This window comes from Paenibacillus sp. AK121, from assembly GCF_019042715.1.
GTDB lineage: Bacteria > Bacillota > Bacilli > Paenibacillales > Paenibacillaceae > Paenibacillus > Paenibacillus polymyxa_C.
Window position 1 is genome coordinate 57,672 of the sequence record NZ_JAHPJM010000002.1, and the last position, 461,373, is coordinate 519,044.

General features: G+C 46.2%; 435 protein-coding genes, 3 pseudogenes and 6 riboswitches (2 of these 444 running past the window's edge). Of the genes and pseudogenes, 294 read left to right on the forward strand and 144 right to left on the reverse strand.

Annotation, left to right across the window (positions count from 1 at the left end; translation table 11 throughout):
• Together KSP24_RS03515 and KSP24_RS03520 are read left to right on the forward strand one after the other, a co-directional pair.
• A protein-coding gene (locus tag KSP24_RS03515; RefSeq protein ID WP_216974479.1) for a helix-turn-helix domain-containing protein crosses the window boundary here: on the forward strand, window positions 1–799 show its 3' portion. 167 nt of this gene lie to the left of the window's left edge; only the last 799 of its 966 coding nucleotides appear in the window; the start codon falls outside the window, past its left edge; its stop codon occupies window positions 797–799.
• 4 nt (window positions 800–803) lie between these two features.
• Entirely contained in the window at window positions 804–1,292 is a 489-nt protein-coding gene (locus KSP24_RS03520; protein WP_216974480.1) for a DinB family protein, read from the forward strand.
• Window positions 1,293–1,372: 80 nt separating this feature from the next.
• On the opposite strand, the gene KSP24_RS03525 is transcribed toward KSP24_RS03520, so the two are convergent.
• Entirely contained in the window at window positions 1,373–1,717 is a 345-nt protein-coding gene (locus KSP24_RS03525) for a helix-turn-helix domain-containing protein (RefSeq protein ID WP_216974481.1), read from the reverse strand.
• Window positions 1,718–1,894: 177 nt separating this feature from the next.
• On the opposite strand from KSP24_RS03525, the gene KSP24_RS03530 reads away from it, so the two are divergent.
• From KSP24_RS03530 to KSP24_RS03560, 7 genes are all read left to right on the forward strand, one after another.
• Complete coding sequence (locus tag KSP24_RS03530; protein ID WP_216974482.1) at window positions 1,895–2,746, forward strand: DNA-binding protein; 852 nt, start codon at window positions 1,895–1,897, stop codon at window positions 2,744–2,746.
• 160 nt (window positions 2,747–2,906) lie between these two features.
• Window positions 2,907–3,386 (forward strand): 23S rRNA (pseudouridine(1915)-N(3))-methyltransferase RlmH, encoded by a 480-nt coding sequence (gene rlmH / locus KSP24_RS03535; protein WP_216974483.1) that lies wholly within the window; start codon window positions 2,907–2,909, stop codon window positions 3,384–3,386.
• Between the two features lie 932 nt (window positions 3,387–4,318).
• On the forward strand, window positions 4,319–5,596 hold the full coding sequence (gene dcm, locus KSP24_RS03540; protein WP_216974484.1) for a DNA (cytosine-5-)-methyltransferase: 1,278 nt from the start codon (window positions 4,319–4,321) through the stop codon (window positions 5,594–5,596).
• Entirely contained in the window at window positions 5,589–6,047 is a 459-nt protein-coding gene (locus KSP24_RS03545; protein ID WP_216974485.1) for a very short patch repair endonuclease, read from the forward strand. The genes dcm and KSP24_RS03545 overlap by 8 nt, the downstream gene beginning before the upstream one ends.
• A gap of 27 nt (window positions 6,048–6,074) precedes the next feature.
• Window positions 6,075–7,298: a type II restriction endonuclease gene (locus KSP24_RS03550; RefSeq protein WP_216974486.1), complete on the forward strand. Its 1,224-nt coding sequence runs from the start codon at window positions 6,075–6,077 to the stop codon at window positions 7,296–7,298.
• 12 nt (window positions 7,299–7,310) lie between these two features.
• A complete protein-coding gene (locus KSP24_RS03555; RefSeq protein WP_216974487.1) occupies window positions 7,311–8,501 on the forward strand; it encodes a hypothetical protein in 1,191 nt (396 codons plus the stop codon).
• Window positions 8,502–8,504: 3 nt separating this feature from the next.
• On the forward strand, window positions 8,505–9,599 hold the full coding sequence (locus KSP24_RS03560) for a hypothetical protein (protein WP_216974488.1): 1,095 nt from the start codon (window positions 8,505–8,507) through the stop codon (window positions 9,597–9,599).
• 38 nt (window positions 9,600–9,637) lie between these two features.
• Here KSP24_RS03560 and KSP24_RS03565 read toward each other — a convergent pair whose 3' ends face one another.
• Complete coding sequence (locus KSP24_RS03565) at window positions 9,638–10,039, reverse strand: 23S rRNA (pseudouridine(1915)-N(3))-methyltransferase RlmH (protein ID WP_216974489.1); 402 nt, start codon at window positions 10,037–10,039, stop codon at window positions 9,638–9,640.
• 48 nt (window positions 10,040–10,087) lie between these two features.
• Window positions 10,088–10,339: a hypothetical protein gene (locus KSP24_RS03570; protein WP_254207588.1), complete on the reverse strand. Its 252-nt coding sequence runs from the start codon at window positions 10,337–10,339 to the stop codon at window positions 10,088–10,090.
• 449 nt (window positions 10,340–10,788) lie between these two features.
• Here KSP24_RS03570 and KSP24_RS03575 point away from each other — a divergent pair.
• Window positions 10,789–11,231, forward strand: a pseudogene (locus tag KSP24_RS03575) (cell wall hydrolase).
• Window positions 11,232–11,679: 448 nt separating this feature from the next.
• On the opposite strand, the gene KSP24_RS03580 reads toward KSP24_RS03575, so the two are convergent.
• Both KSP24_RS03580 and KSP24_RS03585 read right to left on the reverse strand, forming a co-directional pair.
• Window positions 11,680–12,102: a tetratricopeptide repeat protein gene (locus KSP24_RS03580; RefSeq protein ID WP_216974490.1), complete on the reverse strand. Its 423-nt coding sequence runs from the start codon at window positions 12,100–12,102 to the stop codon at window positions 11,680–11,682.
• A gap of 34 nt (window positions 12,103–12,136) precedes the next feature.
• Window positions 12,137–12,295 (reverse strand): hypothetical protein, encoded by a 159-nt coding sequence (locus KSP24_RS03585; protein ID WP_196232753.1) that lies wholly within the window; start codon window positions 12,293–12,295, stop codon window positions 12,137–12,139.
• A gap of 146 nt (window positions 12,296–12,441) precedes the next feature.
• On the opposite strand from KSP24_RS03585, the gene KSP24_RS03590 reads away from it, so the two are divergent.
• The 11 genes and pseudogenes from KSP24_RS03590 to KSP24_RS03640 all read left to right on the forward strand — a co-directional run bounded on the left by KSP24_RS03590 (window position 12,442) and on the right by KSP24_RS03640 (window position 27,602).
• Window positions 12,442–13,068, forward strand: coding sequence for a hypothetical protein (locus KSP24_RS03590; RefSeq protein ID WP_216974491.1), 627 nt, complete (start codon window positions 12,442–12,444; stop codon window positions 13,066–13,068).
• Between the two features lie 70 nt (window positions 13,069–13,138).
• Window positions 13,139–13,507: a hypothetical protein gene (locus tag KSP24_RS03595; protein WP_216974492.1), complete on the forward strand. Its 369-nt coding sequence runs from the start codon at window positions 13,139–13,141 to the stop codon at window positions 13,505–13,507.
• A gap of 49 nt (window positions 13,508–13,556) precedes the next feature.
• On the forward strand, window positions 13,557–13,970 hold the full coding sequence (locus KSP24_RS03600) for an AAA domain-containing protein (RefSeq protein WP_302054333.1): 414 nt from the start codon (window positions 13,557–13,559) through the stop codon (window positions 13,968–13,970).
• Between the two features lie 225 nt (window positions 13,971–14,195).
• A complete protein-coding gene (locus KSP24_RS03605) occupies window positions 14,196–16,160 on the forward strand; it encodes an elongation factor G (RefSeq protein ID WP_216974493.1) in 1,965 nt (654 codons plus the stop codon).
• 293 nt (window positions 16,161–16,453) lie between these two features.
• Window positions 16,454–17,108, forward strand: a pseudogene (locus tag KSP24_RS03610) (BBE domain-containing protein); the annotation flags it as partial.
• A gap of 674 nt (window positions 17,109–17,782) precedes the next feature.
• On the forward strand, window positions 17,783–23,938 hold the full coding sequence (locus KSP24_RS03615) for a DUF7601 domain-containing protein (RefSeq protein ID WP_367949282.1): 6,156 nt from the start codon (window positions 17,783–17,785) through the stop codon (window positions 23,936–23,938).
• A 19-nt stretch (window positions 23,939–23,957) separates the two neighbouring features.
• On the forward strand, window positions 23,958–24,737 hold the full coding sequence (locus tag KSP24_RS03620; RefSeq protein ID WP_216974494.1) for a class B sortase: 780 nt from the start codon (window positions 23,958–23,960) through the stop codon (window positions 24,735–24,737).
• 211 nt (window positions 24,738–24,948) lie between these two features.
• Complete coding sequence (locus KSP24_RS03625; RefSeq protein WP_216974721.1) at window positions 24,949–25,494, forward strand: uracil-DNA glycosylase; 546 nt, start codon at window positions 24,949–24,951, stop codon at window positions 25,492–25,494.
• Window positions 25,495–25,670: 176 nt separating this feature from the next.
• Window positions 25,671–26,231 carry a DUF4303 domain-containing protein gene (locus KSP24_RS03630; protein WP_216974495.1) on the forward strand — a complete coding sequence of 187 codons (561 nt, stop codon included), beginning with the start codon at window positions 25,671–25,673 and terminating at the stop codon, window positions 26,229–26,231.
• Between the two features lie 51 nt (window positions 26,232–26,282).
• Complete coding sequence (locus tag KSP24_RS03635) at window positions 26,283–26,924, forward strand: hypothetical protein (RefSeq protein WP_216974496.1); 642 nt, start codon at window positions 26,283–26,285, stop codon at window positions 26,922–26,924.
• A gap of 141 nt (window positions 26,925–27,065) precedes the next feature.
• Window positions 27,066–27,602 carry a hypothetical protein gene (locus KSP24_RS03640; protein ID WP_216974497.1) on the forward strand — a complete coding sequence of 179 codons (537 nt, stop codon included), beginning with the start codon at window positions 27,066–27,068 and terminating at the stop codon, window positions 27,600–27,602.
• Between the two features lie 67 nt (window positions 27,603–27,669).
• Here the strand turns inward: KSP24_RS03640 and KSP24_RS03645 are convergent, their stop codons facing one another.
• From KSP24_RS03645 to KSP24_RS03655, 3 genes are all read right to left on the reverse strand, one after another.
• A complete protein-coding gene (locus KSP24_RS03645; protein ID WP_216974498.1) occupies window positions 27,670–28,050 on the reverse strand; it encodes a hypothetical protein in 381 nt (126 codons plus the stop codon).
• 209 nt (window positions 28,051–28,259) lie between these two features.
• Entirely contained in the window at window positions 28,260–30,254 is a 1,995-nt protein-coding gene (locus KSP24_RS03650) for a serine hydrolase domain-containing protein (RefSeq protein WP_216974499.1), read from the reverse strand.
• A 167-nt stretch (window positions 30,255–30,421) separates the two neighbouring features.
• Window positions 30,422–31,510 carry a GntR family transcriptional regulator gene (locus KSP24_RS03655; protein WP_216974500.1) on the reverse strand — a complete coding sequence of 363 codons (1,089 nt, stop codon included), beginning with the start codon at window positions 31,508–31,510 and terminating at the stop codon, window positions 30,422–30,424.
• 289 nt (window positions 31,511–31,799) lie between these two features.
• Here KSP24_RS03655 and KSP24_RS03660 point away from each other — a divergent pair, with 289 nt between their 5' ends.
• The 5 genes from KSP24_RS03660 to KSP24_RS03680 all read left to right on the forward strand — a co-directional run bounded on the left by KSP24_RS03660 (window position 31,800) and on the right by KSP24_RS03680 (window position 37,727).
• A complete protein-coding gene (locus tag KSP24_RS03660; protein ID WP_216974501.1) occupies window positions 31,800–33,413 on the forward strand; it encodes a xylulokinase in 1,614 nt (537 codons plus the stop codon).
• Window position 33,414: 1 nt separating this feature from the next.
• Window positions 33,415–34,110 carry an L-ribulose-5-phosphate 4-epimerase gene (locus KSP24_RS03665; protein ID WP_058711384.1) on the forward strand — a complete coding sequence of 232 codons (696 nt, stop codon included), beginning with the start codon at window positions 33,415–33,417 and terminating at the stop codon, window positions 34,108–34,110.
• Between the two features lie 41 nt (window positions 34,111–34,151).
• Window positions 34,152–35,576 (forward strand): L-arabinose isomerase, encoded by a 1,425-nt coding sequence (gene araA, locus KSP24_RS03670; RefSeq protein ID WP_216974502.1) that lies wholly within the window; start codon window positions 34,152–34,154, stop codon window positions 35,574–35,576.
• 172 nt (window positions 35,577–35,748) lie between these two features.
• Window positions 35,749–35,994: a P-loop NTPase family protein gene (locus KSP24_RS03675; RefSeq protein ID WP_254207593.1), complete on the forward strand. Its 246-nt coding sequence runs from the start codon at window positions 35,749–35,751 to the stop codon at window positions 35,992–35,994.
• A gap of 155 nt (window positions 35,995–36,149) precedes the next feature.
• The gene (locus KSP24_RS03680) at window positions 36,150–37,727 is read left to right on the forward strand and encodes a sigma-70 family RNA polymerase sigma factor (protein WP_129548462.1); all 1,578 of its coding nucleotides are present in this window, start codon (window positions 36,150–36,152) and stop codon (window positions 37,725–37,727) included.
• A gap of 31 nt (window positions 37,728–37,758) precedes the next feature.
• Here the strand turns inward: KSP24_RS03680 and KSP24_RS03685 are convergent, their stop codons facing one another.
• Entirely contained in the window at window positions 37,759–38,115 is a 357-nt protein-coding gene (locus KSP24_RS03685) for a hypothetical protein (RefSeq protein ID WP_129548461.1), read from the reverse strand.
• 546 nt (window positions 38,116–38,661) lie between these two features.
• On the opposite strand from KSP24_RS03685, the gene KSP24_RS03690 reads away from it, so the two are divergent.
• The 5 genes from KSP24_RS03690 to KSP24_RS03710 all read left to right on the forward strand — a co-directional run bounded on the left by KSP24_RS03690 (window position 38,662) and on the right by KSP24_RS03710 (window position 43,234).
• Window positions 38,662–40,161 carry a malate:quinone oxidoreductase gene (locus tag KSP24_RS03690; RefSeq protein ID WP_216974503.1) on the forward strand — a complete coding sequence of 500 codons (1,500 nt, stop codon included), beginning with the start codon at window positions 38,662–38,664 and terminating at the stop codon, window positions 40,159–40,161.
• Between the two features lie 373 nt (window positions 40,162–40,534).
• Complete coding sequence (locus KSP24_RS03695; protein ID WP_216974504.1) at window positions 40,535–41,113, forward strand: TetR/AcrR family transcriptional regulator; 579 nt, start codon at window positions 40,535–40,537, stop codon at window positions 41,111–41,113.
• 80 nt (window positions 41,114–41,193) lie between these two features.
• Window positions 41,194–41,754, forward strand: a complete 561-nt coding sequence (locus tag KSP24_RS03700) for an NAD(P)H-dependent oxidoreductase (protein WP_025678166.1) — start codon at window positions 41,194–41,196, stop codon at window positions 41,752–41,754.
• A gap of 21 nt (window positions 41,755–41,775) precedes the next feature.
• Entirely contained in the window at window positions 41,776–42,486 is a 711-nt protein-coding gene (locus KSP24_RS03705; protein WP_013373845.1) for an SDR family oxidoreductase, read from the forward strand.
• Between the two features lie 172 nt (window positions 42,487–42,658).
• The gene (locus tag KSP24_RS03710) at window positions 42,659–43,234 is read left to right on the forward strand and encodes a histidine phosphatase family protein (protein ID WP_013373844.1); all 576 of its coding nucleotides are present in this window, start codon (window positions 42,659–42,661) and stop codon (window positions 43,232–43,234) included.
• A 93-nt stretch (window positions 43,235–43,327) separates the two neighbouring features.
• Here the strand turns inward: KSP24_RS03710 and KSP24_RS03715 are convergent, their stop codons facing one another.
• Window positions 43,328–44,392 (reverse strand): DUF4367 domain-containing protein, encoded by a 1,065-nt coding sequence (locus tag KSP24_RS03715; RefSeq protein ID WP_216974505.1) that lies wholly within the window; start codon window positions 44,390–44,392, stop codon window positions 43,328–43,330.
• Window positions 44,353–44,943, reverse strand: a complete 591-nt coding sequence (locus KSP24_RS03720; protein ID WP_013373842.1) for an RNA polymerase sigma factor — start codon at window positions 44,941–44,943, stop codon at window positions 44,353–44,355. The genes KSP24_RS03715 and KSP24_RS03720 overlap by 40 nt, the downstream gene beginning before the upstream one ends.
• Before the next feature lie 244 nt (window positions 44,944–45,187).
• Between KSP24_RS03720 and KSP24_RS03725 the strand changes: the two genes are divergently transcribed.
• Window positions 45,188–46,006, forward strand: coding sequence for an elongation factor G (locus KSP24_RS03725; RefSeq protein WP_216974506.1), 819 nt, complete (start codon window positions 45,188–45,190; stop codon window positions 46,004–46,006).
• Between the two features lie 63 nt (window positions 46,007–46,069).
• Here the strand turns inward: KSP24_RS03725 and KSP24_RS03730 are convergent, their stop codons facing one another.
• Entirely contained in the window at window positions 46,070–47,515 is a 1,446-nt protein-coding gene (locus KSP24_RS03730) for a DEAD/DEAH box helicase (RefSeq protein WP_216974507.1), read from the reverse strand.
• A 285-nt stretch (window positions 47,516–47,800) separates the two neighbouring features.
• Here KSP24_RS03730 and KSP24_RS03735 point away from each other — a divergent pair, with 285 nt between their 5' ends.
• Entirely contained in the window at window positions 47,801–48,211 is a 411-nt protein-coding gene (locus KSP24_RS03735; protein WP_216974508.1) for a YjdF family protein, read from the forward strand.
• A 147-nt stretch (window positions 48,212–48,358) separates the two neighbouring features.
• Here KSP24_RS03735 and KSP24_RS03740 read toward each other — a convergent pair whose 3' ends face one another.
• Entirely contained in the window at window positions 48,359–48,940 is a 582-nt protein-coding gene (locus KSP24_RS03740; RefSeq protein ID WP_013373837.1) for a TetR/AcrR family transcriptional regulator, read from the reverse strand.
• A gap of 321 nt (window positions 48,941–49,261) precedes the next feature.
• Here KSP24_RS03740 and KSP24_RS03745 point away from each other — a divergent pair, with 321 nt between their 5' ends.
• The 5 genes from KSP24_RS03745 to KSP24_RS03765 all read left to right on the forward strand — a co-directional run bounded on the left by KSP24_RS03745 (window position 49,262) and on the right by KSP24_RS03765 (window position 53,650).
• Window positions 49,262–50,323 carry an LLM class flavin-dependent oxidoreductase gene (locus KSP24_RS03745; RefSeq protein ID WP_216974509.1) on the forward strand — a complete coding sequence of 354 codons (1,062 nt, stop codon included), beginning with the start codon at window positions 49,262–49,264 and terminating at the stop codon, window positions 50,321–50,323.
• Between the two features lie 26 nt (window positions 50,324–50,349).
• Window positions 50,350–51,288 carry an alpha/beta hydrolase gene (locus tag KSP24_RS03750; RefSeq protein ID WP_016324913.1) on the forward strand — a complete coding sequence of 313 codons (939 nt, stop codon included), beginning with the start codon at window positions 50,350–50,352 and terminating at the stop codon, window positions 51,286–51,288.
• A 294-nt stretch (window positions 51,289–51,582) separates the two neighbouring features.
• Window positions 51,583–52,539, forward strand: coding sequence for an endo-1,4-beta-xylanase (locus KSP24_RS03755; protein WP_013373834.1), 957 nt, complete (start codon window positions 51,583–51,585; stop codon window positions 52,537–52,539).
• Between the two features lie 188 nt (window positions 52,540–52,727).
• Window positions 52,728–53,279 carry a TetR/AcrR family transcriptional regulator gene (locus KSP24_RS03760; RefSeq protein WP_216974510.1) on the forward strand — a complete coding sequence of 184 codons (552 nt, stop codon included), beginning with the start codon at window positions 52,728–52,730 and terminating at the stop codon, window positions 53,277–53,279.
• Window positions 53,279–53,650 (forward strand): DMT family transporter, encoded by a 372-nt coding sequence (locus tag KSP24_RS03765; RefSeq protein WP_017426039.1) that lies wholly within the window; start codon window positions 53,279–53,281, stop codon window positions 53,648–53,650. Before KSP24_RS03760 ends, KSP24_RS03765 begins: the two co-directional genes overlap by 1 nt.
• Window positions 53,651–53,757: 107 nt before the next feature.
• Here KSP24_RS03765 and KSP24_RS03770 read toward each other — a convergent pair whose 3' ends face one another.
• From KSP24_RS03770 to KSP24_RS03780, 3 genes are read right to left on the reverse strand one after another with little or no spacing between them, the layout of a single operon-like run.
• Window positions 53,758–55,104 (reverse strand): GntP family permease, encoded by a 1,347-nt coding sequence (locus KSP24_RS03770; RefSeq protein ID WP_017426040.1) that lies wholly within the window; start codon window positions 55,102–55,104, stop codon window positions 53,758–53,760.
• Between the two features lie 26 nt (window positions 55,105–55,130).
• Window positions 55,131–56,669: a gluconokinase gene (gene gntK / locus KSP24_RS03775; RefSeq protein WP_216974511.1), complete on the reverse strand. Its 1,539-nt coding sequence runs from the start codon at window positions 56,667–56,669 to the stop codon at window positions 55,131–55,133.
• Window positions 56,662–57,393 carry a GntR family transcriptional regulator gene (locus KSP24_RS03780; RefSeq protein WP_126666314.1) on the reverse strand — a complete coding sequence of 244 codons (732 nt, stop codon included), beginning with the start codon at window positions 57,391–57,393 and terminating at the stop codon, window positions 56,662–56,664. Before KSP24_RS03780 ends, gntK begins: the two co-directional genes overlap by 8 nt.
• A gap of 213 nt (window positions 57,394–57,606) precedes the next feature.
• On the opposite strand from KSP24_RS03780, the gene KSP24_RS03785 reads away from it, so the two are divergent.
• Together KSP24_RS03785 and KSP24_RS03790 are read left to right on the forward strand one after the other, a co-directional pair.
• The gene (locus KSP24_RS03785) at window positions 57,607–58,902 is read left to right on the forward strand and encodes a GntP family permease (RefSeq protein WP_129550272.1); all 1,296 of its coding nucleotides are present in this window, start codon (window positions 57,607–57,609) and stop codon (window positions 58,900–58,902) included.
• Window positions 58,903–58,923: 21 nt separating this feature from the next.
• The gene (locus KSP24_RS03790) at window positions 58,924–60,069 is read left to right on the forward strand and encodes a glycerate kinase family protein (protein WP_216974512.1); all 1,146 of its coding nucleotides are present in this window, start codon (window positions 58,924–58,926) and stop codon (window positions 60,067–60,069) included.
• Between the two features lie 25 nt (window positions 60,070–60,094).
• Here the strand turns inward: KSP24_RS03790 and KSP24_RS03795 are convergent, their stop codons facing one another.
• Window positions 60,095–61,135: a CdaR family transcriptional regulator gene (locus tag KSP24_RS03795; protein WP_137079550.1), complete on the reverse strand. Its 1,041-nt coding sequence runs from the start codon at window positions 61,133–61,135 to the stop codon at window positions 60,095–60,097.
• 221 nt (window positions 61,136–61,356) lie between these two features.
• Entirely contained in the window at window positions 61,357–62,475 is a 1,119-nt protein-coding gene (locus tag KSP24_RS03800) for an RDD family protein (protein ID WP_216974513.1), read from the reverse strand.
• Window positions 62,476–62,718: 243 nt separating this feature from the next.
• Here KSP24_RS03800 and KSP24_RS03805 point away from each other — a divergent pair, with 243 nt between their 5' ends.
• The gene (locus KSP24_RS03805) at window positions 62,719–63,270 is read left to right on the forward strand and encodes a GNAT family N-acetyltransferase (protein WP_216974514.1); all 552 of its coding nucleotides are present in this window, start codon (window positions 62,719–62,721) and stop codon (window positions 63,268–63,270) included.
• Here the strand turns inward: KSP24_RS03805 and KSP24_RS03810 are convergent.
• The 3 genes from KSP24_RS03810 to KSP24_RS03820 form a co-directional block, all read right to left on the reverse strand.
• Window positions 63,261–64,118 (reverse strand): GNAT family N-acetyltransferase, encoded by an 858-nt coding sequence (locus tag KSP24_RS03810; protein ID WP_216974515.1) that lies wholly within the window; start codon window positions 64,116–64,118, stop codon window positions 63,261–63,263. The genes KSP24_RS03805 and KSP24_RS03810 overlap by 10 nt on opposite strands.
• Window positions 64,119–64,226: 108 nt before the next feature.
• Complete coding sequence (locus KSP24_RS03815; protein WP_254207596.1) at window positions 64,227–64,688, reverse strand: MerR family transcriptional regulator; 462 nt, start codon at window positions 64,686–64,688, stop codon at window positions 64,227–64,229.
• The gene (locus tag KSP24_RS03820) at window positions 64,682–65,410 is read right to left on the reverse strand and encodes an SDR family oxidoreductase (protein WP_216974516.1); all 729 of its coding nucleotides are present in this window, start codon (window positions 65,408–65,410) and stop codon (window positions 64,682–64,684) included. The genes KSP24_RS03815 and KSP24_RS03820 overlap by 7 nt, the downstream gene beginning before the upstream one ends.
• 147 nt (window positions 65,411–65,557) lie before the next feature.
• On the opposite strand from KSP24_RS03820, the gene KSP24_RS03825 reads away from it, so the two are divergent.
• The gene (locus KSP24_RS03825; protein WP_216974517.1) at window positions 65,558–67,510 is read left to right on the forward strand and encodes a BglG family transcription antiterminator; all 1,953 of its coding nucleotides are present in this window, start codon (window positions 65,558–65,560) and stop codon (window positions 67,508–67,510) included.
• A gap of 171 nt (window positions 67,511–67,681) precedes the next feature.
• Window positions 67,682–69,679 (forward strand): PTS fructose transporter subunit IIABC, encoded by a 1,998-nt coding sequence (locus KSP24_RS03830; RefSeq protein WP_064962831.1) that lies wholly within the window; start codon window positions 67,682–67,684, stop codon window positions 69,677–69,679.
• Window positions 69,680–69,818: 139 nt separating this feature from the next.
• Here the strand turns inward: KSP24_RS03830 and KSP24_RS03835 are convergent, their stop codons facing one another.
• The gene (locus KSP24_RS03835; RefSeq protein ID WP_013373818.1) at window positions 69,819–70,160 is read right to left on the reverse strand and encodes a DUF3243 domain-containing protein; all 342 of its coding nucleotides are present in this window, start codon (window positions 70,158–70,160) and stop codon (window positions 69,819–69,821) included.
• A 133-nt stretch (window positions 70,161–70,293) separates the two neighbouring features.
• Window positions 70,294–71,208, reverse strand: coding sequence for a phosphatidate cytidylyltransferase (locus tag KSP24_RS03840; protein ID WP_064962830.1), 915 nt, complete (start codon window positions 71,206–71,208; stop codon window positions 70,294–70,296).
• Window positions 71,209–71,305: 97 nt separating this feature from the next.
• Between KSP24_RS03840 and KSP24_RS03845 the strand changes: the two genes are divergently transcribed.
• Complete coding sequence (locus KSP24_RS03845; RefSeq protein ID WP_064962829.1) at window positions 71,306–71,848, forward strand: hypothetical protein; 543 nt, start codon at window positions 71,306–71,308, stop codon at window positions 71,846–71,848.
• A gap of 14 nt (window positions 71,849–71,862) precedes the next feature.
• Here the strand turns inward: KSP24_RS03845 and KSP24_RS03850 are convergent, their stop codons facing one another.
• Window positions 71,863–72,756: a diacylglycerol/lipid kinase family protein gene (locus KSP24_RS03850; protein WP_064962828.1), complete on the reverse strand. Its 894-nt coding sequence runs from the start codon at window positions 72,754–72,756 to the stop codon at window positions 71,863–71,865.
• A gap of 278 nt (window positions 72,757–73,034) precedes the next feature.
• Window positions 73,035–73,700 (reverse strand): TetR/AcrR family transcriptional regulator, encoded by a 666-nt coding sequence (locus tag KSP24_RS03855; RefSeq protein ID WP_025678118.1) that lies wholly within the window; start codon window positions 73,698–73,700, stop codon window positions 73,035–73,037.
• A gap of 155 nt (window positions 73,701–73,855) precedes the next feature.
• On the opposite strand from KSP24_RS03855, the gene KSP24_RS03860 reads away from it, so the two are divergent.
• The 3 genes from KSP24_RS03860 to KSP24_RS03870 all read left to right on the forward strand — a co-directional run bounded on the left by KSP24_RS03860 (window position 73,856) and on the right by KSP24_RS03870 (window position 76,403).
• Window positions 73,856–74,809: an aldo/keto reductase gene (locus KSP24_RS03860; protein WP_064962827.1), complete on the forward strand. Its 954-nt coding sequence runs from the start codon at window positions 73,856–73,858 to the stop codon at window positions 74,807–74,809.
• A gap of 231 nt (window positions 74,810–75,040) precedes the next feature.
• Window positions 75,041–75,907, forward strand: a complete 867-nt coding sequence (locus KSP24_RS03865) for an SDR family oxidoreductase (RefSeq protein ID WP_025678114.1) — start codon at window positions 75,041–75,043, stop codon at window positions 75,905–75,907.
• A 154-nt stretch (window positions 75,908–76,061) separates the two neighbouring features.
• Window positions 76,062–76,403: a zinc ribbon domain-containing protein YjdM gene (locus KSP24_RS03870; protein ID WP_013373813.1), complete on the forward strand. Its 342-nt coding sequence runs from the start codon at window positions 76,062–76,064 to the stop codon at window positions 76,401–76,403.
• A gap of 120 nt (window positions 76,404–76,523) precedes the next feature.
• Here the strand turns inward: KSP24_RS03870 and KSP24_RS03875 are convergent, their stop codons facing one another.
• On the reverse strand, window positions 76,524–77,279 hold the full coding sequence (locus KSP24_RS03875; protein WP_016822536.1) for an AIM24 family protein: 756 nt from the start codon (window positions 77,277–77,279) through the stop codon (window positions 76,524–76,526).
• A gap of 250 nt (window positions 77,280–77,529) precedes the next feature.
• Here KSP24_RS03875 and KSP24_RS03880 point away from each other — a divergent pair, with 250 nt between their 5' ends.
• The gene (locus tag KSP24_RS03880; RefSeq protein WP_058830946.1) at window positions 77,530–78,582 is read left to right on the forward strand and encodes an LLM class flavin-dependent oxidoreductase; all 1,053 of its coding nucleotides are present in this window, start codon (window positions 77,530–77,532) and stop codon (window positions 78,580–78,582) included.
• 122 nt (window positions 78,583–78,704) lie between these two features.
• Here the strand turns inward: KSP24_RS03880 and KSP24_RS03885 are convergent, their stop codons facing one another.
• The 3 genes from KSP24_RS03885 to KSP24_RS03895 form a co-directional block, all read right to left on the reverse strand.
• Window positions 78,705–79,214 (reverse strand): DUF1036 domain-containing protein, encoded by a 510-nt coding sequence (locus KSP24_RS03885; RefSeq protein ID WP_216974518.1) that lies wholly within the window; start codon window positions 79,212–79,214, stop codon window positions 78,705–78,707.
• Window positions 79,215–79,295: 81 nt separating this feature from the next.
• Window positions 79,296–80,804: an aminotransferase class V-fold PLP-dependent enzyme gene (locus tag KSP24_RS03890; protein WP_216974519.1), complete on the reverse strand. Its 1,509-nt coding sequence runs from the start codon at window positions 80,802–80,804 to the stop codon at window positions 79,296–79,298.
• A gap of 135 nt (window positions 80,805–80,939) precedes the next feature.
• Window positions 80,940–81,416 carry a DsrE/DsrF/DrsH-like family protein gene (locus tag KSP24_RS03895; RefSeq protein WP_013373806.1) on the reverse strand — a complete coding sequence of 159 codons (477 nt, stop codon included), beginning with the start codon at window positions 81,414–81,416 and terminating at the stop codon, window positions 80,940–80,942.
• Window positions 81,417–81,729: 313 nt separating this feature from the next.
• On the opposite strand from KSP24_RS03895, the gene KSP24_RS03900 reads away from it, so the two are divergent.
• Window positions 81,730–82,692, forward strand: a complete 963-nt coding sequence (locus KSP24_RS03900; protein WP_025675717.1) for a radical SAM protein — start codon at window positions 81,730–81,732, stop codon at window positions 82,690–82,692.
• Between the two features lie 164 nt (window positions 82,693–82,856).
• Complete coding sequence (locus KSP24_RS03905; RefSeq protein WP_216974520.1) at window positions 82,857–83,831, forward strand: aldo/keto reductase family protein; 975 nt, start codon at window positions 82,857–82,859, stop codon at window positions 83,829–83,831.
• Window positions 83,832–83,916: 85 nt separating this feature from the next.
• Here the strand turns inward: KSP24_RS03905 and KSP24_RS03910 are convergent, their stop codons facing one another.
• From KSP24_RS03910 to KSP24_RS03930, 5 genes are all read right to left on the reverse strand, one after another.
• On the reverse strand, window positions 83,917–84,312 hold the full coding sequence (locus KSP24_RS03910) for a hypothetical protein (protein WP_013373802.1): 396 nt from the start codon (window positions 84,310–84,312) through the stop codon (window positions 83,917–83,919).
• Window positions 84,313–84,501: 189 nt separating this feature from the next.
• Window positions 84,502–86,442, reverse strand: a complete 1,941-nt coding sequence (locus KSP24_RS03915; RefSeq protein WP_216974521.1) for an ABC transporter permease — start codon at window positions 86,440–86,442, stop codon at window positions 84,502–84,504.
• Window positions 86,432–87,193: an ABC transporter ATP-binding protein gene (locus tag KSP24_RS03920; RefSeq protein WP_013373800.1), complete on the reverse strand. Its 762-nt coding sequence runs from the start codon at window positions 87,191–87,193 to the stop codon at window positions 86,432–86,434. Before KSP24_RS03920 ends, KSP24_RS03915 begins: the two co-directional genes overlap by 11 nt.
• A 102-nt stretch (window positions 87,194–87,295) precedes the next feature.
• The gene (locus tag KSP24_RS03925; RefSeq protein ID WP_216974522.1) at window positions 87,296–88,300 is read right to left on the reverse strand and encodes a sensor histidine kinase; all 1,005 of its coding nucleotides are present in this window, start codon (window positions 88,298–88,300) and stop codon (window positions 87,296–87,298) included.
• A complete protein-coding gene (locus tag KSP24_RS03930) occupies window positions 88,293–88,988 on the reverse strand; it encodes a response regulator transcription factor (protein ID WP_058711924.1) in 696 nt (231 codons plus the stop codon). Before KSP24_RS03930 ends, KSP24_RS03925 begins: the two co-directional genes overlap by 8 nt.
• 167 nt (window positions 88,989–89,155) lie before the next feature.
• Here KSP24_RS03930 and KSP24_RS03935 point away from each other — a divergent pair, with 167 nt between their 5' ends.
• The gene (locus KSP24_RS03935) at window positions 89,156–89,785 is read left to right on the forward strand and encodes a YfbR-like 5'-deoxynucleotidase (RefSeq protein ID WP_013373797.1); all 630 of its coding nucleotides are present in this window, start codon (window positions 89,156–89,158) and stop codon (window positions 89,783–89,785) included.
• A 168-nt stretch (window positions 89,786–89,953) separates the two neighbouring features.
• Here the strand turns inward: KSP24_RS03935 and KSP24_RS03940 are convergent, their stop codons facing one another.
• Window positions 89,954–91,138, reverse strand: a complete 1,185-nt coding sequence (locus tag KSP24_RS03940; protein WP_013373795.1) for an RCC1 domain-containing protein — start codon at window positions 91,136–91,138, stop codon at window positions 89,954–89,956.
• A gap of 119 nt (window positions 91,139–91,257) precedes the next feature.
• Here KSP24_RS03940 and KSP24_RS03945 point away from each other — a divergent pair, with 119 nt between their 5' ends.
• Window positions 91,258–91,749 (forward strand): hypothetical protein, encoded by a 492-nt coding sequence (locus KSP24_RS03945; protein WP_013373794.1) that lies wholly within the window; start codon window positions 91,258–91,260, stop codon window positions 91,747–91,749.
• A 48-nt stretch (window positions 91,750–91,797) separates the two neighbouring features.
• On the opposite strand, the gene KSP24_RS03950 is transcribed toward KSP24_RS03945, so the two are convergent.
• Window positions 91,798–92,505, reverse strand: a complete 708-nt coding sequence (locus KSP24_RS03950; RefSeq protein WP_058711923.1) for a phosphodiester glycosidase family protein — start codon at window positions 92,503–92,505, stop codon at window positions 91,798–91,800.
• Between the two features lie 238 nt (window positions 92,506–92,743).
• Between KSP24_RS03950 and KSP24_RS03955 the strand changes: the two genes are divergently transcribed.
• Window positions 92,744–93,730: an aldo/keto reductase gene (locus KSP24_RS03955; RefSeq protein ID WP_058830953.1), complete on the forward strand. Its 987-nt coding sequence runs from the start codon at window positions 92,744–92,746 to the stop codon at window positions 93,728–93,730.
• Between the two features lie 116 nt (window positions 93,731–93,846).
• Here the strand turns inward: KSP24_RS03955 and KSP24_RS03960 are convergent, their stop codons facing one another.
• The 6 genes from KSP24_RS03960 to KSP24_RS03980 all read right to left on the reverse strand — a co-directional run bounded on the left by KSP24_RS03960 (window position 93,847) and on the right by KSP24_RS03980 (window position 97,804).
• The gene (locus KSP24_RS03960) at window positions 93,847–94,146 is read right to left on the reverse strand and encodes a spore coat protein (protein WP_013373790.1); all 300 of its coding nucleotides are present in this window, start codon (window positions 94,144–94,146) and stop codon (window positions 93,847–93,849) included.
• Window positions 94,143–94,355 (reverse strand): hypothetical protein, encoded by a 213-nt coding sequence (locus KSP24_RS25120; protein WP_254207597.1) that lies wholly within the window; start codon window positions 94,353–94,355, stop codon window positions 94,143–94,145. Before KSP24_RS25120 ends, KSP24_RS03960 begins: the two co-directional genes overlap by 4 nt.
• Window positions 94,356–94,386: 31 nt before the next feature.
• The gene (locus tag KSP24_RS03965) at window positions 94,387–95,523 is read right to left on the reverse strand and encodes a zinc-dependent alcohol dehydrogenase (RefSeq protein ID WP_216974523.1); all 1,137 of its coding nucleotides are present in this window, start codon (window positions 95,521–95,523) and stop codon (window positions 94,387–94,389) included.
• The gene (locus KSP24_RS03970; protein ID WP_216974722.1) at window positions 95,520–95,900 is read right to left on the reverse strand and encodes a spore coat protein; all 381 of its coding nucleotides are present in this window, start codon (window positions 95,898–95,900) and stop codon (window positions 95,520–95,522) included. The genes KSP24_RS03965 and KSP24_RS03970 overlap by 4 nt, the downstream gene beginning before the upstream one ends.
• A gap of 40 nt (window positions 95,901–95,940) precedes the next feature.
• Window positions 95,941–96,192, reverse strand: a complete 252-nt coding sequence (locus KSP24_RS03975) for a hypothetical protein (protein ID WP_016324904.1) — start codon at window positions 96,190–96,192, stop codon at window positions 95,941–95,943.
• A gap of 73 nt (window positions 96,193–96,265) precedes the next feature.
• On the reverse strand, window positions 96,266–97,804 hold the full coding sequence (locus KSP24_RS03980) for an FAD-dependent oxidoreductase (RefSeq protein ID WP_216974524.1): 1,539 nt from the start codon (window positions 97,802–97,804) through the stop codon (window positions 96,266–96,268).
• A gap of 156 nt (window positions 97,805–97,960) precedes the next feature.
• Between KSP24_RS03980 and KSP24_RS03985 the strand changes: the two genes are divergently transcribed.
• Complete coding sequence (locus KSP24_RS03985) at window positions 97,961–98,629, forward strand: hypothetical protein (RefSeq protein WP_216974525.1); 669 nt, start codon at window positions 97,961–97,963, stop codon at window positions 98,627–98,629.
• Between the two features lie 221 nt (window positions 98,630–98,850).
• On the opposite strand, the gene KSP24_RS03990 is transcribed toward KSP24_RS03985, so the two are convergent.
• The 3 genes from KSP24_RS03990 to KSP24_RS04000 form a co-directional block, all read right to left on the reverse strand.
• Window positions 98,851–99,144: a DUF1330 domain-containing protein gene (locus KSP24_RS03990; protein ID WP_016822569.1), complete on the reverse strand. Its 294-nt coding sequence runs from the start codon at window positions 99,142–99,144 to the stop codon at window positions 98,851–98,853.
• Between the two features lie 139 nt (window positions 99,145–99,283).
• On the reverse strand, window positions 99,284–99,655 hold the full coding sequence (locus tag KSP24_RS03995) for a winged helix-turn-helix transcriptional regulator (protein ID WP_058711918.1): 372 nt from the start codon (window positions 99,653–99,655) through the stop codon (window positions 99,284–99,286).
• Window positions 99,656–99,863: 208 nt separating this feature from the next.
• The gene (locus tag KSP24_RS04000; protein ID WP_013373781.1) at window positions 99,864–100,487 is read right to left on the reverse strand and encodes an acetate uptake transporter; all 624 of its coding nucleotides are present in this window, start codon (window positions 100,485–100,487) and stop codon (window positions 99,864–99,866) included.
• A gap of 218 nt (window positions 100,488–100,705) precedes the next feature.
• Between KSP24_RS04000 and KSP24_RS04005 the strand changes: the two genes are divergently transcribed.
• The 3 genes from KSP24_RS04005 (at window position 100,706) to KSP24_RS04015 (ending at window position 102,709) form a co-directional block, all read left to right on the forward strand.
• A complete protein-coding gene (locus tag KSP24_RS04005; RefSeq protein ID WP_013373780.1) occupies window positions 100,706–101,062 on the forward strand; it encodes a nucleotide excision repair endonuclease in 357 nt (118 codons plus the stop codon).
• 116 nt (window positions 101,063–101,178) lie between these two features.
• Window positions 101,179–102,123, forward strand: coding sequence for a helix-turn-helix transcriptional regulator (locus KSP24_RS04010; RefSeq protein WP_216974526.1), 945 nt, complete (start codon window positions 101,179–101,181; stop codon window positions 102,121–102,123).
• 64 nt (window positions 102,124–102,187) lie between these two features.
• Complete coding sequence (locus KSP24_RS04015; protein WP_040102530.1) at window positions 102,188–102,709, forward strand: DinB family protein; 522 nt, start codon at window positions 102,188–102,190, stop codon at window positions 102,707–102,709.
• Here the strand turns inward: KSP24_RS04015 and KSP24_RS04020 are convergent.
• From KSP24_RS04020 to KSP24_RS04035, 4 genes are all read right to left on the reverse strand, one after another.
• Window positions 102,642–103,178, reverse strand: a complete 537-nt coding sequence (locus KSP24_RS04020; RefSeq protein WP_216974527.1) for a Crp/Fnr family transcriptional regulator — start codon at window positions 103,176–103,178, stop codon at window positions 102,642–102,644. The genes KSP24_RS04015 and KSP24_RS04020 overlap by 68 nt on opposite strands.
• A 36-nt stretch (window positions 103,179–103,214) precedes the next feature.
• Complete coding sequence (locus KSP24_RS04025) at window positions 103,215–103,955, reverse strand: SDR family oxidoreductase (protein WP_216974528.1); 741 nt, start codon at window positions 103,953–103,955, stop codon at window positions 103,215–103,217.
• A gap of 28 nt (window positions 103,956–103,983) precedes the next feature.
• Window positions 103,984–104,562: a TetR/AcrR family transcriptional regulator gene (locus KSP24_RS04030; protein WP_216974529.1), complete on the reverse strand. Its 579-nt coding sequence runs from the start codon at window positions 104,560–104,562 to the stop codon at window positions 103,984–103,986.
• Between the two features lie 135 nt (window positions 104,563–104,697).
• Window positions 104,698–105,243 (reverse strand): glutathione peroxidase, encoded by a 546-nt coding sequence (locus tag KSP24_RS04035; RefSeq protein WP_216974530.1) that lies wholly within the window; start codon window positions 105,241–105,243, stop codon window positions 104,698–104,700.
• Between the two features lie 280 nt (window positions 105,244–105,523).
• On the opposite strand from KSP24_RS04035, the gene KSP24_RS04040 reads away from it, so the two are divergent.
• Both KSP24_RS04040 and KSP24_RS04045 read left to right on the forward strand, forming a co-directional pair.
• On the forward strand, window positions 105,524–106,255 hold the full coding sequence (locus KSP24_RS04040) for a YheC/YheD family protein (protein ID WP_025675730.1): 732 nt from the start codon (window positions 105,524–105,526) through the stop codon (window positions 106,253–106,255).
• A 184-nt stretch (window positions 106,256–106,439) separates the two neighbouring features.
• Entirely contained in the window at window positions 106,440–106,955 is a 516-nt protein-coding gene (locus tag KSP24_RS04045) for a DUF2798 domain-containing protein (protein ID WP_025675731.1), read from the forward strand.
• Between the two features lie 60 nt (window positions 106,956–107,015).
• Here the strand turns inward: KSP24_RS04045 and KSP24_RS04050 are convergent, their stop codons facing one another.
• Window positions 107,016–107,756, reverse strand: a complete 741-nt coding sequence (locus tag KSP24_RS04050) for an SDR family NAD(P)-dependent oxidoreductase (RefSeq protein WP_216974531.1) — start codon at window positions 107,754–107,756, stop codon at window positions 107,016–107,018.
• 159 nt (window positions 107,757–107,915) lie between these two features.
• On the opposite strand from KSP24_RS04050, the gene KSP24_RS04055 reads away from it, so the two are divergent.
• Complete coding sequence (locus tag KSP24_RS04055) at window positions 107,916–108,803, forward strand: LysR family transcriptional regulator (protein ID WP_216974532.1); 888 nt, start codon at window positions 107,916–107,918, stop codon at window positions 108,801–108,803.
• A 45-nt stretch (window positions 108,804–108,848) separates the two neighbouring features.
• Here the strand turns inward: KSP24_RS04055 and KSP24_RS04060 are convergent, their stop codons facing one another.
• Window positions 108,849–109,718 carry an AraC family transcriptional regulator gene (locus tag KSP24_RS04060; RefSeq protein WP_013373769.1) on the reverse strand — a complete coding sequence of 290 codons (870 nt, stop codon included), beginning with the start codon at window positions 109,716–109,718 and terminating at the stop codon, window positions 108,849–108,851.
• Between the two features lie 246 nt (window positions 109,719–109,964).
• Here KSP24_RS04060 and rlmN point away from each other — a divergent pair, with 246 nt between their 5' ends.
• From rlmN to KSP24_RS04075, 3 genes are all read left to right on the forward strand, one after another.
• The gene (gene rlmN / locus KSP24_RS04065; protein WP_025675732.1) at window positions 109,965–111,062 is read left to right on the forward strand and encodes a dual-specificity RNA methyltransferase RlmN; all 1,098 of its coding nucleotides are present in this window, start codon (window positions 109,965–109,967) and stop codon (window positions 111,060–111,062) included.
• 140 nt (window positions 111,063–111,202) lie between these two features.
• Window positions 111,203–111,904 (forward strand): dihydroorotate dehydrogenase electron transfer subunit, encoded by a 702-nt coding sequence (locus KSP24_RS04070; protein ID WP_216974533.1) that lies wholly within the window; start codon window positions 111,203–111,205, stop codon window positions 111,902–111,904.
• Window positions 111,885–112,817 (forward strand): dihydroorotate dehydrogenase, encoded by a 933-nt coding sequence (locus KSP24_RS04075; RefSeq protein WP_013373764.1) that lies wholly within the window; start codon window positions 111,885–111,887, stop codon window positions 112,815–112,817. The genes KSP24_RS04070 and KSP24_RS04075 overlap by 20 nt, the downstream gene beginning before the upstream one ends.
• Before the next feature lie 101 nt (window positions 112,818–112,918).
• Here KSP24_RS04075 and KSP24_RS04080 read toward each other — a convergent pair whose 3' ends face one another.
• Window positions 112,919–113,101 (reverse strand): hypothetical protein, encoded by a 183-nt coding sequence (locus KSP24_RS04080; RefSeq protein ID WP_013373763.1) that lies wholly within the window; start codon window positions 113,099–113,101, stop codon window positions 112,919–112,921.
• 223 nt (window positions 113,102–113,324) lie between these two features.
• On the opposite strand from KSP24_RS04080, the gene KSP24_RS04085 reads away from it, so the two are divergent.
• Both KSP24_RS04085 and KSP24_RS04090 read left to right on the forward strand, forming a co-directional pair.
• Window positions 113,325–114,977, forward strand: a complete 1,653-nt coding sequence (locus tag KSP24_RS04085) for an ATP-binding protein (protein WP_367949285.1) — start codon at window positions 113,325–113,327, stop codon at window positions 114,975–114,977.
• Complete coding sequence (locus tag KSP24_RS04090; protein WP_090737663.1) at window positions 114,974–115,711, forward strand: response regulator; 738 nt, start codon at window positions 114,974–114,976, stop codon at window positions 115,709–115,711. Before KSP24_RS04085 ends, KSP24_RS04090 begins: the two co-directional genes overlap by 4 nt.
• Window positions 115,712–115,762: 51 nt before the next feature.
• Here the strand turns inward: KSP24_RS04090 and KSP24_RS04095 are convergent, their stop codons facing one another.
• A complete protein-coding gene (locus KSP24_RS04095) occupies window positions 115,763–116,782 on the reverse strand; it encodes a 2-hydroxyacid dehydrogenase (RefSeq protein WP_216974535.1) in 1,020 nt (339 codons plus the stop codon).
• A 17-nt stretch (window positions 116,783–116,799) separates the two neighbouring features.
• Entirely contained in the window at window positions 116,800–117,855 is a 1,056-nt protein-coding gene (locus tag KSP24_RS04100; RefSeq protein ID WP_013373759.1) for an AEC family transporter, read from the reverse strand.
• A 291-nt stretch (window positions 117,856–118,146) separates the two neighbouring features.
• Between KSP24_RS04100 and mmuM the strand changes: the two genes are divergently transcribed.
• Window positions 118,147–119,094 (forward strand): homocysteine S-methyltransferase, encoded by a 948-nt coding sequence (gene mmuM, locus KSP24_RS04105; protein WP_216974536.1) that lies wholly within the window; start codon window positions 118,147–118,149, stop codon window positions 119,092–119,094.
• A 188-nt stretch (window positions 119,095–119,282) separates the two neighbouring features.
• On the opposite strand, the gene KSP24_RS04110 is transcribed toward mmuM, so the two are convergent.
• From KSP24_RS04110 to rhaB, 5 genes are all read right to left on the reverse strand, one after another.
• Complete coding sequence (locus KSP24_RS04110; RefSeq protein ID WP_216974723.1) at window positions 119,283–121,520, reverse strand: GDYXXLXY domain-containing protein; 2,238 nt, start codon at window positions 121,518–121,520, stop codon at window positions 119,283–119,285.
• 143 nt (window positions 121,521–121,663) lie between these two features.
• Complete coding sequence (locus KSP24_RS04115; protein WP_216974537.1) at window positions 121,664–122,557, reverse strand: helix-turn-helix domain-containing protein; 894 nt, start codon at window positions 122,555–122,557, stop codon at window positions 121,664–121,666.
• A gap of 268 nt (window positions 122,558–122,825) precedes the next feature.
• Window positions 122,826–123,671, reverse strand: a complete 846-nt coding sequence (gene rhaD / locus KSP24_RS04120) for a rhamnulose-1-phosphate aldolase (protein ID WP_216974538.1) — start codon at window positions 123,669–123,671, stop codon at window positions 122,826–122,828.
• Between the two features lie 52 nt (window positions 123,672–123,723).
• Complete coding sequence (gene rhaA, locus KSP24_RS04125; RefSeq protein ID WP_216974539.1) at window positions 123,724–124,980, reverse strand: L-rhamnose isomerase; 1,257 nt, start codon at window positions 124,978–124,980, stop codon at window positions 123,724–123,726.
• Window positions 124,977–126,473 carry a rhamnulokinase gene (rhaB, locus tag KSP24_RS04130; protein ID WP_216974540.1) on the reverse strand — a complete coding sequence of 499 codons (1,497 nt, stop codon included), beginning with the start codon at window positions 126,471–126,473 and terminating at the stop codon, window positions 124,977–124,979. The genes rhaA and rhaB overlap by 4 nt, the downstream gene beginning before the upstream one ends.
• A gap of 327 nt (window positions 126,474–126,800) precedes the next feature.
• A riboswitch (purine riboswitch) is annotated at window positions 126,801–126,904 on the forward strand.
• Between the two features lie 157 nt (window positions 126,905–127,061).
• Between rhaB and KSP24_RS04135 the strand changes: the two genes are divergently transcribed.
• The 16 genes from KSP24_RS04135 (at window position 127,062) to KSP24_RS04210 (ending at window position 144,041) form a co-directional block, all read left to right on the forward strand.
• Window positions 127,062–127,679, forward strand: a complete 618-nt coding sequence (locus KSP24_RS04135; protein WP_137079516.1) for a xanthine phosphoribosyltransferase — start codon at window positions 127,062–127,064, stop codon at window positions 127,677–127,679.
• Window positions 127,673–128,980: a nucleobase:cation symporter-2 family protein gene (locus tag KSP24_RS04140; protein ID WP_216974541.1), complete on the forward strand. Its 1,308-nt coding sequence runs from the start codon at window positions 127,673–127,675 to the stop codon at window positions 128,978–128,980. The genes KSP24_RS04135 and KSP24_RS04140 overlap by 7 nt, the downstream gene beginning before the upstream one ends.
• Before the next feature lie 605 nt (window positions 128,981–129,585).
• Window positions 129,586–129,789, forward strand: a riboswitch (cobalamin riboswitch).
• Between the two features lie 219 nt (window positions 129,790–130,008).
• Entirely contained in the window at window positions 130,009–131,592 is a 1,584-nt protein-coding gene (locus KSP24_RS04145) for an ABC transporter substrate-binding protein (RefSeq protein WP_216974542.1), read from the forward strand.
• Between the two features lie 15 nt (window positions 131,593–131,607).
• Window positions 131,608–132,537 (forward strand): nickel ABC transporter permease, encoded by a 930-nt coding sequence (gene nikB / locus KSP24_RS04150; protein ID WP_129550236.1) that lies wholly within the window; start codon window positions 131,608–131,610, stop codon window positions 132,535–132,537.
• A gap of 14 nt (window positions 132,538–132,551) precedes the next feature.
• On the forward strand, window positions 132,552–133,367 hold the full coding sequence (gene nikC / locus KSP24_RS04155) for a nickel transporter permease (protein WP_013373745.1): 816 nt from the start codon (window positions 132,552–132,554) through the stop codon (window positions 133,365–133,367).
• Complete coding sequence (locus tag KSP24_RS04160) at window positions 133,367–134,272, forward strand: ATP-binding cassette domain-containing protein (protein ID WP_013373744.1); 906 nt, start codon at window positions 133,367–133,369, stop codon at window positions 134,270–134,272. Before nikC (KSP24_RS04155) ends, KSP24_RS04160 begins: the two co-directional genes overlap by 1 nt.
• Window positions 134,269–135,048, forward strand: a complete 780-nt coding sequence (locus KSP24_RS04165) for an ABC transporter ATP-binding protein (protein ID WP_013373743.1) — start codon at window positions 134,269–134,271, stop codon at window positions 135,046–135,048. The genes KSP24_RS04160 and KSP24_RS04165 overlap by 4 nt, the downstream gene beginning before the upstream one ends.
• Before the next feature lie 142 nt (window positions 135,049–135,190).
• Window positions 135,191–136,816 (forward strand): nickel ABC transporter substrate-binding protein, encoded by a 1,626-nt coding sequence (gene nikA, locus KSP24_RS04170; protein WP_058711409.1) that lies wholly within the window; start codon window positions 135,191–135,193, stop codon window positions 136,814–136,816.
• Window positions 136,817–136,862: 46 nt separating this feature from the next.
• Window positions 136,863–137,807 carry a nickel ABC transporter permease subunit NikB gene (gene nikB / locus KSP24_RS04175; RefSeq protein ID WP_058711410.1) on the forward strand — a complete coding sequence of 315 codons (945 nt, stop codon included), beginning with the start codon at window positions 136,863–136,865 and terminating at the stop codon, window positions 137,805–137,807.
• Entirely contained in the window at window positions 137,807–138,637 is an 831-nt protein-coding gene (nikC, locus tag KSP24_RS04180; RefSeq protein ID WP_040102553.1) for a nickel ABC transporter permease subunit NikC, read from the forward strand. Before nikB (KSP24_RS04175) ends, nikC (KSP24_RS04180) begins: the two co-directional genes overlap by 1 nt.
• Window positions 138,638–138,656: 19 nt before the next feature.
• Window positions 138,657–139,478, forward strand: a complete 822-nt coding sequence (locus KSP24_RS04185) for an ABC transporter ATP-binding protein (RefSeq protein WP_216974543.1) — start codon at window positions 138,657–138,659, stop codon at window positions 139,476–139,478.
• 41 nt (window positions 139,479–139,519) lie between these two features.
• The gene (gene nikE / locus KSP24_RS04190; RefSeq protein WP_013373736.1) at window positions 139,520–140,329 is read left to right on the forward strand and encodes a nickel import ATP-binding protein NikE; all 810 of its coding nucleotides are present in this window, start codon (window positions 139,520–139,522) and stop codon (window positions 140,327–140,329) included.
• Window positions 140,330–140,469: 140 nt separating this feature from the next.
• Window positions 140,470–141,279, forward strand: coding sequence for a transporter substrate-binding domain-containing protein (locus KSP24_RS04195; protein ID WP_013373735.1), 810 nt, complete (start codon window positions 140,470–140,472; stop codon window positions 141,277–141,279).
• Window positions 141,280–141,309: 30 nt separating this feature from the next.
• Complete coding sequence (locus KSP24_RS04200) at window positions 141,310–142,026, forward strand: amino acid ABC transporter permease (protein ID WP_216974544.1); 717 nt, start codon at window positions 141,310–141,312, stop codon at window positions 142,024–142,026.
• 4 nt (window positions 142,027–142,030) lie between these two features.
• Complete coding sequence (locus KSP24_RS04205) at window positions 142,031–142,798, forward strand: amino acid ABC transporter ATP-binding protein (RefSeq protein WP_064962781.1); 768 nt, start codon at window positions 142,031–142,033, stop codon at window positions 142,796–142,798.
• A gap of 229 nt (window positions 142,799–143,027) precedes the next feature.
• On the forward strand, window positions 143,028–144,041 hold the full coding sequence (locus tag KSP24_RS04210; protein ID WP_058711414.1) for an asparaginase: 1,014 nt from the start codon (window positions 143,028–143,030) through the stop codon (window positions 144,039–144,041).
• A gap of 38 nt (window positions 144,042–144,079) precedes the next feature.
• Here the strand turns inward: KSP24_RS04210 and KSP24_RS04215 are convergent, their stop codons facing one another.
• The gene (locus KSP24_RS04215) at window positions 144,080–145,027 is read right to left on the reverse strand and encodes a Gfo/Idh/MocA family protein (protein ID WP_129550228.1); all 948 of its coding nucleotides are present in this window, start codon (window positions 145,025–145,027) and stop codon (window positions 144,080–144,082) included.
• 105 nt (window positions 145,028–145,132) lie between these two features.
• Between KSP24_RS04215 and KSP24_RS04220 the strand changes: the two genes are divergently transcribed.
• On the forward strand, window positions 145,133–146,098 hold the full coding sequence (locus KSP24_RS04220) for a helix-turn-helix transcriptional regulator (RefSeq protein ID WP_302054334.1): 966 nt from the start codon (window positions 145,133–145,135) through the stop codon (window positions 146,096–146,098).
• 42 nt (window positions 146,099–146,140) lie between these two features.
• Here KSP24_RS04220 and KSP24_RS04225 read toward each other — a convergent pair whose 3' ends face one another.
• Window positions 146,141–146,386 carry a DUF6953 family protein gene (locus KSP24_RS04225; RefSeq protein WP_013373729.1) on the reverse strand — a complete coding sequence of 82 codons (246 nt, stop codon included), beginning with the start codon at window positions 146,384–146,386 and terminating at the stop codon, window positions 146,141–146,143.
• A 211-nt stretch (window positions 146,387–146,597) separates the two neighbouring features.
• Here KSP24_RS04225 and KSP24_RS04230 point away from each other — a divergent pair, with 211 nt between their 5' ends.
• Window positions 146,598–147,998: a helix-turn-helix domain-containing protein gene (locus KSP24_RS04230; RefSeq protein ID WP_216974545.1), complete on the forward strand. Its 1,401-nt coding sequence runs from the start codon at window positions 146,598–146,600 to the stop codon at window positions 147,996–147,998.
• Between the two features lie 214 nt (window positions 147,999–148,212).
• On the opposite strand, the gene KSP24_RS04235 is transcribed toward KSP24_RS04230, so the two are convergent.
• Window positions 148,213–149,955, reverse strand: coding sequence for an ABC transporter substrate-binding protein (locus tag KSP24_RS04235; RefSeq protein ID WP_216974546.1), 1,743 nt, complete (start codon window positions 149,953–149,955; stop codon window positions 148,213–148,215).
• Between the two features lie 147 nt (window positions 149,956–150,102).
• Between KSP24_RS04235 and KSP24_RS04240 the strand changes: the two genes are divergently transcribed.
• The 4 genes from KSP24_RS04240 to KSP24_RS04255 all read left to right on the forward strand — a co-directional run bounded on the left by KSP24_RS04240 (window position 150,103) and on the right by KSP24_RS04255 (window position 153,017).
• Window positions 150,103–151,617, forward strand: coding sequence for a DUF4153 domain-containing protein (locus tag KSP24_RS04240; protein ID WP_040102561.1), 1,515 nt, complete (start codon window positions 150,103–150,105; stop codon window positions 151,615–151,617).
• 13 nt (window positions 151,618–151,630) lie between these two features.
• On the forward strand, window positions 151,631–152,197 hold the full coding sequence (locus tag KSP24_RS04245; RefSeq protein ID WP_040102562.1) for a hypothetical protein: 567 nt from the start codon (window positions 151,631–151,633) through the stop codon (window positions 152,195–152,197).
• Window positions 152,198–152,209: 12 nt separating this feature from the next.
• On the forward strand, window positions 152,210–152,365 hold the full coding sequence (locus tag KSP24_RS04250) for a hypothetical protein (RefSeq protein WP_216974547.1): 156 nt from the start codon (window positions 152,210–152,212) through the stop codon (window positions 152,363–152,365).
• Between the two features lie 214 nt (window positions 152,366–152,579).
• Window positions 152,580–153,017: a hypothetical protein gene (locus tag KSP24_RS04255; RefSeq protein ID WP_216974548.1), complete on the forward strand. Its 438-nt coding sequence runs from the start codon at window positions 152,580–152,582 to the stop codon at window positions 153,015–153,017.
• A 72-nt stretch (window positions 153,018–153,089) separates the two neighbouring features.
• Here the strand turns inward: KSP24_RS04255 and KSP24_RS04260 are convergent, their stop codons facing one another.
• Together KSP24_RS04260 and KSP24_RS04265 are read right to left on the reverse strand one after the other, a co-directional pair.
• Entirely contained in the window at window positions 153,090–154,205 is a 1,116-nt protein-coding gene (locus KSP24_RS04260; RefSeq protein ID WP_216974549.1) for a WG repeat-containing protein, read from the reverse strand.
• A 146-nt stretch (window positions 154,206–154,351) separates the two neighbouring features.
• Window positions 154,352–154,678 carry a hypothetical protein gene (locus KSP24_RS04265; RefSeq protein ID WP_254207598.1) on the reverse strand — a complete coding sequence of 109 codons (327 nt, stop codon included), beginning with the start codon at window positions 154,676–154,678 and terminating at the stop codon, window positions 154,352–154,354.
• A 263-nt stretch (window positions 154,679–154,941) separates the two neighbouring features.
• On the opposite strand from KSP24_RS04265, the gene KSP24_RS04270 reads away from it, so the two are divergent.
• The 5 genes from KSP24_RS04270 (at window position 154,942) to KSP24_RS04290 (ending at window position 159,395) form a co-directional block, all read left to right on the forward strand.
• A complete protein-coding gene (locus tag KSP24_RS04270) occupies window positions 154,942–155,259 on the forward strand; it encodes a PTS sugar transporter subunit IIB (RefSeq protein WP_013373718.1) in 318 nt (105 codons plus the stop codon).
• The gene (locus KSP24_RS04275) at window positions 155,252–155,584 is read left to right on the forward strand and encodes a PTS sugar transporter subunit IIA (protein WP_013373717.1); all 333 of its coding nucleotides are present in this window, start codon (window positions 155,252–155,254) and stop codon (window positions 155,582–155,584) included. The genes KSP24_RS04270 and KSP24_RS04275 overlap by 8 nt, the downstream gene beginning before the upstream one ends.
• Window positions 155,585–155,668: 84 nt before the next feature.
• Window positions 155,669–156,997 (forward strand): PTS cellobiose transporter subunit IIC, encoded by a 1,329-nt coding sequence (celB, locus tag KSP24_RS04280; RefSeq protein ID WP_216974550.1) that lies wholly within the window; start codon window positions 155,669–155,671, stop codon window positions 156,995–156,997.
• 71 nt (window positions 156,998–157,068) lie between these two features.
• The gene (locus KSP24_RS04285; RefSeq protein ID WP_216974724.1) at window positions 157,069–158,478 is read left to right on the forward strand and encodes a glycoside hydrolase family 1 protein; all 1,410 of its coding nucleotides are present in this window, start codon (window positions 157,069–157,071) and stop codon (window positions 158,476–158,478) included.
• 206 nt (window positions 158,479–158,684) lie between these two features.
• A complete protein-coding gene (locus KSP24_RS04290; RefSeq protein WP_013373714.1) occupies window positions 158,685–159,395 on the forward strand; it encodes a GntR family transcriptional regulator in 711 nt (236 codons plus the stop codon).
• A gap of 94 nt (window positions 159,396–159,489) precedes the next feature.
• Here the strand turns inward: KSP24_RS04290 and KSP24_RS04295 are convergent, their stop codons facing one another.
• Window positions 159,490–161,031, reverse strand: a complete 1,542-nt coding sequence (locus tag KSP24_RS04295; protein ID WP_216974551.1) for a family 43 glycosylhydrolase — start codon at window positions 161,029–161,031, stop codon at window positions 159,490–159,492.
• A gap of 408 nt (window positions 161,032–161,439) precedes the next feature.
• Between KSP24_RS04295 and hmpA the strand changes: the two genes are divergently transcribed.
• Window positions 161,440–162,669, forward strand: coding sequence for an NO-inducible flavohemoprotein (gene hmpA, locus KSP24_RS04300; protein WP_013373712.1), 1,230 nt, complete (start codon window positions 161,440–161,442; stop codon window positions 162,667–162,669).
• Window positions 162,670–162,777: 108 nt separating this feature from the next.
• Here hmpA and serS read toward each other — a convergent pair whose 3' ends face one another.
• On the reverse strand, window positions 162,778–164,067 hold the full coding sequence (gene serS / locus KSP24_RS04305) for a serine--tRNA ligase (RefSeq protein WP_216974552.1): 1,290 nt from the start codon (window positions 164,065–164,067) through the stop codon (window positions 162,778–162,780).
• Window positions 164,068–164,646: 579 nt separating this feature from the next.
• Between serS and KSP24_RS04310 the strand changes: the two genes are divergently transcribed.
• From KSP24_RS04310 to KSP24_RS04325, 4 genes are all read left to right on the forward strand, one after another.
• Window positions 164,647–167,199: a DUF2339 domain-containing protein gene (locus tag KSP24_RS04310; RefSeq protein WP_216974553.1), complete on the forward strand. Its 2,553-nt coding sequence runs from the start codon at window positions 164,647–164,649 to the stop codon at window positions 167,197–167,199.
• A gap of 162 nt (window positions 167,200–167,361) precedes the next feature.
• Complete coding sequence (locus KSP24_RS04315) at window positions 167,362–168,711, forward strand: sodium-dependent transporter (RefSeq protein WP_025675755.1); 1,350 nt, start codon at window positions 167,362–167,364, stop codon at window positions 168,709–168,711.
• Between the two features lie 275 nt (window positions 168,712–168,986).
• Entirely contained in the window at window positions 168,987–170,933 is a 1,947-nt protein-coding gene (locus KSP24_RS04320; protein WP_483311484.1) for an acyltransferase family protein, read from the forward strand.
• Between the two features lie 201 nt (window positions 170,934–171,134).
• Complete coding sequence (locus KSP24_RS04325; RefSeq protein ID WP_216974555.1) at window positions 171,135–172,082, forward strand: polysaccharide deacetylase family protein; 948 nt, start codon at window positions 171,135–171,137, stop codon at window positions 172,080–172,082.
• Between the two features lie 82 nt (window positions 172,083–172,164).
• Here the strand turns inward: KSP24_RS04325 and KSP24_RS04330 are convergent, their stop codons facing one another.
• The 3 genes from KSP24_RS04330 to KSP24_RS04340 all read right to left on the reverse strand — a co-directional run bounded on the left by KSP24_RS04330 (window position 172,165) and on the right by KSP24_RS04340 (window position 176,335).
• Complete coding sequence (locus KSP24_RS04330; protein ID WP_013373705.1) at window positions 172,165–173,292, reverse strand: glycoside hydrolase family 88/105 protein; 1,128 nt, start codon at window positions 173,290–173,292, stop codon at window positions 172,165–172,167.
• A gap of 49 nt (window positions 173,293–173,341) precedes the next feature.
• A complete protein-coding gene (locus KSP24_RS04335; protein WP_064962769.1) occupies window positions 173,342–174,874 on the reverse strand; it encodes an MFS transporter in 1,533 nt (510 codons plus the stop codon).
• 111 nt (window positions 174,875–174,985) lie between these two features.
• Entirely contained in the window at window positions 174,986–176,335 is a 1,350-nt protein-coding gene (locus tag KSP24_RS04340) for a right-handed parallel beta-helix repeat-containing protein (protein ID WP_216974556.1), read from the reverse strand.
• 331 nt (window positions 176,336–176,666) lie between these two features.
• Here KSP24_RS04340 and lepB point away from each other — a divergent pair, with 331 nt between their 5' ends.
• Entirely contained in the window at window positions 176,667–177,287 is a 621-nt protein-coding gene (gene lepB, locus KSP24_RS04345) for a signal peptidase I (protein ID WP_216974557.1), read from the forward strand.
• 94 nt (window positions 177,288–177,381) lie between these two features.
• Here the strand turns inward: lepB and KSP24_RS04350 are convergent, their stop codons facing one another.
• Together KSP24_RS04350 and KSP24_RS04355 are read right to left on the reverse strand one after the other, a co-directional pair.
• Window positions 177,382–178,212 carry a carbohydrate ABC transporter permease gene (locus KSP24_RS04350; RefSeq protein ID WP_013373701.1) on the reverse strand — a complete coding sequence of 277 codons (831 nt, stop codon included), beginning with the start codon at window positions 178,210–178,212 and terminating at the stop codon, window positions 177,382–177,384.
• Entirely contained in the window at window positions 178,212–179,108 is an 897-nt protein-coding gene (locus KSP24_RS04355) for a carbohydrate ABC transporter permease (RefSeq protein ID WP_016822645.1), read from the reverse strand. Before KSP24_RS04355 ends, KSP24_RS04350 begins: the two co-directional genes overlap by 1 nt.
• A 122-nt stretch (window positions 179,109–179,230) precedes the next feature.
• On the opposite strand from KSP24_RS04355, the gene KSP24_RS04360 reads away from it, so the two are divergent.
• The 8 genes from KSP24_RS04360 to KSP24_RS25125 all read left to right on the forward strand — a co-directional run bounded on the left by KSP24_RS04360 (window position 179,231) and on the right by KSP24_RS25125 (window position 188,351).
• Window positions 179,231–181,090 (forward strand): cache domain-containing sensor histidine kinase, encoded by a 1,860-nt coding sequence (locus tag KSP24_RS04360; protein ID WP_216974558.1) that lies wholly within the window; start codon window positions 179,231–179,233, stop codon window positions 181,088–181,090.
• Window positions 181,083–182,729, forward strand: coding sequence for a response regulator (locus KSP24_RS04365; protein ID WP_045244736.1), 1,647 nt, complete (start codon window positions 181,083–181,085; stop codon window positions 182,727–182,729). The genes KSP24_RS04360 and KSP24_RS04365 overlap by 8 nt, the downstream gene beginning before the upstream one ends.
• Window positions 182,730–182,835: 106 nt before the next feature.
• Window positions 182,836–184,140: an ABC transporter substrate-binding protein gene (locus KSP24_RS04370; protein WP_016822648.1), complete on the forward strand. Its 1,305-nt coding sequence runs from the start codon at window positions 182,836–182,838 to the stop codon at window positions 184,138–184,140.
• Between the two features lie 320 nt (window positions 184,141–184,460).
• Complete coding sequence (locus KSP24_RS04375) at window positions 184,461–185,489, forward strand: NADH:flavin oxidoreductase/NADH oxidase (RefSeq protein ID WP_216974559.1); 1,029 nt, start codon at window positions 184,461–184,463, stop codon at window positions 185,487–185,489.
• A gap of 188 nt (window positions 185,490–185,677) precedes the next feature.
• Complete coding sequence (locus tag KSP24_RS04380; RefSeq protein ID WP_216974560.1) at window positions 185,678–186,604, forward strand: ABC transporter ATP-binding protein; 927 nt, start codon at window positions 185,678–185,680, stop codon at window positions 186,602–186,604.
• Window positions 186,588–187,307, forward strand: a complete 720-nt coding sequence (locus tag KSP24_RS04385) for an ABC transporter permease (protein ID WP_254207599.1) — start codon at window positions 186,588–186,590, stop codon at window positions 187,305–187,307. Before KSP24_RS04380 ends, KSP24_RS04385 begins: the two co-directional genes overlap by 17 nt.
• A 30-nt stretch (window positions 187,308–187,337) precedes the next feature.
• Entirely contained in the window at window positions 187,338–188,075 is a 738-nt protein-coding gene (locus tag KSP24_RS04390) for an ABC transporter permease (RefSeq protein WP_216974562.1), read from the forward strand.
• 162 nt (window positions 188,076–188,237) lie between these two features.
• Window positions 188,238–188,351 carry a putative holin-like toxin gene (locus tag KSP24_RS25125; protein WP_010347020.1) on the forward strand — a complete coding sequence of 38 codons (114 nt, stop codon included), beginning with the start codon at window positions 188,238–188,240 and terminating at the stop codon, window positions 188,349–188,351.
• Window positions 188,352–188,533: 182 nt separating this feature from the next.
• On the opposite strand, the gene KSP24_RS04395 is transcribed toward KSP24_RS25125, so the two are convergent.
• The 3 genes from KSP24_RS04395 to KSP24_RS04405 all read right to left on the reverse strand — a co-directional run bounded on the left by KSP24_RS04395 (window position 188,534) and on the right by KSP24_RS04405 (window position 196,895).
• Window positions 188,534–192,124: a family 14 glycosylhydrolase gene (locus tag KSP24_RS04395; RefSeq protein WP_216974563.1), complete on the reverse strand. Its 3,591-nt coding sequence runs from the start codon at window positions 192,122–192,124 to the stop codon at window positions 188,534–188,536.
• Window positions 192,125–192,396: 272 nt separating this feature from the next.
• Window positions 192,397–194,655 (reverse strand): alpha-glucuronidase family glycosyl hydrolase, encoded by a 2,259-nt coding sequence (locus KSP24_RS04400; RefSeq protein ID WP_216974564.1) that lies wholly within the window; start codon window positions 194,653–194,655, stop codon window positions 192,397–192,399.
• A 41-nt stretch (window positions 194,656–194,696) separates the two neighbouring features.
• The gene (locus tag KSP24_RS04405) at window positions 194,697–196,895 is read right to left on the reverse strand and encodes a glycoside hydrolase family 52 protein (protein WP_216974565.1); all 2,199 of its coding nucleotides are present in this window, start codon (window positions 196,893–196,895) and stop codon (window positions 194,697–194,699) included.
• 166 nt (window positions 196,896–197,061) lie between these two features.
• On the opposite strand from KSP24_RS04405, the gene KSP24_RS04410 reads away from it, so the two are divergent.
• The 3 genes from KSP24_RS04410 to KSP24_RS25135 all read left to right on the forward strand — a co-directional run bounded on the left by KSP24_RS04410 (window position 197,062) and on the right by KSP24_RS25135 (window position 198,592).
• A complete protein-coding gene (locus KSP24_RS04410; protein ID WP_216974566.1) occupies window positions 197,062–198,006 on the forward strand; it encodes a helix-turn-helix domain-containing protein in 945 nt (314 codons plus the stop codon).
• A gap of 231 nt (window positions 198,007–198,237) precedes the next feature.
• The gene (locus KSP24_RS25455; RefSeq protein WP_301336207.1) at window positions 198,238–198,366 is read left to right on the forward strand and encodes a hypothetical protein; all 129 of its coding nucleotides are present in this window, start codon (window positions 198,238–198,240) and stop codon (window positions 198,364–198,366) included.
• A 31-nt stretch (window positions 198,367–198,397) separates the two neighbouring features.
• A complete protein-coding gene (locus KSP24_RS25135; protein WP_483311486.1) occupies window positions 198,398–198,592 on the forward strand; it encodes a SunI/YnzG family protein in 195 nt (64 codons plus the stop codon).
• 472 nt (window positions 198,593–199,064) lie between these two features.
• Here KSP24_RS25135 and KSP24_RS04415 read toward each other — a convergent pair whose 3' ends face one another.
• The 4 genes from KSP24_RS04415 to KSP24_RS04430 all read right to left on the reverse strand — a co-directional run bounded on the left by KSP24_RS04415 (window position 199,065) and on the right by KSP24_RS04430 (window position 202,349).
• Window positions 199,065–199,967, reverse strand: coding sequence for a helix-turn-helix domain-containing protein (locus KSP24_RS04415; protein ID WP_216974567.1), 903 nt, complete (start codon window positions 199,965–199,967; stop codon window positions 199,065–199,067).
• Window positions 199,968–200,367: 400 nt separating this feature from the next.
• The gene (locus tag KSP24_RS04420; protein ID WP_013373683.1) at window positions 200,368–200,715 is read right to left on the reverse strand and encodes a KGG domain-containing protein; all 348 of its coding nucleotides are present in this window, start codon (window positions 200,713–200,715) and stop codon (window positions 200,368–200,370) included.
• Window positions 200,716–200,850: 135 nt separating this feature from the next.
• Window positions 200,851–201,612 carry an ABC transporter permease gene (locus KSP24_RS04425; protein WP_216974568.1) on the reverse strand — a complete coding sequence of 254 codons (762 nt, stop codon included), beginning with the start codon at window positions 201,610–201,612 and terminating at the stop codon, window positions 200,851–200,853.
• The gene (locus KSP24_RS04430; protein ID WP_129550210.1) at window positions 201,609–202,349 is read right to left on the reverse strand and encodes an ABC transporter ATP-binding protein; all 741 of its coding nucleotides are present in this window, start codon (window positions 202,347–202,349) and stop codon (window positions 201,609–201,611) included. Before KSP24_RS04430 ends, KSP24_RS04425 begins: the two co-directional genes overlap by 4 nt.
• A 244-nt stretch (window positions 202,350–202,593) precedes the next feature.
• On the opposite strand from KSP24_RS04430, the gene KSP24_RS04435 reads away from it, so the two are divergent.
• The 4 genes from KSP24_RS04435 to KSP24_RS04450 all read left to right on the forward strand — a co-directional run bounded on the left by KSP24_RS04435 (window position 202,594) and on the right by KSP24_RS04450 (window position 206,783).
• Entirely contained in the window at window positions 202,594–203,196 is a 603-nt protein-coding gene (locus tag KSP24_RS04435) for a TetR/AcrR family transcriptional regulator (RefSeq protein ID WP_137079482.1), read from the forward strand.
• Window positions 203,197–203,298: 102 nt separating this feature from the next.
• The gene (locus KSP24_RS04440; protein ID WP_013373679.1) at window positions 203,299–203,937 is read left to right on the forward strand and encodes an SDR family oxidoreductase; all 639 of its coding nucleotides are present in this window, start codon (window positions 203,299–203,301) and stop codon (window positions 203,935–203,937) included.
• 190 nt (window positions 203,938–204,127) lie between these two features.
• Complete coding sequence (locus tag KSP24_RS04445; protein ID WP_058830334.1) at window positions 204,128–204,841, forward strand: MBL fold metallo-hydrolase; 714 nt, start codon at window positions 204,128–204,130, stop codon at window positions 204,839–204,841.
• A gap of 268 nt (window positions 204,842–205,109) precedes the next feature.
• The gene (locus KSP24_RS04450) at window positions 205,110–206,783 is read left to right on the forward strand and encodes a glycosyltransferase 87 family protein (protein ID WP_216974725.1); all 1,674 of its coding nucleotides are present in this window, start codon (window positions 205,110–205,112) and stop codon (window positions 206,781–206,783) included.
• Between the two features lie 86 nt (window positions 206,784–206,869).
• On the opposite strand, the gene KSP24_RS04455 is transcribed toward KSP24_RS04450, so the two are convergent.
• The 5 genes from KSP24_RS04455 to KSP24_RS04475 form a co-directional block, all read right to left on the reverse strand.
• Window positions 206,870–207,535: a hypothetical protein gene (locus tag KSP24_RS04455; RefSeq protein ID WP_058711034.1), complete on the reverse strand. Its 666-nt coding sequence runs from the start codon at window positions 207,533–207,535 to the stop codon at window positions 206,870–206,872.
• 270 nt (window positions 207,536–207,805) lie between these two features.
• Window positions 207,806–208,510, reverse strand: coding sequence for a Crp/Fnr family transcriptional regulator (locus tag KSP24_RS04460; protein ID WP_031462455.1), 705 nt, complete (start codon window positions 208,508–208,510; stop codon window positions 207,806–207,808).
• Between the two features lie 61 nt (window positions 208,511–208,571).
• The gene (gene rd / locus KSP24_RS04465) at window positions 208,572–208,742 is read right to left on the reverse strand and encodes a rubredoxin (protein WP_064797632.1); all 171 of its coding nucleotides are present in this window, start codon (window positions 208,740–208,742) and stop codon (window positions 208,572–208,574) included.
• Between the two features lie 2 nt (window positions 208,743–208,744).
• Window positions 208,745–209,938, reverse strand: a complete 1,194-nt coding sequence (locus KSP24_RS04470; protein ID WP_216974569.1) for an NAD(P)/FAD-dependent oxidoreductase — start codon at window positions 209,936–209,938, stop codon at window positions 208,745–208,747.
• A gap of 36 nt (window positions 209,939–209,974) precedes the next feature.
• A complete protein-coding gene (locus tag KSP24_RS04475) occupies window positions 209,975–211,210 on the reverse strand; it encodes an FprA family A-type flavoprotein (protein WP_164964389.1) in 1,236 nt (411 codons plus the stop codon).
• A gap of 215 nt (window positions 211,211–211,425) precedes the next feature.
• On the opposite strand from KSP24_RS04475, the gene KSP24_RS04480 reads away from it, so the two are divergent.
• From KSP24_RS04480 to KSP24_RS04520, 9 genes are all read left to right on the forward strand, one after another.
• Window positions 211,426–211,767: a cupin domain-containing protein gene (locus tag KSP24_RS04480; RefSeq protein ID WP_013373671.1), complete on the forward strand. Its 342-nt coding sequence runs from the start codon at window positions 211,426–211,428 to the stop codon at window positions 211,765–211,767.
• A gap of 180 nt (window positions 211,768–211,947) precedes the next feature.
• Window positions 211,948–212,103, forward strand: coding sequence for a hypothetical protein (locus tag KSP24_RS04485; protein WP_013373670.1), 156 nt, complete (start codon window positions 211,948–211,950; stop codon window positions 212,101–212,103).
• A gap of 45 nt (window positions 212,104–212,148) precedes the next feature.
• A complete protein-coding gene (locus KSP24_RS04490; protein ID WP_216974570.1) occupies window positions 212,149–213,780 on the forward strand; it encodes a response regulator in 1,632 nt (543 codons plus the stop codon).
• Window positions 213,777–215,543 (forward strand): sensor histidine kinase, encoded by a 1,767-nt coding sequence (locus KSP24_RS04495; protein ID WP_025676667.1) that lies wholly within the window; start codon window positions 213,777–213,779, stop codon window positions 215,541–215,543. The genes KSP24_RS04490 and KSP24_RS04495 overlap by 4 nt, the downstream gene beginning before the upstream one ends.
• 164 nt (window positions 215,544–215,707) lie before the next feature.
• Complete coding sequence (locus tag KSP24_RS04500) at window positions 215,708–217,375, forward strand: ABC transporter substrate-binding protein (protein ID WP_216974571.1); 1,668 nt, start codon at window positions 215,708–215,710, stop codon at window positions 217,373–217,375.
• Window positions 217,376–217,389: 14 nt separating this feature from the next.
• Window positions 217,390–218,370 carry an ABC transporter permease gene (locus KSP24_RS04505; RefSeq protein WP_090737753.1) on the forward strand — a complete coding sequence of 327 codons (981 nt, stop codon included), beginning with the start codon at window positions 217,390–217,392 and terminating at the stop codon, window positions 218,368–218,370.
• 390 nt (window positions 218,371–218,760) lie between these two features.
• The gene (locus tag KSP24_RS04510; protein WP_013373661.1) at window positions 218,761–219,684 is read left to right on the forward strand and encodes a carbohydrate ABC transporter permease; all 924 of its coding nucleotides are present in this window, start codon (window positions 218,761–218,763) and stop codon (window positions 219,682–219,684) included.
• 104 nt (window positions 219,685–219,788) lie between these two features.
• Window positions 219,789–221,912 carry an endo-1,4-beta-xylanase gene (locus KSP24_RS04515; RefSeq protein WP_216974572.1) on the forward strand — a complete coding sequence of 708 codons (2,124 nt, stop codon included), beginning with the start codon at window positions 219,789–219,791 and terminating at the stop codon, window positions 221,910–221,912.
• 48 nt (window positions 221,913–221,960) lie between these two features.
• The gene (locus tag KSP24_RS04520; protein WP_216974573.1) at window positions 221,961–223,628 is read left to right on the forward strand and encodes a glycoside hydrolase family 43 protein; all 1,668 of its coding nucleotides are present in this window, start codon (window positions 221,961–221,963) and stop codon (window positions 223,626–223,628) included.
• 134 nt (window positions 223,629–223,762) lie between these two features.
• Here the strand turns inward: KSP24_RS04520 and hxlB are convergent, their stop codons facing one another.
• The gene (gene hxlB, locus KSP24_RS04525) at window positions 223,763–224,320 is read right to left on the reverse strand and encodes a 6-phospho-3-hexuloisomerase (protein ID WP_064962743.1); all 558 of its coding nucleotides are present in this window, start codon (window positions 224,318–224,320) and stop codon (window positions 223,763–223,765) included.
• Window positions 224,321–224,324: 4 nt separating this feature from the next.
• Window positions 224,325–224,960, reverse strand: coding sequence for a 3-hexulose-6-phosphate synthase (gene hxlA, locus KSP24_RS04530; RefSeq protein WP_013312540.1), 636 nt, complete (start codon window positions 224,958–224,960; stop codon window positions 224,325–224,327).
• Window positions 224,961–225,405: 445 nt separating this feature from the next.
• Between hxlA and KSP24_RS04535 the strand changes: the two genes are divergently transcribed.
• On the forward strand, window positions 225,406–226,281 hold the full coding sequence (locus KSP24_RS04535) for a hypothetical protein (RefSeq protein ID WP_013373658.1): 876 nt from the start codon (window positions 225,406–225,408) through the stop codon (window positions 226,279–226,281).
• Between the two features lie 198 nt (window positions 226,282–226,479).
• On the opposite strand, the gene KSP24_RS04540 is transcribed toward KSP24_RS04535, so the two are convergent.
• Both KSP24_RS04540 and pepT read right to left on the reverse strand, forming a co-directional pair.
• A complete protein-coding gene (locus KSP24_RS04540) occupies window positions 226,480–227,316 on the reverse strand; it encodes a methyl-accepting chemotaxis protein (RefSeq protein ID WP_216974574.1) in 837 nt (278 codons plus the stop codon).
• A gap of 191 nt (window positions 227,317–227,507) precedes the next feature.
• Window positions 227,508–228,743 carry a peptidase T gene (gene pepT / locus KSP24_RS04545; protein ID WP_013373656.1) on the reverse strand — a complete coding sequence of 412 codons (1,236 nt, stop codon included), beginning with the start codon at window positions 228,741–228,743 and terminating at the stop codon, window positions 227,508–227,510.
• A gap of 231 nt (window positions 228,744–228,974) precedes the next feature.
• Here pepT and KSP24_RS04550 point away from each other — a divergent pair, with 231 nt between their 5' ends.
• From KSP24_RS04550 to gpmA, 3 genes are all read left to right on the forward strand, one after another.
• Window positions 228,975–229,262 (forward strand): hypothetical protein, encoded by a 288-nt coding sequence (locus KSP24_RS04550; RefSeq protein ID WP_013373655.1) that lies wholly within the window; start codon window positions 228,975–228,977, stop codon window positions 229,260–229,262.
• A 149-nt stretch (window positions 229,263–229,411) separates the two neighbouring features.
• Complete coding sequence (locus KSP24_RS04555; protein ID WP_216974575.1) at window positions 229,412–230,152, forward strand: Bax inhibitor-1/YccA family protein; 741 nt, start codon at window positions 229,412–229,414, stop codon at window positions 230,150–230,152.
• Window positions 230,153–230,311: 159 nt separating this feature from the next.
• Window positions 230,312–231,061 (forward strand): 2,3-diphosphoglycerate-dependent phosphoglycerate mutase, encoded by a 750-nt coding sequence (gene gpmA, locus KSP24_RS04560; protein WP_216974576.1) that lies wholly within the window; start codon window positions 230,312–230,314, stop codon window positions 231,059–231,061.
• A gap of 64 nt (window positions 231,062–231,125) precedes the next feature.
• On the opposite strand, the gene KSP24_RS04565 is transcribed toward gpmA, so the two are convergent.
• The gene (locus KSP24_RS04565) at window positions 231,126–232,619 is read right to left on the reverse strand and encodes an alpha-amylase (RefSeq protein ID WP_216974577.1); all 1,494 of its coding nucleotides are present in this window, start codon (window positions 232,617–232,619) and stop codon (window positions 231,126–231,128) included.
• 261 nt (window positions 232,620–232,880) lie between these two features.
• Here KSP24_RS04565 and KSP24_RS04570 point away from each other — a divergent pair, with 261 nt between their 5' ends.
• Window positions 232,881–233,705, forward strand: a complete 825-nt coding sequence (locus tag KSP24_RS04570; protein WP_025676692.1) for an HNH endonuclease — start codon at window positions 232,881–232,883, stop codon at window positions 233,703–233,705.
• Between the two features lie 28 nt (window positions 233,706–233,733).
• Here the strand turns inward: KSP24_RS04570 and KSP24_RS04575 are convergent, their stop codons facing one another.
• Entirely contained in the window at window positions 233,734–234,129 is a 396-nt protein-coding gene (locus KSP24_RS04575; protein ID WP_016822691.1) for a rhodanese-like domain-containing protein, read from the reverse strand.
• 499 nt (window positions 234,130–234,628) lie between these two features.
• Here KSP24_RS04575 and KSP24_RS04580 point away from each other — a divergent pair, with 499 nt between their 5' ends.
• Window positions 234,629–235,060 carry a DUF1641 domain-containing protein gene (locus tag KSP24_RS04580; RefSeq protein WP_013373648.1) on the forward strand — a complete coding sequence of 144 codons (432 nt, stop codon included), beginning with the start codon at window positions 234,629–234,631 and terminating at the stop codon, window positions 235,058–235,060.
• Between the two features lie 27 nt (window positions 235,061–235,087).
• Entirely contained in the window at window positions 235,088–236,269 is a 1,182-nt protein-coding gene (locus KSP24_RS04585) for an NAD(P)/FAD-dependent oxidoreductase (protein WP_013373647.1), read from the forward strand.
• 94 nt (window positions 236,270–236,363) lie between these two features.
• On the opposite strand, the gene KSP24_RS04590 is transcribed toward KSP24_RS04585, so the two are convergent.
• A complete protein-coding gene (locus KSP24_RS04590; protein WP_216974578.1) occupies window positions 236,364–238,910 on the reverse strand; it encodes a LamG-like jellyroll fold domain-containing protein in 2,547 nt (848 codons plus the stop codon).
• Window positions 238,911–239,154: 244 nt separating this feature from the next.
• Here KSP24_RS04590 and KSP24_RS04595 point away from each other — a divergent pair, with 244 nt between their 5' ends.
• Entirely contained in the window at window positions 239,155–239,952 is a 798-nt protein-coding gene (locus KSP24_RS04595; RefSeq protein WP_216974579.1) for a copper amine oxidase N-terminal domain-containing protein, read from the forward strand.
• 70 nt (window positions 239,953–240,022) lie between these two features.
• Here the strand turns inward: KSP24_RS04595 and KSP24_RS04600 are convergent, their stop codons facing one another.
• Both KSP24_RS04600 and KSP24_RS04605 read right to left on the reverse strand, forming a co-directional pair.
• A complete protein-coding gene (locus KSP24_RS04600) occupies window positions 240,023–241,066 on the reverse strand; it encodes a stalk domain-containing protein (RefSeq protein ID WP_216974580.1) in 1,044 nt (347 codons plus the stop codon).
• Between the two features lie 254 nt (window positions 241,067–241,320).
• Window positions 241,321–241,497: a CsbD family protein gene (locus tag KSP24_RS04605; RefSeq protein WP_013373642.1), complete on the reverse strand. Its 177-nt coding sequence runs from the start codon at window positions 241,495–241,497 to the stop codon at window positions 241,321–241,323.
• Between the two features lie 155 nt (window positions 241,498–241,652).
• On the opposite strand from KSP24_RS04605, the gene KSP24_RS04610 reads away from it, so the two are divergent.
• Entirely contained in the window at window positions 241,653–242,168 is a 516-nt protein-coding gene (locus KSP24_RS04610; RefSeq protein WP_025676707.1) for a DUF2179 domain-containing protein, read from the forward strand.
• Between the two features lie 119 nt (window positions 242,169–242,287).
• Window positions 242,288–242,500, forward strand: coding sequence for a cold-shock protein (locus KSP24_RS04615; protein WP_016822696.1), 213 nt, complete (start codon window positions 242,288–242,290; stop codon window positions 242,498–242,500).
• Between the two features lie 96 nt (window positions 242,501–242,596).
• Here KSP24_RS04615 and KSP24_RS04620 read toward each other — a convergent pair whose 3' ends face one another.
• The 3 genes from KSP24_RS04620 to KSP24_RS04630 form a co-directional block, all read right to left on the reverse strand.
• Window positions 242,597–243,610, reverse strand: coding sequence for a substrate-binding domain-containing protein (locus KSP24_RS04620; protein WP_025676710.1), 1,014 nt, complete (start codon window positions 243,608–243,610; stop codon window positions 242,597–242,599).
• Window positions 243,611–243,858: 248 nt separating this feature from the next.
• Window positions 243,859–245,058: a glycoside hydrolase family 130 protein gene (locus tag KSP24_RS04625; RefSeq protein ID WP_216974581.1), complete on the reverse strand. Its 1,200-nt coding sequence runs from the start codon at window positions 245,056–245,058 to the stop codon at window positions 243,859–243,861.
• Entirely contained in the window at window positions 245,055–246,230 is a 1,176-nt protein-coding gene (locus KSP24_RS04630) for an AGE family epimerase/isomerase (RefSeq protein ID WP_013373637.1), read from the reverse strand. The genes KSP24_RS04625 and KSP24_RS04630 overlap by 4 nt, the downstream gene beginning before the upstream one ends.
• A gap of 232 nt (window positions 246,231–246,462) precedes the next feature.
• Between KSP24_RS04630 and KSP24_RS04635 the strand changes: the two genes are divergently transcribed.
• The 14 genes from KSP24_RS04635 (at window position 246,463) to KSP24_RS04700 (ending at window position 261,200) form a co-directional block, all read left to right on the forward strand.
• Window positions 246,463–247,782 carry an ABC transporter substrate-binding protein gene (locus KSP24_RS04635; protein WP_058830316.1) on the forward strand — a complete coding sequence of 440 codons (1,320 nt, stop codon included), beginning with the start codon at window positions 246,463–246,465 and terminating at the stop codon, window positions 247,780–247,782.
• A 67-nt stretch (window positions 247,783–247,849) separates the two neighbouring features.
• Window positions 247,850–248,734 (forward strand): carbohydrate ABC transporter permease, encoded by an 885-nt coding sequence (locus KSP24_RS04640; protein ID WP_013373635.1) that lies wholly within the window; start codon window positions 247,850–247,852, stop codon window positions 248,732–248,734.
• A 2-nt stretch (window positions 248,735–248,736) separates the two neighbouring features.
• Window positions 248,737–249,570, forward strand: coding sequence for a carbohydrate ABC transporter permease (locus KSP24_RS04645; protein WP_025676717.1), 834 nt, complete (start codon window positions 248,737–248,739; stop codon window positions 249,568–249,570).
• Between the two features lie 44 nt (window positions 249,571–249,614).
• Window positions 249,615–250,664 carry a glycoside hydrolase family 130 protein gene (locus KSP24_RS04650; protein WP_216974582.1) on the forward strand — a complete coding sequence of 350 codons (1,050 nt, stop codon included), beginning with the start codon at window positions 249,615–249,617 and terminating at the stop codon, window positions 250,662–250,664.
• Window positions 250,665–250,676: 12 nt separating this feature from the next.
• The gene (locus tag KSP24_RS04655; RefSeq protein WP_216974583.1) at window positions 250,677–251,636 is read left to right on the forward strand and encodes an acetylxylan esterase; all 960 of its coding nucleotides are present in this window, start codon (window positions 250,677–250,679) and stop codon (window positions 251,634–251,636) included.
• 55 nt (window positions 251,637–251,691) lie between these two features.
• Window positions 251,692–251,791: riboswitch (purine riboswitch) on the forward strand.
• A gap of 68 nt (window positions 251,792–251,859) precedes the next feature.
• Entirely contained in the window at window positions 251,860–253,038 is a 1,179-nt protein-coding gene (locus tag KSP24_RS04660) for an MFS transporter (protein ID WP_064961573.1), read from the forward strand.
• Between the two features lie 81 nt (window positions 253,039–253,119).
• Window positions 253,120–253,263, forward strand: coding sequence for an RAxF-45 family protein (locus tag KSP24_RS04665; RefSeq protein ID WP_016822706.1), 144 nt, complete (start codon window positions 253,120–253,122; stop codon window positions 253,261–253,263).
• 103 nt (window positions 253,264–253,366) lie between these two features.
• Window positions 253,367–255,451: a ribosomal protection-like ABC-F family protein gene (gene abc-f, locus KSP24_RS04670; protein ID WP_216974584.1), complete on the forward strand. Its 2,085-nt coding sequence runs from the start codon at window positions 253,367–253,369 to the stop codon at window positions 255,449–255,451.
• Window positions 255,452–255,755: 304 nt separating this feature from the next.
• Window positions 255,756–256,484 (forward strand): ABC transporter ATP-binding protein, encoded by a 729-nt coding sequence (locus KSP24_RS04675; protein WP_013373628.1) that lies wholly within the window; start codon window positions 255,756–255,758, stop codon window positions 256,482–256,484.
• Entirely contained in the window at window positions 256,481–257,281 is an 801-nt protein-coding gene (locus tag KSP24_RS04680; RefSeq protein ID WP_016822708.1) for an ABC transporter permease, read from the forward strand. Before KSP24_RS04675 ends, KSP24_RS04680 begins: the two co-directional genes overlap by 4 nt.
• A gap of 12 nt (window positions 257,282–257,293) precedes the next feature.
• A complete protein-coding gene (locus KSP24_RS04685) occupies window positions 257,294–258,061 on the forward strand; it encodes a hypothetical protein (protein ID WP_064961576.1) in 768 nt (255 codons plus the stop codon).
• Between the two features lie 199 nt (window positions 258,062–258,260).
• Window positions 258,261–259,493, forward strand: coding sequence for an ABC transporter substrate-binding protein (locus KSP24_RS04690; RefSeq protein ID WP_216974726.1), 1,233 nt, complete (start codon window positions 258,261–258,263; stop codon window positions 259,491–259,493).
• A 16-nt stretch (window positions 259,494–259,509) separates the two neighbouring features.
• A complete protein-coding gene (locus KSP24_RS04695) occupies window positions 259,510–260,376 on the forward strand; it encodes a carbohydrate ABC transporter permease (protein WP_102997464.1) in 867 nt (288 codons plus the stop codon).
• Window positions 260,376–261,200 (forward strand): carbohydrate ABC transporter permease, encoded by an 825-nt coding sequence (locus KSP24_RS04700; RefSeq protein WP_058711061.1) that lies wholly within the window; start codon window positions 260,376–260,378, stop codon window positions 261,198–261,200. The genes KSP24_RS04695 and KSP24_RS04700 overlap by 1 nt, the downstream gene beginning before the upstream one ends.
• A 110-nt stretch (window positions 261,201–261,310) precedes the next feature.
• On the opposite strand, the gene KSP24_RS04705 is transcribed toward KSP24_RS04700, so the two are convergent.
• From KSP24_RS04705 to KSP24_RS04715, 3 genes are all read right to left on the reverse strand, one after another.
• Window positions 261,311–262,996, reverse strand: coding sequence for a DUF4179 domain-containing protein (locus KSP24_RS04705; protein WP_216974585.1), 1,686 nt, complete (start codon window positions 262,994–262,996; stop codon window positions 261,311–261,313).
• Window positions 262,956–263,516, reverse strand: coding sequence for an RNA polymerase sigma factor (locus KSP24_RS04710; RefSeq protein ID WP_064961580.1), 561 nt, complete (start codon window positions 263,514–263,516; stop codon window positions 262,956–262,958). Before KSP24_RS04710 ends, KSP24_RS04705 begins: the two co-directional genes overlap by 41 nt.
• 256 nt (window positions 263,517–263,772) lie before the next feature.
• Window positions 263,773–264,780: an acrylyl-CoA reductase family protein gene (locus KSP24_RS04715; RefSeq protein WP_129550190.1), complete on the reverse strand. Its 1,008-nt coding sequence runs from the start codon at window positions 264,778–264,780 to the stop codon at window positions 263,773–263,775.
• Between the two features lie 356 nt (window positions 264,781–265,136).
• Between KSP24_RS04715 and KSP24_RS04720 the strand changes: the two genes are divergently transcribed.
• Together KSP24_RS04720 and KSP24_RS04725 are read left to right on the forward strand one after the other, a co-directional pair.
• Window positions 265,137–266,546: an MATE family efflux transporter gene (locus KSP24_RS04720; RefSeq protein WP_025676737.1), complete on the forward strand. Its 1,410-nt coding sequence runs from the start codon at window positions 265,137–265,139 to the stop codon at window positions 266,544–266,546.
• Between the two features lie 289 nt (window positions 266,547–266,835).
• Window positions 266,836–267,849, forward strand: coding sequence for a LacI family DNA-binding transcriptional regulator (locus tag KSP24_RS04725; RefSeq protein WP_126666360.1), 1,014 nt, complete (start codon window positions 266,836–266,838; stop codon window positions 267,847–267,849).
• A gap of 180 nt (window positions 267,850–268,029) precedes the next feature.
• On the opposite strand, the gene KSP24_RS04730 is transcribed toward KSP24_RS04725, so the two are convergent.
• Complete coding sequence (locus tag KSP24_RS04730) at window positions 268,030–268,986, reverse strand: sugar kinase (protein ID WP_013373616.1); 957 nt, start codon at window positions 268,984–268,986, stop codon at window positions 268,030–268,032.
• 340 nt (window positions 268,987–269,326) lie between these two features.
• On the opposite strand from KSP24_RS04730, the gene kduI reads away from it, so the two are divergent.
• The 7 genes from kduI to KSP24_RS04765 all read left to right on the forward strand — a co-directional run bounded on the left by kduI (window position 269,327) and on the right by KSP24_RS04765 (window position 276,409).
• A complete protein-coding gene (gene kduI / locus KSP24_RS04735; protein ID WP_013373615.1) occupies window positions 269,327–270,157 on the forward strand; it encodes a 5-dehydro-4-deoxy-D-glucuronate isomerase in 831 nt (276 codons plus the stop codon).
• A gap of 79 nt (window positions 270,158–270,236) precedes the next feature.
• Window positions 270,237–270,881, forward strand: a complete 645-nt coding sequence (locus tag KSP24_RS04740) for a bifunctional 2-keto-4-hydroxyglutarate aldolase/2-keto-3-deoxy-6-phosphogluconate aldolase (RefSeq protein ID WP_013373614.1) — start codon at window positions 270,237–270,239, stop codon at window positions 270,879–270,881.
• Window positions 270,882–270,930: 49 nt separating this feature from the next.
• Complete coding sequence (gene kduD / locus KSP24_RS04745; protein WP_040102621.1) at window positions 270,931–271,707, forward strand: 2-dehydro-3-deoxy-D-gluconate 5-dehydrogenase KduD; 777 nt, start codon at window positions 270,931–270,933, stop codon at window positions 271,705–271,707.
• 248 nt (window positions 271,708–271,955) lie between these two features.
• Entirely contained in the window at window positions 271,956–273,194 is a 1,239-nt protein-coding gene (locus KSP24_RS04750; protein ID WP_137079461.1) for a CynX/NimT family MFS transporter, read from the forward strand.
• A complete protein-coding gene (locus KSP24_RS04755) occupies window positions 273,175–274,326 on the forward strand; it encodes a winged helix-turn-helix domain-containing protein (RefSeq protein WP_216974586.1) in 1,152 nt (383 codons plus the stop codon). Before KSP24_RS04750 ends, KSP24_RS04755 begins: the two co-directional genes overlap by 20 nt.
• A 91-nt stretch (window positions 274,327–274,417) precedes the next feature.
• On the forward strand, window positions 274,418–275,785 hold the full coding sequence (locus tag KSP24_RS04760; protein ID WP_216974587.1) for an MFS transporter: 1,368 nt from the start codon (window positions 274,418–274,420) through the stop codon (window positions 275,783–275,785).
• 48 nt (window positions 275,786–275,833) lie between these two features.
• Window positions 275,834–276,409, forward strand: coding sequence for a GNAT family N-acetyltransferase (locus KSP24_RS04765; RefSeq protein ID WP_129550185.1), 576 nt, complete (start codon window positions 275,834–275,836; stop codon window positions 276,407–276,409).
• Window positions 276,410–277,048: 639 nt separating this feature from the next.
• Here the strand turns inward: KSP24_RS04765 and KSP24_RS04770 are convergent.
• Window positions 277,049–277,684: an NAD(P)-dependent oxidoreductase gene (locus KSP24_RS04770; RefSeq protein WP_025676748.1), complete on the reverse strand. Its 636-nt coding sequence runs from the start codon at window positions 277,682–277,684 to the stop codon at window positions 277,049–277,051.
• Window positions 277,685–277,944: 260 nt separating this feature from the next.
• Between KSP24_RS04770 and KSP24_RS04775 the strand changes: the two genes are divergently transcribed.
• Window positions 277,945–278,898 (forward strand): alpha/beta hydrolase, encoded by a 954-nt coding sequence (locus KSP24_RS04775; protein WP_216974588.1) that lies wholly within the window; start codon window positions 277,945–277,947, stop codon window positions 278,896–278,898.
• Between the two features lie 95 nt (window positions 278,899–278,993).
• Here the strand turns inward: KSP24_RS04775 and KSP24_RS04780 are convergent, their stop codons facing one another.
• The gene (locus tag KSP24_RS04780) at window positions 278,994–279,491 is read right to left on the reverse strand and encodes a DUF1036 domain-containing protein (protein ID WP_126666467.1); all 498 of its coding nucleotides are present in this window, start codon (window positions 279,489–279,491) and stop codon (window positions 278,994–278,996) included.
• Between the two features lie 274 nt (window positions 279,492–279,765).
• Between KSP24_RS04780 and KSP24_RS04785 the strand changes: the two genes are divergently transcribed.
• Window positions 279,766–280,323: a glycerol-3-phosphate responsive antiterminator gene (locus KSP24_RS04785; protein ID WP_019688909.1), complete on the forward strand. Its 558-nt coding sequence runs from the start codon at window positions 279,766–279,768 to the stop codon at window positions 280,321–280,323.
• 274 nt (window positions 280,324–280,597) lie between these two features.
• A complete protein-coding gene (locus tag KSP24_RS04790; RefSeq protein WP_302054340.1) occupies window positions 280,598–282,301 on the forward strand; it encodes a glycerol-3-phosphate dehydrogenase/oxidase in 1,704 nt (567 codons plus the stop codon).
• A 149-nt stretch (window positions 282,302–282,450) separates the two neighbouring features.
• Here KSP24_RS04790 and KSP24_RS04795 read toward each other — a convergent pair whose 3' ends face one another.
• Entirely contained in the window at window positions 282,451–283,128 is a 678-nt protein-coding gene (locus tag KSP24_RS04795; protein ID WP_013373600.1) for a CidB/LrgB family autolysis modulator, read from the reverse strand.
• Window positions 283,125–283,496 (reverse strand): CidA/LrgA family protein, encoded by a 372-nt coding sequence (locus tag KSP24_RS04800; RefSeq protein ID WP_013373599.1) that lies wholly within the window; start codon window positions 283,494–283,496, stop codon window positions 283,125–283,127. The genes KSP24_RS04795 and KSP24_RS04800 overlap by 4 nt, the downstream gene beginning before the upstream one ends.
• A 131-nt stretch (window positions 283,497–283,627) precedes the next feature.
• On the opposite strand from KSP24_RS04800, the gene cidR reads away from it, so the two are divergent.
• Window positions 283,628–284,533: a cidABC operon transcriptional activator CidR gene (cidR, locus tag KSP24_RS04805; protein ID WP_330706299.1), complete on the forward strand. Its 906-nt coding sequence runs from the start codon at window positions 283,628–283,630 to the stop codon at window positions 284,531–284,533.
• A gap of 63 nt (window positions 284,534–284,596) precedes the next feature.
• Here the strand turns inward: cidR and KSP24_RS04810 are convergent, their stop codons facing one another.
• On the reverse strand, window positions 284,597–284,770 hold the full coding sequence (locus KSP24_RS04810) for an aspartyl-phosphate phosphatase Spo0E family protein (RefSeq protein ID WP_013312483.1): 174 nt from the start codon (window positions 284,768–284,770) through the stop codon (window positions 284,597–284,599).
• Window positions 284,771–284,904: 134 nt separating this feature from the next.
• On the reverse strand, window positions 284,905–285,981 hold the full coding sequence (locus tag KSP24_RS04815; RefSeq protein WP_216974590.1) for a diguanylate cyclase: 1,077 nt from the start codon (window positions 285,979–285,981) through the stop codon (window positions 284,905–284,907).
• A 164-nt stretch (window positions 285,982–286,145) separates the two neighbouring features.
• Here KSP24_RS04815 and KSP24_RS04820 point away from each other — a divergent pair, with 164 nt between their 5' ends.
• Genes KSP24_RS04820 through KSP24_RS04830 form a run of 3 tightly spaced genes read left to right on the forward strand, consistent with a single transcriptional unit; the run spans window position 286,146 to window position 289,664 of the window.
• Window positions 286,146–288,518 (forward strand): ATP-dependent DNA helicase, encoded by a 2,373-nt coding sequence (locus KSP24_RS04820; protein WP_216974591.1) that lies wholly within the window; start codon window positions 286,146–286,148, stop codon window positions 288,516–288,518.
• The gene (locus KSP24_RS04825) at window positions 288,508–289,017 is read left to right on the forward strand and encodes a MarR family winged helix-turn-helix transcriptional regulator (protein ID WP_040102632.1); all 510 of its coding nucleotides are present in this window, start codon (window positions 288,508–288,510) and stop codon (window positions 289,015–289,017) included. Before KSP24_RS04820 ends, KSP24_RS04825 begins: the two co-directional genes overlap by 11 nt.
• Window positions 289,018–289,055: 38 nt before the next feature.
• On the forward strand, window positions 289,056–289,664 hold the full coding sequence (locus KSP24_RS04830; RefSeq protein WP_025676762.1) for a pentapeptide repeat-containing protein: 609 nt from the start codon (window positions 289,056–289,058) through the stop codon (window positions 289,662–289,664).
• A 77-nt stretch (window positions 289,665–289,741) separates the two neighbouring features.
• On the opposite strand, the gene KSP24_RS04835 is transcribed toward KSP24_RS04830, so the two are convergent.
• Entirely contained in the window at window positions 289,742–290,335 is a 594-nt protein-coding gene (locus KSP24_RS04835; protein ID WP_025676764.1) for a hypothetical protein, read from the reverse strand.
• A gap of 212 nt (window positions 290,336–290,547) precedes the next feature.
• Here KSP24_RS04835 and KSP24_RS04840 point away from each other — a divergent pair, with 212 nt between their 5' ends.
• The gene (locus tag KSP24_RS04840) at window positions 290,548–291,504 is read left to right on the forward strand and encodes a nucleoside hydrolase (protein ID WP_013373589.1); all 957 of its coding nucleotides are present in this window, start codon (window positions 290,548–290,550) and stop codon (window positions 291,502–291,504) included.
• Window positions 291,505–291,639: 135 nt separating this feature from the next.
• Here the strand turns inward: KSP24_RS04840 and KSP24_RS04845 are convergent, their stop codons facing one another.
• Window positions 291,640–292,824 (reverse strand): sensor histidine kinase, encoded by a 1,185-nt coding sequence (locus KSP24_RS04845; RefSeq protein ID WP_216974592.1) that lies wholly within the window; start codon window positions 292,822–292,824, stop codon window positions 291,640–291,642.
• A gap of 372 nt (window positions 292,825–293,196) precedes the next feature.
• Between KSP24_RS04845 and KSP24_RS04850 the strand changes: the two genes are divergently transcribed.
• From KSP24_RS04850 to KSP24_RS04895, 10 genes and pseudogenes are all read left to right on the forward strand, one after another.
• Entirely contained in the window at window positions 293,197–293,802 is a 606-nt protein-coding gene (locus KSP24_RS04850) for a hypothetical protein (protein ID WP_216974593.1), read from the forward strand.
• A complete protein-coding gene (locus KSP24_RS04855) occupies window positions 293,786–294,298 on the forward strand; it encodes a hypothetical protein (protein ID WP_090737809.1) in 513 nt (170 codons plus the stop codon). The genes KSP24_RS04850 and KSP24_RS04855 overlap by 17 nt, the downstream gene beginning before the upstream one ends.
• A gap of 14 nt (window positions 294,299–294,312) precedes the next feature.
• Window positions 294,313–294,690 (forward strand): DUF4280 domain-containing protein, encoded by a 378-nt coding sequence (locus tag KSP24_RS04860; RefSeq protein ID WP_216974594.1) that lies wholly within the window; start codon window positions 294,313–294,315, stop codon window positions 294,688–294,690.
• 48 nt (window positions 294,691–294,738) lie between these two features.
• Window positions 294,739–297,598: pseudogene (locus tag KSP24_RS25565) on the forward strand (phage baseplate assembly protein V).
• A complete protein-coding gene (locus tag KSP24_RS04870) occupies window positions 297,595–299,043 on the forward strand; it encodes a discoidin domain-containing protein (protein WP_216974595.1) in 1,449 nt (482 codons plus the stop codon). The pseudogene KSP24_RS25565 and the gene KSP24_RS04870 overlap by 4 nt, the downstream one beginning before the upstream one ends.
• Window positions 299,044–299,068: 25 nt before the next feature.
• Window positions 299,069–300,442 carry an N-acetylglucosaminidase gene (locus tag KSP24_RS04875; protein WP_216974596.1) on the forward strand — a complete coding sequence of 458 codons (1,374 nt, stop codon included), beginning with the start codon at window positions 299,069–299,071 and terminating at the stop codon, window positions 300,440–300,442.
• A 41-nt stretch (window positions 300,443–300,483) separates the two neighbouring features.
• Complete coding sequence (locus KSP24_RS04880) at window positions 300,484–301,566, forward strand: hypothetical protein (protein WP_216974597.1); 1,083 nt, start codon at window positions 300,484–300,486, stop codon at window positions 301,564–301,566.
• A gap of 17 nt (window positions 301,567–301,583) precedes the next feature.
• Window positions 301,584–303,611: a DUF4163 domain-containing protein gene (locus KSP24_RS04885; RefSeq protein WP_216974598.1), complete on the forward strand. Its 2,028-nt coding sequence runs from the start codon at window positions 301,584–301,586 to the stop codon at window positions 303,609–303,611.
• Between the two features lie 21 nt (window positions 303,612–303,632).
• Window positions 303,633–305,027, forward strand: coding sequence for a hypothetical protein (locus KSP24_RS04890; RefSeq protein WP_216974599.1), 1,395 nt, complete (start codon window positions 303,633–303,635; stop codon window positions 305,025–305,027).
• Window positions 305,028–305,058: 31 nt separating this feature from the next.
• Complete coding sequence (locus tag KSP24_RS04895) at window positions 305,059–305,205, forward strand: hypothetical protein (RefSeq protein ID WP_013373577.1); 147 nt, start codon at window positions 305,059–305,061, stop codon at window positions 305,203–305,205.
• Window positions 305,206–305,452: 247 nt separating this feature from the next.
• Here KSP24_RS04895 and KSP24_RS04900 read toward each other — a convergent pair whose 3' ends face one another.
• Window positions 305,453–305,800 carry a hypothetical protein gene (locus tag KSP24_RS04900; protein WP_040102645.1) on the reverse strand — a complete coding sequence of 116 codons (348 nt, stop codon included), beginning with the start codon at window positions 305,798–305,800 and terminating at the stop codon, window positions 305,453–305,455.
• Window positions 305,801–305,879: 79 nt separating this feature from the next.
• Between KSP24_RS04900 and KSP24_RS04905 the strand changes: the two genes are divergently transcribed.
• The 11 genes from KSP24_RS04905 (at window position 305,880) to KSP24_RS04955 (ending at window position 317,269) form a co-directional block, all read left to right on the forward strand.
• On the forward strand, window positions 305,880–307,337 hold the full coding sequence (locus tag KSP24_RS04905; RefSeq protein WP_216974600.1) for a lipase family protein: 1,458 nt from the start codon (window positions 305,880–305,882) through the stop codon (window positions 307,335–307,337).
• Between the two features lie 39 nt (window positions 307,338–307,376).
• Entirely contained in the window at window positions 307,377–307,673 is a 297-nt protein-coding gene (locus KSP24_RS04910; RefSeq protein WP_013373572.1) for a WXG100 family type VII secretion target, read from the forward strand.
• Window positions 307,674–308,177: 504 nt separating this feature from the next.
• Window positions 308,178–308,522 (forward strand): hypothetical protein, encoded by a 345-nt coding sequence (locus tag KSP24_RS04915; protein ID WP_013373571.1) that lies wholly within the window; start codon window positions 308,178–308,180, stop codon window positions 308,520–308,522.
• 175 nt (window positions 308,523–308,697) lie between these two features.
• Window positions 308,698–309,771 (forward strand): ABC transporter substrate-binding protein, encoded by a 1,074-nt coding sequence (locus KSP24_RS04920; protein ID WP_013373570.1) that lies wholly within the window; start codon window positions 308,698–308,700, stop codon window positions 309,769–309,771.
• A complete protein-coding gene (locus KSP24_RS04925; RefSeq protein WP_216974601.1) occupies window positions 309,771–310,700 on the forward strand; it encodes a nucleoside hydrolase in 930 nt (309 codons plus the stop codon). Before KSP24_RS04920 ends, KSP24_RS04925 begins: the two co-directional genes overlap by 1 nt.
• A 27-nt stretch (window positions 310,701–310,727) precedes the next feature.
• On the forward strand, window positions 310,728–311,549 hold the full coding sequence (locus KSP24_RS04930; protein WP_013373568.1) for an ABC transporter permease: 822 nt from the start codon (window positions 310,728–310,730) through the stop codon (window positions 311,547–311,549).
• A gap of 6 nt (window positions 311,550–311,555) precedes the next feature.
• Window positions 311,556–312,344, forward strand: a complete 789-nt coding sequence (locus KSP24_RS04935) for an ABC transporter permease (RefSeq protein WP_013312456.1) — start codon at window positions 311,556–311,558, stop codon at window positions 312,342–312,344.
• 16 nt (window positions 312,345–312,360) lie between these two features.
• On the forward strand, window positions 312,361–313,419 hold the full coding sequence (locus tag KSP24_RS04940) for an ABC transporter ATP-binding protein (RefSeq protein WP_216974602.1): 1,059 nt from the start codon (window positions 312,361–312,363) through the stop codon (window positions 313,417–313,419).
• A gap of 28 nt (window positions 313,420–313,447) precedes the next feature.
• Window positions 313,448–315,175 (forward strand): adenine deaminase C-terminal domain-containing protein, encoded by a 1,728-nt coding sequence (locus tag KSP24_RS04945; protein ID WP_192442889.1) that lies wholly within the window; start codon window positions 313,448–313,450, stop codon window positions 315,173–315,175.
• 304 nt (window positions 315,176–315,479) lie between these two features.
• Window positions 315,480–315,956 (forward strand): Dps family protein, encoded by a 477-nt coding sequence (locus KSP24_RS04950; RefSeq protein WP_040102650.1) that lies wholly within the window; start codon window positions 315,480–315,482, stop codon window positions 315,954–315,956.
• Between the two features lie 149 nt (window positions 315,957–316,105).
• The gene (locus tag KSP24_RS04955; protein ID WP_216974603.1) at window positions 316,106–317,269 is read left to right on the forward strand and encodes a nitric oxide synthase oxygenase; all 1,164 of its coding nucleotides are present in this window, start codon (window positions 316,106–316,108) and stop codon (window positions 317,267–317,269) included.
• A gap of 12 nt (window positions 317,270–317,281) precedes the next feature.
• Here KSP24_RS04955 and KSP24_RS04960 read toward each other — a convergent pair whose 3' ends face one another.
• The gene (locus KSP24_RS04960; RefSeq protein WP_172800021.1) at window positions 317,282–317,455 is read right to left on the reverse strand and encodes a hypothetical protein; all 174 of its coding nucleotides are present in this window, start codon (window positions 317,453–317,455) and stop codon (window positions 317,282–317,284) included.
• A gap of 121 nt (window positions 317,456–317,576) precedes the next feature.
• Here KSP24_RS04960 and KSP24_RS04965 point away from each other — a divergent pair, with 121 nt between their 5' ends.
• Window positions 317,577–318,035 (forward strand): hypothetical protein, encoded by a 459-nt coding sequence (locus KSP24_RS04965; protein ID WP_025676799.1) that lies wholly within the window; start codon window positions 317,577–317,579, stop codon window positions 318,033–318,035.
• Window positions 318,036–318,105: 70 nt separating this feature from the next.
• On the opposite strand, the gene KSP24_RS04970 is transcribed toward KSP24_RS04965, so the two are convergent.
• The 5 genes from KSP24_RS04970 to KSP24_RS04990 form a co-directional block, all read right to left on the reverse strand.
• Window positions 318,106–318,543, reverse strand: coding sequence for an AbrB/MazE/SpoVT family DNA-binding domain-containing protein (locus KSP24_RS04970; protein ID WP_013373561.1), 438 nt, complete (start codon window positions 318,541–318,543; stop codon window positions 318,106–318,108).
• Between the two features lie 185 nt (window positions 318,544–318,728).
• Window positions 318,729–319,448 carry a 3-ketoacyl-ACP reductase gene (locus KSP24_RS04975; protein WP_216974604.1) on the reverse strand — a complete coding sequence of 240 codons (720 nt, stop codon included), beginning with the start codon at window positions 319,446–319,448 and terminating at the stop codon, window positions 318,729–318,731.
• A 119-nt stretch (window positions 319,449–319,567) separates the two neighbouring features.
• A complete protein-coding gene (locus KSP24_RS04980) occupies window positions 319,568–320,419 on the reverse strand; it encodes a DUF4097 family beta strand repeat-containing protein (protein ID WP_216974605.1) in 852 nt (283 codons plus the stop codon).
• A 4-nt stretch (window positions 320,420–320,423) separates the two neighbouring features.
• Complete coding sequence (locus KSP24_RS04985; protein ID WP_025676804.1) at window positions 320,424–320,975, reverse strand: DUF1700 domain-containing protein; 552 nt, start codon at window positions 320,973–320,975, stop codon at window positions 320,424–320,426.
• Window positions 320,968–321,297, reverse strand: coding sequence for a PadR family transcriptional regulator (locus KSP24_RS04990; RefSeq protein WP_013373556.1), 330 nt, complete (start codon window positions 321,295–321,297; stop codon window positions 320,968–320,970). Before KSP24_RS04990 ends, KSP24_RS04985 begins: the two co-directional genes overlap by 8 nt.
• Window positions 321,298–321,677: 380 nt before the next feature.
• Here KSP24_RS04990 and KSP24_RS04995 point away from each other — a divergent pair, with 380 nt between their 5' ends.
• Window positions 321,678–322,211 (forward strand): DUF6985 domain-containing protein, encoded by a 534-nt coding sequence (locus KSP24_RS04995; protein WP_216974606.1) that lies wholly within the window; start codon window positions 321,678–321,680, stop codon window positions 322,209–322,211.
• An 88-nt stretch (window positions 322,212–322,299) separates the two neighbouring features.
• On the opposite strand, the gene metE is transcribed toward KSP24_RS04995, so the two are convergent.
• The 4 genes from metE to KSP24_RS05015 all read right to left on the reverse strand — a co-directional run bounded on the left by metE (window position 322,300) and on the right by KSP24_RS05015 (window position 328,367).
• Window positions 322,300–324,618, reverse strand: coding sequence for a 5-methyltetrahydropteroyltriglutamate--homocysteine S-methyltransferase (gene metE, locus KSP24_RS05000; protein ID WP_216974607.1), 2,319 nt, complete (start codon window positions 324,616–324,618; stop codon window positions 322,300–322,302).
• A 158-nt stretch (window positions 324,619–324,776) separates the two neighbouring features.
• Window positions 324,777–324,972: riboswitch (cobalamin riboswitch) on the reverse strand.
• A 188-nt stretch (window positions 324,973–325,160) separates the two neighbouring features.
• Window positions 325,161–325,658: an anaerobic ribonucleoside-triphosphate reductase activating protein gene (gene nrdG, locus KSP24_RS05005; RefSeq protein ID WP_058830272.1), complete on the reverse strand. Its 498-nt coding sequence runs from the start codon at window positions 325,656–325,658 to the stop codon at window positions 325,161–325,163.
• Window positions 325,655–327,604: an anaerobic ribonucleoside triphosphate reductase gene (locus tag KSP24_RS05010; RefSeq protein ID WP_216974608.1), complete on the reverse strand. Its 1,950-nt coding sequence runs from the start codon at window positions 327,602–327,604 to the stop codon at window positions 325,655–325,657. Before KSP24_RS05010 ends, nrdG begins: the two co-directional genes overlap by 4 nt.
• 292 nt (window positions 327,605–327,896) lie before the next feature.
• Window positions 327,897–328,367: an AbrB/MazE/SpoVT family DNA-binding domain-containing protein gene (locus KSP24_RS05015; protein WP_013373551.1), complete on the reverse strand. Its 471-nt coding sequence runs from the start codon at window positions 328,365–328,367 to the stop codon at window positions 327,897–327,899.
• 232 nt (window positions 328,368–328,599) lie between these two features.
• Between KSP24_RS05015 and KSP24_RS05020 the strand changes: the two genes are divergently transcribed.
• Both KSP24_RS05020 and KSP24_RS05025 read left to right on the forward strand, forming a co-directional pair.
• Window positions 328,600–331,521, forward strand: a complete 2,922-nt coding sequence (locus KSP24_RS05020) for a glycoside hydrolase family 3 protein (RefSeq protein WP_216974609.1) — start codon at window positions 328,600–328,602, stop codon at window positions 331,519–331,521.
• 66 nt (window positions 331,522–331,587) lie between these two features.
• The gene (locus tag KSP24_RS05025; protein ID WP_090737852.1) at window positions 331,588–332,085 is read left to right on the forward strand and encodes an Rrf2 family transcriptional regulator; all 498 of its coding nucleotides are present in this window, start codon (window positions 331,588–331,590) and stop codon (window positions 332,083–332,085) included.
• Between the two features lie 87 nt (window positions 332,086–332,172).
• Here KSP24_RS05025 and KSP24_RS05030 read toward each other — a convergent pair whose 3' ends face one another.
• Entirely contained in the window at window positions 332,173–333,264 is a 1,092-nt protein-coding gene (locus KSP24_RS05030; RefSeq protein ID WP_216974610.1) for a diguanylate cyclase, read from the reverse strand.
• A 224-nt stretch (window positions 333,265–333,488) separates the two neighbouring features.
• Between KSP24_RS05030 and KSP24_RS05035 the strand changes: the two genes are divergently transcribed.
• Genes KSP24_RS05035 through KSP24_RS05045 form a run of 3 tightly spaced genes read left to right on the forward strand, consistent with a single transcriptional unit; the run spans window position 333,489 to window position 337,451 of the window.
• Window positions 333,489–335,123 carry a spore germination protein gene (locus KSP24_RS05035; protein WP_216974611.1) on the forward strand — a complete coding sequence of 545 codons (1,635 nt, stop codon included), beginning with the start codon at window positions 333,489–333,491 and terminating at the stop codon, window positions 335,121–335,123.
• Window positions 335,101–336,342, forward strand: a complete 1,242-nt coding sequence (locus KSP24_RS05040) for a Ger(x)C family spore germination protein (RefSeq protein WP_216974612.1) — start codon at window positions 335,101–335,103, stop codon at window positions 336,340–336,342. Before KSP24_RS05035 ends, KSP24_RS05040 begins: the two co-directional genes overlap by 23 nt.
• 26 nt (window positions 336,343–336,368) lie before the next feature.
• Window positions 336,369–337,451: a GerAB/ArcD/ProY family transporter gene (locus KSP24_RS05045; RefSeq protein ID WP_216974613.1), complete on the forward strand. Its 1,083-nt coding sequence runs from the start codon at window positions 336,369–336,371 to the stop codon at window positions 337,449–337,451.
• Window positions 337,452–337,588: 137 nt separating this feature from the next.
• On the opposite strand, the gene KSP24_RS05050 is transcribed toward KSP24_RS05045, so the two are convergent.
• Complete coding sequence (locus KSP24_RS05050; protein ID WP_129550156.1) at window positions 337,589–337,903, reverse strand: YczF family membrane protein; 315 nt, start codon at window positions 337,901–337,903, stop codon at window positions 337,589–337,591.
• Window positions 337,904–338,091: 188 nt separating this feature from the next.
• Here KSP24_RS05050 and KSP24_RS05055 point away from each other — a divergent pair, with 188 nt between their 5' ends.
• The 6 genes from KSP24_RS05055 (at window position 338,092) to KSP24_RS05080 (ending at window position 343,399) form a co-directional block, all read left to right on the forward strand.
• Window positions 338,092–338,487 (forward strand): Fur family transcriptional regulator, encoded by a 396-nt coding sequence (locus tag KSP24_RS05055; RefSeq protein ID WP_013373543.1) that lies wholly within the window; start codon window positions 338,092–338,094, stop codon window positions 338,485–338,487.
• Window positions 338,463–339,302, forward strand: coding sequence for a response regulator transcription factor (locus KSP24_RS05060; RefSeq protein WP_058830267.1), 840 nt, complete (start codon window positions 338,463–338,465; stop codon window positions 339,300–339,302). Before KSP24_RS05055 ends, KSP24_RS05060 begins: the two co-directional genes overlap by 25 nt.
• A 145-nt stretch (window positions 339,303–339,447) precedes the next feature.
• Entirely contained in the window at window positions 339,448–339,861 is a 414-nt protein-coding gene (locus tag KSP24_RS05065) for a BlaI/MecI/CopY family transcriptional regulator (protein WP_016324858.1), read from the forward strand.
• 3 nt (window positions 339,862–339,864) lie between these two features.
• Window positions 339,865–340,725, forward strand: coding sequence for a M56 family metallopeptidase (locus KSP24_RS05070; RefSeq protein WP_064961615.1), 861 nt, complete (start codon window positions 339,865–339,867; stop codon window positions 340,723–340,725).
• Between the two features lie 119 nt (window positions 340,726–340,844).
• Window positions 340,845–341,252, forward strand: a complete 408-nt coding sequence (locus KSP24_RS05075) for a DoxX family protein (RefSeq protein ID WP_013373539.1) — start codon at window positions 340,845–340,847, stop codon at window positions 341,250–341,252.
• Window positions 341,253–341,410: 158 nt separating this feature from the next.
• Window positions 341,411–343,399 (forward strand): methyl-accepting chemotaxis protein, encoded by a 1,989-nt coding sequence (locus KSP24_RS05080; protein WP_216974614.1) that lies wholly within the window; start codon window positions 341,411–341,413, stop codon window positions 343,397–343,399.
• An 85-nt stretch (window positions 343,400–343,484) separates the two neighbouring features.
• On the opposite strand, the gene KSP24_RS05085 is transcribed toward KSP24_RS05080, so the two are convergent.
• Entirely contained in the window at window positions 343,485–344,471 is a 987-nt protein-coding gene (locus tag KSP24_RS05085) for a DMT family transporter (protein WP_254207604.1), read from the reverse strand.
• A 179-nt stretch (window positions 344,472–344,650) separates the two neighbouring features.
• Here KSP24_RS05085 and KSP24_RS05090 point away from each other — a divergent pair, with 179 nt between their 5' ends.
• From KSP24_RS05090 to KSP24_RS05185, 20 genes are all read left to right on the forward strand, one after another.
• Window positions 344,651–345,508 (forward strand): LysR family transcriptional regulator, encoded by an 858-nt coding sequence (locus KSP24_RS05090; RefSeq protein ID WP_064961617.1) that lies wholly within the window; start codon window positions 344,651–344,653, stop codon window positions 345,506–345,508.
• Window positions 345,509–345,577: 69 nt separating this feature from the next.
• Entirely contained in the window at window positions 345,578–346,291 is a 714-nt protein-coding gene (locus KSP24_RS05095) for a pirin family protein (RefSeq protein ID WP_216974616.1), read from the forward strand.
• A gap of 15 nt (window positions 346,292–346,306) precedes the next feature.
• On the forward strand, window positions 346,307–346,645 hold the full coding sequence (locus tag KSP24_RS05100) for a hypothetical protein (RefSeq protein ID WP_013373533.1): 339 nt from the start codon (window positions 346,307–346,309) through the stop codon (window positions 346,643–346,645).
• Between the two features lie 179 nt (window positions 346,646–346,824).
• A complete protein-coding gene (locus KSP24_RS05105; protein WP_216974617.1) occupies window positions 346,825–348,450 on the forward strand; it encodes a spore germination protein in 1,626 nt (541 codons plus the stop codon).
• Window positions 348,450–349,667: a Ger(x)C family spore germination protein gene (locus KSP24_RS05110; protein WP_137079426.1), complete on the forward strand. Its 1,218-nt coding sequence runs from the start codon at window positions 348,450–348,452 to the stop codon at window positions 349,665–349,667. Before KSP24_RS05105 ends, KSP24_RS05110 begins: the two co-directional genes overlap by 1 nt.
• A complete protein-coding gene (locus KSP24_RS05115; RefSeq protein ID WP_216974618.1) occupies window positions 349,660–349,884 on the forward strand; it encodes a hypothetical protein in 225 nt (74 codons plus the stop codon). The genes KSP24_RS05110 and KSP24_RS05115 overlap by 8 nt, the downstream gene beginning before the upstream one ends.
• Window positions 349,885–349,927: 43 nt before the next feature.
• A complete protein-coding gene (locus KSP24_RS05120; protein WP_016324849.1) occupies window positions 349,928–351,085 on the forward strand; it encodes a GerAB/ArcD/ProY family transporter in 1,158 nt (385 codons plus the stop codon).
• A 101-nt stretch (window positions 351,086–351,186) separates the two neighbouring features.
• The gene (locus tag KSP24_RS05125; protein ID WP_216974619.1) at window positions 351,187–352,044 is read left to right on the forward strand and encodes a uroporphyrinogen-III synthase; all 858 of its coding nucleotides are present in this window, start codon (window positions 351,187–351,189) and stop codon (window positions 352,042–352,044) included.
• 198 nt (window positions 352,045–352,242) lie between these two features.
• On the forward strand, window positions 352,243–352,797 hold the full coding sequence (locus KSP24_RS05130; protein WP_016324847.1) for an LOG family protein: 555 nt from the start codon (window positions 352,243–352,245) through the stop codon (window positions 352,795–352,797).
• A 57-nt stretch (window positions 352,798–352,854) separates the two neighbouring features.
• Window positions 352,855–353,040: riboswitch (cobalamin riboswitch) on the forward strand.
• 22 nt (window positions 353,041–353,062) lie between these two features.
• Entirely contained in the window at window positions 353,063–353,224 is a 162-nt protein-coding gene (locus KSP24_RS05135) for a hypothetical protein (RefSeq protein WP_155252280.1), read from the forward strand.
• A 123-nt stretch (window positions 353,225–353,347) separates the two neighbouring features.
• Window positions 353,348–355,144, forward strand: a complete 1,797-nt coding sequence (gene cobJ / locus KSP24_RS05140) for a precorrin-3B C(17)-methyltransferase (RefSeq protein ID WP_040102665.1) — start codon at window positions 353,348–353,350, stop codon at window positions 355,142–355,144.
• A gap of 92 nt (window positions 355,145–355,236) precedes the next feature.
• On the forward strand, window positions 355,237–356,223 hold the full coding sequence (locus tag KSP24_RS05145; protein ID WP_216974620.1) for a sirohydrochlorin chelatase: 987 nt from the start codon (window positions 355,237–355,239) through the stop codon (window positions 356,221–356,223).
• On the forward strand, window positions 356,220–356,999 hold the full coding sequence (gene cobK / locus KSP24_RS05150) for a precorrin-6A reductase (protein ID WP_216974621.1): 780 nt from the start codon (window positions 356,220–356,222) through the stop codon (window positions 356,997–356,999). The genes KSP24_RS05145 and cobK overlap by 4 nt, the downstream gene beginning before the upstream one ends.
• A gap of 164 nt (window positions 357,000–357,163) precedes the next feature.
• Window positions 357,164–357,808 (forward strand): precorrin-8X methylmutase, encoded by a 645-nt coding sequence (locus tag KSP24_RS05155; RefSeq protein ID WP_013373522.1) that lies wholly within the window; start codon window positions 357,164–357,166, stop codon window positions 357,806–357,808.
• 74 nt (window positions 357,809–357,882) lie between these two features.
• Window positions 357,883–359,028 (forward strand): cobalt-precorrin-5B (C(1))-methyltransferase, encoded by a 1,146-nt coding sequence (locus KSP24_RS05160; RefSeq protein ID WP_058711253.1) that lies wholly within the window; start codon window positions 357,883–357,885, stop codon window positions 359,026–359,028.
• Entirely contained in the window at window positions 359,021–360,277 is a 1,257-nt protein-coding gene (gene cbiE / locus KSP24_RS05165; RefSeq protein ID WP_216974622.1) for a precorrin-6y C5,15-methyltransferase (decarboxylating) subunit CbiE, read from the forward strand. Before KSP24_RS05160 ends, cbiE begins: the two co-directional genes overlap by 8 nt.
• A gap of 29 nt (window positions 360,278–360,306) precedes the next feature.
• Window positions 360,307–361,023, forward strand: a complete 717-nt coding sequence (gene cobI, locus KSP24_RS05170; protein ID WP_058711255.1) for a precorrin-2 C(20)-methyltransferase — start codon at window positions 360,307–360,309, stop codon at window positions 361,021–361,023.
• Window positions 361,020–361,814: a precorrin-4 C(11)-methyltransferase gene (cobM, locus tag KSP24_RS05175; protein WP_216974623.1), complete on the forward strand. Its 795-nt coding sequence runs from the start codon at window positions 361,020–361,022 to the stop codon at window positions 361,812–361,814. The genes cobI and cobM overlap by 4 nt, the downstream gene beginning before the upstream one ends.
• A complete protein-coding gene (locus KSP24_RS05180) occupies window positions 361,807–362,895 on the forward strand; it encodes a cobalt-precorrin 5A hydrolase (RefSeq protein WP_216974624.1) in 1,089 nt (362 codons plus the stop codon). Before cobM ends, KSP24_RS05180 begins: the two co-directional genes overlap by 8 nt.
• Window positions 362,888–364,342 carry a cobyrinic acid a,c-diamide synthase CobB gene (locus KSP24_RS05185; RefSeq protein WP_216974625.1) on the forward strand — a complete coding sequence of 485 codons (1,455 nt, stop codon included), beginning with the start codon at window positions 362,888–362,890 and terminating at the stop codon, window positions 364,340–364,342. Before KSP24_RS05180 ends, KSP24_RS05185 begins: the two co-directional genes overlap by 8 nt.
• Before the next feature lie 104 nt (window positions 364,343–364,446).
• Here KSP24_RS05185 and KSP24_RS05190 read toward each other — a convergent pair whose 3' ends face one another.
• Entirely contained in the window at window positions 364,447–364,896 is a 450-nt protein-coding gene (locus tag KSP24_RS05190) for an AbrB/MazE/SpoVT family DNA-binding domain-containing protein (protein WP_013373515.1), read from the reverse strand.
• Between the two features lie 430 nt (window positions 364,897–365,326).
• Here KSP24_RS05190 and KSP24_RS05195 point away from each other — a divergent pair, with 430 nt between their 5' ends.
• The 10 genes from KSP24_RS05195 to KSP24_RS05240 all read left to right on the forward strand — a co-directional run bounded on the left by KSP24_RS05195 (window position 365,327) and on the right by KSP24_RS05240 (window position 373,981).
• Window positions 365,327–365,965 (forward strand): ThuA domain-containing protein, encoded by a 639-nt coding sequence (locus KSP24_RS05195; RefSeq protein ID WP_017428602.1) that lies wholly within the window; start codon window positions 365,327–365,329, stop codon window positions 365,963–365,965.
• A 105-nt stretch (window positions 365,966–366,070) separates the two neighbouring features.
• The gene (locus tag KSP24_RS05200; RefSeq protein WP_013373513.1) at window positions 366,071–366,430 is read left to right on the forward strand and encodes a phasin family protein; all 360 of its coding nucleotides are present in this window, start codon (window positions 366,071–366,073) and stop codon (window positions 366,428–366,430) included.
• Between the two features lies 1 nt (window position 366,431).
• Window positions 366,432–368,102 carry an ABC1 kinase family protein gene (locus tag KSP24_RS05205; RefSeq protein ID WP_040102671.1) on the forward strand — a complete coding sequence of 557 codons (1,671 nt, stop codon included), beginning with the start codon at window positions 366,432–366,434 and terminating at the stop codon, window positions 368,100–368,102.
• A gap of 23 nt (window positions 368,103–368,125) precedes the next feature.
• Window positions 368,126–368,698 carry a hypothetical protein gene (locus tag KSP24_RS05210; RefSeq protein WP_216974626.1) on the forward strand — a complete coding sequence of 191 codons (573 nt, stop codon included), beginning with the start codon at window positions 368,126–368,128 and terminating at the stop codon, window positions 368,696–368,698.
• 272 nt (window positions 368,699–368,970) lie between these two features.
• Window positions 368,971–370,419, forward strand: coding sequence for a SulP family inorganic anion transporter (locus KSP24_RS05215; protein WP_216974627.1), 1,449 nt, complete (start codon window positions 368,971–368,973; stop codon window positions 370,417–370,419).
• A gap of 219 nt (window positions 370,420–370,638) precedes the next feature.
• Complete coding sequence (locus tag KSP24_RS05220; RefSeq protein ID WP_058711260.1) at window positions 370,639–371,304, forward strand: amino acid ABC transporter permease; 666 nt, start codon at window positions 370,639–370,641, stop codon at window positions 371,302–371,304.
• Complete coding sequence (locus tag KSP24_RS05225) at window positions 371,285–371,962, forward strand: amino acid ABC transporter permease (protein WP_025677530.1); 678 nt, start codon at window positions 371,285–371,287, stop codon at window positions 371,960–371,962. Before KSP24_RS05220 ends, KSP24_RS05225 begins: the two co-directional genes overlap by 20 nt.
• Window positions 371,963–371,979: 17 nt before the next feature.
• On the forward strand, window positions 371,980–372,735 hold the full coding sequence (locus KSP24_RS05230; RefSeq protein WP_025677531.1) for an amino acid ABC transporter ATP-binding protein: 756 nt from the start codon (window positions 371,980–371,982) through the stop codon (window positions 372,733–372,735).
• A gap of 18 nt (window positions 372,736–372,753) precedes the next feature.
• Complete coding sequence (locus KSP24_RS05235) at window positions 372,754–373,632, forward strand: cysteine ABC transporter substrate-binding protein (protein WP_058711261.1); 879 nt, start codon at window positions 372,754–372,756, stop codon at window positions 373,630–373,632.
• A gap of 241 nt (window positions 373,633–373,873) precedes the next feature.
• Window positions 373,874–373,981 carry a putative metal homeostasis protein gene (locus KSP24_RS05240; protein ID WP_016822819.1) on the forward strand — a complete coding sequence of 36 codons (108 nt, stop codon included), beginning with the start codon at window positions 373,874–373,876 and terminating at the stop codon, window positions 373,979–373,981.
• A 114-nt stretch (window positions 373,982–374,095) separates the two neighbouring features.
• Here KSP24_RS05240 and KSP24_RS05245 read toward each other — a convergent pair whose 3' ends face one another.
• A complete protein-coding gene (locus KSP24_RS05245) occupies window positions 374,096–375,331 on the reverse strand; it encodes a PHB depolymerase family esterase (protein WP_192442887.1) in 1,236 nt (411 codons plus the stop codon).
• Between the two features lie 409 nt (window positions 375,332–375,740).
• Between KSP24_RS05245 and KSP24_RS05250 the strand changes: the two genes are divergently transcribed.
• Both KSP24_RS05250 and KSP24_RS05255 read left to right on the forward strand, forming a co-directional pair.
• A complete protein-coding gene (locus tag KSP24_RS05250) occupies window positions 375,741–377,225 on the forward strand; it encodes a phytoene desaturase family protein (protein ID WP_216974628.1) in 1,485 nt (494 codons plus the stop codon).
• Between the two features lie 25 nt (window positions 377,226–377,250).
• Window positions 377,251–377,865: a TetR/AcrR family transcriptional regulator gene (locus tag KSP24_RS05255; protein ID WP_013373502.1), complete on the forward strand. Its 615-nt coding sequence runs from the start codon at window positions 377,251–377,253 to the stop codon at window positions 377,863–377,865.
• Between the two features lie 65 nt (window positions 377,866–377,930).
• Here the strand turns inward: KSP24_RS05255 and KSP24_RS05260 are convergent, their stop codons facing one another.
• Window positions 377,931–379,349 (reverse strand): SMI1/KNR4 family protein, encoded by a 1,419-nt coding sequence (locus KSP24_RS05260; RefSeq protein WP_216974629.1) that lies wholly within the window; start codon window positions 379,347–379,349, stop codon window positions 377,931–377,933.
• 17 nt (window positions 379,350–379,366) lie between these two features.
• The gene (locus KSP24_RS05265) at window positions 379,367–380,143 is read right to left on the reverse strand and encodes an SMI1/KNR4 family protein (RefSeq protein WP_216974630.1); all 777 of its coding nucleotides are present in this window, start codon (window positions 380,141–380,143) and stop codon (window positions 379,367–379,369) included.
• Between the two features lie 158 nt (window positions 380,144–380,301).
• Here KSP24_RS05265 and KSP24_RS05270 point away from each other — a divergent pair, with 158 nt between their 5' ends.
• On the forward strand, window positions 380,302–381,936 hold the full coding sequence (locus KSP24_RS05270; RefSeq protein WP_216974631.1) for a DUF6138 family protein: 1,635 nt from the start codon (window positions 380,302–380,304) through the stop codon (window positions 381,934–381,936).
• Here the strand turns inward: KSP24_RS05270 and KSP24_RS05275 are convergent.
• Both KSP24_RS05275 and KSP24_RS05280 read right to left on the reverse strand, forming a co-directional pair.
• On the reverse strand, window positions 381,926–382,105 hold the full coding sequence (locus tag KSP24_RS05275) for a hypothetical protein (RefSeq protein ID WP_254207605.1): 180 nt from the start codon (window positions 382,103–382,105) through the stop codon (window positions 381,926–381,928). The genes KSP24_RS05270 and KSP24_RS05275 overlap by 11 nt on opposite strands.
• Complete coding sequence (locus KSP24_RS05280; protein WP_216974632.1) at window positions 382,102–382,761, reverse strand: hypothetical protein; 660 nt, start codon at window positions 382,759–382,761, stop codon at window positions 382,102–382,104. The genes KSP24_RS05275 and KSP24_RS05280 overlap by 4 nt, the downstream gene beginning before the upstream one ends.
• Before the next feature lie 369 nt (window positions 382,762–383,130).
• Between KSP24_RS05280 and KSP24_RS05285 the strand changes: the two genes are divergently transcribed.
• Window positions 383,131–383,670 carry an SMI1/KNR4 family protein gene (locus KSP24_RS05285; protein ID WP_216974633.1) on the forward strand — a complete coding sequence of 180 codons (540 nt, stop codon included), beginning with the start codon at window positions 383,131–383,133 and terminating at the stop codon, window positions 383,668–383,670.
• 66 nt (window positions 383,671–383,736) lie between these two features.
• On the opposite strand, the gene KSP24_RS05290 is transcribed toward KSP24_RS05285, so the two are convergent.
• The 7 genes from KSP24_RS05290 to KSP24_RS05320 are packed head-to-tail and all read right to left on the reverse strand — an operon-like array spanning window position 383,737 to window position 387,680.
• A complete protein-coding gene (locus tag KSP24_RS05290) occupies window positions 383,737–384,171 on the reverse strand; it encodes an immunity 26/phosphotriesterase HocA family protein (protein WP_216974728.1) in 435 nt (144 codons plus the stop codon).
• 2 nt (window positions 384,172–384,173) lie between these two features.
• A complete protein-coding gene (locus KSP24_RS05295) occupies window positions 384,174–384,734 on the reverse strand; it encodes a hypothetical protein (RefSeq protein WP_216974634.1) in 561 nt (186 codons plus the stop codon).
• 29 nt (window positions 384,735–384,763) lie between these two features.
• Window positions 384,764–385,393 carry a hypothetical protein gene (locus KSP24_RS05300; RefSeq protein ID WP_216974635.1) on the reverse strand — a complete coding sequence of 210 codons (630 nt, stop codon included), beginning with the start codon at window positions 385,391–385,393 and terminating at the stop codon, window positions 384,764–384,766.
• A 29-nt stretch (window positions 385,394–385,422) separates the two neighbouring features.
• Entirely contained in the window at window positions 385,423–385,929 is a 507-nt protein-coding gene (locus KSP24_RS05305) for a HEAT repeat domain-containing protein (protein WP_216974636.1), read from the reverse strand.
• A 49-nt stretch (window positions 385,930–385,978) separates the two neighbouring features.
• Window positions 385,979–386,386, reverse strand: a complete 408-nt coding sequence (locus KSP24_RS05310; RefSeq protein WP_216974637.1) for a hypothetical protein — start codon at window positions 386,384–386,386, stop codon at window positions 385,979–385,981.
• Window positions 386,379–387,023: an immunity 50 family protein gene (locus KSP24_RS05315; RefSeq protein ID WP_216974638.1), complete on the reverse strand. Its 645-nt coding sequence runs from the start codon at window positions 387,021–387,023 to the stop codon at window positions 386,379–386,381. The genes KSP24_RS05310 and KSP24_RS05315 overlap by 8 nt, the downstream gene beginning before the upstream one ends.
• A 39-nt stretch (window positions 387,024–387,062) precedes the next feature.
• Window positions 387,063–387,680, reverse strand: a complete 618-nt coding sequence (locus KSP24_RS05320) for a hypothetical protein (protein ID WP_090737918.1) — start codon at window positions 387,678–387,680, stop codon at window positions 387,063–387,065.
• 323 nt (window positions 387,681–388,003) lie between these two features.
• Here KSP24_RS05320 and KSP24_RS05325 point away from each other — a divergent pair, with 323 nt between their 5' ends.
• The 12 genes from KSP24_RS05325 (at window position 388,004) to KSP24_RS05380 (ending at window position 403,313) form a co-directional block, all read left to right on the forward strand.
• Window positions 388,004–389,500, forward strand: coding sequence for a DEAD/DEAH box helicase (locus KSP24_RS05325; protein ID WP_216974639.1), 1,497 nt, complete (start codon window positions 388,004–388,006; stop codon window positions 389,498–389,500).
• Window positions 389,501–389,704: 204 nt separating this feature from the next.
• Window positions 389,705–390,649 carry a cation diffusion facilitator family transporter gene (locus tag KSP24_RS05330; protein WP_216974640.1) on the forward strand — a complete coding sequence of 315 codons (945 nt, stop codon included), beginning with the start codon at window positions 389,705–389,707 and terminating at the stop codon, window positions 390,647–390,649.
• A 113-nt stretch (window positions 390,650–390,762) separates the two neighbouring features.
• Window positions 390,763–391,776: an LCP family protein gene (locus KSP24_RS05335; RefSeq protein WP_013373487.1), complete on the forward strand. Its 1,014-nt coding sequence runs from the start codon at window positions 390,763–390,765 to the stop codon at window positions 391,774–391,776.
• A 150-nt stretch (window positions 391,777–391,926) separates the two neighbouring features.
• On the forward strand, window positions 391,927–393,072 hold the full coding sequence (locus KSP24_RS05340; protein WP_216974641.1) for an AI-2E family transporter: 1,146 nt from the start codon (window positions 391,927–391,929) through the stop codon (window positions 393,070–393,072).
• A gap of 138 nt (window positions 393,073–393,210) precedes the next feature.
• On the forward strand, window positions 393,211–394,230 hold the full coding sequence (locus KSP24_RS05345; protein ID WP_216974642.1) for an LLM class flavin-dependent oxidoreductase: 1,020 nt from the start codon (window positions 393,211–393,213) through the stop codon (window positions 394,228–394,230).
• 226 nt (window positions 394,231–394,456) lie between these two features.
• Complete coding sequence (locus KSP24_RS05350) at window positions 394,457–395,350, forward strand: ABC transporter ATP-binding protein (protein ID WP_013373484.1); 894 nt, start codon at window positions 394,457–394,459, stop codon at window positions 395,348–395,350.
• A 116-nt stretch (window positions 395,351–395,466) separates the two neighbouring features.
• Window positions 395,467–395,943 (forward strand): glutathione peroxidase, encoded by a 477-nt coding sequence (locus KSP24_RS05355; RefSeq protein ID WP_013373483.1) that lies wholly within the window; start codon window positions 395,467–395,469, stop codon window positions 395,941–395,943.
• Between the two features lie 391 nt (window positions 395,944–396,334).
• Complete coding sequence (locus KSP24_RS05360) at window positions 396,335–397,696, forward strand: FAD-dependent oxidoreductase (RefSeq protein WP_016822845.1); 1,362 nt, start codon at window positions 396,335–396,337, stop codon at window positions 397,694–397,696.
• Window positions 397,697–398,082: 386 nt separating this feature from the next.
• Window positions 398,083–398,928 (forward strand): formate/nitrite transporter family protein, encoded by an 846-nt coding sequence (locus KSP24_RS05365; protein ID WP_216974643.1) that lies wholly within the window; start codon window positions 398,083–398,085, stop codon window positions 398,926–398,928.
• A 356-nt stretch (window positions 398,929–399,284) separates the two neighbouring features.
• Window positions 399,285–401,417 carry a molybdopterin-containing oxidoreductase family protein gene (locus KSP24_RS05370; protein WP_216974644.1) on the forward strand — a complete coding sequence of 711 codons (2,133 nt, stop codon included), beginning with the start codon at window positions 399,285–399,287 and terminating at the stop codon, window positions 401,415–401,417.
• A 46-nt stretch (window positions 401,418–401,463) separates the two neighbouring features.
• Complete coding sequence (locus KSP24_RS05375) at window positions 401,464–402,693, forward strand: MFS transporter (RefSeq protein ID WP_064961653.1); 1,230 nt, start codon at window positions 401,464–401,466, stop codon at window positions 402,691–402,693.
• A 125-nt stretch (window positions 402,694–402,818) separates the two neighbouring features.
• Window positions 402,819–403,313 carry a GNAT family N-acetyltransferase gene (locus KSP24_RS05380; RefSeq protein WP_025677558.1) on the forward strand — a complete coding sequence of 165 codons (495 nt, stop codon included), beginning with the start codon at window positions 402,819–402,821 and terminating at the stop codon, window positions 403,311–403,313.
• A 105-nt stretch (window positions 403,314–403,418) separates the two neighbouring features.
• Here KSP24_RS05380 and KSP24_RS05385 read toward each other — a convergent pair whose 3' ends face one another.
• Both KSP24_RS05385 and KSP24_RS05390 read right to left on the reverse strand, forming a co-directional pair.
• Window positions 403,419–403,967, reverse strand: a complete 549-nt coding sequence (locus KSP24_RS05385; protein ID WP_013373475.1) for a GNAT family N-acetyltransferase — start codon at window positions 403,965–403,967, stop codon at window positions 403,419–403,421.
• Window positions 403,968–404,051: 84 nt separating this feature from the next.
• A complete protein-coding gene (locus KSP24_RS05390; RefSeq protein WP_216974645.1) occupies window positions 404,052–404,777 on the reverse strand; it encodes a copper amine oxidase in 726 nt (241 codons plus the stop codon).
• 206 nt (window positions 404,778–404,983) lie between these two features.
• On the opposite strand from KSP24_RS05390, the gene KSP24_RS05395 reads away from it, so the two are divergent.
• A complete protein-coding gene (locus tag KSP24_RS05395) occupies window positions 404,984–406,663 on the forward strand; it encodes a glutamine--tRNA ligase/YqeY domain fusion protein (protein WP_013373473.1) in 1,680 nt (559 codons plus the stop codon).
• A gap of 126 nt (window positions 406,664–406,789) precedes the next feature.
• Here KSP24_RS05395 and KSP24_RS05400 read toward each other — a convergent pair whose 3' ends face one another.
• On the reverse strand, window positions 406,790–408,037 hold the full coding sequence (locus tag KSP24_RS05400; protein WP_216974646.1) for an MFS transporter: 1,248 nt from the start codon (window positions 408,035–408,037) through the stop codon (window positions 406,790–406,792).
• 194 nt (window positions 408,038–408,231) lie between these two features.
• Here KSP24_RS05400 and mobA point away from each other — a divergent pair, with 194 nt between their 5' ends.
• Window positions 408,232–408,861 (forward strand): molybdenum cofactor guanylyltransferase, encoded by a 630-nt coding sequence (gene mobA, locus KSP24_RS05405; RefSeq protein ID WP_216974647.1) that lies wholly within the window; start codon window positions 408,232–408,234, stop codon window positions 408,859–408,861.
• A gap of 46 nt (window positions 408,862–408,907) precedes the next feature.
• Window positions 408,908–409,522 carry a LysE/ArgO family amino acid transporter gene (locus KSP24_RS05410; protein WP_216974648.1) on the forward strand — a complete coding sequence of 205 codons (615 nt, stop codon included), beginning with the start codon at window positions 408,908–408,910 and terminating at the stop codon, window positions 409,520–409,522.
• Between the two features lie 11 nt (window positions 409,523–409,533).
• Here the strand turns inward: KSP24_RS05410 and KSP24_RS05415 are convergent, their stop codons facing one another.
• Together KSP24_RS05415 and KSP24_RS05420 are read right to left on the reverse strand one after the other, a co-directional pair.
• A complete protein-coding gene (locus KSP24_RS05415) occupies window positions 409,534–409,998 on the reverse strand; it encodes a DUF3592 domain-containing protein (RefSeq protein ID WP_013373469.1) in 465 nt (154 codons plus the stop codon).
• Between the two features lie 168 nt (window positions 409,999–410,166).
• The gene (locus KSP24_RS05420) at window positions 410,167–410,628 is read right to left on the reverse strand and encodes a VOC family protein (RefSeq protein ID WP_216974649.1); all 462 of its coding nucleotides are present in this window, start codon (window positions 410,626–410,628) and stop codon (window positions 410,167–410,169) included.
• Window positions 410,629–410,786: 158 nt separating this feature from the next.
• Here KSP24_RS05420 and KSP24_RS05425 point away from each other — a divergent pair, with 158 nt between their 5' ends.
• Complete coding sequence (locus KSP24_RS05425) at window positions 410,787–411,221, forward strand: Lrp/AsnC family transcriptional regulator (protein WP_216974650.1); 435 nt, start codon at window positions 410,787–410,789, stop codon at window positions 411,219–411,221.
• Between the two features lie 99 nt (window positions 411,222–411,320).
• Here the strand turns inward: KSP24_RS05425 and KSP24_RS05430 are convergent, their stop codons facing one another.
• From KSP24_RS05430 to KSP24_RS05445, 4 genes are read right to left on the reverse strand one after another with little or no spacing between them, the layout of a single operon-like run.
• Window positions 411,321–412,253 carry a 1-phosphofructokinase family hexose kinase gene (locus KSP24_RS05430; protein ID WP_216974651.1) on the reverse strand — a complete coding sequence of 311 codons (933 nt, stop codon included), beginning with the start codon at window positions 412,251–412,253 and terminating at the stop codon, window positions 411,321–411,323.
• Between the two features lie 13 nt (window positions 412,254–412,266).
• A complete protein-coding gene (locus KSP24_RS05435; RefSeq protein ID WP_216974652.1) occupies window positions 412,267–412,581 on the reverse strand; it encodes a DMT family transporter in 315 nt (104 codons plus the stop codon).
• Window positions 412,581–412,922 carry a DMT family transporter gene (locus tag KSP24_RS05440; protein ID WP_013373464.1) on the reverse strand — a complete coding sequence of 114 codons (342 nt, stop codon included), beginning with the start codon at window positions 412,920–412,922 and terminating at the stop codon, window positions 412,581–412,583. Before KSP24_RS05440 ends, KSP24_RS05435 begins: the two co-directional genes overlap by 1 nt.
• 46 nt (window positions 412,923–412,968) lie before the next feature.
• Window positions 412,969–413,562 (reverse strand): TetR/AcrR family transcriptional regulator, encoded by a 594-nt coding sequence (locus KSP24_RS05445; protein ID WP_013373463.1) that lies wholly within the window; start codon window positions 413,560–413,562, stop codon window positions 412,969–412,971.
• A 196-nt stretch (window positions 413,563–413,758) separates the two neighbouring features.
• Here KSP24_RS05445 and cls point away from each other — a divergent pair, with 196 nt between their 5' ends.
• Complete coding sequence (gene cls / locus KSP24_RS05450) at window positions 413,759–415,270, forward strand: cardiolipin synthase (protein ID WP_013373462.1); 1,512 nt, start codon at window positions 413,759–413,761, stop codon at window positions 415,268–415,270.
• A 42-nt stretch (window positions 415,271–415,312) separates the two neighbouring features.
• Here the strand turns inward: cls and KSP24_RS05455 are convergent, their stop codons facing one another.
• Window positions 415,313–416,809 carry a phospholipase D family protein gene (locus KSP24_RS05455; RefSeq protein WP_216974653.1) on the reverse strand — a complete coding sequence of 499 codons (1,497 nt, stop codon included), beginning with the start codon at window positions 416,807–416,809 and terminating at the stop codon, window positions 415,313–415,315.
• 237 nt (window positions 416,810–417,046) lie between these two features.
• On the opposite strand from KSP24_RS05455, the gene KSP24_RS05460 reads away from it, so the two are divergent.
• From KSP24_RS05460 to KSP24_RS05680, 45 genes are all read left to right on the forward strand, one after another.
• On the forward strand, window positions 417,047–417,472 hold the full coding sequence (locus tag KSP24_RS05460; RefSeq protein WP_013373460.1) for a DMT family transporter: 426 nt from the start codon (window positions 417,047–417,049) through the stop codon (window positions 417,470–417,472).
• A 56-nt stretch (window positions 417,473–417,528) separates the two neighbouring features.
• Window positions 417,529–418,233 (forward strand): Crp/Fnr family transcriptional regulator, encoded by a 705-nt coding sequence (locus tag KSP24_RS05465; protein ID WP_040102692.1) that lies wholly within the window; start codon window positions 417,529–417,531, stop codon window positions 418,231–418,233.
• 57 nt (window positions 418,234–418,290) lie between these two features.
• Entirely contained in the window at window positions 418,291–418,782 is a 492-nt protein-coding gene (locus tag KSP24_RS05470) for a DMT family transporter (protein ID WP_013373458.1), read from the forward strand.
• Window positions 418,783–419,089: 307 nt separating this feature from the next.
• Window positions 419,090–420,190 (forward strand): type 2 isopentenyl-diphosphate Delta-isomerase, encoded by a 1,101-nt coding sequence (fni, locus tag KSP24_RS05475; RefSeq protein ID WP_216974654.1) that lies wholly within the window; start codon window positions 419,090–419,092, stop codon window positions 420,188–420,190.
• Window positions 420,187–420,678, forward strand: a complete 492-nt coding sequence (locus KSP24_RS05480; protein WP_216974655.1) for a GNAT family N-acetyltransferase — start codon at window positions 420,187–420,189, stop codon at window positions 420,676–420,678. Before fni ends, KSP24_RS05480 begins: the two co-directional genes overlap by 4 nt.
• Before the next feature lie 146 nt (window positions 420,679–420,824).
• On the forward strand, window positions 420,825–421,925 hold the full coding sequence (ychF, locus tag KSP24_RS05485) for a redox-regulated ATPase YchF (protein ID WP_013373455.1): 1,101 nt from the start codon (window positions 420,825–420,827) through the stop codon (window positions 421,923–421,925).
• Window positions 421,926–422,261: 336 nt separating this feature from the next.
• Window positions 422,262–423,329 (forward strand): peptide chain release factor 1, encoded by a 1,068-nt coding sequence (prfA, locus tag KSP24_RS05490; protein WP_013373454.1) that lies wholly within the window; start codon window positions 422,262–422,264, stop codon window positions 423,327–423,329.
• A gap of 3 nt (window positions 423,330–423,332) precedes the next feature.
• The gene (gene prmC / locus KSP24_RS05495; RefSeq protein WP_129550121.1) at window positions 423,333–424,232 is read left to right on the forward strand and encodes a peptide chain release factor N(5)-glutamine methyltransferase; all 900 of its coding nucleotides are present in this window, start codon (window positions 423,333–423,335) and stop codon (window positions 424,230–424,232) included.
• A 75-nt stretch (window positions 424,233–424,307) separates the two neighbouring features.
• The gene (locus KSP24_RS05500; protein WP_013373452.1) at window positions 424,308–425,501 is read left to right on the forward strand and encodes an FtsW/RodA/SpoVE family cell cycle protein; all 1,194 of its coding nucleotides are present in this window, start codon (window positions 424,308–424,310) and stop codon (window positions 425,499–425,501) included.
• Window positions 425,502–425,714: 213 nt separating this feature from the next.
• The gene (gene spoIIR, locus KSP24_RS05505) at window positions 425,715–426,407 is read left to right on the forward strand and encodes a stage II sporulation protein R (RefSeq protein WP_216974656.1); all 693 of its coding nucleotides are present in this window, start codon (window positions 425,715–425,717) and stop codon (window positions 426,405–426,407) included.
• 181 nt (window positions 426,408–426,588) lie between these two features.
• Window positions 426,589–427,872 carry an L-threonylcarbamoyladenylate synthase gene (locus KSP24_RS05510; protein WP_216974657.1) on the forward strand — a complete coding sequence of 428 codons (1,284 nt, stop codon included), beginning with the start codon at window positions 426,589–426,591 and terminating at the stop codon, window positions 427,870–427,872.
• Window positions 427,873–428,014: 142 nt separating this feature from the next.
• The gene (locus KSP24_RS05515) at window positions 428,015–428,575 is read left to right on the forward strand and encodes a manganese efflux pump MntP (protein ID WP_013373449.1); all 561 of its coding nucleotides are present in this window, start codon (window positions 428,015–428,017) and stop codon (window positions 428,573–428,575) included.
• 83 nt (window positions 428,576–428,658) lie between these two features.
• A complete protein-coding gene (locus KSP24_RS05520; protein WP_064961669.1) occupies window positions 428,659–429,243 on the forward strand; it encodes a low molecular weight protein arginine phosphatase in 585 nt (194 codons plus the stop codon).
• 78 nt (window positions 429,244–429,321) lie between these two features.
• Window positions 429,322–429,403: riboswitch (ZMP/ZTP riboswitch) on the forward strand.
• Between the two features lie 206 nt (window positions 429,404–429,609).
• Entirely contained in the window at window positions 429,610–430,197 is a 588-nt protein-coding gene (locus KSP24_RS05525) for a TIGR01440 family protein (RefSeq protein ID WP_025678226.1), read from the forward strand.
• Window positions 430,198–430,317: 120 nt separating this feature from the next.
• Complete coding sequence (locus tag KSP24_RS05530) at window positions 430,318–431,568, forward strand: serine hydroxymethyltransferase (RefSeq protein WP_302054337.1); 1,251 nt, start codon at window positions 430,318–430,320, stop codon at window positions 431,566–431,568.
• A 175-nt stretch (window positions 431,569–431,743) separates the two neighbouring features.
• The gene (locus KSP24_RS05535; protein ID WP_025678224.1) at window positions 431,744–432,625 is read left to right on the forward strand and encodes a carbohydrate ABC transporter permease; all 882 of its coding nucleotides are present in this window, start codon (window positions 431,744–431,746) and stop codon (window positions 432,623–432,625) included.
• Window positions 432,625–433,461, forward strand: a complete 837-nt coding sequence (locus KSP24_RS05540) for a carbohydrate ABC transporter permease (protein WP_064961671.1) — start codon at window positions 432,625–432,627, stop codon at window positions 433,459–433,461. The genes KSP24_RS05535 and KSP24_RS05540 overlap by 1 nt, the downstream gene beginning before the upstream one ends.
• 15 nt (window positions 433,462–433,476) lie before the next feature.
• On the forward strand, window positions 433,477–434,742 hold the full coding sequence (locus KSP24_RS05545) for an ABC transporter substrate-binding protein (protein WP_058711479.1): 1,266 nt from the start codon (window positions 433,477–433,479) through the stop codon (window positions 434,740–434,742).
• A gap of 350 nt (window positions 434,743–435,092) precedes the next feature.
• The gene (gene upp, locus KSP24_RS05550; protein WP_013312332.1) at window positions 435,093–435,722 is read left to right on the forward strand and encodes a uracil phosphoribosyltransferase; all 630 of its coding nucleotides are present in this window, start codon (window positions 435,093–435,095) and stop codon (window positions 435,720–435,722) included.
• Between the two features lie 111 nt (window positions 435,723–435,833).
• Entirely contained in the window at window positions 435,834–437,000 is a 1,167-nt protein-coding gene (wecB, locus tag KSP24_RS05555) for a non-hydrolyzing UDP-N-acetylglucosamine 2-epimerase (protein ID WP_137079396.1), read from the forward strand.
• A gap of 167 nt (window positions 437,001–437,167) precedes the next feature.
• The gene (locus KSP24_RS05560) at window positions 437,168–437,425 is read left to right on the forward strand and encodes an AtpZ/AtpI family protein (RefSeq protein ID WP_013373440.1); all 258 of its coding nucleotides are present in this window, start codon (window positions 437,168–437,170) and stop codon (window positions 437,423–437,425) included.
• On the forward strand, window positions 437,422–437,802 hold the full coding sequence (locus tag KSP24_RS05565; protein WP_013373439.1) for an ATP synthase subunit I: 381 nt from the start codon (window positions 437,422–437,424) through the stop codon (window positions 437,800–437,802). Before KSP24_RS05560 ends, KSP24_RS05565 begins: the two co-directional genes overlap by 4 nt.
• A 29-nt stretch (window positions 437,803–437,831) precedes the next feature.
• The gene (atpB, locus tag KSP24_RS05570) at window positions 437,832–438,656 is read left to right on the forward strand and encodes a F0F1 ATP synthase subunit A (protein ID WP_013373438.1); all 825 of its coding nucleotides are present in this window, start codon (window positions 437,832–437,834) and stop codon (window positions 438,654–438,656) included.
• Between the two features lie 104 nt (window positions 438,657–438,760).
• Entirely contained in the window at window positions 438,761–438,985 is a 225-nt protein-coding gene (gene atpE, locus KSP24_RS05575) for a F0F1 ATP synthase subunit C (protein WP_013373437.1), read from the forward strand.
• A gap of 112 nt (window positions 438,986–439,097) precedes the next feature.
• Entirely contained in the window at window positions 439,098–439,586 is a 489-nt protein-coding gene (gene atpF, locus KSP24_RS05580; protein WP_013373436.1) for a F0F1 ATP synthase subunit B, read from the forward strand.
• Window positions 439,583–440,128: a F0F1 ATP synthase subunit delta gene (locus tag KSP24_RS05585; protein WP_013373435.1), complete on the forward strand. Its 546-nt coding sequence runs from the start codon at window positions 439,583–439,585 to the stop codon at window positions 440,126–440,128. Before atpF ends, KSP24_RS05585 begins: the two co-directional genes overlap by 4 nt.
• Window positions 440,129–440,147: 19 nt before the next feature.
• Window positions 440,148–441,662 carry a F0F1 ATP synthase subunit alpha gene (atpA, locus tag KSP24_RS05590; RefSeq protein ID WP_216974658.1) on the forward strand — a complete coding sequence of 505 codons (1,515 nt, stop codon included), beginning with the start codon at window positions 440,148–440,150 and terminating at the stop codon, window positions 441,660–441,662.
• A 176-nt stretch (window positions 441,663–441,838) separates the two neighbouring features.
• Window positions 441,839–442,705, forward strand: a complete 867-nt coding sequence (gene atpG, locus KSP24_RS05595; protein ID WP_013373433.1) for an ATP synthase F1 subunit gamma — start codon at window positions 441,839–441,841, stop codon at window positions 442,703–442,705.
• A 122-nt stretch (window positions 442,706–442,827) separates the two neighbouring features.
• Window positions 442,828–444,228 carry a F0F1 ATP synthase subunit beta gene (gene atpD / locus KSP24_RS05600; protein WP_013373432.1) on the forward strand — a complete coding sequence of 467 codons (1,401 nt, stop codon included), beginning with the start codon at window positions 442,828–442,830 and terminating at the stop codon, window positions 444,226–444,228.
• Between the two features lie 70 nt (window positions 444,229–444,298).
• Entirely contained in the window at window positions 444,299–444,712 is a 414-nt protein-coding gene (locus tag KSP24_RS05605) for a F0F1 ATP synthase subunit epsilon (RefSeq protein WP_013373431.1), read from the forward strand.
• 347 nt (window positions 444,713–445,059) lie between these two features.
• Window positions 445,060–445,311: a DUF1146 family protein gene (locus KSP24_RS05610; RefSeq protein ID WP_216974659.1), complete on the forward strand. Its 252-nt coding sequence runs from the start codon at window positions 445,060–445,062 to the stop codon at window positions 445,309–445,311.
• 323 nt (window positions 445,312–445,634) lie between these two features.
• Window positions 445,635–446,990, forward strand: a complete 1,356-nt coding sequence (gene murA, locus KSP24_RS05615; RefSeq protein ID WP_016324823.1) for a UDP-N-acetylglucosamine 1-carboxyvinyltransferase — start codon at window positions 445,635–445,637, stop codon at window positions 446,988–446,990.
• 216 nt (window positions 446,991–447,206) lie between these two features.
• Window positions 447,207–448,646: a stage II sporulation protein D gene (gene spoIID / locus KSP24_RS05620; RefSeq protein ID WP_216974660.1), complete on the forward strand. Its 1,440-nt coding sequence runs from the start codon at window positions 447,207–447,209 to the stop codon at window positions 448,644–448,646.
• A gap of 70 nt (window positions 448,647–448,716) precedes the next feature.
• Window positions 448,717–449,457: a stage II sporulation protein SpoIIQ gene (spoIIQ, locus tag KSP24_RS05625; protein ID WP_013373427.1), complete on the forward strand. Its 741-nt coding sequence runs from the start codon at window positions 448,717–448,719 to the stop codon at window positions 449,455–449,457.
• 200 nt (window positions 449,458–449,657) lie between these two features.
• Window positions 449,658–449,945 (forward strand): sporulation transcriptional regulator SpoIIID, encoded by a 288-nt coding sequence (spoIIID, locus tag KSP24_RS05630; RefSeq protein ID WP_013373425.1) that lies wholly within the window; start codon window positions 449,658–449,660, stop codon window positions 449,943–449,945.
• Window positions 449,946–450,116: 171 nt separating this feature from the next.
• Entirely contained in the window at window positions 450,117–451,115 is a 999-nt protein-coding gene (mreB, locus tag KSP24_RS05635) for a rod shape-determining protein (protein ID WP_016324820.1), read from the forward strand.
• 123 nt (window positions 451,116–451,238) lie between these two features.
• On the forward strand, window positions 451,239–452,123 hold the full coding sequence (locus KSP24_RS05640; protein ID WP_064961675.1) for a flagellar hook-basal body protein: 885 nt from the start codon (window positions 451,239–451,241) through the stop codon (window positions 452,121–452,123).
• Window positions 452,124–452,136: 13 nt separating this feature from the next.
• On the forward strand, window positions 452,137–452,964 hold the full coding sequence (locus KSP24_RS05645) for a flagellar hook-basal body protein (RefSeq protein ID WP_040102708.1): 828 nt from the start codon (window positions 452,137–452,139) through the stop codon (window positions 452,962–452,964).
• A gap of 10 nt (window positions 452,965–452,974) precedes the next feature.
• Complete coding sequence (locus KSP24_RS05650) at window positions 452,975–453,187, forward strand: DNA-directed RNA polymerase subunit beta (protein WP_007432733.1); 213 nt, start codon at window positions 452,975–452,977, stop codon at window positions 453,185–453,187.
• Window positions 453,188–454,085: 898 nt separating this feature from the next.
• The gene (gene fabZ, locus KSP24_RS05655; protein WP_013373420.1) at window positions 454,086–454,532 is read left to right on the forward strand and encodes a 3-hydroxyacyl-ACP dehydratase FabZ; all 447 of its coding nucleotides are present in this window, start codon (window positions 454,086–454,088) and stop codon (window positions 454,530–454,532) included.
• Between the two features lie 97 nt (window positions 454,533–454,629).
• A complete protein-coding gene (locus KSP24_RS05660) occupies window positions 454,630–456,348 on the forward strand; it encodes a phospho-sugar mutase (protein ID WP_216974661.1) in 1,719 nt (572 codons plus the stop codon).
• A gap of 260 nt (window positions 456,349–456,608) precedes the next feature.
• Window positions 456,609–458,624 (forward strand): DUF5693 family protein, encoded by a 2,016-nt coding sequence (locus KSP24_RS05665; RefSeq protein WP_216974662.1) that lies wholly within the window; start codon window positions 456,609–456,611, stop codon window positions 458,622–458,624.
• Window positions 458,600–459,736 (forward strand): polysaccharide pyruvyl transferase CsaB, encoded by a 1,137-nt coding sequence (gene csaB, locus KSP24_RS05670; protein WP_216974663.1) that lies wholly within the window; start codon window positions 458,600–458,602, stop codon window positions 459,734–459,736. The genes KSP24_RS05665 and csaB overlap by 25 nt, the downstream gene beginning before the upstream one ends.
• Window positions 459,737–459,744: 8 nt before the next feature.
• Window positions 459,745–460,506: a WecB/TagA/CpsF family glycosyltransferase gene (locus tag KSP24_RS05675; RefSeq protein WP_040102711.1), complete on the forward strand. Its 762-nt coding sequence runs from the start codon at window positions 459,745–459,747 to the stop codon at window positions 460,504–460,506.
• Between the two features lie 137 nt (window positions 460,507–460,643).
• A protein-coding gene (locus KSP24_RS05680; RefSeq protein WP_013373415.1) for a glycosyltransferase family 4 protein crosses the window boundary here: on the forward strand, window positions 460,644–461,373 show its 5' portion. Its footprint extends 401 nt past the window's final position; only the first 730 of its 1,131 coding nucleotides appear in the window; it begins with the start codon at window positions 460,644–460,646; its stop codon lies beyond the right edge, outside the window.

The following is a 461,373-nucleotide window of genomic DNA, read 5'->3' on the forward strand; positions in this document are numbered from 1 at the left end:
ATCGGATAGAGGCGAAGCTTCATTAGGCTGGCTGGAGGAAGAAGAGGCAGTGGACCGGGTATTACCTGATGGTTGTACGGATATTCTATTAGAATACGACCCGGTGAGTAAGCGTCAGGAACTCTCATACTGTGGGACATTTACGAATCCGTTCGTGTCTACCAGACAAGCAGGGTCCGGGACACGTATTTTTGCAGTGCGATTTTTCCCCGGTGGAGCACACTATTTTCACGGCATGCCGACTCATTTGTTTACAGGCGGTAATTATCGCTTGGAAGAGATATGGCCCGAGAATGTCGAGATCATAGGTGAGCGCATTTTGGAGGCACGAGACTTTAATGAACGGGTGCGCATAATGGATCAGTATCTCAACCAGCTTCTACTGCGTCGTAGGACAAGCGATTGTGACCTGATGAAAAATCTGCTGCATCGCATCTTTGTGAGCGGCGGAAGTGTGGGGGTTAAGGAGCTCGCGGAGCGTGAGGCAATCAGTGAAAGACAGCTCAACCGCAAATTTGGGCAATGGATCGGGATTAGCCCCAAAAAGTTCAGTGAAGTCGTCCGCTTCCAGAGCGTTCTGCACAGTATTCAGAATGGTGATTCTGTTGATTCGATGGAGTTGGCATTGAAGCATAACTTTTTTGACCAAGCGCATCTAATCCGTGATTTTCGCAGATTTTATGGAGCTTCCCCGCTTACTGCGGCTAAGGACTTTCGGAAGTTGTCCGATTTTTACAATACACGTTCGGAACCCTCGGCTATACTCAAAATAGGAAGAAGAATGGCAAAGGAGAGATGAGAATATGAGTGGAACACTGCAAGTTCGCGATCATCTGCTGAATGAGTTGGAGACTGGAGTACGGACAGGGGAAGCTTTGATTCGTAAAATACGTCCAGAGGATTGGAGCTTTCGCCCACAGGACAATTTCCGCTCGCTGCTGGAGTTAGTGCACCACTTTGTGCTTATTCCAGCTTCGGATCTTGCGATTATGCAGGAGAAGTCCGAGGCAGAAGTGGGAAGCATTGAAACCAGCCTGTCCGGGGTGGAAGATCCCGAGCGCTTGGCTACGACTTTTAGGGAGAATTTTGAGGCATATAAGGCTTACATTCTTTCGCTTAGCGAAGACGATTATCTGAATCGTTCGACGAAGGCCTTTTATATGGAGCATGGGCATCTACAGGTTCAATGGCAGATTGAGACTGTGACCCATGTGTTCCATCACCGTTCCCAGATCTATAATTATTTGAAGCAACTGGGACATGAAGTGAGCTTTTTTATGTTATATGCTTAAGTTTTTTATATAAAAAGGTTTGAGGGCACCTGTGGGGTGCTCTTTTTGGTTTTATTTAAGACTTTTTAGGGTGGAATGACCTAGTCGAATGCGCGTGAAATTTCTTTACTAACACGTCTAAGAATCCCGATTTGTTCTTTATTTAATCTGCTGGTGAGCGCAACAAACTCATCTATCGCTTCTTGCCGAATCATTTCGCCTGCAGTCATATGTTCTTCGGAAAACATTAATTCACTGATAGACACGTTTAAGGCGGTTAACACCTTCTCCAAGGTATCAATCGAAAAGTTCCTTTCTCCTCTTTCTAATGCACCAATATATCTATAGTCCAAGCTTGCGATGTCAGCTAGCTTTTGCTGTGTAAGTCCCTTTGCATTTCGAATAGCCCGGATTCTTGTACCGATTTGCTTGCGTAATTCAGCCATATTACCACCTCATAACAAGCTTATGGAAGATGAAGTGTAAAAGTCAGGTCAAAATATATAGTAAAAATGGTTTATATTACGCTTTTTAAGTAGTATAATTAGTCTGTTTAGTCACTCCTCACGAGTGGTTGGCAACTCTAAATCGATAAAGAGGATATACTAGAGGAGGTAATATTTTTGCAGGAGGACATTCTTAAATCACTCAAACCAGATGTGATCGTACAACTGTTAAAAATGGCTTATTCCTTCGAAAACTGGACTCAGGTAAAGACTACATCTGGCATTTTATATAGCCGTGTCCAGCGTATCTACGAAGAACGGCAGTATCATAAAGCAATGAAATTACCCATCCCGCATGTCAATTTAGAACGTCCGTTGGTATATTATTTTGGGCTCAGTCACCTGATGTGTGGAATGGCTCACCAGCACCAGGGTGCATATGAGCAGGCAAGGGAGTGCATCTATAAGTATGCTGAGCTAGGGTGGATGGAGGATTTAGAGGAAGAAGACAATCAGGTTGTCGAGGAATTCAGGTTTTTAGCCAAAACTAATTTATATGCAGTAGATATTTTATCTGGAAATATAGAGCTGATCGAGGAATATGTAGCCTTTTTGCAGGATAATCTAGAGGAAATATTACCGGGGCTCAATACCATATTACAGGCAGCGCTTATGTATCATTTGGATGTGGCAGATATTTTACATACGTTTGCAGAGCAGATTGATGAATTCGGGAGTTATGAAGACGCGGAGAACGTATCTTACTATTATAGCTACTGCTATCACTTGGCTTTGTACTATCGGAAGTACGATAGATTACAGGATGCAGTGGGGCTTACTTTGCAGGCGATGCAACTAGCTGATCAGTCGGGTAACGATCGTAATTTCAAGAGATGTACGGCATTGTTCGAATCATTACGGGAGTCAGCGACAGCGGAACAAATCAGCCAATATCGACAGATGCTAATGCAGTGTGTTGATGAATATGAAATGGATAGGCATTTCATTGTAGAGGGCGTAAATGAATGATCCGCTATAATCTGAACAGGGAATAGGCTCGTAGTGGAGAGGAAATAGATAGGTAAGAGACGTTGCAGGTGCTAAAATAACTATGTTAAAGGTATTTTTTCATGTTAGGATCGTAAATGCGATTTTACATTATCATTCGACATAGATAGGGGTATGGAATTTGTTTATTCAACTTATAGGTGTTGGCAAGTTAAAAGAGAAGTATTTGGTCATGGGCATTCAGGAATATGCCAAACGGCTAGGGCCATACATCAAGTTCCAAATGATTGAGGTAGCCGATGAAAAGGCTCCTGATACACTGAGCGAGGCGGAAGTCCGACAGGTCAAGGAGCGAGAGGGTGAGCGTATCCTTGCTCATGTGAAAAGTGAAGCACACGTGATTGTTCTCGCCATCGACGGCAAACTCTGGAGCTCGGAAGAACTTGCAGAGGAACTGGACAAGCTCGGCACCTACGGTACAAGCCATGTTGTCTTCGTCATTGGCGGAAGCCATGGACTCTCTGACGAAGTCCTCCGCCGCGCCCAGCAGAAGCTCAGCTTCGGAAGGATGACCTTGCCACATCAGCTGATGCGATTGGTGCTGGTGGAACAGATTTACCGAGCGGTGAAGATTAATCGGGGGGAACCGTATCGCCTTTAAGGGTGAAATAGACAGGGACTCTATCAAGTTCTTCATATAATCCAAGGTAGATGAATGAATCGGAGCAATGTATTTCAGAGTATTTCGCCATGCGTTCTACAAGCTCTGCCGTGTCGCCATGGAGCGATAGCAAAATCGAAGTCAGAATAATCCGCTATATGCGGCAGCTTTCTCCTCAGGAAGGCTTGTCCTTGGATATGTAAATACCCTGAATGAGGAGCCGAAGCAAGGCTTTTTGCTGCTACATTTGACGGGTACCTTGAAGAAAACCACAATAATACCGAGACGTAGCCCTAATTAAGTGAGGTTTCCCAGTTAAGACTCAGTTTACTGACATTCCTATCTTCGAAAGGGTATCAATATCGTTTGGATTAATTTCTTTACTATCCAAATTAACTCATCTGTATTCTTTGCTGATGCCACTGATTCCAAACAGGAATTTAGCTTCTCATAGAAGTCACTTTCTTTATGGGCATAACAACTAATACCGCACCATCACTTCTTAAACTTAGAACCATCAAGTCATTTTCCTTAGCGGAATTCGTTACAATAGACTCGTATAATACAATCTATATTTGGTTCTATACGTATTAAATTCTCTTGCGTCATACCAAGTTAATCTTCCTTCGTCCTGAGTGATTTTTCCTGTTTGTAACCTTTAAAATAAAGAGATAAGAAATCCATTCAACCAACCTCATGATAAAAGTGGAATTTTGATAGTAGGTAGCATCAATCTTTTGTTGATTATACTATATTAGACAATTATACCATAAATTAGATGATTTGTATGGGGGGGTTGCTATGATATCTTCCTAGTGAATATATGTTAATCCTTCTGCGAGAAAATTAAATTTGCGAAAGAATGTTTGTTCGTGGTATTCTTATGTCAAAAACGTTCCCCCTGGGAATATTTTTGACAGGGAGGCCATTACATGAAAGTCTTTAAGGATACTGAATTTGCCAATATAAGGGAGAAAACAGGATATTCTGTAAAACAACTTGCAGAATTATTTGGAAAGAGCGAGCGGACTATATATCGCTGGGAAAACGGAGAGTCTACCCCTGAGGAAGCATTGCTCAGGGAGTTGAAGAGTATTTACAATGTTCGTTCCGGGCAACAGCAAGCTGGTGAATATAACTTTAGATTTATTGATCTGTTTGCGGGCATCGGCGGCTTGCGAAGGGCTTTTGAGTCCATTGGTGGAAGATGTGTTTTCACCAGCGAGTGGGACTCGGCTTGCAGAAAGACATATCAGGCCAATTATACCTGTGACCATCCTGTAAACGGTGATATTCGTGATGTGAATCTGGATGAGATGCCTGCCTACGACGTATTGGTTGCAGGATTTCCGTGCCAGCCGTTTTCTATTGCCGGTGTATCCAAGAAGAATTCACTTGGTCGTCCTCATGGCTTCCATGATGCGACACAGGGAACTCTTTTCTTTGATGTCGCACAAATGATTGAACGTCACAGACCGAAGGCATTTTTGCTTGAGAACGTTAAAAATTTGGTGAGTCATGACAAAGGCAATACTTTCAGGGTTATTCTTCGTACTTTGCAAGAGGAACTTGGTTATCATGTGGATTATCGGGTGATAGATGCCAAGCATTTTGTTCCTCAACATCGGGAGCGTATTTTTATTGTGGGCTTCAGAAGTGATGTGGGATTTTCCCTTAATGATTTGAAGTGCCCTTCCTCAGGACCGAAACTTGGTTCGATACTTCATTCGCAGGATGGTTCCGAGGATGAGGAATTGCCCTACACTGAGGGGACGGATGCCAAGGTGGCTGACAAATATACTTTGAGTGACAGGCTATGGGAGTATCTGCAAGGCTACGCTGAAAAACATCGTGCCAAGGGAAACGGTTTTGGATACGGCCTCTTTGGTCCTGACGATGTAGCCCGTACCTTGTCGGCCCGCTATTATAAAGACGGTTCGGAAATTCTTATAAGGCAGGAAGGCAAGAACCCGCGGCGTTTAACCCCACGCGAATGTGCAAGATTGATGGGATTTGATAAACCAGGAGACCCGTTCCAGATACCAGTATCCGATACACAAGCCTACAAGCAATTCGGCAATTCGGTAGCTGTGCCTGTTGTTGAGGCTGTAGCCTCTCACATGCTTCCATACATCTTTAAAGCAATCAGAACTGCCGGGGATGACAACCAGTTTGAATTGTTGCTGGAAACGGCGGCGGCTTATGGCTGATATCGTACCCCCTGAAAAACGAAGCAAAATGATGGCCGGGATTAAGGGAAAGGACACCAAGCCCGAAATGATTCTTCGCAAGGGTCTACACGGGCTTGGATTCAGATACCGTCTTCATGACCGCAATTTGCCGGGAAAACCTGATATGGTTTTTCCCCGGTACAAGGCGGTCATTTTTGCTCACGGTTGCTTCTGGCACGGGCATTCCTGTCATTTATTCAAGTGGCCGTCCTCCAATGAGGAATTCTGGCACACCAAAATTGAACGTAACATGGAAGCGGACAAGAAAAATATTATCCTGCTTCAGGAGATGGGTTGGAGAACGGGCATTGTCTGGGAATGTGCATTAAAAGGAAAATACAAGATCAACAGAGAAGAAGTAATAGAACTATGTGCCCAGTGGCTACAAACAACGGATATGACATCTATAGAGATTGGTGGGCAATGCTAGAAATCATCATGTGTGAGGATGTTGCAAATGAAAAAGGGTTTTTTATCTCAGTATTTTGAAGGTATTGCAATCAAACGTCTTAGTGCAGTAGAGACCAGCACCGCTGTTTCTCATCAGCATGAGTTTAATGGAAGCAGACCATTAAAAACACTTTTTGGACGGGAAAGAATTTCTTATGATGCCCGTTTCCTCTGGCTTGCTGGTGAGAACGAAGGATTCTCATGTGAGAGTAATATTACATGGTATGATTCCCGCGAGGCTCATCCGACACGTTCAGAATACAGATTGTACTTTAAAACCAATGATGTTATGGATCAGGCGATGGCTGGAGATATGCTCATTGTAGCCAAGCGGTCTAACGGGGAGATTTTTATGGTATTGGTGCCCTCTGGTAGCACTCTGGAGAACCAGATTCTCTGGTTGTTTGGAGTCGATCAGATAGACTTTGACTTCAATTTCCAGTCCATTGAGAATGGACATAACCCCGAAGTGGATTATGCTGTAAGATACATCCTTGAAGAAATGGGTATAGAGGTCGCTGACCCTGACGGCAGTTTTCTGGATGGTATTCTTGAACCTTATTTTGATGGTGGCTTCCCTCGAACTGCTGTTTTTTCGGATTTGGCGAGAAAGTCGCTCAGGAATGTTTCACCCTATGAGGAGCCGGATGAAACTTTGCTCAAGTGGATTGAGCAAGAGGAGAAGCTGTTTAAACGGTTGGAACGTCACTTTGTATCAAAACGTCTGGAAGAAGGGTTTCGCGGCGAGGGTACTACCGATGTGGAAGGCTTTATACAGTTTTCTCTTAGCGTTCATAATCGCAGAAAGTCGCGTGTTGGCTACGCATTGGAAAATCATCTGGAGGAAATCTTCAAGGCTCACAATCTTACATATTCCCGAACACAGATGACCGAGAACAAGTCGAAGCCAGATTTTTTGTTCCCTCATATCAGTAATTACCATGATCTGACCTTCCCGGAATCAAGATTGACAATGCTAGGCGTCAAGTCTACTTGCAAGGATAGATGGCGTCAGGTACTTGCTGAAGCAAACCGCATTAACAACAAGCACCTTTTCACTCTGGAGCCCGGTATCAGTGAAAACCAGACTGATGAAATGCAGGCGAACCATCTTCAATTGATACTGCCAAAGCGGTTGCATGATACTTACCGCCCTGCTCAGCAGAGTTGGCTTATAGACTTGGGCTCGTTTATTCAATTGGCCAAGGAGCGTCAAAATTCTTCTAACTGAGGGGGAAAAAGAATGGAGATCACTTCAAGAATAACTGATATAAGAATAGATGCAGAAAACATATTCATTGAAATGACATATGAAAGGTATTTGAAGATAGCCAGAAAGATTATCGAGAACAATGATTTACAAAGACGCAGGGTAAAGTCATCCAATACTGTATATTCTCTTTTAAGAAATGATCTGAAAAGAGGATGTGTAATTCCACCTATTGTACTAGCTCTTGGCACTAATGGAGATGAGACAAAAATTAACTTTAATGAATTATCTAATGAAGAAATTATTAAATACATTAATACACATCTTGAAAGCTTGGTAATATTAGATGGTTTGCAAAGAACTAATACTATTCTTGAGGCTGAAAATGAATTGGCAAGGGATGGAACTCATCAACAATTAGAGCATTTCTATTCAAATAAGTTGAGAATAGAATTATATTTAGGCATCAATAAATTCGGAATTTTATATAGAATGTTGACTTTAAATACAGGACAAACTCCTATGTCGATAAGGCATCAGATTGAGATTCTATATAAAAATTATATGGACCATGATTTAAACGGTATACGTTTAGTTAGAGAAGTTGAAGATCAAGCAGTTAATGAAATTGGTATATACAAATTCAAAGATGTTATTGACGGGTTCAACTCATATTTAGAAAGAAATGAATTGCCTATTGATAGGTTTGAATTACTCAATAACATAAAGGGGTTAGAGAAGCTATCAGAAGAAAATCAGCAAAGAGATGTGTTTAGGGATTTCGTGGAATCGTATAACCACTTTGTAATCCAAATAGATAATCTTTCTGAACATTGGGAATTGGATGTGGATGAAGATGATATAATACTAAGCGGGCAACCGTTTGGTAAGCAAGCGTACAAGATCTTCAATAAATCTCAGGCACTTACAGGCTACGGTGCGGCGATAGGAAAACTCAAGGACTTCGGTATTATTAACTCATTTGACCAAGTAAACTATATTATCAGAAAACTGGAATGTGGCGATGATCCTACTCACTGGCTAATAATGCTTCTTTCCAGATTAGATAATATCAGAGGTAACTCTAAGAAAATAGGGAATTCGCAAAGGATGTACTTTCAATATTTTTTTAGAGAGCTGTTTAATTCTGATGGAGATTCATATTTGAGTTTTGAAAGAGCTGTAGAAAATGGGTATCAAAAATATCGTAGTCAATCGGAGTAAGGGATGGCACTACAAATTAAAACTGATCAAGATGAGATTTTATTTTTATCTGATGTTAACTTTGATCCCGAACAAAATAGTTTTAACCTTAAATTCAACTCACACACGAAAGAGATGGAGTACAATTATTTAGTTGATTATATTTTGAGTCCAGATCAATCATATGCCGCGGAAGACTATAGTATTTATATCTTTTATAATAACGACTATATTGAGAATAATATCTATCAAGTATATGAACTTGAATTAAAAAAGAGAATCGGTTGGGTTTTTCCAATACAGGCACTGATCTCACAGGAACACGATTACAGTGAGAACATTCATTTTCTACGCTACGCTTTTGTTGCATTTCAAAAGTTACTTGCCGATCAAAGCGATTGTGATACAAAAGGAATGACTTCAAATAAAGACAATAAAATTTTGTCTTTATTTGATTTTTATCCTCAGGATAGTTTTGTACTTATCGTATGTAATGAAAATATAAATGCGATTACCGATTTTGATATAAAACATTACTATCCTTCTTTGTATAATCAAGGATTATATGCAATGGCAGGGAACTACGGAAAACCGGTTATTAATTGTGATGGGCAGAAATTGTATATTCAAAGCGTCTCTGAACACGTTAAAAATGAAAGTTTCTTGATACATCTTTTTCAAGAACTTTTAATTAATGAAAAGCATCACTTGGTTAAATTTTATTTATTATATCAGGCAGTTGAACTATTAATTGAAAAAATTTTTAACAAAGAAATTATTGATTTGGTTGAAGAAATAACTGCACAGTCAAATAAATTGTTTAGATTGAAAGAGGAGCTCGGTGATTTAGCGAAAGAGCAAAAGAGAATTAATAAATTGTTCAATAGCTATACTCGCTCGTTTAGATCAAAGGAAGTTGTGATGGAATATAGCAACCAGTTATTGAACATCGTTGGACGAGATTCAAAGAAAAATGCTTCGGATGCACTTTATAGTGTAAGGAACCTGTTGGTGCATGATTATAGAAGTATACCTATTGAGGGGCACTCTTTAATTAGTCAGATAAACGAGGCGTTTGAAGATCTTGTTGTCGAATTATTACTAGAGATAAGCATGTAATAGAAGTTACCTTCTGCAGAAAACGTAGGAGGTGACTTCTATTTATGGTATGGATGATTATTGATGATCCGATATGCCCGATAAATTTGCTCAAATAGAACGGTTGTCTGCAACCCGAAGTCCATCTCCATCTGACTCAGTGTCAGAGTTTCATTATATTCAGGTGGATAGGCACCGATAACAATGGAGATGTCAGAGACGCTGGACAATGCGTTTTGATTGAGCTTAACCGCCAGTTCTTCCGAGGAGGTGCTCTTCCCCGAAGTTGTGATGGCTATAACAAATGTGCTGGTGTTCAACTTCTTTTGCAAATCGCTTGCCTTCTTCAGGTGAGCGAGCTTAATGTTACAGTAGCGGCTCAGTCGCTTCTCATATTCTTTAATGGCCTCAAGATAGAATTTTTCCATCTTGTCGCCGACAGCATACACACTGATCTTCATATAAGGATTACCTCACGTTCTTAAATATAGTAAGAAGAGACTGACTCTTCATCCGGCAAATTCAGTTTTGCTCTCTGAGAGCAACCAATTCAGCCTGGTCATCCCCGATGCTTTGATTACGATAGATGTGTCCACTCCAAGCTCGAGAAGCTCAAGGGCCATCTGGACGGCTTTGCGTTTCTCGCCGCGAGCTTGGGCTTCGGCTAACGTTCCTTCAATCAAAGAAGCTCTGTCATGCAGATACTTCTGTCTGTCCTCATGCACTCGACGGGTTACGGCATCGAGTTTGAGAAACTCCAATGTATCCAGTATTAGTCACCCCTGTTGCCTGTGTAGAGGTCTAAATAATACTCTTAGTATATCACGCTCATTGGTTCTTAGACACACTAAGCAGACACGCAAAAGTGACATCGCGTGCCTGCATGAAGCGTTGTATTCTATTGTTGCGGGGCATCCGATTCATTCGAGTTTACCCTAAAAACTGATACGGTGAACCGTATCATAAGTAGCGGCAAGTTTCATGGGGCTTCGATAAAGAGTTTTATATTTAAGAATTTACAAACTTGCCGTTACCGACAAAGCTGAGAACCATATCACATACTTCGAGGGAAATTTTACCACTTTACTCAACTAATGGGCTAAGATTCAGTGAAATGGCTGTTTAATATCGTTTTCTATTTATTTAGCCAGAGTAACACATCCGCTTAACCTAAAATATGATGAGTCTAGAAATCAAATGAGGTGAGCAAATGGCAGTCGTAAAATCCAGGCAACAGGATATCGATATGTTGGCAAGGTTGCTTCGAGCTGAGGCTGAGGCCGAAGGCGAAATGGGCATGCTCCTTGTTGGAGCTGTTGGCATTAACCGAATAAGAGCGAATTGTTCCGATTTTAAAGGAATCCGGACAATTCCCCAAATGATTAACCAGCCACATGCGTTCGAAGCGCTACAACATGGTATGTACTATCAAAGAGCAAGAGATAGAGAACGCCGTCTGGCACAACGGGTTGTGAATGGGGAACGGAATTGGCCACCAAATACTCGCTATGGTACTTCCGCCCAGGATCGTATGAAAACCCCGGACCATGTCTGCCAACTTGGTATAATCAGCCGTTTGTAGGTCGATGGAAGAAACATTGTTTTTATGAACCGACTGCGATTGAATGCGAAAATGTATATAGTACGTTTTAAAATCTGCATGATTGCATCAGATCAAGTTTTATTTCTGCGGGACTCATGCATGACTTTGTAGGTAAGGAATACCTAAATCACAACGCATTTTTGCCGATGACCCCATTACGCTGAACCGTTTCACAAGTAATGCGAAACTTGTCTAATCTTCGGACAGGGGGGCGACTCCCCATGCCTCCGCCAACCTTACTAAAAACGAACATAACATACTTAGTTGGTGGATTTTCAGTAACAGTTTGGTTTAGTTAGTAAAAAGACAGTTAGGGCACATTGACCAGCCTTAACTGTCCTTTTATTCATGACCCCAAACAGATTGCAGAAATCGTTAGAAATGACGCCAGCCGCAGTTGACAGCGCCTTGCAAAGAGCTTCGAAAATAATGTTATGGAATGGTTTTAAGGTAAAAAAATTAAAAATACCGTAATCATCTTTTGCGTAGCCTGAAATTTCAAATCTCTATGTTTGTCTCCAAAAACTCAAGATATTTTGGGTCGTCTTCCATAAAAATCTCAATACCGGCGCCCATGTAAGCCCGGGTTAACTCGTCAACCGCCTTTTCAAAGTTTTCCTGTTTATAATATAATTGCCCCAGCCGAAGGTGAATATACGGATTACCCAACCCCTTCGGACACTGTACGGCATTAAAAAAGCACTTGAAGGCCTTATCGTAATTCTTCATACGATAGTGGATATCCCCAATAGCTACATATATCCAAGTAGCGGCCTCCCATTCTTGATGATTTTCTGGCAATAAACGGAGGGCGACAATATAATTTTGCTTGGCGGCATCAAGATCGCCTGCCTTCACTAAGTCATCGCCTTGTTTACATAGAGCCCTAATTGCGGAATAAGTGGAATCTGAGAGCTGCAAAGTGATCTCTCCTGTTCTATTGGATTAAGGAGTTTTAGCCAATGATCGTTTGTTGGCTTTCATCAAAAATGGTGGCGTCCAGTATTGCCGATAAATAGCCTATCGCCCAAATGATATGATCTGTAAATTCTTCTCCATGATCAGGCGGGAATATGAAGCCAATGCGCTCGACACAGTCTTTGACTTCAGGCAATCATATGAAGATTCTACCAAATTTTTAAGCCTATTCATAGATTGAAAGCGCGTTCTAGTGTATGTGAGTACTATTTTCAAAGGGGCCATGCGTGGCATGTAGTATTTTAAATGGCTTAATATGGTTTAGAAGAAAGGATGATAGAGATGCCAAATGATAATCAACAGCTTCACAAGGAATCGATTAAGTACCTAAAGAATGCCCCTCTTCGCGAAAATGATCCTAAGTTTATCTGCGCAATAAGTGATGTAGCCTATGAGTTTTTAACAACAGATGAAGTAGGTTTGATAGAGCAACTGTATTTTAAAATGAAGAATATTGCCCTACGAAATAAGATTCTGTATGGTTTAATCCGGTGCAGACATTTGGAACTGAAGGATTTCTTTCAGAAAGCCTATAAAAAAGAACGATATTTGGATATGAGGCTGCTCGCGATCCATGGATTAGTACAGTATGCGCCAGAAGAAGAGATCGAAAAGGTCACGGACCATTTTCTTAAGATCTTGATAAAGAGGCCGGAGACTACTCCTTATAACTACTATGAATATGAGTTTCTAAGGTCTGCTTTCGGGTTTCCTCTTCTAATTAAAAAATACGGGTATTCCTGTTTTGAAAAGGTATATCAACAAGTCGAGAAACAATATCAGGATATGCCAGAAGCATTTAAGGGGCATTTGACCTTTGATGAAGATGGGAAGCAAGTTTCGTTGAGAACTCCGATGAAAATAAAGCAAATGATAGATCGTTTTTATGAATCACGAAATCTTCGATAAGCTGAGTCCAAGAAGTTGAAAAGCAGCGACGACTATAACAATGATGAGGTTTGTTGAAAGGAGAATAGAGATGACCGTAAAGTTTACTTTGAATTATACGGATGGAGATTTCATCGAAACCATAGAAGTTCCAATTTATAAAGCGTATCGTGAGGGTACTTCTTTTCAACTGTATCATTTAAATCGCAACCCTACTCGTATTGAACACAAGGAATTGTTGGTTATCGATGATTCGGGGATTGCTCCAGAGTGTATGTTTAAAAGTGTTACAGAATTTTGTGAAAAAATTATCCCCTATTTGTTGAATAGGAAAAATGAGTCATTGTTTTTATTCGGGGAATATTATGATGCAGAGAAAGATAAGATGATGGACATTGATGATATTGAGATTCCCTGTTTAATAGGCGGGGCAGCCACCTTACAAGAAGAGAAAAAGTAGACTGGGACCTACAGAGGTAGTCGCTGAGGAACCTGAATCAATAGATTTATTGAAAAAAATGATTGATAAACGTTTGCAGGAAGATCCGGATTTAGCGGATGAAATCTATGTGATCACCCCATTTAGAAATGTGGCTTATAAGCTTGTTCAGGTTTTAGACGAAATTAAATTCACAAAACGAGAAAACGGGAAGACAACGAATATTGGTACAGTTCATACTTTTCAAGGGAAAGAAGCCAAGGTCGTCTACTTTGTTCTTGGCGCGGACTCTGATAGCAGTGGGGCAGCAAGATGGGCTGTCTCTGATCCCAATATGATGAATGTTGCAGCGACGCGAGCTAAAGAAGAATTTTATGTGATTGGCGATAAGAAATTGTATGCCTCACTCGGTAGTGAAGTGGCAAATAAAACGATGTCAATTATTGACGACTATAACAATAATAAGGTCGGGGATGATGGTTAGGCGAAGTTCTCCAAGTTGGAGTAGATTCGAAGGGTAGTTTCCTTTAATAGTATATTAATTATATTTTAATCTGGAGAAATCGTTCAGTATAAATGCAATTCGTTATTTTTATCTTCCGTCTATGAAAAAAGACCCTATCTCAAAACCAACTCCTACCCACTCTCCCGATTTCTATGCTTTAATAAAATGAGCAGTATCAACAAGAAGCGTTGAAAGTGGGATTCTATGAAGCGACTAACGATTGGCCTGTTCGCCCATGTGGATGCAGGCAAAACAACTTTTGCGGAACAGCTGCTGTACCATACGAACAGTATCCGGTCGCGGGGGCGGGTGGATCATCAGGATGCGTTTCTGGATAGCCACGACATCGAGCGGGCAAGAGGTATTACGGTGTTCGCAGATCAGGCGGTAATAGAATATAAGGGAGATAGCTATTACATAATAGACACGCCCGGACACGTCGATTTCTCCCCGGAGATGGAGCGGGCGATTCAGGTCATTGATTATGCCATCCTGATTGTAAGCGCAGTTGAAGGTGTCCAGGGTCATACGGAGACGGTTTGGCAGCTGCTGCGCAAGCATCGGATTCCGACGTTCTTCTTTATCAACAAGACAGATCGGATCGGAGCGGATGTAGACAGAACCGAGGCGGATATCCGTCAGCAATTGACGGGGGAAGTATATTGCATTACACAGAGCTTCGCTGACGGCATAGTCGGCGAGCCGCTGCGGGAGGCCATGGCGGAGCGGGACGAAGCCCTGCTGGAAGCATTCCTGGAGGGGAGAGAGGATTCCGGCTTCTGGCTGGAGGCTTTGCAGAGGATGATAGCGGCGGGTCTTCTCTTCCCCTGTGCTTACGGCTCTGCGCTTCAGGATACAGGCGTCATTGAATTTCTGGATCAACTGCATCTGCTGGCGACAACCACTTATGATGAGAATGCTTCGTTCCAGGGGCGGGTTTATAAAATTCGGCACGATGCAGGTGGAGCGAGACTCACATTCATTAAGGCGCTGGGTGGTCGGCTGAAGGTGAGAGGACAGCTTAGTTACGAGAGCGGCGGGGTTCAGTATGACGAAAAAATTACGCGGCTCTTCTTGTTTAACGGACTTAAATCGCAGCCGGTGGAACGAGTAGAAGCCGGCGATTTGTTTGCGGTTACCGGATTGTCCGCCGCCGGGGCCGGACAAGGCCTGGGGTCGATATCAGACAAGTTAGCTTACGATTCGGAGCCGACGTTACAATCGAAGGTATTATTCGACAATTCGATACATGTACAGAAGGTGCTCGGTGTTTTTCGCACGTTGGAGGCGGAGGAGCCGTCTCTAAACGTCGTTTGGGATGAAAAATTGCAGGAGATTTCTATCCGCGTCATGGGATTGATTCAACTGGAAGTGCTGGAGCAGCTTGTTAGAGAGCGGTTTGGCTTGGCTATCTCTTTTGGACAACCGGAAATCTTGTATAAGGAAACGATTCAATCGGCTGTAAAAGGGTACGGCCACTTCGAACCGCTCAGGCATTATGCAGAAGTGCATCTGCTGCTTGAACCGGGAGAAAGGGGCAGCGGCATCATGTTCGATAACAGATGTCATGCCGATGAACTGAATGTCAGCTATCAGAATCTGATTCGGAATCATCTCTACGAACGGGAGCATCACGGACTGCTAACCGGCATGCCGGTCACCGACGTGAAGATTACGCTGCTGAGGGGGCGCGCGCATAAAGAACATACCCATGGCGGTGATTTTCGTGAGGCTGCCTTTCGAGCACTACGGCAGGGTCTGGAGAAGGCGGACAACGTGCTGCTGGAGCCTTATTACGATTTCAAAATCAAGGTTAATATCGATGAAATGGGCAGGGTGCTGTCCGATATTCAGCGTGCTTCAGGTATTTTTAATCCGCCGCAGACAATCGGAACGCAAGCGGTGATCACGGGCAGGGTGCCTGTATCGACTTTCATGAACTACAGTGCCGAATTCGCATCCTTCACGCATGGACGAGGCAGTATCCGCTGCGTGTTCAGCGGCTACGACCGCTGCCATAATACGGAGGAAGTTATAGAGCGGATGGGCTACTGCAAAGGGGCAGACCCACTGTATACCTCCTCCTCCATCTTTTGCGCCAAGGGGGCGGGTTACTCGGTGCCATGGGATGAGGCGGAAGCCAAGATGCACCTTGAATTAGAACCCTGAATGATCTTTATTAGGAAACTAAGCAACTAAGAAATTATCGTGAGTAGTAAATTTAATGCTGTGCTACTTTTACAATATAAACTGGGCAGTCGCCGTTACTAGGACAGGTGTCCCTACATAGAAATAAGCTGATGAGAAAGGCTTATGTCATGAGCGGGGATGGTGTAAAGTAAATGGCACAAAAGTTGCAAAAGAAAAGTACACGATTAACCGGAAGGATCGTACTTCCGGGTAATCCGTCATACAATACGGCCAGAATGGAGTTCAATAGGCGCTTTTCCAAATTTCCAAGCTTAACCTCAACCATTGAGGTGGCTGCAAAGCAGGTGGGAAACCATTGTATCTACCGGGCAATTGCTTGGCGGTGCAGAGGAGCTGCGTCGATTGATTAGACCGCTCTTGCGAGCAGGCACTCCGGTGAAGGTGATGGTGAAGACAGTACCTTTTATTGAAGCAACCCATTTTTTTGCCGAATCGGACCTGAATTTAGAACCAAAGTTTAAAATAACCGGGGCCTACGGATTCCAACCTTTGCCGCCTGAAGGAGTACGAATTATACGCGACTTTTTAGCCAAAGCACCCAACCGGCATTCTAGCGTGTGGAGTCAGAGCTTAGGTGGTGCAGGAAGCGCGGTAAGTCGAGTATCGCCTACTGCAACGGCCTATCCTCATCGGAAGGCTGAGATAATCTACGAACTGTCAGCCCGCTGGAGAAACAACGGGGAGCAGAAGCGGAATATTCAGTGGGTGGAAAGGTTCCGCAGAGCGTTGCGTCCCTTTGTTAAAGGGGATTATGTGAATTTCCCCGATCTGCAGATTAAGAACTGGCCCAAGGCGTATTATGGCGAGAACTTTGGCAGATTGAAGCAGGTGAAACGAAAGTACGATCCTCATAATGTGTTTCGTTTTGCTCAGAGTATTCCGGTGGGTAAACAGGTCAGGAAATAACAATACGCACACCAGATCGAATTAAAACAAGGAGCTGCCGGCGGCAGCTCCTTTAGCAATTTAGCTGATAGCGACGATAAGCTGAACCGTTTCTAAGAGACGCCGAAAAAGTTGAACTTTCGCAAGTGATTTTAGACTCCTTTGGTATGTGAAAAAGTAATTTCCTAATACACTTACCAACTTGGAAGGAAGATTACATAGTTTGTATATGATAAATGTATTTATGTTTTATTTACAGATTTTTTGAATGAGGACTCTTAGGTCAAGAGTATTGCTTTTAGCCAATGAAAGGATCCTTGAACTTAAAAATATTAAATTTTAATTAATGAAAATCCGATAAATAAAAATGGTCAAGCTTACCATACGCAGTCTATTAAAAATCTCATAGTACTGGTGGATGCAGCATCAGAGGGAGGTAATATGAGAAATGAAGAAGGGAGGAATCCATGTCTAGCTTACTATGTATAGTTCCTTAGACTTGTATAAAATCGGGTCTAAAGTCTGGCAATTGTTTAGAATTTGTCTAGGTCTCTATATTATAATGATCGGACACGCCATATAAATATGGCGAATTTGGTAACTTTCTGTTGTAAGCGCCGAAGATGACCAAAGATGAAGGGAAAAAGTTACTGGCCGCTCCAAAAAAAAATTTAGAAATGGAGGAGATTTTCGTATTGAAACAAAAAAGCAGTTTAGGTAAAACTATGCTATCTTTCTGCCTGGCAGTTTTGCTTGTCTTGCAGACAGTGGTATTCCCTGCTGCTGCATATGCGGATGACGAATCCGGCTCGCAGAATGCGGCTGAATCGCCTTCGGTATCTGAGGCGGTGTACGGCGCGCCAGACCAACCGTCGTCGGCAACTGAGGCGGTGTACGCTCCGCTGCTCACTTTCGCGGCGTTGACGGCAAATCTGACGGACAAAACGGCGGTGCTGGCGAACGCCAATCCGACGTTCAAGCTTACAGTGAAGCAGGGTAACCCTGAAGCTGTGGTTCCGGCAGGGGGCGAGATTAACGGCCGGGAGAATTTTACCCTTGAACTGGATAGTATCGCTGTGCCGACCAAGGGCGACGATCTCAATGCTCCGCCCGAAAGTGTGATTCAGCAGGGGGATTATGCCGTCCTGGATAAGGCGACCTACTTCCCTGGTGTGAATTTGGCGCCTACAGCTCCTATGCCAATCAATCAGGGCGGACTGAAAATTGCTACCGTCCAGTTTTTTGCCGATTCAATCAAAATTACGTTTGACGGCACAGGAGTATATGATGGCAGTAGACGCGACGTCAAAATCGGCTTTTCCGCTGCTGCTAGAGCGGCAGATCAGACCCCTGGCGGTGGCGGGGATACGACCATTTTCGGAGATGGCTATAAGTTTAAAAACTCGGATTTGGTGCCCGAGTATACCATTACTGTAAGCTCCTTAAGCAACGGCGGCTATGACAGTGGGATTAACAGCCCTTCTTTTCAAGAGGGTACCATTACGTGGCGGGCGGTAGTAACTGCAACTGACACGGACGATAAGACCATCCCCATGCGGCTGGACGGGTTGACCTTCTCTGATGAGCTTGCGAACGTCGGTGTATATGTGCCTGGGTCCTTCACTGTGGATGGAAATGCGGCAGATCCTGATTATGCTGCTGATCGTACACTTTTCTACAAGTTCCCAGACGTATCCACTGTAGATAACGTCAAAAGCACGGCGACTATTACCTTCAAAACGTGGATTCCTAAGAATAGTTATTACTACGAAAAGAACGGAAATTTTGCTGATCAGTATGGATGGAACCGCATTGATAATACCGCAAAGCTTTTGGGTGACGCTACCGATGTGAAGGCTTCATCAAATACTCATCGGATTGCTATACGCCCCAACTGGATTGCGGCGAGCGGCAAGCCGGGCAAGAGTGGAAACGATACGCTCATCACGTGGACGGTTGAGGTCAACAAAAGGATTAACAATAACGGTGTACTGTCCAGAACCGGCTTGCAGAACGTTAAAATTACAGACGTCCTGCCCGACGGGACGGAGTTTGTTTCCGCAACCTATAAGAATGGGGACAGCGGTACGGATACCCCAATTACCCGTAACGCCGCAGGGGAGTACGAGATCGGAACCGCCATCGGCGGGAATCTGGACGGGCCCCTCTATATGACAGTTGTGACGAAGGTGACAGACAGCAGCAAGTCAATCTTCGATTACAAAGCGCGCGCAAACTGGGAATTGGATGTGAAGGATGGAGGAACTGCCATCCAGAACAACGATGCAACCGGCTGGGTCGCTCCTGCTGCCGTTGTGGACACTGCACAGGTTAGAATTGGCGCACATGCCTTCATGAAAAGTGCGACCACAACCACCGCGCTGCACAACGTCGCAGGCACCAAGTGGACGATAAACTTGACGCTGCAGTACAATCTGGATGCTCCAGTCGTCTATGATTTGCTGGTTCACGGCGATTCTCTCGATGTACTGAATAATCTGGATGCCAATCCTAAGGTAACGTCGACAACTCTGGATGCAATCAAGAGCCAGATCGACACCAAGCAGCTTTGGCAAAAATACCGCGAGAATACGCTGACTGTGAGCAATGGGTTGAACGGTGAAGTGATCCCCTTGACGGTGAACGGCGAGCGGGTGGCGGACCTTATCAAAGTGACCGGGTACCAAGGAGATGTACCAGGGAGCGTTTCCTTTGAGTCTGTCACTACCAACCCGGATAACCTGTTCCGCCAGGATAACGCTGGAAACACATGGAGCAACCGGGGACTGCTCTTCGACGGTGACGATTATGTGAGTCGCGCCGAAGCCAACACCTCGAACCTTGTGCGGATGCTGAACAAGGAGATGCTGTATGCGAACACGGCGGGTTTAGAGGGGGTTGCAGCCGATTGGAACCGAAACTATTCAGGCCAATGGAGCGACAGCATATGGAAAAGAACGCCCGTGGCCAGCGACCCGAATTGGTATATGGACAACTCCCGTCCTGACAATTACATCCTGGCAGGCTATGACCGCAAGGATAGAACGGTCACCTTCCGGCTGGCGGTGAACATGCCAGGCTTCAATACGGAGGAGATGGCCAAGGATGGCGGCACCCGTGTAGCCAGCGACATCAAGCTGGTGGATGTATTGCCGGAAGGCTGGGAGTTTGTAGATTATGCTCCGGGCGAGGCTTATAGACTTTATAAAGGTGGTACCGGCTATAGAACCGATGGTAAAGGCGGAAGTGGTAGATATGCACAGGCCGTTTCAGTCATTGCGCCGGGTACGCCTCAGCATGTGGTGAGCTTTACCAAGGATGACAATGAAGGAACCTTCACCTTCTCCAAGCTGGAGAGTCCCTACGTCATTCTGGTGAAGGCGCGTCCAACCAATGCCGCGCTTGCCAATTACAAGCTAGGCAATAATAACGCCGGGGAGAATCAGGCTATGTTCTCCATGAAATGGGGAGACAAGCCGTATAGTGCTACCGAAGCTCACAGAATCATTGTACCTGTGCAGTCTCTGAGCAAGACGGTGCAAAAGCCTGTTTCTGGTGTACAGGAATGGACGGTGAATTACACACCTCCGTTCGAGATGAAGCCGGGCGTTTATCTGCTGGATACTCTCGCCAAAGGTCTGAAGCTGCGCCAAAATGCGGAGGGTGGCCTATCCCTCGAACCTTCCGACATCGCTGTCTATCCCGGCAAGTTGAAGCCGGATGGCACTTTAGAGCGTAACGGAGGACCGCTGAATCTTGCGGATCCGAATAGTGAGGTGAAAGTCACCGCAGGCACAGACCCGGCAACCGGGGGATCGACGCTTAGGTTTGATTTTGTCGATCCGAACAAGTTCTATCAGATCGTTTACCAGACCGAATCCCAGGGCATGCAGCCGGGAACAGCTGGGAATTCCATCAAGCTGATGGGCGATGATTCCCTTCCGCCGATCGGAGCGCAGAGCAGTATTATGCTGGACGCGAACGATGTAGCGGGAAGTGCCAATGAAAACGGCCTGCTCTTCCTTAAAAAAGTCGGTCCCGACGGTATAACACCGCTGAAGGATGTAAAGTTCCAGTTGCTCAATCCTGACGGTACACCGGCTAGGGATAAAGAAAATAATGTAATGGTGGAAAAAACGACGGGCACGGACGGCAAAACGAATTTCATTATTCAGGTGCCAGGGGATTATTTGCTCAAACAGACATATATTGATCTCCTCACTTACTTGCCTACGACTACGATATACCGGGTACGTGTCATCGATGCGCCCGGCAAGCCTGTCCTTGTTGATGGACAGAAGGTGGAATCGAACAATCCGCTGATCGTTCCTACACCGGCCGAAGGCAAGCTGACCATCAGCAATAAGGTGGAAGGCAACGGCAGCGACCCGGACAAAGAGTTTGAGTACACCGTGACCTTCAACGGCGAAGGCAAGGACGGAGAGTACACCTATAAGAAGCCAGATAATACGTATGGCAAGATCAAAAGCGGTGACAAGATTACCCTCAAGCACGGACAAACTGCGATGCTGCCGATATTGCCTGCGGGTCTGGTTTATACCGTAACCGAGGGCGATTATACGACGGTTGACGGCTACACGACTGATCCGGAGACGAGAGAATGGTCCGGAACAATTGTGAATAAAGGTGACCACAAGGCGGACTTTGTTAATGAACGAATTGTCAACAAGCTGACCATCAGCAATACGGTCATGGGCAACGGCGGCGACAAGACAAAAGAGTTCGAATACACCGTCAGCTTTGCGGGTGCAGGTAAGGATGAAAGCTACTCTTACGTGAAGTCGGACGGCGACAAAGGTTCGATCAAGTCCGGCGGTACCCTCCGGCTCAAGGATGGAGAGACACTGGATGTTTTGGACCTGCCTAAGAATCTAACTTACACAGTTACCCAGAAAGACTATACAACCGATGAATACATGACTACTCCTGGGGAGCGGTACTATACCGGAGTCATGAAGGGTAAGGATGAAGTTGCCCCATTCAAGAACATGCGAGTCATGACGGGGAGCCTGCTAATTGGCAACAAGGTTCAAGGTAATGGCGGTAACAAAACGAAGGCGTTCAAGTACAAGGTCACCTTCACAGGCGAGGGAGCAAACGGCTCCTACTCCTATGAGAAGTCGGACGGCAGTAAGGGCACCATCAGAAGTGGGGATACCTTTGAGCTTAAAGATGAGGAACTGTTCATTGTGGAAGGACTTCCTACGTACCTCCAATATACGGTGACCGAAGATAATTACACGGACGACGGTTATGTGACAGATCCCGCAAGTCTCATTCGCACGGGTACCATTCCGGTGAAAAGCGCGGCTGAAGCACACTTTGTGAATACCCGCCAGCTTCCAGTTCTGGAAGGCGTGCTGCGTGACAACAACACAGGAGAAGTCATTCCGAATGCATCCATCACAGTGACCAATCTGAAGACAGGCGAGAAGCAGACGATTCAGACGAATGAGAAAGGTGAGTATTCGGTCATTGCCGAGGCAGATACCGATTACACGATCACATTTACGAAGTGGTATCCGGTAGGCGGAAAGGATGTGCCTGTCGAGTTCACGCAAAAAGCAAATGTGGACAGCAGTGTGACGGACGAGACCGTTCCGGCTGATATTACGGCGGTAGGTATTGTGCTTCTGAAGCAGCCTGAAGGGCAGACTTCGCTGCTGGACAGCAAGCTCGCTGGCAAGATGCACATCTACTTGCGGGATGCCAGCAACCAGTATGTAGTGGATAAGAATGGCGCGCCCAAAGCGTTCAACCTAGAGTCGAACGGCGTCTTCTCAGCGGACGGTTTAGCCGCGAAGACTTACAAAATGGAAGTGCGCTACGAAGTGGCGCCAGGTCAAGAATTAACGGTCCTTCAAGCGGATCTGGATGTGAAGGCCAACGGGGAATTGAATATTTCCCAAGGGCTCGTTGACCCGTATGGCATCATTACGGATGCAACAACCGGCATGGTGATTGAAGGCGCTGAAGTGACGCTATATTATGCTGATACGCCAGGAAACACAGCGAACGGCATCGTGCCGGGCACGAAAGTAACGCTGCCAGTGATTCCGGGCTTTGCACCGAATGATAACGCCAGCCCAAGTCAGAACAGTGACGCAAACGGCGCATATGCATACATGGTATTCCCGAACACGGATTACTACCTGGTTGTAACCAAAGCCGGGTATGATGCGTATACAAGCCCAACTATCTCGGTCGGAAGCGACATCGTACGCCACGATATACAGTTGAAGCCGATAAGTTCCGGCGGCGGTGGTGGCGGCAATAGCGGCGGCAGTGGCGGCGGAACTGGGTCCGGCAGTGGCAGTAGCGGTACCGATAACAGCGACGACGGAGCAGGCAACGTGAACAACGGGGCAAGCAACGTGAACAACGGAGCAAGCAACGTCGACAACGGAGCGAGCAACGTGAACAACGGAGCAAGCAACGTCGACAACGGAGCGAGCAACGTTAACAACGGAGCAAGCAACGTGAACAACGGAGCGGGCAACGTGAACAACGGAGCAAGCAACGTTAATAACGGAGCAGGCAACGTGAACAACGGAGCAAGCAACGTCGACAACGGAGCGGGCAACGTGAACAACGGAGCAAGCAACGTTAATAACGGAGCAGGCAACGTGAACAACGAAATCAACAAAGGCAACAACGCAAGCGGTAGCGTCGACAATGAAGTCGCCAATGGCGATTACGAGCTGGACGATGCTCCGAAAACAGGGGATAGCAGTCCATCGCCAATCTTCTATATGGTTTTGGCGCTGATATCCTTGATTACGATTGGATTCTGTTTACTCAGCGGCAAGAAGAAAAAGCATATTCAGTAACCGGAAAGGCGGTAAGAAAATGAGTAAAACTAAAAAAGTTCTTATCGCCGTTTCCTTCCTTGTGTTGGTATTCTCTCTCGCCAATATAGCGAGAATTTTCCTGTGGGGTTATGCCGATCAAGTGAAAATCGAAGAGTTAGCAAAAGTTTGGGAGGAACAATCGGACAAAGGAGGAGGGGAGGCGATCCCCTCCCTTTTGATTACGAAAGCGAATGAGCCGGTCATGCTTCCCGAATTTCGAGAGCTTTACGAGAGAAACCCGGACATCGTCGGTTGGCTGAAGATTAACGGTACCCGAATTGAGTACCCGGTTATGCAGAATCCACAAGATGAGCAGTACTATCTCGATCATGATTTCGATAAAAAGAAGAGCAAACTCGGTCTCCCCTTTTTGGACGAGCACAGCCGAATCAACGGTTCCGATATTTTACTGATTCACGGACATCATATGAAAAACGGCTGGATGTTCAAAGATTTGATGAAGTATAAGCAAGAAAGCTTCTATAAGGAGCATGCTACGTTCCAGTTCAGTACACTTTATGAAAAGGAAGAGTATGAGGTTGTTGCCGTTATTCTGTCACAGGTTTATCGCAAATCAGATGATGTATTTAAATACTACCAGATTGAGAAAGTAAGTACGCCCGTCGAGTTCGATTCGTATGTTCAGAACATCCAAAAACTTGCTCTATATGAAACGGGTATAACCCCCCGTTATGGCGACAAGCTTATTGTACTGTCTACGTGTGAGTACTCGACCGAAAACGGTCGGTTAGCGGTGGTTGCCCGAAAGCTTAAATGACGATGTTGAAATACGGAGTCAAGCTGGTTTATATCGCGTTCTCCTCTGGAGGACGCGATTTTTTTTTACGCTTCTTTTGATCCAGTTTAGCTGCCCTTACTTTTTCCGATGGACCCGTTATGCTGAACCTTAGGCAAGTTTTTGCTTGAGGTGGGCATAATAGATTCATTGTGTGTGAAAGGAAGGAGCTGCACGACAAGCACCCAATGGTATAGAGCATTGTGAAATTTGCGAGCTATCCAAGCAGCGGAATCGTGTCATCTGGGGTGAAGGAAATCCGAAGGCTCCGCTTATGATGATTCTGGATAACCCCGGAGCCCGGGAGGATCGGGAAGGAAACTCGTTTCTATGCGGTACCCGGGAAACACTCCAATACGGCATGAGAGAGGCCGGGATAGACGTAAATGATGTTTATGTCACCTATTTGCTAAAATGCCGGCCGATACGTGCCTATAATAAACCCGAGGCTAGAGCGGCGTGTCTCCCTCATCTACAGTTGCAGCTCTTTCAGAAGCAGCCGCTTGTATTATTTGGATTTGGTAATGTCGTAGTGGAAGCCATATTCTCTAATAAGGAGGGTGCCAGTGTCAAGGAGTTACGAGGCAGCTGGTATGAGTTGCAGGGTACGCCCATCAGCTTCACCTATCACCCGCTTGCAGTAAGAAGACGACCCAATTTATTTAGGTTCTTCGTAAAAGATTTAAAAGCTTTGAAGGAGAAGTGGAAAGAGATTCAGCTCAAGCAGGATATAGATTGACGAGAGCATTATAGAAGAGGGGCTGGTTGTGCCAGCCCCTCTTTCATTTCCTTTTCTCCAACTCTGTTTTTAAGCGCTTATTTCCAGGATTCAGGCAAGAAGTAGGTAGATTTAGGACAAACAATTTTTATAATGGAAATAAGATATATATTTTATGGGGCTAAGGGGCGAATGTCATGAAACCGAAGCAAGAGATAGAGGCGCTGACGGCAGAGATTGCCGATGTGGCTAGGACGTCCTTTCGCACTCTGTTTGAAAATGGCGAACGTTACTATTACTGCACGCTATTTACGACTGGAGAGGGACATGCGCCAAGCATCTCCGCCTGGTCATGGGAGGCCTTGGAGAGGGAAGCGGCCAGACAAGGAGAAGAAAGCGGCACGCCGGGATCAACGATTGCGGAACTCATCAAATGGTCCTATGCCGATTCACCCTACTGTTGTTTCAGGGATGAGAACTTCGATGATGTTAAACAATTGTTTATGGAGCGTCCTTCCATTGCGGAACTTGAAGCTGACGAATGGAATCGTGAATTTGATTCGAGGCTGAAGGCCATGGAGCTAGCGATGAAAAGGCTCGATGATGAAGGCGTATTTGCCTTGAATCAACCGCGAGAGTCTGTATGCGTCCTTGTCGAGGTCATGCCGCCAGATGAGATCAATACCGAAATCGCCTTACGTTTGAATCGGGCGGAGTCTCCGGCTATGCAAGCATGGCTGGCGGAAGCGGCAGAGTAAGGGTATTCGCATTTAAGCACCTCGTTAAGTTTCTTGAGGGAGAGTTGTAAAATGCCTAATGAAAACCAAAAGAATATTTTAGTTGAGAGAACAAATTGTATTCTTTATTATGCGGGATCGGATCTATCGAACGAACATAGTGCAGGCTGGATCGGTGGGAATGCACCTGAATGCTTTGATGATCAAGAAGACCTCATTCACGAAGGTAACCAAAAATATGTTTTTTACTTGAGCCTCGTCCATCCCTTTAAACCTGAGAGCATGATTTCGATCTTCATCCCTGAAGACTATGAGGAGTATTTGGAAAATAACATTTATCCTAATTGCTCGATCAAGGTGATTGAGCATCCCATTTCGACTGAAAGCGTTAAAGATATGTTTACTAACCCGGGACTTATAAAGCATACAATTTCAAACGGGGAACTAAGCCATGACGAAAAATCGATGGATCAGCCTTTTTTGATCAAAGTAGGCGGAAACCCGAGACTTATTCAAAATGAAGACTATTATTTTGCAAAGCTGAAGGAGGAATCATTCTCTTTTTTATTTCAGGTAGATGAAGATGGTTACCCCGAAACGTTGCTTCAGGAGGATTACAATTATCCTTTTGGTTTTGGATCACTATATATTTTCGCCAAAATGGGGACAACTGAGATACAACATCCAGTAGCAGGTTTTTGGCAATTCTCTTGATATAGCGTAGGGACCCTCGGGAGGACTTGAACGCGGTGAGCCCATCAAACGATTTTCGGCGTGCTTATGCCCCATTCGCACAAGCAGGCAGCCCGCCCCTGGCGTAAACTGAATTATAATCAGTGAGCGAGGTGAACTTCCATGGCACAATCCAAAGAGATGCGTGCACGGGCTAAGAAGTTTCAGGGCCGTCCGGTCTGTGTCACCCTGCACAACGGAGAGACTTACGTCGGCTACATCACTGACGTTAATCGTGGCGGGTTGGTACTTGCGAGTGCTGGAGCTCCCCCACGTGCTTCTTCCGGGAAGCAAGATTCCCGATCTCTCAAACGCAGAGCTGGTTTGCATGCCCCAGGCGTCCGTCTCGGTAACCGGAGAAGCGGCGCACGCAAACCATCTGGCCGTTCGCGCTCCCGCAAGCCGGATGCCAAGGTGTCGGCATTCCTACCGATGATGGGCTCGCTGTTCGGCGGACTTGGTGGACTTGGCGGTGCAACTGCGGGCGCAGGAGGGCTTGGAGGTATGCTCGGCGGCGGCTTACGGCTGTTCGGTATGATCCAGAAATTTGTCCCGGTTGTGAAGATGGGTTACGGTATGATCAAGTCCATTCGCCCGTTTCTCGGCGCCGTTAAAGGCTTGATGCCCTCGGCTAGTCCGACCACGCCGAATAACGAATAATCGTTAACCTGTGGACTTTAAGCTCCCTTTGGGTGGTCAGAGGGGGCTAGTCCACAAACCATTATCACTACCACTGTCTAATCCAAATCGGTTTTAACTCGCAATAGCCCATTTCCTTTAGTAAATCCCAGGCATGATCCAGAACGTGAGGCTTCCCCTGGACCCAAAGTTCTTGTCGTTTTGCTATCAAGTAAGAGATGATTTCAGCGATATGCTTGGGTTTACCCAGATGAATGACAGTTTCCATTCCATTAATTTGTGCTGAAATGTCATAAAAGGACCAAGAAGTGTGAGGCTCTTCTTCAGGAGGGTCTGCCTGGAACATTAACGTAATTTTGATGTTTTTATTCTCTTTCGGAGATAGGTTTAAGATGAAGCTAGACCCGCCTGTATACCAATAAACGAATGCATAACCGTCAACCGTAATATTTCTTAATTGGCTTTTCATTATTTTCCCCCTCACTATATGTTGGTTAAAAGATGATCGGCACCTGCGAGCTCACCTTTGATTTAATTATGGCGTGGCAGAGCCTGAACATTCCGAAATCGGATTTACGAGGAATCCGGAAAAATGTAAAACGCCACTGATGTTCCGTTGTCAGTAGCGTTTTTGTATATTAGGAGTATTATTTTACTTTTTCTATTTAATCTTTTGAATTAGTGACTGATTGGCAACATATAGTAATTAAATGCTTGATCCAACAAGGCACTGGCTTCTTGACGCTTCAAAAGCTGTTTGGAGCGGAAGTCTATGGAGCCGTCTACATTGATCTTGGTATTCGGGTCCATGATACCTTGGGAAACCAAAGCTGTGACTGCTTTAACTGCCCAAGCATCCGTTTCGCCACTCAATTTAACCTTAATTCCAGGCTCAACCTGTTTCAGGTTCTGGATCATTACCGCCGCCATTTGTCTAGTGATAGGAGAATTAGGCTGATAATTACGTAGTCCGGCCATCATCTGCTTCTTATTCGGTTCAATCATGAAAGGTTGTTTATACCACCCGTGGGCGCGCAGTAGCACTTCTGAGAATTCTCCCTGAGTCATCGTTCCTTTCGGATCGAAGAGGTTGGCTGACTTTCCGCTCATGACTTCCAAAGCATTAAGGTTGTTTATATATGAAATATATTTACTATCCGCAGGTACATCAGAAAATGGTGAATCAATGTTTACTTTTTGCGCATAAGCAACGAGGTCTGGGAGCTGCATGTAATACAAATATGCAATATGGCCTGCTTCATTTTTATTAAACGTCAATTTATTACCTGATTCATCTTCAAATAATAAAGGGTGGATCATTTTTAGTGTATGTTTGCCTGATGTTCCTGTCTCCATTATTAATTTTCCGTCCGAATACGAAACCTTCGTCCTTAAGGCAGCGATACGCGTGTTTTGGTATAATCCCACGTAGTCTTGGGCCTGCTGCTCACTTAATGTCGCGTAGGTTGACTTTGGAACCTCCGATTTTCTCGGATAATAATGATTCATAAATTCTTCATACACGTCAAGACTCATCATGGAGTCGTTATTGTAGGACATGTACATCGCTGTATTCTTCTCAGGCAGAATAACAATCAAGGAAGAATGCCCTGTAACATTCCCTCCTTTTAGAATCACATGCTGATTATTCATCTTCTCTTTGAAGTAGCCTTCGAATCCAATTGTTGTAACCGGGAACTCCTTGTCAGGGAATAATTGGTATGTGTGCATTTGCTCTATGCTCTTTGGGCTCACCACTTCTTTACCTTTGTACTTGCCTTTGTTCAGGTGCATAATGAGGTACTTTGCCATGTCATCTGCGGTTGAAACGATACCGCCTTCAGGTTTTTCCGTTGGTTTAAACCCGTCCAAGGGAATCAGTTCACCTGTTGGTCCATAGTGAGCAGCCATTCTGCTTAACAATTGGGGGGTAAACCGCACACTCGTCGAATTCATGCCTAACGGTTTGAAAATATTCTTTTCCATATATTTGGAATACGACATACCCGTTACGTTTGCTACTGCATATCCCGCTAGCATGAAACCAAAATTGTCATAAGTGTACGCTTCTCCTGGAGGCCTGACCACAGTTGGCATATTTGATGCAATGTACTTCTTCATTGGAAAATATTTGTCCGCGTATTCTGGATGCATCTCCATGAGAATATCTGGTTCATCAAATCCACTTGAATATGTAAGTAGATCAAACATCGTCAGTTTTTTTCCTGTTTTATTCGGAACCTTTATTCCTCCTAAATACTCTTGGATATCGTGTTTTAAATCCATTTTTCCTTTATCAACCAACTGCATAGCTGCCAATGCAGTGAATGACTTTGTAACAGAGCCGATTTGAAAAACGGTATTTTTATCAACAGGGATTTTTTTGCCTTTGTCGGCATACCCGTAACCTTTGCTTAGTATCACTTTCCCACCTGCGACGACCACAAAATTAGAACCCACGGTATTAAACTTTTTCATCTTGTCCGCAAAAACACCATCTGCAAAAGCCTCTAGTTCCTTGGCATCTCGCGGCCCCTCCAAGCTAGCCTTTTCAGATGCAACTGGTATGTTAACGGGTGCGGCAACTGACGCGCCGTTGGGTGCCATACATGCGGTAGTTATCGTAGTAGATAATAATAGAACCGCGAGAATGGTGTAAATCATTTTTTCCATGAATGGTTTCTCCTTGAAATGTATTTTTGCCTTATGCGTCCGGCAAAACCAAGTATGGCAAAGGATTTGTCATACCAACAAGTTACATTTCGTCACCCACCATACCAAATCACTCCAAAGTGTCATATGACAATTAGGCACTAGGTTTAAAGGGGCTATGAACCCTTTCACTTCAGTTTCTTCTTTACCGTCTCTCCTTCAATTAACACGGGCTGATAATAGGTTTGGTTGCTTAGATCCTTCTTCCCTTGCAGTTTCTTAATAACCCAATCGGCGGCATCCCGGCCCATTTGTTCCTGTGGGTGTGTCAATGTCGTTAGTTTGATGTTCGCATTTTTGGAGATATAGGAATTGTCTTGGCCAATAATGGACAAATCTTCGGGAACGGATATATCAAGCTGTCTGCATACATGTACAACTTCTAATCCCACCTCGTCGTTATAGCAGACAATTGCGGTTAAATCGTCTCTTTGTTCGGTCAGGAATTTCTTCAAATTGGTGGACAGATCCTGCTTCGTTTCTGTATAGAATGAGAGCACTTGCTCGGGGTGAAAGCGTAATTTGGCTTCTCCAAGCGCTTTGATATAACCCTTCATTCGATACTTCCCTTGTAAATCGTCCATTTTGGCAATGATGCCAATCTGTGTGTGTCCGTTAGCGATCAATTCTTTGGTTGCCAGATAGCTGGATTGTACGTCATCGAGACAGAAGTAAGGAACCTCCAACTCTTCATAATAGGCATTAATCATGATGAATGGAACATCCTGTTCCTTGAACGTCAGATAGTAAGCGATATTGGGATTATATAGATTGCTCTTTGTAGGCTCAATGATCAAACCGTCTACACCAAAGGACAACATCATCTCCAAAGCTTTCTTTTCCTGTGCGACATCATTATTGGTGCTCGCTAATAGTAATGAATAATTATCTTCATTTAATCTGGCTTCAATCCCGCGAATAATAGAGGGGAAGATGTAATCAGAGATGTAAGTCGTGATGACTCCGATGGTTTTATTGCTGGAATTCCCACCGGTTTTTGATCGAAATTGGTTGCTGACATAGGTGCCCGATCCCTTTTCACTTCTTAAAAAACCTTCGTTGGATAGTTCTAAAATAGCCTTGCGAACCGTCTGGCGACTAACTTTATACTTATCCTGCAAAGCCAATTCCGTTGGAATTTGTTCTCCTACGCTGTATGCTCCTGAAAGAATGTTGCTTTTTATATCCTCAAGGATAACCTGATACTTTGGTTTCACTTTATTCCTTCTTTCCAAGTTGTTCTAATACTAATTGATGCATCCATAATATTTGTATGTACATATTTTAGCATAATTATGAGTTTATTATAATCTATTGTCCTATCTGTATAAATACTAAAGATAAAATAGAAAAATACTCGGTTCATCATACTATTTGTAGGCATAACTATGTTTTCGTGTTGACAAATGTACGCACAAAAAATATACTAAGGCTGTAAACAAAAGAAAGCGCCTTCTTTGATTATTGCAGTTATAACAGTTGTTCAGAGAGAGGAGTAACGTGAGCATGGATCAAGACATTAAACAAGCGATTACTAAGGGAGAAACCTCACTTGGTATCGAATTTGGATCCACACGTATCAAGGCAGTACTGATTGATCATCGTTTTGAAACAATCGCATCTGGAAGCTATGAGTGGGAAAACCTCTTGGTAGACGGATATTGGACGTACAACTTAGAGACTATCATTACGGGTCTGCAAGAGGCTTATAGTGAAATGAAACAAGAGGTTGAACAAAGATATGGAGTCACCCTTCATACGGTTGGTTCTATAGGATTCTCTGCAATGATGCACGGATATATGGCTTTTGACAGCAAGGGTGAGTTGCTTGTTCCGTTCCGGACTTGGCGGAATGCGACAACCGGGGCTGCAGCAAAAGCTTTAACTGATAAATTCCAATTCAACATTCCTGAGCGATGGAGTATTGCTCACTTGTATCAAGCGATATTGAACGAAGAACAACACGTTTCTCATATTGATTTTATGACGACGTTGGCTGGATATATCCACTGGCTGCTGACTGGCAACAAAGCAATTGGTATCGGAGACGCTTCGGGTATTTTCCCAATTGATGAGACTACACATGATTATAACGAGTCGATGGTTAAGCAGTTTGATGAACTCGTTGCAGCCAAAGGTTACGATTGGAAGTTACAAGACATTATTCCTAAAGTTCATATCTCGGGCGAGCAGGCAGGTGTACTAACCGCAACGGGAGCCAAAATCTTAGATAAATCTGGCGATTTACAACCAGGTATTCCGCTTTGTCCTCCAGAAGGTGATGCGGGAACAGGAATGGTCGCTACGAATAGTGTGAGAAAACGTACCGGCAACGTGTCTGTGGGAACCTCGGTTTTTGCGATGATTGTATTAGAGAAGGACCTTTCAGCGGTATATCCGGAAATTGATCTGGTGACCACACCAAATGGTAATCCGGTCGGAATGGTTCATGCCAACAACTGTTCAAGTGATCTGAATGCTTGGCTGGGCTTGTTCCGTGAGTTCTATGAGGCCATGGGGCAAAAGGCGGATCCAAATCAATTATTCAGTGTGTTGCTGAACAAGGCTTTGGAAGCAGACCCAGATGGCGGCGGCTTACTTAGCTACGGCTATTTGTCAGGAGAGAATATCACCGGAATAGAGAAAGGCCGGCCATTGTTTGTCCGCTCCCCTGAGAGCCGTTTCAATTTGGCCAATTTCATGCGTACTCATCTGTTCACTGCGTTTGCTGCTCTGAAAATCGGGATGGATATTCTGACAAAGAAAGAAAACGTCGCAATTGACAGCATTCTGGCTCACGGTGGTTTATTTAAAACCCCTATCGTCGGACAAAAGATTGTTGCGGCAGCCATGGATGTTCCGGTATCCGTGATGTCAACAGCTGGAGAAGGCGGAGCGTGGGGTATGGCTATTCTGGCTTCTTACATGATGAACAAGGATCAACAAGAAAGTCTGGAAGACTTCCTCGACCAAAAAGTATTCAGAGATGTTGAGGGACAAGAGATTCATCCTGACCGTTCCGATGTTAAGGGATTCGAAACATTCCTAGAACGCTACACACAAGGCCTGGCGATTGAGCAGGCTGCTGTAGATAATCTAGTGGAAAACTGGAGGAATTGACGTGTTAGAGCAGCTGAAAGAAGAAGTATATCAAGCCAATCTGGATTTGCCTAAACATGGACTCGTGAAATACACCTGGGGTAACGTAAGCGCGGTTGATCGTGAGCGTGGCTTATTCGTTATCAAACCGAGTGGTGTTAGTTATGACACGATGAAACCTAGCGATATGGTAGTTGTTGATTTTGACGGCAATGTTGTTGAAGGAGAGATGAGACCTTCATCGGATACACCGACTCATGCCGTACTTTACAAGCACTACGCAGAGATCGGCGGTATTGTGCATACGCATTCGACTTGGGCGACGATTTGGGCTCAAGCAGGCCTGGATGTACCTGTAATGGGAACTACTCATGCAGACACCTTCTATGGTTCTGTTCCCTGTGCTCGTTTCCTGACACAAGAGGAGATTGATCGTGGCTACGAAGCCGAAACCGGCCGTGTCATCATCGAAACTTTTGAGCAGCGCGGGCTGGATATTTTAGCAGTGCCGGGTGTCCTGCTTAAGGGTCACGCTCCCTTCACTTGGGGGAAAGATGCGAAATCCGCAGTTATGAATAGCGTCGTGTTGGAAGAAGTTTCGAAAATGAACTTATTCGCACGGGAATTGAATCATTTTGCTGAAGAATTGCCGCAGCGTATTCTAGATAAACACTATTTGCGCAAACATGGGAAAGACGCTTACTACGGACAAAAATAAGACCAACTAAACTAACAAACGAAGAAAAGAGGATGAATGTTATGTCAACAGTAGGTACAAAACAGTTCTGGTTTGTCGTAGGTTCACAACATCTGTATGGAGAAGAAGCATTAGCAGAAGTCAAAGCACACGCACAGGAAATGACCGATGCCCTAAATAAGAGCGGCGTTCTGCCTTATCCGCTAGTATTGCAGGATCTGGCGGTTAGTGCAGACAAAATCACCAGCCTTATGAAAGAAGTCAACTATCGTGACGAGGTTGCTGGTGTCATCACTTGGATGCATACTTTCTCACCTGCAAAAATGTGGATTCGTGGTACTAAATTGCTGCAAAAGCCGCTGCTTCATTTGGCTACACAGTATAATGAAAGCATTCCTTGGGCTACGATTGATATGGACTTCATGAACCTCAATCAGGCAGCTCATGGTGACCGTGAATATGGATTTATCAACGCCCGCTTGAAGAAACAGAATAAAGTGGTTGTAGGTTACTGGGAACGTGCAGAAGTGCAAAAGCAAATCGCAGAGTGGATGGATGTAGCGGTTGCTTATAACGAAAGCCTCAATATCAAAGTTGCCCGTTTCGGCGACAACATGCGTAACGTTGGTGTTACGGAAGGTGATAAGGTTGAAGCCCAAATTCAATTTGGATGGACCGTTGACTATTTCGGAATTGGCGACCTTGTTCAGTACGTCAATGCTGTGAAGGAAGAAGAAATTGATGCTTTGTTCGCGGAATACTCCGAACTCTATGAATTTGATTATGGTACTTACAGCAAGGAAGCTTGGGAATCCAGCGTAAGAGTGCAAGCAAGCTATGAAATTGCTATTAAGCGATTCCTGGATGATGGCGGCTATACTGCCTTCACAACAAACTTTGAAGACCTCTATGGTATGAAACAGCTTCCTGGTCTTGCCGTTCAACGTCTGATGGCACAAGGATACGGATTTGCTGGTGAAGGTGATTGGAAGACTGCAGCGCTCGATCGCTTGCTTAAAGTCATGAGCCATAACCAATCCACTGGCTTTATGGAAGACTACACCTATGAATTAGCAGCGGGTCAGGAATCGATCCTTCAATCCCATATGCTTGAAGTTGACCCAACGTTGGCAAGCAACAAGCCTAAAATCATCGTGTCTCCGTTAGGTATCGGCGATCGTGAAGATCCAGCCCGTCTGGTATTTGACGGTAAGGCAGGAGACGGTGTAGTTGTTTCCATGGCTGACTTTGGCACCCATTATAAACTGCTGATCAATGAGGTTACTGCATTTGAACCAACAGTTCCTGCTCCAAAACTTCCAGTGGCTCGTGTACTGTGGAACGTGAAGCCAAACTTCCAAGATGGAGTTAAAGCATGGATTGAGAACGGTGGCGGTCACCATACCGTGGTTTCCTTGAATCTAACCACAGACCAAATTGTTACTTATGCAAAACTGGTTAACCTGGAATACGTAATAATTAAATAATTATAGTTCATCTATAAAAGCATTGGGTCAGTCCTCAAGACCCAATGCTTTTTTATTGCTCGTCAGAGGATTCTTAATTCATAAGGATGTGATACTATGGCGAATTTACCAGCTACGAAAACGAAATTGGTATCGTTGAAGGCAACCTCACATCCATGAGACGATTGAGCGAGTGAAAACGATGAGGTCTCCAGAGTGGCTGGATTTTGTGATTTGGTACCATACAGAGCAGGATTATGGAAAGAATAAGGGGCTGCACGGGTACGAAGGATATATTCAGTTCCTTGAGTATCGACGAGAGCTAGAATTGCACATTATTGAGCAACTTCCTTTTCAATCCTTTATACTGGATAACTCCGATTATGATTGGGGGAATCAACAACAGACCGTTTCAAACATCATGATGAAGTATTTATAATTACGGGAAACGATAGTTTAATTAGAGAGGGCCATCCTATAAGGGATGGCTCTAAACTTGCTATAGGTTTTTCGCAACTTCAATCAAACAAAGTAACCATTTGCAGCAATACCGGCACTTATATATAGAATTTGCATACAGAGGAGGTGCAAGAGGTGCAGTGTTGGATTGAGGAAGCTCGGCTAGGCGATCAAAATGCTTGGAAGCAGATCGTGCAGCATTTCAGTGGGATGGCTTTTTCAGTAGCATATACGAGGTTGGGGGACTGGAGTCTGGTAGAGGATACAGTTCAGGAGGCGTTCGCTGAGGCTTTTGCCAATCTCCATAAATTACAGGAAGCAGAGGCGTTCCCTGGATGGTTCAAGATCATTGTCGAACGTCAATGTCATCGTCTTTTGCGCCGGAAGAGGCCCACGATGATGCCGTTGGCCGAAACTATAGTAATGGATGTGGAGAAATATGAAGTGGAACTCATCGCAGAGAGAAGGGAATGGCATCAAAAGCTTCATCAATCCGTCGAGGGTTTATCTGACAAGTTAAAACTGGCGGTTCAGCTGTACTATTTTCAAGGGTACTCAATCGGTGAAATATCAAGCTATCTAAGCGTATCTCCATCTGTGCTGAAAAAACGGTTGTTTGATGCCCGCAATAAGCTGAGAGCTTCACTACTTGTCACCGACTTTGTATCCATGTTTAACGATATTTATGAAGGAGGAGAGTCGGTGCTACATATAGTTAACGGAGATCATGTCGGTGACAAGCTGAGGAAAGGGACCATTCGTGGGGATATCTTGGTCTGGAGAGAAGTGTATCCGGTAGGTCCGGTTTCCCTTGAAATGAGCGAGCACTCATCGAGAGCAGCTAGAGTGGAATATTTAGAGAAAACTCTCGGTATCCCAGGGGAAGACTATGTGTCCAATTGCAAGACTCAGGAGCAGGTTCTGCATAACTTTCATAAGTATGACGAAGTCGTGCTATGGTTCGAGCACGATTTGTTCGACCAGCTGATGCTAAGCTACTTGTTGCACTGGTTTTCGACGCAGACCCTAGGTCAAACCAAACTGAGCTTGCTGTGTATCGGCAACTACCCCGGTATTGATCCGTTTAGGGGCTTAGGACAGCTTACAACGAAGCAGTTAGAAAAATTGTCAGGCACGTGGCAGCAGATCGGTCAGCAGGAGCTTGAGACGGGCAAAAAAATCTGGGAGGCATATACTTCCCCGGATATAACGCGGCATGTTGACATTTTACGTGAAGATACATTTGCCCTGCCTTTTGCTCATGTGGCACTTGAACTGCACCTATCTCGTCTACCTTCCACCATGAATGGGCTGGGCATCGTAGAGCAGACAACCCTGGAACTCGTCCAGCAAGGAGTGAATTCTCCACAAGAGCTGTTTAAGCAGATCGGGAACCGAATGAGTGGTCTAGGAATGGGTGATTTGGAATTTTGGTATCGTTTAAGGAATATGTCGGAACAACCACATGCACTATTAGAGATTCAAGGGCCCCACTCATTTCCTGATCATCAAAAGAAAACAACTCCATCCTTTGACCAATGCGTTGTTGCATTAACGGAAGTAGGGAGAAATATAACGGCGGGGGCACATGACTGGGTGAAGATGAAGGGAATAGACGAGTGGTATGGCGGCTTGTGGCTGCAAGGTGATTTAGCATGGCGCTGGGATTCAGAGAGAAACCAGTTGGTGTATACGGAACCGTATCATAAATGACAACAAGTTCTGGATGTAGAGCGGGCTTAGTTTATATCAAAAGCCCGGTCACATCCTGATACCCCATACTAACCAACAATTCATTACCATTTAGCTCATGCACTTTCTTCACTGTCACATCTAACTCCATACCAAGTATATACTGCAACACTTCAGCAACATACTTAGGTTGGTTAAGATTAATAGAATATTGTTTATCCTCTTTCATCACCCGTAATCCATCATTCAAAGGGCTACCAGTGACAATTGTATCTTTAGTAGTAAACAGAATTATAAATTTTATATCTTTATTTTCAGAAATAATAGTCAACTTGGATCTACAGTAAATATCTCTGACCGTTCTATAATTCCACAAATACGTATTTCCACTAACTACTATTCTCCTCATAGCACTCTAGTCTCCATTCCTACAAGGATGGCAGAATCATTGCGGATTCTGCTTCTTTAGCATTTCAGTCCGGAAGCCGTTCTTACCTGACAAAAAGAAAATATTTTAAAAATAGTCCAGGTCATGGGGTATCTTCGCTACCTGTCCCTTATTTTACTTGATTTCTACGCATTGTACAGTTGGCGTACGGGTCCTAGATGAATCACGTGTTAATTCTTGAAATCCCACATAACAATTCCTGGTTATTCATATACATAAACTGTTGATTTAATTATTGGGAAGCTGTAATCCACGGGAGTAACAAAAACAGCTAGGTTTCTTATAAAAAAACGGAGTTCAATTCTTATTTTCGCGAAGAAAATTCTCACTTTTTAGCAGAAATGATTTATAATTATCAGATAAAAGTAGATATAATTTTTAAATGATTATATTTAAGTTATAATGGAGATAGAAAAGGTATGTTCCTGAGTGGAGCCTTGCTTCTTGAGTCAGTTAAGCAGGAGGGCCTGCTCTTTTTTGCAAATATAAGAGATAAGGAAGGTTTTTATGAATAGTATTCAGAAAAATACAGACGTTATCTTAATTGGTGCCGGGGTCATGAGCGCGACTCTGGGATCATTGCTGAAAGAGTTAGCACCGGAATGGGAAATTAAAGTGTTTGAGAAACTGGCAAGTGCAGGAGAAGAAAGCTCTAACGAATGGAATAATGCAGGCACGGGTCATGCTGCACTGTGCGAGCTGAACTACACATCCGAAAAATCAGACGGATCTGTAGATATTCGTAAAGCGGTTAATATCAACGAACAGTTTCAGCTCTCAAGACAGTTTTGGTCTTTTCTTGTCAACAGTAATTTGATTCGTAATCCACAGGACTTTATCAGGCCAATACCCCATATGAGTTTGGTAATGGGTGAAAAAAACGTATCTTTTTTAAAAAAGCGCTTTAAAGCGCTTTCAAGTGTTTCCCTGTTTCAAGGCATGGAATTTTCCGATGACCCTGAAAAGTTAAAGGAATGGATTCCGCTGATTATGGAAGGTCGTACATTGAATGAACCGATTGCGGCAACCAAAATCGACTCTGGAACAGATGTCAACTTTGGTGCTTTAACACGCATGTTGTTTGACCATTTAAAAAGCAAAAATGTCGAGATTAAATACAAGCATAGTGTAAAGGATATTAAACGTGCGAGCGACGGCTCGTGGAGAGTCAAAGTGCATAATCTGGATAACGGAAAAATCGAATATCATACTGCCAAATTCGTTTTTATCGGTGGTGGTGGCGGAAGTCTACCTTTACTGCAAAGAACCGGCATTCCTGAGTCCAAATATATCGGGGGATTCCCGGTAAGTGGACTATTTATGGTATGTAACAATCCTAAAGTGGTCGCCCAACATCATGCAAAAGTATACGGTAAAGCGAAGGTTGGTGCTCCTCCCATGTCTGTCCCGCATCTGGATACAAGATACATCGGTAACCAAAAAGCACTGCTGTTTGGCCCGTTTGCCGGCTTCTCACCAAAGTTCTTGAAAACGGGTTCAAACTTGGACCTGATTGGTTCCGTAAAACCCAATAACCTCATTACGATGTTGGCGGCAGGGGCAAAAGAGATGGCATTGACCAAATACCTGATCCAGCAAGTGATGTTATCGAATGAAAAGCGTTTGGAGGAACTACGCGAGTTTATTCCCAACGCCAAAATCGAGGACTGGGGGATCGTGGTAGCAGGCCAACGTGTGCAGGTGATCAAAGATACGGAGGGCGGTAAAGGAACTCTTCAATTTGGTACGGAAGTGGTTAGTTCCGCTGACGGCTCGGTGGCTGCATTGCTTGGAGCTTCTCCGGGTGCCTCTACTGCTGTTCACGTTATGCTGGAGGTATTAGAGAAATGCTTCCCACAGCATATGGAAGAGTGGGAGCCAAAAATAAAAGAGATGATTCCTTCTTATGGGTTGTCGCTAGCGGAGAACCCAGAGCTTTACCAAGAGATCCATAATACTACAACAGAGACGCTGGGTCTGGGCGAAAAAGAACCGCTGCATCATTAATTTTTACATGGCTAGTAAATTCGATCATCCAAATATTTTTAATAAAATACACAGTAATCTTACGATACGTATTCAAGTCGCATAAGCGACAACGCCAAGCGGTGGGAAGCTCCCCACCGCTAAAATGATTGTTTACGAGTGCAAAACTTTGTAATGCTTCTGTGTTTATCGGTATCTGCTATAGTGACTGCCGTAATTATGGAACGGGTTATAAAGGGAAAAATAAATAATTCTTTACCGATCGTTCCCAATATGTTAGGATAAAGCCAGACAGAGAAGAAAAAGATATGCGATGACCAATGTAGAACGATCGTTTCCAAAAGGTCGATCCATTTAATCCAGACATATTCTAAGTGGTCAGGGGGTAGATAGAATGGCCAGGAGCAAAGAATTTGAAGAAAACGTTGTTCTGGAAAAGGCCATGAAGCTGTTCTGGAAGCAGGGGTATGAGAAAACCTCGATGAATGATCTTGTCGAACATATGGGGATTCATCGAAGAAGTATCTATGATACCTTTACCGACAAGCATACCTTGTTCCTCAAAGTGATGGACCGATTCGGAGAGCGTATTAACGGTAGGTGGGCAGCAGGCATCAAGCAATCTCGGACGGCTAAGCAGGCACTTCAGTTCATTTTTGACTCCATCATTAACGGTGAAGAGGACGTACCGCCCGGCTGCATGTTCGTGAATTCGGCTGTTGAATTAGCGATTCGGGATGAGGACATTGACGAGATAGCGACGAAGGCCTTTGCAAAATCGGAGAAAATGCTTGCAGAAATCGTAACGTGGGGACAGCAAAACGGCGAGTTTACACAACAGTACGAAGTGAAGGAGTTGGCTGAGTATCTGCAAAATGCCTTAGCGGGACTAAGGGTTATGGTGCGGACTTCCGTTCCGAAAGAAAAGCTGCAACGGATAGCTGAGTTAAATCTACGCATTTTAGAGACATAGACGATAAACGAAAACAAATTTTTTTCATTTTTCTAGAACGATCATTCCCATAAACTTTGAAATAGAAAAGGAGAGTTAGTATGAAAACATTAATCATCGTTGCACATCCAAATTTGCAAAGTTCCCGAATGAATCGAGCCTGGACGGAGGTCATGAGACAGCAGCCTGAAACGACCGTACATGTGTTGTATGAAGCCTATCCTGATCATCTGATTAATATTACCCATGAACAGGCTCTGCTGGACAGCCATGATCGAATCATTTTCCAGTACCCGCTCTATTGGTATAGTACACCGCCTTTGTTGAAGCAGTGGTTCGATGAAGTGCTGGCATTCGGCTGGGCGTTTGGTCCTGACGGGGAGCATTTGAAAGGGAAGGAAATCGGCATCGCCATCTCGACGGCAGGAACTGCGGCCTCGTATCAGCCCGGCGGCTACAACCTGTTCACGATTCGGGACATCGCGAAGCCGATGGAGGCGCTGGCCAACTATGTGAGTGCTCATTACCTGCCGCCTTTTGCTATCCATAATGCGAACCATGTGACGGATGAGCAGATTACCGCGAGCCAGGCTGCATATGTCCAGCATCTGGCGACCGTGCGTCATGTCCAAACGTCTGATTTGATCACAATCAATAAATAAAAAACGAGGAGGAAATGAAACATGACAAGCAAAATCGCGTTAATTACCGGAGCAAGCAAAGGGATCGGACTGGAGGTTGCTAGACAACTGGGGCAGCAAGGTATAACGGTATTAGTCGCTGCACGTACGAAAACAGCAGCAGATGAAGCAGCCGCCGGGTTGTTGCAAGAAGGCATTCAGGCAGTCGGCGTGAAGCTCGAGGTGACGAATTCTGCACATATCGCAGAATTGGCCCAATTCATCGAAGATACTTACGGACGGCTGGACATATTGGTCAACAATGCGGGCATTTTGGCAGAAAAAGCGGGTTATGACGGGGATGCTTTCAGAGATACTTTTGAGGTGAACACGTTCGCACCCTATTTGATTACAGAAGCACTGTTGCCGTTACTGCTAAAGAGCAAAGCAGGCAGAATCGTCAACCAAAGTAGCGCTATAGGCTCGATTCAATTTCAGTTGACCAATGAACGGGTGCAGCGGCTTGCTACCCCGGCTTATGCGGCATCTAAAGCAGCTTTGAATATGCTGACGGCCTACTGGGCGCAAAAAAATAGCGGGACACATCTGAAGGTCAATTCCGTACACCCCGGCTTAGTCAAAACGCAAATGGGTGGGGAAAAGGCGGAGCTGTCGGTGGAGGATGGAGCAAAAACGGCGATCCGACTGGCAACTCTGCCGGAAGAGGGTCCAACAGGCGGATTCTATTACATGGATGATCAGCTTCCGTGGTAAAGCGTTATTTATTGAAAGAAAAAGATTTATATGACATCGTAACAGCAATTATCAATTCGTGTATGGTGAGTGCAGACTGATTGGTCATACCGAAAGATTTGCTCTAGAATTATAATTAATGGGAGGTTTCAGGAATTACGAGAACAAAACGATATCCTTTAAGGAGGCTATTTTGGAAACTTTCATTTACATGGTGAGACATGGTGAGTCACCAAAGACGGAAGGAAATGAAAGAACAAGAGGTTTAACGGATAAAGGTAAATCAGATGCTTATCGAATAACTGAATTATTGAAGGGAGAGGGGATCGAGGTTTTCGTTTCAAGTCCATATCAACGAGCAATTCTGACCATTCAAGAGCTGGCTCGGCGTTCAGGACAAGAAGTTTTGGTATTCGAAGATCTTAAAGAAAGGATCTTTTTGAATGAAGACCACCGAATGCCCGATGCGGAATTATTTCCTTTGTTAGATAAGTCATTTTCTGATCCAAACTTTGCTTTACAGGGAGGAGAGTCTAATACGGTTTGTCAGAACCGAAGTATAGCAGTTCTAAAAGAATTGTTAAAAACCTATCGAGGACAGAAAGTTGCATTAGGCACTCATGGGGCGATAATGACGTTGATGATGGGGTATTATGACAAGCAGTACGACTTGAATTTTCTACTACACACATCCAAACCAGATGTATACAGAATGAAGTTCAACGGTCAGGAGTTAATAGAAGTTAAAAGATTGTGGTATACGCCGTAATGTTACGGGAGAAATAGGTACGAAAACGTTGCTCAAAGAGAGACCGTCCTTAGTACAGGATAGTCTCTCTTCAAAACCTTTCTGTAACATCTATTACGATGAAGCATTAAGCAAATCCTCAGCTATTTTAACCAAATCATCTTTGGTCAGCGGGCTGTCCTGGTTATCGGATATGTTGTAGTGTAAATGTCTTTTTTCATCGATCCATCCCAGTCGATTTTTTCCTGCTTCCAAGGGCCTGCTTGCTTCACTTGCCCTGATGTAATAGGCCTTGGTTCCTTTGATTGTCAATTGCTCAGCCGAATCCTGTTCATTTTGCATGATGGTTGTCTTTGTGACTTCAGGAGTGTATTTGGTGACGGTAATGTTTACATAGTCGTTTCCTCTCGCATACCGGACAAAGGAGGAGTTTGATTTGTTCCATCTCAGCTTTTGAATAAACAGATTTTCACCCTTCGGTGCAGCTTTGGCCTGTTGCATCAGTTTATCGGTTAAAGCTCGATATTCCTTTTTATTCATCATCCCAGGATATGCAGCGATTGGATAGACGTATCCGAATTCAAACTGATAGCCATCCGGTAGATGAGTGAGGTTGCTGAATAATGGAGCCTCAGTACGCTTGATTTCATCTTGTAAGCTGTTAAAATTTGAAAGTTCTGCCGGTTTGTACGCAAACAGGGCCAGATTAGATAGGTTGTTTTGGTTCATAGAATCGTCTTTGACGTAATAAGCGGCATACTCTCCTGGTTGCAAACGGTTCTTCACCTCTTCGTTCCACCGTGTGTAGGTGGAGGAATACGTTTTGGAGGCGTCCGTTTCGGCAGGTGTTTTGGCGGTATTTAATACAACGTCGCCCTTACTGTTGCGGAATTCAAGATATTGTGAAGCTGCGTATCCGGTCACAGAGGCACCTACAACAAAAAGCAAAATCATGATAGGGACGGTGATACGAGGCTGGAAATGGATTTTTCCTATATTCCCCTTTTTGGGCGGCGCCTTTTGGTAGACCTGTTCCATCACTTTGTCAGAAACGTCAAAAGCCTGGATTTTTAAGGCATTCTCTGGCTCGGTTAGCTTGTCCATGTTTTTGAATCCCCTGTCTTGCAGATCGGTGTATTTCAGGCTTTGTTTTTGAGTTCTGTCTTGTAACTCACGCATTTGTGGTCCTCCTTTAGGGGCTCCATTATTTTTTTGAGCTTTGTTTTTGTTCTGCCGTATTTTTTCTTGATAGCTTCCTCGCTTTTGTTCATGATTTCCCCGATTTCTCCAAACGTTCTCTCTTCAAAAATGCGCAGCACCAGCAGGTTACGCTCCTCCGCGCTCAGTTGGTCCAACGCCCGGCTCAGCGGTTCACTGAAAAGCTGACGTTCCATAACCTGCGCTGCACTGTCTGAAGTCATGTTAGTTGAGGTGAACAGGCTAAGTTTAAATTTGCGCTGTAGATTCTTCCTGCGAATCAGGTTCAGGCAGTGATGATAGGCCATTTTATACAGCCAGGAGGAGAAGCCCACTGTCGGCTTGTACCTGCTAATTTTCTCAAAAGCATTGACGAAAATATCCTGCACAGCCTCTTCCGCCTCCTGCTCACTTCCTAATAGCCTCCAGCAGTACACAAAAATCTGACGCTGATACTCCTTTACAATGTAGGCGTAATCCTGGATCTCGCCAGCTTGAACTTGTTTGATTCTGTATTCGATTTCCTCATTCAAAGATGTAGGCACCCCCTCTGATCAAAAAGAAAATTATATCTGTATAACAAACGGAGATGACCGAAAGGGACACTTTGTCTAAATTTTTTTTAAGTGTTCTATCAACTCTCTAAGAGAATACGATAAAGCAGAACGATTATCACCCACGTGGTTAGTTTTATAGAGTTAAAGGTATATTGTGGGAGTGAGGGGATGGTAAAATGAAATTAAGATATTCCAAATAGTTTTTATAGGAACGGATTACTTGCATCTAAAGAAAATCGCTGATTTTATGAAAAGACAAGACATTAAACTGGATATCAAAGACACCTGTATACTCTATAGAGAATGTACTACTGACTTGAATATAAATTTAAAAGGCAATCATTCCAGAATAACAAGTTTAAATGACTTATTTGCTGGAGTTGAAATTCATATTGATCATTTAGAGGCTGGAATGGGATATCAATATGAAAATAAACAAGTGAAAGAAGATATTATTCATTATTGCTGTCATAAAGACGATGAGGAAGGTAAGGAGCTTGGATACCAATTATTTGTAAAATCGTTGGATTACTTCTCCAAGAAATTATTAGCTGAAGGTTTTGTATTAGGGTATCCTGCTGTAGATTCAAAAATTAAAATAATGAAGGCCTCTTGTTCAATGTGTTTTTATCGAGATTATTATTACATTAATGGAGCACATGCATCGCTCGAAACCGCTATGCTTGAGGCAGATTGGCAAATATGCGAACCATTGATGCAGGTCCATATGACCTGTAACAAGCTATATTTTAAAGGAAATTCCTTTTTTAGTGGGGTAGAAAATCTATGTATACTCGACGAGGACGAAGATAATTGTAAATTATCATTTAAATCTATACTTTCCACAATCATTGATATTTTAAAAGAGATGTATAACCAAAAAAAAGATGTTTCGGACTTCCATATGGAATTGGACAGCTATGTGCCAGTTGAAGATGTTACTCAGTTAAAAGAGAAATTCAAAGTGATTTATAATATCGATAAATGGAAAGATGAATTAGAGGAGCAAGAGATGAACTCGGCCATCCCGCCTGTATAGCTTACGAAAGCCATCGGCCGTACTAAACGGGATTGCCTCACTCTTTTTTATACAGCGTACCTTCTACTTATGACCTTTGCGTACCTTTAAAAGCTTGCCCTTTACGGTAGTATTCTTCATAATCTCAAGCACCAGTGGGCCCTTGCCATTCAGAATCTCAACATCTGTCACATTATCCAGAATCGTAATGATCCCGATATCATCTGCCGTTACCCCATCCAGCTTAGCGATGGTGCCCACAAAGTCGACAGCTCTAAGTTTTTTCTTCTTACCGCCATTAAAATTGAGCTTCATAATTTGTTGGTTTAATTGCTCGCGTTTGTCGTTTTTGAGTACAGTTTTTACATGTAGTTTCCGCTCAAAATCTTCTCTGTGAAGATCAACGGCCTCTTCTGAGGGGGCCTTTACTTGCGGAATTGCAAATCCAATGTATGCTTCGATATCAGCTAATCGTTTGCTATCTTTAGGAGTGATTAGAGTAATGGCTTTCCCTGTTTTGCCAGCACGTCCTGTACGTCCTGTACGATGAACATAGCTTTCTTTTTCAAGGGGAATATCGTAGTTGATGACATGGGTGATATTCGTGATATCAATCCCTCTGGCGGCTACATCAGTTGCGATCAAGTAACGGAATTGTCCCCTTCTGAATGCGTTCATTACCTCAAATCGCTCATCTTGCTCCATGCCGCCATGGATGCGATCACATGGATATTCGAGGTCAGCCAATGCTCTGAATAGTGTATCTACATGCTCCTGCGTACGACAGAAAATGATGCAGCTGTCAGGGTTCTCAACAATGAGCAGATCCTGTAGCAGAGCCAGCTTGTCCGCCTCCCGCACCTGAATAAGAGAGTGATCAATCGTGGCTGTGGTTACACCTGTCGCCTTAATCTCAATTTCCACAGGATCGTTCATATATTTACGTGACAGTTTGGCTACATCTTCGGGGAAAGTAGCGGAAAACAACATCGTAACCCGGTCACTAGGCAGCGCCTGAATAATCGACTGAACCTGCTCGATAAAGCCCATATTCAGCATCTCGTCAGCTTCATCAATCACGAGATAGGCAATTCGATTTAAAGATAGTGTTCCTCGTTCAATATGGTCTAGTACACGTCCGGGCGTACCTACAGCCACATGTGTCCTTTGTTTTAGCTCGGCCTTTTGTATATGAAAAGGATGTTTCCCATAAAGAGGCGTTGCTTTTATCCGCTTAAAGCGTCCAATATTCGTGATGTCTTCAGTAACCTGTAATGCGAGTTCACGGGTTGGTGTCAGAATTAAAGCTTGGGGTTTATTCTCATTCCAATCTACTAGCTCACAAAGTGGAATACCATATGCTGCTGTTTTGCCGCTGCCTGTTTGCGATTTGGCCACAAGATCCTTCTTCTCAAGGGCAACGGGAATAACCTCCGTTTGAATTTCTGTTGGCGTCTCATAGCCCAGGCTATTCAGAGCCCTCACAATTTCTTCACTTAATGGGTAATCTGCAAAATGCTTCTGACTCATTCTCAACCTCTTCTGCGCTGTATTTAAGTACCATTACATATATCATGTCATCGTGTATCGAACTTATACTCAACCAGTATACTCTATTCCAGCTACACTCTAATACATATCAGCGATTAACTTGCTGTTTTCCAGTAAGGCAACTATACTTTTTCTGAGACGAAAAAACACAGTCTGGTTGGTAGTCCAGGCGCATGGACGACTCTATAATTGCAAGAGTGCCATGTCAGTAACCTTCCCCCCTCGGGATGTCCATCGTTTCGATTTAAAATGAGGGGGATTCAAATGAAGCTTACGATTTATCATGATGGACAGTATTGGGTTGGAGTCGTGGAGGAGCAGGACCAGGGGAAATTGAAGGCAGCCAGGTACATTTTTGGGACAGAGCCTAAAGACGAGGAAATTCTCCATTTTATCCGTGAGGAAATGTGGGAACTTGTTAGTCGGCTTTCACAAGAGGTGGCTGTAAAGGGGTCTGAAACGAAGAAGGTCAATCCGAAGCGGCTAGCAAGGCAGGCAGCGTATGAATTAAGGCGGAAGGGAGTCTCTTCCAACGCACAAGAGGCCTTAAAGTTAGAGTATGAGAAGCGCAAGTTGGAGAAACGTACCTACTCTAAACAGCAAAGGGAATCTATGAAGGCACGGATAAGGGAATTAAAGGAGAAAAAAGCGAAGGAAAAACATCGCGGACATTAATAAAACCTCCATACTTATCCGCAATTGTAACGCATGTTTTATCTCGGCATATGTGAAAACATGTGTTACACACAAAGGGCACCCGACTGGGTGCCCTTTAAACTGTCGTATAGAGATTGCTATCCGCTAAAATGAATCCATTCCAAATTACTTAAGCAGTGTGAGTGTTACTTCTATTGTATTATCAATAAATGATCGCTCTGGACGAGACTTTATCATGACGGTCAGACCAATTAACGATACAACTAATGCCTGTGATACAGCCTTCGCATCTAGTCCGATCTCAAGCTCACCTGATTGTATACCTCGTTCAATGGTTTCTTGAAAAATGACCGCCAGGTACATTTGATGCTCCCTTGTAAGAATTTCAAACTTCTCATCATGGGGCGCAAGTTCAACCATTGTATTAATGCAAAAGCATCCTTTTCTAGGATTTTCCGCATACTCCTCTTCAACCACACCCTCAAAAAAAGTACGAAATGCTTCTTTTACAGATGGAATGCTTTGAAGTTTGGTTCGGATCAGAGAAGCACGGGACATCGTGTATTTGCGTAGCGCGGCTTCGAACAATTCTTTTTTGCCCCCAAAAGTGGAATATATACTGGGGCGTTGAATTTCCATTCTGGAAGTTAAATCACTTAATGAGGTGGCTTCATATCCCTTTTCCCAAAATATTTGCATAGCTGCATCTAAAACTTTCTCTTCGTCAAATTCGCGGGTTCGTCCCATAACAATACCTCTCGTTACTCATGATTTTATTCTTAATGGCTCCATGTATCTGATTATAATGTTCAGTGACATTCATTTGATTACCAATTGGTACGTTATTATCTTATAATTAGTCCTTAAAATTGTCAAATGAGGGTTGGTCTTTCCCGAAAAGAGGAGGTGAATATGAAAGAATAATCAAAGTGAATTTACTATGATTGTTGACAGTATTCTTTTTTGTGAGTTATATTTACGGGGGAAAATAACATACCGTTTGGTATGATATTTTATTGTTATTCAATTAGCACACAAAGAAAGCTATTAGAACGGGAGAGATAGACCATGGAGATAGGTATTACCTCGTTTGTAGAGACAAAGCCTGATGCTCAGACAGGCGAAGTGATAAGTCACGCACAGCGGTTGCGTGAAGTTGTCGAGGAAATTATCCTTGCTGATCAAGTGGGACTTGATGTGTTTGGTGTAGGTGAGCATCATCGAAAGGATTATTCGGCATCTTCACCAGCAATGGTGCTGTCCGCGGCTGCAGCGCAGACACAACGGATTCGGCTAACCAGTGCAGTGACGGTGCTTTCTTCAGCTGATCCGGTGCGCGTTTTTCAAGACTTTGCTACGCTGGATGGTATTTCAAATGGACGTGCCGAGATTATGGCGGGTCGGGGTTCTTTTATTGAGTCTTTTCCTCTGTTCGGCTATGACTTGGATGACTATGATGAGCTGTTTGAACAACATTTGGAACTTCTCCTTAAAATACGGGAGTCCGAAAAGGTAATCTGGAAGGGCGGTCATCGGCCAGCCATTAACAATTTGGGCGTGTATCCACGGCCAGTTCAGAACCCTTTACCAATATGGGTAGGCAGCGGGGGAAGGCAGGATTCTGCTATTCGTGCAGGTCTGTTAGGACTGCCCTTGATGCTGGCGATCATTGGAGGAAACCCGATAAATTTTGCACCGCTTGTCCAGCTTTATAAGAAGGCAGCAGCGCACGCTGGTCATGATGAATCGCAGCTTAGGGTTGGGTCGCACTCGATAGGATTTGTCGGAGAGAATAATGAGCGAGCGGCAGATACATATTTCCCCTCTACGATGGCAGGTATGAATAGATTGGGCAGGGAGCGAGGCTGGGCGCATTATGATCGTTCCAGCTATGATGCCGCGCGCAGCTTTGAAGGTGCGCTGTATGTTGGCGATCCCGAGACGGTTGCCCAGAAGATCATTCATCTTCGCAAGCATGTAGGTGTTACACGCTTTATGCTGTATGTTCCGTTAAGCACGATGCCGCATGCCGAGGTGATGAGAGCCATTGAGCTACTTGGAACAGAGGTAGCACCCCGAGTGCGGAAGGAAATAGCCAAGTGGGAAGCGGAGACGGAAAAAAGTTTATAAAATAACCTAACATAGGAGTGATTCGCATGGATTTTGAAAATCGTTTATTACCAGAATTAAGGTCAGTAATTGCACAATTCCCCGGTTTCCAACTGGAGGAGAATTTAGAACTGAGCAGAAGTTATTTGTCGAGTCCGCCTATTGAGCAGTCGGAACACGTACGCACGACAAGCCGGATGATTCCGAGCGTTGCAGGCGAGATATTAGTCAAAATCTACGAACCTGCCCAGCGAACTGACGTTAAGCTTCCGGCCATGCTGTGGATTCACGGGGGAGGCTATGTAATGGGGCATCCTGATATGGACGATGCTTTGTGCGAACGCTTCGTGCAGGCGGCTAATTGCGTCGTCGTATCGGTCGATTATCGACTTGCTCCCGAGCACCCCTACCCAGCTGCCATCGATGACTGTTATGCCGCTTTGACGTGGATGACCGATGAAGCTGAGCTGCTGGGCATCGACTTGGACCGGGTCGCAATTGCTGGTGCAAGCGGGGGTGGCGGTCTAACCGCAGCACTTGCTTTAATGGCTCGTGACAAAGGCGGACCAGCCCTTATCTTCCAAATGCCGCTATATCCGATGATCGACGACCGCAATGTTACGGCATCAAGTCATGAAATTACGGCCGATAATGCACCATGGAGCCGGAAGAACAACTTGACGGCCTGGAACATGTACTTGGGTAATCGTACCGAAGATAGCGAGGTTTCCCCATATGCGGTGCCGTCGAGAGCAGAAAGCTTGGCTGGTCTGCCGCCGACCTACACGTGCGTAGGGCAGCTCGATCTATTCCGAGATGAGACGATCGAATATGTGGCACGCCTTGCCCAAGCGGGCGTTGACGTCGAATTTCATCTGTATCCCGGCACATTCCACAATTTTGAAGGGATGGTTCCTCAAGCAGAAGTAAGTCAACGCGCCAGCCAAAGTTATGTAGACGCGATTGCAAGAGCGCTTAATCCTTAAATAATTAAGGAGCGCTCTTCAGGTGATATGCTCCCAAGAAGATAGACAGGTTGAATAATAAAACCTACTACTGTGAAGGGGGTATATCACTTTTCGCAGCAGCCTTTTCTTTTCGTTTCAGAGTTGTTTGGGATTCGTGTTGTGGCTGTTCTGCAATGATGTAAGATTTTTCGGGTAAAATCTATACTTTCACATGTAGCAGAAAACAACTATTCATTCTTATAATTGGAAATGTAAGCGCTTAAATTATTGAGGAAGAATATTATCAAATTATACGTGTGAGGAGGAGATTTTATGTTAAGAACTAAAGTGGGCAAGCTGGTGAGCAGTTTGGCGTTGGCGGGTGTGTTGTTATCATCTGTTCTGGTCAACCAGGCTGATGCTGGCCTGGCAAATGGAAGCAAATTTCTGGGGAATATCATTGCGGGCAGTGTCCCTCCTAGTTACGGGACATACTGGAATCAAGTGACGCCGGAGAACTCGACTAAGTGGGAATCGGTTGAAGGTAGTCGTAACAACATGAACTGGTCGCAGGCGGATACCGCCTACAATTATGCCCGTAGCAATGGTTTCCCGTTCAAGTTCCATACGTTGGTATGGGGTGCCCAGGAGCCAGGATGGGTTAAAGGACTGTCGGCTGCTGATCAGAAAGCGGAAGTGACTCAGTGGATTAAAGCAGCAGGTCAGCGCTATCCGAATGCGGCGTTTGTAGATGTGGTGAATGAGCCGTTGCATCAGAAGCCGTCCTACCGCAATGCCATTGGTGGTGACGGGTCGACCGGATGGGATTGGGTCATATGGTCGTTTCAACAGGCTAGACAAGCTTTCCCGAATGCCAAACTGCATATAAATGATTATGGTATTATCAACGACCCTTCTTTAGCCGACCAATATGTCAATATTATTAATCAGCTCAAGAGTAGAGGCCTGATTGACGGTATTGGCATTCAATGCCACCATTTCAGTATGGACAACGTCTCAGTCAACACGATGAATACTGTACTAAATAAGCTGTCGGCGACCGGGTTACCGATCTATGTGTCGGAACTGGATATAACTGGGGATGATAATACTCAACTTGCCAGATACAAAGAGAAGTTTCCAGTCCTTTGGCAAAACCCCTCAGTGAAGGGAGTTACGCTTTGGGGGTATATCCAAGGACAAACTTGGAAAGATGGTACACATCTGCTGAACTCTAACGGCACGGAACGTCCTGCGCTCCAATGGCTGAGACAGTATCTGAAGAGATAAGCTATAGGTGGCACTTAAAACCCAACAGATGCGGACTTTTGCTAAATATCCGGGCTGGGTAGTTGTTTATTTGAAGAAGTCTTGGCTGAAATGTTACACGCCCAAGGCTTCTTTTTATTTAGCTTAAACGTATCTTTTACTTGAAATAAAACCGTCTGGACGGTGTAGTAAAATGGGTGGTGATCAGAATGAATACAACTAAAAAAACATTAAAAAGAGAATTAATCCTTAAAGCGGCTTCTATAATTGTACAAGAAGAAGGAGTAGAAAAATTAACATTAGAAGCGGTGGCTAAGAAAGCGGGAATAAGTAAGGGAGGGTTGCTTTACCATTTTCCGAATAAAGATGAATTGATTCTGGGAATGGTTGAACAGCTATCGACCAGCTTTATCACCGAATTTAATGAAAGGGCAGAAAACGATACACATTCCCAAGGTAGATGGACTCGCGCTTATATGAATACGTCATTTTCCGGGGATCAGCATGCAAGTGACCTGTATACCGCTCTCTCGGCAGCACAATTTACGAACCCTCAAATGCTCAAGCCGCTTCAGGATGAGTATGCGAATATCCAAAATAAAATCGAAAACGACGAATTAAATCCGGTTCGTTCTACGATTGTCCGATTAGCTATAGACGGTTTGTGGTTTGCCGAAATGTTCGGACTCGCTCTTCCCAATGAAGAATTGAAGCAAAAAATTATAGAAGAATTAAAGACATATATAAAGGAGAATGAATGATGGCTTATTTTTTCTTGGCAATCTCTATTGCTAGTGAGCTTATTGGTACTTCAATGCTTAAAGCTTCAGAAGGTTTTACGAGACTGTATCCGACTCTATTCACGATTGTCGCGTTTGTAATCTCTTTCTTCTTTATTTCACTAACCCTCAAGACACTTCCTCTTAATATGACGTATGCCATTTGGTCAGGGGTGGGGGCTGTTGCTACAACGGTGATTTCAGTATTGATTTGGAAGGAGAAAATCAATACAGGGAGTATGGTAGGGATTGCTTTAATTGTTATTGGCGTGGTGGTATTGAACCTATTTGGTGCAGGACATGGTGAGGCCAAAGGAACAACAGAAGCAACCAGTTCAATCGTCCAAAAATGAAAAAGTATAATATCACTCCAGTTTGTAAAGAGGCGGTAGATCCTCACTTATCGACTTAGAGATTCTAAGAAAGATAGGTGGGGGATCTACCGCCCTGAAATCATGGTTTATACGAATAAACTTAGTATTAAGATGAATCCTAATCCGGCTACAGAAATAATGGTCTCAAGCAATGTCCATGTGGCAAAGGTTTCTTTCATGCTTAAACCAAAATACTCTTTAAACATCCAGAACCCGGCATCGTTAACATGTGAAGCTATTAAGCTACCCGCTCCCGTGGCAAGCACGACTAAAGCAAGATTAACGTCAGATTGTCCTAACATCGGAATTACTAAACCAGCGGTTGTTAAAGCTGCTACAGTTGCAGAACCCAGGGAAATACGTAAGATTGCAGCGATGATCCAGGCCAGCAGGATGGGTGATAATGTAGTTCCATTGAATAAATCGGCTACATAGTCACCTACGCCGCCATTAATGAGTACTTGTTTGAAGGCACCGCCTCCCCCAATGATCAAGAGCATCATCCCAATATGAGTAATAGCAGTTGTACAAGATGCCATTACATCTTTGATTGGAATTTTTCTTGCTATTCCCATGGTGTAAACGGCAACCAGCAAGGAAATCAACATGGATGTTGATGCATCACCAATAAAACGGATCGCTGCCAGTAAACTATTATCCTCAAATCCCATTGTTTTTTGAAGCAAAGTAATAATCGTAGCAATCGACATTAAAATGACAGGAAGCATTGCAGTAAATACACTGATTCCGAATCCAGGAGTTTCCTCAGACTTAAATACTTTCTGTTCACCTAAAGAGGCAATATTACCGGTTTTCGTAAATGAAGCAGGTACGAGTTTTTTGGCAAGCTTCGTAAATACAGGACCAGCCAAAATAACGGTTGGGATAGCAATAATGAAGCCATAAAGTAAAACCTCACCAAGGTTCGCGCCATATTCACCAGCAATAACGGTCGGTCCTGGATGTGGAGGTAAGAAACCATGTGTGACGGATAAAGCAGCGACCATCGGAATACCGAGATATAAGATAGAAACCTTTAATTCTTTTGAAATGGCAAATACGATTGGAATTAACAATACTAATCCTACTTCAAAAAATAACGCAATCCCGATAATGAATGAAGCGGCTACGACCGCCCATTGAATATTTTTTTCACCAAATTTGTCAACGAGGGTCATGGCAATTCTTTGGGCCCCCCCAGAATCAGCGATTAACTTCCCTAACATCGCCCCAAGTCCAAAGATTAACGCTAAGTGGCCTAGTGTTCCGCCTAATCCGGCTTCAATGGTTTTGACAATTTCCTCTAAGGGCATTCCAAGGGCTAAGGCCACGCCGAACGATACAATGATTAGGGAAATAAAGGTGTTTAATTTGAAGCCCATGATTAAAACGAGTAATGCTAAAATTCCAATCGCTACAACGACTAATGGCATTGTAATTACCCCCTGTATTTATCCTTTTAGTGTTTAATTAAGCTTCTTTGATAATTGGCAATCCGTGTATAATCGTCTTCCAAAACTCTGGATAGGTTAATGAAAATCGGTAGCAACTTTCTATATTCCTTGGTTGCTTCTTCTTTGGGTGCATGTTTGTTGGTACTGCCAATCATTTCAGAGGCGACTTCAAATGATTGGATTTTTCCGGTGGCGTACAAGCCTAAAATACAAGCTCCTAGACAAGAACTTTCGTAGCTTTCCGGAACGACGACTTCAGATGCGAATATATCAGACATCATTTGCCGCCAAACATCTGACCTTGCGAAGCCTCCTGTAGCTTGGATTCGGGTCACGGGCCCGTCCATGCATTCGGTTAAGGCCAAAAATACGGTGTATAAATTGTAAATGACTCCTTCTAAGGCTGCGCGAATCATATGTTCCTTTTTATGTGACATCGTTAAACCGAAGAATGAACCACGTACGTCTGGATTCCATAAGGGTGCACGTTCACCAGCGAGGTAGGGGTGGAATAACAATCCCTCAGACCCTGGCCTTACGCGTTCAGCAATTTTGGTTAGTACATCATACGGATCAATTCCTAGTCGTTTCGCTGTTTCTACTTCTGATGAGGCAAGCTCGTCACGAATCCAGCGAAGGACCATCCCGCCGTTATTTACCGGTCCGCCAATGACCCAGTGCTTTTCCGTTAACGCATAACAAAATATTCTTCCCTTTTCATCTGTTTGTGGCTTGTCTATGATGGTTCGAATGGCACCGCTTGTCCCAATGGTGACGGCAACTTCGCCTTTTCGTATCGCATTGACACCTAGATTAGAGAGAACCCCATCGCTGGCTCCAATGACAAATGGTGTTTGTGGATCGATCCCCATCTCTTTTGCTAAAACTGAATTACAGTCGGTAAATATTTTGGTTGTGGGTACGAGCTCAGATAGTTGGGAACGGGTTATCCCCGCAATTTTTAAGGCCTCTTCATCCCAATCCAGATTTTCGAGATTCATCATGCCCATGGCTGAAGCCAGGGAATAATCAACAACATATAAATCAAAGAGCTTTTTGAAAATATATTCTTTAATCCCGATATATTTTTTAACCTTGATAGCGATTTCAGGAAGATCATTCACAATCCAAGCTATTTTAGTTAAGGGTGACATGGGGTGAATGGGTGTTCCTGTTCGTCTATAGACTTCTTGGCCATTCAACTCATCTTTTATATGATGTGCCCACGCTTCGCTGCGATTATCTGCCCAAGTGATACAAGGTGTAAGTGGACGGTCGTGTTCATCCATTGCAATGACACTATGCATGGCACTGCTAAATGAAACAAACGATAGCTTTTTTTGTGAGTGATGTTTCATGATATTGGAAGTCGCTTGTAGGACTGCCTGAAAAATCTCCTCGGGGTTTTGTTCAGCTGTCGCTATATCTGGTGTATAAAGCGGGTACCCAATATTTTCTTGTTGGATGACCTCGCCCTTTTCACTAAATAAAACGGCTTTCGTACTGGTGGTTCCGATATCTATACCTAACATATAGTTAGTCATTTTGTGGCACGACTCCTTTGGACAGCAGTTGTTGGGACATCCATAAGTCTTCTACTTTACCTTGAACATCATCAAAGTTTACATGTAAAGACTTAATCATAAGGTCTCTATCTTTTGCCTGGATTGCTTCAATATAAAGCTCATGATTTTTTACAATCCGCGTAAAGTCTTCATACTTTTCTTTGAAACGCATACGCATCGACAACAGAATAAGGCTTTCCATCACGGGCTTTAAATTATTCCAGATCATCAGGATATATGAATGATTAACTGTACGAATAATCGTTTCATGGAACAAGACATCTTGATATGAAAATTCATCGGCATCACTGTATTTGACCGCGACCTTCATCATTTCGAGTATTTTACTAAGTTCCTTTGCTAAATCATTCGTGTCCATCTTTATAAGACGTTCAAATACGAAGGATTCTATAAGTAGACGAACATCATAAATTTCTTCTATTTCTTTCTCTGATAGCCCCATAACAACGGCACCCATTCTTTCTAAGCGGATGATATTTTCGGAAGCCAGTATTTTTAACGCTTCACGAATAGGTGAGCGACTTACAGCAAAATCAGCAGCCAATTTATTTTCAGATAATATGGTACCGCTTTCAATTGCGCCAGAAATGATGCGCATTCTAAGCTCGGATGTTACACGATCACCAGCAGAGGCTTTTAGAAGCCATTTGGAGGGATATAAGAATTCACTAGACTGAACCATAAATTCACCTTCTCATCAATCAAGTATACTTGTATACAAGTATTATAATCTAAAATTTTAAATTTGCAAGCGTATTCATTAGATTATTTTTGTAAGCCAGTTCGGTTTTTTTGTGCAAATGCACAATCAATTTCGTCTGTTCTTCAATATAATTCACACTCTGCAATCGATATAATGAAAGCGTAATCAAAAATTGCCCGGGGGGTTAGACAGATGGAAGGGTTAACGATCAGTTGGATAGGAGCTCTGGCAGGGCTGGCTATTGCAATTATTTTGATATTGAGAAAGCTGAATCCGGTTTACGCCTTATTTTTGGGAGCTATTGTAGGCGCTTTATTGGGCGGAGCCAATCTGGAGCAAACGATCAGCGTGTTAATTAGTGGTACGCAAAGTGTGATGGGGACGGTCATTCGTGTGCTCGCGGCCGGTGTATTAGCAGGCGTGATGATGGAGTCTGGGGCAGCGGAGACAATTGCACAGACTATTGTAAAGAAGTTTGGCGGCAGTAAAGCGATCCTTGCCCTAGCGTTAGCGACGATGATTATTACAGCAGTAGGCGTATTTATTCCCGTCGCAGTGCTAATCGTGGCACCTATTGCTTTGTCGGTTGGGAACAAAATGGGGATTTCCAAGCTGGCTCTCCTGCTGGCCTTGTCTGGAGGCGGAAAGGCGGGAAATATTATCTCTCCAAATCCCAATACGATTGCGGCAGCACGCGGGTTTAATCTGGATTTAAGCCACGTTATGTTGGCGGGTGTGGTGCCCGCGATATGCGGATTAATCATGACTGTTCTGGTGGCGTCTATGTTAAAAAACAAGGGCGTGAAGGTATCCGAACAGGATATTATGGATAGTGATGTCGATACGTCGAAGTACCCGGCATTGGGACGGGCGATTGTAGCTCCGGTGGTAGCCGTTATTTTGCTGATGATTAACCCGATTGGTTCCATCTCTGGCATTGAAGCACTGTCGAATTTCAAGGTCGACGCAATGTACATTCTGCCGATTGCCGGGATTGTGGGTATGCTGGCCATGGGACAAGGGCGCAATATTCTGAAGTATTCGGCTTCCGGTTTGAATAAAATGACGGCAACCGTGCTTATCTTGATCGGTGCAGGCGGGATTGCGGGTCTGATCTCTGCCTCCAATTTATCTGCTCAGGTAGTTGGCTTGATTGAAGCTTCGGGAGTTTCTGGCACATTTTTGGCACCGCTTGCAGGGATTCTGATGGCGGCTGCCACAGCGTCGACCTCGACGGGCGTTATTTTGGCGACTGGCTCGTTTGGGGAAGCCATTTTGAACATGGGGACTGCCCCGTTAGCCGCCGCTGTAATGGTGCATACAGGAGCTACCGTCATTGATTCCTTACCACAGGGCAACTATTTTCACGTTACGGCAGACAGCATGAAAATGAGCATTAAACAACGGATGGGATTGATCCCTTATGAGGCTATTGTGGGCGGAACTATGGCGATTGTAGCAACAATCATATATGGATTTATACTTTAATATTCACGATGGGGTGACAAAATGAGAGAGAAAACATTTGTACTGGCACCGGACTCTTTTAAAGAAAGCATGACGGCAAAGGAAGTGTGCATCGCAATGGAGAAAGGGCTGCGCAAGGTCTATCCTACAGCCCATTATGTCCACGTTCCGATGGCAGACGGCGGTGAAGGAACGGTACAATCACTGGTGGATGCGACAGGCGGACAGCTTCGTTACATGGAGGTGACCGGACCGCTTGGAGAACCTGTAAATGCGGCATACGGCTTGCTGGGAGACGGCACCACTGCGGCAATCGAGATGGCATCTGCCAGCGGAATCCATCTGGTTAATAAGGACAACAAAAACCCGTTAAAGACAACAACCTATGGTACAGGCGAGTTAATTCGGGAGTGTCTGAACCAGGGAATTCGAAAAATTATCATTGGCATTGGCGGAAGTGCCACGAATGATGGCGGTACAGGTATGGCAGAAGCGCTGGGCGCTAGATTTCTGGATGCAGCAGGCAATCCTCTTCCACGCGGCGGCGGCAGTCTGGGCGAGCTGGCCAGTATTGATATTTCATCACTGGATGACCGCTTGCAGCAGGTGCAATTGATTGTAGCCTGTGATGTGACAAATCCGCTCTGCGGAGAGCATGGGGCATCCCGTGTATTCGGCCCGCAAAAAGGGGCAACGCCAGAAATGGTGCAGCAATTGGATGCCAATCTTGCCCATTATGCGGATGTGGTGAAGCAGCAGCTGGGCAAGGATGTACGCGATCTTCCGGGCGCAGGTGCAGCAGGTGGCTTGGGTGCGGGCTTATTGATTTTTACTCAGGCGACGCTGCAAAAAGGCATTGAAATCGTGATTGAATACACTGGTTTTAAGCAGAAGCTAGCCACGGCCGATATCGTATTGACGGGGGAAGGCGGCATTGATTTTCAGACCAAATTCGGTAAAACTCCGTACGGAGTAGCTCAGGCAGCCAAACAATCCGGCAAAAAGGTCATTGCGGTCGCAGGTTATATCGGGGAAGGGATCGACACGCTGTACAAGGAAGGAATAGATGCAGTGTTTGGCATCGTGCCGGGAGCCTCGGAGCTGGGTAAGCTGCTGGCCGAAGGACCGCAAAATGTAGAGCGTACGTGCGAGAATATCGCAAGAGTACTTCAATTCAATGAGAAATGAACGGATTCTCGCGTGATCCGGCAGTTTATTGATACAGCGCCAATAAGCCGTGCGTAAGCTCAAAAAGCTGAAGGAGATTCCGGGGATCTTTGCCAGTTAAGGTATGGATGCGCTTCAGGCGGTATTGCAGTGTATTTCGGTGAATGTTTAATTCATCTGCGGTGAAGGAGACACTGCCGTTATGGTTAATAAAGCTTCGCAGCGTATCCAGCAAATCCACGGTATCTTCCAGCTTGCTAACCAGATGAATCGTGTTGGTCAGGTTGGTTTGGCTTAATTTGACCAGAAATTCGACTTCAACAAAAGAAACGATCTGCACAGGCGGACGCAGTGCTAGTAAAACATTCATAGCGGACTTGGCTTGCATATAAACATTGGCAATGCTGTGTTCTTGTCTGCTGATGGCAAGCAGCACATCGGGATGGCTGCGTACAAGTGGTTCCAACAGTTTGGCGGTTGGTTCCTGATTTTGTATCAGGATGAGATAACTGTCTTCCTCCATCCGAAAGGATGGGTGCTGCATCAATATATTGGATAACTCGGCCAAATGAGCAGGATCTGAAGGAAGATGCTTTACATATACAGCCGAAGTTTTGAGAAGCAAATCAATGTGATATTGAGCAGCTTCTTTTTTTATTTTTTGGGTGTAGGCTCCCTGATGATTTAACAGCATTTCCAGTACGGATTTTTTACGGTTGGCCTCGTGGGCCAAATGCTCCAAGGAAATGCGCTGTTCAATCAGAAGAGACACCGTAGTTTTAACAATATTGCAAAAAGGACGCACTTCGTCAGGATTGCCTGAAATACCAATGACACCGACTAGCTCATGATGAATGACAATTGGTTCATTGGTTCCCTTTTTCTCGTAATGTCCGTCCTGCCACACTTCAATCATTTTCCCGGTTTCGAGCGCCTGAACAGCCCCCTGGTGAATGGTTCCGATTCGTTCACTCTCGCCGCTGCCAATGATGATGCCTCGTTCATTCATAATATTGATGTTGTATGGAATATCCTTCATCATTTTGTCTACGATGTCTTGGGCTTGTCTTTCGGAGAGCGGAAACAAATCAGGACTCCTCCTTTATCTAGTGATGTAAGGTGTTTTACTATATCGCATTTTTGAAAGGGTTTTCAATTCGTTGTGCATCTGAACAATATAATAGAGCAGGGCGCTGAACGTGTCAGCCTATTTTATCATAGATATCAAGAGTAGTTGTATGCAAAAAAACAGGGCTCCAAGGAGCGCCTGTTTTTTGCGTCGTATTCTCTCATTGCTAGTCATGTTGCCTATGGTCGAACCTCACGAAAGCTATAGGTAATGTCATGAAGTTCTTTCTTTAAACGGCTATATTTTGATGCAGGTGTATAACCGATGATCTGATAGAAATTATTTTCAGTTTCAATAATAGCTACATGGGTGACATAACGGTCTACATCTTTCTGTCCTTTAATCGTGAACTGAGTGGCAGGATATCCTTGAATCGTGGTGTTGGATGAAGGTCCTACCGTAGAGAGATTAAACTCTTTGGTTATATTGTTTTGGATTTTCTTTGTGTAGTACTGGCGCGTTACATTACCCAATTTCTCCTTCGAATTAGATCGTACGATAACAGACTTTTGAATGTAGGGATTGAATATCGCAATATCTGCTTTTCCTTCCCAGTCCGGGTCTGTTGACCAGTCTAACGGGGCTGAGATTTGAAATCTTCCATCTCTACTTACATAGCTCTGTTCCTGCTTGCTTACCGGAGCTTCACTGGACTCGTAACTGTTTGCCAGTACAAAAATAGCATTTACAAACGAGGCTCCCAAAATCACCATTGCGGTAAAAAATATAAAGAGCGACCATCTCATTACCTTTTTGCTAATCGGCTCTAAATCCCGTACCTTTACCACATATGTACCTGCGGCTAAATCACCAATTCGTTGTCTTGATGCAGTTACTAACACGCTGATACCAGCAGGTAGTGAACCCATTAGCAATGGATTGGTATCTATTAACCTGAGCAGCGTGCGAATGAGTGATTTAAGAAACCCAGGAGGTTTTCCTTCCCCGTTAACCACCTTAATACGAAAAACGAATTTGCCAAGCGTATAGCCTGTGTAACCTTCCAAAAGCAAATAATAGCAGAAGAAAGCTATAATCAGAATGCAACGGGAAGCAATCGCTAAAGGCAACAACCATCTGTCTGTTACCTGAATGACCGAGATAAAAAAACAAATATAACCGATTATAAAAAATATGAAATCAAAAATCGTTGCTCCCCAACGTCTAAACAAAATAGACGAACCGTAGGTTTTTGATATTTCAGCCATTCTGTTTGTTTCCCCATAGTTTTGCCCATGCCGAATGTACCTCTCTCTTGCTGTTGCCTGTGAATTCTGTGATATGTGCTGGTCTTCCAAATCGTACACCTCATTTTAATATTCCATAATTTAAGACACACTCCTTATATAACGGTCTTTTTATCATCCATGTTTAGGAAAACATTCTATAAACAAAGAACTAATTATAAATATCCCTTTAGAGGTATTCTTTCAATTACTTTATAATTGGAAGAAGAAAGTAATGAAATCGAATATTGAACTAGGAGGCGTAGGTATGAATGGAAAGCTGGCGAAAGTGAACAAGGGGACAGGGGTGAGAATATGAAAGGTGAGTTTCCGGTTATAACAACCGAACGTCTTGTATTACGAAAAATGGTAGCGACGGACAGCAAGGACATGTTGGAATACTTTTCAGATGAGCAGGTGATGAAGTTTTATGGACTGAGCCCATTTGAGTCTGAACAGGACGCATTGGATGAGATCAGTTGGTATGATCAGATTTTTGAGGCAGACCAGGGAATCCGCTGGGCTCTTCAAACGAATGAAGGTAAAATCATCGGTTCTTGCGGATTTCATAACTGGGATCAACGTCATCACCGAGCAGAAATGGGTTATGAATTGTCCAGAGCCTATTGGGGCCAAGGGTTAATGTCAGAGGTACTTGCAGCTGTAATCGACTATGGGTTTAATACCCTCCTCTTGAACCGAATTCAAGCGCTAGTAGAGCCGGAGAATACGCAATCCTTGCGTTTGCTTGAAAAAGCAGGCTTTCGGCAGGAAGGAATCCTGTCCCAGTATGAATTTACGTCCGGGAAATATGATGATCTTTGCATGTGCGCACTCGTTAAATCAGAATATATCAATTATCTATGAAGGGGTATATACATTTCATATTGCTCAGTAGGGTCCTTAGAGAAGCCTACCTTTTGGATAAAGCCTTCAAGAGAGTTATTGTCGGACAGGCAGATATATACCTTCTCGGCCTTTTGGGTTTCTGCCGCTTTATGAAGTAGGATACGTCCAAGGCCTTGGTTTCGATGTTTGGGGTCGACCCAAAGAAAGTTGATTTTACCTTGAGCACCCATAGCAATCATGCCGAGTCGGGTTTGATCGACTGCATAGATGCCGAGAAAAACTTCTTGTGTGCTGTTGGCGTAATAAGGTGTGTCACTTTGCCAATGGATGTGACAGTCGGTGAGGGTTGTACGGAAATCTGCGACATCATCAAATATAAGTTTTTTAAGAGTGTAAGAAGATGAAGGAGCGGGAGAGACCGATGGGAGCATAGCGTTATAATATTTTAGCGTATAGCGTGCCTGATAGCCATGCTTTTTATAGAATTGGACAGCTCGGTGATTATCTCTGATGACTTCGAGCCATAGCTGCTGGCAGCCCGCGGAGATGGCCGTTTGTTTATGCAATTCGAGCAACCTGTTGCTAATACCCTGGCCACGGTAAGGTGGACCGATGCATAGCGTACCGCAACGCATGGTCTGGTACCCGTCAAACTGCCGGATACCGCCGAGAATCAAGCCGATTGGCTGATCTTCATCCATGGCAAGGAAAGAGTGGCTCCGTGAATTACCCTCTGGACCGAAAAAACGTGCCGCAAAATCGTCCTGTTCCATGGTCAGGCGAATGGAATAGTCTGAGAATCCGAGCGAAAATGCCTGGAAAATGTGCTCCATGCTGACTTCATTGCATCTCAAATAGGTGATCACTGTTACTCCCCCTAGAAACTTAGGTTATATTTCGATTGTAGGGTATTACGGGGGCTCCATCAATCTCCTGGTTAAAATGGAAATAACCCCTTTGAAAAGGGGTTATTATTATAAGTTTTCCTTCGTTGTAGGGTTGCAATTAGTGTCGGTAAGATCAGGGTTGGTAGAGAGGTCACGATAATGATTGAGTTTATATTCAATAATTTTTTGGGTTTCCATCAGTCTGGAGATTTCTCCTTGAATCTTCTGACTATGTTTTTCAAGTAAGGAATGTCTGATCGGGATGGTGCTGTTACCTTGCATCGAAAGTTCTTGATAATGTTTCATTTCTTCTATGGTCATCCCAGTAGCTTTTAATCGGGTTAGAAAGATAATCCCTAGAATCTGATCTCTACTGTAGAACCTGTGTCCGTTAGCCTTTCGTTCTGCATAAGGTAGCAAGCCAATTCGCTCATAGTAACGTATGGTATCCTCTGTTAAACCTGTTAGTTCAGCAGCTTGACTAATAGAGGTTACGGTCTCTGGAATTTCCTGCAAAGTATCCCACTCCTTAATTGTAACAATTACCAAGGTACTTCTCCACTCGCATCGAAAAACCCTCCTGTCGGCCCATCATCGTGTAAAGTTGCTAAACGAACAACGATAGCAGCAGCTTGTTGTACCGAACCCGGTCCTGTAAAGCCGTTTAAGTCGGTGGCGGTAAAGCCGGGGTCAGCTGAATTAATTTTGAGAGGTGAGTCCTTGAATTCCTTGGCAAGTGTGACGGTTAGCATATTAACCGCTGCTTTGCTGCTATTGTAGGCAAGTAAATTAAATTGGGCATGCTCGTGCTCAGGATCGCTATTATAGGTTAACGAACCAAGGCCACTTGATAAGTTAACAATTCTGCCGCGTGGAGATTTTTTCAATAAAGGAAGTAAGGCTTGAGTCACCGCGACCAAACCGAAAAAGTTGGTTTCATACGTTTCTTTTAAATTGGTTAAAGGGAATTGACTTGGAGGAGTGGCCCCCCCAAGAGATACTCCAGCATTGTTGATTAGTACATCAAGGGAACTGAATTCTTGTTTGATCTGATGGACTGCGGAATCAATCGTACTTTGATTCGTCACGTCTAACAAAATCAATCGGGCTTCTACTCCCTCATTAGCCAACTTAGCCACCGCTTCCCGGCCACTCTGCTCATTCCGTGAGCCAATCAGAACTGTAAAACCTGTGTCCCCCAATTGCTTGGCCGTTTCATATCCGATTCCTTTGTTGGCCCCCGTAATAAGCACTGTTTTTCCAATATTCATGAGCAATCCTCTTTTCATCATTCTTAAATTTGGCGGCCACCATGCTTTAAATGTACTACTTGGAGTATACTTAAAGTCAACACAAAACCAACGAATTATTGCCCGATATGCCTGAACATTCTTTATTTTGGAAGATAGGAGATTGGAATGAACAAAAGGCAAGTAGAAATTTTCCGCAAGTTGTTAATTGAATCGAACCGACTGTGGTTAGTTCAGGATTTGGCCGATCAAACGGATTGCTCAGAAAAGACAATTCGAAACGATCTAAAAGTAATTGAAGAATATCTAGTCAAGCACTCCGATGCAAATCTGGTGAGAAGACCGGGACGAGGTATTTATTTGGAGATAAGTGAAGCGGAGCAGGCTGATTTATTTCACCGTCTGTATGCAGGCGAGAGTACAGCCCAGCATGAATCGGATGAGGAGAGGGTGCTGCATCTCGCTTATCGGCTCTTGATGGATGCCAAGCCTGTAACGATACAAGATCTGGCCTCCCAGTATTATGTGAACAAGACGGTGATCCGTAGAGATATGGAGAAGATTGATGACTGGCTGCACAGCTTTGATCTTGCCTTGGTTACCAAGCAGCGCGTAGGCTTGACCATTCAAGGCACAGAGAAAAACAAGCGGATCGCTTTGGCGCGGATGAATCAGCTGATTGATAGTCCTGAGTTAACAGGACAGATGATGCGCAAGCAGTTTGAGCCGCACGAGATTGCAACCATTAATTATGAATTAAAAGCATTTCAAAAGCATCATGAACTCAGCTTTACTGATGAAGCTTTTGAGGGTTTAATGCTCCATATTCTCTTAATGGTCAAACGAACCAAGCTGGGACAGCCCATCTCTCTCTCCGAGAAAGACATTGCCTTTTTGCAGGAAAAGGCCGAATTTACATGGGCTACTTCGTTTTTACGGCAGCTGCAAAAGCTGTTTTCCGTACCTTTTTCCAAGGAAGAAACGGCCTATCTAACCCTGCATTTGCTGGGCGGAAAGTTCCGTTACCAGCAAGAGGATAGAAAGGGCAAACAAAGCGATCTGGCAGACAGCCATCCGCTTTTGCCTAAGCTGATTGAGCAGTTAGTCCGGCGGATGTCGGAGCTGAATATGATTGACTTTTCCAAGGATAAGATGTTGCTGAAAGGGTTGAAGGTCCATTTATATACGACCCTGAACCGGCTTCAATATGGTTTGACGGTGTCCAATCCTATGCTGACTGAGATTAAGAAGATGTATCCTTACATGTTTGACCGGGTTATTATTACGCTGGAAGAGGTAGGGGATTTGGTCCGGTTATCGTTCCCTGAGGAGGAAGCGGCGTATTTAACGCTACATTTTCAGGCTTCTGTGGAACGACTTCACCAGAAAGAGAGTCATCCTCAGAGAGCCATCATCGTGTGTCACATGGGTATCGGTATGTCCCAGCTACTGCGCACAAAGGTGGAACGTAAGTTTCCGGCTGTACATGTGGAGATAACCCTTTCTAAGGCAGAAGTCCAGGACTATCTGGCAACCCAGGAGGTGGATCTCATCATTACAACCGTAGCTCTTCCAGAGTTGAGCGTTCCGCACATTCTCGTCTCTCCATTGCTGGATGCCAAGGATGAGCGTCAACTGGAACAAGTGATCAGACGAATGGATGAGCCCGAACCTAGAGTCGCAGATGAATCTGTATTTTTTAAGTATACTACACCTTTTTTAGTCTTTCCCCAGCAAGAAGTGCAGCGTCCGGAACAATTGATTTCCAAGCTGGCGCAAATACTGGAGGACAAAGGGTATGTGGAGAATGGATATGTGGACAGCGTATTGGCGCGAGAAAAAATGTCGGCTACGACGATTGGGGGAGGCATAGCTATCCCGCATGGCGGATCAGAGTGGATAAGGCAGTCCTCCATTGTAGTCGCTACTTTAAAGAAGCCACTTACTTGGGGAACCGAGAAAGTGGAGCTTGTGTTCTTGCTTGCGGTAAAACAGGATGGGCGGGAAGAAATGCGGCAGTTATTTAAGGAATTGTCCCTAATCAGTGAGCAGCCAGCTCTAGTTCATGCTTTATCTAAGGAGACCGATGCGATGAGACTATTAGGGAAGCTAAAGGGATAAACTAAAATTAAAAGCCGTGCTTTGGAGCAGGACTTATTTATAAGTCCTGTTTTTTTTGTCCGTATTATTCTGTTTTTCCGAAAGTTCCGGTAAAAAGTTCGCCCGATAACAGCAAAAAAGGCGGTTATACTATCAATGTAAGCGGAAACATCAGAGAGAAGGGGAATGACTATGAAGATATTAGCGATTACCTCATGTCCTAACGGAATTGCACATACGTATATGGCAGCTGAGAATCTGCAAAAGGCAGCAGCTAAGCTGGGTATCGAGATGAAGGTCGAGACACAAGGCTCCATTGGAGTAGAAAATCAACTAACGGAGCAGGAGATCCGTGAAGCGGATGGCATTATTATTGCAGCGGATAAGACGGTGGTCAAAGACCGCTTCGTCGGCAAGAAATTGCTGGTCGTTGGAGTACAAGATGGGATTCGCCGTCCGGAAGAATTGATCCAGCGGGTGATGAAGGGGAATGTGCCTGTGTACCAGGCAGAGTCACGTGCCTCCGAAGCTAGCTCACAGGAGAATAAACCGAAGCAAAATCCTATCTACCGCCACTTGATGAATGGTGTATCCTATATGGTGCCCTTTATCGTCATTGGGGGATTGCTCATTGCCATTGCATTGACGATTGGTGGTGAGAAGACACCAGGCGGTCTGGTTATACCGGACGGTTCATTTTGGAAGACGGTTCAGGATATCGGTTCGGCTTCGTTTACCTTTATGATACCAATCCTCGCTGGATTCATCGCGATGAGTATTGCGGATAGACCGGGGCTTGCACCGGGTATGGTTGGCGGATTCATTGCTGCGAACGGCAGTTTTTATGGAAGTGAGGCGGGAGCCGGATTTATCGGCGGAATTATCGCTGGTTTCCTGGCGGGTTATGTTGCACTGGGTATTCGGAAAATGAAGGTTGGGCGAGCGTTACAGCCGATCATGCCTATTATTATTATCCCTGTGTTGTCATCTTTAATTGTAGGATTAATCTTTGTCTTTATCATCGGTTCTCCAGTCGCACAATTGTTTGAAGCTTTGACGGGTTGGCTTGCAGGTATGCAAGGTACAAGCTCAATTCTATTGGCACTGATTTTAGGTGCGATGATCTCCTTCGATATGGGTGGTCCAGTCAATAAAGTAGCATTTTTATTCGGCTCGGCCATGATTGGTGAAGGAAATTACGAAATTATGGGACCGATCGCCGTTGCGATTTGTATTCCACCGATTGGAATGGGACTTGCAGCAATGATCAACAAGCGTAAATTTGCACCAGCAGAACGCGAAGCCGGAAAAGCTACATTCACGATGGGATTATTCGGTATTACTGAAGGAGCGATTCCCTTCGCTGCACAAGATCCATTGCGTGTTATTCCTAGTATCATGGCAGGATCTATGGTCGGTTCAGTCATTGCGATGTTGGGAAATGTAGGAGATAAGGTAGCTCATGGTGGACCGATTGTAGCCATTCTTGGTGCAGTGGACAATGTGTTCATGTTCTTCATTGCTGTTATTGTCGGAGCAGTCGTCTCAGTTATCCTGGTGAGTCTGCTGAAAAGGGATATTGCAACTGCAAATCCGGCTGTTGCTGGAGAAGAGACATCTGGAAATTCTGCCGCAGTAACGGAACAATCTACGATGACTACGACTGCCGCCGAGTCATCAGCTTCAGCGATTGCATATAACGAGCCCGAGGTATCTTCGCAAGCCATTCACATTGAGAAGTTGACAGATATTGTAACGATGGATCTGATTAATCTGGATCTGGAAGGAACGACACAGGATGCCGTGATTGATGAAATGATCGGAGCACTTGAGAGAAATGGAGCCGTAAGTTCTGCCAGTGGTTTTAAACAGGCTATATTGGACCGAGAGAAGGAAAGCTCCACAGGCATTGGAATGAATATTGCCATTCCTCACGGTAAATCGGAAGCTGTTCTGAAGCCAAGCGTGGTCTTTGGGGTGAAGCGGAGCGGAGTGGACTGGAAAAGTCTGGACGGAAGTGAAGCGAAACTGATCTTCATGATTGCTGTTCCGCGTAATAGTAAGGACAATGCCCATCTGAAGGTGCTACAAATGCTATCTCGTAAGCTGATGGACGACCATTTTAGAGAAGCGCTTCTGGCGGTTACGACCAAGGAAGATGCATATCAATTACTGACTCAGGTGCATTAATTCCATGCGCTAAGCAGAACATATTGTAATCATTAGCGGAACGCGCTGCAACGATAGTAAACGCAAGAGCAGTCTATCTTCATCTAAGGATAGACTGCTCTTTTATAGTAAAATATTGTTTTTCATAGATTAAATAATTCTACGAGGATTGAGCCACACGTACTAGCATATGAGCAAGCGCGTGCTGCTGCTCTTTGTCCCCTACCTTCCACAATTCCTGAAGAAGCTTCTCCTCGCTATTGCGCGGTTCTTCCTTGGCTGCCAGATAGCCTGCGATCTTCTCAGCTGCTTTTGCCATCACTTCTTCATTCAAGCCGATTTTTTGAGCCATTTCAATTTTGTCGCTCAAATAACTTTTGAATGAATCAAAGCTGCCCAAGATGTCATCCTTTTTGCTGTCGTCTATCCGATTTAACGCGTCATCTACCTTGTTCAAGGCCACTTCGCCTTCCTTATTCACAACATGATTATGCTCTGCCATTTCTAACGCCTCCTCAAGATTGTTTTCCTGGATAAGGACTGCTTGCGGTACAGTAGTACTTACCCCGGCTAACCAAAATGAAAACGGTGAGAAGCAAGCAGAGTATCGTGAAGCGATGAAGAAAAACATATTGTTACATAAAGTCGAAAAAATAACGAATCACGTGAAAAAAGACGGGCGAGGTGTAAGTCAAGCTATCCACTCGGCTTAAGTAGCTTTTTTTCAAAGCATCGAACTTATTATCATCGCCGATTAATAAATCTCGTTTCAGTACGGAAACCGTTAAGCTCCCGAAGAAACCGCTCAAGCTAATCAACATGCCGAAAATAATCCCAAATTTCAGATCAAACGGCGTCAGGTACGGATAGATTAGATAGGAAGCCGCTATGGTTATGGGAAAAGCAAATGCAAAACCTTCCCAAGTTATATTGGGATTGGATGTCGGGACGATTTTCCGCTTGCCGAAATAGAGTGATGCCAGATAATGTACGACATCATTGAGCTGTGTCAGTACCACTAGAAAAAGTACAAGTTTCGCTCCGTATTGCGGCGTAGCAAACTGAAAATAAGCCAGGTGACTCAGTCCAAAAACCATCAGCATGAGTCCCCATTGAGTCGAGCTGACACTGCGCAAGAAACCAACGGTTCCTTTATTGATCAATCGCGGGAGCGGCAGCAGCAAGAATACATAGATAGGGATAAAGACGATAAACATTCCATACCACCCGATATAAATCCAATAAAACTGTACAGGAATCGCCAAGTATGCCCATAAAAACAACCTGCGGTCAGCCTTTCTGGATCTAATCATGGAGAAGTATTCTTTTAGCGCAAAGAAAGTGAGTACCATCAAGGAAAGCAGTGAAACGATCGGATTGAAAAGTGTTGCCAGGCAAAAGATAAAGAACATGCCCCACCAGGTCTTAATGCGAAGTCCAATAGCTGCATAGTCTTTGTTTGGCTGTGTTTTGACTACCACTATATAAATCAGGTGGATGATTAATAAGGCTATACAAATGAGGGTTAACGTTAATAACGAACTGTCCATTGCGACTCACCAACTTATAGCGAAATAGGATTCCCTGAAGGGGGTCCTATGTTATTATGAAGGAATAATTCAAACTTGATAAGGGGAAGTTTCGTAAATGGTAGCTGATCAATCGGTTTTTATCTTGCTTACGAATACGGGAACGTTTCTGACGAGAGTCATTAAAAGCTATACAAGAGCACCATACAATCACGCCTCCATTTCCTTCAACCGAGAACTTTCGGAGTTATACAGCTTCGGGAGAAAGACCCCCAGTAACCCTCTGGATGGCGGTTTCGTGAAAGAGGATATTAAGACAGGTACATACAGCAGATTTCCGAATACAACATGTGTCATCTACGAGCTTCAAGTAACCAACCGTGAAGTCGAGAAAATGAAGAGAGTTTTACATGTATTTATCCGAAGTCGGCAAAAATATATGTATAACTTACTGGGATTAATTGGCGTTGCACTCAAAGAACCAGTCGAGTTCAGTAATTCTTATTTTTGTTCGCAATTCGTCGCGGAAATTTTACAGCGATCCGGTATCAAAATATGGAACAAGCTGCCCGCCCTTATTACACCAGACGATTTTCGGCAAAGTGACCGATTCCATCTGATCTACGAGGGGAAATTGAGCGAGTATGAGCCTCAAGCCTGAGGATAAGCACTTTATTACTTAGACTCCTCAGGCACAATCACCTCGATGTGACGTGCCAGAATACGAAGCTCGATAGGCAAAGAGGGTCCTTCCTCACCATCTACATTCGTACTGACCGATTCTGCGGAGCTGACACTTACATGCTTTGCGGCAAAGTAAACGACATCTTTATGATCCTTCAGGTTGCCTAAAAATAAGGATATACTGGCTGTCACCGTGTTCAATATATTAAGGTTTTTGAAAATAAAGCAGTGAAGCAGGCCATCATCAACAGCCGCCCCGGGCGCCAGTTTCTCAAATCCGCCAACTGAGTTGGTTAAAGCAGCAAGAAAGAGTGGGGATTCGCCTTCCCAAGTCTTGTCATCATAGCGGACGATAAGCGGATGGGCAGGATGGTTGATAAGTTCTTTCAAACCTTCTTTAAAGTAGGCAAATGTACCAAACATGGATTTATCGTCTGACGACACAGCGGATAGCGATTCGGCAAGCGAGCCAGTGGCAACAACATTGGCAAACATTCGACCGTTTAAGAGACCCATATCTACGGCTTTCACGCGAGCAGAAGTGAGTGTACGGATCGCCAGTTCAGGACTTAGCGGAATTTGTAAGGCACGGGCAAAATCATTGACGGTCCCAAGCGGGATGACCCCTAGTTTTGGACGATGGGCTTGATCCATGAAACCATTAATGGTTTCGTGAAGCGTGCCATCTCCACCGAGGGAAACGACTAGATCATAAGTCTCCTGACATGCAGTGACGCAAAAACGGGTGGCATCAAGTTCTTGTGCCGTCTCTTCGACTGTAACGGCGTATCCTTGCTCACGTAGAATTTCTTCTACGTTTCTGACATGTTGGAGGGATTCCTCTTTGCCAGAAGAGGGATTTACAATGACCATAGCTTTCTTCATATACATATTCCTCTCTTTGGGGAAAGTCTGGGTTACCAACCCTTACCCGAAAAGCACGAAATTACAAACATAATTCGTAAAGCTATACAGAAAGGTTGGAATACACTAATAAGCGGGGATTATTAATAAGTGATTCGATCTAAACGAAAAGAAGCTGCTTATTGAGCAGCTTCTTTTCGTTTTTAAGAAGTCGAACAAACAAACGTAAAGAAAGCGAATTCTTTTACGAAGCTTCTGTCTGTTTGAAGAGCCTCTTCGTTTTTAGAAAATTATAAAGGTTAAAGAATGTTTTTGGAGATTTTTTGAGTCAAGTATTCTAGTACTGGCATTATCATTTTATCGTCAATCACTACAAGTTTTTCCGGCTTAAACAACTGAAGTTTTTTTAACTGAAAATAATCGTATAAAACTTGTTGAACCGTAAATTGATTGGTCATGAGGTATTTAATATCAAACAAGTCCCTTAGAATTTCATCTTGCTTAATTAGCAGTCTGCCGTTAATTTCATTGAAAAAACCTTCTTGTATGCCTTCTTTATAAAAAGCTAGTATTTTGTCTTCGCGCTCTCTCATAGTTTTGTCAAAGCGATCAAACAAATCTGGATAACTGGTTTCAATATCCTGAAGAAGAGTGTCTGAAAAATAAACGGCAAGAGAAATAGTCTGTTCAAATATCTTCAAGAAACGAGTACCAAAGCTTTGACTGGAATCCAAAGAACTATAAGTCAAGTCCTTCAGGTATTCAATAAATCCGTCCACGATGAACTGTACAATTTCTTCTTTAGTTGCGAAATACTTATATAAGGTGGCTCGACTGATCTCCATTACTTTAGAAATCTCATCCATCCGAATAGATTGAAGTCCGTTTTTTCGTAGATAGGGCAGTAGCTTGTTAATAAGCTTGGTCTTTTTTTCATGTTTTTTATCTTGCATATAGTTATTCAAATGAAGTCCCTCCTGCATCTATTATAACCTGAATTAGAACAGCAGCATACAAACGGAATACAAAGTAAACAATAAATAAGTATTTTGTTTACTTTGTATTTTTTGTATGCTAATCTGTACATGAAGTGAAGAACTTTAAGAATGAGGTGCCTAAAATGAAAACACAGAAACTTGGACGTAGTGATGTCATAGTTTCTTCTATTGGCTTGGGTATGATGGGCATGTCCCCTGGTATTTATGGAGCTATAGATGATGAAGAGTCTATCAAAACGATTCATCGGGCGCTTGATCTCGGGGTGACTTTGCTTGATACGGCTGATGCGTATGGTAACGGTCATAACGAGGAACTGTTAGGAAAAGCATTGAAGGGACGAAGAGATCAGGCGATCGTTGCTACTAAGTTTTCATATGGTCCCAATTGGGAATTCATCGGTGGACACCCTGACTATGTAAAGAAAGCAATTGATGAAAGCCTACGACGTCTTGGGATTGATCATATAGACCTGTATTATCAACATACGGTGGATCCTAATGTTCCAATTGAGGAAACGGTTGGCGCAATGGCTGAATTAGTGAAAGCCGGAAAAGTACGTTATCTTGGCCTATCTAACGGAATAAATGCGTCTGTTATTAATCCAGCTACTATTCGCAAAGCGTATGAAGTACATCCTATTTCTGCAATTCAATCGGAATATTCTATCTGGACTCGAGACATTGAAGAGGAAGTTGTGCCCACTGCAAAAGAATTAGGGATTACTCTTGTAGCATATAGTCCTTTAAGCAGAGGATTTATTACTGGGGAACGTCATATTAATGAAAACTTGCAAGCAGACGATATACGCAATTCATTGGCACGTTATCAGGGCGATAACTTCAAGGAAAATATTAATATCGTTGATAAGCTAGCCGAAATTGCTAAAGAAAAGAACTGTACGGTACCTCAATTAGCAATCGCATGGACAATTGAAAGAGGTACATTGCCGATACCTGGAACGAAACGTCGTAAGTATTTGGAGGATAATATCAAGGCCGTTGATATTCAACTTACCCCTGAGGATTTTGCTCGTATCGATGCTGTTAGTTCAAATGTGTTTGGCAGCCGTTACTAGACATATTCTTATAATGAAAATACTAAATATAAAATAGCCTACCAAATTACTGGTGGGCTATTTTATATTATTTTTAGCATCTCATAGATGTGGCCAACTAATAGAGCGGACTGGGGGCAGTACAGGATTCTAGCATGTGCTAAAAAGCATACCTTTAGACTCTAAATTAGACATGTATCATATTTTTAGTTACTATATAAAAGTAAATAAAATCTGAATGGAGGATTTCGTATGAAAATTGCATTAACAGGAGCAACGGGGCAACTGGGTTCCATTGTGGTAGATACATTGCTTGCATCCGTCCCGGCAAAAGACCTTATTGTTAGCGTAAGAAATCCGGAAAAAGCAGAGGGGTTACGTAATCGAGGCGTTGACGTTCGTTATGGCGATTTTGACAAGCCAGAAACGCTGGATCAGGCATTTGCTGGTGTAGATCGATTGTTGATTATATCCGCAGACGGGGATAATGATACTAGAATTCGTCAGCATAAAGCGGCTGTTGATGCTGCTGTGCGTGCGGGAGTAGGCTTCATCGCGTATACCAGTGCGGCCAATGCCGCTGACAGCACTCTATTCCTTGCACCTGTACATCGTATTACGGAGGAGTTCATTCGTGAGTCAGGTATTCCTTACTCCTTCTTGCGTAATAATTGGTATCTTGAGAATGAAGCAGGCACGATCCAATCCGTACTCGCGGGAGCTCCATGGTTAACCTCAGCAGGGTCCGGTAGAGTAGGTTGGGCTGCCCGCGCTGATTACGCGCAAGCGGCTGCAGCCGTGTTGTCTGGCGAAGGACATGAGAATACAATCTACGAGCTCTCTGGTAAGCCGATTACCCAAGAAGAGCTGGCAGCGATACTTGCTGAGGTCCTGGGTAAGGACGTTCCTGTACAGCAGGTAGACGATGCTGCGTATGCCGAGATCATGCTCGGTGCGGGAGTACCGGAAGGTGCCATCCCGATTGTGGTAGGCATTCAACAAGCGATTCGTGAAGGAGCTTTGGATGTTGTAAGCAACGATTTTGAGAAGCTGTTGAAGCGTCCCCTGACGCCGCTTAAGCAAGGAATTAGTGAACTGGTCAAGCAAATCCAAGCATAATAAACGTGTCGTACAAAACGGGTGCTGCCTAGGAAGGTTAGCATCTGTTTTAGTTACATTCATAACTGGAACCGCGACTGATTATCCAATATACTTGTAGGGAACTCCAAGGTAGCTTGGAATAGAAATAAAAATGAATGGAGTACATAATACCATGTCTAATTTGCCAAATTGTCCTGAGTGTAATTCAGAGTACACTTATGAGGACCGTAGTCTGTTCATTTGCCCGGAATGCGCCCATGAGTGGTCTGCCGAGTCAGAAACTGAAAGCAGTGAAGACGTAAAAGTCGTCAAAGATGCGAATGGTAACATTCTGAAGGATGGTGACTCTGTAACTGTCATCAAAGACCTTAAAGTGAAGGGAAGCTCTTCCGTCTTGAAAATTGGCACCAAAGTAAAAAACATCCGTCTGGTGGAAGGCGATCATGATATTGATTGCAAAATTGATGGTTTTGGAGCAATGAAGCTAAAATCGGAGTTTGTTAAAAAGAATTAAAGTATATAGCAGAGAAACTGTTCAGTTCCATGAGGATTAAAAAAGGAGAAGCCGAGGGCTTCTCCTTTTTTATTAGCATTGGGCATCATTGGGCTTCCAATGCTCATGCCCATATAGATGTCATAGTGGTGCCAGCCACACGGTTCCTGTTCCCCTGTATACATTAACCAGCCCTTCGCCGGAAGCGGCTGAGCCCATTTTGGTTTTTCCCGATTTTTCGACGGTAAACTGTAGGGTGTTGGACCACATAAGGGCAAAGTTGCCATCCACCTTAAGCACATCATTTTGCAATTCTATAACGACCGCTTCATCAGAAGGGATCGGCGCTTGAAGTGCCAGCACTCCTTTTCCACGGGCGCTTAAATTAAACAACCCTTCTCCGCCCAGTGCAGCAGAGGAAAGATTACTACGTGCAACGACGGATATGTCCAGTGTGGTGTCGCAAGCTAAAAACAATCCGTCTTCGATGGCAATGTCATCATTATCGACATCAATAAGCCAAATATATTGATAGGTAGGCTCCAGCATGATGGTTCCCGTGCCTTTATAGTGCGGCTTAATGGCACCTGTCCCTGTTACAGCACCGGATACCAAGTTTCGCATTAAGCCTCCCACGCCTTTTACACCGGTAGTCATTTCCATGCTACCTACAGTATATTGCATGGCACCTGCCCTCATCATAATCTCACTATTATTGATTTCGATCATGAGCTGCTTGCGGCGCATGTTACTTTTGCTCATATAGTAATTGTCTTTCGCAGCCGCAACCGAGGTGCAACTCAAATCTGTTATGTATTCCAGTACCGTAAATCCACCTAATTGGTCAGTGATGGCAACATTGCTGTTATCCTTTAAATTATTAATAACAAAAGCCATAAATGTATGCGCCTCCTTGTTGTTTTCATGGTGTGGGGATGGAAATCTTATTTACTCCATACCATAATTCGACAAAGAGACTGCTTTTCCTGCGCAGATCTCGGCACTTCTCTCGCCTGATTTTCAAACTCAGAAAAGGAGAGCTTGAAAAAGATATAAAAAAGGTTCAATATAAAGATATCGGTTTTTAAAATGATTGCTTCGAGAGCAACCGAATGAAAAATGAAACATACAATAGGGGGTAAGACAAGTGGAGATAGGTATAAGTACGTTTGTAGAAACAACACCGGATCCCCAAACCGGTGAGGTTATCAGTCACGCACAACGGATACGTGAAGTGGTCGAGGAAATTGTACTTGCTGATCAAGTAGGACTGGATGTGTACGGCGTGGGAGAGCATCATCGTAAAGATTATGCGGCATCTGCTCCGGCTGTTATACTGGCTGCTGCTGCGGCACAGACCCAACGAATTCGCCTAACCAGTGCGGTTACGGTGCTTTCATCGGATGATCCAGTGCGTGTGTTTCAGGACTTTGCTACGCTGGACGGTATTTCGAACGGACGAGCTGAAATTATGGCAGGTCGAGGTTCCTTTATCGAATCGTTCCCGTTGTTTGGATATGACCTGGATAACTACGATGAGTTGTTTGATGAAAAACTGGAACTTCTTTTGAAAATACGGGAGTCTGAGAAAGTGACCTGGAAAGGCGGACATCGGCCTGCGATCAACAATTTAGGCGTGTATCCGCGTCCGGTGCAAAATCCTTTGCCTGTATGGATCGGGAGTGGAGGTAATCAGGAATCTGTGGTTCGTGCGGGCTTGCTTGGATTGCCGTTGGTGCTTGCCATTATTGGGGGCAGCCCTATGCAGTTTGCACCATTGGTGGAGTTGTACAAAAAGGCAGCTAAGCACGCAGGTCATGATGCATCGCTGCTTCCAGTTGCATCCCACTCGCATGGTTTTATCGCGGAGACCACCGAGCTTGCAGCGGAAAAGTTTTTCCCTTCCACTCAGCAGAGCATGAATGTGCTTGGGCGTGAACGTGGTTGGGGTCCTTATACTCGTTCCAGCTTCGATGCCGCGCGCAGCTTTGAAGGAGCATTGTATGTAGGTGATCCCGATACGGTTGCCAAGAAAATCATTCATCTCCGTAAACAGGTAGGCATTACACGTTTTCTGTTGCACGTGCCCGTCGGCACGATGCCGCATGATGATGTCATGAGAGCTATTGAGTTGTTGGGAACAGAGGTAGCGCCACGGGTGCGTGAAGAGATATCCAAGTGGGAATCTGAGAGCAAATAAGCCGATCCCTCGGCATAGAGAAAAGAGAAAGGAGCAGACCGTGTAAGGAGGTCGCTCCTTTTTTGGTTCTAAATAATCTGTATGGGCTCTAAACGTCTGTATAGGTGGGTTCAGATCATTCTTTATTTTGTCCGTTTTTTATGAGTGATGCGTTTCTGTAATTGAGTTTTCCCTTGTTGTAATCTCTTAGGTTTGGCAGGAACTCTGCGCAAGATAGGTTTCTCTTGGATTGCTTTGGAAGGCAGCGTCATGCGGAGTGTGGTTGAGGCAGGTTTTCTTTGACTGCTGCTTCTTATAAAGTCGATAGTATAGTTCAAGACGAACGGGCTAATCGCAATTCTCCGCAGTCCCACGCTTCTACAAGTGGTACAGCCTGTATCCCAGCACCAATCAAAGGCATTCTCAGGAACTTGAGTGAAGTATGAACCCTGCCATGTACGTCCAAAATCATCCTCGGCGTAATAGAAAAACGTATTACCTCCGGCGAAGCCGCTCCATACTTGAATAGTTTGACCGGGGTTCACGCGATACCAGCCTGCTTTGGAGTAGTTAACAGGAGTACAGCTGAAGTCCGGATAGGCAAAAACTACAAAGATAGCCGCATTGGTGCTGTTGCGAAAATTGAGACCCATTGTCGCCCCTTCTTTCCTCATATAGTAATCTTACAGTGTAGCTTATGAGTATTTTGAAAGAAGGAAACGGACAAGAGTCTCTTAATTGCTAAAGTTGAACCATTTGCTGATGTCCATTTTGTTATGTTCATTCATAGATCGCCACTCGTTCGATTCCGGTTGATAGGTATAATCTTTTTGCCAGGTTGTTATGTTTTCCACGATAGCCCGTATGGAAGAGACAATATAGGAGACTTCCTGATTGGTCATCATGGGATGAAGCGACAGACGCACCCAGCCCGGCTTTCGAGATAAGTTTCCCGCATGAATCAGGTCTGTCATTTGCTTAGATGCTTGCTGGTCGATGCCCAGCAAATAATGTCCATAGGGGCCTGCACATGAACAGCCGCCCCGGGCCTGAATGCCAAATCGATCATTGAGTAGTTTTACAATCAGGTTATAGTGAATATGACCAACAACGAAAGAAACGATTCCCAGCCGATCTTGGCTGCTCCCTCCCAAAATGTGTAGACCTGGTATGATGCTCAAGCCTTTTAGCAATAATGAGGTCAGCTCCTTTTTACGCTCCCACATGCGGTTGTATCCCATTTGTTCCTTCAACTGAATACAGAGCGCGGTTCGAACAGCCTGTAGAAAAGGAGGAGTGCCTCCATCCTCGCGGGCCTCAATACTATCTTTATACTCGTATCCACCCCAAGGATTGGTCCAACTTACCGTGCCGCCTCCGGGCTGGTCGGGAGCACAATGGAGACACAGCCGCGAATCCATAATGAGAACGCCGCTTGTGCCGGGGCCACCAAGAAATTTGTGAGGAGAAAATACAATCCCGTCCAGTTTCTCAAGGGGATCTGTAGGATGCATGTCGATCTCCGCATAAGGTGCGCTTGCCGAAAAATCAACGAAACATACGCCACCATGTTCATGCATTTTGCGGGATAGTTGGTGAATTGGCACTTCGAACCCTGTAACATTGGAGCAGGCGGTAAAAGCGCCAATCTTGATCGGGCGATGCCGAAATTGATGCAGCAGTCGTTCGAGATGAGCTGGATCGACCATTCCTCCGGGGCCCGGAGGGAGACACACAACGTCTCCAATGGTTTCTGCCCAGGAAATATGATTGGAATGATGCTCCATGTGTGTAACAAAAATAACGGGGCGGTCTTTTTCGGCGATGGGGTAAAGGGGCTTTAATTTTTCATTTATTTTTAATCCTAATAGTCGCTGAAGCTTATTCACCGCACCTGTCATCCCAGACCCGGCGAATAGAATGATATCATGTTCGTTGGCATGAACGTGGTTCTTAATGATTTGTTTTGCTTTTTCATAGGCTTGGGTCATCAGAGTACCTGTCAAATTAGACTCCGTATGCGTGTTCGCCACAAATGGACCTAATTCATTAGCTATTTTCGACTCGATGGGTCCATACAGACGACCGCTGGCTGCCCAATCCGCATAAATCAGCTTTTTAAGCCCATATGGAGATTCAAAGGTCTGGTGATAACCGATTGTATTTTCGCGATACTTTTGGAAATGAGCCTCGTTAGAAGGCTGATACCTACAGTTACTACTTCCGATTCGAGCCATGAGCATACGGCGCCTCCCAAGTCGTTCTGTCTTCTTAGGGTACGTAGGTAGGCGAGGATAGGTTAAAATAATTAGGCGAATGTCATCATTTAGTCAAATTAAAAAGCCTCATCCAATAGCAGGATAAGGCATAAGTATATATTAGATAAAAAGCTGCATGTCCGACTCGAGGGCGTCTTTTAGATACGTTTTGGCCTCGATAATTTCCAGTTCAGGGATGAATTCTTCCGGTTTAAAACCCATAATATCCACCGATAGCTTGCAGGCATAGAATTTGACGTTTTTCTTCCGGGCTCCCTTCAGGAAATGGATCAGCTTCGGTGCCTCATTATCTTCCAGCATTTCCGTCAGCATCAGCTTGCCCAGACCGCTAAAATTCATATGGGACAGCGGTAAGGCCTCAGGTCCTTTAGGAGTCATCAAATCCATAAGTTTCTCGTAAATGGTCTTGTCCTCAAGCGTCATTTTATCGGGATCACGAACCAATGATAATCCCCAGAATGCAAAAAACATTGTAACCTCGACATCCAACTCCCGAGCTGTATTGGCCAAAATCAGTCCAGCCATTGCTTTATCATAATCGCCGCTGAACATAAGCAGATTCATCCTTTTGTTCACGATCTTCCGCCTCCATTACCAACAGATATATTCAGTATGGATATGGAAATGAGAACTATGCCCAGTTCACATATTGATCACAATTGTAGTGGGGATGTAAATATTGAAAACTGGTATTTTATAAAAAACCATTCCAGTTGCTAGTAACCAGTATTAATGTACCCATTTCTCGTCAACAGACGAATGATTTGAGGTGAAAATGTCGGAACTCCATTTTCACCGTTACCAATGTCATATCTACAAACCCCTCTCATTCTGTATAATCTCAAGGGAATTCAAGACACAAGCCTGAGATCGGGAGGATTATAAGAAATTGAGTATAGAGAACAAATATAAAGCACTTGAACTGGAAAAGCCGGGCATCTACGAGCTGGAGGGACTGGAAGTAGGGGTCACCTCTAATTGCAACTTCAAGTGTGATTACTGCTGCGCATATCAGCGGAACGACGGACAATGCATCAGCAGCAAAGAGGTCATAGGTATTATTGATGACATTCCAACGTTAAAACGTGTGCGACTTTCCGGGGGCGAAGTCACCTTAAAGTATGACGATTGTCTGGACATCGTGGCTCACTGTTCGAGCAAGGGAATTGCAACCCAGCTTAATACCAATGCGAGCTTGCTCAGCCCTGAACGAATTGAGAAACTGCGTGACGCAGGACTTTCCAATATTCATATCTCCTTTAACTTCACGGATGCCGATAAATATGCAGCCTATTATCATGTTCACCCTCGTATGTATGAGAAAATCGTTCAAAATATCCGTTTGTGCACCGAAGCCAAGCTGGAAACGGTGCTGGAGACATTGTTATTTGAAGAGACGCAGAACAACATGCCAGCGATCAGTGAAAAGGTTTACGAACTCGGTGTACGCATCCATGAAATCCAAAACAGCATCGTGATGGATCATACGAATTGGAACGCGATCTCCACCAAGGAAGCACTTGTCCGTTCCGTTCATGACCTGATTGCGCATAAAAAAGACGATACTGTGTTGTATTTTACCTGTATGGACCGTTTTGCTGAGGCGCTGGGCTTCAAGGAGCAACCGGGGGTATACTTTTCCAACTGTGTTGACGGTAAGAAGCAGCTTCATCTGCACGGGAACGGGGACATCCTAATCTGTGAACTATGCCATCCTGTAGTCATCGGTAATATTTATAACGGAACGTCCTTAAAGGATATTTACAAAAATAAGCCCAAGCAGCTTCAGGAGTTTCTCGACAAACTGCCTTGTCCTGCATATGATGCGCTTTTCCCTGGAGGAAGCATATAGATATAATTTGAGATGATGAGACAATAAGCATCTACTACCCTAACAAGTAGGGTGGTAGATGTCCTTCATGTAACTCCACGAGTACTTTATTATTTGTTTTAATGTAAGGGTTTACATGTTAAGATATATAAAAATGCAAGCTTCTTATGAAAGAAGGAGTAGATATGAGATATAGAAATGTAGGCAACAGCGGTCTTAAAATTAGTGAAATCGGACTGGGGAGCTGGTTAACGTACGGTACGGCCGCCGAACAGGAAGCAGCTCATACCTGTATTGCCAAGGCCTTTGAACTTGGGATTAATTTCTTTGATACCGCGAACGCGTATAACCGTGGAGAAGGCGAGAAGGCTATGGGAGCCGCATTGAAGCCTTATCGGAGAGATAGCTATGTGCTTTCTACTAAGGTATTCTTTCCTATGGATTCCGGTCCCAATGACAGAGGGCTGTCACGCAAGCATATTATGGAGCAATGTGAGGCGAGTTTGAAGCGGCTCGGCACGGATTATATCGACATGTACTTCTGCCATCGTTATGATCCAGATACTCCGTTGGAAGAGACACTGCGGGCGCTAGATGATCTTCAGGCTCAAGGCAAGATCTTGTATGCTGCGGTCAGTGAATGGAGTGCCGCCCAGCTCACGGATGCCTATGGTATCGGAAAAAGGCTGAATCTGCGGCCGCTGATTGCCAATCAGCCGATCTATAATATGTTCGAGCGTTATATCGAGCATGAGGTCCTTCCCGTATCCGGGCAGGTAGGCATCGGCCAAATTGTATTTTCACCTCTAGCCCAAGGCATCCTCACGGGTAAATACAAACCGGGACAACCTATACCGATGGGGAGTCGCGGGGCTGATGCCTCTGTCAATAATGTCATCAGCAGTTACATGAACGATACCGTTCTCAACTGCGTTCAGGAACTGGACAAGCTGGCAAAGGATTTGGGTGTCACCCTGTCACAACTCGCGCTTGCCTGGATTCTGAGAGAACCGGGGATCAGCGCTGCACTGATTGGGGCTACCAAACCGGCACAAATCGAAGAAAATGTGAAAGCAGTCGAGGTGACGCTGCAACCGGAGACCTGCGCGGAAATTGAGCAGATTCTGAAGCAAACAGAGGGATTTGAGCCTTTGCGCTAAGCATTCACACGAGCCTCTCTAGAGGGAAGCCATCAATAACAAAGTCTCGCTCTTCCTGTTCCTTAACAGAGAAGGGCGAGACTTTTTAACTTGCTTCAAGCATCGCATAGATGCCTGAAATCATACTAAGTGCAATCCCGCTCACTAAAACAAGGATTTGCTTCTTACTGAGATCCAGCGGATCAAAAAAGATGGGCAACAGCCATTTTAGACTGATGACAGCCCATAGACCTTCTACCAACCCCAATATCAATACCTTTTGCCCCCAATGAAGCTTCATCTGCGGTGTTAGCGGACCTTCAAGAAACAGGTCACCTGAAGTATGAATATTCCAAGAAACGATAACTACGAATATCACAAGCGTTAATAATGTTGACATAATATAAGTGATATCTTTTTTAGCCTTTTTCGTGAGTTTGGGCGATTTTTTAAACTCAGGGAAGCCAATCAGGAAAAAGACGATTCCTACGATAATAGCCACCCCTACAGAGGAACCGAGTATAATATTCGCTATAATGCCGATGCCATTGATGAGTAATAATAAAATATGCTCTCCCCCTTTGGGGCTACGATGATAGTTATTTTATTGTACACGCAGGAACGAAAATGCTCAAATATTTGGAAAAGCCCCTGGCACTTTTTTGCCAGAGACTTTTGGGCGTATGACTGATTATAAAGCTGCTTTAATGACCTTTTTATAATACAGAATGGATAGAACTCCAAAAATGGAATATAGGGCAGTGTATAGTACCATTACGATGATCATAGGCATCCAAACTTCGGTTCCAAACAAGAACCAGCCGGATTGGACGGCGAAATAGCTGTGTGATAGGCCGATCACTAACGGAATGCCGAAGTTAAAGAGTTGTTTTATTTTAATGCCTCGCAGCAGGTCACTTTGGGTGAAGCCTAACTTTCTCAATACAGTATAATTGGCCTTTTCGTCTTCGCTCTCGTCCATCTGCTTAAAATAAAGGATACAGCCTGATGTAATGAGAAAGGTCAGTCCCAAAAAGCCAACGACAAACATGATCACTCCCATATTTCTCTTCTGATTGCTGCTCATTTCAAGGCGGGATGATTGTTGATCATTAAAATTCGCAGCTGCAAAGAGGCGATCAGCTTCTTCAATCTGTGCTCCATTAAGTATATCAATTCCAATATACAAGGATGACTTCTTTTGAATCTCTGGATTTACATCTTTCTTTAACCGCTCAAAGATGGTTTCGTCTACAAGGGCAGTGGGTAATCCCCCGGCTGCAAAATAGTAAGGAATTACATAATCCTTTTTTAGACCCACATATTGTTGAGGTATGACTTCTGTTTTTCCCTTCAAATCCAAGGGTCCAAAGTCTTTCAAGGACATGAATTTCTGTAACATATCATTATAGCCCGTTAAAACCGTTTGGCCTGGAGATACATCCGTACCCTCCACAGATTGGTCGCTAATGACAGGCAGTGTCATGGAATCCGTACCATCATTTAATGGTTCCATAGGAGTCTCCATAATTTGCGCTGTCTTCACACTGACTTGAATGACTTCAATTTTCTTTTCACGATACTTTATATCATGTTCATGAAGTAACGCTTTGAATTTCTCCGCATCCGGCACATTCGTCATGGCAAAATGGGAAGGTACATTGTCCTCAGCTGCTTGATCCGCAGAATAATAGGCGATATAGCTTAAGGATAGTAAACCGATAGCAAGTGCCGATACTGTCGTAATAATGGTTAACAACAAAGCATTGGATTTCATGCGGAACATAATGGATGAGAGGGACAGCACCTCATGGATGTTTAAATATCCGCCTTTGCTTTTTCTGATGATATTGGAAATAAAGCGGATGGATCCTTTATAAAAAAGAAATGTCCCGATGATGACAGAGCCCAAAATAAACACCATCGCCATAAATAGTTCATTTAAGGATGTAAAATCTCCACCAAATAATCTGGAGGAAACATAGTAACCTAAGGCGATAAGCGAGATGCCAACGATCCCGATGATCATCTCAAAGATCGTTATTTTCTTGATTTTCCCTTCGGTGGTTGAGGTCACTCGGAACAAAGACAAAATACTTTGTCTTTTGATAAAAGAATAATTCATGACCATGATCAGCAAGTAGATGACAACAAAAACGATGAGTGTTTGAGTCAGTGCTTGGTTAGAGAAATATAGAGTGGCAATGGCTTCGACACCCGTTGTCTTAAATAAGATCATGATCACTAGTTTGGAAAAGGAGAATCCAACCCCAATTCCGATGAAAAGCGAACCGAAGTATAAAATTAAGTTTTCAGCACTTAGAATGCGAAAAATTTTGTTTTTAGTCATTCCGATCAATTGAAATAAGCCAATTTCTTTACTGCGTCTTTTTATAAAAATATTATTAGCATACATAAGGAAAATGCAGACGATAGCGACCAGTAAAACAGAAGCTGCCCGTATGGAGGCTGCACCTTTAACAGAACCCTTCACTTCGTCCATGGAGGGATCGTACTGTAATGTGACGAAGGAGAAATAGAGTGCAACACTGAAAATGAGAGCAAAAACATAGAGATAATAATTGCTCAGGTTTTTTTTCAGATTTTTTAGAATGAGTAGATTAATGTTCATGTTGAACCCCGCCTAAGACCGCTTGGGTTTTCATGATATCCTGGAAGAAGCTTTGTCTCTCCTGCACGCCTTTATGAAGCTGCGTGTACATTTGCCCATCCTTGATAAAAATAACGCGGCTGCAATGGCTGGCTGCAACCGGATCGTGCGTGACCATAATAATGGTTGCCTTGCGCTTTTGGTTCAGCTGACCCAGCTTGTTTAATAAATCGGATGCCGACTTCGAATCAAGCGCACCCGTAGGTTCATCGGCAAAAATAATAGTAGGCTCATGAATAAACGCTCTAGCCGCAGATGTACGCTGTTTCTGCCCGCCCGAGATTTCATTGGGGTATTTGTCCTTGAGCTCATAAATCCCCAGTTCTGTAGCGACTTCCTGAAATCTTCGGTTAGCCTCTTTTTTAGGCGTTTTGGTGATAGATAGAGGCAAGAGGATGTTTTCCTTCACGGTGAGCGTATCCAGCAGATTATACTCCTGAAAAATAAAGCCTAAATGCTTTTTGCGGAATTCAGCCAGTTGCTTTTCTTTCATTTTCGTCATTTCAATATCATTGATCTTAATGGAACCGTGGCTCACTTTATCAATGGAGGAGAGGACATTTAGCAGTGTGGTTTTACCTGAACCGGAGGCTCCCATAATACTGACAAATTCACCTTCTTCAATAACGATATCTATTCCCTTCAAAACCTCCTGCATATTTAGCTTATTACCATAGCTTTTGTGAATCTTATGGGCTTCTAAAATATTCACTTCGATGCACTCCTTATTGTTCTTGTAGCCTTATTATAAAAATCGTGCCGATGATTTTCCTTTGATTGGGCGAACAGTATATAAAAGCATGTGACATCTCTGTCACATGCTCATCATACTTACGAAATCATTTCGTTTGGGGAAAATTAAAGTGAAGGTAGTACCCATGTTCGGTTTGGAGTGCACATCTATATGTATGAGCAGGGACTGCGCTGCCTTTTTCGTTAAATATAACCCCATGCCCGTTGAAGTATGATCAGAATGTTGGGTTGTGGATGTAAAACCTTTCTCGAAAATACGAGGTATATCCTTCGGATCAATACCGCGCCCAAAGTCTTGGACCTCAAGCTGTATTCGATCCCTTTGTTCATAGCTGTGAATGATAATATCGCTGGCATCGCTATATTTGATGGCATTGGTTAAGAGCTGTCTGATGATAAAAGCCAGCCATTTGGCATCACTTAGCACTTCCATTTGCTCAAGTTGGATGTCAAAACCGATCCCTTTTTGGATGCACCATGACTGTAATGCTTTGATTTCTTTAAAAACCAGAGATTTTAAATCCACTTGCTCGACATATAGATCATTTTCAATAAAAGATATGCGTTTGTGATGGAGCTGTTGATCCAGCAGTAAGTGAATTCGTAGCCATTCATAGGTTAACTGAGCTTTTAGGGACTTGTCGTCCAACCGCTCAATCATCAAATGCATGGTGGTTAAAGGTGTTTTTACCTCATGAATCCAGGATAGTAGTTCATCTTTTTCATGTTCAAGTGTCAGTTGATTTTGCGAGATGATCTGTTGTAACCGTTCGGTCTGGTCAGCGATTTTTTGTTCAATGATTTGCTCAAACGGACTCTCCGGTTCGCCTATACCCGTTAGTTCTAGAGGGCTCTCCCATTCTTCTAATGTGGTATAGAATTTAGTTTCCTTGAGATAGCGAATGATTAAAAAAACCAAGAAAATCATCATAGATAAGAAGACGATATAAAGGATCGGCATTAATGGAATTGCTGCATCCACATAAGCGATGAACAGGATCAGGAATTGCTGACACACAAACAGTAGAATCCAGCTCAACCTTTCCCTCAGATATTTTTTAATCATAGGCAGGTGCCTCTTCTGTAGCCATGTAGCCTTGCCCCACTTTCGTTTCAATGAAACGGCCCAAATCCAGCTCGTCCAATTTTTTACGCAGGCGGTTCAAGTTGACGGTCAGGGTATTGTCGCTGACAAAACGTTCATCATCCCAGAGGCTTTTAATTAATTCCTCCCGAGAGACAATTTTATTCTTTTGTTCAATCAGCAGCTTTAATATATAAATTTCGTTCTTGGTTAATTCGATGGAGCCAGCCTCATTGGCTACTACATTTTTTTCATAATCGACCGTCGCTCCACGCCATGTTTTCAGGGAAACAGGTTCTGTATTGTAATTGTATACACGGCGAAGTGTCGCCTGTAATTTTGCAATCAGTACATCAAAATGAAACGGTTTTTGGATAAAATCATCCGCTCCAAGCTGCATTGACATCACTATATCCGTAGGGTGATCCCGCGATGATAAAAAGATGATCGGGACGTTAGAGTGGGATCGAATCATTCGACACCAATGAAAACCATCAAATTTCGGTAATTGAATATCAATCACGACCAGATCAGGCTTTATCGTTGTGAATTCTTGAATGACTTTACTAAAATCCTGGATACCGTACACATCATATGCCCATTGAGTTAACCTGTCCTTTATTTCATGGAACAAAGTTTCATCATCTTCAATCAGCAAGATTTTAAACAACGATTTCACCACTTTTTAATTTTTTTATATAAAGTGTATAGCAAAATTTGTTTATGTGCTATATGGGGTTGAATCAACTTGATATTGCGATAATCTGCTGTTAATAGTTGAGGTTTATAGTTGGTTTATATCTACAATCTCATACCGTTAAAAGGATGGATGCATGGATGGGGATTCACACCTATTTTCGATCGCTAAATGAGTTGGAAAGAATTATCCGTTGTCCGGGCAAGTTTAAATTCGAGGAACATAGTGTATCGGCTCATTCCTGGAAAGTAGTACAATATGCCAAAACGCTAGCTGATATTGAAGAGAGAAACGGTGTCTGCATTGACTGGAAAAAACTATACGAGATTACCAGCAGTCACGATTATGGGGAGATTTTTATTGGAGACATTAAGACGCCTGTTAAGCATTCCTCCAAGGAACTGCGGCTATTAATCCAGCAGGTCGAAGAAGGTATGATTGAGTATTTTATTGAAGAGAATATTCCCGAGGATTTTAAAGCGATTTTCCGCAAACAGCTAAGAGAAGGTAAAGATGATTCTGTTGAAGGTTTAATTTTAGAAGTAGCGGATAAAATGGATCAGGTGTATGAAGCATTTGCCGAGCTTCAGCGGGGGAATACCGAAAAGGAATTTATCGTGATGTACCGTAATGCGCTTGTAAAAATCAAGAATATTCAATTACACTGCGTTGAATATTTTTTGGAAAATATCCTACCAGATATGGTAAAGGAAGAAACGCCTTCATCCATTGATATCAAAAAGATTACGGAAGAGGCTTTAGCTCTGTAAAAGAATTTCCTTACTATCTTTCAGAAGCTGTGAAGCGCTTCTGTGCATACATAATCATAGGCTTATTTGTAATAAGCAGCTCCTAAGTAAAATTAAAGAGCCAAAGCAGCAGTTGATTGAACTGCTGCTTTGGCTTCTTTTAGATTGAGAAGCACGGAAGAGCTATGCTTATTTTGAAAATGGATTCGGGAAGTTGGTTTTAGTGGCTGCATTTTGTTGCTTGGTATTGCCAATTCCCAGTTCACCATTTCTATTAAATCCCCAGGACCAGACGGTCCCATCGGCTGTCAAAGCATGGGAGTGGGTTCCTGCTGCACTGAATGCTACTACATCGGTTAGTGGCGTGTTAGTGTCATCTACAACTTGGGATGGGACTTTAACAGAAAATACATCGGTCCCGTCACCTACCTGTCCTTCATTATTAGTTCCCCAACCCCAAAGAGTTCCGTCATTTTTCAGCGCGAAAGTTTGGGTTTTGCCTGCTTTCAGTCTATTTACGTCGGAAATGTTGATCAATACAGGTGATCTTCTAAAGGTAGAGGTTCCATCCCCCAGCTTACCAGAAGTATTGCTACCCGAAGCGTATACTTCCCCGCTGTTCGTTAATACATAAATACGGTCAGCTCCAGCGGTAAAGGTTTTGATATCATCAATTCGGTATTGAACAGGGGTAAGCTGGTTTTCTTTATCGTCCTGTCCCAGAGCGCCATCATAACCACGCCCCCATACCCATAACTGATTATTTTTGTCTAGAGCTGCGCCAAAGCTATCACCAGCGTCAATGGCTACAATATCTTCTAAGCCTTGTACCTGGACAGGCTTAACGGAAAAGGCGGAAACTCCTTTGGTGCCAATGCCCAGTTGCCCAAAGTTGTTTTCTCCATAAGCCCACACCGTACCGTCATTTTTGAGGGCAAGTGTAAATTGACCTCCTGCTCTCACTTCCTTAACATTATCAATATATTTGTTTTTAACAGGGACTTTTGCCGTATCCCGCTTGTTCCCTGTTCCTAGTTCGCCGTAACTTGCAAAACCCCAAGACCAGATCGTTCCGTCTTTTTTGAGTAAGGTTGAGTGCAAATCACCAGCATCAATCATAGCGATGTCAGATACATCTGCTTGCATCGGGCTTGTTTTATTATTCCCTCCGCCAGCGCCCACGCCGAGCTTGCCATTGCCGTTACTTCCCGTTGCGTAAAATGAAGATCCATCTTCCATAGCCAAGTAAGCGTTAGTGGTCCCTGCTGAAAGCAAATGGTCGTAATTCACGGCAGAATCGGCGCTTGCCGTAATGGAGCTCCCCACTAGAAGTGTTGATGCGGCAAGAGCTGTTAGAGCGAGTTTTTTTAACATATAAACTACACACCTTTCGAAATAGTAATGGATGAATACATGATGAAAGCAACCAAATTGTTCCTGTCACGTCTTATTAGTAAGTCGCAAATGATAAACCAGATTAGGGAGGATCACTGATGAGAAAAGGAGTTTTTGTCCTAGTCTTACTTGTATCAGCCTTATTGTCGGCATGTTCTAAAACGGAATCGGCGTCGCCAGTTAAACAACCTCATACAAATGAAGTGGTGGCTCAATCCATTTTTGATTTAGAACGTCTGGAAAGCACAACGGTATACACGGGGCGTGCTAAAATTAAAAGCATCGAAAAAATGGATAAAGAGATCGAACAACCATTGGCAGCCCCCAGCATGGATTATTTGATCCGATTTGAACAGCCGGTTCAATTTGCTCAAGAACTACCTCAAAGTGAAGATCCAACGGAGAAGCCTATCCAATCGGTCTATATATCCGTTCCAGACACACATATTTATAAGCAGATGGATGGTCAGCGGAGGCAATTAATCCGTCCGGCAGAATTACAGGTGGGGCAATCCATTGAAGTCTCCTATGTGTACCCTGCAACACCTGTTTTCCTAGCATTGGAAGTGGTCGTGCTGGATGATTTGTAGAGGAGGCCAGTAAGGCCTCCTTACTCCTATGGAAGCACGTCATAAGGCTTAGGTGATGTTAATAAGTTTCACCATGTTGTAGATATAACGTGTTTGCTCATATTTGACCATAGTGCCTGCAGAATTTTTGACCTGAATGCCGGACGAGCCTCCACCATCCAGAAGAATGGCTTCGAAGCAATCCTGCTTGATAAAATAGTTGCGAAGTTGTTTCAGCGTCGCATTTTCATGAACAACCAGGTAGACCTGCCAAATGTTATTGACGACTTTGAAGCCCAAGCCTGTCCGTCCGATGGATTCGGTGTATCGTAAGGTTCCGTTCAGATCGAAATTTTCAATCTCTTTCAGCTCCTTGAGCCATACTTCTTCCTCATTCTTCAGTGACAGACTACCGCCGCTAATAATGGATTTGTACTTAATGGCCGTTCCCATTTGTTTTTTGAGATCCGTCAGACTTGAAGTACGGGTAATCCCTATTTTTGTTTTGTTGCTTTCCGTAAAAATAAATGCAGTACCTCGACTATTCTCTTTGGCATTTGCCTTAATATCGTGAGTGTTATTAGGTGTCACCGCCATGGATAAACCTTGAGTTGGTGGTTTTGTGGTGCTGATAGGGTAAAAGAAGCCCCCATTAATCCCGTAATCGGTTTGCTGTGTGATCCGGCTTCGAATATTTTTATTTTGAATATTCGAGGCTGGCGTAATGATCACATGGAAACCATCAGACGTTTTAGTGTAAGAGTAGTTTGCTGGCATGGGAAACCTCCAATTAGATGATTTTGAAACAGAATCTCGCGCGATAATTCGTTTCTCATATATATAGGAAATTTACAGCTGTCTTTTACAACCCGGAAATCAAATTTTTCTAAAAAAATTTGAAACATCATATACAAGAAACCACTTGACTTAAAGTTAACTTTAAGTAGTAACATACTGGGTGTGACGTGGTGATTAGGGAATACGTAACTATTCTGACAATTTGGGAGTGATAGAATTGAAAAAGAAACAACTGGGTAACAGCGAGCTTCAAGTATCTGCTCTGGGTCTGGGCTGCATGGGGATGTCCGAGTATTATGGTGAGTTGGATGATCAGGAATCGATCAAAACGCTTCATCGTGCGTTGGAGTTGGGGATCAACTTCTGGGATACAGCCGATGTGTACGGTGTGGGGAAAAATGAAAAACTGATCAGTCAAGTCCTGCGCAGCCACCGGGATGAGGTAGTGTTGGCTACCAAATTCTCCATTATGCGCGGAGAGGATGGGGGATTCCTGGGTGTCAGCGGCCGTCCTGAATATGTAAAACAGGCATGTGATCGCAGCCTGCAAAGATTGGGTGTAGATGTGATTGATTTGTACTATCAGCACCGTGTTGACCCGAATGTGCCTATTGAAGAAACAGTAGGGGCGATGAGTGATCTGGTTCAAGCGGGAAAAGTCCGCTATCTGGGGCTATCCGAAGCGTCTCCTGCACTGATCAGACGTGCTCACAAGGTACACCCGATTACAGCGTTGCAAACAGAATACTCCTTATGGAGCCGGGAAGCGGAAGATGAGGTTATACCCACATGTAAGGAGCTGGGCATCGAATTTGTGGCCTACAGTCCACTGGGCCGCGGCTTTTTGAGTGGGCAAATTCAGAAGTTTGATGATTTTGCAGAAGATGATTTCCGTCGCACGGTGCCGCGTTTTCAGCCTGAGAATTTCCAGAAGAATCTGGATCTCGTGCAGCATGTTAAGGATCTTGCGGCTCAAAAAGGAGTCAAGCCTTCTCAGCTTGCTTTGGCCTGGCTGCTTGCGCAAGAGGGAATTGTACCGATTCCCGGTACTAAACGGGTCACGTATTTAGAGGAAAATGCAGGAGCAGTGAATGTGGGCTTGTCCGCAGAGGAAATGGAGACTATTAACGCAATCATCCCCAAAGGAATGGCAGCGGGCCTTCGTTACCCGGCAGAGCGGATGCCAAATTGGCAAGCGGAATAATGAGGACCATGAAATAACTCCCAAAGTCGTCTTTAACGCGAATCGGCGTGACGGACGGCTTTGGGGGCTTTATATATACGCAAGAACGTGCTTCGTATAATGTCGAAGGCATCCTTTTACAAAACAGGAGCTTGCAATGCGGTATTGATATTTTGCAGATCCATCGACAGCTGCTCGTTTACGTTCCATGGGTGATACCAGCCGCGTTCGATCATGTACGTTGAGATTTGCTCATGCATATCAATAGCTTCATCCAGTTGTTTTGTAAGCATAGCTTTAATTTCTGGAGTTCCCGCTTCCGTTACAGCCATGGCGTAATTTCTCACACCGCTTTTGGCGGTGTTTAAGAAATCGGCAGCAATCACTTGGTCGGTTAAAATATTTAGTCCGGTCAAATGCTCCAAGAGTATGTTCATTGTTTTACCTCCTGTGATGACGAGGCTTGATTTATAATGTTACCCAACTCTTGCAATTGCCGTGTTGTTAGGTCAACATCCTTTTGCAATATAGCTTTGAGGACCGGATCTGAGATCAATGCTTGCATTGTTTTAGATTTGGTAAGGCACACTGTTTTGAATGCTGACAATTCATGGACTTCAAGTTTTTCGTGCAGGCCATACACCATACGACATTTGCCTCCAGTCCAATAGTGATAGTTAAGGTTTAAGTACAACTTTGATGCAATTGTCTTGTCTGGTATCGAAAATTTCATACCCCCGTTTGGCATCGCTTAGCGGAATAACGTGTGTGACAACGTCCCCAGGGTCAACCTTCCCCGTATCGATCAGCTCATACATATAAGGCATATAGTGAATCACAGGAGCCTGTCCAGTACGCAAATTAACATTTCGCTGAAAAATGTCTCCCAGAGGAAAACCGTTATATCGACCGCCGTATACCCCGGTAACTTGAATGGTGCCGCCTTTGCGGACAGCCTGTGTAGCTATGATCAGCCCTCCTAAAGCTCCACCGTGAAGCTTAAGCCCGGAAGCCAAGGACTCCAGCGGAGACATTTTGCCGCTCATGCCGGAGCAGTCAATAACTACGTCCGCGCCTCCTTTGGTTATTTCCTTGAGGTAGTTGCCGACGTTTTCTTGCGATTCCACATTCACGATCTCCACGCGATTGGTGCGCTTCGCGTGTTGCAGACGATAATCGAGATAGTCTGCCGCAATGACTCGTTTAGCCCCTTTGAACCAGGCGAACTTTTGCGCTAACAGACCTACCGGTCCACAGCCGATAATAACGACGGTATCCCCATCCTTCACTCCGGCATTATCGACGCTCCAGAATGCAGTAGTCATGGCATCAGCAATCAGGCAAAGCTTCTCGTCAGGATGTTCACAACTCTCCGGAATTTTGAAGTGAGTAAAGTTGGCAAAAGGCACACGCAAATATTCAGCTTGTCCACCTGGATATCCACCAGTTGTCCCGGAGTAGCCGAAGAAACCGCCCATTTCTCCATGCTCATTCGAATGATCACATTGGCTTTCCAATTGGTTTTTACAATAAAAGCATTCACCGCATGCGATGTTGAAGGGAATGATCACGCGATCTCCCTTTTTCAAGTTAGTCACGCCGCTGCCGACTTCTTCTACAACACCCATCGGCTCATGCCCAATTACATAATTCTCTTGCAGATTCGGAATCATTCCATGAATGAGATGCAGATCTGAACCACAAATAGCGGTTGTTGTCAGTCTGACAATCGCATCATCGGCTTTTTGAATACTCGGGTCCGGAACATCTTTAACCACAACGTTTTTGATACCTTGGTAGGTCACTGCTTTCATGCCTGGTTTCCTCCCATATGATCGTCCGGCGTGCGGTCAAACATACCCTTGCGGGTGGTATCGTCTGGGAACAGTTTCATTTTACTGATGTCCACCGTCTTATTGGCTGACAGTTGATCCAATTGATATTGCTTTTGCAGATCATAGGGATGAAACCATTTTTTTCGTACCATAAGATCGGTAATTTCCTGATGGAGCGCAATGCCTTGATGCAGTTGATTACGTAATAGGGTTCTGGCATCGGTAGAGACAGTTTCTGTCAAAGCTATTGCTGTGTTCCGAACCCCTTCCTTGACGCGAACCAGAAAATCCATTGCAAGGGTGGTGTCTGCCATTTCCGGCATATTTAATGAGTTTTTTGGGTCCACATAATCCATTTTAGCGGACTGGGTCTGGTTAGGTGTCACATCATTCACCTCAATTTAAAATTGGTGTTGGGCGGAAGTCAGGAACAGGCGCTTGAAACGGTGCTTTAGCATAGATTGCTTGCAAATCGGCAATAGCCTGAATAGATTGCTGAACATCTTTTTCCATTAAATCCTTTAGCTCTTGATCGAATACTAAGCCCTGCATTAATTTGGACTTTGCTAAACATAACGTTTTGAAGTTAAGCACTTCATGGATCTCTAGGGACTCATGCGCCGCTAATGTAGGCTGTTGGCTTATCATAGGCTCACCTTTCTTTTATGATTCTCAAAGGTATGTTGTCCAGCATAACTAGGTTTATTCCGAAAGGATCGTGCTATTCGGCTTCAACCTTGCCAAGTGCTTTTTTAGCGGGTCCTTCAATTACTTCGCCTTGATATGAAAAGCGTGAGCCATGACATGGGCAATCCCATGTTCTTTCGGCCTCGTTCCAGTCAACTTCACAGCCCATATGGGTGCACGTAGTGTCCACCAGGTGCAGTGCTCCTTGTGGGTCTCGATATGCGCCCGCCCTTTTGCCGTTTACTCGGACGACTGCCCCTTCGTCTTGCTGGAGTTCTTCGGCTTTTTTATAGCTGATTTCCAGCTTACCGGCAATCAAGTGCTTCGCCACATTTGCATTTTGAGTTACAAATGTTTTAATGTCAGGGTCTGCATGAAATCTTGAAGGGGAGAAAAGATCCTGATACGGGCTTTCCTTTCTGGTTATCAGATTCGTATTTAATAAAGCTGCCGCGACACTTGTCGTCATCCCCCATTTTCTATACCCTGTAGCAACGAGGATGTTGGAAACATCGGATAGTTCCTGCCCAATATAAGGGAGCTTGTCTAACGAGTACAGGTCCTGTGCCGACCAGCGATAGACGATTTCCTTTAATCCAAATGTTTGCTCTGCGAACTTTTCTAAAGCTTCATAGTATTGAAATGTGCAGATTCCTTGACCCGTTTTGTGGCCTTCGCCACCGACGATAACCATCGGTTCACCGTTTATTAGTACAGAGCGAAGCGAACGTTTGGGGGTTTCCGCACTTATGTACATACCACCCGGATAGGTTTTGTCCGTCTTGACCGCTAGTACATAAGACCGCTCGGCATGCAATCGCGCAAAATAAAGACTGTTTGGATCATTGAACGGAAAATGAGAGGAGGATACGACATAGTTGCAGGTAATCTTGTGCCCGTCGCTTGTATTAATAATAGAGGGGGTTCCTTTATCCACACCCACAACGGTGGTCTGTTCATAAATCTTCCCGCCTTGCCGGATGACTTGATTGGCTAGATACCTTAAGAAAGGAATCGGATTAAACTGAGCTTGGTTTTCCATCATAATAGCTGCTTTAGTTGAAAAGGGCAGAGGCGTTTGTTCGACATAACTTCCCGGGATGCCAAGTTCCTTGTAAGCTTTATATTCGTCGTTGATTTTTTCCACATGCGTATCCGCACATGTATAAACATAGGCATCTTCTTCTGTGAATTGACAATCGATATGATACTCTTCTACCGTTTGTCTGATGAATTCAAGAGCATCGCGGTTAGCTTCATAATAGAGTTGGGTTTTCTCTTTACCAAAATGTGAGAGGAACTCGCTATAGATCAAATCATGTTGTGCGGTAATTTTGGCGGTGGTATGGCCCGTTGTTCCATGAAGTATCCGCCCTGCGTCAACGACTGCGACGTTTAGTCCTTTTTTAGAAAGTAAATAAGCAGTGGTAATACCGGTGATCCCCGCACCTACAATAGCAACATCCACCTGAATATCTTCATTAAGCTTGGGGAAATTGAGGACGTCAGTTGAAGCTAACCAATACGATTCTGGAAATTGCGGGAAGGTCGTACGACACTCGTCTTGTTTCATTTTCACAAGCACCCCTTTGATTACAATTATTGTATACATTGTTATCTTTGTATGATTTTATATACCCAAAAAAGGGATACTTTCAGCCAGCTTTCATCTTGTTTTCAGCTTGACCGGGTACAATCAAGGCAATTTTCCCGGGGAGGATGCATAACAATGAAAACAAAGATGAAAAAGACGGTTTGGATTCCGGCAATCATCGCAGTTACGGTAGCGGCTCTACTCGTAATCTACTATTACTACATGTCCTCGGTTTCCGGCGGCAAGCCTGGCATGCGACCTCCGGGAGGCGGCAATGTAGCAGGGCACATGGGCGGACGTCCCGGCGGAAAAGGTGGTGGGGGCAACGGGGAAATATTTAATACCTTGGGCACGATCTCCGTTTTTCTTGGGGCGGCCTCTTTCTGTTGGTTCTGGTTTAAGAAGAAACTGAGATCACCGTCAATGTTGGTTCGAAAGGCCGGAAAGTTGTTTCACTCCTGGCATAAACTGCTGGGTTGGGCGACCTTGATTCTTATTGCCGTTCATGGCGTCTATTTCCTGATTACCAAACTTCAAGATCATAAAACCTACTCCGGACTGGCGGCTTTTGCCATTATACTGGCTATCTCCGGATACGGCTTCTATATTAATAAAGTGCGTAACAAGTGGATGCGAACCGTCCATCGTATACTTGGACTGCTGTGGGTTCCCGTGCTGCTGCTACATGTAGGCGGAACAGTAATTATGGCGGTCATCGCCACTCTTGCCGTGGGGGTACTAGTCTGGACACTCGACAGAATGGCGGAGAAAACGATGAAGCCTGTCGGAGGGGACACTCTATAATTTTATGGGATGGTGTTACCTTCATCCGGGGGAGAACAAGATGCTGGCGGAGGCGGTTGATATATTGGTTGCGGTTACATTCTTTCCATTGTACTAGAAACTCCTACGTTCTTAATAGGACGTAGGAGTTTGTTTTATTTAAAGAGTATGAAATAAAACAAGCTAGTTACCTAATTCGAGTGCGAATTGTCCTAGTATATGAAAAGTAGCAGAACAGAAGTTTATGCTCTTCCGTTAACCAGAATAACGTTAGCTTGAGTTCCTGATTGGCGCAGTTTAATTAAGGGCGCGTAGTCATCGGAATAATAGAACTGCTTGGCAGCCTCGTAAGTCGGGAATTCGTGAACTACGACTATTGAGGGCTTCCATGTGCCTTCAAGTGTCTCGGGCTGTGGATCTAGCGTAAGGTTTCGGAATCCCGGAACTTTCTGCAGCAGCGCATCTGCTAGCTCTGCGTATTGTTTGAAAACAGCTTCTTCCTCTACTTTTATATCTACGATAACATATGCGCTCATATCCATTCTCCTCTGTATGTCGGACGGTGATCATACGTCCTAGGATTTCGCCGGCGAGCATCTTTAGCTTAATCCGACACGCGGAGATTGTAAATTAGGCACTTTTTTTATCCTCAGTTTCATTTATTACACTGGTTCGTTATTTCAGGTTTGAAAAGTCGGAGAGATGATGTTCGGCCTGAAACCGTTCTCCCCAAGCCTTCATTTGGGTGAGTATTGACTCAAGCGAAGCTCCGAGCGGGGTTAGCGAGTATTCCACTTTAGGCGGAACAAGGTGATGAACTTCACGGTGAATGAGATTGTCTGCTTCTAACTCTCGTAGTTGGAGGGTCAGCATTTTTTGAGTGGCCGTGGGAAGTGCCCGCCGCAGTTCTTGAAACCGCTTAGTTCCACCCAGCAATTCGTACAGAATGATTCCTTTCCACTTTCCGCCGATAATGCTTAAGGTTACTTCCACCGGACAGCCTTTAGTCGGCGTACAATTAACTCCATTGTTCAGCCGTTTTCTCAACCATATCATCCCCTTTCACTTTGTTGTTATACCAATATTATACTTGGCAGTTTAGTTCAGATACAGCGATCCAAGGCAGCACTTGACTTCAAGTTAACTTTAATAAGCAGCATCTAGTAGCAAGCCGAGTAATTCCAGCCTTATATCCCCAAAGCTGTCTTAACGCGGATCGGCGCGAAAGGTGGCTTTGGGGGGCATACATATGCAGCTAAGGACGTGGTTTGAAGATGCCGAAAGGACGTCCTACAGGCAGGAATGTACGGCCAAAATGTGCATTCAGAACAGCAGCACCTGTACCGTACAGCGAGAGTAGACCAATGCCCATTTCAGCATAAGCAGCGATGGTGTGGAACACCTCTGGGGCGATGCCGAATGCATCGAAGCTAAGGCCGAGGAACAGAAAATCAATCAACACAAAAATAAAAAATAGAACCTTGTGCGTCTCCATGGCTCCAATGGTCATGAAGAGCGTAAAGATGAGATAGCCGGCAAAGGCAACGCCGAGCTGCCTACCATCCACCGCAGATGCCAGCTCTGAGCCGAATACGCCCATTTTAATCATCCAGCTACTAGCTACGGCTAACCAGAAGAAGGCGTAAGCGCCAAATGCCGTCATGCCAAAGGTGTTGTTATGCTTTGCATCCTGAATGCAGGCAAACAGCTGTGCAAAGGCACCAAGGAAGATAGCCCAAGGAATAATAAAGCTCAAGCCCTCGGTGAGACCAAGCTTTTGGGATGAAGCTACAAGCGTTACAATGGCCAAGCCAAACAGGCCGATCGCGCTCGGATCGGCCGTTATGATTTTTACGTTAGAATGAGATTCATTTTGCATGAGAAAAATAGAAGCCTCCAATAATATTCAAGTACGCGTCAATCTGCCGATGCCAGAATCACACTGACATATTGTAACGGAAACCAACCTACTCCGCATAGTAGGGAAATCATAAAATTCCTCCCGATCTGTTAGTAATGGGGCAAGAATTTATGGAATGGTGTTACCTTGATCTTTGTGGTAATATTTACACCTATATAGAATGAGGAAGTGACATAGTGATTAATATAACGATTCCAACTCCGGATATCACAATTACTAAACAGGTTAACCCTGAGCTCAGCCATATTTATGGATTTACAGATTTCCACCTGATTCCTAGAGATAAGGCTGGTATCTTTATGTTCTACAATGCACAGGAGGAATTACTGTTCGTTGGTAAAGCAAGAAAGTTAAGACCCAGAATCAAAAAGCATTTTGAAGATAACGTATCGCCGATCAAGGCTAATCGGAAAGAAGTGGCGATTATTGAGGTCTGTATTGTGGAAGATGCGGTAGATCGTGAAATTTATGAAACCTACATCATCAATTCGCAAAAGGCTAAATATAACGTTGAAAAAGTGTTTTATAAGTAACAAAGCAACAAGCAGCTACTTTATAAAAAAAGAGCAATAAGCCGCAGTAGTGCACTGCCCTTATTGCTCTTTTAAATTCGTGCATTTAGATCCTCTCAAGGACGGGGCGATATAGTATGAACAAAACCGACCGCTTGCTGGCTATCTTGCTAGAGTTACAACGTAAGGATATTATACGGGCCGAGGATTTAGCGGCGATTTTCGAAACGAGTGTGAGAACGATCTATCGGGATATTCAGGCTCTCAGCGAATCGGGCGTACCGATTGTAGGAGCACCGGGTATTGGATATTCTTTGATGGAGGGATACTTCCTGCCTCCTGTAAGCTTTACTGTAGAAGAGGCTGTAGCGCTGCTAATCGGAACAGATTTTGTCGAACAAAAATTTGATACAGACTATGGCATGAAGGCGCAAACTTCACGCAGAAAAATCGAAGCTATTTTACCAGAGAGCGTTCGCAGGGAAGTTGCCCAGGTGCGAACGACTATCAGACTGCTGGCGGTGGGTAAAGGAACAAACCATACAGAGAAAGCCTATTTGGAAACGCTGCGCATCGCTGTATTGGCTAAACAGAAGGTTCGGTTTGGTTACTCCAAAAAAATGCCAGAGGCTGACGGGAATCGCCAAAGTGTGCGTGTGGTCGCTCCTTATGGTCTTGTACTGCTGCATGGTTCGTGGGTTTTGATTGGACAATGCGAATTGCGGCAACAGCTGCGCCATTTCCGTTTGTCGCGTATGAACGATCTGATCATGCTGGAGGACGGTTATCAGTTGCCTATTGATTTTAATTTGCAGGATTACAAGCAATCCGATGACCGCCACATAAATGTTCACATACAAGTCCGTTCGGATATTGTAGATAAAGTGAAGGAAGCGAACCATTTTTACATGGAGTCCATGGAGGAGCGTGAGGATGGAATCCATGTATTTTTCCGTGTTAGACACCCAGAGGAATTACTATCATGGATACTTGGTTGGGGTGCAGATGTGGTAGTGCTGGAGCCTGAATCGCTTCGCGAGCGTGTCCGGACAGAAGTGGAAAAAATGTTGAAATGCTACTGACATAATGCTGTCAGTAGCATTCTTGTATAGTAAAGCTACTTTGATAGAGAGGGGCATTTACTATATGAATACAAGCGAAACATTACAGCGTTTTGAAGAGACGGCACAGCACTATCTTCTTGAATTGGACAGCTTTAGCCTGGAGCAATTGCAGTACACACCGCAGGAGGGACAATGGTCGCTTGGACAAATGTATCTTCATTTGGTGAACTCTGCTCTTTATATGCATCTTAGGAATATAGATCTTTGTCTACAGTCTAATGGAGAAAAAGGGACTAAAACGGAGGCGGGCACAACCGCATTTAACTTGGGAAGCTATCCACCCATACGTATTCAAGTCCCACCATCTCCGCAGTATACTCCCCCCCAACCGACGAGCAAAGAAGAGATTGCAGAAGGATTAAACGTGGTGATCCGTAAAATGAGAGAGATTGAGCCAACCGTTGAGAAATCAACAGGGTCGTCTACTTCTCCTCATCCCGGATTTGGCGCGTTGAATGCGGGAGAGTGGTTTAGACTCATCGAGATGCACTATCGTCACCATCTTTTGCAGATGGAGCGCTTGAAGCACGCAATAGTCGGTTAATTGTCTCCCGGCGTAGCCCGATGAACTGCCCGATTTCCTCCTGCGTCAATACGTCTGTTAACGTAGCGGGTGCGATGTAGGAGTGGAACCAGCGTTGAAGCTTCCGAAGCTTCTCGGCAGGCGATACCTCTGTGAGCTGGTCAATTCGTTGCTGCATCATGCGTAGCTTATCCTGTAGCTGCAAAGCGATGGCTCGACATTGAGCCGGGTCTTGCTCCAGCTTCAGGTACCATTCTTTTTGCGACAGAACCTCAATCTCTGAGGTGACCAGCGCCATCGCGGTACCATAATAGGGATTGGGACTGATGAGGGAGTGGTGCGGGATGATTTCATCGGGCACAATTACATTAACTAAAATTTGCGAGCCGTCTTCATGGACTCGGATAATTTTTAACAGGCCGCTTTTTAAGTGATATAAAGGGCCAGTTTCCCCTTGTCGAAATAAGGTCTCGCCTTTGTGTAATATCATGAACGTGTATAGCCTCCATTTCATGTATTCCAGCTTTTAGATGAACCCGCCATTGACGCGGATGGTCTGTCCGGTAACCCACTGCGATTTAGCGCTGACCAGAAACTCAATCACATCAGCGATATCTTCCGGTTCACCGAGACGACCCATAGCATTCATTTTCTTCATGCCTTCGATCTGCTGCTCTGTTTTTCCTGCTTGAAAAAGCTCTGTGTTGACAGGGCCGGGAGCCACGGCATTGATCGTAATTTGTCTGCTTCCGAACTCTTTGGCTAGCTGACGGGTAAATTGCTCCACCGCGCCTTTCGTTCCCGCATACACGCTATAAGCCGGAAACATTTGTCCGATCACGGACGTGGACAGATTCACGATTCTTCCGTAGTTCTCCATGTATTTCATCGCTTGCTGACAGGCAAAGAAGGTACCTTTTACATTCAGCGCGAATTGTTGGTCAAAATCAGCTTCGGTCACCTCAGCCAGAGGTTTGGTAATCATCAGCCCGGCGTTGTTAACCAGAATATCTACTTTGCCGAATTCAGCAATCGTATTGGTAAATAAGGCCTCAATATCGCTCATCTTGCTCAGATCAGCGTGGAGAGCCAGGGCTTTTCCGCCTTTTTGAATAATGCCTGCTACAACTTCTTTAGCTCTATCCGGACTGCTGGCATAATTGACAACTACAGCAGCACCTAGATCAGCCAGCTGCTCAGCAATGGTACGTCCAATTCCCCTGGATGAGCCAGTGATAATTGCTATTTTCCCATCCAAATGCTTCATATGTGCTCAGCCTTCTTTCCAAATATTTTTAAGATATCCCTTTTTCTAAAAGCATCCACACTTCTGAAAACTCCTGATCAATCGTCGGACTCTTCCATTCGTAAGCATGTGCGGGATGATGGAAACGGGCTGTGGCATAGAAAAGTGTACGTGCCAGTTGGGTGGGTTGATCCGTTGTAATGCCCCCACGCACAATAATGTCAGCGAGCTGATCCACAATGTGGGCGATATGCTGGTCGATTAAATCCGCGGCTTGCTCGGTGACCCGGGTATACATCCCGAACATTTCCTCGTCATCGCGGGCATAATACTGCTTAAGCTCGATCAAGGTCTGTATATATCGTTTTAAGTGCGGTATTCCTAGCACAGATGAATCCTGGCATATCTTCGTTAACGGATCGATTATCTTTTCATTTAGCCATTTTTCGGTCACGCCTTCAAGAAGCTCGGCTTTACTTTTAAAGTGTCGGTAAATAGTGCCGTGACTTACTCCTAATACTTTGGCAACATCCGTCACGGAGCTTTTAGCTACACCAAAACGCCTAAGTGTGTCTTCTGTAGCAATGAGAATCTGTTCCTTGGTTAGTATATCTGAGGATTTTTCCATAGAGACACGGTTAACTTACCGTGTGAGTCACCTCCTTGAAGTCAGGATAACACAATGAGTATCAAATGACAAATATTTGTTTTTGTCATTTGATACTCATTTTTTTAAAAGAATCCAAAGAAGTGACCAGAAAAACTACAATAGCGATTCGATGACAGGATCAATAGCACAGGGCGCTGTTGTTACTTCAAATCTGCCTTTTACATGGCCATCGCGGTTAATCAGGAATTTGGAAAAATTCCACTTGATACCGTCGCCGACGTATATTTCTGGATATTTATCCCGTAAGAAATCATTCATCCATTGAGCGTCTTTGGTCTGGGTGTCAAAGCCTTGAAAAGGTGACTGTTGAGTCAGATATTGAAATAAAGGATGAGCAGATAAACCTCTTACATCCGTCTTCTCAAATAGTGGGAAGGTTAATCCATGGTTATTTTGGCAGAATGTCTGAACCTCCGAATTGCTACCCGGCTCTTTTTCATTGAATTGGTTACAAGGAAACGCAAGGATTTCAAAACCTTGTTCCCTCCGTCTTTCATAGAGCTTTTGCAGATCAGCGAATTGACTGGAGAAGCTACACATGCTGGCAGTGTTTACAATAAGGAGAACCTTACCTCTATAGTTTGAAAATTCAATCGGTTTCCCGTTAATTAAGGTTGCTTGAAAATCATAAACAGACACGTTAACATTCCTCCTCACGTTATTTTTTAATACATATCGTATATCCAGAATTGCTATTGGTCTAATATATTATTGGAATCAATTTTATAGGTATTTACAATAACCCCGTCATGTAAAGATACATTGTCCATCTATCTTTTGAAATCAAAGAAGGCTCGACATAGAAAATAGGAGATTCGCTTCTTACATAGCAAACTGTGGCATTCGCCGTTACCAAGATAGAATATAGATGCATATTCATGTAGTGTGTGCAAAAACCCAACAGAATCGAGGGATATTCGTGCCCATTGGAAAGATGATTCAATACAAGGAAATGCAACAACATCCCATTTTACGCTCGCACTTGCCCGAAACCCGCTGGATTACGAATGCAAGGACTTTACGGATGCTGGATACCTATCGCACAGTCTTCATCAAGCCTAATTATGGGAGTGGGGGAACCGGCATCATACGCGCGAAAAAGGTAGGGAGGAGATATGAAGTTCGTTGCGGCTCCAGTCGCAGAGTCGTTAGATCCCACGCCGTAAGAAGAGCAATTAGAAGCTACCGAAGACCTCATCGTCGTTATTTGGTACAGCAAGGACTCAAGTTAGCCAAGTACAAAGGTTCGATTTTTGATGCCAGAGTGTATATGCAAAAGCCAGACTCGGAATGGGTTATCTCAGGGGTAACCGGTCGTGTCGCTGCACCCCGAAAAGTGGTTACCAATTATCGGAAGGGAGGACATGCGGCGCCGTTATCCAAAGTGCTTTTAAGGGTTTTTAAAAATGACAGAGCAAAAATGAAAGAGATTTTGGACCAGATCATCGAGCTTTCTAGAATTATTGCCGACACGATTGACAAAAATCATCCGGTTCGCGAGCTGGGCATCGATCTTGCTGTTGAGAAGAGCGGCCAAATCTGGATTATCGAGGCCAATCCGCATCCCGGACATATGTTATTCAGGCAGCTCCCTAATCATAAGATGATTCGCAACATTTTGAGAAACAAACGTCGTATTCATCATCATTAGGATAAAGTATTTTAAAGCAGTACTCTAATATCAGAACGGCAACATTTCAAGGTATCGTTGAGATGAACGATGCCTTTTTTGTGTTCTAAAAGAGAGTGTCTATCGAATTGTTCACAAAATGTTCACTTATGTGCGGGTTTCGACTATTTATATAATTAGCAAAGCAAAAGAAGGGATGATGGAATTGCCAACAACGAAGAAAGAAAATTTTTATTTTGGTTTAATGATGTGCTTGGGGATGGTCGTATTCATGACATTGTATAATCTATATACAAATGGCTTGATTGGCACCATGTCTCTAAAGGCAATGCTTCTTCAATTTATTTTATGTTTTATCACTGCTTTCGTATTGGAATTATGTATTGTCGGTCCAGTAGCAAAGAAAATAGCCTTCTCATTACCATACGACAAATCCAAAAGGCTATTTGTAATTCTATCCCTTTCATGTTGTATGGTCATTGGCATGGTTCTCTGTATGTCACTTTATGGTTTGGGGACGGCTTACTTTTTTAATAGTCTTTCAGAAGGCTCATTATTTAAAAATTACTTGTCTTTAGTTGTTAAGAATTTTGCGTTTGCTTTTCCTCTACAGCTCTGCATTGTAGGGCCGCTTGTTCGCTATTTATTTGTTAGATTCGTGAAAGGTACAAGTATGGGGATGCCATTAGGCAAAAACGTAGTTAACGACGGTATTCGATAGCTCAACAGCCGCCTTCTGTCTGAGAAGGCGGCTTGTTTTTTACCCAGAAGCTCAGTACCTTTATAGCGTTTGTCCGCTGTCTACCGTAATGATCTGGCCTGTCATGGCTTCCTGTTCCAAAGCAGAGCAGACCATGCTAGCAATATCCTCAGGTGTGGAAATGCGCTGTAGCAGCAGATGAGGAGCCAATTGTTTCATTTGTTCTTCCCTACCTGCCCACCATCTTGTCGCCACCGCGCCTGGCACGATGCAATTGACTCGAATATCAGGGGCCAGGGATCGTGCTAACGATTTGGTCAGCCCGTGGACGGCTGCTTTGGATACTGCATAGGGTAGTGAGGAACCTAGCCCTGTTTGTCCAGCTATACTTCCCAGATTGACGATAGCTCCTTGTTGACGATGCTTCATATAAGGAGCTACGGCTCTAGCACAGTAAAACATGCCTTTCACATTGACATCCAAGAGATCATTCCACACCTCTTCCGTAACGGCCTCTAGATCGTCCATTGGAATATGATGTGTAATGCTGGCGTTATTCACCAGTACATCAACCGTGCCGTATTGCTGAACAATCTGCTCGACCATATCCCGAACTTCCCGATCTTGGGAAACATCTGCCTGTAATGCAATTGCACTTCCTCCCTGTTCAAGTATCATACGTACGGTTTCCTCTGCATCGTCTTTAGAACGGGAATAGTTTACGACTACAGTAGCCTTTCGATCTGCTAATTCCATACATATGGCTCTCCCAATTCCTGTACCGCCGCCTGTAACTAGGGCTACTTTTTGATGTAAATCCATGTATATCCGCTCCTTAGCCAACTCGTTAGTGTTGTGTGAGAAAAGTAATATAATCTGTTAGGGATCATTGTAGAGGATGTATTATATTTTGTATAATTGAATTAACCGAACTTGCAATTCAATAAACTTGAATTAAACAAGCGACTTGGGAGTAGGAGAATGAATATTAAAGCACTCAAAACATTTCAGATGATTGTGAATTACGGGAGTTTTATGCGTGCGGCGGAAGTGTTGAATTATGCGCAATCCACTGTGACGATGCAAATACAGAAGCTGGAATCCGATCTAGGAGTTCAACTAATTGAGCGGGGCAAGAAAATAAAGTTAACTGAAGCTGGCAGGATGTTTTATGAGCAGAGTTTGCCCATTGTAAAAGACATGGAGCAACTGCAGGAAAATATGGAGAACCTGCAAAGGGGAACCGCAGGTGACATTCGTATAGGAGTGACTGAACCGACCGCCAGTTACCGACTACCCGAAATTTTAAAGCGGTTCTTAAACCATTACCCTCACATTCGGGTTTCTGTTGAGTTTGGGAATACACCTACATTAAGCGAGCGTATACTCCAAGGGGATGTGGACATCGCATTATGCTCTGCCCCGGATTTGGGTACAGAGCTATATTTTGAACCTTTATTTAAGGAGAATTTTGTAGTTTTGATGCCTGAACATCACCCTCTTGCAGAAAAGGAGTGCATTGGACCCGCAGATTTACAGGGGCATCGCCTACTTATTACGTCGTCCATCTGTCCTTATCGGCGCAAACTTGAAATGGTCATGAAGGAACATGGAATAACTACGTTAGACACGATGGAAATTGGCAGCATGACGGCTCTAAAATCTTATGTGGAATGTGAATTAGGGATTGCCCTTGTGCCCCAAATTCTAGTCCATCCTGTCCCGGCAGGAACAGCAGTGAGGCAATTAAGCGGCAGCTTGATCGATATGACCTTTGGTCTTCTTTGTAAAGCAAACGAGGCACCGCTGAAGCTGGCAAGCTCAAGGCTATATTCTGTGTTAAAGCAGGAGCTTGGGCAATTGTCGTGAGCATACGATATCAAACCGACTGCAATAGGCAGCCGGTTCGTTTGTTTATTTTTTCGTAATCGGAATCCATACTTCACTTCGGTATTCCTCAGCATGAGTATCTCCCATGGTATATACTTCTAGCTCAGGCCCGCCTGAGTGCTCATAGTTGCTGGCAGGGAACCATTCCTGGTAAATTCTTTGCCATACCTTCTGGATCGAGTGAGGCATAGGGCCGATGGATGTAAACACGGCCCAGGTTGCAGCCGGGATGGTTCTGGCTTCTAATCCGTTCGAGGCTGCTACGTCTTCACTGCCCTCTGCGGCGATAAGGTAGCTAAACGTTTCTTCACCGTGCTTCATGTCCAGACATATACCGAGGATATCATCGCCTGTCCCCAAGGCATGAATGCGATCCGATGTGCCATCTGCGTTAAGTTGATCCCAGAATTTTGGGATTTCCCGAAGGTTTTCACCGTTCTTAGTAGTAACTTGAATGGACTTCCCAATGACCGTAAAGGCCGCCTTCTCTACAATTTTATAATCCATTTCCTGATCTCCCTTCAGTGATAGATGGAAGGTGATGCGTGGAAAGGCTTTCAGGTTCACTCCCGGGTTTCTGGCCTCAGAGGGAGAAATACCGTGTACCTTTCGGAACGCTTTAGAAAAAGATTCGGGGGAATCATATCCGTACTTGAACGCAACATCCAGTACTTTGGTGGTAGAAAGACTCAATTCCTGAGCAGCCAGGGTCAATCGACGTTTGCGCACATATTCTGCTACCGTAACGCCAGTCAGCATATAAAACATCCGTTGAAAATGAAAGGGCGACGAGTAGGCCGCCTTTGCAATTTCATCAATATCGAGGGGCTGCTGCATTCTTTCTTCCATTAGATCGAGTGCGTTCTTGATCCGAAGCAACCATTCCAACCACATCACCTTCCTTGGTTGTAATCATATCATTCACGGTGTCCGTCATCCTGTCTTTGCGTGCTTTTGTCGAACAGGATATCATCAGCCTGCCCCTTGTGTTCATAATTAAAATTTGGGACAATACAAGAAGTGTTTGAATAGCGCAGAGCGCTCAAACACGCTATGATGCAATGATAGTTGAGACGAGTCGTGATGGCTAGGGTTTATATATAGAAATACGAATTTTAACGTCTGAAAAGAGGATCGAACATGAAAAAGGAATCCATTTATGGATTAACGCTAGACCAATTGACAGCATGGCTCTTGGAGCATGGATATAAAAAATCTCGGGCATTGCAGGTATGGGACGCATTGTACCGGAAACGGATTACTGATTTTGCGGCGATGACAGAGGTTCATGAGAATTGTACTCGCCTGTTGGCAGAGAACTTCTCTATTGAAACCCTGGAAGAACATGTGAAGCAACAATCAGCAGACGGGACGGTCAAGTTTTTGTTCCGTTTGCAGGATGGTAATTTGATTGAGACGGTATTAATGCGGCATAAGTTTGGATTATCCGTATGTGTGACGACGCAGGTGGGATGCAACATTGGATGTAGCTTCTGTGCAAGTGGGCTGTTGAAGAAGAGCCGTGACCTTTCCAGTGGTGAAATCGTAGGACAAATTATGAAGGTGCAGCTGTATCTGGACCAGGAACGTCCGGGCGACCGGGTCAGTCACGTTGTGGTAATGGGAATTGGCGAACCGTTTGATAACTTTGTGAACCTGTCCGATTTCATTCGGGTCATTAAGGATCATAAAGGGCTGGCGATTGGGCCGCGGCATATTACCGTGTCCACAAGTGGCCTTGCCGATAAAATCATTGAATTTGCTGATTCCGATCTGCACGTCAATCTTGCGATCTCCCTCCACGCTCCGAATAATGAGATTCGTACCCGCATTATGAAGATCAACCGGGCGATCCCGATTGAGAAGCTCATGCAGGCAATTGATTATTACTTGGACAAAACCAATCGTCGGATTACGCTGGAGTACATCTTGCTGAAGGATGTTAATGACGGTAAGGAGCATGCGCTCGAACTGGCTGAGCTGGTGGGCCATCGTCGCAATCTGGCGAACGTGAACCTGATTCCATACAATCCGGTGGATGAGCATAGTCAATACCAGCGGAGTGAGTCGGAATCGATTACTGGCTTCTATGATGTTCTGAAAAAACAAGGTATTAGCTGTAGTGTTCGGCTGGAGCACGGAGTCGACATTGATGCGGCCTGCGGACAGCTGCGCAGCAAGCAAATTCGCAAGGATGCCAATAGCAGCCGCAATGCGGAGCGCGAAGCTATTAGTTAAAATATACGAGCGTACTCTCTAACAGGAGTACGCTTTTTGTATACATGAGCCATCGAACAAAACGTCAACTGTAAATGTGAAAATAGTCACGTAATAGTTGCTGCTTTTACGTTATAGTGAGTGGTTAGTGGAGGGGTTATATGGCTAACGTAATTTCAAATGTGGCGCTCGTTCCGGGCATTTATGTGATGAAGATAGAGGGGAAATTTAAGGGGAAGATGGGTCAGTTCTACATGCTGCGCAGCGGGAATGGTTACCCACTGCTGCCCAGACCCATCAGCATTTATGATATTGGGGAAGAGAGCATTTCCTTTTTGTACCGGGTTGTTGGAGAGGGGACCCATCTATTTTCCCAATTACAGCCTGGTCAGGAGATTCAATTGGAAGGACCCTTTGGAAACGGGTTTCCGCAGGTTGAGGGCAGTTTGGCTTTAATCGGCGGTGGCATGGGTACAGCACCATTGTTATTGGCTGCAAAATATTACCCGCATGCAGACGTTTATCTGGGGTTTGCACAGCAGGCCTTCGGGGTTGAAGCGTTCGAGGCTGCGGCAGCATCTGTAGAGGTCAAGGTAGGAGGGAGCATCGTCGAGCAGGTCGATCCGGCTTGCTATGCGAATATGTTTTCCTGCGGGCCAACTCCGATGTTGCAAGCACTCGCGCTGAAAACGGCGGGTACAGCGTCCCGCTTATATATTTCAACAGAAAGACATATGGCCTGTGGTATTGGCGCATGTTTGGGCTGCACCATGCGTACCCGTGGAGGCAATCGGAGGGTATGTAAGGAAGGGCCTGTATTCCCGGTAGAGGAGGTGGAGTTCGATGATCTCCATGGCGTGTAATATAGCAGGTGTACCGTTCAAAAACCCGATTATCATGGCATCCGGTACGTTTGGGTTCGGGCGTGAGTATGCGGAATTCTATTCTCCTGAACTACTCGGCGGCATCGTCGGCAAGGGGCTAACCCTTCATCCGAAGGCGGGGAATACGGGGCAACGAATACATGAGACAGCATCAGGCATGCTGAATAGTGTAGGATTGGAAAATCCGGGTGTGGCGGCTTTTTTGAAGGATGAACTGGATGACATGACTCGCTGGAATACGGCTGTTATTGCCAATGTGGGCGGCTCCAATCTGGAGGAATACGTACAGGCCGTAGCTATGATTACGGAAAACGCGCAAAAACGCCGTACAATGAACCGCAGAGGCGTTGACATGCTGGAATTGAACATTTCATGCCCCAATGTGAAGCAGGGCGGAATGCAATTTGGTATCCAGACAGAGGTAGCGCGGGAGGTGGTGCGTCAGGTGCGCAATGTGACGGCGCTTCCGCTAGTTGTCAAGCTGTCTCCAAATGCAGAGAACATCACGCAGATGGCGGTTATGTGCGAGGAAGAAGGCGCCGACGGCGTTTCGCTGATCAATACATTTTCTGCAATGAAAATAGATATACGCCGGCGCCGCAGTGTGTTCGCCAACACGTATGCAGGCCTTTCCGGACCGGCAATCAAGCCGATTGCCTTGCGCATGGTTCACCAGGTGGCGCAGGCGGTATCCATTCCCGTGATCGGGATGGGCGGGATCAGCTCTGTGGAGGACATTATTGAATTCACCATGGCAGGGGCCGCCGCCATTCAGGTGGGAACGTATAATTTTGTCCATTTACATGCAGGAGCTGAGTTGGTATATGGACTAGAACAATGGATGCAGCAGGAAAAGGTGCAGTCGTTGGATGAGATACGAGGAATTTTGTAAATTTAGCACTCATATGTGTATAAACTTGAGCATACAAAACCGGCTTGTCTTCTAAGGCAAGCCGGTTTTGTATTTTATTTTACCGAACCAGCCAGACTTGACTAATGGTTAATATCGCATTTGTTCAAGATGAACGAAATTTGATTTTCCAGCCGATGAATGGCTTCCTTGGATGCCTGGTCATTGGCACCTTGGGCCTGAAGCGTAGCGAGCTCCTGCTTGAGTTGATGAAGGTCTTCTCCTGCATGAGCGCAGTCGTAATTGCTCTCGAGATTGTCAATCATCCGTTATCCTCCCTTTCGTCAGGTATACGTCCTTATTATGGAGAATTGACCTTTCCTTATTCAGCATATTGTTTTATTTCAGATAAAGGCTGTGTTATCCACTAATGGGGCGCGTAAAGCTTGTAAAATAAGAAGGGATTTTGTCAAACTATGTCGAATAAAAAGGGGTTATAGGGGCAAGATAGGCTCTTCTTCCCATTGGAGAGCTTGATAAAGAAGCTGGGTGATAGGGTTGCGGTTAAAAGGTAAGTTGAAACCGAGAAGACAATTCAAAGTTTCGCTACAATTCATGATTATTATTTTGGTTGTTTTAGTTATTATTATTTCCTTGATTATATCCTTGCTTCTCATTCGTAATTTCGTGATTAACAAGCATTTTGATAATACGAAGGAAAAACTTTCAGGTATTGCCAAGGTGGTTGCCAGTGACAACGATGTTATTCGTAATGTTGAGCAGGGAATCCCTGTGAAGCAGATCCAAGACTATTCTCTTGGAGTAATGCATAACGTTAATGTGGATTTTGTAGTCATACTGAACCACGATTTAATTCGGCTTTCCCATCCGAATGAAACCATGATTGGCAAGCCATTCTCTGATTTGGACGATGCCAGAAAAGCACTATCCGGTCAGGGACATTTTTCTGAAAATATCGGTGTTTTAGGCCAAGGCTACCGTTATTTTACGCCGATATTTAATCAACAGAAAGAGGTCATTGGCATTGTATGTGTAGGACTGACCATGAGAACGCTAAATCATGATTTGATGCAGGCGCAGTATACCATTTTTGGAGGACTGATGCTGGGACTCTTTAGTGGAGTTCTGGGCGCGATCATTCTGGCACAAAAAATCAAAACGATCTTATTTGGTCTGGAACCACAAGAGATAGCAACACGATTACGTGAAAAAGTAATTATTGAAAATGAGGTCGCTGAAGGAATTATAGCCATTTCGGCTGACAAGAAAATTATGCTTATGAACAAGGAAGCTCAGGCCAAGTACCAACTGGCGAATCAAGACAGAAAAGCCCCGATTGGCGAGCAGATCGATACCAACTTTTATAACGCGCTCTTCAAGAAAGTGTTTGATAGTAAGAAGAAGATCAAGGACCGCTCGTTTTATGTGAATGGTATAGAAGTCATTGCGACAGTAACCCCTATACATGTAGAAAATGAGTTTTTTGGGGCAGTTGCTACACTGCGCGACCAATCCGAGATGATTCATCTTAGCAATCAGTTGAGTGGCACAAAATATTATATTAACTCTCTTCGCGGACAGACGCATGAGTTTATGAACAAAATGCACGTGATCTCCGGACTGATTGAGATGAGGAAATATGAAGAAGTCAGTCAGTATATTCAGCAGCTAAATCACCGGTATCAAAATGAAGTAGGCTTTCTAACAGAGAGGATTAAGGTTCCGGCTTTAGCAGGTTTTATTATGGGGAAAATCAACGAAGCACGCGAGCAGAATATTTCAGTGTTACTGGAAGAAAGCTCGAATGTATCCAATCTAGAGATGCAGGACATTGTTCATGATGTCATACACATATTGGGCAATTTTTTTGACAACGCGATAGACTCCATTTTACAAAAAAGGCAACCCGGCAAAATTGAATTGAAATTGAATTATGAGTGTGAGGGAAATGTGTTTATTTTGAAAGTGAAGGATAATGGTATGGGAATTGACTCTGAAATGCAACAAAGAATATTCGAGCATGGCTTCTCAACCAAAGGAGAGGACAGGGGGTACGGTTTGAATCTGGTTAAAACCATGGTGGACAATCACCAGGGCATCATTGAGATTGACAGCCAACCTGGTCTGGGAACAAGTATCTATGTAGAGTTGCCCTGTACATTGGAGGTGACGAGTGAATGAAGGTACTCATTGTTGAGGATGATCCTATGGTTGCTGAGCTCAATCAACAGTTTATTGAGCGTATGGACAACTTGGATGTGGTATGTAAAGCAGATACTGTCCAGAAGGCACAGGATTGTCTTCAGAAGTTCACACCTGATCTGGTATTGCTGGACGTTTATTTACCCGGGAAAAGTGGATTAACCTTGTTATCCCATATGCAGGAGCAGCAGTACCATGCTTCGGTTATTTTAATTACGGCTGCAAAAGATATCCAAACGGTAAAGGAAGCTGTTTTCTATGGAGTGGCAGACTATCTAATTAAGCCTTTTACATTCGAACGCTTTAAGCTGGCTGTTGAGAAAATCCAGCGTTTGGCCACGGTGATGGAGGAAGGGAACGGAATTAATCAAGCTGTCATTGATCAATATTTTAATAAAGAAGAGCCTATGGGTGTAGAAAAGAAAAAACCTGCTGAACAACTTTCCCCAAATCTATCGAAAAATCTGTCTAAAAACTTGTCCAAATTGACCATGACTACCATACTGAAGAGTATCCAAGAGCTGGACGGACCTTTTTCGGTTGAAACATTAGCCAGAGAAGTGGACTTGTCCCGTATTACAGTCAAAAAATATATTCAGTTCCTGGTAGACGATGGCTTCCTGATTGAATCGATAGAATACCACAAGGTTGGAAGGCCGCTAATGCTCTATCAGATCAATTCGGATATAAAAGAACCGCCATTTCCAGTATGATCTGGAGATAGCGGTTCTTTACTGTCCAATGAGTGTGCCAAGCTTCCTACCCTATTTCATAGCGAGAACAGGAAGTGGGACCAGATTGTCCGAAGAAAGAGTTGTAATGATATCATGGAAGTTTTCGTAGCTGGTTTCAATCATGTTGGATAACGCAGTAACGGTATTCGAGCCGGCATGAGGTGTGACCAACACTCTTGGATACAGCTCCACAAGCTTCTGGATCGTTGGGTCCGGGAGCATTTGCCATGGGTCAAATGCTTTAAAAAATAGTTCTTCCTCTTTAGGAAAGACATCTGTTCCGAACCCTTCCAAATGATTGCTGAGCAAAGCATCCAGAATGGCTTGGTTATCTTGTAATTCCCCGCGTGAGGTGTTGATGAGAATAGCTCCCTTTTTCATTTTTGCTAAAAAGCTGGCATTAATTATTTGGTCGTTCTGTCCCGGCAGGTAAGGAACATGCACACTGACGATATCACTCTCTGCCAGTAGTTCATCCAAGGTTGTGAATGGAATGACGGCCTTTGCAGCCTCCGATTGGTACACATCATAGCCGATAACAGAAGCTCCTAATCCTTTAAATAATTTGGCTTCCGTCAGGCCGATGCGACCGACCCCGATAATCCCAACTTTACAATTGTGAATCTCTTTGCTGAACGTATGCTCGTCCACAATAAAATTTTTGAAAGAGCTTTTGGTAGTCATATAAGCGGTGTGACGGAGCAGCATCATAGCAAGCGTTAAGGAAAGCTCTGCAATGGCATTCGGAGAGTAGGATGGCACACGTGCGACCTTCATTCCAAATTCGCTGCAGGCATCCAAATCAATATGGTTGATTCCGACGGTTCTGGTGAAAATATATTGAATGCCGTACTGATTGAATTTTGCGAGATTTTCCCGATTGGCAGCACAGTTTCCTCTTAACAAAACAGCATCGTGATGCTGGGCCAGTTCTGCATTGCTGGAGGTCAGCAGCTCTTCTACCAGCGTTAGCTGGAAGTTATATTTATTAAGCTCATGGAAATAGGGCTTCTCATATGAACGGGCACCATAGCAGATGATTTTTAACATGTTGTTTTCCCCCTGATTTAGAAAATTCCAATTTTATCGATGACATTGAGCGTAATAATCCACACCGGAATCATGACGACGGAAGTGATAGTTGATAGAAGCGATGCGTTGGAAGTTAGTACAGCTTCCTTATCAAAACTGATGGCATAGGCTGCGGCTACGGTAGCTGTAGGAGTAGCCATCATAATGACAATGGTAGATAAAGCGACAGTATCGACCGACAGAATATGAGATATAGTCAACAAAGCCAGCAAAACGATGTTCACAATAGGTACCAGCCAAACTTTAACAAGGCTGTAATACCATGATGTCTTGTCTGTAGCTGCCGACTTGAAGCTGATTTCACCCAAAGTTGAACCAATCGATAACCAGGCCAATGGTGAAGCTAGTCCGGCAAGGTAGGTCATGGGCTTGAACAACCAGACAGCGGTTTGATCAATTCTTAGAAAAGCAAACTGCTGAATGGTCCCATCCTCTGTAGCCACACTCATTTGTGGTAAATAACCCTGGAACAACCAAACAAACAAGCCTATAAAAGTCGCAATAACAATCGGATTCAAAAACATAGTTTTGAGATTTTTAAGCTCCATTTTTAAGCCGCTCATTTTGATATAGCCATAAGAATATAAGAAAATGCGGTAGCCTATATTAAAAATGGAACTGTACATCACTCCAGTAGGACCGTAAATGGCACCGACAATGGGAATTCCGAAAAAAGTAGTAGAACCGAAAATGGTTAGTACCCGCAAAACATCCTGCTTATCCTTGTTGTAGCTCAGGAAGAACGGCTTGGAGATAAAGATGAGAATGATATAAATGAGAATCCCCCATATTAAAACATTCATGCCCTGTTTTAATATTGTAGGATTGATATCCTGCATGAAAGAATTAAAGGCTAGTGCTGGTAGAGCCACAGTGAGAACAACCTTAGATAGCATCTTTCCTACGGCTGCGGTAAAAATCCCCTTCTTGCGGCAAAAGAAGCCGAGCAGGATAATAAAAACGGTAGAAGCGATAGAACTGACAATACTGTTATCTGTTAAGGTCGCTGTAATCATTTCTAGTAAAGACATAGATAAAACCCTCTCTTGTACCTTTTTTCACATAAATGCCGATGCAAAATGTGACAATGCAATTCCCTGATCTTTTGGCCAAAGTGTTTGGTTTGCACCTTTATAGTAAAAAAACTTTGTGAAAAAAAGAACAATATCTAATTAAATTAACTTATGAAACTAATTTAAAAAATTTATACGTCACATCAGGATGTAAATGTAAGGTGCTCATCAACATACATGCTATAATATAAAAAATTAAATCCAACCTAGTCAGTGGGTTAAATAGATTAGACAAGCAGGAGGGGCCGCATGAATCCGATACAACGTATAGTGAACAAATTTCAGCTGATCGTGCTGGACGGCGCAATGGCGACTGAATTGGAACGTCATGGGCATGATCTGAACGATAGCTTATGGTCGGCCAAAATACTCTATGAACATCCGGATTCGATCAAGCGTGTACATCAAGATTACTTTGAGGCTGGGGCAGACTGTGCAATTACGGCGAGCTATCAGGCCACTGTGGAAGGCTACGTTCAACGAGGGCTAAGCGAAAATGAGGCGTTGAAGCTGATTCAGTCATCGGTGCAGATTGCTTTACAGGCACGAGATGAGTTTTGGGCCGATGTGACGGCTACTGCAAGTCAGCAGCATCGTCCCAAGCCGCTGGTTGCGGCCTCTGTCGGACCCTATGGAGCGTTTCTCGCTGATGGTTCAGAGTATCGCGGTGATTACAAGCTGAGCGAAGAGCAGCTTATGGAGTTTCACAGGCCGCGCATGAAAGCTCTGATCGAGGCGGGAGCAGACATTTTAGCTTGTGAAACGATACCCTGTCTGGTGGAAGCCAAGGCTATTGCCCGCTTGCTGAAGGAATTCCCCGGTACATATGCCTGGATCAGCTTTAGTGCAAAGGATGAGCAGCATATCAGTAACGGCGAGTCTGTCGCCGCATGTGCAAAGTGGCTGAATGAGCATGAGCAGGTGGCTGCGGTAGGGATCAATTGCACGTTGCCCAAATTCATTCCATCTCTTATTCACGAAATACACAGCCATACGGACAAGCCGGTGGTGGTATATCCCAATCTGGGGGAGGAATATGACCCGGTCACCAAGACATGGCAGGGCCATACTTGTACAGAAACGTTCGGACAGAGTGCCCGGCAGTGGTATGAAGCAGGAGCGCGTATGATTGGTGGCTGTTGTCGGACTCAGCCGCAGGATATTAAAGAAATCGTGGCATGGTCGAGAGAGATATAAACGAGGATAAGCTTTAGGGAAAGGTTATCATGGAGTTTTCCTCCATTGCCGCAAAAGAAAAAGCAGGCTGAACCAAGTTATGCTCCAGCAATGGAGCAACCTGGTTCAGCCTGCTTTTTGTACAAATAAATTTTTAAAGCCCCGCTTCGTTCACTATCTCTACCTCTCTACCTCTTTGCCAATCCAGATCAGCTTTCCACCAAACGTTCCAGCAGTGCGTCTCCATTGCGGCTGACCCGAATATAGGCGTAATGAGCGTTCTGTTCAACAGTACGTCCAGTTCCTTCAGGAATGAAATAATTCTCAATACCGTACAGAATACGAGAACCATTCCATTGTCCATTGAGAACAATTTCATGATGGGCAAGTTTCTCACCATCTTGATATAGACGATCAGCAATGTATACTCCTTGGCTATTTGGTGTGAGAACGACTTTAACCTTGCCTCGGTTCCAATCCTTCTCCTGAAGAGAGTTCTTAGAAGGAGGAGTAGAAACATCGTAATTCAGTGCCACATAGTCGCCCTGTAACAGGGAGCGCGGGTCTATAGGAGCCAGCTTGAGCTTAACGGAGGTACCTGTGGCGAGCAGGGTTTCACTTCTCGCCGTCTGATAGCCGATAATTCCTAGCTGTAGCACAATGACAATGGCAATGAGTAACGGGCTTAAGCGCATAAAGCTAAAGCTGCGGTGGTCGGCATCGAACGCTGTTTTGCCGCTATGGGCCATTCGTCGATCGAACCACCAGGTAATTCCCAGTACAATGATTCCCAGTAGCGCCAGTGTAAAAGATTTATAGAGCAGCGTCCACAATAAATCATAGTATTTGAAGCCGATAAAAATAAACCAGAATACGACGCTTGTAATAGCCTCCGATTTTTGTTTGTGACGGATAAAGGCAAAGACCATCCATGTAACGATAACAAAATAAAAAATGTTCATGAACATATAAGAGTGTGGAATGACATCCTCGAAAAACGTCGTCCAAAACAGGAACAATAAGCTGAAGAATAATGAACTATCCCGAAGATGTCCTTTTAGCTCTGTCTTGGGTCTAAAGTAGCTTAGCCCGTATAACACGGCATTGAGAGCGAACAGGGCGAAGATGATGAACTTATAGGTCCAGTTCCAGCCATCCCACTCTTGATACTGTTGAAACAAAACAGTTGCCATATTCAGGTTTACAAAAGTATAGGCAAAAAATCGCTGCCTTTTCCCCTTGGAGCGAAACCATCCGGCGATGGAAACGATCAGAAATAATACCGAAAGTAGCGTCTGATCTGACCATAGAATGGCCGCCAGGCCGGTAATATAGCTGATGGTCAGCAGCGTATAACGGATTACAGGATCCAGCTTGGACTCTGGTATGACGATCATCGTAATCATCAGCAACAAAGACACGCCCAGCAGTACATATTCGGTGTGATTTACGTTCGTGCTAATCATAATCAGTCCGATGAGAGATATACTGCCAATCAGCACTCCAACCACTTTGATTATGCGAGATACGGTTTTGGTGATCCACTCACTGCTATGTTCCTCAGGGACGACTGTCTCATCCGGGGATGGTTTTCCCAAACGATTTAAATAACGGAAAAACCATACGTTACCCGTCAATAACAGTGCCACAAAAATCAACCCGAAAACAAAGAATAGTGATGAAGAGTACGCCTCTGCCAGCTCTATAAATTTAAAGACAGCAAACGCCGAGAGCGCCAATGCATTCAAGGTCAGTAACGTTTTATTCAGCCGAACCTTGATAAATATATAAAATCCTAAAGCAATCACAGCGATATGCGGTATATTCATGATCAGGCCATATCCATCGAATGCAAAGGAGTTGGTCATCGCCAACATAGCTATATGGAGAACAGTAAAGCTCATATATTGTAGTGGAGCCGAATGTATACGATGAAGAAACGTCAATAGAAATAGCACCAGATTGAATATTGCGAACACTCCAGCGATGGACAACGATTCCAGTTGGCTATAAGACGGGCTTTGCATCGTTGGATAGAAGTAAAGCCATACCCCCAAATGAATCAGTACATAAGACAGCATATATAAAGGATTGTAGCGGGTAATCCAGCTAAGCAGTAAAGCCGGCACTGACCAAATGAAAAACAACCCGTAGCTGTCCGCATGGGAGTTGTAAATTTGACCGAGCAACGCCACGGAAACGCCGAAGGCTACACAGCCAGCCACCAGAAATATATTGGACAGAAAAGCTTGTTGCCCGGGAACAGCACGTATACGTGCAAATACAAAAGATAAGCCATAAAACAAAACAATAAGCGCAACAGCTAGTACAATTTTGACTGTCCGATCTAGTCCGCCCCAATTGGAGGCGAAAAAATAAATAATCGCAGCCAGTATCAGTGAGATGCCCAGCAGATAACCTGTACGTATAGCATTGAATCGCAGCATGGAATTCACGTACCTTTCCTGTTGGTTTGATGCTTATTATAGCGTTGATAGCGCTCAGAACCAAGTACAAATTAGGATCAGGTCATAAAAAAGGGAGAGCCGCCGTATGATGGTGGTTCTCCTGTATCATTACTGGATTCCGACTAAGCGTTGGCAGTGAGGATCTCTTGCCGGGACTGGTGCCGGAAGCGATACTCTCGGGGTGGGATTCCTGCTGTTTTCTTAAATGCCTTGGAAAAGGTGGACATATCGGTATATCCGATGGATTGGGCGATAATCGACAAATTGTAAGTAGTCTGTTCCAGCAATCTTTTGGCTTCGTTAATCTTGAGAGTTTGCAAATACTTGGCGGGGGATATGAGAAAGGTGGAATGGAATTTACGTGAAAAATGCGCACGATCCACACCTACATGCTCAGCAATTTGCTCGATTGTAACACGGTCACAATAATGCATTTCGATGTAATCTTTCCCCTGCTGGAGCCAATAATCAGAGCATACAGAGTTGCGCAGCGCGCCAGATGTGTTGCGGGACAACTCCTCGAAGATCTGGTGTAGTGTAATTAAGCGGGCCAGATCGCTGCCCTGTCTGTTGTGGTCGTTGACGATGGAAAATAGGTTGGAGATAAGCTCGAGGATGTCCTCGCTCACTGCGTTAGCTATAAATGGCTTAGAGGGGGTAATCCCGATCCGCTCCAGTAGCGCCAGTGATTTTGGTCCCTCAAAGGCAATCCATACCTTTTGTAACGGGTGCTCTTGGTTGGTGTAATATTCATGGGCAAGATGGGGGAAAAAACAGAATAAATCAGACTTTTGGACACGATACTTCTTTTCCTTATAAATGAACTCAGCCTGACCTTCAAGTGCAAAAATAAAATAAAAATAAGGGACAGCCTTGGGGCCGACATGACAGCTTGTTTTAGAAATATCCATACCCAGTCTGATAGGCCAAATAGCACTGGATTTTTCTAGTTCGGTTGTTGTGAAATAATGGTCTTCCACGATGTCGAAGTGATCTTCATTCTTTGTTCTTCTCATATTGTCACCTCTCCTTTGGTGGAGATAAGGGAATTTTGATTTTATTGTATATAAAGGAAAGTACAATTACAAGTTAATTCATTGGAATTTGGGGTTATAAAAATAAAACGGTTTATAGAGGATACTGTTTATACCTGCTTTCGGATCGTGTCATGGGTAAAACATTCGAATCCAGTAGCATTCAGATATGCATGATAAAGGCTCCATGGCTGGTTTGAGACGAGCCGTGGAGCCTTATAGAGCTCGGTGCTATACGATTAGCCTATGTCTATACGTTCAGGATTCCTTCTTTTGGGGTAACATTAAAGGCTTTAGCCAGATCGGCCAATTCCTGATCTGTAATCCGTTGCTTGATCTCATGCTGAGCAATCAGCATATAAATTTGTGCTGCTTTTTCAATCGTTTCAATCAGGCCAAACGCTTCATCAATGGAGCTACCTGTTCCGAAAATGCCGTGATGAGGCCATAATACAGCGTGATGATCCTTCATTTTTTTCGCTGTTTCGCGGCCGATTTCGCTGGAGCCTGGCACCATCCAAGGAATTACACCGATACCGTCTGGAAAGACTACGATACATTCGGTACACATTTCCCACAGCGTTTTGGTGAATTGGTTTTCGTCCAAACTATGAATAAAGGTCATGGCAATGACATGAGTGGCATGATTATGGATCACAACCCGATGGTTAGGATCGACCTTCAAGCGTTCAATGTGGCTCATAAAGTGAGATGGCAATTCGCTGGTAGGAACCGCGTCATGCTTGAGGCCACACAAAATTTCTAACTGCTCACCATCTTGGGATACACGCAGGACACCCAGATTAGCTTCCGGATCGGCAATAACGTTTTTGAAGTACTTGCCTGATCCAGTGACGATAAAATATTTGCCTGCCAGTTCATTCACTGGGAAAGCGGGTTTAATCGTTCGAATGACTTTTTGAATATCAATATATTTGGCAACCTCGGCCTCGTCCAGAATATAACTTACATTGCCTCCATTGCGTTCATCCCAGCCGAATTTCCACATGTTTTGCGTAATTTCCGCCATCTCGCGAACAAATGGGATATCCAGTCCTGATTTTCGCTCTTTTTGATTCTCCAGCACAGTAGTCATGGATGATCTCTCCCTTTGGATGATATAAATATAAAATTATCAGTGCAGTAGTTTATCGTTTCAGCAGGACCTGGTGTTCATAGTTTTTAGCTTCGGTTAGCCATTCCTCACGAACGGGAACGCCGTTTTGAGCGCAATAGTAATCCCATACAGCCCCAAACGGATAGGATTTAAACTCTTCGACCAAGGCAAGGCGTGTCGTGAAGTCTCTTTCCTCTTCGGCTTTTTTCAGTTCCTCAATCGGTTCCAGCATGGCGCGAAGCAACGCTTTGATGGTGTTGCGTGTTCCAATGACCCAAGCAGCCACATGGTTAATACTTCCATCAAAGAAATCAAGGCCGATATGAGTGCGGGAGAGCAGCTCACCGCGCACCAGCTCACGGGCAATGTCCAGCAATTCGTCGTCCATCGTCACGACATGATCGCTATCCCAACGAACAGGTCTGCTGACATGGAGCAATAATTGATCGGTAAACATCAGCACAGAGGACAGTTTGTTCGAAATAACTTCTGTCGGGTGGAAGTGACCGGAATCGAGACAGATAGATTTACCCCGTGTCAGGGCGTAACCCATATAGAACTCATGAGAGCCGACGACATAGCTTTCCGAACCGATGCCGAACAGTTTACTTTCAACTGCGTCGATGTTGTAATCTTGACTAATTTCCTCACTGAAAATCTCGTCCAGAGCGTCCCGCAGACGTTCTCTTGGAGCCAAGCGATCCACCGGGGTATCCTTGTAACCATCCGGCATCCAGTGGTTTGTGACACATGGCTGACCGAGTTCTTTACCGAAATGTTCTGCAATCCTGCGTGATTTTTTACAGTGTGTGATCCAGAAATCGCGAATATCCGGATCCTTGTGACTTAGTGTGAAGCCATCCTCCGCTTTAGGGTGGGAGAACAGGGTCGGATTAAAATCAAGTCCAAGCCCTTGCTGTTTGGCCCAGTCTACCCAGTTCTGAAAATGGCGTGGCTCCAGTTGATCCAAATCTACTTGTTCTGTAGTATCCGCATAGATCGCATGCAGATTAACCTTGTGTTTACCGGGGATGAGCGATAGAGCTTTTTCTAAATCCTGACGCAGCTCATTAGGCGTGCCTGCTCTACCTGGGTAGCTGCCTGTTACGGCAATGCCCCCGCTAAGCTGTTTATCTTTGAACAGAAAACCCTGCACATCGTCTCCCTGCCAGCAGTGTAGTGATATTTTAATTTGTGAGAGCTTCCGTAAAACGTCATCCACCTGAATACCGTGGCGGGCATACAGCTTTTTCGCTTCGTTATAACTCGCTTCAATGGCTTCGTTCATGACTTTACTCCTTTATTGAGATTGTGAGTAGGGGATGTTGCTTCTATCTTGAGGCGTTCCCAGCGATCCAGAAGTTCTTTCATGCCTTCCACTGATTGCGGCTCATATAGCCGAGTCTGGAAGGAGTTAGCTATGGTTCGGCCAGCAGCTTTCAGATCTCCAAGAGCACCAGAGCTGATTAATTGCACGACAATATTGCCGATGGCCGTCGATTCGGAAGGTCCTGCCTGAACCTCGATTTCTAAAAGGTCGGCTGTTAGCTGACATAGTAATTCGTTGTTTGCGCCTCCGCCGACAATGTGCAATCGGGTAATCGTTTCGTCTGTTAAACGTTGTAGCTCATGTAGGGCATCCCGGTAGCTTAAGGCCAGACTGTCGAAAATACAGCGGGCAAGCGCGCCAGGTGTGTGCGGGATAGGCTGCCCGGTTTCTTCACAGAACCTCTGAATCTCAAGGGTCATACTATCTGGATTTAAGAATGAGGACTGGTTGCAGAGGACGAGACTGACAAATGGTGTCTCTGCTGAAGCCAATTCGGCCAATTCAGCAAAACTATGTGCAGAGCCTCCCTCTCTTCTAACCTCCTGAATCATCCATAAGCCCATAATATTTTTCAAAAAACGGTACGTATCGTAAGCGCCCCACTCATTGGTGTAGTTCGCCTGCATAGCTGTCTTGGTATTCAAGGGTTGGGATCGTTCCATACCCAGTAGCGACCATGTTCCACTGCTAATATAAGCCCAAGACTCTTCCCGCGGTGATGGAACACCTGCAACCGCTGAGGCGGTATCGTGCGTAGGCACAAGGATGAGTTGGCAGTCTGGAAGATCGTACTTCCGAACAAGCTCCGGCAAAATGGGGCCCAGGACACGTCCAGGCTCAGCCAGCTCCGAAAATTGATTGCGCCGAAGCTGGAGCAGGGAGAGCAGATCCTCATCAAATTCTCGGGTGTTTACGTTGAGAAGCTGCATCGTGGATGCATTGGTCATTTCATTGACCATAATGCCAGTCAAGCGATAGTACAGATAATCGGGAACCATCAATATTTTATCTGCCTGGGCGAGTTGTTCTGGATCATGGACGAACAGCTGATACAAGGTATTAAAGTTTAGTTCCTGGATGCCCGTTTTCTCATATAGATCCTCTCGGCTGATGAGCTGGTGCAGTTTATCGGGGGCTTGTAGAGTGCGTGCATCGCGGTATGCGTACACCTCATGGATGCGATGACCTTCCTTATGAAGTAACACGTAATCTACAGCCCATGTATCAATGCCGAGCGTACAGGATTCAATTCCATTTTGCTTAGCCTTTTGCAGTCCTTGAATGATCTCATCAAATAAATTGTCTATGTTCCAGTAATTGTGCCCGTGCCTCTCAGTAAAGGAGTTGTTGAAACGATGAAGCTCTTGCAAGTGAATTTGTTCACCTTGTAGAGTTGCACTCACGAGTCTTCCGCTTGAAGCTCCAATATCAACAGCAAGATAGTTGTTCATATCTAATCTCCTTGCATGGTGAAGTCCTGGCAGCCCGAAAGTCTGCCTTTTGTTCCTTAACTAATTCCATACTACTTCCGTTTGTCTGTGTAGTCAACATAAACGGAAGTATAATTTTTGGTTTTTCTTTTGAATTTAAAAATAAAAATAAAATTAAATATTGTTTTGTGTGGATTTTCGTTTTTTAACATCTGCTTTCTACTATATATATACCTCAAACAGGGATCGGTGTGTTGCTGCGATATTCAAATTGTGGAAGGTTCTCCAAATGCCACTGTTTGTATGAAAAATAGTCTTGAAACCGCCCGCCAGAGGGTGTAGTATACAAGATATCAATTTCATATGACTCGTATAATATTGGGGATATGGCCCAAAAGTTTCTACCGGATGACCACTGTAATCGTCCGACTATGAGTGATAGCGCATCAGCTTCGGATGAATGCGGGCATTTTATTTGTGCGCCAATCCGTCAGGGATTACGACCCCAAGGACAGGCTTCACTTGAGAAACGACTCAAGGGAGCTTGTCCTTTTTTGGTTTTCGTAGGTTTTATTCTATTTTAAAGTACAGAGGAGCGATATTCGCATAATGAAAGCTTTGGAAGAACGTATTCGTCAAGAGGGACAGATTTTATCCGATACGGTGTTAAAGGTAGATTCATTTTTGAATCATCAGGTGGATACAGCATTAGCATTGGAGATTGGCAAGGAGTTCGCACGCCTGTTCGGCAGTGCTCCGATTACCAAGGTACTTACCATTGAAGCTAGTGGTATTCAATTTGCGATGGCTACTGCTATTGCCTTGGGGGTACCGTTCATTTATGCGAAGAAGAAGAAGGCGATCACGCTGAATGAACAGGTATACTTCGCAGAGGTTCATTCATTCACTCGGCAGGAAACCTATCAGGTGAGCATTTCCCAAAAATATCTCGATGCTAGCGACCATGTACTGATCGTGGATGATTTCTTGGCTACTGGTGCAGCTTTGGTCGGACTTACGGATATTGTGAAGGAAGCAGGAGCGGAACTGGCCGGAGTCGGCTGTGTAATTGAAAAGAGCTTTCAGGAAGGCCGCGGGTTGTTGGAGCAAAGGGGCATTGCCGTACGTTCTCTTGCGCGTATCGCTTCCATGGCACCGGGCGAAGTCCATTTTATAGAGGAAGCTGGCATGGTGATTCCTCCCGTTAAGGAGAATGTGGGATGTTAAGTAAACAAAAATTATTTGCGCTGGGCTTCCAGCATGTCATGGCGATGTACGCCGGAGCCATTGCTGTTCCTCTGATTGTAGGGGGAGCACTTCACCTGACGCCAGCCCAGATGGCCTATCTAGTGGCTGCTGATTTATTCACTTGCGGGATTGCTACATTATTACAGATTATGGGCACACGCTTTTTTGGAAGTAGATTGCCTGTCATTTTGGGCTGTACGTTTACGGCAGTAGGACCCATTATCGCAATTGCTTCGACCTCAAATCTGGCGACAGCGTACGGTGCCATCATTTTGTCCGGTATATTTGTGGTGCTTGCGGCACCGCTATATGGCAAACTGTTACGCTTTTTCCCAACAGTGGTTACCGGCTCGGTCGTTACGATTATCGGTCTATCCCTTATTCCGGTGGCGATGAACAATGTAGCGGGTGGTCAGGGCAGCGCGGATTTTGGACAGCCGCGTAATTTGCTGCTGGCACTGGTTACACTACTGGTTATTCTGCTTGTCAATCGAGTAGCTAAGGGCTTTTTACGCTCGATTTCCGTACTTATTGGTCTGTTTGCAGGTACTGTAGTCGCCTATGCGATGGGAATGGTGCACTTTGCTCCCGTAGCGGATGCTTCATGGGTGAGTATTGCGCAGCCGTTTTATTTTGGTAAGCCAGAATTCAGCATTATAGCGGTATGCACGATGATTATCGTCAATATTGTCAGCATGGTCGAGTCTACGGGGGTTTATCTGGCAGTAGGTAAAGCGATTGATCAGAAGGTGGAACAAAAGCAAATCGTCAATGGACTTCGTTCGGAGGGACTTGCGATTATGCTGGGCGGTATATTTAATGCGTTCCCTTACACAGCCTTCTCGCAAAATGTGGGTCTGATCTCGCTAACTCGCGTCAAATCGCGTAACGTTATTTTTGCTGCGGGCGGCATCATGGTCGTTCTCGGTTTGCTGCCTAAGCTGGCTGCCTTGACGACAGTGATTCCTAACGCTGTGCTGGGCGGGGCAATGATCGTCATGTTTGGTTCGGTTGCTGCATCAGGTATGTCTATTTTGTCAGAAGTAGATCTGCGGAAGGAAAGCAATCTGCTGATCGCAGCATGCAGTATTGCTGTAGGCCTAGGCTCAGCTGTTCTGCCGCAAATGTTTGACCAACTGCCTAGCTTTGCCAAAATGCTGCTGCAAAATGGTATTGTATCGGGCTCGATTACGGCAATTGTCTTGAACATCGTTTTGGCAAGAAAACAGGGTGAATCGGTCAAAGGCGTAAATGTCTCGGAGGTTCCACAGAAGGTTTGATGAATAGCAAATAAACCAAAACAGCCGGAGAGAGGGTGTAGCCTCTTTTCCGGCTGTTTGGCATAGGGTTACCCAGAGCGGATTATAGTGGTGGATGTTTTCGGACCACGGTGCAGCTTCCCGAAAGGGGGTGAAGCCGATGGTCACACTTGTGTCGTGCTACGATGTGTTGCGTTGGATGGTTACGTTACTAAGCCTGGTGTTTAGTATTCGTAAACTTTATCGCTGGCTGCGTCGGAAATTTCGGAACAAGCGAAAACCCACCGCTTGATTAGGTTAGGCGCCTAACGGTGGGTTTAGCTAAGCATTTAGCGCGCCGTGGTGATCCACAGCCTTTCAAATCCTAGGAGTCTTTGCCGTTGGCGCGACGAAGGCTCTTTTTAGTATACGGATACGGTGGATATCTCTATACCTAATTTTAGCACGTGAATTGCGTGCATGCAATGAATAGTGACAGTCTTGATCTTTGCGGGATCGTTCAAATTTAAATTATTGTGCCGCATTTATTGACAAGCCAGTAGCAACAAAATAAGATAATCCTAATTCGTAATAAAAAGGAATAAAGGAAGAAAACAGGTGTGAGCCGGACAACTCTATATACGAGGTTTTGTTGAGACGATGTAGATAGTTGTTGAGCGTGTTCACTTAAAAGGGAAGTTCGGTAGATTCCGACACGGACCCGCCACTGTATACAGGCATCAGCAGGGTACTGCTGGAGCTTTCAGAATAGCCACTGGAACTGTGAGGAACCGGGAAGGCCTGAAAGATAAGCCTGGAGTCAGGAGACCTGCCTGTTTTGACATCACTGTCAGACCCACGGGATGCTGGGGAGGTGGTTAGGCGTGCTGCATACGGAATGTCTGAAACCGATCTGATCCCTTCTATGTTTTTGGAGTTGGCTTTGAGGTGAGTTTTGACATTTTATAATGAAAGCATTTCTGACTGCTGGTCAAGTGGTTGGGAATGCTTTTTTCGCGTTTTGCGTTAGGTTTATACGATATTTTACAAGATAGAGGAGGACATGTGGGATGATAGGCAATCGTAATAGGCGTTCATGGTTCATATGTACAGGATTGTTGCTGCTGATGGCAGTTATGGCTCTTTCGGGATGCGGCACAGCCACAAAGACGGAGGATAGCTCAGGCAAGGGTGAGAATACGCCTGCACAACAGACTCCAGCAGGTAAAAAGCTGGTGATGGCGTATACGTGGAAACCGTCAGGCGTCGATCCGCATGGAGACAATAGCTGGGATGTGATGCGTTCCGGTGCCGGTGAGACACTCATTCGTTTGAATGAAAAGTTGGAGCCTGTGGCTTGGCTTGCCAAGGAATGGAAGCATGACAGTCCTAACGTGTGGACGTTCAGCTTGCAGGGTAAGGTCACTTTTCATGATGGAAAGAGTATGGATGCAGCAAGTGTAAAAGCATCTTTGCTGCGCTCTATCGAGAAAAGTCACCTGGCGAAGGATTTACTGGATGTGAAGTCCATTGATGTAAATGGCCCGCTGACGCTGAAAATCACGACAAACCAGCCGAATGCAGCGCTGGCATCCAATCTGGCTGATCCGTCAACAATCGTGCTGGATGTGGCATCCATGAAAGATGAGCAGAGCTACCCTGCGATGACAGGTGCTTTTAAAATCAAAGCCTTTAACAAGGATCAATCCTTGGTCGTAGAGCGTTATGACGGATATTGGGGCGAAAAGGCACGACTGGCTGAAGCAACGATGAAATTCATTACGGACGGTAATTCGCGCCTGATGGCGTTGCAATCCGGTGAGGTGGATGTAGCGACGGATATTCCGGTAGATAACGCAGAGGTATTAAAAAAGAACGACAAGCTACAAGTGCTGTCGGCTCCGTCCTTGCGTACCCATATGATTGTGTACAACATGGAATCGTCTGTGTTCAAGGATGCGACCAACCGTAAGGTGGTGGACAGTCTGATTCCGCGCGCATCCATTGTGAGCGCCGTCATGAGGGGCTTCGGTACGGAAGCAAGCAGCCCGTTTCCGAGTATCCTTCCCTTCGGTAAGATTGAGCGCAAAGCATTGAACGGAACGGCAGAGCAGTTGTTGACGAAGGATGGCTGGCAAAAGGATGCCCAAGGCACATGGTCCAAGCAGGGCAAGCCATTCGAGGTTACGCTGCTGACCTTCCCTCAGCGTCCGGAGCTATCCGTCATGGCTGAGGTTATTCAGAGCCAGTTGCTGAATGAGGGAATCCAGGTCAAGATTCGCAAGGTGGAAAATATCGACGAGGCGTTGACCAAAAACGATTGGGATTTTGCTATGTACAGCATGCTCACGGCCCATACAGGGGAACCGCAGTATTTTATGGACATGTTCTACTCCTCTACAAGTGAAGCTAATGTAAGCCGTTATGCTTCCAAACCGCTGGAGGATATTCTTCACAGCCTGAAGTTGGCAAAGGATACCACACAGCGTAATGCGGTAACACTGCAAGCACTGGATATTATCAATACAGACTTGCCGCAGTCGTTCATTGTACACCCTGACAATGTGTTTGGCGTGAAAAAAGGGGTAGAGGGCTTTACGCCGCATCCGATCGAGTATTACTACATTACAGCGCAATCCGATATTGCGGAATAACGAGCTACGTATCCTATGATTCGTTTTATACTGGAACGTGTGGCGCAGCTGCCCATCATTGTATTCGTTGTATCCACGCTGACTTTTGTACTGATGAGGCTGGCCCCTGGTGACCCTGCCCTCATTTTGCTCACCGCGCATAATGTTCCTGCTTCTGGGGAGGCGCTGACCGCGCTGCGAAACGAACTGGGCTTGAATGAGCCGCTTCATATTCAATATGTGAACTGGCTGCGGGATGTGTTCACGGGACATTGGGGAACCTCATATGTGTCCAAGGAGTCGGTGCTAAACGAACTGTGGAGCAGACTGCCCGCTACGGTGGAGCTAGCTTTGGCGGGCTTTGCCGTCATGACGGTGCTTACGCTTGGGATGGGGCTGGCTGCCTCGCTAAAAGTCAGCGGTCCACTAGATCGTCTGGGCAGGCTGTTCGCTTTGCTAGGATCGTCGATCCCTTCTTTTTGGCTTGGTTTTCTGCTAATCTATCTATTTTCCGTTCGCTTGGGCTGGCTCCCATCCATGGGAAGGGAGGACTGGACACATTTAGTACTCCCAGCGCTGACGCTTGGTGCAGGATTGGGAACGGTGCAAGCTCGTGTATTGCGCGCTCAAATGCTGGAGCTGAGTGACCGCAATTTTGTGAAGGCAGCGAGGGCTCGCGGTTTTTCCCGTATGCATATTCTCTTTTTTGAGCTATTTAAACATGCCGTTCTGCCAATGATTACGCTGTTAGGTACGAATCTATCATTTATGCTGGCAGGTAACGTCATCGTAGAGACCATTTTTTCATGGCCAGGGTTGGGCAAGTATTTTATAGATGCAATTACGCAGCGGGATTACCCGGTGATTCAGGGATATGTTATGTTTGCCGCATTTTTAATTGTAGGTGTTCAGTGTTTGGTGGATGTGGTCCAGACGGTGATAGATCCAAGGCTGCGTTTGCGTTAAGGGGGAAGCTGAAAATGAAAAAGATACGGCTTTCCTTTAGAGGAAGCTTGCTGACAGGGGGCGCACTGTTTGGCCTGATTGTGCTGCTCGGATTGCTGGCTCCATGGGCTGCCCCTCATGATCCTCTGCATGTGGATCTTCTGAACCGTTTGGCACCACCCAGTCGGAAATATCCTTTTGGTACGGATCATCTGGGTCGGGATGTGCTGTCACGGCTCATTTACGGGATTCGGACGAGTGTGCTAATCGCTTGTGCGATTACGGTAGCTACGCTGTGTATCAGTCTGCCCACAGGCTTGCTCATTGGTTATGTGCGAGGGCGCGTGGATCAGTTGATTATGCGGGGAATCGACGGCGTACTGGCTTTTCCTGATATTATTTTAACGGTAGCGATTGTGGGTATTTTGGGGCCGGGTTTTGTCAACATGACTCTAGCGATTATTGCGGTACGGTGGGCGGGCTATGTCCGCTATATCCGTAGTTTGGTTCAAAAAGCTTGCCAGGAGGACTATGTACGGTATGCCCGTTTGTTCGGTAATTCACACGTGCGCATACTAAGGCGTTATGTATTGCCACAAGTATGGCCGCAATTGTTGGTTTATACGGTATGGGATATCGGACGCGTGGTGTTAATGATCGCTGGGCTCTCCTTTCTTGGACTGGGTGTACAGCCGCCCAAGCCAGAGTGGGGTGTGATGCTGCATGATGCAACCTCGTATTTTCAGGTGGCTCCGCATGTTATGATCTTCCCGGGTTTGGCGATTATGCTATTTGTGCTTGCCTGCCAGCTTCTGGGTGATCATTTTTCGGAAAAGGAGGCGGCAAAATAATGGGGGAGCGACCAGTCACGGGGCGAAAGGACACGATAGAGCAAGCATACATGCAAAAACCGTTGTTACACGTGGAACATTTGGAGATTTGCCGTACAGGTGTAAGAGCCAGCGGAAGCGAAAGCAAACCGCTATTACGGGATGTGAACTTTTCCGTCTACCCAGGGGAAATTGTAGCCTTGACTGGGCCAAGTGGATGCGGCAAAAGCCTGACCGCACACGCAATCGCGGGTATGCTGGACCCAGGTGTTGGTGTTACGCAAGGGTGCATCTACTATAACGGGGAAGACATTATCCCGTTCCATGAACAGCGCTGGCAAAGACTGCGCCGTGGGGAAATTGCCCTGCTCATTCAGCAATCGCTGAGCGGGCTGAATCCGATCCGTACCGTCCGTGCCCAGCTGACGGATACGCTTAGACTGAACGGGGGGCGCCTGATGCGCGCCCAGAAGGAGCTGGGGCAAGCTGATGCTGCCCCGTCCCACACTGCATCGCAGCCCCAGGGTGTGCTGTCACGGATGCGGCTGATGCTAAATCGTGTCACAGAGCTGGCTGGAGGCCGTACTATTCCAGGGCAGGAATCCTATTTGTGTTCTCTGCTCCGCAAGGTCGGTTTTGCCGATCCTGAGCATATTCTGTCATCATATCCTTTTGAACTAAGCGGAGGTATGTGCCAAAGGGTACTGCTGGCTGCAATGTTAAGCTCTGGTCCGCGCCTCTTTATTGCCGACGAGCCTACTACAGCGCTGGATGTTATTAACCGCGACAAGGTTCTGGCCTTGCTTCTACAGTTGAGGGAAGATTTCGATCTCACGATTTTGTTAATTTCACATGATCGTCAGGGGATAAGCCGCATAGCAGATCGGGTGCTGGAGATGACCCCGGAAGGAAGGATGCAACCGTGATACTGGAATTGAAGAACGTCACCAAAGCTTACCCTGTCCGCAGACGGAGAAAAGGCTGGTTCAACACGAGACAGAGTGAGCAGCAGGCTATACAGAAAGTGAGTCTGGAATTACGACAGGGAGAATGCCTTGGATTGGTTGGAGAAAGCGGAAGTGGCAAAAGTACGCTGGCACAGTGTATTCTGGGGCTGGAGTCGTTGACCTCGGGGGAAATCTGGCTGGATCACCGGCCCATACATACTAGAAGGATGAAGGATATTCATCTGTACAAACGAATCCAGTTGGTTGCGCAGGACTCGGCCTCTTCACTGCATCCCCGTATGACCATTCAAGATATTTTGATGGAGCCGATCCGTAACTATTTTCCTAAGCGAAAGGTAAGGGCGCTGGATATCTGCCTTTCCTTACTGGAATCGGTAGGGTTGGAGGCTGACAGTCTGGGAAAATACCCTGCACAGCTAAGCGGTGGACAAAAACAGCGGGTGTGCATTGCTCGGGCGTTGGCGGTTGAACCAGAAATCATCCTGTTCGATGAATCGGTCGCCAATCTGGATACGACAACCCAGTCTTCCGTGCTAGACATGCTCAAAAGAATGCAACTCGAACGCCAGCTGTCCTATCTTTTTATCACTCATGATCTTCAGTCCACCCGTACGTTCTGTGATCGTGTTGCCGTCATGGTTCAGGGAGAGATCGTGGAAATATTTGAGGATTGGGATGAAGAACTATTGAAGCATGAATACACGCGTGCCCTATTTCAAACATTGGCGGATTAATCCATAAATTCAATATTATAAAAATTCAAAATAAATAATAGCTCTGCTTGCCGAATATTGTTGACAAAATATAATGTGGTACCTATTCTAAATATGATTATGATAATCATTATCACATATATAGAAAAGGGGAAATACATTGATGTCCGTTCGACACCGCAAGACTGCCACCCTTATGTTGGTGACACTCCTCTTATTATCCGTTATTCTGGGCTGCGCGAAGCAGGAGAACACACCTGCATCCACCTCTACTAACGGAGCTGCCAATGAAAAGTCGATCACGCTATCGTGGCCACGGGATATTGGTACAATGAATCCTCACGTATACAACCCTTCCCAACTTTTTGCACAATCCATGATTTATGAGCCGTTAGTCAGCTACAAGCAAGGAGGCAAGCTGGAGCCTGCTTTGGCTGAATCTTGGACCATATCCAAGGACGGCAAAACATATACGTTTAAGCTGCGTAAAGGTGTGAAATTTTCCGATGGAACGCTATTTAATGCGGCGATTGTCAAAAAGAACTTTGACGCTATTATGAAAAATGAGAAAACGCATAGTTGGCTTGGTATAGTAGGCGTTCTCGACAAAACTGAAGCTGTAGATGACAGTACGTTCCGAATGACGCTCAAAGAGCCATACTACCCGGTTCTTCAGGATCTGTCTGTCGTTCGCCCGTTCCGGTTTTTGGGTGAAGCCGGGTTCCCGGATGATGGAGATACGTCCAAAGGAATTAAGAAACCTGTAGGTACAGGACCTTGGATGCTGGATGAATACAAGCAGGATGAGTATGCAACCTTTAAGCGTAATCCGAATTATTGGGGTACTGCACCGAAGGTGGACAAAATTACGGTCAAAATTATTCCCGATGGTGAAACACGTGTAATGGCCTTTGAAAAAGGCGACCTGGATCTGATTTATGGAGAGGGTGTTATTAGCCTGGATGCTTTCAAACAGCTTCGCGACACGAATCAGTATGTTACTACGCTGTCCGAGCCTGTTGGCACAAGAAGCCTGTTGCTCAACTCGTCCAATCCCAAGCTGGCAGACCTTCGGGTACGTCTGGCACTCCAGCATGGATTTAACAAGCAGGCGATGGTGGAAGGCGTAACCTCAGGGCTGGAGGAAACAGCGGATACGGTTTTATCCAAAAACTACCCATATACAAATGTGGACTTACAGCCAATAGGCTATGATGTGGAAAAATCCAAAGCATTGTTGGATGAGGCTGGCTGGAAGCTGCCCGCAGGCGGCACAGTACGGGAGAAAGACGGACAACAGCTGGATTTTGAGCTGATTTTCGACAAGACCGATCCGATCCAAAAGGCGATGGCTGAAACCATTCAGGCCGAATGGGGAGAGCTGGGTGTCAAAGTGAATCTGACCGGACTGGAGTTGACGGTTCAAATCAAGCGGCTTAGATCCAACCAGTTTGATCTGTATTTCTGGTACAACTATGGTGCGCCTTATGATCCGCATTCCTTTATTAATGTTATTGCCAAGAAGAGCTTCGGAATTTCTGAGGTGTTGAGCGCCCTTCCCATGAAGAAGGATCTGGATCAGCAAGTACACGAAGCACTTTCATCGACAGATAAAACCAAGCGTCAAGAACTGTATGCTTCGATTTTGAAGACGCTCCAAGAGCAATCTGCCATTGTGCCTATTTCGTATATTAAGAAAACGGCAGTGTATCAGAAAAAGATTACTAACTTTGTTTTCCCAGCTAATCGGGATGAAAATCCATTTGAGGGAATTGAAATTGGAAAGTAACTGAAACGGTGAGGTAACGTTAATTTACAGGATAGGAGGACAACTTATGATTAGCTATATCGGGAAGCGAATGGTAGCGGTCATTCCTATTGTTCTCTTTGCCACCCTCGTTACCTTTGCACTCATTCACATTTCACCGGTTGATCCCGCTGAAGCTTATTTGACGGCTGCTCATATTTATCCTACCCCGGAAGTTCTGGAGCAAAAAAGACATGAGTTCGGACTGGATCAGCCATTGCTGACACAGTATATGCATACAATTCAAAGAATCAGTCGGTTGGACTTTGGTACTTCGTATCTGACCAACAAGCCCGTGTGGGATGAGGTGAAGGCTCGATTGCCTGCCACTGTTGAGCTGGCATTAAGCAGCATGGCACTATCCATCGTTGTGAGCATCCCGTTAGGTGTATTGGCGGCGATGCGTAAAAATGGCTGGATCGACATGCTGAGTCAGGGGATTTCGTATTTCGGAGCGTCTATTCCCCAGTTCTGGCTGGGATATTTGTTAATCTTCTTTTTCTCTGTCCGATTGGACTGGCTACCTGTAGAGGGCCGGGGAACGTGGCAGCATCTGGTGTTACCGACGTTGACTCTGTCGCTGGTTCTGATTGCTTTATATACGCGTCTGTTGCGATCCAGTGTGCTGGAACAGCTTCAGGAAACGTATGTACAGTATGCCAGAACCAGAGGAATACGCGAGCGGGTGATTATGCTCAAGCACATACTCAAAATGGCTATGACTCCGCTAATAACAAGTATGGGCATGAATCTGGGCAAGTTGCTGACTGGAACGATTATTGTGGAGCAGGTGTTTTCATGGCCCGGGTTTGGCCGTTATTTTGTGGAAGCCATTTTTAACCGGGATATTCCCGTCATACAATGCTATGTGTTTCTGGCGGCATGCCTGTTCATCGTATGCAATTTGCTCGTTGATCTGGTGCAGTTGTATATGGACCCCCGAATTTCCTCGAAGGGACGAGCAGAGCAGTGATGATAAGGTTGCGTAAAATGTTCAAGGATCAAAAAGTAATCGTGGTTTGCTCAGTCGTGCTGGCAGCCCTTTTTATCATAATGGCGCTGGCTCCGTGGCTGGCTCCCCATGATCCCGTTAAGGTCAATTTACTGCACAAGCTGGAAGGCCCTTCAAAAGAGTATTGGCTGGGAACGGATCATCTGGGTCGGTGTAATCTATCCCGGCTGCTGTATGGAGCACGAATTTCGCTTGGCTTTGCGACATTAATTTTCCTGTCCTCGCTTAGCATCGGTGTTGTAATCGGATCAATTGCAGGTTATTTGGGCGGTTGGGTCGATAGTGTACTGATGCGGTTTTGCGAAGGCATTATGGCGTTTCCCAACTTGGTGCTTGTGCTCGGCATTGTCGGTATTTTTGGGCCGGGTCTCATGCAGGTGCTGTTTGCCTTGATGCTGGTGCAGTGGGTGTACTATGCCCGAATGTGCCGCAATATGGTCGTCAGTCTGAAAGAGCAGAATTTTATAGCGGCCGCAAGGATTAGCGGCTCCTCCTCAGGGGCCATTATCCGGCGGCACATCATTCCAAATGTGCTGCGGCCGATTATGGTCATTGGTACGCTGGAGATGGGCTGGGCGATTATGGACATCTCCGCGTTGTCATTCCTTGGTCTAGGTATCCAGCCGCCGACTCCTGAATGGGGAGCCATGATTCATGAGGGAACGGGATACATCCGCAGTCATCCGGAATTAATGATTTATCCGGGTATCATGATTCTGGTGGTAGTGATGGCCTTCAATATATTGGGGGAGACGCTGTCCGACCGATACGGGATTGCCAAACGTCAGTAAAACAGGAGTGGGGACAACGATGGATGACACGGCCAAGACGCAGGTGCTGGAGGTCAGCGGCTTGCAGGTAAAGCTCAAAACTGATGCAGGGGTGGTATCTCTACTAGAACCTACCCATTTTAAACTGAAAAAGGGGCAGGTTCTGGGTCTTGTCGGCGAGAGTGGGAGCGGCAAAACAGTAACCTGTAACGCGCTTCTCCAGTTACTGGATCGCCAGACGATGGATGTGGAAGGCAGTGTCCGTCTGAACGGTCGTGAGTTGAACGGAATGGCAACTGAGGAGATGCGCCGCATTCGGGGCAAGGAAATCGCTTTTATTATGCAAAATCCGATGAGAGCTTTTACGCCAGTATATACGATTGGGGATCAGTTTATGGAAACGATCCGCACGCATACCGGATTAACCAAACAACAGGCTCGCGATCTTGCCATAACGGCTCTGGAAAATATGAATCTGCCTGATCCAGCCAAGCTGATGAAACGTTATTCGTTTCAGTTGAGTGGCGGGATGCTGCAACGGGTCATGATCGCCATTTCCATGTGCCTGCGGCCAGCAGTGGTTATTGCGGATGAACCGACAACGGCACTCGATGTGGTTAATCAGCTACAGGTGCTGAGAGAGTTGGATCGCTTGCGTACGGAATATGACACGTCTATTTTGCTGATCTCGCATGATCTGGGTGTCATCTCCCAAATGGCGGATGAAGTGGCAGTGATGCAGCGGGGACGTATTGTTGAGCAGGCAGAGGTTTTTCAGTTGTTCGACCAGCCACAGCATGAATATACGAAAATGCTGCTGCAGGCCAGACCTAAGTTGTCCCTTCAGGGCATAAATCAGTAGGGCGATTAGTTGCCTATTGGATACTTTCAAAAGGGGAGCGAATGCGTGTGCTGCAAGTGAAGGAAGTAACTCATAGCTATAGAAAGCGCAAATGGCTGGGCCGCTCCGAATCACGTCTCCCTGTGCTCACTGATGTGTCGCTTACCATAGAGAGCGGATTTTGTCTGGGACTGCTGGGAACCAGCGGAGCGGGGAAGAGCACGCTGGGCAAGGTTATTCTGGGGCTGGAGAAGCCGCAGGAGGGTCAGGTACTATTTCAGGGGCAGGACATCTATAATGGAAGTCCTCAAGTACGCAGGGGATTGCGACGGGATATGCAGGTTGTATTCCAGGACTGCTATTCTGCTGTAAACCCTCGCATGACCGCCGGACAGATTGTCGGAGAGCCTTTGGATAATTACGAGCGGTTATCAGTGCAGGAACAAAAAAGAACGGTAGAAGGCCTGCTGGAGCGGGTGGGTCTCAAGCCGGAGGATCGGAATAAATATCCGCACCAATTCAGCGGTGGACAATTACAGCGGATTAATATTGCACGGGCGATTGCGCTCAGACCCAAGCTGATCGTGCTGGATGAGTCCGTCAGCAGTCTGGATATGGTTCATCAGATGCGCATTTTATCCCTGTTGGAAGAGCTGAAAACTTCATTTGGATTGTCATATCTGTTTATCACGCATGATATTCGAGCGGCTTACGCCGTCTGTGATGGCATTGCTGTGATGGAACAGGGGAGATTAATCGAGCACTGTGATAAGAAAGATCAGATTTTTGAATCTGCTCACCCGGCTGTGCAACGTTTAATTTCGTCCATTTTGCCGGAGCACCCTGCAGACCGTCTTCCACTTCATGAATAACAACTGACCCGCAAGGGTCTTTTTTTGTGCAATATCTGGTTAGATAATCGAAATGAAATTTGCTAGTTGTATTATTTGAATAACTCGTTATAATATAAAATCATAGTAAATTACTTGGATTTCAAAAGGGGATATCACTTATGAAGAAATCTGCTTTAGTAGCAGCGATTGGCCTATCTCTTGTGTTATTAACGGGTGCTTTGAGTGGATGTTCCTCGAAGGAAGCGGCATCAGGAGATAAGGTACTCTATGTGGGGACACAAAATGACTACCCGCCGTTTGCTTTTACGAATGATAAAAACGAGCTGACCGGATACGATGTGGAAGTAGTCAAGGAGATCGATAAGAAGCTGGACGGCTATAAGATTGAATTTGTACCTTCGGGCTGGGATGCGATATTCCTTGCGCTGGATGCGAATAAAGTTCAGATCATCGCAGATGAAGTTGCCAAAAATCCGGAGCGTGAGAAGAAGTATCTGTTCTCGGATGAGTCCTATTTCTCCGCTCAGTCGGTTATTATTGTGAAAAAGGGTAGAACGGATATCCATTCTCTCAAGGATTTGGAAGGCAAGAAGGTAGCCGCCTCGGTAGGGGATTCCTATACGCAGTTGCTAGAGCAGTATAATGCGAAGAACGGGAACAAAATTATTTTAAAATATAACGATACAGGCACTTCGTCCGATAACCTCCAAGACGTGCAAAATGGCCGAGTGGATGCTTATGTGAATGATCCAGTGATGGCCGCAGCAACGATCAAGAAGGAAGGCTTGCAGGTGGAAGCTGTGGGCGAGCCTGTGCAAAGCGATAATATCAATCTGGTGTTCAAAAAGGATAAGCAGGGTGAGGAGCTGAAAGCTAAAATCGACCCGATTATTAAAGAACTTAAAGCGGACGGAACACTGAAAAAATTGTCTGAACAGTGGACAGGCGGAGAATTTATTCCTCAGTAATAACAATGTAAAAAGTAGAGTGGGGTTCCTATGGAAAAGCTGTTTGATTTAGATTATATGCTGAAAAGCCTTCCCCAGATCGTGGAGTATCTCCCTGTTACATTATGGATTGCGTTTGTCTCCATGCTGCTGGGTGCGATCATCGGGTTGGCTACGGCCTTAATCCGGATATACAAGGTGCCTGTCTTGGCGCCCTTGTCTACGTTGTATGTCTCGTACATCCGGGGAACACCGCTCATTGTGCAGCTGTTTCTCGTATATTACGGAATACCCAAGTTTTTGTATTATTTTCAGAGCGAATATGGCTTCTTGCAGCAATTCAATGTCTATGTCATTCCGCCCGAGCTGTTTGCGTTGCTCTCATTTTCATTGAACCTTGGAGGATATTTGTCGGAGACATTCCGGGCAGCGATTCATTCAGTCGATCGGGGACAATTTGAAGCTGCCAATTCCATCGGCATGAGCCAAACACAGATTATGCTCAAAATTGTATTGCCGCAGGCGCTAACGGTGGCTTTGCCCAATTTGGGAAACACCCTGATCAGTACAGTGAAGGATACATCTTTTATTTTTATGATTGGTGTCGTCGATATGATGGGACAGGCCAAAATTATGGGCGCGCGAGCGTTGGCTTTTTTTGAGGTCTATGTTGCGGTGTCTTTGATCTACTGGCTGGTGTGCATCATTATTGAGCGCGGGCTTGTTGTGCTGGAGAAGCGTATCCGAAAATACGAAAGAAGTGAGTAAGGGCATGATTCGACTTCATCAAATTCATAAGCATTTTGGGCAGCATCATGTGTTAAAGGGCATAGACCTGACGGTAGGCAAGGGAGAAGTTGTGGTCATCCTGGGGCCAAGCGGATCGGGGAAGTCTACACTGCTGCGTAGCATTAATTTTTTGGAACAGCCGACCAGCGGTATCATTGAAATTGACGGTCTGAAGGTAGATGCGGCCAAGGCAGGAAAAAAGGATATTCTCGGATTGCGGATGGCAACGGCAATGGTATTTCAGCAATATCAGCTGTTTAAAAATTTGAATGCACTCCACAATGTGATGATTGGTCTGACCAGTGTGAAAAAGATGGATCGCAAGCAGGCAAGGGAGATCAGTGAAGGCATTTTGGAAAAGGTCGGGTTAAAGGATCGTATGACCTATTATCCTGCCCAGCTTTCGGGTGGACAGCAGCAGCGTGTTGCGATTGCCCGCGCTTTGGCGCTGAATCCGCAGGTGTTGTTGTTCGATGAGCCGACCTCCTCACTTGATCCTGAGCTGGTGGATGAAGTACTGTCCGTGATTCAAAAGGTGGCGAGTGAAGGCAATACGATGATTATTGTCACGCATGAGCTTGGTTTTGCGAGGGATGTAGCGGATCGGGTCGTGCTGATGGAGCATGGTGCGATCGTGGAACAGGGGCCGGTGGAACAGTTTTTCAATCATCCGAAGGAAGAACGGACACGACAATTCTTGGGCAAAGCTTTGGGGCAAAGAACGTTACAGGACCAGCCAGCATCGCCATAAAAGTACGTGAATGGGTTAAAGGTATGTGCAGTGCTGTAGATTCATTGCAACTATCGTAAAAAGCACGCTAAACAAGTCGCGGGAGGCAGGAAAGTCGGCGCTTGTTTTGCCGTGCTTTTTTAGATTACATTCGAAGTTATTTTCCGTTGCAAAGTAGCTAATCACCCTTATTCATGATAAATTCTAAGAACAATAAAGTGAAGTTGTAATCGGGAAGGAACATTGGCAAATGAAAAAGGTTCTGTTCATTAATACCGGAGGAACAATTTCTTCCTCCTATCAGGAAAACGGTCTGACTCCAACCCAATCGGCTGAAAATATTTTGGCTGAAATTCCGGAGCTTCAGGAAATTTGCGAGATTGATGCCTGCAATCTGATGAGCATTGATAGCACCAATACACAACCAGAGGATTGGGCTTCCATCGCTCGGATGGTACATCGTTCGCTCGATCAATACGACGGTATTGTTATTGCCCATGGCACGGATACGATGGCTTACACAGCTTCAGCCCTGAGCTTCATGTTGGGCACTGTAGACAAACCCGTCGTTGTGACAGGTTCGCAGGTATCCATATTGGCGGAGCACAGTGATTCCAAAAAAAATGTAATTGACTCATTCCTGACCGCATGTGGCGAGGTGGCAGGGGTTTTTGTCGTGTTTAATGGCAAAATTATCAACGGTAGTCGCAGCTCGAAAATCAGAACACGCAGCTATAACGCTTTTGAGAGTATTAACTATCCGTACATAGGTCTCGTGGAGAACGGCAAGGTGGTCTATACGGAGGGTGTATTTGCAAATCGTGATACCGTTCGTCACCCATACAATGACGGGTATGCTGCTGAAGTATTTCTGCTCAGGCTGATTCCAGGTACGAATCCCGCGATTTTTGATGCTATTCGGAGTTTGGGCTATAAAGGTATCGTCATTGAGGGCTTTGGTATGGGGGGCGTGCCTTTTAAAGAAAGAAGCCTCATTAGCAAAATTGAGGAGCTGATGAAGGACGGTATGAGTATTGTCGTCACAACTCAATGTCCTTATGAGGGCGGGGACCTGACGATTTATGAGGTAGGTCAGAAGGTACTGGAGAAGGGTGTTATTCCGGGCTATGACATGACAACGGAAGCGCTGGTGACGAAAATGATGTGGGCATTGGGACAGACGACAGACCCGGCCGGGGTAGCCAAGATTATGGCAACGAACTACGCGGACGAAGTGTCCTTGCCTGCGGATACAGCTTCCTGATAGGAAGCTGATTTCCGTAGGTGCCAGCTACATACCGGCTAACGCCGAGCCTGTTCCAGCCTGTTTTTAATCTCAATGGCCATTTCCAGTGCTTGTACGGCCGACTCCAGGGGAATGAGGCATTCCGCATGTCCGCCAAAGCATTCAAGTGCATGATCCCAACTTTTTTCGTATGGATTGGCAGATTCGAGGTTGATTTTTTGCTGTCCTGATGCGGTATACTCAAATAATGCGGTGGGTATAGGATCGTTTTCGTCACTCTCATGAAATACCAGTTTGGCTTTTTCAAAATAAGCCTCATAGGCCACCGTGAAAGGATAGCTTTTCGGCATATGGGAAGAAGCGATGACTTCTGTGAAGGCATCCCGATGTTGATAATAAGCCCGAACCTGTGCCTGTTCGGGATGGACTACCTCTGTGCCCCACACTGTATATGGATCACAGGGACCCCATAGCCAGGTGAATAAATCCAGTTCATGAATCATGAACTGCGTAGGGATGGAGCTTAGTCCAAGGTCTCCCCACAAGGGAGGGGTTTCTCTTTTCAAGGACAAGGAAATGAGTTTTCCGTATTTTTGTTGGCGATAAGCCTCGTACAGATAGGTATAGGCAGGATCAAACTTAATGAACTGGTTGACCAGAATTTTTTTGCCATATTGCTTCTCAGCTTGTTGCATAAGAAGGGCGTCTTCGAGATGAAAGCAAACCGGTGTTTCACAAAATACATGCTTCCCGTGCTTTAGCGCATCAATGGCATGTGACCTATGCAGGTGGGAGGGCAGGCATAGATCGACGATATCCACGTCCGGATCCAGCAGAATATCCTCTATATTTTGTGTAACTTCTACGTTTAGCTCCTCTTTCAATTTTTGCAGCTTGGTTTCGTTCCTTCCAAATACAATGAGTCTGTTTACCTTGGGATGGTTGTTTAACAGTGAGGCGTGATACGCGCCGAATCCCGTCCCCAAAATTCCAATATTCATCATCCATTACACCCCTTACTTCTATGATACACACCTATTGTTGCCAACAGGGTGTCAACAATCTTTGCATCATCTTTTCATTTCGGGTTAACCATCTATTGTGGAGGTATGATTGTGAGACTGCATCGTTTAATCGCGATTTTATTATGTATCGAATCTAGAGGGAGAATGAAGGCCAGGGAATTGGCGTTGGCATTGGAAACCTCTGTACGCTCCATTTACAGGGATATCGACCTTCTGGCTGAAGCCGGAGTTCCGATTGTTACCGCATCCGGCCCGAAGGGCGGAATTTATTTAATGGACGGTTATACGGCGAACCTGAAACAGTTGAATGGCGGGGATGTCATTCAGTTGTATTTAACGGGGATGGGCATTTATACGGGCGGGTCCACAGAATCGGGTTTGAAGTTAAAGAATACTTTGCTCAAACTGGAACAGACGATGCCGGCCCCATATCAGTCCGATATTAGGAAAGCCAAAGCGCGGTTTTATTTTGATGATACACCGTGGTGGACGGAACGTGTAACGATTCCTTGCCTGGAAGCCGTGAGAGCGGCAGTGTGGGGGTCCTATAAAGTAACTATTCAGTATGAGAAAGCTGACGGCTCTTGCTCTTCTCGCCATGTACATCCCTATGGACTTGTGGTGAAAAAGGGAGATTGGTATCTTATTGCCTTTTGTGAAGTCGGGCAGGAGATTCGGACCTTTAAGTGTGAGCGAATTATAGAGATTCAGCCGTCTGCCGAAGTCTTTGAGGTTCCTGGAGATTTCTCACTGGAACATTATTGGATGAGGCAAGAAAGCACGTTTAAGCAGCTTTGTAGAGAGAAAGAATACTATCCTGTTCTAATCCGAACGACTAAGAAGCAAGCTGGAATACTAGCGAAAAGGATGGAAATCATTCAGTCTGTGCAGGAGGGCAGTCACTTCCTTGTAACCGTTAACATGTATAGCTATGAAGCGGCTTGTCGCGATGCGATGGATTGGATCGGCCGGGTTGAAATCGTGGAGCCTGCAATACTCCGACAGTTTGTGAAGGAGGAAATTAGCCGACTCCAGAGGATCTACGGTTAAATCATCAAAAAAACATCTGCCGATAGCAGATGCTTTTGCTTGTTAAGTCCAGGCCCAGAGGAATGCATCACGATCCCAGGCGATTCGGCCACCATGTAGCTTGCGAAATGCCTTTTTGATTTCTTTTTCCAAAGAGACATGACCATGTTCGCTTATAAACACATACTGCTCTCCATATTCAGAGCGTACATATGCAATGGCATCTTCTTGTTTCAAAGTGCCCACTTCACGGATCTGCGCGACCATCCATTGTGCAATTTGTTGTTCTATAGTTGGGGTGTTGTCCATTTGTCGTATCCTTTCCTGCGACCGATTGGGTGTAGCTGTTCAGCTCGCCTCCTGTAGTATACGGCAATTCGGAGAATTATTGAATTTTTTGATATAAATGTACTTATGCAGTTGGCTAAGTGGGCTTTCTTTTGTATAATTAAGGGAATATTCACGGGAATTTTCTTTTTTTGTATTGAAATCATGCAAGTTATCCCTGGGGGTGCCTGATTTGAAGGAAACAACCACTATTCGCGCAGAGCTGGAGCAGTACATCAGACGAGAAGGAATTACGATTAGTAAGTTTGGGGAGAAGACAGGTATTAATGCAGGTACGATCAGTGCCATTATCAACGGTAACCGGCCAATTGCGATGCTGTTGCTGGATCGGATTGCTGCAGGCATGGGGCTTGAAGAAGGGAGCCTCTATGAGCTATACATTGATGAATTTATACGGAATACGGCACCGAATTGGCGACGGGTGCGTCCCTTTTTGCATCGCTGTGCAGAGCTGAATAAATTGGATTGTATTAAGCAAGTCGTGGAGTTTATGATGGACTATCTCATATACGCCCCGGCTTTATTTGAGACAGCGGAGGAATTGTTCAGCGAAGGTAGGTTTGAGGCTGCGGCCATTATTTATAAGAATGTCGCGGAAAGTGAGAAGTATCAACATTCGGAGCGGCTGGCGCTCTGCCAATACCGTTTATTTACGATTACCGTTGGCGATGATCAGGATGAGAATTTATGGGCAGCCACACATTTTGAAAGCTTTGTGGAGCGGTTGGGTGAGGCAGACCAATTGGATGCCCTAAGAGACTTGGCTAATACGTATGCCTCCTTGCGGCGTTGGGATAAAGTAGAATGGTTTGCTGAAAAAATGGCTCAAAAAGCCAAAGTACAATACGAGCAAAGATATGGAAATACCAAAAAATCAGAGCGTGGCAAGGAACCTAAGGGTCCTTTGTTTATGTATATCGTTTATTCTTACGTGCTACGTGCCGGGGTATGGGATGAGCGCGGGGATTACCAGAAGGCCCTGGAATATGTATCGCTATATTCTGATTTGAGCTGGGTGCAAGAGGATACGGAAGAAGCTCGGCGTCTGAAGGCTCTTTGTAGCAACTGGGCTGAGGCCAACGGGTATTTGTATCAGTTGATGTCCGGCAGCTTGGATGTAATTCCACAGTATGTAGATTATTTGGAAAAAAATGAAGGCGAAATTCTGGTCGGGTTACATAAAATAATGGTAGCGGCCAACCGTTATGATTTTAATGTAGATCATGTACTGCAACACTTTGAAAAACAAATTGAGGCATTTGCAGATCAGCATACCAACGTAGGCACTTATACAGAGCAAATGTCAGCAGATCTTTATGCACGATTTTTGGCAGAGATGGCTTGTTACGATCTCAACAAACATCGGTATTCCAAAGGTATGAAATTCTTGCTCGAAAGCCTTTCCTATTCCGTCGTGCTGAATGGTAATCCTGTCGCCATCAAATGTGTAGGACTATTTGAAAAGTATCGGCATACTGCCACTTCTGAGGACAAAGAGGAGTATAAAAACTTACTTGGAGAGGTAGAGTACATCCATGATAAAAAAGATCGTTTTTTCTCTGCTCGCATTTAATGTTTTTATCCTATTGAATCTTCCACCCGTTCCCCCTCCTGTGGAAGATTCTAGCAACGTCCACAGCCATGGGCTCGGGGGATGGGCAATGTCATCTCATGAACCATCGGCATAGAGAGTCTAGATAACACTTAAAAAAGGTATTCTCTTATGAAGAAGAGGATACCTTTTTTATTTGGAGGTGCATGTGAAGGTTGAAGGAGTGTCCTTGCCGTCAAGAGTGGGGAGCTGGAGGCTGGGTAGGTGGAAACCATACATGACGCAGATCCACCCAGCCCTGGCTGTTAAAGGATACGCCGCGTACAGTAGGAAGATATGCCGTTTGAACGGGCTTTTCATATAAGATATGCAGCTGGTGCTCATCCATGAGCCGAGTTTCGATATGTTCAAATTGCTGCGCTCTGACGGTATGATCAGCTTCCCGTGCAATTTCGCGCAGCAGTCTTTCGATATCCACGCGGCTATGCGGCTCCACATGTCCGGATACATTAAGATACAGATCAAACAGGCGCAATTGCTCATCACGGTCACGAAACAGAGAAAAGATGATTAAGTCTGACTCCATACGAATCGATGAACTTTTAAATTCATTCATGGATGCGGCCACGATGTTACAGGTATATCCACAGGATTCGAGCTGGGCCGCGACCCGTTCTGCATCCGCTCTATACTCAGGAATGGTGGCAATTTGCAACGCCGCCAGTGGTTCACATGAATCGTTAGCGTTAGATGAATCCACTGCTGAAGGAAGGGGGCGATGATCCAGACATGCTACAATCCGAGCACGTATTTCCGGGTTGCGCAGCGGTCCGTCCTTGTGTGTGTTACATGTGATAAATTTGCGCACGGAAGCTGCCGAGTGAATCTGGCTCCATGCGGTATCCGTGTCTCTTGCCAGGATAGGATTATGGATAATGTGAAAAGAGGAAGTGGTGTCTTCCGTATCCGACGATTCCAGCTTAGTTGCCCACGGGAGTTGTACGATTTCCACCCGATCTAGATGAGCACGACCTTGAAAATAAGGCGAAAAAGCCTCAAGTAGGCACAGGCTTTCGTTCATTTCCGTGACCTTGAAAGCCCCTGTACCGATAGGACGGACGCCAAATGCGGCTTCACCCACCTGATTAAGCTCACGCGGTACAATTGCAGCCCGGCTGGTACACAGGAAGGATAGAAATAGCTCGTTCGGCTCCTTTAGTACAAAGCGTACCATCGTCGGACTCAACGCCTGAACGTGCTGAATTTGCCGGACGATAAAATGGTAAAGTCTCCTTCCCGGCGCCCGGCTCAGTCGCTCAAAGGTATAAACGACGTCTTCCGCGGTCAGTATTTTGCCGTTATGAAACAGCACTTCTTTACGCAGGAAAAAAGTCCACTGCGTACGAGTAGTGTCCACTTCCCAAGCGTGCGCCAGTCCGGGCAAAATCTCGCCGCTCTCGTTCGCCCGGCGGGCCAGCCCGTCAAAAACATGGCTGGATACGAAGGACTCGGCGAGCCAGTTCAAGTACAACGGGTCCAGCGTATAGAGCTGCTGGCGAATAGGCAGACGCAGCGTGTCGATCTGCTGCTGATCACTGCGCACCTCTGCGTGATGCCCGAAATAATTCAGCAGCCAGCCTTGTAAATGCTCCTGCATGGTGGAGGAGCGTGAATGAGCTCGGATTTCATCCAGTGCGCGTTTGATATCATGGCGGTCTATGGCTTGCATCATGGATTGCACGGCAATGTCTTCCGGCTGAATGAGGAAGCGTAGACTGGAACGGCGGCCTCTGCCTCGGCGGGGAGTCCATTGTATCCAGTCGTGCTGCTCCATTTTCTGAATGATCATCAAGGCGTTGCGGTGGGTGCAGTCAAAAATAGCCGCCAGCTCATCCAGTGTAGTCTCTATGGTATAGTTCTCGTCCCTGTCGTCAGCTGCGTGGGAGTGAAGCCGTAAAAATTGGGCGTGAAGTTTCATTCAGGAATGCTCCGTTTCCCCTATGCTTGAGTAAAAGCGTAACTGCTTTTATAAAATAGGAAATTTTATTTCAATTAATTTCTCTTTATCTTCTTATTTTATCATCTACAATAAGGGTTATAAAGCATAGTTGTGGAGGTATTTACCATGCATGACAAGATGAGTGGATCGTCTTTGCCGAAAGCGTCGTTGTTGTCCGCCTTTGCTGGCGCCATTGTGTTGGCGCTGGTTCATCAATATCTGTTCTTCGGACATGGGCTGGGCGTGTCTATGCCTATTTTTGTTATTGTATTTTACGTGTATATGTATTCCTTTAATCGAGATCGTTGCCGGCCCGTTTCATGGATAGGACGTCTGCTGTTCGTGGTCATTATGATGCTGGCACTGACATATGTGCTGTTCGATAACCCGATCTTCTATGTGTTAAATGCCCTGGCTATAGCTGCTCTGATTAGCGTGCATATGGTGTTGCTGTTCGGGGAAAAAAGGCATGGTTGGTCGGAAATCGGTATTATTGGTCAGGCGCTAAGCCATTGGTTTTATCAAAATTTTCGCCATATCGTGACCCCGTTTCGGATGTTTAAGACGGCAGCCTTTCGGAATGTAAAGGATGAGCGTAAGCGTGTATTGGGTAAAGTGATAATCGGTCTACTTATTGCCTTGCCGTTGCTACTCATTATTATATCTCTGCTGGCTTCGGCAGACGGGATGTTCGAAAAGTTGTTATCTGGCATACCCGCATGGATTGGCACATTGACCTTTGGGAGTGGTTTGCCGCGGCTGATCTGGACCTGCTTTTTTACCTTCTGTTTTTTCTGTTACTTGTGGGGATTTGTACAGCCTGCTCCGCGGAATACGGAGAGAGAGGCTCAGCCAGTAGCAGCAGTACCTTACCACGAGCCGGTCGCGATCAAGTTTGATCCTGTCATTACCGCTACAGTGCTGATTGTCATGAATCTGGTGTATGTTGTGTTCGTCGTGCTGCAGTTCGGATATCTGTTTGGTGCATGGGAAGGAGCTTTGCCAGAAGGAACCTCGTATGCTGAATATGCGAGAAGAGGATTCGGGGAGCTGGTTATGGTAACAGGTATCAACTTTGTGCTGATGATCAGTGTATTGAAGTGGACTGAATTCGGCTCAGGTATAGTGCAAACATTGAACAGTGGCCTGCTGTACATACTCGTTGGTTGTTCGGGTGTGATGCTGTACTCGGGATATACCCGGCTGGTCATGTACGAAGAAGCATACGGCTATACGTATATCCGCTATCTGGTACACGCATTTATGATTTTTCTAGGCCTGTTGCTGCTCGTTGCAGCTGTGCGCATTCATGTCCGCCAGCTTCCACTGGCGAAATATTATATTGTACTCGCTCTAATCGCCTATGTCGTCGTGAATTATGTGGGCATTGATGTACGGATAGCTGAAAATAATCTCGAACGGTATCGTACAACATCGGTGATAGACAAGGAATATTTGAGTGAGCTGTCAGCGGACGCGATTCCACTGCTGATTGATTTTAGCCGTAAGGAACATGGAGCGCTGGATGAGTTTTTACAAACCCGCTTGATGAGCATGACGAGAGAAGAATCGAATTGGCCAGAATTCAATTGGGCTAAGTATCGAGCGCAACAGGAATTGCACGACTATATTTTGGAATGAGAGGTGTTTGGGAATGATCGGAACAGATACGACACAGGATATGGTATTGGAGCTACAGGATGAAATGTCACAGTATCAGTATCAATTTGGTGTAAGGCGGAATGATTTTCTCGTGGAGGCTATGTCCTACGGGATGAGTGAGGAGGAAGCCCGTGATTATGCTATCCAGCGTATTGGCCCGGTCGTTCCCGTCACCTGCATCCCTACGTTAGCTCTAGGCAAAGTGAGACCGCTCAGTCCAATGTTGGCAGCGCGGTACCAATATGCAGGGGATTGGAAGGACATCCATGAGCATCTGCTCCTTCCTGATGAAGTGCTGCGAATCGTAGGTACACAGCATTTTCGCAGCTGGATCAGCGATATGCGAAATTACTGGGTAGAATCGGCGCCTTACCGATTCGGGGATGATCGTCTTTCGCTGCTGTCGGTTGCAAGCGAGAAAGAAGGTCACTTTTCCATGCTTGTCTGGAGGGAACCTGGTGAAGAGCCAGAGGTATGGACGTATGCTTCCCAGCATGAATACCGATTCAGTCATTTGCTCCACTGGTTCAAGTGGCTGAACGGGCGCAGTGAAGAATGAGAGGTACAGGTGATGAAAAAGAATCGTAATTGGATCGTGCTGTTTATTGGCATTGCTGCAATGGTGGGAATTGCAGACTATTTTACACCCGCTAAGCCTGCGACTACTCCTGAGCTTATCGTTCCAACCGTAATCAGTGAAGAAAGTCTTCAACTAAGTGATGATTAATCAAGCAAAAGCCCTGGTTATCACTGTGAATGGAATCTGAATAGGAAATATAAAAAAAAGTTCATTTTCTGTGGTATTGCGTTGTTAAAGTAAGCCGGAAATCACCCTAATAGTTGAGAGGGAATTGAAGCCAACATCAATTGAATGTGGAGCCATTCAGATGTTCAAGCGACTCCGTCATTTCCTCTACAACTTATATTCAGGGGGAATTCCAATGGCTAGAAGTGCAACCACATACGCATCTGTAATCGATGGCTTTAAGGTAGAAACGAACAAAAAGTATTCACCAGTAGGTGGAACAAAATGTAATATTTTTGCGCAAGATGTGATGGCTGCGATGTCGGCTTCCTTGCCAGGTGGCTTAGCCAATCAAATGGCTGATGCTTTACTGAATAAAAAGGCGCCGGGCTGGTCCTCTGTAACTTTTCAGGATGCTCAAAAAAGAGCAAATCTCGGGTACCCTACCATCGGGATCAAAAAAGCGGACGGACATGGTCATGTCGTAGTCGTCAGACCGAAGGGATCATCGATCACGATCTTGAAGGAAGTACAGATCGCTCAGGCGGGGACCAAAAATTACAACAGTAATACTATTAATTATTCTTGGGTGGCAGCTGATCTGCCTGGCGTAAAATTCTATACACACGACTAAGTGGTTTTGAGATATTGGCAATCTAAACAACCCTGGAAGCAGATCCATTCGATCTGCCTCCAGGGTTGTTTTTTATTTTGAAACAGAATGTTTAGATACCATGAAGGCTTTGCCTGGCTTGATAAAAGCAACAGCATAACCATTAGAGAAGGAAGAAGATTCCGATCTGTATTCAAGCTTGGTCAGCAGTTGACCTTGGCGATTGATGTAACCGAATTTTCCGTCCGAAACGGATGAGTTTGCTTGTTTACCGACTAAAGCAATGCCTTCCTTGAATGGAGATGTAACGTCATATTTTTGTTGATATTTAATGACCAATGTTCCGGTTTTATCAATAAACCCAACTTCATTTTTCGCATTTTTCACACTGGCCAGACCCTCGCTAAAATCCTGTGCATCCGTAAATTTAAAGGGAATCACGACTTTTCCCTGTTTATTGATGAATCCCCATTTACCCTTGGCATTTTGTACTGGGGCCAATCCTTCCGAGAAGTCTCCGCCGGATTTGTATTGAGGTGGAATGACTTCTTTGCCTGCCGTATTGATATAACCGTATAGCCCCTTGCTATTTTGAACAATAGCCAAGCCATCCGAGAAACTACGGCTGTATTTATATTGATAAGGAATCGCTAGTTTACCGGAAGCATTCACAAAACCAATCTTCCCAGTGTTAGGGGCATAGGCAAGAGCCAGACCTTCTGTAAATACATATTCTGAATCCACATTTTCTTTAAAATGAGAAAGGATTTTTCCCGTTCGATCTATAATTGCATTTTCTTTGGTGTCTGCTATTGTGACCTTGGCTTTGCCTTCGGAAAAGACATTGGCTTCGGTATATTGGCAAGGAATAACCAGTGTCCCTTTGGTATTAATGTATCCATAGAGATTGGTTTTTGTATTTTTGACTACAGCTCGTTGCTCTTGAAAATCACCAATAGGTTTAAGCTCGGCGGGAAGAGAGAAAGCTTTTTGTCCTTTGGTATTGTAATACACAAGGTTTCCGGCAGATGTTTCAGCGGCCAATAAGCCATCATGGAAAGCACCATCGCTTGAAGGACGAGCAATGTTGTAATCTACAGCGGTTTTAGAGACTTCAATGGTTGTTGTACTGGATGCGGCCCAACCTGTTCCCATAACGGAGAGGCTAGTCACCAGAATCAATGCAGCTAATCCTAACTTTTTCAACATGCATAAGCTCCTTTGTGAGTTGATTTTAACTTCGGGCTTCAAAGAATTCTGCCCTCATACGTAAGGCCTTCCATAATATAGACGATAAAAATGTAGGAATGTTTCTTGATATTCAAATTTTTTCTAATTTTCAGTGTGTGAAAGCTCTAAACCTGACGGATGCTCAACAGAGAGTTGCCGTTACGCATAAACTCATACGGGACCTTGGCCTCCGTCACCCGTAAGCCTTCTGCCTCCAGCTCAAGAATCAAACGATCTAGCAGATCGTAACGAGTGCCTGTTAAATCGGTCAGAGGAAAAATGCGGACTTCCTCTGAAGCCACTCGTAGCAGTTCGTGTACCGTATTTTTATGAAAACTCATAGTCGAGTCGATCACTATACCTAAACAGAAACTGGGCAGACAAAACTGTTCATCCTCAAAGCGAAGCTCCGGTAGTACCGCAGCAACGTAGCGTTCTGGGTGCTTCCTCATATATCCTGCGTGCAATCCTGAAGTGCTTGATGCCGCTGCTCGCTAAGCCTCGCACATCTCTTATAGTGAGAAACGATTATTATTGAGAGATTTAAGATAATATCAGTTCATTTTTCAAAAAAAGAAGAAAATGTGTCATTTTAAAAAAAGTCTATACATATATGTTAAATGTATAGACAAATGCGAAAAGCGGATTTATAATTACGCTGTAAACGTTTTCTAGTAGTTATCATCCAATCAGACCTTGAAGGGAAGGAATAATCATGAAGAAAATTTTACTGGCGTGCAGCTCAGGTATGTCTACAAGTTTGCTGGTTACCAAGATGCAGGAATATGCTAAGTCCATTGGAGATGAGGCTGAAATTTGGGCAGTAGGTCAAGATCAGGCGGCAGAAGATATGGCTAAGGCTGACGCGGTATTGATTGGCCCGCAAATGAGTTTTCTTAAAGGACAACTGGAAAAGGAAGCATCTCAATATGGTATTCATGTAGAAGTGATCGACATGATGGCCTACGGAATGGTTGACGGTAAGAAAGCCTATGAACAGGCCGTAAAGCTGGTGGAACGCAAAAATGGATAAGATCAATATAGCTGAACTGACGGAAGAGCAAATTAGTTTCCAACTTATTCTTCACAGTGGAAGCGCTCGCAGTAAAGTAATTCAAGCGCTGACTGAATACCGAAATGAAAATGTAGAAGGTGCGGACGAACTGCTCAAAGAAGCCAAGCAAGATTTACGTGCTGCACATGATATCCATTTTCAAATGGTTAAGAAGGAAGCGGGAGGTACTCAAACTCCCTTTTCGCTCCTTCTGATGCATGCCGAGGATCATCTGATGTCCACGGTTACCATGAAGGATCTGGTTAAAGAACTACTGGAGCTGTTCAAATCCAGAAGTTTATAGCAGGACCTGTAAAATTGTGAATTTTGGGACATGAAATGCTTGCAACCCTATTGATGCAAGTCACTTCGCGGGGAGGAATAGGCTTTGTTTGAAAAATTAAGCCGGATACTGATACCTATTGCCGGTAAACTGAACAACAACCGCTATCTTACTGTACTGCGTGATGCATTTATGTTGTCATTTCCATTAACAGTTTTTGGCTCCATCATTGTCGTTATTATCAATCTGCCGTTTCTCAAAGGTTGGATGGGTGACGGTAATTATGCGACTTTTAACAGTCTGCTGAACATTGCGCCGAGTGCCACCCTGAACATCATGACCTTATTCGTAGTTGTCGGGATCGGCTATTATTTATCCCGAAGTTATAAGGTGGAGCCCATATTCGGCGGCATGATCGCGTTGGTCAGCTTCTTGATGCTCACCCCATTTGTGCTGACACAAGAAAGCGGTGCCACGATTGCTGGTGTCATTCCGTTGGATCGAATTGGGGCCAAAGGCATGTTCCTTGGCATGATCGTTGCTTTTATAGCTGCTGAAATTTATCGAAGAGTGACACAGCGGAACATTGTTATCAAAATGCCTCCAGGCGTTCCGCCAGCTGTTGCCAAATCGTTTGCCGCTTTGCTTCCGGCGTGTATCACATTGGGCATATTTTTGATCGTTAATGTTGTAGTTACACTGACTCTTCATAATAACTTGCATGATCTGATTTATCATGCTGTACAGGCACCTCTGGTGCATTTGGGCAGTGGTATTGTACCTACATTAATTGCTATTTTCTTTGTTCAGCTTTTATGGTTCTTTGGGCTTCATGGTCAGATTATTATCAACTCAGTCATGGAACCGATCTGGAATACGCTGGCACTTGAAAACTACGAAGCGTACTCCAAAGGAGCAGAACTGCCGCATATTATCACCAAGCAGTTTGTGGATATTTATACCGTAGGTATCGGTGGTACAGGTATGACATTGGCAGTCGTGCTCACGATTCTGATCTTCCTAAAGAGCAAGCAATTGAAGCAGGTCAGTAAGTTGGCCATTGGACCAGGTCTATTCAATGTCAATGAACCCGTCATTTTCGGTTTGCCGATTGTGATGAATCCGCTTATTTTTGTCCCATGGGTCATTGCTCCAATGATCGTTACGCTGATTACTTACTTCGCGATGTCCACCGGGCTTGTACCACCGCCTAACGGAATACAGGTCCCTTGGACGATGCCGTTGTTCTTTAGTGGAATGATGGCTACGGGATCTCTAATGGGAGGCGTACTGCAGTTGTTTAATATGGCTGTCGTTTTTGTCATTTGGTTCCCATTCCTGAAATTTATTGATCGAATGAACGTCCGTAAAGAGCAGGAAGAGGAGATTAACCAAGCAGCCATTGCAGGTAAGGATCAAACTGTTGGAATGTAGTGTGAATGAGCCTGAACTAGCGGCTTATTCATTGCAGAAGAGAGAGGAGTAGAGCTGTGAATCATACCGAAATGAAAGATACAGAGCAGCAAGCCATTCAATACTGTTTTCCATCCGACTTCTGGTGGGGGTCATCAGCCTCGGCGACCCAGACAGAAGGAACCGTGGAGGGAGACGGCAAAGGACCGAACATCTGGGATTATTGGTTTGAACAGGAGCCAAACCGTTTTTATGACGGGGTGGGACCTGGCGATACATCCCGCTTCTATACTCGTTACAAAGAAGATATTGCACTCATGAAAGAGCTTGGCCATAACTCCTTCCGGTTCTCCATTTCCTGGTCACGCCTGTTTCCGGCAGGAAGAGGTGAATTGAACCAGAAGGCGGTTCAATTCTATAATGCCGTCATTGCAGAGTTGCATAAGGCAGGGATTGAGCCGTTTGTGAATCTGTATCATTTTGATTTGCCGATGGCTTTACAGGAGAAAGGAGGCTGGGTAAACCGGGAGACGGTCGAAGCTTACGTGGATTACACTAACACTTGCTTTGAGCTATTCGGGGATCGTGTAGCCAAATGGTTTACACATAACGAGCCGATTGTCCCGGTGGAAGGCGGCTATCTGTACGATTTCCACTATCCAAATGAAGTGGATTTCGGGAAAGCTGTACAGGTGGGATATCATACCCTGCTATCGAGCGCGAGTGCCATTAAGGCTTACAGAGAAGGCGGTTACAAGGGCAAAATTGGTATTATTTTGAACCTGACGCCAACTTATCCGCGTAGCCAGCACCCGGCAGACGTGCAGGCTGCTGAAATATGCGACGCGTTCTTTAACCGTTCCTTTTTAGACCCATCTGTGACGGGAGAATTTAATCCTTTGCTCGTGGAGTTGTTACGCCAAGAGGGATTCGTACCAAACATGGAAGACGGAGACCGGGAGATTATACGTCAAGGCACTGTGGACCTGCTGGGGATTAACTATTATCAGCCGCGCAGAGTCAAGGCTCGCGAAAGTCTTCCGAATCCAGATGCGCCTTTTGTGCCGGAACGATTCTTCGATTATTACGCCATGCCTGGTCGTAAGATGAATGAGATGCGAGGCTGGGAGATTTATGAGAAGGGCATTTACGACATTCTGACCAACGTCAGGGAGAATTATGGAAACATTGAATGCTTCATTTCAGAAAACGGAATGGGTGTTCAAGGTGAAGAAAAATTCAGGGATGAAAACGGCATGATCCATGATGACTATCGCATTGATTTTATCCGTGAGCATCTCAAATGGGTCCAACGTGCCATCTCAGAAGGCTCCAAAGTAAAAGGTTATCACTTATGGACATTTATGGACAACTGGTCCTGGACGAACGCTTATAAAAATCGCTATGGCTTCGTATCTGTCGACCTTCAGAACGAAGGCAAAAGATCCGTTAAACAGAGTGGGCACTGGTTCAAGCAAGTGATCGAAAATAACGGATTCTAAGGTGGTGGGTGGTCCTCTGGACCACCTTTTTTTATCACCAAGCCGAGTTACCCTGTATACTGCTGGTGAGAAAGTATATTGTTCGGTATACTTACTTATACCATAATACCTCGATGTCCCCGCCTGCAGAACCAAAAGAACCAGCGCTACCGATGTTTTTGGTAAAATGCTGACATAAAACAAATTTTAGTACAGGTGGTAGACAGATGAATAAATACCAACGGATTGCACAAGAGGTCAAGAAGCGTATTATAGATAAGACCTATAGCAGTGATGATCCGATCCCCGATGAAATTTCACTGGCCAGTGAGTTCCGGGTAAGTCGGATGACGATTAAGAGGGCATTGGATACGTTGGTGTCGGAAGGGCTGTTGAATCGTAAAAGAGGACACGGAACCTTTATCGTCAAATCGGTCTACAATGGTCCGGTTAATGTCGTTGTGAATGAAATGCTGGGGCTGACCAACGTACTGCGCGGGAAAGAAATCAAAAGTAAAATCATAGCCTTTGACGTTCAATTTCCATCTGAAGAGGTAGCGGCGCATCTATTTATTGATGCCAATTCTCCTGTGTATCATGTAGTCCGTCTTCGTATTGTAGAAGGAGAGCCGTATGTGATAGAGCGCACATACATGCCTACCAAGCTGATCAGCGGTATTACCGAGCAGGTGTTGCACGGCTCAGTGTACAAACATATTAAGGAGGAGCTGGGCCTTAATATTGTCAGTTCACATCGTACCATCCGTGCGTCCAAGTCGACCGAGCTAGATTGGGAACATTTGGATTGCGGTGCGGATGATCCGGTTTTAGAAATTGAGCAGGTAGGTTATCTGGATACGGGTATACCGTTTGAATACTCATTCTCACGGCATCGGTATGATAAATTTGTGTTTACCACAGTAAATCGGATACGTTGAGCGAATGAGTACGAAACAGGTGGTAAAGCAAACATGGCAGAAGAAGCCTATCTAATATGGGATTCTCCTGCCTGTTCTTTTTTAATGAAGCAAGTTAATGACCAAGCAACCTGACTTCATGCACCGTTGGGGTGTACCAGTTGTTTGGATTATTAAATAACACCGCATTAACAAGATTGATGCGCACGTAACGGGCTTGGAAGTTAACTTTGTCACTGGTAAAGCCATATGTGGTATTGCTTGTGCGGTCAATGGTGGAATAATGAACACCATCCGTACTATACTCGATTTTATACTTGTAATATGCCTCAGATCCTTTGTACATAAACCATGAAATATTCACTTCGCTAATCGTCTTGGTACTGGCCAAATCGACCTGCCACCATGCAGGCCAGGATGCAGATGTAGCCTTCCATGAAGTTTGAGGGTTGCCATCGTTCGCCAGTGAAGCCGGAGAAGCGGAGGCGGCTGAGCTGGCAGTTGCTGTTTTGCCTTGCGCGTGATTCACAAGAGAAGGCAGGATGACCTTGCCTGTGGCAGCATCCAAATCCCAACTACTGTACCAATTGAGGGTTGCCGTTTTATTAGCATCATTCAAGGTCAGTGGCAACCAGATGAATTTGTGATCGCTCAGATTGAGCGGGTTCCAGCGGTCGCCCATATAGATGTAGCTGGTTCCAGTGCTGCCTGTAATTGTGGCGATGGAGTGGATTTGCGAGCCATAAGCCGCCGGATCGCCGAAAGGCGACAAAGCAGACCAGCTTCCAGTCATGGAGCTGGCGGTTGCATAAGCACCCTGATTCGGATACCAGCCGGATGCCTGTGAGGTAAACAGGTAGTAGGTGTTGTTCTTTTTCACAACAGCAGGCGCTTCACGATAACCATTTTCAAAAATCCAGCTAACGAACGACTGCACGCCTGTATAGTCGGCCGTCAGCTTGAAGATCGCCATCGTATCGTTGGCGCCGCCATTTTTACGGGAAGCTGTAATGAGGTAGCCGCTACCGTCAGTATCCGTAAATACCGTCATATCACGAGACTCATAATTCAGCGGGCGGAAGCTGCCTTGGTAGGTGAAATTCCCGTCGGGTGTATCGCTGGTGGCAACAGCTACGCGACCGAGTGAGTAGTCTGTGCCATTTTCATAATGTGCCCATAGTACATATTTTCCGGTGGATTTGTTGTAAATGACTTTGGGACGCTCAATTTTGCTTGAATTCAGCTCAGGGGCGGAATCTTTGGTGAGAATACTACTGCGGAAGGACCAATTTTTCAAATCGGTTGAGGTGTATACGTTCACTTTTTCAAATTTCCAGTTCTCAGCATGCTCGCCGTACCAATAATAAGTGGAGCCTACTTTTAGGATATTTCCGCTGTTTGCCTGAATCGGGTTACCTGCGGTGTCTTTCCAATCTGTTCCGTTCGTAATGGCTGTGCTTGCTATTGCACTCAAGGAAAGTTCTGCATTAGCGGCGTCTATACCATTCAGCGATGGGTTCATCTCGCTCCCATAGGTTGCTTGCGTAACGCCTGTAGTATTGGCATGTACCGCATCAGGTTGAAGACCTGCACCGACCACTGCGAGTATAATACAAATCCATGCGGCTAACGATTTGCTGTTGCTGATCCACTTCACGATATCATCTGCCTCCTTTAACACGGATAGGATGGGCCAGAAGGGCTTGTCCGGCACCTCATCTTTGATTCTATCTTAACAGGAAGCGTTTACAAGTGGAATAAATTGAAATCTTTCGAATCAGAAATTGGAATCGGTACTGAATGAAAATGGGAACGGCGGTCGGCTAAGTTTAAAAGGAGCGTCTCTTTTGCCTACTTGTGGATGTGCTATTATCTACACCGGAAATGTATATGATTGTGCGCTTTGTCATTGACACGATCATGAATTATTTCAAATTTAAAGTGACTGGAATCACATAAACGATTGCTTTATGTGGGTATACTTGCTTTAATTGAGGGTTAACAAAAGGGAACTATGTTAATACACTATTTTTCATCTTATTTTGGAGAGAAGAGGGATACTACGATGTTAAGTGAGCAAACCATTGCAACGATCAAATCGACTGTACCTGTTTTGGAGGTACACGGAACTACGATCACCAAGCGTTTTTACCAGATGATGTTCGAGGCCCATCCCGAGCTTCTCAATATATTTAATCACGCGAATCAGAAGCAAGGACGTCAACAAGGTGCGTTGGCCAATGCTGTATATGCGGCTGCACAGCACATTGACCGTCTGGAGGAAATTCTTCCGGTGGTACGTCAGATTGCACATAAGCATCGTAGTTTGGGGATTAAGCCAGAGCATTATCCTATCGTCGGGAAATATCTGCTCGCTGCGATCAAGGACGTGCTAGGGGATGCAGCAACAGATGAGATCATCAACGCATGGGCCGAAGCCTATGGTGTGATTGCGAATGTATTTATAGATGTGGAAGCTGAAATGTACAAGAACGCTGAACAGCAGCAGGGAGGCTGGTCAGACTTCAAGAACTTTGTTGTGCAGAAAAAGGTTAAGGAAAGCGACCAGATTACGTCCTTTTATCTGGTGCCGCAGGATGGACAGGTGCTGCCTGCATTCGAGCCTGGGCAATATATCAGTCTGCAGATGCAGATCCCGGGTGAACATAACACCCACATCCGTCAGTATAGCCTTTCCGATGCACCGGGCCAACCTTACTACCGGATATCCGTAAAACGCGAGGACGCCGTCGGGTCTCGCCCAGCGGGTAAAGTATCTGTGTATCTGCATGAGCAGGTGCAGGAGGGCGATGTGCTGCGGGTGTCTGCACCTGCGGGTGATTTTACGCTGGATCAGACAGATCGCAGACCTGTTGTATTGATTAGCGGTGGAGTCGGGCTAACCCCGATGGTCAGTATGTTGGCTTCCTTGGTGAAGTCTGCTCCAGATCGGCCCGTCACCTTTGTCCACGCAGCGGTCAACGGAGATAACCATGCTCTGCGTAATGAGGTGGAAAAGCTGGTCGCCACACATGCACAGGCGGCCGTTCGGTGGTGCTACAGCAGACCAACCGAGCAGGATCGTCTAGCCCAGGCTTTTCACAAGGAAGGACGTTTGGATCTGGCTTGGCTGCAATCCGTAATACCGGAACGTAATGCCCAATATTACTTTTGCGGCCCTGTGGGATTTATGCAATCGGTATACGGCCTGTTGAAGGAGTGGAATATCCCTGCATCGGATATCCACTATGAATTTTTTGGTCCTGCCAGTGCATGGGAAGCAGAAGCGCAGTGAGACATTAAAAAAGACGAAGGATCGTTGTCCTTCGTCTTTTTTGTGTTTATTACTGTGAGGAAATCCTACTCATTTGTCTCTACGCTTCTTCAGAGTGTGCCCATATTTTCATGACGTGGGCACACGCAAAAAATCCATATGCTGCGGCATATACTGACGTAAAGCTTCTGGAATGCGGATCGAACCGTCCTCTTGTTGGTGATGCTCTAGCAGCGGGATCAATATCCGAGGCGAAGCGACCGCTGTATTGTTGAGTGTGTAACAATATTGTAGCTTGCCGTCCGCGTTACGGTACCGGATGTTGGAACGACGCGCCTGAAAATCAAGCAGCTGGGACGACGAGTGTGTTTCGCCGTAAGACTGTCGACTAGGCATCCATGTCTCAATGTCCACCTGCTTGTAGGTTTTTTGCGACATGTCGCCTGTACAGACAGCCATCTTGCGGTAAGGCAGCTCCAACAGTTGAAGCAAATCTTCCGCATTATGCGTAATCTCCTGAAACATCTGCTCTGAAGCGTCCAGGCTCGCCTCACAGATGATGACCTGCTCCACTTTGGCAAACTGGTGCACACGATACAGTCCGTGCACGTCCCTTCCGGCCGAGCCGACCTCGTTGCGGAAGCATACGGATACCGCCGCCAGCCGAATCGGGTCTGTAACGTCCACAATCTCACCGCTGTAATACGAGACCAGCGGAACTTCCGAGGTGCCTACAAGCCATTGATCCTCCCCTGCGATGCGGTACGTCTGATCCAATCCAAGCGGGAAAAAGCCAGTGCTGCGCATTGCCTCGGAGCGTACCATTAATGGAACGTCCAGCAGCTGAAATCCTCGTTCGCTTAGCAGATCAACAGCAAGCTGCTGCACAGCCCGGTGCAACGCCACCCCAGCCCCCGTCAGATAGTAGTTACGGGTACCGGCTGTTTTGACACCGCGAGGCACGTCGATCAGGTTGTGAAGCTGGCCGAGCGTCATGTGATCCTTGGGTTCAAATCCAAAGTCAGGTATCGTCCCGACCCGCTCCAATTCTACATTATCTTCATCCGTTCTTCCCCATGGCGTATCTGGCGATACGATATTAGGCATCAGAAGCAAAAGCTGTTGAAACTGTTCCTCTACTTCCTGTTGCGGAACTTCCAGAAGATCTAGTCGTCCGTTAATTTCTTTAACCTGCCGCTTAGCCCGTTCCGCCTGTTCATTCTTTCCGGCATGAATCAGTGCCCCAATATCCTGACTGCACTGATTGCGTGTCTGACGAAGCTGTTCTACTTCCTGAAGCAACTGCTTTCTCCGATCATCCAGGGTTAACAGTTCTGCGACCGATACCTGTATTCCTTTGTCGTCTGCTGCTCTCTGAACTTGCTCTTGATGCTCTCTGATCCATTTGATATCCAACATGACACCGCACTCCTTCTTCGGATAAAAATACAAAAAGCGCCCTCATCCACATGGGACGAGGAGCGCTTTGATCTCGCGGTGCCACCCAAATTGACCGGACAGCATGACTGATGTCATGACTCTCCAATCCACTTTGCTCCGCTTTAACGGGCGGGTCCGGTTTACTTAGGAACATATCGCCATATCGTACACTAACGTATAATCCTTGGCGTAAACGCCTCCGAGTTGGATGCTCTTCATAGGCATAATGTCGTTTGCTTTTTTGTTAGTATACGGATTTTTGGCAAGTTAATCAAGGGCGTGAGTCTGTACATTGGATTACTTCCCTTTTTCAACATGATCTTTCCAAGAAAAATAAATACACAGTGTAAATAATTCGGATTTCATGTTTGCGAAGAGGAAAGGTAGGCTTTATTTCTTATGTATATCCATTCTACTTCATCTGCGATGATGAAACTGGAAGAATATTTAAGTAATAGCCTCAATTCAGCGTTCAAAATGGGCTATAGTCTCTATAATGCTATTTTAATTTCATGTAAAATGTATTGATTACCAAAACGAACAGCGATGGAGGAGAACATGGAGGATTTTAAAGATCGTTTACATACGATCCGCCAAGAACAGAATAAGCTGCTCAAGGAGTATCAAACATTAATTGCAGATTACGAAGCTTCAGATATCATTCTGGAGAATGAGGTGCTGCGAAAAAAGTTCGAGGATTATCAGGCTCGCTGCATTCATTTGGAAGAGCGGGTACGACATATTGAGCAGGAAAATGGAAAGCTGCGTACTGCGCTGACAGAGCAAATGCTGAGCGAAAAGGCGAATATGATTCGCATTTCGCGGGAAAAGCTGGAGACCTATTTTGCTTCCAGAACCGCAGAAGGGGAAAATCGGCTGACATCCATTGAGTATGGGGCTAAAAACCGGGTGGACCAGCTTATTCAGCAAACCACTCATGAGCTTAAAGAGGATCAGGATGAGATCGTCGCTAGACTGAGGCTATTCTCAGAGGAGATTCGTGACCGGATCATGGAGCAACGCAGGCGGTTTCAGGAGGCAGAGCGCAAATTGCTTCATCAGACGGCATACGAGCTCCATCAACTCGGGGAAGAAGAGATCAGCGAAGAAACGATGCAGAAGCGTATGAAGCAGAATCAGTTTGAAATGATGCTGGGATTGAACTGGATTAACAAGCTAGGAATTTTGCTTATTATCTTGGGTGTGGGAGCCGCTTTTAAATACTCATACTCAAACTGGTTTACAGGAAATATGAAGGGCGTTGCCTTCTTTTTGCTAGGAGCGCTAATGTTGGGCGGCGGCGAGTGGTTGTATCGCAAGCAGAAGCAGACCTTTGCGCTCGGTATTTTGGGCGGCGGTATTTCTGTACTGTACGGGTCCATATTTTATAGCTACTTTTTGCTAGAAATCATAGGAATGTATACAGGCATAGGCTTGTCCGTTCTAGTTACGGTGACCGCTGTGCTGTTGTCATTAAGATATGAGTCTCGAACGATATGTTCCTTCGGTTTAGTAGGAGGATATCTCCCGTTGTTTTCTTATATGGCTGCAAACGGGTTGGAAGGAAACGCCGTGTATATTGCGATGGGTTATCTATTCCTGCTGAACCTGTTGATCCTGCTCGTATCCTTCCGCAAACGGTGGGTCATCGTGCAATATATCAGCTTTCTACTCAATACCCCATTAATGGTTGTACTCACGTGGTTATCAGACAGCACCATAGCCAGCATGCTGTATGCAATCATTACATTTGCGATGTATCTCGGGATGACACTGTGGGTGCCGTTCCGATTCAAAACAAAACTATCATGGCTGGATTTCTCCCTGTTGGCTCTGAATACAGTCGTGAGCTGTTCCGTTCTGTATTCTCTGTTCGGTGATGCAGGCCTGGATGATTACAAAGGATTGCTGGCACTCGTCTTTTGCTTGGTGTATGGGGGCTTGGGCCAATGGGTTCGTCGATATATTCCAGAGGAGAAACAAACCAAAATACTATTTTATGCGACATCATTGACCTTTGCCATTCTCATGATTCCGTTCCAGTTTGGAGTCAGATGGTTGTCCATGGGCTGGTTAATCGAGGCAGTGCTCCTCACATTATATGGACATCGCTATCGCTTGAAGGAATTAGAGCGTGCAGGCTGGGGCATTCTAGGACTGTGTCTGGGCGCATTCTTTTTCATCGATTTCCCTATATATCTGTTATCAGGCTTTGAGACGGATTATTTTGGGCTCAAATATACGCTCATTACATTGGGAATGTTGATCGTTACTGTCTTTTATGCGATTGAATTTAGCCGTCCGAATGCTTTCAAAAACAATCGTTTGTACGAAATGCATATCATGCAAGGATTTAAGTATGTAGCTTTGGTGAACGTGTACCTCTATCTTTTGTATGAAGCTGGTCATTGGTATAACATCGTCGTATCCGATGAGTTTGCACATTACACCTTGTACAAGGTATTGTTGTTCACCTGCGTATCTCTGGTGTTAGCTTATTTCCTGCCTAAAGTGAAGCTACTGTACGATCGGGTGATTAAATACTATAGCTTGACATTGTACGTCATAGGCTACGCGCTGGCATTGGTGGTTACCGTAGCGATTCCAACCTTGCATGAGGATTACGCGCAGAATACGGCTGCTGATTACGTGGCGTTAATTGTACTGGCAGCCTTTAATGTACTGGTATTCTTCAGCAGCAGGGACTTCCTAAACGCACTGATGACTCGACAGTATAGAAGTAATGAGCTGTATCCGGTCATTATGGGAGTATATTTGTTGGGTATCATTACCGCCTTTCTCGGAGTTCAGTTCCGTCTGGGAGACGCAGGTCTTGTGTTCAGTCTGGTGTATCTGCTGCTGGCTATTTTGTATATTGTATACGGCTTCCTCAAACGAGTGGTCTACATCCGTCGATTTGGATTGGGTTTGACCCTGCTATCGACAGGTAAGCTGCTTTTGTACGATCTACATCTGTTAACGTCAGGAAGCACTATTGTAGCCTATTTCTCCTTTGGGGTTGTATTGCTGGCCATTTCGTATATTTACCAAAAAGTATCCAATCGTATGGGAGAGACCATTATTAAGAAGGATACTGAAGAAAAAATGTAGTTTTTTGTTGTATTGTGTAGATACCGAACATTATGAAAATAAATCCGGTAATAGTGAAAAATTATGCATGACCTTACATCCTACTTACGCTATAATGAGAAAAAATTATTTATGTACGCATGCTCAAGTTTATGCGTAAGTAGAGAGAATGAGGGGGATACCATGAATTTGGGCAAGGGGAAGAATAACCTGTCTGATAAGAATGAACGCTTCTCGTCGGCTGGATTCATTTTGGCAGCGATCGGGAGTGCGGCAGGACTAGGTAACATCTGGAAATTTCCGTATATTACCGGACAATATGGCGGAGCTGCATTTTTCTTGTTGTTTATTGTCTGCTTGTTGCTTGTTGGTTTGCCTGTGCTTTTAGCAGAGCTTGCGCTTGGTCGTGCAGGTCGAGGAAGTGCTGCCTCTGCAATGGTGAAAGTAGGCGGACATCCAATTTGGGGCAAGATGAGCATTATGTTTGTTATCGTGCCGTTTGTTATTTTGTCGTTCTATGCCATTGTAGGAGGATGGACACTGCATTATGCTGTAGAGGCATTTAGCGGAAGTCTGTTTTCTAATAATGATTTTGCTGGCCAGTTCGCTTCATTTTCTTCCGGCTATGCACCGTTGGTGTGGTTGTTAATTGTTTTTGCATTTACAGCAGTCGTGGTTACCCTAGGGGTATCGAACGGAATTGAAAAGTTCAATAAAATTCTGATTCCTGCTAAGGTTATCCTGTTGCTCGTGTTGATGATTAACGCTCTCATGTTGCCAGGTTCTGGTGCGGGTGTATCCTTCTTTTTGAATCCCGACTTTTCTAAGCTGAGTATTGAGTCTGCATTGGTTGCTTTGGGACATGCCTTCTTCTCCCTCTCACTGGGGATGGGGATCATGGTCACTTATGGTGCTTATGTGGATCGTCGACAATCGCTGGGTGGAGCCATGCTGGCAGTTGGTGGCGGGGATTTAATTTATGCGTTTATCGCAGGTATGATCATTTTCCCTACAACCTTTTCCTTTGGTATTAACCCTGCCCAAGGACCGTCTTTGGTCTTTATTGCTTTACCGGCTGCATTCTCTGCCATGCCTTTCGGAGCTTTCTTCGGTGGTTTGTTCTTCGTATTGCTGGCGGTTGCAGCATTAGGCTCTATGGTATCCCTGCTGGAGGTACCCGTAGCTTATGTTATGGAGCGATTCCGTTGGGGCCGGGTTCGCTCGGTTGTCATCGTATCGATCCTGTGTCTGTTGCTGGGTGTCCCTTCTGCATTGTCTATGGGGTTGGTTCCAGAGTTAAAGGTGGGCGACAAATCCTTCTTTGACTTTGTTGACTTCACAGCGTCCAACATCTTCTTGCCACTTGGTGGCTTACTGATTGTTATATTCACAGGGTACTACTGGAAAACTGCTGGCGAGCATGCCAATCTCAAGCCTATCTGGTTCCGTGTATGGTTGTTCGGCCTTCGCTATGTTGCACCGATCCTGATGTTGTTGGTATTCCTTCATACCTCAGGGATCATCAAATTTTAATAGATACGAATTTAAAAAAAAGGTATTTTCTTCCTAAGGGAAGGGATGCCTTTTTTTGTATATCTATCAGCAGTTACCTAACTGTGGAAAGGAATGATATAATAAAAACATTGTCATTAATTTTAACTTCAATGAAATCATTACGATTATGAAGTTTTATATAATGAATGAAAAGGCTACAGGGCACCGCACAGACGATGTGCAGGAGAGGGAAAGGGCAGAAGAGCATTGAAACAGACAGAGAGTTCGAATTTGCAAGAAGGACGGCGGCTGAAATGAAGTCTAACCGGTTGTCGTCACAACGTCGTTATATGCCAGGTTTGGATGGATTAAGAGCACTGGCGGTCATCGCAGTCATTGTGTATCATCTGAATCCGGATTGGTTGCCGGGTGGTTTGTTGGGTGTAGGCGTCTTTTTTACTTTGTCGGGGTATCTGATTACAGATATTCTAGTCAGTCAGTGGGATACATATCATAGTTTTAAAATGAAAGATTTCTGGGTGCGTCGTGCCAGAAGGTTGCTGCCTGCCATGCTGACGGTTGTGGCTGCCATTGTCCTGTGCTCGTTGCTTTTCGATCCGTCACGGCTTACGGCCTTGCGCGGAGATGTACCTGCCGCATTGGTGTATATGAGCAATTGGTGGTTTATTTTTCATCAGGTTTCGTATTTTGAAAGTTTCGGCCCTCCTTCTCCGCTTGGGCATCTGTGGTCGTTGGCGGTGGAGGAGCAGTTTTATATCCTGTGGCCTTTATTGCTGGCGCTTGGACTAAAGTACATGCCCAAGCGTATTGTACTGGCCGGATGGGTGATTTGTCTGGCGTTAATATCCGCGCTCCTCATGGCCGTGATTTACGTACCGGGAAGCGATCCGAGCCGGGTATATTATGGCACGGATACACGTGGCTTTGCTCTACTGATTGGTGCGGCGCTGGCCTTGGTATGGCCAAGCGGCAAGCTGAAAGAGCATGCTTCTGCGAAGGCGCGCCTGCTTCTCGATGGCATCGGTGCAATCAGCTTGCTGCTGCTTTTCCACTGGGCGTGGGCCTCGAATGAATATGATCCATCTCTGTACCGCGGCGGCTTGCTGGGGATTGCTGTGGTCACTGCTATTGTGGTCGCAGCGTTGGCACACCCAGTGAGCCATCTCGGTCGCCTGCTTGGATGCAAGCCGCTACGCTGGATAGGCGCCCGTTCCTACGGACTGTATCTATGGCATTTTCCAGTTATCACGCTAACTATACCTCAGGTGGACACCGATGGTGTGCATGTGATGCGTATCGTTATACAATTGCTAGCTACCATACTGCTGGCGTCTCTCTCGTTTAAATATGTCGAGGAACCGATTCGGCACGATGGATTCCGGCACTGGATTGCAGGAATTCGTTCAGCGGTTCGTCGACAGGTGCGGTGGAGATGGATCTCTACAACCGCAACAGCAATGTTTTGTATAGGTATTGGTGTGGGTACAGTTCACCTGTACGTGGTATCTCCTGACGCAACATTGCAGGCAGCATCTAGTGATGAGAAGCCAATTGCAAAGGCAAAGGCGATGCCGCCGCTTCACGGAACGGTGTCCGTAGCTTCCAAGGAGCCTACAGCCATCAAGCCACAAGGAGTCCAGGACAGTAAAGCTCCGTCTCAAGCCCAGACGCCTAAAAACACGACAGTCAAGGCTGGTACTGCGGATGGCGTTACGACGAAGACGGAACCTTCGACTACATCCAAACAGGCTAAGTCTATGACAGGCGATGGTTCGAGCGTGACCGCCATTGGAGACTCTGTCATGCTCGATGTACAGTCGTACATTGAGGAATACTTCCCGGGGGCCGTTGTGGATGGACGGATCGGCCGTCAAATGACGGAAGCGCCTGCTGTACTGGAGCAACTGAGACAGAACGGACAGCTGGGTAAGACGGTGATTATTGAACTGGGTACGAACGGCGCTTTTACCAAGGACCAGTTATCTGATCTGCTCGCCAGCCTGAAGGATACGAAGCGTATTATACTTGTGAATACCCGTGTACCACGGCCCTGGGAGAGCATTGTGAACAAGCATCTTGCCGAAGCTGCATCCCAAGATCCGCGAATTACAATGATTGACTGGTATGCAGCAAGCTCCGGTAAAAACTCATATTTTGAGCATGATGGAGTACATTTAAAACCTAAAGGCGCTAAAGCCTATGCATCTTTGCTGGCTGAGGCCCTGACGAAGCAATCTTAATGAGCAGAACCGCAATGATATTCATAAATTATGCAAATGCAAGATAAGAAACCACCGGGAGTAGGTTGTGCGTCCCCTGGTTGAAGTGCACCCTTAAACTTTCATTGGCTAAACTTCAGAGTTTTGCAATGTTCGTTGTAAGGTGCCCTTTCACCCTGCTCCGGTGGTTTTTCTTATTTTAGTGTGGAGGTACATAATCTAATGGAAAAGGGTTATTCACATAGTAGAACAAGTGAGCACCGTTTGAAGAGGAACAGAAGAAGGCTGATACTGATTGCTATTATATTATTTGTGGCAGGCTGTATTACTTTTATTGCGATAAAGGTTTCGGATAGCAAGCCACACGCGCCGACCCAGGAGCTTGCTAAAAAAACGGATTCCGGCTCATCAAATGTTAAAGCCAGCGCAGGGGCAAAGGGTAAAGCGGCCTCTCCAAAAAATGATCCCGATGTAGAAGACGGTGCCTTTGTCGAAAAATATTTAAATCAGCAAATGCTAGGGCAAATGCCCGATGGAGCTGATGGTAAAAAAGTGGCCTACTTATCCTTTGATGACGGACCATCCGTGACGGTCACACCTCAGATATTAGATATTCTGAAAAAGCAGAAGGTCAAGGCAACCTTTTTTATTGTAGGTAAAGAAGCCAATGAAAATGAGCACACCAGGAACCTTATCAAAAGAATTGTCAAAGAGGGTCACGCGATAGGAAACCATACGTACTCACATAATTATAAATATTTATATCCGAACAGACGAGTAAATACGGATCATGTTATGCAGGAGATCGAGAAGAACAATCAGGTTCTAAAAAGCATTCTGGGGCCAGAATTCTCCACCAGAATGATCCGCTTCCCTGGGGGCCACATGACATGGAACAGAAGAGATCCACAGGGAATGGCTGCTCTGGATAAGGTTTTGCGTCAAAAGGATTACCATCAGGTGGACTGGAATGTATTAACGAAGGATGCAGAGGGAAGATCCAAGAAAGCACCGGCACTAATCAACCAGTTTATAAGGTCAGTCAAAGGTCGAGAAAAAGCAATCATACTCATGCATGACACCTATGGTAAAGAAGAAACGGCCAAAGCATTGCCGCAAATCATAGAATATCTGAAGAAACAGGGATATGAATTTAAGGTAATGAAGTAAGTAAGATAGGCATAAATGAGGAAAGGACGGGGCTGATCGCCACCGTCCTTTGTGCTATCTAAGAGTATATAGTCCGCATCGTTTAGATGCGCTCCGCTTCTCCCATCGCCTGAATGAAAGCGCCAATACCTTTGGGATCGTTAGTTATAATCGGCTCACTGATATAGTAAGCGAAGGTACCATCCCGGCGATCCTTACCTCCCAGACCGCTTACTTGTACTGTTTTGTTCAGATTTACAAGTCCTTCTTCAGTAATCGTGATAAACTCATCAATAATACCTTTACGGATGATTTCCGCCTCTTGACGATAATGCTCTGGCAGATAGCCTTTGCGAACACCTTTGGCAATAGCATATAGAATCATGCAGGAAGCAGATGCTTCCAGATAGTTGCCTTTCACATGGCCCAGATTGAGCACCTGATAAAAGACGCCGCTTTCCTTATCACGCACTTTCAGCAAGGCCTCCAGTGTTTCGTTCAGCATATCGATCAAGACGGGACGATCTGCATGATCTTCTGGGATGTAGTCCAGCACGTCGACGAGTGCCATGACAAACCAGCCCATTGAGCGGCCCCAGAAATTTTTGGAACAGCCTGTTTCCGGGTTGCACCAAGGCTGCTCCAGCTTCTCATCCCAAGCGTGATAGAGCAGACCCGTTTCAGGATCACGCGTATGCTTGTAGCATAGCTTGAATTGCAGGGTCACATCGTCAAACTCTGATGGATCTCCGAATTCGCGAATAAACTCAGCATAGAACGGGGCACCCATGTACAAGCCGTCAAGCCAAATTTGATACGGATAAATTTGCTTATGCCAGAATGCGCCCTCGCTTGTGCGTGGATGTTTTTCCAGCTGACTGCGTAATTGGAAGGCTGCCTTTTTATAGCGTTCATCTCCTGTGGCACGATACAGAGTGAAGAGCAGCTTACCGTTATTTACGTGGTCAATATTGTACTCATCTACTTTATAGCGCTGAATCACGCCATTTTCGTCAACAAAGTGATCCATATGTTTTTTTATATATTCCATATACTTGGGATCACCTGTCAGTTCGCCAACCCATTCCAGACCTCTGTAAATCACGCCATGGTCATATTCCCATTTCTCATAACGTTCTGGACTCCGTTTAAGCACGGATTCGCTCATACGTACAGCCCAGGATTCTGTTTTTGTAGGATTGGTTGTTGGTTGCGAAGTTGAATTTGCCATGATACAGTCACCTCTTCAGTAAAGTTTAATCTGTAATTGTTATTGCTGATTACATAGACGGAGTGTGTGTCTTAGGGTCAACGGGTCTGCTCTTGAAGCCCACATTGTTGTTGCCCCAGCACCGCTCGTAGCTGAAGCCTGTCAGCTGTTCGAACACTTTGCGAGCCTCTGGCTTGGCTGATTTCATCGAGCCGCCGTTTTTGAGGCGGTCAATCTCGGCGATTAGCTTCTTGTGGCTGTCAATATCCAGCTTCATTACAACAGAAGCAATCATCCCGATGATCGCGAGAACGATCGTACCCACCACGAGTACATAAAAGATAGCGTGCTGAGCAGAGACTGGCTGACTTTCAGCTCCGGATACAAAGCCAAAGTGCTGTAACACCCAGCCGAGAATGAAAACGACAACGGCCCGCACCATTTTTCCGGCAAAAGTCATCATACCCGCATAAATACCTTCCCGGCGACGACCAGTTAACGCTTCATCCACATCGGCAAGGAACGTGTATTGATTCCAAGGGATGTAGTAGACGCCACCCGTACCAAGTCCCATGAACAGTGTGATGACATATAGCCACATCATTGTATTAGAGGCTCCCGTCATATAGAGCAGGCCATAACCTGCTACGCTAAAGCAAACGACGACGAGTGCGGCGATGAAAGGCATACGAAACCCTTTACGCACACAGAATTGGATGAAGAAATAGGTAGAAATTAATTGAATGACAGAGTTAAAGCTGTTCAGATTGGATACCATCTCCGAGCTTTGGAACAAGGAGAAGACAATAAAGTACGTAAAAGCTGAAGTAAACAGCCACTCGGCTGAAAATCCGCCCAGGTACATCCCGAGATGATGACGGAACGTCTTGACCCGAAAAGTGGAGGAAATGTCGATAAACAACTTTTTCATGGAATCTATAAAGGAAAGCGGAGCTTCACCTTCCAGTTCCTTTTGCAGTTCTTCACTTGGACGTTCCCAGGAGTTTTTGTACAAGAAAGCCATGGCAATCAGCAGAATTGCTGCAAAAACGAGACCGGTATACAAGAAAGGCAATGGAGAGTCTTTGCCGTAAGCAGCAATAAAGCGACCAGGGATAAAAGCGGCAGCAAAATTGGCGATTTTACCAAACATGGCCTTCCATCCAGTCAATCTGGAGCGTGCGCCGAAGTCTCGGGTCATCTCAGACGCTAGTGCTTCATACGGCACCATGACAGAGGTGTACACCAGTTCAAACAGCACGTACGTACTCAGGTAATACCAGAAGCCCAGCCCATCTATCCAAAGCATCGGATACACGAGCATCAGCGGGATACCCATCATGATGAAAAAACGGCGTCTGCCGAATTTACGGCCTAAGCGGGTTCGGTGAAAGTTATCGCTGATAAAGCCCATGATCGGATTGCTGACCGCATCTATGATGCTGGCAACAGAGAAAATGGCTGCGGCCTGAACAGGAGACAGTCCGCAAAAGGTTGTATAAAAGTACATTAACCATGCACCGCTAATAGCGAGTGCGCCACTTCCCAGCATGTTACCGCTTCCATAGGCAAGTGTATGTTTCAGTGTGATTTTTCGTTCCATGATCTGTTCACCTCATATTTTGTCTGGTTATGAGGACAATCACCGGTCGCTATATTATGCAGAATTGTCTAGGTTGGTAGATGGGCCAGGCGTCCTGATTAGGTAGGGCTTTTACCGTGCCCCTATATTTCCGCTCGGAGTACCCGAGCCAATCAGATCGCTTCCTTTGGCCAGCTTAAGGAAATCACCCAGCTGGATGGAACCGTCTGCGCCTCGAGTGATGGAAGGCACGAGACTGACAAAGTCGTCTGCACTGGCTGCGAGACCTTTGGCATTCGTCGTTTTTTTGTTTTTCCACCAAACGTTTGAGTTATCTTGATCTGTGCCACTTGTTTTATCACTTGCTGTTCCTTCAAAAGAGAGATTGTTAATGAACACGTGTTCACCCTTGTCAAAGGCGAAATTGCTTTGTCCATTGTCCCATGAAGTATTGTTGGTCAAAGTAATTGTGCCAGGGTTGCTATTGTAGGTGAATCCGTGTTTTTTGTTCTGGAAAGCAATACTGTTTTTTACAATATGGTTGACTTTGATTTTGTCTCCACCCAGCTTAAAGCCGTTGCCGTCACTGTTCGCAGTAGACGTTCCATCAGAGGTTTGCCCGTTGTGATGGGCCACACTGTTCAAAATGGTTACGGCACCGATCGGGCCTGTTTCCGTTTTGCTGTACAGATCCCAGCCATCGTCTACGTTGTACGCTGCCAAGCAGTTATCGAACACATTGCCTGATCCTACAGTCAGTTTGGCTGCGAAGCCATCGGCATCCTCACCATTATCGGGATCGGCATTATCGTGAGAGTAGGAATTCAAGATCAAATTGTTCGCAGGCCACTCACTGGTGGAAGCGTTAGGGGAGTAACGCCCGAGCTGAAGTCCGGTGTCCCGATTGTGGTGGGTTTCCACATTTTCAATTCGGTTATTACTGCCGCCGATATAGATACCGTTATCTCCGGCACCTTTGACTTCAAGACCTTTGACCAGCCAGAAGTCTCCGTTAAGCTGAAGTCCCCGATTGGCTGAACCAAAGGCCTGAGCAGAAAAATCAAGTACAGGCTTTTCGCTACCGTAAGCGACTAACCCTTTGAGTGAGCCGTTACTGCCGTTATTTCCACGCTGAATTGTAATCGTTGAAGAGTAGGCGTAGTTACCACCGCGCAGGTAGATGGTTTTACCAGGAGCAATTTGTGTCAGTGCTGCTTCGAGGGTGGTAGGACTAGATATCGTGCCTGGATTGGACACGTTACCATTAGGAGCTACATACAAATCACCTGCCGCTAACGTGGTGGAAACAGCTGCTGAATCGGTTGCGCTGACGGCCTCCTCTGTGAGTGTGGTAGAGGGGAGGTTGTTGGATGGAACATCTGCGTAAGCGGTTCCAATAAAGAAAGAAGAAGCAAAAACAAAAGAAACACCGAGTCTTAGAGCGTTAAAGCCGTTTTTTGAACGATCATTCCGTTTATACATGTAAATTCCTCCTTATCTGAGCTCATATTTTAAAAGAAGATAGCACATATAAAAGTGGATCATGCTGTCTTTCCATTAAAAAACAGGACACCTCCTGGGGGGACAGATTAATCTATCATAAGTCCAAGACGCTCTAAGAAGTATATGCACAGTGTAATATATGTTAACGTTTGCATCAACAGTTTTTTATTGTTTTTTTGATATTGTGAAAAAAAGTTCACACTTTTGTTTCAACTAAAAATATGGTTTTGCAAGGCTGGGAAAATTTGATTATACTTAAACATTATACATATAATAGAAATGAAAACTGTTGAAAAGGTGGGTTTAGCGCATGGAGAGCGGGAAGCATTTGACGAGTTCAACTTCCGAACCATTGCAGGAAAAGCGACCGCGAATGAACAATGAGATGATCGATTGGCTTAAGGCAATTATTGTTGCCGTTGTGCTCGTGTTCATTATACGTTGGCTGTTATTTGCACCATTTATTGTTGAGGGAGCATCCATGGAACCGAATTTCAAAACAGATGAACGAGTGGTCGTGAATAAGGTAATTTACGATTTTCGTGACCCCAAGGCAAGCGAGGTTGTTGTATTCCATGTAAAAAAGGAACAAAAGGACTTTATTAAGCGTGTTATTGGAGTGGCTGGAGATACCATTCAGTATCAAGGTGATCATCTTTATGTGAACGGTAAGAAAGTAGAGGAGCCATACATTCAAGGAGCTATCCAAGATGCTCACGCCAAGGGAGAATTATATAATAATGTGGACTTTCCAAATGGCACTATAACCGATTCCAAGGTTCCTGAGGGGTATATTTTTGTGATGGGTGACCACCGCAATAATAGTAGGGATAGCCGTGCTATTGGTTTTGTTTCCATCAAGGACATTGTTGGACGTGCGGATGTGATTTTTTGGCCGATGGATAGCGCGCAATGGGTTAAGCATAAATAATGTCAGAGTACGGGCATGGACATCACGAAGACAAGAGGACTTGCGTAAACTTTACGCAAGTCCTCTTTGGGTCATCTGTAATGATGTAATTGCCTCAGCCTTTGACGGCCCCGGCCACTACGCCCTTAACAATGTATTTTTGCAGAAAGATAAATACGATAATGGAGGGCAGCACAGCCATTACCATCGCGGTCATGGCATATTGCCAGTCTGATGTATATTGCCCAACGAAGGTATAGGCAGCCAGCGTAAGTGTTTTGGTGCTGGGTGAGCCGTTAACCATGAGAAGTGGAAGCAGAAAATCGTTCCATATCCACATCACGTCGATAATAACAATAGTGGCGGTGACCGATTTCAGCAACGGGAAGATGACGGAAAAGAAAAGCCGGAAGCCTGAGGCTCCGTCGATCTTGGCGCTTTCGTCAATCTCGACCGGAATGCCTTTCACAAAGCCGTGATAGATAAACACTGCCAACGGGGCTCCAAAACCCCAGTACAGCAGGCCAAGCCCCCAAGTGCTGTCTGCCAAATTCAAGTCTTTCGCCAGGCGCAAGACGGTCAGCATAATAGACTGAAATGGGATCAGCATCGGCATAATGCACAGCATGTAAATGGCGGAGCTCCACTTGCTTTTCGTCCGTGCCAGCTTATAGGCAGCGATGGAGGATATTAGCACAATGCCTGCCAGCCCGAGCACAGTAATAATCGTGTTATTCAGAAATAAGCGTGGATAGTCAATGAACTTCCATACATATACGTAGTTATCCAGCGAAAGCTGCTTAGGCAGCGCAATGACGTCGGTCATGACCTCAGCGAAGCTTTTGAACGAATTGTTAATGGCGAGAAACAGCGGATACAAGAATAACAGCGACAATACAATCATGCCCGCTTCCAGCAAAATACGTCCCGTACGGCTGCGTTGCATCAGGCTTCAACCTCCCTGCGTTTGAAAATAGACAATTGAATAATCGTAATGACCAGCACTGCAACGAATAAAATCAAGGCTTTGGCTGTTCCGTAGCCATACAGATTGTTTTGGAACGTATCTCGGTAAATATCATACGCAATGCTGTATGTCGTACCTCCTGGCCCACCGCCAGTCAGCGATAAAATGACGTCGAACACCTTGATCGAGTTGGTCAGTGCCATGAAGACCGAGATCGTAATCGAGGGTGCGAGCATCGGTAAAATAATACTGAAAAATCTCCGAATCGGCCCTGCTCCGTCAACGATGGCAGCCTCTTTTAGATCTTCAGGTACAGATTGCAGGCCTGCGATATAAATGACCATGTAAAAGCCAATCGATTGCCAGATGGATACCGCCAAAATGGAAATAAACGCGAGCCCTTCCTCGCCTAGCCAACTGAGCTGGAAGATGCCCCAGCCTGTACTGTGTCCCAGTGACTCAAAACCTTGCATAAAGATGAATTTCCATATAAAGCCGACAATGACGAGGCTGAGGATATAAGGAATGAAGAAAGCCGCGCGCAGCCAGGCCGAGCTTTTGAGCTTCATGTCGAGGACGAGCGCCAGCAAAATGGCTAGCACGTTTACCAGTACAATGTACAAAATGGCATATTTGATCGTAAACCAGGCTGCATGTGCAAAGTTAGCGTCTCCGAGCAGGATTTGCTTGAAGTTATCCAGACCTACGAATTTCGGATGTTTGGATATGCCGTTCCACTTAGTCAGGGAATAGCGTATCGTCATCAAAAACGGAATATAAAATGCAATTGTAATGCACAAAATTACGGGCAGTGTGAATAAACCAAATTCCAGCTTACTGCCCTTGTCGCCCCATGTTCCCCTTTTTTTCAGCATAACGCACCTCTTTTTCTCAGCATTTTCCGGTCTTTCGCTCCAAGCTGTTTAAGATATAATGAAAGTATAGGATAGCCCCTAGGGCCGGACCAATGGATTTAAGAAAACAGTTGAGGGTAAAAATGTGTACGCTTTCAAAAGGGGCGGTTATCATGATGTCAGGGCATGTAGGAACAATCCTTCGATCCATGTGGAGGCGGATTACGCAAAAATTAGTGAACAAGCTCATTCTGCTTTTTACCTCGGTGATTATTCTGGTGGTGGGCTCACTCACGATTATTTCCTATCAGATGATTGAAAAGGAGTCGGTTAATCATAGCATCGCCAGCACGACGAATAATCTGCTGCTGGTTAATCAGAATTTGGAGGATTACTTGGAGGGAATGCAGCAGTTGGCCCTTCCACAGCTTCGCTATAACGATATCATGAACGCGATTGCCAATGAGAACCGGGACTACGCTGCACGAATGGTCATTGAAAATTACTTGCGCAACATGTTCTATTCCCGCAATGATCTGGAAGCGATTTATCTGTATGTGGCGGACCGGCATCAATACTACGTGGTGACTAGGGAAACGTACAATATTACAGTACGCAAAGGAATAAACACGGATATTCCCAAGCTTCCCTGGTATAAAGAGGCGATGGACAGTACCGCTAACGAATCTTTTCAATCCTTTGTGGAGTCCCGCTCTGATATGGGCTATGTGGCGCCACAAGCCAGCTTTATGGCTTACCATCGAGTGCTGAGATCGATTGCATCCCGTCACCCGCAGGCAGTGTTGTCCTTTTATTACAACACGAGTGCCGTAGATGAAATCATGCGAAATATTCCACTGGGTAAAGGGGATCAACTGATGCTAATCAGCCCCAAGCGGGTTCCCTTTTATGTGAACAGCCTTCCGCTGTATGAACGAATGCGTGATTCTGGCGTATTGGCCCAGATCGGAGAGGGAGGAAGCGGACAAGTAACGTGGTCAGACAGCAACAGCAACCAGGAGTATTTAGTCGTGTATGATGCAGGTGAAAAGGACGGGTGGCAGCTCATCAAGCCGATTCCATATCGCCAAATTTATGAGGCAGCTACGACCACACGGAATTGGAGTTATGTCATCGGGGCTTTATTTTTAGGTGTGTCTATTATTTTGGTGACCTTGACCTCGAACGCCATTACCCGACCTTTACATAAGCTATCTACCCAGATGAAACGGTTCAGCACCGGAGATTTTGAGGCAAGGGCTCCTGTGAAGGGGCATGACGAGATTGCGTATTTGTCGCTGCACTTTAACGAAATGGTCCAAAGAACCGAAGAACTTATTAATGAGCGCTATCGCATGAAGCTGGTCGAAAAGAATGCCATACTCAAGGCACTGGAGGCTGAGATTAATCCCCATTTTCTGTACAATGCCTTACAAGCCATATCTACACAGGCATTAAAACGGAAGATGTTCGATATGGCGGATATGGTGGATGCATTGGCCCAAACTTTGCGGTATTCCATCAACGGCAAGGATATCGTAGCTGCCCGCGAGGAGCTCAAGCATATTGAACGATATATAGGTCTGCAAAAGGCAAGATTCGGGGCGAGACTTCAGGTCGAAGTGGTATGGGAGGACACGCTGATGGAGCTGCCAATTCCGAGATTATCCGTGCAAACGTTGGTAGAAAACTCTATCAAGCATGCACTAGAAAAAGTATCAAGTGACATTCTGATCGTCATTTCAGCCGAATCGGGTGCTACAGACGCTACAATTTCAGTCAGGGACAACGGACCTGGAATTTCAGAGGACAAGCTGAAAATAGTGTTGGATTCGTTCCACGAAAAATGGGAAGAGCGGGAGAGCGAGCATATTGGCTTGAAGAATTTGAACACACGGTTGAAGCTTTTGTATGGAGATCAGGCAGGATTATTCATACTTACGGATGAAACGGGAACGGAAATGAGAATGCAAATTCCCCGGGAAGGAGTCGACCATGTATAACGTATTGATTATTGACGATGAAGAACCGTTACGAGAAGCCATTCGTATTGTTGGAGACTGGGATCGTCTGGGTATCGAACATATTTATGAGGCGACAAATGGAAGGTTGGGGATGGAACTGCTCGGTCAGCACCCTATCGATGTGGTGATGGTGGATATGAAAATGCCGGAGATGAACGGCATTGAATTTCTTCGTGTGATCGAAAAGGCATATCCCCATCTGCTGACCATTGTCATTAGTGGCTACAACGACTTTGAATTTACGCGACAAGCGATTCAATCGCGGGTGGTAGATTATCTGCTCAAACCTATCAATCGCCAGGATCTGAATCAGGCACTGCGCAAGGCGGTGGACATTCTGGAAACCCGCAAGCAAAGCCAAGACGAGTTCATTAACCAAAACATTACGCTAAATATGTCTTTGCCGAAGCTGAAAGAGAAGCTGTATGTATCCATTTTGGATGGCAGCTTTAAAAGGCAGGCCAATACGGCGTTGCTTCCACTAATCGGAGCGGATCAGCTAGGGAACCGCTTTGGGGTGATTGTGCTGCGGCTGCTGAACAGGGATGAGATTCGTAGGACTCGTTTTCATGGCGATGTCGATCTGATGGATTTTGCCGTAACTAATGTATTAGCGCAGACATCAGATGAACGGTTGCGTTGTTTTAGCTTCCCCCATCCGCGAAGAGAGCGTGAGGTCGTTTCGATCTGTACCCTGGCCCCAGGACAAGAAGAACATATGTCCCTCCTACTGGCACAAGTGGCACAGAAGGCGGTTGCGAACCTGCATGGGCTGTTCAGTATGGTGGTAGCAGCCGGAGTGGGCAAGCTCTGTTCAGACGTAGTGGAGCTGGCTTCTGCGTATAGGGATGCCAAGAGGTTCATTCACAATACAGATGTGTTGAAGCTGGAAGGGGAATCTATTCTCCATACGGTACCGCGGCAAATGGGGACGTCAGAGGAAATGCCATGGACGGATCGGCTGTTGTCGATCCAAAAGGATGCTCAGACCGGTCAGGCCAACCGAGCAAAGGTACTCCTGGGCGATCTACTGAAACAATTGGCAACAGGTCCTATTTTCCGTTTACAGGATGCGGATCGATTGCTGCGGGAGTTTCATTTTTTACTGAGAGAAGCAGCGATTGAGTTGGGTACGCCTATGTCTGCGTCTAATCAGGAGGGAACTTTGGGGGAATTGGGTCGTGTGATTGAAGGCGAGCTATCTGCTGATTTTGTGAGCTTTGCCGACTACAGCCAGAGACTATACCAGATACTGGAGCTCTACATTGCCGGGGTCCAACATGCACAGGCGGGTAACCAACCCTTTGATATTACAGAGATCAAAAAATACATCGAGCGATACTATTTTGAAGATATCAAAATCTCGTTTTTTGCCGAAACCTATTTTTTGAGCCGGGAATATCTGATGAAGTTGTTCAAGCAGCAATTTGGTTACGGCATTCACGAATATGTACAGAAGGTCAGAATGGACAAGGCGAAGGAGCTACTGGGTGATTCCAGCCTGAAAATTCAGGAAATTTCCGATATGCTCGGTTACAAGGATAAAAACTATTTCAGCAAGGCTTTTCGCAATTATTATCAGGTGTCACCTTCAGAGTATCGCGTGAGCCTGCAATAAACCACTTTTTTACCCTTAACGCTTCACTAATCTGCCTTTTTAAATGAGGCAATATTTTTTAGAATGAGCGCATGAACGTTGATCACAAACAGATGGGGGAGTATCCATGTTAAAGAAGATGATGGCGTTATCCGGCAGTTTGCTTTTGACGGTCGGTTTGTTGAGCGGATGTGGAAGTAGTGGTGGCACAGATGCGGCTAAAGAAAGCACTGGCGGCAAAGATGATTTGAAAACGGTTACAATAAACATGTTTACAGCCTCACCGGAGTATACCGATGCCTTTAACGCGTATATTGAGGAGTATAAAAAGGTCAAGCCTAATGTAAAGATCAATCTGGAGATCATGCAGGCAGACTACAACACCATTCTCAAGTCAAAAATAGCTTCAGGCAGTACACCGGATGTGTTCCAGACCACGGCCGGAGGTGACATCGACACCTATGCTGATTATAGCGCTGATCTGACCAATGAACCGCTGGCAGCAGCCATGACGGATGCCGTCCGGGCCAATATGAGTTCCAGTGACGGCAAAGTGCTGGGATTACCAGTCAAGGGGAACCTGTTTGCTTTGATTTACAATAAAGATTTGCTTACCAAGGCTGGAATAACCTCTCCGCCGAAGACGATTGCCGAGATGCAGGATGCTGTTACCAAGCTAGAGGCGAAGGGCATTACTCCATTTGCTAATGCATATAAAGAGTGGTGGGTATGGAAGCATATCTTCCAACACTATGTAGATGCTGCTGCGCAGGATGCCGGGGTAGAGCCAAAGCAGCTCGTTGATGATTTTATTGCAGGTAAAGCAAAAATCAAGGACTATCCAGTGCTCTACAACAACTTCTTTAGCTTCATTGATCTGACAGTAAAACATGGCACAGATAAGCCGCTGGAACGGGACAGCAATGCGGGAGTAAGTGATTTTGCATCTGGAAAAGCTGCATTTATGACGGGTAAAGGTGCGTGGGATGAGGAAGCGATCAAGAAAATTAACCCTGATCTCAAGATTGGCATCATGGGATATCCGGTGAGTGACAAAGCGGACCAATCGGTCATCATTACCGGTGCGGATCAGGCGCTACGTATCAACAAGGACTCCGAAGTATCCAAAGAAACGATTGAATTCTTCAACTGGCTGTACACTTCGGAATACGGTAAGAACTGGTTCTCCCAGGTAGCGAAGGTGATTCCTCCAATTAAGGATGCACCGCTTCCTGATCTGGAAATGCCTAAGGAAATGGATAGCATTTTGAAAACATCCAAGTCCGGTGATCTGTCTGTCAACTACTCGCTGGATACATTCCACCAAAAATTTGGTGAGCTGATGCAGGCTTATATCAGTGGTAACATGAACAAGGATCAGGCGGTTGCAGAGATTGAGAAGGCATGGGTCCAATTAGGCTCAGCGCAATAAAACTGGTTTCGCAGAGGCGCCCGTAAGGGCGTCTTTTTGTGTTATGGCTAAGAGTCGGGAAAAATGTAGACAAAAAAATATTTAATAATATTTAAATATTTACTTGCAAAAAGTTATTAAGTTGTGGATAATAGATTGTGTGCAATATATCTATAATCTTACGATATACATAATGACTGCAAGGTGCAAATACGAAGGGATACCCCGGTTGGGGGAATCTCTTTGTTTCGTTTGGACTGTGCCGATTATGCTTATAATAGACCGTGTAATTTGGAACGCATTTTTAGTTATGTGGTAGAGATAAAAAGGAGATGAGCGTTTTGAAGACTTCGTTGTTTACACCGTACACACTCAAAGATTTGGAGTTAAAAAATCGTGTGGTCATGGCCCCAATGTGCCAATACTCGGTGACAGCCAAGGACGGAATTCCGAATGATTGGCATCATGTCCACTACCTAAGCCGGGCAATTGGAGGCACGGGTCTGATTATTATAGAAATGACGGACGTGGAACCGGATGGGCGGATTACGGATTACGATCTGGGGCTTTGGTCAGATGAACATATTCCGGCGTATAAGAAGCTGGTCGACGGTATTCATGCGCACGGGGCCAAGGTTGGCATACAGATTGCTCATGCAGGCCGTAAAGCTGAGGATGCAGCAGAGCCGGTGGCTCCTTCGGCCATTGCATACCCGGATGCAAATTATAAACAGCCGCGCGCACTGACCACAGAGGAAGTCCGTGGTATGGTACAAAAATTCGGAGACGCTGCCCGCCGGGCGGTTCAAGCAGGCGTGGATACAATCGAGCTTCACGGTGCACACGGTTACCTGATTCACCAATTCCACTCGCCAGTTACGAACAAACGGGATGACGAGTATGGTAAGGATTTATCCCGTTTCGGCGTAGAAGTCGTTCAGGCTGTGCGTAAGCAAATGCCTGCGGGTATGCCGTTAATCTTCCGCATCAGCGCGGTGGAATACGTAGATGGTGGATACGATGTGGATCATGCTATTGAGCTGTGCCGCGCATATCAGGCTGCAGGCGTAGATATGATCCATGTCAGCTCGGGCGGAGAAGGCCCGGCTGGAGCCAGAAAACCAGGCAACTACCCGGGCTATCAAGTGCCGTTTGCTCGCCAAATCCGCGAGGCGCTGAACATCCCAGTAATCGCCGTCGGCATACTGGATGACCCAGCCTTAGCGCAGTCTGTAATCGGCAATGAGGATGCCGATCTGGTCGCTGTAGGACGCGGATTGCTGCGCGACTCTTATTGGGCGATTCATGCAGCGGTGGCGCTGCGCGGCGAAAAGCCCTCCGTACCTGAACAATATCAACGTGGCTACTGAGGCCTAAGTATTCCCACGTTGTTTATATATAAACAGGCACCTGGAACGAAGTGTACGCTTCGTCGGGTGCCTGTTTTGTTTTTATGGGGATAATGATCGTAAATGAATAATAGTGATTACTTTTACATTTTGTGGATAGATAAATCTGTATAATAGTTGTATTTAGTGTGTATAGGAGGATGAAAGAAATGCAGTATGTTATTGAAACGAAGGAACTCCGCAAACAGTTTGGGATGTCGATAGCTGTAGACGATATTTCCTTACATGTAGAACGGGGCAGCATCTACGGTTTTCTAGGTGAAAATGGAGCTGGCAAAACAACGACCATCCGCATGCTGATGAGGCTGATTGAGCCTACAAGTGGGGAGGTTTTTTTATTTGGCGAGCGGTTGGAGAAAAACTACCCGTCCATCTTTTCCAAGATTGGCACAATTATTGAAACACCCGGTCTATATGAAAACTTGAGTGCACGCGATAATCTGAGAATCTGCTGTACGTACATGGGGGTACAGGATGATGGGAGAATTGAACGAACCCTAACTACGGTGGGGTTAGAGCATACTGGAAAAAAGAAGTTCAAAGATTTTTCCCTGGGAATGAAACAGCGATTAGGGATTGCCAGGGCCCTTGTTCATGATCCTGAGTTGCTTATATTAGATGAGCCAACGAACGGGTTAGACCCATCAGGAATTAAGGAAATTCGTCAGCTATTAAAGAAGTTGTGCGAGGAACAAGGGAAAACAATTCTTATTTCTAGCCATATTCTAAGCGAAATCCAACAATTAGCTACACACATCGGGATTATACATAATGGAAAACTGTTAGCGGAAGATCGACTGAGTCAGTTGGAGGAAGGTTTTGAACAATATACAGATCTAAAAGTAGACGATGCAGAAGTAGTACAGACATTTCTACAAGAGCACATGAAGCAGCTACAATCTCAGGTATTATCTCCACAACAACTAAGAATTTATAGTCCGATTGAAAATACATCTGCGTTAAATAAACAGTTAATAGATCATCAATTTTCCGTCTATGAGATACACACCTCAAAACAGACGCTAGAGGAGTACTTTTTGACTCTCATTTCAGGAGAGGATGGGCGACGTGATTAGAGCAGAACTTATTAAGCTTAAAGGCTCTAAAGCCTTCCTGTTAAGCTATATTATATTGCTGGCTGTTGTACTGCTGGAATTCGCTTTGAGCGCTATTTTTTATAGATATTCAATTGATAAACGGGGTTGGACCTACTATTTTGAAGGCATAGTCCTTTTCGTTAATGTTGCAGCCGGATTTGTCAGTTATTACATTTTAACGAGTCATATTTTTGCGAGAGAGTACCAGGAAAACACGCACATCTTTATGTTTACCACGCCTGTCACCAGGGCTAAATTTTATTTTAGTAAATTGATCATTATTTATGGGTTTATTATTGTGTCGCTATTTATCGTTCTGTTTCTGTCTGCAGTATTAGGCATGTTCATTACAAATCGGCCTTTAACGATGGCTATCTGGGTATATCAAATCCAGATATTTGCCAAAATGTGCGTGATGCATGCGATGCTCATCCCGGTCGCCTCTTTTTTTGCTATACGCTGGAAAAGCATTATGGTGGTTGTACTCGTAGTTTGTACTGTTATATTTTTGAATTTTATATACAAAAGTGAATGGTATCCGTGGATTGTACCCTATCTTTTGTCTCCCAATGAAGGAAGTGCGATCATATACGTCAATACTCTCATAGCGTGGTTGAGTTTATCCATAACTTTTCTTCTTGGATTGTTTTTATCCTTATGGGCATATCAAAGAAGAAATTAGAGGGAGAGTATTTTTCAAAGGAGGTTTATTATGCTTGCCCTGTTCAAAGTAGAGTGCTTGAAACTGAAAGGTACTAAAATTCTTTGGTTAAGCATTATTATTTTAGCATTAACCATTGCTTTGGAATTCTATAGTTATACGGGAAGTACCAAATATTCCATTGACCGTGATGGTTGGAATGACTACTTTATGAGTGTTGTTATTCTTATTAACTTTTTGACTGGGTATATGAGCTACTATATTTTGACTTGCTATATCTATGCGAGGGAGTATCAAGAGAGGACCCATATGGCCTTGTTCACAAGCCCGGTTCGTCGGAGTCGTCTTTACTTCAGCAAGCTGCTTGTTATTTATATGTACATCGCTGTCAGTCTTCTGTTGGCATTTGGGCTATCTGCGCTGTTGGGTATGTTAATTACGACCAGACCGCTAACCTTTGAAATCGTTATGTATCAGCTGGGAATCTTCACTAAAATGATTATTATGCATGCTATGCTCATTCCGACCATCACGTTCTTCGCCATTCGCTGGAAAAAATTTGTGCCTGCTATTATGGGAATGTGTACGGTTATGTGTTTAAACTTTGTTTTGGTTAATACACCTGGAAATACCTTTTATCCCTGGACTGTACCCGTATTGTTTTCTCCGCATGGCACACTGGGCAGAACATTTACGAATGTTCCTGGAGGAATCATCAGTATTTGTTTCATTTTTGTACTAGGGCTTTTATTGGCGTTAAGAAGCTATACCCGTATAGAGACACAGTAGAATATGTAAGCAGCAAAGGACGATGAGTGTCCATATAAGATTGGCTGGATGGGGCTGTAAAATGTTGTCGCTTAAGGGCGGATTTACGTGCTATAATTCCAGTAACAACAGAATGGCTTAGGTGGGCGGTCGGCTAAGTCTCCCGGAAGGGAGGTGATGCCTGTGGAGGTTAAGGATGCTCTGACATTAATGATGATGTTCGGCACGCTACTAGTAGCGTTGATCGGATTAATCGTTACCATTGTTATTGCGCTGAACCAAAACAAAAAGAAATAGACCGCCCTGCTCAAGGGGAAAACGGTCTATTTCTGTAGATCGCCTTTGAACAGCCGACCGCTCTTCAAAGCGGCTGTTGCCAAGAGTAGGGATGTTACCAGCATCCTTGCTCTTTTTTTAGTATATCCTTCTATCATTTATTTTAGCACATCTGAATAACCAATGTAACTGAATAACGCTGTTTACTTGGTGAAGATTTTAACTTCCTTCGGAGCAAGAGTCACAGTGATCGAACCGTTGTTAATCTGAACGGAGTCGTTGCTCAGCTGGTTAGTCAGGCGGGTTCCGTTGGACAGATTATCGAAGTTGCCAATCGTGCGGGTTTGACTATTCCAGGAGTTGTTGATAAATACGATGGCCTCGTCGCCATTTTTAGAGCGCTGAAAACTGTAAAAGGAGTCGTCGACCCATTTTTCCTTTTGGCTGCCGTTTTGTAGAGCAGGGTGGTTGTTGCGCACAGAGTTCAGCTTAGCGATGTACTGATACAGGTCATGGTTGGCGTTGAAATTCATATTCTCCCGATTGGCAGGATCATCTCCACCACTATAGCCTTGCTCTGTGCCTTGGTAGATAATTGGAATTCCGCGTGACGTCAGAGTAAAGCCCAAAGCAGTTTTGAGCTGTGGCCATTTGTCATAGTTAGCACCCGGCTTGCCGGAGGCGTCATTCAGGAAACGTTTTACATCATGATTGTCGATAAATACACCGTTGGTCTGAGCATCGCGATAGTAACGATCATCGGAGTAGCGATCCTTGATTTTTCTCATGGATTGATCGTGTCCGAACACGTCCTTGATTGTATAATACATCGGAAAATCTAATGCGGCATCGAGATATCGGGTATAATCCCCCACATAAGCAGGGTCGCCATGGAAAATTTCACCCATGGTGAAGGTATTGGCGGCTTGGTCAAAATCTTTTAGAAAACCCTTCGGTACATGCTTGGCGGTATCCAACCGCAGTCCGTCAATGCCTGTCTCATTAAGCAGCCATTTGATCCAGTTTTTAAGCTCATTTGCGGTAGCGGGGTTTTCATGATTTAGGTCATCCAGTCCAGCCACATCACCGTTTTCAATTTTCCATTGGTTGTTGGAGTTGTAGTCCCCCCCTGTAATGTCACCATTGTGATGGTACCAATCTGCTTTGTCAAAAGGAGCCTTGGCGAACCCGTTCCCCGGCTGAAAATCACCTGTGTGATTCACTACTACGTCTAGCATCACAGCAATATTTTTGTCATGTGCCTTGCGAACCAGCTCTTGGAACTTGTCCATTGTTCCGAGATGCCCGTCAACCGCATAAAAATCATACGTATGATAGCCGTGGTAAGCGTATTCACTCTTTTGCATCGTTACCGGGGTAATCCAGATTGCGGTAAACCCCATATTTTTAATGTAATCGAGTTTATCAATGATACCTTGAAAATCGCCACCGTGCCACTTGCGTTGATCGTTGTTGTTGGAATTGAAGCCACCGTAGTTATCGTTGGATGTATCTCCGTTGCTGAAACGGTCTGTCATGATAAAATAAATGCTCTGTTTGCTCCAGTCTGTGCCAAGGGGAGTTGGCTTGGAGAGGGTACCCGGATCTATAGAGGTGAAGGCGCTCGAAAGCGCCTCCGTTTGAGCAGTTACTTCAACTCCGTTAACATTGGGTGTGTAGGTAGAAGTGCTTACGTTTAAGGATACACCCGAAAGTTTTTCGGTTTGGATAGGTCCTGCCACTTCGTTGAGGTCGGTTGCGTAGGTGGAAGTCACTACGCTGACGGCACTTCCTGAAGGTGCCCCCGTTCGGATAGATCCTGCAGCTCCGTTCAAGCCGGGTGTGTAGGTAGAAGTTCCAGTGCTGAAAAGGTAGTTTTTAGTATTGTTGCTGTCCCAGTTGTTATTGCCGTCATTAAAAGCAGCTTCCAATTGGGAGGCAGAACCGATATCGACGGTAATTTTAGCATAGCCGCTAATTTCGGCATCCTGCATTTTCACACCAGGTGCAGCAGTCCAGCTACCACCAGCCGGACGGTAGTGAATGTAAGGTGAGTTGAAGCCTTTTTTGTAGTATACCGTTACTTTGTTAGTTGTACCGCCGCCATCCCCGGGATTCGCACCCGATGGAGCGCCTGGAGTGATCATTCCTGCATTGCCACTATTACCGGGCGTGTACGTAGAAGTGCCCGTGCTGAAGGAGTAGTTTTTGGTGTTGTTGCTGTCCCAGTTGTTATTGCCGTCGTTAAAAGCGGCTTCCAATTGGGAGGCAGAACCGATATCGACGGTAATTTTAGCATAGCCGCTAATTTCGGCATCCTGCATTTTCACACCAGGTGCAGCAGTCCAGCTACCACCAGCCGGACGGTAGTGAATGTAAGGCGAGTTGAAGCCTTTTTTATAGTATATCGTTACTTTGTTGCCTGTACCGCCATTATTGTCAGGCTTGGCTTTGCTGATGATATATTGTTTGAATCCACTCAACTCACCGGTTGGTGAGCCATCATTGTTGACGAGATTGTTAATGCGCAATAACGTAAATCCGTGATAACCGAACTTTGTGATTTTCTCCTCGATTTTTTGGAAGCCACTTCCACCCGTCGGGAGTGCATTTTCACCATTCAGGCGAACACCCTTGGCATTCGCGATAGAGGAGACGGTATCAACCAGGGTGGACGGCAGCGAATAATTCGGTGCTGTGCCACTGTCACTCATCTCCAGGCAAGTAAATGTCAAGTCTAGATCGGCATCCTTGAATTTCTGAATGAGACGGTTGTAATCATAATATCCACCCGCTTGTTCTGTGCCGTGCGGCATGGCAGGATTGTTCATTTGCCAGTGCAGACCAGAAATTTTGGCCCCGATCCGGACACCAAACACAGAATTGAAGTTTTTGTGGGCAGCTGCCCCGATGACACCTAGATGCTTCTCAAGCACACTTTGGTACCACGACAGAAAATCCTTTCCATACGTGGAATTATATCCACCATTCGTGTAAAATCCGTCCCCGTCGGTCGGTGGATTGATTTGGCTAAGGCTGGTAAGCTTGGTGCCCCAAGCAGCATTAATCTTGTCCAATGATCCGTACTTATCATTCATAGCTGTGCGGAATGCATTTTTGGCTGTTTCAGTATAAGCTTGGAACTTGCCTCGTCCCGGGTAGCTCCATCCTGCTGCTGGATAGTAGGACGGATAGCGCAATTCCCCGGAAGGACCGCCGCTCAAATAAATTTTGGGAATGATACTTTTATACCCGGCAAAGTTTTCAGCGAATGAGGCATACAGCTCGTCATATTGTTTACCGGTTCCGCTCCACAATGGGGAAAGGGCTTCACTATTGGCATAGCCGCTTTCGTCCTTGAACTGCATTTCATCTGCACTGCCCTTGCTCGACAGCCAGCTTGGCAGTGGGATGTTGCAGTCATCTCCCACATTTCCTCCACATTTATGCGTTGAGATGATAGGGACCCACTTCAGTCCCGCTTCTTTCACGGCATTTGCATAGGTTTTGTAGTAACTCCAATCGAACTGGTTATCTCCTGCGCTCTCCACATAGCCCCACCAGACGTCGGTAGTGATGGCATATACGCCATTGTTTTTCAACGTTTGTAGCTGCTTTTTAAAGGAACCCCAGTCATTGATTTTCGCCAGCGGTCCCATAACGGAAGCTTGAAAATCATCTGCAACCGCAGCGCTCGCCGTATTAGAGGGTGAGCCAATGAAGGCGGTCAGAGACAGCACAAGGCTTAATAGAAGCATACACCCTTTTTTCCATAGACTTCGATACAAGGTCAAACCGATCATCCTCCCCAAAGCATAGTCTAATTCGACAACATTTTGTAAACGTCTACAAAAATAGTATAAAGCAAGCGGTTGCATAAAAAAGAAGAATTTATTGCACACTCAGGGTGGACAAATATGACATTTTACGTTAGCAACCGTATGCATAAATTAGACCATGCAAAAAAAGACACAGGTCTGAGTAAGACATGTGTCTTTTATCGCTATTCCCGTGAAAGGGGAGGCAAAACCCAGTGTGTATGCAAGCAACGCATGAGGCTATCTGCTTAATAGATAGGGCGATTTTTTTCGTCGGGAATACCACTTTTGCGATAAAAATACGTATTGATCCGATCCCGCCATTCCTTGGCGTGCTCAGTCTGATGCTCCAGCCGTGTCAGCACCTGTTCATAGATCAATTCATTTAGATGCTCCCGCAGACTAATCCATGTTGCTTGGAGATGGGCCGCACGTTCGGTACCTTCAAAATGAGTATCATAAATATGCTGTATGACCGTTTGGCCGGAGTGGAGCACGTGCGTATAAGGAACATGGTGAAAGAATAAGAGCAGCTCATCTGGACAGGTGTCTGTAGATTCGTAGATTTCGGCAACAGGAGGAAAATATTGTCCTGCATAGCCCGTTCCAGTTGCAGTCGTCCGATCTACCCCGATCCCCCAGCAATCGGCAAAATGGTAGGTGCCCCACATCGAATATTCATATCCATCAACATCCGGCCCATAGTGGTGATTGGGACTGACCATCCAGCCGACCCCCAGAGGGGCGGTATAGGACTCATAGATATTCCAAGAATCGAGCAGCATTTGCTTAATAGTAGGAATCAACTCAGGATCGCCGTAGTCCTTGCCTTGATTGCTAAATGTTAGCCGAACCCATTCATCTGCGATTTCATCTGCGGATAGATCCGGGTTCCATGCCAACCGGCCGTAGCCGTAAAGATTGGACTGGGCGAGCAAATGTCCGGTCCAATTGGTGTCTGCACCAATATTGGAAACAGCGGCTATTCCAAAGTTGGTGGGCTTGGGAACATGATTCGTTGGCCCCTCCTGGAAACTGCCGCTGCCTGCATGGACAGTAGCCTTCCTACGACGAGAATCAGATTCGCTGTTGCTATGCAAAACACCACTTACGATGCGCTTGATGGTGGAGCCTTTCCCCTGTGCGTAGGTGTCAAAATCAAGCACTTCCTTCCATTGCGGGACCAGGTAACATAGATGCTTTTGTTGTCCGGTATACTCCTGTGCAATTTGGAATTCCAGCAGTACCTGAGTGGCTTCCAGCGCGCCGAACAGAGGGGAGACAGGCTCTCGCACCTGAAAATCCATAGGGCCATTTTTAATCTGTAAAATGACATTATCCCGGAACAGTCCATCCAGCGGTTTAAAATGGTCAAAGGCCGCGCGAGCCCGATCCGTCTTGCGGTCACGCCAGTCCTGTTTGCAGTCGTAGACAAAGCAACGCCAAATCACACGTCCGCCATAGGGCCGTAGTGCATCCGCCAGCATATTGGCTCCATCGGCGTGGTGGCGTCCATAGCTGAAGGGTCCGGGCCGATTTTCAGAATCGGCCTTGACCACAAAACCACCCAGATCGGGAACGGCTGCGTAAACCTCCTGTGCTTTGGTCTTCCACCATTCAGCGACATCGGGGTCTAGAGGATCGGCTGTAGTTAATCCACCGAGCTGAATCGGGCTGGCATAGTTAATGCTCAAGTAGATTTGGATACCATAGGCGCGAAAGATGGCAGCTACTTTGGCTACATCCGGTAAAAAACGATCTGTTATCAGCTCGGTTTCTACCTGATGGACATTCACATTGTTAATGGATATCGCCTGAATGCCTACAGAAGCAAGTAGACGGGCATAGTCTCGAAGGCGCTCCATATTTGTAGTAAAGGCATTGTTGTTGTAGAAAATAGATGCGCCGGCATATCCACGTTCAACACTACCATCCATGTTATCCCAGTGATTGATCATGCGTATCGGATTAGCTGGATTGGACAATAGGTCTAAACTGGGAGCATGCAATGATTCCTTGGCAGTGGGCTTCAGCTTGCCGTCTAGTCCTCCTTGCAGGTAGCGCAGCAAGTGAAAGACTCCATATAATACCCCTTTGGAGGTCTGACCCGCAATTATAACGCACTGTCCTTTGATATCATCGTGATCTTGACCAGTTGAATCAGCCAGTTTCTTAGCCTCTACCCCGCGAATTCGATAGCCTTCTGCGCTCACTTCTGCCTGTTCCTCTGCACTAAATCGTTCTGCAATACATGAATGGTCTTGGAACGTACCCAGCGCAACGAATGGTACATGGACAGGAATGGTACTCATCTTTGGCTGCTGTCCAAACATAGAGGCCAATCCTTGCTGAAGCTCACTCGCAGCTGTCTGAAGCACTTCATCATCTGTGTCATGAACCACGATGACCCTGCACCAAGCAGGCATTTTTTCTATAAGACGAGCGCGGTGGTAGTGTAGCCAAGCGTCATAGCCGCTCCCTTTGGGCATATCCATACGCTTGCTCATATTATTTGAACCTCCTTTGGGCGAGTGAGGGTTCGTTCGTCTTAGACATGCTGCTTCTCATCTTGGCTCATATGCTGAGGGAGGGTCAGCCGATTCCCTTTGCCTTCATACAGCCACAAAATAGCGGTAACCCCGCGTGGGTAATATTTACTGCCGTGGGCAATGCCGGAGAGCATTTGGTCGCTCCAGCACCAATAGGATTCTTCAGGATGGAGGAGCCATGAAACATGGGCTGCGTCAGCCGCCTGCCCAGTTTCCTGCCAAGGCAGTTCCAGCAGCTCACGGGCAATAAACTGAGACAGATAGATTTTGCTCAACCAGGAGTTGTTACTGGTCGAGGATAGCTTCCAGCCTCCATCTTCAAATAGACAAACTCCTGGTACCAGTACGGTTTGCAAATGGCGTCGAAGTGCTTGGATATATTCACCGAACCGCCCATCAGGCTCAAGCGCATCCTCGCATCCTGTAAAATAGGGGAAGATCAGCCCTTCAATGGCAGGAATAATCTGTGAGTCGTTGCCTTCCTTAATGACTGCAGGGATATAGCCCTTGTCTGTCATGTGAGCGGTGATCGATGCTGCGCATTTGTCTGCCTGTGAGCCAGCTTCCTGTGAAAGGGAGTTAAGCCCCTTTGAGGCAAATATCTTTTCCAGCGCAACATATACCGCCCAGCATTTGCTGCCTAAATAAATGTTATTGCGGGACTGACCCAAGGATACATCTAGACTATCGTAAGTCGTAATTTCTGCGCCCCCCTGGGTTCTTGAGCTATCCAGGCCCATTAAGCCGTTTCGTTGTGCCGGATCTGGATGATCCCGCCGCAGCATGCTTTCGAAGCAGTCGCACAAGACAGGCAGCATACGTGTCGTAAATAACTGATCCTGTGTCTGCTCGATATATACCGTGGCGCAGCAAAGCCAGTTCACCAGTTCTTCGTGGCTCATGTAAGAGAAGCAGTCGTCAATCCCTGCCAGTTCATAACAGGAGTACCCCTGCCGGGAGAACACATTGGCCACGCCCATATCATGCGTAAACGTGATCCCCCCCGGATAGGATTGTTCCTCTCCCGGGAAGCGAACCTCATCCCGATAGCTATACCTTTGGACAAACCATTCTAGTTCGTTGCGTACCGTCCATGGATTCAAAATCAATTCATAATAAAGCTGATCCGCCGTCAGATCGAGTGTATTCATCATCCGGTACTCGCCTTCGTTCACAATCCAGATCGGTTCGCCATCCTCTTGCTGACTGAGCAATTGGGTGCTGCCGTAATAGCTGTGAATCGCCTGAGCGAGCATAAATTCCTGATCCGGACTCAAGTTCGCCGATTCGATCCAGTCATTCCCCTGAATACAAGCTGCAGTCAGGTCGGTAAAATGCTTCAACGCATAGCTTCCCACGTCTTCAATATCCTTGAACAGCCGGGTATAGTAATACGATGCTTCGATGCCTGTTGTCACAATGCCGCCGCGATAAAAGCATATGGCGAAGGAATACGTGCGCTTCTCTCCTGCGGGAACGTCCATCAGGAGCGCACCCGTTGTGCCCAGGCCAAAGGATAAGTTATCGGCCATGGTCTCCCCGAGCAGCTTCTCCATTGCAAATCCGCTGGCAGGTATGGCTTCACTGCTGTTGGTCACAATAGCTGTACTTCGTCCTTGACCGATGCCTGTGAGTCTTCCCTCCAATTGAGGAGAATCCATAATGTCCCTGCGTGGATCTTCCCCTATAATACGTATGCCGCTATACGGATCACTGCCCTGATAGCCGAAAAAGGCTCTCCGTGCAGCAGCACCCTCTGTATTATCGATCGTCAGCTCGGCAAATACAGCCGGAACTAACGCTGCCCGCAGCTCATCTATGCCGGCAATTCCCGGCTCGGGCACCGGGCGAACGGGAGAGTACAGCCGGAACGTCAAATCGCCTGCCTGCCATGTATCTGTTCCTGCTTTTAACTCACGGGTGATGTCCTGATCGGCAAAGGCAACGAGCAGAGGCTCCGTTTTTTTATCCTTTTTCTCCACATCGTAGCGGGTACTTTCGTCCTGTGTGGATGCGAAAAAGGGAAGCGCCTCATAGGATCCGCCATCCCTGGATTGCAGTCCGATGTATACATTTTCATCGGCAGGCTTGCCCAGCTCCAGGCCGAGTCCGCCGCGATTACCCTTAAACCCAAGTGTAAAGCTTGAAAATGAACCGATAGGTGCATGCTGCGTGTTATAAAATATATTTTTCGACATATATTGAAACCCCTTTCATGATAAAATGTAACGTTGACTAACTTCAATTAGAGCCTAGCATGACATGTGCCGAGGAACCATTGTCAAATCGCTCCACTATTTATCCAAATCGCGCTGAAAACGATATACTGGAGGATATCGATGTAAATGAGCCAGGAGGGAGAATATGTCGTCACCACGTTTACCGAAGAGTCCCCATGATCCAGACCTTACGGTCGCCGGAGAGGAATTCTTTTTTCCCGATGTGCGAACTACGGTCAATCTATTTGCCATTCATACACGAAGTGTCGGAAGAGACTGGAGTTATCCACCACATGAACATCCGCAATATGAAATTAACATCGTGCTTGCGGGAGAACAGATCATGGTTGTGGATGGTCGCAGCTATATTCAGCGACAGGGTGATCTGATGCTTTTGCGCCCGGGAATTGTGCACTCCAGCTGTAGTAACGGGAAGGGATTTACGTATTTTTGCATGCATTTCGACATTGATGATAAATTGTTTCTATCGCTACTGAGCCGTTTGGAGCAAGTGCTTTTTCCTGCGGATGGCACGGTGGCAAGGCAGATGGAGCCAGCGCTGGGCAAGCTGCTTGATCTTTCTGCCCTGGATGACATGGGGATAAATGGTGACTCGGTGGCAAAACGTATGCGGATTCAATCTGCTGTATTTGAACTGTTCGCAACGTTGTGGGAGGCTGTATCCAGTGAAGCTGCTCATCTGCCGGGACGTGGATATGTGCAGGCAGAGCTTGCTCATCAAATTGCCAGTCGTCTTCAGGGCAGAGTCAATCTGCCTTATAGACAGGCCGGCTCGTTGGAAAAACAGGATGGGATCGAGGGGATTTCATCCGAGCTGGGTATTAGCGTGTCCCATTGTAATCGCGTATTCCGTAGTGTTTTTGGCGTATCTCCGCGTGTGTATCTATCCAAGCTTGTCTTGCATGAGGCCAAGCTGCTGCTGGCTGATCCGCAATGGTCGGTGCAGCAAATAGCCGATCTGCTAGGCTATGGGGATATTGCACATTTTAGTAGGCAATTTAAGCGCTGGTCTGGCCAGTCGCCGACATCCTACCGCAAGAGCATAGCCCCTGAAAGCTCATCCGAATAAAAATATATATGATTATAAAATAGTTGTGATATGGCGAGTGGGGTATAATGAGGAAATCGCAATACTGTGTTGTACCTGATGACTAACAAGTTCACCACCGAAAGCATGCTGTTCCCAGATGGCGGTTATACGCTGATCTAATTGCTGGAAGCTGACGTGTGCATATCCACCAGTCCAATACACACTTACAATGTGTTGGACTGGTTTTCTTTTTACAGGAGATGTATCGGGATGCAAAAAAATCATCGTATTTATCGGAATAATACTCCAGCAAAGGTCGCATTTCGTTTTACAATTTGTGTTGAAAAAACTTTAGGAGGAAACAGCATGTTGGGAATCGATACTAAAAAAGGAGAGTAATAATTTAGTTATTACTTGGCAGTTATCTAGGATAGAAGTATCTCTTGAGGATATTGAAGATGTTTCGTTCGATAATACTTATGCTGGACAAGAGAAAGATGCAATAAGAATAGGTACTCCTTATGCAACAACGGACAGAATTGTAATTAAAACCAATTCAAAGACATATATTTTGTTTACTACAAATGGTCAAAATATTCTTAAAAAAATACAGTCCTATCTTTAATTAGATCCATAAAGATACAGCATGATGTACACGGAGAATGATATTGCATTACTTCATGGACATATATGATCTGTATTGTACCCCATTGCTCAAAATAAGGAATGAGGTATGTACCGTGTTTGTACAGCTTATTTATTTTTAGCGAGTTTCAATTTTCTAATCAAACGATCGATAACATATCCTATGAGATACCAGAAACCTATTGTAGTGAAGTAAACAAGCGCTATGGGGATATGGGTTTTTCGCACAAATTGAAAAGATTCATACACCCAAACCAACGGGCTAATCATAGCCAAAAGTATATTATAGTCGTCATACCCCGTAAGATTTACAGCAATAACTATACATGAGACTAGGACCAACCAAAAGCGAAAGGACTTCATTGCCTATACCTCCATTCCATTTTCAAAAGAGAAGCCGCGAGACGATTAATAGCATTCTGATCGCAGCGGCTTCTTGGGATTCTTCTGCTCTACACTTTTTTCACAGGGCGCAACACCGCGTAGCCGTATCCCTCAGGGAAATGGCGTTGATAATCCTGCTTCGTTTCCTCATCCCATTCATACCCCAGGCTGCTAGGATCAAAGTTCCAAGCTTTCTCCTCCACCGTTCTCATAACGTCTCCGTTGTTTTTTAAATAATTGAAGGGTGGGTGGAAAAAAACCAGGTAATCTGATTCGGGGATGTCCCGGCACTTCATTCCTGCGGGAATCTCTCCGGCGTAGTCAACAGCAACCGGTATTCCATAGAGGTAGCCCTTCTGACCATTCTGATAGAACCAGCCTGCCGTTTGGCCCAATTGTCCGGGAAGCTTGAGGTGAGACATGCTTTCCAGGGTTCCGCAAATTTCATCACAATTATGACCATTTCTCCAGAAATCGCCGTAATTTCGAGAAGAAATATCCCAGAGACCAATAAATTTGTGTGCTGGTATATGCTCAATTTTGACTTCGGCTTCTTGCAAATGCTCTTTAACCATCTTATCCCGCTCCTTCAAATGGTAATGGTAAGGAGAGAACACCTCAGCGTGAATGGCTAATGGAATAGGCCGGGGGTTCTTCCGGTATACAGCCGGGGATACCTCGAACGCTTTTACAAATGCTCGTGTAAAAGCTTCCTGTGAAGAAAACCCATACTTTACGGCCACATCGAGGATGCGGACATCGCTATCCCGGAGTTCAAGAGCTGCCCGGCTAATCCTGCGCATCCACACATAATCCCTTAATGTCATTCCTGTCAGAGAATGAAATTGCTTTGTACAGTAATAAGGGGAATAGCCCAACTGGTCGGACATTCTCAACAACGATGGCGCTGAGGTCAGATTATTATCAATCCAATCAATCATAAGCTGGACCATTTCGTTCCATTCGTACACGAGGGTTCCCTCCTTTCGACTCCATCTTAACAGCCGGAATGCAGGAATATTTGATTTGAGTTGCATCCTATTAGTCTGTTACATGGTGCTCAATTCAAGGGCTGCGTTATTTGTTTTGTTCGCAATAAGTAAGATGACATGAGAAAAGAAACAAACTAATCCATTCTTTCATTTGTAATAAAATATGTATGATGGTTATTCACCCTGTATATGTATATTGTATGACGTATGTTCGGATGATGAAAGTAGCCTTTTGATGAAAGTAACTTTCACACAAAAAGCCTACCTACCGGAACACCGGCAGATAGGCTTCTATAACTTAAACATTCACTTACTTCGTATTCTATGCAGTCGGTGCCTTTACATTGCAAAAGCATCGACAACGTATCCTGATCTATCGTTAGTTATTTTTACGCTGACGGGCGCGGGCCTCGCCGCCTTTGCGGCCTGCTTCTTCTCTGCTCATTTTCCCGTCGCTATCACTTTGGTCTGAATTGCCACGGGCTTCACCGCCCTTGCGACCGATTTCCTGATAGAACTCCTTGCCATGGTTTTTGGAAGTGGCTTCGCCGCCTTTTTCACCAATCTCCTGATAGAAGTCCTTGCCATGACTTTTGGAGGTGGCCTCGCCACCTTTTTCGCCGATCTCTTGGTAAAATTCTTTGTCGTGATTTTTAGCAGTAGCTTCTCCACCTAAACGTCCTGCCTCTTCGCGACTCATTTTGCCATTTTGGTTGTTGTTAGCCATGTTCAATCACTCCTCATCGAATTTTAGTAAAGCGTCTACGTGTATCTATTAACCCTCGTGTCAGGAATTAAACATGTCTATTTAATTTTGATAAATGGAAAATGGTTGGTAAATAACTGGGTATACCCGTCTCTATCAGACTTCCCAGGACTCTGTACGCAGTTGTTGCTGGCGGGTAAATAATGTCGGGTAAATGAACAGGCTGAGCAGCACGCTGGTCAAAATGGCAGAGGTCATGGTAGTGAATACGATGAGCAATTGCAAACGCACGGCGACAATTGGATTGGCGCCTGCAATGATTTGTCCGGTCATCATGCCGGGAAGCTGGACAAGCCCGAGTGTTTTCTGCCCCTCAATGGTTGGAATCATACTGGAACGTATACAATTCTTCAGTATAGGGAAGATGGCTTGTCTCGGTGTTCCTCCCAACGCAAGAATAAGCATGATTTCAGGCTTGCGCAGCAGGACTTCCGACTTGAGCCGCGATACCAGCAGACTGGACAAAATCATGGAGCTGCCAATGATCATGCCGCTAATCGGAATCATGTACCGGGCTGTCGCCGGAATGATATGCAGGCCAATTAGAAATGCCTGTGTAACGATTTCCACACACAGCAACGTCAGAAATGACTTCCACATAAGCTGGGGAATAAAACGTCCTTTGCGCGCAACATTTTGAGAAGCTACAGTGATCATGAGCAGAATGAATAACACAATAAATCCGTAGCTTTGCATCCCAAAAATCAAATGCAATACATATCCAATCACCAGTAGCTGAACGGATGCTCTGATCGTGGCAATAATAATATCTCGGTCCAGACCGAGTTTGAAGGACTTGGACATGACGATGGCGATAAATACAAAACCAAGAGAGAGAATCAAGGCAACAATCGTCATACCCATTCTCCTGCTACAAACTTGCGGGTTTCACTATGTTGTGGAGCGTTAAAAAATGTTTCCGTATCCGCTTGTTCTACCAGTCTTCCGTCGATCATCAGCCATGTTTCGTGGCCTACCCTGCGGGCTTGTTCCATATGGTGCGTAATCCAGATCATCGTTGTTCCCTCTTCTTTGTTCATTTGAAGCAGCAGTTCCTCGACCTCTTTGACTGAGGCGGGGTCCAGTGCAGAAGTAATCTCATCCAGTAGTAAAATATCCGGACGGTTCGCGAGCGTCCGCGCCAGGGCCAAGCGCTGTCTTTGTCCGCCGGACAGCTCCTGCGCCTTTTGCTCCAGCAGGTCACGGGTAAGTCCTACGCGCTCTAACAGGCCAACCGGATCTTCCAGTACCTTGCCATGCAGCCGCTCTACAGTCTGGAGATTGTAGAGGACCGTCCCCTGTAGCATGGGGGCATCTTGAAAAACCAATGCTACCTTCCGTCTTAGTTCAGGGATTTCCCACTCGGTTATAGGCTTGCCGAGGACGTTGATTTCTCCTTCATCCGATGCTAGCAAAAGATTGCATAGTGAAAGCAGTGTGCTTTTACCAGATCCTGACGGACCGACCAGTGTCGTGATTTTTCCGCGCGGGACCTTTGCCGTAACTCCGTTCAGGACAGCACGTTGTTGTCCCGACCCGGTGAAATATTTAGTGACACGATTAAACTCAATAGCTGGAAGTGGATTGGGTTCCATAGATATAGCTAGCTCCTTTGCAGGGAATCGGAAAAGATATCGAATCTGCTCTATAATCTCTTTGTATTATAGCAGTAATATCCTAACGGCTCTTCTTCTAAAAAAGAGTTAGTGTATGGAGCTGTTGCAAACGGTACTTTCTTTGTATAAACTAACGGGATTAGTTAAGATGAAATAAGAATTTAGTCTGTATATGTATACGAAATTAACCTTACATAGGAATTTAACGAAAGGGGACCGGATGATGTCACCTAGAAATGGAGTAAAGCTACAAGATATCCTGGAGGCTGCCGAGGATGTTGCCAATGAACGAGGGATGGGAGAGGTCACGCTCACTACATTGGCGCAAAAGCTACATATTCGCCCTCCATCTTTGTACAACCATGTGGACGGATTGAACGGATTGCGTCAAGCGCTGGCATTACATAGCCTCGAAAAGCTAGAGGAAGCATTGATGAGCGCAGCCGTAGGCAGAGCAGGCGAAGAGGCGCTGATTGCTATGGGGAGAGCGTATATGCAGTATGCGCGCGAGCGGCCTGGTTTGTATGAAGCGATGCTGTATGCAACCGACCGAAATGATACCGAGCTGAGACACGCAGCGGATCGAGTAGCGGAACTTATCATTACCGTGCTATCCAGTGGCTACGGCTTCAACGAAGCAGATTGCATTCATGCAGCGAGGGGATTCCGCAGTCTTCTTCATGGTTTTGCCTCACTTGAACAAAAGGGTGGCTTTGGTTTACCTGTGGATGTGGATCAGAGTATTGAAGTGATGATGGACACCTTTTGCGCAGGTCTTCGCGTGTTACAGCAAAAGCGAGAGGGAGAGCATTCAGATAAAAACTGAGTTCAATCTGATATAGCCCATATGATTGCGTCCTGGACTCAAAGGGTAAAATATATTCAGTATACTGTAAGCGAGAGACCGTGAATACAGGAGGGGATATGAGTGAACGTACTGGTGATTGGTGCCAATGGAAAAGTAGGCAGACATCTCGTTCGCCTACTAGGGCAACATGAGTCGCATCGCGTAAAGGCACTGATCCGCAAACCGGATCAGGCCGAAGCGCTTGAACGTTTGGGAGCAGAAACGGTAGTAGCTGACCTTGAAGGGACGGTAGGTGAAATTGCCGCAGCTATACAAGGCAGCGACGCTGTCGTGTTTACGGCAGGCTCCGGTGGCAACACAGGAGCGGATAAAACGCTGCTCATCGACCTTGATGGAGCAGTCAAGGCGATGGAAGCCGCTGAACAAGCGGGTATCCGGCGCTTCATTATGGTCAGCGCTCTATATGCGGAGAACCGGGAGCAATGGCCTGAATCGATTAAGCCATATTACGTGGCAAAGCATTATGCAGATCGCTTGCTGGAAGCGAGCAATCTGGATTACACGATTCTTCGTCCGGGCGGGTTGACAGATGATGCGGGTACTGGCAAGGTTGCTACCGGTGAAGATCTCACCAGCCATACTATCTCACGTGAAGATGTAGCGGCAACGGTGGTAGCAGCACTAGAGGAAAAGCAGACGTATCATCGAGCGATTGATTTGGTGTCCGGCAGTACGCCTATTGCTGAGGCCATCCGGTAGAGCTGATGAATTGAAAGACATATGCATAAATATGGATAAAGGCAGACCCAGAGGCAGGATTCCGGGTCTGCTTTTTGCTTTTTGTATAACGTTCCGACAGGTATTTACGAAAAAATTTGCTTAAAACTAATTATATTATTTATAATACTAACATAATTAGTTTATGATCAAGACAAGGAGATGAGATAAAATGCGTATCGTTCAGGTGCAGCATGTGTATCAATTAACGTTTATGCCCCGGCTGTTCCCAGTGAACTGTTATTTGGTGGAGGAGAAAGAGGGGCTTACCCTGATCGATGCCGGATTGCCATACAGTGCTCAGCGTATTGAACAGGCTGCGGCGCGGATTGGGCAGCCGATTATACGAATTGTACTTACCCATGCGCATGGAGATCATGTGGGTGCGTTGGATAAGCTGAAGGCAAAGTATCCTGAGGCGCAAGTATTCATTTCAAGGCGGGATGCTCGGCTACTGAAGGGTGATGTATCGTTGGAGGCAGGCGAACCAGACACTCCTATTCGGGGCAGCGTGCCGAAGAATATCCTTACCCAGCCTGACGTTTTACTGGAGGATGGAGATAACGTGGGTTCGCTGCTGGCGATCAGCGCATCGGGACATACGCCGGGCTCGATGGGATTTTTGGATACCCGTACCCATGCATTGATTGCAGGCGATGCCTTCCAGACTCGGGGTGGTGTTGCGGTAGCGGGAAGGCTCAAGCCACTGTTTCCTTTTCCAGCACTAGCTACATGGAACAAGGAAATTTCGCTGCAAAGCGCCAAAAAACTGGCATCTTACAATCCGTCTCTATTAGCAGCCGGTCATGGCAATATGCTGAAGCATCCACAATCTCAGCTAGAAAGGGCGATTATGGAGATGGAGCAGCAATGTTCAGTGCGATGATTCTGTATTCAGCCAACATTCAGCCAGAACTCACAAAGTCCTAAGCTAAGGCAGATACAATATGAGGAAAATAGAAACAGAGAGAGGTGCATCGGATTTGAACGTTTGGAAAGCGAACGGTCTGAAATATATACTTCTATTTAGTCTCATATTGTGTGCTGCCGTTAGTATCGTTTCGTTATGGAGTTATTCAGGTAGTTCCGCGTCTCAGTCTGCGGCTGTTAGGCAGGGGCCATCCGGCGGGTTCGGAGGGGGAGCAGGCGGAGGCATGGGAGGGCCGGGGCAACGTCCCTCTGACGGTCAGACCGCAGGGAACCTGGGAACAGGAAGTGTAGGACAAGATCAGCAGAATTCTCTCCCAACATCTACGGATGCGGCGAGCAGCTCTGACAGCAAGAATCAGGGGACGACGGGCCAGACGACCAACTCCTCTAGTGAGAATTCGTCGACATCGGGTGACAAAGGTACAACGGCCGGGAATGATACGTCTGCATCGGGCGGCAGTGGTGTTGCTAGAGACGGACAGCACAGAGGCCCCGGTGGCATGTCTGGTAACGGATCTGGAATGGGCATGGGCGGTCCTGGCGGTGGTATGGGTGGGGGAAGAAATGGAAATTCTTCATCTGCTTATGCTACTCCGATGGCGTTTTTCGCTGCTTTGTTCTTCGGTGCGTTCGTGTTTATTGCGTATCGTTTTCGGGCTCAAGAATGGAAGCTCGGGGAACGTAACCGGGGACTGATGCTGTGGACTGTGCTGGGTGTGGGATTCTTTTTAAGAATGGCGATCGCCCCATGGATCTCGGGCCACATGGATTTAATGCTATTCCGAAACTGGGCTACGACAGCAGCGGATAGCTTGTCAGGCTTTTACACGAATGGTTCCAGTGATTATCCACCGTTCTATATTTATATTTTATATGTAATCGGTAAAATCGGCTCTACGGATGCTTTCAGTCCTTATATGTCCGTATTGCTGCGGCTTCCGAATATTTTAGCTGATATCGTGACAGCGTACATGCTGTACCGGTTGGCAAGCAAACGGGTCGGCTATGGAGTGAGCCTCGGATTGGCTATATTCTATGTGTTTAACCCAGCTGTATTTATTAATTCAACCTTCTGGGGGCAGGTAGATTCATTTTTTACCATGCTGATTGTGGGCATGATTGTGCTGCTGGTGGAAAACCGGATCGGCTGGTCCGCTGTACTGTTTACGATAGCGGTATTGATGAAGCCACAGGGGATTATTTATGGGCCGGTTCTGTTCTTCGAGCTGCTGAGACAGCGCAAAATACAGCCTTGGCTGTTGTCCGTTGGTGGTGCCGTTGTGACAACCATTCTGGTCATATTGCCATTTTCATGGGGGCAGGAGCCGTTATGGCTGCTTGATTTATACAAGGGGACAGTTGGCGAATATCCATATGCTTCGGTGAACGCGTATAACTTCTTCGCACTAATTGGTGGCAATTATACGCAGGACACTACAACGCTGTTCCTGTTCAGTTACCATACATGGGGGATGATCTGCATTGTGCTAGTGACTCTGTTTACATGGTGGATGTATATCCGTAGTCGGAAACCACAATTTGCAGCAGCAGCTGCACTGGTACTCATTGCAGGTGTATTTACCTTCGCTTCCAGCATGCATGAACGGTATCTGTTCCCTGCGGCGGCGTTAGCTGTACTGGCGTACCTGTATTTGAAAGATCGCAGATTTTTGTGGCTTGCGGGTGGATTCAGTCTTACGATTTTCCTGAACACCTTTGATATTTTCTATAGCTCCAATTCTCAGGATCATTACGGTATTATTTTGTGTGTGACATCATTGCTCAATGTTTTGTTGTTTGGGTATTTGGTCAAAGTAGTGTGGGATTGCTCCAGGCCGGCTACAATTCAGGCTGCGCTTCCCAAGGCCACCAATATAGCTCCTTTATCCGCAGAATGAGTGATGGGCGGTCACCACACAGGTGATCGCCCATCTTCCAGCGATGAAGGCACGTTCTCAATACGGCGCGCCAATACCTTTTCATTTCACTGCGGCAAGGAAATGTTTCTCTCCACCATAAGAGGGATCAATTTGCGGAATGCTATCGTGCTTGCAGCCTGTTCATCCCTTTGATAGGCTTCATAATCTTTCCTGAAGGTGTTCTGCATTTCCTCCGATAAATGACGGATATATCGGTGCGCACATTCGGTTACCTGTACCGGCGATCCGAAATCAACCACCAGATCCAAAACGTCCAGCACATAGAATTCCATGGGATTCGACTGTGGCAAAAACCATCCGGTCAAGATGGCTTGTTCAAGCACCTCGTCGAGATTAGCACCATACTTGTCCACCAAAGGAACGACCTTGTCTCGAATCAATGTGATAATTTCCGCCAATTCCTTCTCCCGAGACGTTTCCTTGGCCAGATTCCATACCTTGCCTTTGTTCCGGAAGCTGCTCAAGCTGATAGCCCAATATACTTTTCCGCTTTGCGTATTCATGATTTGGCAATTTACATTAAACTCCAAATAGCTGCCGGCCACATTGAAAGCATTACTCGAAAAACGCACCTCGGCCGTAAAGGGGTCCACGTGCTTGACCATGCTTCGCCTGGATTTATAGTATTTGAATCCGCAAGGCTCACAGGCTGCAGCAATCCTAGAGCAACATTCTCGAAAAATATCCTTGCTGGTTTGATGATCCGCCATATCTATTCCTCCCCATTTTGCTTATTTTATAAAGAGTATGAAGACACAGAAATCTTGGCTTGATTTCAGGCTTATAAACTTTGTATTACTACGCAAAAACAGGCCTACGGTTTCTATTGTTATTTTACAGAATAGCTAATGGCCAAATGCACAGAATAAAAGAAACCGCCCTTTAACAACATGGAAGTGGTTGATGAATCAACTACAATCCATAAGTTAAAGAAGCGGTTTTCTTGTCCTCATGCCAGAGCAACCTGGTATCCATGTGTCTCAATCCATATATTCGTTCAGTTTCTGTACATCGCAGATGGTAATCTCACGTGTACCTTTGATATGAATAATCCCCAGCTGTTCAAATTTTCCGAATTTTCGGCTGATCGTTTCACGAGTGACACCCACATAATTAGCCATCTCTTCGCGTGAAAGGGGGAGATTTATTTTAATATAGGAGCCGTCCGGCTTGCCGTATTTGTGTCCGAGTTCGAGAATCATGTAGGCGATACGGATTTCCGGGTCTTTGGTAGCCAGGCTTTGAGCCAGGTTTTCGGTATGTGCCAAGCGTTTGGTAATCGTTTTGAGCAGCCTCAAAGAGATATCGGGATTGTTGCGGATCAACTCCTCCATATCATCTTTGGTAAGCATACAAATATCAGTATCCTTTAAGGCGTACGCACTAAAATTGCTCAACTCGTCGTTATTAAATATATTCAACTCACCAAAAAAATCGCCAGTTGTCAGAATGTGCAGAATTTGTTCTTTGCCCTGAGGTGTCATCTTCAGCAGCTTAACATGCCCGCTTTTAATAATGTACAGCGTATCGGAAGCCTGTTCCTCGACAATCAAGGCCTCGCCTTTCTGATATTTTCGGTGCCGGATCATAGAGCTAACCTTACACAAATCTTCGCAGGACAAAGAGGAAAAGATAGGCACTTTGCGGGCACAGGGCTCCTGTTCGCACTGGCAGGGGCAGGACATCTCATTCACATTCATTCACTCCATTCATCAACCGGAAACTAAAAAGTATAGCGTGTTCTTGTTATTCTGTATCATCTATAGGGGCAAAATGGCTTTGATCCTCACCGCAGACTGGACAAACCCAGTCTTCCGGAAGGTCTTCGAACGCTGTACCTGGCATAACGTCTTCATCAGGGTCACCCATAGCAGGATCATAAACGTATCCACAGGGCTGACATACATATTTTTTCATCTTTAGTTCTCCTTGTCATCCAAAATTTTTGTAAGCTCTGGTGCATCCGGACTGAGTCCTTGGATAATGGCTGCTTTATATGGAAGTGAAGCGAGAGCATCCCCAAAGCCGATCACACCGCAGATAGAGCCGTTTTGTATGAACATACGTGTATAAGAAACTTGATTTTCACGGGTCAGGCTGGTGTCACAGACTTGTTCGTCTACCAGACCGATGGAAAACAAGGGGCTTTCATAGCTGTTGGACAGGGTGACAGGAAGAGGACGCTGGTAAGCTGTGGAGGTACCCGCCATATTAGTGCCTGCTACTTTCCCTTGCTCCATAGCACTTTCCCATAATCCATCTACTCTATTGTGGAACTCGGCTACATCACCTGCCGCATATATATGGGCAGAGCTGGTCTCCATCTGCGCATTCACCAGAATGCCTTGTCCAATATCAAGGCCGATTTGGCGAGCAAGCTCCGTATTAGGTACAATTCCGATAGAGTACACGACATGTTCGCAGGGAATAACAGTGCCGTCCTGCAGTTCTACGCCCTCTACATGATCTGTGCCTGTAATACGCTTTACGCCTTGCCCAAGGCACACCTGGGTACCCTGTTCGATAACTCGGCGGGTCAAAATAGCGGATGCCTTTTCATCTAGCTGGCGAGGCATAAGCCGTTGCGAAGCTTCCAGAATGGTAACGGTATATCCGGCTTGCTGGAAGGACCAGGCGGTTTCTACACCCTGAATACCACCGCCGATGATACATATCCGGTCTCCTTGTCGCAATTCCGTTTTAAGTCTGTCTGCATCTTGTCGAAACCGAATATTGTGAACGTTCCTTAGTGAAGCTCCGTCCAGCACAAGCTTACGGTTGTGGGCTCCTGTACACAGCAGCAGCTTGTCATAAGCAACGGTTTGCCCGTTGGCTGTTTCGATGGTGCAGTCCTCTGCGTGTATCGCCGTGATCTTTACGCCGGAATACACATGAATCCGTTGACTGGCAAACCACTTTTCCTTTTTGATCAGGATTTTGTCGCTGTGCAAGTCAGTGAATAGTGCCTTCGAAAGCTTGACTCTGTTATATGGAAGGGAGGACTCTTCCCCGTAAATAGAAATTTCTGCTAGCTCATCATGATCTCTAATCGCTTTTGCCGCGTTGACAGCGGCCACGCCCCCTCCGATGATAACGTAATGTTGGTTATCCATTCGGCATCTCTCCTATTCCCTCTAAGCTTCCTGTGCTCAAATAACACTAAGCAGCAGATCTGAGACAAATTCAGCGGCATTTTTAATTTTTTTCACTTTTTCAACTTCTGTAGGAGAGAAGCGAATGCGTACTGGGAATTCCACATGCGTCATACCCGTTGACTTGATTACATCTGAAGTGCTTTGGACTTTCATATTAGTACCGTTCAAGTAATCCTGTACGACTTCAATGGCTTCACCGCTCCAGCCGTAGGAACCAAAGGCGGCAGCAAGCTTACCTTCCAAATTCATCTTTTGCATTTTTTGCAGCAGATCTTCCAATTTGCCTGTCATGTCGGCATATTTGGTAGAGCTGCCGACGAAAACAGCATCCGCTGAGGTAATACTATTTAATATCTCGGTTTCATCCGCTTTATCTACATCCCATAACTCCACCTTAATTTGGTTCTCCAAAAAGCAATCTCTCAGGATGTTTGCCACTTTTTTAGTATTATTTTTTAAGGTGGCATAAATAATCGCTACTTTTTTATCATCCTTGGTTTCGGTGCTCATCGATGCGTACAAATCAATAAATTTGGCAATATCATGTCGGATCGCGAAGCCGTGGGAAGGAGCAATCATCTCAATATCCAAGTCAGATACAGCTTCGATTAATGTACGCACATATCTGCGATGAGGATGAATAATAGCCTGATAATATCCGATAAAATCCTCGGTGATATCAAAGCCGGCCTCATCGGCAAATAGATGTTCTACAGCCACGTGTGTGCTGAAAATATCGCAAGGGAACAAGATTTTGTCTTCGATGCAATACGTAATCATAGTTTCTTCTGTATGGAGATAAGGTGTTTCCTTGAACAGCAGTGTCTTGCCTCCAATATCCAGTTGATCCCCGTCCTTGATGACGAGGAAATTCCGATGCTGGAGCTTGTACATCTGCTGAATTTCCGGAACGGCAATCTCCGTGCAGACAATTGTGGCGTTTGCTGCCTTGGAAGCAAGTGCCGCTAACCCGCCGGAGTGATCCGGTTCCGTATGATTGACGATTATATATTGAATATCCAACGGGTCGATTAATTCCGCTACAGCTTCTGCAAATTCTCTGCCGAACGCCATATCTACGGTATCTACAATAGTTGGTTTTCCTGTTTTCAGCAGATATGCATTATATGTTGTACCCTTTGATAGTAGAAGACGATGAAAGGGGACCTCACGATTATCAATTTTTCCTACCCAATAAATATCCTTTGCCAGCTTAAATCCTGGTTTCATAGGAATAACCTCCTGCTTTTTTGGTTTGTCTGATACAATTCGATTTTAGTTGGATGTGATGATGAAAAAGATGATTGAAATCAAATTTTTGAATATTTCAAAGTATTTATGACTTAAATTTATGTTTGTGATCGCAATCACAAGACGAGCGTAATAATCAAATACAATAAGACTATATAGGCCCAATCCAATTACAAACAGGAGAGTGAATCTACATGAAAAAATCAAACCTCATTCAATTTCAGGAATATAAAGAAGCTGCATTTACAAAACGAATTGTGCATAAGGAAGCCGACAATGTCATTTTTATTCTCAACTTCACCCCTAATGCTGAGCTACCAACACATAATCATCCAGGAGCGAATGTATATTTGCTTGTTCTGGAAGGAAGCGGTACTGTAACTGTAAATGGTGAAGAAACGGAAGTTGTCCAAGGGGATATGATCCATATTACCGGAGATGAGCACTTTTCCTATCGTGGTAGTGCGGAAGCGAATTCCAGCCTGCATGTGGTGTTGACCAAAACGCCAAGTGAAAGCTATGCACAAAATATATAAAGTATAGAAATTGCAAGAAGAGGAGCTGCAGTCCAAACATACAAAAGCCGCTTGGTCATTTAGACCAGGCGGCTTTTGTATTGGAGAGTCACACCCCGGAATACGCTATAAACCGGCTGTCTAGCGGGATTACTGTACCTGTGACAGCGCTGAATGTCTAAGCCACAGTAGGTCACGGTTGTGTTCAGTGAGGAAGAAGCTGGGGGCAATAGTTTTCACGCTTTGGAGCGACCTTATGATGAAATCCCGTCTGTACAAATGGCTTCCGAAGTGCCACAATACGTTTTAAAGGCCATTTTTCTCCAGCTGGAATATCGTGCAAGGCTCGTGAAGTAGTTAACCCCAATAAAATGACGTTTCATCGAAAGGAGGAAGCAGGTTATGAAGCTGCATCGAGCCATTGTAGTGGATGATGAAATTTTCACCCGCAAAGGGCTGATTCAACTTGTCGATTGGGAAATCTGTGGCTTTGAAATCGTGGGTGAAGCTGATAACGGTGAGGATGCGCTGGAGCTAATCAGTCGTCTTCATCCAGACCTGATCATTACCGATATTCGTATGCCTGTGCTGGATGGATTAGAGCTGATTCGATCTGTACTCGAACGGAGTACCCAACATCCTGCTTTTATTATCATGAGCGGCTACAGTGATTTTGCTTATGCGCAGCAGGCACTCCGCTATGGAGTTCATGATTTTATACTTAAGCCGGTTGATGATGAGGACTTTTCGGCTACACTGCGCAAGCTGAGTGAAAGATTGCACCGAGAACAACAGAACGCGCAGCGATATCAGAACCACCTTATAGGCGGGCTGCTAGAGACGATGATGATGAACCCAGTGGATGATGCAGTGGTGACACATTGGGAGCAACAGTTGCGGCTTGGAGAAGCCACGTATATGTACTATGTACTCGTCGAGCTGAACGATCAGCATCCTTGGCACTCCGGTGACGATGGCGTCATGCTATCACTTTTCCAGTTCAGGGAGCTTATAGAGCAAGCGCTTCATCGTTTAATGGACGGCAAGTACCCTCTCTATGTCCATGAGCATCGTAACCGGATTGGTCTTATCGTACCGGACTTCTTTTTAGAGTGTTTTGAAGCCAAGGTGGAAGTTTTTATGAAAGCGCTACAACAGGAGATAGAGGGGATGGAGTCACTAAAAGACCGGTTGGGAAGTCGGGTGTTCGTTTATGCGGGAAGTCCTGTGAATCAGTTGCGAGATATCCAGCAGTCCTATGCCAGTGCAAAAGAAGCAGTGCTCCATAAATACATTCATGACCATAGTGGTATTGTTGTCTATCTGCCGGGGGAAATGCCACCCCTCCACTATAGGACCATTCGTCAGGACGTACTGGATGGCTTGACAGAGCAGGTCGAGGAACTCCAATTGGAAGAGCTGCGTGCGACCGTAGATTATTTATTTAGCAGCTTTCGGGAAGAGCATTATGCCCCTGAGGCTATGAAAATGAACCTGCATCAATGCGTTCTTAGTATCGTGCGGGTCATTCAAAACATGCAGGGAAATGAGCGCTCAATTCAGTCACTGGAACCGATGATCAACTGGCAGGATATGAATCTGTCGCTGGGTGAACTCCAGCGATTGTTTACAGCCTTTGCCGAGGAAAGTGGAAAATATATTGGGATGCTGCGCAAGGAATGTCAGCAGGGAGGAATCCAGCATATCCGTGCTTACATTGAGCAGCATGCTGACGAGAATATAAGTCTGAAAAGTATTGCGGCCCGCTTTTACATGAATCCGGTATACCTCGGTCAATTGTTCAGAAAAACATACGGGGTGTACTTTAACGAATTCCTGCTGAAATTACGCATTCAGGAGGCGAAACGCCTGCTACGGCAGACGGATCTGCGTATATATGAAATTGCGGAGCGCGTGGGCTTCGGCAGTTCAGACTATTTTGTGACTCAGTTTGAAAAGCTGGCGCACGTCACGCCAAGTGAATACCGCAATAGCCTGAGTGTTGGGTACGAGCCAGAGAGGTCCGGCGAATGAAGAGGCTGAGAACTATCCTGGATCATATACGGCTGCGAGATAAAATGCTGCTGCTTTATTTCCTCTGTGTTTTTACACCTATAGTGCTGACCAATCTGATCTTTTACCATGTTACCTCGCAAAATGTGAAGGAACAGCGTATTCAGGATATTACGCGCGCACTGGAACAAATTAAAATTGAATTTCACCGGGAATTTGAAGATGCGATGGAAATCTCGTCTATCTTTTATACCGATTATCGACTCAATGAGGTGTTGGAAGAAACATATCCCCACCCTGCTGACTATATTGCTGTTTATGACTCTTATTTACGTCGTATCTTAAACAATACGTACAGCCCTGTGTACCAATCCGTAGGTGGAATTACGATCTACACTGATAATTCAACGCTGCTGAATTCCGGGGGAATCAGCTTTATAGATGAGAGGGTCAAAAGCTTCCCCTGGTATACCCAAATCCCGCCTGGACGCCAGTCCAAGCCTATATTTGTCCGTACCGACGACAGTACCGACGAGCAGACACACCCCTTCAGCCTGATTCGACGGATGAACTACTTTTATTCCCCAAGTGGTCGTGAAAAAATACTAAAAATAGAGCTGCGAATGTCGTCCATTCGGGAGATTTTCAATAACCTGAATTTACAGGGGAGTCTCTTCCTGCTTAACGAACGGGGAGAAATTGAATACACAAATGATCCCAAGGTGGATATAAACCATAAAAGCGTGGCCTATAGTACCCTCAAGCTGCCCGAGAACACCATGGAGTTCAAGACTAGTTATGTGCTTACGAATAATCTGAACGGCTGGAGCATTGTGGCCGCAGTATCAAGGGATGAAGTGCTGTATGAAATGCAGGAACCTCGCAATTTTGCGCTCTTGTTAACCTGTGTGAATATGCTGCTGCCCACCTTGATCATTATTTGGATTACACGTTCGCTGAACGTGCGGCTTCATCGCATTTTGAAACATGTGAAAAAGGTGAAAAATCAGCATTTTGAACTCATTCCAGGTATGGAGTCGAGTGATGAAATCGGACAGCTAACAGGTGAATTTAATCGGATGACGCTGAGAATCAAACGACTGATTAACGATGTTTATATGGCCGATATTCAGCGAAAAAATCTGGAGATTCAGCGTAGACATGCCCAGCTGAATGCACTTCACAGCCAGATCAACCCCCATTTTCTGTTCAATGCGCTGGAGACGATTCGCATGCGAAGCCTGATGAAGCATGAGGATGAGACAGCCCGCATTATTCATAACATGGCACGGATTTTCCGCAATTCGCTGGTGTGGAACAAGGATCGAGTTACTTTGCGGGACGAGTTGGAGTTGATCCGTTGTTTTCTGGAAATCCAACAATATCGCTTTGGTGAGCGAATACAGTACGATGTACAGGCGCGCTCTGAAGACTTGGACAATCTGATTCCCAAAATGGTCGTACTGACGCTGGTTGAAAATGCAAGTATCCACGGCATTGAGCCGCTAAAGCATGGGGGACGCATTGAGATTCTTTTTGAGCATGAGGAAGGACGACTGATTCTAACGGTTCGGGATGATGGGGTTGGCATGTCTGTGGAACAGGTGCAGCGCTTATATGGTTACATGCAAAGGCAGGAAGAAATGGGTGAGCGTATAGGTCTGCAAAATGTCATCTATCGTCTAAAACTTTACTACGGGAAACGCTTTGAGCTCGCCATTCGCAGTGCACCCGGCGAAGGTACGGAGATTCGCATAATGATTCCTGCGGATCGGGACCTATAGTTTCCTAAGTAACACCTTTAGATTGACAGGTGAACAAACTGAACGGCATTTTATAAAATGAAAGTGCTTACAATTTAGGGTGCGCGGGATTCTCGTTGTTCAAGGGGCGTGCGCATGATATTCACACACAATCGACAAAAGAGGCCGAAAGGGGAAGGTCTGGCATGACAAGCAAAAGGTTCGGAATCATCAGTCTGGTAATGGTTATGATGGCATCTATGATCACTGCTTGCTCAGGGAGCTCGGATAAGGAGCCTGCGTCGGGAGATAGCAAGGAGAAGGTCACGTTCACGTATTTTAATGCCACGGCGGGAAGAGACATTAATACCAATGAAACGCGGATCGGAAAAGTTTTGGAAGATCAGACCGGCGTGAACTGGAAGCTGGAGCATTTGGTAGGGGATTCGAATACGAAGATTGGCACGTTTATTGCAAGCAACGATTACCCGGACGTAATTGTACCGGATGGGACGATTGATAAACTGCTGGATGCCGGGGCTTTTATTCCCCTGAATGATTTGATCGACAAATATGGGCCAAATATCAAGCGTGTATACGGACCCTACTACAACCTGATGAAAGCGGAGGATGGGAATATCTATTTCCTGCCGTTTAGCGCGGTGGTCGGCGATTATTTGTCTGCTCCTAACATAGAGCAGGGAGCTTTTTGGATACAGCGCAGAGTGTTGAAGGAGGCGGGATATCCAAAAATAAAAACGTTAGATGAGTACTTGGATCTGATTCGGAACTATACGAAAAAGCATGCAGACGAGGGATTAACCGGGTACTTGGCGCTAACCACGCAGGATAGGTTTTATGCGCTTACGAATGCGCCGATGCATCTGGCAGGCTATCCCAACGATGGCGGCACAATTATTGATATGAAAACACACCAGGCGACGGATTATGGAGATAAGGACATCACTAAACGGTACCTGAAAGAGCTAAATCAGCTTAACGCAGAGGGCCTGTTCGATAAATCGTCCTTTGTGGACAATTACGATCAATATTTGGCGAAGCTGACCTCGGGCAAGGTGCTGGGCTTTTTCGATTACCGCTGGCAGGCAGGGCAGGCTCTAAATAACCTGCAGGAGGCTTCCAAGCGATCGGGTAATGATGATCTGGAATATGTAGGGCTGCCTGTTGTATACGACCGGAATATAAAGGATCAGTATCTTGATCCGTCGTCATTTGTTAATAACCGAGGCATTGGAATTACAGTCAGTGCCAAGGACCCGGTACGTATTATCAAATTTTTCAACAATCTGCTGACCGACGAAAACCAAGTGTTATCCAACTGGGGGATCAAAGGTGAAACCTATGATGTAGATAAAAATGGGCGCTTTTATCGGACCAAGGAGCAAATTAAAAAGACGGGTGAGGATGCGTTCCGTGACTCATTTGGGTTCAAATATTTTGAATACAGCTGGCCGCGATACGGTAACGGTTCTTCCTTGCCCGACGGCAACTCGGCTAGCCCCGGACGGCAGCCTGAGGTTGCGCGTATGTCGTATACCGAAGGTGATAAAAAGCTGCTAAAAGCAAACGGTGTAGAGTCCTTCTCGCAGATGTTTTCCGCACCTGACGAACGTCCATGGTTCCCAGCCTGGAGCATTCAGGTTGCCCAAGGCTCACCAGCGCAGATCTTTCAGCAAAAAAAAGGAGACCTGCAGCGCAAATATTTCCCGCGCTTGGTGCTGTCTGCACCGGCACAGTTTGATGCCATTTGGAATGAATACACCACCGAGTTTAACAAGCTGGATGTGAAGGCTTTTGAGGAACTGATCACGAAGGAGGTTGCCAAAAAAGTCAAGACGGTCGGGAAAAAATAAAGGAGGAAGCAGCTATGAGCTACACGTCACCGCCACCTGTTACGACCTCCTCGGGTCGTTTGCCGTCCTCACGGCGAACCGGCTTTAGGGGATTTATACACAAGCTGAACCAGCAGCGTGCACTCGTATGGATGTCCGTCCCTTTTTTAATCTGGCTGTTTATATTTAAATATTTACCTCTGTGGGGCTGGACGATTGCTTTCCAGGATTTTAAGCCTGCCCGCAAGCTGCTTGACCAGCATTGGGTCGGGTTGAAGCATTTCCGTTTTCTGTTTCAGGATGAACACTTTCTGCGGGTGATGCGCAATACGCTGGCGATGAGCTTTATTAACCTGGTGCTGGGCTTTGTCACCGCTATAGCATTGGCGATTTTGCTGAATGAGCTTCGCCAGCTCGTATTTAAACGGGTGGTTCAGACGATCAGCTATTTGCCACACTTTATTTCTTGGGTGGTCGCGGCCAGCATCATTAGTACTGCACTGTCTGCGGACGGCGGTATCATCAATGAGGTGCTGATGTGGCTTGGGCTGATTAAGGAACCTATTCTGTGGTTAGGTGAGGGAAGCTACTTTTGGGGTATTCTCGGTGCGTCGGAGGTATGGAAAAATGTCGGCTGGAATACCATCATTTATTTGGCCGCGATGACCATGATTGATCCCTCGCAGTATGAAGCGGCCGAGATAGACGGAGCAGGACGGTTTCAGCGGATTTGGCATGTGACATTACCAGGATTAAAGCCTGTATTTATCATCCTGCTCATTATGAACATTGGCAACCTGCTCGAATCAGGCTTTGAACCTCAATATTTACTGGGCAACGGCATGAACGTGGATTACTCGGAAAATTTGGATATTTTCGTACTGAAATATGGTATCCAGATGGGGAACTTTTCGCTTTCCATTGCTGCCGGAATGTTCAAAACGGTGGTTAGCTTCATACTGTTGTTTAGCGCCAATTATATTGCGAAGCGGTTAGGGGAGGAGAGGTTGTTCTAAAAAAAGAGTGAGTTTCTGGGGAGGGCTCGTTGTCGCTTCGCGTGCAGATTGTTCTTCTGAACGCTCCGCTTCTTCAGAACAATTCCGCCCGCTCCGCTACTACCCGCCGTAAAGTCACTTTTTTTAAGAACTGAGGGTAGTGGCAGGGAAGAGCTTAAGAAAGGCGCGTGACTCGCGCCTCCTTGTAATAACTGCGTCATGATGGTTGGCTCAGCTTCGCTATCGCCATTAGAGGATGTCTTTGGGAATGGGCTATTCGAGGCGATAGCAGGAGTGCGTGCTTATGCATACTACAGGTGCAAGTCTGTGGATTTTTAACAGGCCGCTTCGCGGACCTCATCAAGACCTTAAGTGCTGGGCTAGGCGATGTTTTAGAAAGGAGAGGAAGTCATGGGCAAAGGGAAGGCCGTACATGGGCGATTTCGGGCGCCCTCGGATCGGATTTTTGATGCGTGCAATGTTGTGTTTATGCTGTGCCTAATGGTGTTCACGCTGTATCCATTTTTAAATACGTTGGCGGTTTCATTAAATGAAGCGAATGACTCCATTCGGGGTGGGATTTATTTGTGGCCGCGTGAATTCACGTGGAGTAATTATGAATTTGTATTCAAGGAAGCGACGATTTTCCATGCTACGTTGATTTCTGTATTACGTACGGTCGCGGGTACAGTGACCTCGGTGTTTTGCTGCGCGATGGTGGCGTATACGATCAGCCGGCCGGAATATGTGCTGCGCAAATTTGTTTCGATTGCCTTTATTTTGACGATGTATTTTAGCGGTGGTTTGATCCCCAATTTTCTCTTAATTCGTGAGCTTGGGATGCTGGGAACCTTTTGGGTGTACATCGTACCGGGGTTAATCGGGGTGTTTAATGTCATAGTCATTCGCTCCTTTATTGAGGGCTTGCCAGAGGGGATTTTGGAGTCGGCGCGTATTGACGGTGCTGGGGAGTTTGCTACTTTTATGCGTATCGTTTTGCCACTGTGTGTGCCGGTGCTGGCAACGGTGTCGTTGTTCACGGCGGTCTCGCAATGGAATTCATGGTTCGATGTATTTTTGTACAATTCGTCGTATGAGCAGTGGAGCACACTCCAATATGAGCTGATGAAAATTTTGCAAAATTCCAATACGTCCGTTAACGCTCAGGATTATGCCAGCCAGTTTTCAGGGTCAGAAAATCTGGCGAAGGCGGTTACGCCTACCTCTATTCGTGCCACGATGACGATTGTCGCCTCAGTTCCTATTATTTTAGTCTATCCGTTTTTACAAAAATACTTTGTGAAGGGTATGACCTTGGGAGGCGTGAAAGGATAGTAGATATTTTACATTTATTCTAGGAGCCACTTTTAATCCGCAAGTAACTGAAATCCATGGGTGCCAAATACGAATTCAAAAATTTGAGTGCAGGAGGGATTGCTTTGCGGTCAGGTTGGTATACGCCTTTTTGTCTGGTGCTGGCTGGAGTGCTGTTGTTATCGCCTATCGGATGGTGGGGAATATCTGTAGCGAAAGCAGCTCCATCTGTGGAACATTCTCCGTCGGTTTCGAACACGGTGCTATCGGCAGGGAAGATCATTGGAGCGTATGGATTTGAGCAAGGAAACAGTGACGGCTGGAAGCCACGGGGAGCTTATACCCAAATTGCATCCGTCACGGAAGTGGCATATGGCGGTACGCACAGTCTGAAGGCAACCGCTCGTACGGCGGCTTGGAATGGAGCAGAGTTAGATGTGAAGCCACTGTTGCTGCCGGATGTGGAGTATGAAATTAGCGGATATGTGAAACTGGACGGCAATGCTGCAATTCCAAGCGTGCTTAAGTTTACGATGGAGCAGCAGCCGACAGGCGGGACTACAGCATGGAAGACCCTAGCTCAGACGGAGACAACAGATACATCGTGGATCAAACTCCAGGGGAGATATACGTTTACCGGGGAGATGAATGCATTGAAGCTGTATGTGGAGAACTCGAATTCTGCTCAGGCTTACTACGTGGATGAGGTGGAAATCAGGCAGGTTTCAGTAACACCAACAAATCCTACAAGTGGGATCGTATCCGGATTCGAAGACGGTACAGCCCAAGGATGGGTATCCCGCTTGGGAGACGAGACCGTGCAGGTCTCGAATGCCGATGCACGGACCGGCTCATACAGTCTGCTGACAACGGGCAGACAAAAGGCATATGCCGGACCCAAGCTGGACGTGACTGCCATAATGCAAAAAGGCAACCGATATACGGTCAGTGCCTGGGTGAAGCTGGCTCCGGGTGAGCAACCTGCTAAGGTGAGGCTCAGTGCACAGCGTGATTACCAAGGTCAAAGTGCATATGAAACGGTTGTAGGCAATACGGCTGTCACGACAGGGGGATGGGTGTATTTGTCTGGTACGTATACGCTCGCACATGATGCAGATACCGTTTCTATGTACCTGGAATCGCCAGAAGGGACGTCTTCCTTTTATATGGATGATTTCGAATTGTCGCTGGTGCCGCCGCTGGCGATTGAAAAGGACATACCTGCTTTGCATGGATTATATCAGGGACAGTTCAGCATCGGCACAGCGATTGAGGCTTTCCAGACCAAAGGGGCTTACGGAGAACTGGTACAGAAGCATTTTAACAGCGTCGTTGCAGGGAATGCGATGAAGCCTGTCTCCTTGCAACCATCTGAGGGACAGTTTCATTGGGAGGAAGCAGACCAAATTGTGCAATTTTCCAGACAGCACGGATTGGAAATCCGTTTCCATACCTTAGTGTGGCATAACCAGACCGGAGATTGGATGTTTAAGGACAAAAATGGACAGCCGATGACGCCGACTGCTGAGAATAAAAAGCTTTTGCTGGACCGCCTGGAGACGCATATTCGCGCCGTTGCGGCCCGGTATAAAAATGTCATTACCGATTGGGATGTGGTAAATGAGGTCATTGATCCTGATCAGCCGGACGGCATGCGCCGCAGCAAGTGGTATCAGATTACAGGAACCGATTATATTGAAAAAGCGTTCCGTGTCACGAGGGAGGTGGCAGGGCCGAACGCGCGATTGTTCATTAACGATTACAATACCCATGAACCGAAGAAACGCGATTTTCTGTACAATCTGGTGCGTGATTTGCTTGCCAAAGGCGTACCTATTGACGGCGTAGGTCACCAATCGCATATCCGCTTGGAGTTTCCTACCATAGCCGAAATTGAGCAATCCATCGAAAAGTTTGCTTCACTTGGGCTGGATAATCAGATCACGGAGCTGGATATGGGCCTTTACTCTAATGATACGGATCGCTACGAAACGATCCCTGAAGCCATGCTGATTCGGCAGGCTCATCGTTATCAGGCGCTGTTCGATATGTTTACACGACAGCAGGACCATATCAGCAATGTGACCATTTGGGGGACAGATGATGGCAATACGTGGCTCAGTACGTTCCCGATTGCCCGGTTGGATAAGCCGCTGCTGTTCGATGAACGGTTAAAGGCCAAATATGCATATTGGGCGCTGGTGGATCCATCCAAAGTGCCGCCGCTACCAGCAGGGAGTAACGAATAAATGATTTGAGACAGAGGAGTAGAGCTGTTCAAAAGGAGAGCTGAAGCTATGGCTACCTTGCGCTATACGAATCCGGTTGTCCCCGGATTTTATCCTGATCCGAGCGTGGTACGTGTCGGAGAGGATTATTACATGGCGACAAGCTCATTTGAATACATGCCGGGGTTGCCGATTTTTCATAGCCGAAACCTGACCGATTGGCGGCAGATCGGGCATGCATTAAATCGGCGCAGTCAAATTGATTTGTCCACACGGAAGAGCTCAGAAGGTATATATGCGCCCACATTGCGCTATCATCAGGGTGTATTCTACCTGATTACGACAGATGTGATGGGGATAGGCAATTTTTATATTACGTCTGTGAACCCTGTGGGACCTTGGTCTGATCCGATCCGTATTCCTTACGGAAATATAGATCCGTCCCTGCTATTTGATGACGACGGGAAAGTGTATGTTACCGTACAATCCGGGGCAGATGCCGAGTCGCATATTATTCAGTACGAACTGGATATTGCTACAGGCCAGGCATTGACCGAGCCTGTGGCTATTGCTCATGGAGATGGCGGCGTATGGACCGAAGGGCCGCATCTGTATCACATCGGTAGTCGTTATTACCTGCTGTGCGCCTGTGGCGGCACGGGGCGTGATCATCGTACGCTCGTGTATCGGGCCAATAGCCCGTATGGTCCGTTTGAACGGATGAAAGAGCCCATGCTCACGCATAACGCTCTCCCTGCGCATCCGATTCAGAACACAGGCCATGCCGAACTGGTTGAGGACACTCGGGGGGACTGGTGGGCTTTTTTCCTGGGCGTCCGTCCGGTGGTGGATGCCCGGCCTGTGGATGATCGCATAGAGGTCATGCTTCAGACCGAAACAGCTGCTCAGTCGTATAGCGTGCTCGGACGCGAAACCTTTCTGGCACCTGTCCGCTGGACAACGGACGGGTGGCCTATGGCTGACAACAATGCAGGCATGGTGCAATTGCACATGTCTGTAGACCGTCAGCCGTTCGGTCTGGCGGAGCAGGCTTGCTCGCCTGCTTCTACGCTGCTCGCGTCTGCCAAGCGTCATAGCTGGCGCGATGACTTTGATGGTCAGCGGCTGGACTGCCGCTGGGCTGCTCCGCGCAGGCTGTGCGAAGCCTGCATCAGCTTGGAGGCACGTCCCGGCTGGCTGATGCTCGCCGGCAATCGCCATACGCTGCTGGACGAGGCGCCGAGCGTCTTCCTCGGTACCCGGCTGCGGCATCATCAGGTCGCCGTCCGCAGTCGGCTTTATTTTCAACCACAGCAGAAAGATGAAGAAGCCGGCCTTGCAGTACGGCTTAATGAGCGCGGTCACTTTACGCTGGGTATTCGCCGGGCTGGCGAAGGCGATTTGCTTGCTGTAGTGGTCTCGGTCGCAGATCAGGGGAAATCAACTGAATGGGCCTCCGTGCCTCTGTTGGCAGCTCCAGATATACAAAGCGGTGAAGGTGTGGAGCTTCGAATCCTATCCGATACGTATCATTTTGCCTTATCCTATGCAGCACGTCCCGGCAATTGGGTATCACTCGCCAGGATTCCGGCCTATGTGGTTTCACCTGAACGCAATGGCGGATTTACTGGAGCTTTGGTCGGCATGTATGCTACATCGAATGGGGCCGTGAAGGAAGCAGCATCCTTTGCCGCGACTCCCGCATACTTTCAATATTTCTGCTACGATGGCCTATAAGCCGAACTTGAAGAATAAATATCCAAACTTGTGCAGACAAGAGAATCACCTCATTTAATACAAAAAAAAGCAGGCTGCTTACATGCTCGGACATGTAAGCAGCCTGCCTTGTTATCGCAAAGGAAAAAGCAGTTTTATTCCAAGTTGGCGTGTTGACCATACATGGATTCGGAGGTCAGTTTGCGCAGCTTCATCGTTCTGAGCACCAACGCATCGCCATACAGCAGCAGAGTTTGCTCAAACAGTGAGCCCATGGGCTGAATGGTCTGGTAATCCTTGTTGGAAGGGTCCTTGGGCGCGCCGGGCAGCTTGACGATGATATCGGCCAGTTTGCCGATGGTAGACTCGGGGGAAGTGGTAAGCACCGCCAGTGAGGCCCCGAGTTTCTTCGCTTTGTCTGCCATGGAGACTAAGCTTTTGGTTTCACCAGAGCCTGAACCGATAATCAGCAGATCTCCCTCGCTCAAGCCAGGGGTTACGGTTTCCCCAACTACGTAAGCTTGAACCCCCATATGCATCAACCGCATGGCCAGCGAGCGAATCATGAACCCTGAGCGCCCCGCTCCTGCTACGAATACCTTATTCGCAGCAGCGATGGAGTGGATCAACTGTTCTGATTCGGTATCGCTGATTAGCTGTGGAACGAATTGCAGCTCCTTGATGACCTCAGATAAATATTGAGAGGTTTCCATTGGATTAACCTTGTTTGATGAGCTGCTGCATTTGCGAAGCTACAGCCTTTTTGTCGTCTTCGCCAGTGATACCGCCGCCTACGATAACCAGATCCGGTTGAGCTTTTACCACTTCAGCCAATGTACTCAGCTTGATGCCGCCAGCTACGGCTGTTTTGGAGTTTTTTACGACTTTTTTGACGGTTTGCAGTGCTTCGAACGGACTTTGACCTTCCGCTTGCAGATCGTAGCCTGTATGCACACAGATGTAGTCAACGCCTAAAGCGTCGATTTCTTTCGCACGTTGCTCCAGGTTTTTAACACCGATCATGTCCACCAGGATTTTTTTTCCGCCTTGTTTCTTAGCTTCTTCTACAGCACCTTTGATCGTTGCATCTTCAGCTACAGCCAAAATCGTCACGATATCTGCACCAGCCTCGGAAGCTTTTAGCACTTCATAGCCCCCTGCGTCCATAACTTTCAGGTCAGCCAGTACTTTTAGATTGGGAAATGCTTCTTTCATTGCTTTTACAGCATGAAGTCCTTCATTGATGACAATCGGCGTACCGATTTCTACGATATCAATATACGATTCTACTTCTTTTACCAGTGCGATACCTTGCGGGATATCTACCAAGTCTAAAGCCAATTGAAGTTCCATGTTATTAACTTCACTCCTTAAGTGAATTTGTATTTTGGTGAATAGGTACATGCTTTGTTGAGTCGTACTTATACTTTGTTTTCATGCACAGGTTTGATTGTAAGGCCCCGGTATTCGGTTGAAAAGTACGCACTAATTCGTAACGTAGTTACCCTGACGATACTATAGACCATGAAAACCACCCATATGAGAGCCAATATTTTGTCTTCTTTAGCATTATTTCGATAATGAAAATCATCTATTCGTAACCAGTAAAATATACACATCCATGTCAGGTTGCAAAAGTATGAATGTACCGATAATTGAATTGACTTCAAGTTAGGTTTTGACTATATTTGTAATATACTGGTATGCAAAAAAAGGGAGTCTAACAGCATAACTACCCTGAAGAATAGCCACTAGGCTAGGGGTGACTTTAATTTTCAGGATAGGGAGGCGGGGTTTAGTGGAAGAGGTCCTGAACCAAAGGGAAGCTATTTATTTGTTGTCGGACAGCCACGCGCTCGATAAAGCTTGCGAGTTGTTTAGAATCAGCTATACGTGTAATGATTGGGATGAAGCGAACAAGGTTGCGGATTATCTGCATTCGTTGGCTGAAAGCCTGTATCACACCCAACTGAGAAATGCTGCAGACGGCAAGTACGAGACATTGAACGCCAAACACCCGCTGGTGTTTTATTATGCTTACAGCTATCTAGCGAAATCGATTTATTATCAGAATATGGGCCAGTATGAGGAAGCCAGAGATTATATTATGAAGTATAGCGAAATGGGTTGGTTTATGGGGCTGGATCAAAGCGGTCACGAAGAAGTAGAGAGATTCCGTTTTCTCGCCAAGGCCAATTTATATACGATTGATTTACTTTCGGGGAAGAAGGAACTTTTACCAGAATATGTTCAGTTTCTTCACGACAATGACGAGGAGCTACTCCCGGGATTGGTTGGTATTGCTGAAGCAGCTAACTTGAACAATTGGGATATTGACGACCTGCTGAACGAGTTTGCCGATGATATTGAGATATTTGAAGGTTATGAAGATAGAGCCAACCGCGTATATTATTTAAAACTGGTCAACCAATTAGCTATTTACCAGTTGAAAAAGAAACAGTACATCGTTGCCTTGAATTATATCCTTGTTTCTCTGCAATTCTCTATTGGTGTAGAAGCCAATACTGATTTTAGGACACTGGTTGCACTGTTCGAGACTTATCGAGATTTGGCAACCCTGTCGCAGCAAGAGCAATACCAAACCATTTTATTAAGGGGGCTTCATAATGAAAAAGGCATTAATCTCGATAACTATGGTCTTAGCGTTTCTTAGTGTTGCTCTTCCGGTAGGAAATACATTGGGGCAGTTAGACCCCGTGTATCCTTCGAATCATGGTGTTTTTTCTTATACTGCTTGAGTTTAGATTTGGATTGTTAGACCCAGTAGGGATTTTGTAAATAAGGGGAACGCACTTTTACGCCATTTGCGGATCAGTGCGCTCCCCTTTCTCATGCCAATAAACAATATTAATTATTTTACAATATAGGAAGTCAGGTTATCGGCCAGATGTTGCATCGTTTCGCTCGCCTTTCGCATACGCTCCATGACTTCGGTGAAAGAGCCTACCAGAGTCGCCTGCTCTTGAGAAGAAGCAACAATTTGCTCTATTTCCTGCTCCATCTGACGAATGGAGTTCTGTACATCCTTAAGGGCTCCCTCAATATCGACTGTCGCTTTTTTGGACTCTACAGATAGCTTGCGTACTTCTTGAGCAACGACACCAAAGCCTGCTCCTGCTTCTCCGACACGTGCGGCTTCAATCGCGGCATTCAATCCAAGCAGGTTGGTTTGGTCGGAAATTTCCTTGATAAATACAGCGACCTGATTAATTTTACCCGAGTTTTGTACGGCAAATTGGGTGTTCTTTAAAATGTGTTCACTGGTAGCTTGTAGCTCCTCTGAATGTGCTGTTACATGCTGCACCATTTCAATGAGCTGCTCGGTAATGGAGTGGTTTTCAGATACGATTTGATCCAGCTGATTTCTGTTGGTCAAATTATAGGAAGCGGCAAACGCTGCAATGACGTTCCCATTATCATCAAACACAGGAATACTGATCATATCGAGAGGATATCCCAGCAATTCAGCCGGAATGTGGGTCAAGCTGGCCTCGCATCCATTTTTAAGCATGGCGAAATTTTTGTAGTCCTCAAGCAGCTCCGAGCCGGTTTCAAAGCCGAGATCCATACCCTCCGATTGAGTGTAAGCTAGAACGTGAGTACGGTCGAAGAGAGCAAGGGTTACTTTCTCACGCATAATCTGTTGTATGTAGGGAATGGCTGCAATTAATGCATCTATTGTATTCAAGTGGATTGCCTACCTTTCTTTACTAAATATATTTTTTATAGTCCTATATAATTGTCGGTCTAAAGACGGATAAAAGTTATAAAAGTATTGAGAATTTAAAGAAAATTCAGAAAAAAAGGCATATCGTTTCGTAATAGAAACGATATGCCTTCGGATTTAATTTGAACGTGTCAGTGCTGTGTATAAGCGGCTTACTTGCCACGCTGCTCGAACAATTGTGCAATCCCCACAATAACCTTGGTTGCAAGCACCATGTTATCCACCGACACATATTCGTACTTACCGTGGTAGTTCTCCCCGCCTGTGAAAATATTCGGTGTAGGCAGTCCCATGTAAGACAGCTGTGAACCGTCTGTGCCTCCACGAATCGGCTTGATAATGGGTTCAATATTCAGCTTCGTCATTGCTTCATGAGCGATATCGACGATATGCTTGACAGGCTCAATTTTCTCTTTCATGTTGTAATACTGGTCTCTCAGCTCCAGCGTAATACGGTTGTCTCCATAGGCAGCCTGGAGCTCTTTTACGATATTTGTCAAATAAGCTTTCCGGTTCTCAAAGCTCTCACGATCAAAATCGCGGATAATATAGTAGAGTTTGGCTTGTTCTGCTGTGCCAGTAGACTCCAACAGATGATAGAAGCCATCGTACCCATCTGTATATTCCGGGGCTTCATTCACAGGTAATCTACTGTGCAGCTCCATAGCGATTTTGGCAGCGTGGATCATTTTGTTTTTAGCCGTACCGGGATGTACATTTACACCATGAATGGTAATATGAGCAGCCGCGGCGTTGAAGCTCTCATACTCCAGCTCTCCGAGCGGTCCGCCGTCTACCGTATAAGCATATTCAGCGCCAAAGGCGGCTACATCAAAGCGCTCAGGTCCTCTTCCAATCTCTTCATCCGGTGTAAAAGCAACACGAATTTTGCCATGTTGAATTTCTGGATGATCAATCAGATAGTGAATCGCTGTCATGATTTCTGCGATACCGGCTTTGTTGTCTGCACCGAGCAGGGTGGTGCCATCTGTTGTGATCAGGGTGTGGCCTTTATATTGAGTCAATTCGGGAAACTCACGTGGAGAAAGGACTACACCAAGTGAGGCATTCAGCGTGATATCGCCTCCATCATAGTTCTCCGTCAACTGTGGCTTTACTCCTGCGCCAGTTAGCTCAGTAGCCGTATCGAGGTGTGCCAGAAAACCAATGACGGGCACTTCTTTATCCGTATTGGAGGGAAGGGTTGCCATCACATAACCATGATCATCAATGGTTACGTCTGTCATACCGATGGCTTTCAGTTCGTCTACCAGGAGGTTGCCCAATGTGAGCTGTCCGGGTGTGGTGGGGCATGTGTGGCTGCTTTCGTCGGATTGGGTATCTACCTGTACATATGTAGTCAGGCGGTCAATCAGTTCCTGTTTCATGTGGTTATCCTCCTTGGGTCTTTTTCATTATGGTACGTATTTTATCATGATTAGGCTTACGATATGAAAAAAATGGTTTAACCTTTCAGAATGACAGGTTGTTTTTAGCACATATAGAGAAATGTTAATCTATGAGTCTTTTAAATTGTGTCTTATTACTGAGTCACTTAACGTTACGTTCATAGATTGGAAGCATAGAATACACTATCAAACGCAAGGGAGGTGAATTCTATGGCGATCCTTTTACCTTCGCAAATTTACAATCTTGCTGCTGGTGTAGGTAAGTCCTTTTTTGAAAACCTGAGAGGCGGTAGTAATGCTACAATTACCGTTAATAATTTCGGTGCCAATCCAGTGGATCTTGTGGTTACCCGTGTCAATGCTCCTGTGATCACTTATACTATTCCGGCGGGCAATAGTCTGACGTTAGAAGTTGCCTTGCTGCTGGTAGCTGCTCTCCAAGCTACTCCAGTTGGAGCAGTAACAGGTAGCATCCAAATTGCTACTGCTGATTTTTAATCTGTAACGACTTGACCCTCTAACTCTAGCTTTGCTGAAAAGCAAGGTTAGAGTTTTTTTATTGTTTGAAATTTTCTGAAACTTTTTTCAGGTTGTACCGATATATACATATGACATCGTAAATAACACATCGAAAAGGAGTACCCTGTATGAGCTTTAGCAATCCGGTTTTACGTGATGACATTTTTTTGCGTGAAGATGAAAGAGAAGCTAGCGAACAACGTATGACCATCGGAGGAACGGTGAACAAAACGTTGCTTCTGCTGGTCTTGCTCATCGTCTCTGGCAGTATTACCTGGTATATGACCTTCCAAGGAACCGTAGAGGTGCTATCGTTGCTGACATCAGGCTTTATTGGGATGGCAGGCATAGCGCTTGCGATATCCTTTTTTCCCAAAACGGCTCCATTACTCTCACCTGTATATGCGATTCTGAGTGGTTTTGCTTTGGGTGGCGTTTCCGTGTTTATGGAATATGAGTACCCTGGAATTGTGGTTAATGCTATTTTGCTGACTGTGGGTATCTTGTTCTTGATGCTCTTTATGTATACACAACGAATCATCAAAGTGACACGCGGCTTTATCTCGTTTGTTGTCCTATGTACGATGGCGATTTTTCTGGTGACGCTGGTTGATTTTATTTTGAATTTTTTCGGTATGAATGTTCCATATATCCATGAAACGGGCTGGGTGGGTATTGGCATTAGTTTATTTATCGTCATCATTGCTGCTTTGAATCTGCTCGTAGATTTTAATTTCATTGAGGAACAAGCTGATCAAGGTGCACCCAAATATATGGAATGGTATGGCGCCTTTGCATTGCTGGTAACGTTAGTGTGGCTATATGTACGAATATTGGATTTGTTAGCTAAGCTTAGCAATAGGGACTAAGGTCTGCGACTATTTCATATGGTTCAAGTAGGACGAAAAGAAGGACGGCTGAATGTCGTCCTTCTTTGTATGAAAGAGGCGGTTTAAAAAATGCATTTTACGTTAAATACATAGAAGTTGGGTAAAACATAGAGGATAGATAGGTGAGGAGTGAGGTATATGTATCAAGTGGTGTTGGTGAGGCATGGAGAAAGCGTGTATAACCGACAAAACTTGTTCACAGGCTGGACGGATGTCGATCTGACTGAACAGGGAACTCGTGAGGCTATTGAGGCAGGACGTATCCTCAAGGAGGCTGGGTATACGTTTGATTTGGCATTTGCTTCTGTGCTAAAACGTTCTATCCGCACGTTGTATCATATCTTGGATGAGCTGGATCATCTGTGGATACCCGTGCAGAAGTCATGGAAGCTGAATGAACGCCACTATGGTGCGCTTCAGGGGCTCAGCAAGCTGGATTCCGCCGTGCAATACGGCGAGGAACAGGTTCATATTTGGCGGCGTAGCTTGACGGTGCGACCTCCTATGTTGGATGCGCAGGATGAACGGAGTCCACATCGGGAAGAGCGTTATCGCCATATTAAGCCAGAGGAGCTACCGCTTGGGGAGAGTCTGGAAGACACGGTGCATCGGGTTGGTGGGTTTTGGAAGCAGCGGATCGTGCCGTTGATTCTTAAAAAGGACCGGGTTATCATTTCAGCACACGGTAATACCTTAAGGGCCCTGATCAAGTATATGGAAAATTTGGATGAAGCTACTCTGCTGGATTTAAACATTCCGACAGGCATTCCACTGGTGTATGAGCTGGATGAGCATATCGATCCTATTCGGCGCTTCTATCTTGGTGATCCGAGTCATGTAGAGGCAAAGAAACAGGCTGTGGCCAACCAAAGCAAGGTGACGGAATGACTTTCCATACAACAAAGAGGACAGGGCGCCTTCTTGCATCCTGTCCTCTTTGTGTTAATATACATCAAGCGCTCGCGGTATCCTCTGTTTCCAGGCTGTCTTCCTCGGTAGGAAGTGCCCATACCGATACACTGCCGGCACGAACGGGAAATATGCCATAGCCATCCTGTTCGATCTTTATGGTATGATCGTGATGCCCGGTCAAATCGGTCCATTTTTCTCCTGCACGTTGTTTACCCACGAACATGCGCTTTTCCCCGTCATTTGCGTTAGTGATCACCACAGCACATCCAGAGCCGTGTAGCTCAGGAATGCCCTGACGAACCCATCCAATCGTATGGGGATCATCAAAATAATCTTTTTGCTCACCATAAGCTTTGTGGTATCGGGCATATAGGAGCGGGTCTAGCTCAGCCTGCTTGCCTTCCACAGGCGTTTGTCCCTGGATACCGTAGTAATCACCGTAGAATACGCAGGGATAACCATCTTTCCGCAGTAGGATGAGTGCATAGGCACTGGGTTTAAACCAGTCCTCTACCCAAGATTCGAGCGCTTCGTGCGGCTGGGAATCATGATTATCGACAAAAGTAACCGAGTTCAGGGGATGGGTATGAACCAGCGTATCCTCGAAAATGGTGCTTAAATCGAAATCCTTACCACCCAAGGAAGCGCTATGTAGTTTGTAGTGGAGGGATACGTCAAACAGGTCGATTTTATAATCGATGGTATCCAGAAACTTTTGGCAAGATTCTAGATCTGGTTTCCAAAATTCTCCTACCATATAAAAATCCTGCCCACGCTTTTTAATCATTTCTGTAGCAAACTCTCGTACAAATTCATGATTAATATGCTTGATCGCATCCAGACGGAATCCGTTGCATTGTAGAGTATCCACCAGCCATTTGCCCCAGCGGATCATTTCCTTGCGCACATCCTGATGATTATAGTCAATATTGGCGAACATTAAATAATCATAATTGCCGAATTCATCATCTACATTATCGCTCCAGTTTTTGTTTTTACCTAAAATACGATAGATTCCTGTCCGGTCCTGACTTGCATCGTAATCCGTTCCATTAAAATGTTCGAAGTTCCATTGAAATGTGGAATACTTACCTTGTCGGCCGGGGAATGTAAATTTAGTCCAGCCTTCGATATCAAAGGGCTCGGAAATGACCTCATTACGATTATCCGGGTTGACCTCGACGACTTTAAATACTTCGGTTTCATCCGCACCAGCTTTATGGTTCATGACCAGATCGACATAGACGGCTACGCCGTGGCGAACGCAGGATGCGACAGCTTCCAGCAGGTCTTCCCTGGTTCCGTATTTGGTGCGCACTGCACCTTTTTGGTCAAATTCGCCCAGATCGTAAAGGTCATAGACGCCGTAACCCGTATCCTCAGGAGATTGGCCTTTGGTGACAGGTGGAATCCATATCGCGTCAATTCCTTTGGCCTTCAGTTCCGGTGCCAGGCGGGCAAGCTTTTTCCAGTGGGAACCGTCAGCTTTGACATTCCACTCGAAAAATTGCATCATCGTATGGTTCCTTTTCATGTGCGTCCCTCCTTCATATATAACAAGTTACCCACCAAGTGAGGGGGGCTAAACGTCTGATGGCCAATATGATGTTGATGAAGAACATGGATCGCTGTATAACGTATGCTAAATCATTAAAATTTGTTATACATTGAGTGATCACAACGACTCGATGGCTAGAAAAGGAAACGTGAAAACGGTAAAATGAATCTAACTTAGCAATAGTTCGGATTTCGGGCAAACCATAAGCTCGACCAAGAGAGGGAAGGAGGGATGAACGTGACAGACCCGCAGCAGGATAAGGATGAAGCGAGAGAACCGCTGATGAAAAAATGTACGTATTGTCAGGAGACAAAACCATTAACGGACTTTCAGCGCAGAACCGGTCGCCGGGCAGGGCCTTATTCCCGGCGTGGTCCCTGCCGTTCCTGCCGGGGGTTAGCCCCGCAAGAACGGGCGGTTACGTCCGATCCTTCCCATGAGGAAACGAAGCCCTTGGCTGCTCCTGTGGAGCGGCATGGCTCCGAAGCAGATACGGCTGCGTATCGTCTGGAAGCGTCCGCGCAGCCTTCTAATGATTCTCAACGCCCCCGTAGGAAGCCCGTCACGGACAAAGCGCGTGAGCGCCATCGGCAACGGGTTCGCCATTTGCTTAGCAGGCTGAAGCCTGCGGATACCCGTGCGTTGCGGCTTAATCGCAATGGCATGATTCGGCTAAGAGGCAAAACCGACCAAGGGAGACGCTGGCATCAGGAGATTGAACTTGATTTGGCGATGACTCTGGTCAGAGAACGCATGGCGGTGATTGTAAATCCGTACACGGTCCGCAGACTTTATAGCAACAAGGAATTCCGCCAATATGTGCTTAAACGTGACCGCTATACCTGCTTTTTTTGCGGTGGCTATGGTGACACGATTGATCATTTACTTCCTCGGGCTAAAGGTGGACACACCACGCCAGTAAATTGTGTATGCGCCTGCAATGAGTGCAATCAAGTTAAAGCTGCCCGTGATGTAGAGGAATTCATCGAGTCTGGTGTGCCATTGCCGATTCCGAATGATTTTGAGCCTCCCGATACTTCTGAGGACACCTTACGTACCTAGGACGATCTGGGGAATCGGCAACATTCCCTTAGTACAGTTCTACTTCAAAGCCGGATTCCTTCCAGGCTGTTGTACCGCCTTCGATAAAGGCCACATCGGTAAAGCCCATCTGTTGGAGTATATAAGCTGCCAGTGCGGCTTGTCCGCCTGCTCCGCAGGTGGTGATAATCGGGCGGTTACGGTCACGTAAGCGTTCATCACGCAAATCTTGTGGAACGCCCAGGTCAGCGCGGATGGGCAGCATGCCTAGTGAAATATTGGCACTTCCGCGAATTAGGCCGCAAGCACCTGCATCATGAGAATCCTGTACGTCGATAACGAATGTATCCGGATTTGATTCAATTCGCTGACGTGCCTCCTGTGAAGTAATGCCCTGAACATGCTGCCTCGCTTCTTGAACCATATCTGCAAATGTTTTAGCCATCGTTCAACCCTCCGTAGGAATACGTTTTGTATTGGTTTTCATATTAATGAACAGAAACTCACTCTCTCTATTACCCATCTCTAGTATAAAATGCCCCTTTTTTAAGGTAAACTTAGACAAAAATCGTGCTTATTCTAGTTTTTATCTAAAATAACAATAAAAAATTTGCAGAAATTTGTGCAAATTTAAAATTTCTTCGACGATTGGGTTGTGAAAGGTGTAATATAGAGGTATAGGGTTCCGTTTCGTCCTGTTGTAGTCACGAGGGAGCGCTTCGTGAGATATTCCGCAGCAGTAACAACAACAGAATAACGTCCAAGCAATATACAATTGGCATCTGCGATCATCAGTCTTGCCCTTTAGGGTATAGGCCGGTTTAAGCTGTGCTTCTTGCATGTTTAAGGGCGAATTCATTGAACGTTTTATTGCTAGAGTTTATGATACAGGTTACGAGAAAGGAATGGACTTCTATTTTCACAGTAAAGGAGGACGTTCACGCATGTCTGAAAACCAACAAGAGGTGGCCGTAACACAAGAAGCTACCAAAGAGTCTCGGGATGTATTGGACCAATTGATGAAACCGGAGGTTCAGCAATCGCTGACCGTACTGGTAGAGAATCTGCCAAAGTTGACTGAGATGGTTACTTTTATGACCGATGCTTATGATGTAGCACGCAGTCTGGCAACTGACCCTGTCTTTATCGGAGATATGAAAAACTCCATGGGAGAGTTTGTGAAGCCTGTTACAGATTCGGCTAAAGGATTGGCTTCTGCTGCAATTGAAGCAAATGACCGTGTACAAACTACGGACGGCAGTGTAGGTCTGTTTGGCCTGCTCAAAATGCTTAAAGATCCTAATGTACAAAAAACGCTGCGTTTCAGCCAGGCTTTCCTGGATATTCTGAATGAGCGCCAACGCGAAAGCAAATAATTACCTGATCGAGAACGGAGGATGGACATGTCGAAGCAAATTTTGATCTTGGGCGGCGGATACGGCGGATTGCTGGCCGCTCTTACAGCACGCCAGCATATGGACGCTAGCCAAGCAACCATTACAGTGGTAAACCGCTTTGCGTCGCACCAAATTATTACGGAACTGCACCGTTTGGCGGCAGGTACTATTGCCGAAAAAGCTGTGGCGCTTCCTTTGGAAAAACTGCTGCGCAACAAAGATATTATCCTGAAAGTGGATACAGTTTCCGAAATCAAGCCGGACGATAAGAAAGTAACCTTGGCCAGTGGTGCTACGTTGAGCTATGACGCTCTCGTTATTTCCCTGGGCAGTGAAACGGCATACTTTGGTATTCCAGGGCTGCAAGAGCATAGCTTCACGCTGAAATCAGTAGCAGAAGCTAATCGCATCCGCGCACATGTGGAAGCTCGTCTGGATGCTTACAAGCAATCCGGTAACAAAGCGGACGCTACAATCGTTATCGGTGGTGGCGGTCTGACTGGTGTTGAGCTGGTGGGCGAATATGCTGACAAACTGCCTGCAGTTTGCCGTGAAAAAGGCATCAACTACGAAGATATCAACTTGTATTGCGTAGAAGCTGGACCATCTATTTTGGCAGGCTTTCCTCAACCATTGGTTGATCGTGCAGTAACAAGCCTTGAAAAACGTGGCGTTCAAATCGTAGCGGGTGTTCCGATTACAGAAATGAAAGCTGACGAAGTTCTCCTGAAAGACGGACGTTCGATCAAAACGAACACACTGATCTGGACAGGCGGCGTACAAGGTAATGCACTGGTTGGCGCATCCGGTATCGAAGTAAACCGTGGTCGCGCAACTGTGAATGGCGCACTGCAATCGACTTCCCACGAAGACATCTTCCTCGCTGGCGACAGCGCAGTAGTGTTCCCAGGTGAAGGCGAGCGTCCATACCCTCCAACTGCACAGTTGGCTTGGCAAATGGGCGAATTAGTTGGTTACAACATCTTCGCTTATTTCAACGGAGCGAAAATGGAACGCTTTACGCCAGTGTTCTCCGGTACACTGGGCAGCTTGGGAAGAACAGACGCGATCGGTACTGTAGGCGCGAATGGCACCCAACTGAAAGGCGCTGTAGCTACTTTGATGAAAGAAGGCAGTAACATCCGTTACTTGTCCCATATCAAAGGACTTTTTGCATTGGCCTACTAATATTTATTGGTTTATTAAAAGAGAGCGCTGTTCAGCGCTCTCTTTTTTCATTCTTTGACACTAGTGATGCTCACCATTCACAGATAGTTTTAATTCACTTCATCTGGGCTAACTCTTCCACCTGTGCAGGAGGGAGCGCGCCTTCAAAAATACTCAGCTCATCCATAGAACCTTTGAATGCAGGGTCCCACCAGTTGACCCCTAAGCTGAATGTTCCAGATTTAGAGGTAAAGACATCCGGAAACCCTGACCCGGTAAACTGAATTTTCCCATTCACATACACCTCTAGCACTCCATGATCTACAGTAAAGGCAAGGTGTGTCCATTCATTGGCTTTGATCTTCAGGCCAGTACTGCCGGTATACCAAGTTGAGCTGCCGGACCAGACCATGGTGTTATCCTTCTCAGGTCCTCTGGGCAGAAGGCTAACCCAGTGGTTGCTATCCATAGCTCCAAAAAAAGTTGGTGTATGCACAGTCAATTCGCTAGGTTTCACCCACAGTGACACAGAATAGGCTGAACTGGATATGAGTCCTTCAGGCAGAGCAATACCTGACTGTCCATCAAGGACTACAGCTTGGCCTCTTACGCCTTCAGCGTAGGATATACTTCCTCCCTGACGATCGATTCGGTCACCAATAACCTTACCATTGGCAAAAGCATCATTCTGATCCTTTAGATTATTTTCAAATGGGTATGAAGCAGTCAATGTTGCCTTCTCATAAGGAGCTACCGTAATGTTAAAAGCTTTGTCCCGACTGCTGTCCCCTTTGGTAATGGTAGCTGTCAAAGTGGCGGATACAGCCTTTTCTCCGATCCCGGGGCGCTTGATTTCACCAGTATCGGAAATGACGCCTGGGTCTGAAGTTTTCCAGGTAATGGACGATTGCCGACTGCCTTCCTTCGGAAGCGTCAGATTAGCCGTCATCCGGCTCGTATTGCCAAGATCTAATTCACGATATACACTGTCAACGACTGTCGTATCCGTCATATCAGGGAGCTTACTGCCCCAGGCCATTTCACCTTTATTCGATAGAACTGTAAACGCAAGGATGTATTGATTTGTAACCTGGTCCCATTGTCTCAGGAATACTCCATCATATACAGCACCATCCAGTGTTAGTTGGACATTCGCATCCCCCGACTTGCGCCATGTTCCTTGCACATCGCCTTTAATCGTATGGTCTGCTCTCAGCTGAATGAACTGTGTATTTTTGACCGTCGCCGAGGAATCACTGCCATGGTTAATATATTGATAATCACCAATGAATTGTTTCTCATCCAGCTTTGTAAGCGTCTCGCCGCCGTAACGGTAAGGAGCTACAACAGGCCAGTCATCCTGGTTCATGAACATTTGGTGTACACGCAGCTCATGAGTCTCCCCTTGCTGAGGGAATCGGGTATGAAAGACAACAAACATTTGTCCGGTAGCAGGATCGGTGTATACCGAGTTATGCCCAGGAGATACATAGCCGTAGCCCACACCTGTACCTGGATCGCCTATTTTGCTATCGAACAAGAAGTTACCCATTAGTTTGTTGCCATAGGCTACATTTTTGGTGTTTGCTGGAAGCACGGCATTCTGTCCTTTGGCATCCTTATAAGGTCCTGCCGGACTCTTGGAACGGAATAACCTCATGTTATACCCACCGTCCGCTGCAAGTCCGCCATAGGTTACATACAGATAGTAGTAACCTGTCTTTGAGTTGTATTCAATATATGGACCTTCCCCGGACTCACCGTATCCACCTGCGATCTTGGTGCCAAAATAGCGATCAATCAGACGGCCATCCTCTGTAGTTCCATCTTGGCCTGGATAGATCGGTTTGCCAGTTGCTTTATCCAGCTCCAGTAGAAATATTCCTCCGGACCATGACCCGTACGTCATCCATAAGCGCCCGTCTGTATCATAAAAGACTGCTGCATCAATTGCATTCGGGAACACCCGATTCGCATAAGAACCATCGGCGTTAAACCATCCTGCTCTAGGCCTCTTCAGCTTGCCTTCATTAATGAGTTGAGAAATCGGCGTATTGGTCCACTTTTTATCCACTTTGCTATCTTTATCGAATGCAGTCTCCTTTGTAAAACCAGTGTTCACAATGGTATCCACATATTGATAGGGGCCTTCAATGTTGGGTGCAACGGCAATACCGATCGCGGAACGTATATAGGTGGAGGAGGCACTATAATAAATCATATAGGCCCCTTTTGAGCCATCCTTATTGACATAATGCTCATTCCAAAATACATCCGGCGCCCATACTGAGAATCCTCCCTTGCTATCCGCATCATTCTCGCCCGCCCAAGCGAAAGATCCGGCCAGATTCTTCGATAAATCCCCGTAAAGGGTATTCCCAGGCGTTGTGTAACCGTTTGCAAAAGAAGTCCAGTTTGTGAGATCTTTGGACTTTGCTGCGGAGATATGCGACCCAAACACATAATAAGTATCACCGTCTTTGACAATCGAAGGATCATGAACCGATACATTAGAGAAGGTCGGCACATTCTGCTTATTATTCTGGTTCGGATCCGCTGTGGCGGCGTCCATTGTACCTGAAGGTACGGCTGCAATTGCCAATAATAAAGTCATTGTTAATGCAATGCTCGACCTGACTCTACGTTTAACAAAACTTCTCATCGTATACATTTACCCCTTTCTAAATTGGAATACAGTGATACATTCTGCTTTCATCGCTAAAATACCTTTATGTTTATAAATATTATTAATGTATTTATGAATTAAATGACTGTAGAGAAGGTGCCATATTCTATAATTAGGTAGAGATTATAAATTATGGTTGACTATATGTATTGGTGGAGGTACGTTATATATGAAAAAAACAGTTATATTTGTGAGCTGTTTATCAATAAAGGAGGGTATTATGAAAATCAGGTTGCTAGTATGCCTTATAATTTTATTTAGTGTTGCTACTGTACACTCGAATTCGACATCAGCCCAAGCTCAGACCCCTATACACCTGAAGGTAAATAATCATTACGTTTTATACACCTATCCTGCATCACCTTTTATGGATACGAAGGGCAGACTGCTTATACCGCTTCAAGCTGCTGAAGATATACTGGGCGGCAAAGTAACTTATAATGCAGCGAACAAAACGGCTTCTGTTGATTTGCTAGGCCGTAATGTAACGGCTACGATCGGATCACCCGAAATATCGGTTAACGGTGAGCCGGTGACAATGGACACAGTCTCCATCATGAAAAGCAACGCGATGTTTTTATCAGTTTCCATTTTGTTGAAAGATACAGATGCGCAGATGGAGTGGGATTCCAAGCGTGGCTTATTGAAGCTAAGACATGATAGCTTTACGGAAAGTCCAGTTCTTATGAGGTTTAAGGGACAAGACTTGGCCCAAGTCATTGATGCAAATGCATTTGATCTTACTTCTTTTAACTGGGATCAAAAGCAGGGTGTATTGAATATTCATGCTACGTATAAGAGCGACTTATCGCCCGTCTTCAAGCAAATTGACTTTAATCCTATGATTGTGTACAGCAAAGGGACCTATAGTGTAGATCCTTATTCTAAACCCGGTTCATTTCACAAAGTCAAAATAACCAGCGCAGGTCATTTGGTTTATACAAAAAATATCGGTACAACTAATGCGGATAGTGATTATATAAAATACATTACTTCTGTAGGCAGAATGATTCAATAATTGAATGTAGGATGTTTGTACATCATAAAAAAAGCGACAAGGGCTAAAAGCCTTTGTCGCTTTTGTATACTTAGAAGTTAGTAATTAGGTTGCGGTTGTCCTTGTTGCGTACAGTTCCATTGATTCTGTCAATGGACTCTCTGTTTTTAAGGAAATCAATAACGCCATCTGTCAGGTTGCTTCTTTGCAAACTTGAGAGTTTATTCCAGTCATCCAAACCTACATAAACATCCACGTCAGCTGTACTACTGTCGCCTCTTACACTGAAATCAAAGCCGACTCCGGCGTAGTTGCTATATCTGTTGAACAAATCACGTTGGATCGTGTTTGCATCGAAGGATGAAGCTACATCCCTCAAAGAAACCTTGCCTCTGCTGTTGATTGTAAAGGTTGCCATTTTATCTCTATTACTAGAGTTTTTAACCGTACCCTCTATATCGGCATCTTTATACTCTTTCAAAATATCTTCACCGATGTCTTCAAGGAAGGTTTCCTTTCTGCTGCTGGTTAGGTCAGTCCATCTGGATTTCGTCATTTCGATGGTCACTGAAATATCCTTTTTGTTACCATCCAGCATGATATCCGAGTTGGTGTTGTAGTCATCCCGGTGATCATCATTCAGCTTACGTTGGAGATCTTTCAAAGAGTCTGAACTATTTTTGCTCGCTTCATCTTTCAGCGTCTGATTGTCTTTTTGCAATTGAGCAATGGTAGCATCTTTCGTAGTGTTCGCTGCTTTAGCTGTGTTCAGTTCTTGAGTCAGCGTTGTAATCTGATTGTTCAGTGCTGTAACTGTAGATTGATCAATAGGAACGCCGTTGTCAGCAATGACTACGCGTTTGTTTGTGCCATCCCATGTTACTTTTTTATCCAAAGCTGTACCTGCCAGCTTCAGCGGGATATACGTCACGCCATCCAGCAGAAATGGTTCTGTTTTAGCATCAGCAGGAACCTCGGTTCCGTTGTAGATAATTTTAATATTGTTATATACTGCTTGGATCGGCTTAGTTACTTGTGCAGCATATGTAGATTGGCTGAACAGAGCCCCGGAGATGGCCAAGGCCGACACGGCAGTGATGATGACTGGTTTCTTCATGGACTTCAATGATTTCATTCGTTGGTCTACCCCTTTATTTAAGAATTATAGCTTGATACATAGACTAGAGTAACATTAATACATACAAAATCCAACAGGTTGGAAGGGTTGTTATTGGTTGTGCTTATATTAGTTAGACGCAAAAGCGACTGTAAAAGTTGCCCTGTTTGCGTAAATATTTTTCCAAAAGTAACCGAACAAAATAAAACAGTCCGCTGTACAAGACAGCGGACTTGTTTGGAGTACAGTGCGTTAGGGTATCAAAAGTTGGATTATTTGTGGTCCTTCAGTTTGCCTGCTGTTTCCTGAAGATGGCCTTTGGCTTTATCCAATTTACCTTCGGCTTGAAGTGACTTATTATCTGTAGCGTTCCCGATTTGATCCTTGATTTCGCCTTTAGCTTTATTTACATTACCTTTGATTTTATCGCTAATTCCGTTATCCTTCATGGTATAGCCCTCCTCATATAATCAAACTTTCTTTCAGCATGCTGTAGTTACTCATTACCCGAGCGAGGGTAATACGAAACGTAAGGCTGTAGATCACAGTCAGGGGCATAATGTTAGATATGGGTTAACTAGATCGTGAAATAAGGAGTGAGCGTATGCTCAAAATTTTATTGTTTATTCTCGTTATTCAACTTATTTATGTATCGGCGTATACACTACGTATGATTTTGACGCTGAAAGGACAGAAGTACATTGCTGCACTCATTAGCACCGTGGAAGTTACGGTCTATGTGTTGGGCTTGAATGTCGTGCTTAGATATCTGGATCAAGTGGCAAGTCTTGCGGTATACGCCATCGGCTACGCAGTAGGTATTCTTATTGGAGCATGGATTGAGGAAAAGATAGCGCTCGGTTATGTCACTGTGAAGGTGATCAGTAATGAGATCAATGGAGGAATTGCCAATGCACTGCGAGACAAAGGCTACGGCGTTACAGCCTGGCTGGGCAGTGGACGTGATGGAGAACGTTTGGTGATGGAGATATTGGCCAAGCGAAAAAACCAGAATAAGTTGTATCAATCCATTCTGGAGCTGGACCCCAAGGCTTTTGTCATTACAGTGGAGCCAAAGCAATTTCACGGCGGTTTCTGGACCAAGGCTATCCGCAAATAAGGATTTTGGTAAAATACGCATATTTTCCGTAGGTTGGAGCATATTAATACCCGCACAGGAGGGAATTAACAGTATGCCGACAGGGGATGTTCCCCTATAACAACCAAGGGGGGATATAGATGTACAGACGCCAGGCCCCGGAAATCATTCCAGAGGAAAATACGGCTATTTGGTCGTGTACCAACGAGGGTTGCAACGGATGGATGAGAACGGATTTTACCTTTTTGAGCGAGCCAGCTTGTCCACTCTGCCAAGCCACGATGGGACAGGAAATGCGAATGCTGCCGATTCTCAATCGGACGGGCAATTCCTTTGTCGCCCAGCGTTCTTAATTGAAGGTAAGCCTATGGTTACGCTGCAAAGATTATAACGTCAAAAGCCGCTCCAGCGACATGCTGAGCGGCTTTTGGTTGTGGAATATTCACTGATCATGATCTCTCAAGGGGCTGCACGGAATCACGATATACAATATGACCCTGTACAAGGACTCGACCAAAACGACTGCCGGGATGGCTTATTTTTTTCATCATTGAATCTACCGCGGTACGTGCCATTTGCTCAATGTCTACTCCGACCGTGGTCAGTTGCGGAACAATAAGCGTGGCGTATACATCGTTATCAAAGCCGACTACAGAGCAATCCTCGGGTACGCGGTATCCCAGACCAATCAGCTGGTGCACCAGATTGTGAGCAACCTGATCGCAGTTGCATACAAAGGCGGTCGGTAGTGGCTGAGGTAGCTCCATTTCAACATAGGACCCTTCGTCGTCCCGGTCACTGAGTACCCACTCGTTACGGAGGGGCAACCTGTGCTCCAGCAAGGATTTATAGTAGCCGAGGAAACGATCCTGAATACTACTGGTGGAATAGATATTTCCCACATAAGCAATATCCCGATGCCCCTGGGCGATCAAGTAGTTGGTCAGCTCATAGGCTCCGTAAAAATTATCCGTCACCACAGAGTCGATATCGGCATGCTCATCATAAAAGTCGAGAAACATTTTAGGTTGGTCCATGGTTTGTACCAGCTCAATATATGGCTTGCTCACCTGGCCCAGAAGAATGAAGCCGTCCACCTTACGGTCGTAATAGATACGTGGCAGATTAAGCTGTTCTTCGTCCTCGCGATGGAGGATGTGAAGGATCCCGTAGTAGCCGTATGGCTCCAGTGCTCGTGAAATTTGCTGGTAAATATGCAGATAAAACGATTGGCCAGGACCGGTAAAACGTTCAGGGATGACAACACCAATGTTATAGGTGAGCCCTTCCTTCATGGACTTGGCAACGGTATTGAAACGATAACCCATTTCGCCCGCGAGCGTTTTAATACGTTCTTTTAGCTCTTCGCTAACCCCATCCTTGTCATTGAGCGCCTTCGACACGGTCACGCTGCTTATTCCCAGCTTATCTGCAATATCCCGCATCGTTACGTTGCTCTTCATTCCTGTTCCGCCTTCCAATTTTAAAAAGATAAGCATTTTGCCTACATCCAGATAAGAGTTGCAAAATGCTGGGGTGAATATGATAGCTTATCCGCTTGTAGAAATTCAATTAGCTTAGCGGTGCAGCTGCTCTGTAAAGATACAAGGACTGGCAGCCATAGCTGCCCATAGAACAACAATTAGCCTGCGGGTAACAGTTGTTCTATGGATAGTATACATGGTTCCGCAAGCAGGATAAAGCTTACGGCTTAGATCTGCTGGGAAGGACGGTTGCTTGCTTGCAATAGCGCTTCATTGCGATGGATCAGCTCACGGCGGATAGCGGCGCTGCCGAGAGAACGCAATGGGTCGGACGGTGTATTGAAGGTGTAGTCTTCTAGACGGGCAATGGTGGTCGTCGCTACGTGGATACGGGTATCACTGGACGCGTAGTATATGAAGACTTCATCTCGTTCATTAACGACTGCCCCATTGCAGAAAATAACATTCGAAACATCACCCACGCGTTCCTCATCATAAGGAGCCAGAAAATGCCCGCCAGGCTTGGCAATGACGCGCGTAGGGTCTTCCAGACTGGTGGCAAAGGTATACAGCACATATCGCAGCCCGGCGGCTGTATTGCGTACCCCGTGAGCGATATGAATCCAGCCACGACTCGTTTTGATCGGAGCAGGACCTTGCCCGTTCTTGACTTCGTATACCGTATGATAGTAGCGCTCGTCAATGACTGTCTCATGTTCAATCACGGGCTGCGTAATATCTTTGCAGAGACCGAACGCAATGCCTCCGCCTGAGCCGGTGGAAATAAACCCATCTTGGGGACGAGTATAGAAGGCATATTGACCGTCCACAAATTCGGGGTGCAGGACAACGTTACGTTGCTGCGGGGACTGGGTAGTGATGTTGGGAAGCCGGGTCCATGTGCGGAGATCACGAGTGCGGACCAGTCCAGCCTGAGCGACAGCGCTGGAGGTATCGTGGGCTGGCGCGTCAGGGTCCTTTTTCTCCGAGCAATAAATACCGTAAATCCAGCCGTCCTCATGCTTCACCAGCCGCATATCGTACATATTGGTTTCATCCGGGTCGATATCATTCCATACTAAGGGAGCATCAATGAACCGAAACTGATCAATACCGTTATCGCTCTCTGCCAAGGCAAAAAACGACTTTCGATCCAGTCCCTCGGTGCGTGAAACAAGGATGTATTTTCCTTCATGATAGATCGCTCCAGGATTCAATGCCGCATTCACGCCCAGTCGTTCCATGAAAAAGGGGTTGGTTTGTGCATCCAGGTCAAACCGCCAGTGAATGGGAACATGATGGCGTGTGAGCACCGGATAGAGGTAGCGTTCATAGATACCATTGTAAAAGGAGGTTTTAACCTCATTGGGGCGCGTAATCAGTTCTTCTTGCTGCAACAGCAGCTCATTGTATTTGCTATGAATCATTGTTTTTCCATCCTTTCCAGCATTTCAATGCAAAATCGGCTGTTATGATATGGGCACTTCCAAGGGCCTGCAATCTCTCTCGCATCAGGCCTACCGTCGGCTTGAACTGACCAGAACCATTCGCCTCCGGCGCGCGGATCGATGATATATTGCCGGGTATAGGTCCATAGATTTCGCACAATGTGCAAAAATCGTTCATCCTGTGTCCGCTGAAATGCGTTGTAAAAGCCAACCATTGCTTCGGCCTGTACCCACCAGATACGTGAAGTGTCTACCCGCTCTCCCTCACGCTCGTTGATGAGCGATCCGTCTGGTTGAATAGCCCGCTCAGCTACCGCACTGGCAATATCCACCACCATGTTCACATACTCGGATGGATGATAACCCAGTACATTCATTGCGTCCTCCATCAACCAGCTGGCTTCGATGTCGTGACCATATGAGGTCAGATCGAGCAGTGAACGCCATTCGCGGTCGAAGAAGACTCCCAAACGCCGGGCGGAAGCATCGTAAACACGGTGGTGTAAAATGTCCAGCACGTTCTTCAGTGCGTCCCGAACTTCTTCGTTTGGGTAGGCACGTAGCAATTGGGTATACGCTTCCAAAACATGAATATGCGTATTCATGGTAATATGCGCGGTAACTCCATTTTCGCTGAGTAGCTCATTAGGCTGCGCGTTCCACGAACGATCATATTGTTCACCGTATGCCTGTAGAGCAGGATCATATCCTTTTTGCTCCACAAGGTGAAACAGTTCCATTGCCAGTGGTAATGCATTCGGGTCATCCGTAGCTCGTGCATATTCTGCCAACGCATAGATGGCAAATGCCTGCGCATATACATGCTTGCACGTATCCACAGGCTGCCCGGTGTAGTTCACCATCCAGTACATTCCTCCATGTAACGGGTCAAGCAGGTGATCTTGCAGAAATGTAAAGGCATGTCGTGCCGCGTCTGCATAGGCGCGTTCCCCAGTTACACGGGCTGCTGCTGAGAAAGACCAAAGTAGTCGCGCAGTGGCGATGCCACCTTTGTCCGCTTGTTTATGGATGTGCAGATCCACGTCTACCTCTCCATAAAATCCGCCATGCGCTTCATCTTTCAAGCCTAACCAGAATGGGAGTATGTGTTCCTTCCATTCCTGTCTAATTTCGTGTACTAGTGTTTCCAAGAGACAAAGCCTCCTCCGGAAAATTATTTATTAGTTTATCGTTAACCTTACAGAAGTATCATATCTAGGTGTTTATAAACTGTCAACCATGCTAGATTCGTGTTTTTTACAAGAAGAGGACCACGATACTTTACAAAAAAATATTGTAATTGACACAGTAAGCGCTAACATAATAAAATGATTTTGTTAGTTTAACGATAACCTTATTAAAAACAACAGGAGGGGTCGTCTCATGAAGTTGTCCAAGGTTTTGATGTCATTACTATCCGTGCTTTTGATAGCGGGACTGTTTACTGGCTGTAGCTCAAAGAAGGATGCGCCAGCTGCCGGTTCTGATCCGAAGGGTCCGGAAGGGGAAATTACGGTGATCACACAGCGGACAGATATTGTGGATACCGTATTTCAGGATTACGCCAAGGAATTTAACAAACTTTATCCGAACGTGAAGGTCAATTTTCAGGCATTGGCCGATTATGATGGTCAAATTAAAATTCGGATGGGAACCCGGGATTACGGAGATGTGTTGCTGATTCCTGGCAGCATTCCGATTGAGGAGCTTCCTAATTTTTTTGAGCCACTAGGTACTTATGACGAGATGAAAAACAAGTATACCGGCATTGAAGAACGTACAGTGGATGGTAACAGCTACGGTATTCCGATTGCGATGGTTTACTCTGGCGTGATTTATAACAAAAAAGTGTTCAAGGAAGCAGGGATCACACAAATTCCTAAAACACCGGATCAATTCCTGAAAGCGTTACAGCAAATTAAGGACAAAACCAAGGCAGTGCCGCTGTTTACGAACTATGCCTCTGGTTGGGCACTGACCCAGTGGGAGTCTAGCCTGGCGACAGTAGCGGGTACGAAGGAATACGTGAATGTGACACAACCGAATTCGGATGATAATTTCACGAAGGGCCAGCCCCACTATGAGCTGTACAAGGTCCTGTACGATGCGGCTAAAAATGGTCTGATTGAAAAAGATCCAACGACTACGGATTGGGAGACCTCCAAGGCGGATCTTGCACAAGGCAAAATCGGTACGATGGTGCTTGGCTCTTGGGCGATTGATCAGATCAAAAGCGTAGCTTCTAACAAGGATGATATCGGTTTTATGCCTTTCCCGACGAATGCCTCCAAGGTACTTGTACCGCTGGCAGGTGACTTTAACCTCGCTATTAACGTAAACAGTGAAAATAAAGAGGCGGCCCGTGCCTGGGTGGATTGGTTTACCGAAAAGTCCAACTATGCCGTAGAGCAGGCAGGCAGCATTAGTCCGCTGAAGGGTGCCGCAATGCCTGCCATTTTGAAGCAGTACGAGAATGAGGGCGTTGCTTTTGAAGCGCTGACTCCGTCTCCGAAGGGGCAGGAAGGAATTGTCGATAAAATCGATAAAATGGGAGAAATCGGCTTGTGGCAGCCTGATTTCAAGAAACGCATTATTGAGGCAGCGGTGGGTAATCGCCCGGAATCGTACGACACCATTATGAAGGATCTCAACGATGCATGGGTGAAGGCGCGTGCTGAAGTGGCAGCCAAGGAAGCAAAATAGCCATCTGAACTGACCATAAGAAGAGATTGACGTGGCAGTTGATGGACGGATAGCCAGGAGGTGCAGCATGTTTAAATTTTCGAATCTCAGCTACTCCAAACAAAGATTAGCGATTATTGTTGCCTTTTCATTTATTCCGCTGGCGCTGCTGGTCACTTTTGCATACTTGCCGGTGATCAATATGTTTAAATACAGCTTTTCGGACTGGAACGGCTATAGTAAGCGTCTGGAATATGTGGGCTTTGAAAACTATATCAAAATCTTTACCGACCCCGAATATTTCTCGGTGTTTAAGGTCAGTCTGTATTACTTTGTAGCCACGTTTGTACAGATGGGTTTGGCCCTTTATTTTGCAACCATTCTCAGCTTTCAAACCTGGTTTAAAAATTTCTTTAAAGGCATTTTGTTCTTTCCTTCCCTGATGAACGGGGTGGCGATTGGTTTTATTTTTCTATTCTTTTTTAAACCGGATGGTACCCTCGATACTCTGCTTCAGGCAGTGGGGCTGGGTTCGTATGTCAAGCTGTGGCTGGGCAACCCGGAGATTATTAATATTTCGCTGGCTGGTACGTCGATCTGGAGATACATGGGCTTTAACTTTATTGTGTTTCTAGGTGCGATTTCTTCTATATCCAGTGATCTGTATGAAGCAGCCGATATCGACGGAGCCAACCGCTGGCATCAGTTCCGCTCTATAATTTTGCCGACTATCAAGCGAATTTTGCAGCTGAACCTGATCCTGGCAATTAGCGGTGCGATCAGTGCATTCGATATTCCTTACATTATGACCGGTGGCTCCAACGGTAGTAAAACGTTCGTCATTCAGACGATTGATGTGGCATTCAAATACAGCAAGGTTGGTTTGGCCTCGGCGATGGCGGTTGTTCTGCTGTTGATCGTAATTGCTGTTACGTTGCTTCAGCGGTTGCTGATTCGGGGGGAGGAGGACTAATCATGTATAAGCTAAAAAGATTGCTGGCAAACAGCATCAAGTATGCCGCGCTATTGCTAGGTGCGTTCATTGCTCTACTGCCGATTGTTGTGATTTTGTTTGCATCTTTGAAGACGAAGGCTGAATATGCGGCAAGCAGTCCTCTGACTCCCCCGGTGAACTGGCTGAACTGGGCGAACTACGCCAAAGCCTTTGTGGATGGAAATATGCTAACTGGATTTTTGAACACAGCCTTTATTTTGCTGATCTCCATCATCGGGGCTACGTTGACCGGTTCCATGATCGCGTATATTTTGAACCGTTTTAAATTTAAAGGTAAAAGTCTCATGCTGGGTGCGTTCTTGCTCGCCACGCTCATTCCGGGGGTGACGACACAGGTATCGACATTCCAGATCATTAACAAACTGGAACTGTTTAACACACCTTGGGCAGCTATTTTACTGTATTTGGGAACCGATATTATTGCGGTGTATATTTTCCTTCAGTTTCTGGATTCCATCGCAGTGGCGCTGGATGAGTCGGCCATGTTGGATGGGGCTTCCTATCTGACCATCTACTGGCGCATTATTTTGCCGCTGCTGAAGCCTGCCATTGTGACGGTAATCATCATCAAGGGGGTTAATATTTACAATGATTTTTACACCCCGTTCCTGTATATGCCCAAAACAAGTCTTCAGGTTATATCGACGGCACTGTTTAAGTTTAAAGGGCCATACGGATCGCAATGGGAGGTCATTAGTGCAGGCATCATCATTGCGATTATTCCGACGCTGGTTGCGTTTTTATCATTACAAAAGTATATCTATAACGGATTTGCACAGGGTTCAGTCAAATAGAAAGATCAAAAAAATAAAGTGTTTAGGTGAGAGGAGAGTCAAGTATGAGTAAATTGAATGTGGATTTGGATGTAGGTAACGTACGAATTGTAGGAGATAGCCTGTCGAAAATGCCGTGGCAGGATAAGCCCGTAGGTAGCGAGGCTCCGGTGTGGAGGCATACTGAAAACCCGGTCATTGGACGGAATCCGGTACCCGGCATTGCCCGTATTTTCAACAGTGCAGTAGCTCCGTATGAAGGACGGTTTGTAGGAATATTTCGTGCTGAAACGATTAATGGACGTCCGCATTTGCATCTCGGCTGGAGTGACGATGGGCTGGCTTGGGACATTGAGACAGAGCGTCTGCATTTAGTCGATGAGGAAGGGAATGAGTATCAGCCTAATTATGCTTACGATCCGCGTCTGGTTCGAGTGGAAGATACGTATTATATCATCTGGTGCACAGATTTTTATGGAGCAGCGCTGGGGATCGCACAAACGAAGGATTTCAAAAGCTTTGTGCGATTGGAAAATCCGTTCTTGCCGTTTAATCGCAACGGAGTGCTGTTACCTCGCAAGCTAAATGGAAACTTTATGTTGCTATCCCGTCCGAGCGACAGTGGTCATACGCCATTTGGGGATATTTTCCTTAGCGAAAGTCCTGACTTGGTCTATTGGGGCAAGCACCGTCATGTAATGAGCAAGGGCGGTCAGGGCTGGTGGCAATCGGTGAAGATTGGCGGCGGACCGGCACCGATTGAGACGACAGAGGGCTGGCTGATGTTCTACCACGGGGTGACAGGCACGTGCAATGGACTGGTATACAGCATGGGAGTAGCTGTTCTTGATCTGGATGATCCGTCCAAAGTTAAATATCGTTCCTCCAATTTCGTGTTGACCCCGGAGGAATGGTACGAAGAGCGTGGCTTTGTTCCGAATGTGGTGTTCCCGTGTGCTACACTGCATGATGCGGACACCGGAAGAATTGCAATTTATTATGGAGCCGCTGATACGTATGTAGGTATCGCATACACGACAGTATCTGACATTATGAAGTATGTCATCGCAACGGATGAAGTAGTCGCAGATGACCGTGAGTCCGGCCGGATGTAGGAGGAAATTTACATGCCGGAGGATATGTCTTTACAGCAGCTACATTCCTATAAGGGAAGTAATCCGAAGCCGCAGGATTTTGATAAGTATTGGGAACGGGCACTGCAAGAACTGGAACGACAGCCACTGGAATATACACTGGAGCCTGCTGACTTTGTCTCTCCGCTGGTGGAGTGTTACCATCTGTATTTTACTGGAGTGGGCGGGGCAAGGGTACATGGGAAGCTGGCTCGTCCCAAGCATCTTACGGAACAAGGTCCAGCCTTGGCGATGTTCCATGGGTATTCCTGCGATAGTGGCGACTGGTTCGACAAGGTGAGCTATGCGGCACACGGATTCACTGTGCTGGCTATGGATTGCCGAGGGCAAGGCGGACTGTCCGAGGACAATTTGCAGGTTCAGGGAACGACGGTTCGCGGCCATATTATCCGCGGGATTGACGACCCGGACCCGGATCGGTTGTATTACCGCAACGTATTTTTGGATACGGTACAGACGGTGCGCATTCTAATGTCTATGGAGCAGGTTGACCCTGAACGGATCGGTGCATTTGGCTGCTCCCAAGGCGGGGCACTAACGGTTGCCTGCGCTGCATTGGAGCCGCGTGTCCGTGTGGCGGTACCGGTATATCCGTTCCTGTCGGATTATAAAAGAGCTTGGGCGCTGGATGCAACGACATCGGCCTATGAGGAACTGGTTTATTATTTTCGCTGGTTTGATCCCAATCATGTACGTGAGAGCGAAGTGTTTCACCGCTTAGGCTACATCGACATTCAACATTTAGCAGACCGTATTCGAGGACGGGTGCTATTCGTGACAGGGCTATCTGATGTGATTTGCCCACCTTCCACACAGTTCGCAGTGTACAATAAAATCGTATCGGACAAGGAATTGCTTGTGTATCACGAATATGGTCATGAGTATTTACCCTATCTGTCGGATCGTGCCATGAGCGAATTTTTGCGGCTCTAGGGGTTGAACTTAGCTAAAGGCTCCTTTATAGTAATAGCTATAACCTTCGTGAAGCGTAATAAATGAATGCCCCATTTGTATAACCTCAATAATATGGTTTGAGGGTCTCTACCAGGAACCGATAAATCCTGATTACAAAAAGTGTACGTCTTGTACATTTCTTGTGGTCAGGATTTTTTTGCGTGTTACGAGGGATTTACATGAAAGCAAAGGAGCTAATGTAATGAACTTCAAAGTAGTTATTTTAACCATTGCGACCTTTACGGTAGGTCTGGTGGAGTTGATTATTGGTGGTGTGCTGCCCCAGATTGCACAGGATTTGAATGTCTCTGTGAGCACGGCAGGACAGCTTATCATGATCTATGCGCTTGTGTACGCTATTGCCGGGCCGACTTTGTTGGCGTTGACCGCCAAAATTGAACGAAAACGACTGTATTTGTGGTCGATGTTTATCTTTATCCTGGGAAGTCTGCTGGCTTTCTGGAGTCCGAACTATGCTGTGTTGTTTATATCTCGTATCGTTACTGCTGCAAGTGGGTCGTTGATCGTGACATTGTCACTAACCATTGCGGTTAAAGTGGTGTCCAAAGCTTATCAGGCCCGCGTTCTCGGTGTGATCTCCATGGGGGTCAGCTCCTCTATCGTGCTAGGCATCCCAGCCGGGGTGCTGATTGGAAATGCGTTTGGCTGGCGGGTGCTATTTCTGATTATTGCCTTGTTGACCGTAGTTTCTATGATCATTATGAACTTGTTTATGGAACGGATTCCGACAGAGCATGTTGTGCCTATGCGTGAGCAATTGAAGTCCTTGAAAAATGTTAAAGTGATCAGTGCCCATCTGGTCACTACGCTGACACTGGCGGGACACTACACGTTGTATGCGTATTTCACACCGTTTTTGGAAAACCTGATGGGTTTGAACGCCTCGTGGGTGAGTGTCGCCTATTTTGTCTTTGGATTGGCGGCAGTGAGCGGCGGCTTTATTGGCGGCTCTTTGGCCGACCGATTCGGTACAGCGAAAAGTATTCTCATTGTCGTAGGTGTGTTTATCGCTGTGATGTTCCTGCTGCCGTTCTCGATTCACTCGATGTATGTGTTTGTGCCGCTTCTGATCATCTGGGGAATCCTGAGCTGGGCCTTGTCGCCCCCAATGCAAAGTTATCTTATTGAAAATGCGCCCGAATCGGGTAGTATTCAGCAAAGTTTTAATTTCTCCGCACTCCAGGTCGGGATCGCTCTCGGTTCTGCCTTAGGTGGGGTAGTGATTGAGAATAGCGCTTCTGTTGCCACGAACGCTTGGGTGGGCGGGGCATTTGTGATTGTTGCTTTTGTCTGCGGCGTATTTTCGATTACCAGAGCCGGGACATCACAGGCTGTCAGAGGGCAACACTCCGTTTCATAGTGCGATAGGCCATTACCCCTCTTTTATAATACGAGAAAACATGCTATACTACACACAATTATGAAGAAGGAGGTGAGGTAGGTGAATCACGAGATGCTGAACAACCGTATTAGCCAGCTGCCGATTGCTATGGCTGGCATTGTTCATGCTTTTCCATACAACGGGAGAAGTCTGTCCAATTTTAATCATACGGTTGTAAACATCGCGAGAAGACGCCTACCTTAACTCGAACGGATTGTTACATCTTCCGAAGAGTCGCGGGGTTGCTCCTGCGGCTCTTTTTGTGTTACCTGGGTAAGGGTCTTCCTAAATAAAGGAGAGCCTGAACATGTACATTGTAAATGGTCAACAATTGAAAAAATACCACGCTGCCAATCTGGTTTTAGATGGAGCAACGTTTGATATCCATAAGGGAGAAAAGGTGGGGCTCATCGGCCGCAACGGAAGCGGTAAAACCACCCTTTTACGCCTGATTGCACACTTGTCCCGCCCGGATGAAGGGCAGCTTGTCATTGCCAAAGATACGAAAATCGGCTACTTGCCGCAAATCCCGGCGGAGTTTGAAAACTTCACCGTATACGAAACGCTGGCTTACGCCTATCGTGAGCTGAAGGATTGCCGTAATCAGATGAGCACGCTCGAACGGGAAATGTCAGATCCGATTGTGGCAGCGAACCCGGGGATGTTGGAAAAGCTACTGCAAATGTATGCTTCTCTCCAAGAGCGGTTTGAGCGTAACGGCGGCTATGAAATGGATGCCAATATAGATCAGGTAGCGGATGGGCTGCGTATTCCGAAAGCTATGTATACGCGCAACTTCGGTTCACTCTCGGGCGGAGAGAAAACCAAAATAGCGCTGGCATCACAGCTCATTGGACGGCCAGATTTGTTGCTGCTGGATGAGCCAACCAACCATCTGGATTTGAAAGGGCTGGAATGGCTAGAGCAATTTTTGCAGAGCTACACCGGGGCCTGTGTGGTTGTATCCCATGACCGCTATTTTCTGGATCGAGTTGCTGGCAAGATGATCGAACTGGAGGATGGCGAGGCCTTTACGTACTATACGAATTACAGCGGCTACGTTAAGGAAAAGGAAGAACGTTTGCTGCTGCAATTTGAGGATTATAAGGAACAGCAAAAGCGAATCAAAAAGATGAAGGAAGCCATTCGGCGTTTGGAAGAGTGGGGGCGCAATGGCGACAACGAAAAGTTCTTCAAAAAGGCAGCCTCAATCCGCAAGGCGCTGGAGCGCATGGAACTGGTGAAGCGGCCTGTACTGGACCCGCAGGGAGCAGAGTTTAACTTAAAACTGGAGGATCGTTCCGGTCGCCGGGTGCTTCAGTTTGAAGAAATCGCCAAAGCCTATGGAGAACGTCAGATCTTAAACGGGGCTACAGGGAGCCTAGAATTCGGTGAAAAGGTAGCTTTGTTAGGCGATAACGGCGCAGGTAAAACGACGCTGCTCAAGCTGTTGCTTGGTCAGGAAAGCGCAGATACAGGCACGGTCCAATGGGGCGCGCGCGTCGAGTACGGATATTTGGCGCAACAAGAGAGAGAACGGGATAGCCGGGCAACGGTGCTTGCTTATTTCAAGGAGGAAGCAGGACTGGAAGAAGGCGAGGCGCGCGGGCAGCTGGCGAAGTATTTATTTTACGGCGCCGATGTGTTTAAGCCTGTGAGCATGCTGTCCGGTGGAGAGTGGTCCCGCTTAAGGCTGGCGCTGCTGGTCATGAAAAAGCCGAATTTGCTGGTGCTGGATGAGCCGACGAACCATTTGGACATCGACTCTCGCGAGGCCTTGGAGGAAGCGCTGGACACCTACACGGGAACGGTGCTGGCAATTTCCCATGACCGCTACTTTGTGAACAAGCTGGCTGGGCGCGTGTGGGAGCTGGAGAACGGGAAGCTGTCCTTTTATCTGGGCGGCTTCGATGAATACCGCGCGAAGAAGCGGGAGCTGGAAAACGCTCGCTTGCAACGTGGGGCGGATGCAGGGGGACGATCGGCATCTGCAAGTAGAGCCGCATCTGGTGGCGGCTCAGGCTCGGGCCTGGCTACGCCTGCTGGCGCAGCAAGCAATGATGCGGGAACGGCTTCGCGGACAGGAGCGACCACCGGAGCCGATGCGAGCCGTGCTCGCTCCGGGTCGGCAGGTCGCTTGGGGGCGCCCGATGCCCGGGGTGGGGCACGCGGAGCGAAGGCAGCGAAGCCATCCCGCTCGCCCGCTGCGTCCCGCGAGCGCTTGGAGCGGGCGATTGCCGCCAAGGAAGCAGAATTGGCGGCGACAGATGCCGAGCTGGAGCTGCTCGGTACTGGTAGTGACACGGCACGCATGGCGGAGCTATGGAATGCCCGCGAGCAGCTGCAAGCGGAGCTGGACACGTTGCTCGGCGAGTGGATTGAACTAGAGTAAGTGATAGGCTGGTTGCTGAAGATAGGCAAACGTATATTTTATAAAGGATAGCCCTGAGGTAGTACGCCTACTGAGGGGCTATTTTTGTATGGTAAAGAGAATGAGAGATTGGAAAAAGAATAACCATATATTAAAATAAATTGGTATTAATGATTTTTTATATTTTTATTTTACATATAAAGTAATTCGTTTACATTTCGCAACATATGATACTTTCTAATTTGTGCACGCGATGTTAACCAATATTAAATGGGCTTATCCATATTAATATCATGCCTATCAATTATACGATGGAGGGAACGATATGTCGGACTTCTTGCTGGAGGTCAATCAGGTAACAAAAAAAATGGGGAAAAGAAATTTATTAAATAATATTTCATTCAAGCTTCAGAAAGGGAAGATTTATGGATTCATCGGACCCAATGGAGCGGGCAAAACAACAATGATGCGTATTATGACTGGATTAATGAAGCCAACCAGCGGCTCTGTACAGATAGCTTCATATAATGTACATACGGACCGGGAAAAAGCGCTGTCCAAGGTGGGGGCCATTATTGAATCTCCAGTCTTTTTTGATTATATGACAGGCAGGCAGGTTTTACGTAATTTATCACGGCTGCACTCTGAAATTGCATCCTCAGATCGGGAGGCACATATCGAAGAGTTGCTTACAAAGGTGAGATTAGAAACGCGGGGCGACGACAAGGTAAAAACCTATTCGCTTGGAATGAAGCAAAGACTAGGTATTGCACAGTCCATGCTGGGTACTCCGGAGCTTTTGTTGTTGGATGAACCGTCTAATGGTCTTGATCCCATGGGGATGAGAGAACTGCGTGATATTGTGCTTGGTTTGCGTAACTCGGCCAATTATGCCTTTTTTATCTCCAGTCATCTGCTGGACGAATTGCAACAGATGTGCGATGAACTTATCGTAATTAAAGAGGGCAGGCTAGTTTGGCAGGGGCCTACTGATCAGCTGATAAAGGAAGGCCAACGTCTGGAGGATGCCTTTATGGGGTTAATGGGATTATGAAGCGATTGATACACAGTGAATTCGAACGATTGTGGAAGCGAAAGTGGTTCTGGCTTATGGTTTTATGCACACCTGTGCTAGCCTATTCGACAGGATTATACTATTTGCGTACTCGGAATGTTCCAATAGAGGTGCTACACCAGAATTTTATCGTCACCAGTCTGCAGGAGAATTTATATTTATTTTGCAACAGTGCTGTGGCTGCTTTAGCTGCTGCTGTGTTTACTGAGGAATTTCAAAGTGGACGGCTGCGGCTATTATTCATGCGTCGATTTACCCGTGGTCAGATTTTTTGGAGCAAGCTGCTGGTTTTGAATGTTTCTATCTTACTTCTTCTCATTATATATGCCTTATCCTCACAGGTGATCGCTGAAGTATGGAAATTTTCATATGATTTAAGTGATATAGGTCTGTCTGGAGTTCGATTGCTGCGCATCCTTGAATACTATGGCTGGGCATTTGCTTCTCTATTAGCTATAAGTTCCTTGTATTGCTTTTTTGCTATGTATAGCAAGAGTGTTACATATGCTATTGGTATTTGCATGGTATACAATTTGGCTTCTCTGTTATTTGATCCGCTGTATCTAAAATTGGCATCCTTTGTTTCTCATGTTCCATACCTATATGATGTGGTCACATTTATGATTATTCCATATCTGCAGCATACGGGATTGAATAATTCTTTAATCGGAAGTTTATCTGTGAACGGGGCCATCATTACCGTTGTAAGTGTATATCTTGTCTTGTTTACATGGGGGGCATATCGCCGCTTTGTAGCCGATGATTATTTGTGTTAGGGGGATTGCTTGATGCTGGGAATTTGGCACAGTGAAATGGAACGAATTTGGAAGCGGAAGTCCACTTATTCGTTGTACGTAGCCTATATATTAATAATTGTAGCGATTATATGGAGTTATAAAATGACGGGAACAAAGATCTTCCGTTTTGGTGAAGGAACCATGCTCGTCAACAATTTAAACCTGCCATGGCTGATGATGAGTGAGGTTGCTTTATTTCTAACTCTGGCGATGTTGCCTATCCTGTATGTGGATCAGTTGAGTGGTGATCTTTATTCAGGGGCGTATAGGCTCTACATGTTGCGCCCGTACCGTCGTTTGCAGTTTTGGCTTGCCAAGATGCTCGCACTATCGGTCACGACGGTCATTTTCGTTGGGACAGGTTTGTTTATAAGCGTGATTGCAGGATGGTTTCTTTTCCCGCATAGCTCTACTTTCTTAAAATATGGTGCATCAACACCTTCTACCTCATCTGATGCCATAACCTACATACTTGCATTTTATCTCATACTGTTTATCGTTTGTTTGGTGAAGCTCATGTTGAGCAGTGCCGTATGCTTATTTATATCTCGACCCCTGTTTGCTTATTTATCAATTCTGGTTTTATCTGCATTTCTCTTTAAATTGTCTAGACCGCTCATTATGTTAATGGACCCGTTTCGGGAAATATTACTTGCTCTAAGGGTCCAAAATTCATTTGAATTTTGGGTGTGTACAGGGGGAATGTCGGTGGTGTGCATTATTATTAGTTGTGTACGGTGGCAAAAACGAATTTTTTAACATAGATTTTGCAGTTGACACTATACAATTAGAAAAGATCCAAGCGACCGTTTGAAGGTTAGCTGGATCTTTTTTTATACGAGCGGTGTTGGACTTCGTGGCGGTAATTGCTTCCACTATATCGTTTCTTTTCTGCAAGGGACGGGTATTAATTGTCTAGTCCCGCATAGATTGACATAGGGGAAAAGGAGGTATGAGCATGTGGAATGGGGTCAAAAGACTGTCTACACTAGCGGCGATCCTGCTGCTAGCGATCATTGTAAGCGCATGCAATAGGAGTGACAATTCAGGCAAGGTGCAAATTGAGTTTTTCCAAAACAAGCCGGAGGCCAAGGGTTCGTTTGATAAGCTGATCGCTCAATTCAATCAGGAACATCCCGGTATTGAAGTGACACAGGTCAATCCGCCAGAGGCAGAAACGGTGCTATTGACCCGGGTTGTCAAAAACGATGTACCTGACATTGTGGGTCTTGGCGCCACAGATACCTACTCCATTTTGGCGCAGAGCGGTATTTTTACGGACCTGGCAAATTCAGAATTGCCACGTACGGTGGACCCGATTTACCTCAAAATGCTTAAGGATGTGACCGGGGTCGATCCCGTGTATGGAATTCCTTATGCTGCGAATGCGAATGGTGTGATGTATAACAAGACACTTTTTAAGGAAATGGGATTACAGGTGCCCAAAACGTGGGATGAACTGATTGCAACGGCGCAAAAAATCAAGGCTGCTGGTAAAATCCCATTTTATTTTACATATAAAGATGATTGGCAAACGAACCTTCCTTTTAATGCACTGGGTCCGAATTTGGTGGGCATTGATTTTTTCCTGCAACGGCGTGAGAATCAGGTCACCTTTCAGGACAAGTACCGCGAGGTTGCGGAAAAGCAGCTGGAGCTACTGAAATACGGACATAGTGATAATTTTGGCAAAAACTATGCTGACGGTAATCGTGCTTTCGCTAACGGGCAGGGACTGATGTACATTCAGGGCTCGTGGGCTATATCTGAAATTCGCAAAGCTAACCCGAAAGTGGAACTCGGATTTTTCCCGTTACCCTCAGGGAATGACGCAAAGGCGGTCAAGCTGGTGTCTGGTATAGATACGCTTTTAGCTGTTTCGGAAAGCACGCCGCATAAAAAGGAGGCGGAGGAGTTCATTGCCTTCTTATTAAAACCGGAGAACAGCAAGCAATACATTACGGAACAAACGTTGTTTTCAGCGGTGAAGGGAGTCACGCAGGATGACCCGAGTGTGGCAGAGCTGCTGCCGTATTTTAAATCAGGCCGTGTCATTGATTTTGCCGATCATTATATTCCCAAAGCGGTCCAATTGAATTCAATTGTACAGGCGTTCCTGCAAAACGGAGACATCGATGCCTATCTAGCCAAGCTCGACCGGGAGTGGAATAAGGTAGCTAACCGCCGATAGGGGAGGAGGACGAGACATGAATAAGCGACTAACGACTTTTTACTGGATGACGGTGCCGGCGGTGCTATTGTTTTTTATATTTTTGACCTTACCTGCCTTGCAGGGATTTTATTACTCGCTTACCAATTGGAATGGATTTGGCCATCAGTATCACTTTGTCGGGTTTAAGAACTATATTAATTTGTTTCAGGACGACAATGTGGGCAATGCTTACTGGTTTACTTTCAAATTTGCGATTGTGGTTACCATTGCGATTAATATTCTCAGCTTGCTGATTGCCATGGGGCTGAACGCTAAAATACGTTTCCGTAATTTCTTTCGCGGGATTTATTTCTTACCTAATATTTTAAGCGTGTTGATCGTAGGTTACATATTCAATTACCTGTTCTCGAACGTGTTTACGATCTGGGGACAGAACTTAGGCATCAGTTCATTATCGACAAACATCTTAGGCAGTGAGCAGTTGGCTTGGGTAGGAGTGGTCATCGTAGCCGTATGGCAGGGCATTGCCTTTAATACGATTCTCTATCTGGCAGGGCTACAAACGATTCCGACCAGTCTGTATGAGGCATCCAATCTGGACGGTGCAGGTAAATGGCGTGAATTCTGGAGCATTACCTTTCCGTTGATTGCTCCGTTTTTTACGATCAATATGGTATTGGCGATGAAAAATTCCCTGATGGTATTTGATCAGATCGTGGCCTTGACGAACGGAGGACCGGGACGGGCCACGCAGTCGATTTCCCATCTGATATACACCGGGGGCTTTAGAGGTGGGGAATTTGCATATCAGTCGGCTAACTCTGTGATTTACTTTATTGTGATCGCGATCATTTCCATCTTACAGCTGCGATTCCTCCAGAGAAGGGAGATGGACAACTGATGAAAACAAGCAGACGTACCAACTGGCCTGTGCTGATTCTGGTAGCGTTGGGGACAATATTTATCCTGTTTCCCCTCTATATGACGGTGACGATTGCACTTAAAAATCCCGAGCAGATGGCGCATTCCGCCTTTGCCTTTCCGACGGAGCTGCATTGGGAAAATTTTAGTCGTGCAGTGGAAATGACCAACTTTTTCAGTGCTTTTCAGAATAGTGTGATGGTGACAACATCGACAGTCATCCTCACTTTGCTAACCAATTCCATGGTTGCTTATGCCATTGCTCGTAATATGCAGCGGCGTTTCTTCAAGGGGTTATATTTTTACTTTGTGAGCGCCATGTTTATTCCGTTCCCGATCATCATGCTGCCGATTGTGAAGCTGGCCTCGGGCCTCCATATGACCAATCTGTTGGGTCTTATCGTGCTGCATACGGTATATGGCTTGGCGTTTAATGTCTTCGTGTATGTTGGTTATATTCGCTCGATTCCAGTGGCATTGGAAGAGGCAGCTACGGTAGATGGCGCGACGACATGGGGGACATTTTGGCGCATTATATTTCCGCTGATGGCGCCGATTAGTGCTACGGTGGGGATCCTCACTTGTCTGTCCACATATAATGACTTTTTACTGCCGCTCATTATTATCAGCGATGCGGAGCAATATACACTGCCGCTCGTTCAGTATGTATTTCAGGGACAGTTCAATACGGATTTTAATCTGGCCTTTGCCTCGTACCTGATGGCCTTGCTGCCGATGATTATTGTCTACCTGATTGCACAAAAATGGATTATCAATGGTGTTACGCAAGGTTCTGTGAAGTAAAGCGGAGTTACAACAGCTTCACGCAGACTGTGCCTTGTTAGACAAATAAAAAAGGGGGTTCCTATACTGTGAATCACACAGGTATAGAGAACCCTCTTTTTATAGCATTGTTATTTAGATACTTTGCTGTTGCTTGTCAGTGGCTGCAAGGGTACGGTCGTCTCTGCTTCCGGGTCGTCTGTTGTATAGTAGAACATATAAATAGAAGCTTCCTTTCCCTTGAAGTTCTTGTAGACATCCACTGCCTTATTATTGCCATCTCCGGCGAAGTTGGCCGTGATCGGCTTGCCAATAATCCTTTCTTTCCCCAGGCCAATATGCGTCTGGTTAATCCCCCCAAAGTGAGTATCCTCACTTTCGGTTTCTACGAACAAGTCCGAGCCTTGCTTGTAGTAGGTCCACTTCACAGGATAGCCACCGATTTGCGTCGTTAGCGTCTGTTTTTGCTCAGAAATATCAGCTAAACGCTGTGGCGTTTTGTCATCCGAATGGGTCGTAACCTTGTATTTGCCTGTAAAAGTAATGGGAGTATCCCGGGTAATCACAAGATTGGCTGGTCGTTCAAAACGGATCGTGTTCAGATCGTGTTCCTGATCAGGTGAAGACCAACGGCTACCCTCTAACGTTGTACCGTTCACAGAAAGAAAATATTTTTGATAAGGTAACATGGCGAATTTCTCCTTGCTTCTGATCGTGACACGGATTTGTGTCGGTGTGACAATCATTTGTTCCAGCATAAAATTCGGATTGCCGTTCTCTAATGGGGTATTCAGCACGCTTTTTATTGTACCGCTCTCCATTTTCTTCTTGCTTAACTGCAGGTCAAAATTTAGGGGCTCATGTATACTTTTCTCGGTTTGTGTATATTGCAGTTTAAAAGTAGTTTGCCCTTCTGGTATATCCTCTTTAGTAAAATACTGCTGGGCTGTGTATTCTCCGTTCTCACCGGGTGTACCAAATGTCCCTCCAGATTGAGGATTCACAGGCTTCCCATCTTTATAGGCAATAATTTGTGGATTGTCCCATTCCTTTGGTATGGACGAATCGAAGGTAATTGCTGAGGACAGCATCAGCTTGTCCTTACCTTGTTCAAATACTTGTACCTTCATATTTTGTAAGCCGTTACGATCCAGTTTGAAAGTCTGCGTCTGAGGTGATTTGATATCGAGCGGCAAATCCAGTTCCTGAACGCTGGTGAGCTCTATATGATCTACGGCCAGCCGCGCGTTCTCTGTTTCTTGCTGCGGTGTCCAATCACTTTCAAAGTAACCGTTATAGCGTTGATTTTTCTCGTCCCATTGCTGAAAGCTATACTCCCCTTCGCTGCTTTTCCCCGCAGCATTTTTAAGTGATACGCCTTTGACATTCCAAAACTCGTTGTCTGCCCGTTTTCCGACCTCCAAGCTGTACAGAATCACGGTCCGGTTCTCATCGACAATAGCGGTATGCAACGTCAGCTTTATCCCGTCTCTGGTGACAGACTGTTCTAAAGGCTGTCCAAGGTTTTGAGCTAAAGCCGTCTCAATTCCACTTCTTCCGTGCAGCAGATTGTCCCAGTTATAATGGATGGCGGCATAGACGGGAACGGCAACGAGAAGTGCGCTCAGGGAAGCAGCGATAGCTATTTTGCGCCAATTTCTATGTCGGTGCGGAGTGAATGAATCGAAAGTGTCGGTTAGCGTAGGGGCAGTATGCCCTGTCTGTTCCATCCGGTTCCACATCTCATCGAAGTCAGGATAGGCCATTTTCGAATCATCATTTAACTTGTGCTTCAATGCCTTTTCTACGTTGTTCATAGTTCTCTCCTTCCAGCTCGGGAATCTGTGCGCCAGCCTCCCGCAGTATTTGTTCCATTAACTTTAGCCCTTTGTGTGTCCTGGATTTGACGGTTCCCAGCGGAATTTCCAGCAGTTTGGATATTTCTGCCAGCGTGAAATCATGCATATAGCGAAGTGTCAGCACAGCGCGGATTTTGGCCGGTAGGCGATTCATATAAACAGCCCATTCCTCAGCCGACTCGCGTTCCTCCACCTGCCTGTCCACAGGCTTGTTTTCTGTTCCAGTAAAAAGATGGGGATTGGCCGATACTTTCAGATGCAGGCTTTTTCGGCGTTTAAGATGGTTCAGACAATGATTGACCGTAACTTTCATAATCCAGGCTTTTAGTTGCTCGATGTGCTCACGATTGCTGCGAAACAAGGTTATAAACACTTCCTGTGTTAAATCCTCTGCATCCGAGGCGTTATGGACCATGTAGTAGCAGGTTCGGTACACATCCCGTTGATACAGATCAAACAACTCTCGATTACTTTGCAATGATGGCTCTCCTTTCTCGTGCAGTTTATCTATACAACAATTGGAGTTCACAAAAGGTTCATTTGGTTATGAAAATAAATCGTCCGCTTCGAATGTGTCCACTTTTTCTCCAATGTACCACACAAAAAAAGAAGCCTGTAAATCTCAAAACTGCAGATTTACAGGCTTCTTATATGTTTCATTGCTACGACCCTACGGGATGAACACACCTTCGCGCAAAAACCCGTCAACGGATAGCTTGTGGACAACCTTCCGCTTAATCAGCCAGCCGTACAATCGTTCTACCCTGTGAGCGGGCTGCCAGGATGTCTTCGAGCGCGCTTGGCAGGTCAGCCAAGCCAATTTCGCGCTCAACGAGCTGTTCTAGCTGTTCCGGCTTCCAATCACTGCCGATGTGCTTCCAGATCGCTACGCGGGTGTCATAGGGGCAGAAGACAGAGTCTATGCCCAGTAGATTTACGCCGCGCAAAATAAACGGCAGCACCGTCGTAGGCAGCTTGGTGCCTGCCGTCAGGCCGCTCACGGCAACAGAGCCGTTGTAGGCGATCTGGCTGAGCAGCGAAGCGAGCGGCTTTCCGCCTACAGGGTCTACAGCCGCTTGCCAAAGCTGCTTGGCTAACGGTCGAATGCTCTCGGCACCGTCGTAAACCTCCTCACGCGAAATAACATCGGCTGCTCCGAGCGCCTTGAGGTAATCATGGGATTCGACTTTGCCACTGCTGGCTACGACATGGTAGCCCCTCTTGTGCAGCAAGGAAATGGCTGCACCGCCTACGCCACCCGTCGCACCGGTGACGAGCACCTTACCCTTCTCCGGCGCAACGTCGTTTTGCTCCAGCCGATATAACGACAGGGCTGCGGTGAATCCGGCTGTCCCAAAAATCATCGCCTCTCTCAGCGTGAGTCCGTCGGGAAGTGGAACCACCCAGTCCGCAGGCACGCGCGCATATTGGCTGAATCCTCCGAATTGAGACACACCCAGCCCGTACCCGGTAACGAGTACCGCTTGTCCTTCGCTAAAACGGCTATCCTCGGAAGAAACGACGGTTCCCGAACAATCTATGCCGGGTACGAACGGATAGGATTTGACAATATTGCCATCCTTGCGGGCGGCAAGCCCGTCTTTATAATTGATGCTGGAATAAGCGACACGAATCAATACTTCTCCAGCAGGTAAACTGTCAGTTTCCAAAGAACGTACTTCTGCTTGAACCTCTCCGTCCTGCGTCTGATCGACGACAAGGGCTTGAAATGATTGAGTCATCTGTAAAAGCCTCCTTTATTACCGTTTAAGTCTATGAATGACCTATATAATCCATTTCTAAATTACAAATTATGCTTGGGAAGCATACAACAATCTGCACGTCCTGTCAGCGGCAATGCTCACAAGCTCTTAATCTATTATACCCTTTAGCTCATCAAGACATCGAGCGGACCGGATTATGGCTATATTCTTGCAACAGCTTGTTTCAATAAAGTTCGATAATCAAATATAAAGAAGGTGATAAATGAACTCTTACGTATTTTTCAAATCATTTTACGTAAACGGGATGTATTTTCAGAATGACTGTGCTAACATACCCTTTGATCATTAAATATTCTATGAAGAAAGGTGAATGAATGACAACCAGAGCACTAAAAAATGGTTCGGTATTGTCCGAAGCCAAGGAACTGAATTTGTTCCGTTTGACATGGCCTATTTTCCTTGAATTGTTCCTGTTTATGCTAATGGGAAGCGTCGATACATTCATGCTCAGTTCTGTATCTGATAATGCAGTGTCGGGTGTGGGCGCGTCCAATCAAATTATTTCAATCGCTATCCTTGTACTGGAGGTTATCGGCAACGGCGCTGCTATCGTCGTAGCTCAATATATCGGTTCTAAGAAACTTGTCGAAGCGGCTCAGGTGACGGGTACGGCCATTACTCTGAATTTAATGGTAGGTCTTTTGCTAAGCGTGATTTTTCTTGTGTTTGGTACTCATATGTTGCAATGGCTGAATGTCCAGGGGGATATTCTGACTTACGCGGAATCCTATATGAGTATCGTCGGGGGGGCCATTTTCCTTCAGGCATTGATTAACTCGCTGGCGGCGACCATTCGTACGCACGGTTTTACCAAAGAAACGATGTATGTATCGGTTTTTATGAACGTGATCCACGTGGTCGGCAACTATGTTTTGATTTTGGGGCATTGGGGAATGCCTGCACTCGGTGTAGAAGGTGCTGCTATTTCTACAGTAGGTAGCCGCTTTATTTGTCTCTTGATCTTCTTCTGGCTGATGTACCGGGTAACTGAGGTCCGTGTCGAGTGGAAATATTACGTCCATTTATCCAGAAAATTTATCACAAAAATATTGCGTATTGGTGTACCATCCGCGCTGGAGTCCATCATGTATCAGTCTTGTCAGCTCATATTTACACTGTATGTGACTTATCTGGGCGCTGAAGCGATGGCGACACGTCAATATGCCAATAATATTTCGAGCTATATTTATTTGTTCAGTATGGCAGTTGGTATGGGAACGGCTATTGTAGTGGGGAGGCTCGTGGGAGCCAGGGAGAAGGATACGGCTTATAAACGTGTATTGAGCAGTGTGAAATGGGCGCTGCTCGTGACTGTGATCATTGATGCCATAGTTATCTTTTTCCGTGTACCCCTGCTCGGTTTGTTTACGGAAAACCCTGAGATTATTCGTTTGGGTGCACAGGTTATTTTACTTAGCATTCTGCTGGAAACTGGCCGGACGACGAATATCGTCATTATTAACTCGTTGCGTGCTGCTGGAGATGCCAAGTTCCCAGTCTTTATGGGCCTGATCTCCATGGTCTGCATGAGCTTGCCGCTGGGTTATCTGCTGGTATTCAAGCTGGATATGGGACTCGCTGGTGTGTGGCTGGCGATTGCTGCTGATGAATGGACTCGTGCTGTCATCATGTATGCCCGCTGGAGAAGCCGGTTATGGGAAAAGCATTCGCTGGTCGAGCACGATACACCGGATCAACCTGCAACGCCTGTTCCGGCACACTAATCCAAGTAGTTATTCGGGTTAACTGGAACCTAGCTTTTTGATAGAGTTGTATACGTGGAGGTAGTTCAAGAGAACATCTTGAACTACCTCTTTTTCCTGCATAGAGTGGAAATAGCAGTGAGCCAAAAGTTGTATATGAAAATGGAGTTGGCGAAGTGGCACCACAGGTAAGTTTTAAGCTCAAAATATATCATAATGGCATTCATAAATAGAAGTATGGTAAATTTACTAAAAGAAAGATATACTTTTGTTGCACTAACGCAGTACATGAAAGACAAGGAGTGTACCGATGAAGAAGCCAACGATTGAAGATGTTGCCCAGAAGGCGGGAGTGTCTAAAAGCACGGTCTCGCAATTTCTGAACAAACGATATAAATATATGAGCGACCAAACCAAGGACCGGATCGCCGAGGTTATTCAAGAGCTGAACTATCAGCCTAACGGGCTGGCCCGCAGCTTGAAGCAAAACCGGACGTTTATGGTGGGAGTTATTGTGGCCAACATTGATTATACGCTGTCGATTCAGTCTATCCGTGCGATTGAGGAGGAATTGCAGCGCTTTGGCATTCAGGTGATCATTTGCAACGCCGATGAAAACCCTGACAAGGAAAGTCAGTATATTGAGATGCTCAAGGCCCGCCAAGTGGACGGCTTAATCATCTTCCCGACAGGAAAGCATGCGGACATTTACAACCAGCTCATTCGGGAAAAATATCCATTGGTGTTTTTGGACCGCCTGGTGGACGGTGTCAATACACGCAGCCTGCTGCTGGATAACGAAATGGCGATTAAGCTGGCGATTCAGGAACTTGTGGCTCACAAGCATGAACGAATTGCGTTGATTACCTTGCCCCTTGGCTTGAATCGGATTACTCCACGAGTGGAGCGGCTCAGCGGATATAAGAAGGCGCTGGAGGAGCATGGCTTGCCATTTCGTGAAGAGTATATGCACAGTGTGCCGAGAGAAGAAATCCAGCAGACACTGAAGGAACTGTTCCAACTGACGGAGCCGCCGACTGCACTGTTGGCCGGGAATGATATTGTGTTGGCTGAGGTGTTGAAGTATGTGAATGCCCGCCGTATACGTATTCCGGCAGAATTGTCCATTATCGGAATTGACGATGCGGAGTTTGCCCATATTTACAATCCGCCCATTACGACCATTACACAACCGATTGCGGATATGGGGAAGCAGGCGGCAAAAACGCTGCTGTCCAGCATTGAGGAAGGCGGCGAGTCGGTTCCGATTATTTACCGATTTGTGCCGGATATCCATCGAGGAGAATCCGTCAAAACGCTGTAAACGAGTATATGTCATATATATAAAAATAGCCCGTATTCCTTTGTACGACCTGAGTATGCGTATGCTGCTCAGGTCGTACAAATGCGAATACGGGCTATTGGAAGTTAAGGCTGACTTAGGATTCGGCCTTGTTGAGCTTGCGCTCATAGCGGTGAAGGTTATGCGGGGAATGAACCCAAACTAATTGGTGCTGGCGCTGAGCAAAAAAGATTCCAATTCGGCTCGCGTCGGATAGCCGTCCATGTCTCCGGCTGACATGACAGCCAGCGCACCAAGTGCATTACCGCGCTTGACTGCTTCAGCCAGGGGTAATCCTTCCAGCAGTGCGCTGATAACACCTGCGGCAAAGCCGTCACCTGCGCCGACGGTATCCACGACATGATCTACGCGGAAACGCTTGACATATCCCTCTGCATCTGCGGATTTGTAATAGGCGCCTTCGGTTCCCAACTTGATGATCACCAGCGAGGTGCCGCGATCGAGGTAGAACGAAGCGATATCTTCAGGCGAAGTATAGCCTGTTAGTATTTTACCTTCATGAATGCCTGGCAGCAGCCAGTCGCAACCCTCGGACGCTTCGTTAATCGCCTCCACCATCGTTTGTGTGTCAGGCCATAACTTGGGTCTGAGGTTGGGATCGAAGGATACGGTTTTGCCTGCCTTTTTCATAAACTGCTTCGCATGTCGGGCGAAGTCGCGGCATTCAGGGGAAAGTGCGACAGAAATACCTGTAAAGTGCAGGTGGCGAGCCCCGGCAAAGTAAGCTTCGTTAAAATCAGCAATGCTCAGTGTGGAAGCGGCGGAATGCCTGCGAAAATATTCGACCTCAGGATCGCCGCTGGTAACTTTGGATTTAATCAGCATCCCGGTAGAGTGGTCTTTGGTAAACATGACATTTTGGGTGTCAATCTTCTCCTGACGCAGTGCATCGGCAATGAACTTGCCGAACGTATCCTCGCCGAGTTTGGTCACGAGTCCGGCTCGTAGTCCCAAACGCGACAAACCGGCCGAAACATTCGTCTCCGCTCCGGCCAGCGCTTTGGTGAATGAACGCACCTCATCCAGAGAGCCTGCTTCATTGGCGTAAAACATGGCCATGGGTTCTCCGAAGGTAACAGCATCCAATGTTGCGGTCATTTGAATTCCTCCTTATGTTTAGTAAACTAAATCTGTAAGCGTATGCACCACTTGAATAAAATGAAATTATCACATAAATCGGTTTTTCACAATGAGTAAGTTGATATATTTGCTAAAAACTTTTTGGGTAATATAGATAAAAAAATATGTTCTTGTTTATCAAAAGGTAAAAAGTATGTAAAAATTCGCGAATATTAAGGCTTTTTCTAGGAATGATGAAGTTTTGGGTTGACACCCTCTTAGATAATTATTACAATTCTAGCTAAGAAGTAGAGTTAGAAACCGCTTTTATAACAATTCCGTTGATAAAAAAGTTTATCTAAACAGGAGGAATGTTTTTATGGAAATGCGTTATTCAACTCATCCCGAACATGCCAAGCATTTTACGACTGAAGAGTTGCGTCAGCACTATCTGATTCAGGAGCTTTTTGTACCTGAGGAAGTAAAGCTGGTCTATACGCATGAAGATCGTGTCATTATCGGGGGCATTCACCCCGTGAATAAATCTGTTGCACTGGAAGGTAACGATCAAATCAAAGCGGAAACTTTCCTGGAGCGCCGTGAACTGGGTGTTTTTAATGTCGGCGGCAGTGGTACGGTCAAGGTGGATGGTGAAACTTACGAGCTGGCCACAAAAGACTGTCTTTACGTAGGTAAAGGTGCCAAGGAGTTGATCTTTGAAAGCGATTCCAGCGAAAAACCTGCGAAGTTTTATATCGTTTCAGCCTTGGCTCATACCACGTATCCGACGACGAAGCAGTCTTTTGCCGATGTGCCGTCTGAAAGTTTGGGTTCGCAGGAAACAGCCAATAACCGCACGTTACGTCGCTTTATCCATGATGAAGGCATTCAAAGTTGCCAACTGGTTATGGGTATGACCACATTAGAGAACGGCAGTGTGTGGAACTCTATGCCAACACATGTTCATGACCGTCGCATGGAAGTGTATTTCTATTTTGAGCTGGATGAGAACGCCAGAATGTTCCACCTGATGGGTGAGCCGAACGAAACGCGCCATCTGGTCATGAAAAATGATGAAGCCGTTATTTCCCCACCTTGGTCTATCCACTGCGGTGCGGCTACGGGTAGCTATACCTTCATTTGGGGCATGGCCGGTGAAAATAAAACATACAAGGACATGGATCAGGTAGCCATGAGCGAGCTGCGTTAATCCGGTCATTGCATTGGAGCGTAGACCTGCAAGCGGCTGAGGAACCATGGTCATCTCATTCGTGGAAAGGATCAGGAACATGACGAAAAAGAAAGTTTTGGAACATATCACTTCGGTTGGTGTTGTCGCAGTCATTCGGGGAAACACAGCGGAGGAAGCGTATCAAATGTCCAAAGCCTGTATTGAAGGCGGCTTGGATAATATTGAGCTTACGTTTACCACACCGGATGCGGATCAGGTCATTCGAAGATTGAGAGACGAATTTAAGGACCGGGCCGTTATTGGTGCAGGAACTGTACTGGAGTCACTGACGGCGAGAATTGCTATTCTGGCCGGAGCAGAATTTGTTGTGAGTCCTTCTTTTGAAGAAGAAACAGCGAAGCTATGCAATTTGTACGCGATTCCTTATATGCCTGGCTGTATGACGCTGAATGAGATCAAGGAAGCCATGAAATTGGGCAGTGATGTCGTGAAGTTGTTCCCGGGCAATACGATGGGGGCGGACTTTGTTAAGGCCGTGAGAGGACCAATGCCTCACGTGCAGATTATGCCAACGGGTGGCGTTGATCTGGATAATATGGAAACCTGGCTGCGTAACGGATGTGTGGCTGTGGGAATTGGAGGCAATTTGACGGCTCCAGCCAAGGAAGGTCGCTACGACTTGATCACAGAAAATGCAGCGCGTTATGTAGCTAAATATAAAGAAGTACGTGCAGCGTTGTAGGCTTCAGGAAATATAGGTTTTTATACTAATTTGTGATGGAGGCGTAGGCATGGGTCTGGACAATTTTTCATTGGATTTTTTCAGTCTGAAAGGTAAAACGGCGATTGTAACAGGGGGCAACAGTGGACTAGGTCAAGGATATTCCGTGGCTTTGGCCAAAGCAGGCGCAAACCTGTTCATTGTAGCTAACAATGATGATTATGAAGAAACAAGACTTCTGCTGGAGCCAACGGGTGTAAAGTTTGCCTTTTACCAGGCTGACCTGACTGAAAAAGCATCCATTAAAAAACTTGTAGAAGAGTGCGTCAAGGAATTTGGCAAAATTGATATCCTTGTCAATAATGCGGGTACGATCCGCCGCGCTCCTTTGCTGGAGTATAAAGATGAAGATTGGGACGCTGTTATGGAAATCAATCTGAATGCTGTATACCATTTGAGCCAGGAAGTGGCGAAGATAATGGTAGAGCAAAAAAGCGGAAAGATTATTAATGTCGCTTCTATGCTTGCTTTCCAAGGCGGCAAGTTCGTTCCGCCGTATACAGCAAGTAAGCATGCAGTGGCTGGCTTGACCAAGGCATTTGCAAACGAGCTGGCGGTTCATAACGTTCAGATTAATGCGATTGCCCCTGGTTATATTGCTACGGCGAACACAGCTCCAATTCGTGCGGATGAAAATCGCAATCAAGAAATATTGTCGCGTATTCCTGCTGGTCGTTGGGGTGATCCGTCTGATCTGATGGGAGTTGTTGTTTTCCTCGCCAGTCAGGGTTCGGACTACATGAACGGTCATATCTTGGCGGTGGATGGCGGCTGGCTGGTACGTTAAGCAGCGCTACTCACATCGAAGTCATGAACTGAAAGCTGCCTCAAAAGGAATTCATCCTTTCAGGCAGCTTTTTTGTATGATGAAGCGATAAGCTGAACATGAAGATTTGGGACGCTGTGTCGATTCCGTCCTATGCATGTGACACGAATGCCTTTATAATTTAATGAGATAAAAATTGCCTAGGCTCCAGCCGTTACACTTGGTTGGAGCCTTTGAGCATAATACAGAATGGATTGGAGAATGGAGAGATGAGTTCACAGCAACACCAACGAGCTTTGGTATACAAATCTTTGTGGCATGCAGGTCCTTGGGTGCTTGCCGCAGGGATCATCCTGGTGGGTGCCAATCTGCGCGCCTCGATTACTTCGGTAGGACCCCTTATCGGTTTGATTAAGGATTCTTTGCATATTTCGAATACACTAAGTGGTCTGTTAACGACATTACCGCTGCTTGCTTTTGCACTGTTGTCGCCTTTTGTAGCCAAACTGTCGCGCCGCTTCGGGTCTTCCCTTATTATTTTTGCAGCCTTGCTGCTGTTGACCGCAGGTATTGTGGTGCGCTCGACGCTAGGAGTGACTGCGTTATTTGTCGGGACTGCGATGCTGGGACTGGCTATTGCTGTATGCAATGTTTTGCTGCCCAGCCTAATCAAAGAGGAGTTCCCCCGCAATAGTGGACTAATGACCGGCGTATATTCCGTATCCATGAATGTGGTCGCTGCAACAGCATCCGGTCTGAGTATACCGCTGGCACTGAACGGAGGAATGGGCTGGCGCGGTGCTTTGGGAATTTGGGCGATTGTCGGTGTCGTAGGTATTTTACTCTGGGTGCCCCAGCTTCTTAAGGCGCGCCGAACGGCTAATCAAGCGGCAGTGTCTGCCCGAACGGTGAATGTGTATAAATCGTCTTTGGCTTGGAAGGTAACGCTGTTTATGGGGCTGCAATCTGCCCTGTTCTATGTTCCTGCTGCCTGGTTTCCCGAAATGATGAGCGGACAGGGAATGGATTCAGAGACTGCGGGATGGATGCTGTCTGTGATGCAATTTTCACAAATGCCATTTACTTTTATTGTGCCTATTTGGGCGGCGCGAGTGAAGGATCAGCGGCTATTGGTTCTGATTATGGCAGTGCTGTATTTTATCGGTCTGGGTGGATTTCTGCTCGGGGCTACACAGTGGAGTGTGGTTTGGGTTATTTGTATTGGAATAGCAGGTGGTTTTGCTTTCCCGCTAGTCATGATGTTCTTTAATTTGCGGACCCGGACACCGCAGCAGGCCGCAGAGCTGTCAGGTATGGCGCAATCCTTTGGTTATTTGCTGGCAGCGACAGGACCGACACTATTCGGTTATTTGCATGATGCGACACAAGGCTGGACAATTCCGCTACTTTTACTCTTGTGCCTGAGTGTGCTGCTCATGTTTACAGGCCTGGGTGCAGCCAAGAAACGATATGTCGGAGGCGAGGTGGATGATCAGGCTGCAATTTGATGCAGATGGCTATAGCGTGGTCTATAATGCAGATCGTGTTATGTTGTTGGCTAAAGAGTTTGCGTTGTTGCGCTTTCTATACGATAACCGGAATCAGGTGTTCACCCGGGAACAACTGCTGGATCGTGTGTGGCCGTTGGAATATCCAGTGGAGCGTACCGTGGATGATCATATCTACAGATTGCGCAAAAAACTTAAGGCATGGACTGGGCTTCGTATTCATACGGTTAGAGGGTATGGCTACAGCTTGACCCTGACTGACGTGCAGCCGCAGAACCATCCGTCCTTGCACGATCAGGAGGTGCAAGACGCCGTACATGGACTATTCCGCAAATACCAGCTGTTGGGACAGGGAAATTCCATCGTAGCACTGGCTGCCCAGCAGGAGCAGATGGGTTTTCAAATGTCCTCCTTTTATCAAATGTATACCCGTTTTGTACAGGCAGATGTGGCTTGGTTCTTGAAGCAGGAGGATTTTGCACCCGCGGACCGTTTGTATTGGATGCTGCTGCTATATACGGGCACAGCAGGGGTAACGGATGAGGGGCTTGCTCTATGTGAGCGTGCGCTTGTCAGTGGATTGCTGTCCAGTGACCAAGAGCGCGAATTACGCATCCTCAATATCCTGGAGGCTTATGTGGAAAATGGACAACCTGAACGCGCACAGGAAGGTCTACCACTGACTTTAATGGTCATGGAGCGGGATGATCTCGATAAATTTGTGATGCCGGTTGCGCTCATGGAGATGTACATGCATCTGGTTGCCAATCACATGGAAAAGGCTGCTGAACTTTCTGATCGTCTGGAAGGCATGCTGTCGAAAGCTCCGTATTTGCGTGAACTGGGTCGTTATCGCATGATGCGCGGACTTATGCTGTTGCGTACTGGAGATGTGGACAACGCCGAGCGGCTCATGGATGAGGGGCTAGTTACCCTTGATATGGCGAAACAGGAACTGCTAAAAATCAAGGCGGTTTGCCAAATTCGCGGTTTTTTGAAGCTCTGCGGCTCTTATCCCATGTTGGAAGAGAAATACGCGGCTCAATATAATCGGCTTGATCGGGACAATAATTTAACATTGCATCGTCCGGCGCTAAGACGCTGGCTGGAGCAGATCCTTTCTGGGGTCTGATTTTTTTAGCTGTCTGATTTTCCTCTGATATAGGCCCGCTAGAATGTTCTTATTGCTAAAGAAGCAGAAAATGAGAGCAGGGTGAGTAGAAATGAAGGAAAATAAAGAATTGCAATCCACGCTCAGCATTTGGCGTAACGGTCGTTTTCGGCGGATGTTTGCGGCCCATACGGCTGCTTCCTTTGGCGATTGGTTTGATGCTATCGCCATTCAGGTGCTTGTTGCTTACCGCTGGGAAGCCGATCCCATGCTGATTGCGCTGATTCCGGTAGTCATGGCACTACCGGGTCTACTACTCGGTTCCATTGCAGGCACGTTAGCCGATCGGGTGCATAAGGCCCGACTGATGATCATCTGCGATGCAGCTATCGCCTTATTGACGCTGGCGATTCTCGCCGTCCCAGGTCCGGCGTGGCTGTTGCCTTTGCTTGGTTTGCGCGCGGCGGCTGGCGTATTCCAAATGCCTTCACAGCAAGGCTTGACCCGTACAGTAGTCGCCAGTGGCGACCTGTTCCGTGCAACCTCACTGAATGGGCTGGTCAATCAGGCCTCCAAAGTGGCGGGGCCCTTGCTGGGCGCCATGACTCTGACTGTGCTGTCCCCGCAAGCATGCATTATCCTGAATGCACTGCTGCGTCTCTGCTCTGGCCTGCTGCTCTGGCCGCTGCGTGGCATCGGCCCGACGCTGGCTGCCACAGACCAGCAAGCGGTTGCTGGTGCTGACGCGCAGCTAAGGAAGTCGGCATCGCTTACAGCGGATGAGGCAGATGATGCCAAGATGCAGGGAGGGCCTGCTCACGCATCCCGTTTTTTCAGCCAGTGGCGGGAGGGTTGGGCGTTCCTCTGGCGCAGTCGAATGCTTTTGCATACGCTCATATTCGGCCTGTTCGGTTTGATCGCCATTCTTATGATCGACTACCAGTTCCCTACATTGCTGCGAGTGCTCGCTCCGGGCAACGAATCGCTGCTCGGTTGGCTGGTTTCAGCTATAGGTGCTGGCGCCGTCGGCTGCATGCTTGTGCTTAATCGCTTGAATCGTATAAGCGCAGGCTGGGGGCTCGGTGGAGGGTATGTGCTGGTTGGCGGAGCTATTGCCGCTTTGGGCTGGGCGCAACCCGGGACAGGACTCCCTGTTCTGCTTACGATCGGGGCCATGCTAGGTGTGGGGAACGGCCTGTACATTATCACCCAGAATTACATATTACAAGCCAAAACCCCTGCTGATATGGTGGGGCGCGTCTTTGGTATCCAAAGTACCGTGATTGGAGCGATCATGGTCATTTCGCCGCTTGCTGGGGGAGTATTGATCCGAATAGCAGGGGCGGGGACGGCTTTTGTCTGGATCGGAATGACTGTAGGAATCCTAGGTTTGGCAGGACTACTGCTTCAATCCGTAATTTGGCGCGAGTCTCTCGCTAATCCTACCCCTTCTACTGAACAAAATGTTGATCTAGCGTAATCGTTTGCTTCCATTCTAGCAATTTATATTTTTAGCATAGGAGAGATCATGTTGATTCAAAATTCTTCATCTACAACGCCAGTGGCACGACTACTTGAAGGCTCGCGGGTGTACTTGCGTCCCATTAACGTGGAGGACACCGAGCTATACTATAATACATTGTTCCATCGGGAAGTGCGGAGACTGACGGGCACACAGCGAAGCTTTACCAAAGAGCAAATTGCCCGTTACATTGAAGGTAAAGGGCAGGATTCCTCAAGCTTGCTGCTTCTCATTGCACTTCAGGAGGATGATCGTGTCATCGGCGATATTGCATTACAGGATATGGATAGCCTGAATCGCAGCGCCAACATCCGTATTGCGATCAATGAGCAGGGGGATCAAGGCAAAGGCTACGGCACCGAAGCGCTTGTGTTAATGCTGGACTATGGGTTCGGCATTTGTAACCTGCATCGGATTGAGCTGAATGTATTTGATTTTAATGAAAAGGCCATCCGCTGCTATGAAAAAGTAGGCTTTAAGCGTGAAGGTGTGCAGCGGGATGCTTTATTTTACAATCACCAATACCACGATTCGATTTTGATGAGTATGCTGCAGCATGAATATCGCAACAGATATGTGTAACAAGCAGAAAATTGATTCAATACGTTTACACGGGTTTGCAGAAGAGATATAATTAAAAGATAAAGTTACTTGTTTGCGCAAGGATAACCGACAACATCAAATGAATATATGAATTACCGGAGGAGCCTGTCACCAAGGCTCCTTTATGTCTTTTTAGGGGAACCTGTGCTGTATGTCGGGTTTCCCTTTTTATTTTGTGAGTTGTTGGTCTGTTTAAGGTCAGACACATATTTTGGACGATTGTTCTGCATTTTATAATTATCCGTTTTCTTCAATAAGAGTTATGCACAAACAAGTTCGAGGATAGACAAAAGGATGCAATTTATATTGTATCTTCTGTAGATTCTGTTGTTTACAAAAAAGCCGGTCATCTATCGGTTAAGCTCGGTCAACCTGCAGTATTAGGAAAGCTGATCGCTGGTATTGTACTGGGGTGGGTAAACCTCGTGGGGACTTCTTGTTGGCAAGAAGTTGATCTTCTTCGTGGGGGCTATTCTGGGTGGCTGGTTCGTTGTTCCATGGATTATGAAAATACTTGCCCCCCTCAAAGTGACAGAACCCTTCGGGATCATTTTCCAAGCAGGATGGAAAGTGACCGAAGGGTCTTTTTATGTTGGAATGTTCGGTTCAGCTGCAGAATTAGGACTCGGATACGACAGTGAAGCGTTGATTTAGATGTTGTGGTTTTTCAATTTCGTCTACTACGGCAACAGCATAATCCTCATAGCTGACATAGCTTGCACCTTTGGAATTAACCAGCAGGGTGTTTTTACCCACTTGGTAAGAGCCTGTACGTTTGCCGAGAGCAAATTCTGCAGAAGGACTAATGAAAGTCCAGTTTAGGTCACTGGTACCGCGTAGAATTTCCAGGTTTTTTCCTTGGTTATGAGCTGTTGGATATACAAAATCAGGGAAGTCAGGAGTATCCTTTACCAAGAGTGTCTCGGATTCATCCGTAAACAAGCTACCTGCACCACCTACAACAATCAGGCGAGTACCGGATACATTGCGGAGAGCCTCAATCAGTACATTACCTGCATCTACATGCAGATGCTCTTGTCCAAACGGAGCGGCAAAAGCATTAACAACGACGTCAAAACCTTTCAGATCATCTGTTTTCAGATCAAAAACGTCTTTTTGTACTACAGCAGCACGATTGTCCGTTACTTTAGCCGGGTCACGCACGATGGCGGTTACTTCATGCCCTCTGTCTAATGCTTCTTTTACGATATTACTTCCTGCTTTACCGCCTGCACCAATAACTGCAATTTTCATAATAGAATAGCCTCCTAAAAAATAATTTGGATGATTTATTTGCTTGATTCATGCGTTGCATGATGTTCATACTTGAACTTTAATATGTAACTATTATAGTTACAATATGAATTAAAAGTCAAGCTCTTCTGTTGGACAAGATAGAGTCCTCCGATTGGAAAGAGAGGAACTCGTTTAAATATAAGATGATACTGAATAAGTAAATGTAAACCATATTAAATACATGTAGACCGCAGATCAGAAAGGAAGAGTGAAACGATATGAGTAAAAAAGTACAGCTGGAGCCCGCAGCGCAAAAATTTGCAGACGATAATGCCAAGCCTCCGTTTCTGTATGATTTGGGTCCTGAAAAAGGACGTGAAACGGTCAATGAAGTTCAATCCGGTCCAGCAGATAAACCTGCCGCAGACCTGCAGGACCTGTCGATTCCAGGTGGCCCTGGCGGTGAGGTGAAGGTCAAAATTGTTCGTCCACAACAGGTGACAGGCGATCTCCCGGTCATTGTATATATCCACGGGGCAGGCTGGGTATTCGGTAATGCTCATACGCATGACCGTCTGATTCGTGAACTGGCGGTAGGCTCACAGGCAGCCGTTGTATTCCCGGAATACAGCTTGTCGCCTGAAGCCAAATATCCGACGGCGATTGAGGAAATTTACGCGGTCGTTCAATGGGTGGCACAGCATGGGCGCGAGCATGGGCTGAAGCCCGATACGCTGACGATCGCCGGAGATAGTGTCGGTGGTAACATGACTGCAGCTGTAACTCTGCTGGCCAAAGAACGCAGTGGTCCTACCATTCGGCAGCAGTTGCTGTTCTATCCAGTGACGGACGCTTCTTTTGATACGGAGTCGTACCATGAGTTCGCCACAGGATATTTCCTGAGCCGCGAAGGGATGCAATGGTTCTGGGATCAATATACGACAGATCCTAACGAACGAGCGCAGATCACGGCGTCTCCGTTACGTGCCACCACTGACCAGCTCAAAGGGCTACCGCGTGCGCTGGTTATTACAGGCGAGGCCGATGTGTTGCGTGATGAAGGGGAGGCCTATGCGAACAAGTTGCGTGAAGCTGGGGTAGATGTAACCGCTGCGCGCTTTCAGGGCATCATACACGACTTTGTGATGCTGAACCCATTGTCGGAAACCGCGGCCAAGCGCGGTGCAATAATGCTGGCTACCTCGTGGCTGCGCCAAGGGTTTGAGGGCTAGTTTTATAGACGAGTGAAGGAATACACAGTTAGTATGTAAGGAAGCACCTCCCAGCTCATGGCTGGGAGGCTTCTTTTGGTTCTGTTTATATCATTCTATTTGCGTTTACCATATAGTGGTTTTCTAGTCTTGCCTAGTTTACCTACTTTTCCAGGTGTTTTTATAAAGCTGAACTTCCCTAATTTAAAATTGGTTTTTCTTTTTTTCGCTACTAGAGTACGTCTTGACTTAGATGCACCTTGGGTACTATCTACAAGGTTTAGTGTGTAGTTTTCGAAATTGCCAACATTGATCTCATCGAACCCCACATTTCTACAGCCCTGGCCTTGGCAACCTGCTATCCAGCATCTTGTGAAAGCCTCTCTAGGAACATCTGTGTAGAAATCACCACCCCACCAATTACCGAAACTGTCATGTCCGTAGACATAAAACGTTTGGTTTGCGGCTGACCCAGCTACAAGAAATGCGCGTCTACCGGGTTCTATACGGTACCAGCCTCTCTTAGCATAGGTGATAGGACTACAACCAGAATCATAGTATCCAACAGCAACCGAAATAGGATTAGGCGTACTGTTACGAACATAAAAACCCATTCTATTCACTCCATTCTTTGAAAGATTAATATCAATCTATGCGAATTTTTTGAAAAAGTAATAGATATATGGATGATCAAAAAGTACAAAAAAAGAACGCAATATCTCAATGTTTTTGTGGTAGGGAAGTAAAAGAGGTGGGAGTAGTCGAGCGCACAATTGGCATATGGGGAGTTCGCGGTTCATAAATAAGAGACCGCTTCACGTTCGTCGAACAGAGTGATAATATAAAATTTGAACGAGTTTGACCGACTTCGGCCTAAGGGGGATATCCATGCCATTTCAGGGACAACGCATTTTACCTGCAGCTAAGCACATGAAGCAGTTGGAGGATATTTTGGACAGCTCTTATGAGTATGCTGTTTTTCTGGATACGCATGTAGCGCAGTTGCGCAACCTATATCAGATGGCAAGGAGCCGCAATAAGCAGATGCTTCTGCATGCCGACCTGGTGCAAGGTTTGAAGAATGACGAGTATGCCGCTGAGTATTTATGTCAGGAAATTAAGCCATTTGGGATTATCTCGACCCGTTCCGGGGTGATTGCAACTGCTAAAAAAAAGGGGATTCTTGCTGTACAGCGAGTGTTCCTGCTGGATACGATTGCGCTGGAAAAAAGCTACGCACTGGTGGAAAAAACGCGCCCCGATTATATTGAGGTGCTGCCGGGTGTTGTGCCGCCGATGATTGCGGAGGTCAGTGAACGCACGGGTATTCCTATTTTGGCTGGCGGACTTATTCGTACCCCGGAGGATGTGGAAGCGGCGTTGGCAGCGGGAGCTGCAGCGGTTACGACCTCCAATAAACAACTGTTTGAGCACTATAAGCGATAGCCTTTCTTGAATCAAGTGGGCAACCTACATAATAGCAAGGAGCGCGGCCTTTGGCTTGGCGCGGGGAACGACCTGCTGTAAATGCAGGCAGATTCCTCTTTTCATCGTGTACTGTGTGTGCTACGATATAGATAAGTTAATACTCGTCAGGAGACTTGGAGAGACCATGAACCGCTCGGCATCCGCCGCAGCGATGTTCGTGGTCTTTTTTTGTACCTTTGATGATTCGGTGTCACATTGATAGCAGACATGTACAAAGTTGGAGGGATAGATGATGGGAGAACAGGGATTTGCTGCACAGGAGAGAACGGCCGTTTTGGAGCGTATGGGGCGTGAGCATTTTGATATTTTAATTATTGGCGGCGGCATTACAGGGGCGGGAATTGCACTGGACGCAGCGGATCGTGGTTTGAAAACGGCTTTGGTGGAAATGCAGGATTTTGCAGCAGGTACATCCAGTCGTTCTACCAAGCTAGTGCATGGTGGTCTTCGTTATTTGAAGCAATTTGAGGTTAAAATGGTAGCCGAGGTCGGGAAGGAACGAGCCATCGTATTCGAAAATGGTCCTCATGTGACCATTCCGGAGCGTATGCTGCTTCCTTTTCACCAGGGTGGCACATTTAATGCTTTCACCACTTCTATCGGGCTACTGGTGTATGATTTCCTCGCTGGCGTGAAGCGTAGTGAGCGCCGCCGCATGCTGGACATTCAGACTACGCTGGAGCGCGAGCCTTTGCTGAAGAGAGAAGGACTGAGGGGAAGCGGTAGTTATGTGGAGTACCGCACAGACGATGCTCGCCTGACGATTGAGGTGATGAAGGAAGCTGTTACACGAGGGGCGCTGGCCGTGAACTATGCCAAGGCTGACAAGCTGCTGTATGACAGCGGACGAATAAGCGGCGCCAGTGTAACCGATCGGGTAACGGGAAAGCCATACGAAATCAGGGCTTCGCTGGTCATTAACGCAGCCGGACCATGGGTAGATACGTTGCGGGAAATGGATCGCTCCAAAGAGGGTAAGGTGCTTCGCCTGACGAAGGGTATCCACTTGGTATTCGATGCTGGGCGCTTCCCGCTTCAACAGGCAGTGTACTTCGATACACCGGATGGACGCATGGTATTCGCCATCCCGCGTGACGGCAAAACCTATGCAGGTACGACCGATACGGTGTATGAGGGGGATACGGCGCATCCCCGGATGACCGCCGAAGACCGGGCGTATGTGCTTCAAGCGATCAACGGGATGTTCCCGGATGTGAAGCTGACGGTTACAGACGTGGAATCCAGTTGGGCAGGGGTACGGCCGCTCATTTATGAAGACGGTAAAAGCCCTTCAGAAATCTCACGTAAGGACGAAATCTGGGAATCCCGTTCAGGTCTGATCACGATCGCAGGCGGCAAGCTGACAGGTTACCGGAAAATGTCCGAACTCGTCGTGGATCGTGCGGTACGTGAATTAGGCCGCTTGCATGGGCAGAGCTTTCGGGCATGCCGCACAAGGCATATCCCCATTTCGGGCGGCAGTGTAGGCGGCTCGGCGGGCTGGGACACTTTCGTGAGCAAGCAAGCCATAGCGGGCGCTGCGCTCGGTCTACCGCCGGAGACCGCCAGAGCATGGGCTGTTCGCTATGGTTCAAATGTGGAGCGACTGTTTGCTATAGCGACACAGAGCATGAAGAACGCCACCGAGACGGAAGCGGCGCTACCTGTGGAAGTGCGTGTTCCGCTTCTGTACGCGATGGAACAGGAAATGACGGTGACACCGTCTGATTTTTTCATACGTCACACTGGAGCATTGTTCTTCCAAATTGACGAGGTGAAGCGCTGGAAACAGGCTGTCATTGCATGGATGTCCGAGCATGCAGGCTGGAGCGCCGAGCAAGAACGCCAATATACGACTGAGCTGGATGCTTACTTGTATGAAGCTGTGACACCTGTAGAGATAGAAGCCGAACTCGGCGCCATTAAAGTCATCTGATATAGCTTAAGGATGCGTATCCTTGACCGCTCCGCTTCTCTACAATTGTTTCGTTCGCATCACTGCTTTCAGCGAAAAAGGGGCCTACAAAACAAAAGCAGCGATCCTCTATTCATAAGAGAATCGCTGCTTCTTTGTATACAGATGGCTTACAGCATCAAGTGGAACAGGAAGGGCGCAGCCGCCAAGGTAAAGAGAGCGGCGAGCACCATCGAGATGCTGGAAATCGTGCCTGTCAGCGAACTGAATTCGAATGCTTTGGAAGTACCCGTACCATGAGCACCGGTACCGAGCAATACCCCGCGTGAAACTTCATTTTCGATACGGAACAGTTTGACGATCATCGGGCCGATAATAAGACCGCTCAATCCGGTCAGAATAACGAATACCGCCGTGACCGTCGGGTTACCGCCAATCGTTTGCGATACATTCATCGCAATAGGTGTCGTAATCGAGCGAGGAATCAGGCTGCTCAGCAGCGAGGAGTCCAGGTGCATCCATTTGGCGAGCGCCATGGAGGACAGCACGGCTACGACAGATCCAGATAGCACGCTAAGCACGATTTGGGCCGCGTGTTTTTTTAACACAGGGAAATATCGGTACAAAGGGACAGCAAATGCAATCGTAGCTGGCTGTAGCAGCATGGATAGAAAATGAGCGCCTGAATTATAAGAACGGTAGTTCACACCCGTCAGCGTCAAAATCAAAATGATAACCACAGGTGTAATGAGCAATGGGGACAAATACACCTTGGGCAATGTGCGGTACATGCGTTTGGCCATCCAGTAAATAGCAAGTGTTAATACAATACATAGAAGACCGGTCATGATGATTTATGCTCCTTTCGTTTACCAAGCAGACTGGCGATCATACCTGTGCAGGCCATCACCAGAAAGGTGCCGAGCAGCACGACCAGCATAATGCTCATGCCATCGTGTTCCAGCATCGGCCAATAATTCATAACGCCAACAGCGGAGGGAATAAAGAATAATAGCAACTCGGCCAGCAACCAGTTTGCGCCAACCTCGATCCAGCTTAGTCGGACCACACGGGTTTGCAGCAGAATAAAGAGAATTAGCATACCGACGATACTACCGGGTATAGGCAGGTGGAGCCAGGAGACCACCGCGTTCAGGATGAGCGAAAAGGCCATCAGGACGGCGATCTGAAGGACACCGCGTATGAAGCTTTTCATATATAAAGTCTCCTATCTTTGAGATCCGTTATTTTCAAACTGTAATGAAATTTTACATCACAAGCTTTCATGAGTAAAATGCATATAAAGAATGAAGTCTATTCCGTTTGTCTATGGAAGAAGGTGTAGCTTTGGATATCCGACATTTGCAATATTTTCTGGAAGTCGCGCGGTTACGCAGCTTTACGAAGGCAGCACAGAGCATGTTTATTACTCAGCCGACGATTAGTAAGACGATTAAAAGCCTGGAAGAAGAACTGGGAGTTACTTTGTTCGATCGTATTGGCAAAAGAATCGAACTGACGGATGCGGGCAAGGTCATTGAGCTTCAAGCACAAGCGATTGTGAAGTCCTTTCAGAGCCTGTCCTCGGAGCTGAGTGATTTGATGAACCTGAAAAAAGGACATATCCGCATTGGTCTGCCTCCTATGGTCGGATCGAGCTTTTTTCCGCGTGTCATTGGAGAGTTCCACAAGGCCTTTCCCGATGTGACCATTCAATTGTTCGAGGATGGAGCGAAGAAAGTGGAGCAGGACGTAGAAGCTGGGGCACTGGATATCGGGGTGATTGTGCTGCCTCCGGTTGGAGATATGTTTGAGACATTTCTATTTGTGGAGGAAAAGCTGAATTTGCTCGTTCATCCCACGCATGCATTGGCCGACTGCAAGGAGGTGCCGCTATCTTCGTTAGCAGAGGAGGCGTTTGTGCTGTTCCGTGAGGATTTTACGCTACACGACCGTATCATTGCCGAATGTGTTCGTGCTGGCTTTCAGCCGCGTGTAGTCTATGAAAGCTCTCAATGGGATTTGATCAGCGAAATGGTTGCTGCCAACCTGGGAGTAGCGTTATTGCCGGAGGCGATATGCCGGGATTTGGATTCCGAACGCTTGCGTGTTCTTCCATTGGTAGACCCAGTCATTCCTTGGCATTTGGGGATGATCTGGCGGAACGATCGTTATCTGTCCTTTGCTGCCAGAGAGTGGATATCTTTCACACAGCGATTGTTGCGGACAGAATATGGCGGAAGTCGTCGGTGAGAAGGACGGATGTGGCTTACATCATAAAAAAGCTGCCCTGAGGGGCAGCGAAGTAGCTTGCTTCTATGAGTGTGTTTGGTTTATTGCGCGCTTGGTGTGAAGGTACTTGTCCATAATACGGTCAAGCCTGGAGGATTTGTCCAATACACGTTCATCTTTTAATCCGTGTAAGTCAGCCATGCGATTCAGTTCACGGCGTTCTTTTTCCATGAGTTTTTCCAATTGTTCGAGGTTCACAAAGCCCACCCCCCATGTCGATTGTAAGGCATGTCTCCACTAGCGGCAGCAGTTTTTTTGATAACGATGTTATTTCCATTTTACCACTTTTTATTAACATTAATCCAGCTTTCCTGACATTTAGCGACTAATAATTATGGTTTTGCCAACTCTACCCGATTGCGCCCTGAACGTTTAGCTTCATATAATGCTTCGTCTGCTTTTTCCAATAAAAACCTCGATGCAATAACAGGAGAGCTGCCTGCTCCGATGGATACGGTTAAGGAGATTATGGTTCCGTCATTCAAGAGAAAACATTCATTTTCCACAGCTTTTCGAATCTTCTCGGCAAAGCTTGCCGCCTTTTCGGTATCACAATCTCCGAGTAGAATGGCAAATTCCTCTCCGCCTTTACGGGAGGGGTATGCTCTCGTTGTAGATTCCCGATTTAACAAAATTCCCAGTTGGCTTAAGACGGCGTCTCCGTTCAAATGGCCATACGTATCATTAATTTTTTTAAAGTGGTCAATATCTAGCATCACAAGTCCAAAGGGTTTTTTTGTAGCCTTGGAAGCATGAAGTACCTCTTCGAACAGCGCATCAAAAGCACGCGGACTGTATAGCCCGGTTAAATGATCTCGATTTGCAGCTTCTTCCAGTAGATGAATGGCCCGCTCAGTTTTTTTGATATGATGCATCATAAAATAGGCGAACAAGCCGCCAAGTGTCTTAATGGTTGTGAATATAATAATAGATCCATAATGGGGATGACTAGCCACATAAAAAGTGGCTAACAGCGACACAACTGTAGATCCAAGCACGGCTGACATCCATTTGCTGAGTTTTAGGATTTTTTCTCGAATAAAGGTAAGGGAAACGGCTAGTGTCATGATGCCATTGACCGTAGCAATCAGGGAAACCTCTGTCCAACTGCCAGTGATGTAAATACGGTACAGGATAATGATCAGGGTGGTTAGCAGACCGGATACCGATCCTCCCATATAAACAGATACGATAATCGCCAATTGGCGCAGATCGACCACAAAATTCCCGGGGATCCATAAACCGGCCATCATTAAAAGAATACCAAACAAGCCCAACATTAAGCCGTTTATTACCCGATGTATATATCTATGTTTTTCCAGGTAACGTTCGTATTTTCGTAAAAGCAAATTTCCAAAGAATAAGAAGCTTGTTAATAAAGCAAAATTGTTAATTAATTCTTTTAACATGTCCCTGTCCTTTATGCTGTAATGTGAGTTGTAGTATCTTGGAATAAAGTAAGACCTCGTTTCTATATTTCGGTAAAAAGTAGATATGAATGAATACCAATCGACCACAAACGATTCTTATGTCCCTTACGTTTCGTTGATCTACGTGGTACAGTGTAAGGACTATGACCGGAACGGGTGATCGCATGAAGGAACCAATTCACATTTCGGTGCGTCCACTTGTGGAATATGTGCATCGGAGTGGCAGCATTCAGAGCGGTTTTCGCTCGAATAGCAGTATGCAGGAAGGAAGTCGCGTGCATCAGGTTATCCAGAAAGGTTATAAGGAGCATGACCGTAAAGAGGTACATTTACGTACAGAAATTTCATATGAGGGCAAATTGTTTATCATCGAAGGCCGCTGTGACGGACTGATTGAGCTGGATGGCGTATGGACGGTTGATGAAATTAAATCGATCTCTCAGCCCCTCGAAGATATTCAGGGGGACGGCCACCCCGTGCACTGGGCACAAGCATTTCTGTATGCCTATATGATTGCTCGTGAGGAGCAGCATCATTCCATGCAGGTTCAACTTACTTATGTACAATCACACAGTGAAGACATTCGTCGCTTCAGACGGATGCTATCTTTTGCAGAGCTGGAAGCTTTCGCCCAGGAGATGATTGCTGGTTATGCACCGTATGCATTCCTGCTGAGAGCACATGCGGCGAAGAGGGATGCCAGTATTGCTATGTTGGAGTTTCCTTTTGACACGTATCGTTCAGGTCAGCGAACTTTAGCGGGTTCAGTGTACAAGACGATTGCTGAAGGAGTCAACCTGTTTGCCAAAGCGCCCACAGGTATCGGTAAAACGGTATCCACCTTATTTCCTGCAATTAAGGCGATTGGCGAAAGGCTGGCTAGGCGAGTATATTATGTAACGGCTCGTACCACGACTCGCGCAGCAGCTGAAGAGGCTTATGCCCGAATGCAGGCCCAGGGGCTGCACATGCATGTGGTAACGCTGACGGCGAAGGATAAAATTTGCTTCAAGGATGAACATGATTGTGATGCTGGATCATGCAGCATGTGCGAGGGCTACTACGACCGGATCAACGGTGCAGTATCCGATATTTTGGCGAATGAGACGTTAATGACGAGGGCGGTGATTGAGCATTATGCGCGCAAGCATAAGGTATGTCCCTTTGAATTTTCACTAGATGTGGCGTATGCCTCGGATGGTATAATCAGTGATTATAATTATGTTTTTGATCCACGGATTTCTTTGAAGAGATTGCTGGAAGAGCACAAGCGAAAAGGTGTTGTGCTGGTGGATGAGGCGCATAATCTGGTGGAACGCGGTCGGGACATGTTTTCGGCGGAAATCCTGAAATCTTCTTTTTTGGAACTGAAAAGAGAATTTAAGTTGCTAAGCCCGGAGGTTGCTACGACTGCGAGTGCAGTGAACGCACATATGATTACGCTACGCAAGCTGCATGCAGATACAGGAAAAGCAGTGGAAACAGCAGCACCGCAAGAGGTGCTGGAGTTGTTGGTGCCTTTTGTGGAGGCCGCTGAACGTGAACTGGTGACGGGGAACAGTACAAGTCGCGCAAGCAGTGAAAGTACGGCCTACGCATTGCTTTTGGATACGTATTTTACCGCCCAAAATATGCTGCGAATCGCTGCTTTATACGATGAACGTTACGTTACTTATATTGAAGCAGGGCGCAGTGAGGTGAGGATCAAACTGTTCTGCCTCGACCCTTCGCACTTGCTGGGACAGGCTGTAAAGAACTATCGCTCGACTATTTATTTTTCGGCGACGTTGACACCGCTTGCTTATTACCGGGACATGCTTGGAGCAAGCGAGGAAGACTATACGTTACAGGTCCCTTCCCCTTTCCATCAGGAGCAATGGGATGTACGTCTGCTGCCGCTCTCCATCCGTTATCGGGATCGTGAGCGTTCTAAAGGGGCGATTGCGGATATGCTGGCTGGATTGGTTGCGGAGCGGAAAGGGAACGTCCTCGTGTTTTTCCCGTCTTATCCGTATCTGCGAGAGGTATACGAGGAGTTCATGCTTCGGGACGTGTCTGCAGATACATTGGTACAAAGTCCGGGTATGACCGAACCGGAGCGTGATCGGTTCCTAGAGGCCTTCCAACCTGGGCAAGAGCGCACCCTGTTCGGCTTTGCCGTACTAGGTGGTGTCTTTGCTGAAGGTGTCGATTTACCTGGGGATCGCTTGAACGGGGTAGTGGTCGTCGGCGTCGGCTTGCCGCAAATTGGAGCGGAGCGGGATGTGCTGCGGGATTATTTCTCGGAACAGGGCCGAAATGGTTTCAACTATGCGTATGTATATCCGGGGATGAACAAGGTTCTTCAGGCAGGTGGCAGACTTATTCGCACAGAGCATGACGAGGGGCTGCTGGTCCTGGTAGATGATCGTTTTGCCAAGGAGCCATATGCCTCTTTGCTGCCAGATGAGTGGAAAAGCTACCGTTTGACGGAACAAGCGGGATTAAGGAAGGAATGGATGGACTATGAATTTTAATTTTCATAATGATTCCATACGCGGGGTGCTGCGTAGCTTTGGACATGAGGATGCCGAAGTAGATAATATAGAGACATTTGTGACATTTGCGCGCTTGGCTAACGGTATTTTCAGAGAAATGGATACAGATTTGACCAAACTCGGGGCTTCTCAGGGCCGGATTATCGTTCTTAGCTTGTTGCATTGCCATGCGCCGCATCGCATGACACCATCGGAGTTAGCGGAAAAAGCGGATGTCACGCGTGGGACCATGACAGGACTGATCGACGGTTTGGAGCGAGATGGAATGATAGAACGTGTGGCTCACGAGAGTGACGGACGGATGGTGACTGTCGGATTAAAAGAGGCAGGACGAGAACTGTTAAGCAAAATAGTCCCTTATTATACGAAGCTGATTCGGTCATGCATGTCTGAGTTTACGCCGCAGGATCATAAGATGATGAAGGGTTTACTGGGGAAAATGAAAGGCGGTTTTGAGCGGTCCTTGCCGAAAAGCTGAATCCCTGATGTCGGGAATAAGGAATAGGAGAGGGAAATATGTTCTTTTATACAGATGAGGTCTATGAAGGCCGTGATTTTGGCTCAATGGATGCCAGAGAAGGCGAGTGGAGAAATTGCGAGTTTACCCGATGTCGTTTTCGGGGTGTGGAGATGAATGAGTCCCTTGTGGAAGACTGTACTTTTGTGGACTGTGATTTTACCGGAGCCATTCTGAATGCATCTCACTACAAGGAGTCCGCTTTTACCAATTGTCTATTCACCAGCGCGAATCTGTTTGTAGTCCGGTTTGATAACTGTAAGCTGGTAGGTTCAGACTTTGCGGGGGCGAATATGGATGGTATCACGATTACGGGCGGAGACTGGTCTTATACGAATTTGCGTCATGCAGATTTAAGAAAACAGGATTTGCGAAAAATACGATTCAAGGAAGCTGATTTATCCGAATGCCATCTGGAAAAGGCAGATTTGCGCGAGGCGGATCTTACCCGGGTAAGGCTGCACAAAGCCCACCTTCAAGGAACCGACCTGCGCGGTGCGAAGATGGATGGCGTGAATTTTAAAGATCTGGACATTACCGGAGCCAAGTTGGATATCGAACTGGCAGTAGCAGTGGCCCGCTCTTATGGTGCCAAGATAGATGGTTAAAAGCACGGAGATACAGGAGCTGTCTCGACCTGTGTTACCCCGTGCTGGAGAATTGGAGGAATACTAAATCTGAAAGATTAATCTTTATGGGATGCTGGCAGTAGCGGAATTGCTGCTTCTGGATTCTGATTTGGTAACTTATCGACACCTACAGGATCTAGAGGTTGCTGTGGTACCGTCCAGTTGCGTGCCGTATCTGCGGCAGTTTGCTGCTCCAGCAGGCGTTTAGCCACTTCGTAGCACTCATCGATATGCCGATTGCCAATGGTCCGCATCGCAGTAAAGCCAATCGCTGCGGCTAGTCCTTGCCCCAGTAGAGGGACAAACTTGCTAACCTGCTTGGTGGCGATGCGAATGCCCATTTTCTGCAAAATCTTCACGATGGCTTCTCGGGTGATGAGTCGCCCGATCAGCTTGCTGCCAATTGAAGTGATAAAGCCATACACCATCGACTTGGTTTCTGCATCCAGACCATCTAGCTGCTGCTCAGATAATCCGAATTTTTCATTAATGGCAGGCAGCAGCTGCATCAAAATGCCGACATCAGCAAGAACGTCAGCCCCCGGAATCGGGACCAATACAGCTCCTCCCGAAGCTGCAGCCCTTCTCGTTACCATGGATTTGCACTCTTTGCGGATCTGCTCCAACTCTTCTATGGTTCGGGCTGTCATATGCATCTCTCCTTCCTACGCTTCCGATTAGGACCCATGATTCTACCCTGTTATTACACACATTTCTACCTTGATTAAGCACGGAGCAAACAAAAAAATCCCTCATTCAGGCGCTATCGCACATTTACTCCTGTGAAGCGATCAGGCATAATGAAGGATGGTTGCTGATAAGAACAAGCCTGTTTTACGGGGATAAAGGAAGGAAGAGACAGATGAGTCAGACAAACGTTTATTTTAATCATGATGGTGGCGTGGATGATTTAGTATCCCTGTTTATGCTGCTTCAGATGGAGCAAGTTCATTTGACCGGAGTATCGGTTATTCCAGCAGATGGTTACCTGGAGCCGGCGACGGATGCCAGCCGAAAAATTATTGATCGTTTTGGACAAAATAAAGGGCCTGTTGAAGTCGCCAAGTCTAATTCACGCGGTAAAAATCCGTTCCCTGCCGCTTGGCGTTTACATTCATTCTATGTAGATGCATTACCTGTGCTGAATGAATCGGGACGAATGGAAGCGCCGCTTTCATCTCTGCCAGCTCATCAGCATTTGATCGAAAAGGTACGCGGAGCTGAAGGTAAAACGCTGTTGCTATTCACTGGACCGCTAACCGATCTGGCACGGGCGCTGGATGAAGCACCGGATATTGAAGCCAAGATTGAAAAGCTGGTATGGATGGGCGGCACCTTTGAAAAAGGGAATGTGGAGGAGCCGGAGCATGACGGTACCGCAGAGTGGAATGTGTTCTGGGACCCGGAAGCGGCCTATCGGGTGTGGCAAAGCGGCATCACGATTGATCTGGTGGCGCTGGAAAGCACAAGCAAAGTGCCGTTAACTCCAGCCGTACGCAATCGTTGGGCTGCCGAGCGCCGTTATGAAGGCGTTGATTTCCTAGGCAATTGCTACGCTGGATGTCCTCCGCTCGTGTACAGCGAGACGAACTCTACCTACTACCTGTGGGATGTACTGACCACTGCATCCGTAGGACGCCCGGACATTGTCAAGAAAAAGACGGTGCATTGCAGCGTTATTGCAGAAGGCCCAAGTCAGGGCAGAACGGTGGAACAGGCGGATGGACGCCCTGTGAATCTGGTATATGATACAGACCCGGAAGCTTTCTTTACGTATATGGCGGATTTGGCCAAGCAGGCTGCTCCCAAACGTTACTAAACCCAACTGTGTACAAATGTGTGGCATAAAGTGATCACACTGCCTAGGGCGTATTCATAGCAAAACCCGTGACGTTATCCGTCACGGGTTTTGCTACTGGAATTGGCCCCACATGATTGCAAGCCTACCGTTTATTCAGGCTGACTCCTGATATGTTTTTAGGGTAAATTGGAGCGTTATCTCCGTCCCGTTACCAGGTTCGCTAACCCCTGTCATTGTACCATTCATTCGTTTCAACAGCTGTTTGGTAATCTGCCAACCCAAGCCGGGATTGCCATAGGAGGGAGAGGGCCCGAGGTCATGCTCAAGCCACATTTTTAGTTTATTTGGAGATATACCGATTCCGGTATCCTTTACCCTTACTTCCAATTCAGCCTGAGGCGCATCGGTCACGGACTGGGTATTTGCAGATAAGGTGACTGATCCTGTGCTTGTAAATTTCACTGCATTATCTACCAAATTAATCAGCATACGCCGAATTTTGGCCTCATCCCCGATAAAAATAGGAGAACTGGCAAGATTCCAATCCAGCCTCAATTCCAGATTCCGTTGCGCAGCTACCTCTGTGTACAAGCTCAACACATTTTCCATCATCGTTCTCAGATCAAATGGATCTTCAATGTCATCGATTTGCCCGGATTCAATTTTGCTGTAATCCAGAATATTATTCAACAGCATCATAAGCGAGCGACTGCTAGCTTCCATAATACTCATATATTGCTGTTGTTCCTCTGTTAACTCCGTGGTCATCATTAGATCCGTAGCTCCCCATATTTCAGTGAGCGAAAAACGAATTTTGTTACTCAGGGAAGAAATCAAATCCAGCTTGCTCATGGAAGAAGCTTCTGCATCGATCTTGTCTTTTTCCAGTTCAACCACATAACCCAGAAATACAGCCATAGCCTTGAGAGCCTTCATTTCTGTTTCAGTCAATTGTGCAGATGGCGCATCCAAAATACAAATGGTTCCATACCCCTGGCCATTTTTCATACGTATGGGTATTCCCGTAAATGAGTGATTTCCAATGGTTTTAGTCACATCTAAATCACGTGTTTGCGGATGAGTAGACGTTTCCGAAATGGTGAGGTGATCCGCGGAATGGTTCAGCACCAGACTGCAATAGCTAAGCTCAAAAGGAAGCTCCTCTCCATTACGAACCAGCACTTCTTCCCGGTTAAATGAATCTACAATTACATTGGTAACCCCGTCATTAGCGGCAATAAAAATGGTATTAACATGTAGAATATCACTCAACACATCAATGACATGTGCGGTAGCCTCTTGAATACTATTATAAAAACCTGTAGGTGAAGTAGTCATATGTCTCCAATCCTGATGCAAAGTGGTGGTGATCAAAACTCTAATAGTTTGTGTACCCCATTCCTGTTCCTCTGAATGTATTTTTGGAGCGTATCCTTAATTATACATCATTATTTCGTTATAAACCTGAGTCTAACTACTTCCAATTACCTATTCGTTTGCACAAAACTTCATGTCGTAGGCCGAATGCTAGCCTTTCTGGGAAGGTTTTTGTTTGTAATATTACACATTCACGAAAAAGTATGATTATTTTCATTCTTTTTTCATAAGTTCATATGTAATCTCATGATATGAAAATTGTGTAATAAAATAGGAGAATGGAACCAGTAATATCATGTAAATATTCTATATAATAGGTTCAGAGGTGGGATTATGAATAGACGGGAAGCCCTAGAACACTTCCATAAGACCTATGCAGAAGATATGTTGCATGAGAAATTATATCAGGTAGCGGTCTTGTATGAGCATAGAAAAGAGGAACTTATCTTCTCTTTTATCCAATCTTTTCAATCGATTTGCTTACAAGCCATTTCTGCAGAAGCGGACAAGACAACAATTGGATACATTACCTATTCTATGAGGCGTACGTATCTAAGGGAGCGCATTTATAACTATGTCATTGAGGTCTATGGTGCGAACTGGTACTTTGATCCTCTACCTTATCGTGGAACCTATGATGCAGGCTGGGCGTTCGGACTGTTGGCAGAACTGGAGGATGAATTGAGTCAGCTTCGAAAACCTTATATGAATAAGGTTATTCAGCCGGATGTCGAGCGATATGTGCTTCAGGCTGCGTGGGAATTTCATCACTACATTTTGAAATTAGCCAAGGACGCTATGCAGCAGGCTGTACAACTGCCTGAGTTCAAGGCGTTGAAATGCGAGGATGATTTGGAAATAAGAATAGGAGAGCACAAAGGGATCAGTGAGGCGGTGTATTCAACGGCTTATGGAGTATTACATGATTCAACACGATAATCGAATCACAGAGTATATGTTTCCAGTGGAGATACATCGTGGACAATTACGGGAATGGGCCGAAGGCTCACTATATACTGATGAAGAGTCTGTTTTGCAATGCTATGTATCGGGCGATGCAGACTATATTGATTTTATAGAGCAACCGGTAGCCATTGTTTCTGAACAACTAAAGGAAATCTTTGATATATATCAAGCCGGATTAAGCTGGAGGCTGATTGTTTTTGCCGATATGCAGCGTATGCAGCAAACGAGGTATTGGCTGGCTCATCCGCCTAGTCTGATGTGTTTATCACCACTTACTGAATATCATAGAGACGGTACACTGAAGAAAATCATTTTAGATGAATATGCAGTGGAGAATCATAAGATATTCAGGGTTCAGCATGGCAGTCAGCATATCATTGTGGATCTAGATGTGGCTGAATGTATTTTGAAGTTTAATCTGGCTGGCTTGAAATTACAAAAGGTCGATACGGAGAGGCCGTCTATATAAAGGAGAGTCCGATCATGAGTGAGAGCTATGTAGTGGATGGGGCGCAGATACACTGTACCTATGGAAGTCATTCGGGCAGGTTTAGTGTTTCAGCTAACAGGGGGATTAGTATTGGTGATAAATTGCAGGGAAATATTCAGGATTTTCACCCGCAGACGCATATCCCATCTTTCGGCATGTGCCGTAGTATGCACAATCCTGCAGTTTCTTCTGCTAGCAAGGGCAATTCTGGGAGAATCATTCCGCAGCCCTGCAAACCGAGCGTATCTATGCCTTGGTTGAATGGAAAGAAGGATGTATACGTAGATCAGTCTCCGGCTCTGATGAGCTGCTCTACGAATCTATGCATGTGGTGCGGGAAAATTTCATTCACGTCAGACGGGCAGGAATAGCTACTCATTGTAGAAACATCACATGTTAAGACAAATGGGGGGAGTAAGATGGGACTGGCAGGAACTGTGTTGACTTATGGAAATATTAGAGTAAATGCACCGTATGAAATCGTCCGGCTACTGGATATTAAATTGACACAGAAGGTAAATGAGCACGGCAAAGTGTACATCACTGCTCTCATACCGGATGAGGACCATGCTAAGTATGATGGTTTAGCGCATGATGAAGATGTGCTAGAGGTATACGAGATAGATGAAGATCAAGGGACAGTGAGCATTTTTAAAGGAATCGTCACCAATATTAGCATTGGATTCAAAAATGGTGTATATCACATGTACATAGAGGCGGCCTCTTTTACATATATACTGGATCGACAACGGAAAAATCGTTCTTTTCAAAACGGGAACTTGACGTATTATCAATTGTTCCGGGAACTTATAGATACCTATCCACATGGCGATTTTATTGACCTGACAGACAGCGATCAAAAGCTCGGCGGCTTTACTATTCAGTATGGGGAGAGTGATTGGGAGTTTCTGAAAAGAATGGCCTCTCATCTACACTCCGGATTGATTGCCGAGATTACATCCGTGTTCCCGAGATTATGGTTAGGTACCTCGAAAGAACAGGTGAAAGGTGAACTACGCAGCATTAACTTTTCCCTCCAAAAAACAAAGTTAGGCCCCCGGTATACATATGCTGAAGTGGAGGATACGAAACGTTTTGAACTTGGAGATGTGGTCTCGTTTCGACGAAAGCATTGGGTTATTGATCAGGTTCATGCAGAGATGAAGCAAGGTATTATGACCTATGACTATGTTCTCGTTCCTGAAGAGGGTAATCCGAGGGAGGTTATACATAATCAGTTTATTAAAGGTACCTCTATTGAAGGGAAAGTTATTGATTTAAATAGTGAAAACGAATCCGTTAAACTTCACTTGTCCGTGGATTCTATGCAGTCCAAAGTCGAAGGGTGCTGGTTTTCTTATCCCACCATGTATACCGGTGATGGGATCGGTTGGCATTGTATGCCTGAGTTGGGGGGATCATGTCCATTTGTATTTTCCATCCAACAATGAAAAGGAAGCCCGTGTAGTTCAATCCCTACGTAAGAGAGACTACAAAGGAGATGAAATCAGCCAGCCGTCAAGAAAGCTGTTTCATACCAAAACACAAAAAGTGGCGAGATTCGATGATAAGGAATTAGCCCTCTCCACCCAGAAAGACAAGATACTTGTACGCTTAAATCCTGCTTCCGGTATTCACGTGTACAGCCATCATGATCTCACCTTTCACGCCGATACAGACTTGGTGCTGCATGGCAAAAAGGTACAGATGAACGCTACTCGCGAAATATCCCTGACGTGCAAAACAAGCTATATTCGAACCGATGGAGTACTTCATATCAAGGCTAGTAAGTTCATGAAAAGTCAGGTGTCTGATGCCGAACTGAAAGCCTATAAATCCCTGGTTCAAGAATTGAAGGGAAAAGGGTATCCGCAATGGGTGCAGAATTTGCTTTTGCAATATAAAACGGACTACTACAAAGCCGTGGCAGCAGGGGATAAAAAGGGAGCCAAGGAAGCAGCAACCAAAGCCAAGCAATTGCGCCAACAGGTGGCAGAAATAGATCGTATGCCTGCCTGGGCCAGAGCGCAAATGCACGAATACACGTCCCAGTGGTGGGAAGCACATGGCGCCAACGATAAAGCCAAGCAAAAGCAGATGCATCTTCTCGCCAACCAACTGCGTGACAACGTGCTAATCAACGAGCTGATTCGTGGGCATTCAGACAAATCCTATCTGGATGCCAATCGGCTAGAGGAGCTGTCCGGACAATACGCAGATGCGGCCCATAAGTTGACCATCGCCGATCAAAAGGCTATGGCTAAGGAAGCGGCGGCCCTGCGGAGTAAGTATGGCGTGAACAGTCAGCTTGCCAGAGAGAACTTGAACAAGCTTGCCAAGAAGTATCCGGACAGCTTCTCGTACAAGCTACCAACTACGGGCGATTGGGATCAGGAGCTTAACGCCGCACTGCATGATTTTGCGAAAAAATACGGCTTGGAGAATAAAGGGTATGGTCGTGACGTGCTCGCAGTGTACCTGCATCAAGTAGCCAATGGTATTCTTCCATGGCCTAAGGTTAGCAAGCCTGCAACACCAACAGTTTCAACAACCACGACAACAACGAAAACGCAACCGGACAAGAAGCCGCCGACTACTCCTGAAAAGCCGCCGAAGGAGGAACCGAAGCCACTTGATCCTAATGATTATAAAGATGGATTGGTAGCGGTGAAAAAGATTGAAAGCTATATAAGTAGTAAAGGCATAAAAGGTAATCAAGCCCGGGCTCTGTACAGAGTAAACGATTATACCAATAATAGTATCATTCAGAAGAAGCTGTCCTCGAATCGTAAAGCACCGCTTGTGTTTTTCTTTGAAGGAGATGGTTCTTATAGTTATAAACAAGAAGACCACCCGGAAGGTCGATATGGAGCAATGGCAATTGTGGTGATAGATGGCGAGATTAAGTATACAAGCAAAAATGCCAGCACACTTCCTGATTATGAGAGCAAGTATAAAACGGTTAAAGATGGAGTATATGAGTTTGTAGGCGGGTTGCATTTGAGTACTTATCCTGCTTTGCGTATTCGGAATGGTGCACCAGTTCCAGCAACCAAAGGAAGTCAAAAAAGGGAGTGCACAGCAGAAGGTGTAAATATACACCAGGGCTATAATGCTGATAAAAAGCCTAAACCAACTTCGACAGCTTGTATAACGGTTCATAAAGACGAGTATGTCAGATTTCTGAGTTCAGTAGGCGTGGTGAAGAACTCATTAAATGAAAAAGCTAATCCTGTAGAAGGATTAGCTATTATTGATCGGAAGGATAGAACAAAGTGAAGATAATCAGAAGCCTATTAGTCATTCTTTTTTTAATTATGTTGTCAGCATGTAATGCTTCTCCAAAAGACCCCACTTCCTTTTCTTCGAAAACAGTAGGTGTGACTTCAGAAGTGATGGCATCATCTAATAAAAATGATAAAACGGAGCTTGTTAAAGAGAAAAATAAGAAAGAGTGGGCTGTAACGATAGAAGAAGGCAAAGAAGATCCTGAAACCTATTTAGTTCAGCTGGAAGGGACAAAAGTCGAACGGTTCTTAAATGCCAAGAAACTGATTAGTCTCCTACAGCCGAAGGAGGATAAAGAGAAATATCGAGATTCATATGTGGATGTAGGAAGAGTTCAAGAAGATGGGAGTCAAGTCGCATTCGTATTAGATTTATTTAATGAAGCGAAATTAATAGTACAGATTTATGATTTGGATTCGGGTAACAAAGTCAATGAATTTAAGCTACCATATAACCGTCCGGTAATTTCTCCTGATTTAACCAAGTATTTATATGAAGATAAAGATAGAACATATATATATGATACGGTAACAAAACAATCAACAGCTATTCATTTAAATGGAAGTTCTATAGATATAGATGACATTCATCAAGGACAATTTTCACCAGATAGTACCCAGTTTTGTTTTACCGACAGCCAGCAGAATCTTGTCATATTTGATGTATCAGATTATAGAATCCTTAAGAAAATCCATATAGATTCTGGTATGGCGATAGTCAACCAATGGGCTCAGAAGAATCAATTAATCTACTCTATTGACTCCATGTCTATAAATAAAACGTACTTGTTAAATTTAAATAGTGGAGAGCGGCGCCTTTTAGGCAAGGGGATGGAACAGCCCTTAATGTCTCGAGAAGGCTCGGAGGTATGGTTTGAAAAGTTAGATTCGCCATCCAACTATAAACTGAATATAAATACAGGTTTAGAAAGTAAAGTCGCATCTATCACTATAATTAATGAAAATATGGCGACACCTGTGCAGTGGTTTTACACCGCTAATGACTTTTCTAAGTATGAAAGTGAGATAAAAGTGCATCAAATTAAAGCTTCCTCGACTCTGTCAAGTAAAGGCATGCAAACTTATGATGCCAAAAATTTGGTAGATAGAGATTCATCTACTGCATGGTGTGAAGGCGTGAGCGGCAACGGGGAAGGAGAAACAATAGTATTAGACCTGGGCTCTTTACAAAAGGTAAATGGCATCCAAATTATTAATGGATATGCTAAATCTGAAAAAAGTTATCGGGAGAATAACAGAGTTCAACAACTAAAGCTGGAATTCTCGGATGGTTCCTCTCTAGAAATGAATGATTTTAACACACGTAAAAAATTTAAGGAGCCTATTCATACCTCATTTACCAAACTTACGATTTTATCAGTTGAACGTGGAACAAAATATCAGGATACATGCATTTCTGATATACGGCTTTTCTAGCATTCTTACAAAAGGGAGATAGCCTATGAAATGGAAAGAGCCAACGTTTGGTGCAACCCCTATGTTGAAAGATTTAACAACCGCTAATGCACACAGAAAAGCACAGGCTTTTGATCTGGTGGCAGAACAGAAGAAACAGAAACTTAATTATCCCGACTGGGCCCAGTCCTGGCTGCGTAAATACAAAGAGGACTGGTACATCGCTCAAGCCAACGGTGATGAGGTTGGCATGCGTAAAGCGCAAAAGCTGGCAGAGGGGCTGCGAAGCAAATTACGTGAAATGGCCACATTTCCCAAGTGGGCTCAAGAGGAAATGAAAAAAGAAACAATCCGCTGGATGGCTGCAGAGGAAAGTGGGGATATCAGGGAAAAGCTGGCTGCTGAGAAGGCGGGACGAGCTATACGAGAGAAGCTGGGTTTGATCGTTACCAGTATTAAAGAACCACCAAAAGAACCAGTTACCAATAAATCGAAGGATGGTTCTAAAACTGAACAAGCACCTCCTGATAAATCAGGAAATGATAGCTTTGAAGCTGAACTTGCTAAATTCCCGGAGTCATACAGACCTGCGCTGTTGAAATTACACAAGCAGCATCCTTCTTGGCGTTTTATAGCGGAAGAAACGAATGTAGATTTTAATAGTTTTCTTAAGGCAGAAATGAAAAATGGACTGGTGTGTACGGAAGTAGACAAATATGGATATTCACCATCTTGGAGAGACCCTAAGTTCAAATATGATAGAGGATATAACGCTGCTTCTCCTAAGGCAGTTTCATATTTTTTAGACCCGCGTAATTTTTTGACTGAGTCTCGTGTATTTCAATTTTTGTCGGAAAAGTATGATAAGAACACCCAAAATAAAGAAGCTGTTAATAAAGTGCTAAGCAAGAGCTTGGCTAATAAAGGGGATGTATTCTTAAAGGCAGGTGGCAATGAAGCGAGTGCAGTATTTTTAGCAGCAAAAGCTATGGTTGAATCAGGAGGCGGAACTTCAACTTTAGGTAAGGGACAGGTTCCGGGATATATCGGATGGTACAATATGTATGGCATTGGCGCAAACGATGGGAGTGCACTTAAAAATGGTGCAAAAAAAGCTAAGTCAGAGAACTGGAATTCTGTCGATAGTGCAATAATCGGCGGGGGTAAATGGATTTATAGAAATTATATTCAAACAGGGCAAGATACGCTTTATAGCTTAAAGTGGAATGTAAATTCCTTTAGGAATAACGGAACTGTTAGTAAGCAGTATGCCACGAATATTATGGATGCTTATGTAAAATCGGATCGTTTTTCCAAGGGTCTTAAAACCGTAGATGCACCTCTTACTTTTAGAATACCCGTATATAAGAATATGTCTGCAACGGCTTGTCCTGAACCTACAGAGTCTTCCTCAAGGTAATCAAGCTAGTATAAAATAAGCATTTTGAAAGAAGGGAAAGTGTGATTAGTGATAAGTTATTTGCACTCATTTTAGTTGTTTTAGTTCTTAGTGGCTGTGGTGTGAATAAAGAGGCCGAAGTAAAAAGTATCGCTCCTAAACCATCTACACCAACTGTTGTTAGTCCTGAGATAACGGAAGGTACTAGTAAAGTTACTGTGGAGGATACTGAAAAAACTAATGTACAAGATTCTAGCACCTTAGATCAGTTTATAAAAAAAATCCAACCCCAAAATGAGCAGCTTCAAAAAGTATTAAAAGAAGATTTGGACCGTGATGGAAAGCCGGAATATGTGCTTGCTTTTGGATTAGAAAAAGAGGAGATTTACAACATATTTGTAGTCCGGGAGAATGATGATGGCTATCACATCATTGATAAACTAGAGGACCCGGTTATAGTTGTGCATCTAAATACAGATGTGAAAATCATGAAGCTGGATCAAACAGATCAAAAATTTATTGTTGTATATTCTATAGGCGACGGAGGAGCTTACTCAGAAGGATTCTCCATATATGCCTTGGAAAATAATCATATCAAGAGCATAAATTCTGATTTTCCTAATGCTACTGGACAAGGAATTCGAACGTTAAAAGATACCGATCATGACGGTGTCTTTGAAAGTGTAGATTATTACGAGTTTAGCGACACTCAGGAGCATACCATCGTGGTCTATCAAAAATATGATGGGACAGGACCAGAAAAAAAGGAGATTTTGTATACAAATAAAAGTAAAAAATTTGTATATCCAACCGATCCTAAGGCTGTGATATTGAACTACTTGGAAGTTGATTATCTTATGAAGTGGTTTGATTTACCTTTTCCTGAAATGGACCAGCTCACCGATCCGGCAGCAAGGCAAACATATGATTTTGAGGATGCCATCGATTTATCCGGTTTAGCATATTTATCTTACCCGGTGTTGGAACTGAGTATTAATGAGGTTAGTAGCGATGATAACCGAAAAATATTTTTGGTAAAAGATGATTCATTAGAAGAAAGAGCGAAAAAGGAAATTACGTTTACGTTAGAAAAGCAGTCAGGCAAGTGGAAGATTATGAGTATAGAGATGAACGATAAATTGTAGAAAGCGTGATCTCCAGCATGAGTTACTTGAAGTATGCGCGAATTTGTTACGTGCTGTTATTACTTATTTCCTGTGTAGTGCTGAATGGATGCATGAAGGGACAGGATTCTCCAGCAACAGAAACAAATCATACACTTTCTCTCCAAAATGACGATAAAACGACTTCTTATTCGAAAAAGCTGGACACGCTTGTGAAAAAACTCCATATAGTCAACGATGAAAATAAGGATTATGATACCAGACAAAATAAGCTTGAGGAGTTCACACAGGAACTTAATTTGTTGTTAAACGAGCCAGAAAGTGTAGAGATGAAGGATGAAGAATTAGTAGAAAAGTTCGATAACAATCTCACTATCTTAACAAAATCGTTTCAGTTAAAAAGTGGGCAGCTAAACGTTAGGGTTATGAATTATAGAGCACCTAAAACGGTGACAGGTACGATCGGAGATAAATACACATTTATTCAGTGGTGGAGTTCGAAGCAACTTGTACACGCCCAGATGATTGAGGATGGCGGGTCAGAATTGACTACAGACTTTGTGGTTCGAGATTCAGACCAAGGAATACAGTTGTGTTTAGGGGGACATGTTTCCATATATCATCCAGACCCCGTATTTGTTGATTTATGGGAGTTGTCTGGACAAAAGTGGATGCAGAAAAGTATAGATGTAGGTAAGATGAAGCTCCCGGATGCGTGGGAACTGAACAAGGATATGAATGAGCCTATTATTATCGAGAATCGACAACATGATAGCATGAGTATCGAGGTTTTAGACCACGGCGATGGTTTCTTAATAAACAGTGATGATTCTGAACAAAACCATATCATTGAGTTCTCCAAAAGTGGAGAAGTCCGTATTGATTCCGAATATAGCATCGCCTCGAATACTCATGGTGAACCGCAAAGCTATGAGCTCACTCGAGAGAAGTATTCAAAAAATGGGATCGTGATTAAATACCCTCAAATTACAAAACTCAAGGATATTGCAAAGCAAAAATCTTTAAACCAAATTCTTAAGACCGAAGCTTTAGGAGGATTACACGACTATGCGGATTCCAATGCTGGAGTCCATGTCGAAATTGATTATGAGATCAAACGACAAAGTGAACGATTCTTGAGCGTTCAATATATGGGTATTCGTTATGTGAAGGACGCAGCCTATCCTACTCATATGTTTTATACGACGAACCTGGATATGAAGCAGGCTTCAAGAATAAGATTGAGGGATCTGGTAAAGGTCGAGAACCCTTTTATTGAGCTTATAAAAAGCGGGAAGATTACAGCTGTTCAGCCGGAGCAACAAGGATTAATCGGTGATTTCACAAAAGATGATTTGATTCAATTGTTAGCAAACGCGGATGTAACCAAAGGTTCGCTTGCGGAAGTAGAAATGGAATCGTTTAGTTATTTCACAAATGATTCGTTGGGGATGAGTGTACCTATGGCTCATGTAGTAGGGGACCATGCGGAGTATGAAATTCATTTTGCACAAATTCCAGAGAATATCAGGCAGAATGAGAAACTATGGAGTGAGCTAAGTTCTGTTGAGGATCAGTCTGTTTCCACAGTTGGCGGTGAAAAATTGGATACCGACCAATATGAAATTGAAGAGTCGCAGTCTTTTCAAACTACTCTCGAAGGCTTTGGAAAAGTACGTTTTGTATCCACATATGGGTATCCAGAAGGTTTTCGTAAATTCTTTTTCTTCCTACTGGATTACCAAGGACATATTCTATATCCATTCCCCAATTTCTACGGGAACCGTGAGTGGGTTGCACGTTACGGAGGAGTAGAAGCAGTGGCCTTCAAGGATGTGAATAAGGATGGATTGAAGGATATTATCATCATTGCCGATGTTGACAACGGGATTCATGGGCCTGGTAGAGTTGATGAATTCCCTATAGCGGACATTTATTTTCAGAAAAAAAATAAAACTTTTACCACAATCCCTGCATTAGATGAGACTCTTAACGATCAGGGACATAATCGAACCATTAAAGATGTCATTCAATACGTAAGCAAACAACGGATAAACGTAAACTAACCGACATAGAGGAGCGGTAACATGGGATATCCAATCATCAAATATAACGGAACGGTTTTATCTCTTAAAAACCCGAAAGTTAAGGTTGTACAGAAAATGAATGAACATGTGAAGGTCTTTTTGACAGGTGTGTTAACGGGTACTCAAATGGAAGAGTATACAGATCATATGGAGGCAGGGGCGAAGTTAGTTGTTTCTTATGTGAATGATGATCATAAACAGATTGTATTATTTCGAGGGTTAGTCGCGCAATTTAGAATCAAGTTGGTGTCCAATGTAGCCCATTTGGTCGTCGAAGCTCTATCCTATACAAGCCAGCTGGATGAAGTGCTTCATAAACAAACTTTTCAAAATGTAAAGATGAAGCTGCAAGTATTGCTCGAACATGTGCTCAAATCCTATCCCAAAGCCAATTGTACGAGCCGCTTAAAAGATCAGCTTTTACAGGAATTTACGATGCAATTCGACGAAACAGACTGGTCGTTTTTGAAACGTATAGCGTCTCGGCTCGGTTGGGGACTAATACCTGATCCGATTGGTGAAAAACCTCAGTTTTATTTTGGATTACCGGATGGTGTCAATCAGGGTGACCTCAGGCAGTATAACTACTCCATGACCAGAAAAACCAAACCAGGGGCCAGCAAGGATGACAACCTTTTGTATTATAAAGTGCAGACGACAGGGGCCAAAGATGTCCTGCTACAAATTGGGGCTGAGGTTAAATTTAAAGGGAAAGCTTTGTACGTCCTGCAGTCTGTTGCGTTTATACGACATAGTGCTTTGTGGCATGAATATGTGCTGACTACAGCAGATGGAATGAAGCAGGATTTGATTGTAAATGAAAGCATTCGTGGTATCTCGTTAAAATCGAAGGTTATTGGAATTGAGCAGGACCACGTGAAGGTTTTCTTTTATGAAATGGATAAGGTCAAGCCGAATGTCAAGGAAACCTACGCTTTCCCAACGGCTACATTTTATACATCGGAAGGGAATACAGGATGGTACTGCATGCCGGAGCTGTTTGACTTTGTAGACATTTACTTCCCGACCGCTAAGGAAAAAGACGCCATTGTAACTCACTCGGTCCGTAAGAGATCCAAAGGGGGCGACTTTATTAAGGACCCGTCCACGAAGATCTTTATGACCAAGTACCGCAAAGCTATTATTTTTGAGAAAAATGAAATTTTAATCACGGGGAACGACGATGAAGTGGTGATTCGACTGCTAGATGACCACGGCATCGAATTGCGGAGTAAAAAGGACATCCGTGTTAAGGCTGATGGAAACCTAGTACTCAATGCGGGTAACACAATACAAGTCACAGCCAAAGATGCCATCGGTTTAAAATGTAAAACGAGTTTGGTTGAAATGGACGGAAACATTAAAATGACTGGAGAAAAGATAAAGACGCAGTAAATAAAACCACCAAGAGAGGGGGGGGGGGAGCATGGCTAAAGTAACTACAGGAGCAATCGTGAATGAGAAACCGTCGACCCAGGAAGATATGGTCCAAGAATGGAAACGTAAAATAAGCAAAGGCGAATATCCTTTTATTCATATAAATCAGCCTCGCACCCAAAGTGAAAAACGGTAAATGTGTCAGGCAACGAGGGAATAAGGCTCCTAAGGAGCCTTATTTGTTCATCTATGCAATTTTCTCCTAACATACAGTTACAAAGACCTATTCCGCCTAAGCTATGTACTATGACCAGAAATACTGAATCCAATGACTTTATACTTATTTTTCCTCCCGGCTATATCGCTCGTAAATAGGATGCACTATAATTATACTACTTCTTAATTTGGGAAAAATTAGACGTTGAAATTTATAATAGCCCTTCTCAGGAAGAAGGGGTCTTGTATTTGGGAACTTCGCTGTCGATAAACCAATCTGGCCCAGAGACGTCGATTACTTCTTTGGTTTTATAACTGTAATAAATGGTAATCTTGCTGTCTTCGTGACCTTTAATGTACCCATACAGATATATTCTTGAGTGGACAGCAGGATCATCCACAGTATAATCCTTTAGTATAAAATCGGCATTATAGTGTTCTTTAATAAACTCCACTCCGATGGGAGTAGCGACGTCTACTAATTCTTTCTTCTCTTTGTCGGACAAGCTGGAACAACCTCCTAAATACATAACAATTAAAATAAGTGCCAGAATCAGTGGGATTTTTCTGTTCAAGTTACAATTCTCCTTTTCTGGTAATCACCTTTTTCATAACTCTATAATATATTTACACAATAGACAAGGTGGGAATAACTTGACCTACATTAACGACAAAACATATTGGACCATTGCAGATAGAGTTTATGACCGGGAGTTGACTGCTAAAGATTCTAAAAGCAGAATCCTTCCTGATTGGAAGATTGTTGAACCCGAAGGAGCTATGTTGCATGACACGAACGGTTCGGGATTCGATGCGACCGTATTCCATAACGAAAAAACCAATCAGGTGATCATCGGTTATAGAGGTACAGAACCTCCGGATCGGCCCAAGTGGAGCGTGGCGATGGACTGGGGAACGGATTTTAGCGATGTCGTCGGAGGACGCGCGAAAACGTTGGAAGAAGTCCATCAATATTATGAAAATAATAAGGAAGAGGTGGCCAAACTCCCACCACAAGTGCAAACTGCATTTCTTCAATATGAGGAAAAGTATCAGAATAATCAATTTACACAAGCTCAAAATTTATATGATGTTGTAAGAAAAGAGTATCCCTCTGCTGAAATAACGACCACAGGCCATTCTCTGGGAGGAGCGGAGGCAGAATATGTGGCGGTGCGGAACGGACTGTCATCCGTCAGTTATAATCCACCAAGCATTGTACATCTATTGCCGGATGATCTTCAAAAGAAGGTGGAAAATGGCGATTTTCGAAAGACGAATGTCGCTTATGTCAATCCGAAAGATACTATTGGTTCGGGAGTTAATGATGCACAGCCACATGTGGGTGCAACCTACTTTATAGACAATGATTATAAGACAGCTAATGAAGCCAAAATCACTGTTCCTGTTTCATTACCAGTCAAAAGGGAAAATAAGTGGGCTGACTTTTTTTTGGGACCCAAATGGTCTCCCATTGTCTATGTCCCAATTACGTTGCCTATGATGCAGCAAGATCCGATTACGAAGTTCTATAATTCAGTATTTGGAGAAGCAACGCATAGCATGGAGCATTTCACATTTGATGAGAACGGCAATATCAGCAATCCGCTGTACACTATGGACGGACAATTGGTAGAAGGTAATCCGCGGGTGCAGGCGTACGAGCAAATGCTGGCCGCACAGGCAGAGCTTAAGCAAGTCATGGGCGATTTGGTCGAACGCTACGGGGGACAATTAGGTGCCTTCGGGCAGTTTGCTGCTAATGCACTCGGTGTGAATTTGATGGGAGCAGGCCAGAATGACCGCGCTAATGGTGGAGCTTATTTTGTAGGCAACAAAAATGGGGGCACAATTCAATTAACACCCGAAGAGCTAAAGCATGCGGCAAATCAGATGCGTTCTAGCTTACATGGATTTTCCAGTGATACCCGTGCGTCCATTCAGTTATTTCAGGCTCATATCGGGACAAGTGAAAGTCAGTCTTTGACCCCGCTTGCGCATAGTGCTACGGCGACACTGGATCGAATTAATCGCTGGTATCAGGAGTCGATCACAGAGATAGCAGAGTATATCGATCGTAAGGGCCAGGAATTTACGATGGTGGATCAATAAGAATGAGCAGCTGGAAGAACACAACAGGAGGCGAAAGAGATGAGCAGAATATCTTTGAGCCTGGGGGATCTGCGGAGAGCTGTACAGCAGTGCGAGCAGCTAAGGCAAAGACTTCAGCATCAGGAGCAGCAGATGAAAAATATATATAGTCGTCTGCAAGACTGGCGAGGCGAATCGGCTGCTGAATTAACACGCAAAATGGAGGCGTTTCTCCAAGGAACCACATTACGGATCCACGAGTTGGATGAGCATAAAGAGCAGTTGAAACGTTATATTCGCAAAATGGAAGAAGCTGATCGGCGGGAAGAAAAGCGTAAACGAGCAGCGCAATGGTGACAGGCGTATATCATAGCTAACTTTATGCTGTTGTGGCCAGCTACATAACTTACAAGAACCGTACTATCGCTAGGAGACTTCTGCGGGGTACGGTTTAATTGTGTGTACATAAAAACTACATATATACTACATATATAGTAGAAGGAAAAAAATATCTCACGGAATGCGGCGATAGTAATCTTGAAGTCTGCATCTTAAGGTTGTTGTTATTTTGGAGCATTGTTGTACGAGCTACAGTTAATGTAAGTTTCATCTGATCAATGGAAATAGTAAATTGTTTCCTTTCGTTGTTATCGGCCCTTTGGTAGGATGGATCTAAACCGAGATTTTTGAGATCAGTAAGTATAAAAATGTCGCAAAGCTACAAACTTCGACATATTGTTCGCTTTTTCGCGATATCCGTTATTGAATCAGGGATTTTTGTTTGCTATTTAGCGTATATTTATGTATAATCTATCGTGTTAAAAGATTGATTGTACGTAATATGCTGATGAGGGTGGGTTCATGACGCTGCTCGACAGTAACGAAAGCAAAAAGCGGATGTGCCAGATTTACAATGAAGTTTCAAAGGAACTGTTCGGCTTCGGGACCACGCTGTTGCGGGCCACCGTTGAGAACAACATTGTTACCTTTGTAGCGAAGCACCGGCGTTCTCCACGCTCGGCGGCATTGGAAGTGGAAGCCCCTGGCTTGAAGCTGGAAGTGGATTTCCGAATGTCCATGCTGTATAAGAAGAGACTTCGCGAGAAGCTGATTGAGGATATGGAGCTCGATATAGAAGCTCTACTGCGCGACTATGATTCAGCAACGCAGTGGGCCATTACGAACATCATACTGAAAGAGTCCTAATAAAATTGGATATTCGGCTTTTCGCTTCGGATCTATCTGAGGGGAGAACCTGTTATAACGCGCAGCGGGATCAACTTATTCTTTGTTTACGAAGAAAAGTATTCTTGTTTTACAAGAGTACTTTTCTTTTTTGTGTCATAAGGTGTGCAGAATAAAAAAACAGGGGGAGTTTCATATGAAAAAGTGGTTTAAAGGATTTATGGCTGTGACCTTGGCATCTGTGGTACTGGCAGGTTGCGGCAGCAATGCTACTAGTGGTCAGACAGATGGCAAAGATGGCTCAGCTGATGGGAAAAAGAAACTAGTTATTTCCACATGGGGCTTCTCCGAGGACTTTTTTAATAAAGAAGTGTACGAGCCTTTTGAAAAGGAACATAACGTTGATATTGTTGTAGAAATCGGAAATAATGCGGAACGATTGAACAAAATCAGTCAAGGCAGCACTGATGTCGATCTGATTTATCTGTCTGATTATTATGCCCAACAGGGAATTCAACAAGGGCTATTCGAGAAGTTGGATCGCAGTAAAGTGCCAAACTTGAACCAAATTTATGATATTGCCAAAGCACCGCTGGGTGAGGAATATGGTCCTGCTTATACAGTTGGACGCCTTGGTATTGCCTATAATCCAGAGCTGGTGAAAAAAGATGTGACCTCCTGGGCCGACCTGTGGGGCACTGAATTCAAAGGAAACGTGACTCTGCCGAATATTACGGCAACGGCTGGCCCGATGATGGTAGACGCGGCTTCCAAGGTAGCGGGTAGCAAGGAATTTAATGAAGACCAAGCCTTTGGGAAGCTGAAGGAACTGAGTCCGAATATTGTTAAGTTTTATAGTAAAACGTCCGAGTTCGTAAACATGTTTAGCCAGCAGGAAATTGCGGGCGGTCCGATTATGGAAATGTATTTCAAAGATTTGCAGGCTGCCGTGCCAGGTGCGAAATTTGTAGCTCCTAGTGAGGGTGCTTATGCAGTCATGAACACGATTAATGTAGTGAAAGGCTCCGACCAGAAGGAGCTGGCTGAGGAATTTATCAACTGGCAGCTGAGCAAGGAAGTTCAAGAAAAATCCGCCAAGGCAAAGGTTGATTCTCCGGTGAACACACAGGTAGTACTATCCGGTGCAGACACTCAAGGGATTACGTATGGTGCAGATGTAGTGAATAAGCTGACCAAGCTGGATATGAAATTCGTTAACGACCATATCAAGGCATGGACAGATCGCTGGAACCGGGAAGTTACACAATAATGAAAAAGATCATATTAGATGTAGATACAGGCATTGATGATGCGTTGGGTATTTTACTTGCGGCCAAAAGTGGTCAGCTGGATATCCAAGCGATTACTACGGTATGCGGGAATGTTTCACTTAAACAAGCAACACTGAATACATGCAAAATCCTCAACCTGCTGGAAAGACCGGATATTCCGGTCTTCCGGGGGGCAGAGGCTCCATTAATACGAAAAGGCCTGCACGAGCACCGTGTTCATGGAGAAGACGGCATCGGAGGTGCATTGAGTGGAATAGTCCCAGCCATCTCTGCATCTGAAGGTTTTGCACCGGATATCATCATTGAGACCGTGATGGCTCACTCGGGGGAAGTAACGCTGGTTTGCACCGGACCGCTCACCAATCTGGCGTTGGCGTTGCTGAAGTGTCCCGATCTGACGGATCACGTTCATGAGGTCATTTTTATGGGCGGTGTTATTCACGGGTGCGGCAATATTACACCTGTAGCGGAGTATAACATGTATGCTGATCCTGAAGCCGCACGGATCGTATTTCACGCTGGATTTAGTCGATTGATACAGGTTGGTCTGGATGTAACACGCAAGGCACTGCTGACTGCGGATCATGTTGCTCGTCTGACCCGTCCAGAGATTCGTAATTATGTAGCTGAAAGCACGGCCGTGTATACCAAGCGTTATGAAGAACGCAACGGCGTAAAAGCGTGTGCGCTTCATGACCCGCTTGCCGTAGGTGTGGCATTGAATTCGAGGTTAGTAGATACCTCGCTGTTATATGTGGACGTGGAAACCTCCAGTCGCATATGTGACGGACAAACGGTAGGAGATGTGCAGAACCGTCTCAATCATATTCCCAATATGAACGTGTGCGAGCAGGTGGACAGTGAAGCTTTTCTGGAGCTGTTTATCCAGGTGCTGAACAAGGAATAACATTTTGATAACCGCAAGGAGCTACCCATGAAGAAAACATACTTGTATTGGCTGCTGCTGCCAGGTTTGCTCTTTCTGGCGGTGTTCATGGTCATTCCGATTGTGTTGACGATCGGTTCGACCTTCGTACAGAACAGCTCATTCACCCTAGAAGGCTATCTCCATTTCTTCAAGGACCCTTATTTTCTGAAAATATTGCTGACTACGCTGGAGGTCAGTGTCGTAACGACCCTCGTATGCGTATTGCTCGGTTTTCCGACGGCTTATTATATTTCACAAAAGGCCCCGCGTCGTAAAGGGATTTTGCTGGCGCTGGCTATCTTTCCCTTGTTGACGAGTCCGGTGGTGCGGTCATTCAGCTGGATGGTCATTTTGGGTCGCAAGGGGTTATTAAACAACGTGCTAATGAGTTTAGGACTCGTGGATGAGCCGCTAAATATTTTGTACACTCCGGCAGCAATGATTATTGGTCTGGTCCATTTGTTTTTACCGCTGATGATTATTTCATTGATTGGTGTGCTTGAAAATATTGACGGTGATCTTGTCCATGCTGCTCAGAGTCTTGGAGCCTCCAGATTTAGCGCATTTCGTAAAATTGTATTCCCGCTGTCTGTTCCGGGTCTGATCATTGGAAGCATTCTTGTTTTCGTAGGCAGCCTGACAGCTTATACGACCCCAGCACTGCTGGGAGGGAAACAGCGGGTTATCGCTACATTTTTGTACCAAAATGCGATGACGCTTAACGACTGGTTTTTAGCCTCTGTTATCGCAACAATTATGATTGCTATTACATTTATCGTGGTCGGTCTCTTAAATAAGGCGGCCCATAAACTCAATCCGAAGGGGTAGGTGGATATGCGGGAGAAACATTACGGACTAGGCTTCTTTAGCCTGCTGGTCTTCATCTTTCTGCTCGGTCCGCTGTTGATCATATCGGTCACTTCTTTCGAGCCGGGCACGGTATTAAAATTTCCTCCGCAGGGCTTTTCCTTGCGCTGGTATGAAAATATTTTTGAAGTGGATTTGTTTATGTCCACGTTCAAAACGTCGATTGTCGTCTCTCTGCTGGGCAATATCTTGGCGTTGTTAATTGGTATGCCAGCCGCTTATGCGCTTAGTCGGTTTTCGTTTCGCGGGAAGGATGCACTGAATGCCTTGTTCCTTTCCCCGTTGCTTATACCGGGTATTGTGCTTGGATTTACACTGCTGCGTTATCTGATCATTGTGTACCATTTACCGGTATACGCTGGACTTTTGATCGGACATACGGTGATTATGCTGCCGTTCATTATTAGAGTCATTGCATCCAGCTTGTCTAACTTTGATTTTGCGATTGAGGAAGCAGCGCTTAGTTTGGGAGCTGGACGGCTGGAAACCTTTTTCAAGGTGGTTCTACCCAACATCCGCTCAGGCATTATTGCGGCTATCCTGATTGCCTTTCTGGAATCATTCAACAATGTCGACATTTCCGTCTTCATGACAGGACCGGGCTTCAGCACCCTGCCTATTCAAATGCTGACTTACGTCGAAAATTATTTTGATCCGACGATTGCAGCGATTTCGGTTATGCTGATGATTTTAACGGGTATCCTGATGTTCTTGATTGAACGACTGATGGGATTGTCTTACTTCACTAAAAGGTAATGGAGGCTTCAACCTTATGGCACTGCTTACTCTGGATCGCGTTTCGGTCGCTTATGACAACCAACTGATCTTGCAGGATTTCGATTTGCAGCTCGAACGAGGGCAATTGCTTTCGTTGCTCGGACCGAGTGGTTGTGGCAAAACGACTACACTTCGTCTTATTGCAGGATTTCTCGAAGCTAAACAAGGAACATTTTTGTTTGGTGATAAGGATTATACCCGGGTTCCAGTGAATAAACGGAACTTCGGTTTTGTATTCCAAAGTTATGCGCTTTTCCCGCACTTGTCGGTTTTTGATAATGTTGCCTTTGGTTTGCGGTTACGTAAAGTAAAAGAAGATGATGTGAAACGACGCGTTATGACTATGCTGGATACGGTTAGCTTGGGGGGATTCGAAAAACGTTTCCCTGGCGAATTATCAGGCGGGCAGCGTCAACGTGTCGCGATTGCGCGAGCGCTTGTAATTGAACCTGATCTGCTGCTGTTTGATGAACCTCTGAGTAACTTGGATGCTAACCTGCGTGTAAATATGCGCGTAGAAATCCGCCGTATTCAACAGGAGCTAGGCATCACCACCGTGTATGTATCGCACGATCAGGAGGAATGTTTTTCGATTTCTGACCAGGTTGCGATTATGAATAAGGGGAACATCGAGCAATTAGACGCTCCATCGACCATTTTTAAATATCCGACGACCGAATTTGTTGCCCGCTTTATTGGGTTTAATAATTTTCTAAGCTTTGACGAGCGCACTGAAGAAGGAGAACGTATTCGACTGAGTACAGGCGACCTTTCGTTTAGCGTAGTGCGTAATCAGGGCACAGTCCAGCCAGGGGCTCGCCAAGGCGCTATTCGCCCGGATGATTTGGTCATTCGAACAGAAGGCAACGAGACAGGAGAAAATGAGCTTCCCGGTGTCATTAAGGTAAGTACTTACCTAGGGCGTAGCTATCAGTATGTGGTAGAGACAGCGAAGGGAAACTTTACGGCTAATCAGGAAATGGACACGCCTTACTTGAGTGGTCAACGGGTTACCCTGCATTTTCCGGCAGACAAAATGGTGCTGGTCCAATAATCAGCGGGTTCGATGAAGGAGATACATCATGCGTGCAGACAAAATGATTTTACAAGTTAAGGTGTATAACAGTTACTACAAGACGTTCGAGGTAGGCAATGTTGCTATACTTGACGGCAAGTTTATGTATATCGGTCAGCGTGGTCTGGAATCTTTCGAGGCTGCTGAAATTGTGGAGGGGCACGGGAAATATATGATTCCCGGCCTGATCGATATCCATTTGCATATCGAAAGTACAATGGTGACACCAGCAACCTTTTCCTATGGACTCATTCGCAATGGGGTCACGACGATTGTACCGGAACCGCACGAAATGGCGAATGTTTTCGGATTGGAAGGTATTCAGGAAATGATGGAGGCCAGCAAAGATTGCGTGGCTGATATGTTTTACGGGATTCCTAGCTCTGTCCCAGCGACGCCTTTGGAGACCTCAGGGGGCGAGATTGACATCCTCGAGATTGATGCTTTGTTGCAAACGGGTGAGATGATCTGCTTGGGTGAAATTATGAATTATGTAGATGTCATTCGTGATCCGGAGAGCAAGACGAATCGCATCTTACGCCATGTTCGTGAGCACTACCCAGAGCTGATCATTGAAGGCCATACGCCGCAGTTGCTTGATCTGGATTTGCATCAGTTGATCTATGCAGGAATAGGCTCAGACCATACCCACCAAAGCATTGAAGGTATGAAGGCAAGAATGGCAGCCGGGATGTTTATTGAGATCCAGGAAAAATCCATGACCCCTGAGGTGATGGACTATCTCATTCAGGAGGACGTGGCACAACATTTTTGCTTCGTAACGGATGATGTAATGCCGGATTCTTTCGTAGAGCGGGGACATCTGAACCATATTGTAAGTAAAGCGATCGGAATGGGCATGAAGCCTGAGGATGCGATTTATGCAGCTACGTTTACTCCTGCTGCCCGGATGCGCATGCATGATCGCGGGACAATTGCGCCAGGGAAAATAGCTGACTTTGTGCTACTATCGGATCTGGAGCAGTTTGATGTGGAGCAAGTCTATAAGGACGGTCATAAGGTATTTGATAAATTTGAGGAATATCATCAGGCACAGGTAAAGTGCCAGTTCCCTGCCCACTTTTATCAAAGTGTAAAGCTCAATCCACTCACAGAGCAGGATTTTACTGTGAAGTTGGATGTAGCTGATGGCACACATCAATGCCGTATTATGATGGTCAAGGATGGATCAACTTTTACAAGCGAACGAATTGCACCTGCCCAAGTGGAGCAGGGTGAACTGGTATGGGAACAAGGTGAACATGGACTCATTGCTACGTTTGAGCGGTATGGCAAGAACGGCAACCGTGCTTACGGTTTGATCGGGGGAGATACGATTAAACGCGGGGCCGTGGCGACCACCTATTCGCACGATAACCATAACTTGCTGGTCGTGGGGCATAACAAGCAAGATATGATTTTGGCTGCGAATACGGTTCTATCCAGCCAAGGGGGCTTTTGCGTAGTTGAAAATGGCAAGGTGCTGTCCCATTTACCGTTAACAGTGGGCGGAATTTTAACAGAAGGACCGCTAGAAATGGTTGCTGCCCACGTAAAGGAACTGCGTTCAGCATTACTGTCGCTAGGCTATCGCCATTACAATCCAATCATGTCGCTGAGTACTCATTCTTTGCCAGTCAGCCCGGCTTTGAAAATTACCGATCACGGCTTGATTGATGTAAACGCAGGCAAAGTTGTACCCTTGATTGTAAACCCTTCGGAAATGCAAGAATAAAAAAAGAGTCGACCCTTTTAGGGGCGGCTCTTTTTTGCTGTGTTTAGATTATTGAGGTGGGTTGCGAATTTGTATGAAGCGTTTGCCTGTCGATCAATTCACGTAATCTTCATGATTTAACCATAATAAGGCCTTGCAAAACACATAGATAGTGTTATAATTAAAACAGGATTTAGATTAAGTCTAAATTAATTGCTGAATATTTTTTAGTTTCACGCATGGGATTTAGAAGAAAATCAGACACTACTGCTAGCGAGTATCACTCCAACTATATTAATGATAATAACGAGAGGGGATTTTAAACATGAGTACATTAAATCATACGAACGCACCTACACAAGAGGCTATTCAAGAACTGCACAAGGCTTTAAACCGTCACGTGGCTACCTGGTCTGTACTGTACACAAAACTGCATTATTTCCACTGGTATGTAAAAGGACCTAAATTCTTCACACTGCATGCTAAATTCGAGGAGCTTTATAATGAAGCAACAGCTAATCTGGATACGATTGCTGAACGTTTGTTGGCTATTGGCGGTCGTCCTGCTGCGACCTTGAAGGAGCATTTGCAACTGTCAGCTATTCAGGAGTCCGCAGGCGAGCAGACAGCCGAAGATATGGTGAAGGCCGTTGTAGCTGATTTTAAAACGATTACTGTTGAATTGGCTAATGGTATGGAAGCAGCAGAAGCGGCACAGGACAAAGCAACAGAGGATCTTCTGAATGGCTTGAGAGAAGAAATGGATAAACATATCTGGATGCTTACCGCATATTTGGGATGAGTTTCTGGGAGTGATTTCCACGGATATGGAGATCAGGTGAACAAGTACACATCTCGTTGGTTCCGGCCTGCTACAGGAGTATAATGACGAAGAAGCATGATAGACCACAGGCTCATGAGCAAGCGAGCTACCGGGATGGGGTGTAAGTTGTGGAAGTGAAACAACAGCTTTTGCATGAAGCAGAGCAGTTTATATATACATGTTATGAGGAGCTGGGCCGAAGCCGCGCTGATGCGGAAGCCCGGCTTCTTCATATTCGTCACGACATAGAGACTATTGGAACGTACGATCATACTTACGAAGAGCTGGAACACGGGGCACTTATGGCTTGGCGGAATAGCAATCGTTGTATCGGTCGCTTGTTTTGGGACAAGCTTTTGGTTAGGGATGCACGGGGAGCGTCAGATGCGACGCAAGTAGTTCACGAGCTATTGGAGCATATCCGCATAGGGACGAATGGCGGCAAAATTAAGCCTACGCTTACTGTATTCCGCGCCTCCCAGCCGGGCCAGCCGGATATTCGTATCTGGAACCATCAACTCATTCGTTACGCTGGATATGAAACGGATCAAGGGGTCATCGGGGACCCGATCTCGGTGGATTTTACGAATGCTTGTAGGGATTTGGGGTGGCAAGGAGCAATGACTGCTTTTGATATATTGCCGCTAGTTGTGGAAGCGGGAGGCCAGCCTCCCAAGCTCTTTGATATTCCTGAACATTTGGTGATGGAGGTGCCCATTGAGCATCCGGAACTCTCGTATATAGCCTCTCTGGGATTGCGCTGGTATGCTGTGCCTATGATTTCAGATATGACGCTGGAGATTGGCGGTATCATCTATACAGCAGCTCCATTTAACGGCTGGTATATGGGGACAGAAATCGGTGCCCGTAATTTTGCGGATACCTTCCGCTATAATATGTTGCCACAGGTGGCAAAGCTGATGGGGCTGAATACGACGAGTGAAACAACGCTATGGCGTGATCGCGCGCTGGTAGAGTTGAACATTGCTGTGCTGCATTCTTTTAAAAAAGCGGGGGTCAGCATTGTCGATCATCATACCGCAGCAGCACAATTCAAGTTGTTTGAGGAACGGGAAGCCAAGGCTGGTCGCGCGCTGACAGGTAATTGGACGTGGCTGATCCCACCGTTGTCACCAGCAACCACGCATATTTTTCATAGTTCTTACGATAATCGGCTTGTGAAGCCGAATTTCGGAGTTCAGGAAAAGCCATATATGACGAGACAGGCTAAACCAACAACAGATGCAGCGCTGCCGCAGAAGCCGCAAGGCTGTCCTTTTCATTCTGGATAACCTAACGGGAGACTAATTGTTGGATCTGGACTCCGGTTTATCCCATACAACGATCAATAGGGTCGCGATCGGCCCTATGAGTAGTGAGAGCACAAACCAGTTAAGCCTGCTCCGATTTTTGGACTGTGCCAAGCCGGCATTAATAAGGGCAAGCGTTCCCCAGCCGATATAATAATCTTCTGGCATGGTATTCTCCTTTGTAAAAAGGTATAATATCGTACTGTGTATTGTATGAGTACATTCATAATTTCATAAGTTATATCGTAAATATAACTTTATATATCTTGGTTTGAGGAGCGAAGCTAAGTTGGAGAGAAATCAGGCAGAGCGCATTGTCGCTGAGCTTTTGGAACGAGCTGCTATAGGCGTAACAGTTAAGCTGGAGAAACGTTTTCCTGGTGGACGGCTGATTGGGGGCAAATATGCCATGCATGCTCACGCCATTACCATGTATACGGATGTTATCGAAACACAATGTTTACAGATGTTCGGCAGCGCAGATCGGGTTGAGGAGTATTTTACGGTTGTGCTTGCGCATGAGATCGGGCACGCCGCCGATACTGAATTAGAGGGCCTCTCCGATGCGATGGAGCAAGAGAACGGGATCGGGACCCGGCAACGGCTTGCGCTGCAAATTGAGGAAAACGCATGGAACTATGCGCTTAGACTGGTGCCTGAAATAGAAGCAACGTTTATTTCTGCCGTAATAGACGAGTCCCTGCTTGCCTATCGAGTCCCGATTATGGAGCAGTCTGACATTGCGTAATGATGAATGATCCAAGAGCCGTTAGGCTCTTTTTTTATTTGTTTTTAACAAACGAGGTGGACAGACAGATTCAAAGGAGCAGCTTTTTAAGCTGTGACACACGACCTTGAGACAATTCCAGCATTTCGGCTAATTCTTTTTGAGAGACATTAGGGTATTCCTCCATGAGCTGCTTTAGTTTATTCAGGAGCTCATTCTGATTCCTGTAGCTTCTTCTTTTCTTCGGCTGGACAGGACGTGCTTCACTCAAATGACTGGAGGGATTATCGCTCTTCAGGTTTTCAATACAACTCTTGCAGATCAGATGATCTCTGAAATAGCTTAAATGATCAACGGCGCCACAAAAATAACAAGAAACCCCCGTATATTTGCGAATCATCAGTCCCTCTGGTGTAATAAAAAAATCGAGGGCATCTCCAATATTAATATTCATAGAAGTGCGTAGTTCTTTGGGTAGCACAATGCGTCCCAAATGGTCTAGTGGTCGTGTCATTCCTGTGTTCTTCATCATATTTCCCCTTTCTTGGAATGCGCTTATGGTTGCAGGAATTGTATGTTATGTATGCTGGAAGTACAAAGCGCTTATATTAAAGTTTGTTTTGGTATAGCTATCCTAAAAAAAGCTCCGGCATGACGAACAATTACGTCTGCCGGAGCTTGGTGCAGCCAATGAATCTAAGATGTCATGTCGAATTACTGTGGGTTGGTTGTCCAAATGCCGGCTACTTTTAATTGAACCCGTGGCGGCAGCTTCAATGCAGCTAACGTCAGATCGGCCAAATCCTGCGGCTGAAGCATGCGGTCCTCGTCACCAATAGGCAATCCCGCATTTACAGCCAATTCTGTATTGACCGTGCTTGGTGTCAGCGCGGTAACCCGAATGTTGGATTTGCGAACTTCCTGCATCAGTGCTTCCGTGAATCCCATCAAAGCAAATTTGGATGCGCAATATGCAGAGCCTGTTGCAAAACCTCGTTCTCCTGCTGTGGAGGAAATGTTAATAATATTTCCGCTCTGTTGCGCCAGCATGCTTGGAAGAGCGGCGTGTGTCACATAATAGGTTCCCATCAGGTTTACGCGAATAATACGTTCCCACTCTTCGGGGTCCATATCTGCGACTGTGCCGAAGGTGGCGATGCCTGCATTGTTGATCAAAATATCGATGGCACCCAGTTCATGCTCCAGTGAAGCTACAGCGGCAGCGGCCTGTGTGCGATTGGATATATCCGCAACAGCACTCACCACTTTCACACCGTATGTACTCCCCAGTGAATCCTGCAGCTTTTGTAGGTCGGTCAATGTGCGTGAGATTAACCCCAGATTAACGCCTTCCTTGGCCAAAGTTTCGGCAATTGCCTTACCGATTCCTTTGCTGGCTCCTGTAATAATGGCTGTTTTGTTCTTAAGTTCCATCCAGTCTCCTCCTTATCACTATATAACGTGGTTGTGCATCTGAGCACATGGTTTCATTATACTAGGTTGAACCCCTTGAACCAAACTTCGCCTCTAATGAGGCATTCATTTAGAGGTCTCTACTTGGAAATATCAATATCCCCTGAAGTGGTTTCGACCTTAATCACGTTCACACTACCGGGAACAGATTCGGGAGTATTGATACTCCCAGAGTCAGAGCGAACATTATAGACACCTTTAAAATCGGGAGCTTGCTTAATCTTCACGTCACCAGAATCAGCATTCACTTCCAAGTTGGCTACGGCACGTTGTGTAATATTTGTCTCCCCTGAGGTTAGGGAGAGAAGACCATTACCGCTATAATCGTGGATGGTGACATCTCCTGAAGTAAGCTTTAGCTCCATATCTGCAGTAAGCTGACTGGCTATAAAGTTACCGGACGTTAGATTTGCGATCAGGTGGGTACTCCGGAGGTTTGTAATCTCGGCAGTGCCTGAAGTAACGGTGATAGAAGTATTCTTCACAGAGGCATCTTGAAGTTTTACATTCCCTGAATGTGCATCTACCTGTAGGCCAGTTAGTGTTTCGCCAGAGGGCATCTCTACGGTAATCGTTTGATTCAAATCAGGAGTGATCGAAAAGAATGACAAGGAAGGGTCCGGCTCCGATTGAATGGTAAGCTTACCGTTCTCAATTCGGGCATTATGAATTTGGTCGGCTACTTTTGTTTGAACTTCTCCGCTGATGCGTATCGTACCTTGGTCGCCAGAGCCAGGAGTGAACAAAATAGAAACATCATCAGAACTGTCCACTTTCAGGTTTTGTAGCTGACCACGTGTGAATGTCCACTTTTTATTTATAGCTGTTGTTTCTTTCATTACTTGTTGATTCCATGGAGCACCGTAGGCCACCATTCCGGCTGCCCCGATGACAATGCACAGACCTGCTGCAATAAACCACTTTTTATTCATGTTTTTAGTAAGCTCCCCTCAGGGTAGTCTGATTCCATTTCCAGTATCGTACTGTGCTCTTGACCATAAGGAGTAAGAGATAACGTACTCCAGGCAGCAGCAATAGACCTATACCCGTCAACGTGATAGAGAAAAAGAATTTGGCCGGGTAAAAGGTGCTGTTTAGCGCATAATCAGTAACAGCGAGAAGGGGGGCTACAATGAAGCTGATCGATACCACAGCCAATGAAGCCCATACTGCCCATAGGGTAGCCATAATCGGGATGGAGATTAGCAAATTGAGAAACAACAGCCCTAGGAAAGTAAAAATATTGCGAGCAAAGCTGCCCTGGCGAAGCGGAGGAGAAGCGTTCCAGGCTGCATTGGGAACATCCAACGCTTCTCGAGCAATATCTTCTGGGTTACCCAGCTCATGGGCAATCTCACTTTCGCTTTTGCCATTAACCAACCCGTAGTCAAAATGCTGGCTCAAATCACTAAGCAGCTCATGGCGTACCTCTGCAGGGAGAGGAGAAAGACGCTGTTCCACCTCTGTAAGAAACTGTTTTCTATTCATCGGAATTTCCTTCCTCCAGTAGGCTTGCGACATGATGGACAAAATCATTCCATTCCCGTGTAAGTAGTCTTGTATAATGGCTACCGGTATCGGTTAGCCGATAATATTTACGGGGCGGACCCTCGGTCGATTCCTGTAAATACGTCGTGCAGTATCCCTCTGATACCAGACGGCGAAGCAGTGGATATAGGGCTCCCTCTGCTACTTCAATATGACGGGAGACGGCTTGAGCCAATTCGTAGCCATAGCGGTCTCTACGTCCAATTAGAACTAGAACGCATAGTTCCAGTACCCCTTTTTTGAATTGGATGTTCACATTCACGAGCGATGCTCCCTTCCTGATGTAATCATAATTCATAGGTGTCGTTCGGAATAAGGGGAAGAAACGTGTGTTTGTGCATAATTTGTCACGGGTACTGATTATAAATCAGTAGTCAGGTATAATTTAACATCATGTACTGATTAATGCAAGGTACTAAATTTTTAATAATAAAATCTTCGGGTCAAAATGGGCTGGTTTTCTTTCTTTAAGGCTTACATGAATAGCGAATCTTGTAGAATAAAGTAGTTTCATTTGGAAAATTCTCGATTTCTGGCTGGGTGCACCCATAGGATGTTACTTTAATTTCATTCATTAAAATGATAGATTGTAAAGTGTTCAATAGAGTTAAAGATTACCTATGATGAAGAGGTGGATAAAGGATGGACTGGAAACACTGGTATAGGGAATTGGAACAGGATGATGAGACTTGGGATGTGTCGGAGGAGGTTGTACTGCGTGGTGTGGTACATCTCGATTTTTGCGGGCAGGCATCGGAGGTAGAAGCTGAATTTATCGTGGGAGCCGACTCTGAAGAACAGGCACAGACTATAGAAGAACCTACAGAGCTGCAAAAAAAGACATGGGAGACGTATATGGCATGTTCGTCAGAGATCCATCCTCAAGTATTGGAGTCCATACACCATTATTATGTAGACATAGTGGAAAAGTATCGGAAGGCATACAGCTCATGGGGAGAGGACCCTAATGAATATGCGCCTTATGTGGAGCGACCAGAGCAATTGCTGGATCGAATGCAGCTTATATCTATACTGATTTCCGACTCATCGGAAAAGGATGAACTATATTTGAATTTTAGTTGTTCCTGGGATCGAGAGCATGGCTTAGGTGTACATCTGAAGCAGATGAAAATCGAGCATATTCAAGGTGCATATACATTATATGACTTGGAATAAATAAAACCCCCTTCCGGTCTCTAATAGAAAGACCGAAAGGGAATAGGATATGGTGGACATGATGACGCGATTGGATATGATAAATATATTAGTTGGATACAGACAGCACGGCACGGGCTGCTTGAGCCGCCTGTACCATTTGCCGCAATGCGGCAACAGATTCTTCCTTGGTACGGGTTTTCAGCCCACAGTCTGGATTAACCCAGAACAAATCTGATGGCAGTACGCGCAAGGCACGCTGAATCATGCTTAGCATTTCTGATACATCAGGAATGCGCGGACTGTGGATATCGTATACACCCAGACCGATGCCTTTGTCGTAAACCTGATCCTCAAAGCTAACAATCAGTTCTCCGTGGCTACGAGAGGTTTCAATAGAAATCACGTCGGCATCCATGTCTGAAATGGACTGGATCATATCCTGGAATTCGGAATAGCACATGTGTGTATGGATTTGGGTCGCAGGCTGAGCGGTGGCCGTGGTCACAAGGAAGGCTTGAACTGCCCAATCCAGATAGGCCTGCTGTTGTTCTTTTTTCAACGGAAGCCCTTCACGAATTGCGGGTTCATCCACCTGAATCATGCTAATACCCGCTTGTTCGAGTGCCTCTACCTCTGCCCGTAATGCCAGAGCTAACTGCAAAGCTACTTGCCTGCGTGGAATATCATTACGTTCAAAGGACCAGTTCAAAATGGTCACAGGGCCTGTAAGCATCCCTTTAACTGGCTTGGAGGTTAACGACTGAGCAAATGCCGTCTCTTCCACGGTCATAGGTTGATCGAACGACACATCTCCGTAAATGATCGGCGGTTTAACACAGCGGGAGCCGTAGGACTGCACCCACCCGTTTTGTGTAAAAGCAAAGCCTTTCAGCTTTTCGCCAAAAAATTCAACCATGTCGGTCCGTTCAAATTCCCCATGTACAAGCACATCTATGCCAATGTCCTCTTGGATATCAATCCATTCCTTGATCTGCTGTTGGATGAATGTCCGATATTGCTCGGCAGACCATTCTCCTTTGCGATAGTGCAGACGGGCCTTGCGGACCTCAGCAGTTTGCGGGAAGCTGCCGATGGTCGTCGTAGGTAGTGGGGGCAACTTCAGCCTATTTTGCTGAATCACCCGGCGCTCGGCGAAAGGAACGCTGCGTGACAGTGGCTCTTTTGCCAGCAGGTCGGCCAAATCGGCAGCTGTCTGTACCCTTGCCGCGGAGCGGTTGAAGCGGGCTACCGCATCCGAACTTTGCTCAAGCTTGGCAATTGCAGATGGATCGTGCTTACCAAGTGCAGCCGTCAAGACTGCGATTTCATCCAGCTTTTCATCGGCAAAGGCTAGTGCATGCACCAGCTCTCGGTCCAGTTTATGCTCTGCTTCCAGACTGACCGGCACATGCAGCAGACTGCACGATGGCTGTACGACAAGCTGTGCGGCAGTGGTCTGTTCTGCTAACTGGCCCAACAGCGCAGCTACGGCATTCAGGTCGCTGCGCCATATATTGCGTCCATCAATGACACCAGCACCCAGCGTTTTCCCTTTGGGGAAGCCATGCTGGCATATATGCTGAAGATTTTCGCCATCATCGTATACAAAATCAAGACCCAGTCCCTGTACCGGAAGTTCAGTCAGACGCTCATAATGATCCAGGCTGCCGAAGTAGGTTTGCAGCATGATGTTCAACGAGGGTGCAGCTTGGGTCAAAGCTTCATAGACCTCCTGAATAATCTCCAGATCCTCTGCCGGGAATGAGGTGGTCAGGACAGGTTCATCGATTTGGACCCATTGAACGCCTTCTGCTGCTAGCTCTGACAAGACTCGGGCGTATAAAGGCAGGAAGGTTCGTATAATAGAAGCCAGATCCTTACGATCATAGCCTTTGGATAAAACAACAAATGAATAGGGACCGATGAGAACCGGTTTACCGTCAATGCCTAGCTCTTGCTTTGCTTCACGATAAGCCAGTAAGGGTTTATTTTCAGTGAGCACCGGAGCCGCATTTGCCAATTCGGGAACGATGTAGTGGTAATTGGTATTCATCCATTTGGTCATTTCACTGGCAGTAGCTCCCTTCTGCCCACGTGCGATCCCGAAATACACAGATAGAGGAACTGGACCTGTAGGACGATAGTTGAAGCGTTCGGGGACGAGACCAAACATCACGGATGTATCCAGCACGTGATCGTAATAGGAGAAGTCTCCGACAGGAATGCGATCAATCCCTTTGTCACGTTGCTTGCTCAGATGCTCCAGACGCAATCTTTTCATCTCACTATGCAGTTCGCTTTCGTCAATACTACCCTGCCAGAAGCGCTCCAGTGCTTTCTTCCATTCCCGGTTCCCACCAATACGCGGATAACCCAGATTACTGCTAATCAAAGCCGACAATGCAGATCGTTCGTTAATGGACATGTAGGTTTCCTCCTAACTGGTAGCCAGTTTATTTTTACGTACCAAAAAAGGCATTCTGCCCCCAAGGCTAAAAATGAGTAGGGGAAAGAATGCCTCCGCGATTAAAATTCAAAAATACGGCGACTGCTCTTAACACCTCCCTATCTTCCGTAGGTACTGCGATGTTGTTAAAATAGGCAGGTCTCCTGACTTACGGATCATGACGTTCAGCATCCCTTCCCGGTCTGTGGACCAGTGGGTGTATGAGTAGCTGAACATTCCCCGTTTACAGTGGCGGGACCGTCCCGGATTTGCACCGGCTTCCCTTTTAAGTCTGATCTGAATAGAACAGACACCTATTTCCAAGCTATGCGATTAAGGTATGACGAATAATTATGCACTCGTATACTTGTTCACCATCATAAGTGAAACTCACAGGATGTGCAATAGAAACAGTAATAGAAACTGGAGTGGAATCTGTTAGTTATATGCAAAAAAGACAAGCCCACCCCATCGTGGGGACTTGTCTTTGATATAGTATCTTGCTAAGTAGAACATCGCCTTTAAGCCAATGAAACGGTGTAACCTGCCTGAATACTGGCTCTCACATCTACCAGACGTTGATTACGACTGCCTCGAAAGGGGAGGGTCAGATCCTTTTGCTGTTCAACAAAACGGCCATCTACAATCACGTCACACAAAAACGCTAGCTCCTGTCGTTCCTGATCCATGAGCAGATCTTCGTAAACAAAGCCCGTGTAGGCCCATACGGTTCGGTCGGGACAAGCCGCGCGGAAGTCACGTACAAATTGCGAGCATTCTGCTGCTGAGAAAAAAGGGTCTCCCCCGCAGAGAGTCAGTCCGTCCAACAGCGGATTATCCATGATATCACGGATAACCTCCTGTTGACGCTCAGGCGTGAATGGCTCCCCTGCGCGGAAGTTCCACGAAGCTGGATTAAAACAGCCGGGACAGGCATGGCGGCAACCGCTAATGAATACAACGGTGCGCAGGCCGTATCCTTCATTCAGAGATTCCGGAATATAGCCGCACAAATTCACTTATGCTTCACCCGGTCGCGGACTTCGGCTTGCTTGGCAGCATTAAAACGAACGGTATAATCTCCTGTCAGATATCCGGTTACCCGACGTAAACGCTGAAAGTGCGTGTGCTCCTCATCTGTGCCGCATTGAGGACAGCTTGTCCCGATAATTCCTTCATAGCCGCATTCCGTACAACGATCTACCGGATGGTTGATGGAAAAGTAGCCGATGTTCTGTTGAAGTGCGTACTGAACAATTTTAAGAAATGCATCCGGGTTATTCCGTGCATTACCGTCCAGCTCAATGTATGAAATTGCACCCGCATTACATAGATTATGGAACGGAGCCTCCAAGCTGATTTTACGTGCAGCGGGAAGCTTGTAATACACCGGAATATGAAAGGAATTCGTGTAATATTCCCGGTCATTGACCTCAGGGATAATTCCGAAGTCACGTTGATCCAGCAATGTAAACTTGCCTGACAGACCTTCGGCAGGCGTCGCGAACAGTGTAATATTTAGATTGTAGTGCTCACTCATTCGATCACAATACATGCGCATGGAAGTGATGATTCGCTGTGCTTCACGGTATACAGCATCATCTTCCCCGTGGTGTTTTCCATATAATGCTTTCATGCACTCAGCCAGCCCGATAAAACCAATCGAAAGTGTACCGTGCTTTAGGAGGCTTCCTACCTTCTCATCAGGTGCCAGTTCTTTTCCGCCTTCCCATACCCCTTCGCGCATCATAAAGTCCGAGGCTTTGGCTGGCTGGCTGGTCTGGATATGATAGCGATGGATTAGACCGTCTACTGCAATTCGCATAACCTCTTCCAATCTCGCGTCAAAGCGATCACGGTCAGGTGTCATACGCTTGCCTGTGCAAATACCATATTCAATCCCGAGCCGTACCAGATTAATGGTATTAAATGAGAGATTACCCTTGCCGCTCTGGCGGTTTCTGCCGAAACGGTCAGAAATGGTGCGGGTACGGCAGCCCATCGTGGCAATGATGGTATCGGGGTCATCTGCGCGGTAATAGGGCAGATTGAAGGTAGCATCCACATTCACAAAATTGGGATACATCCGCTTGCTGGAGCACTCTACCGCCTTTAAGAACAAGTCGTAGTTGACATCGCCCTCTGCCTGGTTGACTCCTTCTTTACATTGAAAAATATGTTGTGGAAAAATAGGAGTTTCCCCGCTGCCGAGTCCGCGAATTGTGGCTTCCAGCAGTGATTGCGAAACAAGCCGACCTTCAGCAGACGTACACATCCCGTAATTTAGTGAAGTGAACGGAATTTGCCCCCCTGCCCGACTGCTCATCGTGTTCAGGTTATGAATGAGCGATTCAGCGGCCTGCCGGGTTTCTGTCTCTGTCTCTTCGCGTGCGAATGAGTATGAACGAGGACAGGTTTCTTGCAAATGGGTATTGGCTAGATGCAGTTCTTCGTCAGACCAACGGGAGTCTAGCTCTTCCTCGAACAGCCGGAGTCCTTTGCGCAGATGCTTGCGGAAGGAACGAGCAACGTATGGAGCAAGGTCCCAATCTATTTTATTGGCAGAGACACCACCGAATTGGCTATTTTGCTGAGACTGGAATATGATGGCGACCAGTGCCATCGCAGACATAATTGTTTGCGGTGTGCGTACAGAGCCATTGCCTGTATTGAAACCGTCTTGTAGCAAACGACCAAATGGGATAAAGATACAATTTGTAGTTCCGAGCGCATATTGGTCCAAATCGTGAACATATACATACCCGTGGTCAATGGCGTCTGTCAATTCAGGCGGAAGTACACGCAAGCGCGCATACCATTTGGCATATTCCGAGCCAAGCTTGCTCATTTTGCCACTGAACGATTCTCCATTTAAATTTGCATTCTCCCGCAGCATGTCCAGATCTTGTGCCCCGATGACTCGCTCGCCGATGTCGTATAATTGATGTTCCTCCAGCACCTTCATCGTAAAACCCTCCATATAGTAAAAAATATATATTTTTCACAAAAACAACATATTGATGATATCTAGTGATAACCAATTGTTTCGATCTATATATTGTATATACGTAGACATGGAGAGTATGTGACTATTGTCACATTGATGGGAGCAGGAAGCACAAAAAGGCCAGGTATAGAATAAGAGACACATCCACAGATATGCGCCTTACTCTATACCTGGCCACCGCAGTTGCAACGAAATAAGTAGGTTTGCAAGTACATCGTATATGATATTGGGAAATAAACTTTTAGAAGGTTTAGAGCAGCTTTTTCAGTTGGGACACACGGCCTTGGGAAATATCGAGCATTTCTGCATACACTTTTTGTGGCAGGTTCGGATGTTCCTGAATCAGCTTGCGGAGCTTTTTTACCATTTCACCTTGCTGTACTCTGGATTGCTTGGGCTGCCAGGTTGTGTTGGCTTGGATCGGTTTGGTGCGTTCTTGAGCCTGGATGGCATCATTGCTTGTGGCATGTACATGTTCATCGTTCTTTAATAACTGAATGCAATCAGCGCAAATAAAGCTGTCCCGAAAATAAGTTAAATGATCCACTGCGCCGCAAAATTTGCAGGAGACACCCGTGTATTTCCTTAATACAAATCCTTCTTCATCTACGAAGAATTCAAGCGAATCACCGATATTGATATCCATTGTGGTACGCATTTCCTTTGGGAGTACGATTCGCCCCAACTGGTCCAGAGGCCGTGTCATTCCGGTATTTTTCATCAGCGCTTCCTCCTTCAATGATATATCCTGATTATACCAAAAAATATCATTTTTAGCTTTATATATGAAAGGGGAAATGTAACTTTTTTTCTCGTATGCCGTAGTCTGACTTTCATCCAATTTAGGATGATTTCGGTATTGTTGCCGGTGTACTCCTTTTTCGCTATGATATATAAAGCGCTTTCGTGAAAGGACTTTTTATCATCTTAATGAAGCTAAGGAGATGACGGATTTGAGTCATGAAACAACGGGTATCGAATATTTATTTCAAGATCCGAAGATTCACCTGGACGAGCGTGTACGGGATCTCGTGTCGCGACTAACCTTAGAGGAAAAGATCGAATCTATGCTGCAATACCAGCCGGCCATTGACCGTTTGGGAGTTGCAGCTTACAAGCACGGTACGGAAGCGGCACACGGGATCGCCTGGTTGGGGGAGGCAACTTCATTTCCTCAGCCTGTGGGATTGGCCTGTACTTGGGACACGGAGTTAATGCGGCAGATCGGCTCTGTTATTGCAGATGAGGCGCGTGTCTACTATCGTCGTGACCCAAAATTGAACGGTCTGACCCTGTGGGCACCTACAGTGGATATGGAGCGTGACCCAAGATGGGGACGTAACGAGGAAGCCTACGGCGAAGACCCGTATTTGACGGGAGAATTGTCTAAGGAGTTAGTCAAGGGGATACAGGGTGATCATCCGGTATACTTGAAAGCGGTTGCGACACTGAAACATTTTCTCGGTAACAATAATGAAGTGGACCGGGGAGTCGGCTCCTCCAGCATAGAACCCCGAAACCTGCGGGAATATTATCTAAGAGCTTTCGAGAAGCCTTTTACGGAAGGCGGAGCCCAGTCGATGATGACTTCCTACAACTTGATTAACGGAACGCCTGCCACGTTGTACCATGGTGTTAACGATATTGTCAGAGGCGAATGGGGAATGGACGGCTTTGTCGTAAGTGATGCGGGTGATGTTATGGGGATTGTAAACGACCATCAATATTACGATTCCCATACGCCGGGCGTGGCTGAATCTATTCGCGCAGGAATTGACAGCATTACGGATGATGCGGAGCTCTCCAAGCAGGCAATTCGAGAAGCTTTGGAGCAGGGCTCTCTACAAGAAGAAGACTTGGATCGGGCATTGTTCCATACGTTCCGTGTTCGTTTTCGTTTGGGGGAATTTGATCCGGCGGCAGACAATCCCTATGCCTCCATCGGTGAGGAGGCTTTAATGACAGAGCAAGCCCGTGAATTGTCGTTGCGTGCGGCGAGGGAGCAGATCGTACTGCTCAAAAATGAGCAAGAACTTCTGCCATTAAACCCTGCCCAGTGCGGCAAAGTAGCGGTCATTGGTTCGCATGGCAATGAGGTGTTCCACGATTGGTATTCCGGTACGCTGCCTTACCGGGTTACACCGCTGGAGGCGATTCGTGCCAAGCTGGAAACCGGGAGCGCGGAAGAACGTGTCGTGTACTCCGATGCCAAAGATCGTGTGACCTTGACGGCGGCGACTGATGGCGCGAAGCTCACAGTTAATTCTTCAGGCGATATGCGCCTGTCCCAGAATGGAGAGCCAACGGTATTGACCATAACAGATTGGGGCTATGGTAGCGTGACGCTGCATGATGAACATCTGGGTACCTATGTGACGAGCGACGAGGAGACGCTTCGCGTGACAGCTGATGAAGCGTATGGCTGGTATGTTAAAGAGGTCTTTGGACTGACTCCTGTGGAACAAGGAGAGCATCTGTGGACCACATGGAACGGTAAGCCAGTGATCGCAGGAACGGAGGGCTTATTAAAGGTGATGGAATCCGCAAGTCCTGCACCTAACGCCTCAGACTTCAACCATACGACTTTCCGTATAGAGACGGTATCGGATGGCTTAGCGGAAGCGATAGCCGCTGCGCAAGCGGCAGATACAGCGATTGTATTCGTTGGAAATCACCCGCTTATTAACGGAAAGGAAGAGAATGATCGCCCAGGCTTGGAACTGGCTGCTTCCCAGCAACGACTTATCGAGGAAGTATATCGTGTCAATCCGAATACGATTGTGGTTCTGACGGGCAGTTATCCATTTGCGATTCCTTGGCTTCAAGAACATATTCCAGCGATCATATACACATCTCATGCGGGACAGGAGCATGGTACAGCTATAGCGGATGTATTGTTTGGAGATTATGCACCGGCAGGGCGTCTCAATATGACCTGGGTTCAGAGCGAGGATCAATTAGGTGATATCAAGGATTATGATATCATTCGCAGCGGCCGTACCTATCAATATTTTGAAGGTGAACCGTTATATCCATTTGGACACGGGCTAACGTATTCGCCATTTGAGTATAGTGATCTGCATACAGACGCCCATAAGGATAATGTTAAATCTATGGCTACACTTGACGCCGCGGATACTCTCCAGGTGTGGGTAGATGTGACGAACCGGGGCGAATCTGCTGGCGAAGAGGTTGTACAGCTATATGTACGCTCTGGAGCCTCGCGTGTAAAGCGACCATTGAAGACGTTGTGTGGATTTCAACGCATTCGCTTGGAGCCAGGTGAGACGCGAACAATTACTTTTAAGGTTCGAGTGAAAGATTGGGCGATTTGGGATGTAACACGGGATGACTATTGCGTGGAATCAGGTGAATATACCCTGCTGGCAGGCGCCTCCTCAGCAGATATTCGATTGGAGCATCCTGTGTACGTTCGGGGTGAAGTTATTCCACCACGACAAGCTGGACCTAGGATTCGAGCTGAAAATTTTGATGATTGCTTCGACATCCTGCTGGATGAAAGCAAGGAGCAAAAGGAGGCCTGTGTACGTCCCCGTTCACCGCAACGTTCTGGTTGGATCGCTTTTCATGGCGTAGACATGAATACAGTGAGTGTGGTCGAGCTCCAGTGCCGCGTGTCAGGCAACAGCAGTGATGCAGCAATTGAGTTGCATTTGGATGCGCCGGACAGCCCTGCTGTGGCGCGCATCAACGTGGGCAATACAGGAGGGGCACAAGCATGGGTGACACTCTCGGAAAAGGTACGATCAGCCTCCGGCATCCGTGATGTATATCTGTCGCTCAGTGGGGAAGTGCGACTGGGTCATTTTACTTTGGGCGCTAGGGATCCAGAGGGTTCCGGCTTTCAGGCTTGAACTTACATCTGACATCACGTACAATGCATTCATCGAAGTTTCTACAGCTTAGGGGTGTCATCTCATTTGAATAGTGAAAAAAGACTACGCACCGCAACGCCCAAATGGCTTGGAATTGCGTTAAAGGCGCTTGTCTATTTGGAAAAACACGGGGAGCTTTGTGCCAGCGGTTCTATTGCCCGCTCGATTGATTGCGAAGTTACTTTGGTGCGCAGAGTGCTGACGCGGCTTGTGCAGGCAGATTTGATTGCAGCACGTGAAGGGCGTGAGGGAGGCTATGTGCTTACCCGTTCGGCGGATCATATTACACTTGCTGATATATACCACGCCATTGAAATATGTGATCCCATATTCCCGGGTATAATGCATGAACCGGAGACGAACCCTTTTTGCGGGGAGTTGGCGATAGCCGTATCTGAGATTTTAGCTGAGAGTGAACGTCGTATGCTGGAGGTATGGGAATCTCATACGCTTGCTTCGCTCGCCAAGCGTACATCGCTTGTGGTAGGGAATTGCAATCATACTGAAGATAAGGATGCCAAGTCATCTTCCCAAAGGGAGTAACATCTTTTCATTTAAAAGGATAATAGCCGATACGATCCTCAAGAGAGGGTTGTATCGGCTATTTCCGTGTAAGGGTTATGCCTCAAATTATATTTCATATGAGCAAACCCGGTTACGTCCTGCTTTTTTAGCTTCATATAGTGCTTTGTCCGCCCGTTCCAGCAGGGCTGCTCCGGATATATCCTCTCCTGTACCAGGAAAGGTTGTCACGCCGATGGACACGGTGACTTTAAGAATAAGCCCGTCCGCTAAAATAAACTCGTGCTGATTTACTCCACTAAGAATCTGATTAGCTATGCGTAGTGCTTGCCGAAAAGCACAATTCGGCAAAAGTACGGTGAATTCTTCTCCCCCGCTGCGGGTGACTACATCATTAGTACGGCACTTTTCCATTAAAATCTGTCCAAGCTGACGCAGCACGGCATCGCCTGCAGCATGTCCGTAGGTATCGTTTACTTCCTTGAAGTGGTCAATATCCAACACCAGTACAGATAAGTGCTCATGCCGTTGACGGGCTTGGGGAAGCTCCTCTTCCAATGAAAATTCAAGCTGCCTTCTGTTGCTTAAATTGGTGAGATGGTCCGTATAGGAGGTACGCTCCAGACGGAGTAATAGCTCATTGGAGGTATTGATAGATTCAGCAATGAGGTACAGAAGACATCCGCCGACCATCGAAATGAAGAATTGGAGCGGATACACGTGCAGAACATCATCGAGATTTTTCAAATTAATCATAAGGGGACAGAATATAATGCCCAAAGCAAAAACATTCATAATCATCAGCTTGGGTAAACGTGACCAGGACAAATGTGACAGTACAGTACACCCCAGACCGGCAAGCAGCATAAAAACGGCGCCTACGATAGCTTGATTGTTGATACCAAACAGCAAAAGTCTGCCTAGACATATAAAAAGCGTTGCCATGAGCGCAGCCGGGCCACCGATATAAGTTGCGGTAGCTACGATAGCCAGATGACGAAGATCAGCAATGGTATTAAATCCTACTGGAATAGAGTAGTACATGATAACAATGCCATAGCAACCGAAAAGAGCGCCTCCGATCCAATGCACCTTATGCGTTAAGGTGTGTAGACGGATTTTATACCTTTGTGAAATAAGGCCGGTTATGTACAAAAAGGTGACAAGGATACAGGTATTTACAAAAAACGTACTGAACAAGATGATAACCCTCCCGAGAGGCATATTCCTTCATTTTATCAAAAAGAACTGACATTAGGCTTAAAAAAGAAAAATTTATTAAAATTTATTACGTTAGGTTGACTTATAATGTTTCGATCATGTGCTTGGTGCATAACTGGGAATAGATTGAGCATACTCCAAAGATACATTAATTAGGAAATAGGTAGTGTTTACTGCTGCCATTTTGGAGATGAGGTTTGCTCATGATTCGCTATCCCTATCGCAAACATAATAGAAAATCGGGTGTGGATAAGAATAATGGAAATTCTCCGCGCTTTTTAAAAATAGAGACTTGTTTGGAAACCAACCTGCAGCAAATTAAGAAATTGACATCAGATAGTCCGGATTTTCTGATTCGCCGCTTTAAAGTGGGGATTAGAGAGGATGTTCCCGCCGCTATTGTATTTCTGGATAGTATGGCCAAAACGGATACGGTGAATGAACTCATTATGAGATCCATGCTTAGCCGTCCATCTGCTGAAGTGGCTGTTGAGGCGGAGAGTCCAGAAGCGTTATACGCAAGAATACAGAGTCACGCGCTCGCACTGGGAGAAGTGAAGGACTGCGATGATTGGAATTCCATGATGGAACAATTACTAATGGGGGACACGATCATCCTATTGGAAGGCTGCGAAAAAGCCATCGCGTGCGGCACACGTGGGGGAGAGACACGCGCAGTCAGCGAGCCAACAACGCAGACAGTCGTCAGAGGACCGAAAGAGGGATTTGTAGAATCCCTGTTCACGAATATTTCTCTGGTCCGGCGACGGATTAAAAGCTCCGATCTTACACTGGAGATGTTCCAAGTGGGAAGCACGTCCCTCACAAATGTGGCCCTGCTGTACATGAAGAATATTGCAAATCCACGCGTCGTAGATGAGGTTCGTAAACGGGTAGAAAGCATCAATATTGACGCAATTTTTGAGTCTGGCATGGTTGAGGAGATGATACAGGAAAATCATTTCACTCCATTTCCGACGATCTTTAACACGGAAAGACCCGACACCATCAGCAGCAATATTATGGAAGGCCGAGTAGCGCTCATTGTAGACGGGACACCATTTGTACTGGTGATGCCTACAGTATTTGCCCAATTTTTTCAGAATTCTTCGGATTATGAAGAACGTTACGACATGGCGACTGTTGTTCGGCTCATTAGATATATCAGCTTCATTATTCTTATTCTGGGGCCTTCTCTCTACATTGCCTTAACAACATATCATTATGAAATGATACCGACTCCACTGCTGATCAGCATATTGGCTCAGCGGGAGTCTGTTCCTTTTCCTGCATTTCTAGAGGCGTTTATTTTGGAGATTACCTTTGAAATTTTGCGTGAGGCAGGTATTCGAATGCCGCGTGCAGGTGGTCAAACGGTATCCGTTATAGGTGCGCTTGTATTGGGTCAAGCGGCCGTGGAAGCCGGGATTGTCACCCCGCTACTCACAATTGTAGTAGCCCTGACGGGAATAGCCAGCTTCGCTATCCCAGCCTATAACATGGCAGTGGCCGGGAGATTGTGCCGGTTTATTTTCATGATACTGTCTGCGTTTATGGGGCTATACGGTATTACATTGGGGTTGATTGCGTTGATCGCTCATATGAACAGCCTGAGTTCCTTCGGGGTGCCCTACATGGCGCCTTTCAGTCCTTTTGTGCTAGAGAGCCAAAAGGATGCCGTATTGCGACTTCCATTCTGGATGATGAAGAAACGTCCTAAAAGCATTACGTCTAAGAATCAGAAACGAATGAAGGATGGAAGCGGGATTTCCTCTTCTGATAAAACCACGCCGATGCAGGAGGGGGGCAATCAGGGTGTATCAGGGGAAGAGGAATGAACAAAGTGCAGTAACCTTTAAGGGAAGAATAGGGAGACTGTGTTTAGTCCTGTTACTGTTCGCTCCATTGTTATCCGGTTGCTGGGATTCTGTGGAGTTAAACCAGAGAGCAGTAGTAGCGGGGATAGGAATTGATATGGTGGGGGAGTCAGAATATGAGGTCTCCCTGCAAGTGATCGTGGCAGATGAAATCGCTGGAGCCAAAGCGAGAGGAGATACTCCTGTCGTTTTGTATCGGGAAAAGGGCAGAAGTCTGTTTCAAGCGATCCGCAAGGCTTCACAAAGGGTTCCACGGGTCATTTCTTTGGCGCATACCAAACTGGTCGTTATTGGTGAAAAGCTGGCGCGGGCTGGAATCGGCGATACGATGGATTTTCTGGAAAGGTCTACAGAAATCCGACTACCGGTGAAAGTGCTGGTGGTACGTGGTAATACTGGGAAGGATGTACTGGCAATCATGACCGCGATCGGCCGTATTCCTGCCAATGATATTTCAGGAAAGCTGGAAACATCGGAGCGTTTGTATGCCGGGGATTACGCGGTGACTATCGACGATGTCATTCGCAGCCTGTCTCATAAGGGTGGCGGTCCTGTGCTGACGGGCATAGGGGTCAATGGGAATTTGGAGCAGGCCCCAAGCAAGAGCAATGTGGACAACATTTTACCGAAAGCTATTGTTCACATTAACGGAATGGGGGTGTTCAAAAAGGATCGGCTTGTCCGCTGGTTGGACGATGACCGGGCCATTGGACTGTCTATGATCAACAACAAGGTGAAAAGTGCCCAAACAACACTGAGCTGCGGGAAGAATAGGGAAACCATTGGCATCGAAACCTTGTTTTCTGCAACCAATATACACACTCGGATGGAGCAAGGAGAGCCTATTTTTGTGATTAACTTAAAACAGACCGGGGCAATACAGGAGGCCGAGTGCTCGATTAACTTACAAAGTCCGGAGGCGATGAAAAGATTGCAGGAGCAATGGACAGAGGAGACGAAAAAAATGATCACTTCAACAGTCAGGGAGGTTCAGCGTACCCGCAGCGATGTAATAGGCTTTGGACTTGCGCTGGAGAGGAGCTATCCCAAACAATGGAAAAGACTCTCTTCTGATTGGAGCCATTATTTTGCGGAAAGCACCGTTCGTGTTCAAGTGACTTCTGTACTGAAACACACTCAGTCGCGGACTAACCCATATTCCAAGGGAGAATCAGACTAGTGAAAATAGAACAAGGAGGGAAGGCCATGAAAAAAAAGGTACAGATAGGTGCAAAAGAGATGATCTCTCTTATGGTGTTGTTTGAGATGGGCACATCCATGATGTCTATTCCCGGAAGGAATGCGGGCAAGGATGCATGGATCGCCATTCTCATTTCCACGGTTTTGGGGGCAATGCTTTTTGTATGCTATGGCAGCCTTCACCGACGCTTTCCCAACTTGCTAATGACACAGTACTGCAGAACCCTTTTGGGGAAGAGAGCAGGGAGTACGCTTGCTTTTTTATATATCGTGTTTTTTCTTTACGGCGGAGCACGGGATCTTCGGGACACGGGGATCCTGATTGCCGACCGGACACTTCAGCATACGCCGTTGACAGTCATCTGTGGTTTAATGGTTGTACTTGTCATGTATGTGGTGTATTTGGGAATCGAGGTTGCAGGTCGGACGGCCATCATCATGTTGATTTTGCTACTGCTGCTGGGCCTTGCTACGAATATATTAATTTTGTTGGCAGGCATTGTAGATATGGGCAATATATTGCCCATAGCCGAGCATGGCTGGCAGCCGATATGGCAAGTTGTTTATTCGCAAGCCGTGATGCTACCGTACGGCGAGATGGTTACGTTTGCGATGATTCTCCCTACATTAAAAAAGGAATACCGTGCCAATGGGATAGGGATTTCCGCTATATTGCTGGGAGGGCTACTCCTGTCTATTATTACACTGTCCAATGTGCTTGCACTGGGAGAGGATGTGTTCAAACGGGCGACTTACCCGCTACTCACGATGATCAGTAAGGTCGAAATATCTGATTTTATCGACAGAGTCGATGTCATCGGCGTGATGAGCGTTATTATTTTTGATTTTTTTAAAATTTTGATTTTCTATTATGCCGCGGTTAAAGCCGCAGAGGATGTATTGAGAATACCTTACCATAAACTGATCCTGCCATTTGGTCTGATCATGTTAGTCTCTTGTGTATTGATGGCACTGAACTATCAAGATCACCTTCAAACAGGCGAGTTAGTGCTGAAATGGCTGTTTCCGATATTTGCCGTGTTTTTTCCTATCTTGCTGCTAATCGTGTCGTGGCTGAGAAAGACCTGAAATAAAAAAGAGGGTAAAATATCTCAATAGTCATCATCTTGCCGACAAGAAAACATCGGTATCGGTCAAATGCTCATTTTGATGTTCCATTTTATTTTGGGAAATGCGGTCGTAAGGGTGCCTTGTTCTTTCATTCATTATTTGTTTACGTTATCCCTTGTTTGTTCTTTCTGATGGCTCTCTTGCGGAGGAGAAGAGGAAGTAGAAACTTTAAGGAAACGTGACCATTGCGAGAAAAGGAAGCGAAATGCGTTTCCTATTGGCTTTTTGCCCACATTTATAAGAAGCACCATGAGCATTCCTACCAGAACGATGTATTCTGATGGTCGCATTGTGAGAAAAGCCAATGTAATAGGTTCCCAAGGATGATGAACACCAAAAATCCATTTTATCGATATACTTGTTCCGAGCATGAGTAGCATGAAAAGCGTGAATATCCACAGTATCTTCATAAACTATCCCTCCGATTGTAAATAGGCTAAGCATGTACTCCATGTATACATTGTGTTGCAAAGCGGCACAATTTATCCGATCTCATTGACTTGAAATAAATTAAGATTTATACTTATTCTAAATTAATTTTTATTGTGATTATAAGTTTATAATAAATATAATCTGCGTTGATTAAGGGAGATGCGGTATGAGAACTCTAAATTTAACTTCGCAGCGCCAAGCGGTATATGATGTGGTTCGTGAGGCCCACGATCATCCTACTGCTGCCGATGTTATGAATCGGCTAATGGAGCGCGGATATAATCTGGCCTATGGAACGGTCTATAATTCATTACGTTATTTAACGGATAAGGAATTAATCCGTGAGCTGAAACTAGGAGAAGCTGCTAGTCGTTATGACGGTCGAATGGACGATCATCAGCATATTATTTGTCAGGTATGCGGCCGGGTAGATGAAGTGATGAGTGAAGTCCCACACGATTGGATTGATACGGTTGCGCATGAAACGGGATATACCATTGCCCATGCCCATGTCGTATTCGGAGGAGTGTGTAAGGAATGTCAAAGCAAGCGAATCAAGTAACGAATCGTATTAAAGTGGCTGACATGCCTAGACGCGTGAAGGGCAGTTGGACATCGATGTTGTCTGCCCCGTCTACACCTGCGGTACAGACCGTTCCTTCTAATGAACCTTTGTATTGTCCGACCACACGTCGCATCATTCTGATCAGTTCCGTACCGGGTGTAGTCCATGGTGTGGTGCGTACGTTGTCAGATGCGTGTTTTGACGTGATGGTCTTCCATCGCTGGGAGCCTGAAGTGCAGCGTCATTTGGGGAGCGACCTCTTGATTTACGATTTGACCGCCACCGATCCACGGCGTGAATTGCTGAATATCCGCAATGACCTTGACCATGAATACATGAAAGATACACCAGTCATGTATGTAGTTCAGGATCGGATGTCTGTACGTGCGCATGAGCTGCTTCCTTCGGAAGAGGTACTGGTATGGCCACTGGCATCCAACCAAATGGTGCATGACATCGAGCGGATGATTGTGCGTCATCCGGTGATTTCCCGCCAGGCAGCGCAGACCAGCCGTCGTACGGTGTTCAAGGACATCTGGATTGACCGTGATAAAATGTTGGTATATAAGGAAGAGAATCCATTGAATCTGACCAAAACGGAATACGATTTGCTGCTGAAGCTGATAGATTCTCAAGGAAAAGTGATCTCGCGCGAGCAAATGATGCATGATATCTGGGAAACTGATTTTGTTGGCGGCAGCAATGTTGTGGATGTGCATGTCAAAAGTTTGCGCAAGAAGCTGGACGATCGACCTGCGGAGCCTGAATATATCGCTACCGTAAGAGGTGTAGGATACAGATTGGCAGACTAAACGGAAGGTTATGAATATCGATGAATTTCCGCCGGATGAAGACCATTCGGCGGTTTTTATATACGAACCCTAAAGTTGACACTAGGTGTGACAGTTGACTTTATCAGGATACATACACTACAATCGGTAGTGTGAGGTGCTTCTTATGAAACGACTGAATTTTAAAGCTGGCGAAACCGGACTTAACCGATTTTTTGGGCCTCTGGAAGCCAAAATCATGGATATTTTATGGTCCACTTCGGATCGGAGTATCAAAGAAGTGCAGACCGCATTGGAGGGGGATCGGGACTTTAACTTCAATACGGTAATGACCGTGATGAACCGTTTAGTGGAAAAGGGGATTTTGAGCAAAAGTATACGCGGGAGAACGTCCTTATACCGTCCTGTCTTAAGCAGAGAAGAGTTTATGGATGAGCAATCCAAAGAGCTGAGTCACGAACTGGTGGATGAATTTGGTCCGCTTGCTGTCAATCATATGATTGATGCTCTGGAAGTAGCAGATCCGATTTTGATCGAACGTTTGGAACAAAAAATTAAACAATGGAAAAAGGATATGTAGACGATGTGGAAAACACGTTCTAAATTACTGTTTACAGCAGGCGCCTTGATTTCGGGTTTTGCCCTAATGCAGATGGGGATGTACGCCGGGCAGCATGTTTTCGGCTGGAAATTGAATTTTAACGTGTTTCAAATTTGCAGAAGTTTGTTGCAGCACTACGGAATCGGCTACATGGTGGATGCGCTCAGCGGACTGGTTTTTGTAACCTTCGGTATCGCCGGAGGAGAAGCAGTCAGACAGTGCATGGCTACCAAGGCGGCTTTCCGCAGACTGCACCGAATGCGCGACCTGCCGTTGACCGAAGCACTGGGTGAGCGATATCGTGAACTCGGGACCGATCGGATTTGGGTCATTGATTATGCCAAGCCTGCTGCGTTCACCATGGGGTTATGGAAGCCGCGTATTGTATTGTCCTCTGCACTATTGTCCTTACTGGACAAGCATGAGGAAGAAGCGGTTATATACCATGAAGCATATCATATGAAACATTATGATCCATTGAAGACCTGGTTCCTGCAAATGTGCGCTACACAGCTGTTTTACTTGCCGGTGCTACGTCATATTACCAACCATTACAAGACGGCCCGTGAAATCTTGGCGGATAACGAAGCGATTCATCGAGCCGGTTCACCGGTTGGGATTGGGAGCGCATTGCTCAAGCTTCTGAGTATGACACCTGCTAATGCCCGTCTGGTAAACTCCGCCGCTTGTTCCTCTTTTGCAGAAACGTCCATTAATTATCGGATCTCACGCATTCTAGACCCTCAACAAAAGCCGATCATTCAGATGCCTTGGCGTTCGATTATGTTTTCAGGCTATGTACTCGTCATGCTCACGCTTATGTTTGCCTTGGCGTTAATCTAGTTTGGCAAGATGTATTATAAAAGGTGGCGCTTGTGCGCTACCGATTCTTGATACGCACAACACTACATTTTGTAGTGTTAATTATCTAATCCGTATACAACCTAAAAGGAGATGAGCTTATGAATCAAACGCTTGCGAATATTGGATTGTTATTGGTACGAATTTTTACAGGAGTTATTTTTATCGTTCACGGTGCACAGAAGTTTCAGGGACTAGACGGAACCTCCGGCTTCTTCCAGAGCCTCGGACTTCCTGGCTGGATGGCCCCTGTGGTCGCTACGGTTGAGCTGGTTGGAGGCATTGCACTGGTTCTGGGTATTGGAACACGACTGGCTGGAGCAGCATTGACCATCGTGATGATCGGTGTATTGCTCACTGCTAAAAAAGGACAGCCTTTTGGCTCGATTGAATTTGATCTCCTGATTTTGTTTACCAGTCTTCAGCAAGCCCTTGTCGGTGGACGCTTTCTGGCGGTTGATCAGTTGTTTGGCCGTAAAAAGGCTGAAAATAGTAACGTACAGGTCTAAATATTCATATAACCGCGTCCTTAGTCTCATAGGGCGCGGTTTTTGTTTTGCTCCTTTGTGAAATTTTCTTGTAAATCATTTGCTGCTTTCAACCGATATAACTAACATTGAATGTAATACAAATATATCGCTTTTTAAGCAAAGGGGAAGAAAGATACATGGCAATAACGCGAAAGAGAAAGACCATATGGACACTCAGGAACAAGTTGATTTTAGGTTTTTTACTTGTTTTGCTGATTCCGAGTTTAAGCATTTCCATTGCAACTTATAGATCATCGTATAATGCGATGGAGAAACAGCTGCACAGCAGTGCAAATCAGGGGGTAACGACAGCTAACTCTGTGATTGAATATGCAATCTCCAGTAAAATTAAAGATGTGCGATATCTGGCGGAACGTCTCGACGGTTCGATGATTGATGGGCCAAACAGTCCCTTGATTCAGCCCAAGCTGATCCAATACATAGGCTTGCACGAAGACGCGAAGGATATTTTCGTGGGAACACCGAAGGGGCTGATGATCCGTGGAGTGCCCAAAAAGGATGAAGGCACATTTGATCCTCGCACACGACCATGGTACATCGAAGCGATGAAGCAACCGGGCAAGGTAGCGATCACCCCAGTTATCATCAATTCATCAGGTATTCCTGTAGTTATCGTATCCCAGACGCTTTCCGACCAGTCTGGCGTGATCGGGATCTCTTTGAATCTGGAAAGTGTACGTAAACTGGCCTCCATTAAAGTGGGTCAGGAGGGATATATCCTCATTCTGGATCACACGAAGAAATTCGTGGTCCATCCTACGGTTAAACCAGGCTCATCTCCTCAGGACAATTCACTTGATAGGCTGTATACTGCGCCGAGCGGGAATTTTAACTATATGCATGAAGGTCGCGAGAAATATTTGACCTATGTAACGAATAAGGATACCGGCTGGAAAATTGCAGGCACCTTCTATCAATCCGAGATTAGTGATGCCACCGCTGCCATGCGTTATGTAACGATTTTCGTGCTGGCTGCCTCGTTGGTAATTGCGCTTAGCGCGATTTTCCTGATTACCCGTTCGGTTCTGGTTCCGATTCGTAAGCTGCAAAAATCAGCAGAACGAATCAGTGAAGGAGATTTGACGGGCGATTTGGAAACAGGAAAAACAGATGAGGTAGGCGAACTATCTGCTCACTTTCAAACCATGGTGGACAGTTTGCGCACGATGATTCGCAGCGTACGCGAAACAACTGATCGGGTAAGCTCTTCAGCGGAGGAGCTGGCTGCGGGTGCAGATCAAACGACCCAAGCCATTGAGCATGTTACTATTGCTATTCAGGAAGTAGCTGTAGGCAGCGAACGTCAGCTGCAAAGCGTCAAGCATGGCTCTGTGAGTATGGAGGGACTGGCTCAGCAAGCAGCAGACGTATCTGAACGCATGGTGGGTGTATCTGAACATGTGAAGATGAATGCCGAGTCGGCACAGGAAGGCAGCAAGGCTGCTACGCAGGCTGTACAGAAAATGCATGATATCGACGAGACTGTTCATGATCTTGGACACGCTATGGACTCCCTGAGTGAGCGTTCAGGTGAAATCGTGAATATTATCAGTGTTATATCTGGTATCGCCAAACAGACCAATCTGTTGGCACTGAATGCATCTATTGAGGCGGCACGGGCTGGGGACCATGGTAAAGGATTTGCTGTGGTTGCTACAGAGGTACGCAAGCTGGCTGAAGAATCCGCCAAATCAGCTACCTTGATCTCGGAGCGCATTGAAGCGATGCAGGTGGATATGAACCATGCTTTAGGCGCGATGCAACAAGCACGGGTACGGGTGACGGAAGGTATTGATTCGGTAACCACATCGGAGCATTCCTTTGCGGAAATCAGTCAGGCTGTTGAACGCGCGATGGGGCATATCCATGAAATTACCGGAGTGACTCAGGAAATGGCACGGGGGACTGTAGGTGTCGTTGATATTATGAGCGATATTTCCCATATTTCGGACGAGGCGGCGAGCAACACCGAGTCGATCTCAGCAGCGGCTGAGCAACAGCTTGCTTCCATCGAGGAAATTGCTTCATCCACAGCAGACCTCAGTCAAATGGCAGAGGAACTGCGCGAACTGGTTGGACGTTTCCAGATTGAAGAGAAATCATAAATGGTAAAAAGCGCCCGGATAACGGAGGTTATATTCCGTATCCAGGCGCTTTTTGATGTTTTATTAAAACTTTTGGTTCGCAGGGTTAGAAGTCACCGTTGAACGACTTGCGGCGATTCAGACGGAAACGGGCACCCCGTGAGCTGTTGGACGGACGCAGAGAACTTCTCTGAAACATATTGTTCAGAATCAGTGCGAAAATGACCAGTACAGTCCCATACAGTTCATAACGGCTAATGGTATAGCCTTGGAAATACATAAGTACCAGCGTGGTAATCGGTACAAAATTAATAAATAGAATTCCGTTCAGCGGAGACAGCTTGCGGATTCCGGCATTCCAGCTCAGCAAGGCCGCTAGCCCTGGAAGCAGGATCATAAAGCTCATTTCATATTTGACTGACCATACGTGTTGCCAATCCGGCACTGTAATCCAGTTTAAAGCAGAGGCAAAGGTCACGACTACAAAAGAGACCAGAGTTCCAAGCAGGCAGGTCAAGGTTGAATATCGAAGCGTAGACCACCCTGCAAAATGACTGCCTCCCATGGAATATACGACCCATCCGACGACACCTACGAAAATAAGCAGCAGCGCCAATAGATGTTGTCCGGCAAGCGTGAAAAAGGTCCATTTGCCGTTCGTGATAACCAGTAATGCTCCAGCCAGCGCAATCAACATGCTGATTAATGTATATTTTGGAGGCATTTTACGGGTCATGACCCACACCATCGCAATGGAGATCATCGGCATTAGCACTTCCATAATGGAAGCAACAAGGGTACCAGCTGCCCCCATCGCGTGCTGTCCCTGGAAAACGGCCATATTATAAATGGTAAATCCCATAGTTCCGAAGAACAACAACACCTTGCCCTTGCCCTCAAAGCGAAATGCAGTCCGTCCCTCTTTGAGCCACAATAGCACAATTAATATGAGTGTAACCGATAAATAGCGCAAAAATGAAAAGTACAGTGGATTAATATGCTGTAATGCAATGTGCGAAACCGGAAACATCGCCCCCCAGGACATACTGGCGATCAGGCATAATAAAGATCCGGTCATGATCTGTTTGTTCATGGTGTACAAAAGCTCCTCCTTGCCGGTCTCAGCGGACATATCTATGGACACATCATAAAGGATAGGAAGCTGTTGGTAAAATGATTGAAAATAAACATTATGATCATTTAAAATGATGATAAGTGACAAGGCGCGTCAATTTTGGTGGCCCTTGCCCTTCACAATAAGGGGGAACAGTAGTGGATCTGAACGATTTAAACATTTTCCAGACGGTGGCTGCACATGGCAGTGTCAGCAAGGCTGCAGCCGAGCTTAGCTACGTCCAGTCCAATGTAACGGCCAGAATCAAGCTACTGGAAAAGGAACTGCAGACACCTTTATTTTATAGACATAAGCGGGGGATGATCCTCAATGCTGAAGGCAAGCGTCTGCTGCAATATACGAAAAGCATTTTATCGCAATTTGAGGAAATGAAGCATGCGTTTCAGAACACCTCCACACCTTCAGGGGTACTGGAGATTGGTATCGTGGAGACTGTCATTGCCCTTCCGGCCATTTTGCATGCTTACTACAGTAAGTACCCGGATGTCGAATTGTCCCTTAAGGCAGGGGTTACGGAATCACTGGTGCAGGAGGTTGCAGAAATGCGACTGGATGGAGCCTTTGTAACCGGACCGGTCAAGCATCCGCTCATTGAACAGTTTGATGTATTTCAGGAAAAGCTGGTCCTCGTATCTCAAGGAAGTGACTTTTCGGTTGACGATTTTGCAACTCGTCCGCTCCTGGTATATAAAAAAGGCTGCGGATATCGGGGAAGACTGGAAACCTGGCTCAAAATGGAGGGGATTATCCCCAAGCGGATCATGGAGTTTGGGACATTTGAGACGATTATCGGCAGTGTAGCAGCAGGCATTGGAATGACCGTTTTTCCCGAATCCTCGATCAGCGGGCTGGTGGCTCAAGGTCTTGTGTGCGGTCATGCCATCCCAGAGCCTTACAATGAAGTGACAACGGTGTTTATCCGCCGTAAGGAGGCCTTCGTTACCAGTACCTTGCAGTCTTTTATAGATGAAATTACTACTCAGACAGAAGCGTAGCTTTATCGCTTGGGCTCGGGTACAATGAGAGGGATTTGATCTCATTGTTCATCCTGAAGGAGGGCTATTATGTTTACAATATATCCGGCTGCTTCCCGATTCAGCTTCGATAAGGGATGGCTGCGGGGGAGCCACAGCTTTTCATTCGCGGAGTATCAGGATGAGAACAATACAGCGTTTGGTCCTATGCGTGTCTGTAATGACGATGTCATCACACCGGGCCGGGGCTTTGGGGCGCATCCGCACAGCGATATGGAGATTGTCTCCATTGTACTGTATGGGGAACTGCGTCATGAAGACAACCGTGGACATGTGGCGGTGACCCGTTTTGGAGGCATTCAGCGAATGTCAGCGGGCCATGGCATCATTCATACGGAGCACAACGCTTCGCAAACCGAGGATGTCAGTCTGCTGCAATTGTGGTTTAGTCCGCACACGAGAGGATTGCAACCTTCCTATGAGACTACAGCGTTCAATACGGAGCGTCTGCACGGTCAGCTTCTGCCTGTTGTTGCTGGAAAGCGTGTACCAGGCACGGAGGGTGAAATAGCTTCAATCAATCAGGATTTAACGATTTATTTAAGCAAGCTTCAGCCCGGGGAACAAGTCGAATTCACACAGGCCGAGGGTCGGCGCGTGTTCTTGTTCGTCATCGAGGGCTCACTGCGTGTGAACGGTGAATATCTTCTGCAAGGGCGCGATTCTGCTCGTATAGAGGAGGAGCCGAAGTTATCACTGAAGGCAGAAGATTATGTTTTTTATATGCTGATTGATTTGCCCTAAAAGGAGGTGCGCACAATGGCGCAGCAGGAAACATGGCTGATCAAGCATGCTGTCACGGGGCGAAGCTTTGCTGACAGCCGCAAGCAGCGTTTTGATTGTCGTTTGGAATTGGCGGACGGCGTGTTTCGCTTCACACTTCAAGAGTTGCCGCGTGAGGCAGCGGAGGCGATTGTGCGTTTCAGCGAGGAGCTGAACGTATTTCGCTTTGTAACGCCCGCAGACGGTGGACCCGTGGTAAAGCATTGGTATTACGTCACCCCGGAAAGTGTGCAATATCATGCTCAGATCGGTGAGCTTACGTTTGAAGCTGGTTCTGAGATTGAATACCATCCCGAGGAGTATTGGGGAGACTAAATCTTCTTAATCATAAATGTTCGAATGTATAATCGATTTTCGAAGGCTCTGCATCATTGCAGGGTCTTTTTGCTATGTGTTCAAGATGGTGAGTTCATTGGATACATAATCCTTTGCAGGCTGGTACATCCTATATGTCATATTACCTGATCGGCTTATTCGTAAAGGGGGGATTAACGATGAAGAAAGGGCGCTTTCCCAAGTTGCCAAAGCTGCCGTGGAGCCGGAGAGCGATTCCAGCCGGTGAACGCAAAACACGAAATTCTGGTGTGCCTAAAGGGCTGCCGGAGTCTTCATGGCTAGAAGAGTCACTGCGCAGCAGTCTGGAAGACAATAGGGTCGCATTGCGTGATATTTTCAAGGAATGCTCCGATATCGTCTACCGAGAGCTCATGATTTCCCCTGAACGAAAAGGGTTGCTGGCATATTTCGAAGGTACGGTAAAATCAGAAGATTTGCAGGATCATATCCTGCGGCCTGTCATCTTGGGCATGATGCTCAAGGACCCTGAAGTGAACGGCAAATTGGAGCCGCTGGATGAGACTCGTATTTCCATGTCCCAGACCAAAACGATGGATGAATGGAAGCAGGTATCGGCAGCGATACTGGACGGCAATGCCGCTCTGTTCGTAGATGGAACGGCTCGTGCTTATATTTTCAGCGCCAAGGGAGGCGTCCGCCGTGGTGTGGAGGAACCGCAGACCGAGGCTGTTATTCGCGGGCCGCGTGAGGGCTTCACTGAAACACTTCGCGTGAATACGGCACTGCTACGATTCAAGCTGAAAACCTCCAAGCTCAAGATGCACAGCATGACCCTCGGAACAGAAACTCAAACGAGCGTCGTCCTTACCTATGTTGAAGGGATCATAGATCCGAAGCTGGTGGAGGATGTTAAAAAGCGCCTCAGCGATATTGAAATTGATGGTGTTCTGGAGACTGGATATATTGAGGAACTGATCGAGGATCACCCATATTCGCCGTTTCCGCAAATGGAATACACCGAACGTCCGGATACCGTCACCGCACAATTGCTGGAAGGGCGTTTTGCCATTTTTGTGGACGGAACGCCTTTTGCCCTGATTGGACCAGTCACGATGTGGCAAATGATGCAAGCGAGCGAAGATTATTACGAGCGCTTCTTCATCAGTAATATGGTGCGCTGGATTCGGTTTCTTTTTCTAATCATGGCTCTCTTTCTGCCAGCATTATATGTAGCGGTGACAACCTATCATCATGACATGCTGCCGACGACGCTCATCTTGAGTATTGCGGCGGCTCGGGAATCCATCCCTTTTCCAGCACTGGTGGAAGCGTTGATGATGGAGATTTCCTTTGAGGCGTTGCGAGAAGCTGGGATTCGTCTCCCCAAAACGGTCGGTCAGGCCGTCAGTATCCTGGGCGCGCTCGTTATTGGGCAGGCCGCAGTACAGGCAGGGATCGTATCGGCGCCAATAGTCATTGTTGTGTCGCTCACAGGTATTGCCTCGTTTACCATACCGCGTTTTAATTTTGCCATTACGGTTCGTCTACTGCGATTTCCAATCATGCTGATGGCTGGTTTATTTGGATTGTTTGGCATCATTATTGCGACAACGCTGATTGCTACGCATCTAACCAAGCTAACATCGTTTGGTGTCCCTTATATGAGTGGATATAGCCCGTACAACCATATGGATCAAAAGGATATTATCGTCCGTGCACCTTGGTGGAAAATGACCAAACGTCCTTCATGGATTGGTAAAGACAACAACAAACGAGCGAAGAAAGAGATGAATGGATCGCCTAAAACCGAGGAGGGATGGTGATGAAGCCCACATCGAATACACAGCAAATGCGTAAAGCAGCTGTACTCTGTTGTCTACTGCTTTGTTCTGTTCTTTTGGGAGGATGTTGGGATCGCCGTGAAGTGAACGATGTGGCCTTTGTGATGGGGACCGGTCTTGATAAGGAAGGCGATCAATACCGGGTAACGATGCAAATTGCTCTGCCCGGACAACTCGGATCTTCGGGCAGCACAGGAGGAGGGGGAGGTACAAGTGGGACGAAGTCCTACTACCTGGAGTCCAAAACAGGTCCAAGCTTCCGAGGAGCAAGTACTGAGGAACAGCGAGAGGTTTCGCGAACACTGAATTATTCTCATCGACGGGTGCTGCTGCTCGGGGAGACGCTAGCCCGAGAAGGAATTAGCAAAATGATGGATGTCATTGCACGTATTCCGCAGAACCGCCTGTCTTCCCTTGTTGTTATTACAAAGGGGTCAGCGATGGAAATGCTTCAGGCAGATGCTCCGATTGAGCAATATCCAGCGGAAATGGTGCGTGAGCTCAACTTTTCCTATATGAAGAACCCTCGTTCCGTTAAATTGCTGATGAATTCCGTCCTGCTGGAAGGCATTGATCCGGTAGTGCCGGTAATGTCTCTGGTGAAGAATGGGCCTGATAGTCTTAAAGACAAGAAGACAAATATTCAGGTCGATGGACTGGCTGTCTTTCGACAAGACAGGTTAACAGGGGTTATTGATAATCACCTCAGCCGGTTTCTACTGTTGGGTATGGAGCAAGCCAAGGAAACAGAAATTTTTATCCCCCCTCCCAAAGGTAGAGGTTACATATCTGTGCATCTCATCGAAAATAAAGTCCATATCAAGCCCTTTATTCGGGGGAACGAAATTCGAATGACTATTCATATGAACTGCAATGGGAATGTGAAGGAAAATGAGACGAGCTTCGATATTTCCAGAGAGGAAAATTTGAAGTGGCTGGAGCAGCAGACGGTCGAGGAAATCAAGAGGGAGCTGGGAGAGGCCGTCAAGGAAATCCAGCAAAAGTATCATTCAGACGTGCTTGGCTTGGGCCGGGCTATAATTACGAATCACCCGGATGAGTGGAAACGGATTAAACCTCAGTGGGAGCAATTGTATCCCAAGGTGGAGGTCACCATAGATCCGGTCGTCCATATTGAGAATATCGGTGCGGTCACCAAACCATTCGGGGTCAAAAAGGAGCAAATCCAGAATGAATAAAGTATTTCTATTACCTTTATTGCTGGCTATGCTCTTCATGTATCTGATTGACCGTAAACGTATTAGCAATGCACCTGCCGTCAATCGCTGGGTCTCCCGCGTACTGTATGTCATTAGCATTGGTATCTGGATTTACGGCACATCGACGAAGAGCACTGTTTATGTGGCTACTTGGCTGACCCGATTTATTGACATGTGTCTCCCCACCGCGTTGTAAATCGTGTAATGGATGCCTGCGGGAAAAAGGAGGATGTACCTGCATGAAACAGTTCACAACCAGACAAATTGTGCTGCTTGGTATATTAATGGAGGTCGGTATTACTCTTATACATGCTCCAGCGCAGGCAGCAGATCACGCGAATCAGCATGCCTACTGGACCTGTGTAATTGCGGCTATTGTGCTATGCTTGCCGATTTGGGCGATGTTGAGACTCAAGCGGCGCTTTCCTGATCAGGATCTGATGCAGGCGATGGTAAGCTCTCACCCTGTGCTGGGGCGTTTACTGCTTGCAATTTACCTTATTTTATTCCTGATCATTTTTGCGCGGGATTTGAGGATTATTACCGATCTGGTGGAGGTGGTGCTTTTGCCGCTGACTCCGATTGTGGTCGTATCTCTTATTGTGCTATTGACTATGGTATTTATGGTTAAAGGTGGAATGAGTACACTCATCAATATGACCGAGATTTTTGTCCCGTTGTTGATTGTGACGCTGTTGACTATGCCGCTTTTTTTTGGAGGTAATATGGATTTTTCAATGCTGAGACCCTATTTACATCCGGAGGTAGATGGAGTGATCAAGGGTAGCTGGCGCATGCTCGGATATATGGCCGATATCATGATCGTTCCCTTTGTGATTTCTGGGAAGAGCTATAATGGACGTAGTGCATGGTTTGGGCATTTACTCGGAACCGCTATTCTGATCATGCTGGTGTTGCTGTCGGAGTTAGTGATTGGAGTTCCTATCTTGTCACGACTGTTTTATCCATCGTATGAACTGGTGCGTCAGTTGCAGCTAACGGACTTCCTGGATCGGTTCGACTTGTTCGTGGCAGCACTGACCGTACCCACCTTTCTTACGAAGATTGGAGTTGATCTGTACGTTACCAGTTTGGCGGTAAAGCGTATGTTTGCCCATGTCTGGGGGAGTCTGATGGTTTGGCCCGTAGGTTTGTTAGGTTATGTCTGTTCGTTTATGCTGTTCTCCAATATCGTACAAATTTATGATTTTAGCCGGGAATGGACTGCGGTGATGGTCATTTTTTTTGTATTCATGCCCTTCTTGCTGTGGATGTTGCTACGGCCCAAATTTAAAGGGAGTGGCAACGATGATAAGTCCTCATCTGGCAGGGAGAGGGATAGAAGTGATCAGAAAGAAGGCCAGCAGGAAAGCGAAACAGGACACACCCACTTATAAGATTACTATATTTATCGAAAAAGTAATTCTTATTTGTCTTTTGCCTCTCTGATTGTATACTTGGTAGAAAGAAATACGACTTCTACAAGGGAGGCAACAGCATGGCACAACGTATGGCAGGTAAGAGAGTCGCTCTTGCCGGTCCCCGTAAAGCAGAAGAAATGGCGCTGCTAGTTATGAAGATGGGGGGCGAGCCAATAGAGCGTCCGGCCCAGGGGACTGTTTTTCTAGATGATATCGAGCTGCGCAACGCCGTTGTATCATGGGTGAAGAACCCTCCGGACTGGTACATCTTCACGACCGGTATGGGACTGGATGCTCTGTTCGATATGGCGGAGGATATGGGTGTGGCCGAGCAGATTATAGAGCTGCTGCAATCCTCCAACATTGCAGCACGGGGCTACAAGACGGTCAATGGACTCAAAAAGCGTGGCTTTACGCCAGCAGTACGGGACGAGGACGGAAGTTTGATCGGATTGACACGGGCCTTTGCCCCATATGATCTGAAGGGGAAGGAAGTGCTGTTGCAACTGCATGGAGACCCGGCCCCCCGGTTGGTAGAGTGGCTGGATGAGCAGGGCGCAGTGACCCGCCAAGTACTTCCTTATAAGCATATCCCACCTGAAGAAGCAAAATTGCAGGCGTTACTAGATGATGTTATAAACCGTACGATTGATGCCGTTACGTTCACGAGTGGCCCGCAAATCCGATTTTTGGCCCAATATGCCAGAGAGCAAAATCGATTTGAGGATTTACTGGAAGCTTTTCGTGAAGATGTAATTGCTGTTTCGGTAGGCAAGGTGACCGCACAATCCATTTTGGAAGAAGGGATTGAACGAGTCGTGTTTCCAACTGAAGAGCGCATGGGTGCGATGATGGTGGAGCTGGGCAAATATTTTGAACATAGTGATTCGGTGCATGGCTGTGGTCTGAAGAGCGTGAACGGTCATTTGAAATGAGCTAGAAATGATAATGCAGTAAGCTAAAATGAACTTATATTTACGAATACAGAGTAAAATAGAGATAAGGGCCTACAAGGTCTTTATCTTTTTTTGTTGGACATGCATCGACAAAGTTTTTTGTTATAGCGAAAATATTTATCTAATATAATGAATAAGTTTCGATGCATGATATTGAGGACAGGAGCTGAGACGTTTATGAATTCTATTTGTGTATTTGCAGGGTCCAGACCTGGACATTCATCGGTATATGTTGAGGCGGCAGGCAAGCTGGGTGAAGCTATGGCTCGCCAGCATATCCGTCTAATTTATGGTGGCTCCAGCAGGGGGCTGATGGGTAAAGTAGCGGATGAACTGCTGGCGGGTGACGGTCAGGTCACCGGCATTATGCCCACCCTGTTATTCGATGCAGAGATCATTCATCAGGGAGTTACCGAGTTTATTGAGGTAGCAAGCATGCATGAACGTAAAGCGGCGATGAGTGAGATGGCTGATGCGTTTATAGCCCTTCCGGGTGGGTTGGGAACCTTTGAGGAGCTGTTCGAGGTATTGTGCTGGGCGCAAATTGGCATACATCGCAAGCCCATTGGGCTGCTGAATGTGAATGGATATTTTGACCCGTTGATAGAAATGGTACGTCATAGCGTGCAGGAAGGGTTTACCGGAGCTGATCATCCAGCACTACTGAGTATCTCTGCGGACCCGGATGAATTGCTGCATATGCTGAAAAATAAGGCAGAGAACTTGAAATAAAGCTTTTTTCGTGCTTGCACAACTGATTGAGGCAAGGTTATGATAAGACCCATAATCAAATAGCGGACAGACAAGGTGCCTTTGCGGTTGAGCAAAGGGTAACAGGGAATCGGGTGCAAGTCCCGAGCGGTCCCGCCACTGTAAGGAAGAGGATTCTTTTAAATGGTCACTCGTACAAAACGGGGAAGACGAAAGAATCCGTTGATGCCAAGCCAGGAGACCTACCTTGATCTGTATGCACCGTTAACCTTCGCGGAGAGGATGGGTGTACGAAATCAGGAAATCAGGCACACGTTGCTTTTTCCATGTTGGTACAGGTTTGCGTGGATATGAACGTGCAGCAGCGTTTGAAGCGCAAACAAAACAGATGGAAAACAACGGCAGGCTGGAGGAAGACAAGACTGTCCTCTTACGCTGTTTCGTCTGATGAGAGAGATACGTACATAGGAACCCCATCCGGGCAGGATGGGGTTTTTTCGAGTTACAGGATACCACAAATTATTGAAATAGATAGTATAGCTGCCCTGAAAAGGATGATAGGAGGAGCACGATGAGCCCATTAGGAAAATTGCTGGTGATTGGATTTGGACCAGGAGATATGGAACATATCACAAAACGTGCGTTGGATGCGCTGGCCGAAAGTGAGGTCATTATCGGCTACAATACCTACGTTGATTTGATCCGTCCCTTGTTGAATGGACAGGAGATTGTACGCACAGGAATGACAGAGGAAGTGAGCCGTGCACAGGAGGCGGTTCGCCAAGCAGAGATGGGCAAGAAGGTAGCCGTCATTTCCAGTGGAGATGCTGGGGTCTATGGCATGGCAGGGCTAGTGTACGAAGTGCTGATGCAAAAAGGCTGGCGTCGCGAGGACGGGGTTGAGGTGGAGGTTGTGCCGGGGATCTCGGCTATTCAATCCTGTGCTTCGTTGTTGGGAGCGCCAGTTATGCATGATGCTTGCACGATCAGTCTGAGTGATCATCTGACCCCATGGGAAACAATCGTGAAGCGTGTAGAAGCTGCGGCTTCGGCTGATTTTGTGATTGCATTATACAACCCGCGTAGTGGTCGGCGTACCCGACAGATTGTGGAGACGCAGTCCATTTTGCTTCGTTACCGTGATCCGCAGACTCCGGTTGGGCTGGTGAAGAGTGCTTATCGTGAACGTCAGCAGGTTATTGTGACGACGCTGGAAGATATGCTGAACCATGATATCGGGATGCTGACGACCGTAATCATCGGCAATTCCTCGACGACAGTGTATGACGGCTTAATCGTGACTCCGCGCGGCTATCAGCGTAAATACACGCTGGACGCGACCGAACAGGTGCTTAAACCGCATCAGCGGCTTCGCACGGAAGCGGAGCCGTGGTCGCTGGGCGCGCAAGAGGATCGCGCGCTAGATGCACCGCAGGGAGGCGGAGCTCTGACTGCGCCTACCGGGCCTTCCGCGAGCGGTGCTGCGGTTGCCACGCAGGCACGCCCGCAAGCGATGGCTGCTGTACAGGTGCCGCCTGCGAAGCAAACCGGGGCGACCCCAGCATCGCTGGCAGCAGAGGCGCTCGGTCGTCTTGCTGTTGGCGGCAAGCTGCCAGGCGAAGCCAACGCTCGCTGGAGCGGGCAAGCGCCTACCGCCCAGAGCGCCGTTGGAACGGCAACGACGGCTGCGGCTGGGAAGGCACCAGGCGGCTTTGGCAAGCCTGCGCTGTTTGAGGTGGGGGTTTCCCCGGGCGTGGGAAACAAGAAGTTCACTGCTCGGCAGATGGCACTGCTCGCCGAGGTAGCAGGTGATGATGGCGAGCTGGAATACACGCCAGATCATCAGATCGTGCTGCGCGTGCCGTGCGCAGACCCCGAGGAACTAGTCGGACAGTTGCGGGATGAACGATTCATTGTCATGCCAATCGGCGATGTGTTTAAGGTCAAGGCATGCGACTTCTGCAATATGGAGAAAGATGACGCAGTGCCTGTGGCTGAGCACCTACAGGTTGTACTTGGCGGATTACAGGCACCCAAGGAAACGAGCATTGCTTTGAACGGATGCGGCATGGCCTGCTATGGAGCGGTACTGGAGGATATCGGAATTGTCTACCGCAAGGGAGGATATGATCTTTTCCTCGGCGGCAAAAAATTTGGCCGTAATGCTCATGCCGCTCAGCCCGTAGCGGAAGGAATTCCGGGTGATCAGATTACGGACATCGTGGAGAATATTATCGCTGAATACAAGGAAAAAGGGCATCCGAACGAGCGTTTTCATAAGTTTTTCAAACGTGTAGGCATCGTTGCGGGTTTCCGGCATGAAGATGCACCGGCAACAGTAGAAGTGAACGCGGTTTGTGGTGATTAGTCGGTTGGTAGGCTTGATGAACCGGATACAAGCATATATATAAAATAGGGCGTATGTAGACTATCCCTATAAATGAGGAGGAACAAACAGCAGTGGATGCAATATTGTTGGTTGGACATGGAAGTCGGGACCCAGAGGGTAATCAGGAACTACTGGAATTTGCACAGGCGGTGGCAGATCGGGCGCCAGGTACGTGTGTAGAAACCTGTTTCCTAGAGTTGGCACGCCCTAGTATTGCCGAAGGAGTACAGGCATGTGTGGAGAAAGGGGCGACACGTGTTGTTCTTATTCCAATTATTTTATTCGCAGCAGTGCACGCCAAAATTGATATCCCGATGGCTATTGATCGGGCAAAGACAAAATATCCGCAGGTGGAATTTGTATACGGACGCCCGATTGGCGTTCACGAGAAAATCGTTAGCATACTGCTGGACCGCTTGAAAGAGACCCGTCCGGTTGCCGTTCCAGCGGGGATGCATAGCACGGTGGAGGCATCTGCCGAGGTATCCAACGAAGAGGCAGCGGTACTTGTATTAGGACGCGGAAGTAGCGATCCAGATGCGAACAGTGACTTTTTCAAAATCACCCGTATGCTGTGGGAGAAGCTTTCTTATACATGGATAGAAAGCAGCTTTATCGGTGTGACGCAGCCTTCTTTTCCCGATGGCTTGGAGCGTTGCGTACGACTGGGTGCCAAAAAGATTATCGTGCTTCCGTATTTTCTGTTCACGGGGGTGCTGATTAAGCGCATCGAAGAAATGACCCAGGAATTTGCTGAGGCTCACCCTGCATTACAAGTGGAAATGGGCGGATATTTTGGCTTCCATCCTCAATTGGTTGAGCTGGTGCTGGAGCGAGCTAATGAAGGCTTGTTCGGTAAGGTTACGGCTAATTGTGATAACTGCCAGTTCCGTCTGGAAGCTCAGGAGCATCACCATCATCACCACGACCATGACCACGACCACCATCACCACCATGATCACGATCATGTCCATGCTCACAGCCATAATGACCATGATCACGATCATTCACATACGCCGTCTGTAGTGAACGTAACCGGGCAGGTGAATGGCTCATGATTTTCATGCTGTGTGGAACGAGCGATGCACGGGAATTGGCGCTGCAAATTCGTGACATTGGCTTTAATGTATTGACTTCGGTCGTAACCGAAAGCGCGGCGGCCAGCTTGTCCGAAGCAGGACTGGACGTGCGTACAGGCCGAATGACAGCCGACGAAATGGGTGCAATGATTCGGGAGAAGGGGATAAAGGCTGTTGTTGATGCCAGTCATCCTTTTGCAGAGGAAGCACATGCGAATGCGATGGCAGCCGCTCGCGAGTCGGGGGTTCCTTATATCCGCTACGAGCGGACGGGACTAGTGTATGACAATCATCCGTTGCTCCATATCGTTCCTTCCTATGGAGAAGCGGCATTAGAAGCGAAGCAACTCAAAGGCTCTGTCATGCTTACGACGGGCAGTAAGACGCTTGGCACGTTCACCAAGCATTTACTCGGAGATCCGGGGATTCGTCTGGTTGCACGTATGCTGCCGCGTCTGGACAATATGGAGAAATGTGGCGAACTGGGGATGGAGCAAAAAAATATTATTGCTATGCAGGGACCCTTTTCCCGTGAGCTGAACGAAGCATTGTACAAGCACTTTGGTACGACCGTGATGGTCACCAAGGAAAGCGGACGCACAGGAGCAGTGGATGAGAAGGTTCAATCTGCTCTGGACCTGGGTATCCACGTCATTTTAATTTCCAGACCGGAAGTGGAATTTGGAACGGTATTTGATCATTTCGACGGAGTAATTGATGCACTGCGCACAGCAACCGGGAAGATTTCAATTTGAGTTGAGTCAAGTTCCTACAGGTTCAGTTAATCCAGAACGACGGCTGGCATGTATCTAAAATATAGTCATCTTAAAATACGTGTTTTAATAGAAATATCTGTTATTTCAATACACGAGCAGTTATTTTTCCTAAACTAATTTTCCATAAGGGAGTGGTCGATACCATGGACTTTAAAACAGATTTTAAACCGCTAACGGTACAGCCGCAGGAGATTGAGGGTAAAAGCTTCGCGATGATCACAGAGGAATTGGGAGAGCATCCATTTACAGCAGAGCAATATCCTGTTGTACAGCGTGTCATTCATGCATCTGCTGATTTTGAGTTGGGCCGCAGCATGGTATTTCATCCGAAAGCCATTGAAGCCGGAATTGCAGCTATTCGCGCAGGGCAGCCGGTGGTGGCAGATGTGCAGATGATTCAGGCGGGGCTGAGCAAGGATCGCATCCGTCAATTTGGCGGGGATGTTCATGTGTACATATCTGACCCGGACGTGATGGAAGAAGCCAAAAGGCTGAACACGACGCGCGCCATTATTTCCATGCGCAAAGCGATTCAGGCGGGCGAAGGTGGAATCTATGCGATTGGCAATGCGCCTACAGCGTTGCTGGAGCTGATTCGTTTGGTGAAAGAAGGAGCGGCTAAGCCCGGACTGGTAATTGGTATGCCCGTAGGTTTTGTATCGGCGGCAGAATCCAAGGATGAGCTGCGCAAGCTGGATATTCCGTTCATTACGAATATTGGACGCAAGGGCGGAAGTACGATTGTCGTAGCGGCATTGAATGCGATCTCCTTAATGGCTGTCCGCTAGATGCGGTTGTCCGTTTGCTGTATCATGAAATGAATTAGAGCATGATTAGCAGAAGAGGTTAAGGAGGAATTGGCATGGAAAAGGAAGCGGCGTCCGCCGACAGGCCCAAACGGATGAAAAGTGGTGAAGCTCCCACGCCGGACAAGCCGATGCGGTCAGGCTTTACGACGGGGGCTTGTGCGGCTGCAGTAGCCAAAGGAGCGGTACAACTGCTCATTACGGGCATTCCGCCGAAGGAAGCGGTGATATCGCTGCCCGCGGGCTTCGATCATGCGTTTGAGCTGATCGAGCCTGTGTTGGATGCGGACGAAGCTTCCTGCACGACGATCAAGGACGGTGGCGATGACCCGGATGCCACGCATCAGGCGAGAATTAGCGCCTCTGTTAGCTGGCGGGAGGAGCCGGGTATTGAGCTGGACGGCGGCGTCGGAGTAGGGCGGGTAACGAAGCCAGGTCTGCCTGTGCCTGTCGGGGAAGCAGCGATCAATCCAGTGCCGCGCCGGATGATTACGGAAGCCGTATCTGGCGTGCTTGAGGAGCACGGATCGGCCAAAGGTGTCCGTGTCGTTATCAGTGTGCCGGACGGTGAAGAAATCGCCAAGAAAACGCTGAACGGACGGCTTGGCATTCTTGGCGGTATTTCCATACTAGGTACACGCGGTGTGGTTGTTCCGTTTTCCACGTCTGCTTATAAAGCCAGCGTGGTGCAGGCTATATCGGTTGCACAAGCGATGAACTGCGGGGAAATTGTCCTGACCACAGGCGGCAGCAGTGAAAAATATGCAATGCAAATGTATGATCAGCTGACGGAAGAAGCCTTTATTCAGATGGGTGACTTTGTCGGCTTTGCAGTCAAGCATGGTAAACGATTAGGAATGAAAAAAATTATTCTCGTCGGTATGCCTGGCAAGCTGTCGAAGATTGCTCAGGGCGTCATGATGGTTCACTCCAAGAGCGCTCCGGTGGATTTTGGATTTTTAGCCGAGGTTGCGCGTGAGGCAGGTGTGGACGAGTCGCTTGCAACGGCAGTAGCTGAGGCGAATACAGCTACGCAGGTAGCGGATATGATGACCGAAGCGAATGCGCTGAGCTTTTTTGAAAAGTTATGTACCTATGGGTGTCAGCATTGCCTGGAGCATGCAGGTGGTGGAATCACCGTAGAAATGGTACTGGTAACGATGAAAGGGAACGTGCTGGGGAGGGCGAGAGTCGGTGAGTAGAGTGATTCGTGTCATTGGTATCGGTGAAAATGGAACGGCAGGTCTGTCGCAGGAGACGCTGGAACAAATTGAGCGTGCCGACCTGCTGGTTGGTGGTGAGCGCCAGCTAGCCTTTTTTGAGGCAGCCGCAGGAGAAAAACGAACATTAAAGAGCGGCTTATCCACCGTGGTGGAAGAATTGGGACGGTTGCGTGAGCACAAGGATATTGTCGTGCTTGCGTCAGGAGATCCGCTTTTTTTTGGCATTGCAGGCTATTTGTCTGCCAAGCTGGGGGCTGAGCACCTGGATATTTTACCTCATCTCAGCTCGGTTCAACTGGCGTTTGCGCGTCTTGGTGAAAGCTGGCAGGATGCGGTGTTGGAAAGTGTACACGGCCGTCCGATGACCGGATTAGCGCAGCGGATCGACGGACAGAACAAGATCGCGCTGCTGACGGACGACCGCAATCATCCCGCCGCGGTTGCCGCTTATCTGCTGCATTTTGGCATGACGGAATATGATGCCTTTGTCGGCGAGCATTTGGGAGGACCGGATGAGGTATATCGTCATTATACGCTGAAGGAGATGTCGCAGGGAACCTTCCAACCCCTGAACGTGGTTGTTTTGCGCCGCCGTAAGGGGGAAGACGTACCAGCGATTCGCCGGGGATTTGGCTTCGAGGATGCGGAATTTCACCAGCGCAAGCCGGAAAAAGGATTGATCACGAAGCGTGAAGTGCGCGTATTCAGCTTGTCCGAGCTGCGACTGACCGAGCGAAGCATCGTATGGGACATCGGCGCAGGCTCAGGTTCTGTAGCTGTGGAATGTGCCCGGCTGGCCAAGTACGGGCAGGTATTCGCCATTGAGAAGAATGAAGGCGATTTGGCCAATGTGGAAGCGAACAAGATCAAGTTCCGTACTGATTTTCCAGTGATCCATGCCAAAGCGCCAGCCGGGTTGGACGAGCTGCCAGACCCGGATGCCGTGTTTATTGGCGGGAGCGGAGGAGAACTGGCAGAACTGATTCGTCTGTGTGCTTCGCGTCTGCGTAAGGATGGACGAATTGTAGTGAATGCTGCAACCATTGAGACGCTGCATGACGGTATGAAGGCGATGCAATCAGCAGGACTCGAAACCTCGGTGACGTTGCTGCAAACAGCGCGTAGCAAGCCGATTTTAAATATGACTCGTTTTGACGGACTCAATCCAATATATGTCATTACAGGGCAGCCGTCGGTGGACGTGGCTGACGGAGCAACAGGGGAGTAAGCTGGTAAATCAAGAGGGGGAGAGACAGCATGAATACGGCGGCAACAGGAACACTTTACGGCGTAGGTGTGGGGCCGGGTGATCCCGAGCTGATTACGGTCAAGGCGTACCGCATGATTCAGGAATGTGCAGTTGTGGCTTATCCGAAGAAGCGCCGGGGAGGCAAATCGTATGCTCACGAGATTGTGGAATTATACGTTAACCCGGAGGAAAAGGAGATGTTGGGACTCATTTTTCCAATGACCAAGGACCCGGTTGTACTGGAGCGGGAGTGGAACAAAACGGTGGTTGCTTGCTGGGAGGCTCTGAGTCAAGGAAAGGATGTAGCCTTTGTCACAGAAGGAGACCCTAATCTGTACAGCACCTTTATTCACTTGGCGCGTCTGATGAAGGATCTTCATCCCGAGGTGCCGATTGTATCTATTCCGGGCATCTCTTCTGTATTGGGAGCAGCGGCAGCCCTGGAATTGCCTTTGGCAGACGGAGATCAGCAGGTCGGTATTATTCCGGCTACGGATGATCGGGAAGCGATGAAGCGGGCCATTGAGAATCACGATACGGTTGTATTTATCAAGGTTGCCAAGGTACTGGATTTGATTTTGGATGTACTGGACGGGCTCAACCTCGGGGATCGTGCATCTGTCATTACCAAAGTCACTTCACCTTATGAAATGGTATGGCGTAACGCCCGTGAGCTGCGGGGACAGGAGCTTGAATATTTGAGTTTAATGGTGGTGAGCAAATGACGTTGGAGCCAAAAGTATATATCGTAGGAGCAGGTCCTGGCGACCCGGAGTTGATTACGGTCAAAGGCTCACGGATTCTGCGCACGGCAGATGTGGTGTTATACACGGATTCACTTGTGAACGATGAGCTGATTGCTACGGCCAAGCCGGAGGCGCAGGTACTGCAGAGTTCAGGCATGGATCTGGAACGGCAGATTGAGATTATGAGCGAGGCTGTGCAGGCGGGGCGCAGTGTAGCCCGCGTACATACAGGTGATCCAGCAGTATACGGTGCGATTTTGGAGCAAATGGTGCTGCTGAAGCAGCGCGGCGTAGCCTATGAAATCGTACCCGGCGTCAGCTCGGTCTTTGCTTCTGCGGCTGTGCTGGGTGCAGAGCTAACTGTGCCTGATCTGACGCAGACGGTTATTCTGACGCGTGCCGAAGGCCGTACACCTGTACCGGATCGAGAAAAGCTGCGTGATCTGGCATCTCATCACTGTACAGTGGCGCTATTCCTGAGTGCAACGCTGGCGAAGAAGGTAGTCGTTGAGTTTCTGGCGGCTGGCTGGAGCGAGGACACGCCTGTAGCAGTTGTGCAGCGTGCAACCTGGCCGGACCAAAAGATCGTGCGCACGACGCTTGCCCAATTGCCAGCCGATCTGCGCGCAGCGGGCATTACGATGCATGCCATGATTTTGGCAGGTTGGGCGCTCGACCCGGGGCTAGTGGACAAGGACGCACATCGTTCCAAGCTGTATGATAAGTCATTCACCCACGGCTACCGGAAGGGAGTGAAGCCTGGTGAGTAATCCATTTGCCGCTGTGGCGATCACGAAGCATGGAGTCGAGATGGCCCGCAATTTGGGAGCCAGCTTTCCGGGTACGGATGTGTATTACATGTCCAAGTTTGAACGTGGTGACGAGCAGGAGCGTGGTATTCAATTGTTCGAGGGTTCGGTCAAGCTGATCTTGCCGGATTTATTCAAACAATATAACGGTATCATTTTATTTATTTCCCTCGGTGCGGTGGTTCGTATGATTGCACCGATTTTGGTGGATAAAAAGGTAGACCCCGCCGTGGTCGTCATTGATGATCGCGGAGAACATGTTATTAGCGTACTGTCTGGGCATTTGGGTGGTGCGAATGAATTGACCCGTCATATAGCTGCTGTACTGGGCGCACGTGCGGTAATCACGACTGCATCGGATGTGCAGGGGACGATTCCGGTGGACATGTTGGGTCGGGAATTGGGCTGGGTAGTCGATAGCTTCGATAAGGCTACTCCTGTAAGCGCCGCTGTTGTGAACGAAGAGCCTGTTGCCTTCATACAAGAGACAGGCGAACGGAACTGGTGGCGTTATGACAAGCCTGTACCTGCGCATATCAAGGTATATGCCTCGATGGCAGAAGCGTTACAAGAACCGTTCAACGCCGTGTTGGTCGTGAGTGACCGCTTGTTGGAGCCTGAGGAAGAGGAGAGGTTTCTTTCTAATGGCGTGCTGTACCGCCCAAAAAGCTTGGTGATTGGCATTGGCTGCAACCGGGGAACTGCTTTGGAGGAGCTGGAGGCTGGTGTGCTGGACACCTTGCAAGAGCTGCGTTTGTCTGTAAAAAGCGTACGGAATATGGCTACGATTGATCTGAAAAAGGATGAAGGAGGTTTGCTTGCCCTCTGCGCCAAATACGGCTGGGAGCTGGTGACTTACACCCCGTCAGAGCTGAACACGGTGCAGCTTCCCAATCCATCGGATACCGTTTTTAAATACACCGGCGCATATGGAGTCAGCGAACCAGCGGCCCTGTTGTCCTCCGGTGCAGACCATTGGCTGCTGGAGAAGAAAAAAAGCGGCAATATGACGTTGTCTGTAGCACGGGTTTCCTATGACTGACGGTATGAAGCAGGCTGTTCAGCCTGATCTGTCTGCCGTTGCGCGCAGAAGTCGTATCGTTGTTGCTGGTACGGGCAGTGGTGCGGGCAAAACCACGGTGACCCTCGGGCTGATGAAGGCGTTCGCCGATAGCGGCTTGCGAGTGCAGGGATTTAAGTGTGGTCCGGATTATATTGATCCGACCTATCATACGGCCGCGACCGGAACGCCTTCCCGTAATCTCGACTCCTGGATGACCTCACCGGATACGGTGCGTGAAACCTTTATCCGCGCATCCGAAGGTGCAGATCTCTGCGTGATTGAAGGCGTCATGGGGCTATATGACGGCAAGGACCCGCTCAGCAATATCGGGTCCACCGCCGAAATTGCCATACTGACGGATAGCCCGGTATTGCTGGTCGTCGACGTGCGCAGCATGGCCCGCAGCGCGGCCGCTATTGTGCTTGGCTTTCAGCGCTTGGAGCCCAAGCTGCGCATTGTGGGCGTAATTGTGAACCGCTGCGGTAGCCAGGGGCATTACGGCATTGTCAAAAAGGCGATCGAGCAAGAGTGCGGCATTCCTGTGCTCGGCTGGTTAAAGCGCGATGACGGGCTGGATATTCCTGAGCGTCATCTGGGCCTGGTGCCTGCTGTAGAACGCGGCGAGCTGGAGCCGCTTTTCCAACGGGCGGCAGAGCTGATTCGCGCGGGTACGGATCTGGATGCACTGCGGACATTGGCGGATTCGGCTCCGCCGCTCAGGCTGCCCGAGCATCCATTATTTCCTCCGGATCGGCTTCCAACAGCAGGGCATGAAGCCGAGACTGGGGAACGTCCCGTCATTGCTGTCGCCAGAGATGCGGCGTTCAATTTTTACTACCCGGAAAATATGGATTTGCTGCGCTATGCGGGAGCAGAGATCGTCTACTTTAGTCCGCTGGCGGGAGAACGCGTCCCTGAGCACGCCAACGGCCTATATCTGGGTGGCGGCTTTCCTGAGGAGTTTGCGGCAGATATCGCTGCCAATACAGGATTTCTGCAAGATATCCGCAACGCAGTGAGCCAGGATATGCCTGTATTCGCGGAGTGCGGTGGTTATATGGTACTGGCCCGGACGCTTACGGATCGTGCGGGTCACGCCCATCACATGGCCGGGGTTATCCCTTCGGACGTTCGCATGCAGGAGAAGCGGGCTGCATTGGGATACCGGGAAGCAACCGCATTGCAAGATTGCTTGCTGCTGGAGGCTGGAGAGACGATTCGTGGACATGAATTTCATTATTCGGTCATGAGCTATGATGAATCTGCCGCCCCCTATCCCTTTGCCTATCAAACCAAGGGGATGCGCGGACTTCAGAGTGAAGGTTATGCCAAAGGGAACCTTTTGGCAGCCTACACACACATTCATCTCGCTTCTCTACCCAAGGCAGCAGCACGCTGGGTTGAAAAATGTCGGGCTTACCACTAAAACACAAAAAAGCCGGGTCCCTATAAGGGTCCGGCTGTTCTAAATAAAGTGAATTAAATCTTACATAACATGGAAGCGTATACATTGTTTTTTGGACGATTCGCCTACATAAGCTTTTTCAGTTGGGAAATCCTTCCCTGACTCACGCCAAGCATGGAAGCGAGTTGTTTTTGTGAAGATGCCGGATGTTCTTCCATAAGCTCTCTCATTTTCTCCAAAATAACATCCGTGCGCTGATAAATCTTTTTCATATGCATGTTTTGCTTCAGTGGAGGTGACTGGGTTTCAGTCGCTGTGACTGGAAGTAAATCTTCGGTTTTCATCGAGGTGGCACATGCATCGCAGATAAACTGATCTTTAAAATAGGTGTTGGTATCAACCGAACCGCAAAATATACAATTGGTTGATTTGTACTTACGGAGCATGAGTGTTTGGCCTTCAATAAAAAACTCTAATGGATCGCCGATGTCAATCTCCATCGTCATGCGCAACTCTTTAGGAAGCACAATTCGTCCCAAGCTGTCCAAGGGCCGGGTCATTCCAGTCCTTTTCATTCATGCAACCTCCCCAGTGTTTTAAGATTTATAGAATGTATAAGCTTTGAGGCAATTCTTATCAATTCTATAACCGCAAGCATAGATTTCTTACGAAAAGCGGCCCCTCATTGCTAATAAAGCATGGACGCACTTTTTTTCTTACGAGTATACCATAAACGGGCGGAATCGCCAGCGTTCATGTTTATAAATTTATAATTAGTTTATTCCGAGCGAACATATATGCTATAATCTTCTGCTAAAGGATTTAATAGGCCGTCTGTAGAATTATTTATATATGCCGTAGCTTGGACAACGATGGCGGTGTTATGGGAAAAAGATGAGGGCCAAAGGAATTTTTTAGAGCTTTTTGACCCCACAAACAAGAGACCGTTGGCACGGGACCCGCCTTTAAAGTCCTTATATACAAGTCAGGCAAGGAGGATTTATGATGGAAAAAAGAAAAGCATTGCTGCTAGGAGATTATTCATATCCAGAGTTTCATCCGCTACAAGGGGTGGACGAAGAGATTAGCCATATTTTACAAGATTGGATGACGGTACAATGCAGTGAAAATCGTAAAATGCTGCTCAAGGAAAATCTAGCCTCATTCGATCTATGCATCTCGTATTGTGATAGCCGTAAGGAGGTTCTGTCTCCTCAACAAACAGCAGGACTGCTGTCCTACGTCAGCGGCGGAGGTGGACTGCTTGTGCTGCATAACGGAATCACATTGCAAGGACGTTATGAAATAGCACAGCTCATGGGAGCGCGCTTCCTGCGGCATCCGGCAGCGGAGCAGCTTTCCTTCAAGGTAACAGAGCCGGATCATCCAATTATGGAAGGGATCGAGCCGTTCGAGATTCAGGAGGAGCCGTATCGTTTTGATTTTGACCCATTCACCGAAAAAACACTGTTGATGGAATACGAGTATGAAGGTCAGTGGTGGCCGGCTGCATGGTCATTGTCCTATGGCTTGGGCCGGGTCGTCTACCTGATGCCTGGACATAATCAGCCAAGTTTCCAGCACGAGGGATACCGTAAGCTGCTGCTTCAGGCTGCTAAGTGGGCCGGACGCTTTCCGGGTTAAGTATAATCATTCATTCCAACCATTATGGGAGGGGAGCTGCGAGCTTTATGCGGCTCCCCTTTTCAGGTTATACTATAGGTAATCACAGGTAGGGGAGGATATATTATGAGCGATTTGTTCAAAAAAGCCATCTCATTGGGGTGGGGCCTCACCGTTGTCAGCAAAGAAAAGGTGGAGAAAGCCGTCGAGGATCTTGTAAATCGGGGAGAACTTGCGCCCTCGGAATCCAAAGCGCTGGTCGATCGTCTGATCGAACGAGGAGCAGAGGAGCAGGGACAATTCAAAACCATGATCCGCGAGCAGGTTAGCCGCATTTTGCAGGAACTGGAAGTGCCTACCGAAAATGATGTCACAAGTTTGGAGCAGCGTGTGGCATTGTTGGAAAAACAGGTAGCGGAGCTGGAAAAAGAAAAGGCGGCGCTTACGGGTTCGAGTGACGCTGAAGAAGCGAACCGGTTGGATTAAAATGGCCGTTCGCATGAAGCACGCCGGTCGTTACCGGGAAATTGCCATGGCGCTGGCGCGTCATGGCTTTGGTTATATGGTGGAAGAAATGGGACTGTTCCAGCTGCTATCCCTGCCCCGCAAGTGGCTGACGAGAGAAACCCCCGAGTCGAAAACGCTAGGTGAACGGATTCGGCTTGTGCTGGAGGACCTGGGGCCTGCATTCATCAAGCTTGGACAGTTGGCAAGTACACGTGCTGACCTGCTGCCAGAGCCTATTATTCGCGAACTGGTCAAGCTCCAGGATCAGGTACCGCCTTTTTCGCCTGAAACAGCGCGTGGCATTCTGGAACAGGAGCTGGATACGTCATTAGAGAACATACTGGTTCGTTTTGACGATGATCCGCTGGCGGCTGCTTCGATCGGGCAAGTGCACCTGGGCAAGCTGCACAGCGGCGAAATGGTCGCCATTAAAATCCAGCGTCCAGGCGTTAATCGCATCATCCGGCGGGATTTGGACATTTTACGGGAACTGACCGCAATGGCAGCCAAGCGCTGGGAATGGGTGGAGCGTTATCAGCTTCGCCAGATGGTGGAAGAGCTGGGGAGATCGCTCATTCAGGAGCTGGATTACAACCATGAAGCCCGTAACACAGAGAAGATTGCGCTCCAATTTGAGCAGGACCCACATATCTATATTCCGAAAATATACTGGGATCATACCTCCTCACGTATACTGACCATGGAGTTTCTGGACGGGACTCACTTGGGGAGTCGTGAAGAGTTATTACACCGTGGTTACAACTTGAAAGAACTGGCGCAGCGGCTGGTCAACAGCATGCTGCATCAAATTTTTATAGAGGGCTTTTTTCATGCCGATCCCCATCCGGGCAATTTGCTTGTCCTGAGAAATGGAAGTCTCGCCTACTTGGATTTTGGCATGGCGGGTAGGCTGAGCGAAGAGATGAAGAATCATCTCGCTTCCCTCATGATCGCCCTGATGCGCAAAAATACCGATGCTATGGTTCGGGCCATCGAACGACTGGGGCTGGTCGACCCGGATGCTGACCTGAATGCGCTGCGAGCTGATCTGGACAAAATACGCGAAGATTACTCGGACGTTCCTTTCTCACAAGTCAGCATTGGCGATGCCTTGAACGACCTGTTTGGCGCAGCACAGCGCCATCGGATTGGTTTGCCATCGGATGTCCTGCTGCTTGGCAAAGCGCTGCTGACACTGGAAGGGGTCGTAGAGCATTTGGACCCCGATCTCAGTATTATTGCTTTGGCCGAGCCTTTTGGCAACAAGCTGCTGAAGGAACGCTTCAGCGGTCGTCGGATTCGGGGCAAGCTGTTGGGTGGTGCGACCGAGCTGGTGGAGACGCTGATGGAACTGCCGAGACAGACGAGGCATCTGACCTCAATTATCAGCAAGGGTAAGCTTAAACTGGAAGTTACCGTACCAGAGCTGGAACAGCTTTTGCGCAAGCTAGATCAGATCAGCAATCGCTTGTCATTCAGTATTGTGCTGTTAGCGTTCAGCATCATTATGGTCGGACTGATTATCGGTTCATCACTAAATCATCAGGCGACCATGCTGTGGAACGTACCTGCGATTGAAATTGGTTTTGTCGTAGCGCTCTTAATGGTTGCCTTTTTACTATATTCTATTTTTAAATCAGGAAGATTCTAGATACCGACTACAAAGGAGGCGTCATGGATACTCATAAGATGAACACAGCCTTAATGAATACTCTTGAAATTACAGATGTACCGTGGCACCGCCTGACTACTCCTTATGGTAGGGGGACGGACTTGCCTCATTTAATATCCAATGGGGAGTATGCAGCCATCGCTGATCTGATAGAACATCAAGGTACATTGTGGCAGGTTACCCCATGGGCGCTACTATTCTTATTGCGGAATATGCATGCGAGAAGACCGGAGGATATCACGCTGAGTGAGTTGGAGTTGTACCATACGGTTGTTCAAGCATTGGACATAGAAAATCTACAAGCGGACTCACAGGTGTCTGTGGAATCCTTGACCATGCTGCTAGATGAGAAATATTTATGGCCGGCAGACAGTGATCCAGAAGAAGATGAACTGGAGTGGGAAGAGGAAGAAGCACGTGGCTATGATCCGGTAGCTTTTTGGAGCTATTATGACTATAGCTGTCGGTTACTAAAGCAAGCGCTCCCTGATTTTGAGAGCTTGCTCCAGCGCTATGCAGACTCTGAGATTGCTGAATCCCTATCACAGCTTGTGCAGCAATTGCGAAAATTTTAAATATAAGAAAACGAACCAGATAAAGAAAACGGGCGATATTTCAAGTAAAGAGATATTTTCTTTCTGTAAACAGCCTTTTAGCTCATTCGTCTCTACAATTCCCTTGCGTTATAATGATGGACTGGATGTAACGGAACGGGTTCGTTTGAGAGAGACGAGCTGAATGATAGGAGAGCCTTGGCGATTGACCGCTGGACGGATGCCCAAAGCAATATCGGGTTGCAGGTCAAGATGCTGTTCTCTGTGAATATAGGAGGCTGGAACGAAACAGTATGAATCTTAAACAACAATGGTTCGGTAATATCCGGGCTGATATACTTGCGGGCATGACTGTGGCGCTGGCATTGATTCCGGAGGCGATTGCCTTCTCAATCATTGCAGGTGTCAACCCCATGGTCGGACTGTATGCCTCCATCTCGATGGCCATTGTCATTTCTTTTGCAGGCGGACGTCCGGCGATGATCTCGGCAGCAACCGGGGCTGTATCTGTACTGGTTGTGGGTCTGGTCAAGGATTATGGCGTGGAATATTTATTTGCAGCTACTATTTTGGCTGGGATCATTCAGGTGCTGCTGGGTGTTTTGAAAATAGGTCGCTTTATAAGCTTTATTTCGCAGCCGGTCATGACCGGGTTTGTGAATGCGCTGGCGATCCTCGTCTTTATGGCGCAGCTCACCCACTTTCATGGAGCGAATTGGATCATGTACGCGATGGTAGCGGGAACATTGCTCATTGTGTATATTTTACCGAGGTTTGTGAAAAGCGTTCCCGCTCCATTGACAGCAATTATTATCATGACGATCATTACGTATGTATTTGGATTGAATGTCAAAACGGTAGGAGATATCGGTACGCTAACCAGCTCGCTGCCCTCATTCCATTTGCCACAAATTGAGTGGTCGTGGCACACGTTGCGGATTTTGCTGCCGTATTCCTTTACGATGGCGCTAGTTGGACTGCTGGAATCACTGCTGACAGCCAGTATTTTGGATGAAATGACCGAAACGAAAAGCAATAAAAACCGGGAAGCCCGTGGGCAAGGGATTGCCAACTTTGTAAATGGCTTTTTTGGGGGTATGGGTGGCTGTGCTATGATTGGACAATCCGTCATTAATGTCAGCTCAGGCGGAAGAGGACGTCTATCCACTTTCACGGCCGGGGTGTTCTTGGCCTTTCTGCTGCTCGTGCTTGGTGGTGTTGTAAAGGAAGTGCCTATGGGCGCATTGGTGGGAGTCATGTTCATGGTGTGTATCGGAACCGTAGATTGGAAGTCACTTCGAAACATCGCCAAGGTACCCAAAGCAGATACGTTTATTATGGTAATCACGGTCATTATCGTGGTGGCTACGCATGATTTGTCCAAGGGTGTGATCGTAGGTGTACTGTTGAGTGCCCTGCATTTTGGCTGGAAAATGGCTAAAATCCGTATCAGTACGACTGAGGATCATGAAGCAAAGGTGTACCATGTCAGGGGGCCGATGTTTTTCGCCTCAACGACTCATTTTGTTGATCATTTTGAGCCTTCACATGATCCGGAGCGCGTTGTAGTCGACTTTAGCCATTCACATGTGTGGGATCACTCGGCGGTTACTGCCATTGGCAAGGTGCTGCAAAAATACAGAAACTCAGGTAAAACTATTACCCTGCAAGGGTTAAATGAGGAAAGCCGTTTAATTGTGGAGAAGCTCGGTGGTCCTGTAGTTACAGAGCCGATCATGTGATGAATCATATAGCATAAAGCAGAGCCTAAAATGGAACTTATCCATTTTGGGCTTTTTTTTATTTATTTCTGAAAAAAATAACGGTTTTCTTTCTTAATCATAGATAAATATGACAAATTTTCATCAAAGTATTGACGTAATAAATGGGCAGGAATACAATCATTGTTATTAAGCAAAGCAAATACATAGGAATAATTGAAAATTGAAAGGTATACGCATATGAACTTAGACTGGGAGTTTATTGTAGAAAGCTTGCCGCTATATGGAGAAGCCATGTGGCTGACGTTAAAGATTGCCTTTTTTGCTATTCTTTTTTCACTAGTCGTCGGTTTGCTGTGCAGCATCGTGCTGTATTACAGGGTGAGAGGAATTAGCGGAATTATTGTAGCCTATATCGAGCTTTCCCGTAATACGCCGCTGCTTGTACAGTTATATTTTTTGTACTACGGCTTTACCAAAATAGGCCTGCATATGAGCGAAATGACATGTGCGGTTGTGGGTATGACCTTTTTGGGTGGTGGCTACATGGCTGAGGCCTTCCGTGGTGGAATCGAAGCCGTGAGTAAAACGCAAACGGAATCCGGGCTGAGCCTCGGACTGTCCAAGATACAATTGGCGAGATATGTTATTTTGCCGCAGGCATTTGCTATCAGTATTCCGTCCTTGGGAGCCAATGCAATCTTTCTGCTCAAGGAGACTTCCATTGTGGGTGCCATTGCTTTACTAGATCTGATGAATGTGGCAAAGGACCTGATCGGTATGTACTACAAAACGACAGAATCGTTGATTCTGCTGGTATTGGCATATCTCATTCTGCTTTTACCTTTGTCGATGCTGCTGACGTGGGTGGAAAGGAAGGTGCGATATGCTGAGTTCGGGGATTAATGTGCTTTTTGAGGGTTCGAATTTTGAGCGTCTATTAGGAGGATTGCTCGTTACGCTGGAGATTGCATTACTTTCCATTATTATCGGTACCCTGCTAGGCATTTTGATGGGTCTGCTGCGCACCTTACAATCAAAACCGATTCGATTTGTGCTGAGATTCTATTTGGAGACATTCCGCATTATTCCGATTTTGGTGTGGTTGTATGTCGTGTATTTTGGATTTACGCCTTTGCTGAATGTGAATATCAGCGGGGAATTGACAGCAGTTATCGTATTCAGCCTGTGGGGAGCAGCCGAGATTGGTGATATTGTTCGTGGTGCGCTGGAATCACTGCCTAAGCATCAGGTGGAGTCCGGGCAGGCACTGGGGCTGACCTATTGGCAATTATACCGTCATGTGCTCATTCCCCAAGCGGTGCGCCGAATGCTTCCGGGTTCTATTAATCTGGCGACACGGATGATCAAAACCACATCATTAGTGGTGCTGATCGGTGTAGTGGAAGTGGTGAAGGTTGGACAGCAGATTATTGAGCTAGGTGTAATCAAAGCGCCTTCGGCATCCTTTTGGGTGTATGGTTTTATTTTTATATTGTATTTTCTTGTATGCTATCCGTTATCCAGACTTTCCAAAAGATTTGAACGCAGATGGCAAAATTAGCAGGATGGGGTGGTGTCATGGGAGAGGCTGAGGAGGTTTTATTGGAAATTCGAGAACTGGACAAAAGCTTCGGCGACCGAAAAGTGCTGCAGCAGATTAGTCTGGACGTAAGGAAAGGGGAAGTGGTGGTCATTCTCGGTCCTTCGGGATGTGGAAAAAGTACGCTTCTTCGATGTCTCAATGGTCTGGAGCCGGTCCAGGGCGGAGATATCCGTTACAGAGGACAGGATCTGACGGATACAAAAGTGAATTGGCGTGAGGTGCGGCAGCATATCGGAATGGTGTTCCAAAACTATGAGCTGTTTCCGCATATGACCGTCTTGGAAAATATATTGCTTGGTCCGCTTAAAGTTCAGCGGCGAAACAGGCAAGAGGCGCTTGCGCAAGCGGAGCAGCTATTGGAGCGAGTCGGTCTGCTGGATCGCAAGGATGCGTATCCGAGACAATTATCAGGCGGGCAAAAGCAACGGATTGCGATTGTGCGCGCCCTGTGTATGAACCCTGAAATTATGCTTTTTGATGAGGTCACCGCATCCTTGGACCCGGAAATGGTCCGAGAGGTGCTGGATGTTATGCGGGAGTTGGCCCAACAGGGGATGACGATGATTATCGTGACGCATGAAATGGGATTTGCCAAGTCGGTAGGAGATCGTATCGTTTTTATGGATCAAGGACAGATATGTGAAATGACTACACCACAGCAATTTTTCACACAACCGGAAACAGAGCGTGCCCAGCACTTTCTGGATATATTTCAGTACGAAACGATATAAACAGGGGGATGAATACAGATGAGAAAAGGAATGAAGTTCACAACGTTATTACTGGCTTTGAGCTTGCTGCTCATCGGCTTGGCAGGATGTGCAGGGGCTGGTAATACCAACGGTAGTAGTTCGGGTTCGGCTAAATTTGCTTCAATTGAGGACATTAAAAAGAATGGCAAGATTCGAATTGGTGTTTTTGCGGATAAGCCGCCGTTTGGCTACGTAGATTCAGAAGGGAAAAATCAGGGCTTTGATGTGTATATTGCGAAACGTTTTGCCAAAGATCTCTTGGGCGACGAGTCCAAGGTGGAATTCGTCCTGGTGGATGCTGCCAGCCGGGTTGCCTATTTGGAATCCAACAAGGTAGATATCATCATGGCTAACTTTACTGTGACCGATGAGCGTAAAGAAAAAGTCGATTTTGCTAACCCTTATATGAAATTATCCTTTGGCATTGTGTCACCCGACAGCGCTCCAATCACCACGATTGACCAATTGAAGGGATCGGATCAAAAGCTGATTGTTGCCAAGGGAACGACGGCAGAGACCTATTTTACAAAAAATTATCCTGACATCAAGCTGCTCAAATTCGATCAATACACCGAAATTTTCTCGGCTCTCAAAGACAAACGCGGTGCCGCCATTGCCAACGATAATACAGAGCTGATCGCTTGGGCCAAGGCCAATCCCGGCTTCACTGTAAGCATTCCAGCCTTCGGTGGTCAAGATACGATTGCTCCCGCAGTAGCGAAGGGAAATAAGGAACTGTTGGACTGGATCAACAACGAGCTGGCTACGTTGGGCAAGGAAAATTTTGTCCATAAAGCCTATAAGGACACACTGACCTCTGTTTACGGAGAAGGCTTTACGGATCAATTGGTTGTAGAGGGCGGAAAGGTGAATTAATCATCGTATAAGTTGCTATTAAGCATAAAGAAGCGTTGGGCTTGCTGTCCCAACGCTTCTTTCATATGGGGAAAAGGGAGCACTGGCAACTACTTAATCGAGGCACATACTTCCCCAAATGCTCTTGCATGCTAGTAGATTTCATTATATAATTTTAAATGATTATGATTCTCATTATCATTTAAGTCTTTAGGCACAAACTCCCAATATGAGCCTAAGTGAATAGGATGGTGCTTTACACATGGCTAAAACGGATGTGGCTACTGCCAGAAGACAGCTCAGCAGTCCGAACAAGGTAACGCGCAGACGGGCTTTGAGAACGATCAAAGCTGCGAAGCGCGCGAAGTAACAAGCTTCAAGTTAACTGCAAATGCAATACCAGTGTCAAAATTTTTAGTCTCCTCGTTTTGATATTGCACCTGCTTTCCTGATGGTGGTACACAGGAAGGCAGGTGCCCTTTTTTTATTTCTTTTGTGCAAATAGCCATTCAATCATGTCCTGATTTTGTAGAGCCGGAACCCAGGAAAAGTGTCCTGTAGGTTTGATAATCCCTGCTTCGTATTCAGTGAAGTGAATGAGGTTTCCGCTCTGTACTTTAATGGCAGCAACCATTTCTTCCGAGTTCTTAGGACTTACTGTCGTATCGTCTGCAGCATGAAAAGCCCAAATCGGAACGTTTTTCAACACTTCAACGTGTGCAGGGTCAACAGGGGCATACATGTTCACAGCTTTTTCATAGTTGGTCAGACCGGCAATCGGCACGCCCGCAGCGAACAGATCAAGATTTTTTTCTAACAATCTCCATGTCCCCATGGCACCTTGAGAAATACCTACGATATAGATGCGGTTGGTGTCGATCGGATATTTCAAGGCCGTTTCACGTACCAAATCGGCAACAGCGCTGTTGCGTGGTTCATCTGCCCAAATAAATTTGTGCTCCAGGTCAATTGGGCTTTGAGGAGCGATGACGAAGGATGGGTGTTTGGCTTGCTGCTCAGGGGAAGCCCAAGTGACAGCACCAGCATTTGCTAACAGGTTGACTCCATTTCCATCACCACGTTCGCCGTTTCCGTGTAGGAATACAACCAATGGGTAGGTTTTGCCAGGCTCTACTTTAGGTTCAAATGTAAAGTAGTTCAGTTTGAAGCCATCTTTATTTTCAAAGGTGTTTTTTTGGAAATCGTCTACAATGGGTGTCACTTTATCGGTTGCTTTTACAGTCTGTGTAGAAGCTGGAATGACTGTTTTCTTTGAAGTTGCAATATCTTTCTTTTGGCTAATGTAATAGTTCAATGGATTGATGCGGTTGACTGCGCTTGTGGAATCGTAAGTGAGAGTGCTTGCATTTTTATCCTGTGTATCCAGCTCGATCACGACATATTTGCCATGAGTACTTCGGTTGGTGATGGCGCCAGTATCGTTGGTATATACGCCGGTCACGGTTCTGTCCGTGTATACATCATTGAGTACAGATTGAACCTGAAAGCTGGATGTGGACAGGGATGCTCCGTCAATATTGGTGCTGTATTTCAGTACAACGGCAGAAACAACCTCACCCAGAGGCTGTACTTGAGTAAGCAGAGTAGCCTGTGGTGCTGGAACATCGGCTGCTGCCGCGGCAGAGCTGGAGGATGGATAAAAGATCGTAAGCAAGAGCACGAAAGATAGTAGAACAAGGGCGAAACGTCTTTTTTGCATAAGATAATCTCCTTTGGTGTTTTTTTAAAGCGCTTACTATATGCTCAGGATGCTTGACTGTATGCTGTGGAACTCATACAAATCAAAAAAAGGCAAACTCCGGGTACACAAGTGTACTCGGGTTTTGCCTTTTCAGTAACAATCCCACTTGAAGAATAGCATCCTCCTTGGAATCTGACAAGTGAAAGCGCTACAATTTTGGATGTTTTTATAATATATATTTACCTTCGCAACGGGAGACTACTAAAATCAAATGAGTGACTTGTGCTGAGCAATATGAAGATTGTGCTCATTGTTCTATAGCAGGAAACAAGAAAATAGAGCTTTTCAACGGAGATACGGTAGTATATAATCTCCTTAACTTAACACTGTTAACTTATATAACGACGTTAACAAGGGAGATGAAATCATGAACCAATATGATGTTATTGTCATTGGTGCCGGGCTGGGTGGTTTGTCTTGTGCAGCCAGACTTTCTGCGTTGGGTTACCGGACAGCTGTGTTTGAAAGTCATACTTTGGCTGGCGGCTTTGCTACTGAATTCACAAGAAAGGGATATACCTTTGATGTCTCCTTGCACGGCGTCGGCGGACTCGAAGAAGGCAGCTTCGGCCGGATGTTAAAGGACTGCCATGTGGACCAGCAAATCGTCCCTCTACGCAAAAAGCATCCTTACTCCATTCGCTGGGAAGGACAGACCATTGATATCCCATCTGATGTGCGGGAGTACACGCAGCTCCTCAAAGGCATGTTTCCTGCTGAGACAGCAGCCATTGACAAGCTTTTCGCAGGTATTCGCCGTTTTGAGGCAGGCTTTTCTGCTTTTTCTTCCCGTACTTCCTGGCGTAAGATGGCGGGCCTGCTCAAAGCAGGCACCTTCTTCCGCTGGACGCAAATGACTACCTGGGAGGCTGTAAGCCAGTTTGGCTTGTCTGACCGATTCACGGAATTTTTCACCGCCCTATGGGCTTATTATGGTTTGCCCCCGAAGAGGCTTGCGGCCTTGTATTTTTTCATTCCTTGGATGGGCTATCATCTGGAGGGGACGTATTACATTCAGGGAGGTGCACAGGCCTTGTCCAATGCGCTGGTCGAAGCTATTCAATCAGCTGGAGGAGAAGTTCACCTGCGCAGTCAGGTGTCTGAAATTATACTTGAACGTGGTAAGGCAGCTGGTGTTCGTCTGAACAAAGGGGATGTATATAAAGCCAACTGGGTTGTGTCTGGTATCAGTCCTCATCATACCTATGGTCGTCTGCTGGAAAATCATAATGCCGCCCGTCGTGAACTGGAGGCTGTCACCAAAATGGAGACTGGCACATCTCTTACTCAGCTATACCTAGGGCTATCATGCGAGCCTCGCGAGCTTGGGATCACCGAAGAAGACTTAATCCTATGTAACGAGCCGGATTCGGAGACGGATTATGAAGTCATGATGAGCGGCCAGTATACGAAAGGCAACTGGATGTTCACAAATTATAACGCCATGGACCCTACACTCAATGAAGCGGGAAAGGGTGTCATCACCGTTACATTTTTGGACAGATTGGAGAACTGGCCTAGCGCACGTCCCGAATATAAAGCCAAAAAAGAAGCAGTAAAACAGCAGATACTGGAACGCCTTGAACAGCTATACCCTGGTTTTAGCAGTAAAGTGGTAGTGGCAGAGTTGGGCACACCACGCACAATGCAGCGGTATACCGCTAATCCCGGCGGGGCTGTTTACGGCTTTGCGCAAACGGTGCGGCAGTCCGGTATACACAGACTGAAGCACAAATCAGCAGTGAACCGTCTGTCATTGGTAGGGGCCTGGACACAGCCTGGGGGCGGGTTTCAAGGAGCTATGAACTCGGGTATAATGGAAGCTGATCGTATCGCCGCCAAATTGAGATAGGCAGAAAGGGCACGTATATCTATTCATGAAACATATCAAACGCCGAGAACGTGAGAGCAGTGAGATTCGCCGCAAAATCATTGAGGCCGCCCGATCACTCTTCTTGAACCAAGGGTATGCCGAGGTCTCTATGCGTAAAATTGCGGATCAGATCGAATATTCACCAACGACTATTTATCATTATTTCTCCAATAAGGAAGCGGTTGTTCGTGAACTGCTGTTAGAAGGGAATGCTTTGTTCCTGAAGGCTCTTCAGCAGCGCGTGGATGAAGCACAGGCAGCCGGACTGAACGCTCTGGACACACTGAAAACAGTGTCCGATGCTTATGTCCGTTTTGGCATGGCTAATCCCGAATACTACAACATCCTGTTTATCAGCAACCTTGAATCTGTAAGCTCGGTTAGCCTTATAGACAGTGGGAGTTTTAAAGGGTTTGAGTTGCTTGAGGGCGGACTCAAAGTCGCTATGGAGGAAGGGGGCATCATTCAAGGGGATGAGCACCTGATGGCTAGATCCGTATGGAGTATGTTACACGGACTAACTTCTCTTCTCCTGAATTTTGAGCTTCCTATGGCCAAAGCAAATAATGAATTGATTTCATTTACTATAGATACCTTTTTTCGAGGATTAAGCCGCTGATGCAGCGGCTCATTTTTTTGTGCTCCCACCCCGTACAGGCAAGTCTGCATACGCCGGCTCCTGTGTTAACGAAGTTTCAAATCTGAAAGCTGCTCCAGCACGGCTTCAATGCGACGTTTATCTTTTTTGAGCATCACGAGTTGTAAAGAAGCATGAAGCAGGTTTGAGATGCTAGCCCAAACGTCTGCTTCTAGACCGGGCAGAAGATCGCGCTGAATCATGATATCCAGCGCCTCGGTTGCAATTTTCTGATGAAGCTCGTTACTGGATAGCCATTCAATTACCTGCTCAGCTGTAGGACGAGAATAGGCGAAAAGTACTGCCCAGCCATCGACCGGATGATTGACCTTATCCCGCATCCAGTCAATGACCTGCGGTGAATGAAAATGCTGTAACTGCCCGCTAACGGTGTATCCTTCTAATTTGCCATCCTTTGCCGTATGCTGCATCAGATCATTATAAACATTTTCTAATCCTTCCTGTTCGGGCAGACAGCGGGCGGATAGATAGGCACGTGTCGAGACAAATGCTCTCTCAGCATGTATGTTATTTGAAGCGGATGAATTCCATGCTTGCGTGATATCCGTGTCCGGCTCCCATAAGGAGCGAACCCAGTCAGCAGCCCCAATACCTGCGGTCTCCCCAATAAAAAATGCCCATGTAGCGAATTGGGCCGGGTTACGCTGAATGCGCTGCTCCCAGGCAAGAAAAATATCCTGTGGATCATAGACTTGAAAAGCCTGCAGTACAGCAGGGTGATCTACGCCATGCATGGTGGTGTAATGGATCAGTGTTTCCAGCGACCGGGCGGCATCCTCCAGCTTCATCGTACAGAACGTGTTCAACCAGCGCTGCCACAACTGCAGCGGCGGGCTGTCTAGTTGAATACCATGCTCGTCTAACACGTTAGACCAATCCCACAGCCATAACCCGTGCAAGGTAAGCATGGTTTCTATATAGGTAGGTAAACTTTCTGCGAGCAGCATGAACCGGTCCAACTCATGCTCATAACAGAACACTGCTGGCTCTGTTGTGGATGTCGCTCTATCAAGCAGGATCGGATCACCGGCACCGTTATAGTTTAAAATTAGATATCGTTGTTCGTCCGCTGCTGAGTCGGTGTTTTCTCCATAGGATGTAAAATAGCTTATATACTCATGGTTCCAGCCAAATTCTCCTGTAATATCGTCAAGCATATTCGGTTTTTGTTTAAGGCCATTACTGCTTTCATATGAACAAGCCAGTTTATCGGCTACAATACAGTGTTGAGGGAGGCACCATAGCAAATGTAAGCTGCCACACCGCTTTATCAATTCAGACAGGGAGGCAGGCAAAGGGACCTGCAGCCGTTCCTCCAACTCAGTCAGTTCCTCTTCGGAAATCCCCTTCGTCCATTGGTATACTACGTCAGGCATCCCACCTTGTCTCAGGCGCTCAGCGATCCCTCCGAGCTTTTCTAAGATATGTGCAAAATGTACTGTCATTTGTATTCGTCCTCCTCTTACTCTACAACCTGGCAATGTTCTTTTTGCAGGAATGATAGAACTTCATCATGAAGTGCTATCGCTTTAGATTCATAAATGATCGCCACTTCGCGTCCATATGCATAATTGAAACGTACGTATCCGCCAAGAGACTGAAGAAAAGCCAAGCAGATATGCTCGTTTTCAATCCATAGATTTGAGTCAAAATGCTGTTTAAAACGCTGAGCCAATACCTGTATAGATGCTGGAGCTACTTGCAAGGCTTGATCGTTCGGATTGGCTGAACCGTAAGCTTCCGCCGTCTCCGGTGGATTAAATTGTAGAAATGTTGCAACTCTATCCAGACTGACAGGCTCGAAATAACGGGGGAATGGCTCTATTCTTCCGAATTCATCCCGTAGTATATGCTCTAGTGTATCTATAAATGGGGCTTGAACATCTAATGGCTTCATAGTAATGACCTCCGAATGTCGCGGTAGCCAAAGCAAGCCTTCGACCTGAGGATGCACCGCTAGAAAATCACCATCTATGGAGCTGCCGATGAACACGCACTCGCCCAGCTGTTGCGCGGTGATCGGACAGTTATCATTATGCGTCCACAGTTTGTAATCCGCATAGGATTGCAAAAGTTGAGGATCAGGTCGTTCAATCACCAGCAGGCCGCAATAGGTACCTGGCCCGTATTGGGTGAGAAATGAAGCATAGGGAATTGGTAAAGTTATGCCATAGGTATGTTCGAAATTTGTCAGTTCATCGGCAGCTACTGGCGTGTGCTGTGTGGAAACCCAATACATGTAGAATACACCTGCTTTCTGGCACTCTATCTATAGGGATGGAGTCCAAATGTAAATGAGAGATATGCTATAATCAGGAAATAAAATAGTTAAATATTAGTCTATCTCAATTATGTAAGAACTACAATTTGTGAGGGTATGAAAGGGGAGCACATCGTATGACATCGGGGGTACAGGCCTACATAGATCCAATTTTTGAGGAGATTGACCAGAGATACGCTTCTGAGCAAAAACGCATCGCGGAATTCAAGACCAAAAGCGTCCTTCACGAAGGGATTCATGAATACTTAAAAGTTACCTGTAAGAGCGACGGGTTATGGGTGGATACCTACGAACCGTTTGATTGGGATCATCGTAGACCAGATATGGATATTCCTGGTTTTACGGAAGGAGTGACGCTCCAGCAGGTGCAGGATGAATGGATGCCTGTGTTCAAAGAACGGATAGCGGCCCTGTATAATTCAGAAGAATTTAGTCCTATGTTTTTTCGTTATCGGCTGGAATTTCATCTAGAGGTGGTCTTGGAGAATAAGGCCAGTCATTTTACATTCTCGCTGTTGAACGAAGATAAGCGGCAGCATCTGTTAGCCACTATCGAACAGTTTGTGGAGCAAAAGCTTGACCCTGCCAGTAAAGCTATCCCGAAGGAAGAGGACGATTTTTTCTTAGTAAGGCACTTGCTTGATCCTCATTTGTACCCTATAGACGCCCAGCGGGTGAATGAGCTGTTGAATCGAATGGATGCAAAAGTGCAGGTTAGCCGTAAGCGAGAAGAAGCATGGAGGCATCAGCTGAGCAGAGGCTTAATGCATTGGGCTGAAGATGAATTTTTGGCCAAATACGCAGATCGGGAAAAAAACTACGGGCTGGAGTATACGGTGAGGCCCGATATTCTTCCTTCAGATATTCCTGCCCCCGCCATGGAGATGTTCCTGCTCACCGCGATGCGTGTGGGTTCGACCGATGCCGATGCACGGCAGAGTTATTTGGAGATTGCTGCACAACTGGGTTCAAATCAGGCAGCCGAGTGGCTTAAGAGTGGATCAGGCAGCATTCCAGCCTCATATACAAGTGAACGAGTCACCTGCCAAGCGAATGATATTTTGCAAACACTGGAGGTTCAGATTCGTTCTGAGGAAGAAGAGAGCTATAGAGAAGCACTCGTATATCTATGTGATATATTACGAAAAGGCTTTACTAAGGAATATGGGATGAAGTTCAAAAGCAAAGTGAAAAACTATCTACCCGTACCCAAGTTAGCCAAATCTGCATTACATCGTTTCTTTGCCAATGCACTTGAATACCCTTCGCTGCATCCGTTGCTGGCGGAATATGCCGAGACTGTGATGGAAGAATTCAAGTGGTACAATGATGTAGAGCCGGGGGAGAAGTCAGCAATGCCGGGAACCTATGCGGTGATGGGATTAGGACTTAAAGGAACGGAATATTTTCCGTTAGTGAGTCGTTATATGAAGCTAGTGGATAGTGAGCACCAGTCGGTGCAGGACGGTTACGCCGCTGTGTTTGCTGAGGCACATGGACTGACACCGGATACGATTCCCGTATGGGCGAGGATTCTTTTGGCAGGTAATGATTCTGCCAAACCTCTGAAATCGGCTGGCATTGAAAGTGCAGAACAGGCGAAGGCGCTAGTAGATGTACTTGAGAAGTTGGAAGACTACGAACAAGAGATGATCGTTTATCGTATATGGGGTGGTGCAAAGAAACTAAAAAACAGCCTGAAGCAGGCTGTCCCTGAGGTAAAAGAGATACTGGAGACGCTTATTCCATAAAAGCATCGTATTCATGATCATATCGCAGTCCCTGCGCAATGCGTTGAACATCCGGCTCGCTTCCACTGCGGCGCAGTACTTCAATAACATCTGTACAGTCGCTATCTCCAGCCGAGATTGCACGTGGTGGTCTGACAGAAGGCCTGAACCAGTGCTTATAGGCTGTCAAAAGTTTGTATACTCATGTTTGGAATGCTCACCCTTAGACGCTTGTTTATGCTGTAGTTTTTGTAATATTTTTAAGATGGCCTGGCGATTTTTCGCATCCTTAATGTACTTTGGAATGGAATGGGAAGCCGTGCGCATCATACCGGATGTGGGTTTTTCCCGCAACTCGGCAGAGATATAGGAGAGCAAATAATTCAGGTGTATCCGGTTAAGAGCCCACACCGGTTTCCCACGATAGTAATCAAGGAAATACAGCTGGAGCTGGAAAATAGGATCTTTTCCATTTTGGATCACGTCTGTATGCCATTCACGTGACTGCATACGATGTACCGGAACTTGATTACGTGTCTCACAGTGCGGACAGTGTATATTCGTATTTTTATGAGTAACCGTTCGGTCATCATGGATTTCAATATTAAAATATCGCTCGCAATGGCTGCATACACCGCGTGCATAGAATTTATACGATTCTGGCTGCTGAAATGTGTAGTAACAATGAGAGCAGCGAACAACGTAATAACAGGCTTCTTTTGATTTGGAAATAAAAGCTTGGCCCTGACAGCGAGGACAGTGAACAGCTACCTGTTCTCCTCTCCAGATCACGGCGGCAAAGTCATATTTATATCCATATTCATCTTTGAAGCGTTTTTGCTCCATGTTCGTTCCTCCTTTTCGGAAAGAGCGTAAAAACGTACTTTTTATATATCATATGTTATAATATTCCTTAACAACAGAATGGCTTAGATGGGCGGTCGGCTAGTCTCCTGTAAAGGAGGTGAGGCCCTGATTCTTTCCTTCCATAAAAAGAAATAGACCGCCCGTGGTAGGAACCGGTCTATTTCGTATACCGTGAACTTGCAGCCACCGCCCTTAAAAGCGGCTGTTGCCAAAGAGTGAGGATGTTGACGCATCTTCACTCTTTTTTAGAATATACATCTTATTCCCATTTTAACACTTGAAAAAGGCCTTTTCAATGTGCCTAAGAGTGAAAAGGTGAATAGAGATGCGCGAAAGGAGAGGGCGAGCATGAGCATTTTTACAGGTTTGCAGCGTTCGCAGTTTCAGGCTTATTATGATGAAGAATTTCTTATAGAGCATCGTTTTTCAAATGGACGGGGCTTTCCGCCTTCCTATATAGATTACGTCAAGACTCTTGGCTACGGGCGGTTATGTGGCGTATGGAACATCCATATTCCTCTCGGGGATCATCCGGATTCATGGCTTCATCGTTACCATGACTGGCGAGCCTGGTTTGATGATGTACTGGAATCGGAGGAGGTCTTACAAGAAGCGGCGTTGGAGCCAGATGGTTTCCCGGAATTATTGGAACATGCCGTTCCCTTCGCTTCCAGTGAAGAGGATGACCTGCTGGTCTGGGATATTCAATCGCCTGATAAACGGGGGGAATTCCCAATTTATGCTTTAAATCTGCGCACATGGGGTAACTTTCGGTATGCAGCCCCGGATTTGTATAGTTTCGTCGAAGCGCTGCTGGATAGAGAACGCGTAAAGTCGATTTTGGGAACACATCGTACACCATTCCCTTATACATTTGAACCCTTTTAAATCGTTAAAGAGCCACCCTGGTTTTCGAACTCTAAGGTGGCTTTTACGTTGCTATTCTTCTAGTTTTTATGCCTGGGCTAAATATTGCTGTACCAGCTCATATCCAGCCACGCCCATTACAGGATATTGATTATATTCTTTTAGTTCCAGGTTGCGTACATATTCATCTCCGTAATACAGATGGCCCGCGCAATTAAAATATTTTAGCTGCTGTTGTTCCTCAGATAGAGGGCGATGATCGATAATGGGCCATACCCCCTTTGTCAGATTTTGGGTGGCGGTGAATATAACCTCGAACTTGCCCCGGTAATCTGTGAATGAGAGATATGTAGCTTCACCCTCGTACGCTTGATTCTGACCTATGGATAGAACACCAAAGGAGAACGCTTTTTTGAATCGACCATACAGCGCGCAGATCACCTGACATACCGCAAATCGGCCGTCATGCAAAGGGATAACAAAAATATCGCCTTCCTGATGTTTGATTCTCTTAAATACCATCGTCAAGCCAACTCTTCCTGAAGAATCTCAGTTTTTAGACCTTTAGCGCTGGTAATTGTAATGCTAATCGCATCAAAACCGTTTCGCTTGGCCTCTTCAAAATCACAACGTTCGCCGCTGATTAGCTCCAGCTGCCCGTTCTCGTCCACATCATCTGCAAATTCGTCATCCCAATCAACATTATAAAAAGCAGTCACGGTCACCTCAAAGGTATCTTCACCATCATCGTCCAGATAAGGCAGCAGGGGGGTGCGATTGTTCTGCTGTTCCTCCGTATATACTTCACACAGCAGTGCATCGTAGCCATGGCGGGTTCCATCAAAAATGACGATCTGCTCACCTGTGACCGCATCTTCTGCAATAATGAGCTGGGGTGCAAACTCCGTTACAGCAATCAGCTCATCCATGAATTCTCCATAGTAAAAAATGTGGAATTTCGTATTTCCGGTCTGTGAACGGAGCTTACCTGTCCATTCCTGTTCACCCCATGCCTCCGGGGTTTCGGGTACAACCCAATCCTCCAAATAAGCGGGGCCTAATTTAGTATGATGTGTTTCTGTCATTTGTAGCGCCTTCCTTTCTTTTCGTTTTATTATGACATGGACAGGGTAACGATTTTGTTGTCCTCATCCACATCTACCTTCACATTTACTCCGAGCTTGTCCTTAAACAGCTTACTGATATTGATATAATCATCCTTCACCGGCCTACTTGAATTACCAGTGGTGCGAGTCATTCCAGCGGTGATGATGGAGCGCACGTAGGTTTTGTCGAGGCTGGCTTCAGGATTGTAAGTATAAATAACCTGTTCCTGTTGGTTGTAATAATGGGTTAACTCCGTATAGTCGTTGGCGTTCTCATACTGTTTTTCCTCACGTACATACTCAGGATGGTCCATGGTATAGTGGATTTCCCCATCCAGAAAAGGATTTTCTTTGGAGGGCTTGAGTTCATACTGTCCATAGGCAAGTTGAAACAGATACTCTATGCCTGAGCCCTCCGCCTGATAGTAGAGCTGACGATGGTCCCCCTTTTTATCTATCGCGGTATAGCTGCTGATTAAAGGCCAGGCATCATATTTTTTACCCTTTACCTCAAGGGCAAGCTTGTAATGTACAAGCACCTTCTCATTTTGGAATAATCCAAAGCTGCTCATAATGAAATAGGCAGGCACACAAATAACTCCGATAATCAATATGAAAATAAATATTCTTACACGCATAAGTAGGGTGATTCTCCTTTGGTTGTCGATTATGTGGACAGCTCACGCTGGGCAGATGCACCGAATTCCTCATGGTGCAATAATTGCTTCAGCGCATGTTGTGCAAAAGGGTGGGCTTTATGTGCGCGGAGCAGTGCAAAAGCGGCCCCCTTGACTAAGATATATGTATCACTGCGGATTAAGTCCAAAGCTATACGTAGGTCTGCTTCTGAACAAGGCATCCATACCAAAGTTTGTAAAGCTGCGTTTCGTACATCATCATCTTCATCAGGCTTGGACAGCAGCTCGCGAATTCCTCGCATGATCATCGGCTGCTGGCTTTGATCTGCATATAGTCCGATGACCTTCAGTGATTCTATACGAAGCAGATCATCCGCGGATGATTGCTGCACAAGCTGTAAAAGTAATGCGATGGTGTCCTCCACAGGCTGGGGGATTGCTGTTAATTCGCGTAATGAGACTAATCGATCTTCATACGATAGTGTAGGGAAAATAGATAAGAACGTCTTTCCGTCATCATCAGTTTGTATGGACATATACCCCCCTCATTTCTTAGCCAGATTACTTTTTGACATTGTGTATTACCTACTCTCGTTGTCTGTAGTTCGATAAAGCTTCTTCCGTTCCGCCACCCTCTAGCAGCACCATAATCGCATAGGAGATTGTATCAATCCAATCGTCAAGCGTACTAATCTGCTCTACGGTCAGCAGGTGATTTCGCTGCAGCATACCATCAGGATGCAACGCCCATGCCCGTGTATATTGGCAAATCCCCCACAGAGCGGATATAAGCTCCCGTTCTACGGACGGTTTCTCCAACTCATCTGCCAGAACTTCAATGATAGTCATGAGCTCATGAAAATTATCCTCGATCAGTTCTCCCTGGAAGGGACGAAGCATCCCTAGAAACCCGCTTCGCATTTTGGGATGCTCCAGATCATCATGAATAAAAGAATGACAGCGCAACAGCTCACGGGCTTCATGTTTATTCATGAAGTTCCGTAATCTCTGCACGGATGCCTCTGCACAGAAAGCTGCCTGACAGCCCTGACAAGGCATCGATGTCAACGACCATGTCTGCTTCTTCATAGCGGAAATCGAGCTGCAAGATGATATTTTCTGTTTCTACAGGGGTTAATACATGCTCTTTGGTTTCCAGAAATGTAAAAGTCACTGCATAGCGTGGAATATCTTTGGCTGGAGCCTCAGGGATCACTGGTGCATTAGCCGAAGGTTCCAGATCCGGTGATTTAGGAACTAGCACGCTAGCGGGGGATAGCTCAATTGTCAGTGTAATCTGGTCTTTCGTCATATTGGCAGCCGTGATTCGGTCATAGTGAAAAGGTGGAAAATAGCCGAGCTTTTCTACAATGCTGTCTGCACCTTGAATAGAAACGGTTGGAGAGAAAGCCAGTTCCAGTCCGATGGACCCTGTCAGTTGGTCTTCATATTCTGGATTGATACGGATAAGGACCTGTTCCGACTCTACCTTCAAAATCGTACCTATAAAATACTGTTTGCCATGGATCAGAACAACATCATGCGGAACGAACGGCAGAGCTCCTCCCGCTTGATAATGAATGAGATATTCGTTTTCTTTTTTTTCAGCCTTTTGAACTTGAATTTGCATAAATTGCAGCCTCCTAGGGTTAATGGGATGACGGATTGTTTAAGTGTGTGGTAAAGGATACGGAGTCCACGATTGAAAAACATACTTCATATCCGGAGTATCCTTTTCGAGCATAAATGGAAGAATATCCATAATGGCACGTGCTTTACTACCAGCATAAAAGTTGCGCGAGCTGTGTAACAGTTTGGTTGCCTTTATCCACTGGCTCAGCTGCATCATAACGTCTTCGACGATTGTTTGGTCGATACGTTCATAAATGTCCTGACGGATCGAAACAAGCATCCCGCAATTGTTGGGAGATTGACCCATAGGGTCATTGGACAAAAGAATGTAGACTTCCGGCGTTGTCCCTTTGTTATAGGACGATTTGATACTGGGAGCCTCGATAACCAGCATCAATGGAGTCAATTCATTATCGGTTACAATGCGGAGCAACTCCTGCTTGTCCCAGCGGATCTTACCGTGTTTGGCTTTCTTGGATTGATAGACAGACACACGGGCATTGCGGATTCCTGATATGTTCAGGAGTGTTTCAAAACAATCGAACAGGTTAGTAAAGCACTCTTCGGCAAACAAAGTGTGCTTCTCCGATAAGGAACCTGTCATTATGAAATTATAATGTAGATTGTTAACCACAAGCATCCATCCTTTATTCATGAATTACCAATTCTCCTACCATAATATATGACATGGTGATTGAATTCACCTTTTGCGTTATTCGTTAAAATCGTTTGGAAACCAGTTCAACTTCGCGTATACTAGGAAAGTCATATATGGAACGGCCTGAGCCGCCTTGCGGCCGTATGTTGAGTTACATGAACAGATTCAACGATAACGGATATGCTCCCTTCCTGAAAAGGGGAGAATGAGAACCGATACAAAAATGGGAATTCTGAACTATGGAACGATAGATGTCATATGGCACATGAACCTATTTTACGTGACACATATTGAATACAGATAAGGGAAGTGAATACAACTTGAAGAATTTTACAGAATTAGGCGTGGAGCAACATTGGGTAGAAGCCTTGAAAGAGCAGGGCATCTCAGCGCCAACACCTGTACAGCAGGAGTCCATTCCACTGTTGATGGAAGGTCAGGATGTGATTGCCGAGGCACATACGGGGACAGGGAAGACGCTTGCGTTTTTATTGCCGATTTTACAAAAGCTGAATTTGGACAAGCGGCACCCGCAGGCGCTTGTGATTGCACCTACGCGTGAATTGGCACTCCAGATTACAGAGGAAGCTAAATGCTTGGCTGCTGCGGAGCCGAGTTTATCTCTACTAGCTGTTTACGGAGGACAGGACGTGGAGCGTCAGCTTCGTAAACTAAAAGGCGGCGCACAACTGATTATTGGTACACCTGGGCGACTGCTGGATCACCTGAGACGTGGCACGCTCGATCTAGGCGGCATTAAAATGCTGGTCCTGGATGAGGCTGACCAAATGTTGCACATGGGCTTCTTGAACGACGTGGAGACGATTCTGCAGGAGGTTCCTTACCGGAGACAAACAATGCTGTTTTCCGCTACGATGCCAGCAGGTATTCGCAAGCTGGCTCGTGTCTATATGAACGAACCCGTTGATGTCAAAGTGAAATCGGCTTCTTCCGTTCCAGTGAGCCAAATCCGTCAGGTCGTTGTACAAACAACAGACCGTGGTAAGCAACAGGCATTGGTAGATATGCTGAATACGGATCGTCCGTATTTGGCTGTTATTTTCTGCCGTACTAAGCGTCGGGCTTCCAAACTGAATGAGGAGCTCCAGGAGATGGGGTTCGAGAGCGGTGAGCTGCACGGGGACTTGTCCCAGAACAAGCGGGAGCAAGTGATGAAGGCGTTCCGTGAGGCGAAACTTCAATTGCTCGTAGCGACAGATGTAGCCGCACGCGGCTTGGATGTAGAAGGCGTCACGCATGTCTTCAACTATGACATGCCGCAGGATGCCGAAAGCTACATCCATCGCATCGGGCGTACCGGCCGTGCCGGAGGCAAAGGCGTTGCGGTGACGCTCGCCACGCCGAGGGATGTTCCGGAGCTTCGGAACATCCAAAGAGTTGCTGGTGTCACATTCACCAGCAGTGAGGGCGGCGGGCAGCGTAGACCTGCTCCCGATACGGCTGAGCGGCAGGGTAGAAACGACCGCTCAGGCAGAAACGACCGCCGTTCCTTTGGCGGCAACGATGCTGGCGGTGGACGCCGTAGCGGCCGCGAACAGTCCGGTCGTCGTGACGGCGCAAGCGGCGAGCGTCGCTCCAACCGTAGCAGTAGTGAACGCGGCGGATATGATCGCGGCAGCAGTGGTTCTGAACGCGGAGGTCAAGGCCGCTCGGCAGGACAAAGCAGCGGACGCGGCGGATATGACCGCAGCAGCGGCGGTTCCGCACGTGGAGGCCAAGGTGGACGCGGTGGACAAGCCAAAGGCGGTCCGCGTGGGGGTCAAGGTCAAGGAGGCCGACGCGGTCGGTCCAGGTAGATAAAATGGGGGCATTCTCATAGAATGCTCCACTATGGTTATCATAATAGCCCCGGGGAGGCTCATCTTCCGGGGCTATTGTAATCTTCAACTATGCCGCTGCAAAAACAGCATCATAAGATAAAGAGCAACGAAAGATGCCTTGAGATAACCGAATAGCGGGTAGGGTATTTTTTAAAAGATAATTTGGAGGGGTTATACATCATGCAGGAACAGGATATGGGCAAGCGTGCCATGGTCTCAGCATGGATCAGCCTGATTAGCAACATCCTCTTAACCGGCATCAAAATCATCGCAGGACTCATGTTCAACAGTAAGGTGCTGGTGGCCGATGGTGTGCATAACGCCGGGGACGTGATTGCTTCTGCAACCGCACTGGGAGCGATGAGAATATCCAGCCAGCCTCCGGATGAGGATCATCCTTATGGTCACGGCAAGGCAGAAGTCATTGGTGCTAGTGTGGTGGCGGTCATATTGTTCGGGGCAGGTATATTTATCGGCTATCATTCCATTGCTGCGCTGTTCGAACCGATGCCACAGGAGCATATACTAGCCTTAGTGGCAGCCATTATTTCCTTGCTCTGGAAACAGTGGCTGTATCTCTACACAATTCGTATTGGCAGAGCGGCCAATAGTCAGGGCCTCATTGCGACGGCAAAAGATCACCTCGCTGATGTATATGCCTCTGGAGCGGCTGTATTGGGCATCGGATTAGGACTGATCGGGGAACACTGGGATATTCCGATTTTATCTTACGGCGACCCCATTGCGGGGTTTGTAGTGGCGTTGCTGGTTCTGAAATTGGCGTGGGAAATGGGCCGCGAATCCATAGATGTGCTCATGGAGAAGGCTATTGCAACCGAGGAAATCGAAAGCTACGCAGCAGCCGCACTGAGTGTAGTCGAGGTTCAGCGTATTGACCGTATCCGTGCCCGTGAGCACGGTCATTATATTATTGTAGATATCCGAGCTTCAGTGGATGCCTCTTTGACGATTCAGCAGGGACACGATATTATCCGGCTGATCAAGAGGGCCGTCATGAAGCGGGAGCCACGGGTTTATGAGGTGCTTGTCCATTTGAATCCGTGGTATGAAGACGACCTCCATGCTGTAAAATCAACAGAAAAAGAGCCTGAAGATAAGGTGTAACCGATACGAATAACGCCCCTAGAACAAACGCCTCGAATTGACAGATAACTTGCCGGAAGGGTATGCTTTTAAAAGCCGAACGATGATGAATAAAAGCGAGGTTACCCGAAAATATGCGAAAATTTTTAAAATGGCTAGGTATTTCTGTGACTGCTACAGTCCTTTTAGTGGGCGGATATTATGCTTATTCTATATATCATTTTACGAATCAAATTTCGGTTGCTTCCGGCCAGGACTCGAAATTTAAACCGCAAACCCAAACATCAACCAATGTACAACCTGTAGAGGTATCACTCCCACCGGAATGGGATGGAACAGAGAGAGTGAATATTCTGCTGCTTGGCGGCGATTCTCGTGGAGAAGATTCAGGGCGCTCTGACTCGGTTATGGTTGCTTCTGTTGATCCGGTTACGAAAAAGGCTACCCTGATGTCGATTCTTCGTGATACGTACGTCAAGATCCCGGGTCATGGGCAAAGTCGATTGAATGCAGCCTTTTCCTACGGTGGGCCTGATTTGACCAGACAGACTGTGAGCGACCTCCTGGGGATACCAATTCAATATTATGTATATACTGATTTTAATGGTTTCATTGCGTTGGTTGATTCTGTAGGTGGTATTGACCTGGATGTCGAAAAAGATATGCATTATACGTCCAAGGCAGACAAACACCAGTTTGATATTGACTTGAAAAAGGGAATGCAGCACATGGACGGCAAAACAGCCTTGCAATATGTGCGTTTCCGTCATGATGCGACTTCGGATTTTACACGTACGGAGCGACAGCGCAAATTCATTACCGAACTGGGCAGTAAAATACAATCGACCTCGTCGCTCATTAAACTGCCAAGTATTTTAAATAGCATATCTCCTTATATTGAAACGAATCTGAGTACAACGGAAATGCTGCAGTTGGCTTCATTGGGTTTTAATATCGATGCTAAAACAGTAGCGAAGCAGCAAATCCCGCCAAACGAACTGGTGCGCGGGGAAACCATCAAAGGTGCGCAGGTGTTGGGTGTGGACGAGCGGAAGCTCAAGCGATTCATACAGAATCTTTTTGAACAAGAAAACAAACCGGTGACTACGACGGTGGAGGCTGCCACCACGACAAATGATACTCCATAACCCTTCAAAGCAAGCGAAGTTCGTACAATAACGTACAACTTTGTTTGCTTTTGTGTTTATTTGGGTATAACCTTGTATATTTTGTTGCAAAAATATATCGTAATTATGAAGAACGTATACTCATCTGTCTAAAGAGAAGGGGAATGTCATGTGGAAATAACTCCGGCATGGAAAGACCGGTTTAAGAAGTTTTTTCTGAATAACAAGTTTGTGTTATTCCTGTTGGTATTGCTGCTGATCGGCTTGAATATCTTAGTGCTTACCAAAATTTCATACATATTTACGCCTGTCATCGTGTTGCTGAAAACGATCATTCTCCCGGTCATTTTGTCCGGTGTATTGTACTATCTGCTCAATCCGTTGGTAGATGTACTGGAACGAAATAAGGTAAAGCGGGTATACTCCATTGTTGTCCTGTTTTTGCTCATTATAGGGATTATCGCTATTGTGGTTACATCGGTGGTACCTGTGATCCGTGATCAGATACAGGGCCTTATCCAAAATGTTCCTGCCTATACCGAGCAAGTCAAACAACAGTTTGAGCGACTGATTGGCAGTAACTTTGTCAACCAGTTCCAGAACACCATTCAAATAGATCCATCTGAACTGGCCTCCAAAACTTCTGAAAAGTTATCTGGCTTTATCAATAATGCATGGACGGGTGTGGGAAGCTTTTTGGGTGTGATTACGGAAACTGTGCTTGCGATCGCTACGGTTCCGTTCATTCTGTTCTATTTGCTGAAAGATGGACGCAAGCTGCCGCAGTGGATTCTAAAAATGCTTCCACCTATGTTTCGTAAAGAGACAGATCGTATCATGACCGAAATGAATCATCAGGTCAGCTCGTATATTCGTGGACAGATTATTGTCAGCTTCTGTATTGGAGTGCTGCTGTATATTGGTTATCTGATTATTGGATTAGACTACTCTTTGACACTTGCGGTCATTGCGTCCTTTACGAGCGTGGTTCCCTACTTAGGGCCTGTAATTGCCATTACACCCGCGTTAATCGTAGCTATTGTTACCTCACCGATCATGCTGCTCAAAATGGTTATCGTATGGACAGTCGTCCAGCTTATTGAGGGTAAATTTATTTCACCACAAATTATGGGTAAATCTCTTCGAGTACATCCGATCACGATTATCTTTGTTATTTTGACAGCAGGCAATTTGTTTGGTGTGGTAGGAATTGTACTGGCTGTTCCAGGTTATGCCGTCTTGAAAGTAATCGTGACCCATCTGTTTAGTTTCTTTCAAAAGCGTTCACATCTTTATGAAGCAGATAAAGTAAAGTAAAAAGCAAGTCTCTATAAAAAGTAAACATGGCTAAATATGTGCGGTAAATCTGCTATTTTGCCCCTCTTGGTTAACTGTGGCTTTACGTGCTATAATTAATGCCTATTCGTATTCCAAAATAGAAAGGTCAGACTTTTTATGATAAAACTCAGCATTCTTGACCAATCTCCGGTATCGGAAGGCATGACGCATGCACAGGCATTACAAAAGACTGCTGAGCTTGCTATAGAGGCGGAACGCCTGGGTTATCATCGCTTCTGGGTATCCGAGCATCATGCAGCCTCTAACCTTGCAGGCTCCAGCCCGGAGGTATTGATTTCACACCTGGCTGCCCGTACCTCTACCATTCGAGTGGGGTCGGGTGGTGTGATGCTGCCTCATTACAGCGCTTATAAAGTAGCGGAAAACTTCCGGGTACTGGAGGGATTGTATCCGGGACGCATTGATCTGGGTCTGGGGCGAGCGCCTGGAGGAATGCCGATTGCTACCAGAGCTTTGCAGGAGGGGAAAATGCGGGGCGGCGTTGATCTGTACCCCGAGCAGCTGGATGATCTGCTAGCCTATTTGCACGATAGCACAGGCAACCAGCATCGCTTCGGTTCGCTACAGGCGATGCCGCTCGTAGAGACCGTGCCGGAAATGTGGCTGCTTGGCTCCAGCGGCGATAGCGCAGGTCTGGCCGCCGAGCGTGGCGTAGGCTTTGCGTTCGCGCAGTTTATTAATGGTGAAGGCGGCACAGGTGCTATGAAGGGATATCAGGAAAGCTTCCAGCCTTCCCAGCATAGTGAGCAACCGCGTTCGCTTGTTGCCGTATTTGCGATCTGCGCGGATACCGAGGAGGAGGCCAATCGTTTGGCATCCAGCATGGACTTGTCCCTGGTGCTTTTAGAGCAGGGCACGCGTTCCGCAGGGACACCTTCTGTCGAAAAGGCGCTTGCGTATCCGTATACGCCATATGATCGGATGCGCATTCGTGAGAATCGCAAGCGTATGGTGGTCGGTTCACCCGAACAGGTGAAGCGTCAGCTTGAGCAATTATGCAAGAACTATAATGCACAGGAGATCATGGTTGCGAGCATCATTCACGACTTTGATGCCAAAATGAAATCAATACGCCTCATGGCTGAAGCATTTGGACTGTCCTCTGTACAGGTTTAATGCGAATGGCCAGAATTAAAAGATCACAGCTTTAGGGCTGTGATTTTTTTTGACTTTTGAGGAAATATTGAACGTTACGCATTGTAAATTAGAAGGAATATGCCAGTTAACACTTGATAATGATTATCAATATCTTTATTATATAAAGATAGAATGAAGTTTTGATGAATGTCGTGCGTTAAGCCCGTGACTATATATATTGGATAAGGGAAAGGGATGATTCCAAATGTTTCGTCTGAAAACGGCAAATCTGGATATTGCTTATGAGGATCGATTAATCGTAGAAGATCTGAACGTAGAAATACCGCAGGGAAAAATCACAGCATTGGTGGGGGCAAATGGCTCCGGTAAGTCAACCATTCTGAAAACGATGGCTCGCATCATGAATCCTAAAGGCGGCAGCGTTCTGTTGGATGGTAAATCCATTCATAAGCAATCCACCCGGGAGGTAGCCAAGCAGTTGGCTATTTTGCCGCAGAATCCGACTGCGCCGGAAGGGTTGACCGTGACGGAACTGGTATCTTACGGACGTTTCCCCTATCAAAAAGGTTTTGGTTCCATGAAAGCGGAAGATCGCAAAATGGTAGAGTGGGCCATCCAAGTAACGGGAATGAGCGAATTTCACGATCGTCCGATTGATCAGCTTTCTGGTGGTCAGCGTCAGCGTGCCTGGATTGCTATGGCGCTTGCGCAAGATACGGATATATTGTTTTTGGATGAGCCGACTACATTTTTGGATATGGCGCATCAACTGGAAGTGCTGCATCTGTTAGAGTATCTGAATACTTCGGCAGAACGCACCATTGTTATGGTCGTGCATGACTTGAACCATGCAGCCCGGTATGCTCAGCATATGATTGCGATCAAAAAAGGGAAAGCGAAGGCGGTAGGAGCCCCGACTGAGGTTATGACCCCCGATGTGCTGCGTGAGGTGTTCGGGATCGAGGCGGATATTGTTACTGATCCTCGTACAGGGGTACCACTCTGTCTTCCGTATGCATTGGCTGGTCAGCCTGCGGTAAGCCAAGCAGTAAAGGGAATGAATGTAGAAGAGAAGCAAACGGTGGGTTCTGTTGCCGAGCGGCGTGATGCTAGACCACAAGTAGCAGCAAGAGGTTAGAGGGTCATCAAGTGGCAGCATCAGCGGTAAAGGGTCTGTGGATATTGGCATGTCCGTCACGTTTTGGGTAAAATAGGTTAAGAACCTAAACCAAGCGACATGAAGGAGGATGCTGTATGTCTGTCTATTCATATAATGCTGTAACACCAGCCAATCAGGAGGTTTCTCTGGAAACTTACACAGGTAAAGTGCTGGTTATTGTGAATACCGCCAGTAAGTGCGGACTTACCCCGCAATATGGGGATTTGCAGAAGCTTTATGACGAATATAAGGATCGAGGACTCGTTGTTTTAGGCTTCCCTTGCAACCAATTTGGCGGTCAGGAGCCGGGCAGCAGCGAGGAAGCGGCTGAATTTTGCCAATTGAATTACGGGGTTAATTTCCCGGTATTCGCCAAAGTGGATGTGAACGGACCGGATACAGCAGCTCTGTTTGAATATTTGAAGAAGCAGCAGCCTGGAGAACAGGAAGATGGTACAATTCAGTGGAATTTTACAAAATTCATTGTGAATCGTGAAGGTGTGCCTGTAGGGCGTTTTGAGCCTAAGGAGTCACCGGAAGCGATGAAAGCTGCCATTGAGCAGTTGTTATAATAGCTTCGTGTAATTCCAAAGTATATGTATAAACAAGGTCTGATTTCTGCCTGTCTCAGGGGAAACAGACCTTTTTTTATTCTCTAAATGAGCATTTACCTAAGAATTGACGCATCGTGTGGAAAGTCTGTTCCAAGGGCATAATCAGGGGGCAGACAGGGAAAACTAAATGGAGAAAAAAAAGATTTCAGCAAACGGCTGATCTCAGACATCCTTACCTTTTTAAATGTGGACAAACTGTGAATATCATAAAAAGCTATTGTAATGTGAAAAATATCACACTATAATAAGCGCATGAAGTGAAATAAATCACAAAGAGTACGAGTTACCTAAGTGAAAGTATTCACAATTATTATACATTTTATGCCCACACACCAAGGAGGAATTCAACATGAAAGTAGCAGTTATCGGATGTACACACGCAGGTACAGCAGCCATAGTCAACACAGCTAAATGTTATCCAGATGCCGAAATTACGGTTTATGAGCGTAATGACAATATTTCATTTTTATCTTGTGGTATTGCACTGTACGTAGGTGGTGTCGTCAAAGATCCACACGGATTGTTTTATTCGTCCCCAGATCAACTGGCTGATATGGGTGTAGTGACCAAGATGCTTCATGAGGTAACGAGTGTGGATACAGCCGGCAAAACGCTGCATGCACGTAATCTCCAAACAGGTGAGGAATTTACGGACACATTTGATAAATTGATTGTGACTACTGGATCGTGGCCAATTATTCCGAAGCTGGAAGGCATTGAACTTGATCATATTTTGCTCTGCAAAAACTATAATCATTCGAATGAAATCATTGAGAAAGCCCAGCACGTACAGAACATTACAGTCGTCGGAGCTGGATACATTGGTGTTGAACTGGTAGAAGCTTTTCAAATGAACGGTAAGAACGTAACGCTGATCGACAGTGCTGATCGTATATTGAATAAGTATTTAGACCATGAGTATACAGACCGTATTGAGAATTCCCTGAGAGAACATGGCATTAAGCTGGTACTTGGCGAGACAGTAAGTCGTTTTGAGGGGACTAACGGTAAAGTAAGTAAGGTCGTGACCTCCAAAGGAGAGTATGAAACAGAGCTTGTTATACTCTGTATCGGTTTCCGACCTCAAACGGATCTGCTCAAAGGTCAGGTAGATATGTTGCCTAACGGTGCGATCATTGTGGACAATTATATGCAAAGTAGCTGCCCGGATGTGTTTGCAGCAGGCGACAGTTGTGCAATTCGTTATAATCCGACTGGCAAAACAGCTTATATCCCATTGGCGACGAATGCGGTTCGAATGGGGACGCTGGTGGCACGCAATCTGGTACAGCCGACCATTGCCTACATGGGAACACAAGGAACTTCGGGTATCAAAATTTACGAAGATAATATTGCGGGAACAGGAATGACAGAAGCCGCAGCAACCGACGAGGGTATGACTGTAGAAGCTGTAACCATTGAGGACAGCTATCGTCCTGAGTTTATGCCAACCTCTGAAAAAGTGTTGCTGAAGGTTGTATATGAGCAGGAGACACGGAGAATTGTTGGGGCACAAATTATGTCGAAGGTCGATTTGACGCAATCCATTAACACGCTGTCTGTAGCCATTCAAAATCATATGACCATTGACCAGTTGGCCTTTGTCGATTTCTTCTTCCAGCCGCACTATAACAAGCCTTGGAATTTTCTGAACGCGGCAGGTTTGCAAGCATTGCCTACAATATCCGAACGGAACCCAGTTACTGTATAATTCGATTTGTCTGTGACATTGTTCATAAGTTTGTCAACAATCTGAAGCGTACGGATGAATCCTTATAGTACAATATAGAGAGCATAAGGATTAGGGGGAGACTTTATAATGGATTTGTTTTATATCCTTTTTCTTGTAGTTGTTGCAGCCGTCGGTCTGGGCGGAGTTCTTTGGTTCTTGAGAGCTGTTGAAAAGGAAGAATACAATTAAATGTAAAGCGCGTAGTAGCGCAGTAGATGTAATAAAATAGAAAAACAGTCCTTTATTCAAGGGCTGTTTTTTTTATACTTTAGAAAGTGATTTTTTTCACAAACAAAATCACTGATTTTAAATAAAATATAAAAGAAGAATATTTTGTTTAAAAGATATTAAAGGAGCGGGGGCAGATGGCAAGCTATAAACCGGGGCAAATTGCCGAAAAGACGGTGGAAACAGGAGTGGCCAAGGCGAACAACCCGTGGAATGTGGCGGTAGTATTGGGATTTTTGGCAGGTGCATTTATTGCACTCGGGTTTTTGCTGGATATACGCGTTATTGCAAGTGCACCTAAAGAATGGGGAAGCATTGCTACCTTTATTGGAGCTGCGGTGTTCCCTGTAGGTCTGGTGTTAGTTTTGATCGCTGGTGGGGAATTGCTGACCGGCAATATGATGGCAGTGCCTTTGGCGAGATGGGCAGGACGAATTAAGACAGGAGCCATGCTTCGTAATTTGGCGATTATTACGCTCAGTAATTTTGCAGGTGCATTATTTGTTGCATTTTTCTTCGGGCATGTTCTGGGCTTGACCGAAACGGGGCCTTACCTGGATAAAGTGGTGGATATGGCAGGGCATAAGCTGCATGAAAGCTTTTTGCAGTCTTTTATATCAGGTATAGGATGTAACTGGCTCGTTGCACTGGCTGTATGGATGGCTTATAGCACAGACTCCATCGGCGGCAAAATTATGGGAATTTGGTTCCCGACCATGGCCTTTGTTGCTATTGGATTTCAGCACGTTGTAGCCAATATGTTTCTCATTCCGGCGGCTATTTTTGCAGGTCATTTTTCGTGGGCAGCGTATGTTATGAATTTCATTCCGGTCTGGTTGGGGAATTTGGTAGGAGGCAGTCTGTTTGTGGCTGGAGCCTACTGGCTGGCCTATCTGAAAAAAACTCAAACCAACACACATTCCGTGAATGAATCTCAAATTACTCCTTCCGTTGCATCCAATCCGTTGAGTGATCATGCGTAATCACGTTACTTTATGAAGCTATGAACAAAGCAAATCCGCCATGACAGGCCCGGGGGAACGAAACCTGTCATGGCGGATTTTTTTGGGAGTGGTCCATGATTTGGCATGGAGGATGAGTGTGCTCTCGTCCATAATGCCTTGATCTCTTTTACCCTGGGTATGTAATGATGAAACAGGATGATAAAAAAATAATTATGATTTTTAAAATCCGTTTTGCTCTATACAGCAGGCGGATTTTTATATATTTTGGAGAGATGCTGTGTGGTAAAATCCTTCTCTTGCCATAGGCCAAAGCTGTAGATATGATAAGAACAGTGTAATTTTTGGAAACGGTAACGGAAAGGAGCATTAACACCATGGATCATCGCAATAACGCGCCTCTTGAGGCCACACTTCAACACAACTTACACAGAGGACAGCGGATGACGGAGCAGCAGAACGGTATTTTTCCGGCCGTATGCCCGTTGGATTGCCCGGATACGTGTGGGCTCCTGCTTCACAAGGAAAATGGAAAGATAGTCAAGGTGACTGGTAATCCGGATCATCCCATTACCAAAGGGGCTATATGCAACAAAGTCCGGAATATGACCGAGCGAGTATATGATCCGGATCGGGTGCTTTATCCGTTGAAGCGTGTAGGCGCCAAAGGGGAAGGGAAGTTTGAACGAATTAGCTGGGAGGAGGCGGTCGATACCATTACAGGTCGGTTCAAGGAGCTGATACGTACGGATGGACCGGAATCCATTCTCCCCTACAGCTTTTATGGCAATATGGGTGTATTGAGTGTGGATGGAATGGATCGTCGCTTTTTCAATGCGCTGGGTTCAAGCCAACTGGATCAGACGATTTGCAGTGTGGCTGGGAATGAAGGCTGGGCATCCGTTATGGGATTTAAGGGCGGCACAAGCCCGGAGGACACAGAGGATGCAGAGCTCATTATTGTATGGGGCGGAAACGTCATCAGCACCAACATGCATCAGGTCGTATTGGCTGAGAAAGCACGTAAAAAAGGTGCTAAAGTGGTCGTTATTGATGTTCATCGCAACCGGACGGCGCAATGGGCGGATTGGTTCATTCCCTTATATCCGGGAACGGATACGGCGCTTGCGCTGGGGGTTATGCATGTGCTGTTTGATCAGGGGCTGACAGACGACGAATTTTTACGTCGCTATACCGTAGGTCACGAGGAACTGCGCGAGCATGTTAAGACCTATACACCAGAACGGGTTTCGCAGATTACCGGCGTGCCGAAAGAGGATATTATCCGTTTGGCGGAAATGTACGGGAAGGCGCGAGCGGCCTATATTAATATCGGAAATGGGCTTCAGCATCATGATAATGGCGGTATGAACGTACGTGCAGTTACATGCTTGCCTGCACTCACTGGACAATGGTTGAAACACGGCGGGGGAGCGTCGCGCTCCAATGGTGCTTATGCCAAGATTAACAGCGCCCATCTGGAGCGTCCTGATCTGCGACAGAACCCGGATGCCCGGGTGATCAACATGAACCGGATTGGAGAGGCGCTGCTACAGAAGGAACAACCGATTAAGGCGTTATTTGTATATTGTAGTAACCCGGTAGTTGTAGCACCCGATTCTGAACGGGTGACGGAGGGATTTGAACGAGAGGATCTGTTTACGGTTGTTCATGACCTGTTCCTTACCGATACGGCCTGCTATGCAGATATTGTGCTGCCTGCTGCGTCTTCTTTTGAAGGAACAGACTTATACAAATCGTACTGGCACCACTATATCCAGATGCAGAAGCCCGTCATTGATCCGCTTGGGGAAAGCAAAAGTAATTATGAGCTATTTAGCCTGCTCGGACAGGCAATGGGCTTTGATGAAGCTTCCTTTACAGAAAGTGAAGAAGATATGATCGCAGGCGCGCTTGATAATCCAACGAACCCTTATCTCAATGGTGTAACCCTGGATGCCTTAAAAAAGTCTCCTTTTGTAAAGCTTGATATGACGCCAAAGGCTACTTATTTGGAGCGACTAACTACGCCTTCAGGCAAGATTGAGTTGTATTCGGAAAAAATGAAACAAGCAGGTCTGCCCGCATTGCCCTCCTATGTACCACTGATCGAAGGGTATGACGGAGAGCATCGGCCGCAAGCGGATGACCGTTTTCCATTGATGTTTGTTTCACCGCCAAACCATAATTTTTTGAATTCTACATTTGCTAATTTGCCCAAGCATCAGCGATTGGAGCGGGAGCCTTTGTTGCAAATTCACCCGGAGGATGCTCAGGCAAGAGACATCGCAGATGGTGATCCGGTTACCGTCTGGAATGACAGGGGAATGTATGAATTGAAAGCCAAGGTCACCGATCTGATGCTGCCCGGCACGGTGATTAGCCAAGGATTATGGTGGAAAGGCAAAGGACGCAGACAGCGTGCCAATGCGTTAACCTCTGACCGGCTATCGGATATGGGGCAGGGGGCTACTTTCTTCTCAACGGTGGTGAATGTGAAGCGCCAATGAGAATATGCCTTTAATGGCGTCAGGTGCAAAAGGAGAAGCAAAATATATGAAATGGTTGGAGTCTTATCCGAAAGAAGTAAAAGTATTTCTCATTGCCAGCCTGATTAATTCCGCAGGAAGTTCCCTCATGTGGCCGCTCGTTAGCATGTATGTATTCGACGAACTAAACCGTAGTATGGGAGATGCGGGGATTGCGATTTTAGTGCAGTCTTTAGGCGGGATTTTTGGTCAAGTGCTGGGCGGAGCCCTTTATCATCGTATTGGAGCCAAGAAACTGATTGTTGGCTCACTGGCCATGAATGCGTTGGGACTTCTCTCGCTTCCATTTACCAGTGGTCATTGGGTAGCTTTTGTCATCATGATGGGCTTTATCGGCTTTTTTAATGTGGTATCTGTGCCTGCGATTCAGGCCTTTGTAGGTTTTCGTTTTGCTGACCGACGTGGAGAGCTGTTTAATATCATTTATGTCGCGAACAATATTGGGGTGGCACTCGGAACGGGACTGAGCGGCGTTCTGGCCGACCTTTCCTATCAGCTCAGCTTTGTCATGAACGGAGTGACTTCTGCGGTATTTGCCGGATTCTTCTGGTCGTATCTAAGCAGAGTAGATCGGGAAGAGGGGGAAGTTCAGCTCAGCAAGTCTGTGATGAAAAGAGAAGAAATACCAGCTCGGTTGCTGTTTCGTGATACCAGGCTGTATCTCTTTGTGGGGTTAGGCTCACTTTTTTTGTGGTTCGGTAATTCGATCTGGAATACGGGAGTCTCTCCCTATATTATTGAACAGGGCTTGCCTAAAACGATGTATGGGCTACTATGGACGTTGAATGGTATTCTTATTTTTGCCGCACAACCTATTATTTTCTGGATCAAACGGCTGTACGCTCATCACGCTTCGGCGCAAATGACATGGGCTGGAGGATTTTATTTGGCAGCTTATATTGTCATACTGGGCACACAGAACTATACTGGGATGATATTCGCTATGGTACTGGCGACTCTAGGAGAAATGCTGATCGCACCTTCGGTTCCAGCATTCCTGTCTGATCATGGAGGTCGGGGTGCACCTTTTTACATTGGACTTGTAGGGGGCATTGGCGCAGCCGGACGGGTGATGGGACCTTATATTATGGGGAAGTTATATGATGGCGGTGGGTTACCGCCCACACTTTGGCTGGCATTAGGCGTAGCCGTATTATCCATTCTGTTTTTCATTCTGCATAGCTGGTTGAACCGTTTTCGGCATGATTTGGATAATCTGGATACTACTCCTTCTTAGGTGGATGTTCCCAGTCCTTAAGTCCCGATAAAAGTTCAGTAATGAGCTTTTATTATGGTACAATAGGTGACAGCTGGTTTCAGTTATTGCTTCAGGAAAGCCTTCACAGGAAGGATTGAAAGGAATTGTTTACAAGTCAACCCTTGACGATACGTCATTCGGAGATGAAGGATGCTCCTGATCTGATTGCGCTGGATGAACTGGTATGGAATGAACGCACGGCTCCTGCTTCGCTGTCATGGAAGTCGCGCGGAGAGTTTCTGCGCAACACGCCTCCAGGCTCTCAACTGGTCGCCATCGAACAGGAAGTGCTCTGCGGGTATATTGGATTTCGTCCTCCAACACTGTTGGCTAGTAATTGTCATGTACTCGAAATAAATATAGCTGTACGTCCAGACTATCATCGCAAAGGTATTGGGACGGCGCTCATGAACTCCATGAAGGAGATTGCAGCTGCGGAGGGCATACGCAAGTTAAGTTTGCGTGTACTCTCCTGTAACACGGAAGCCCTTATGTTTTATGAAAAGTGCGGTTTTGCAATTGAAGGGCGCCTGCATGACGAGTTTTATATAGCAGGCCAATTCGTGGATGATGTTCTAATGGCCTATTTCTTAAAATAGACCGGAGGCTACAGACAGGCAGCAACATTCGGTTGTGATGTCCAGCTCATAACCAACAACGCCGCAGACCTGATCAGGCCTGCGGCGTTGTTGTGCAGTACTATGTTATCGAAGTTGCTTCCATTCATTCTGGAGCATACCATACACTGCGTGGTTCATATAGCCATCTGGCAGCAACTCTGCTTCGCGTACAATGCCTTCGAGCACAAAGCCCAGGCGTTCTGGAATACCGCGGCTGCGGCGGTTCGTCGTTGCACAACGGATTTCGACCCGATGCAAGTCCAACTCCATCAACGCATATTCGACGAATACGCGGCAGGCACTGGTCATGAGACCCTGTCCTTCGTAACCGTGCCCAAGCCAGTATCCGATGCTAACCGACCGGTGGGCCCAATTGATCTCATGGTAGCTGATGATGCCAGCGAGCTCGTTGTCTATCCAAATTCCAGCGGTCAGGCTACCGTTCTCTGCGGCTTGTTTCAAGGCGCCTTGCACGAACTGCTCTGTATGGCTGATTTCCGTGGTGGAGTCTACCCATGGAAGCCATTGACGCAGGCGGTCACGGGACATTTCGATCAGCTCAAACAGAGGCTGCACATGCTCCTTGGTGAGCGGCCGAAGGACTGTGCGTTCGTCCAACGCATATGTAAACATGATTAATCCCCTCTTTCACTCGGAAAATCGCTAAACCAGCCAGTCTAGCATTTAATCCCATGCTACCTTATTCTGCGAGAGTCGTCAAAAGGGAGAGGAAGCTTCAAATTTTATAGGTCCCACCCGGAACCGCCCCTGCTCATATACATATTTCAGATCCAAATCCCCTACAAATTCGCTTGGCGATACGCTACCAGATACAGTGGCATGCAGTGGGAACTGTTCGGCGTCATACATTACAACAGAGTTAAAATCGAGATGCTTTGTAAATTGGGCTGGATCATCATAAAATACGGACGCTTTGGGGTCCATCGTATGTGTAGTACCGTCAATCATAACAGCGATATGCACCTGGCGGTTGTGGTCACGTAGCTCCACGGAGCTATGTACTCGCTGAGATACAGCATTTGCTGCTGATTCAACTGCATATTCCTCCATTGTTTGTACGTTAACAATATGCAACTCCTGCAATTCCACACCTGTTCCCGAGGCACGTGTGAGAATTACAACGGCTTCACGGATCCCATCTTCGTTTACATCTCTGTAAAATAACTGTGGTGCGGTGGAAATATCCGCCGAGCCCGACCACTGGAATGTGCGGCGCTGCTGGCCGATTTCCAGTACGGCTGAATGAAAGAGTCCCTGGGACGGGCTCACGGCGTATAGGCGGACAGTTGAGTCTTCTGGTGCGCTAGCCAGCGCATGAGATAATGCAGTTTCGGTCACCATGCTTGAAGAAGGATGATCGGAAGTCATAACGGAAGAGGACAGCAGCATAGACAGCAGGATGACGATCAACAGCTTAAACACGGGTGGGTCTCCTTTTCCGGTAAAATAAAAGATATATACACTATAACGAATTTATTTGCCGAAAATGTTAACTCTTTTTCATAACTTGCATCTTTTTTTGCTGAAGAGAGCGTCCCGATTTTCATTTTATTGAGTTATGCGGTGTGAAAGGGTATATTTAAGGGAACAGGTTATACACAGATTATACGGAAGAAAGGTTGATTAGCGTGGAGAAGCCGATTACTCCCCCCAATTTTATTAAAAATGTTATTGAAGAGGATTTACGTACGGGTAAGGTAAAGGAGGTTGTTACACGCTTTCCACCTGAACCAAACGGATATTTGCATATTGGACATGCTAAAGCCATCTGGATTAATTTCTCGTTGGGAGATGAATTCGGAGGACGCACGAACCTGCGTTTTGATGACACCAATCCGGCGAAGGAAGACACGGAATACGTAAACTCCATTCAGGAGGACGTGAAGTGGCTTGGTTATGAATGGGAGGAAAAACATTTTGCCTCCAATTACTTTGAAGAGATGTACAAGCGTGCTATCCTGCTGATTCAAAAGGGGAAAGCCTACGTAGATGACCAAAGTGCGGACCAAATTCGTGAAACACGCGGAACACTGACAGAACCGGGACAAAACAGCCCCTATCGGGATCGCAGCGTGGAAGACAATTTGAAGCTGTTTGAAGAGATGCGTGCAGGCAAATACCAGAATGGTGAAAAGGTGCTACGTGCCAAGATTGATATGGCTTCGCCAAACATCAATTTGCGTGACCCGGTTATTTACCGCATTTCACACACGGCCCATCACAATACAGGCGATACCTGGTGCATCTATCCGATGTATTCCTATGCGCATCCGCTGGAAGATGCAATTGAGGGCGTAACGCATTCGCTTTGTTCGCTGGAGTTCGAAGATCAACGCCCACTGTACGATTGGGTTGTAGCTGAATGCGAGATGGAAAACGTACCTCATCAATATGAATTTGGACGGCTAAATCTAGCTCAAACGGTAACCAGCAAACGTAAGCTCAAGCTTCTGGTTGATGAAAAACACGTAGATGGCTGGGATGATCCGCGGATGCCGACCATTTCTGGTTTGCGTCGTCGCGGCTATACGCCAGAGGCCATTCGCAGTTTTGTATATGAAACAGGCATTTCCAAAGCCTACGGAGTCATTGATTTACAGGTGCTGGAGCATTTTGCACGTGAGGATCTGAAGCTTAAGGCACCCCGTACGATGGCAGTTATAGATCCGCTGAAGGTGGTCATTACGAACTATCCTGAAGGACAAGTGGAAATGCTGGAGGCGGAGAACAATACAGAAAATCCGGAGCTTGGAACACGCCAAATTCCGTTTTCTCGTGAGATTTATATCGAGCGTGAGGACTTCATGGAGAATCCGCCGAGCAAATACTTCCGTTTATTCCCTGGTAATGAAGTGCGTCTCAAGCATGCTTACTTCATTAAATGCAACGATGTCATTAAGGATGCGGAAGGTAATGTAACGGAGATTCACTGTACCTATGATATAGAAACCAAGAGCGGATCAGGCTTTACGGGACGTAAAGTGAAAGGGACAATCCATTGGGTAGAGGCTACTCAGGCTGTTCCGGCTGAATTCCGTTTGTATGAGCCATTGATTAACGCAGAGGAACCCGAGGTGCTGGAAGAGGATGGATCGGAAAAAACATTCCTTGATCAATTAAATCCGAACTCTTTGGAAATTGCTCATGGCTATGTGGAGCGGAATATGAAAGAAGCACAATCGCAGGACAAATTCCAATTTTTCCGTCATGGTTATTTCAGTGTAGACCCGAAGCTTTCCAAACCGGGTGAGCCTGTATTTAACCGTGTGGTATCATTGAAAAGCTCTTTCCAATTGCCTAAGCAATAAGATGTTGGAAAAGTGGGATGGATGGTTGCTTCGTGCGGCCAAGTGAAAAAGGAGTCTGCCAACGGCAGACTCCTTTATTTTACGCATACCCGTTCTTCAGAACATGACCATTGACGTGAAGACACTCTATTGTCGTTGTGGTGCTTCATCTATTGGTTTATACTCGCCTGGTTTGTGCTCACCGCCATGTCCTGGCTGGTAGCCGTTCTTGTACAGCATATACCACATGATAGCAAATCCCGCAGAGCCAAGCAGGGCGAAGAAGACACCTGCATGGTACATCATTTCACCACCGAAGTTCTGGAATAGCCAACCTCCCGCAAAACCTGCTACGATACCGGATATACCACTCCAGGTCAAGGTATATACGGCCTGTCCGGATGATCGATATGCTGCAGGCGTGAACAGGACGGTCAACTGGGTGCCTACATAGAAATATCCACCGAAGGTGACGCAATGAAGTGCTTGAATGAACACGATCTGAATCGGATCTGTAGCCAGCGCCATGAGTTCCCAACGTAAGGCAAACAGCAAACTGACGAGTGCCAAACAGCCGACCATCACGGTCATTTTTTTCTTCAAGAAGCGATCAAACATTAAAAAGACAATAATTTCAAATACCGATGACATAAAAACGGCAAAACCAAGCATCAGCTTGGACCCGCCCAGTTCGGTGATGTACAAGGACATAAAGGCGCCGTTGATTGAATTAGGAATTGATACAAGGATGCCTAACAAAATGAAGGATATAAAGTATCCGTTTAATAAAATACTGCCAAAGCCACGTAAATGAATAGTTGCCGTCTCCACGGTGCTTTTCAGTGGTGGAATTGCCAAAGTGCAGAACAATGCAGCCAGAAGAAGTATCGTAAAGATGGTGGATATACTGGATACTCCTGTGTGGTCAACAACGATGCCGGCAACTGCCGCAGTCACAGCCCAACCGAAGGAACCCCATATGCGAAATGAACCAAATTTCCGGTCTGTGCCCTCAATATAACTGAGAATCAGGGTATTGCTTTGGGCAAATAACGGACTTTGAAAAAAGTAAAAGCCAATCATCGACACATAAATCATGACATACGTGTGAACATGAAATAAAGCTTGTAGCAGTAACAGTGTACCTATAATCATAAATAGTAGAATACGTCGGAGATTTCGGCTCCGGTCGCTTGTATATCCCCAAAAAGGGTTCGCGAATACAGATACAAAAGGTCCGATGGCCATCAGACTCCCGATTTCCAGCTTGTCCATACCGATATCTTGCAAATACAACGGGAAGAAGCTGGAAAAGATGACCATAGCTCCATATAGAAAAAAGTTATATAGCTTTAGGGAATATAGGGGAGTCTCTTGAATTTCTCTCTTTTGCAAGACAAGCCATTCCTTTCTTAGCCCGATAGAGAACTACGCACCGATGTCGATCTGTGGGAATGTTCTTTATTCCAATGTATCATGTGTTGAAAGGGTTAACAAACCAATAAAATTACAATTATGTAAATTTCAATTTTGTCCAAAATTCCATATGCATATTTGTGATTGTTTTTTGAAAAAAGGAGGAGTTTTTAGTGGAAGTGACTGGTATTATCATCGCAGGAGGACGTTCCAGCCGAATGGGGCAGGATAAGGCTCTGCTAGAGATTGAAGGAGCTACTATGCTTGAACGGACATATATTACATTGCAGCAGGCGACCCAACGGGTGATAGTAGTCACCCGTGACGATCAAGGATATGAACAGGACAGTATGGAAGCTGTATCTGATATCTATCCGGGCATGGGACCTCTGAGTGGTATTCATGCAGGACTATCTGCATCTACTACGGAGTGGGGAATGGTCGTGGCCTGTGATATGCCTTTTGTACAGCTGGAAGTGCTGCAAGCCTTACTTGTTTTAACTAAAAAGTGGGCGGCATCCAAAGGAGCAGCGGAATCACCACTGCAAGCGGTAATTGCTTCTGTGGCCGGACGTATGCACCCTTTGCTGGGAGTGTACCATCGGAGCGTATTGCCATCTGCTGAGGAACGTTTGCGGAATAAACGGCTTCGTCTCACCGAATGGTTGGAAACGTTGAATGTTCGGTATGCAACCATAGCGGATATGCCGGGAGTGACTGAGAATATATGGCACAATGCCGTGTTCAACATGAATAATCCTCAGGATTACAAGTTTGTGTTAGAGCAGTTCCGGAAGGATTAGAAGCATTTAGAGAATATTAAGCAATGAATTTGGGGGAGTACATAACATGCTGGAAGCTATTATACATGCCGTTTTATTGGCATTGGGATTGATTTTGCCTTTAGGGGTACAAAATGTATTTGTGTTTAATCAGGGGGCGTCCCAGTCGCGGTTTCGCAATGCACTGCCTGCTGTCATTACAGCGGGTGTCTGTGACACCATTCTGATCACGCTTGCTGTTGGGGGTGTATCCCTTGTTTTGCAGCAATTTCTATGGCTCACGAATGTGCTTTATGCGGCGGGCTGTTTGTTCTTGCTGTATATGGCTTGGACTCTTTGGAGATCGAAGGCTGCTTCCTCGGGAGAAAGTCAGCCGATGCTGCCAAAACGCCAGATGATTTTTGCCGCCTCGGTATCGCTACTGAATCCACATGCTATACTTGACACGGTTGGTGTAATTGGAACCAGCTCCCTGCAATATAACGGCGTGGAACGTTGGGCCTTCGGTCTGGCCGCTGTGTCAGTATCGTGGATATGGTTTGTGGGTCTGGCAACGGCGGGACGGCTTGTAGGACGTATGGATTCAGAAGGAAAGTTTGGTACTGTGCTCAACAAAATATCGGCACTGATTATTTTGTGTCTGGCCTTTTATATGGCGATAAATTTTATGACCAGTATGTGACCCGATCCTTGTTAGAAGAAAAACTTCAATAAAGCGAATACCCCGCTCAAAGCAAAGGGGACACCAATCAAAAACAACATAAAGGCCAGGCAGCCTGCACCATTTACGCCGCCAGCAATTCGGGCGTCCCGAGGGTTAGCCGGATTGTATAATACCTTAGTCTTGCTGCCAACCCGGTTAAGGCTGAGATTGGTACTATAAGGATTCCAGAATTCCACGACTTCACCTGAAGCTGTATAGAAGCGTACCTTTAATCGGCGGGTGTAGCTGGTATCTACCGGATCATCACGGTCAAAGGGAACGACATCGATATCTACTTCGATATGCGCGTCAACGATTTGCCCTTTGGTACGGACCCAGTGGCGTTTACGATAACGATGGCGACGGATCGTTTTGAATCCAAAATAGATGAACAACAGACCGATTAAGCTAAACAACGGCATGAGCAGATCGGAGCTAAAATGAAACCAGTACACATTGAAATCAATTGAAATGATAATCTACTCCTTTAACCAAGCGATAATCAATATATCGGATATACTCACGAATAGTTTAATTTTTCCATAGGGAATAAGGCGCAGAGGAATGGAATACAAAAAAGATCCACTTTCCAGGGAAGTGGATCTTTTCAATAGCTACTTGGACTACTTATTGCTCAATAGAGACATATCAAAATCAATATCCTCAATAAATTCGATAACCTCACCATTAGGGCTATGAACTAATGCATTGGTTACAACTAGAGGTGGTTCGCCAAGTGTAAGCTGATTGGGTTCCACAAAGGTTTTTGCTCCGTGGGCAAGGGCTTTTTGATATATTTCATCCACATTGTCCACGTAAAACGCAAAGTGTAATAAAGCCCCGTAAGTAACATCTTGCTCAGATGCAGCTTTTTTTCCTTGGGCAGGGATGACGGCATCGTTATCAAAGATTTCGAGACAGGTTCTTTGGTCAGGGGAGATCAGCATGGAAGCTTCTTGAATCCGAAAGGACGGAAGACTCCAGTGATGTCCTCTTTTAAATCCCAATACTTCGGTATAAAATGCAATGGTTGCTTGATAATCACGGGCTTGGATAGCCACATGAGCTAATCCCTTCACACTCATTTCAGATCCTCCTTATATGTAAGTAAACCTTATTATATGAATTATTATGTGCTACATATATATTTTAAATAAGATTTTTATACGATATTAGTTATTAAATAAAAGCTAATTTGGATGAAAAACATTACTTTTTAAATTCGAGCTAGGAGGTGCTTGATATGCAGCATCAGATGGACGATATAGACTACAAAATCATGAAATTGCTACAGCATGATGCCCGAATAACGATTTCCCAAATCAGTAAAGAAATTTCGATGTCACAGCCGTCCGTTAAAGAAAGAATGACCAAGCTTGAAGAACGAGGGATTATTTCTGGATATAATGCTGTATTTAATTTACGGGAACTGAATCGGGGGACAACAACGTTTATTCTGGTAAAGACAGAACATTGCCAAGAGCTGATTGATTTTTGTAAGGCGGCGAAGGAAGTTACCGATTTATTCCGCATCAGTGGGGAATTTAATTATCTCATTAAGGTACAAAGTTCGTCTGTAGAGGAAATTGCGGAGTTTCAGGATTCTCTAGTTAAGCTGGGCCCCTCGAAATCGCATATTTGTATGAAAAATATACTGGAAAACAGGGTTTTGTTGTAGGTCAGCAGAGAAACGCATATTTGGAACAAAACATTCAGTAAAGCTGTTATTCGTGACATTAAATTAGGTGAATGGTCGGATGAAAAAAGTGACGCTGAATTACACCAGCGTCACCATAATTCCCTGCTCCAGACGCTCCACGTCCTGGAGCTCGATCTTGCCGGCCATGGCGTGCAGAGCCGCCGCTGTGCCGCAGGCCGCTCCCTGCCGCAGCATGGCAGGGAGATCCAGTCCCGCCGCCGCGCCGGTAACCAATCCCGCGACCATGGCGTCACCGCTGCCGAGCGCGCTGACAATGTCCGCGTCCGGCAGGCTCACACGGTAGCGCGCATCGCGTGTTACCGCCAGCGCCCCGCGCGCGCCGAGCGAGATGACGGCCAGCTGCGCTCCTGCTTCCAGCAGCTGCGATGCTGCCGCTTCAGCGGCATCTGGGCGCGCTGCGTCGATTCCCGCGAAGCGGGCGGCCTCGTCCTCGTTAGGCTTCACGAGGTCGGGCTTTCCGCGCAGCCCCAAGCGCAGCGCCTCGCCGCTCGCGTCCAGCGCCACCCGCGCGCCGCGCGCCTTCGCCAGCGTGCACAGCTCGGCATACAGATCGGGCGGGCAGCCGGGTGGCAGGCTGCCGGAGAGAACGACCCAAGCCGAATCCTCGGCAAGGGTCGCGATTTTGCGCCGCAGCGCGGCTAGTTCAAGCGGCCCCACGGTCGGGCCGCTCTCAATCAGCTCGGTCTGCGTGCGGGCAGCCGGGTCGAGCACGGTTATGGCGAGACGGGTTTCCCCGTGTGGCGTTTCGATAAAATCGGCGTTTACGCCTTCCGCGCTCAAGCCGTCGATGAGCAGCCGTCCGGTGTGTCCGGCCACAAATCCGGTCGCTCGTACAGGCTGACCTAGTGTGCGAATGACACGAGCGGCATTCACGCCCTTGCCGCCTGGTACTGTCAGACCGTTTTCTATGCGGTGGACGGCATTCAATCCAAAGCCTGCAACCGTGTAGATTTTATCTACTGCCGCGTTAAGTGTTACGGTGGTAATCACAAGGCATCACTCCTTAAGAAATCAGCTTTAAGCCCAATGCTGCGGCAAGAATCATGGCGATGAACAAAACACGCAGTACGCTTTTTTGCTCGCCATACAAGAACATGCCTGTAATCGTACTGCCCACGGTACCAATGCCTGTCCAAACGGCATAGGAAGTTCCCATAGGCAAACTATTCATGGCGTAGCTGAGCAGAGAGAAGCTAAGAATAAAGGATAAGATCATAAGTGCTAAAGCCTTCAACCCTTTGCCGACCGTAACTCCCTTCATGCCGATGACTCCAAGCACTTCCGAGCATCCCGCGATAACCAATGCAATCCAAGCCATTATGCACTACTCCCTTCCTGAGCATCACGATCGGTAACTAACTTCAAGCCGATCACACCCGCTAGCAAAAGGGCGATTAACAGTGTTTTGGACCATTGAAACGGCTCCCCGAATAGCAGCATTTCACCTACGACGGTTCCCCCTGTGCCCAATCCGGTAAATACAGCATACACCGTGCCTACAGGCAGACGCTTTGCAGCCTTCATGATTAAATAAAAGCTGGCCACCACAGCCAGCACAGTTACAGCCCAGGTGAGTACAGAATCTGCATGCTTCAAGCCTGATACCCATACGACCTCAATCAGGCCTCCAACAAAAACGTAAATCCAACTGCGATTCATGATGAATTTCTCCTCAATTCAGTATAATTTTACAATTACATTAACTTCACCTTTCACGAGGTGAAGTTAGTGTAATCCCACGCCAAAAAATAGGCCATGCAGCGTTCAGCCTTCGGTGGTAGTTGGTGCTTCCACTGTACAGTAGCTCTACCATGATTCCATCCACCAGCGTCATGTAGGCTAAAGCCACATCCGCTGGCTTCATATGTCCAAAGGGTTCCCGATCCCGTACATTTCGGAGGCGACGAGTTAATTTTCGCTCCATCTGTTCCAGGAAAGGATTCACAATATTCAGTACCTCGTTATATAAAGATACAGGCGGAAAAAAGGAAAAACGAAGCATAAACTTGGCTGAGTTGTTGCCCTCATATTCCTGTTCCATCCAGAATAAGAAATTATGCAGTGTATGCTCCAGCGACTGTTCTTTGCGTTCCGTAAAGTATTCAAAAATACGTAAATTCTGCTCTTGAAACGCGTAACTTGCCACCTGCAAAAACAAATCCTCCTTACCCTGAAAATGCGCATATATAGACGGTTTTCGGATTCCAACCTCGGCGGCAATACTGCTCAAGGATGCTCCCTCATACCCATTGGCGGCAAATTGGAAAAGAGCGGCCTTTCGAATCTCTTCCATTCCCATTATCATCACCTACCTAACGTTCGTTAGTTTATTTTCACATGAAAAAAAGTAAGTGTCAACCCATCGACATTTCATTATGTACTCTGGATTTTTTTATTCAACATTTAAATAAAAAAGTGGGAAGAAATAAGGGGCTCATGTACAATATAATGAGGAATACCTGTTCAAATGCAGTCCATTGGAAGTGAGGTTAGTTATGAGGCGAAGCTTACTGGCCGTATTGATCGCGGCTATGGTGTTTATTATTTATTATTTTGGCTTGTTTAATTACATCGGTAAAAATGAAGGAACTGTCATCAGTATTTTCTCTACTCTGACGGTTATTTCCATAAGTCTGATTATTTTCACGGAGAATCGTAATCCTTCCACCACCATGTCATGGATTTTGCTGCTGGCGTTGTTGCCAGTCGTTGGACTTCCTCTTTATTTTTTATTTGGGCAAAATGTATTCAAGCGCCGTAAGTATGACAAAAAGGCATTGCGTGACCAACAGGCGTATGAGCGTATCGAAAAGGATGCTTTGCGGGTCAAACGAGATCTGACCTGCTTTACAGATGAGCAGCAGCAGTTAATGCGCCTGGCCCGGAGATTGGCCCGCTCCCCGATTTATTTTGCGACAGAAACCCAGATTCTGAATAATGGAGATGAAACCTTCTCCACGCTGCTCGAAGAACTGCGCAAGGCGCAGCATCATATCCATATGGAATATTACATTTTCCGCTCGGATGATATCGGTACCAGCATTCAGAAAATTTTGATTGAAAAGGCTAAAGCGGGTGTTAAGGTTCGGTTTATGTACGATGCAGTCGGTAGTATTCAGTTATCGAAGGCATTTTTGAAGGAAATGAAAGATGCAGGAGTAGAGGTTGTTGCATACGGAGGCGCTCGGATTTTGTTCTTCTCCAGTCGGGTAAACTACCGTAATCATCGTAAAATTGTAGTTATCGACGGTAATATTGGATTAATCGGTGGCCTAAATGTGGGAGATGAGTATCTCAGCCGCAACAAAGCCTACGGCTTTTGGCGTGACACGCATATGATTGTGAAGGGCGAAGCTGTGCGGACGTTGCAACTTATATTTTTACAGGATTGGCTTCATATGACGGGTGAATCGGTACTGGATAGCGAATATCTGTCTCCCGATATTGAACCGATCACGGATGGCGGCGTACAGATTATTGCCAGCGGACCAGACAATGAGCGGAGAGTGCTTAAAAATCTATTCTTCTCCATGATCACATCCGCTCGAAAATCCGTCTGGATTGCCACTCCTTATTTTATCCCGGATGAAGATATCCTGACTGCTTTACGGATGGCTGCTCTATCCGGGTTGGATGTGCGTATTCTATTTCCCGCGAAACCGGATAAATGGCTGCCTTTTCTCGCATCCCACTCGTATTTCCAATCGTTGCTGGAGGTGGGAGTCAAGGTATATGAATATGAAAAAGGATTTCTTCACTCCAAGCTTCTCATTATTGACGGGGAAGTTGCGACTATTGGGACAGCCAATATGGATATGCGCAGCTTCCATCTGAATTTTGAAGTGAACGCTCTGTTGATTCAAACACACAGTGTGCAGCAGATGGTGACCGACTATGAGCGAGATTTGCAGAATGCCAGTTTGATCGTACGCGAGGAATTCATGAAAAAACGTCTGTTCAAACGTTTAATGGAATCGCTGGCTCGGCTGCTTTCACCGCTGCTGTAATGCACAAATGAAGATCTGTGGATAAGGTAGCAGATCCTATAGTCAAAATGTAGTAAAGCCCAAAATATCCTGGAGACGGTATACAATATCTTTCCAAAATGTTGAATGATCCTCGTAAGCCGCCAGATCCAGACTGTATTCAGCTCCCCGGTTATTCCACAGCTTATCAAAATAGGCCGCCACCTGTCGGGTCAGCTTGCTGTCCGCCGGAGCGGCCACCCACAGTTCATTCTCCAGATTTAAATCATCCAAATTACGGGGAGTCAAATTGGTAGAGCCACCCCAAATCAAATGCTCTCCTTGTGCCTTGGCAATATAAATCAGCTTCGTATGGAATTGCTCATGGGTAGTATGATACCAACGAATTTGAATGTTTCCATCCGATTTATCGGACAACTCTTGGGCAACAGGACGATTAGGGATGCCTATTTTTTCCTGCCCGAACGCGTTTTCATTGGGGTCTAGCAGCAATTGGATGTTTACGCCGCGTGCCGAGGCATCCAGCAGGCTATTCAATATTTTGCGATCAGCCAAATAAAACATGCCCATATGAATGCTGTCACCTTGCTTCGTCTGCTTAATGCCATTCAGAACGGAGGCATACACTTTGCCTTCAGTGAGATATTTGATCCGGTAGCTGTCCTTACCTGATGGGACTAGGGGCTCTGCTTGAGGTGTGTAGACAGGAAGTTGCCCTCCGCCCGAGAAGTCCAATACCGCCTGCTCTGTTTGTAAAATATCTCCGATGATCGGTCCCTTCACTTCTAGGGCAACATTGGAATGATAGGCACTTGCATCGTGAACATTACCTGTAGAAATGAGAGCAGTTTGCTCGTTGGCAACCAATTTTCGGTGATTGGCCTTGACGTTTAACAGCTTTAAATAAGAGCGAGCCGTAACGTCAGGTCCGTCACTGGCCATCAGATTGGGAATCCAGCCTGTGCCATGCTGCCCGAACCACTGGAAAAAGGTACGCCACACCGCTGAATAGATAGGCGTGGAGTCCCGCAACGGGTCTACATCGGTCTGTACGACCTGAATTCCTACTTGCTTCATATTCTCCAACAAAGGATTGGGAGCAGAATTATAGTTGGTATTGACTTCATCTGTAATGAAAAAGATAGGCATCTCAGGATAAGCTTTCTTTTTGGCGATAAGATGATTAGTCATTTGTGCGCTAACTTCGGGGAAATGCTGGCCTTTGTGCTTATAATCGTTGAACAGAAACAGGTCAATGACGATAAATTGCTGGGCTTCATCAATGATGCCGAGCATACGATTCAAAATTTGCCCTTCATGTTGTACAGTGCTTCCAACCCCAGTAGGGGAGGTCAAATCCGTCCAAAAGTTTACCTCGTTTGTTGAATACTCCTGACTTTCATAAGAGACGAACGGAGGCAAGGGTTTATGAGTCTGATACAGCATGACGCCAATCAACCAGAGGATAAGCAGCAGAATAGCGATTTTAAGAGCACGGCCCTTGTGCACGGTTTTTCTTTGATATTCCGGCACAGAATGCAGCGGATTTTGTTTAGTCATACGACGATCAGCTCCTTAATTAAATGCTGCATTCCATCTTATCGTGTCCGAACATGCAGATTATGAAATAGATACTGTCTAATTATTACCGCAAGTCCACAGGATTGAAGCGGAATGCTGAACAGAATGAAATGGAGAACGTTTTATTAATTAATTGAGGACATATGTCCTTTATAGGCAGACTGACCTATACTTAAATAGATACAAAAGTCATTTACATGGGGAGAATAACGATTTATGAGAGGAATCTTGTTTGCTTTTCTGGGAGGCGCTTGTATTACGCTACAGGGGGTAGCGAATACACGGATTAGTCAGGATATCGGGACATGGCAGGCGGCTGCCGTTACTCAGCTAATAGGTTTTATTTTGGCAGCATTAGTTTGGATGTTTACAAAGGATGGCCGTGTGTCTGAAATGAAACAGGTAAAGCCGATGTATCTTTGGGGTGGTGCTTTTGCGGCTATCATTATATTTAGTGAAGTCACCGCCATTCAACATATTGGGGTTACGTTCACGATCTCGGCGCTGTTGATTGCTCAGTTATGCTTAACATTTCTGGTAGACATCAAGGGATGGTTTGGCATTGTGAAGCAAAAGATGAAGCTGCCACAATTTATAGGTATTGGTATGATGATCGCGGGTGTCATTATTCTAAAGCTCTAAAATAAAACATTATTATAGAAAAAGCTTAGAACGTAGAATTGAAGGTGAGCTGAGGAATGAGGGAAATACAGGATCAAGAGCAGCTAAAGTATTTTTTGCATCTGCATCAGTTGGAATCCATACTCTACGAGCCACTACATCCCTATTTGTCGCTGTATCGTTTGGAGCAAGGGGAAAAGCTCTGTTCGCAGGGAGACGCCATTGAACATCTGTATATTCTGGTGCAGGGCAAGGTCAAAATTTTTACCAGCTCTACAGAAGGGAAGACTCTGATCCTTTGCTTCAAAACCCCGATCGAGGTCATAGGAGATGTTGAATATATTCGTAATAGTCACGTCATCAATACAGTAGAGGCAGTGTCGCCGATCTATGTGATTGGTGTCCATCACCAATGGATGAATAAGTACGGCAGAGATTATGCTCCTTTGCTGCAATTTCTATTGGATATTGTCACGCGAAAGTTTTGTCTGGACTCTGATTTCTCCAGTTTCAACCTTATGTATCCGGTGGAAGTCAGGCTGGCGAGCTACCTGCTATCTGTTTCTTTTGACGAATCCAATTCTGCCTTTCATGAGGAACTACGGGCATCTAGTCTGGTGGATGTGGCGAATTTGATCGGAACCAGTTACAGACACCTTAACCGTGTCATTCGCAAGATGATTGAAGAGGGATTGGTTGAACGGGCAAAAGGCTATATTGTCATTAAGGACAGAAAAGGTTTGAGTGAACTGGCAGGCCATAATATTTATGAATCGTTGTAATCATAGTGCTTTGAAGTAGAGCAGCACAATAAAGGGACTATCAAGGGAGAGGTAAACATGTTATTAGGGCTCATATTGGCAGTTATCGCAGGTGCTTTGGTCAGTCTGCAAACGATATTCAATAATAAGGTGAATGAGCGGACAGGTTCATGGGCCACAACGACATTGGTACTGGGAACGGGCTTCTTGGCTTCCTTGCTTGGGAGTCTTATTTTTGAAGGGAAAAATACATTTGCTTTACATCATATGCAGCTATGGTATTGGTTCAGTGGCATGATTGGTGTTGGAGTTGTGTTCTGTCTGGTGCAAGGAATGAAGCGACTGGGCCCAACCTATGCGATTTCCATCGTATTGACGGCACAATTAGGTACCGCTCTGTTGTGGGATTCGTTGGGATGGCTGGGATTAGAAAAGATTCCGTTCACCTTCAATAAGTTGATCGGTGTAATCGTCATTATTGGCGGTATTCTCGTTTTCAAATTTGGACATGGGCGGACGAAGGAGCCACAAGAAAATATTACACCTATACCTGATTCGATGAAGAGCTAAAGGAGGTTGTGATGACCTTTATCCTGCTGTGATTGGGGTCCCGCTTTCGCAGGGGCATTTTGTAGAAAAGCTGCATCTTAAGCAGGTGCTGCTTTTCATCCCATAGGCAAGAAAAAATGTTCACAGTCATGTATATATTTTTCCATCCATGATACAATGAAAATATCTTAAAATAGTGCTTTAAGGGCTTAGATATTTGATATATGAGACGATAAATAGATCGGTTACCGTGTTCGGGAACGGTCTTATTTGTGCTTCACGAACCTGATGGAATAAACAGAGTGACTTTAAATGAGGTGGAACATAGATGAGTAATACAGAAAATAAAAAGGGATTATCTGACGGCTCAGACAGATCCGGTTCTTTGTTACCTGCCGCACGGACAGGTGAACGGAAGATTGAGCATGTCCGCCTTTGTCTGCAAGAAGATGTGGCCGGACATGGGGTCACCACCGGACTGGAGCGCTATGCTTTTAAGCACTGCGCTTTGCCTGAGCTGCATTTTGACGAGGTGCGTCTGGATACAACTTTTATGGGACGCGCTGTACGGACACCGTTGCTCATCAGTTCTATGACTGGCGGCAGCGCGGAGACAGGAGCGATTAATGAGCGATTGGCAGAGACCGCAGAAAGACGCGGCTGGGCGTTGGGCGTCGGCTCGGTACGAGCTGCGGTGGAAAAAGAGGAATTGGCTTCAACCTTTGCGGTTCGCCGTCTGGCACCCAGCATCCCGATCCTTGCTAATCTGGGTGCAGTGCAGCTGAACTACGAATTTGGCGTGGAGGATTGCCAACGTGCAGTGGAAATTGCCGGAGCGGATATGTTGGTGCTGCATTTGAACGGATTGCAGGAGATATTCCAACCTGAAGGGAATTTGGATTTCAGCGGGCTGCTTGAGCGCATCGAAGAGTTGTGTCATCGTCTTTCGGTGCCAGTAGGCGTGAAGGAAGTAGGCTGGGGCATAGATGGTGAGACGGCATCGAGATTATATGATGCAGGCGCCGCTTTTATTGATGTCGCTGGTGCAGGCGGGACAAGCTGGAGCCAGGTGGAGAAATTTCGTAATCCTGATCCTGTGCGCCGTGCAGCGGCGGAGGCGTTTGCGGATTGGGGCAATTCGACCGCTGATTGTATCGTGGAGGTTAGAGCAGCCCAGCCTAATGGTACTCTGATTGGCAGCGGTGGACTGAAAAACGGTGTCGATGCTGCGAAGGCACTTGCTTTGGGCGCCGACATGGCAGGCTTCGGTCGCTCTTTGCTTGGCTCGGCGGTCACCTCCAGCGAGGCGTTGGAAGCGCGATTGGAGCAAGTAGAGCTGGAATTGCGCACAGTCATGTTTGGCATCGGAGTTGCTGGGATCGAAGGTCTTAAAGACACGACCAGACTAAGAAAGAAGGCGAACGGATGAGTGGATTCATTAAGTTGGTTCCGATGAACGCAGAGCAGTATGAACGCTTTGAGCAACGCTCACTCGCGGATTATGCGGAGGAGAAAATCCAGGCAGGCGCGTGGACGGTGGAAGAGGCACCGGAACGGGCAAAGGAAAGTTTCGCAACATACTTGCCGCAAAGACTGGGTACACCTCATGCTCACCTGTATATGCTTGAGTACTCAGATAGTACGGGTCAGGGCCGAGAGGAAGTGGGATATATCTGGTTCAATATTACAGAAGGTACGCAGGGCAAAGAGGCCTTTTTGCTGGATATTCTCGTTTACGATTCATATCAGGGGCAAGGCCTGGGTACGTTGACGATGCAGGCGTTGGAACAAGAAGCTCGGAAGCTGGGTGCGGTTCGCATCGGTCTGCATGTATTTGGGCATAATGAGCGGGCTTTACATGTATATCGCAAGTCTGGTTATCGGGTTACGGATATCCAGATGAGCAAGGAAATCTAAATAAAGAAATCTAAATAGGGATGCGGCAAAACCCTAAATTCACAGTCATATGCTTGCCGCATGTATAGGTTCTCCTATATAATGTGGGTTGGTAAACTAACAGATGGTATAACGCATATTTTATATAAACGGGAGTTGTTCTGATTATGGCTTTAAAAGCGGGGATCGTGGGTCTGCCGAACGTGGGCAAATCAACACTGTTTAACGCAATAACGCAGGCGGGAGCGGAATCCGCAAACTATCCATTTTGTACAATTGACCCTAATGTAGGGGTCGTTGAAGTACCGGACGAGCGGCTGGATAAGCTGACTGAACTGGTAGTACCGAACAAAACGGTACCAACGGCTTTTGAATTTGTTGATATTGCAGGACTTGTACGAGGTGCCAGCAAAGGCGAGGGTTTGGGCAACAAGTTTTTGGCTCATATTCGTGAAGTAGATGCCATTGTTCATGTGGTACGCTGCTTTGAAGATGAGAATATTACCCATGTGGACGGCAAAATTGATCCGATCAGCGACATTCAGACGATTAATCTGGAATTGATTCTGGCGGATATCGAAAGTGTAGACAAGCGCATTGAACGTTCCCGCAAAAACATGAAGGGCGGCAACAAGCAGTATGCCCAGGAGGTTGAAGTACTGGAACGGATCAAGGAATCGCTGTATGCTGACAAACCTGCACGTAGCGTAGAATTGTCAGAAGACGAAAAGTTGATTATACGCGACCTTCATTTGCTTACAATGAAGCCTGTATTGTACGCGGCTAATGTCAGCGAAGATGGTGTAACGGAAGCTGACAGCAATCCATATGTGCAAAAGGTACGTGAATTTGCAGTGGCGGAAAATGCTGAAGTGGTACCGATCAGCGCTAAAGTAGAGGCTGAAATTGCTGAGCTGGAAGGCGAAGACAAGGCAATGTTCCTTGAGGAACTGGGGCTGGCTGAATCCGGTCTGAACCGTCTGATCAAAGCAGCTTACCGCTTGTTGGGACTGTATACGTATTTCACAGCAGGTGTGCAGGAAGTACGCGCATGGACTATTCACAAAGGAACAAAAGCACCTGGCGCTGCGGGCGTAATCCACTCGGATTTTGAACGCGGATTTATTCGGGCTGAGGTTGTATCCTATGATGATTTGGTCGCTGCTGGATCTATGAACGGGGCCAAGGAACGTGGTCAGCTTCGTTTGGAAGGCAAGGAATATGTGGTGCAGGACGGAGACGTAATGCATTTCCGTTTTAATGTTTAGTATGCATCTCGGCGTATAACAAACAGAGTTTATATACAAACATATTAAGTAATGATATATGTGTTGCCTGCATGTACCAATTACGTAGTCGCTGCCTGTCCCGGGCGGCGGCTTTTTATATTTGATTCGCATTTCTTTTATTAGTTGAGAGTTTGTTATTCAACTCTTTAGCGAGATTTTGTTTATTCGACTTCAATTGATTTGCGGATTTTTGCAAAATCCTAAATTAGCAAGTATTTTATGTAGCTAATTAATCGAATAGTTGTTATAATAAAGAGCTGTAGCCAGTGAATTTAAAGCTGGTTTCATATTAATTTAACTGAAGAGGTGAATCGCTTGTTGGACCGATTGCAATCATTGGCGGACCGCTACGATAAACTGAGCGAACTGCTCTGCGATCCGGATGTGGCGAACGATAGCAAAAAACTTAGAGATTATTCCAAAGAACAGTCTGATTTACAGCCTGCTTATGAAGCATATACCGAATATAAAACTGTCGTTGAGGAGCTGGACGCTGCTAAAGCCATGCAGGCAGAAAAGCTGGACGACGAGATGCGTGAAATGGTCAAAATGGAGATTGAAGAGCTGAGTGCCCGTAAGCGGGAGCTGGACGAGAAAATTCGTATTTTGCTGCTGCCGAAGGACCCGAACGATGATAAGAACGTTATTATCGAAATTCGTGGTGCTGCGGGTGGGGACGAGGCCGCGCTGTTTGCAGCGGACTTGTACCGGATGTACACGCGTTATGCAGATACCCAAGGCTGGCGTGTAGAGCTGATGGATGCAAACATGAATGACCTTGGAGGCTTTAAAGAGGTTATTTTCATGATTAACGGACGCGGTGCATACAGCAAAATGAAATTCGAAAGTGGCGCGCACCGTGTACAGCGGATTCCGACAACTGAATCTGGCGGACGTATTCATACATCTACCTCCACGGTGTCTGTGATGCCTGAGGCAGAGGAAGTGGATATCGAAATTTTAGACAAGGATATCCGCGTGGATACTTTCTGCTCCAGCGGTGCGGGCGGTCAGTCCGTTAATACAACCAAGTCGGCGGTGCGTGTAACGCATATGCCAACAGGTATTGTGGCAACCTGCCAGGACGGCAAGTCCCAAAACTCCAACAAGGAGAAGGCGCTGCAAGTTTTGCGTGCCCGTATTTCGGATATGATGCGCCAGGAAGAGGAAGCCAAATATGCAGGCGAGCGTAAGAGCAAAGTAGGTACTGGAGACCGCAGTGAGCGTATACGTACTTACAACTTCCCGCAAAGCCGTGTAACGGATCATCGCATTGGTTTAACCATGCACAAGCTGGACCAGGTGATGAACGGAGAGATCGAAGAAATCGTATCAGCACTCACGATTGCAGAGCAGGCTGATTTGATGGAACAAGAGGTTTAAGTTTTGGGGAACGAACGCGATTGTGTGTATCGGATGCCGCCGGAACGGAACATGAGTGTCAGAGAAGCCTTAGTTGAGGCTTCTTCTTTTTTAGGAAGTTGCGGCGTGTTGGAGCCGCAGCATAATGCCCGCTTGCTGCTGGAACATGTGCTTGGACTGGAAGGTACGAGGTTTTACGCCGCTCTGGGCGATCCGTTCCCTTCCTCCGTCAAGGACACATGGGAACGGATCATCGCCCGCAAAGCTGCGGGTGAACCGGCGCAGTATATTATCGGACAGCAGGAATTTTATGGCCGCCCGTTCGCGGTTTCACCGTCGGTGCTGATTCCGCGCCCCGAGACGGAACTGCTCGTCGAGGCGATACTCCAGCACGGCGACCGGCTGTGGCCGAGCGGTGCTCCGCACGCGCTCGACATCGGTACGGGCAGCGGCGCGATTGCCGTGACACTGGCGGCTGAGCGGCCGCGCTGGCACGTGGCGGCGGGGGATATTTCTGCCGCTGCGCTCGAAATGGCGGCCCAGAACGCTGCCGCAAACGGCGCAGCCGTAGAATTCCGCGAGGGCGATCTACTGGCGCCGTTTACGGGAACGGTGGTGGACATCCTCGTGTCCAACCCGCCATATATCCCGGCTGCTGACATCGCTGGCTTGCAGCCAGAGGTGCGCGACCATGAGCCGCGAATGGCGCTGGATGGCGGTCCTGACGGGCTTGGCCCGTATCGGGCAATGCTGGAGCAGCTGGGGCTCCTTCAGGCCCCGCCCCGGCTAATCGGGTTTGAGCTGGGGATGGGACAGGCCAGAGACGTGGCTGGTCTGCTGGAACAGGCAGGTCACTGGAAGAACATTCTAATCATTCCTGACCTTGCGGGGATCGAGCGACATGTCCTAGGCGTCTCGGAGTAGTGCTGCATTTTCTTTTTGCGAGTCTTTCCTTTAGAATAAGAGGAGTATGACCGAGAAACGGCTCAGGGGGAAATCATGCTTCAGAAATTGAAAAAAATTGATGGTCCGGTTATTTTTATTCTGGTTTTGCTCATGGCGATTAGTATCATAACGGTATACAGTGCTGGTAGGGGTCCTACGAACTTGGCAGAGCACGGCAACGACTACCAGAAGATGATCGGGTATTATATATTGGGCTTTGTAGCGATCTTGGGTTTAGCGATAGTCGATTTTCGGATATTCATTAAAAAAGCCTTGTATGTATATGGAGGCGGGATATTCCTGTTGATTCTCGGCTTTTTTGGCGGGACGGTTAATAACTCTCAAGGCTTTTTGAAAATTGGTGGCTTAAATCTTCAGCCTGCCGAGGTATTCAAGCTGGTTCTTATCATTTTTTTGGCGTATATGCTGATTAAAAAGCGCAAGAGCAAGCTGTATTTTATTCAAGATGTTCTTCCAGTTGCTCTGGTGAGCTTTGTCCCGTTTGCCATGGTCATGGCACAAAATGACTTGGGTAATGCGCTCGGTTACATTGTCATCGTCATTGGTATGCTATGGATTGGTAATGTGAAGGCATCCCATGCGCTAATCGGATTTATCGTATTTGCAGTCGCCGTTGGTGGAGGGATCAAAGCGTATATTTCGTTTCACGATGAGATTGATTCCTTTATGAAAGGTATTGGCCGTAGTCACTGGGTAGAGCGTTTGGACCCTTGGCTGGTACCGGAAGAAGCAACCGCGAAGGCATCTTATCATACGAAAAATGCCAAACTGGCCATAGCTTCTGGCGGGATGATGGGCAAGGGCTTTTTGCAAGGAACCTCGGTACAGTCCGGGCGTGTTCCCTATACGTATGCGGATTCTATTTTTGTAGTTGTAGCAGAGGAGTTTGGGTTTGTAGGCTCATCCATTCTGCTATTGCTATATTTTATTTTGATTCACCGAATGATCCTGATTTCGCTGGAATGTCGGGATCGGGCTGGCCCGTATATAATTGTCGGGATTGTGTCCATGTTGCTGTATCAGATTTTTGAGAACATTGGTGCGTTTCTGGGCATTATGCCACTTACGGGGATTACGCTTCCATTCATAAGCTATGGCGGTACCTCGTTGCTTATTAACATGGCTAGTATTGGCTTGGTTATGAGTATTAAGGTGCATGGCCAGGAGTTAGAGGATGACCTGCCACAGCCTTCCAGAGTAAGCTTGACGAAGGCGAAAAAAGCCTAGTACAGGCGGATTGTGACTAAATATTGATGGTTATTTGACGAGTTGAAACGGTGTAGCAAAAGAGTCCAGATTGTGAAATCTGGGCTTTTTTATATTCCTAGGTGACGATCAAGCTTGCAATAGCCTGAATTTTTTACGAGATTCATAGGTTTAGACTCTCCCAAACCGGACAGACTGATAGACATGATAGAGTTTGGGTTTGGGGGGACGAAAATGAGAAGTTGGATGAAGCAAACTGCAATGATACTCTTTTGTATATCGATATTAATGATGTCTTGGGAAGGTCAAAAAACGGACGCTGCGATGACCACGGGAGCAAGAGGGACTTTAGCGTCTGGAGTGGCCACCACAGGGTTGAAGGTAATTCCGCACGATTCCATCCGACTGCGCATTTTGGCTAATTCGGATCGTCCAGAGGATCAGTTGGTTAAGCGCGAAATACGGGACGCTATCGTGCAGCAGATGAATGCGTGGGTGGGTGAGCTGGACAATCCACAAAGCCTAAATCAAGCCAGAGTGTTGATTGATGCACATTTGCCTGAAATTGATCGCTTGGTAGGTTCAGAACTAGCTCGACGCGGTATAGCGTATGATCATCAGGTAGAGCTGGCAAGTGTACCTTTTCCGACGAAAATGTACGGTGGTCTTGTCTACCCGGCAGGGAATTATGAGGCGCTTCGAGTTACACTGGGGCAAGGAAAAGGACAAAATTGGTGGTGTGTGCTGTTCCCGCCGTTGTGCTTTATTGATGCAGGCAGTGGTGAAGCAACAGCACAAACTGTATCGGCAAAAACGAGTCAAGAAGACAATCAAACGAATGCTGCTGACAAAGAGCCGGAAGTACGTTTTTTCCTGTGGGATGCCCTTACGGGTCTGTGGAGCTGGGTGACTGGCTTGTTTGCCTAAACGTCTCGTCAGAGCTATGGAAAAGAGAACAACGAGGGTAAGTTTCCCCATATGTTATAATGGAACTTACGATAGATATACAGATAGCAGAGCCAAATTGATCTGATTTGTTAAAGCGGGTTTCTTGGGGATCAGGGCAATGAAATGGCCTATATGACAATAAGATATGGGATGATCTGATATGAGCGATAAGGTGAATCAAATGCATGACTTGCACGCAGGTTTTGTGAAAAAAGAGATAGAAGAGCAGGAGCAGGCATTACAGCCTTCGCATACACACTGGTGGGATGTAAGATGTCTGGTTTCTGATGAGGACACGACTATACCTGCTACCTTGTCTTTTGAGGTGGAAAAAGCGGCTTCCGTTGGTTCTGTCAACAACACAGACGGGGATGATCCTGACGAGCTTTCAGCTGAACAGGCTCTAATCACTGCGGAAAAGGGCATACGGGAGGCCGCCGTACTTCTCCAGGCTGGAGAGACGGTAGCCTTTCCTACGGAAACCGTGTACGGACTGGGGGCCGATGCGCGCAGCACTAAAGCGGTAGAGGCGGTATTCGCTGCTAAAGGGCGTCCGTCCGATAATCCGCTCATTGTACATATTTCCGATGCTGCTCAATTAAAAGGCATGGTAGCGGAAATAAACGATACAGCCCGAGCGCTGATGAATGCATTTTGGCCAGGACCGCTGACCATCGTATTGCCGGTAGTGCCGCAGGCACTGTCATCGCGTGTGACCGCAGGCTTGGACACGGTCGGTGTACGCATGCCGGATCATCCGATCGCGCTGCGCTTGATCACGGAAGCTGGTTGCCCGCTGGCTGCACCAAGCGCCAACCGCTCGGGAAGACCCAGCCCGACTCTAGCACAGCATGTGCTGGAGGACCTGGAGGGCCGCATCGGCGGCATTTTGGACGGAGGCCCCACGGGGGTGGGACTGGAGTCCACAGTAGTACAAGTCGGTGACGACGGAACCGTCACCATTCTGCGCCCCGGCGGCGTGACGGCTGAACAGCTCGCTACGGTTGCTCGCGCCGTCGTACTGGACCCGGCGCTGGCTGACACACCCGGGCAGGACGCCCATAGCCTGGCGCCACGCTCGCCGGGCATGAAGTATACGCACTATGCGCCGCGAGGGCGCTTGAGTGTGGTACAAGGCCCGTCGTCTGTTGAAGTGACGGGCTGGATTCGCACCGCGTTGGCGGAGGCTACCGCGCGCGGGGAGCGCACGGCGGTGCTCGCGTTCGACGACCATGCCGCCAGCTACGCCGGAGAACGAGTCTACACGCTGGGCAAGCTGGACGCGCTTCATGAGGCGGCACAGCGCCTATATGGCGTGCTGCGCCGCTGCGATGAGGACGGTGTCACCTACATTTTGGCGGAAGCCTGTCCGCCGAAAGGATTGGGAGACGCTGTCATGAATCGACTGCTTAAAGCGGCAGGTCATCGAATCATCCGTCTGTAGCTTCTGAAAGAATGGAGTCTCTTATTTTAATTTCTCCTCTCTCCGCGTCTCTGTTTTGGGTATTTTCAGTGCCTGCTTGTACTGATTTGCCCCTTGTCCGCATAACGTGTACAAGAACAGACGGATAATGGAGGGATGGAGTATGCTGGCAGCCTCTGCCGATGCTGGGCAGGTTGTAACGATTCTGATCATGGCAGTAGCGCTAGGGATGGATGCGCTATCGCTGGGCGTAGGGATCGGTATGAAGGGGATACGCCTGCGAGACGTGCTGCGCATCAGCACTGTGATTGGTTTTTTTCACATCCTGATGCCATTGCTGGGAATGTTCACAGGCCATTATATGAGTTCTTTATTAGGCCATGTAACGACCTACTTCGCAGGGGGATTACTCATCCTTTTGGGCGGGCATATGGTATATAATTCCTTCAAGGGGGACGGCGTACACGTATTGGATCATCGGTCGCCATTGGGTCTTTTGCTGTTTGCGCTTGGGGTGAGCATTGACTCATTTTCTGTGGGAGTGTCACTGGGAATGTTCCAGAGTGACCTGGTGCTGACTGTTCTGGCCTTTGGTTTTTGCGGGGGAGCGATGGCGATGCTGGGGCTGTTACTGGGGCGCAAGGTCAGCCGTAATCTTGGGGATTATGGAGAAGCGGTGGGCGGTGCTATTTTGCTGGCATTCGGCTTTATGTTTATGTTTTGATTTTAACGTAGACAGTGTAAAATAAATACAGGATTTGAGTAATCCTCTGTTTATATATTTTCAACATACGGGGGGTGAAGACGTTGAAGAATATTTTATTTGTATGCACTGGGAACACCTGTCGCAGTCCAATGGCTGAGGGAATGCTGCGTAAGCTGGCTGCTGAGCATGGTCTGGAACTGGACGTGCGTTCCGCTGGAGTAGCTGCGATGGACGGCACGCCGATATCCCGACATGCAGAGGCGATTCTGCGTGATCACGATATATCCGATCAGATCACTTCAACTCCTTTAAGCGACGGGCTTGCCGAGTGGGCACATCTGATCTTAACCTTGACACAAGGACATAAACAGCATGTCGTACAGCGGTTCCCCCAAACGGCAGGCAAAGTATTTACGCTGAAGGAATATGTGGAGGACCGGGACGCAGTGCTGAATGACGTACAGGAGTTAGATGGCTTGTATGCTTCACAGCAGTTGATGGCTTCACTCGGACAAGAGCTATCGACGCAGGAGCGTGAACGAATGATTGAATTACACCAACGGATTCCGGGCTTCGATATCTCAGATCCATTTGGTGGTTCGCGTGAGGACTACGATGTCACAGCGGCAGAAATCCGTACGGCTTTGCATAAGTTGTTGGACAAGCTAAAAGGTTCTTCCGAATAAAATCGGCACCGTTCCTCTATTTTGTACGGAATCTGTTGATTTTCGACGGTTAATCCGTTAAGATAAGGTGGAAAAATGAGAATCCGGTGTAACTGGCGACAAAAGTGGGATCAACCACGATGGAGCATCGGATATACGGCCGGTCGCCTGGGCAAAAGAGCAATTCCACATAGGTGTGGACTGCTCTTTTTTCGTATACAAGCTACAGCAGATCTTCTGCTGCCTTCTTGTTCTTCCATTTTTTCTGCTCGAAATCTGAAACATCGGCTATAATATAGTCAGATTGTGATCAGGAGAGAGTGTGTTGAACTTGGGCATGAAACCGTGCCTAGTCTCTGAGAGGCTGTTCAACCAAAGGAGGTTCCAATGGTAGAACAATTGGATCATGAGATTTCACTCGAAGCACAGACCGCTTCTGTCGTGCGGGAAATTGCAGAAGCGGCCAGTCTCAAAGCTGGTCGCCTGCTGGTTATTGGCGCAAGCACGAGTGAAGTGGCTGGAAGTCGGATCGGCACAGCAGGAGCGCTCGATGTGGCTCAGCAAGTGCTGTCTGGAGTAGAATCCGTTCGCAGAGAGTATGGCTTTGATGTGGCGTTTCAATGCTGTGAGCACTTGAACCGAGCACTGGTCGTTGAGCGTGCTCTACTGGAGCGATTAGGACTGATGGAGGTTGCGGCTGTTCCTGTTCGTACAGCAGGGGGCTCTATGGCTACCGTTGCCTATCGCTCTATGGATGATGCATGTCTGGCGGCGAACGTGCAGGCTCATGCCGGGATAGACATCGGCGAAACGCTGATTGGCATGCATCTACGCCCAATTGCCGTTCCGTTTCGCCCAAGCCTTCGCTGGATTGGTGAAGCACGTGTGACAGCTGCGTTCACTCGTCCTCCACTTATTGGCGGACAACGGGCAGTGTACAGTCTGGAACAAGAAGCCGGCGGAAACTGCGATTAGCATTTGTCATGTCGGCATGTTAGTACTGATCTTTTTTGCATTAATGATGAGGTACCCAACAGAGGAACAGGCATTTGCTTGTATACCCAAAATTTGACCATGGAGAGGGAGTAATCAATCATGATGGAACATCTGCGTAAAAGTGACCCGGCAGTGATGGAAGCAATGGGGCTTGAACTGAAACGGCAACGCCACAATATCGAGCTGATCGCATCCGAGAATATCGTCAGTGAAGCAGTAATGGAAGCCATGGGCTCCGTGCTTACCAATAAATATGCTGAAGGTTATCCGAACAAACGCTACTATGGTGGCTGTGAGCATGTAGATATCGTTGAAGATATTGCACGTGACCGCGCGAAAGAATTATTCGGCGCCGAGCATGCGAACGTGCAGCCTCACTCTGGAGCACAAGCTAACATGGCGGTATATCTGGCAGCTCTTCAACCTGGAGATACTGTACTGGGTATGAATCTGGCGCATGGCGGCCACTTAACACACGGAAGCCCGGTTAATGCCTCCGGTTTGTTGTATAACTTTGCTGCTTACGGTGTACGTGAAGACAACTTCCGTATCGACTACGATGAAGTGCGCAAAGCAGCCTTCAAGCACCGCCCACGTTTGATCGTAGCTGGTGCAAGTGCATATCCGCGTACTATTGATTTTGAAGCTTTTGCTTCCATTGCTAATGATGTAGGTGCTTTGTTCATGGTGGATATGGCACATATCGCAGGTCTCGTGGCAGCAGGGATTCACCCTAGTCCAGTTCCTCATGCCCAATTTGTGACAACAACGACACACAAAACGCTACGTGGTCCGCGTGGGGGTCTAATTCTGACTCGCAAAGCGTGGGCGCAAGCGATTGATAAAGCTATCTTCCCTGGTACTCAAGGAGGACCACTGATGCACGTGATCGCATCCAAAGCAGTTGCTTTGGGTGAAGCGCTCCAGCCATCATTCAAAACCTATGCGCAAAACGTAGTTCGCAACGCACAGGTGCTGGCTGAAACACTGCTGGCAGAGGGGATTAATATTGTATCTGGTGGTACGGATAATCACCTGATGCTGTTGGACACACGCAATTTGAATATCACAGGTAAAGAAGCGGAGCATGTATTGGATTCTGTGGGTATCACGGTCAACAAAAACGCCATTCCTTTTGACCCAACGAGTCCGTTTGTTACTAGCGGGATCCGTATTGGTACACCTGCTGCAACTTCTCGTGGTATGGATGAAGAGGCTATGGTTAAAATCGGTAAAATCATTGCTGATACTCTTAAAAATCCAAAAGATGATACTGTATTGTCCAAAGCAAGCCAAGCAGTTGGCGAGTTAACAGACAAGTTCCCAATCTATACAGGAACCCAATACTAATTCATCGTCATTCCTTTTAATCTTATATGATAAGGCTGTTTTCCTTTCGTTAGCGGAGGGGGAACAGCCTTTTTTGTGTCCAGACGACTCGAAACTTACATTTTTGGGTAATAAGCGATTGCAGTAAGGATTATGCGCGTTTTCCTTCATGATCTACGACAAAGGAGTGATTGCAATGAGCCAAAGAAAATCCGCGCAATTATTGCAGCAGCTCGTATTTGTGGGACCGATGGCGTTGTTTTTCGTCTTAATTATGGTCATTCCGTTCCTGCTGGGGCTGTATTATTCCATGACGAACTGGGATGGCGTATCTGAACATGTCAGATGGCTCGGGCTAGGGAATTACATTCATATTTTTAGAGATGATCCAGATTTCCGTAATGCTTTTTGGTTTACGGTCCGTTTTACCGTATGTGGTGTCATTTTAACTAACCTGGTGGGCTTTTTCCTGGCCTATGCGCTTACAAAGCCATTGCGTACCCGCAATGCACTGCGAACTGTATTTTTTATGCCTAATATGATCGGCGGCTTACTGCTCGGCTTCATCTGGCAATTTATATTTGTACGCGGTTTTTCGGCGGTGGGAGAGGCGACAGGGCTATCTTTTTTCAAACTACCGTGGTTGGGTGATGGGCCTACTGCTTTTTGGGGAACTGTCATTGTGTTTGTTTGGCAATACGCAGGTTATCTCATGGTTATTTACATATCCTCTCTAAATAATGTTCCGCACGCCCTTATTGAATCGGCCCAAATTGACGGTGCGAGCCGAAGACAGATTTTGCGTCATATCGTGGTGCCGCTTATTATGCCAGCAGTGACCGTCTGCTTGTTCCTAGCGATATCCTGGTCCTTTAAAGTATTTGAGTTGAATTTGGCTTTAACAAAGGGTGGGCCATTCAAGGCGACTGAGTCTGTAGCGTTGGACATATATAATGAAGCGTTTACAAATAATCGACTTGGATTGGGAACTGCCAAGGCTATGATTTTCTTCGTGGTCGTTGCGATCATTACCAGCATTCAGGTGCGTCTCACGAAGAAAAAGGAGGTCGAAATGTAATGGGAAAAACATCGAACTATCGTTTAAGCACATGGGTAGCTGAAATATTGCTTATTGTGGTTGGGTTGATCTTTCTAGTTCCGTTCTATTTTTTGCTCGTGAACTCCGTTAAATCTTTTGGAGACATTTTGGCCCATTCCGCTTCGTGGCCGACAACCTTCCGTTTTGAAAACTATGCTAACGCCTGGAATAAAATAAACTTTCCCACAGCACTGGGGAATTCACTGATCGTCACCATCGTCAGCAATACGCTTTTGCTGCTGATCAGCTCGATGGCCGCCTACCAAATGGTTCGGCATGACACTCTTTTTAATCGGTTCCTGTTCGGACTGCTTGTGGCTGCGATGGTCGTGCCTTTTCAATCGATTATGTTGCCGCTTATGGAAGTGTCCAACGTATTGAGTCTGAACAACAGCATACCAGGACTAATTTTGTGCTATCTGGGTTTTGGAGCGCCTTTATCAGTATTTCTGTTTCATGGCTTTATTAAAACGGTACCTATTGAGGTTGAGCAGGCGGCGAGAGTGGACGGTTCTTCTCGTTACGGGGTGTTCTTTCGCATCGTTTGTCCACTGTTGCTCCCTATGTTCGTGACCGTACTTATTTTGAATACGTTATGGATCTGGAATGATTACTTGCTGCCTTCGCTCATTTTGAATGATCCTGAGCTGCGTACGATTCCGATTGCCACCTATATGCTGTTTGGTCAATATACCAAGCAATGGGACTTGGCGTTGCCCGCACTGGTACTTGGAATCACGCCAATCGTTGTGTTTTTTCTGGTGATGCAAAAATACATCGTTTCCGGCATTGCGGCCGGAGCGGTTAAAGGCTGATGGGAGGGATATCGGATGAAAAAGACAGTGCTGCTTGTCATCTCCCTGATGTTGCTGCTTACATGTATGCTTGCAGGTTGTGGTAATACGAAGGCTCAACAGAGTGGGATCAAAACCATACACATTTATCAATTCAAAGTGGAGATTTCGGAACCGTTGAACAAGCTGAAGGCTGAATATGAAAAAACGCACCCTGGCATCAAGCTGGATATCCAATCTGTCGGTGGGGGTACAGATTACGGTGCTTCGTTGAAGGCTAAGTTCGCATCAGGCGATCAGCCGGACATTTTCACAAATGAGGGTTATCAAGATCGCGATACGTGGTTTGAGTACCTGGAGGATTTATCGGATCAGCCATGGGTGAAGGACTTGGACGATTTCGCCCGTAAGCCCATGACGGTTAACGGTAAGATTTATGGACAGCCTATGAACCTGGAGGGATTCGGTTTTGTCTACAACAAGGATTTGTTCAAAAAAGCGGGTATAACCAAACTACCTCAGACGTTAGATGAATTGGAGGAAGCAGCCAAGCGACTGAAAGCAGCAGGGATTATCCCTTTTGCTAACGGCTATGCAGAGTGGTGGGTTCTGGGAAATCACTTTATCAATATCCCCTTTGCCAGACAGTCGAACCCGGAGAGTTACGTTGCGGATTTAAACAAAGGAACTGCTCGCATCCCTGGTAATCCCGTGTTCGATCAGTGGGTGAAGTTGCTTGACCTGACTTTAAAATATGGAAACCCCAATCCGCTCACAACGGACTACAACACACAAGTGACACTGTTTTCGACAGGCAAGGCCGCTATGATGCACCAGGGGAACTGGACGCAGCCGCAAATAGATGGAATTAATCCTAACTTGAATTTGGGTATTCTTCCAAGCCCCATAGACAATGATTCCTCTACTGGAGATAAACTGGCTGTGGGAGTGGCCTCAAACTGGGTGGTCAATAAAAATTCTCCTGTGAAGCAGGAGGCAAAGGAATTTCTCAATTGGCTGGTTACATCAGAAACAGGAAAACATTATATCACCAAGGAGTTTAAGTTCGTTCCTGCCTTCAAAAGTATCACGTCCAGTGACGAGACCACAGGTGATTTGGGTGCGGAAATATCTCGGCACGTGAAAGAAGGCAAGATATGGAGCTGGAACTTCCAGCGCTTCCCGAAGGGACTGAATCAGGATTTAAGCAGTAGTATACAAGCCTATATTGCAGGGGTTATTACGAAGGACGAAATGCTTCAGCAATTTCAGGGAGCGTGGGACAATCTGAAGTATAGATAAAGAAATTGCATGGGGTGGCAGAGGCTATATCTCAGGCAGGAAGTTTAGAGCTGGTAGGCTTTGACGGTCAAGGGCCGTCAAAGCCTTTTTGATATGATTTTATATGACAAAAGTCACACGTAAATGGGCCTTGCCAAGCATTTTACTTGTCATATCTTTCCCTTGACAAAAGGTTGCGGTGGCAGGTGTTAAATCAACCAAGGGAATGTTATAATAAACAGGATTTACAGGCACGCATTGCATCTGTGCTTATTTGGTTTGTACAAATAGGTTACATAGATCCTTTCGAATCAGGATGTTCGATATGCTGGTGCGGAAGAACGTGACGATAATACCGGAGGGAATATATTATGGCAAAACTGGTGGTTTGCGATCACCCTTTGATCCAACACAAACTTACATTTATTCGCGATGTGCGGACCAACACGAAAGATTTCCGTGAATTGGTTGATGAAGTAGCAACTTTGATGGCTTATGAAATTACAAGGGATATCCCGCTGGAGAGCATTACGGTGCAAACTCCAGTTGCTGAAACCGAAGGTAAAGTGATTTCCGGTCGTATGCTGGGCCTTATCCCGATTTTGCGTGCAGGCTTGGGTATGCTGGATGGTGTCGTAAAGCTTTTGCCGGCAGCAAAGGTAGGACATGTGGGGTTGTTCCGCGATCCTGAGACATTGCAACCCGTAGAATATTATACAAAGCTGCCTACGGATGTAACTGAACGTGAATTGATCGTAATTGATCCAATGCTTGCAACGGGCGGGTCGGCGATTGCAGCGATTGATGTGTTGAAAAAGAGAGGCTGTACTCAAATTAAAATGATGAATCTGATTGCCGCTCCTGAAGGAGTGAAAGCTGTGCAGGATGCGCATCCTGATGTAGACATTTATGTCGCTGCACTGGACGAGCGTTTGGATGATCATGGCTACATCATTCCGGGTCTTGGAGATGCAGGAGACCGCTTGTACGGAACCAAGTAGACTACTTTTAGCGGTTTGGCACAATCTATGGACGCTAAGACAGATCATCTATCTGAAGAACGGAATGATCTGGGAAGCAGATGTTTATTATGAAAAGGGGTTCAACAGAAAATGTCTAAAATCAAAGTGATGACAATTTTCGGTGTGCGTCCGGAAGCGATTAAGATGGCTCCTCTCATTTTGGAGCTTCAGCGCCATCCGGAGCATATCGAGTCCGTGGTATGCGTTACAGCTCAACATCGCCAGATGCTTGATCAGGTTCTGGAAGTTTTTAATATTCACCCTGACTATGATCTGGATGTAATGAAGGATCGCCAGACACTCAATGAAATTTCCATACGTGTACTTCAAGGTCTGGAGCCCGTATTGCGTGAGGCGAAGCCTGATATTGTGTTGGTTCACGGCGATACGCTGACGACTTTCCTGGCTAGCTATGCAGCCTTTATGCAGCAAATTGAAGTAGGGCATGTGGAAGCAGGTTTGCGGACATGGAACAAGCTTTCTCCATATCCTGAGGAAATGAATCGTCAGCTCACAGGTGTGCTGTCCGATCTGCATTTCTCGCCTACTTCTTTGTCGGCTGGAAATTTGCGGAAGGAAAATAAGCCTGAATCGCGAATATATGTAACAGGCAATACAGTTACGGATGTGTTTCAGTATACAGTTCGCCAGGACTACGAGCACCCTGTACTGGACTGGGCTCAGGGCAAACGCCTAATTCTCATGACAGCACATCGTCGGGAGTCCCAAGGGGAACCGCACCGTCAGATTTTTAACGCGGTTAAGCGGATCGCAGACGAGTTTGAGGATATTGCTATTGTTTACCCGGTTCATCCGAGCCCGGCCGTGAAGGAACCTGCATTTGAAATTTTGGGCAACCATCCGCGTATTAAGTTGATTGATCCGCTGGATGTAGTGGATCTGCACAATTTTTATCCGCACACGCATCTGATTCTTACGGATTCCGGTGGTCTTCAGGAAGAAGCGCCTTCGTTCGGAGTACCTGTGCTGGTGCTGCGTGATACGACCGAAAGACCGGAAGGGATTGAAGCGGGTACCTTGGAACTGGTGGGTACAAGTGAAGAGAACGTGTACAGTCGGACCAAGGCTCTTTTGACAGATTCCGCGTTGTATGAGTCTATGAGTCAGGCAGCGAATCCTTACGGTGATGGACAAGCATCTATAAGAATTGTCAATGCGATTTTGCACCATTATGGTGTTCAAACAGAACGTCCTGAAGAATTTCACACAATGTTCACAAAAGGCGTTCGTTCGTAATCATTAATCTTTACAAGGTAAGCATACAGTTAAACTGTACGGTTACCAAGGGATACAGCATTTTTAGATGCTTTGTCGACTGATTTTTATACTTTAGGGCGCTAAAATATCTCAATTGACAAAGCATCTTATATTTAAGTAAAATGGACTGGAATTGCAGGGGTGACATGAGAAAAGTGGTCAAACCTTCCAAGCAAAACAACAACCGAAACAACACCGGAAATGCCTTTAAGGCTATAGGACTGGTGAGCGCGATCGGCATTGATTTGACGATATGCACACTGGGTGGTTTCTATGCCGGGAAATGGCTTGATGCCAAACTTGGTGGATCTGGAATCTGGACTGGCGTAAGCGTTCTCGCAGGCTTGGTTGTAGGCGCATTGAGTATTGCCCTTGTGATCGGAAAGGTACTGAGGGACAAATGAATGAGATGACCCGAATGCAAAAGATGTTATGGATCGTAGCGCTTATGATTATGGCTCTGTGTTTCCTGGTCTCCGCCTTCATGCCCCAACATCGTGACATTGCTCACGGAATCATTCTGGGAACGGGAGTAAGCTGTCTAAATGTGCTATATATGGCCTACAAGATTCGACAGGTTGCGAGTGCGGCTGCCGGTGAAGGAAAGAAGAAAAAGGTGGGGATTGGCTTTGGCGTTCGATTGGCGACCTCTATTTTGGCAGTGGTGCTGGCTATGGAGTTCCCAGCCTATTTCCATGAGATCGCTGTAATGGCAAGCCTGGTAACTGGACAATTTCTTCTTTTAATTATAGGCATCATATTCACGCTACAGGAAAAATAATGGCTCAACTGAGAAAGGGGTGAGAAAACATGTTGCATGAATCACCGATTATCGAATTGGGCGGGTTTAACATTGACTTGTCCGTCATTATTATGCTTTTTGTGACTTGCGCGATTGTATTTGGACTAGCATTTGCTGCAACACGCAATTTGTCTGTGGACAATCCGAGCAAACTGCAAAATTTTATGGAATGGGTCGTAGAATTCGTTCAAGGACTGATTTCCAGCACAATGGATTTGAAAAAAGGGAAGCCCTTCCTCTCCTTGGGGATGACGCTGATCATGTTCATTTTCGTGGGCAATATGCTGGGTTTACCGTTCGGAATTGTGACTGAATTCGATAATGTGCAAAGTGCCCAAGTATTTGGACATGAAATCATTCCAGTCAAAGAAGCACTAGAACAAGCACAGGCGTCTCACCCGGGCGAAGCTGCCCATGTAGGTATCAGCTGGTGGAAATCACCTACCGCAGATGCAGGGGTGTCCATTGGACTGGCATTGATGATCTTTGTCCTGGTTCATTTCCTGGGAATCTTCCGTAATACCAAAGCTTACTTCAAGCATTACGTTCAGCCATTTCCGTTCTTTTTGCCAATTAACTTGATTGAACAGTTTTCAAAACTATTGACACACGGTATGCGTCTATTCGGTAATATTTTTGCCGGCGAAGTTTTGATTAGTGTTCTGCTGAAAATGACAGCACTTGGTGTGGGAGGTATGGTTGCTTCCGTATTGGGGCTCGTAGTTTGGCAGGGATTCAGTATTTTTGTCGGTAGCATTCAGGCGTTCGTCTTCACCATTTTGACGTTCGTATATATATCACAGGCAATTGACACACATGAAGAAGAACATTAGGTGAATTATGTTTCAGGTTTTTAGTTAAGTTCAGGAGTACGCTTCGCGCTTAACTGCAAATACATGTACAATACAAATACACATCTCTAAGGAGGATTTTTAAAATGGGAGCTTGGGCATTAATAGCAGCAGCTATCGCAGTAGGTTTGGGTGCGCTTGGCGCAGGTATTGGTAACGGTCTGATCGTAAGTAAAACAGTTGAAGGTATCGCTCGTCAGCCAGAGGCGAAGTCCACCTTACAAACTATTATGTTTATCGGTGTAGGTCTGGTCGAAGCCCTACCTATTATCGGTGTCGTTCTGGCATTTATTTTTTACGCTAAGGCTTAATGAATTGAACTAAGCAAGGTTTGGCGGGGAAGGCACAGCCATCCGCGCCTTCTTTGTTCGTTGGAACATGAAAGATCCAGAACCGACGTTCACCGGAAAGGAGTGACTTCAATTGAGTTTAAATTGGACAAGTATCGTTTTCACTATCATTGCATTTTTGATCTTGTACTGGTTACTGACGCGCTATGCATTTGGCCCTCTCTTTTCCGTTATGGAAAAGCGGCGTCAACTCGTGTTACAGCAAATGAATGAGGCGGCACAAACGCGTGAACAGGCTGTTGCTTATGTTGAGGAGCAAAAGCAGGCTCTCCAACAGGCGCGTAAGGAAGCCTACGATATTATAGAACAGTCAAAACAAACAGGTAACAAGCAAGCGGAACAAATTATTATTCAGGCTAAAGACGAAGCTGTCCGCCTGAAAGACGAAGCTGTTCGTGAAATCACAAGCGAGCGTAATAAGGCAGTTGCCGAACTACGCAGCGAAGTGGGTAAAGCTTCGGTACAAATTGCTTCCAAACTGATTCAAAAGGAAATCAAGGAAGACCAAGTCCAGGGAGAGCTTGTCGACCAATACCTTAAAGAGGTAGGAGGCAAAGCATGAGCCGAGATACGGTAGTTGCCAAACGGTATGCGAAAGCTTTGTATGAAGTAGCAGAGCAGGAGCAAACCATTATGGAAACCGAACAGGAGCTACGTGCTTTTGTAGAAGCTGTATCGGGGGATGCTGAAATCCGTAAATTCATTAATTCTCCTAACATTACGGAAGCAGTCAAGCTTCAGGTTCTGGCTAGCAATTTTGAAGGCAAGTTGTCTGCGTCGCTGATTAACACGATTAAGCTGCTGATTCAGCGCAGTAGAGCAGATTTGTTCGAATCTCTCTTGGCCGGATATCTCGATATTCAGGAATACAAGCTGGGAATTGCCCATGCTAAGGTGTATTCGACTTATGCTTTAAGTGAGCAGGAAAAAACAGCGGTAGCCGAGGAATTCGGAACCCGTGAACATAAAACAATCCGTGTGGAAAATATAGTGGACCCGAGTCTGCTGGGCGGATTGAAAGTGGTTATCGGCGATACACTGTACGACGGCAGTCTGGCCGGCAAGCTGGATCGTCTCGAGAAATCCTTTAACAGACGAGTATAGAAGATAGGGGTGAACACACTTGAGTATCAAACCTGAGGAAATCAGTTCATTGATTAAAAGTCAGATTGAACAATATAAAAATGATATCGAGGTCGTTGAAGTCGGCACTGTTGTTGAAGTCGGCGACGGTATTGCCCGCGTCTACGGACTGGAAAAAGTTATGGCCGGTGAATTGGTCGAATTCGACACTGGCGTATTGGGCTTGGCGCTCAACGTGGAAGAAAGCAATGTCGGTGTTGTTATTTTGGGTCAATTCTCCGACATTCGTGAAGGTGGTCAAGTAAAACGTACAGGCCAGATCATGCAAGTCCCTGTAGGCGAAGCGATGATCGGGCGTGTAGTTAACCCGCTGGGGCAACCAGTAGACGGTAAAGGACCGATTGCTACAACAGAATTCCGTCCGGTTGAAAGTCAGGCTCCAGGCGTTATGGCCCGTAAATCGGTACATGAGCCTATGCAGACAGGAATTAAAGCTATTGATGCGATGGTACCGATTGGTCGTGGTCAACGTGAGTTGATTATCGGTGACCGTCAAACAGGTAAAACTTCTATCGCAATCGATGCTATTTTGAACCAAAAAGGCAACGGCATGAAATGTATTTATGTTGCTATTGGTCAAAAACAATCCACGGTTGCTCAAGTTGTTGAAACATTGCGTCGTCATGGTGCGCTGGAATACACGATTGTCGTTACGGCATCTGCTTCCGAACCATCACCATTGCTGTACATTGCTCCTTACTCTGGCTGTGCCATGGGTGAGTACTTTATGTACAAAGGCGAGCACGTCCTCGTTGTTTATGATGACTTGACTAAACAAGCGTCTGCTTACCGGGAACTTTCCCTGTTGCTGCGCCGTCCACCGGGTCGTGAAGCATATCCGGGTGACGTTTTCTACCTGCACTCTCGCTTGCTGGAACGTGCAGCGAAGCTGAATGATGAGCTCGGTGGCGGATCACTTACCGCATTGCCATTCATCGAGACACAGGCTTCCGACGTTTCTGCATATATTCCAACTAACGTTATCTCCATCACGGATGGACAGATCTTCCTGGAAGCTGACTTGTTCTATGCAGGGCAACGTCCGGCGATCAACGTAGGTATTTCCGTATCTCGTGTAGGTGGCTCCGCTCAGATTAAAGCGATGAAAAAGGTTGCAGGTTCCCTGCGTCTGGATCTTGCTCAATATCGCGAGCTTCAAGCGTTCTCCCAATTCGGGTCCGACTTGGATAAATCCACTAAAGCCCGTCTCGATCGCGGTGCACGCATGATGGAAATTTTGAAACAAGGTGTTCACCAACCGCTTGCTGTAGAGCAACAAGTAGTGAGCTTGTATACTGCTGTAAAAGGCTTCCTCGATGATATCCCTGTAGCGGATGTAAAACGTTTCGAAAAAGACTTCCTGTCTTTCATGGAGTCCGATCATCAGGATGTGCTTCAATCAATCCGCGACACGAAAGACTTGGTTGCTGATAATGAAGCAGCTTTGAAGGTAGCTATCGAGAAATTCAAAAAATCATTCGCCACGTCGGTTTAATTACATTGGAATTTGCCTGTTTATGATGAAAGATGTCCTAAGGAAGCGTACCCTCTGGGTTGTGGCTTCCTTGGCATGTTTTACCCTCAATAACAGGCCCTTTAACATATGTGCGGCTGGATTTTAATCTTATGAAGTTAGCTTTGGTTTGGCCAAAGCTTGAAGGTGGTGAAATCATGGCAAAAGGTATGCGCGACATTAAACGTCAGATTAAAAGTGTGCAGAGTTCGAAGCAGATTACGAAAGCGATGGAAATGGTCGCTGCCTCCAAACTGAGAAGAGCTCAAGAGAAAGCAGAGTCGGCTCGACCTTACTCGGAAAAGCTCAAAGAAGTTGTGAGTAGTATTGCCTCTGGAGCGAATAACATCAAGCATCCAATGCTGGAGAGTCGTCCGGTTAAAAAGACGGCTTATCTCATCATTACATCTGATCGTGGTCTGGCTGGTGGTTATAATGCTAATATTCTGCGACAGGTTACGCAGACGATTGCTGAACGTCACCGTTCACAGGATGAATTCGTGATTTTCATCATTGGGCGAAAAGGACGGGATTATTTCAGACGTCGTGAATTCCCTATTGCAGAATCGGTAACAGATCTATCAGATACACCTGCATTTTCAGATATCAAAACGATTGCTAGCAAAGCCGTACAAGGCTTTGAACTTAAAGAATTTGATGAGCTTTATCTATGCTATAACCGCTTTGTTAACGCATTGACTCAAATTCCAACAGTTGATCGGTTGTTGCCGATGGCAACACCGGATTCAGCTACAGCTTCATCCTCAATTAATTATGAGTATGAACCTTCACCAGAGGGAGTGCTGGAAGTGTTGCTGCCCCGTTATGCGGAAACGCTCATTTACGGCGCTTTACTGGATGGTAAAGCAAGTGAACTGGGAGCGAAAATGACGGCGATGGGAGCTGCTACGAAGAATGCTACCAAGTTGATTGGAGAGCTTTCCTTGACCTATAACCGTGCTCGTCAAGCGGCTATTACCCAGGAAATTACGGAAATTGTCGCAGGGGCTAACGCTCAGTCTTAATACGACTGGCTTGCGACTATTTGATAACAGGGTCTACACTATTATGATAAACTGCGGGCGCAAAACAAATCAGAATGGTTCAGATTTGCGGCTGTGCAAGCTTGTAGGAGGGAAACCAAAAGATGAACAAAGGACGCGTAGTGAGCATCATGGGTCCGGTTGTCGACGTTGAGTTTGAACGTGGACAGCTTCCGGAAATTCTGAATGCTATTCATATTGGGACTGTGCTGGAGAGCGGAGTCAAAATTGATCTGACGCTCGAAGCTTCAAAACATCTAGGTGACAACCGTGTGCGTTGTATTGCCATGTCTTCCACAGATGGTTTGGTTCGTGGAGCTGAAGCAATTGATCTGGGAGCGCCTATCTCTGTACCTGTCGGCGAAGCTACTCTTGGACGTGTATTTAACGTGCTTGGAACGCCAATTGACAATGGTGCTGATATGAGTGAAGCGGCTAGAAATCCGATTCACCGTCAAGCGCCTTCTTTCGAAGAACTGACAACTCAAGCAGAGATGCTCGAAACTGGTATTAAAGTTATCGACTTGCTGGCTCCTTATGCCAAGGGCGGTAAAGTCGGATTGTTTGGTGGTGCTGGTGTAGGTAAAACCGTAACCATTCAAGAACTGATTAACAATATCGCTCAGGAGCATGGTGGTATTTCTGTATTTGCGGGTGTTGGTGAACGCACACGTGAAGGAAATGACTTGTACCATGAAATGAGAGATTCCGGCGTTATCAACAAAACAGCGATGGTGTTCGGACAAATGAACGAGCCCCCAGGTGCACGTTTGCGTGTTGCCCTCACAGGTCTAACGATGGCGGAATATTTCCGTGACCAAGAAGGCCGTGATGTGTTGCTCTTTATTGATAACATTTTCCGCTTTACCCAAGCAGGCTCTGAGGTTTCTGCCCTGTTGGGACGTATGCCTTCTGCAGTAGGTTACCAGCCTACGCTGGCAACGGAGATGGGGCAATTGCAAGAACGGATCACTTCTACTAAAAAAGGTTCCGTTACTTCCATTCAGGCGATCTACGTGCCTGCGGATGACTATACTGACCCGGCTCCTGCTACAACGTTCGCTCACTTGGATGCTACAACGAATCTGGAACGTAAAATTTCCGAAATGGGTATTTACCCGGCGGTTGATCCACTCGCATCGAGCTCCCGTATTTTGTCTCCAGACGTTGTGGGTGAAGAGCATTACAATGTAGCGCAAGGGGTAAAACAAATTTTGGCCCGCTACAATGAGCTTCAGGATATTATTGCGATCCTGGGTATGGACGAGTTGAGTGAAGAAGATAAAATGCTGGTAGCACGTGCCCGTAAAATCCAGCGTTTCCTTTCACAACCTTTCCACGTTGCTGAGGCATTTAACGGCTTCCCGGGTAAATATGTACCGGTTAAAGAAACGGTGCGTAGCTTCAAAGAAATTTTGGAAGGCAAGCATGACAACCTTCCAGAAGCGGCCTTCCTTTTTGTAGGAGCCATTGAAGAAGCAGTTGAAAAAGCTAAAACGTTGTAAACATACAGGCAGAGAATAGCCGAGCCTTACGAAGTGAGCTGTCTGTGGACAGCTTCCAGGAGGGATTCAAGTGAGCACCTATTTACTAGAGATTGTGACGCCGGAGCGCCTGGTCTATGCAGAACAGGTAAACAGCATCAGTGTTCGCGGCTCGGAAGGCGATCTTGGGATTTTACCAGGACACCTTCCCTTGGTCACTCCCTTGAAGATTGCACCGGTTCGCATTAAAATCGGTGGTCAAACTGAAGTGATCGCGGTCAATGGGGGCTTTATTGAGGTCCGCAAAGACAAAGTGGTCATTTTGGCTGAGAGTGCGGAACGTTCCGAAGATATTGATGTGGAACGTGCTCGTGCGGCAAGGGAGCGGGCAGAACTGCGGCTCCAGAGCAAGCAGGAACAGATAGACCATCATCGGGCAGAAGTCGCTCTGCAACGGGCGCTTAACCGATTGAATGCCACAAGTATCAGAACCAATAAGAATTAATATTGGATTTTGAGTGGAATTTAAAAAGGGTTCGGCATAGTATACGGATGGAATGACAAAGAGACCACTTCATAACTTCTGCCCAAGAATGCCTGCAGAAGGTAAAGTGACGCCTTTGCTTCCTTCGATCACTGTGATCGAGCCCTTTTTTTAGCTGTCTTTTCCAAAAGTATAGTCCTATTTCTAGGTTGATAGCTAGGTATTTAGTACCTTTTAAATTCGCGAAACAGAAGTGATTATTCACATTTTGTCGAAATAAATGTACTGGAAACATAAATAGCACTAGCATATTAGGCGCTTGCCGAGTATTATAAAGAAGTCTGTGACGCAGATGGGAGGAATTACGGATGAACGGGAAGCAGCAGTTGGCTGAACAGTTAAGTCAATCGGCGAGTATGACCGCGCTGGTCTCCATGATCGTATCGCTCGTCTGTATAGCGTTAGCTTGGTGGGCTTTGCAGAGCTTAAAGCTGGATTTGTTAATCCGGCAACCCAAAGGACCGCAGGGCAGATTGCTGCACTTGTTTCTTGCTATTATTTTGGGACAGTTGGTTTCTGGTTTCTTATTGAGCTACATCTCTTGGAGCCAGATGCTGTAGAATTTGTTTTAACATGAAGTAAGCGGGTTATATGACTTTATGACTGTGGATGTGCAGGAATTGTCGAATAACATCATGCCATATTGTTAACAATGGTAAACAAAAGCACCGTACTTGTATAACAGCCTGAATCCGTTAGAACGCAGGTGGTCGTCAAGTGTAAAAAACGCTTGTATACTTGTTTTAATCAGTGGTATGATGGCAGTTAGGGTATTAATAAAATCTTGTTTTTTTATGTAATGAAAAAGCAAGGCATGAAAATAGCGGAATATGTTCTTTTTTCCAGAATGGAAAAGGGAAATGACGCGCGGAGGGAACCATAGATGAGCAAATTTATCGTCCGCGGTGGCAACAGATTGACCGGGAGTGTCAAAGTCAGCGGAGCCAAAAACTCAGTTCTGCCGATCATCGCCGCTTCTCTGTTAGGAGAAGAAGGAGAAAGTGTTATTATGGATGCACCTCCTCTAGACGATGTGATGACCATTAACAAAGTGCTGGAGTCCTTAGGAGCAGGCGTTACATACCAAGACGAGGTCATTCGTGTTGACGCGCGGAAGATAATTTCCTGTGAAGCCCCTTACGAGTGGGTTAGGAAAATGCGCGCATCATTTTTGGTTATGGGGCCATTGCTTACACGTTTGGGACGTACAAGAATCTCGCTTCCAGGCGGATGCGCAATTGGAACAAGACCTATTGATCAGCATTTGAAGGGGTTCGAAGCGTTGGGCGCCGAGATAAGCTTGGGCCAGGGCTTTATTGAAGCTAAAAGTAACGGTCGTCTGCGTGGAGCTAAAGTTTATTTGGATGTAGCCAGCGTAGGAGCAACCGAGAATATTATGATGGCCGCTACTCTTGCTGAGGGCGTAACTACCATTGAGAATGCTGCTAAGGAACCTGAGATCGTTGATCTCGCCAACTTCCTGAATGGCATGGGAGCCAAAGTACGCGGTGCAGGCACAGGCGTAATTCGTATAGAAGGCGTCGAGAAGCTGCATGGAGTAAAACATACGGTCATTCCCGACCGGGTAGAAGCAGGTACTTATATGGTTGCTGCTGCGATCACAGGCGGGAACGTATATGTAGAAGGCGCAATATCCGATCATTTGGGACCGGTTATATCCAAGATGGAAGAAATGGGTGTAACGATTCAACCCGATGAAAATGGTATTCGTGTCATTGCGGATAAGCCGCTAAAGGCCGTTGATGTTAAAACGCTGCCTTATCCTGGGTTTCCAACCGATATGCAGTCTCAGATGATGGCACTTCAACTTGCCGCTGAAGGAACGAGCATCATTACGGAAACTGTGTTTGAAAATCGTTTCATGCATGTGGATGAATTTCATCTCATGAATGCAGAAATTAAGGTCGAAGGTCGTTCGGCGATTGTAACTGGCAATGCTAAGCTGACGGGTGCGAAAGTAACCTCGACAGATTTGCGTGCAGGTGCTGCGTTAATTCTGACTGGACTTATTGCAGAAGGTACAACGGAGGTATCTGGCGTTCATCACATCGATCGTGGTTACGTTCATTTGGCGGAGAAACTGACTGGATTGGGAGCGGATATTTACAGAGTGACTGTCGATGAATCCAAACTGGATCATTCGGCTAGCACAGAGCGTGTTGTAGCAGAAGAAACGCCGGGGAATCTGTTCAAGAAGATTCAGCCTTCCCTCGCCTAACCTTTAACTTATTGGCATAGGTATAAACTTGAACAATTAGAACCAAGTCCGAAAGGGCTTGGTTTTTTTGTGTTTTTGCTGCTTGTCTTTTTCATTCTTTCAGTTCTCTTAAAACGGTTCTATCAAAGTGGACGACCTCATATGATTGAAAATATCTGCTGGAGTATATCTGTACTTTCAGCCGGACACTTAGCCCTTTGATGGAGGTTTCAGCCTATGAAAGATTCACAGGTTCGCATCCGTATACCAATTCATCATCCTCAGGAACATCGCCAGGCCTCACTTGCGGAGGAAAGCTCTGGCTCTATAGCAACTTCGTTGCAGAAAAATAAACTTATGCAGCAGCATGCAGAATCAACAGATGCATTTCCGACTATCGCCAAGACCAATCGGTGTACCACAGCGTTGACTTCCACTACTCACACTGTCGGTACGATACTTCCTGAGGCTGGAACATCGCCCGGTAACACATACGACGCAAGCAGGCGGCGGGGACCGCAGCCGCATCTGCGACCTGCAGCCGGGCGAGCTCCGCGTTGGGGCAGCCGCCGCCCATGGCTGCCATTTGCCGCCATGGCAGGGGTGCTGGTGCTTGCCATGGCTGTGCCCGCACTCATGGCATGGCCTCGCCAGGCGGCGCAGCCTTTGCCGACTGGGAGCCGCACAGCCGCACCCGCGCAGTCTAATACGACGGCAAAGAGCGAGGCACCCGTCACGCGCCTGCCGGGTGTCCCGCCGATACCGGCCGTACCCGCTGCTCCAGCGCGTAGCGTTCCGGTCGTGGCAGAGCCGGACGTGCGGGTGTACGTCACGTCTACTGGCCGGACGGAGACATTACCTTTGGAGCAATACATTGTCGGCGTAGTAGCAGCTGAAATGCCGCCCAGCTTTGAGGAAGAGGCATTGAAAGCACAGGCTATCGCCGCGCGTACGTTCATTACCCGGCGTTTGTTGGCTGATGACACCAGCGGCGCCCCGGCGGGCGCAGATGTGACAGATACCGTTAAACACCAGGCTTACATCTCCAAAGCTAAACTTACTAGAGAATGGGAGCGTTCTGGTAAATCCGCAGATCTGGCAAAAATTCGCCAGGCTGTGCGCGAGACCAAGGATACAATCATGGTATATGAGGGTAAACCCATTACAGCTTCTTTTTTTTCTACCAGCAACGGCTATACCGAAAATTCAGAGGATGTATGGGCGAAGGCCGTGCCCTATTTACGAAGTGTGTCTAGTCCATGGGACAAGCAGCTGGCCCCCCGTTTTACAGAAACCGTCACACTGAGCCGTCAGAGCGTGTTCGATAGATTGGGATTGAGTCGTGCTGCGGTCACTGCTTCTACTGGAGGTGGGAGTATGCCAGAGATTCGTATACTCTCCAAGACAGAAGGGCATCGCATCAAGAAGATTGAGGTGGGAGGCTTGGTCTTTACGGGGCCGGAGATTCGTAACAAACTAGGGCTACGATCAGCTGAATTTACGTGGAAGACCGAAGGGGACCGGATTGCTATAACAACCTATGGGTATGGCCATGGCGTCGGTATGAGCCAGTGGGGAGCCAATGGAATGGCTAAGGAAGGTCATACCGCCACTCAGATTCTTCTTCACTATTATACTGGTATTTCTTTTGCGAATGCCTCTCGTATTCTAAGTTAGTAAATTTTTCGTAACTTTGAAGTATAAAAGAGTTGCGCCCGGTAACACTGGTTACTGAGGTGATGAGCAAATGAGTGAACAAAATAAAAACCAGAACCAAAATCATGAAGATACACCCAAAACCTTTCAGGGTGGAAGAGCTTCACGGCCGTCTTCGTGGAAAAAGCTGTTGTCCAAAAGGTGGGCATACCCGGCAGCCTACATTGCCGCAGCAGCCATTATACTAACCTTAGTGTGGGTCTATCAGGATGCTAGCCAGAAGTCTTTCAAACCTGACCCAGCTAGTCCATCGGTACAAAGCACAAGCGCAGTGAGTACTGATGTTAACGAACAACAACCAGAAAGTGTGGAGGTTGTTGCTCAGTCAGAAAATATCGCATGGCCGGTGGCAGATGCTAGCGCAGTGCAGGTCGTAAAGCCTTTCTTTGACGAAAACGCCACAGCTGATGAGCAAGCGGCAGCTATGGTAGAGTACGATAAAACATTTACCGCTAACACGGGGATTGACCTTTCTCGGTCCGACGATCAGGCGTTTGAAGTGAGAGCCGCTCTGAGTGGAAAAGTATCTCGTGTGGAACAACATCCGCTGGTAGGTAACGTCGTAGAAATCACGCATGATAATAATCTCAAAACAGTGTACCAAAGCTTGAGCGATCTGAAAGTAAAAGAAGGCGATCAAGTGAAACAAAATGATGTGATTGCTTCAGCAGGGCGCAACGAGCTTGAAAAGGATTTGAAAACACATCTGCATTTTGAAGTGTACCAGGATGACAAGCCGGTGAATCCAGCAGGTCTGCTTCCTAAAAAATAAATGGACCATAGCTTTGCATGCAAAGCGGGGAATTCAAATTCCCTGCTTTTTTCTTGTGCAGTTTTAGCGCATGAGGTAAACATAAGCTGCTTTTGCCAAATAAATAGGCCTTCCGAAGCATGTCTTCCCACCAAACCGCGAATATATAGGCACGCTCCTCATATAATGTACCAAACTATCCACAGTAGGGAGGCGGGAGCGTGCACGATTACATCAAGGAACGGACCATCAAAATCGGTCGCTGTATCGTGGAAACAAGGAATACGGTCCGTACGATTGCCAAGGAATTTGGTGTCTCCAAGAGCACGGTGCATAAAGATCTGACCGAACGGCTGCCTGAAATTAACCCGGATCTTGCCGATCAGGTGAAGCACATTCTCGAATACCATAAATCCATCCGCCATCTGCGGGGGGGTGAAGCGACGAAAATTAAGTACAAAAAAACGAGTGGGAAAAGAAGGGGAATTCTTGTTTCCGGCAAGTCCTAAAAATATATAGTGAATTGGCTGGCAAAGCCATTGAATCAACCCCCTGAAGTATGATATGTTAAAAGATGGTACAAGACGAAAAATGACATGTAACCGTAGGTTTATACATATATTTGCCGCTTCTTGTCGAATCTTAGCTTTTTAAAATATCACTTTGGGGGCCTTTTTAATATGTTCAGTAATGATATCGGTATCGACCTCGGTACGGCCAACGTGCTTATCCACGTCAAAGGTAAGGGGGTTGTTCTTGACGAACCTTCCGTTGTTGCGATAGAAAGCGATACAAAAAGAGTTCTGGCTGTCGGAGAAGAAGCGCGCCGTATGGTAGGACGTACTCCTGGTAATATCATAGCCATCCGTCCATTGCGTGATGGTGTCATCGCCGATTTTGAAGTAACAGAAGCGATGTTGAAATATTTTATTAATCGGGTAGGGGGAAAAAGCTGGTACAGCCACCCTCGTATTTTGATTTGTGCGCCGACGAACATTACCTCAGTGGAGCAAAAAGCGATTCGTGAAGCGGCGGAGCGTAGCGGGGCGAAAGAAGTATTTTTGGAGGAAGAGCCAAAGGCAGCTGCCATCGGGGCAGGAATGGATATCTTTGAGCCTAGCGGCAACATGGTCGTAGATATCGGTGGCGGAACAACAGACGTTGCAGTCCTCTCTATGGGAGATGTTGTAACAGCTTCTTCTATTAAAATGGCAGGGGACAAATTTGATACAGCCATCATGAAATATGTAAAAACGAAGTACAAGCTTCTCATCGGGGAACGTACGGCTGAGGATATCAAGATTGCTATCGGAACCGTGCATCCGAGCGGACGACGTGCTGAGATGGACATCCGTGGACGGGATATGGTATCCGGATTACCCAAGACGTTAAGTATTTCCGCGGAAGAAGTGCAAGATGCGCTGAGAGATCCCGTGTCAGCGATTGTAGCTGCAGCTAAGTTTGTACTGGAGCAGACCCCGCCGGAGCTATCAGCCGATATTATTGACCGTGGTGTCATTTTGACTGGCGGTGGTGCGTTGCTTAGCGGTTTGGACGAGCTGCTTGCTGAAGAATTGCGTGTTCCAGTGCTGGTTGCTGAAGATCCGATGCATTGTGTCGTTAAAGGTACAGGAATTATGCTGGATAATTTGGATCATGTGGTTAAGAAAAAGTTCTAATCTGCCGATAGTGACTATAAGAGACTCGTGTGCGGTCAGGCAGGTTGCCTAGCATTTTGGCTTTAGTGCCTCCATGCGAGCATATAATTGATGAGCAGAGTATAGGATTGGGGTGCACGATACATGTTGAGAGGTTTATATACTGCGGCCGCCGGAATGATGACACAACAACGACGTCATGACACTGTGACGCAAAATATTGCTAATATGAATACCACGGGATACAAACAGGAGAATAGCGTTCAACGCTCATTCCCCGAAATGCTTATTTCCATGACGGGGGGAAACCCTGATAACCCGGACCGTACGGTCGGCAAGCTCAATACTGGCGTTTTTGCTGAGGAAAGCCTCTCTCCTTACATTCAGGGAGCGTTGAAGGATAGTGGGCAAACTACGGATTTTGCGTTACAGTCCAATATTAATGTGAACGACCCGGCTACTGGTCAACCTATGGCTTTTGATCAGGCTGGAAAATTCATCAATGCTAACGGTGAAGTCACCTATCGTCCAGAAGCGTTTTTTACGGTACGGGACAATAATGGTAATGTCCGCTATACACGTGATGGGCATTTCCAAGTAAATGGAACGGGAGCATTGCTTTCGTCGACTGGTTCAGCAGTGTTGGATACGAATGGAAACCCAATTCAATTGACGGGGTCTGTCTCAGCGCTTAAAGTAAATGAACGGGGTCAACTGGTGGACAGCCAATCCAACCAGTTGCTCGGAACGACGCTTGGAATTAGTGTGATTGATCGGCCGTACCAGCTCGTTCGTGAGGGCAACGGTAATTTCCGCCTGAATGATACGGATGGTGCTACGGCTAGAATGATGACCGCTAATGATACTGTATCTGTTCGCCAGGGCTATCTGGAAGTATCTAATGTAGATGCTGCTCAGTCGATGGTGGACATGATGGCTGCGTTAAGAGCGTATGAAGCGAATCAGAAGGTTATTCAATTTTATGATAAAAGCTTGGACAAGGCCGTTAACGAAGTAGGCCGTGTATAACAGGGGGTAAGTGATGAACAACTCCATGATTGGCGCAATGGTGTCTATGGCCAGTGTGCAGCAGCGTTTGGATTTAATTGCCGATAATATCGCCAATGTCAATACGGTTGGTTATAAGAGTAAACAAGGTTCCTTTGAAGATGTATTGGCTAATGTGCAGCAACAGCCTTCAACGTATCTCCAAAATGGACGGGCGATGCCGCTCGGCTATAATTTGGGCTACGGAGTCAAAACAAACGCAATTATGAAAAATATGGAACAAGGTCCGCTCAAGGAGACGGGACTTCCTACGGATCTGGCGATCCAGGGGAATGCCTTGTTTGAAATCCAGGGAAATGGGCAAAAAGCTTGGACGCGTGACGGCAGCTTTCATTTTATTCCTGATCCGAATGATAATGAGACGATGATGTTGACCACTGCGGAAGGTTATTCTGTGCTGGATAATAACGATATTCCTGTGACTGCGCCAGCGGGTTCCAAAGTAGCTATTAACTCCGATGGCGAATTGCTGATTCGTGCTAATGGAACTGGCGCTCCGACAGTTGGTCAGCGAATTAAGCTAATGGATGTACAGCGTCCAGAAGGATTGCAACAGCGGGATGATAACCTGTTTGTGTTAGCAAATGGTGTGACAGAAGCCGATGTATTCGGGGCAGCAGGGGTGGCAGGTGCTGTTCCAACGGACGTATCTGTGCGTTCCGGTTATCTTGAGGAGTCTAATGTGGATTTAGCGGGCGAAATGACGGATATGATGCAAGTCCAGCGGATGTATCAAATGGCGGCACGGGCATTAACCTCTAGCGATACGATGATGAACCTGGCCAATAATTTGAGGGCTTAAGGATTTGGTGATGAAGGAAGAACAATCTGATTCCCGTCCGGTGCCTGAAAAGACTAAATCCCGCTGGCGTACTGCTCGTTATTTCGTAGTTCCGTTGTTGCTCCTGTTCTCGCTGTTAGGCGGCTTAATTGCAGGATATGTAATTGTAGGTAAGCAAGGGCTGGCAGGCGTATTTGAATGGAAAACCTGGCAGCATGTCATTGATCTTATATTTGCGCCTTGATTTATTTTTTAAAAAGTGACTGTGGTGGGAGAAGGTCGCTCCGCGAATGATTTGATCTTACGATCGCTGTTGCAACGGAATTTTCATATTATTAAGTTATTTAGATGTAAAAATCCCGTTGCAAAGGCGAACACTTACGCTTCTCCAGATTCAAATCCTTCGTTCCGCTGCTACCCGCCATTGTCCACTTTTGTAAAGGTAAATCAACCCGCTATTTTGTGGGTAGTAAATAAAAAAACAAACCCTGTGCCAGTGGCGCAGGGTTTTATTATGTTTTCACCGCAGAACCCTCCAGTGTAGCGAGTATGGATTGCAAATAATTGAGGCCGTTCAGAGGCCTTCGTTTGTTTTGTTTGCTCTTCGCAACAAGCGAGTATTATTGAAGCGAGTCTTCTTTTTGAGCCAAAAGCAACTCGGCGGAGGGGATGGAATCGTTCTGTAGAAGCGATAGCGTTCGCCTTTATCCTCGGATTTTAACCTTTCCGGGTTTTAAATAATGAAAAAATCCGAGGTAACAGCGATCGGAAGAACGATCCATCCCCGTAGCCCTCTCCCCCTTGGCTCAAAGGAAACTTCGCTTCACCCCCATAATAGGAGCAACAAATATGGTACTTCCGCATAATTTTCTTTTTGCATCTGATGAATGTATAATGATGGGGAGTTTATAACACTACGGGGTAAAACCAAGCACGAGCAAAAGGGCTTCTTCTCGCCTCTGTTGCGTAACCGGCGGAAAAAGCCCCTTATCTCAACCTTCACTTCTGCAGTAGGTGAAGGATATCTAACATTGTTGCCGTGATGAGCTGTTTTTATACAGCGTTAGCGGGGTAATATTATGCTTGCAGTAACTCTGGCTGAATAGAGTCAAATCTGCAAGCGAGAGGAGTTATTAAGGTAAATGGACAAATTGCAATTGGATGTTAATCAAATTCAGGAGATTATTCCGCATCGACCGCCATTTTTGTTGGTGGACCGTATTATTGAACTGGAGGAAGGTAAAAGAGCAGTAGGCATTAAAAATGTAACGATGACTGAGCCCCATTTCATTGGACATTTTCCGGGTTATCCTGTTATGCCTGGTGTATTGATCACTGAAGCGTTGGCTCAAGTCGGAGCAGTCGCATTACTGCACCTAGAGAGCAATCGCGGCAAAATCGGCTTTTTGGCAGGGTTGGACGGTTTCCGTTTCCGTGGACAGGTAGTCCCTGGGGATACGCTGACACTTGAAGTGGAAATCACTCGTTCCAAAGGTGCTTTTGGTAAAGGGAAAGCTACGGCGAAAGTGGGCGACACAGTAGTAGCTGAGGGCGAGATTATGTTTGCTTTATCAGACCCACCCCAATAGACAAGCCCTGCCGACATAAGCACGATGTCTGAACCGAGTGCATGTGTACATAGAGATCCTGTTTTGACAACCCAAAAATGGAGAGGGGAAATTCCGTATGACGCAGTTGAGTAAAAAAGCATTAGAAGGTATTGAGAGCTGGCTGCAAGACCCTTATATTGATGAAGAAACCAAACAGGAGTTGCGCGCATTGCAAGGCAACGACCAGGAACTAGAGGATCGCTTTTACAAAGAACTGGAATTCGGTACAGGCGGTCTACGTGGAGTGATTGGGGCAGGCAGTAACCGGATGAATCGTTATGTGATCGGACGTGCGACTCAAGGGCTCGCTCGCTATATTTTAGAGCAGCATGCTGGCAAAGAAGGCAAACCTTCGGTTGTCATTGCACATGATTCACGTCATTTTTCGCCAGAGTTTGCTTTGGATGCAGCTTTGGTGCTGGCGGGCAATGGTATCGTAGCTAAGTTGTTCCCTTCCTTGCGTCCAACGCCGCAGCTTTCGTTTAGTGTACGTCATTTGGGAGCCAGTGGAGGAATTGTTGTCACGGCGAGTCACAATCCTCCCGAGTATAATGGTTACAAGGTATACAATAATGAAGGTGGTCAGCTTGTTCCAGATCAGGCTGAAAAGGTGATTGGCTATATTCGTGAGGTTCCTTCTTTTGCTGACATCAAAAGTCTGACACGTGAAGAAGCAGAGGCACAGGGATTGTTGATTTGGCTTGGAGAAGAGGAAGATGAAGCGTTTGTGGATACGGTAGCCGGTGTGAGTGTGAACCGAGAACTGATTGCAGCTGGACCGGGCAAGAACTTTAAAGTTGTGTTTACACCTCTTCATGGCACTGGAAATATACCTGTTCGTCGTGTACTGGAGAAAATCGGTTTTGAACAGGTGCATATTGTGCCTGAGCAAGAGCAGCCAGATGCGGAATTTTCGACCGTTAAGTCGCCTAATCCGGAAGAACGTGATGCGTTCAAGCTGGCCATTGCGCTGGGTGAGAAAATTGGTGCAGATCTGTTGATCGGAACAGACCCTGATGCTGACCGTATGGGGGCAGTTGTGAAAAACCGTGATGGCGAATATGTGGTTTTGTCCGGTAATCAGTCCGGCGCAATTATGGTTTACTACTTGCTGAATCAACTGAAAGAAGCTGGCAAGCTTCCGAATAATGGTGCAGTTATCAAAACCATCGTAACTAGCGAAATGGGTGCAGTCATTGCCGAACATTTTGGAGCAACAGTGTTTAACACGCTAACCGGCTTCAAGTATATTGGCGAGAAAATGAACCAGTTTGACCAAACTGGCGAGTATACCTACCTGTTTGGCTATGAAGAGAGCTACGGCTATCTGGCAGGAAATTACGCACGTGACAAGGATGCTGTCTTGGCGGCCATGCTGATCGCCGAAGCTGCTGCTTATTACAGCACGCAAGGCAAGACGCTCTATGATGTTTTACAAGAGCTATACGAGCAGTTTGGCTACTTCCTTGAAAAGCTGGAGTCTCGTACACTCAAGGGTAAGGATGGAGTGGAGCAAATCCAGAGCAAAATGACGGATTGGCGCAGCAACGCACCTCAAGAGATTGCAGGTGTGAAGGTAGACAAAGTACTGGACTACTCGCAAGGCTTGGGCGGACTTCCGCAGGAAAACGTACTCAAGTTTTTATTGGAGGACGGTTCTTGGTTCTGCCTGCGACCTTCAGGCACAGAGCCTAAAATCAAAGTATACTTTGCAGTACGTGGTTCCTCGCTGTCAGACGCGGAGCAAAGAATCGGTCAGCTGGTCGATGCTGTTATGGCCCGCGTAGACGCTTGAGAAAATTCCCTTTATAATAGAATAGGTTAAGGTAACTAGATATGAAATAAGTAATCGGTGACCTCTCACGGCAAAGGGCAGTACGCCGTGGAGGTCATTTCTCTGTATTGCAGAATAACCTGGAAGAGGCTTTGGAAAAATAGGCTTATTCCGGCAACGGAGGATTTTGCAAAATTCAATGAGTGGCCTACTCAAGAGTAGAATGGCAAGGTGGGCAGCATTGAATTTTGCAAAATCCCGAATATTAAGGAGGTTCTTTGGTGTATCAGAAATGGCAGTATTGGAATACAGCTTCTCGAAAATGGTTGTGGATTCTGGTTGCGGTTGGCTTGCTGGCTTCCATTCCAGTTATCGCCGATCGTGTAAAGACAGAATCCTCGAGTAAAAAAGTAGAGATTGTGTTCGATTATCGGGATTTGACGGAAGCGGCTTCGTATCAGGCTCATCCGCAGGACTATCTGAATGAGCAGCTTGACCGCTTACAACAGGCTGGTGTGAACAGCATGGCGATGTATGAAAGTACGTTGGATGATTTCCGTAAAGCGGGCCGCATTGTAACTTATACGACTCAGAATGTTGCGGATCTGGAAAAACGTCTTTCACCTGCAAATGAGAATTTTACGTACGTTGTTTTCGCTGACAAAGAAAATGCTGAAGCACTAAAGCCGTTAATTTTACGTACGTTTACAAGTCTGGGCATCAACGTAAAGCCGTGGAGTTATCAGGGACAGGAAGGGCTTGTTGTGGAAACATCCCCAGAGGATGCGTATCTCAAGCCTATGCAGCCTGACCCGATTGCTATGAAGCAGCTCCGGAGTAAAGGTTTTTTTATTGTTCCACGCATGAGTGACAGCCTTCCCTATAACCAGGAGTTGACGGAAGAGATGCTGGCTTCCTTTCAGCAAAATGGTGTAAAGCGCATTTTGTTTGAAGGGGATTCAGTCAAAGGCTTTACTGATAACGAGAAAGAGCATAGCTTAGCGGCATTTGCTAAATTGCTGAACAAATACGATATCGGCCTAGCTGCTATCGAAAACTTAAAGAAACCGCAGGCAGGCTTCAATAAGCTCGCTTACGATATCCACTATAATGTTGTGCGTCTATACTCACTAAGTGATAAAGATTCAACACTCGATGTGGAAACGTTGGCCGATCGTTTTGCACTCGCCACCAAGGATCGGAATATTCGCATGTTGTATCTGAATACCGCGCCTAGCCGCAGTGTTGCTGAGGCCAAGGTGAAAGACTCGGTTGATAACCTGATCCACAGCTTAGACAAACCGGGCAACGCTGTACAACGAATGGAGAAAAAAGGGTTTGAACTTGGACAAGCTGAACCGTTCCAAGTGGTCGATTCCTCCATTCAGCGCTATCTCAAAATGATTGTCGTACTGGGTGCACTAGCCTTCTTCTCCATTATGGTGTCCTATTTCGTTCCGGCATTGACTTTGCTGGCATTTGCACTCGGTTTGGTAGGTTCTGCTGGGCTTTATGTTTTGAACTCCAGCCTGATGGAACAAGGTTTGGCGCTGCTTGCAGCGATTAGCGGACCTACGGTTGCAATGATCATTGCAGTGCGTACGATCAGAATTAAACGTGAACAGGGGCCTGAACTTTCTGTAGGTCAACGATTGACTCGCACGCTTATACTGTACGTACAGACAGCGATCTTGTCGCTGGCTGCAGTGCCTTTTGTTATTGCGCTGTTGAACAGCATTGCCTACAGCCTGGTGTTAAACCAATTTAGAGGTGTAAGCTTGCTTCACATTCTGCCGATCTTCTTGGCGGCGATTTATATTTTCTTTTATCGTGGCGTTTCTATACGGGAGGAAATCACCAAACTGCTACGTACGCCGATTACTGTATTGTGGGTTATCGCACTGGCTGTTATCGCAGCGGCTGGCTACTACTATTTGACTCGTACTGGAAACGCAGGTACGGTGTCGAACACCGAGCTGGTTTTCCGTAACTTCCTGGAGAATGCGTTTGGTGTACGTCCGCGCAATAAGGAATTCTTAATGGCTCACCCACTGTTTATTGCAGGGGCATTCCTGGCTTTGAAATATCGCAAAGCAATCTATTTGCTGATCATAGCTGCTATTGGTCAAGCCTCGATGGTCGATACCTTTGCTCACATTCACTCTCCAGCAGCACTCTCGTTTAGTCGTGGGCTGTTGGGATTGGGATTTGGATTGGTGCTGGGAATCATCGCAATTGTCGTGTGGCAAGTGCTGGAAGGATGTTGGAAGAAATGGTCACCACAGCTAAAACGATAATAATCTCGGGTTATTACGGGTTTCACAATAGTGGGGATGAAGCGGTGCTCAAGTCGATATTGACTGCTTTAGAAGAGGAAAGCCGTCAGGCGGGGATTACGATCAAGCCTGTTGTTCTATCTTCTGACCCTGCTTGGACACAGAAAATGTACGGAGTAGAAGCTGTTCCGCGTATGAGCCTGGGGGAAGTGCGGAGAGCGATTAAAAACAGTGACGGGCTCATTAGTGGCGGCGGGAGTCTGCTCCAGGATGCTACAAGCCCTAAAAGCATTCCGTATTATCTGGCGATTCTGAAACTGGCTCAATGGGCTGGAAAGCCAACGTTTGTATACGCTCAGGGCATGGGCCCAGTACAACGGAAGATATTTTATCCTATGATCCGAGCTGTATTTCAACGCTGTGAATATGTTTCCGTCAGAGATGAGCAATCTGCTGCTTTGCTGAGTACCATGAAACTGAAACGTCCGGTTGTCGAGGTTGTTCCTGATCCTGTAATGGGGCTTCCTTTGCCCTCCGGTTCCGAGCTGCATGATGCTGCAACTGAGACTGATGAGGATGAACTCCCAGTCGTCGGCATTTCTGTACGCTACTGGGATAAGGAACAACGCGATTTAACGGCTATTGCAGACGGCTTAAAAAGATTAGCTGCGGAACGCCGTGTTCACTTGCGTTTCTTACCATTCCATTTACCTGACGATGAACAGGCTTCAAGGATGGTAATGGATTTGTTGGGGGATATTAGTGGGACAGGAAGCCTTGTCAGTATGTGTGACCAAGTTACCGATCCTCAACAGATGCTTTTGGAGGTCAGCAGATGCAGTTTGATGATCGGGATGAGGCTGCACAGCTTAATCTATGCAGCGTCCCATCAAGTGCCCCCGTTGGGTATATCCTACGATCCCAAAATTGATCATTTCCTCAGCCGTGTTGGTAGCCAGCCTGTTGGTACTACAGATGCACTGGATGCGCAAAAGCTGGCTAACGAGTCTATGCGGCTGCTGGATCAGCGTAGTCAATGGATCGAGAGCCAAGGGGCAGCAATTGCTTTGTTAAAAAGTGAGGCTCGCTTACCAGCACAGCATATCGTTAATTACTTGTGTCGCAAAGGATGATGGATACAGTGACAGTTGATAAGGTTACGAGTGTGCCTACCGTCCCGATTTTCGGTGTTCAGGTATCAAGGCTTAATATGAAAGATACATTAAATGTATTAATTCAGGCGGTGAAGTCTCGCCGCCCCCATCAAGTGATCACTGCCAATCCGATTATGGTCATGGCTGCATTGGAAGATCCAGTGTATATGAATGTGATGAAGCAGGCAGAGTTGATTGTTCCAGATGGAACTGGTGTGGTCTGGGCTGCAAACTATGTTGGACATCCTGTACCCGAGAGGGTGGCAGGTTTTGACTTGTTACATGAATTGCTCGCAGCTGGAGAAAACTATCATTGGAAAGTTTATTTACTTGGATCAACGCCTGAAGTGATTCAAGCGACCGCTCAGCGGGTACATGAGCTTTATCCTGGAATTACGGTTTGTGGCAAGCGCGATGGTTTTTTTGGTCCTAACGAGGATGAAGCGGTGATTAGGGCTATTCGTGAAGCGAACCCTGATTTGTTGTTTGTAGCGCGTGGAGCTGATACGCAGGAACCTTGGATTGGTAAATATAAGGAACAACTGGGCGTGCCGGTGATGATGGGGGTCGGCGGTAGTTTCGATGTTATATCAGGAAAAACAAAACGCGCACCTAAACTGTTTCAAAAGCTACGAGCTGAGTGGTTATATAGACTCCTAAAAGAGCCTAGTCGTTACAAAAGAATGCTTGCGTTGCCGAAATTCGCAGTGAAAGTGATGCGTGAAAAAGAAAACGTCACAAAAGTGTGATAAATAGCTTGAATCTGCCTTTAAAACCCGCTAATTTGCCAGAATATGAGGCTTGGTATTTATTTTTGATCAGAGTATAATTCAATGCGGTTACATCTGAAAAGGCATTGCTTTAAAATTGGGGGTCGAATGATCAAATGTTATTGATCTATATTATTGGTTTCATCATGGCACTGGGACTTGCGCTGTTACTTACGCCGCTTGTCAAGAAATTCGCTGTGAAGGTTGGAGCCGTCGATGTGCCGAATGCCCGAAAAGTACATACCCGAATTATGCCGCGTCTTGGCGGTCTGGGGATTTTCTTGGCATTTCTGTTGTCCTTATTGGCGATGTTACCTTTTGTGCCTGACGGAATGCTGTCCTCGCGGGATATTAACTTTATTGCAGCCTTTCTGATTGGCGGTACGCTGATTACACTGATTGGTGCTCTCGATGATCGTTTTGATCTTAATGCAAAATTGAAATTTTTGGCTCAAATTGCCGTGGCATGTATGGTCGTGTTTGCTTTTGATATTCGTGTGGATTTTGTAAATGTACCTTTTCAGGATGCATACTCTTCTTTAGAAAGCTGGATTTCCATTCCGCTTACGATATTTTGGATCGTAGGTGTGACCAATGCTATCAATTTGATTGACGGTCTGGATGGACTAGCTGCAGGTGTCTCAGGAATTGCGATTGGAACGATCGCTGTGATGTCACTACTAATGGGCAATTACATGGTGGCGATGCTTTGCCTTGTGCTGTTAGGTAGTATTATCGGATTTTTATTTTTTAACTTTCATCCTGCAAAAATATTTATGGGTGATACAGGGTCCTTATTTTTAGGTTTCTCTCTAGCTATGCTTTCAATGCTTGGTTTCAAGCAAA

Coding starts and splice junctions, on each gene's coding strand:
- mmuM (WP_216974536.1), top strand. CDS start 118,147: ATGAATCCGATACAACGTATAGTGAACAAATTTCAGCTGATCGTGCTG.
- KSP24_RS05500 (WP_013373452.1), top strand. CDS start 424,308: ATGCTTCAGAAATTGAAAAAAATTGATGGTCCGGTTATTTTTATTCTG.
- spoIIR (WP_216974656.1), top strand. CDS start 425,715: ATGAGAAGTTGGATGAAGCAAACTGCAATGATACTCTTTTGTATATCG.
- KSP24_RS04730 (WP_013373616.1), bottom strand. CDS start 268,986: ATGACCGCAACATTGGATGCTGTTACCTTCGGAGAACCCATGGCCATG.
- KSP24_RS04950 (WP_040102650.1), top strand. CDS start 315,480: ATGAGTACATTAAATCATACGAACGCACCTACACAAGAGGCTATTCAA.
- KSP24_RS03685 (WP_129548461.1), bottom strand. CDS start 38,115: ATGAGGAGAATAGTAGTTAGTGGAAATACGTATTTGTGGAATTATAGA.
- hxlB (WP_064962743.1), bottom strand. CDS start 224,320: ATGGAAACCTCTCAATATTTATCTGAGGTCATCAAGGAGCTGCAATTC.
- KSP24_RS03590 (WP_216974491.1), top strand. CDS start 12,442: ATGCCAAATGATAATCAACAGCTTCACAAGGAATCGATTAAGTACCTA.
- KSP24_RS04025 (WP_216974528.1), bottom strand. CDS start 103,955: ATGAAGCATTTGGATGGGAAAATAGCAATTATCACTGGCTCATCCAGG.
- KSP24_RS05320 (WP_090737918.1), bottom strand. CDS start 387,680: ATGAATAAAGGATGGATGCTTGTGGTTAACAATCTACATTATAATTTC.
- KSP24_RS04985 (WP_025676804.1), bottom strand. CDS start 320,975: ATGAATAGAAAACAGTTTCTTACAGAGGTGGAACAGCGTCTTTCTCCT.
- KSP24_RS04310 (WP_216974553.1), top strand. CDS start 164,647: ATGGAGGATTTTAAAGATCGTTTACATACGATCCGCCAAGAACAGAAT.
- cls (WP_013373462.1), top strand. CDS start 413,759: ATGAGGCGAAGCTTACTGGCCGTATTGATCGCGGCTATGGTGTTTATT.
- KSP24_RS04970 (WP_013373561.1), bottom strand. CDS start 318,543: ATGAAGAACACAGGAATGACACGACCACTAGACCATTTGGGACGCATT.
- KSP24_RS03650 (WP_216974499.1), bottom strand. CDS start 30,254: ATGGAAAAAATGATTTACACCATTCTCGCGGTTCTATTATTATCTACT.
- KSP24_RS03630 (WP_216974495.1), top strand. CDS start 25,671: ATGAAACCGAAGCAAGAGATAGAGGCGCTGACGGCAGAGATTGCCGAT.
- KSP24_RS05335 (WP_013373487.1), top strand. CDS start 390,763: ATGCGAAAATTTTTAAAATGGCTAGGTATTTCTGTGACTGCTACAGTC.
- KSP24_RS04725 (WP_126666360.1), top strand. CDS start 266,836: ATGAAGAAGCCAACGATTGAAGATGTTGCCCAGAAGGCGGGAGTGTCT.
- spoIID (WP_216974660.1), top strand. CDS start 447,207: ATGAAAGATTCACAGGTTCGCATCCGTATACCAATTCATCATCCTCAG.
- KSP24_RS05110 (WP_137079426.1), top strand. CDS start 348,450: ATGAAGCCCACATCGAATACACAGCAAATGCGTAAAGCAGCTGTACTC.
- KSP24_RS05350 (WP_013373484.1), top strand. CDS start 394,457: ATGTTTCGTCTGAAAACGGCAAATCTGGATATTGCTTATGAGGATCGA.
- KSP24_RS04075 (WP_013373764.1), top strand. CDS start 111,885: ATGATCTCCATGGCGTGTAATATAGCAGGTGTACCGTTCAAAAACCCG.
- KSP24_RS04505 (WP_090737753.1), top strand. CDS start 217,390: ATGAGCTACACGTCACCGCCACCTGTTACGACCTCCTCGGGTCGTTTG.
- KSP24_RS04000 (WP_013373781.1), bottom strand. CDS start 100,487: ATGCAAAATGAATCTCATTCTAACGTAAAAATCATAACGGCCGATCCG.
- KSP24_RS03730 (WP_216974507.1), bottom strand. CDS start 47,515: ATGAGTCAGAAGCATTTTGCAGATTACCCATTAAGTGAAGAAATTGTG.
- KSP24_RS04370 (WP_016822648.1), top strand. CDS start 182,836: ATGTTAAAGAAGATGATGGCGTTATCCGGCAGTTTGCTTTTGACGGTC.
- KSP24_RS05085 (WP_254207604.1), bottom strand. CDS start 344,471: ATGAACAAACAGATCATGACCGGATCTTTATTATGCCTGATCGCCAGT.
- KSP24_RS04350 (WP_013373701.1), bottom strand. CDS start 178,212: ATGCAACGCAGCCGTACGGGACGTATTTTGCTGGAAGCGGGCATGATT.
- KSP24_RS05060 (WP_058830267.1), top strand. CDS start 338,463: ATGTCAAAGCAAGCGAATCAAGTAACGAATCGTATTAAAGTGGCTGAC.
- KSP24_RS03740 (WP_013373837.1), bottom strand. CDS start 48,940: ATGGGACGAACCCGCGAATTTGACGAAGAGAAAGTTTTAGATGCAGCT.
- rlmN (WP_025675732.1), top strand. CDS start 109,965: ATGAAAAAGGAATCCATTTATGGATTAACGCTAGACCAATTGACAGCA.
- KSP24_RS04135 (WP_137079516.1), top strand. CDS start 127,062: ATGAAAGCTTTGGAAGAACGTATTCGTCAAGAGGGACAGATTTTATCC.
- KSP24_RS03645 (WP_216974498.1), bottom strand. CDS start 28,050: ATGAAAAGCCAATTAAGAAATATTACGGTTGACGGTTATGCATTCGTT.
- KSP24_RS05190 (WP_013373515.1), bottom strand. CDS start 364,896: ATGAAAAGGACTGGAATGACCCGGCCCTTGGACAGCTTGGGACGAATT.
- KSP24_RS25455 (WP_301336207.1), top strand. CDS start 198,238: ATGCAAAAAAATCATCGTATTTATCGGAATAATACTCCAGCAAAGGTC.
- KSP24_RS04445 (WP_058830334.1), top strand. CDS start 204,128: ATGCGTATCGTTCAGGTGCAGCATGTGTATCAATTAACGTTTATGCCC.
- KSP24_RS04245 (WP_040102562.1), top strand. CDS start 151,631: ATGATCGGAACAGATACGACACAGGATATGGTATTGGAGCTACAGGAT.
- KSP24_RS04625 (WP_216974581.1), bottom strand. CDS start 245,058: ATGATTCATAGCAAATACAATGAGCTGCTGTTGCAGCAAGAAGAACTG.
- KSP24_RS03830 (WP_064962831.1), top strand. CDS start 67,682: ATGAAGATATTAGCGATTACCTCATGTCCTAACGGAATTGCACATACG.
- KSP24_RS03875 (WP_016822536.1), bottom strand. CDS start 77,279: ATGGCTTTTGTTATTAATAATTTAAAGGATAACAGCAATGTTGCCATC.
- KSP24_RS04290 (WP_013373714.1), top strand. CDS start 158,685: ATGAATAAATACCAACGGATTGCACAAGAGGTCAAGAAGCGTATTATA.
- rhaB (WP_216974540.1), bottom strand. CDS start 126,473: ATGAACAACTATCTTGCTGTTGATATTGGAGCTTCAAGCGGAAGACTC.
- KSP24_RS03915 (WP_216974521.1), bottom strand. CDS start 86,442: ATGAACATTAATCTACTCATTCTAAAAAATCTGAAAAAAAACCTGAGC.
- KSP24_RS04100 (WP_013373759.1), bottom strand. CDS start 117,855: ATGTCTTTACTAGAAATGATTACAGCGACCTTAACAGATAACAGTATT.
- KSP24_RS05210 (WP_216974626.1), top strand. CDS start 368,126: ATGGATACTCATAAGATGAACACAGCCTTAATGAATACTCTTGAAATT.
- KSP24_RS04285 (WP_216974724.1), top strand. CDS start 157,069: ATGAAAGATACAGAGCAGCAAGCCATTCAATACTGTTTTCCATCCGAC.
- KSP24_RS05225 (WP_025677530.1), top strand. CDS start 371,285: ATGCTGAGTTCGGGGATTAATGTGCTTTTTGAGGGTTCGAATTTTGAG.
- KSP24_RS04800 (WP_013373599.1), bottom strand. CDS start 283,496: ATGAAAAGCTTCATACGCGGTGTCCTTCAGATCGCCGTCCTGATGGCC.
- KSP24_RS04360 (WP_216974558.1), top strand. CDS start 179,231: ATGTGTACGCTTTCAAAAGGGGCGGTTATCATGATGTCAGGGCATGTA.
- KSP24_RS04450 (WP_216974725.1), top strand. CDS start 205,110: ATGGGAGGGCCGGGGCAACGTCCCTCTGACGGTCAGACCGCAGGGAAC.
- KSP24_RS04820 (WP_216974591.1), top strand. CDS start 286,146: ATGACCGGAACGGGTGATCGCATGAAGGAACCAATTCACATTTCGGTG.
- KSP24_RS05530 (WP_302054337.1), top strand. CDS start 430,318: ATGATGGAACATCTGCGTAAAAGTGACCCGGCAGTGATGGAAGCAATG.
- KSP24_RS03890 (WP_216974519.1), bottom strand. CDS start 80,804: ATGCTCATGGCTCGAATCGGAAGTAGTAACTGTAGGTATCAGCCTTCT.
- nikB (WP_129550236.1), top strand. CDS start 131,608: ATGATTCGTTTTATACTGGAACGTGTGGCGCAGCTGCCCATCATTGTA.
- KSP24_RS04460 (WP_031462455.1), bottom strand. CDS start 208,510: ATGTCCTGCCCCTGCCAGTGCGAACAGGAGCCCTGTGCCCGCAAAGTG.
- cobI (WP_058711255.1), top strand. CDS start 360,307: ATGAATACGGCGGCAACAGGAACACTTTACGGCGTAGGTGTGGGGCCG.
- KSP24_RS05585 (WP_013373435.1), top strand. CDS start 439,583: ATGAGCCGAGATACGGTAGTTGCCAAACGGTATGCGAAAGCTTTGTAT.
- araA (WP_216974502.1), top strand. CDS start 34,152: ATGTCAACAGTAGGTACAAAACAGTTCTGGTTTGTCGTAGGTTCACAA.
- KSP24_RS05290 (WP_216974728.1), bottom strand. CDS start 384,171: ATGGTATTTAAGAGAATCAAACATCAGGAAGGCGATATTTTTGTTATC.
- KSP24_RS03705 (WP_013373845.1), top strand. CDS start 41,776: ATGACAAGCAAAATCGCGTTAATTACCGGAGCAAGCAAAGGGATCGGA.
- KSP24_RS05660 (WP_216974661.1), top strand. CDS start 454,630: ATGACGCAGTTGAGTAAAAAAGCATTAGAAGGTATTGAGAGCTGGCTG.
- KSP24_RS04080 (WP_013373763.1), bottom strand. CDS start 113,101: ATGATTGACAATCTCGAGAGCAATTACGACTGCGCTCATGCAGGAGAA.
- KSP24_RS04335 (WP_064962769.1), bottom strand. CDS start 174,874: ATGGAACGAAAAATCACACTGAAACATACACTTGCCTATGGAAGCGGT.
- cobJ (WP_040102665.1), top strand. CDS start 353,348: ATGAGCCCATTAGGAAAATTGCTGGTGATTGGATTTGGACCAGGAGAT.
- KSP24_RS03700 (WP_025678166.1), top strand. CDS start 41,194: ATGAAAACATTAATCATCGTTGCACATCCAAATTTGCAAAGTTCCCGA.
- nikC (WP_013373745.1), top strand. CDS start 132,552: ATGAAAAAGATACGGCTTTCCTTTAGAGGAAGCTTGCTGACAGGGGGC.
- KSP24_RS03545 (WP_216974485.1), top strand. CDS start 5,589: ATGGCTGATATCGTACCCCCTGAAAAACGAAGCAAAATGATGGCCGGG.
- KSP24_RS03520 (WP_216974480.1), top strand. CDS start 804: ATGAGTGGAACACTGCAAGTTCGCGATCATCTGCTGAATGAGTTGGAG.
- pepT (WP_013373656.1), bottom strand. CDS start 228,743: ATGAAACAGGAACTGATTGACCGCCTGACTACATATGTACAGGTAGAT.
- KSP24_RS04055 (WP_216974532.1), top strand. CDS start 107,916: ATGAATATTAAAGCACTCAAAACATTTCAGATGATTGTGAATTACGGG.
- KSP24_RS03770 (WP_017426040.1), bottom strand. CDS start 55,104: ATGCCATTAGTCGTTGTAGCGATTGGAATTTTAGCATTACTCGTTTTA.
- kduI (WP_013373615.1), top strand. CDS start 269,327: ATGGAAATGCGTTATTCAACTCATCCCGAACATGCCAAGCATTTTACG.
- KSP24_RS05305 (WP_216974636.1), bottom strand. CDS start 385,929: ATGTCCATACAAACTGATGATGACGGAAAGACGTTCTTATCTATTTTC.
- KSP24_RS04265 (WP_254207598.1), bottom strand. CDS start 154,678: ATGAGGAAGCACCCAGAACGCTACGTTGCTGCGGTACTACCGGAGCTT.
- KSP24_RS03820 (WP_216974516.1), bottom strand. CDS start 65,410: ATGAATATTGGAAAAACAGTGCTTATTACGGGGGCCAACAAAGGAATC.
- KSP24_RS03985 (WP_216974525.1), top strand. CDS start 97,961: ATGAAAACAAAGATGAAAAAGACGGTTTGGATTCCGGCAATCATCGCA.
- KSP24_RS04840 (WP_013373589.1), top strand. CDS start 290,548: ATGAGTCAGACAAACGTTTATTTTAATCATGATGGTGGCGTGGATGAT.
- KSP24_RS04340 (WP_216974556.1), bottom strand. CDS start 176,335: ATGTATAAACGGAATGATCGTTCAAAAAACGGCTTTAACGCTCTAAGA.
- KSP24_RS04010 (WP_216974526.1), top strand. CDS start 101,179: ATGAACAAAACCGACCGCTTGCTGGCTATCTTGCTAGAGTTACAACGT.
- KSP24_RS05235 (WP_058711261.1), top strand. CDS start 372,754: ATGAGAAAAGGAATGAAGTTCACAACGTTATTACTGGCTTTGAGCTTG.
- KSP24_RS05080 (WP_216974614.1), top strand. CDS start 341,411: ATGGCAATAACGCGAAAGAGAAAGACCATATGGACACTCAGGAACAAG.
- KSP24_RS03885 (WP_216974518.1), bottom strand. CDS start 79,214: ATGGGTCTCAATTTTCGCAACAGCACCAATGCGGCTATCTTTGTAGTT.
- KSP24_RS05510 (WP_216974657.1), top strand. CDS start 426,589: ATGAGCGATAAGGTGAATCAAATGCATGACTTGCACGCAGGTTTTGTG.
- KSP24_RS05055 (WP_013373543.1), top strand. CDS start 338,092: ATGAGAACTCTAAATTTAACTTCGCAGCGCCAAGCGGTATATGATGTG.
- KSP24_RS04890 (WP_216974599.1), top strand. CDS start 303,633: ATGGGATATCCAATCATCAAATATAACGGAACGGTTTTATCTCTTAAA.
- KSP24_RS04830 (WP_025676762.1), top strand. CDS start 289,056: ATGTTCTTTTATACAGATGAGGTCTATGAAGGCCGTGATTTTGGCTCA.
- KSP24_RS04660 (WP_064961573.1), top strand. CDS start 251,860: ATGAACTTCAAAGTAGTTATTTTAACCATTGCGACCTTTACGGTAGGT.
- KSP24_RS04225 (WP_013373729.1), bottom strand. CDS start 146,386: ATGGACAACACCCCAACTATAGAACAACAAATTGCACAATGGATGGTC.
- KSP24_RS05200 (WP_013373513.1), top strand. CDS start 366,071: ATGAGCGATTTGTTCAAAAAAGCCATCTCATTGGGGTGGGGCCTCACC.
- KSP24_RS04595 (WP_216974579.1), top strand. CDS start 239,155: ATGAAAATCAGGTTGCTAGTATGCCTTATAATTTTATTTAGTGTTGCT.
- dcm (WP_216974484.1), top strand. CDS start 4,319: ATGAAAGTCTTTAAGGATACTGAATTTGCCAATATAAGGGAGAAAACA.
- KSP24_RS05455 (WP_216974653.1), bottom strand. CDS start 416,809: ATGACTAAACAAAATCCGCTGCATTCTGTGCCGGAATATCAAAGAAAA.
- KSP24_RS05125 (WP_216974619.1), top strand. CDS start 351,187: ATGGCACAACGTATGGCAGGTAAGAGAGTCGCTCTTGCCGGTCCCCGT.
- KSP24_RS05470 (WP_013373458.1), top strand. CDS start 418,291: ATGTTATTAGGGCTCATATTGGCAGTTATCGCAGGTGCTTTGGTCAGT.
- KSP24_RS04520 (WP_216974573.1), top strand. CDS start 221,961: ATGGCTACCTTGCGCTATACGAATCCGGTTGTCCCCGGATTTTATCCT.
- KSP24_RS05220 (WP_058711260.1), top strand. CDS start 370,639: ATGAACTTAGACTGGGAGTTTATTGTAGAAAGCTTGCCGCTATATGGA.
- KSP24_RS04275 (WP_013373717.1), top strand. CDS start 155,252: ATGGATAAGATCAATATAGCTGAACTGACGGAAGAGCAAATTAGTTTC.
- KSP24_RS03555 (WP_216974487.1), top strand. CDS start 7,311: ATGGAGATCACTTCAAGAATAACTGATATAAGAATAGATGCAGAAAAC.
- KSP24_RS04580 (WP_013373648.1), top strand. CDS start 234,629: ATGTCTGAAAACCAACAAGAGGTGGCCGTAACACAAGAAGCTACCAAA.
- murA (WP_016324823.1), top strand. CDS start 445,635: ATGAGCAAATTTATCGTCCGCGGTGGCAACAGATTGACCGGGAGTGTC.
- KSP24_RS03550 (WP_216974486.1), top strand. CDS start 6,075: ATGAAAAAGGGTTTTTTATCTCAGTATTTTGAAGGTATTGCAATCAAA.
- KSP24_RS03865 (WP_025678114.1), top strand. CDS start 75,041: ATGAAAATTGCATTAACAGGAGCAACGGGGCAACTGGGTTCCATTGTG.
- spoIIQ (WP_013373427.1), top strand. CDS start 448,717: ATGAGTGAACAAAATAAAAACCAGAACCAAAATCATGAAGATACACCC.
- KSP24_RS04435 (WP_137079482.1), top strand. CDS start 202,594: ATGTCACCTAGAAATGGAGTAAAGCTACAAGATATCCTGGAGGCTGCC.
- KSP24_RS05645 (WP_040102708.1), top strand. CDS start 452,137: ATGAACAACTCCATGATTGGCGCAATGGTGTCTATGGCCAGTGTGCAG.
- KSP24_RS04260 (WP_216974549.1), bottom strand. CDS start 154,205: ATGTTGAAAAAGTTAGGATTAGCTGCATTGATTCTGGTGACTAGCCTC.
- KSP24_RS03935 (WP_013373797.1), top strand. CDS start 89,156: ATGGGGATTCACACCTATTTTCGATCGCTAAATGAGTTGGAAAGAATT.
- KSP24_RS04500 (WP_216974571.1), top strand. CDS start 215,708: ATGACAAGCAAAAGGTTCGGAATCATCAGTCTGGTAATGGTTATGATG.
- KSP24_RS03760 (WP_216974510.1), top strand. CDS start 52,728: ATGAATACAACTAAAAAAACATTAAAAAGAGAATTAATCCTTAAAGCG.
- KSP24_RS05105 (WP_216974617.1), top strand. CDS start 346,825: ATGAAGAAAGGGCGCTTTCCCAAGTTGCCAAAGCTGCCGTGGAGCCGG.
- KSP24_RS03940 (WP_013373795.1), bottom strand. CDS start 91,138: ATGTTAAAAAAACTCGCTCTAACAGCTCTTGCCGCATCAACACTTCTA.
- KSP24_RS04605 (WP_013373642.1), bottom strand. CDS start 241,497: ATGAAGGATAACGGAATTAGCGATAAAATCAAAGGTAATGTAAATAAA.
- KSP24_RS05650 (WP_007432733.1), top strand. CDS start 452,975: ATGAAGGAAGAACAATCTGATTCCCGTCCGGTGCCTGAAAAGACTAAA.
- KSP24_RS04060 (WP_013373769.1), bottom strand. CDS start 109,718: ATGTGGTTGGAATGGTTGCTTCGGATCAAGAACGCACTCGATCTAATG.
- KSP24_RS04945 (WP_192442889.1), top strand. CDS start 313,448: ATGCGTGCAGACAAAATGATTTTACAAGTTAAGGTGTATAACAGTTAC.
- KSP24_RS03750 (WP_016324913.1), top strand. CDS start 50,350: ATGGATTTTGAAAATCGTTTATTACCAGAATTAAGGTCAGTAATTGCA.
- KSP24_RS04925 (WP_216974601.1), top strand. CDS start 309,771: ATGAAAAAGATCATATTAGATGTAGATACAGGCATTGATGATGCGTTG.
- KSP24_RS05255 (WP_013373502.1), top strand. CDS start 377,251: ATGAAACATATCAAACGCCGAGAACGTGAGAGCAGTGAGATTCGCCGC.
- KSP24_RS03755 (WP_013373834.1), top strand. CDS start 51,583: ATGTTAAGAACTAAAGTGGGCAAGCTGGTGAGCAGTTTGGCGTTGGCG.
- atpD (WP_013373432.1), top strand. CDS start 442,828: ATGAACAAAGGACGCGTAGTGAGCATCATGGGTCCGGTTGTCGACGTT.
- KSP24_RS04635 (WP_058830316.1), top strand. CDS start 246,463: ATGAAGTTGTCCAAGGTTTTGATGTCATTACTATCCGTGCTTTTGATA.
- KSP24_RS04050 (WP_216974531.1), bottom strand. CDS start 107,756: ATGGATTTACATCAAAAAGTAGCCCTAGTTACAGGCGGCGGTACAGGA.
- KSP24_RS05065 (WP_016324858.1), top strand. CDS start 339,448: ATGAAACGACTGAATTTTAAAGCTGGCGAAACCGGACTTAACCGATTT.
- KSP24_RS04975 (WP_216974604.1), bottom strand. CDS start 319,448: ATGGAACTTAAGAACAAAACAGCCATTATTACAGGAGCCAGCAAAGGA.
- KSP24_RS04835 (WP_025676764.1), bottom strand. CDS start 290,335: ATGACAGCCCGAACCATAGAAGAGTTGGAGCAGATCCGCAAAGAGTGC.
- KSP24_RS05425 (WP_216974650.1), top strand. CDS start 410,787: ATGCAGCATCAGATGGACGATATAGACTACAAAATCATGAAATTGCTA.
- KSP24_RS04705 (WP_216974585.1), bottom strand. CDS start 262,996: ATGAACAACGTAGAAAAGGCATTGAAGCACAAGTTAAATGATGATTCG.
- nikB (WP_058711410.1), top strand. CDS start 136,863: ATGATTAGCTATATCGGGAAGCGAATGGTAGCGGTCATTCCTATTGTT.
- fabZ (WP_013373420.1), top strand. CDS start 454,086: ATGGACAAATTGCAATTGGATGTTAATCAAATTCAGGAGATTATTCCG.
- KSP24_RS03620 (WP_216974494.1), top strand. CDS start 23,958: ATGAGTAAAACTAAAAAAGTTCTTATCGCCGTTTCCTTCCTTGTGTTG.
- KSP24_RS03565 (WP_216974489.1), bottom strand. CDS start 10,039: ATGAAGATCAGTGTGTATGCTGTCGGCGACAAGATGGAAAAATTCTAT.
- KSP24_RS04845 (WP_216974592.1), bottom strand. CDS start 292,824: ATGACTACTTCACCTACAGGTTTTTATAATAGTATTCAAGAGGCTACC.
- KSP24_RS05460 (WP_013373460.1), top strand. CDS start 417,047: ATGAGAGGAATCTTGTTTGCTTTTCTGGGAGGCGCTTGTATTACGCTA.
- fni (WP_216974654.1), top strand. CDS start 419,090: ATGAGTAATACAGAAAATAAAAAGGGATTATCTGACGGCTCAGACAGA.
- KSP24_RS03845 (WP_064962829.1), top strand. CDS start 71,306: ATGGTAGCTGATCAATCGGTTTTTATCTTGCTTACGAATACGGGAACG.
- KSP24_RS05365 (WP_216974643.1), top strand. CDS start 398,083: ATGGCAAGCTATAAACCGGGGCAAATTGCCGAAAAGACGGTGGAAACA.
- KSP24_RS05540 (WP_064961671.1), top strand. CDS start 432,625: ATGGGAAAAACATCGAACTATCGTTTAAGCACATGGGTAGCTGAAATA.
- KSP24_RS04815 (WP_216974590.1), bottom strand. CDS start 285,981: ATGTTAAAAGAATTAATTAACAATTTTGCTTTATTAACAAGCTTCTTA.
- KSP24_RS03850 (WP_064962828.1), bottom strand. CDS start 72,756: ATGAAGAAAGCTATGGTCATTGTAAATCCCTCTTCTGGCAAAGAGGAA.
- KSP24_RS04325 (WP_216974555.1), top strand. CDS start 171,135: ATGGAAAAGGGTTATTCACATAGTAGAACAAGTGAGCACCGTTTGAAG.
- KSP24_RS05565 (WP_013373439.1), top strand. CDS start 437,422: ATGAATGAGATGACCCGAATGCAAAAGATGTTATGGATCGTAGCGCTT.
- KSP24_RS04410 (WP_216974566.1), top strand. CDS start 197,062: ATGTCGTCACCACGTTTACCGAAGAGTCCCCATGATCCAGACCTTACG.
- KSP24_RS04590 (WP_216974578.1), bottom strand. CDS start 238,910: ATGAGAAGTTTTGTTAAACGTAGAGTCAGGTCGAGCATTGCATTAACA.
- KSP24_RS04270 (WP_013373718.1), top strand. CDS start 154,942: ATGAAGAAAATTTTACTGGCGTGCAGCTCAGGTATGTCTACAAGTTTG.
- KSP24_RS05480 (WP_216974655.1), top strand. CDS start 420,187: ATGAGTGGATTCATTAAGTTGGTTCCGATGAACGCAGAGCAGTATGAA.
- KSP24_RS04430 (WP_129550210.1), bottom strand. CDS start 202,349: ATGGAACCCAATCCACTTCCAGCTATTGAGTTTAATCGTGTCACTAAA.
- KSP24_RS05370 (WP_216974644.1), top strand. CDS start 399,285: ATGGATCATCGCAATAACGCGCCTCTTGAGGCCACACTTCAACACAAC.
- KSP24_RS04930 (WP_013373568.1), top strand. CDS start 310,728: ATGAAGAAAACATACTTGTATTGGCTGCTGCTGCCAGGTTTGCTCTTT.
- KSP24_RS03525 (WP_216974481.1), bottom strand. CDS start 1,717: ATGGCTGAATTACGCAAGCAAATCGGTACAAGAATCCGGGCTATTCGA.
- KSP24_RS04825 (WP_040102632.1), top strand. CDS start 288,508: ATGAATTTTAATTTTCATAATGATTCCATACGCGGGGTGCTGCGTAGC.
- KSP24_RS05560 (WP_013373440.1), top strand. CDS start 437,168: ATGAGAAAAGTGGTCAAACCTTCCAAGCAAAACAACAACCGAAACAAC.
- KSP24_RS05115 (WP_216974618.1), top strand. CDS start 349,660: ATGAATAAAGTATTTCTATTACCTTTATTGCTGGCTATGCTCTTCATG.
- KSP24_RS05420 (WP_216974649.1), bottom strand. CDS start 410,628: ATGAGTGTGAAGGGATTAGCTCATGTGGCTATCCAAGCCCGTGATTAT.
- KSP24_RS04910 (WP_013373572.1), top strand. CDS start 307,377: ATGAGCAGAATATCTTTGAGCCTGGGGGATCTGCGGAGAGCTGTACAG.
- wecB (WP_137079396.1), top strand. CDS start 435,834: ATGTCTAAAATCAAAGTGATGACAATTTTCGGTGTGCGTCCGGAAGCG.
- KSP24_RS04210 (WP_058711414.1), top strand. CDS start 143,028: ATGAAAAAGGTTCTGTTCATTAATACCGGAGGAACAATTTCTTCCTCC.
- KSP24_RS03835 (WP_013373818.1), bottom strand. CDS start 70,160: ATGGCAGAGCATAATCATGTTGTGAATAAGGAAGGCGAAGTGGCCTTG.
- KSP24_RS04385 (WP_254207599.1), top strand. CDS start 186,588: ATGGGCGACGTGATTAGAGCAGAACTTATTAAGCTTAAAGGCTCTAAA.
- KSP24_RS04875 (WP_216974596.1), top strand. CDS start 299,069: ATGAAATGGAAAGAGCCAACGTTTGGTGCAACCCCTATGTTGAAAGAT.
- KSP24_RS04095 (WP_216974535.1), bottom strand. CDS start 116,782: ATGTTAAAAATCATCTGCTATGGTGCCCGTTCATATGAGAAGCCCTAT.
- KSP24_RS04380 (WP_216974560.1), top strand. CDS start 185,678: ATGCAGTATGTTATTGAAACGAAGGAACTCCGCAAACAGTTTGGGATG.
- KSP24_RS03640 (WP_216974497.1), top strand. CDS start 27,066: ATGGCACAATCCAAAGAGATGCGTGCACGGGCTAAGAAGTTTCAGGGC.
- ychF (WP_013373455.1), top strand. CDS start 420,825: ATGGCTTTAAAAGCGGGGATCGTGGGTCTGCCGAACGTGGGCAAATCA.
- KSP24_RS04220 (WP_302054334.1), top strand. CDS start 145,133: ATGATTGTGAGACTGCATCGTTTAATCGCGATTTTATTATGTATCGAA.
- KSP24_RS04160 (WP_013373744.1), top strand. CDS start 133,367: ATGGGGGAGCGACCAGTCACGGGGCGAAAGGACACGATAGAGCAAGCA.
- KSP24_RS05160 (WP_058711253.1), top strand. CDS start 357,883: ATGGAAAAGGAAGCGGCGTCCGCCGACAGGCCCAAACGGATGAAAAGT.
- rhaD (WP_216974538.1), bottom strand. CDS start 123,671: ATGACTACTGTGCTGGAGAATCAAAAAGAGCGAAAATCAGGACTGGAT.
- KSP24_RS04675 (WP_013373628.1), top strand. CDS start 255,756: ATGTCGGACTTCTTGCTGGAGGTCAATCAGGTAACAAAAAAAATGGGG.
- cobK (WP_216974621.1), top strand. CDS start 356,220: ATGATTTTCATGCTGTGTGGAACGAGCGATGCACGGGAATTGGCGCTG.
- KSP24_RS04205 (WP_064962781.1), top strand. CDS start 142,031: ATGATTCGACTTCATCAAATTCATAAGCATTTTGGGCAGCATCATGTG.
- KSP24_RS05295 (WP_216974634.1), bottom strand. CDS start 384,734: ATGACAGAAACACATCATACTAAATTAGGCCCCGCTTATTTGGAGGAT.
- KSP24_RS03635 (WP_216974496.1), top strand. CDS start 26,283: ATGCCTAATGAAAACCAAAAGAATATTTTAGTTGAGAGAACAAATTGT.
- KSP24_RS04235 (WP_216974546.1), bottom strand. CDS start 149,955: ATGAAACTTCACGCCCAATTTTTACGGCTTCACTCCCACGCAGCTGAC.
- KSP24_RS04110 (WP_216974723.1), bottom strand. CDS start 121,520: ATGCTGCGATTCAATGCTATACGTACAGGTTATCTGCTGGGCATCTCA.
- KSP24_RS05100 (WP_013373533.1), top strand. CDS start 346,307: ATGGCGCAGCAGGAAACATGGCTGATCAAGCATGCTGTCACGGGGCGA.
- KSP24_RS03980 (WP_216974524.1), bottom strand. CDS start 97,804: ATGAAACAAGACGAGTGTCGTACGACCTTCCCGCAATTTCCAGAATCG.
- KSP24_RS04400 (WP_216974564.1), bottom strand. CDS start 194,655: ATGAGCAAGCGTATGGATATGCCCAAAGGGAGCGGCTATGACGCTTGG.
- KSP24_RS04480 (WP_013373671.1), top strand. CDS start 211,426: ATGAAAAAATCAAACCTCATTCAATTTCAGGAATATAAAGAAGCTGCA.
- KSP24_RS03605 (WP_216974493.1), top strand. CDS start 14,196: ATGAAGCGACTAACGATTGGCCTGTTCGCCCATGTGGATGCAGGCAAA.
- KSP24_RS04020 (WP_216974527.1), bottom strand. CDS start 103,178: ATGATATTACACAAAGGCGAGACCTTATTTCGACAAGGGGAAACTGGC.
- KSP24_RS05155 (WP_013373522.1), top strand. CDS start 357,164: ATGGACTTTAAAACAGATTTTAAACCGCTAACGGTACAGCCGCAGGAG.
- KSP24_RS04240 (WP_040102561.1), top strand. CDS start 150,103: ATGCATGACAAGATGAGTGGATCGTCTTTGCCGAAAGCGTCGTTGTTG.
- KSP24_RS05525 (WP_025678226.1), top strand. CDS start 429,610: ATGGTAGAACAATTGGATCATGAGATTTCACTCGAAGCACAGACCGCT.
- KSP24_RS04920 (WP_013373570.1), top strand. CDS start 308,698: ATGAAAAAGTGGTTTAAAGGATTTATGGCTGTGACCTTGGCATCTGTG.
- gntK (WP_216974511.1), bottom strand. CDS start 56,669: ATGACTAACTATATGTTAGGTATAGATATCGGAACCACCAGTACGAAA.
- KSP24_RS03965 (WP_216974523.1), bottom strand. CDS start 95,523: ATGAAAGCAGTGACCTACCAAGGTATCAAAAACGTTGTGGTTAAAGAT.
- KSP24_RS03950 (WP_058711923.1), bottom strand. CDS start 92,505: ATGCCAGCAAACTACTCTTACACTAAAACGTCTGATGGTTTCCATGTG.
- KSP24_RS05435 (WP_216974652.1), bottom strand. CDS start 412,581: ATGGCTTGGATTGCATTGGTTATCGCGGGATGCTCGGAAGTGCTTGGA.
- csaB (WP_216974663.1), top strand. CDS start 458,600: ATGGTCACCACAGCTAAAACGATAATAATCTCGGGTTATTACGGGTTT.
- KSP24_RS05440 (WP_013373464.1), bottom strand. CDS start 412,922: ATGAATCGCAGTTGGATTTACGTTTTTGTTGGAGGCCTGATTGAGGTC.
- KSP24_RS05015 (WP_013373551.1), bottom strand. CDS start 328,367: ATGAAAAATACCGGAATGACACGGCCTCTGGACCAGTTGGGGCGAATC.
- atpG (WP_013373433.1), top strand. CDS start 441,839: ATGGCAAAAGGTATGCGCGACATTAAACGTCAGATTAAAAGTGTGCAG.
- mreB (WP_016324820.1), top strand. CDS start 450,117: ATGTTCAGTAATGATATCGGTATCGACCTCGGTACGGCCAACGTGCTT.
- KSP24_RS04935 (WP_013312456.1), top strand. CDS start 311,556: ATGCGGGAGAAACATTACGGACTAGGCTTCTTTAGCCTGCTGGTCTTC.
- upp (WP_013312332.1), top strand. CDS start 435,093: ATGGCAAAACTGGTGGTTTGCGATCACCCTTTGATCCAACACAAACTT.
- KSP24_RS04780 (WP_126666467.1), bottom strand. CDS start 279,491: ATGGGTTTTTATGTTCGTAACAGTACGCCTAATCCTATTTCGGTTGCT.
- KSP24_RS04715 (WP_129550190.1), bottom strand. CDS start 264,780: ATGACTCAATCATTTCAAGCCCTTGTCGTCGATCAGACGCAGGACGGA.
- KSP24_RS05215 (WP_216974627.1), top strand. CDS start 368,971: ATGAATCTTAAACAACAATGGTTCGGTAATATCCGGGCTGATATACTT.
- KSP24_RS04655 (WP_216974583.1), top strand. CDS start 250,677: ATGCCGGAGGATATGTCTTTACAGCAGCTACATTCCTATAAGGGAAGT.
- nikC (WP_040102553.1), top strand. CDS start 137,807: ATGATAAGGTTGCGTAAAATGTTCAAGGATCAAAAAGTAATCGTGGTT.
- KSP24_RS04145 (WP_216974542.1), top strand. CDS start 130,009: ATGATAGGCAATCGTAATAGGCGTTCATGGTTCATATGTACAGGATTG.
- KSP24_RS05285 (WP_216974633.1), top strand. CDS start 383,131: ATGAGCATTTTTACAGGTTTGCAGCGTTCGCAGTTTCAGGCTTATTAT.
- KSP24_RS03715 (WP_216974505.1), bottom strand. CDS start 44,392: ATGCGTGAGTTACAAGACAGAACTCAAAAACAAAGCCTGAAATACACC.
- KSP24_RS04015 (WP_040102530.1), top strand. CDS start 102,188: ATGAATACAAGCGAAACATTACAGCGTTTTGAAGAGACGGCACAGCAC.
- KSP24_RS05345 (WP_216974642.1), top strand. CDS start 393,211: ATGATAAAACTCAGCATTCTTGACCAATCTCCGGTATCGGAAGGCATG.
- KSP24_RS04365 (WP_045244736.1), top strand. CDS start 181,083: ATGTATAACGTATTGATTATTGACGATGAAGAACCGTTACGAGAAGCC.
- KSP24_RS04490 (WP_216974570.1), top strand. CDS start 212,149: ATGAAGCTGCATCGAGCCATTGTAGTGGATGATGAAATTTTCACCCGC.
- KSP24_RS04115 (WP_216974537.1), bottom strand. CDS start 122,557: ATGAGAAGAACAAAGAATGAAGATCACTTCGACATCGTGGAAGACCAT.
- KSP24_RS05640 (WP_064961675.1), top strand. CDS start 451,239: ATGTTGAGAGGTTTATATACTGCGGCCGCCGGAATGATGACACAACAA.
- KSP24_RS04555 (WP_216974575.1), top strand. CDS start 229,412: ATGAGCTTTAGCAATCCGGTTTTACGTGATGACATTTTTTTGCGTGAA.
- KSP24_RS05385 (WP_013373475.1), bottom strand. CDS start 403,967: ATGTTTACATATGCGTTGGACGAACGCACAGTCCTTCGGCCGCTCACC.
- KSP24_RS05515 (WP_013373449.1), top strand. CDS start 428,015: ATGCTGGCAGCCTCTGCCGATGCTGGGCAGGTTGTAACGATTCTGATC.
- KSP24_RS04455 (WP_058711034.1), bottom strand. CDS start 207,535: ATGGCGGATCATCAAACCAGCAAGGATATTTTTCGAGAATGTTGCTCT.
- KSP24_RS03870 (WP_013373813.1), top strand. CDS start 76,062: ATGTCTAATTTGCCAAATTGTCCTGAGTGTAATTCAGAGTACACTTAT.
- KSP24_RS04600 (WP_216974580.1), bottom strand. CDS start 241,066: ATGAAATCATTGAAGTCCATGAAGAAACCAGTCATCATCACTGCCGTG.
- KSP24_RS04775 (WP_216974588.1), top strand. CDS start 277,945: ATGAGTAAAAAAGTACAGCTGGAGCCCGCAGCGCAAAAATTTGCAGAC.
- KSP24_RS04620 (WP_025676710.1), bottom strand. CDS start 243,610: ATGAAGAGCAACGTAACGATGCGGGATATTGCAGATAAGCTGGGAATA.
- KSP24_RS04320 (WP_483311484.1), top strand. CDS start 168,987: ATGAAGTCTAACCGGTTGTCGTCACAACGTCGTTATATGCCAGGTTTG.
- KSP24_RS05535 (WP_025678224.1), top strand. CDS start 431,744: ATGAGCCAAAGAAAATCCGCGCAATTATTGCAGCAGCTCGTATTTGTG.
- KSP24_RS04770 (WP_025676748.1), bottom strand. CDS start 277,684: ATGAAAATTGCAGTTATTGGTGCAGGCGGTAAAGCAGGAAGTAATATC.
- KSP24_RS04565 (WP_216974577.1), bottom strand. CDS start 232,619: ATGAAAAGGAACCATACGATGATGCAATTTTTCGAGTGGAATGTCAAA.
- KSP24_RS05045 (WP_216974613.1), top strand. CDS start 336,369: ATGAAAAAAAAGGTACAGATAGGTGCAAAAGAGATGATCTCTCTTATG.
- serS (WP_216974552.1), bottom strand. CDS start 164,067: ATGTTGGATATCAAATGGATCAGAGAGCATCAAGAGCAAGTTCAGAGA.
- KSP24_RS05070 (WP_064961615.1), top strand. CDS start 339,865: ATGTGGAAAACACGTTCTAAATTACTGTTTACAGCAGGCGCCTTGATT.
- KSP24_RS04550 (WP_013373655.1), top strand. CDS start 228,975: ATGGCGATCCTTTTACCTTCGCAAATTTACAATCTTGCTGCTGGTGTA.
- KSP24_RS04030 (WP_216974529.1), bottom strand. CDS start 104,562: ATGGAAAAATCCTCAGATATACTAACCAAGGAACAGATTCTCATTGCT.
- KSP24_RS04510 (WP_013373661.1), top strand. CDS start 218,761: ATGGGCAAAGGGAAGGCCGTACATGGGCGATTTCGGGCGCCCTCGGAT.
- KSP24_RS04995 (WP_216974606.1), top strand. CDS start 321,678: ATGGACTGGAAACACTGGTATAGGGAATTGGAACAGGATGATGAGACT.
- KSP24_RS04185 (WP_216974543.1), top strand. CDS start 138,657: ATGGATGACACGGCCAAGACGCAGGTGCTGGAGGTCAGCGGCTTGCAG.
- KSP24_RS04980 (WP_216974605.1), bottom strand. CDS start 320,419: ATGAATAAAAAGTGGTTTATTGCAGCAGGTCTGTGCATTGTCATCGGG.
- KSP24_RS04680 (WP_016822708.1), top strand. CDS start 256,481: ATGAAGCGATTGATACACAGTGAATTCGAACGATTGTGGAAGCGAAAG.
- lepB (WP_216974557.1), top strand. CDS start 176,667: ATGGAGAGCGGGAAGCATTTGACGAGTTCAACTTCCGAACCATTGCAG.
- KSP24_RS04750 (WP_137079461.1), top strand. CDS start 271,956: ATGAGTTCACAGCAACACCAACGAGCTTTGGTATACAAATCTTTGTGG.
- nikE (WP_013373736.1), top strand. CDS start 139,520: ATGCGTGTGCTGCAAGTGAAGGAAGTAACTCATAGCTATAGAAAGCGC.
- KSP24_RS03690 (WP_216974503.1), top strand. CDS start 38,662: ATGAATAGTATTCAGAAAAATACAGACGTTATCTTAATTGGTGCCGGG.
- KSP24_RS04755 (WP_216974586.1), top strand. CDS start 273,175: ATGATCAGGCTGCAATTTGATGCAGATGGCTATAGCGTGGTCTATAAT.
- KSP24_RS04425 (WP_216974568.1), bottom strand. CDS start 201,612: ATGACGATTGTTGCCTTGATTCTCTCTCTTGGTTTTGTATTTATCGCC.
- KSP24_RS04760 (WP_216974587.1), top strand. CDS start 274,418: ATGAAGGAAAATAAAGAATTGCAATCCACGCTCAGCATTTGGCGTAAC.
- KSP24_RS25120 (WP_254207597.1), bottom strand. CDS start 94,355: ATGGTGTATGGCCTGCACGAAAAACTTGAAGTCCATGAATTGTCAGCA.
- KSP24_RS05035 (WP_216974611.1), top strand. CDS start 333,489: ATGATTCGCTATCCCTATCGCAAACATAATAGAAAATCGGGTGTGGAT.
- KSP24_RS05300 (WP_216974635.1), bottom strand. CDS start 385,393: ATGCGTGTAAGAATATTTATTTTCATATTGATTATCGGAGTTATTTGT.
- KSP24_RS04650 (WP_216974582.1), top strand. CDS start 249,615: ATGAGTAAATTGAATGTGGATTTGGATGTAGGTAACGTACGAATTGTA.
- KSP24_RS05330 (WP_216974640.1), top strand. CDS start 389,705: ATGCAGGAACAGGATATGGGCAAGCGTGCCATGGTCTCAGCATGGATC.
- KSP24_RS04070 (WP_216974533.1), top strand. CDS start 111,203: ATGGCTAACGTAATTTCAAATGTGGCGCTCGTTCCGGGCATTTATGTG.
- KSP24_RS04885 (WP_216974598.1), top strand. CDS start 301,584: ATGAGTTACTTGAAGTATGCGCGAATTTGTTACGTGCTGTTATTACTT.
- KSP24_RS03765 (WP_017426039.1), top strand. CDS start 53,279: ATGGCTTATTTTTTCTTGGCAATCTCTATTGCTAGTGAGCTTATTGGT.
- KSP24_RS03735 (WP_216974508.1), top strand. CDS start 47,801: ATGAAGCTTACGATTTATCATGATGGACAGTATTGGGTTGGAGTCGTG.
- KSP24_RS03840 (WP_064962830.1), bottom strand. CDS start 71,208: ATGGACAGTTCGTTATTAACGTTAACCCTCATTTGTATAGCCTTATTA.
- KSP24_RS03960 (WP_013373790.1), bottom strand. CDS start 94,146: ATGAACATACTCTTGGAGCATTTGACCGGACTAAATATTTTAACCGAC.
- KSP24_RS04640 (WP_013373635.1), top strand. CDS start 247,850: ATGTTTAAATTTTCGAATCTCAGCTACTCCAAACAAAGATTAGCGATT.
- KSP24_RS04250 (WP_216974547.1), top strand. CDS start 152,210: ATGAAAAAGAATCGTAATTGGATCGTGCTGTTTATTGGCATTGCTGCA.
- KSP24_RS04855 (WP_090737809.1), top strand. CDS start 293,786: ATGATTCAACACGATAATCGAATCACAGAGTATATGTTTCCAGTGGAG.
- KSP24_RS05130 (WP_016324847.1), top strand. CDS start 352,243: ATGAATTCTATTTGTGTATTTGCAGGGTCCAGACCTGGACATTCATCG.
- KSP24_RS04255 (WP_216974548.1), top strand. CDS start 152,580: ATGGCTAGAAGTGCAACCACATACGCATCTGTAATCGATGGCTTTAAG.
- KSP24_RS03825 (WP_216974517.1), top strand. CDS start 65,558: ATGAACAAAAGGCAAGTAGAAATTTTCCGCAAGTTGTTAATTGAATCG.
- hmpA (WP_013373712.1), top strand. CDS start 161,440: ATGTTAAGTGAGCAAACCATTGCAACGATCAAATCGACTGTACCTGTT.
- KSP24_RS04090 (WP_090737663.1), top strand. CDS start 114,974: ATGAAGGTACTCATTGTTGAGGATGATCCTATGGTTGCTGAGCTCAAT.
- KSP24_RS05270 (WP_216974631.1), top strand. CDS start 380,302: ATGACATCGGGGGTACAGGCCTACATAGATCCAATTTTTGAGGAGATT.
- KSP24_RS04695 (WP_102997464.1), top strand. CDS start 259,510: ATGAATAAGCGACTAACGACTTTTTACTGGATGACGGTGCCGGCGGTG.
- KSP24_RS04615 (WP_016822696.1), top strand. CDS start 242,288: ATGTACAGACGCCAGGCCCCGGAAATCATTCCAGAGGAAAATACGGCT.
- KSP24_RS04685 (WP_064961576.1), top strand. CDS start 257,294: ATGCTGGGAATTTGGCACAGTGAAATGGAACGAATTTGGAAGCGGAAG.
- rhaA (WP_216974539.1), bottom strand. CDS start 124,980: ATGAACGAAGCCATTGAAGCGAGTTATAACGAAGCGAAAAAGCTGTAT.
- KSP24_RS04740 (WP_013373614.1), top strand. CDS start 270,237: ATGACGAAAAAGAAAGTTTTGGAACATATCACTTCGGTTGGTGTTGTC.
- atpE (WP_013373437.1), top strand. CDS start 438,761: ATGGGAGCTTGGGCATTAATAGCAGCAGCTATCGCAGTAGGTTTGGGT.
- KSP24_RS04215 (WP_129550228.1), bottom strand. CDS start 145,027: ATGATGAATATTGGAATTTTGGGGACGGGATTCGGCGCGTATCACGCC.
- KSP24_RS03970 (WP_216974722.1), bottom strand. CDS start 95,900: ATGGATTATGTGGACCCAAAAAACTCATTAAATATGCCGGAAATGGCA.
- KSP24_RS04200 (WP_216974544.1), top strand. CDS start 141,310: ATGGAAAAGCTGTTTGATTTAGATTATATGCTGAAAAGCCTTCCCCAG.
- KSP24_RS04140 (WP_216974541.1), top strand. CDS start 127,673: ATGTTAAGTAAACAAAAATTATTTGCGCTGGGCTTCCAGCATGTCATG.
- KSP24_RS03945 (WP_013373794.1), top strand. CDS start 91,258: ATGAGAAAAGGAGTTTTTGTCCTAGTCTTACTTGTATCAGCCTTATTG.
- KSP24_RS04315 (WP_025675755.1), top strand. CDS start 167,362: ATGAATTTGGGCAAGGGGAAGAATAACCTGTCTGATAAGAATGAACGC.
- metE (WP_216974607.1), bottom strand. CDS start 324,618: ATGTCCATTAACGAACGATCTGCATTGTCGGCTTTGATTAGCAGTAAT.
- KSP24_RS04470 (WP_216974569.1), bottom strand. CDS start 209,938: ATGGATAACCAACATTACGTTATCATCGGAGGGGGCGTGGCCGCTGTC.
- KSP24_RS03785 (WP_129550272.1), top strand. CDS start 57,607: ATGGAAGGGTTAACGATCAGTTGGATAGGAGCTCTGGCAGGGCTGGCT.
- KSP24_RS03595 (WP_216974492.1), top strand. CDS start 13,139: ATGACCGTAAAGTTTACTTTGAATTATACGGATGGAGATTTCATCGAA.
- KSP24_RS03660 (WP_216974501.1), top strand. CDS start 31,800: ATGGATCAAGACATTAAACAAGCGATTACTAAGGGAGAAACCTCACTT.
- KSP24_RS04575 (WP_016822691.1), bottom strand. CDS start 234,129: ATGGCTAAAACATTTGCAGATATGGTTCAAGAAGCGAGGCAGCATGTT.
- KSP24_RS03805 (WP_216974514.1), top strand. CDS start 62,719: ATGAAAGGTGAGTTTCCGGTTATAACAACCGAACGTCTTGTATTACGA.
- KSP24_RS05265 (WP_216974630.1), bottom strand. CDS start 380,143: ATGTATTGGGTTTCCACACAGCACACGCCAGTAGCTGCCGATGAACTG.
- KSP24_RS05610 (WP_216974659.1), top strand. CDS start 445,060: ATGAACGGGAAGCAGCAGTTGGCTGAACAGTTAAGTCAATCGGCGAGT.
- KSP24_RS05375 (WP_064961653.1), top strand. CDS start 401,464: ATGAAATGGTTGGAGTCTTATCCGAAAGAAGTAAAAGTATTTCTCATT.
- KSP24_RS04720 (WP_025676737.1), top strand. CDS start 265,137: ATGACAACCAGAGCACTAAAAAATGGTTCGGTATTGTCCGAAGCCAAG.
- KSP24_RS03925 (WP_216974522.1), bottom strand. CDS start 88,300: ATGATTAAAAAATATCTGAGGGAAAGGTTGAGCTGGATTCTACTGTTT.
- KSP24_RS04850 (WP_216974593.1), top strand. CDS start 293,197: ATGAATAGACGGGAAGCCCTAGAACACTTCCATAAGACCTATGCAGAA.
- KSP24_RS03745 (WP_216974509.1), top strand. CDS start 49,262: ATGGAGATAGGTATTACCTCGTTTGTAGAGACAAAGCCTGATGCTCAG.
- KSP24_RS04960 (WP_172800021.1), bottom strand. CDS start 317,455: ATGCCAGAAGATTATTATATCGGCTGGGGAACGCTTGCCCTTATTAAT.
- KSP24_RS03790 (WP_216974512.1), top strand. CDS start 58,924: ATGAGAGAGAAAACATTTGTACTGGCACCGGACTCTTTTAAAGAAAGC.
- KSP24_RS04420 (WP_013373683.1), bottom strand. CDS start 200,715: ATGGCTAACAACAACCAAAATGGCAAAATGAGTCGCGAAGAGGCAGGA.
- KSP24_RS04940 (WP_216974602.1), top strand. CDS start 312,361: ATGGCACTGCTTACTCTGGATCGCGTTTCGGTCGCTTATGACAACCAA.
- KSP24_RS05240 (WP_016822819.1), top strand. CDS start 373,874: ATGGCTAAAACGGATGTGGCTACTGCCAGAAGACAGCTCAGCAGTCCG.
- abc-f (WP_216974584.1), top strand. CDS start 253,367: ATGTACATTGTAAATGGTCAACAATTGAAAAAATACCACGCTGCCAAT.
- kduD (WP_040102621.1), top strand. CDS start 270,931: ATGGGTCTGGACAATTTTTCATTGGATTTTTTCAGTCTGAAAGGTAAA.
- KSP24_RS05050 (WP_129550156.1), bottom strand. CDS start 337,903: ATGAAGATACTGTGGATATTCACGCTTTTCATGCTACTCATGCTCGGA.
- KSP24_RS04795 (WP_013373600.1), bottom strand. CDS start 283,128: ATGACCGGTCTTCTATGTATTGTATTAACACTTGCTATTTACTGGATG.
- KSP24_RS05260 (WP_216974629.1), bottom strand. CDS start 379,349: ATGACAGTACATTTTGCACATATCTTAGAAAAGCTCGGAGGGATCGCT.
- KSP24_RS04585 (WP_013373647.1), top strand. CDS start 235,088: ATGTCGAAGCAAATTTTGATCTTGGGCGGCGGATACGGCGGATTGCTG.
- KSP24_RS05120 (WP_016324849.1), top strand. CDS start 349,928: ATGAAACAGTTCACAACCAGACAAATTGTGCTGCTTGGTATATTAATG.
- atpB (WP_013373438.1), top strand. CDS start 437,832: ATGTTGCATGAATCACCGATTATCGAATTGGGCGGGTTTAACATTGAC.
- KSP24_RS04355 (WP_016822645.1), bottom strand. CDS start 179,108: ATGCTGAAAAAAAGGGGAACATGGGGCGACAAGGGCAGTAAGCTGGAA.
- KSP24_RS04790 (WP_302054340.1), top strand. CDS start 280,598: ATGGGAGAACAGGGATTTGCTGCACAGGAGAGAACGGCCGTTTTGGAG.
- KSP24_RS03990 (WP_016822569.1), bottom strand. CDS start 99,144: ATGAGCGCATATGTTATCGTAGATATAAAAGTAGAGGAAGAAGCTGTT.
- KSP24_RS03975 (WP_016324904.1), bottom strand. CDS start 96,192: ATGATAAGCCAACAGCCTACATTAGCGGCGCATGAGTCCCTAGAGATC.
- KSP24_RS05355 (WP_013373483.1), top strand. CDS start 395,467: ATGTCTGTCTATTCATATAATGCTGTAACACCAGCCAATCAGGAGGTT.
- KSP24_RS05250 (WP_216974628.1), top strand. CDS start 375,741: ATGAACCAATATGATGTTATTGTCATTGGTGCCGGGCTGGGTGGTTTG.
- KSP24_RS03695 (WP_216974504.1), top strand. CDS start 40,535: ATGGCCAGGAGCAAAGAATTTGAAGAAAACGTTGTTCTGGAAAAGGCC.
- KSP24_RS03780 (WP_126666314.1), bottom strand. CDS start 57,393: ATGGTTCAGTCTAGTGAATTCTTATATCCCTCCAAATGGCTTCTAAAA.
- KSP24_RS04495 (WP_025676667.1), top strand. CDS start 213,777: ATGAAGAGGCTGAGAACTATCCTGGATCATATACGGCTGCGAGATAAA.
- KSP24_RS04475 (WP_164964389.1), bottom strand. CDS start 211,210: ATGAAACCAGGATTTAAGCTGGCAAAGGATATTTATTGGGTAGGAAAA.
- KSP24_RS05310 (WP_216974637.1), bottom strand. CDS start 386,386: ATGAATAAACATGAAGCCCGTGAGCTGTTGCGCTGTCATTCTTTTATT.
- KSP24_RS04610 (WP_025676707.1), top strand. CDS start 241,653: ATGCTCAAAATTTTATTGTTTATTCTCGTTATTCAACTTATTTATGTA.
- KSP24_RS04690 (WP_216974726.1), top strand. CDS start 258,261: ATGTGGAATGGGGTCAAAAGACTGTCTACACTAGCGGCGATCCTGCTG.
- gpmA (WP_216974576.1), top strand. CDS start 230,312: ATGTATCAAGTGGTGTTGGTGAGGCATGGAGAAAGCGTGTATAACCGA.
- KSP24_RS05545 (WP_058711479.1), top strand. CDS start 433,477: ATGAAAAAGACAGTGCTGCTTGTCATCTCCCTGATGTTGCTGCTTACA.
- KSP24_RS05465 (WP_040102692.1), top strand. CDS start 417,529: ATGAGGGAAATACAGGATCAAGAGCAGCTAAAGTATTTTTTGCATCTG.
- KSP24_RS05195 (WP_017428602.1), top strand. CDS start 365,327: ATGGAAAAAAGAAAAGCATTGCTGCTAGGAGATTATTCATATCCAGAG.
- nikA (WP_058711409.1), top strand. CDS start 135,191: ATGTCCGTTCGACACCGCAAGACTGCCACCCTTATGTTGGTGACACTC.
- KSP24_RS03905 (WP_216974520.1), top strand. CDS start 82,857: ATGAGATATAGAAATGTAGGCAACAGCGGTCTTAAAATTAGTGAAATC.
- KSP24_RS05230 (WP_025677531.1), top strand. CDS start 371,980: ATGGGAGAGGCTGAGGAGGTTTTATTGGAAATTCGAGAACTGGACAAA.
- KSP24_RS04785 (WP_019688909.1), top strand. CDS start 279,766: ATGCCATTTCAGGGACAACGCATTTTACCTGCAGCTAAGCACATGAAG.
- KSP24_RS05185 (WP_216974625.1), top strand. CDS start 362,888: ATGACTGACGGTATGAAGCAGGCTGTTCAGCCTGATCTGTCTGCCGTT.
- KSP24_RS04860 (WP_216974594.1), top strand. CDS start 294,313: ATGAGTGAGAGCTATGTAGTGGATGGGGCGCAGATACACTGTACCTAT.
- KSP24_RS05315 (WP_216974638.1), bottom strand. CDS start 387,023: ATGCAAATTCAAGTTCAAAAGGCTGAAAAAAAAGAAAACGAATATCTC.
- KSP24_RS04405 (WP_216974565.1), bottom strand. CDS start 196,895: ATGTCGAAAAATATATTTTATAACACGCAGCATGCACCTATCGGTTCA.
- KSP24_RS03860 (WP_064962827.1), top strand. CDS start 73,856: ATGAAAACACAGAAACTTGGACGTAGTGATGTCATAGTTTCTTCTATT.
- KSP24_RS05280 (WP_216974632.1), bottom strand. CDS start 382,761: ATGGAGCAAAAACGCTTCAAAGATGAATATGGATATAAATATGACTTT.
- KSP24_RS04645 (WP_025676717.1), top strand. CDS start 248,737: ATGTATAAGCTAAAAAGATTGCTGGCAAACAGCATCAAGTATGCCGCG.
- hxlA (WP_013312540.1), bottom strand. CDS start 224,960: ATGGAACTTCAATTGGCTTTAGACTTGGTAGATATCCCGCAAGGTATC.
- KSP24_RS04390 (WP_216974562.1), top strand. CDS start 187,338: ATGCTTGCCCTGTTCAAAGTAGAGTGCTTGAAACTGAAAGGTACTAAA.
- KSP24_RS03560 (WP_216974488.1), top strand. CDS start 8,505: ATGGCACTACAAATTAAAACTGATCAAGATGAGATTTTATTTTTATCT.
- KSP24_RS04195 (WP_013373735.1), top strand. CDS start 140,470: ATGAAGAAATCTGCTTTAGTAGCAGCGATTGGCCTATCTCTTGTGTTA.
- cobM (WP_216974623.1), top strand. CDS start 361,020: ATGACGTTGGAGCCAAAAGTATATATCGTAGGAGCAGGTCCTGGCGAC.
- KSP24_RS04765 (WP_129550185.1), top strand. CDS start 275,834: ATGTTGATTCAAAATTCTTCATCTACAACGCCAGTGGCACGACTACTT.
- KSP24_RS05410 (WP_216974648.1), top strand. CDS start 408,908: ATGCTGGAAGCTATTATACATGCCGTTTTATTGGCATTGGGATTGATT.
- KSP24_RS04700 (WP_058711061.1), top strand. CDS start 260,376: ATGAAAACAAGCAGACGTACCAACTGGCCTGTGCTGATTCTGGTAGCG.
- KSP24_RS05205 (WP_040102671.1), top strand. CDS start 366,432: ATGGCCGTTCGCATGAAGCACGCCGGTCGTTACCGGGAAATTGCCATG.
- KSP24_RS05075 (WP_013373539.1), top strand. CDS start 340,845: ATGAATCAAACGCTTGCGAATATTGGATTGTTATTGGTACGAATTTTT.
- KSP24_RS05245 (WP_192442887.1), bottom strand. CDS start 375,331: ATGCAAAAAAGACGTTTCGCCCTTGTTCTACTATCTTTCGTGCTCTTG.
- KSP24_RS04895 (WP_013373577.1), top strand. CDS start 305,059: ATGGCTAAAGTAACTACAGGAGCAATCGTGAATGAGAAACCGTCGACC.
- KSP24_RS05360 (WP_016822845.1), top strand. CDS start 396,335: ATGAAAGTAGCAGTTATCGGATGTACACACGCAGGTACAGCAGCCATA.
- KSP24_RS05445 (WP_013373463.1), bottom strand. CDS start 413,562: ATGGGAATGGAAGAGATTCGAAAGGCCGCTCTTTTCCAATTTGCCGCC.
- KSP24_RS05010 (WP_216974608.1), bottom strand. CDS start 327,604: ATGAAGGTGCTGGAGGAACATCAATTATACGACATCGGCGAGCGAGTC.
- KSP24_RS05095 (WP_216974616.1), top strand. CDS start 345,578: ATGTTTACAATATATCCGGCTGCTTCCCGATTCAGCTTCGATAAGGGA.
- KSP24_RS04915 (WP_013373571.1), top strand. CDS start 308,178: ATGACGCTGCTCGACAGTAACGAAAGCAAAAAGCGGATGTGCCAGATT.
- KSP24_RS04330 (WP_013373705.1), bottom strand. CDS start 173,292: ATGGCAAATTCAACTTCGCAACCAACAACCAATCCTACAAAAACAGAA.
- rd (WP_064797632.1), bottom strand. CDS start 208,742: ATGAAAAAATATGTATGTCAGCCCTGTGGATACGTTTATGATCCTGCT.